The sequence below is a fragment of the Actinoalloteichus sp. GBA129-24 genome (genome assembly GCF_001941645.1).
In the GTDB taxonomy this organism is placed as follows: domain Bacteria; phylum Actinomycetota; class Actinomycetes; order Mycobacteriales; family Pseudonocardiaceae; genus Actinoalloteichus_A; species Actinoalloteichus_A fjordicus.
The window spans coordinates 6152569-6613941 of the sequence record NZ_CP016077.1; the positions used below are offsets into that span (position 1 = coordinate 6152569).

The 461373-nt window shown below is 70.2% G+C and carries 390 protein-coding genes, 2 tRNA genes and 9 pseudogenes (1 of these 401 only partly in view); 165 read left to right on the forward strand and 236 right to left on the reverse strand.

Annotation, left to right across the window (positions count from 1 at the left end; genetic code table 11):
- Nucleotides 1–11: 11 nt before the first annotated feature.
- Nucleotides 12–602 (reverse strand): 16S rRNA (guanine(966)-N(2))-methyltransferase RsmD, encoded by a 591-nt coding sequence (gene rsmD, locus UA75_RS26365; RefSeq protein ID WP_075744239.1) that lies wholly within the window; start codon nucleotides 600–602, stop codon nucleotides 12–14.
- A gap of 417 nt (nucleotides 603–1019) precedes the next feature.
- Entirely contained in the window at nucleotides 1020–1751 is a 732-nt protein-coding gene (locus UA75_RS26375; protein WP_075742543.1) for an SDR family NAD(P)-dependent oxidoreductase, read from the reverse strand.
- 50 nt (nucleotides 1752–1801) lie between these two features.
- Here UA75_RS26375 and UA75_RS26380 point away from each other — a divergent pair, with 50 nt between their 5' ends.
- Nucleotides 1802–2338 (forward strand): MarR family winged helix-turn-helix transcriptional regulator, encoded by a 537-nt coding sequence (locus UA75_RS26380; RefSeq protein ID WP_075742544.1) that lies wholly within the window; start codon nucleotides 1802–1804, stop codon nucleotides 2336–2338.
- 192 nt (nucleotides 2339–2530) lie between these two features.
- Here the strand turns inward: UA75_RS26380 and UA75_RS26385 are convergent, their stop codons facing one another.
- Together UA75_RS26385 and UA75_RS26390 are read right to left on the reverse strand one after the other, a co-directional pair.
- Entirely contained in the window at nucleotides 2531–5908 is a 3378-nt protein-coding gene (locus UA75_RS26385) for a pyruvate carboxylase (RefSeq protein WP_075742545.1), read from the reverse strand.
- Nucleotides 5909–6432: 524 nt separating this feature from the next.
- The gene (locus UA75_RS26390) at nucleotides 6433–7119 is read right to left on the reverse strand and encodes a TetR/AcrR family transcriptional regulator (RefSeq protein WP_075742546.1); all 687 of its coding nucleotides are present in this window, start codon (nucleotides 7117–7119) and stop codon (nucleotides 6433–6435) included.
- Between the two features lie 185 nt (nucleotides 7120–7304).
- On the opposite strand from UA75_RS26390, the gene UA75_RS26395 reads away from it, so the two are divergent.
- Together UA75_RS26395 and UA75_RS26400 are read left to right on the forward strand one after the other, a co-directional pair.
- Complete coding sequence (locus tag UA75_RS26395; protein ID WP_075744240.1) at nucleotides 7305–7727, forward strand: hypothetical protein; 423 nt, start codon at nucleotides 7305–7307, stop codon at nucleotides 7725–7727.
- Nucleotides 7728–8012: 285 nt separating this feature from the next.
- The gene (locus UA75_RS26400; protein ID WP_075742547.1) at nucleotides 8013–9281 is read left to right on the forward strand and encodes a GrpB family protein; all 1269 of its coding nucleotides are present in this window, start codon (nucleotides 8013–8015) and stop codon (nucleotides 9279–9281) included.
- Between the two features lie 16 nt (nucleotides 9282–9297).
- On the opposite strand, the gene UA75_RS26405 is transcribed toward UA75_RS26400, so the two are convergent.
- Nucleotides 9298–9540, reverse strand: a complete 243-nt coding sequence (locus UA75_RS26405; RefSeq protein WP_075742548.1) for a hypothetical protein — start codon at nucleotides 9538–9540, stop codon at nucleotides 9298–9300.
- Between the two features lie 29 nt (nucleotides 9541–9569).
- Here UA75_RS26405 and UA75_RS26410 point away from each other — a divergent pair, with 29 nt between their 5' ends.
- Both UA75_RS26410 and UA75_RS26415 read left to right on the forward strand, forming a co-directional pair.
- Nucleotides 9570–10058 (forward strand): tripartite tricarboxylate transporter permease, encoded by a 489-nt coding sequence (locus tag UA75_RS26410; RefSeq protein WP_075742549.1) that lies wholly within the window; start codon nucleotides 9570–9572, stop codon nucleotides 10056–10058.
- Between the two features lie 66 nt (nucleotides 10059–10124).
- Nucleotides 10125–10376: pseudogene (locus tag UA75_RS26415) on the forward strand (tripartite tricarboxylate transporter permease); the annotation flags it as partial.
- A gap of 166 nt (nucleotides 10377–10542) precedes the next feature.
- On the opposite strand, the gene UA75_RS26420 reads toward UA75_RS26415, so the two are convergent.
- The 3 genes from UA75_RS26420 to UA75_RS32210 all read right to left on the reverse strand — a co-directional run bounded on the left by UA75_RS26420 (nucleotide 10543) and on the right by UA75_RS32210 (nucleotide 11626).
- On the reverse strand, nucleotides 10543–10893 hold the full coding sequence (locus tag UA75_RS26420) for a hypothetical protein (protein ID WP_157434451.1): 351 nt from the start codon (nucleotides 10891–10893) through the stop codon (nucleotides 10543–10545).
- 199 nt (nucleotides 10894–11092) lie between these two features.
- Nucleotides 11093–11434, reverse strand: a complete 342-nt coding sequence (locus UA75_RS26425; RefSeq protein WP_157434452.1) for a hypothetical protein — start codon at nucleotides 11432–11434, stop codon at nucleotides 11093–11095.
- Between the two features lie 6 nt (nucleotides 11435–11440).
- Nucleotides 11441–11626: a hypothetical protein gene (locus UA75_RS32210; RefSeq protein ID WP_083683644.1), complete on the reverse strand. Its 186-nt coding sequence runs from the start codon at nucleotides 11624–11626 to the stop codon at nucleotides 11441–11443.
- Between the two features lie 452 nt (nucleotides 11627–12078).
- Between UA75_RS32210 and UA75_RS26435 the strand changes: the two genes are divergently transcribed.
- From UA75_RS26435 to UA75_RS26445, 3 genes are read left to right on the forward strand one after another with little or no spacing between them, the layout of a single operon-like run.
- Nucleotides 12079–12441 (forward strand): Scr1 family TA system antitoxin-like transcriptional regulator, encoded by a 363-nt coding sequence (locus UA75_RS26435; protein ID WP_157434453.1) that lies wholly within the window; start codon nucleotides 12079–12081, stop codon nucleotides 12439–12441.
- Nucleotides 12441–12779: a DUF397 domain-containing protein gene (locus tag UA75_RS35115; protein ID WP_083691086.1), complete on the forward strand. Its 339-nt coding sequence runs from the start codon at nucleotides 12441–12443 to the stop codon at nucleotides 12777–12779. Before UA75_RS26435 ends, UA75_RS35115 begins: the two co-directional genes overlap by 1 nt.
- Nucleotides 12776–13657 carry a DMT family transporter gene (locus UA75_RS26445; protein WP_075742555.1) on the forward strand — a complete coding sequence of 294 codons (882 nt, stop codon included), beginning with the start codon at nucleotides 12776–12778 and terminating at the stop codon, nucleotides 13655–13657. The genes UA75_RS35115 and UA75_RS26445 overlap by 4 nt, the downstream gene beginning before the upstream one ends.
- Before the next feature lie 304 nt (nucleotides 13658–13961).
- On the opposite strand, the gene UA75_RS26450 is transcribed toward UA75_RS26445, so the two are convergent.
- The 3 genes from UA75_RS26450 to UA75_RS26460 form a co-directional block, all read right to left on the reverse strand.
- Complete coding sequence (locus UA75_RS26450) at nucleotides 13962–14876, reverse strand: alpha/beta hydrolase fold domain-containing protein (protein WP_075744241.1); 915 nt, start codon at nucleotides 14874–14876, stop codon at nucleotides 13962–13964.
- A 435-nt stretch (nucleotides 14877–15311) separates the two neighbouring features.
- Nucleotides 15312–17516 carry an ATP-dependent DNA helicase RecG gene (gene recG, locus UA75_RS26455; RefSeq protein ID WP_075742556.1) on the reverse strand — a complete coding sequence of 735 codons (2205 nt, stop codon included), beginning with the start codon at nucleotides 17514–17516 and terminating at the stop codon, nucleotides 15312–15314.
- A 38-nt stretch (nucleotides 17517–17554) separates the two neighbouring features.
- On the reverse strand, nucleotides 17555–19453 hold the full coding sequence (locus UA75_RS26460) for a DAK2 domain-containing protein (RefSeq protein WP_075742557.1): 1899 nt from the start codon (nucleotides 19451–19453) through the stop codon (nucleotides 17555–17557).
- A 431-nt stretch (nucleotides 19454–19884) separates the two neighbouring features.
- On the opposite strand from UA75_RS26460, the gene rpmB reads away from it, so the two are divergent.
- Nucleotides 19885–20076, forward strand: coding sequence for a 50S ribosomal protein L28 (gene rpmB / locus UA75_RS26465; protein WP_069851817.1), 192 nt, complete (start codon nucleotides 19885–19887; stop codon nucleotides 20074–20076).
- 419 nt (nucleotides 20077–20495) lie between these two features.
- Nucleotides 20496–21167, forward strand: a complete 672-nt coding sequence (locus tag UA75_RS26470; protein WP_075742558.1) for a DNA alkylation repair protein — start codon at nucleotides 20496–20498, stop codon at nucleotides 21165–21167.
- Nucleotides 21168–21408: 241 nt separating this feature from the next.
- Here UA75_RS26470 and UA75_RS26475 read toward each other — a convergent pair whose 3' ends face one another.
- Together UA75_RS26475 and UA75_RS26480 are read right to left on the reverse strand one after the other, a co-directional pair.
- On the reverse strand, nucleotides 21409–22086 hold the full coding sequence (locus UA75_RS26475) for a uracil-DNA glycosylase (protein ID WP_075742559.1): 678 nt from the start codon (nucleotides 22084–22086) through the stop codon (nucleotides 21409–21411).
- A 322-nt stretch (nucleotides 22087–22408) separates the two neighbouring features.
- On the reverse strand, nucleotides 22409–22819 hold the full coding sequence (locus UA75_RS26480) for a RidA family protein (protein ID WP_075742560.1): 411 nt from the start codon (nucleotides 22817–22819) through the stop codon (nucleotides 22409–22411).
- Between the two features lie 79 nt (nucleotides 22820–22898).
- Between UA75_RS26480 and UA75_RS26485 the strand changes: the two genes are divergently transcribed.
- Nucleotides 22899–23519, forward strand: coding sequence for a TetR/AcrR family transcriptional regulator (locus UA75_RS26485; RefSeq protein ID WP_075742561.1), 621 nt, complete (start codon nucleotides 22899–22901; stop codon nucleotides 23517–23519).
- A gap of 58 nt (nucleotides 23520–23577) precedes the next feature.
- Here UA75_RS26485 and UA75_RS26490 read toward each other — a convergent pair whose 3' ends face one another.
- From UA75_RS26490 to UA75_RS26505, 4 genes are all read right to left on the reverse strand, one after another.
- Complete coding sequence (locus tag UA75_RS26490) at nucleotides 23578–24321, reverse strand: DUF2306 domain-containing protein (RefSeq protein ID WP_075742562.1); 744 nt, start codon at nucleotides 24319–24321, stop codon at nucleotides 23578–23580.
- An 859-nt stretch (nucleotides 24322–25180) separates the two neighbouring features.
- Nucleotides 25181–25705 carry a gamma carbonic anhydrase family protein gene (locus UA75_RS26495; protein ID WP_075742563.1) on the reverse strand — a complete coding sequence of 175 codons (525 nt, stop codon included), beginning with the start codon at nucleotides 25703–25705 and terminating at the stop codon, nucleotides 25181–25183.
- A 95-nt stretch (nucleotides 25706–25800) separates the two neighbouring features.
- Nucleotides 25801–26478: a GNAT family N-acetyltransferase gene (locus UA75_RS26500; protein ID WP_075742564.1), complete on the reverse strand. Its 678-nt coding sequence runs from the start codon at nucleotides 26476–26478 to the stop codon at nucleotides 25801–25803.
- Between the two features lie 140 nt (nucleotides 26479–26618).
- On the reverse strand, nucleotides 26619–27587 hold the full coding sequence (locus UA75_RS26505; protein ID WP_075742565.1) for a thiamine-phosphate kinase: 969 nt from the start codon (nucleotides 27585–27587) through the stop codon (nucleotides 26619–26621).
- A 102-nt stretch (nucleotides 27588–27689) separates the two neighbouring features.
- Between UA75_RS26505 and UA75_RS26510 the strand changes: the two genes are divergently transcribed.
- From UA75_RS26510 to UA75_RS26550, 8 genes are all read left to right on the forward strand, one after another.
- The gene (locus UA75_RS26510) at nucleotides 27690–27923 is read left to right on the forward strand and encodes an Lrp/AsnC family transcriptional regulator (protein WP_075742566.1); all 234 of its coding nucleotides are present in this window, start codon (nucleotides 27690–27692) and stop codon (nucleotides 27921–27923) included.
- 41 nt (nucleotides 27924–27964) lie between these two features.
- Complete coding sequence (locus tag UA75_RS26515; RefSeq protein WP_075742567.1) at nucleotides 27965–28537, forward strand: DUF3515 domain-containing protein; 573 nt, start codon at nucleotides 27965–27967, stop codon at nucleotides 28535–28537.
- Nucleotides 28538–29108: 571 nt separating this feature from the next.
- Nucleotides 29109–29507 carry a GntR family transcriptional regulator gene (locus UA75_RS26520; RefSeq protein WP_412459528.1) on the forward strand — a complete coding sequence of 133 codons (399 nt, stop codon included), beginning with the start codon at nucleotides 29109–29111 and terminating at the stop codon, nucleotides 29505–29507.
- Nucleotides 29504–29773: a hypothetical protein gene (locus UA75_RS26525; protein ID WP_075742568.1), complete on the forward strand. Its 270-nt coding sequence runs from the start codon at nucleotides 29504–29506 to the stop codon at nucleotides 29771–29773. Before UA75_RS26520 ends, UA75_RS26525 begins: the two co-directional genes overlap by 4 nt.
- Nucleotides 29770–30720 carry a hypothetical protein gene (locus UA75_RS26530; RefSeq protein ID WP_075742569.1) on the forward strand — a complete coding sequence of 317 codons (951 nt, stop codon included), beginning with the start codon at nucleotides 29770–29772 and terminating at the stop codon, nucleotides 30718–30720. Before UA75_RS26525 ends, UA75_RS26530 begins: the two co-directional genes overlap by 4 nt.
- Before the next feature lie 378 nt (nucleotides 30721–31098).
- Nucleotides 31099–31980, forward strand: a complete 882-nt coding sequence (locus UA75_RS26540; protein ID WP_075742571.1) for an ABC transporter ATP-binding protein — start codon at nucleotides 31099–31101, stop codon at nucleotides 31978–31980.
- The gene (locus UA75_RS26545; protein WP_075742572.1) at nucleotides 31977–32918 is read left to right on the forward strand and encodes an ABC transporter permease; all 942 of its coding nucleotides are present in this window, start codon (nucleotides 31977–31979) and stop codon (nucleotides 32916–32918) included. Before UA75_RS26540 ends, UA75_RS26545 begins: the two co-directional genes overlap by 4 nt.
- Nucleotides 32919–33085: 167 nt before the next feature.
- Nucleotides 33086–34054, forward strand: coding sequence for a hypothetical protein (locus tag UA75_RS26550; RefSeq protein WP_075742573.1), 969 nt, complete (start codon nucleotides 33086–33088; stop codon nucleotides 34052–34054).
- Nucleotides 34055–34317: 263 nt separating this feature from the next.
- On the opposite strand, the gene UA75_RS26555 is transcribed toward UA75_RS26550, so the two are convergent.
- On the reverse strand, nucleotides 34318–35415 hold the full coding sequence (locus UA75_RS26555; RefSeq protein WP_075742574.1) for a D-alanine--D-alanine ligase family protein: 1098 nt from the start codon (nucleotides 35413–35415) through the stop codon (nucleotides 34318–34320).
- A gap of 264 nt (nucleotides 35416–35679) precedes the next feature.
- The gene (locus UA75_RS26560; protein ID WP_075744243.1) at nucleotides 35680–37134 is read right to left on the reverse strand and encodes a PLP-dependent aminotransferase family protein; all 1455 of its coding nucleotides are present in this window, start codon (nucleotides 37132–37134) and stop codon (nucleotides 35680–35682) included.
- A gap of 69 nt (nucleotides 37135–37203) precedes the next feature.
- Here UA75_RS26560 and UA75_RS34785 point away from each other — a divergent pair, with 69 nt between their 5' ends.
- The gene (locus tag UA75_RS34785) at nucleotides 37204–37890 is read left to right on the forward strand and encodes a pyridoxamine 5'-phosphate oxidase family protein (protein WP_075742575.1); all 687 of its coding nucleotides are present in this window, start codon (nucleotides 37204–37206) and stop codon (nucleotides 37888–37890) included.
- A 120-nt stretch (nucleotides 37891–38010) separates the two neighbouring features.
- Here the strand turns inward: UA75_RS34785 and UA75_RS26570 are convergent, their stop codons facing one another.
- The 4 genes from UA75_RS26570 to UA75_RS26585 all read right to left on the reverse strand — a co-directional run bounded on the left by UA75_RS26570 (nucleotide 38011) and on the right by UA75_RS26585 (nucleotide 42139).
- Nucleotides 38011–38508 (reverse strand): cysteine dioxygenase, encoded by a 498-nt coding sequence (locus tag UA75_RS26570; protein WP_075744244.1) that lies wholly within the window; start codon nucleotides 38506–38508, stop codon nucleotides 38011–38013.
- Between the two features lie 604 nt (nucleotides 38509–39112).
- A complete protein-coding gene (locus UA75_RS26575; protein WP_075742576.1) occupies nucleotides 39113–40255 on the reverse strand; it encodes a cystathionine gamma-lyase in 1143 nt (380 codons plus the stop codon).
- Nucleotides 40252–41265 carry an NAD(P)H-dependent glycerol-3-phosphate dehydrogenase gene (locus UA75_RS26580; RefSeq protein ID WP_404799952.1) on the reverse strand — a complete coding sequence of 338 codons (1014 nt, stop codon included), beginning with the start codon at nucleotides 41263–41265 and terminating at the stop codon, nucleotides 40252–40254. The genes UA75_RS26575 and UA75_RS26580 overlap by 4 nt, the downstream gene beginning before the upstream one ends.
- A gap of 94 nt (nucleotides 41266–41359) precedes the next feature.
- Nucleotides 41360–42139, reverse strand: coding sequence for a lysophospholipid acyltransferase family protein (locus tag UA75_RS26585; protein ID WP_232237460.1), 780 nt, complete (start codon nucleotides 42137–42139; stop codon nucleotides 41360–41362).
- A 298-nt stretch (nucleotides 42140–42437) separates the two neighbouring features.
- On the opposite strand from UA75_RS26585, the gene cofC reads away from it, so the two are divergent.
- The 3 genes from cofC to UA75_RS26600 all read left to right on the forward strand — a co-directional run bounded on the left by cofC (nucleotide 42438) and on the right by UA75_RS26600 (nucleotide 46539).
- Complete coding sequence (gene cofC, locus UA75_RS26590; protein WP_075742578.1) at nucleotides 42438–43100, forward strand: 2-phospho-L-lactate guanylyltransferase; 663 nt, start codon at nucleotides 42438–42440, stop codon at nucleotides 43098–43100.
- 181 nt (nucleotides 43101–43281) lie between these two features.
- Nucleotides 43282–45531 carry an RNA degradosome polyphosphate kinase gene (locus UA75_RS26595; RefSeq protein ID WP_075742579.1) on the forward strand — a complete coding sequence of 750 codons (2250 nt, stop codon included), beginning with the start codon at nucleotides 43282–43284 and terminating at the stop codon, nucleotides 45529–45531.
- Between the two features lie 48 nt (nucleotides 45532–45579).
- Nucleotides 45580–46539 (forward strand): NUDIX hydrolase, encoded by a 960-nt coding sequence (locus UA75_RS26600; RefSeq protein ID WP_075742580.1) that lies wholly within the window; start codon nucleotides 45580–45582, stop codon nucleotides 46537–46539.
- 416 nt (nucleotides 46540–46955) lie between these two features.
- Here UA75_RS26600 and UA75_RS35050 read toward each other — a convergent pair whose 3' ends face one another.
- The 3 genes from UA75_RS35050 to leuC all read right to left on the reverse strand — a co-directional run bounded on the left by UA75_RS35050 (nucleotide 46956) and on the right by leuC (nucleotide 50233).
- Nucleotides 46956–47948: an HU family DNA-binding protein gene (locus UA75_RS35050; RefSeq protein WP_318533269.1), complete on the reverse strand. Its 993-nt coding sequence runs from the start codon at nucleotides 47946–47948 to the stop codon at nucleotides 46956–46958.
- Between the two features lie 140 nt (nucleotides 47949–48088).
- Nucleotides 48089–48691: a 3-isopropylmalate dehydratase small subunit gene (leuD, locus tag UA75_RS26610; protein WP_075742582.1), complete on the reverse strand. Its 603-nt coding sequence runs from the start codon at nucleotides 48689–48691 to the stop codon at nucleotides 48089–48091.
- Between the two features lie 138 nt (nucleotides 48692–48829).
- A complete protein-coding gene (gene leuC / locus UA75_RS26615; protein ID WP_075742583.1) occupies nucleotides 48830–50233 on the reverse strand; it encodes a 3-isopropylmalate dehydratase large subunit in 1404 nt (467 codons plus the stop codon).
- A 70-nt stretch (nucleotides 50234–50303) separates the two neighbouring features.
- Between leuC and UA75_RS26620 the strand changes: the two genes are divergently transcribed.
- Complete coding sequence (locus UA75_RS26620) at nucleotides 50304–51005, forward strand: IclR family transcriptional regulator (RefSeq protein ID WP_075742584.1); 702 nt, start codon at nucleotides 50304–50306, stop codon at nucleotides 51003–51005.
- Nucleotides 51006–52089: 1084 nt separating this feature from the next.
- Here the strand turns inward: UA75_RS26620 and UA75_RS26630 are convergent.
- The 4 genes from UA75_RS26630 to gltX all read right to left on the reverse strand — a co-directional run bounded on the left by UA75_RS26630 (nucleotide 52090) and on the right by gltX (nucleotide 54785).
- Nucleotides 52090–52162 (reverse strand) — tRNA-Glu (locus tag UA75_RS26630).
- Between the two features lie 59 nt (nucleotides 52163–52221).
- Nucleotides 52222–52293 (reverse strand) — tRNA-Gln (locus UA75_RS26635).
- Between the two features lie 127 nt (nucleotides 52294–52420).
- Entirely contained in the window at nucleotides 52421–53152 is a 732-nt protein-coding gene (locus UA75_RS26640) for an HAD family hydrolase (protein ID WP_075742586.1), read from the reverse strand.
- Between the two features lie 136 nt (nucleotides 53153–53288).
- Nucleotides 53289–54785: a glutamate--tRNA ligase gene (gltX, locus tag UA75_RS26645; RefSeq protein WP_075742587.1), complete on the reverse strand. Its 1497-nt coding sequence runs from the start codon at nucleotides 54783–54785 to the stop codon at nucleotides 53289–53291.
- Between the two features lie 93 nt (nucleotides 54786–54878).
- Between gltX and UA75_RS26650 the strand changes: the two genes are divergently transcribed.
- Nucleotides 54879–56171 carry an FAD-dependent oxidoreductase gene (locus tag UA75_RS26650; protein WP_232237461.1) on the forward strand — a complete coding sequence of 431 codons (1293 nt, stop codon included), beginning with the start codon at nucleotides 54879–54881 and terminating at the stop codon, nucleotides 56169–56171.
- 305 nt (nucleotides 56172–56476) lie between these two features.
- On the opposite strand, the gene UA75_RS26655 is transcribed toward UA75_RS26650, so the two are convergent.
- The 13 genes from UA75_RS26655 to UA75_RS26710 form a co-directional block, all read right to left on the reverse strand.
- Nucleotides 56477–57250: a fumarylacetoacetate hydrolase family protein gene (locus UA75_RS26655; RefSeq protein ID WP_075742588.1), complete on the reverse strand. Its 774-nt coding sequence runs from the start codon at nucleotides 57248–57250 to the stop codon at nucleotides 56477–56479.
- Between the two features lie 94 nt (nucleotides 57251–57344).
- Nucleotides 57345–58364, reverse strand: coding sequence for a hypothetical protein (locus UA75_RS33470; RefSeq protein WP_157434454.1), 1020 nt, complete (start codon nucleotides 58362–58364; stop codon nucleotides 57345–57347).
- Between the two features lie 8 nt (nucleotides 58365–58372).
- Nucleotides 58373–60568, reverse strand: coding sequence for a DUF6571 family protein (locus UA75_RS26665; protein ID WP_075742590.1), 2196 nt, complete (start codon nucleotides 60566–60568; stop codon nucleotides 58373–58375).
- A gap of 1 nt (nucleotide 60569) precedes the next feature.
- The gene (locus UA75_RS26670) at nucleotides 60570–60896 is read right to left on the reverse strand and encodes a hypothetical protein (protein WP_075742591.1); all 327 of its coding nucleotides are present in this window, start codon (nucleotides 60894–60896) and stop codon (nucleotides 60570–60572) included.
- A 223-nt stretch (nucleotides 60897–61119) separates the two neighbouring features.
- Nucleotides 61120–62778: a citramalate synthase gene (gene cimA, locus UA75_RS26675; protein ID WP_075742592.1), complete on the reverse strand. Its 1659-nt coding sequence runs from the start codon at nucleotides 62776–62778 to the stop codon at nucleotides 61120–61122.
- A gap of 322 nt (nucleotides 62779–63100) precedes the next feature.
- On the reverse strand, nucleotides 63101–64165 hold the full coding sequence (locus UA75_RS26680; protein ID WP_075742593.1) for a 3-isopropylmalate dehydrogenase: 1065 nt from the start codon (nucleotides 64163–64165) through the stop codon (nucleotides 63101–63103).
- Nucleotides 64150–64311 (reverse strand): hypothetical protein, encoded by a 162-nt coding sequence (locus UA75_RS33475; protein ID WP_157434455.1) that lies wholly within the window; start codon nucleotides 64309–64311, stop codon nucleotides 64150–64152. The genes UA75_RS26680 and UA75_RS33475 overlap by 16 nt, the downstream gene beginning before the upstream one ends.
- A gap of 400 nt (nucleotides 64312–64711) precedes the next feature.
- Nucleotides 64712–68062, reverse strand: a complete 3351-nt coding sequence (locus UA75_RS26685) for a S8 family peptidase (RefSeq protein WP_083683648.1) — start codon at nucleotides 68060–68062, stop codon at nucleotides 64712–64714.
- Between the two features lie 655 nt (nucleotides 68063–68717).
- Nucleotides 68718–70316 (reverse strand): phosphoglycerate dehydrogenase, encoded by a 1599-nt coding sequence (gene serA / locus UA75_RS26690; protein ID WP_075742594.1) that lies wholly within the window; start codon nucleotides 70314–70316, stop codon nucleotides 68718–68720.
- Nucleotides 70317–71062: 746 nt separating this feature from the next.
- On the reverse strand, nucleotides 71063–71332 hold the full coding sequence (locus tag UA75_RS26695) for a DUF397 domain-containing protein (protein ID WP_198042859.1): 270 nt from the start codon (nucleotides 71330–71332) through the stop codon (nucleotides 71063–71065).
- Nucleotides 71333–71763: 431 nt separating this feature from the next.
- The gene (gene ilvC, locus UA75_RS26700; protein WP_075742595.1) at nucleotides 71764–72777 is read right to left on the reverse strand and encodes a ketol-acid reductoisomerase; all 1014 of its coding nucleotides are present in this window, start codon (nucleotides 72775–72777) and stop codon (nucleotides 71764–71766) included.
- Between the two features lie 80 nt (nucleotides 72778–72857).
- On the reverse strand, nucleotides 72858–73364 hold the full coding sequence (gene ilvN, locus UA75_RS26705; protein ID WP_075742596.1) for an acetolactate synthase small subunit: 507 nt from the start codon (nucleotides 73362–73364) through the stop codon (nucleotides 72858–72860).
- Between the two features lie 351 nt (nucleotides 73365–73715).
- Nucleotides 73716–75542, reverse strand: coding sequence for an acetolactate synthase large subunit (locus tag UA75_RS26710; RefSeq protein ID WP_075742597.1), 1827 nt, complete (start codon nucleotides 75540–75542; stop codon nucleotides 73716–73718).
- Between the two features lie 324 nt (nucleotides 75543–75866).
- Between UA75_RS26710 and UA75_RS26715 the strand changes: the two genes are divergently transcribed.
- The 3 genes from UA75_RS26715 to UA75_RS26725 all read left to right on the forward strand — a co-directional run bounded on the left by UA75_RS26715 (nucleotide 75867) and on the right by UA75_RS26725 (nucleotide 79151).
- Nucleotides 75867–76544 (forward strand): PH domain-containing protein, encoded by a 678-nt coding sequence (locus UA75_RS26715; RefSeq protein WP_075742598.1) that lies wholly within the window; start codon nucleotides 75867–75869, stop codon nucleotides 76542–76544.
- Between the two features lie 310 nt (nucleotides 76545–76854).
- Entirely contained in the window at nucleotides 76855–78699 is a 1845-nt protein-coding gene (gene ilvD, locus UA75_RS26720; protein ID WP_075742599.1) for a dihydroxy-acid dehydratase, read from the forward strand.
- 143 nt (nucleotides 78700–78842) lie between these two features.
- Complete coding sequence (locus UA75_RS26725) at nucleotides 78843–79151, forward strand: hypothetical protein (RefSeq protein ID WP_075742600.1); 309 nt, start codon at nucleotides 78843–78845, stop codon at nucleotides 79149–79151.
- Between the two features lie 198 nt (nucleotides 79152–79349).
- Here the strand turns inward: UA75_RS26725 and UA75_RS26730 are convergent, their stop codons facing one another.
- Nucleotides 79350–79664 (reverse strand): hypothetical protein, encoded by a 315-nt coding sequence (locus tag UA75_RS26730; protein ID WP_157434457.1) that lies wholly within the window; start codon nucleotides 79662–79664, stop codon nucleotides 79350–79352.
- 152 nt (nucleotides 79665–79816) lie between these two features.
- Between UA75_RS26730 and UA75_RS26735 the strand changes: the two genes are divergently transcribed.
- Both UA75_RS26735 and UA75_RS26740 read left to right on the forward strand, forming a co-directional pair.
- Complete coding sequence (locus UA75_RS26735) at nucleotides 79817–80680, forward strand: DUF5753 domain-containing protein (RefSeq protein ID WP_075742602.1); 864 nt, start codon at nucleotides 79817–79819, stop codon at nucleotides 80678–80680.
- Nucleotides 80677–80880, forward strand: a complete 204-nt coding sequence (locus UA75_RS26740; RefSeq protein ID WP_232237462.1) for a DUF397 domain-containing protein — start codon at nucleotides 80677–80679, stop codon at nucleotides 80878–80880. Before UA75_RS26735 ends, UA75_RS26740 begins: the two co-directional genes overlap by 4 nt.
- A 104-nt stretch (nucleotides 80881–80984) precedes the next feature.
- Here UA75_RS26740 and UA75_RS26745 read toward each other — a convergent pair whose 3' ends face one another.
- The 5 genes from UA75_RS26745 to UA75_RS26765 all read right to left on the reverse strand — a co-directional run bounded on the left by UA75_RS26745 (nucleotide 80985) and on the right by UA75_RS26765 (nucleotide 88921).
- Entirely contained in the window at nucleotides 80985–83153 is a 2169-nt protein-coding gene (locus UA75_RS26745) for a serine/threonine-protein kinase (RefSeq protein ID WP_075742603.1), read from the reverse strand.
- Nucleotides 83154–83478: 325 nt separating this feature from the next.
- Nucleotides 83479–85563, reverse strand: a complete 2085-nt coding sequence (locus UA75_RS26750) for a serine/threonine-protein kinase (RefSeq protein WP_232237464.1) — start codon at nucleotides 85561–85563, stop codon at nucleotides 83479–83481.
- 610 nt (nucleotides 85564–86173) lie between these two features.
- Entirely contained in the window at nucleotides 86174–87280 is a 1107-nt protein-coding gene (locus UA75_RS34160) for a DoxX family protein (RefSeq protein ID WP_232237466.1), read from the reverse strand.
- A gap of 109 nt (nucleotides 87281–87389) precedes the next feature.
- On the reverse strand, nucleotides 87390–87944 hold the full coding sequence (locus tag UA75_RS26760; RefSeq protein WP_075742606.1) for a DoxX family protein: 555 nt from the start codon (nucleotides 87942–87944) through the stop codon (nucleotides 87390–87392).
- 62 nt (nucleotides 87945–88006) lie between these two features.
- The gene (locus tag UA75_RS26765) at nucleotides 88007–88921 is read right to left on the reverse strand and encodes a 2-hydroxyacid dehydrogenase (RefSeq protein WP_075744250.1); all 915 of its coding nucleotides are present in this window, start codon (nucleotides 88919–88921) and stop codon (nucleotides 88007–88009) included.
- Nucleotides 88922–89133: 212 nt separating this feature from the next.
- Between UA75_RS26765 and UA75_RS26770 the strand changes: the two genes are divergently transcribed.
- Together UA75_RS26770 and UA75_RS26775 are read left to right on the forward strand one after the other, a co-directional pair.
- A complete protein-coding gene (locus UA75_RS26770; protein WP_075742607.1) occupies nucleotides 89134–90138 on the forward strand; it encodes an alpha/beta fold hydrolase in 1005 nt (334 codons plus the stop codon).
- 9 nt (nucleotides 90139–90147) lie between these two features.
- Nucleotides 90148–91350: a PQQ-dependent sugar dehydrogenase gene (locus UA75_RS26775; protein ID WP_075742608.1), complete on the forward strand. Its 1203-nt coding sequence runs from the start codon at nucleotides 90148–90150 to the stop codon at nucleotides 91348–91350.
- Nucleotides 91351–91735: 385 nt separating this feature from the next.
- On the opposite strand, the gene UA75_RS26785 is transcribed toward UA75_RS26775, so the two are convergent.
- The gene (locus UA75_RS26785; protein WP_075744251.1) at nucleotides 91736–92584 is read right to left on the reverse strand and encodes an NAD(P)H-binding protein; all 849 of its coding nucleotides are present in this window, start codon (nucleotides 92582–92584) and stop codon (nucleotides 91736–91738) included.
- Nucleotides 92585–92734: 150 nt separating this feature from the next.
- Here UA75_RS26785 and UA75_RS26790 point away from each other — a divergent pair, with 150 nt between their 5' ends.
- Nucleotides 92735–93358 carry a TetR/AcrR family transcriptional regulator gene (locus tag UA75_RS26790; RefSeq protein ID WP_075742609.1) on the forward strand — a complete coding sequence of 208 codons (624 nt, stop codon included), beginning with the start codon at nucleotides 92735–92737 and terminating at the stop codon, nucleotides 93356–93358.
- Between the two features lie 619 nt (nucleotides 93359–93977).
- Here the strand turns inward: UA75_RS26790 and gatB are convergent.
- The 6 genes from gatB to gatC all read right to left on the reverse strand — a co-directional run bounded on the left by gatB (nucleotide 93978) and on the right by gatC (nucleotide 99664).
- A complete protein-coding gene (gene gatB / locus UA75_RS26795) occupies nucleotides 93978–95489 on the reverse strand; it encodes an Asp-tRNA(Asn)/Glu-tRNA(Gln) amidotransferase subunit GatB (protein ID WP_075742610.1) in 1512 nt (503 codons plus the stop codon).
- Nucleotides 95486–95686 (reverse strand): hypothetical protein, encoded by a 201-nt coding sequence (locus UA75_RS26800; RefSeq protein WP_075742611.1) that lies wholly within the window; start codon nucleotides 95684–95686, stop codon nucleotides 95486–95488. Before UA75_RS26800 ends, gatB begins: the two co-directional genes overlap by 4 nt.
- A gap of 73 nt (nucleotides 95687–95759) precedes the next feature.
- On the reverse strand, nucleotides 95760–96398 hold the full coding sequence (locus UA75_RS26805) for a DUF4276 family protein (RefSeq protein WP_075742612.1): 639 nt from the start codon (nucleotides 96396–96398) through the stop codon (nucleotides 95760–95762).
- Between the two features lie 23 nt (nucleotides 96399–96421).
- Nucleotides 96422–97819: an AAA family ATPase gene (locus UA75_RS26810; RefSeq protein ID WP_075742613.1), complete on the reverse strand. Its 1398-nt coding sequence runs from the start codon at nucleotides 97817–97819 to the stop codon at nucleotides 96422–96424.
- 31 nt (nucleotides 97820–97850) lie between these two features.
- The gene (gene gatA / locus UA75_RS26815) at nucleotides 97851–99368 is read right to left on the reverse strand and encodes an Asp-tRNA(Asn)/Glu-tRNA(Gln) amidotransferase subunit GatA (RefSeq protein WP_075742614.1); all 1518 of its coding nucleotides are present in this window, start codon (nucleotides 99366–99368) and stop codon (nucleotides 97851–97853) included.
- On the reverse strand, nucleotides 99365–99664 hold the full coding sequence (gene gatC / locus UA75_RS26820; RefSeq protein ID WP_075742615.1) for an Asp-tRNA(Asn)/Glu-tRNA(Gln) amidotransferase subunit GatC: 300 nt from the start codon (nucleotides 99662–99664) through the stop codon (nucleotides 99365–99367). Before gatC ends, gatA begins: the two co-directional genes overlap by 4 nt.
- A 363-nt stretch (nucleotides 99665–100027) precedes the next feature.
- On the opposite strand from gatC, the gene UA75_RS26825 reads away from it, so the two are divergent.
- The 4 genes from UA75_RS26825 to UA75_RS26840 all read left to right on the forward strand — a co-directional run bounded on the left by UA75_RS26825 (nucleotide 100028) and on the right by UA75_RS26840 (nucleotide 104043).
- Complete coding sequence (locus UA75_RS26825) at nucleotides 100028–100681, forward strand: amino acid-binding protein (RefSeq protein ID WP_075744252.1); 654 nt, start codon at nucleotides 100028–100030, stop codon at nucleotides 100679–100681.
- 140 nt (nucleotides 100682–100821) lie between these two features.
- Complete coding sequence (locus UA75_RS26830) at nucleotides 100822–102000, forward strand: DUF262 domain-containing protein (protein ID WP_083683651.1); 1179 nt, start codon at nucleotides 100822–100824, stop codon at nucleotides 101998–102000.
- A complete protein-coding gene (locus tag UA75_RS26835) occupies nucleotides 102000–103118 on the forward strand; it encodes an AAA family ATPase (RefSeq protein ID WP_075742616.1) in 1119 nt (372 codons plus the stop codon). Before UA75_RS26830 ends, UA75_RS26835 begins: the two co-directional genes overlap by 1 nt.
- Before the next feature lie 13 nt (nucleotides 103119–103131).
- Nucleotides 103132–104043 (forward strand): hypothetical protein, encoded by a 912-nt coding sequence (locus UA75_RS26840; RefSeq protein ID WP_075742617.1) that lies wholly within the window; start codon nucleotides 103132–103134, stop codon nucleotides 104041–104043.
- Nucleotides 104044–104187: 144 nt separating this feature from the next.
- Here the strand turns inward: UA75_RS26840 and UA75_RS35235 are convergent, their stop codons facing one another.
- The 4 genes from UA75_RS35235 to ligA all read right to left on the reverse strand — a co-directional run bounded on the left by UA75_RS35235 (nucleotide 104188) and on the right by ligA (nucleotide 107713).
- Nucleotides 104188–104418: a PIN domain-containing protein gene (locus UA75_RS35235; RefSeq protein WP_083683653.1), complete on the reverse strand. Its 231-nt coding sequence runs from the start codon at nucleotides 104416–104418 to the stop codon at nucleotides 104188–104190.
- Nucleotides 104419–104597: 179 nt separating this feature from the next.
- A complete protein-coding gene (locus tag UA75_RS26850) occupies nucleotides 104598–104804 on the reverse strand; it encodes a type II toxin-antitoxin system VapB family antitoxin (protein ID WP_075742618.1) in 207 nt (68 codons plus the stop codon).
- A gap of 54 nt (nucleotides 104805–104858) precedes the next feature.
- Complete coding sequence (locus tag UA75_RS26855) at nucleotides 104859–105377, reverse strand: GNAT family N-acetyltransferase (protein ID WP_232237467.1); 519 nt, start codon at nucleotides 105375–105377, stop codon at nucleotides 104859–104861.
- Nucleotides 105374–107713, reverse strand: coding sequence for an NAD-dependent DNA ligase LigA (gene ligA, locus UA75_RS26860; protein WP_083683654.1), 2340 nt, complete (start codon nucleotides 107711–107713; stop codon nucleotides 105374–105376). Before ligA ends, UA75_RS26855 begins: the two co-directional genes overlap by 4 nt.
- Before the next feature lie 221 nt (nucleotides 107714–107934).
- On the opposite strand from ligA, the gene UA75_RS26865 reads away from it, so the two are divergent.
- Nucleotides 107935–109302: a hemolysin family protein gene (locus tag UA75_RS26865; protein ID WP_075742619.1), complete on the forward strand. Its 1368-nt coding sequence runs from the start codon at nucleotides 107935–107937 to the stop codon at nucleotides 109300–109302.
- Nucleotides 109303–109900: 598 nt separating this feature from the next.
- On the opposite strand, the pseudogene UA75_RS26870 reads toward UA75_RS26865, so the two are convergent.
- A pseudogene (locus UA75_RS26870) lies at nucleotides 109901–110581 on the reverse strand (hypothetical protein); the annotation flags it as partial.
- A 30-nt stretch (nucleotides 110582–110611) separates the two neighbouring features.
- Nucleotides 110612–111649, reverse strand: coding sequence for a methionine synthase (locus tag UA75_RS26875; RefSeq protein WP_075744255.1), 1038 nt, complete (start codon nucleotides 111647–111649; stop codon nucleotides 110612–110614).
- A gap of 675 nt (nucleotides 111650–112324) precedes the next feature.
- Here UA75_RS26875 and UA75_RS35240 point away from each other — a divergent pair.
- Nucleotides 112325–113272 (forward strand): serine/threonine dehydratase, encoded by a 948-nt coding sequence (locus UA75_RS35240; RefSeq protein ID WP_075744256.1) that lies wholly within the window; start codon nucleotides 112325–112327, stop codon nucleotides 113270–113272.
- 183 nt (nucleotides 113273–113455) lie between these two features.
- Here UA75_RS35240 and UA75_RS26885 read toward each other — a convergent pair whose 3' ends face one another.
- A complete protein-coding gene (locus tag UA75_RS26885) occupies nucleotides 113456–114472 on the reverse strand; it encodes a Ku protein (RefSeq protein ID WP_075742620.1) in 1017 nt (338 codons plus the stop codon).
- Between the two features lie 133 nt (nucleotides 114473–114605).
- Here UA75_RS26885 and UA75_RS26890 point away from each other — a divergent pair, with 133 nt between their 5' ends.
- Nucleotides 114606–114950, forward strand: coding sequence for a hypothetical protein (locus tag UA75_RS26890; RefSeq protein ID WP_075742621.1), 345 nt, complete (start codon nucleotides 114606–114608; stop codon nucleotides 114948–114950).
- A gap of 214 nt (nucleotides 114951–115164) precedes the next feature.
- Here the strand turns inward: UA75_RS26890 and UA75_RS26895 are convergent, their stop codons facing one another.
- Nucleotides 115165–115527, reverse strand: a complete 363-nt coding sequence (locus UA75_RS26895) for a hypothetical protein (protein ID WP_157434458.1) — start codon at nucleotides 115525–115527, stop codon at nucleotides 115165–115167.
- A gap of 286 nt (nucleotides 115528–115813) precedes the next feature.
- Here UA75_RS26895 and UA75_RS26900 point away from each other — a divergent pair, with 286 nt between their 5' ends.
- Together UA75_RS26900 and UA75_RS26905 are read left to right on the forward strand one after the other, a co-directional pair.
- Nucleotides 115814–116542, forward strand: a complete 729-nt coding sequence (locus tag UA75_RS26900; protein ID WP_083683659.1) for an IclR family transcriptional regulator — start codon at nucleotides 115814–115816, stop codon at nucleotides 116540–116542.
- A 323-nt stretch (nucleotides 116543–116865) separates the two neighbouring features.
- A complete protein-coding gene (locus UA75_RS26905) occupies nucleotides 116866–117654 on the forward strand; it encodes an alpha/beta fold hydrolase (RefSeq protein WP_083683660.1) in 789 nt (262 codons plus the stop codon).
- Nucleotides 117655–117865: 211 nt separating this feature from the next.
- On the opposite strand, the gene UA75_RS26910 is transcribed toward UA75_RS26905, so the two are convergent.
- The 3 genes from UA75_RS26910 to UA75_RS26920 form a co-directional block, all read right to left on the reverse strand.
- The gene (locus tag UA75_RS26910; RefSeq protein WP_075742622.1) at nucleotides 117866–118852 is read right to left on the reverse strand and encodes an LLM class flavin-dependent oxidoreductase; all 987 of its coding nucleotides are present in this window, start codon (nucleotides 118850–118852) and stop codon (nucleotides 117866–117868) included.
- 70 nt (nucleotides 118853–118922) lie between these two features.
- Nucleotides 118923–119414: a pyridoxamine 5'-phosphate oxidase family protein gene (locus UA75_RS26915; protein ID WP_157434459.1), complete on the reverse strand. Its 492-nt coding sequence runs from the start codon at nucleotides 119412–119414 to the stop codon at nucleotides 118923–118925.
- Between the two features lie 53 nt (nucleotides 119415–119467).
- Nucleotides 119468–121060 (reverse strand): MFS transporter, encoded by a 1593-nt coding sequence (locus UA75_RS26920; RefSeq protein WP_075742624.1) that lies wholly within the window; start codon nucleotides 121058–121060, stop codon nucleotides 119468–119470.
- A gap of 57 nt (nucleotides 121061–121117) precedes the next feature.
- Here UA75_RS26920 and UA75_RS26925 point away from each other — a divergent pair, with 57 nt between their 5' ends.
- Together UA75_RS26925 and UA75_RS26930 are read left to right on the forward strand one after the other, a co-directional pair.
- Entirely contained in the window at nucleotides 121118–121678 is a 561-nt protein-coding gene (locus UA75_RS26925) for a TetR/AcrR family transcriptional regulator (RefSeq protein WP_075742625.1), read from the forward strand.
- 56 nt (nucleotides 121679–121734) lie between these two features.
- Complete coding sequence (locus UA75_RS26930) at nucleotides 121735–122415, forward strand: DUF3558 family protein (RefSeq protein WP_198042860.1); 681 nt, start codon at nucleotides 121735–121737, stop codon at nucleotides 122413–122415.
- 169 nt (nucleotides 122416–122584) lie between these two features.
- On the opposite strand, the gene UA75_RS26935 is transcribed toward UA75_RS26930, so the two are convergent.
- From UA75_RS26935 to UA75_RS26945, 3 genes are all read right to left on the reverse strand, one after another.
- Complete coding sequence (locus UA75_RS26935; RefSeq protein ID WP_075742627.1) at nucleotides 122585–123742, reverse strand: acyl-CoA dehydrogenase family protein; 1158 nt, start codon at nucleotides 123740–123742, stop codon at nucleotides 122585–122587.
- A 14-nt stretch (nucleotides 123743–123756) separates the two neighbouring features.
- Complete coding sequence (locus UA75_RS26940) at nucleotides 123757–125808, reverse strand: biotin carboxylase N-terminal domain-containing protein (protein WP_075742628.1); 2052 nt, start codon at nucleotides 125806–125808, stop codon at nucleotides 123757–123759.
- Nucleotides 125809–125946: 138 nt separating this feature from the next.
- Nucleotides 125947–127560, reverse strand: a complete 1614-nt coding sequence (locus tag UA75_RS26945; protein WP_075742629.1) for a carboxyl transferase domain-containing protein — start codon at nucleotides 127558–127560, stop codon at nucleotides 125947–125949.
- Nucleotides 127561–127675: 115 nt separating this feature from the next.
- Between UA75_RS26945 and UA75_RS26950 the strand changes: the two genes are divergently transcribed.
- The 7 genes from UA75_RS26950 to UA75_RS26980 all read left to right on the forward strand — a co-directional run bounded on the left by UA75_RS26950 (nucleotide 127676) and on the right by UA75_RS26980 (nucleotide 133582).
- Nucleotides 127676–128290: a TetR/AcrR family transcriptional regulator gene (locus UA75_RS26950; protein ID WP_075742630.1), complete on the forward strand. Its 615-nt coding sequence runs from the start codon at nucleotides 127676–127678 to the stop codon at nucleotides 128288–128290.
- Nucleotides 128291–128891: 601 nt separating this feature from the next.
- On the forward strand, nucleotides 128892–130553 hold the full coding sequence (locus tag UA75_RS26955; protein ID WP_157434460.1) for a hypothetical protein: 1662 nt from the start codon (nucleotides 128892–128894) through the stop codon (nucleotides 130551–130553).
- A gap of 345 nt (nucleotides 130554–130898) precedes the next feature.
- Entirely contained in the window at nucleotides 130899–131195 is a 297-nt protein-coding gene (locus UA75_RS26960; RefSeq protein ID WP_232237469.1) for a hypothetical protein, read from the forward strand.
- Nucleotides 131196–131426: 231 nt separating this feature from the next.
- Nucleotides 131427–131699, forward strand: a complete 273-nt coding sequence (locus UA75_RS26965; protein WP_232237470.1) for a hypothetical protein — start codon at nucleotides 131427–131429, stop codon at nucleotides 131697–131699.
- Between the two features lie 174 nt (nucleotides 131700–131873).
- The gene (locus UA75_RS26970; protein ID WP_075744261.1) at nucleotides 131874–132218 is read left to right on the forward strand and encodes a hypothetical protein; all 345 of its coding nucleotides are present in this window, start codon (nucleotides 131874–131876) and stop codon (nucleotides 132216–132218) included.
- Nucleotides 132219–132519: 301 nt separating this feature from the next.
- Entirely contained in the window at nucleotides 132520–132924 is a 405-nt protein-coding gene (gene cutA, locus UA75_RS26975) for a divalent-cation tolerance protein CutA (RefSeq protein WP_083683662.1), read from the forward strand.
- 229 nt (nucleotides 132925–133153) lie between these two features.
- The gene (locus UA75_RS26980) at nucleotides 133154–133582 is read left to right on the forward strand and encodes an SSI family serine proteinase inhibitor (RefSeq protein WP_083683663.1); all 429 of its coding nucleotides are present in this window, start codon (nucleotides 133154–133156) and stop codon (nucleotides 133580–133582) included.
- Between the two features lie 188 nt (nucleotides 133583–133770).
- Here UA75_RS26980 and UA75_RS26985 read toward each other — a convergent pair whose 3' ends face one another.
- The gene (locus tag UA75_RS26985) at nucleotides 133771–134931 is read right to left on the reverse strand and encodes an MFS transporter (protein WP_198042862.1); all 1161 of its coding nucleotides are present in this window, start codon (nucleotides 134929–134931) and stop codon (nucleotides 133771–133773) included.
- A gap of 90 nt (nucleotides 134932–135021) precedes the next feature.
- On the opposite strand from UA75_RS26985, the gene UA75_RS34165 reads away from it, so the two are divergent.
- Both UA75_RS34165 and UA75_RS26995 read left to right on the forward strand, forming a co-directional pair.
- Complete coding sequence (locus UA75_RS34165; RefSeq protein WP_075742633.1) at nucleotides 135022–135387, forward strand: YidH family protein; 366 nt, start codon at nucleotides 135022–135024, stop codon at nucleotides 135385–135387.
- Entirely contained in the window at nucleotides 135384–135716 is a 333-nt protein-coding gene (locus UA75_RS26995) for a YidH family protein (protein WP_075742634.1), read from the forward strand. The genes UA75_RS34165 and UA75_RS26995 overlap by 4 nt, the downstream gene beginning before the upstream one ends.
- Nucleotides 135717–136296: 580 nt before the next feature.
- On the opposite strand, the gene UA75_RS27000 is transcribed toward UA75_RS26995, so the two are convergent.
- Entirely contained in the window at nucleotides 136297–139827 is a 3531-nt protein-coding gene (locus UA75_RS27000; protein ID WP_075742635.1) for a BTAD domain-containing putative transcriptional regulator, read from the reverse strand.
- A gap of 155 nt (nucleotides 139828–139982) precedes the next feature.
- Here UA75_RS27000 and UA75_RS27005 point away from each other — a divergent pair, with 155 nt between their 5' ends.
- The 10 genes from UA75_RS27005 (at nucleotide 139983) to UA75_RS27050 (ending at nucleotide 156193) form a co-directional block, all read left to right on the forward strand.
- Nucleotides 139983–140861 (forward strand): alpha/beta fold hydrolase, encoded by an 879-nt coding sequence (locus UA75_RS27005; RefSeq protein ID WP_075742636.1) that lies wholly within the window; start codon nucleotides 139983–139985, stop codon nucleotides 140859–140861.
- A gap of 347 nt (nucleotides 140862–141208) precedes the next feature.
- Nucleotides 141209–142825: a helix-turn-helix domain-containing protein gene (locus UA75_RS27010; protein ID WP_075742637.1), complete on the forward strand. Its 1617-nt coding sequence runs from the start codon at nucleotides 141209–141211 to the stop codon at nucleotides 142823–142825.
- Nucleotides 142826–142957: 132 nt separating this feature from the next.
- Nucleotides 142958–144085 (forward strand): alanine dehydrogenase, encoded by a 1128-nt coding sequence (gene ald, locus UA75_RS27015; protein ID WP_075742638.1) that lies wholly within the window; start codon nucleotides 142958–142960, stop codon nucleotides 144083–144085.
- 395 nt (nucleotides 144086–144480) lie between these two features.
- Nucleotides 144481–144888 carry a hypothetical protein gene (locus UA75_RS27020; protein WP_157434461.1) on the forward strand — a complete coding sequence of 136 codons (408 nt, stop codon included), beginning with the start codon at nucleotides 144481–144483 and terminating at the stop codon, nucleotides 144886–144888.
- Entirely contained in the window at nucleotides 144885–145478 is a 594-nt protein-coding gene (locus UA75_RS34170) for a hypothetical protein (RefSeq protein WP_075742639.1), read from the forward strand. Before UA75_RS27020 ends, UA75_RS34170 begins: the two co-directional genes overlap by 4 nt.
- A gap of 145 nt (nucleotides 145479–145623) precedes the next feature.
- Nucleotides 145624–146856: an ATP-binding cassette domain-containing protein gene (locus UA75_RS27030; RefSeq protein ID WP_075742640.1), complete on the forward strand. Its 1233-nt coding sequence runs from the start codon at nucleotides 145624–145626 to the stop codon at nucleotides 146854–146856.
- Nucleotides 146856–147743: an ABC transporter permease subunit gene (locus UA75_RS27035; protein ID WP_075742641.1), complete on the forward strand. Its 888-nt coding sequence runs from the start codon at nucleotides 146856–146858 to the stop codon at nucleotides 147741–147743. The genes UA75_RS27030 and UA75_RS27035 overlap by 1 nt, the downstream gene beginning before the upstream one ends.
- 240 nt (nucleotides 147744–147983) lie before the next feature.
- Nucleotides 147984–151790, forward strand: a complete 3807-nt coding sequence (locus UA75_RS27040; RefSeq protein WP_404800001.1) for an ABC transporter transmembrane domain-containing protein — start codon at nucleotides 147984–147986, stop codon at nucleotides 151788–151790.
- A 154-nt stretch (nucleotides 151791–151944) separates the two neighbouring features.
- Nucleotides 151945–155778, forward strand: a complete 3834-nt coding sequence (locus UA75_RS27045; protein ID WP_075742643.1) for a multifunctional oxoglutarate decarboxylase/oxoglutarate dehydrogenase thiamine pyrophosphate-binding subunit/dihydrolipoyllysine-residue succinyltransferase subunit — start codon at nucleotides 151945–151947, stop codon at nucleotides 155776–155778.
- Nucleotides 155779–156013: 235 nt separating this feature from the next.
- On the forward strand, nucleotides 156014–156193 hold the full coding sequence (locus UA75_RS27050; RefSeq protein ID WP_075744266.1) for a DUF6104 family protein: 180 nt from the start codon (nucleotides 156014–156016) through the stop codon (nucleotides 156191–156193).
- A gap of 63 nt (nucleotides 156194–156256) precedes the next feature.
- On the opposite strand, the gene UA75_RS27055 is transcribed toward UA75_RS27050, so the two are convergent.
- The 10 genes from UA75_RS27055 to hutH form a co-directional block, all read right to left on the reverse strand.
- Nucleotides 156257–156598: a hypothetical protein gene (locus UA75_RS27055; RefSeq protein ID WP_075742644.1), complete on the reverse strand. Its 342-nt coding sequence runs from the start codon at nucleotides 156596–156598 to the stop codon at nucleotides 156257–156259.
- Entirely contained in the window at nucleotides 156588–157061 is a 474-nt protein-coding gene (locus tag UA75_RS27060; RefSeq protein ID WP_083683668.1) for a hypothetical protein, read from the reverse strand. Before UA75_RS27060 ends, UA75_RS27055 begins: the two co-directional genes overlap by 11 nt.
- A 123-nt stretch (nucleotides 157062–157184) precedes the next feature.
- A complete protein-coding gene (locus tag UA75_RS27065) occupies nucleotides 157185–157409 on the reverse strand; it encodes a hypothetical protein (protein WP_157434462.1) in 225 nt (74 codons plus the stop codon).
- Nucleotides 157410–157665: 256 nt separating this feature from the next.
- Nucleotides 157666–158826, reverse strand: coding sequence for an imidazolonepropionase (gene hutI / locus UA75_RS27070; RefSeq protein WP_075742646.1), 1161 nt, complete (start codon nucleotides 158824–158826; stop codon nucleotides 157666–157668).
- On the reverse strand, nucleotides 158823–160172 hold the full coding sequence (locus tag UA75_RS27075) for a formimidoylglutamate deiminase (protein WP_404800002.1): 1350 nt from the start codon (nucleotides 160170–160172) through the stop codon (nucleotides 158823–158825). The genes hutI and UA75_RS27075 overlap by 4 nt, the downstream gene beginning before the upstream one ends.
- On the reverse strand, nucleotides 160172–161419 hold the full coding sequence (locus UA75_RS27080; RefSeq protein ID WP_075742648.1) for an allantoate amidohydrolase: 1248 nt from the start codon (nucleotides 161417–161419) through the stop codon (nucleotides 160172–160174). Before UA75_RS27080 ends, UA75_RS27075 begins: the two co-directional genes overlap by 1 nt.
- A gap of 378 nt (nucleotides 161420–161797) precedes the next feature.
- Complete coding sequence (locus UA75_RS27085) at nucleotides 161798–162499, reverse strand: hypothetical protein (protein WP_075742649.1); 702 nt, start codon at nucleotides 162497–162499, stop codon at nucleotides 161798–161800.
- A gap of 299 nt (nucleotides 162500–162798) precedes the next feature.
- Nucleotides 162799–163161, reverse strand: coding sequence for a hypothetical protein (locus UA75_RS27090; RefSeq protein ID WP_075742650.1), 363 nt, complete (start codon nucleotides 163159–163161; stop codon nucleotides 162799–162801).
- A 415-nt stretch (nucleotides 163162–163576) separates the two neighbouring features.
- Nucleotides 163577–165238 (reverse strand): urocanate hydratase, encoded by a 1662-nt coding sequence (gene hutU, locus UA75_RS27095; RefSeq protein WP_075742651.1) that lies wholly within the window; start codon nucleotides 165236–165238, stop codon nucleotides 163577–163579.
- A 73-nt stretch (nucleotides 165239–165311) separates the two neighbouring features.
- Nucleotides 165312–166844 carry a histidine ammonia-lyase gene (gene hutH, locus UA75_RS27100; RefSeq protein WP_075742652.1) on the reverse strand — a complete coding sequence of 511 codons (1533 nt, stop codon included), beginning with the start codon at nucleotides 166842–166844 and terminating at the stop codon, nucleotides 165312–165314.
- 139 nt (nucleotides 166845–166983) lie between these two features.
- Between hutH and UA75_RS27105 the strand changes: the two genes are divergently transcribed.
- The 3 genes from UA75_RS27105 to UA75_RS27125 all read left to right on the forward strand — a co-directional run bounded on the left by UA75_RS27105 (nucleotide 166984) and on the right by UA75_RS27125 (nucleotide 170134).
- Nucleotides 166984–167778, forward strand: coding sequence for an IclR family transcriptional regulator (locus tag UA75_RS27105; RefSeq protein ID WP_075742653.1), 795 nt, complete (start codon nucleotides 166984–166986; stop codon nucleotides 167776–167778).
- A gap of 716 nt (nucleotides 167779–168494) precedes the next feature.
- A complete protein-coding gene (locus UA75_RS27120) occupies nucleotides 168495–169316 on the forward strand; it encodes a L,D-transpeptidase (protein WP_232237475.1) in 822 nt (273 codons plus the stop codon).
- 56 nt (nucleotides 169317–169372) lie between these two features.
- Nucleotides 169373–170134 (forward strand): choice-of-anchor P family protein, encoded by a 762-nt coding sequence (locus tag UA75_RS27125; RefSeq protein WP_075742656.1) that lies wholly within the window; start codon nucleotides 169373–169375, stop codon nucleotides 170132–170134.
- 173 nt (nucleotides 170135–170307) lie between these two features.
- Here the strand turns inward: UA75_RS27125 and UA75_RS27130 are convergent, their stop codons facing one another.
- From UA75_RS27130 to UA75_RS27145, 4 genes are all read right to left on the reverse strand, one after another.
- Complete coding sequence (locus UA75_RS27130) at nucleotides 170308–171195, reverse strand: ABC transporter substrate-binding protein (RefSeq protein ID WP_075742657.1); 888 nt, start codon at nucleotides 171193–171195, stop codon at nucleotides 170308–170310.
- A gap of 224 nt (nucleotides 171196–171419) precedes the next feature.
- A complete protein-coding gene (locus UA75_RS27135; RefSeq protein ID WP_083690921.1) occupies nucleotides 171420–172193 on the reverse strand; it encodes an ABC transporter permease in 774 nt (257 codons plus the stop codon).
- Nucleotides 172190–172861: an ABC transporter permease gene (locus UA75_RS27140; RefSeq protein ID WP_075742658.1), complete on the reverse strand. Its 672-nt coding sequence runs from the start codon at nucleotides 172859–172861 to the stop codon at nucleotides 172190–172192. Before UA75_RS27140 ends, UA75_RS27135 begins: the two co-directional genes overlap by 4 nt.
- A complete protein-coding gene (locus UA75_RS27145; RefSeq protein WP_075742659.1) occupies nucleotides 172861–173997 on the reverse strand; it encodes an ABC transporter ATP-binding protein in 1137 nt (378 codons plus the stop codon). Before UA75_RS27145 ends, UA75_RS27140 begins: the two co-directional genes overlap by 1 nt.
- 143 nt (nucleotides 173998–174140) lie before the next feature.
- Here UA75_RS27145 and UA75_RS27150 point away from each other — a divergent pair, with 143 nt between their 5' ends.
- Nucleotides 174141–175808: a bis-aminopropyl spermidine synthase family protein gene (locus UA75_RS27150; RefSeq protein WP_075742660.1), complete on the forward strand. Its 1668-nt coding sequence runs from the start codon at nucleotides 174141–174143 to the stop codon at nucleotides 175806–175808.
- A gap of 439 nt (nucleotides 175809–176247) precedes the next feature.
- Here UA75_RS27150 and UA75_RS27155 read toward each other — a convergent pair whose 3' ends face one another.
- A complete protein-coding gene (locus UA75_RS27155; protein ID WP_232237476.1) occupies nucleotides 176248–179403 on the reverse strand; it encodes an EAL domain-containing protein in 3156 nt (1051 codons plus the stop codon).
- A 347-nt stretch (nucleotides 179404–179750) separates the two neighbouring features.
- Nucleotides 179751–180917 carry an NADP-dependent malic enzyme gene (locus tag UA75_RS27165; protein WP_075742661.1) on the reverse strand — a complete coding sequence of 389 codons (1167 nt, stop codon included), beginning with the start codon at nucleotides 180915–180917 and terminating at the stop codon, nucleotides 179751–179753.
- A 683-nt stretch (nucleotides 180918–181600) separates the two neighbouring features.
- Here UA75_RS27165 and UA75_RS27170 point away from each other — a divergent pair.
- The 3 genes from UA75_RS27170 to UA75_RS27180 all read left to right on the forward strand — a co-directional run bounded on the left by UA75_RS27170 (nucleotide 181601) and on the right by UA75_RS27180 (nucleotide 184017).
- The gene (locus tag UA75_RS27170) at nucleotides 181601–182215 is read left to right on the forward strand and encodes a dTDP-4-dehydrorhamnose 3,5-epimerase family protein (RefSeq protein ID WP_075742662.1); all 615 of its coding nucleotides are present in this window, start codon (nucleotides 181601–181603) and stop codon (nucleotides 182213–182215) included.
- Nucleotides 182212–182817, forward strand: a complete 606-nt coding sequence (locus tag UA75_RS27175; protein WP_075742663.1) for a histidine phosphatase family protein — start codon at nucleotides 182212–182214, stop codon at nucleotides 182815–182817. The genes UA75_RS27170 and UA75_RS27175 overlap by 4 nt, the downstream gene beginning before the upstream one ends.
- Before the next feature lie 291 nt (nucleotides 182818–183108).
- Entirely contained in the window at nucleotides 183109–184017 is a 909-nt protein-coding gene (locus UA75_RS27180) for an alpha/beta hydrolase (protein WP_075742664.1), read from the forward strand.
- 88 nt (nucleotides 184018–184105) lie between these two features.
- Here UA75_RS27180 and UA75_RS27185 read toward each other — a convergent pair whose 3' ends face one another.
- Together UA75_RS27185 and UA75_RS27190 are read right to left on the reverse strand one after the other, a co-directional pair.
- Nucleotides 184106–184675 carry a GNAT family N-acetyltransferase gene (locus UA75_RS27185; RefSeq protein WP_318533271.1) on the reverse strand — a complete coding sequence of 190 codons (570 nt, stop codon included), beginning with the start codon at nucleotides 184673–184675 and terminating at the stop codon, nucleotides 184106–184108.
- A complete protein-coding gene (locus UA75_RS27190; protein WP_075742665.1) occupies nucleotides 184672–185115 on the reverse strand; it encodes a hypothetical protein in 444 nt (147 codons plus the stop codon). Before UA75_RS27190 ends, UA75_RS27185 begins: the two co-directional genes overlap by 4 nt.
- 165 nt (nucleotides 185116–185280) lie before the next feature.
- Here UA75_RS27190 and UA75_RS27195 point away from each other — a divergent pair, with 165 nt between their 5' ends.
- Complete coding sequence (locus UA75_RS27195) at nucleotides 185281–186204, forward strand: diacylglycerol/lipid kinase family protein (protein WP_075742666.1); 924 nt, start codon at nucleotides 185281–185283, stop codon at nucleotides 186202–186204.
- A gap of 242 nt (nucleotides 186205–186446) precedes the next feature.
- On the forward strand, nucleotides 186447–186701 hold the full coding sequence (locus tag UA75_RS27200) for a WhiB family transcriptional regulator (protein ID WP_069851995.1): 255 nt from the start codon (nucleotides 186447–186449) through the stop codon (nucleotides 186699–186701).
- 198 nt (nucleotides 186702–186899) lie between these two features.
- Here the strand turns inward: UA75_RS27200 and UA75_RS27205 are convergent, their stop codons facing one another.
- Together UA75_RS27205 and UA75_RS35000 are read right to left on the reverse strand one after the other, a co-directional pair.
- Complete coding sequence (locus UA75_RS27205; RefSeq protein WP_075742667.1) at nucleotides 186900–188390, reverse strand: sensor histidine kinase; 1491 nt, start codon at nucleotides 188388–188390, stop codon at nucleotides 186900–186902.
- A gap of 107 nt (nucleotides 188391–188497) precedes the next feature.
- Nucleotides 188498–188626 (reverse strand): hypothetical protein, encoded by a 129-nt coding sequence (locus tag UA75_RS35000; protein WP_257787489.1) that lies wholly within the window; start codon nucleotides 188624–188626, stop codon nucleotides 188498–188500.
- 116 nt (nucleotides 188627–188742) lie between these two features.
- On the opposite strand from UA75_RS35000, the gene UA75_RS35245 reads away from it, so the two are divergent.
- Nucleotides 188743–188817 carry a 50S ribosomal protein bL37 gene (locus UA75_RS35245; RefSeq protein ID WP_404800003.1) on the forward strand — a complete coding sequence of 25 codons (75 nt, stop codon included), beginning with the start codon at nucleotides 188743–188745 and terminating at the stop codon, nucleotides 188815–188817.
- A gap of 513 nt (nucleotides 188818–189330) precedes the next feature.
- Here the strand turns inward: UA75_RS35245 and rsrA are convergent.
- The 6 genes from rsrA to UA75_RS27235 all read right to left on the reverse strand — a co-directional run bounded on the left by rsrA (nucleotide 189331) and on the right by UA75_RS27235 (nucleotide 193900).
- The gene (gene rsrA, locus UA75_RS27210) at nucleotides 189331–189699 is read right to left on the reverse strand and encodes a mycothiol system anti-sigma-R factor (RefSeq protein ID WP_075742668.1); all 369 of its coding nucleotides are present in this window, start codon (nucleotides 189697–189699) and stop codon (nucleotides 189331–189333) included.
- The gene (locus tag UA75_RS27215; protein ID WP_232237478.1) at nucleotides 189696–190334 is read right to left on the reverse strand and encodes a sigma-70 family RNA polymerase sigma factor; all 639 of its coding nucleotides are present in this window, start codon (nucleotides 190332–190334) and stop codon (nucleotides 189696–189698) included. Before UA75_RS27215 ends, rsrA begins: the two co-directional genes overlap by 4 nt.
- 609 nt (nucleotides 190335–190943) lie before the next feature.
- A complete protein-coding gene (ybaK, locus tag UA75_RS27220; RefSeq protein ID WP_075742669.1) occupies nucleotides 190944–191420 on the reverse strand; it encodes a Cys-tRNA(Pro) deacylase in 477 nt (158 codons plus the stop codon).
- Between the two features lie 260 nt (nucleotides 191421–191680).
- The gene (locus UA75_RS27225) at nucleotides 191681–192301 is read right to left on the reverse strand and encodes an alpha/beta family hydrolase (protein WP_075742670.1); all 621 of its coding nucleotides are present in this window, start codon (nucleotides 192299–192301) and stop codon (nucleotides 191681–191683) included.
- Entirely contained in the window at nucleotides 192298–193050 is a 753-nt protein-coding gene (locus UA75_RS27230) for an SOS response-associated peptidase (RefSeq protein ID WP_075742671.1), read from the reverse strand. Before UA75_RS27230 ends, UA75_RS27225 begins: the two co-directional genes overlap by 4 nt.
- A gap of 64 nt (nucleotides 193051–193114) precedes the next feature.
- Nucleotides 193115–193900, reverse strand: coding sequence for an SOS response-associated peptidase (locus UA75_RS27235; RefSeq protein WP_075742672.1), 786 nt, complete (start codon nucleotides 193898–193900; stop codon nucleotides 193115–193117).
- 587 nt (nucleotides 193901–194487) lie between these two features.
- On the opposite strand from UA75_RS27235, the gene aroA reads away from it, so the two are divergent.
- From aroA to UA75_RS27250, 3 genes are all read left to right on the forward strand, one after another.
- Nucleotides 194488–195810 carry a 3-phosphoshikimate 1-carboxyvinyltransferase gene (aroA, locus tag UA75_RS27240; protein WP_075742673.1) on the forward strand — a complete coding sequence of 441 codons (1323 nt, stop codon included), beginning with the start codon at nucleotides 194488–194490 and terminating at the stop codon, nucleotides 195808–195810.
- Nucleotides 195807–196823, forward strand: coding sequence for a ribosome small subunit-dependent GTPase A (gene rsgA / locus UA75_RS27245; protein WP_075742674.1), 1017 nt, complete (start codon nucleotides 195807–195809; stop codon nucleotides 196821–196823). Before aroA ends, rsgA begins: the two co-directional genes overlap by 4 nt.
- A 137-nt stretch (nucleotides 196824–196960) precedes the next feature.
- Nucleotides 196961–197860, forward strand: coding sequence for a hypothetical protein (locus UA75_RS27250; protein ID WP_157434463.1), 900 nt, complete (start codon nucleotides 196961–196963; stop codon nucleotides 197858–197860).
- Between the two features lie 422 nt (nucleotides 197861–198282).
- Here the strand turns inward: UA75_RS27250 and UA75_RS27255 are convergent, their stop codons facing one another.
- From UA75_RS27255 to UA75_RS27270, 4 genes are all read right to left on the reverse strand, one after another.
- Nucleotides 198283–199101: a hypothetical protein gene (locus UA75_RS27255; RefSeq protein ID WP_075765678.1), complete on the reverse strand. Its 819-nt coding sequence runs from the start codon at nucleotides 199099–199101 to the stop codon at nucleotides 198283–198285.
- A gap of 205 nt (nucleotides 199102–199306) precedes the next feature.
- The gene (gene pruA / locus UA75_RS27260) at nucleotides 199307–200935 is read right to left on the reverse strand and encodes an L-glutamate gamma-semialdehyde dehydrogenase (protein ID WP_075742677.1); all 1629 of its coding nucleotides are present in this window, start codon (nucleotides 200933–200935) and stop codon (nucleotides 199307–199309) included.
- Nucleotides 200936–201228: 293 nt separating this feature from the next.
- Nucleotides 201229–201732, reverse strand: coding sequence for a DUF6912 family protein (locus UA75_RS27265; RefSeq protein WP_075742678.1), 504 nt, complete (start codon nucleotides 201730–201732; stop codon nucleotides 201229–201231).
- Complete coding sequence (locus UA75_RS27270) at nucleotides 201732–203249, reverse strand: WS/DGAT/MGAT family O-acyltransferase (RefSeq protein WP_075744272.1); 1518 nt, start codon at nucleotides 203247–203249, stop codon at nucleotides 201732–201734. The genes UA75_RS27265 and UA75_RS27270 overlap by 1 nt, the downstream gene beginning before the upstream one ends.
- 43 nt (nucleotides 203250–203292) lie before the next feature.
- On the opposite strand from UA75_RS27270, the gene UA75_RS27275 reads away from it, so the two are divergent.
- Nucleotides 203293–204060: a TrmH family RNA methyltransferase gene (locus tag UA75_RS27275; RefSeq protein WP_157434464.1), complete on the forward strand. Its 768-nt coding sequence runs from the start codon at nucleotides 203293–203295 to the stop codon at nucleotides 204058–204060.
- A 138-nt stretch (nucleotides 204061–204198) separates the two neighbouring features.
- Here UA75_RS27275 and UA75_RS27280 read toward each other — a convergent pair whose 3' ends face one another.
- Entirely contained in the window at nucleotides 204199–204624 is a 426-nt protein-coding gene (locus UA75_RS27280) for an HAD-IA family hydrolase (protein WP_075742680.1), read from the reverse strand.
- Nucleotides 204625–204900: 276 nt separating this feature from the next.
- Here UA75_RS27280 and UA75_RS27285 point away from each other — a divergent pair, with 276 nt between their 5' ends.
- Entirely contained in the window at nucleotides 204901–205809 is a 909-nt protein-coding gene (locus tag UA75_RS27285) for an Rv3235 family protein (RefSeq protein WP_075742681.1), read from the forward strand.
- Between the two features lie 417 nt (nucleotides 205810–206226).
- Here UA75_RS27285 and secA read toward each other — a convergent pair whose 3' ends face one another.
- From secA to ahcY, 9 genes are all read right to left on the reverse strand, one after another.
- Nucleotides 206227–209151, reverse strand: a complete 2925-nt coding sequence (secA, locus tag UA75_RS27290; protein WP_075742682.1) for a preprotein translocase subunit SecA — start codon at nucleotides 209149–209151, stop codon at nucleotides 206227–206229.
- A 772-nt stretch (nucleotides 209152–209923) separates the two neighbouring features.
- Nucleotides 209924–210607: a ribosome hibernation-promoting factor, HPF/YfiA family gene (hpf, locus tag UA75_RS27295; protein ID WP_075742683.1), complete on the reverse strand. Its 684-nt coding sequence runs from the start codon at nucleotides 210605–210607 to the stop codon at nucleotides 209924–209926.
- Nucleotides 210608–211147: 540 nt separating this feature from the next.
- Nucleotides 211148–211900, reverse strand: coding sequence for a ComF family protein (locus UA75_RS27300; protein ID WP_075742684.1), 753 nt, complete (start codon nucleotides 211898–211900; stop codon nucleotides 211148–211150).
- 313 nt (nucleotides 211901–212213) lie between these two features.
- Nucleotides 212214–213974, reverse strand: a complete 1761-nt coding sequence (locus UA75_RS27305; protein WP_075742685.1) for an LpqB family beta-propeller domain-containing protein — start codon at nucleotides 213972–213974, stop codon at nucleotides 212214–212216.
- On the reverse strand, nucleotides 213971–215977 hold the full coding sequence (gene mtrB / locus UA75_RS27310; protein ID WP_412459529.1) for an MtrAB system histidine kinase MtrB: 2007 nt from the start codon (nucleotides 215975–215977) through the stop codon (nucleotides 213971–213973). The genes UA75_RS27305 and mtrB overlap by 4 nt, the downstream gene beginning before the upstream one ends.
- A 224-nt stretch (nucleotides 215978–216201) precedes the next feature.
- Nucleotides 216202–216879 (reverse strand): MtrAB system response regulator MtrA, encoded by a 678-nt coding sequence (mtrA, locus tag UA75_RS27315; RefSeq protein ID WP_069852043.1) that lies wholly within the window; start codon nucleotides 216877–216879, stop codon nucleotides 216202–216204.
- 265 nt (nucleotides 216880–217144) lie between these two features.
- Entirely contained in the window at nucleotides 217145–217621 is a 477-nt protein-coding gene (locus tag UA75_RS27320) for a hypothetical protein (protein ID WP_075742687.1), read from the reverse strand.
- Nucleotides 217605–218246 (reverse strand): dTMP kinase, encoded by a 642-nt coding sequence (locus tag UA75_RS27325; protein ID WP_083684163.1) that lies wholly within the window; start codon nucleotides 218244–218246, stop codon nucleotides 217605–217607. Before UA75_RS27325 ends, UA75_RS27320 begins: the two co-directional genes overlap by 17 nt.
- Nucleotides 218247–218524: 278 nt before the next feature.
- Nucleotides 218525–219988 (reverse strand): adenosylhomocysteinase, encoded by a 1464-nt coding sequence (gene ahcY / locus UA75_RS27330; RefSeq protein WP_075744273.1) that lies wholly within the window; start codon nucleotides 219986–219988, stop codon nucleotides 218525–218527.
- A gap of 216 nt (nucleotides 219989–220204) precedes the next feature.
- Between ahcY and UA75_RS27335 the strand changes: the two genes are divergently transcribed.
- Nucleotides 220205–222940 carry a hypothetical protein gene (locus tag UA75_RS27335; RefSeq protein WP_232251126.1) on the forward strand — a complete coding sequence of 912 codons (2736 nt, stop codon included), beginning with the start codon at nucleotides 220205–220207 and terminating at the stop codon, nucleotides 222938–222940.
- A 255-nt stretch (nucleotides 222941–223195) separates the two neighbouring features.
- Here UA75_RS27335 and UA75_RS27340 read toward each other — a convergent pair whose 3' ends face one another.
- The 6 genes from UA75_RS27340 to UA75_RS27365 form a co-directional block, all read right to left on the reverse strand.
- Complete coding sequence (locus UA75_RS27340; protein WP_075742690.1) at nucleotides 223196–224713, reverse strand: amino acid permease; 1518 nt, start codon at nucleotides 224711–224713, stop codon at nucleotides 223196–223198.
- Between the two features lie 165 nt (nucleotides 224714–224878).
- Nucleotides 224879–226153, reverse strand: coding sequence for a mannose-6-phosphate isomerase, class I (manA, locus tag UA75_RS27345; protein ID WP_075742691.1), 1275 nt, complete (start codon nucleotides 226151–226153; stop codon nucleotides 224879–224881).
- 70 nt (nucleotides 226154–226223) lie between these two features.
- Nucleotides 226224–227327, reverse strand: a complete 1104-nt coding sequence (locus tag UA75_RS27350; RefSeq protein ID WP_075744274.1) for an SIS domain-containing protein — start codon at nucleotides 227325–227327, stop codon at nucleotides 226224–226226.
- A gap of 5 nt (nucleotides 227328–227332) precedes the next feature.
- Complete coding sequence (locus UA75_RS27355; RefSeq protein ID WP_075742692.1) at nucleotides 227333–227569, reverse strand: Trm112 family protein; 237 nt, start codon at nucleotides 227567–227569, stop codon at nucleotides 227333–227335.
- 55 nt (nucleotides 227570–227624) lie between these two features.
- Nucleotides 227625–228974 carry a phosphomannomutase/phosphoglucomutase gene (locus UA75_RS27360; RefSeq protein WP_075742693.1) on the reverse strand — a complete coding sequence of 450 codons (1350 nt, stop codon included), beginning with the start codon at nucleotides 228972–228974 and terminating at the stop codon, nucleotides 227625–227627.
- Nucleotides 228975–229391: 417 nt separating this feature from the next.
- Nucleotides 229392–229868: a metallopeptidase family protein gene (locus UA75_RS27365; RefSeq protein ID WP_075742694.1), complete on the reverse strand. Its 477-nt coding sequence runs from the start codon at nucleotides 229866–229868 to the stop codon at nucleotides 229392–229394.
- A gap of 151 nt (nucleotides 229869–230019) precedes the next feature.
- Here UA75_RS27365 and UA75_RS27370 point away from each other — a divergent pair, with 151 nt between their 5' ends.
- On the forward strand, nucleotides 230020–230370 hold the full coding sequence (locus tag UA75_RS27370; RefSeq protein ID WP_075744275.1) for a DUF3499 domain-containing protein: 351 nt from the start codon (nucleotides 230020–230022) through the stop codon (nucleotides 230368–230370).
- A 508-nt stretch (nucleotides 230371–230878) separates the two neighbouring features.
- Here UA75_RS27370 and UA75_RS27375 read toward each other — a convergent pair.
- Nucleotides 230879–231136, reverse strand: a complete 258-nt coding sequence (locus UA75_RS27375) for a WhiB family transcriptional regulator (protein ID WP_198043180.1) — start codon at nucleotides 231134–231136, stop codon at nucleotides 230879–230881.
- 324 nt (nucleotides 231137–231460) lie between these two features.
- Between UA75_RS27375 and UA75_RS27380 the strand changes: the two genes are divergently transcribed.
- The 5 genes from UA75_RS27380 (at nucleotide 231461) to UA75_RS33495 (ending at nucleotide 235958) form a co-directional block, all read left to right on the forward strand.
- A complete protein-coding gene (locus UA75_RS27380; protein WP_075742696.1) occupies nucleotides 231461–232225 on the forward strand; it encodes a site-2 protease family protein in 765 nt (254 codons plus the stop codon).
- Nucleotides 232226–232387: 162 nt separating this feature from the next.
- Complete coding sequence (gene cofD, locus UA75_RS27385; RefSeq protein ID WP_075742697.1) at nucleotides 232388–233389, forward strand: 2-phospho-L-lactate transferase; 1002 nt, start codon at nucleotides 232388–232390, stop codon at nucleotides 233387–233389.
- Nucleotides 233390–233433: 44 nt separating this feature from the next.
- The gene (locus UA75_RS27390; RefSeq protein WP_075744276.1) at nucleotides 233434–234777 is read left to right on the forward strand and encodes a coenzyme F420-0:L-glutamate ligase; all 1344 of its coding nucleotides are present in this window, start codon (nucleotides 233434–233436) and stop codon (nucleotides 234775–234777) included.
- A complete protein-coding gene (locus UA75_RS27395) occupies nucleotides 234774–235313 on the forward strand; it encodes an NUDIX hydrolase (protein ID WP_075742698.1) in 540 nt (179 codons plus the stop codon). Before UA75_RS27390 ends, UA75_RS27395 begins: the two co-directional genes overlap by 4 nt.
- A 156-nt stretch (nucleotides 235314–235469) precedes the next feature.
- The gene (locus UA75_RS33495; RefSeq protein ID WP_075742699.1) at nucleotides 235470–235958 is read left to right on the forward strand and encodes a hypothetical protein; all 489 of its coding nucleotides are present in this window, start codon (nucleotides 235470–235472) and stop codon (nucleotides 235956–235958) included.
- A 381-nt stretch (nucleotides 235959–236339) separates the two neighbouring features.
- Here UA75_RS33495 and UA75_RS27410 read toward each other — a convergent pair whose 3' ends face one another.
- Nucleotides 236340–237242, reverse strand: a complete 903-nt coding sequence (locus tag UA75_RS27410) for a glycosyltransferase family 2 protein (protein WP_232237480.1) — start codon at nucleotides 237240–237242, stop codon at nucleotides 236340–236342.
- A gap of 488 nt (nucleotides 237243–237730) precedes the next feature.
- Between UA75_RS27410 and UA75_RS27415 the strand changes: the two genes are divergently transcribed.
- From UA75_RS27415 to amcA, 3 genes are all read left to right on the forward strand, one after another.
- Nucleotides 237731–238492: a GntR family transcriptional regulator gene (locus UA75_RS27415; RefSeq protein ID WP_075742702.1), complete on the forward strand. Its 762-nt coding sequence runs from the start codon at nucleotides 237731–237733 to the stop codon at nucleotides 238490–238492.
- Nucleotides 238493–239204: 712 nt separating this feature from the next.
- Nucleotides 239205–240362, forward strand: a complete 1158-nt coding sequence (amcB, locus tag UA75_RS27420) for a cyclophane-forming radical SAM peptide maturase AmcB (RefSeq protein ID WP_083683677.1) — start codon at nucleotides 239205–239207, stop codon at nucleotides 240360–240362.
- Nucleotides 240346–240498: a multiple cyclophane-containing RiPP AmcA gene (gene amcA, locus UA75_RS35250; protein ID WP_404799954.1), complete on the forward strand. Its 153-nt coding sequence runs from the start codon at nucleotides 240346–240348 to the stop codon at nucleotides 240496–240498. Before amcB ends, amcA begins: the two co-directional genes overlap by 17 nt.
- On the opposite strand, the gene UA75_RS27425 is transcribed toward amcA, so the two are convergent.
- The 3 genes from UA75_RS27425 to UA75_RS27435 form a co-directional block, all read right to left on the reverse strand.
- On the reverse strand, nucleotides 240495–241154 hold the full coding sequence (locus UA75_RS27425) for a pentapeptide repeat-containing protein (RefSeq protein ID WP_075742703.1): 660 nt from the start codon (nucleotides 241152–241154) through the stop codon (nucleotides 240495–240497). The two genes, amcA and UA75_RS27425, sit on opposite strands and share 4 nt — an antisense overlap.
- A gap of 195 nt (nucleotides 241155–241349) precedes the next feature.
- Nucleotides 241350–242480: a glycosyltransferase family 4 protein gene (locus tag UA75_RS27430; RefSeq protein WP_075744278.1), complete on the reverse strand. Its 1131-nt coding sequence runs from the start codon at nucleotides 242478–242480 to the stop codon at nucleotides 241350–241352.
- A gap of 239 nt (nucleotides 242481–242719) precedes the next feature.
- Complete coding sequence (locus UA75_RS27435; RefSeq protein WP_075742704.1) at nucleotides 242720–243853, reverse strand: glycosyltransferase family 4 protein; 1134 nt, start codon at nucleotides 243851–243853, stop codon at nucleotides 242720–242722.
- A 201-nt stretch (nucleotides 243854–244054) separates the two neighbouring features.
- Here UA75_RS27435 and UA75_RS32235 point away from each other — a divergent pair.
- The 4 genes and pseudogenes from UA75_RS32235 to UA75_RS27455 form a co-directional block, all read left to right on the forward strand.
- Nucleotides 244055–244483: pseudogene (locus UA75_RS32235) on the forward strand (glycosyltransferase family 2 protein); the annotation flags it as partial.
- A gap of 414 nt (nucleotides 244484–244897) precedes the next feature.
- Nucleotides 244898–245389, forward strand: a pseudogene (locus UA75_RS34800) (glycosyltransferase family 2 protein); the annotation flags it as partial.
- A gap of 310 nt (nucleotides 245390–245699) precedes the next feature.
- Nucleotides 245700–248204, forward strand: coding sequence for a glycosyltransferase (locus UA75_RS27450; protein ID WP_075742707.1), 2505 nt, complete (start codon nucleotides 245700–245702; stop codon nucleotides 248202–248204).
- The gene (locus tag UA75_RS27455) at nucleotides 248197–249291 is read left to right on the forward strand and encodes a glycosyltransferase family 4 protein (protein ID WP_232251128.1); all 1095 of its coding nucleotides are present in this window, start codon (nucleotides 248197–248199) and stop codon (nucleotides 249289–249291) included. Before UA75_RS27450 ends, UA75_RS27455 begins: the two co-directional genes overlap by 8 nt.
- Before the next feature lie 227 nt (nucleotides 249292–249518).
- On the opposite strand, the gene rfbD is transcribed toward UA75_RS27455, so the two are convergent.
- Together rfbD and rfbB are read right to left on the reverse strand one after the other, a co-directional pair.
- Nucleotides 249519–250451: a dTDP-4-dehydrorhamnose reductase gene (gene rfbD, locus UA75_RS27460; RefSeq protein ID WP_075744280.1), complete on the reverse strand. Its 933-nt coding sequence runs from the start codon at nucleotides 250449–250451 to the stop codon at nucleotides 249519–249521.
- Nucleotides 250448–251449 carry a dTDP-glucose 4,6-dehydratase gene (rfbB, locus tag UA75_RS27465; protein WP_075742708.1) on the reverse strand — a complete coding sequence of 334 codons (1002 nt, stop codon included), beginning with the start codon at nucleotides 251447–251449 and terminating at the stop codon, nucleotides 250448–250450. Before rfbB ends, rfbD begins: the two co-directional genes overlap by 4 nt.
- Before the next feature lie 414 nt (nucleotides 251450–251863).
- Between rfbB and UA75_RS27470 the strand changes: the two genes are divergently transcribed.
- The 4 genes from UA75_RS27470 to UA75_RS27485 all read left to right on the forward strand — a co-directional run bounded on the left by UA75_RS27470 (nucleotide 251864) and on the right by UA75_RS27485 (nucleotide 257208).
- The gene (locus UA75_RS27470; protein ID WP_232237486.1) at nucleotides 251864–253465 is read left to right on the forward strand and encodes an LCP family protein; all 1602 of its coding nucleotides are present in this window, start codon (nucleotides 251864–251866) and stop codon (nucleotides 253463–253465) included.
- Nucleotides 253466–254040: 575 nt separating this feature from the next.
- Nucleotides 254041–255318, forward strand: a complete 1278-nt coding sequence (locus UA75_RS27475; RefSeq protein WP_232237488.1) for an LCP family protein — start codon at nucleotides 254041–254043, stop codon at nucleotides 255316–255318.
- A 49-nt stretch (nucleotides 255319–255367) separates the two neighbouring features.
- Entirely contained in the window at nucleotides 255368–256150 is a 783-nt protein-coding gene (locus UA75_RS27480) for a TIGR03089 family protein (RefSeq protein ID WP_075742710.1), read from the forward strand.
- A 389-nt stretch (nucleotides 256151–256539) separates the two neighbouring features.
- Nucleotides 256540–257208: a hypothetical protein gene (locus tag UA75_RS27485; protein WP_075742711.1), complete on the forward strand. Its 669-nt coding sequence runs from the start codon at nucleotides 256540–256542 to the stop codon at nucleotides 257206–257208.
- Between the two features lie 433 nt (nucleotides 257209–257641).
- Here the strand turns inward: UA75_RS27485 and UA75_RS33500 are convergent, their stop codons facing one another.
- A complete protein-coding gene (locus UA75_RS33500; protein WP_157434465.1) occupies nucleotides 257642–258736 on the reverse strand; it encodes a collagen-like protein in 1095 nt (364 codons plus the stop codon).
- Nucleotides 258736–259611 carry an ABC transporter ATP-binding protein gene (locus tag UA75_RS27495; protein WP_075742713.1) on the reverse strand — a complete coding sequence of 292 codons (876 nt, stop codon included), beginning with the start codon at nucleotides 259609–259611 and terminating at the stop codon, nucleotides 258736–258738. The genes UA75_RS33500 and UA75_RS27495 overlap by 1 nt, the downstream gene beginning before the upstream one ends.
- 336 nt (nucleotides 259612–259947) lie before the next feature.
- Between UA75_RS27495 and UA75_RS27500 the strand changes: the two genes are divergently transcribed.
- Nucleotides 259948–261948: a tachylectin-related carbohydrate-binding protein gene (locus UA75_RS27500; protein WP_157434466.1), complete on the forward strand. Its 2001-nt coding sequence runs from the start codon at nucleotides 259948–259950 to the stop codon at nucleotides 261946–261948.
- Nucleotides 261949–262236: 288 nt separating this feature from the next.
- Here the strand turns inward: UA75_RS27500 and rhaS are convergent, their stop codons facing one another.
- The 4 genes from rhaS to UA75_RS27520 form a co-directional block, all read right to left on the reverse strand.
- The gene (gene rhaS, locus UA75_RS27505) at nucleotides 262237–263322 is read right to left on the reverse strand and encodes a rhamnose ABC transporter substrate-binding protein (RefSeq protein ID WP_075742715.1); all 1086 of its coding nucleotides are present in this window, start codon (nucleotides 263320–263322) and stop codon (nucleotides 262237–262239) included.
- A gap of 52 nt (nucleotides 263323–263374) precedes the next feature.
- Complete coding sequence (locus tag UA75_RS27510) at nucleotides 263375–264418, reverse strand: ABC transporter permease (protein ID WP_232237490.1); 1044 nt, start codon at nucleotides 264416–264418, stop codon at nucleotides 263375–263377.
- Complete coding sequence (locus UA75_RS27515; protein ID WP_083684166.1) at nucleotides 264408–265370, reverse strand: ABC transporter permease; 963 nt, start codon at nucleotides 265368–265370, stop codon at nucleotides 264408–264410. Before UA75_RS27515 ends, UA75_RS27510 begins: the two co-directional genes overlap by 11 nt.
- 110 nt (nucleotides 265371–265480) lie before the next feature.
- A complete protein-coding gene (locus UA75_RS27520; RefSeq protein ID WP_075742716.1) occupies nucleotides 265481–267004 on the reverse strand; it encodes a sugar ABC transporter ATP-binding protein in 1524 nt (507 codons plus the stop codon).
- 313 nt (nucleotides 267005–267317) lie between these two features.
- On the opposite strand from UA75_RS27520, the gene UA75_RS27525 reads away from it, so the two are divergent.
- The 3 genes from UA75_RS27525 (at nucleotide 267318) to UA75_RS27535 (ending at nucleotide 270162) form a co-directional block, all read left to right on the forward strand.
- Nucleotides 267318–268628 carry an AAA family ATPase gene (locus tag UA75_RS27525; protein ID WP_075742717.1) on the forward strand — a complete coding sequence of 437 codons (1311 nt, stop codon included), beginning with the start codon at nucleotides 267318–267320 and terminating at the stop codon, nucleotides 268626–268628.
- Nucleotides 268629–268631: 3 nt separating this feature from the next.
- Nucleotides 268632–269246 carry an RloB family protein gene (locus UA75_RS27530; RefSeq protein ID WP_083690924.1) on the forward strand — a complete coding sequence of 205 codons (615 nt, stop codon included), beginning with the start codon at nucleotides 268632–268634 and terminating at the stop codon, nucleotides 269244–269246.
- Nucleotides 269247–269325: 79 nt separating this feature from the next.
- Nucleotides 269326–270162 carry a phosphoribosylaminoimidazolesuccinocarboxamide synthase gene (locus UA75_RS27535; protein ID WP_075742718.1) on the forward strand — a complete coding sequence of 279 codons (837 nt, stop codon included), beginning with the start codon at nucleotides 269326–269328 and terminating at the stop codon, nucleotides 270160–270162.
- Between the two features lie 282 nt (nucleotides 270163–270444).
- Here UA75_RS27535 and UA75_RS27540 read toward each other — a convergent pair whose 3' ends face one another.
- The 5 genes from UA75_RS27540 to UA75_RS27560 form a co-directional block, all read right to left on the reverse strand.
- Complete coding sequence (locus tag UA75_RS27540) at nucleotides 270445–271608, reverse strand: acyl-CoA dehydrogenase (protein WP_075744285.1); 1164 nt, start codon at nucleotides 271606–271608, stop codon at nucleotides 270445–270447.
- A gap of 185 nt (nucleotides 271609–271793) precedes the next feature.
- Entirely contained in the window at nucleotides 271794–272984 is a 1191-nt protein-coding gene (locus UA75_RS27545; protein WP_075744286.1) for an RtcB family protein, read from the reverse strand.
- Between the two features lie 811 nt (nucleotides 272985–273795).
- Nucleotides 273796–274284 carry a 5-(carboxyamino)imidazole ribonucleotide mutase gene (purE, locus tag UA75_RS27550; RefSeq protein ID WP_075744287.1) on the reverse strand — a complete coding sequence of 163 codons (489 nt, stop codon included), beginning with the start codon at nucleotides 274282–274284 and terminating at the stop codon, nucleotides 273796–273798.
- 32 nt (nucleotides 274285–274316) lie between these two features.
- A complete protein-coding gene (locus tag UA75_RS27555) occupies nucleotides 274317–275630 on the reverse strand; it encodes a 5-(carboxyamino)imidazole ribonucleotide synthase (protein WP_075742719.1) in 1314 nt (437 codons plus the stop codon).
- A 177-nt stretch (nucleotides 275631–275807) separates the two neighbouring features.
- Nucleotides 275808–277145: a hypothetical protein gene (locus UA75_RS27560; protein ID WP_075742720.1), complete on the reverse strand. Its 1338-nt coding sequence runs from the start codon at nucleotides 277143–277145 to the stop codon at nucleotides 275808–275810.
- 139 nt (nucleotides 277146–277284) lie between these two features.
- On the opposite strand from UA75_RS27560, the gene UA75_RS35005 reads away from it, so the two are divergent.
- The 4 genes from UA75_RS35005 (at nucleotide 277285) to UA75_RS27580 (ending at nucleotide 283086) form a co-directional block, all read left to right on the forward strand.
- The gene (locus tag UA75_RS35005; protein WP_075742721.1) at nucleotides 277285–280689 is read left to right on the forward strand and encodes a sigma-70 family RNA polymerase sigma factor; all 3405 of its coding nucleotides are present in this window, start codon (nucleotides 277285–277287) and stop codon (nucleotides 280687–280689) included.
- A 175-nt stretch (nucleotides 280690–280864) separates the two neighbouring features.
- Nucleotides 280865–281419 carry a GtrA family protein gene (locus UA75_RS27570; RefSeq protein WP_075742722.1) on the forward strand — a complete coding sequence of 185 codons (555 nt, stop codon included), beginning with the start codon at nucleotides 280865–280867 and terminating at the stop codon, nucleotides 281417–281419.
- A gap of 129 nt (nucleotides 281420–281548) precedes the next feature.
- Nucleotides 281549–282067, forward strand: coding sequence for a GtrA family protein (locus tag UA75_RS27575; RefSeq protein ID WP_075742723.1), 519 nt, complete (start codon nucleotides 281549–281551; stop codon nucleotides 282065–282067).
- Between the two features lie 215 nt (nucleotides 282068–282282).
- Complete coding sequence (locus UA75_RS27580; protein WP_075742724.1) at nucleotides 282283–283086, forward strand: nucleotidyltransferase family protein; 804 nt, start codon at nucleotides 282283–282285, stop codon at nucleotides 283084–283086.
- 167 nt (nucleotides 283087–283253) lie between these two features.
- On the opposite strand, the gene UA75_RS27585 is transcribed toward UA75_RS27580, so the two are convergent.
- Both UA75_RS27585 and UA75_RS27590 read right to left on the reverse strand, forming a co-directional pair.
- The gene (locus UA75_RS27585) at nucleotides 283254–284531 is read right to left on the reverse strand and encodes an ATP-binding protein (protein WP_075742725.1); all 1278 of its coding nucleotides are present in this window, start codon (nucleotides 284529–284531) and stop codon (nucleotides 283254–283256) included.
- A 6-nt stretch (nucleotides 284532–284537) separates the two neighbouring features.
- Nucleotides 284538–285212, reverse strand: a complete 675-nt coding sequence (locus UA75_RS27590; protein ID WP_075742726.1) for a response regulator transcription factor — start codon at nucleotides 285210–285212, stop codon at nucleotides 284538–284540.
- Between the two features lie 94 nt (nucleotides 285213–285306).
- On the opposite strand from UA75_RS27590, the gene hisN reads away from it, so the two are divergent.
- Nucleotides 285307–286092 carry a histidinol-phosphatase gene (gene hisN, locus UA75_RS27595; protein WP_075742727.1) on the forward strand — a complete coding sequence of 262 codons (786 nt, stop codon included), beginning with the start codon at nucleotides 285307–285309 and terminating at the stop codon, nucleotides 286090–286092.
- Nucleotides 286093–286811: 719 nt separating this feature from the next.
- Here the strand turns inward: hisN and UA75_RS27600 are convergent.
- From UA75_RS27600 to UA75_RS27630, 7 genes and pseudogenes are all read right to left on the reverse strand, one after another.
- Nucleotides 286812–287078: pseudogene (locus UA75_RS27600) on the reverse strand (hypothetical protein); the annotation flags it as partial.
- Nucleotides 287079–287091: 13 nt separating this feature from the next.
- Complete coding sequence (locus tag UA75_RS27605) at nucleotides 287092–289614, reverse strand: TNT domain-containing protein (protein ID WP_075742728.1); 2523 nt, start codon at nucleotides 289612–289614, stop codon at nucleotides 287092–287094.
- Nucleotides 289615–289644: 30 nt separating this feature from the next.
- A complete protein-coding gene (locus tag UA75_RS27610) occupies nucleotides 289645–289962 on the reverse strand; it encodes a WXG100 family type VII secretion target (RefSeq protein WP_075742729.1) in 318 nt (105 codons plus the stop codon).
- A gap of 68 nt (nucleotides 289963–290030) precedes the next feature.
- Nucleotides 290031–290435, reverse strand: coding sequence for a YbaB/EbfC family nucleoid-associated protein (locus UA75_RS27615; protein ID WP_075742730.1), 405 nt, complete (start codon nucleotides 290433–290435; stop codon nucleotides 290031–290033).
- Between the two features lie 176 nt (nucleotides 290436–290611).
- Entirely contained in the window at nucleotides 290612–291307 is a 696-nt protein-coding gene (locus UA75_RS27620) for an adenosylcobinamide amidohydrolase (RefSeq protein ID WP_075742731.1), read from the reverse strand.
- Nucleotides 291308–291745: 438 nt separating this feature from the next.
- The gene (locus UA75_RS27625) at nucleotides 291746–292705 is read right to left on the reverse strand and encodes a hydroxymethylglutaryl-CoA lyase (protein WP_075742732.1); all 960 of its coding nucleotides are present in this window, start codon (nucleotides 292703–292705) and stop codon (nucleotides 291746–291748) included.
- Entirely contained in the window at nucleotides 292702–293238 is a 537-nt protein-coding gene (locus UA75_RS27630) for a PH domain-containing protein (protein ID WP_157434467.1), read from the reverse strand. Before UA75_RS27630 ends, UA75_RS27625 begins: the two co-directional genes overlap by 4 nt.
- A gap of 195 nt (nucleotides 293239–293433) precedes the next feature.
- Here UA75_RS27630 and UA75_RS27635 point away from each other — a divergent pair, with 195 nt between their 5' ends.
- Nucleotides 293434–293916: a TFIIB-type zinc ribbon-containing protein gene (locus tag UA75_RS27635; protein ID WP_232237492.1), complete on the forward strand. Its 483-nt coding sequence runs from the start codon at nucleotides 293434–293436 to the stop codon at nucleotides 293914–293916.
- Nucleotides 293917–293945: 29 nt separating this feature from the next.
- On the opposite strand, the gene UA75_RS27640 is transcribed toward UA75_RS27635, so the two are convergent.
- Nucleotides 293946–294809, reverse strand: a complete 864-nt coding sequence (locus UA75_RS27640; RefSeq protein ID WP_075744290.1) for a biotin--[acetyl-CoA-carboxylase] ligase — start codon at nucleotides 294807–294809, stop codon at nucleotides 293946–293948.
- Nucleotides 294810–295106: 297 nt separating this feature from the next.
- On the opposite strand from UA75_RS27640, the gene UA75_RS27645 reads away from it, so the two are divergent.
- From UA75_RS27645 to UA75_RS27655, 3 genes are all read left to right on the forward strand, one after another.
- The gene (locus UA75_RS27645) at nucleotides 295107–296750 is read left to right on the forward strand and encodes an acyl-CoA carboxylase subunit beta (RefSeq protein ID WP_075742733.1); all 1644 of its coding nucleotides are present in this window, start codon (nucleotides 295107–295109) and stop codon (nucleotides 296748–296750) included.
- Nucleotides 296751–296916: 166 nt separating this feature from the next.
- Entirely contained in the window at nucleotides 296917–297141 is a 225-nt protein-coding gene (locus UA75_RS27650) for an acyl-CoA carboxylase subunit epsilon (protein WP_075742734.1), read from the forward strand.
- Nucleotides 297142–297348: 207 nt separating this feature from the next.
- The gene (locus UA75_RS27655) at nucleotides 297349–297741 is read left to right on the forward strand and encodes a VOC family protein (protein WP_075742735.1); all 393 of its coding nucleotides are present in this window, start codon (nucleotides 297349–297351) and stop codon (nucleotides 297739–297741) included.
- Nucleotides 297742–297868: 127 nt separating this feature from the next.
- Here UA75_RS27655 and UA75_RS27660 read toward each other — a convergent pair whose 3' ends face one another.
- Nucleotides 297869–298297, reverse strand: coding sequence for a YciI family protein (locus UA75_RS27660; RefSeq protein WP_075742736.1), 429 nt, complete (start codon nucleotides 298295–298297; stop codon nucleotides 297869–297871).
- 526 nt (nucleotides 298298–298823) lie between these two features.
- On the opposite strand from UA75_RS27660, the gene UA75_RS27665 reads away from it, so the two are divergent.
- Together UA75_RS27665 and UA75_RS27670 are read left to right on the forward strand one after the other, a co-directional pair.
- Nucleotides 298824–300806, forward strand: coding sequence for a Xaa-Pro dipeptidyl-peptidase (locus tag UA75_RS27665; RefSeq protein ID WP_083683682.1), 1983 nt, complete (start codon nucleotides 298824–298826; stop codon nucleotides 300804–300806).
- Between the two features lie 348 nt (nucleotides 300807–301154).
- Nucleotides 301155–301637 (forward strand): helix-turn-helix domain-containing protein, encoded by a 483-nt coding sequence (locus tag UA75_RS27670; protein WP_075742737.1) that lies wholly within the window; start codon nucleotides 301155–301157, stop codon nucleotides 301635–301637.
- 663 nt (nucleotides 301638–302300) lie between these two features.
- Here the strand turns inward: UA75_RS27670 and UA75_RS27675 are convergent.
- The 4 genes from UA75_RS27675 to UA75_RS27690 all read right to left on the reverse strand — a co-directional run bounded on the left by UA75_RS27675 (nucleotide 302301) and on the right by UA75_RS27690 (nucleotide 307463).
- The gene (locus UA75_RS27675; protein ID WP_075742738.1) at nucleotides 302301–303410 is read right to left on the reverse strand and encodes an ABC transporter substrate-binding protein; all 1110 of its coding nucleotides are present in this window, start codon (nucleotides 303408–303410) and stop codon (nucleotides 302301–302303) included.
- Nucleotides 303407–305116, reverse strand: coding sequence for an ABC transporter permease (locus tag UA75_RS27680; RefSeq protein ID WP_232237494.1), 1710 nt, complete (start codon nucleotides 305114–305116; stop codon nucleotides 303407–303409). Before UA75_RS27680 ends, UA75_RS27675 begins: the two co-directional genes overlap by 4 nt.
- Entirely contained in the window at nucleotides 305113–306207 is a 1095-nt protein-coding gene (locus tag UA75_RS27685) for an ABC transporter ATP-binding protein (protein WP_075742740.1), read from the reverse strand. The genes UA75_RS27680 and UA75_RS27685 overlap by 4 nt, the downstream gene beginning before the upstream one ends.
- A 137-nt stretch (nucleotides 306208–306344) precedes the next feature.
- A complete protein-coding gene (locus UA75_RS27690; protein ID WP_075742741.1) occupies nucleotides 306345–307463 on the reverse strand; it encodes a PrpF domain-containing protein in 1119 nt (372 codons plus the stop codon).
- Between the two features lie 117 nt (nucleotides 307464–307580).
- Here UA75_RS27690 and UA75_RS27695 point away from each other — a divergent pair, with 117 nt between their 5' ends.
- The 11 genes from UA75_RS27695 to UA75_RS27740 all read left to right on the forward strand — a co-directional run bounded on the left by UA75_RS27695 (nucleotide 307581) and on the right by UA75_RS27740 (nucleotide 318327).
- Nucleotides 307581–308546 carry a LysR family transcriptional regulator gene (locus UA75_RS27695; RefSeq protein ID WP_083683684.1) on the forward strand — a complete coding sequence of 322 codons (966 nt, stop codon included), beginning with the start codon at nucleotides 307581–307583 and terminating at the stop codon, nucleotides 308544–308546.
- Nucleotides 308547–308844: 298 nt separating this feature from the next.
- On the forward strand, nucleotides 308845–309474 hold the full coding sequence (locus tag UA75_RS27700) for a Maf family protein (RefSeq protein ID WP_075742742.1): 630 nt from the start codon (nucleotides 308845–308847) through the stop codon (nucleotides 309472–309474).
- Nucleotides 309465–310766, forward strand: coding sequence for a DUF418 domain-containing protein (locus UA75_RS27705; protein WP_083683685.1), 1302 nt, complete (start codon nucleotides 309465–309467; stop codon nucleotides 310764–310766). The genes UA75_RS27700 and UA75_RS27705 overlap by 10 nt, the downstream gene beginning before the upstream one ends.
- A 119-nt stretch (nucleotides 310767–310885) precedes the next feature.
- Nucleotides 310886–310972, forward strand: a complete 87-nt coding sequence (locus UA75_RS35255; RefSeq protein ID WP_404800004.1) for a putative leader peptide — start codon at nucleotides 310886–310888, stop codon at nucleotides 310970–310972.
- A 70-nt stretch (nucleotides 310973–311042) separates the two neighbouring features.
- Entirely contained in the window at nucleotides 311043–312473 is a 1431-nt protein-coding gene (locus UA75_RS27710) for a dicarboxylate/amino acid:cation symporter (RefSeq protein WP_075742743.1), read from the forward strand.
- Between the two features lie 129 nt (nucleotides 312474–312602).
- Entirely contained in the window at nucleotides 312603–314414 is a 1812-nt protein-coding gene (locus UA75_RS27715) for an acetyl/propionyl/methylcrotonyl-CoA carboxylase subunit alpha (RefSeq protein WP_075742744.1), read from the forward strand.
- Nucleotides 314415–314741: 327 nt separating this feature from the next.
- Nucleotides 314742–315140 (forward strand): DUF1707 domain-containing protein, encoded by a 399-nt coding sequence (locus tag UA75_RS27720; protein ID WP_198042863.1) that lies wholly within the window; start codon nucleotides 314742–314744, stop codon nucleotides 315138–315140.
- A gap of 113 nt (nucleotides 315141–315253) precedes the next feature.
- Nucleotides 315254–315865 (forward strand): DUF3558 domain-containing protein, encoded by a 612-nt coding sequence (locus UA75_RS27725; RefSeq protein ID WP_075742745.1) that lies wholly within the window; start codon nucleotides 315254–315256, stop codon nucleotides 315863–315865.
- A 122-nt stretch (nucleotides 315866–315987) separates the two neighbouring features.
- Nucleotides 315988–316374 carry a hypothetical protein gene (locus UA75_RS27730; RefSeq protein ID WP_075742746.1) on the forward strand — a complete coding sequence of 129 codons (387 nt, stop codon included), beginning with the start codon at nucleotides 315988–315990 and terminating at the stop codon, nucleotides 316372–316374.
- Between the two features lie 28 nt (nucleotides 316375–316402).
- On the forward strand, nucleotides 316403–317503 hold the full coding sequence (locus tag UA75_RS27735) for a PPE domain-containing protein (protein ID WP_075742747.1): 1101 nt from the start codon (nucleotides 316403–316405) through the stop codon (nucleotides 317501–317503).
- Nucleotides 317500–318327 (forward strand): ESX secretion-associated protein EspG, encoded by an 828-nt coding sequence (locus UA75_RS27740; RefSeq protein ID WP_232237497.1) that lies wholly within the window; start codon nucleotides 317500–317502, stop codon nucleotides 318325–318327. Before UA75_RS27735 ends, UA75_RS27740 begins: the two co-directional genes overlap by 4 nt.
- A 113-nt stretch (nucleotides 318328–318440) precedes the next feature.
- Here the strand turns inward: UA75_RS27740 and glpD are convergent, their stop codons facing one another.
- Nucleotides 318441–320150, reverse strand: coding sequence for a glycerol-3-phosphate dehydrogenase (glpD, locus tag UA75_RS27745; RefSeq protein ID WP_075744295.1), 1710 nt, complete (start codon nucleotides 320148–320150; stop codon nucleotides 318441–318443).
- A 387-nt stretch (nucleotides 320151–320537) separates the two neighbouring features.
- Here glpD and UA75_RS27750 point away from each other — a divergent pair, with 387 nt between their 5' ends.
- Complete coding sequence (locus UA75_RS27750) at nucleotides 320538–321275, forward strand: MIP/aquaporin family protein (RefSeq protein ID WP_075742748.1); 738 nt, start codon at nucleotides 320538–320540, stop codon at nucleotides 321273–321275.
- Nucleotides 321276–321333: 58 nt separating this feature from the next.
- Complete coding sequence (glpK, locus tag UA75_RS27755; RefSeq protein ID WP_075742749.1) at nucleotides 321334–322848, forward strand: glycerol kinase GlpK; 1515 nt, start codon at nucleotides 321334–321336, stop codon at nucleotides 322846–322848.
- Between the two features lie 99 nt (nucleotides 322849–322947).
- On the opposite strand, the gene UA75_RS27760 is transcribed toward glpK, so the two are convergent.
- Nucleotides 322948–324351 carry an NAD(P)H-quinone dehydrogenase gene (locus UA75_RS27760; RefSeq protein ID WP_075742750.1) on the reverse strand — a complete coding sequence of 468 codons (1404 nt, stop codon included), beginning with the start codon at nucleotides 324349–324351 and terminating at the stop codon, nucleotides 322948–322950.
- Between the two features lie 158 nt (nucleotides 324352–324509).
- Here UA75_RS27760 and UA75_RS27765 point away from each other — a divergent pair, with 158 nt between their 5' ends.
- Nucleotides 324510–324962, forward strand: coding sequence for a gamma-glutamylcyclotransferase (locus UA75_RS27765; RefSeq protein WP_075742751.1), 453 nt, complete (start codon nucleotides 324510–324512; stop codon nucleotides 324960–324962).
- Between the two features lie 729 nt (nucleotides 324963–325691).
- Here the strand turns inward: UA75_RS27765 and UA75_RS27770 are convergent.
- From UA75_RS27770 to UA75_RS27780, 3 genes are read right to left on the reverse strand one after another with little or no spacing between them, the layout of a single operon-like run.
- Nucleotides 325692–326570, reverse strand: coding sequence for a helix-turn-helix domain-containing protein (locus UA75_RS27770; protein WP_075742752.1), 879 nt, complete (start codon nucleotides 326568–326570; stop codon nucleotides 325692–325694).
- 9 nt (nucleotides 326571–326579) lie between these two features.
- Nucleotides 326580–327104, reverse strand: a complete 525-nt coding sequence (locus UA75_RS27775) for a DUF6879 family protein (protein WP_075742753.1) — start codon at nucleotides 327102–327104, stop codon at nucleotides 326580–326582.
- The gene (locus UA75_RS27780) at nucleotides 327089–327310 is read right to left on the reverse strand and encodes a hypothetical protein (RefSeq protein WP_075744296.1); all 222 of its coding nucleotides are present in this window, start codon (nucleotides 327308–327310) and stop codon (nucleotides 327089–327091) included. The genes UA75_RS27775 and UA75_RS27780 overlap by 16 nt, the downstream gene beginning before the upstream one ends.
- A gap of 413 nt (nucleotides 327311–327723) precedes the next feature.
- Here UA75_RS27780 and UA75_RS27785 point away from each other — a divergent pair, with 413 nt between their 5' ends.
- Complete coding sequence (locus UA75_RS27785; RefSeq protein WP_075742754.1) at nucleotides 327724–327969, forward strand: hypothetical protein; 246 nt, start codon at nucleotides 327724–327726, stop codon at nucleotides 327967–327969.
- A 79-nt stretch (nucleotides 327970–328048) separates the two neighbouring features.
- Here UA75_RS27785 and UA75_RS27790 read toward each other — a convergent pair whose 3' ends face one another.
- The 19 genes and pseudogenes from UA75_RS27790 to UA75_RS27880 form a co-directional block, all read right to left on the reverse strand.
- Entirely contained in the window at nucleotides 328049–329449 is a 1401-nt protein-coding gene (locus UA75_RS27790; RefSeq protein WP_083683690.1) for an amidohydrolase, read from the reverse strand.
- Nucleotides 329446–330672, reverse strand: coding sequence for a M20 family metallopeptidase (locus UA75_RS27795; RefSeq protein WP_075742755.1), 1227 nt, complete (start codon nucleotides 330670–330672; stop codon nucleotides 329446–329448). The genes UA75_RS27790 and UA75_RS27795 overlap by 4 nt, the downstream gene beginning before the upstream one ends.
- Nucleotides 330673–331099: 427 nt before the next feature.
- Complete coding sequence (locus UA75_RS27800) at nucleotides 331100–331990, reverse strand: sugar phosphate isomerase/epimerase family protein (RefSeq protein ID WP_075742756.1); 891 nt, start codon at nucleotides 331988–331990, stop codon at nucleotides 331100–331102.
- A 50-nt stretch (nucleotides 331991–332040) separates the two neighbouring features.
- The gene (locus UA75_RS27805) at nucleotides 332041–333045 is read right to left on the reverse strand and encodes a sugar phosphate isomerase/epimerase family protein (protein WP_075742757.1); all 1005 of its coding nucleotides are present in this window, start codon (nucleotides 333043–333045) and stop codon (nucleotides 332041–332043) included.
- Nucleotides 333046–333124: 79 nt separating this feature from the next.
- On the reverse strand, nucleotides 333125–333460 hold the full coding sequence (locus UA75_RS27810; RefSeq protein WP_075742758.1) for a hypothetical protein: 336 nt from the start codon (nucleotides 333458–333460) through the stop codon (nucleotides 333125–333127).
- Nucleotides 333461–333596: 136 nt separating this feature from the next.
- Complete coding sequence (locus tag UA75_RS27815; RefSeq protein ID WP_075742759.1) at nucleotides 333597–334994, reverse strand: alkaline phosphatase family protein; 1398 nt, start codon at nucleotides 334992–334994, stop codon at nucleotides 333597–333599.
- On the reverse strand, nucleotides 334991–336160 hold the full coding sequence (eboE, locus tag UA75_RS27820) for a metabolite traffic protein EboE (RefSeq protein WP_075742760.1): 1170 nt from the start codon (nucleotides 336158–336160) through the stop codon (nucleotides 334991–334993). Before eboE ends, UA75_RS27815 begins: the two co-directional genes overlap by 4 nt.
- Nucleotides 336161–336273: 113 nt before the next feature.
- Nucleotides 336274–337140, reverse strand: a pseudogene (locus UA75_RS27825) (TatD family hydrolase); the annotation flags it as partial.
- Between the two features lie 92 nt (nucleotides 337141–337232).
- Nucleotides 337233–337772, reverse strand: a pseudogene (locus UA75_RS34175) (EboA domain-containing protein); the annotation flags it as partial.
- Between the two features lie 350 nt (nucleotides 337773–338122).
- Nucleotides 338123–338902, reverse strand: a pseudogene (locus UA75_RS27835) (sugar phosphate isomerase/epimerase family protein); the annotation flags it as partial.
- Nucleotides 338903–339098: 196 nt separating this feature from the next.
- Nucleotides 339099–339971 (reverse strand): SCO3242 family prenyltransferase, encoded by an 873-nt coding sequence (locus UA75_RS27840; RefSeq protein ID WP_075742762.1) that lies wholly within the window; start codon nucleotides 339969–339971, stop codon nucleotides 339099–339101.
- Nucleotides 339968–341215 carry an inositol-3-phosphate synthase gene (locus UA75_RS27845; protein WP_404799955.1) on the reverse strand — a complete coding sequence of 416 codons (1248 nt, stop codon included), beginning with the start codon at nucleotides 341213–341215 and terminating at the stop codon, nucleotides 339968–339970. Before UA75_RS27845 ends, UA75_RS27840 begins: the two co-directional genes overlap by 4 nt.
- 164 nt (nucleotides 341216–341379) lie before the next feature.
- Entirely contained in the window at nucleotides 341380–346338 is a 4959-nt protein-coding gene (locus tag UA75_RS27850) for a ThuA domain-containing protein (RefSeq protein ID WP_232251129.1), read from the reverse strand.
- Between the two features lie 282 nt (nucleotides 346339–346620).
- Nucleotides 346621–347811, reverse strand: a complete 1191-nt coding sequence (gene xylA / locus UA75_RS27855; protein WP_075742763.1) for a xylose isomerase — start codon at nucleotides 347809–347811, stop codon at nucleotides 346621–346623.
- On the reverse strand, nucleotides 347808–349016 hold the full coding sequence (locus UA75_RS27860) for a Gfo/Idh/MocA family protein (RefSeq protein WP_075742764.1): 1209 nt from the start codon (nucleotides 349014–349016) through the stop codon (nucleotides 347808–347810). Before UA75_RS27860 ends, xylA begins: the two co-directional genes overlap by 4 nt.
- A gap of 89 nt (nucleotides 349017–349105) precedes the next feature.
- Nucleotides 349106–350173 carry a substrate-binding domain-containing protein gene (locus UA75_RS27865; protein WP_075742765.1) on the reverse strand — a complete coding sequence of 356 codons (1068 nt, stop codon included), beginning with the start codon at nucleotides 350171–350173 and terminating at the stop codon, nucleotides 349106–349108.
- Nucleotides 350174–350298: 125 nt separating this feature from the next.
- The gene (locus UA75_RS27870) at nucleotides 350299–351249 is read right to left on the reverse strand and encodes an ABC transporter permease (RefSeq protein ID WP_083683696.1); all 951 of its coding nucleotides are present in this window, start codon (nucleotides 351247–351249) and stop codon (nucleotides 350299–350301) included.
- Nucleotides 351250–351374: 125 nt separating this feature from the next.
- The gene (locus UA75_RS27875; protein ID WP_075744298.1) at nucleotides 351375–352862 is read right to left on the reverse strand and encodes a sugar ABC transporter ATP-binding protein; all 1488 of its coding nucleotides are present in this window, start codon (nucleotides 352860–352862) and stop codon (nucleotides 351375–351377) included.
- Between the two features lie 128 nt (nucleotides 352863–352990).
- Complete coding sequence (locus UA75_RS27880; protein ID WP_075742767.1) at nucleotides 352991–354244, reverse strand: ROK family transcriptional regulator; 1254 nt, start codon at nucleotides 354242–354244, stop codon at nucleotides 352991–352993.
- Nucleotides 354245–355396: 1152 nt separating this feature from the next.
- Here UA75_RS27880 and UA75_RS34185 point away from each other — a divergent pair.
- Nucleotides 355397–356710, forward strand: a complete 1314-nt coding sequence (locus UA75_RS34185; protein ID WP_232237502.1) for a nuclear transport factor 2 family protein — start codon at nucleotides 355397–355399, stop codon at nucleotides 356708–356710.
- A gap of 182 nt (nucleotides 356711–356892) precedes the next feature.
- On the forward strand, nucleotides 356893–357480 hold the full coding sequence (locus UA75_RS27895; RefSeq protein ID WP_075744300.1) for a TetR/AcrR family transcriptional regulator: 588 nt from the start codon (nucleotides 356893–356895) through the stop codon (nucleotides 357478–357480).
- A 40-nt stretch (nucleotides 357481–357520) separates the two neighbouring features.
- Here UA75_RS27895 and UA75_RS27900 read toward each other — a convergent pair whose 3' ends face one another.
- On the reverse strand, nucleotides 357521–358165 hold the full coding sequence (locus tag UA75_RS27900) for a response regulator (RefSeq protein WP_075742768.1): 645 nt from the start codon (nucleotides 358163–358165) through the stop codon (nucleotides 357521–357523).
- On the reverse strand, nucleotides 358162–359259 hold the full coding sequence (locus UA75_RS27905) for a sensor histidine kinase (protein ID WP_075742769.1): 1098 nt from the start codon (nucleotides 359257–359259) through the stop codon (nucleotides 358162–358164). Before UA75_RS27905 ends, UA75_RS27900 begins: the two co-directional genes overlap by 4 nt.
- Before the next feature lie 113 nt (nucleotides 359260–359372).
- On the opposite strand from UA75_RS27905, the gene UA75_RS27910 reads away from it, so the two are divergent.
- Both UA75_RS27910 and UA75_RS27915 read left to right on the forward strand, forming a co-directional pair.
- On the forward strand, nucleotides 359373–360110 hold the full coding sequence (locus UA75_RS27910) for an ABC transporter ATP-binding protein (RefSeq protein WP_075742770.1): 738 nt from the start codon (nucleotides 359373–359375) through the stop codon (nucleotides 360108–360110).
- Nucleotides 360107–360874, forward strand: coding sequence for an ABC transporter permease (locus UA75_RS27915; protein ID WP_075742771.1), 768 nt, complete (start codon nucleotides 360107–360109; stop codon nucleotides 360872–360874). Before UA75_RS27910 ends, UA75_RS27915 begins: the two co-directional genes overlap by 4 nt.
- Nucleotides 360875–361215: 341 nt before the next feature.
- On the opposite strand, the gene UA75_RS27920 is transcribed toward UA75_RS27915, so the two are convergent.
- The 3 genes from UA75_RS27920 to UA75_RS27930 form a co-directional block, all read right to left on the reverse strand.
- The gene (locus UA75_RS27920) at nucleotides 361216–362427 is read right to left on the reverse strand and encodes an ROK family transcriptional regulator (RefSeq protein WP_075742772.1); all 1212 of its coding nucleotides are present in this window, start codon (nucleotides 362425–362427) and stop codon (nucleotides 361216–361218) included.
- Nucleotides 362399–363838, reverse strand: a complete 1440-nt coding sequence (xylB, locus tag UA75_RS27925; RefSeq protein ID WP_075742773.1) for a xylulokinase — start codon at nucleotides 363836–363838, stop codon at nucleotides 362399–362401. The genes UA75_RS27920 and xylB overlap by 29 nt, the downstream gene beginning before the upstream one ends.
- A gap of 341 nt (nucleotides 363839–364179) precedes the next feature.
- Nucleotides 364180–364821: a TetR/AcrR family transcriptional regulator gene (locus UA75_RS27930; protein ID WP_075742774.1), complete on the reverse strand. Its 642-nt coding sequence runs from the start codon at nucleotides 364819–364821 to the stop codon at nucleotides 364180–364182.
- 98 nt (nucleotides 364822–364919) lie between these two features.
- On the opposite strand from UA75_RS27930, the gene UA75_RS27935 reads away from it, so the two are divergent.
- Nucleotides 364920–365429: a PH domain-containing protein gene (locus UA75_RS27935; RefSeq protein ID WP_075742775.1), complete on the forward strand. Its 510-nt coding sequence runs from the start codon at nucleotides 364920–364922 to the stop codon at nucleotides 365427–365429.
- Entirely contained in the window at nucleotides 365426–366901 is a 1476-nt protein-coding gene (locus UA75_RS27940) for a PH domain-containing protein (RefSeq protein WP_075742776.1), read from the forward strand. The genes UA75_RS27935 and UA75_RS27940 overlap by 4 nt, the downstream gene beginning before the upstream one ends.
- A gap of 221 nt (nucleotides 366902–367122) precedes the next feature.
- On the opposite strand, the gene mnhG is transcribed toward UA75_RS27940, so the two are convergent.
- The 8 genes from mnhG to UA75_RS27980 form a co-directional block, all read right to left on the reverse strand.
- The gene (mnhG, locus tag UA75_RS27945) at nucleotides 367123–367485 is read right to left on the reverse strand and encodes a monovalent cation/H(+) antiporter subunit G (protein WP_075742777.1); all 363 of its coding nucleotides are present in this window, start codon (nucleotides 367483–367485) and stop codon (nucleotides 367123–367125) included.
- On the reverse strand, nucleotides 367482–367748 hold the full coding sequence (locus tag UA75_RS27950; RefSeq protein WP_075742778.1) for a monovalent cation/H+ antiporter complex subunit F: 267 nt from the start codon (nucleotides 367746–367748) through the stop codon (nucleotides 367482–367484). Before UA75_RS27950 ends, mnhG begins: the two co-directional genes overlap by 4 nt.
- A gap of 1 nt (nucleotide 367749) precedes the next feature.
- A complete protein-coding gene (locus tag UA75_RS27955; RefSeq protein WP_232237504.1) occupies nucleotides 367750–368370 on the reverse strand; it encodes a Na+/H+ antiporter subunit E in 621 nt (206 codons plus the stop codon).
- The gene (locus tag UA75_RS27960; protein ID WP_075742779.1) at nucleotides 368367–369899 is read right to left on the reverse strand and encodes a Na+/H+ antiporter subunit D; all 1533 of its coding nucleotides are present in this window, start codon (nucleotides 369897–369899) and stop codon (nucleotides 368367–368369) included. The genes UA75_RS27955 and UA75_RS27960 overlap by 4 nt, the downstream gene beginning before the upstream one ends.
- Complete coding sequence (locus tag UA75_RS27965; protein WP_075742780.1) at nucleotides 369896–370327, reverse strand: Na(+)/H(+) antiporter subunit C; 432 nt, start codon at nucleotides 370325–370327, stop codon at nucleotides 369896–369898. The genes UA75_RS27960 and UA75_RS27965 overlap by 4 nt, the downstream gene beginning before the upstream one ends.
- Nucleotides 370324–370869, reverse strand: a complete 546-nt coding sequence (locus UA75_RS27970; RefSeq protein ID WP_075742781.1) for an MnhB domain-containing protein — start codon at nucleotides 370867–370869, stop codon at nucleotides 370324–370326. Before UA75_RS27970 ends, UA75_RS27965 begins: the two co-directional genes overlap by 4 nt.
- Nucleotides 370866–373400, reverse strand: a complete 2535-nt coding sequence (gene mbhE, locus UA75_RS27975; RefSeq protein WP_083684169.1) for a hydrogen gas-evolving membrane-bound hydrogenase subunit E — start codon at nucleotides 373398–373400, stop codon at nucleotides 370866–370868. The genes UA75_RS27970 and mbhE overlap by 4 nt, the downstream gene beginning before the upstream one ends.
- Before the next feature lie 340 nt (nucleotides 373401–373740).
- Complete coding sequence (locus tag UA75_RS27980; RefSeq protein ID WP_232237505.1) at nucleotides 373741–375333, reverse strand: methylmalonyl-CoA mutase; 1593 nt, start codon at nucleotides 375331–375333, stop codon at nucleotides 373741–373743.
- Nucleotides 375334–375455: 122 nt separating this feature from the next.
- Between UA75_RS27980 and UA75_RS27985 the strand changes: the two genes are divergently transcribed.
- The 3 genes from UA75_RS27985 (at nucleotide 375456) to UA75_RS27995 (ending at nucleotide 380623) form a co-directional block, all read left to right on the forward strand.
- Nucleotides 375456–377354 (forward strand): serine/threonine-protein kinase, encoded by a 1899-nt coding sequence (locus tag UA75_RS27985; RefSeq protein ID WP_257787490.1) that lies wholly within the window; start codon nucleotides 375456–375458, stop codon nucleotides 377352–377354.
- A 600-nt stretch (nucleotides 377355–377954) separates the two neighbouring features.
- Nucleotides 377955–378731 (forward strand): purine-nucleoside phosphorylase, encoded by a 777-nt coding sequence (locus UA75_RS27990; protein ID WP_075744303.1) that lies wholly within the window; start codon nucleotides 377955–377957, stop codon nucleotides 378729–378731.
- 41 nt (nucleotides 378732–378772) lie between these two features.
- Complete coding sequence (locus UA75_RS27995) at nucleotides 378773–380623, forward strand: phospho-sugar mutase (RefSeq protein WP_412459541.1); 1851 nt, start codon at nucleotides 378773–378775, stop codon at nucleotides 380621–380623.
- A 203-nt stretch (nucleotides 380624–380826) separates the two neighbouring features.
- On the opposite strand, the gene UA75_RS28000 is transcribed toward UA75_RS27995, so the two are convergent.
- The 4 genes from UA75_RS28000 to UA75_RS28015 form a co-directional block, all read right to left on the reverse strand.
- A complete protein-coding gene (locus UA75_RS28000) occupies nucleotides 380827–381813 on the reverse strand; it encodes an aldo/keto reductase (protein WP_075742784.1) in 987 nt (328 codons plus the stop codon).
- Complete coding sequence (locus UA75_RS28005; protein ID WP_075742785.1) at nucleotides 381810–382208, reverse strand: MerR family transcriptional regulator; 399 nt, start codon at nucleotides 382206–382208, stop codon at nucleotides 381810–381812. Before UA75_RS28005 ends, UA75_RS28000 begins: the two co-directional genes overlap by 4 nt.
- Nucleotides 382209–382371: 163 nt before the next feature.
- Nucleotides 382372–382767, reverse strand: a complete 396-nt coding sequence (locus tag UA75_RS28010; protein ID WP_075742786.1) for a type II toxin-antitoxin system death-on-curing family toxin — start codon at nucleotides 382765–382767, stop codon at nucleotides 382372–382374.
- Between the two features lie 10 nt (nucleotides 382768–382777).
- Nucleotides 382778–382984 (reverse strand): ribbon-helix-helix protein, CopG family, encoded by a 207-nt coding sequence (locus UA75_RS28015; protein WP_075744304.1) that lies wholly within the window; start codon nucleotides 382982–382984, stop codon nucleotides 382778–382780.
- Between the two features lie 182 nt (nucleotides 382985–383166).
- Here UA75_RS28015 and UA75_RS28020 point away from each other — a divergent pair, with 182 nt between their 5' ends.
- Nucleotides 383167–383772, forward strand: coding sequence for a TetR/AcrR family transcriptional regulator (locus UA75_RS28020; protein WP_075744305.1), 606 nt, complete (start codon nucleotides 383167–383169; stop codon nucleotides 383770–383772).
- Between the two features lie 293 nt (nucleotides 383773–384065).
- Here the strand turns inward: UA75_RS28020 and UA75_RS28025 are convergent, their stop codons facing one another.
- The 3 genes from UA75_RS28025 to UA75_RS28035 form a co-directional block, all read right to left on the reverse strand.
- Entirely contained in the window at nucleotides 384066–385667 is a 1602-nt protein-coding gene (locus tag UA75_RS28025; protein ID WP_075742787.1) for a glycosyl hydrolase family 18 protein, read from the reverse strand.
- Nucleotides 385668–386269: 602 nt separating this feature from the next.
- Nucleotides 386270–386893 carry a uracil phosphoribosyltransferase gene (gene upp / locus UA75_RS28030; protein WP_075742788.1) on the reverse strand — a complete coding sequence of 208 codons (624 nt, stop codon included), beginning with the start codon at nucleotides 386891–386893 and terminating at the stop codon, nucleotides 386270–386272.
- A gap of 253 nt (nucleotides 386894–387146) precedes the next feature.
- Nucleotides 387147–388163: a transcriptional regulator gene (locus UA75_RS28035; RefSeq protein WP_075742789.1), complete on the reverse strand. Its 1017-nt coding sequence runs from the start codon at nucleotides 388161–388163 to the stop codon at nucleotides 387147–387149.
- Between UA75_RS28035 and UA75_RS33510 the strand changes: the two genes are divergently transcribed.
- Entirely contained in the window at nucleotides 388162–388326 is a 165-nt protein-coding gene (locus tag UA75_RS33510) for a hypothetical protein (protein WP_157434468.1), read from the forward strand. The genes UA75_RS28035 and UA75_RS33510 overlap by 2 nt on opposite strands.
- Before the next feature lie 172 nt (nucleotides 388327–388498).
- On the opposite strand, the gene UA75_RS28045 is transcribed toward UA75_RS33510, so the two are convergent.
- The 6 genes from UA75_RS28045 to UA75_RS33515 all read right to left on the reverse strand — a co-directional run bounded on the left by UA75_RS28045 (nucleotide 388499) and on the right by UA75_RS33515 (nucleotide 391851).
- The gene (locus tag UA75_RS28045) at nucleotides 388499–389104 is read right to left on the reverse strand and encodes an exonuclease domain-containing protein (RefSeq protein ID WP_075742790.1); all 606 of its coding nucleotides are present in this window, start codon (nucleotides 389102–389104) and stop codon (nucleotides 388499–388501) included.
- Nucleotides 389105–389742: 638 nt separating this feature from the next.
- Entirely contained in the window at nucleotides 389743–390153 is a 411-nt protein-coding gene (locus tag UA75_RS28050) for a MarR family winged helix-turn-helix transcriptional regulator (RefSeq protein ID WP_075742791.1), read from the reverse strand.
- A 217-nt stretch (nucleotides 390154–390370) separates the two neighbouring features.
- Nucleotides 390371–390850, reverse strand: a complete 480-nt coding sequence (locus UA75_RS28055) for a hypothetical protein (protein WP_075742792.1) — start codon at nucleotides 390848–390850, stop codon at nucleotides 390371–390373.
- A gap of 94 nt (nucleotides 390851–390944) precedes the next feature.
- Nucleotides 390945–391184, reverse strand: coding sequence for a hypothetical protein (locus tag UA75_RS28060; RefSeq protein WP_075742793.1), 240 nt, complete (start codon nucleotides 391182–391184; stop codon nucleotides 390945–390947).
- Complete coding sequence (locus tag UA75_RS28065) at nucleotides 391181–391681, reverse strand: hypothetical protein (RefSeq protein ID WP_157434469.1); 501 nt, start codon at nucleotides 391679–391681, stop codon at nucleotides 391181–391183. Before UA75_RS28065 ends, UA75_RS28060 begins: the two co-directional genes overlap by 4 nt.
- Nucleotides 391678–391851, reverse strand: coding sequence for a hypothetical protein (locus UA75_RS33515; RefSeq protein ID WP_157434470.1), 174 nt, complete (start codon nucleotides 391849–391851; stop codon nucleotides 391678–391680). The genes UA75_RS28065 and UA75_RS33515 overlap by 4 nt, the downstream gene beginning before the upstream one ends.
- 319 nt (nucleotides 391852–392170) lie before the next feature.
- Between UA75_RS33515 and UA75_RS28070 the strand changes: the two genes are divergently transcribed.
- From UA75_RS28070 to UA75_RS28085, 4 genes are all read left to right on the forward strand, one after another.
- Nucleotides 392171–392989: a helix-turn-helix domain-containing protein gene (locus UA75_RS28070; protein WP_075742795.1), complete on the forward strand. Its 819-nt coding sequence runs from the start codon at nucleotides 392171–392173 to the stop codon at nucleotides 392987–392989.
- A complete protein-coding gene (locus UA75_RS28075) occupies nucleotides 392986–393174 on the forward strand; it encodes a DUF397 domain-containing protein (RefSeq protein ID WP_075742796.1) in 189 nt (62 codons plus the stop codon). The genes UA75_RS28070 and UA75_RS28075 overlap by 4 nt, the downstream gene beginning before the upstream one ends.
- 148 nt (nucleotides 393175–393322) lie before the next feature.
- Nucleotides 393323–394063 (forward strand): hypothetical protein, encoded by a 741-nt coding sequence (locus tag UA75_RS28080; protein WP_075742797.1) that lies wholly within the window; start codon nucleotides 393323–393325, stop codon nucleotides 394061–394063.
- The gene (locus UA75_RS28085) at nucleotides 394060–394407 is read left to right on the forward strand and encodes a hypothetical protein (RefSeq protein ID WP_075742798.1); all 348 of its coding nucleotides are present in this window, start codon (nucleotides 394060–394062) and stop codon (nucleotides 394405–394407) included. Before UA75_RS28080 ends, UA75_RS28085 begins: the two co-directional genes overlap by 4 nt.
- 397 nt (nucleotides 394408–394804) lie before the next feature.
- Here UA75_RS28085 and UA75_RS28090 read toward each other — a convergent pair whose 3' ends face one another.
- From UA75_RS28090 to UA75_RS28105, 4 genes are read right to left on the reverse strand one after another with little or no spacing between them, the layout of a single operon-like run.
- The gene (locus UA75_RS28090; RefSeq protein ID WP_075744306.1) at nucleotides 394805–395146 is read right to left on the reverse strand and encodes a hypothetical protein; all 342 of its coding nucleotides are present in this window, start codon (nucleotides 395144–395146) and stop codon (nucleotides 394805–394807) included.
- A 37-nt stretch (nucleotides 395147–395183) separates the two neighbouring features.
- Entirely contained in the window at nucleotides 395184–395531 is a 348-nt protein-coding gene (locus tag UA75_RS28095; protein ID WP_075742799.1) for a hypothetical protein, read from the reverse strand.
- The gene (locus UA75_RS32260) at nucleotides 395532–396362 is read right to left on the reverse strand and encodes a hypothetical protein (RefSeq protein WP_083683708.1); all 831 of its coding nucleotides are present in this window, start codon (nucleotides 396360–396362) and stop codon (nucleotides 395532–395534) included.
- Nucleotides 396359–396616: a hypothetical protein gene (locus tag UA75_RS28105; protein WP_075742800.1), complete on the reverse strand. Its 258-nt coding sequence runs from the start codon at nucleotides 396614–396616 to the stop codon at nucleotides 396359–396361. The genes UA75_RS32260 and UA75_RS28105 overlap by 4 nt, the downstream gene beginning before the upstream one ends.
- Before the next feature lie 462 nt (nucleotides 396617–397078).
- Here UA75_RS28105 and deoC point away from each other — a divergent pair, with 462 nt between their 5' ends.
- The 3 genes from deoC to UA75_RS28120 are packed head-to-tail and all read left to right on the forward strand — an operon-like array spanning nucleotide 397079 to nucleotide 400396.
- Nucleotides 397079–398068 carry a deoxyribose-phosphate aldolase gene (gene deoC / locus UA75_RS28110; protein WP_075742801.1) on the forward strand — a complete coding sequence of 330 codons (990 nt, stop codon included), beginning with the start codon at nucleotides 397079–397081 and terminating at the stop codon, nucleotides 398066–398068.
- An 8-nt stretch (nucleotides 398069–398076) separates the two neighbouring features.
- Nucleotides 398077–399510 carry an aldehyde dehydrogenase family protein gene (locus UA75_RS28115; protein ID WP_075742802.1) on the forward strand — a complete coding sequence of 478 codons (1434 nt, stop codon included), beginning with the start codon at nucleotides 398077–398079 and terminating at the stop codon, nucleotides 399508–399510.
- Nucleotides 399503–400396: an aldehyde dehydrogenase family protein gene (locus tag UA75_RS28120; RefSeq protein WP_075742803.1), complete on the forward strand. Its 894-nt coding sequence runs from the start codon at nucleotides 399503–399505 to the stop codon at nucleotides 400394–400396. Before UA75_RS28115 ends, UA75_RS28120 begins: the two co-directional genes overlap by 8 nt.
- 63 nt (nucleotides 400397–400459) lie before the next feature.
- Here the strand turns inward: UA75_RS28120 and UA75_RS28125 are convergent, their stop codons facing one another.
- Nucleotides 400460–401434, reverse strand: a complete 975-nt coding sequence (locus tag UA75_RS28125; protein WP_075742804.1) for a helix-turn-helix transcriptional regulator — start codon at nucleotides 401432–401434, stop codon at nucleotides 400460–400462.
- 84 nt (nucleotides 401435–401518) lie between these two features.
- On the opposite strand from UA75_RS28125, the gene UA75_RS28130 reads away from it, so the two are divergent.
- From UA75_RS28130 to UA75_RS28150, 5 genes are all read left to right on the forward strand, one after another.
- Entirely contained in the window at nucleotides 401519–401920 is a 402-nt protein-coding gene (locus UA75_RS28130; RefSeq protein WP_075742805.1) for a RidA family protein, read from the forward strand.
- Between the two features lie 462 nt (nucleotides 401921–402382).
- Nucleotides 402383–403075 (forward strand): hypothetical protein, encoded by a 693-nt coding sequence (locus UA75_RS28135; RefSeq protein ID WP_075742806.1) that lies wholly within the window; start codon nucleotides 402383–402385, stop codon nucleotides 403073–403075.
- Nucleotides 403072–403407: a transcriptional regulator gene (locus UA75_RS28140; protein ID WP_075742807.1), complete on the forward strand. Its 336-nt coding sequence runs from the start codon at nucleotides 403072–403074 to the stop codon at nucleotides 403405–403407. Before UA75_RS28135 ends, UA75_RS28140 begins: the two co-directional genes overlap by 4 nt.
- Complete coding sequence (locus tag UA75_RS28145) at nucleotides 403404–404393, forward strand: ABC transporter ATP-binding protein (protein ID WP_075742808.1); 990 nt, start codon at nucleotides 403404–403406, stop codon at nucleotides 404391–404393. The genes UA75_RS28140 and UA75_RS28145 overlap by 4 nt, the downstream gene beginning before the upstream one ends.
- On the forward strand, nucleotides 404390–405133 hold the full coding sequence (locus tag UA75_RS28150) for an ABC transporter permease (RefSeq protein ID WP_075742809.1): 744 nt from the start codon (nucleotides 404390–404392) through the stop codon (nucleotides 405131–405133). Before UA75_RS28145 ends, UA75_RS28150 begins: the two co-directional genes overlap by 4 nt.
- Before the next feature lie 79 nt (nucleotides 405134–405212).
- Here the strand turns inward: UA75_RS28150 and UA75_RS28155 are convergent, their stop codons facing one another.
- Complete coding sequence (locus tag UA75_RS28155) at nucleotides 405213–405824, reverse strand: SMI1/KNR4 family protein (protein ID WP_075742810.1); 612 nt, start codon at nucleotides 405822–405824, stop codon at nucleotides 405213–405215.
- Between the two features lie 196 nt (nucleotides 405825–406020).
- Between UA75_RS28155 and UA75_RS28160 the strand changes: the two genes are divergently transcribed.
- Nucleotides 406021–407334, forward strand: a complete 1314-nt coding sequence (locus tag UA75_RS28160; RefSeq protein WP_075742811.1) for a primosomal protein — start codon at nucleotides 406021–406023, stop codon at nucleotides 407332–407334.
- 637 nt (nucleotides 407335–407971) lie between these two features.
- On the opposite strand, the gene UA75_RS28165 is transcribed toward UA75_RS28160, so the two are convergent.
- Together UA75_RS28165 and UA75_RS28170 are read right to left on the reverse strand one after the other, a co-directional pair.
- Complete coding sequence (locus tag UA75_RS28165) at nucleotides 407972–408652, reverse strand: hypothetical protein (protein ID WP_075742812.1); 681 nt, start codon at nucleotides 408650–408652, stop codon at nucleotides 407972–407974.
- Between the two features lie 140 nt (nucleotides 408653–408792).
- A complete protein-coding gene (locus UA75_RS28170; protein ID WP_075742813.1) occupies nucleotides 408793–409881 on the reverse strand; it encodes an adenosine deaminase in 1089 nt (362 codons plus the stop codon).
- A gap of 359 nt (nucleotides 409882–410240) precedes the next feature.
- Between UA75_RS28170 and UA75_RS28175 the strand changes: the two genes are divergently transcribed.
- Nucleotides 410241–411440 (forward strand): hypothetical protein, encoded by a 1200-nt coding sequence (locus tag UA75_RS28175; RefSeq protein WP_232237509.1) that lies wholly within the window; start codon nucleotides 410241–410243, stop codon nucleotides 411438–411440.
- A 363-nt stretch (nucleotides 411441–411803) separates the two neighbouring features.
- Here the strand turns inward: UA75_RS28175 and UA75_RS28180 are convergent, their stop codons facing one another.
- The 6 genes and pseudogenes from UA75_RS28180 to UA75_RS28205 all read right to left on the reverse strand — a co-directional run bounded on the left by UA75_RS28180 (nucleotide 411804) and on the right by UA75_RS28205 (nucleotide 419946).
- Nucleotides 411804–413114 (reverse strand): thymidine phosphorylase, encoded by a 1311-nt coding sequence (locus tag UA75_RS28180; RefSeq protein WP_075744309.1) that lies wholly within the window; start codon nucleotides 413112–413114, stop codon nucleotides 411804–411806.
- Nucleotides 413115–413416: 302 nt separating this feature from the next.
- The gene (locus tag UA75_RS28185; protein ID WP_075744310.1) at nucleotides 413417–413824 is read right to left on the reverse strand and encodes a cytidine deaminase; all 408 of its coding nucleotides are present in this window, start codon (nucleotides 413822–413824) and stop codon (nucleotides 413417–413419) included.
- Nucleotides 413825–414037: 213 nt separating this feature from the next.
- The gene (locus UA75_RS28190) at nucleotides 414038–415330 is read right to left on the reverse strand and encodes an ABC transporter permease (RefSeq protein WP_075742814.1); all 1293 of its coding nucleotides are present in this window, start codon (nucleotides 415328–415330) and stop codon (nucleotides 414038–414040) included.
- 239 nt (nucleotides 415331–415569) lie between these two features.
- Nucleotides 415570–416619: pseudogene (locus UA75_RS28195) on the reverse strand (ABC transporter permease); the annotation flags it as partial.
- The gene (locus tag UA75_RS28200; RefSeq protein WP_083683711.1) at nucleotides 416619–418331 is read right to left on the reverse strand and encodes an ABC transporter ATP-binding protein; all 1713 of its coding nucleotides are present in this window, start codon (nucleotides 418329–418331) and stop codon (nucleotides 416619–416621) included. The gene UA75_RS28200 and the pseudogene UA75_RS28195, both read right to left, overlap by 1 nt.
- 457 nt (nucleotides 418332–418788) lie before the next feature.
- Entirely contained in the window at nucleotides 418789–419946 is a 1158-nt protein-coding gene (locus UA75_RS28205; RefSeq protein WP_075742815.1) for a BMP family lipoprotein, read from the reverse strand.
- Between the two features lie 407 nt (nucleotides 419947–420353).
- On the opposite strand from UA75_RS28205, the gene sdhC reads away from it, so the two are divergent.
- From sdhC to UA75_RS28230, 5 genes are all read left to right on the forward strand, one after another.
- Nucleotides 420354–420791: a succinate dehydrogenase, cytochrome b556 subunit gene (sdhC, locus tag UA75_RS28210; RefSeq protein ID WP_075742816.1), complete on the forward strand. Its 438-nt coding sequence runs from the start codon at nucleotides 420354–420356 to the stop codon at nucleotides 420789–420791.
- Nucleotide 420792: 1 nt separating this feature from the next.
- Nucleotides 420793–421218 carry a succinate dehydrogenase hydrophobic membrane anchor subunit gene (locus UA75_RS28215; RefSeq protein WP_075742817.1) on the forward strand — a complete coding sequence of 142 codons (426 nt, stop codon included), beginning with the start codon at nucleotides 420793–420795 and terminating at the stop codon, nucleotides 421216–421218.
- A 213-nt stretch (nucleotides 421219–421431) separates the two neighbouring features.
- The gene (gene sdhA, locus UA75_RS28220) at nucleotides 421432–423213 is read left to right on the forward strand and encodes a succinate dehydrogenase flavoprotein subunit (protein ID WP_075742818.1); all 1782 of its coding nucleotides are present in this window, start codon (nucleotides 421432–421434) and stop codon (nucleotides 423211–423213) included.
- Entirely contained in the window at nucleotides 423213–424016 is an 804-nt protein-coding gene (locus UA75_RS28225) for a succinate dehydrogenase iron-sulfur subunit (RefSeq protein WP_075742819.1), read from the forward strand. The genes sdhA and UA75_RS28225 overlap by 1 nt, the downstream gene beginning before the upstream one ends.
- Before the next feature lie 616 nt (nucleotides 424017–424632).
- Nucleotides 424633–425910: a D-alanyl-D-alanine carboxypeptidase family protein gene (locus UA75_RS28230; protein ID WP_083684172.1), complete on the forward strand. Its 1278-nt coding sequence runs from the start codon at nucleotides 424633–424635 to the stop codon at nucleotides 425908–425910.
- A gap of 129 nt (nucleotides 425911–426039) precedes the next feature.
- Here UA75_RS28230 and yhjD read toward each other — a convergent pair whose 3' ends face one another.
- The 3 genes from yhjD to UA75_RS28245 all read right to left on the reverse strand — a co-directional run bounded on the left by yhjD (nucleotide 426040) and on the right by UA75_RS28245 (nucleotide 429340).
- Entirely contained in the window at nucleotides 426040–427131 is a 1092-nt protein-coding gene (gene yhjD, locus UA75_RS28235) for an inner membrane protein YhjD (RefSeq protein WP_075742821.1), read from the reverse strand.
- A 443-nt stretch (nucleotides 427132–427574) separates the two neighbouring features.
- Nucleotides 427575–427826, reverse strand: a complete 252-nt coding sequence (locus UA75_RS28240) for a hypothetical protein (protein ID WP_157434471.1) — start codon at nucleotides 427824–427826, stop codon at nucleotides 427575–427577.
- Nucleotides 427827–428698: 872 nt separating this feature from the next.
- Nucleotides 428699–429340 (reverse strand): RICIN domain-containing protein, encoded by a 642-nt coding sequence (locus UA75_RS28245; protein WP_075742823.1) that lies wholly within the window; start codon nucleotides 429338–429340, stop codon nucleotides 428699–428701.
- A 629-nt stretch (nucleotides 429341–429969) separates the two neighbouring features.
- Between UA75_RS28245 and UA75_RS28250 the strand changes: the two genes are divergently transcribed.
- The gene (locus tag UA75_RS28250; protein WP_075742824.1) at nucleotides 429970–430341 is read left to right on the forward strand and encodes a hypothetical protein; all 372 of its coding nucleotides are present in this window, start codon (nucleotides 429970–429972) and stop codon (nucleotides 430339–430341) included.
- Nucleotides 430342–430483: 142 nt separating this feature from the next.
- Here the strand turns inward: UA75_RS28250 and UA75_RS28255 are convergent, their stop codons facing one another.
- A complete protein-coding gene (locus UA75_RS28255) occupies nucleotides 430484–431281 on the reverse strand; it encodes an exodeoxyribonuclease III (RefSeq protein WP_075742825.1) in 798 nt (265 codons plus the stop codon).
- 144 nt (nucleotides 431282–431425) lie between these two features.
- On the opposite strand from UA75_RS28255, the gene UA75_RS28260 reads away from it, so the two are divergent.
- Nucleotides 431426–432085, forward strand: a complete 660-nt coding sequence (locus UA75_RS28260; protein WP_075742826.1) for a DUF1707 domain-containing protein — start codon at nucleotides 431426–431428, stop codon at nucleotides 432083–432085.
- 133 nt (nucleotides 432086–432218) lie between these two features.
- Here UA75_RS28260 and UA75_RS28265 read toward each other — a convergent pair whose 3' ends face one another.
- From UA75_RS28265 to UA75_RS28275, 3 genes are all read right to left on the reverse strand, one after another.
- Nucleotides 432219–432536, reverse strand: a complete 318-nt coding sequence (locus UA75_RS28265; RefSeq protein WP_075742827.1) for a hypothetical protein — start codon at nucleotides 432534–432536, stop codon at nucleotides 432219–432221.
- A 200-nt stretch (nucleotides 432537–432736) separates the two neighbouring features.
- Nucleotides 432737–433363 (reverse strand): hypothetical protein, encoded by a 627-nt coding sequence (locus UA75_RS28270; protein ID WP_075742828.1) that lies wholly within the window; start codon nucleotides 433361–433363, stop codon nucleotides 432737–432739.
- Between the two features lie 120 nt (nucleotides 433364–433483).
- Nucleotides 433484–434701: an NADP-dependent isocitrate dehydrogenase gene (locus tag UA75_RS28275; protein WP_075742829.1), complete on the reverse strand. Its 1218-nt coding sequence runs from the start codon at nucleotides 434699–434701 to the stop codon at nucleotides 433484–433486.
- A 133-nt stretch (nucleotides 434702–434834) separates the two neighbouring features.
- Between UA75_RS28275 and UA75_RS28280 the strand changes: the two genes are divergently transcribed.
- Both UA75_RS28280 and UA75_RS28285 read left to right on the forward strand, forming a co-directional pair.
- Entirely contained in the window at nucleotides 434835–435638 is an 804-nt protein-coding gene (locus UA75_RS28280) for a metal-dependent hydrolase (protein WP_075742830.1), read from the forward strand.
- Between the two features lie 92 nt (nucleotides 435639–435730).
- Nucleotides 435731–436129: a bacteriophage spanin2 family protein gene (locus UA75_RS28285; RefSeq protein WP_075742831.1), complete on the forward strand. Its 399-nt coding sequence runs from the start codon at nucleotides 435731–435733 to the stop codon at nucleotides 436127–436129.
- Nucleotides 436130–436339: 210 nt separating this feature from the next.
- Here UA75_RS28285 and UA75_RS28290 read toward each other — a convergent pair whose 3' ends face one another.
- Complete coding sequence (locus tag UA75_RS28290) at nucleotides 436340–437239, reverse strand: inositol monophosphatase family protein (RefSeq protein ID WP_318533272.1); 900 nt, start codon at nucleotides 437237–437239, stop codon at nucleotides 436340–436342.
- A 126-nt stretch (nucleotides 437240–437365) separates the two neighbouring features.
- Here UA75_RS28290 and UA75_RS28295 point away from each other — a divergent pair, with 126 nt between their 5' ends.
- Nucleotides 437366–437566 carry a DUF1918 domain-containing protein gene (locus UA75_RS28295; RefSeq protein ID WP_075744312.1) on the forward strand — a complete coding sequence of 67 codons (201 nt, stop codon included), beginning with the start codon at nucleotides 437366–437368 and terminating at the stop codon, nucleotides 437564–437566.
- 237 nt (nucleotides 437567–437803) lie between these two features.
- Here the strand turns inward: UA75_RS28295 and UA75_RS28300 are convergent, their stop codons facing one another.
- Nucleotides 437804–438760 carry a malate dehydrogenase gene (locus UA75_RS28300; protein WP_075742832.1) on the reverse strand — a complete coding sequence of 319 codons (957 nt, stop codon included), beginning with the start codon at nucleotides 438758–438760 and terminating at the stop codon, nucleotides 437804–437806.
- A 666-nt stretch (nucleotides 438761–439426) separates the two neighbouring features.
- Here UA75_RS28300 and UA75_RS28305 point away from each other — a divergent pair.
- Complete coding sequence (locus UA75_RS28305; RefSeq protein ID WP_157434472.1) at nucleotides 439427–440050, forward strand: GNAT family N-acetyltransferase; 624 nt, start codon at nucleotides 439427–439429, stop codon at nucleotides 440048–440050.
- On the opposite strand, the gene UA75_RS28310 is transcribed toward UA75_RS28305, so the two are convergent.
- Genes UA75_RS28310 through UA75_RS28325 form a run of 4 tightly spaced genes read right to left on the reverse strand, consistent with a single transcriptional unit; the run spans nucleotide 440009 to nucleotide 443481 of the window.
- Nucleotides 440009–440299 carry a DUF3017 domain-containing protein gene (locus UA75_RS28310; RefSeq protein ID WP_075742834.1) on the reverse strand — a complete coding sequence of 97 codons (291 nt, stop codon included), beginning with the start codon at nucleotides 440297–440299 and terminating at the stop codon, nucleotides 440009–440011. The two genes, UA75_RS28305 and UA75_RS28310, sit on opposite strands and share 42 nt — an antisense overlap.
- Nucleotides 440296–441153 carry a bifunctional methylenetetrahydrofolate dehydrogenase/methenyltetrahydrofolate cyclohydrolase gene (locus UA75_RS28315; RefSeq protein WP_198044210.1) on the reverse strand — a complete coding sequence of 286 codons (858 nt, stop codon included), beginning with the start codon at nucleotides 441151–441153 and terminating at the stop codon, nucleotides 440296–440298. The genes UA75_RS28310 and UA75_RS28315 overlap by 4 nt, the downstream gene beginning before the upstream one ends.
- Nucleotides 441154–441178: 25 nt before the next feature.
- Nucleotides 441179–442195, reverse strand: coding sequence for a DMT family transporter (locus UA75_RS28320; protein WP_232251130.1), 1017 nt, complete (start codon nucleotides 442193–442195; stop codon nucleotides 441179–441181).
- Nucleotides 442192–443481 carry an MFS transporter gene (locus tag UA75_RS28325; protein ID WP_083684174.1) on the reverse strand — a complete coding sequence of 430 codons (1290 nt, stop codon included), beginning with the start codon at nucleotides 443479–443481 and terminating at the stop codon, nucleotides 442192–442194. The genes UA75_RS28320 and UA75_RS28325 overlap by 4 nt, the downstream gene beginning before the upstream one ends.
- Nucleotides 443482–443620: 139 nt before the next feature.
- Here UA75_RS28325 and UA75_RS28330 point away from each other — a divergent pair, with 139 nt between their 5' ends.
- Nucleotides 443621–444109, forward strand: a complete 489-nt coding sequence (locus UA75_RS28330; RefSeq protein WP_075742836.1) for a hypothetical protein — start codon at nucleotides 443621–443623, stop codon at nucleotides 444107–444109.
- Between the two features lie 65 nt (nucleotides 444110–444174).
- Nucleotides 444175–448212: a glycohydrolase toxin TNT-related protein gene (locus UA75_RS28335; RefSeq protein ID WP_157434473.1), complete on the forward strand. Its 4038-nt coding sequence runs from the start codon at nucleotides 444175–444177 to the stop codon at nucleotides 448210–448212.
- A 46-nt stretch (nucleotides 448213–448258) separates the two neighbouring features.
- On the opposite strand, the gene UA75_RS28340 is transcribed toward UA75_RS28335, so the two are convergent.
- Nucleotides 448259–448861, reverse strand: coding sequence for a pentapeptide repeat-containing protein (locus tag UA75_RS28340; protein WP_075744315.1), 603 nt, complete (start codon nucleotides 448859–448861; stop codon nucleotides 448259–448261).
- Nucleotides 448862–448978: 117 nt separating this feature from the next.
- On the opposite strand from UA75_RS28340, the gene UA75_RS28345 reads away from it, so the two are divergent.
- Nucleotides 448979–449191, forward strand: a complete 213-nt coding sequence (locus tag UA75_RS28345; RefSeq protein WP_157434474.1) for a hypothetical protein — start codon at nucleotides 448979–448981, stop codon at nucleotides 449189–449191.
- On the opposite strand, the gene UA75_RS28350 is transcribed toward UA75_RS28345, so the two are convergent.
- The 7 genes from UA75_RS28350 to UA75_RS28375 all read right to left on the reverse strand — a co-directional run.
- Nucleotides 449184–452759, reverse strand: coding sequence for an error-prone DNA polymerase (locus UA75_RS28350; RefSeq protein ID WP_075742839.1), 3576 nt, complete (start codon nucleotides 452757–452759; stop codon nucleotides 449184–449186). The genes UA75_RS28345 and UA75_RS28350 overlap by 8 nt on opposite strands.
- Nucleotides 452760–452761: 2 nt before the next feature.
- The gene (locus UA75_RS28355) at nucleotides 452762–454699 is read right to left on the reverse strand and encodes a DNA polymerase Y family protein (protein WP_232237512.1); all 1938 of its coding nucleotides are present in this window, start codon (nucleotides 454697–454699) and stop codon (nucleotides 452762–452764) included.
- Nucleotides 454700–455126: 427 nt separating this feature from the next.
- Nucleotides 455127–455840, reverse strand: a complete 714-nt coding sequence (locus UA75_RS28360; RefSeq protein ID WP_075742841.1) for a hypothetical protein — start codon at nucleotides 455838–455840, stop codon at nucleotides 455127–455129.
- A 688-nt stretch (nucleotides 455841–456528) separates the two neighbouring features.
- Complete coding sequence (locus UA75_RS33520) at nucleotides 456529–456693, reverse strand: hypothetical protein (RefSeq protein WP_157434475.1); 165 nt, start codon at nucleotides 456691–456693, stop codon at nucleotides 456529–456531.
- Between the two features lie 507 nt (nucleotides 456694–457200).
- On the reverse strand, nucleotides 457201–458820 hold the full coding sequence (gene purH / locus UA75_RS28365) for a bifunctional phosphoribosylaminoimidazolecarboxamide formyltransferase/IMP cyclohydrolase (RefSeq protein WP_232237513.1): 1620 nt from the start codon (nucleotides 458818–458820) through the stop codon (nucleotides 457201–457203).
- Nucleotides 458817–459422: a phosphoribosylglycinamide formyltransferase gene (gene purN, locus UA75_RS28370; protein WP_083683713.1), complete on the reverse strand. Its 606-nt coding sequence runs from the start codon at nucleotides 459420–459422 to the stop codon at nucleotides 458817–458819. Before purN ends, purH begins: the two co-directional genes overlap by 4 nt.
- A 197-nt stretch (nucleotides 459423–459619) precedes the next feature.
- A protein-coding gene (locus tag UA75_RS28375) for a DUF6350 family protein (protein WP_157434476.1) crosses the window boundary here: on the reverse strand, nucleotides 459620–461373 show its 3' portion. It continues 67 nt past the right edge of the window; the window shows 1754 of its 1821 coding nt (coding positions 68–1821); the start codon falls outside the window, past its right edge; the stop codon is at nucleotides 459620–459622.

A 461373-nucleotide genomic window follows, 5' to 3' on the forward strand; every position in this document is an offset into this window, starting at 1 on the left:
AAGCGGCCGGGTCAGGACGCGGCGTCGCCGCGATCGTCGCCGTGCTCCTCGTCGTGGTCGCCCCAGAACAGGACGGTGTCGCCGTAGCGCTTCTCACGCAGCGCCTGCAACGGGCTCGGCCACCGGGGCGGACGGTCGCGGACGGCCCGCTCCACCACGACCAGGCTGCCCGGCCGCGTCCAGCCCTGGTGGACGAGCAGGCCCAGCACCGACTCGAGCCCGTCGGTCGGCACGTCGTACGGCGGATCGGCCAGGACGAGATCGAAGGGCTGCTCGGCTGGTGCGGAGAGCACCGACTCCACCGTGCCCGACCGGACCACGGCGCCGCCCGGCCGCAGCGTGTCGATGTTGCGACGCAGGACGAGCCCGGCGCGGCGGTCCGACTCGACGAACACCGCCTCCCCCGCGCCCCGTGACAAGGCCTCCAGTCCCAGCGCCCCGGACCCCGCGTACAGGTCCAGCACCCGGACATCGCGCAGATCCAGCAGCGACTCGACGGCGTTGAACAGGGCCTCGCGGACCCGTTCCGAGGTCGGCCGGGTGCCACGCGGCGGCACCGTGATCCGTCTGCCGCCCATGCTGCCCGCCACGATCCGAGTCACCGGGTCATCCTCGCCCATCCTCGGACGGCATCGGCGTGCAGGCCGCCGGAGCGGGGCGAGACCGCGCGGCGGTCCGGCCCGGCGCGCGGTTGGTCTCGGCGGGCCGTGCTGCGGACGGGCGGCGGCTGCGGATCGTCGGGCGGTGCGCCGCAGGGCTGCGGATCTGAGTCCCTGTTGCCCGCGATCCGAGATCCGTTCCGTGCCGAGGCCGCAGCGGCGATGTCGTGGCCGCACGTCCCGCCCGCCCCGACCACGTGCGGCGACACGGCGACACTGCAGCGAGGCGCGGGAGGCGCCTGCCCGGCACAGAGGACGCCTGCCCGCACGAGACCGTCGCGGTCATCGCGCGCCACCGGCCGAGCCTGCCCCAGGGACTCGACCCGGCAGAAGGCCGCTGCGCAGACGGGCCCCGAGCAGTCAGCCGCCCAGATAGGCGCCGCCGTTGACGTGCAGCACCTGGCCGGTCACGTGCCCGGACTGCGGCGAGGCCAGGAAGCCGATCACGGCGGCGACGTCGGTGGCGAGGCCGACCCGCTTGGTGGCGGTCTTCTCGATGAGCGTCGTGCGACGCGCGTCGGTCATCCGGCCCCGGAAGAACTCGGTGTCCTCGGTGTACCCCGGCGCGACGACGTTCGCGGTGATCCCTCGTCCGCCGAGCGAGAAGGCCAGCCCCGCGCTCCAGGCCTCCACGGCCGCCTTGGCCGCGCCGTAGCCCGCCGCGCCGTACCGCGCCGCGATGGAGCCAATGGTGATCACCCGGCCGTTCTCGGCGAGCCGAGGCCGCAACAGCTCGGTGAACAGCATCGCGCTGAGGAGGTTGGCGTCGAGGTTGGCCTGCCAGGAGTCGCGCAGGGCGACGAGGTCTCCCTCCGGGGGCACAGGACGCCCGATGTCGGTGTTGCCGCCCGCGTTGTTCACCACCACGTCAACGGCGGCGGGCAGTCGCGGGGCGGCCTCGGTCAGGGCAGCGGGGTCCGAGACGTCCAAGGACAGGGCGGTGACTGCCGAGCCGAGTTCCGCGACGGTCTCCGCCAGCGGCTCGGGACGTCTGCCGATGACGACGACCTCGAAGCCCGCCGCCACCAGCTCACGGGCCGTCGCCCGCCCGATACCGGTTCCTCCACCCGTCACGACGGCAGTGCGTTGCATCAGGAGCGCTCCTTGTTTAGGCCTAAACATATCTGGGCTAGGCTAACACCATGACCGGCTCCGACTCGACGGATCGCATCGCGCTCGCCTGGGCCAGGGAACGACCGGACACGCCCGTGGCATCCATCGGCGTGATCACCCGGCTCTGGCGGGTGGGCAAGCTGCTCGGCGACGAACGAGTTCGCACCCTCACCGCCCTGGACATCGACCGCGCGACGCTCGATCTGCTCAGCACCCTGCGCCGCGAAGGCCCGCCCTACCGGCTCGCCCCCCGAGACCTCGCCCGGCGCAGCCTGATCAGCGCGGGCGCCATCACGCAGCGGGTGGCCAAGGCGGAGGCGGAGGGCCTGGTCCTGGTGCGGCGGACGGAGTCCGGCAGGCGCACGATCAGCGCCGAGCTGACCGCCGAGGGGCACGCCCTGGTCGAACGCAGTGTCGACGACCTGCTTCGGCACGAGGAGTCGCTCATCGACCACCTCGATCCCGCACAGCGCGAGCAGCTCACCGAACTGCTCCGCGAGCTGCTGGCCGGGCTGCACGACAAGCTGGGCATCGCCGACGAGGACGGCACCGAGCGGGACGACTGACCCGGCGGGCGGGCGAGGTCGGGTGCTCGCAGGCGGACCGCGCAGGAGCACGGCAACGCGGCAGGCGGCGTGATCGTCCGCCGCCCGGTCGCGTCCGCTTCGTGCGAAGCGCGGTGCACGACCCGGCTCCGCACGGTCCACGGCACCGGACCGAGGGGATTCGTCGGGGTCTCCTCGGCCCGGTGCGGGGGTTCAGTCCAGTTCGAGCAGCAGGTCGCCACCCTCCACCTGGGCGACGGAGCCGATCGCGAGCCGCCGGACGGTGCCGCCCTTGGGAGCGGTGATGCCCGCCTCCATCTTCATCGCCTCGATGGTGGCGACGGTCTGGCCCTGTTCCACCGTGTCGCCTTCGGCCACCGAGACGGTGACCACGCCCGCGAACGGCGCGGCGATGTGGCCGGGATTGCCGCGATCGGCCTTCTCGGCCACCGGCACGGCGGAGGCGATGGAGCGATCCCGGACCTGGATGGGCCGGAGCTGACCGTTCAGCGTGGCCATCACGGTGCGCATCCCGCGCTCGTCGGCCTCGCCGATCGCCTCCACCGTGATGTACAGCCGGACGCCGCGTTCGAGGTCGACCGAGTACTCCTCGCCGGGGCGCAGCCCGTAGAAGAAGTCCTTGCTGCGCAGCAGACTCGTGTCGCCGTACTCCTCGTGGTGTGCCGTGTACTCCTTGGCCGGGCCGGGGAAGAGCAGCCGGTTCAGCGTCGCGCGGCGGTCCTCGTCGAGGCCTCGGCGGTCCTCCTCGGTGAGCGGCACGATCTGCCGCGCGCCGGAACGGCCCGCCAGCGCCTTCGCACGGAACGGCTCGGGCCAGCCGCCGGGCGGGTCGCCCAGCTCGCCGTGCAGGAAGCCGATCACCGAGTCCGGGATGTCGAAGCGGCCCGGATCGGACTCGAAGTCGGCCGGGTCGGCGCCCGCGCCCACCAGATGCAGGGCCAGGTCGCCGACCACCTTGGACGACGGCGTGACCTTGACCAGCCTGCCGAGGATGTCGTCGGCGGCGGCGTAGGTCGACTCGATCTGCTCGAACCGATCGCCGAGGCCCAGCGCGATGGCCTGCTGGCGCAGGTTCGACAGCTGGCCGCCGGGGATCTCGTGGCGGTACACGCGACCGGTCGGCGAGGGCAGCGCCGACTCGAAGGGCCGGTAGATCCGGCGGACCGCCTCCCAGTAGGGCTCCAGGTCGCAGACCGAGGACAGGGTGAGCCCGGTGGCCCGCGGCGTGTGGTCGGTGGCGGCGATCACGGCGGACAGCGGCGGCTGCGAGGTGGTGCCCGCCATGGACGCCGCAGCGCCGTCGACGGCGTCGACCCCGGCCTGCACGGCGGCCAGGTAGGTGGCGAGCTGCCCGCCCGGCGTGTCGTGGGTGTGCAGGTGGACCGGCAGGTCGAACTCCCGGCGCAGCGCGCTGATCAGCGTCGCGGCGGCGGGCGGCCGGAGCAGGCCCGCCATGTCCTTGACGCCGATGACGTGCGCACCCGCCGCCACGATCTGCTCGGCCAGCCGCAGGTAGTAGTCGAGGGTGTAGAGCTGCTCGCCCGGGTCGGAGAGGTCGGCCGTGTAGCAGAGGGCGACCTCGGCGACGGCCTGTCCGGTCTCGCGGACGGCCTCGATCGCCGGGCGCATCTGCTCGACGTCGTTCAGCGCGTCGAAGATGCGGAAGACGTCGATGCCGGTCTTGGTGGCCTCGGCGACGAAGGCGCTGGTCACCTCCTCCGGATACGGCGTGTAGCCGACGGTGTTGCGCCCGCGCAGCAGCATCTGGAGACAGATGTTGGGCACCGCCTCGCGCAGTGCGGCGAGCCGCTCCCAGGGGTCCTCGGCCAGGAAGCGCAGGGCGACGTCGTAGGTCGCGCCGCCCCAGCACTCCAGCGACAGCAGCTCGGGCGTCAGCCGCGCCACGTGCGGCGCGACGGCCAGCAGGTCCTTGGTACGTACGCGGGTGGCCAGCAGCGACTGGTGGGCGTCGCGGAAGGTCGTGTCGGTGACGCCGACGGCCTCGGAGTTCCGGAGCCAGGACGCGAAGCCGACCGGGCCCAGTTCCAGCAGCCGCTGCCGCGATCCCGCGGGCGGCGCGGTCTCCAGGTCGATGTCGGGGAGCTTGTGCACCGGGTCCAGCGTGCTCGGCCGATCGCCGTGCGGCCGGTTCACCGTGACGTCGGCCAGGTAGGTCAGCAGCCGGGTGCCCCGGTCGGCGGACTGGCGGGCGGTGAGCAGCCTCGGCCGCTGCTCGATGAACGAGGTGGTGACACGGCCCGCCTGGAAGTCCGGGTCCTCCAGCACCGCCTGGAGGAAGGGGATGTTGGTGGCGACGCCTCGGATGCGGAACTCGGCCAGCGCCCGCCTGGCCCGCGCGGTGGCGGTGGCGAAGTCCCGGCCTCGGCAGGACAGCTTCACCAGCATCGAGTCGAAGTGCGCGCTGATCCCGGTGCCCGCGAAGGTGGTGCCGCCGTCGAGCCGGATGCCCGCGCCGCCGGGCGAGCGGTAGGCGCTGATGGTGCCCGTGTCCGGACGGAACCCGTTGCCGGGGTCCTCGGTGGTGATCCGACACTGCAGGGCGGCGCCGCGCAGGGTGATGCCCTCCTGCGCCAGGCCGAGGTCAGCCAGCGTCGCCCCGGCGGCGATGCGCAGCTGAGACTGCACGAGGTCGACGTCGGTGACCTCCTCGGTAACCGTGTGCTCGACCTGGATGCGCGGGTTCATCTCGATGAACACGTGGTTGCCGCGCTCGTCGACCAGGAACTCCACGGTGCCTGCGTTGACGTAGCCGATCTGTCGGGCGAACGCGACGGCGTCGGCGCAGATCCGCTCGCGCAGCGCGGGGTCGAGGTTGGGGGCCGGGGCGATCTCGATGACCTTCTGGTGCCGTCGCTGCACCGAGCAGTCGCGCTCGTAGAGGTGGATGGCCGCGCCGGTCCCGTCGGCGAGGATCTGCACCTCGATGTGCCGAGGATTGACGACGGCCTGTTCGAGGAACACGGTGGGATCGCCGAAGGCCGACTCGGCCTCGCGCATCGCCGCCTCGGCCGACTCGCGCAGCTCCTCGGGCCGCGCCACCCGGCGCATGCCCCGACCTCCGCCGCCTGCGACCGCCTTCACGAACACCGGGAACGTCATGTCCTGGGCGGCGGTGACCAGTTCGTCGATGTCGGCGGTCGGCGGGACGGAGGCGAGCACGGGCAGCCCGGCGGCGCGGGCGGCGTCCACCGCGCGGGCCTTGTTGCCCGCCAGTTCCAGGATCTCGTGCGAGGGTCCGACGAAGGTGATGCCCGCCTGGGCGCAGGCCTTGGCGAGTTCGGGATTCTCGGAGAGGAAGCCGTAACCGGGGTACACCGCGTCGGCGCCCGCGCGGCGGGCGGCGGCGACGATCTCGGTCACCGACAGGTAGGCGCGGACGGGGTGGCCGGGTTCGCCGATCTCGTAGGCCTCGTCGGCCTTGAGGCGGTGTACCGAGTTCCGGTCCTCGTGCGGGAAGACGGCGACCGTCCCCGCGCCCAGCTCGTAAGCGGCGCGAAACGCCCGAATCGCGATCTCGCCTCGATTGGCGACCAGGACCTTCCGGAACATACGGGCTCCCCTTCCGATCAGCGAGTTCTCGCTGCCGGCGACCGTACCGGCTTCCTCCCGCCCGCTGGGAGGACTCTCCCAACGGTCGAACTCGCCACTTTTCGCCCACCGGAAGAAAACGCGGTGTTCTTCGCGTCGTGATGTGATCGACATCTCGAATCGGCGGATACTGCGCGGCTTCGGCGGTCCATCGGCATGTCCGGCCCCCGCTCGTGCCAGGCTCCGCGCGGACCCGCTCCCTTCTGCCACCCGCCCTCTCGGCGGCGCGCGACACCCGACCCCGTGGCGCCGTCGCAGTCGGGACGCTCGTGAATCCGGGCGGTTCGTGACGTCGAGCCGCCCGCCAGCCGCCTCGGCGTCGACCCTCGCGGTCGCTCGCGGCCGGACACGGTCGGCGATGAGATCGAGCACGGATCAACGGGGCGGCCGCAGAGCACGGCCCGAGGACGAGAACCACCCGCGAGGGCCGCGCAGGACCGATCGCGGCCCAGCCGGGTGCGGCAGGCGGCAGGCCCGACCGGCAACTAGCCGACGACGTCGCGCAGCCGGAGCGGCGCGGGCGGCGGCAGCGGGTCGATCGGCGCGCTCCGGTCGGCTCGGAACGCGTCGAGCAGGAGCGCCACGAGGCGTCGGGACGCGGCGAGCCCGGCCTCGGCGGAGTCCGCGACGACGCCGCCGTTGGCCATGAGCAGCAACGCCAGATCGTGCTGCACGAAGTCGGGGCGCAGTCGGCCGCTCGCCTTGGCTCGCCGGGTCAGGTCGACGAACCCTCGAATCGCCTCCTCCCGGCCCCGATCGACGTCGACGGTGCCGGGGTACGCGGCGAAGAAGGCAGCGCTGAAACCGCGATCGCGGGCCTGCATGACGCAGATCTGCTCGATCATCGTGCAGAAGCCGCGCCACGGGTCGGGATCGTCCAACGCGTCGCCGACCATCGAGGCGCACACCGCGAACTTCTCGGCGAACACCGCGCCGACCAGCGACTCCTTGGTGGGAAAGCGACGGTAGAGCGTCGCAACGCCGACGCCTGCCCGCCGCGCGATCGCGGCCGTCGGCACGTCGAGTCCTCGGGCGGCGAACAGGTCGCGGGCCGCCTCGACGATGCGGTCGCGGTTGCGCCGGGCGTCGGTGCGCAGCTCGTCACGGGCGTCCGCATCGGGCGCACGGTCCACGCCGGTCGGGCTCGGCATCCGAGACGGCTCGGCGTTCATCCTTCTCACTTCACCTCGCAGGGCGGGATCGGACCGGTGGCGCTGCTAGCGTCGAAGCTAAGTGGAGATGCTAGTCCGCTTATCGCCGATCGCGGGCGGTGGCACGACGGTCCCGCACCGTCGTTCGACCCGCCGACGCAGTCGGCACGATCCCGAAACCACCGCCGCAGTTGCCTGCGTCGACGATGGAGGTCGCGTTGCCGTACCGAGGTCCGCTCCCGCGCACACTGGTCGACCGGGTCAACAAGGGGGTGAACGCCCTGCGCGCCTCGCCACGCTGGGGCAGGCTGGCAGGCCGGTATCTCACCGAGGTCACCTACGTGGGGCGACGCTCGGGACGCACCATCAGCACGCCGGTGGGCTACCGGCGGCGGGGGGACGTCGTCACGATCCCCGTCATGATTCCCGAGTCCAAGAAGTGGTGGCGCAACTTCGTGGACGAGGGGCAGCCGATGTCGCTCCGGCTGGACGGCGTGGACCGCACCGGACATGCCGTCGCGCGCCGCGACGCACGCGGCCGCGTCGCCCTCACCGTGCACCTCGACGCCGTCCAGCCCGCCGACCCCGGTGTCGACCGCCCCGCGAAACCCGTCGACACCGAGCACTGACCCGACCGGCTGCGACCGGCCGCCGGGCCTGCCCACCGCGAGCGGCGGCCCCGGCTCGGCCGGGCGACGGCCGACGTCGACGCCGAGCAGGCCCGCCCGTCTCCTTGGCGGGACGGGCCGGATTCGCCTCGCCCCGCCCGCCACGGCGAGCAGCCGCCTTCGCCTGCGGACCGCCGCCCGTTCCACGACCCGGCGAATCCGTTTCCACCTCCGCCTCAGCCGGGGACCCCGCGCATCCCCTCGGTGTTACGGTGTCCGACTGCCCTGAGGAAGGAAGCCAGCGCCGTGTCCGAACGCGATCGTGCCCACTACTCCGATGAGGACATCCGCTCGAGCTGGGTTGCCGAGCCGCCGAAGCTGAACTCCACCGTCACCCTCGCCGACTACGACCCGGAGTGGCCGAGGCTCTACGAGCGGGAGGCCGAGCGGATTCGCGGGCTGCTCGGCGACCGGGTCGTCGCGCTGGAGCACATCGGGTCGACCTCGGTTCCGGGGTTATGCGCCAAGCCGATCGTCGACGTCCTGCTGGTCGTTCCCGACTCCGCCGACGAGCCCGCCTACGTCCCGGCCTTGACAGGCGCGGGGTACCGGCTGGTCATCCGGGAGCCGGCGCGGGACGAGCATCGCGCGTTCAAGGGCCCGGACACCAATGTCAACCTGCACGTCTACTCACGCGGCTGCCCCGAGATCGAACGGTATCGGCTCTTCCGCGACCGGCTGCGGACCCACGACGAGGAACGGGACCGCTACGCCACCGCCAAGCGGGAGCTGGCGAGCCGCACCTGGCAGTACATCCAGAACTACGCCGACGCCAAGACCGAGATCGTCGACGAGATCCTGAGCCGGGCGCGGGAGGCCGCCGCCGCTCCCTATGACGAATTCAGCGCCGCCTACGCGGAGCACTCGGGTGTCAATCCCTTCCAGGTCTACTACGACCGGCCCGCGATCCTGGGCCTCGCGGGCGAGGTGGCGGGCCTGCGGGTGCTCGACGTCGGCAGCGCGGCGGGACTGCTGGCGGCCGAGCTCGCCGATCGGGGCGCGCGGGTCACCGGCATCGATCGCAGCCAGGGCATGGTGGACATCGCCCGTGCCCGGTTCGGCGACCGGATCGACTTCCACCGGGCCGACGTCGCCCGGCCGCTGGACTTCCTGGCGGACGACTCGGTCGACCTGGTGACCGCCTCGCTGGTCCTGCACTACCTGCGGGACTGGGGGCCGACGCTGGCCGAGTTCCGTCGGGTGCTGCGGCCCGGCGGGACGGTGGTGGCCTCCGTGCACCATCCGGAGGACTGGCACTGGTTCGAGGGCACCCGCTACTTCGAGACGGAGTTGCTCACCGACGAGTGGAATCTCGCCGGACACCGGCACCGGGTGCAGTTCTACCGCCGCCCGCTGAGCGCGACCTTCACCGCGCTGCGCGAGGCGGGCTTCGTGGTGGACCGGCTCGAGGAGCCCGCGCCGCTGCCGGAGTGCGAGGCGGCCGATCCGGGCGCCTGGACGATGCTCACCGGCGGCCCGAGGTTCCTCTACCTCCGGTTGATCAACCCGAGGTGAGGTGGCCGGGGCGCCCTCAGCGCGCCCCCGCCGCGTCCCGCAGCAGGGCCATCCTGATCTCTCGTGCGGTGCTCATGTGCTCGCCGCCGGGGCCTTCGGCGCGTTGATGCTGCTCGCAGCCGTGCTGGTAATCACCGATGCGCGCTCCGGCTGCCCGACACCGGTGCGGTCGTCGGCCCCCGCCGCCGTGCCGCTGCCGATCGGCGTGCTGCTCGGTCTCGTCGGCGCGACGCTGCTCGGGCAGTCGGTGCTGCGGCATCGGACGGCGTCGCCTGGCAGTCCAAGGCGGTGCTGCGCCTGGCGGCCGTGGTCGCCACGCTCGTGACGTTCGCCCTGCCGCTGCCGGTGCTCGGCTACGTGGTGACCTCGGCGGGCCTTTTCGTCGCCGCCGCGCTGCTGCTCGGCGCCCCGCACCCCGGCCGTATGGCCGACTACGGCTGGGCACTCGCGGCGATCGGCAGCTTCATCGCGGGCACGATCGGCACCCTCGCGCTCACCTTCCTGGCGCCTGCGGTCGCCGACCTCGCCACGACCTTCGGGCCGCCCGAGTACGTGGCCGGTGATGGCCGTGGCGTTCGTGACCGTCAGTGCGCTGCTCGGCCGCAACCTCCTGGACGGGTCTGGTCGCCCTGCCTGTCGATCATCACCATCGGGCTGATCGGCATCGACTCGCAGACCGGCCAGCCCGACTCGCCTTCGGCGTCGGCGAACTGTTGGACGGCATCGACGTCGTCGTGGCGCTGTTCGCGCTCAGCGAGGCCTTCGGACACCTGTTGACCGGCACCGGTCACAGCACCGTCCACCCGCTGCGCGAGCGGGCGATGCTGTCACGCTCCGACTTTCCGCCGGTCGTGGCCCGCGTGGCTGCGCGGCACGGCGGTGGGCTTCCCGATCGGCAGCCTGCCCGCAGGCGGAGCCGAGGTGCCGACCTTTCTCAGCTACAGCATGGAGAAGCGGCTGACCCGGCATCCCCGCGAGTTCGGCCATGGCGCGATCGAAGGCGTCGCCGGACCGGAGGCGGCCAACAGCGCGGCGGTCGCAGGCGTGCTGCTGCGCAGGCGCCGGGCCGCCCGAGGCAGGGTGACGAGCGGCTGAGCGTGTTCAGCTTTCGCCCCGCCGAGCCTTCCGGCCGGCGGGGCGGAGTCCTCCTGTCGGCCCGGTGAATGGCGTCGTCGACCGTCGTCGGCCGCCGCCGAGGACGGTTCGCCGGTCACCTCCGGCGCAGGCGGCGGCCTCCCCAGAGCCCTAGGACTCCGACCGGTCAGAACACGCAGGTGCCTTCGGGGATGCTGCCGTTGCCCTGGTAGTCGACGCTGGCGACCACCGGAGACTCGCGCTTGATCCTCGCGGCCAGCTCCTTGCCTCGCTCGATCCAGGCAGTCTTGGCCTGCGAGGTGGGAAACCCCGAGCCCTGCGGGTCGTCGGGGTCGTAGAGGTCCTGATACTCCTCGTCCCAGGCAGTGATGTCGCGGACGAGGTCGTCGTCCAGTTGAAGGAACGCGATGCTCTCCTCGTCGATCCAGTGGTTGAGGGATTCTCCGGGATCTCCGTTGTCGTAGTAGAACGGCCCTTCGTTCCAGCCCGTCAAGATGAACAATTCGACGGTCGCCACCGCTTACCTCCGATGCAGTCGGGGCCGGATCTTCCGACCCGTCTGCAACGGGCATCGCGCCTGCGGTCTCACCGATGCGCCTGCCGCACACGAGTCCGGCGAAGACGTGATCGACGATCCGCTCCCGTAGAAGTCCGCGTTCTCGACCTTCACTCGGCGGCCTGCCGTCACGATACGGCCCATCCCCAGCGTCTTCGGGTCAGAAGACGCAGGTCCAGTCAGGGATGGTGCCGTCGGCCCGATAGTTCACCCGTGCGACGACCGTGGACTCCTGTTTGATGCGACGGGCGAGTTCTCTGCCTCTCTCCAACCAGGCGTTCTCGCTCTCGGGGGTGGGAAAGACCGAGGCCCGGGTGTCGGCGGGCTGGTAGATCGCCTGGAATTCCTCGTCCCAGGCGGCGATGTCCCGGGTCAGCTCCCAGCCGAGTCCGAGGAAGTCGGCGGCCTCCTCGATCGAGTGGTTGTAGTCCTCGCCCTCGCCTGCGTCGTAGTAGAAGGGGTCCTCCTGCCATCCCGCAAGGATGGCGACGTCGACTGTCATCGTCACTCACTTTCGGTGCGGGTGCGGCCGGAGCCTACGTCTCCTCGGTATGGGGTGGGCGCCGATGATGCCACCGTCATCGGCAACGGTGACGGCCACCCGACGAATCTCGCCGTCGAAGTCCACCTCGTACACCGGCCGATCCCGGCCGCTGTAGCCGACCACGACCCCACGCTCGAGAGCCGCGAACACGAGAGCCGGAATCCTCTCGCGTGGGACTCCCATCCTCTCGAATGCGCCCCGCTTCTGCGGCTCCAGAATATGATCCAGTCCTTTGCGCGGGGCCGCGTTCCAACCAGACGGTGCGCCCGTCGCGAAGCCTTGTCATCCGCACGACCTTCGTCCGGTCGATGTCGGCACCCGTCCGATCCAGGTACTCCATCCACTCCGCATACCGCCCCGTGGGGTCGGCTATCTCGGGGTCAATCAAGCGTGGACCGTCCTCCGGGTCTTCTCGGCCGGATTCGGGCTCTCCTCTTCCAAGTGACGCCGTCTCACCAAGACGAAGCCCGGCAACACTCCAGCAGTACCCGTCGATGATCTGCTGTGCCTCGGCGAGCGCTGCCTCCGCAAGGCGAACCTCCTCGGCCGCAGCATCACCACACTCCCGAATCCACTCGACATGTGGCCAGACGGAGATCCGGGTGGCAGGCCGGAAAATCCCCGCCCCATCGTCGATCGCGGTGTGCGCCATCGCGCAGGCGGCGCGGGCTTCGATCAGCAGACACCTCTACATCCTGCCGTTCTCAACGACTCCTGTCAGTGTCGCGGAGTTCCCCTTCACTTACTTCAGGGTGCCGCCTTCTGACCGCAACGTACCGGCTGTGGAGATCGTCTATGTGGAACAAGTCCACCACGGCGATTACCTCGATGGCGCCGCTGACATCGCTGTTTACGGTGGGGTGTGGAGCGGCCTCCTGGGATCGGCTCTCGACACAGCGAGGTCTCACGAGTTCCTACTTCAAGCCGCTACGCAGTACGAAGACTCATCCTCGAAGGAGACATGATGATCCCGGTGACCTCCACGCACTGGCGGAAGGCAGCCGCAAGTTCAGGGAACGGCAACAACTGCGTAGAGGTCGGCATCTCCTCGACCTCAGTCGGCATACGCGACACCAAGAACCGGCACGGCGGAACCCTCACCGTCGGCCACGCCACATTCGGGGCCTTACTGACTGCGATCAAAAACGAATCGGCTGCACTGAACCTCAGACCGACAAGTCGGCCCTTGACCAGCCCCGGTCGAGGGCCGACCTCGTCAGCAACGTCGAAGTCTCGCGATTCGTCCACCGAGGTGATCGCACCGGACTCCGCTACACCTTCGCCGTGGATGATTGACCCGTGACCGCACGAACACGCGGAACGCTGCTGTTGGCCGTCCTCGCGCTGGCCTGGGGGTCGAACTTCCTCTGGATCAAGATCGCGCTGGCGGGGTTCGACCCCGTCACGCTGACGTTCGGCCGACTCGCCCTCGGCACCCTCGTTCTGCTCGCCATCGTCGGAGCGCGACGGCAACGCCTGCCCCGTGATGCCGCGACGTGGGGACACCTCACCGTCGCGGCACTGCTGGCCAACGCCGCGCCCTACCTGCTGTTCGCGATCGGGGAGACCCGAGTCGACTCCGGCATCGCGGGAGCGCTCAATGCCACCACCCCGCTCTGGACCCTGCTCCTGGCATTGGCGCTACGCGCTCAGAACAGACCGACTGTGGCCCAGGCTGCCGGGTTCTTCCTCGGCTTCCTCGGCTGTCTGCTCATCTTCCAGCCCTGGACCACGCACGGGATCGATCTCGCAGGCGCGCTCAGCTGCCTGGCCGCCGCGTTCTCCTACGCAGTGAGCTACCTCTACATCGGCCGCCACCTCGCGCCAAGGACTCTCTCCCCGGTCACGCTGTCCGCCTGCCAACTCCTCGCCGCCACCGGCTGGCTGGCACTGGCGCTGCCTTTCGGGGACGTCGCCACGACCACTGTCACCGCCCCGGCCGTCGCGGCCCTCCTCATCCTCGGCGTGCTGGGCACCGGCCTGGCCTACATCGTCAACTACGCCCTCATCCGCACCGACGGAGCACCGCAGGCCTCCCTCGTCTCCTACCTGCTGCCCGCGATATCCGTCGTGCTCGGCGCACTGTTCCTCGGCGAGCCGCTGGCCGGGACACTCGTCGGCGTCATCGTGATCCTCTTCGGCGTCGCGTTGTCTCGCCGGAGAACTCGTTCAGCTGCGTGAGCCTGCGCAGGCTCGTCCCGTTCCAATGACGGTCCCAGGAACGCTGACCGCCACCACACCGACGAACTGGAGCGCATCGCACCAGGAGATCGACGTCCTGCTGCCGGATCTCGCCGCGCGACGGGGTCACGCCGCGTGGGCATCGCTCCGGCAGCGTCGCCAGTAGTCAGTGGTGCGCTGATCCAGCTACGGCTGTGCCTGAGCGACGCCGTGCCGCAGGTCGTCAACCCGCGACACACCCGACCTGGTGCACCTCCTCGAGCCGGCCCGATCAAGGGCGAGGGGCGCCACGGCCGTCGTCCGGTCAGTCCCGCGCGGCGGCCTCGCGGACGTGCCGCGCGATCAGCGCGTAGACCCGACGGGCCTTCGCCTGGTCGCGGACGTCGTAGCCGTGGTCGGCCTGCGGCACGTCGTGGTGCTCCCGCAGCGCGCCGACCTCGCGTAAGCGCCGCGAATACCGCAGGCCCTCCGCATAGAGCAGGTCGTACTCCGGCGTGATCACCAGCGCCGGGGCGATGCCGGTGAGATCCGTCGTGTCGCTCGGCGCGGCAGGCGAGGCCAGACGATCGGCGGCCAGGTTTCGGCCGGGCACGTAGGAGTGGTCGAAGACGTCGCCCATCCAGGGGCGCAGCATCGGCTTGGCGATCACCGAGGTCTTCTGTCCGGCCGGAACGGTGAGATCGAGCACCGGATAGTGCAGGGCCTGCAGGGCGATCGCGGGCCCACCCTGCTCCCAGGCCTGGCGGGCCGCAGCCGCCGCGAGCGCCCCGCCCGCGCTCTGGCCGCCGACCGTGAGCCTGCCGCCGTCCCAGCCGTGCTCGGCACCATGGTCGGCGATCCACCGGACGGCCTCGAACGCCTGGTGGACGGGCGCGGGGAACCGGTGCTGCGGCGCCACCACGTAGTCGACGTTGACGACGACCACGCCCGCCTCGGCCGCCAGGTACCGGCACAACGGATCGTCGAGCCACACTCCGGGCATGACGAACCCGCCGCCGTGGAAGTTCACGTGCACGGGCGGCCGCGCGATGCCCGCCGCAGGGCGGTAGACCACGGCGCGAGCAGGCGCGATCGTCGTGGGGATCGTGATGTCGCGTGTGTCGCCGGGCAGCTCGGGAAAGACGGCTCTGGTGCGACGGGTCACCGAGCCCTCGCTCAACCGCACCAGGCCCTGCATGATCCGAGCCGAGAACGCGGCGGCACCGGGTGTGCCGAGCATCGACATGTCTCCTCCATACGCCCGTCGGTCGCTTCATCGTCCCCGCGCCGGGCGATTCAGTGTGTGGCGCTGGCGCCGAGTCGTTCGCTGTCTCCTGCGTCGTTCGTCGTCGGCAGTTCGCCACCGCTCGGCCACCGGAGTCCCCGACCCGCCCACGCCGTCGACGGCCTCAGTCGGCATCGGTGTCATCGGGGCGCCACCGTCCCGGCCGCCGGACGAACCCGAACCGTGGGGCACTGCTGCGAGATCGGCCACGCAGCCGACCCCGATGGACCGGACAGGACGTCACCGGCGGGTCCTCCCAGTCGTCCAGGCTCCTACGACGTGCCCGTGTCCCCGTCGTTCCCGCCGTTCGCGGCGGCCGAAGATCGAGGCGGGCGGTCCGGTACGCGCCTGTCCCGAACACCATGGGCACGCATGGCGACCGCCTCGCCCTCACGTCTTCTGCAGATATTCCGCCCGGTCCTCGTCCACCAGATCCGCCACCATCCCCGCCAGGCCCGGGTGCTCGGTCAGCGCGGGGTCGCCGACCACGATGGCCTCCGCACGATCCCTGGCCTGCGCGATGACGTCCTCGTCGTCGAGGAGCGACAGCAGCCGCAGCCCCGATCGCCTGCCGGACTGGGCCGCGCCGAGGATGTCGCCCTCGCGACGCAGCTCCAGGTCGAGGCGGGCCAGCTCGAAGCCGTCGGTGGTGCTGGCCACCGCGTCGAGACGCTGCATGGTGGTGGTGCCCGGCACGGCGTCGGTGACCAGCAGGCACAGTCCGGCCGCGCTGCCCCGGCCGACCCGTCCCCGCAGCTGGTGCAGCTGGCTGACTCCGAAACGGTCGGCATCCATGATCACCATGGCGGTCGCATTCGGCACGTTCACGCCGACCTCCACCACGGTCGTCGCCACCAGCACGTCGATCTCGCCTGCGGCGAAGGCCCGCATCACGGTGTCCTTCTCGTCGGCGGGCAGCCTGCCGTGCAGCATCCCGACCCGCAGGCCGCGCAGCGGTCCCTCGGCGAGTTCGGGGGCCACGTCGGCCACCGCCAGCGGGGGGCGACGCTCCGAGCCCTCCCCCTCGGCGGGCGGCGGGGTGTCGACGTCCTCGCCGGAGGAAGCCTGATCACCGATCCTCGGACAGACCACATAGGCCTGATGTCCGGCGGCGACCTCCTCGCGAAGCCGCTGCCAGACCCGGTCCAGCCAGGCAGGCTTCTCCGCCACCGGCACCACGGTGCTCTTGATCGGTGATCGCCCCTTCGGCAGCTCGCGCAGCGCCGAGACCTCCAGATCCCCATAGACGGTCATCGCCACCGTGCGGGGAATCGGGGTCGCCGTCATCACCAGCACATGGGGGCTGACCCGTGACCCGGCTCGCGATCGCAGGGCGTCGCGCTGCTCGACGCCGAAGCGGTGCTGTTCGTCGACCACCACCAGGCCCAGATCCGCGAACTCCACCCGGTCCTGGATGAGCGCGTGAGTGCCGACCACGATGCCCGCCTCGCCGGAGACGACCTCCAGCATGGCCTTCCTGCGCTGCGCGGCACCCATCGAGCCGGTGAGCAGGGTGACCCGCGTGGCGTGATCGGGGGCGCCGAACTCCCCTGCGGTGGCCAGGTCGCCGAGCAGTTCGGCCAGGGAGCGCGCGTGTTGGGCGGCCAGCACCTCCGTCGGCGCCAGCATCGCCGTCTGTCGGCCCGCGTCGACGACCTGGAGCATCGCACGCAGTGCCACCACCGTCTTGCCGGAACCGACCTCGCCCTGCACGAGCCGGTTCATCGGATGCTCACGGGAGACGTCCGCCCGGACGATCTCGCCGATCGACCGCTGGCCCTCGGTCAGCTCGAAGGGGATGCGCGCATCGAAGCTGTCGAGCACGCCGTCGGGTCTCGGCGGGCAGGCCGGGGCGGGCCGGGCGTCGGCCGCCTGTCTGCGTTGGGCCAGGGCCAGCTGGACCGACAGTGCCTCGTCCCATTTCAGGCGCTTCCGCGCGAAATGCACCGCGGCCCGGTCCGCAGGCAGATGCACGTCGCGCAGCGCCTGAGTGAGGTCCGAGACTCGGAGATCGGCGCGCAGTCCGGCGGGCAGCGGGTCCTCGACGCCGTCCCAGGTGTCGAGGACCTGCCGCACGCACCGCGCGATCGACCAGGACGGCAGGCCCTGCGCCGCCGGGTACACCGGGATCAACGCGGCGGTGAACTCCGCGACCACCGAGTCGCCGTCCCCCGCGTCCTGTGTCGCGGGCTCGATGAGCTGATACTCGGGATTCGCGAGCTGGAGCTGGCCGCGATAGGCGGTGATCTTGCCCGCGAACAGGCCCTTCTTGCCGGGCAGCAGCTCCCGCTCCCGCCAGGCCTGGTTGAAGAAGGTGCAGTTCAACGCGCGTCTGCCGTCGGTGATGCGCACCTCGAGGATGCTGCCGCGCCGGGACCGCATGCTGCGCTTGGTCACCCGCTGGACCTCGGCCAGCACCGTGGCGTGCTCGCCGATCTCCAACCCGGCGATCTCCGTCAGTTCGCCGCGCTCGGCATAACGACGCGGATAGTGCCGCAGCAGCTCGCCCACGGTGTGCAGATTCAGCGACTTCGCCAGTGCGTCGGCCGTCTTGGCCCCGAGGATCGGGGTCAGCTGATCCGCCCAGTCGGTCATCGCGGACGGGCCTGGAGCTCGGTTCGGATCGGTGTCATTCACTCCACTCCCAGCAGCAGCACGGTGTCGGGCAGGTCGCCGTCGAAGCAGGTCAGGTCCACCTCGGGATGGATGCGGCGGAGCCGCTCGGACAAGGCGACGAGCAGGCCGTCCGGGGCGTGCCCGCCGGGCAGCACCGTGACCAGCTCACCGCCGGTGGACAACATCCGATCAAGAAGGGCCGACGCCGTCTCGATCGGGTCCCTTCCGATGATCATCACCTCGTCGTCGACGAGGCCGAGCACGTCACCGGGTTCACAGCGGCCCGCCCAGGTCAGCGCCGCGCTGGTGGCGACGAGTACCTCACCTCGGCGGGTCGCCGCCGCCGCCTCGGCCATCGCGACCGAGTCTTCGGCAGGGCGACGGCGCGGGTCGTGCACGGCCAGCGCGGCCAGGCCCTGCACCGGTGACACGGTGGGCACCACCACCACATCCTGACCCACCGACATCGCCTCGGCAGCGGCACGATCGGCGACCTCGATCGACACGGCGCCGTTGGGCAGCACCGAGACGTGCCGCGCCCCGGTCTCGCGGATGACGCCGACGAGTTCCACGACGGCGGCGGCGCCGCTCCGGGAGGAGGGCCGGAGCACTCGGGCTCCCTCGTCCGCGAACAGCGTCGCCAGTCCCTCGCTGGCCGCCACCGTCACGACGGCCCGGTGCAGGCCGAACAGGGCGCGCATCCGATGCGGCGAGACCGGCGCGACCGTCGGGTGCGGCTCGGTCGGCCCGTCGGGAGGCGCAGGCTGGTCGGCGAAGCGGACCACGCGAATCCGATGCGGCCTGCCGCGCTCCACACCGGCCTCGATCGCGGCCCCGATGTCGTCACAGTGCACGTGCACCGACCACAGGCCCGCACCGTCGCCCGCCACCGAGACCGAGTCGCCGAGATCGTCGAGGATCAGCCGCAACTCGTCGGCCCGCGCCTGGTCCGAGTCGGCGAGCAGGTACATGACCTCGTAGGCGGGCGGCGACCCGGCGAAGGGCTGCTCGCTGCCGGGTTCGAGACCGCTGGCGTCGGGGGCGCCGTGCGGGGTGTGGTCCTGCGGGCCGCGTCCGGTCGAAGGCTGTGCGGCAGGATCGGTCGGGCCTGCGGCCTCGGCGGCGATCTCGACCGCGGCGGCGCTCGGGGAGGAGCCCCCGGCGACCTGCCCGGCCTGCTGCGCACCGGCCTCGGCGGCATCCTCGCCTGCCGTGCCGCGCGCACCCACCACGGGTGAGCTTCCGACCGGCGGGCTCTCGGCGTCAGGACGGCCCAGGCGCCGCGCGGCGTCGCCTCGACCGCTGCCCACCACCGAGGACAACGCCTCGAGCAGCACCACGAGGCCTCGTCCGCCCGCGTCGACCACGCCTGCCCTGGCCAGCACGGCGAGCTGATCCGGCGTCCGTTCCAGTGCGTCGTCGGCGGCGGCCAGCGCGGCGGCGGCCACCGACGGCAGGGCGTCGGAGTCGGTGTCTGCGGCCGCCTGCGCGGCCGCGTGCAGGACCGACAGCACCGTGCCGGGGACGGGACGGGCGACTGCGGCGGTGGCGAGTTCGTCGGCACGCGACAAGGCGGTGCGCAGCGCCCCGCCGGTGAAGACCGACGCGCCCTGCACGGCCTCGGCCAGGCCACGAAGCACCTGGGAGAGGATCACGCCCGAATTGCCTCTCGCACCGGTCAACGCACCCTTGGCCAGGGCGCTGATCGCCCCGCTCACCGCCGAGCTGACCTCGGCAGGAGCATGCCGCAGCGAGTCGAGGGCGGCGCGCATGGTGTACAGCAGGTTGCTGCCGGTGTCGGCGTCGGCGATCGGGTAGACGTTGATCCGGTCGATCTCCTCGCGATTGGCCTCCAGATCGGCCACGCAGGCGTCGGCCCAACGGCTGACCGCCTCGGCGTCCAGGGCCTGCAACATCAGCCGTCTCCTCCGCCCGCGTCGTGAGTACGTCCTGTCGTGCCCCGGCGCCGATCCGGCGGCGGCCTTCCGCCGCTACGGGTCCCAGTCGTCACGGCTGCCATGCGTTCGCCGCACCGGCCTCGCCGGGACGTTCGGTGTGCCTGCCGGGGTGGGCGGCCTGCGCCTCGTGTCCGGCGGTCGCCACCCGGAGCCGGGGTTCGAGCCCGCTCGGCGGACCGCCTGCCGTCAAAGCCGCCCGCCGATCATTTCGTCGCAGGCCGACCGCCGGGGCAAGACTACCGTCGGCCCCCGGTTTGGAAGCGGCATGTGCGAGCCGCTAACCTGTCGAGGTCGCCCGGCCGGCCCGGGCTCTCATGTCGGCGTCTCCACGTCCGTTCTCGTGGATGAGGGACGCCCGTGATTGATCACAAACGTAAGGGGTGACTGACGTGGCTGCCGTCTGCGACGTCTGCGCAAAGGGGCCGGGCTTCGGCAAGTCTGTCTCGCACTCTCACCGCCGCACCAACCGGCGGTGGAACCCGAACATTCAGACCGTGCACGCCAAGATCGGTCTGTCCCAGCGCAAGCGGATGAACGTGTGCACGTCCTGCCTGAAGGCGGGCAAGGTCGTCCGCGGCTGACCACTGCGCCGCAGGCACTGCCTGACATGCACGACACGGCCCGAGGGATTTCTTCCCCTCGGGCCTTCTGTCGTGGGTGAGCCGGTCTGTTCGGCGTCCTCGGATCGCCCGGCTGAGGAAGCCGTATCAGGCGGCCCCGCCCCCGATCCCTGCCCTGCCGGGCCTGGGCGGCGGACGAGATGTGCTCCTCGGAGCCGCGCGGCGGGCCGCCAGGATGCCGACGGCCTGCGGCCCGGTCCTTGAGTTGATCCGCCGGTTCGGCGGCACGAGAAGGCCTACCTGGGTGCGCTGGGGGGTGCGGCGACACGCCCAGGCCCGAAGAGCGGACGGTGTCCTTGGCCACGCCCTTGCTGATGACCTCGTTCACCATGCTTTCCTCGTGAGCCGAGACTCGGATAGGTGAGGGACAGGAGGCGGAGGTGACCGAGACGACGGTGGCCGAGGTGCTGGCCGAGCTGGCCGCGCTCGAGGACCCTCGGGCCCGCAAGGTGAACGAGAGACACGGTGACGATCACGGCGTGAACCTCGGCAGGCTGCGCGCGCTCGCGAAGCGGCTGAAGACGCAGCAGGAGCTCGCCCTCGAGCTCTGGAGGACGGCGGACACCTCGGCGAGGCTGCTGGCACTCCTGATCTGCCGCCCGAAGGCCTTCGAGCGTGACGAGCTGGACGTCATGTTGCGTGAGGCGCGCACCCCGAAGGTGCACGGCTGGCTGGTGAACTACGTGGTGAAGAAGAACCCGCACGCCGAACGACTACGCCTGGCCTGGTCCGGAGATCCGGACCCGGTGATCGCGAGTGCAGGGTGGGAGCTGACCACCGAGCGCGTGGTCAAGAAGCCCGAGGGCCTCGACCTCGCAGAACTGCTCGACGTCATCGAGGCGGCGATGAAGGACGCGCCTGCTCGGCTGCAGTGGGCGATGAACCACTGCCTGGCTCAGATCGGGATCGAGCACGCCGAGCACCGCGCCCGCGCCATCGAGATCGGTGAGCGCCTAGAGGTGCTCAAGGACTATCCGACGCCGCCGAACTGCACGTCTCCGTTCGCGCCTACCTGGATCACCGAGATGGTGCGTCGACAGCGGGACGGGTAGAAGCGTCCGTTCGGCTGCGGTTCCGAGCGCCCGCATCCGACCGCGCGCTGATCGACCCAGCGTGCATCGCCCGGACGCGAACCCGCTCCGGCGAAGGATGCTCCGCTCACCCGGCGATCCGTCGCAGGCGCACGAGGGGAATCCGGGCCGGGTCGGCGAGGGGCGACCAGGCAGCCGAGAAGCACGCCACCGACCAGCCGGTCACGCCCGGCCGGTCGACCGCCTCGACCGTTCGGTCGCCTCAGGGCAGCTTCCAGTCGACCGGCTGACCGCCCTGCTGTTCCAACAGCGCGTTGGCTCGGCTGAACGGCCGCGAGCCGAAGAAGCCGCCGCGCGCCGCCATCGGGCTCGGATGCGCGGACTCGATGCAGGGGACCCCCGGCATCATCGGCGCCAGGTTGCGGGCGTTGCGGCCCCACAGGATCGCCACCAGCGGGCCGCCCCGCGCAGCCAGCGCCTTGATGGCCTGCTCGGTGACCGCCTCCCAGCCCTTGCCCTTGTGCGAGTCGGACTTGCCGGTCTGCAGGGTGAGGACCCGGTTCAGCAGCAGGACGCCGTGATCCGCCCACGGGGTCAGATCGCCGGTGGAGGGCTTCGGGTGGCCGAGGTCGTCCGAGTACTCGGTGAAGATGTTGACCAGACTCGGCGGCAGCGGCCGCACCTCGGGGGCCACCGAGAAGCTGAAGCCGACGGCATGGCCCGGCCTCGGATAGGGGTCCTGGCCGACGATCAGCACTCGGACCTCGTCGAACGGCTGGGTGAAGGCACGCAGGACGTGCTGCCCCGCAGGCAGGTACGTGCGGCCCTCCGCGATCTCGGCGCGCAGGAAGTCCCCCATGCGCGTGATCTGCTCGGCCACCGGCTCCATCGCCTTGGCCCAGCCGGGCTCCATGATTTCCGTCAAAGGACGTGCGGTCACGGAAAGCGACAATAGCGAGCCCTGCCGACACGTGATCGAGTAGCCCCATCGGCGTTCGCTCCCGCCGGAAGTGGCGCATCGTGCTCGCCTCGCCGCGGCCGACCGAGATCCACCTCCACGAAGGGGACGACGAACGACCAGCGGCATCGGCTCGCGCCGAACGTGGTTCTCGGTGGCAGGCTGCGGTGGGATCAAGGCCTGCTCGGATCGAGCGGCCCGACCCGGTCGTCCGTCATGACGGACGGGTCCGGGGTGGCCGCCCGGCGGCGACCACGCCGGAGCGGAGATTCCAGCGGCGGCACCGCCACCGACTCGCCTGCGGTTAGTCGAGGACCGCGATGGCCTCGACCTCCACCAGGAGGTCAGGCTCGGCCAGCGCCGCGACCCCGACGAGCGTGGCGGCAGGCGGGGTCGGCGTGCGACCCAGCTTCGCGAGGGCTCGCTCGATCCCCGCCACCAGCAGGGGCATCTTGTCAGGGGTCCAGTCCACGACGTAGACGGTGATCTTCGCCAGGTCGTCGAGGGTGCCGCCGACCGCCGCCAGCGCGGTGGCGACGTTGAGGTAGCACTGTTCGAGCTGGGCGGCGAAGTCGCCTTCGCCGACGCGGCCCCCCTCCGCGCCGCGGGCGACCTGGCCCGAGACGAACACCGTCCTCGATCCCGTAGCGACCGCCACCTGCCGATAGACGTCGACCTGCGGCAGCCCCTCGGGGTTCACCAGGGTGATGGCCATGCTGATCTCCTTCTCGCGCGAGCGGCGTGGATTCACAACCCGGTAACTATAGCAATGCAATGCTATGTAATCTGCCCGCATGGCCAGGACGAAGGATCCGGCGGTCCGCACCCTGCTGATCGAACGGGCCGCACACATGCTCCGGGTCCGGGAGCCCATCACCCTGCGCTCGCTGGTGGCAGGCACGGGCGTGTCGACGATGGCCGTCTACACCTACTTCGGCGGCATGGACGGCATGTGGAAGGCCCTTCGGCAAGAGGGCTTCACCCGCCTGGCGGCCCGATTCGCGGCGACGGCCGCCTCCGACGATCCGGTCGAGGACCTGACCGGCCTGATCGCCGCCTATCTCGGCAACGCCTTGGACCACTCCGATCTGTACCGGGTCATGTTCGACGCGAACTTCGACCTCGAAGACCTCGCGGCGGCGGACGCGACGTTGGAGTACCTGGTCCAGGCCGTCGATCGCGCCAGGCGGGCGGGCCGCTTCGTGGCCGACACCGACCCGCTGGAGCTGGCGACGCAGAGCTGGGCCGTCGCCCACGGTCTGGTCTCGCTGGTCGCAGGCGGACCGCTGCCGCAGGCGACGCTCGCAGGCGGCGTTCCCCTGCTGACGGCGCTGTTCGTCGGCAGGGGAGACGACCCGGACCGATGCAGGCGCTCCGTGGAGGGCGCCTGGCGGCGGTCACGGCTGCCCTCCTGAGAGCCCCACACCGAGACGGGGCGAAACGGGCAGCGCTCCCGCCGTGGCGATCGTCTACTCACCCGGGCTGCTCGGCGGCGGAAGCCCCCGAGCCGAGATTCTCCGACGCCCGGCCGGTGCGAGGCGCGTCGCCGCCGCCTCGCCTGCGACGGACCGAGTACTGCAACGTCCGCTGCACGATGAAGTACTCGGCCACCAGGACGTTGCCGACGAAGGAGGCCCACGCGCTCGCGGTGTAGACGTCCTGGAAGGTCAGGGACGGGTCCGCCTCCTGCATCACCAGTCCCACGCTGAGGTAGATGCGCAACGTCACGGCGGCGAACGTGAGCGCGTAGTTGCGGATCATCCAGATGCGGTGCAGCGCGACCTCGCCTCGGCGGATGGTCCGATACGCCTGGGCGATCGTGTACAGCCAGGCGACCGTCAGGAGATAGAACCCGACCTGGGCGGCGAATCCGCTGGTCGAGACGGTGGCCGCGACCACGGCGGCGACCGACCCCGCCAGGATGCAGATCAGGTAGACGCGACCGAGGATCCGGTGCGCCTTCGGGAACCGGGTGCGCAGGCGGCCGACGAACTGGAACGGTCCGATGATCAGTGCCAGACCACCCGGCGCCGCGTGCAGGACGAGCGTCAGGAAATGCGATGAGACGTCGGGGTTCAACGGCATCGTGCTGTTCTCGGGATCGCCGGTCAGGTAGGGCGACACCGCGAAGAACGCAATACCGACGGCGGAGGCGGCCAGCAGGCTCCACAGGACCCACCAGGCGCGGCGGCGAGTCGACTTCGACGTGGTGGTCATGATTCGTCCTCACTTTGTAGTGACTGATCACTATCATTAGGTCGACAAGGGATCTCAGTCGTGGATCAAGAACTGCTCGATGGGGATGCCGCCCGGGGCCCGGAGTCCTCGGCGGTCTAGCTCCGCGACCCCGACGGCCGCCTGCGGGGGCTTCGGAGCACGCGGGAACGATCGCTCGTCACCAGGTAGTCCCCCTCACCTGGTCATGATCGCGCTCGCCGACGTCATCGCAGGTCGCGCGGCCTGAATGTCAGCCGACGATGAGCACGTCCCGGCGGTGCGCCCCTTCGCCGACACCATGCCGTCGCCGCACTCTCCGCGCCCGCCGGAGCGTCTCGTACCCGATCGACTCGGCGAGCACGACGAGCACCGATCTGCCAATGCCCCCATGTCACACTTGATAGTACACAGTCACTATCTAACGACTATCAAGCGACCCGCCGCACCGCAGGGCGAGCTCGGTGCTCCTTCTCGGAGCCGGCAGAAGAGAGGGAAGTCCAGCGCCCCGGCGAATGCCGACCCACCCGCACGTGCTCGGGCACCCCGGCGGCGACGTCACGTCACCGCGTGCGGCGAGGGCCGGACTCTCCGGGGCTCTCGGTGATCAGCGAGGCGGTCGCCGACGAACCCCGCTGATCGAGTCGTGGCGCCGTCCCCCGGCTGCCGCGCATCGACCGAGGTCGGAAGAACCACGACGCAATCTCGGCGACGGGCCGCCCGCCCCGGCCTGTCCCGGTCACGGGAAGGCCGCTCTCGCGCGCCGCACCACGTATCGCACCTGCCTGCGGGAGCCGGTCCGCCGCACGCGGCCGGACCGCGCTGCGGACGCCCGGTCCCGATCGCCCGGCCCGGCGGCGGCTCAGCCGTCCAGCCTGCGCAAGCCCGTCTTGTAGCGCAGACCGTTGGCGACGTAACGGTCCACGTTGCCCTGCCAAGCCCCCTCGGGCACCTGGTAACCCTCACGAATCCTGGCAGGCACGCCCAGTGCCATCGCACGGGCCGGGATCGTCGTGCCGAACGCGACGACCGCGCCTGCGCCCACCACCGCGCCCTGTTCGACCACGGCGCCGTTGAGCACCACGGAACCCGAGCCGATCAGGCAGTGATCGGCCACCGTCGCGCCCTCGACGTGGACCGCGTGGCCGAGCACGCAGTCCGAGCCGATCAGGGTGGCGTGCTGCTCGGTGCAGTGGATGATCGAACCGTCCTGGACACTGGTCCGCTCGCCGATCTCGATGAATCCGTAGTCCCCGCGCAGCACCGCCTGCGGCCACACGGTCGAGCCCGCGCCGATCACGACGCGCCCGATCACCGTCGCATCAGGATGGACGTAGGCGTCGGGATGGATGTGCGGCTCCCACTCGTCCAGCGCGTAGATCGCCATCGGCGGTCCCTCCTCATCGTGGGGCGAATGTGCCGTGGTCCAAGGACCGCCCGCAGGCTCGGCGAGCGGAGCGGGGTCGGGTCGTCGCGGGGTCGTCAGGGACAGGCGCCTGCGTTCGCCTCGGTCCGGACGGAGCCGATCTGTGAGACCCGGCCTCGCGAGGCTCCGGCACCGGGAGCCTCGGCACCGGACGCCTCCGCACCGGACGCCTCGGCGATCGGCCCGGCGGCATGCGACGCCCCGAGGCCGTCGCCCGAGCGGACGGGCCCGCCGTCGCCCGCCCCGCCGTCGAGCAGCTTCGCGAAGCAGAGACTCTGCGCGTGGTCCCGATAGTGGCCGTACTTCGGCAGCGGCTGATAGCCAGACGAGGCGTACAGGGCGACCGCCTCCGGCTGCGCGTCGCCGGTCTCCAGGACGAAGCGGCGGCAGCCCGCGTCGGCGGCGGACCGCTCCAGGAACGCGAGCATCCGACGGGCCAGGCCGCGTCCCCGGAACTCCGAGGAGACGTACATCCGCTTCAGCTCGGCGTCGCCTGCCCGCAGGTGGGTGTCGGTCATCTCGTCCTCGCCGACGACCACCCGGCGCCAGCCGCCGGAGCTCACCGGCCTGCCGTCGACGTAGCCGATCACGAAGAGTCCGCGCGGCGGCGCGAACTGGTCGACGGCCACCGGCGTGTCGTCCTCGTCGCCGTAACGCCGCACGTACTCCTGCTGCACCTCGGCGATCAGACGCTCCGCGTCCGGATGGTCGAAGGGGGTGATGCGCAGCTCCATGCCCGGCAGGCTACTGATCGGGCCGGGTCCCGGGCCAGCAGAATGTGGGCAGTCGCTCAGGCCGGTTCCGCAGCCCCTCGGCGAGGCCGAGACCGGGGTGTCGATCGAGGACATCGGCTCGGAGTGCCTGCTCGGCAGGCTCAGGGGTGTCGCCAGTGCTCCCAGCCCGTCGGGCCGTCGTAGGCCCGGCCGTCGACGGTCACCAGGCTTCCGGTGTTCACCGTGCCCACCGCGCGCCACTCCGGCGGCAGCACGGCCTCGGCCGGGAACGTCGCGGCCAGCGCGTGATCCTCGCCGCCGGTCAGCACCCAGTGCAAGGGGTCGGCGCCGAGGGCGGAGGCCACGTCGATCAGTCGCTGGTGCACCTCCAGCCGGTCGCTCCAGACGTCGATCGAGACCGAGGAGGCCGCGACGATGTGGCCGAGGTCGGCCAGCAGTCCGTCCGAGACGTCGATCATCGCGGTAGCACCCGCATCCGCCGCCCCGGGGCCCGCCGCATACGGCGGCGTCGGCACCCGCTGTGCCGCCACCACCGCACCCGGCGAGCGGAACCCTCGGCCGAGCACGGCCAGTCCGGCGGCGGCCCAGCCGAGCCTGCCGCAGACCGCGACGACGTCGCCCGGCCGAGCACCGGCTCGCGTCACGGCGGGTCGCCCCGCGAGGTCGCCGAGCGCGGTCACCGAGATCATGATCTGCTGGGCGGTCGCCATGTCACCGCCGACGATGCCGACGCCGACCGACGCCGCCTCCTCCCACATTCCGGAGGTCAGGCCGTCGATCAGCTCGGTCGGAGTGTCCGCCGGGCAGGCGAGTCCCACCAGCAGCCCGGTCGGTGCGGCGCCCATCGCGGCCACGTCGGCGAGGTTGACCGCGATCGCCTTCCGCCCCACCTGACGCGGGTTCGACCAGTCCAGCCGGAAGTGCACTCCCTCGACGAGGACGTCCGTGCTCGCGACCACCCGGCCGTCCGGGGCGGCCAGCACGGCGGCGTCGTCACCGGGGCCGAGGAGCGTGCTGCCCGACTGGGGTCTGCCCGACGTGATGCGCTCGATGAGGCCGAACTCGCCGAGTCCGGCGACCGTGTCTCGCTCCGCCGGCTCCGGGTGCAAACGGACCTCCAATGGTCTGAGTCCCTAATACTTCACCAACTGGGGTACTTTGCTGCACACGTTCCTACCCCGAGCAGACCCGTCCAGACGAAGGGGCACGCCGTGGTCCAGGCATACATCCTGATCCAAACAGAGGTCGGCAAGGCAGCGGCAGTCGCTGCCGAGATCAGCAGCATTCCCGGCGTCACCACCGCCGAAGACGTCACCGGTCCCTATGACGTCATCGTCCGCGCCGAGTCGGACTCTGTCGACGAGTTGGGCCGACTCGTCGTCGCCCGAGTGCAGAACGTGGCGGGTATCACCCGCACGCTGACCTGCCCGGTGGTCCGACTCTGACCCCGGGGAACCGCACTCGTCCCCCGTGATGTCATGAGGACATGACCGAGGCAGGTTCCGGGCAAGCCCCCCGTCCGCTGGTCGCGGCGGCGATCGGGCTCCCTCTCGCGTTGGCGGTGGCCGTCGGGGTGCTGGCGCTCAACGCGGAGTCGGAGAGTTCGATCGACGACGCGACCCAGGCGGCCGACCGGACCGGTCCGTTGGCCCTGGCCACGATCCCGGCTCCGGACGCCGAGTCTCCGGAGTGCGTGGATCTCGTGGCCGCGCTGCCCGAGGAGCTGTCCTCGGGTGATTCCACCCTCACCCGTCGCGAACTGATCGACCCCGCGCCGCCCGGCGCAGCAGCCTGGGGAAGCGCCGATCACGACCCGGTGGTGCTCCGCTGCGGCCTCGGCGCCCCGGCTGAGCTGACGCCGACCTCGCAGCTGTTGGACCTGTCGGGCGTCCAGTGGTTGGAACTCACCGGCGAGGGCTCGACGACCTGGGCCGCAGTCGACCGTCCGGTGGGCGTGGCGCTGACCATGCCCGACGGCACGGGCAGCGGCCCGCTCCAGAGCGTCTCGGCCGTGATCGGCGAAGAGCTGCCCGCCGTCGAGATCGTCGTGGACAACTGACCGAGCTGCGTCACCCGGTCCGATCCTGATCCGCCGCGCGGTCACCGGGCGAGAGCGGTCGGCCCTCGCCGCCGTGCCCCGGCCGGATGCCCGCGCGCCTGCCGCCCGCGATGGTGCATGCGCATCCCGTCGCGTGAGCCGCCCGCCGTGACCACGGCGCGCCGCTCGCGCTCCTCACCGCGCCCACTGCGGAGGCTCGGGCCCGCCCGTCGCGGTCGCCGTCCTGACGGCGTGATCTCCCCCGCGCCGCCTGCGGCCTGTCCGCACCCCCCGCGCCGCGCGCGATGCCGCCTCGGCCCACCCCGCAGGCCCGCCCGCCGCGCCGCGACCCCCGATGGTGCGTGATCCGCGGCTGCCACTCGGTCGCGCCGGAGTCCGCCTCGGGCCTGTATCTCAGCAGCCTCAGCAGCTTCGGCCGCCGATCGTCCCGCCGTCGTCATCGGCGAGCCCCATGCCCGACGCGGGCCCGCTGCCTGCGGAGACGCCGCCCTCGGTCGCCGGCCTTGACAAGCGCCCTCGCCCTCGAAGTACTATTTACCTACGACACTAGGCTAATAGGTCGATAGGAAGCGTGTTGATCCACTTCACTGTGAGCCCGAGTTCCGGGGTGCCCCCCTATCTCCAGCTCGTCCATCAGGTCGAGCAGGCGGTCCGGCTCGGCCACCTGACCAGGGGCGACCGCCTTCCGACCGTGAAGGAGGTGGCTCGAATGGTGGCCGTCAATCCGAACACCGTTCTCAAGGCGTATCGCGAGCTGGAACACAAGGGCCTGGCTCAGGGCAGACCGGGGCGGGGGACGTTCGTCGCCGCCGAGGCCGCCGACCCGATCCCCGAGGCCCGGCTACGCGAGTTGCAGCAGTTGCTTGCGGGCTGGGTCCACTCGGCCAGGGCCGCAGGCCTGGACTCCGAGGGCATGACCGGGCTGTTCACGGCCGCGTTGCACGACACCACATCCCGAGAGGCCGAATGACCACCGTCATCCCGACAGCCGCGCCGAGCAGGCGGTTCCGCGTGATCTGGGCGCTCCGTGGCGTCGGCCCGGCCGGGTCGACGGGCGGCGTGTTCTCGTCTGCCGAACGAGACGGCGCGGGCAGGAGCATGCTGCCGGTCCGCATCGGCGAGGTGTCGACGCAGGCGCCGAATCGGGCACCGACCACGCCGAACCAGGCGGAGCTGATCCTCGGTCACCGCCGAGGCGTCCCTGCCCTCGCGGTCGGAACCGGGGTGCGGGCGTGATCTGGCCTGCCTTACGACAGCGCCGCGCCGCGCTGATCACGATGATGACGCTCGTCGGCCTGCTCGCGGCGGCATACCTCGTCGCGGGGCTGATGACTCGGCAGCTCTATCCGGCCGAGCACCTCGGCGAATGCACCCACGGACAGGGCGGCAGCGCCGCGCTGTGCGGGCTCGAGTACGGGGATCCCGCGCATCTGTTCCTCGGCTTCATGCACGGCCTGGCCGCGTCGCTCTGGCTCCTTCCGCTGCTGATCGGCATGTTCCTCGCCGCAGCGCCCACCGCGCGGGAGTTCGAGACCGGCACCCTGCGCTGGACGTTCACCCAGGGAATCAGCCGCAGGCGCTGGCTGGTCACGACGGCGTCCGCCGTGCTGGTGCCCGGGCTGAGCATGGCCGTGGTGTTCCAGCTCGGCTATCAGTTCTGGCAGGCCCCACTCGGCGAGTTCTACGGACAGTTGGGCCAGGGCCGGGGCTTCGGCCTCGGACCGCTGGCGATGCCCGCATTGACCGTCTTCACGGCCGCGTTCGGACTGCTCGCCGCGTCGGCGCTGCGCAGGCTGACCGCGACGATCGCGGTGACCCTGCTCGGCTGGTACCTCGTCTCGTTCGGCCTCGGCCTCCTGCGACCGCGCTACCTGGCGCCGCTGCTCACGGAGGGCAGGGATGCGCCGACCAGAGCCGACTGGCGCATCGCCACCAAGATCACCGACGCGACGGGTGCCGAGGTCTCCCTCGACGAGGCCTACGCCCGCGCTTCCCGGCTCCGGCCCGTCAGCTCAGGCGGGAACGCCGACCACTACTTCGCCGAGGCGGGGCTCATCCGATGGGTCGAGTACCAGCCCGCCGATCGCTTCTGGACCTTCCAGTTCATCGAGGCGGGCATCCTGCTCGTCCTGACCGGGCTGAGCCTCGCCGGGGCATGGCTGCTCGTCCGACGCAGGCCGTGAGCCGGGCGACGATCTTCGATGCCGGAGCTCTCGGGGGGTTCCGGGATCGATCGGGGCGAGCTTCGGATCTCGCCCCGAGGGGAGGTGGCGGAGCGGGGCGGGGTCTGCGCCGCCGAGCCCCGGCTGCTCCGCCGCCACCCCGACCTCGACAGAGGTGGACAGACACGTCACCGCACCTCGACGTGCTCGCACCGCAACTCGGCCGCAGCACTCCGCCGAGGTCGACGACGCGTCGTCCCCGGCACAGGCGACGAGAACAGCACGAGGCGCTCGCGGTCCGAGTGTCTTCGACCAGACGAACGACTCGGCCAGCCGACGACATGACCGGATTCTTCGACGCGGTGCTCACCAGAACACCGCCGAAGCAGGAGAGGACGCATGACCACTGTCATCGAGACATCGGGACTGGGAAAGCGGTTCCGCACCGAATGGGCGCTGCGCGATCTCGATCTGACCGTGCCCGCTGGCAGCGTGCTCGGCCTGGTCGGGCCGAACGGCGCAGGCAAGACCACGCTGATGAACCTGCTCGTCGATCTCCTGGCGCCTACCGAGGGTGAGCTGACCCTGTTCGGCCTGCCCGCCGGGCATGCCGAGCTGCGGGAACGGGTGGGCTACCTCGCTCAGGACCACCCGCTGTACCGGGGTTTCACCGTCGCCGAGATGCTGCGGGCCGGTCGAGTGCTCAACAGCCGCTGGGACGAGGACTGGGCGCAGTCGCGGATCGCCGCGCTGCGACTGAAGCCGCGTGCCCGGATCGGATCGCTGTCGGGCGGTCAACAGGCGCAGGTGGCGCTCACCATCGCCCTGGCGGCCAAGCCCGACCTGCTCGTGCTCGACGAGCCGGTGGCATCGATGGACCCGCTGGCCCGCCGGGAGTTCATGGGCCTGTTGATGGAGGAGGTCGCCGACCGCAAGACCACCGTCGTCATCTCCTCGCATGTCGTCTCCGAACTGGAGCGGGTGTGCGACCACCTCGCGGTGCTGACCGCAGGCAGGCTGTGCCTGGCGGGCTCGGTCGACGCGCTGCTCAGCGAGCACAGCATGATCACCTGCGCCGCCGACGAGGTCGAGCAGCTCACCGCCGCGTATCCGGTGATCGACCGCTCGGACGCGGGCAGGCAGAGCACGCTGCTGGTCCGATCGGGGACGGACGGCGCCGGATCGGGCTGGGCTGCGACGCAACCGGATCTGGAGGAGCTGGTCCTCGGCTATCTCCGCAACGGTCTGCCGTCGACGACGCAGGGCGGGATCGACGCGTGATCTGGCTGCTGTGGCGACGACACCGCGTCGCGCTGGTGATCCTGACCGCGCTCATCCTCGGGCTGGGTGCGGCGTTCTTCGTGGCCGGGCTGGTGACCCGTGCCGTGTTCCCGGCCGAGTTGCTCGGCCGGTGCACGGAACAGGACTGGCCCCAGTGGAACTGCGGACTGAGCCCCGACGACCCGGCGGCGGTCTACCTGCGCACCACGCACTACGCCTTCACGCTCGTCACCTTCCTACCGATTCTGACCAGCGTGTTCCTTGCCATCCCCGCGTTCGCGGGCGAGTACCAGAGCGGCACCGCTCGCTGGGGGCTCACCCAGGGTGTCAGCCGAGACCGGTGGTTCCTCGCCCAGGCGGCTGCGGTGTTGCTTCCGACACTCGCGTGGTGCGTGATCCTGCAACTCGGCATCCAGTTCTGGCTCGGTCCGGTGCGCGAAGAGGTCGGCCTCTCCCCGTACGGGGGCATGTCCGTGAATCCCCTCGGGCTCCCGATGGCGACCCTCTTCCTGGCCGCGACCGGCCTGTTCACCGGCGCATGGCTACGCAGGACCTCGCCCGCGATCGCGGTGACGGTCATCGGCTCCTACCTGATCCTGTTCGCGAACGCGCTGCTGCGACCGTGGTATCTGCCCCCGGTCGTCGCCGAGGCGAACACCGTGCCCGGCGGCGCGGGTTCACAGGTCAGAATCTGGCCGACGGACCCGGCAGGCACCGAGATCTCCTGGATACACGCAGCCGACCTCGCCGCCCAACACGCTCCGGCGGGCGAACAGGATCTCGATCCCTATTACGCCGAGGCGGGCATCCGGATCTGGGTGTCCTACCACCCGGAGGAACGGATCTGGCTGCTGAATCTCATCGAGGCGGGCATCCTGTTCGCGCTGACGGCGCTGTGTCTCTTCGGAGCGTGGCAACTGGTGCGCCGCCGCGGGTGAGAACGCAGGCTTCTCGGTTTGGAGACTCCTGAGTCCGGCCCTGCCGGGGTTCCAGAGATTCTCCCGGACTCGGGGACAAGACTTCGATCAATCCGGGCGCGATCCCGGTATCAGACGATCCATTCTCATCTCTCGTCGTCGACGGCGAAGGAACGGAGTGACCGACGATGCTCTGGCTCGTATGGCGGCGAAATCGCGTCTCACTGATCTCGTTATTCGTCCTGGGAGGGCTCCTGTCCGCCGTGTTCTTCGGCGCAGGCCTGCTACTCAGAGCGGCTGATACAGCGTTCACCCAGTGCCTCGACGGGGGCTACGAGGCTCAGTATTGTTTCTCAGACCAAGGCTGGCAGTTAGGCGTACTCGGCGGCCTGGCACTGAACCTGGACAGATCACTCCTGCTGCTCCCGCCCGTCGTCGCGCTGCTGGCGGGAGCACCGCTACTGACCAGGGAGATCAACAACGGGCACCACCGCTTTCTCTGGTCCCAGGAGCGGAAGCGGGAACACTGGTTCGTGAGCACGGTCACCGTCATGTTCGGCGCGGTCGCGCTGATCTCGCTGTTGATCGCGTCCGCCCTCGGATTCTGGTCCGCCCAGTACAACAGCTCGGTGCAGTGGCAGAACTTCGACAACGGACTGCTGGTGCTGCCCGCGACCGCGCTGTTCCTGACGGCTCTCGGCATGCTGGTCGGGGCCGCGACGAAGCGACGGGCGATCGGCATGGTCGCCTGCCTCGCCGTCGGATACGGACTCGTCCTCGCCGCCCCGATCGCGTTTCGGACCTACGCCACACCCGAGACGATGCCCATGGCGGACTACGCCAACTACGAGGCAACCCCGAACGGCTATTCCTCGACCGGCGTCGACCCGTCGCTGCTCTATCTCGGCGGCCATTTCGAAGACGACGCCGGAAACCGGGTCCCCGATCAGGAGGGCTGGCAACGATTCCGTGAGCACAACATCGACAATCCAGATGACGAACCATGGTCCCTGCCCGACGGCCTGCACGAGATCGCCAGTTATCACCCCGCCGAGCGATACTGGCCCTTCCAGGCCATCGAGGCGGGCATCCTGCTCGGGCTGACCGCGCTCTGCATCGGCGGCACGCTCTGGTTCGTACGCAGGCGGGCAGGCTGAGGCGCAGGGGCGTCGGCGTCGGAGAGTGCGGCGGCTGCGGAAGGCGAAGGAGTCATTCCGCAGCCGCCTGTCGATGCCTGTTCTACCTCAGCCCCCGTCAGGGCCAGACCACGTATGCGGGGCCGACGTCGAGGACTTCGACCACGGACACGTCGGCACGGAGCCATCCCCGCGTGCGCGGGGCCGACATCCCGACCTGCATGGTCTTCAGCCGTGAAGCCCGCCTACCACCACGCGATACAGGTCCCGTCCACGGTCGACGCTCAGCGCAGCCCGGTGCCCCTGGCCAGCGCCGTCTGGACGAGAGTGTCGAGCAGAGACGGGTAGTCCGTGCCGGTCACCGCCCACATCTTCGGGTACATCGAGATCGGGGTGAAACCGGGCATCGTGTTGACCTCGTTGACGATCAGCTCGCCGGACTCGGTGACGAAGAAGTCCACTCGCGCCAGTCCCTGGCAGTCCAGCGCCTCGAAGGCGGTGATCGCCTGGGCGCGCAGCTGCTCGGTGACGTCGTCGTCGAGCTTCGCGGGGATGTCGATCTCGCAGAACTCGTCCAGGTACTTGGCGTCGAAGTCGTACCAGTCGACCGAGCCGTCGACCACCCGGATCTCCGAGGGCAGCGAGGCCTCGACGCGCCCGTCGGGGAACTCCAGCACGCCGCACTCGATCTCGCGGCCGACCACCGCGCTCTCGATGATGACCTTCGGGTCCGTCTGTCGCGCGAGGTCGATCGCGGCGGGCAGCTGCGCCCAGTCGGTCACCTTGCTGATGCCGATCGAGGAGCCTGCCCGCGCGGGCTTGACGAAGACGGGCAGGCCCAGCGTCTCCCGCTGCACCGCACTCAACGTCTCCTGCCCCCGACGCAGCACCTCGTAACGGCCCACGCCCAGACCGGCGGCACCGAGCAGCTTCTTGGCGAATTCCTTGTCCATCGCGGTGGCGCTGGCCAGCACGCCGGGCCCCACATAGGGCAGGCCCGCCATCTCCAGCAGGCCTTGGATCGTGCCGTCCTCGCCGTAGGCGCCGTGCAGCACGGGGAACACGACGTCGACACCGCTCAGCGCCTCGCCTGCCTGCCCCGGCTCCAGTGAGACCAGGTTGTTGCTCGTCGGGTCGGCGGGCAGCACCAGTGCCGCCGCCGAGGAGTCCACGGCGGGCAGAACACGGTCGCGGATCTCCAGCTCGCGGACGTCGGAAGTACCGACGACCCAACGGCCCTCCTGGCTGATGCCCACCGGCACGACCTCGTACCGCTGCGGGTCGAGGTGGGCCAGCACGCTGGCGGCAGACGAGCACGAGATGGCGTGTTCCGAGCTCCGCCCGCCGAAGACAACCGCCACTCGCGTTCTCCGTTCCGTCATGCTGCGTGACCCTACCGGCAGAGTTACTCCCTCGATCGGCGCAGCGGCGGGCGTCCCCGGGTTTCCGCTGTCCCAACACACTCGATGTGACGAATTCGGCGCAGTAGCGGACATTCCGGTTGCCTTCGCGCGCTGAACCGTCGCGTCCGACGGCGAGAAGCCGGGCAGGCAGGCCGCCCGAATCGGCGACCGTCTCGAACGCTGCGTGCGCGGCCACCCACCTGAACGACGAGCAGTCACCCGTTCCGGTCAGACTCGCTCCGCTCACCCGGCATCCGACCCGGCAGGCCGCCTCGCCTCCCCCGCGAACAAGTCGACGATCTCGGGCAGCGCCGCATCGAACTCCGCAGGCGAGCAGGCGGCATAGCCCAGCGGCACCCCGAAGAGCCTCGGCGTGCCCTGGTAATGCCGGGCCAGCCCGTCGATCAGCAGTCCCGCCGCCTCCGCCTTCGCCGCCACCCGCCGTTCCGCCGCCGCCGAGGCCAGCGGAATCACCACGTGCGCACCCGCCTCGTCGCCGAGCACCTCGATGCCCTGGTCACCGAGTGCCTGCACCAGCCGAAGCCGCCGGGCCGCGAGCTCCCGTCGCATTCGGCGCAGATGCCTGCCGAGGTCGCCGTGCCGCGCCAGTTCGACGAAGACCCGCTGGCCGGCGGCGGGCGGTCCCGCGCCGGCCAGGTCGCGGTACTCCTGGACGGCACCGAGCACCCGGCCGGGAGCGACCATCCAGCCTGCGCCGAGGGTCGGGGTGAGGATCTTGCTGGTGGTACCGAGGTGCACTACGACGTCGGGGCCGAGAACCACCAACAGCGGCAGCGGCGCCACGTCGAACCGCAGCTCGCCGTCGTAGTCGTCCTCGATGATCAGAAAGTCCTGCTCGCGCGCCCGCCGGACCAGCGCCACCCGCCGCTCGGCAGGCAGCCTGCCGCCCAGGGGGTACTGGTGAGCGGGCGAGCAGTAGACGGCCTGGATGCCCGTCGGGATCTCGTCCACGAGGAGCCCGTCGGCGTCCACCGGCGCGGGGAGCACCTCGATGCCGCCCGCACGGAGTGCGCCGACCGCCCGCTGATAGCCGGGGTCCTCCACCGCGACCCGGTCCCCCGGTCGCAGCACCGAGGAGGCCAGTTCCGCCACGGCGGCGGTGGTGCCCGCCGTCGCCAGCACCGCATCGGCGGGCGACGGACCGGGGTCGTCGGGGCGGTCGACGACCGCGAGCCCTCGGTGCCGCAGCAGATGCTCGACGATCACCGTCCGGTACTCCGGCAGTCCCGCCCGCTGCGGTCGGATCAACGGCGGTGCGTCGGCGGCCACCCGCCAGGCCCGCCGCCAGGCCGCCCGGTCCAGCCCGTGCACCCACGGGGCACCCGGTGTGAGGTCCAGCAGGCGGCGGTCACCGGTCCGAGGTCGCGGCGCGGGCTCGGCGGGCCGGACCGCACCGGGCGGGCTGGTGGTCACGAAGGTCCCGGAACCGTGCCGACCCACGATCCAGCCCTCGGCATGCAGCTGTTCGTACGCCGCCGCAGTCACGGTCCTGCTGACCTGGAGATACCCGGCCAGGCCGCGCGTGGACGGCAGCCGGTCGCCCGCCCGCAGCACGCCGGAGGCGGCCGAGGCGCGCAGCGCGTCGGCGAGCTGCACGGCCAGCGGGATCGCCGCCGACCGGTCCAACTCGATCGGGATCTCGCTGATCGGCCCGCCGCGAGGTCGGGAGGCGTTCATCAAGTGGCCCTTCAGAATCACCGACGATTGGCACTTATCTAATGCCACTGATGGCGGCACGCTGAGCACATGACCGATGTGGCACAACCGGCACAGGCACAGCCGGAGGCACCGTTGTCCCCCACCGACCGCAGCACCATACGACGAGGCAGGGTGCGCGCCAGGACGGCGCGAGCAGAGCTGCACGAGATCCTCGATGCGGGCCTGATCTGCCACCTCGGCCTGACCACCGACTCCGGACCGCTCGTGCTGCCCACCTGCTACGGCCGCGACGGCGACACCCTCTACCTGCACGGCTCGACCGGCGCGGCGAGTCTGCGGAGCCTCGCGGGTGGGGCGCCCGCCTGCGTGACGGTGACACATCTCGACGGCATCGTGTACGCGCGATCGGTCTTCCACCATTCGGCGAACTACCGGTCGGCCGTGATTCAGGGCGTGGCCGTGCCGGTGCTCGACGACGCGGACCGGCGTCACGCGCTGCGCGTGGTGACCGAACAGCTGGCCCCGGGTTCCTGGGACGGCGGCGCTCGGCTGCCGACCGAGCGGGAGATGGCGGCGACGCTGGTGCTCGCCCTGGACCTCGGCGAAGCGTCGGTCAAGGTGCGCACCGGGCCGCCCGGCGACGACGAGGAGGACGTGGCGGCCGACGAGCACTGGGCCGGGGTGCTGCCGTTGAACCAGACCTGGGGCCACCCCGAACCGTGTCCACTACTGCCTGCCGGGACGCCGATCCCCGAGCGAGTCAGCGGGCGCTGACCCGCCCGGCACCCGATTCACCACGCCCCGCATGGCGGGTGGAACGCCGGCTTCTCCGGGATCGAGGTCGGCGACGCCACCGGCTCGACAAGCAGCGCGGGCGGCGACAGACCGAACGGCCTACCAGCGGCGTCGCCCGGTGTGGCGCAGGCCCTCGGTCGCGTCGAACTCGTACTCGTTCATCTCACGCCGTTCCCGGCGGTAGACGTGCACGCTGACCGCCGGGTCCGGGCCCTCGTTGACGACCTCGTGCACGTAGTCCGGCCCGAAGACGCGGGAGGAGCCCGCCGCCAGCGGCTGGACGACCTCGATGCGGCCGCCTCGGCTGTCCTGCCTGGCCACCCGCTCGGTCAGCACCCCGTTGACCACCGTGAACGCCCCGACGGCGCCGCCGTGATCATGCAGCCGGGTGCGCTGGCCGGGCAGCCAGCTCAGCAGCCAGACCTCGTGATGCTCGGTACGGGACAACAGGCCGGACCACCGCTGGTCCGGGTCGTAACGCAGCAGCGGAGCCCACTGCTCACGTTCGGCGGCGGTCGCCATCGCGACGCGCACGGGATGCGTCAAGGCGTGCTGCGTCGACGGTGCGGCGATGGTGTTCGGAGGCACGGCGAACATGATCGATCCTCGGATGGGGTGGGTGCGGCGGACCGCGCGAGGCAGCACGGCGATCGTGGCCGAACGCCGAGCGCGGCAGGTCAGAAGGGGACGCTCACCACAGACAACAGTGCGCGCGCACGACCGAACGGAGGATGGAACCCCTCGCGGCGTGATCAGAATGCGCGGACATGCCTCGACCGTATGGCTCCCGAACGCGACCCGTCAACCGCCGACCGGCCCTTGAGACCCGATGCCACCCGACCAGGTGGTCTTCGGTGACGAAACGTGGTCACCGGATGGTTCACCTAGCACAGCGACCGCGTCCGGCCCGCCGCCACCACCGGTCGCCCTGCGGCTCCAGTCGACCGAGGAGGACTCGACGGCTGCCCTGTCTCACTCCGCCCGCCTGGGACACCGGATACGCCGGGAGCCGGGCCGACCGGGCAGCCCGAGTACGCCGAGCGGAGACACCGGACACCGGACGGCCGGGCGACCACGGCCCCGCCCCGCGTTCACTTCCCTGGCCCGCGTCCCCACAACCGACGAACCCGCCGCCCTCCGAAGCCCCGAGGAACACCGGACCACAGCAGCCCCACGCCGGAGCGACCAGCGGGAAGGACCGTCACCGCACGCAGGAGTCCAGGGCGGCCAGCACGTCGGCCACCAGATCGGCGGCGTCCTCACAACCCGAGGAGAACCGCACGAAGCCCGGCGCGACCGGATCGCCCCAGCGAGCCCGGCGGTCCACGGTCGAGTGCACCCCGCCGAAGCTGGTCGCCTCCACGACGAGCCTGCTCGCCGCCACGAACCGGGAGAAGGTCGCCTCGTCGGCCAGCTCGAAGGACAGCACGCCGCCGAAGCGACGCATCTGACGCCGGGCCGTCTCGTGGGCGGCGTCGCCCGCCGAACCGGGCCAGCGCAGCCCCCGCACCGCCGGATGGTCCCGCAGCGCCGCTGTCAGCGCGGCGGCGTTCTCGGCCTGCCTGGCCAGCCGCAGATCCAAGGTGCTCAGGCTCCGATAGGCCAGCCACGCCTCGAACGGACCGGGGATCGCACCGCCCAGCGTGCGGGCCTCGCGCAGCCTGCGGGCCAGCGCCGCATCCGCCGTCGAGACGTGGCCGAGCAGCAGATCGCTGTGCCCGCTGAGCGCCTTGGCATCGCTGGCGACGACGACGTCCGCCCCGAGGGCGAGCGGCCGCTGCCCCAGCGGGCTGGCCGTGGTGTTGTCCACCGCTACCACCGCGCCCGCCGTGTGGGCACGGGCGCTCAGTTCGGCGATGTCGCAGACGTCCAGGCCCGGATTAGACGGGGTCTCCAGCAGCACGAGCGCCGCACCGTCGAACACGTCGTCGTCCCACGGCCCGGCGGTGGGCACCGCTCGCACCGTGACGCCGCGCGGCACCAGCTCCGACTCCGCGAAGGCCCTGGTCGCGTAGTAGCCGTCCGAGGGCAGCACCAGGGCCCCTCGCCCCGAGGCGTCTCGCAGGAGTGCCGAGATCGCCGCCATCCCCGAGGGGAACAGCACGCACTCGCCGCCGTCGAGTTCGCCGATCGCCGACTCCAGCCGTCGCCAGGTCGGGTTGCCTGCACGCCCGTAGAAGTCGGCCTCCTCGGCCAGGCCCGCATCCGTATCGGGCCGGGCGTCCGCCAGATGGAACGGCGCGGCGAGCACCGGTCCAGGAGTCAGCGGGGAGCCCTTCGACGGCGCGGTCTCCCCCGCGTGCACGCAGCGGGTCCCGTCGCCCCAGTCGGGATCGAGACTCATGACCACTCCGCCTTCCTGGCCCTGCCGAGCAGCTCGGCCGCCATCACCCTGGGCGACAGCGCCTCGTGACAGACCCGGTAGACGCTGTCGGTGATCGGCATCTCCACGCCGTGTCTGGCGCCCAGTTCCCGGATCGAGGCACAGGATTTCACGCCCTCCGCCACCTGCCCGTTCGCCGCCGCCTGCGCCTCGGCGATGCTGTCGCCCCGCCCGATCCTGGCCCCGAAGGTGCGATTGCGGGACAGCGGCGAGGAGCAGGTGGCAACCAGGTCGCCGAGGCCCGCCAGGCCCGCGAAGGTCAGCGGGTCGGCGCCGAGCGCGGCACCGAGCCGTGCGGTCTCGGCGAGTCCCCTGGTGATCAGGGTGGCCGTGGTGTTGTCGCCGAAGCCGAGTCCGTCGGCCATGCCGCAGGCGAGTCCGATGACGTTCTTGCACGCTCCGCCCAGTTCGCAGCCGATCACGTCGACGTTGGTGTAGGGCCGGAAGTAGCGGGTGGAACAGGCGTGTTGCAGAGCCTCGGCCCGCCGCTCGTCGGTGCAGGCGATGACCGTGGCGGTGGGCTGTTCGGCGCCGACCTCCTTGGCCAGGTTCGGGCCGGACACGACGGCCACCTGATCGGCGGGGACCTCCGCCACCTCGGCGATGACCTCGCTCATCCGCTTCAGACTGCCCAGTTCCACGCCCTTCGCCGTACTGACCAGCGTCGCTCCGGCCGGCAGGAGCGGGCGCCACGCCGCCAGATTGGTGCGCAGCGTCTGACTCGGCACCGCCAGCACGACCGCGTCGGCGTCGGCCAGCGCTGCGGCGGCGTCGCTGGTGGCGGTCAGGTTCATCGGCAGGGTCACGTCGGGGAGGTAGTCGGAGTTACGGTGCAGCCGGGTGATCTCCTCGGCGACCGTCTGCCTGCGCGACCACAGCACCACGTCGCGGCCGGCGTCCGCGATGACCTTGGCAAACGCGGTGCCCCAGGAACCGGAGCCCAGTACTGCCACCCGTCGGATCGACTCCACCGAACACCACTCCTCGCATCAGCGCCGAACTGTTCGAACCCGCCGATCGACCCGGCGGGCTGGGGCGTGTCTCGGCGGAGACTCGCCGAAAGACTCAAGACTCCGGACGGTCGAGGTCGCCGTGCTCGGGACGGACCCGGCCGCGATGCAGAAAGAAGGTCGAGGGCGCCGTCTCCTGTCTGACCTCCGCGAGGAGATCGCGGACCGAGCCCATCACCGTCTCGGTCACCTCGCGCAACAGTGCGGTGTCGCGCGGACGGTCCTGAAACGCGGTGAGGTCCAACGGCTCGCCGACCCGCACCCGCACCGGCTTCCGGCCGATGGGGCGGAATCTGCGCTTCGTGTAGTCGAAGATGTGCTGCGTTCCCCAGTTCACCGCCGGGATGACGGGGACGCCGCCTTCCAGCGCCAGCCTGGCCACCCCGGTCCTGGAGTGCATCGGCCACAGCTCCGGATCTCTGGTGACCGTGCCCTCCGGGTAGATGACGACGATCTTCCCCTCGTGCAGGGCGGCCAGTGCGGCGTCGAGACTGCGCTGTGCCTCGCCGCTGCCCCGGTAGACCGGAATCTGGCCGGTGCTGCGCATCAGCGTGCCGACGACGGGCACCTTCCAGAGGCTGTGCTTGGCCATGAAACGCGGCACGCGCCTGCTGCTGTGCACGAGGGCGGCGTCGTAGACGGGGTCGATCTCGGAGATGTGGTTGAAGACCAGCAGCGCCCCGCCGGTGGCGGGAATCCGCTCGCGGCCCTCGAGGCTGCGGCGGCCGGCCATCCGGCTGAAGGGGTGGAACACCGACGCGGCGAAGGAGACCCAGATGCCGCCCTTCTCCCGGCGTCGCGCCACACCGGTCCGTTCTGCGTCTGGGCTGGTCACCGCAGTCCTCCTGGCTGGTGTGACGGGGATCGGAATCGGCTTAGAGCCTGTTTTTGATCCCCACTTTCGGAGTTGCGCGGGGCCAGCGCGGCGATCTGCGGCGTTGTCGTCAGTCAACATAACTCCGTTATGTCTCCTTCCTCCGCCTTGCAGCTCATCCACGCTGATCCCCGCTCACGACTCCAGGGGGACCAAAACAGGCTCTCAGAGTCTTACCGAGTCCTCGTCAGGGCCCACATCGGGGTCCGCAGGCGGGTCCGGCCGCCCGCCTCGCGGCGGGATCGAGCAGGATGGGGGTGTGGGCACCGGAGTAGACCTGCTGGTCCCGGTCAAGATGCTTCACTCGGCGAAGTCCCGACTCCTCGGGGCGGCTGACGGCGGCGTCGGAGACCGAGCCAGGCACGCACAGTTGGTGGTGGCGTTGCTCTTGGACACCATGTCGGCGGCGCGAGGCGCTGACGGGGTGCGCAGGGTCATCGCGGTGACCTCGGACCTGGTGGTCTCGGCTGCCGTGCTCGCCGAGGGGCACACGGTGCTCGCGGAGCCGCCGGAGGGCGGGCTGAACACCGCACTCCGACACGGCAGCGAGCAGCTGCTCGCGGCCGATTCCTCGGTGCGAGTCGGCGCGCTACAGGCCGATCTGCCCGCGCTGCGCTCCGACGACCTGGCCGAGGCACTGGTCGAGGCGGGAGCGGGACGCGCCTTCTGCGCCGACCGGCAGGGCACCGGCACGACGATGCTGATCGCGGCGTCCGGTTCGCCGCTGCGCCCCGAGTTCGGCGTGGGCTCGGCCGCCCGGCATGCCGGGTCGGGTGCGGCGCCGCTGGCGGGCCGACGTCCGACGCTGCGCTGCGACGTCGACACCGAGGACGATCTTCGCGAGGCGGCGAGGCTGGGACTCGGCGAGCACACCAGGGCGGTGCTGGCCGCGCGCTGCCACCGGGACCGCCACGCCTGCTGACGACGACGTTCCCACCCGTTCGACTGACCCCGGTCCCATCCGACGGTCGTCGGCCTGGCACGGGCCGACGACCGCCGCAGGCAGGACATCATTCGGACGGGGCGCAATGGGCCGTTCTTCACCTCTTGTTGGTGCGTGAGGACACACCGAACGAACCGGATCTGGGCGACAATGGGGTGTTGTGAGCACCCCATCGAGCGGCGAACGGCAGTCTCGTCAACGCAACCCGAGGCCTGCGCGGCGTGGCAGGCCGTCGGCGACGGCCTCGGCGAGCGTCCCGCTCCCCGAGGGGCTTCGCGGCTATCCGCAGGCGCCGCCCGCCGCCACCGCGGCGGCTCCGACGGTCGACGATCTGCCCGAGAACCGCTATCTCAATCGGGAGCTGTCCTGGCTGGACTTCAACGCCAGAGTGCTCGCGCTCGCCGAGGACTCGTCGCAGCCGCTGTTGGAGCGCACCAAGTTCCTCTCGATCTTCGCCTCCAATCTGGACGAGTTCTACATGGTCCGGGTGGCGGGACTGAAGCGTCGAGACGAGACGGGGCTGTCCGTGCGCAGCGCCGACGGGCTCTCCCCGAGGGAACAGCTCGCCAGGATCGCACTGCGCACCCAGGAACTGGCCGAACAGCACGCGAAGGCCTTCCTCGAGGACGTCCGACCCGCCTTGGAGAAGGCCGCCGTGCTCGTCCTGACCTGGGACGATCTGACGTCCGACGACCGGAGTCGACTGTCGGAGTACTTCACGGAGCAGGTCTTCCCCGTGCTCACCCCACTCGCCGTCGACCCGGCCCACCCGTTCCCCTACATCTCCGGCCTCTCGCTGAATCTCGCGGTCACCGTGCGCGACCCGCAGGGCGGCACGCCCCGCTTCGCGCGGGTGAAGGTGCCGGACAACGTGCCTCGGCTGGTGCCGGTGCCTCAGGGTCGTTCGTCGGACACGGCGACCAAGAACCGCTCGTCGGACACGGTCGCCTTCCTGCCGCTGGAAGAGCTGATCGCCGCACACCTCGACAACCTCTTCGCAGGCATGGAGGTGATCGAGCATCACGTCTTCCGGGTGACGCGCAACGCGGACCTGGAGGTCGAGGAGGACCGGGACGAGGACCTGCTCCAGGCGATGGAACGGGAGCTGGCCCGGCGCAGGTTCGGTCCCCCCGTCCGGCTCGAGGTCGCCGACACCATGAGCGAGCACATGCTCGAACTGCTGCTGCGGGAGATGGACGTCGATCCCGGCGATGTCGTGGAGCTGCCGGGCCTGCTCGACCTGTCCTGTCTGTGGCAGCTCTACGCGGTGGACCGGCCGCAGCTCAAGGCGGCGCCGTTCGTTCCTGCGACACATCCCGCCTTCGGCGAGGGCGAGACTCCCAAGAGTGTCTTCGCCACGCTGCGGGACGGCGACATCCTGGTCCACCACCCCTACGACTCGTTCTCGACGAGCGTGCAGCGGTTCGTGGAACAGGCGGCGGCGGACCCGAAGGTCCTGGCCATCAAGCAGACGTTGTACCGCACCTCGGGCGACTCGCCGATCGTGGACGCGCTGATCGACGCGGCCGAGGCGGGCAAGCAGGTCGTGGCGTTGGTCGAGGTGAAGGCGCGGTTCGACGAGCAGGCCAACATCAAGTGGGCGCGGGCGCTGGAGCGGGCAGGCGTCCACGTCGTCTACGGACTGGTCGGGCTCAAGACGCACTGCAAGACGGCACTGGTGGTCCGGCAGGAAGGCTCGACGATCCGCCGGTACTGCCACATCGGCACCGGCAACTACCACCCCAAGACAGCCAGGATCTACGAGGACATCGGCCTGTTCACCGCCGAGCCGTCCATCGGGGCCGACCTCACCGACCTCTTCAACGTCCTGACCGGATACGCCAGGCAGAACACTTATCGCAGCATCCTGGTCGCGCCGTACGGCATCCGACGGGGAATCGTGGAGCGCATCGAGGGTGAGATCGATCGGGCCCTGCGCGGCGAGTCGGCAGGCATCCGATTCAAGGTGAACTCGCTGGTCGACGAACAGGTCATCGACGCCTTGTACCGCGCTTCGCGCGTCGGGGTGCCGGTGGAGATTGTGGTCAGGGGCATCTGCGCGCTCAAGCCCGGCATGCCGGGAGTGTCCGAGAACATCCGCGTCCGCTCCATTCTCGGCCGCTTCCTGGAGCACTCGCGCATCTTCCACTTCGTGGGCGCCGAGGAGCACTGGATCGGCAGCGCGGACATGATGCACCGCAATCTGGACCGGCGGATCGAGGTCCAGGTTCGGGTCACCGATCCTGTGCTGGTGGCCGAGCTCGACGCGATGTTCCGTTCGGCGCTCGACCCCGCCACCCGCTGCTGGGTGCTGGGGCAGGACGGCGTGTGGTCGCCGTCCCCCCGGCTCGGCGACGAGGTCCGCGACCATCAGACGGAGCTGCTGCGCACGCACGGGGCCAAGGACTGAAAGCGGTCTCGACGGGCATTCGCCGACTCGGATCGGGGTGGGGGCACGATGGCTGCTGCGACAGACGAGGACGTCAGGACCACGAAGCACGTCAGAGCCGCAGGCGTGGTCCTGTGGCGCGCAGGCGGCGGGCCTGCGGCGGAGCGCGAGGTGGCGCTGGTGCACCGACCCCGATACGACGACTGGTCGCTGCCCAAGGGCAAGGCGGAGCCGGGCGAGACCCGGCACGCCACGGCCGTCCGCGAGACCACCGAGGAGACGGGAATCCGACCAGTGCTGGACCGGCTGCTCGGCGAGGTGAGCTACACGCTGCCCGCCACCGCCGTGGACGGCCCGCTGCGCAAGACGGTGACCTACTACGCGGCCAGGCAGGTGACCGACACGGTCGACCGGGCGACCGACGACGAGGTCGACCAGGTCTGCTGGTTCCCGCCTGCCGAGGCCGCCGACCGACTCACCTACCCCCACGACCGCGTCATCCTGCGTCGTTTCGGCGAGCTGAACGGCGACTCCCGAACGATCCTGCTCGTCCGGCACGCGAAGGCGGGCAGCCGCACCAAGTGGTCCCAGCCGGACGAGCTGCGGCCGCTGAGCCGGTCGGGGAGACGCCAGGCCGCCGCGCTGGACGGGTTGCTGCCGCTGTTCGGCCCGGACCGGGTGTACTCGGCGCCGAGGACTCGATGCAGGCAGACGGTGTCGCAGACTGCCGCGGCGCTGGGCCTGGCCGTCCACGACGAGCCGGTGCTGAGTGAGGAGGCCTACGCGGACGACCCTCGGCGGACGCAGCGGCGAATCGCGGAGATGCTCGACGACTCCACGACGACCCTGGTGTGCAGTCAGGGTGCCGTGATCCCCGGCCTGGTCCGGTGGTTCGCCGACCAGGCGGGCGAGCAGGCGGCGACCGAGGACCCGCCGAGCAAGAAGGGCAGTCTGTGGGTGCTGTCCTTCCATCCGACCCGCCCGGTCCTGCTCGGCAGCGAGTATCTGGCGAGCGCGGAGGACTGGTGACTGCCGGACTCGACGCGGCGGCGGCGGGACCGCAGGCGAAGGCGGTCCAGAAGGCTCCGAAGACCGGTTAGGAGCGCCGAGCCGCGAGGCCTGCGGGGCGTCGCTCGCGACACGGGATGGGTGGCCTGCTCGGGGGAGACGAATCGGACCCGCCGATCGACGCGGTATCCGTCCTGACGGACCCGGCACCCGCGCCTCTGCCGCACGAGCAGGGCATCGGCCGACTCGGGTCAGGCCGTCCCCGATCGGAACGGATGCCTCGCCGGGGAGAGAGGGCGGCGACGGCCTGCGGCGAACTCCTCACCGATGGACCGCGCCGGGGAAGACCCACCGCTGTGCGGGCCTACCTGACCGCACTGCGACGGGTCGGGGCGGAGGCAGGGGCGGTGGGCCGCGCACGACCCACCGCTCGCCCGCTACTTCTTCCGAGTGCTGCTCGTCGACCGGCTCGACGGCTTGGCCGCCGACCGGCTCGTGCCTGCGCGAGTGGCGCTCCGGCCCGTGGAGGCCTTCGCGGTCGACGCGCTCCTGGTGGTGCGTCCGGTGCCGGCAGACCGCGTGCTCGTCGATGAGGAACTCGACGGCTTGGCCGTGGTCTTGCGCGCGGTGCTCCGGGTGGTGCTCGACGGACGAGCCGTGGTGGCGGTCTTGGTCCGACTGGACGAGGAGCGCGCGGGCGTGCTCTTCGCGGTGGAGGACCGACTTGTACCGGCCTTGGTGGTGCTTCGTGCCGTCGACCGGCCCGTGGTCGACCGGGTGGACGTGCTTCGGCTGGTCGAGGAGGCTGCCGAGGATCGGCTGCCGCTCGCCGAGGGCCGGGTCCGGCTGGTCCCGGTCGTGCTGCGTCCGCTGGTCGACCGGGTACCGGCGGCACGAGTCCCGCCCGAGCTCGCCCGGCTGGTCGTCGACTTCGAGGTGGACTTCGAGGCCGATCCCGCCCTCGACGACGGCTTGGACTCCGTGGCGGACCGGGAGGCCGTGCTGCTCGCCGATCGCTGGGTGGGCAGTCGGGGCAGCTTACGGCTGCCGTCGATGACCTCTTTGAAGTTCGTTCCGGGCCGGAAGGCCGGCACCGTCGTCTTCTTGACCTTCACGGCCTCCCCGGTTCGGGGATTTCGTGCGGTACGGGCGGCTCTGGCTCTCTTCTCGAAGACTCCGAATCCCGAGATGTTCACCTTGTCGCCCTTGTTGACGCTTCGGACGATGACGTCGACGAGTTCGTCGACCGCAGCACCTGCGGTCTTCTTGTCGCCGAGACGCTGCGAAAGCGCGTCGACGAGTTCGGCCTTGTTCACTTTCGGTCCCTCCCGAGACGAACAGTGCGCTCGCAGCCCTGGTAGCGCGAGGGGAGCCTGCTCATTCCGGCCGGCTCTGGCGTCACCGTAAGCCCGGTTTCCGACCTTCGCCACGCGTCCGACGAGCGGCTTTCCATGTCCTGGGTCAAGAAAGGACCGAGAAGGATGCCCAGGACCCCATTCCAGGGTCGGGACGAGACCGATCGCCGAACGCCGGATTCCCTGTGCTCATAAGGGAATCCGGCGATTCGAGATCAACCGAGTCGGGCGGGGAGGGTCGTGGGCAGCCGCGATGGACGATCCCGCTCGAAAGTGTCGATGTCATCGGCATGACGCAACGTGAGTGCGATGTCGTCCAGGCCCTCCAGGAGGCGCCACCGCGTGTAGTCGTCCACGTGGAAGCGGACCGTCAGGTCCTTGGCGACGATCGTCTTCTCTCGGAGGTCGACCGTCAACTCGGTACCCGGCTCGGTCTCCAGCAGCTTCCAGAGCTGCTCGACGTCGGACTGTTCGCACTGCGCGGCCAGCAGGCCCTGTTTGCCTGCGTTGCCCCGGAAGATGTCGGCGAAGCGAGAGGAGACGACGACGCGGAAGCCGTAGTCGCCCAACGCCCAGACGGCGTGCTCCCTGGACGAGCCGGTGCCGAAGTCCGGGCCCGCCACGAGCACGCTGCCCGCTCGGAACGGCTCCTGGTTCAGCACGAAGTGCTCGTCGGACCGCCAGGCCGCGAAGAGTCCGTCGCCGAACCCGGTCCGGCTGACGCGCTTCAGGTAGACGGCCGGGATGATCTGGTCGGTGTCGACGTTCGAGCGCCGCAGCGGGACGCCGACACCGGTGTGCGTGGTGAACGCCTGCATGTCGTGGAGATCCTGTTCCTCATCGTGCGTGGTGGTCGGCGTGGCCGTCGGGTGTGCGCGGGCGTCGCACGGGGCGACGGCCGTCTGCGCGAGTCCGGCCCGTGCTGACCCGGCCCGCGTCGCAGTCCTGGCGACGCGTCAGTTCAGGTCCTCGGGAGAGGACAACGTGCCGCGTACCGCCGTCGCGGCGGCGACCAGCGGGGAGACCAGGTGCGTCCGGCCGCCACGCCCCTGCCTGCCCTCGAAGTTCCGGTTGGACGTCGACGCGCTGCGCTCCCCGGGTTTGAGCTGGTCGGGGTTCATGCCAAGACACATCGAGCAGCCCGCGGAGCGCCATTCCGCGCCCGCCGTGGCGAAGACCTCGTGGAGCCCCTCCGACTCAGCCTGGCTGCGGACCTTCATCGAGCCGGGCACCACGAGCATCCGTACGCCGCCCGCGACCGTGCGGCCCCGGATGACCTCGGCGGCGGCCCGCAGGTCCTCGATCCTGCCGTTGGTGCAGGAGCCGAGGAACACGGTGTCCACCGGGATCTCCCGCAGCGGGGTGCCCGGTTCCAGCCCCATGTAGGCCAGGGCCTTCTCGGCGGCGAACCGTTCGTTCTCGTCGGCGATGGCCTCCGGATCGGGAACCGAGGCGGACAACGGCAGCCCCTGGCCGGGATTGGTGCCCCAGGTGACGAACGGAGCGAGGCTCTCGGCGTCGATGACGACCTCGGCGTCGAACTCGGCGTCGTCATCGGTGCGCAGCGTCCGCCAGTACTCGAGGGCCTCGTCCCACTCGGCGCCCTGCGGCGCGTGAGGCCTGCCCTTGAGATACGCGAAGGTCGTCTCGTCCGGCGCGATGAGACCCGCCCGCGCGCCCGCCTCGATGGACATGTTGCAGACGGTCATCCTGGCTTCCATCGACAACGCCTCGATCGCGCTGCCCCGGTACTCCAGGACATAGCCCTGTCCGCCGCCGGTGCCGATCCTGGCGATCACGGCGAGGATGACGTCCTTGCTGGTGACGCCGGGACGCAGCGTCCCGTTGATGGTGACGGCCATCGTCTTGAACGGCCGCAGCGGCAGCGTCTGGGTGGCGAGGACGTGCTCGACCTCCGAGGTGCCGATGCCGAGCGCGATGGAGCCGAAGGCGCCGTGCGTCGAGGTGTGGCTGTCGCCGCACACGACCGTCATGCCGGGCTGGGTGAGGCCGAGCTGCGGGCCCACCACGTGGACGATGCCCTGTTCGTCGTCGCCCATCGAGTGCAGCCGGACGCCGAACTCCTCGCAGTTGCGGCGCAGGGTGTCGACCTGGGTCCGCGAGACGAGGTCGGCGATCGGCAGGTCGATGTCCGTGGTCGGAACGTTGTGATCCTCGGTGGCGATCGTCAGGTCCGGCCTGCGGACCGGCCGGTTCGCGAGCCGGAGCCCGTCGAAGGCCTGCGGGCTGGTCACCTCGTGCACGAGGTGCAGGTCGATGTAGAGCAGGTCCGGCTCGTCACCACTGCCCTGCCGCACGACGTGCGCGTCCCACACCTTCTCCGCGAGTGTGCGAGCCATCGCTCCTCCCCATCGAGGTCTCTGTCCCACCATCTGGACATCCCAGATCGCGAGAAGTTAGTATCGGTTCGTGGGACAGCATAGCGGCATCGGCGTACTGGACAAGGCAGTGGCCGTCCTCAGCGCGGTAGCGGACGACCCCTGCGGGCTCGCAGAACTCTGCGCTCGAACGGGACTGCCCAGGGCGACCGCCCACCGGCTGGCGGTCGGCCTCGAAGTGCATCGACTGCTGCGCAGGGGCGCCGACGGGCGCTGGCGGCCCGGGGCGGCGCTGAGCGAACTGGCGGGGACCGCGAGCGACCCGCTGTTGGAGGCCTCGTCCTCCGTGCTGCCCAGACTTCGGGACATCACCGGCGAGAGCGTCCAGCTCTACCGACGCGACGGGATGCAGCGAGTCTGCATCGCGACCGCCGAGCCGCCGAGCGGGCTGCGCGACACCGTGCCCATCGGCAGCAGGCTGTCGATGACGGCGGGCTCCGGAGCGAAGGTCCTGGCGGCCTGGGCCGATCCCGGCACCCAGCGGGCGGTCCTGACCGACGCCGTCTACGGCGAGCGCACCCTCGTGGAGGTCCGGCGCAGAGGCTGGGCGCAGAGCGTCGCCGAACGCGAGCCGGGGGTGGCCAGCGTCTCCGCTCCGGTGCGCGACAGCGCGAGCGCGGTGATCGCGGCGATCTCGGTATCCGGACCGGTGGACCGGATCGGGCGGAAGCCGGGCGCCCGGTGGGCCTCCGATCTGCTCGCGGCCGCCGAGGCGTTGCAGTCTCGGCTCTGAACCTGTCTGTGATCCCTGCTGTCCTGGTTCGCGGGCAGGCGTGGCGATCCGCGGCGTCGTCGTCGGTCACCCTGACTCCGTCCTGGCTCCCTCCGGTCGCCTGGGAGCTCATCCACGCTGATCCCCGCTCTACGACGGAGAGACCAGAGACAGACTGTACGGAGTCTGCTTCGACCGGGTCGCCGGGTTACCCGCGATCCTCACGCGAGTCCGGCAGCCCGGTTCCGGGCCTGCGGCGAGGTCCGAGCGAAGACCGTGTCCCGGATCGCGTCGCAGGCTAGCGGGGACGACCGGCCAGTTCGTGCCGGAGCGTGCCCGGCACGGGATCATGGCTGCCTGGCGGGTGATTCGCGACACCATGGAGTGGACCCGTCGAGGTGATCATGATCACCGGTCGCGGGCTGCCGGTGCTGATCGAAGCCGCCACGTCGTCGCACGGACCTCGCGACCGCGCGGCGGGCATCCCCGCTCTCCGCCGCACGCGGCCGACATCGGTGGACGCGCCCCGGTGCCCGAGAAGACCGCTGCCGACGCCCGTGCCGACCGCAGGCAGGGCTCCGCCGGGCGCCTTCCGGGCCTCCTGCCCGCCGGAGTCGTCGCCTCGGCCGGGCGAGACCACCCCGCATCGCGTCTCACTCGGCCACAGAGCGGCCGGTACAGGTATCGCACCCGAGGACACCGAGCACGATCGGCTGCGAGGCCCGAGAACCACAGAGCGCCTCGGAACGGGTCGACGTCGCGCGGTCGAGCCGTCCGTCGCCCGGGCGGCCTGCTGACGTATTCGCGGTCGGAGTTCCCGTTCCGGAACATCGGCCCGCGTCAGCGGGAGAGTCGAGCGGCCCCGCCGGTCGCACACGACGAGCTCCCGGCCTCGTACCGATGCGCTGCGCTCGCGCCGGGGCCGCACCGAGTTCCCGTGCGGAGCTCACCGGACGCCGTCTCGGGATCAGGCGCGCGCCGAACGACGTCGATTCGGCCGCGAACGCCAGGGCGAGAGCACCGGCCTTTCGACTCACCGTTCCAGAAGACAAAGAAAAAGGACCGATCCGGCAATTTCTGCCGAATCGGTCCCATTTTCCCTAAGTAGCCCCGACGGGATTTGAACCCGCGCTACCGCCTTGAGAGGGCGGCGTCCTAGGCCGCTAGACGACGGGGCCTTAGTTATTCTCTTGTCTTGCTGCGAAAGACCTTACCACACTCGGTTTGCGTCTTTCAGCTGGGGTACCAGGACTCGAACCTAGACCAACAGAGCCAGAATCTGCCGTGCTGCCAATTACACCATACCCCACTGTCCCGGCGGGCTGATCTCCGTCTCCGGCGACCCGCTCCCCGTTCCGGTGACAGATATTAGACCACGATCCCCCCAGATGCGAAATCGGCTCCCCGAAGACCCGTGCCAGCGCCGCCCAGCGAGGTCAACGCGGGCTCGGCAGGCGAGGAAAGACCAGGTCAGGAAGCTCCGTGAGGCTGGAGATGACGGAGACGCCCACCGGCACCCTGTCCGCCTCGCCTCGGCGATCCAGCCAGACTCCGTGCAGTCCGGCGTCGACCGCGCCCGAGGCGTCGAGATCCAGCCGGTCGCCGACGTGGATGGTCTCGCTCGGCGCGACGCCGAGTGCCTCGCACGCTGTGTGGAAGATCATGGGGTCTGGTTTGCCGATGCCGAGTTCCTCGGATATCACCAGGTGATCGAAGGTGTCGATGAGACCGACGGCCGCCAGTTTCCTTCGCTGATAGAGCGAGGCAGCATTGGTAATCACAGCGAGTCGCAAACCGCTCGCTTTCAGCCACTCGAGACAGGGCCAGGCGTCGTCGAAGAGTCGCCAGGTTCGGCTGATGCACGACAACCGGTGTTCTTCCCGTTCGGCAGCCTCGCCGTCATCGAGTTCTTCGCCGAGACCGGCGAAGAACTCCTTAGTTCGCTCCCGGCGCATGGTGTCGAAGTCGACCTCCCCCGCGTGATAGCGGAGATGGTGGAGATCGGTGGTCCTGCGCCACGCGGGCCAGGCGTCGTCATGGCCGAGGAGCGCCGTGAGGCCCGAGCGGGCTGAGGTCTCGTAGTCGACCAGGGTGTCGTCGATGTCGAGGCAGACGGCGCGAATGCTGCCGCTGGGCAGTGTAGAAGGCGAGGCTAGGGCTGATGTCACCCCGTGAGGTTAGGCGCGCACGAGGCGCGATGAACTCGGCTGACAAGGTGATCCCGCCGGAGCTTCCTCGATACAGCTCGTGACAAGCCGTGAACGAACACCGGTCGTGACCAAGGTGGTCACGACCGGGTGAGCCTCACTGTGCCTGGTCGAGGCCCTGTCGCAGCCTGCCGAGGGTGCGCTCCCTGCCCAGCAGCTCCATGGACTCGTACAGCGGCGGCGAGACGGTCCGACCGGTCACCGCGACGCGAACCGGCGCGAACGCCTTCCTCGGCTTGAGGCCGAGTCCGTCGACGAGCGCGGTCTTGAGCGCGGTCTCGATCGCCTCCGTCGTCCAGTCGCTCAGCGCGTCCAGGGCCGCGATCGCCTCGGTCAGCACCGGGACGGCCGCCGCGTCGAGCGCCTTGGCGGCGTCCGCCGGCTCGGGGGCGAAGTCCGCATCGGCCACGAACAGGAACCGCAACATGCCGACGGCGTCGGAGAGGACGATCAGGCGCTCCTGCACCAGCGGTGCGGCGGCACCGAGCACCGCGAGCTGTTCCGCCGTCGGCTCCGAGGGCAGCAGCCCGCCCGCGACCAGATACGGGACCACTCGGCGAGCGAAGTCCTCGACGGGCAGGGCCCGCAGGTGCGTGGCGTTGATCGCCTCTGCCTTCTTCAGGTCGAAGCGCGCCGGGTTGGAGCTGACCTGCCGGACGTCGAAGGCCGCCACCATCTCCTCTCGCGAGAAGACGTCGCGGTCCTCGGCGATCGACCAACCGAGCAGGGCCAGGTAGTTGAGCAGCCCCTCCGGCAGGAAGCCCCGGTCCCGGTAGTTGAAGAGGTTCGACTGCGGGTCGCGCTTGGAGAGCTTGCGGTTTCCCTCGCCCTGCACCAGCGGCAGATGGCCGAACTGCGGGACCAGCTCGGCGACCCCGATACGCCGCAGCGCCTCGTACAGCGCGATCTGGCGGGGAGTCGAGGAGAGCAGGTCCTCGCCGCGCAGCACGTGAGTGATCTTCATCATGGCGTCGTCGACGGGGTTGACCAGCGTGTAGAGCGGCTCGCCGTTACCCCGGACCAGCACCGGGTCCGGCACGGAGCCCACCTTGAAGGTCACCTCGCCGCGAACGAGGTCGTCGAAGGTGATGTCGGTGTCGGGCATCCGCAGTCGCAGCACCGGCAGCCTGCCCTCGGCGCGCAGTTCGGCGCGACGCTCCTCCGTGAGGTCGCGGTCCGCGCCGTCGTAGCCGAGCTTCGGGTCACGCCCCGCAGCGCGGTGGCGCGCCTCGATCTCCTCCGGCGTGGAGAAGGACTCGTAGACCTCGCCTGCGGCGCGGAGCTTCTCGACCACGGCCAGGTGCAGCTCGCGTCGCTCGCTCTGCCGGTAGGGGCCGTACTCGCCGCCGACCTCGGGGCCCTCGTCCCAGTCCAGGCCCAGCCAGCGCATGGCGTCCAGCAGAGCCAGATAGGACTCCTCGGAGTCCCGCGCCGCGTCGGTGTCCTCGATGCGGAACACCAGGGTGCCCTTGTTGTGCCTGGCGAACGCCCAGTTGAACAGGGCGGTCCGGATCAGGCCCACATGCGGGGTGCCGGTCGGCGACGGACAGAAACGGACGCGGACAGCCGCTGGGCTGGTCTGAGGCTCAGTCATAACCCGATCAGCCTATCCATCCCGTTCCGGGTTGACAGCACCACCGGCCGGGAGGAACCTGATGTTATTCAACACTCGTTGAAATAGGAGGCGATGATGCCGACGACAAGCACCGACGGGCACCGGACCGAGGCCACCTGCGTCGTGGTCGGCGGCGGCCCGGCAGGCATGATGCTGGGTCTGCTGCTGGCCAGGGCCGGGATCGCCGTGACGGTGCTGGAGAAGCACGGCGACTTCCTCCGTGACTTCCGTGGTGACACCGTGCACCCCTCCACCCTGACCCTGCTGGACGAACTCGGCCTCGGAGAGCGCTTCGCCGAGCTGCCGCAGCGCAGGGTCGACGCGGCACGGGTGCTGGTCGACCAGGGAATGGCCAGGATCGGTGATCTGCGACGAATTCCCGGCCGACACGGGCACATCGCCCTGGTCCCCCAGTGGGACTTCCTCAACCTCGTGAAGGACGCCGCCCAGGAGGAGCCGACCTTCGAGCTGCGGATGCGCACCGAGGTCGTCGGGGTGATCCGGGCGGGCGGCCGCGTGCGCGGCGTCCGGTACCGGGACGAGTCGGGGGAAGGCGAACTGCGCGCCGACCTCGTCGTGGCCTGCGACGGCCGATCGTCCACCGTCCGCGACTCCGTCGGGCTACGGCCGAGGGAGTTCGGGGTGCCGATGGACGTGCTGTGGTTCCGGCTGTCCCGCCGAGAATCGGATCAGGCGGGCCTACTGGCCCGGTTCCGCCCTGGTGAAGGCCTGGTCTTGATCGACAGGGGCGAGTACTCGCAGTGCGGCTATCTCATTCCGAAGGGAACCGAGGCCAGGCTGAGGGCGGGCGGCATCGAGAAGTTCCAGACCCGGATCGCACGGCTGGTGCCGACGCTCGCCGACCGGGTGACCGAGATCGCCTCCTTCGACGACGTCTCGGCGCTGCTGGTGCGCCTCGATCGGCTGCGGCGCTGGCATGTGCCCGGCCTGCTCTGCATCGGCGACGCGGCGCACGCCATGTCCCCCGTCGGCGGAGTCGGCATCAACCTGGCCGTCCAGGACGCCGTCGCCACCGCCCGCATCATCGAGCCAGGGCTCTCGCGCAGCACCCTGAACAGCCGCGATCTCGCCAGGGTCAGCAGGCGACGCCGGATTCCGGCCGTCATCATCCAGGCGGCGCAGCGGCTGGTCCACCGGGCGCTGTTCCGCCGGATCGACCTCGAGAACACGGCACCGGTGGAGCCCCGGAGCGGGCGGCTTCCCCTGCCGCTGCGCGTGCTGAACCGGATTCCGATCCTCCAGGCGATTCCCGCCACGCTCGTCGGAATCGGTCCGCTGCCGGAACACGCGCCGCCTTTCGCCCGGCGTCCGCCGTCTCGGTCGGGTCGTCCGACGCCGGACTGAGAGCCGCCCGCCAAGCTCCGGCAGGTCGAACCCCGGCGAACACCGGAGGAGGGAAGGGGTCCGAGGCAGCAGGCATGGGGCGCGCTCGAGCGGACACGACTGTGCCGTCTCGACGACGAAGTGCCATCCAGAACCGGCGGGCGGCGGGAAGGGCCGCCTGCGTCGTCGAGCCGTGCCTGCGCGTCAGCCTGGTGTCTCGGGTGTCCGCGAGACACCAGGCGTGGTCGGCGCGACCGCCGCGGGGGCGGTGCATGTCGGCCGAGCGTGCAGGCCCGCTGAGGCCGGACGAGTCAGCGCCGGACGAGTCAGCGCTGGACGACCGGGTTGCGCAGCGTGCCGAGGCCCTGCACCGTGATCGCGACCGTCTGTCCCGCCGTCATCGGACCCACGCCCGCAGGCGTGCCCGTGAGGATCACGTCACCAGGCAGCAGCGTCATGACGCGCGAGATCCAGGCCACCAGGGTCGGAACGTCGTGCAGCAGATTCGCGGTGGTGGAGTCCTGCCGCACCGCGCCGTCGAGTTCGGTGCGGATGCGCAGGTCGGCGGGATCGGCGGTCGTGTCGATCCACGGGCCGAGCGGGCAGAAGGTGTCGTGCCCCTTGGCCCGAGTCCACTGGCCGTCGGCCTTCTGCTGGTCGCGCGCCGTCACATCGTTGGCGATCGTGTAGCCCAGCAGCACGTCCTTGGCCTTGGCCGGGGACACGTCGCGGCAGGGCGCGCCGATGACCGCGGCCAGCTCGCCCTCGAAGTCGACCTGCGCCGAGTCGGCGGGCAGCCGGATGCTCGCGCCGGGGCCGATCACCGAGGTCGACGGCTTCATGAAGATCACCGGGTTGGCGGGCGGCTCGCCGCCCATCTCCCTCGCGTGGTCGGCATAGTTCTTGCCGATGCAGATGACCTTGCTCGGCAGGATCGGCGCGAGCACCCGCACGTCGGCCAGCGGCCAGCGACGGCCGGTGTACGTGGGGTCGCCGAACGGGTGCTCCGCGATCTCGACCGCGACCTGGTCCGTGTCCGGCTCCCCCTCGATCGAGACGAAGGCCACTCCCTGGGGGTGGGCGATACGGCCGATACGCACGGACAACCTCCTGCGATGCTGCTTCTGGCGGACGGCACCACTCTAGACGGGCAGGTCAGCGGGGTCGGCGGTACGAGCAGCCCGGAGAGCAGGATCACGGCAGCGGGCAGCCGTCCCGCTCGGCGGCGGCGCTGGTGAGTGCGGTGAAAAGGTCCCCGTCGGGCGAGTCGTCGACGAACTCCCCGAAACCAGTGAGGTGGTAATGCACCGGCTCGCCCCCACAGGTGTGGTCGAGCCCGGTACCCCTGTACAGGTCGTCTTCACGGCCTTGCACGGTCTCCGCGATGACACCTCTCGCCACCACGAAAGTCGCTATGAGTGACAGGTTCTCACCAGGCTCCTGCGGCTTGTCGATGTCCCAGACCTGGCACGCCTCCGCCACACCGCCCGTGATCGACTCGACCGTATGTCGAATTCCCGAAGCAGGCGCCGGAATCAGCGTGGGATCTGCCAGACCGCACAGACCAGATGCTCCCTCGACAGCGTTCGGAACGGGATGCGGCGGCAGCTCGGCAGGGGCGACTAGCGGATCCGAGCCGCACCCCCATCGATCGACGAGATCGTTTGCCGCCTCTATCCCAGCCGCCAGCATCGCCCCTCGATACTCGAGATCTTCAGACGAAACAAATCCATCGTTCCTCCTGCCTGACTGAATAGAGCCGATGTCAAGCCAGAAGTCGCCGACGTCCGGATTTCCGGCACATTCGACGGGAATAGTGGCACTGCCAGTGGTCAACAAGGCATCCGTCGACCCGACCCCGACGACCTGATACGTCGGTCCACCCATTGCGAAAGAAACGATCGAACTAAACCCGGATTGATCCAGCCTGGGTAGATCAACCCGAAGAAATGGCCAAGAGGAATCTATTGCGAACTGCCCATCAACCTGGTTACGGTAACTCGTTCCGCAAGAGAACTCATAACCATCTTCGATGAATTCATCTGGCAGACCGCCACCCGGAAAACCCATCTCCTCCCATGAGTTCTCACTCAGGAGATCGTCGCAGACCAGTTTGAGTTCCGGCTCTGCGGAAGGGTTCTGGCCAGCGCCGCCAGAGCCGAAACAGCCGCCCACCACGCCGACTGCGGCTGCGATGGCAACGAGATGCTTCACGCGTCGCATCATCCACCCGACCTTGATTCATCGCCAAAGGAGATCGAGGTGTCCAGATGATAGGAAACCTTGATCTCATCAATCACGCTCCGCATCTCTCCGCCAGCAGGAGATCTTCTCCATTCGTCGAAAACTCCCTTCTGCACAGGATCAAGCGACGAATATGCGGGCACCTTGCCGTCGATCATCAACTCAGCAGGCGGCGGAGCATCCGGAGCCCACATCTCATGTCGAATCATCGCATCGAGCACAAGACTCTCTACGTCGGTGGAACCTTGACGGTATAGGTCCTGAGCCCACCCCTCCGCCGAAGAGAAGTCATCTCGGCGCGAATTCTCGACCACGTCATCGAGGACCATGGTCACACCATCCCCGAGGAGACCTCCAGCGACCGGGATCTCGCCAACGATGTTTCCCAACACGAGGTCCGTCAAGGCAGCTCGATCCTCCAACGCCTTGTTGTACTCGTTGTCCGCACTGGTCATCTCCGCATAGCCCGCTTCGGCCCGTGCACCGTCCAAGGCGTTAAAGATCACGGCCGCTTCGCGACCTGCCATCTCGACATCCGTATAACGCGTCCCTAGGTCAAAGGAGCTCGATGCCATCTCCTCAAGGCGCAGCGCGGTGTAGACCCGCTGTGCTTCGTGAATCTGGGCATACTGCTCAGGATCACTTGCCAGGTCGCCGATCACCGCACGGATGTCATCCCGATGGGCAGCGTGCCGGTTGGTGCTGCTGTCGATCGAATCCGCATTCACAAAAGCGATCTCGGCACTGATCATGTTTGTCATCGTGTCGCCCATGTTGTGCGGGATGCCGTCCGACCGGTCGGCGAAGGCGCCGATGGAGTCGCGGAGGATCTCTCGGGAGACCTCGTCCCGGCCCGCCTCCAGCGTCGCGGCCTCCAGGGCGTCGCCGAAGCTGCTCCAGCCTGCGGACACGTGGTCGTCCGGGACGGACCTGGTCAGTGAGTCGGGGATCCACTCCCGCTCGGCGAAGTACTCGACGCGGTCTTCGCCGTCCTTGGAGAAGAAGTCCTTCGCGGCCTGCGGATTCTCGTCCAGGGCGAGCATCAGCCCGTACATCGGGTCGAGCCCGGCGGTCTGGTCGTCGATGAAGTTGAAGCGCAGCGGTGCACCGAGCACGCCCTCCTGAGTGTTCCAGGCCTCAGGATTCTCCTTCTCGAAGTCGATCAGATCGTTCCCGATGAACTCCAGGAACTCCGAGGAGTACTCGCCTGAGTTCAGCAGCGGGCCCAGGAACTGGTAGCCGTAGACGCCGTCCGGTCCAGTGAATCCCGGCAGGACGACCTCCTCGCGGCCCGCCTCGGCGAGATCGGACCACCACTGCTCGCCCAGGTTGGGTTCGCTGCGGGCGTCGGTCGCGGTGGCCAGCGCCTCGCCCAGCTCGATCTGGAGACGTCTCGCCAGCTCGGGATCGGGGTGTCCGAGGTGGTTGCCGATTCCGGTGATGTCGGAGGCGAGTTCCAAGGTCCTCTCCGGCCCCAGCAAGTCCAGGAACTCGGTGGCGAACACCGGGTCCTCGGCGTAGTGCTCCAGCAGGTCGCGGAGTTCCCTGGCCTCCTCGTGCGTCAGCGGCCGGGTGCCTGCCAGCTCGGCGGCGCGGGCGGCCTGTTCCTCGATGCGTTCCTGCATGGCGGCGATGTCCGCCGCGGAGCTGTGCACGGCGCTGTGGTGCTCCAGTCGACCCGTCAGGTCGCTGTCGAGGTCCTCGGCCTCCGTCAACAGCTCCGCGATCTGGGTCTGCACGTCCACCCGCGCCCGGTGTCGCACCTCGCGCTCGTGGATCTTCTGGCCGTCGGACAATCCGGTGGTGTCGTACGGGGCGATCCAGATCTCGCCGTCCGCTCGGAGCTCCAAGCCGCTGCTGTGCGCGTAGGCGAGGACCGAGGCGAGCCGGTCCTGAATTCCGGTGATGTCGTCGGCCGCCTGCTTGTACACGTCCGCCACGTTGCGGATGTCGTCCACGCTCTGCACTCCCCGGCGCCGGATCTCGTCGACGTATCGCCCCGCTGCCTCGGCGGCGAAGCCCTGCCACACCTCGTCGTCGGCGATCCGCTCGATCACCTCGCCGTTCAGGTCCGAGAGCTGCTGGTCCAGGTCGTCCGACCAGTCGTTCCATGCCTGCGCCAGCGCGGACCAGTGGCTCGGGTCGAGATCGCGGAGTTGCAACAGATCCGGCATGTCAGCGTCCTCCCTGCCCGGATTCGGACGGGAGTTCTGCCTCGACGCGGCCGAGATCGCTCGCCGCGTCATCGTCGTTCATCCGGTAGATGCGGAGCGACTGCTCGATCTTCTCACCCGCCTCGCGGATCTCCGCCGCGAAACCGATGAGGTTCGTCTCCCACACCTCGGTGCAGACCGGTGTCTGCTCGGCGAACCGCCAGCCGGGCGAGGCGCCTGCCGCCTCGGCGCCCCGCTCGACGGTCTGTGGTGCCAGCTCTTCGACCAGGTCCGCGATACTCGCCGCGCTCGTGGCGACAGCCCCCAGTGCCGCCTCGTCAACCTGCATTCCCCGTGCCCCCGTTGTCTCGGTGTCGTGATCAACGAGGAGACAGCAGACTCGGTCGACATCGACTTCGGGGGCGAAACCGGCAGATTTCACCCGGACGCCGACGATCGACGCGTGGCCGTGACCGCCGGTGCTCACGGACTGCGGGCGGGATCACGCCGCTCTCACTCGGATCGCGGTACACGCCTCGGACGACGGCCGGGAACGGCAGCCGATGTACGACCTAGGCCCGGACCGAATCTGCCTCCTGCCGGGCGGCCCGATGGACCAGCGCGTCGCACAGCGCCAACCAGCTCGCCTCGACGATGTTGCCGTGCACACCCACCGTGGTCCACTTGTCGACGCCGTCGCCGGAGTCGACGAGCACGCGGGTCACCGCGTCGGTGCCGTGCTCGCCCGAGAGGATGCGCACCTTGTAGTCGAGCAGCCGGACCTCGGCCAGCCAGGGCAGATACCGGGTCAGGGCCGCCCGCAGCGCCGCGTCCAGGGCGTTGACCGGGCCGGTGCCCTCGGCCGTCGCGATCACCCGCTCGCCCTCGACATGCAGCCGCACAGTGGCCTCGGCGACCACCTCGCCGTCAGACCGATGGTCAAGCACCACGCGGTAGGACTCCAGGGTGAACGGTCGCAGCGCGGCAGCGGAATCGGATTCCTCGGCCGCCGTCTCCAGGCCGCCTGCCAGTTCGGCACGCAGCAGCAGCTCCAGGGAGGCGTCCGCCGCCTCGAAGGACCAGCCGCCTGCCTCCAGTTCCTTGACCCGGCGCACCACCCGACCGACCGCCTCCGGCCTGGCGGCCAGGTCCAGCCCGAACTCGCGTCCCTTGAGTTCGAGACTGGCCCGGCCCGCCATCTCCGTGACCAGCACCCGCATCCCGTTCCCGACATCGCCCGGCTCCATGTGGTTGTAGAGCTCCGGGTCGACTTTGATCGCGCTCGCGTGCAGCCCCGCCTTGTGAGCGAAGGCCGACGCCCCGACATACGCCTGGTGGGGGTCGGGGGCGAGGTTGGCGATCTCGGCGAGGGCATGGGACACGCGGGTCAGATCGACCAGCCTGCCCTCGGGAAGCACCGGCATGTCGAGCTTGGTGACGAGGTTGCCGATCACCGGGAAGAGATCGGCGTTGCCCGCCCGCTCGCCGTAGCCGTTCGCGGTGCACTGCACGTGTGTGACGCCTGCCTGCACGGCGGCGATGGTGTTGGCGACGGCGCAGCCGGTGTCGTCCTGGCAGTGGATGCCCAGCCGGAAGCCGGTGCGGGCGCTCACCTCGGTGACCGTCTCGGCCAGCCCGGTCGGCAGGCTGCCGCCGTTGGTGTCGCACAGCACCACGACGTCGGCGCCGCCGAGCACCGCCGCCTCCAGGACCCGCAGCGCGCAGTCGGGATCGGCGGCGTAGCCGTCGAAGAAGTGCTCGGCGTCGACGAAGACCCGACGCCCCTCGGCGACGAGCAGCGACACCGTGTCACGGACCATCGCGCAGTTCTCGGCGACGTCGGTGCGCAGCGCCCGCTCGATGTGCCTGCGGTCGGACTTGGCGACCAGCGTGATCACCGACGCCCGCGAGTCGAGCAGCGCGCGGACCTGCGGGTCCTCGGCGGCCGTCATCCCGGCTCGTCGGGTCGAGCCGAAGGCGACGAGGGCGGCGTGCCGCAGTTCCAGCTCGCCGTCGGCCGCCCTGGCGAAGAACTCGGTGTCCTTGGGCAGCGCACCGGGCCAGCCGCCCTCGATGAACCCGACGCCGAGGGAGTCCAGCTGTCGCGCCACGGTCAGCTTGTCGGTCACCGAGTAGGAGATGCCCTCCCGCTGGGCGCCGTCGCGCAGCGTCGTGTCATAGAGGTGGAAGGCGTCGCCGAGCGGAGTGTCTGCCGGAACGGTGCGGAACACGAAGGACTCCTCGGGCGGTGTCGAGTCTGGCTTCGAGAAAGAGGGGACAAACAAAAAGACCCCCCGCGGATGCGAGAGGTCTGCGCGTCGGGTGCTGGTGGGAGCACTACCCGACGCGCTACGCGATAATGATCATGCCGTGATGAGCCACGCGGCGATGGTGCCACACCCGCCGACGGAATCCAACCGTGCGGACGCAGAAGTCCGGATGCTGGGAAACTTCACCCGTTCGTGGCCCCGCAGCCGGGCGAAGCGCCGACGAGGGGACCAGATACGAACGGGGTCGCCCACCGTGGTGGACGGCCCCGTCGCCAGGTGGGGATCAGGCTGAGGGTGGCAGCGAGACCGGCCGCTCCGGGCGGGTGTTCGACGAGACCAGTGCGGCCAGCCGATCGCCGATCGCATAGGTCGCGCCCGGCGAGGCGTGATCCCTGGTGGCCAGGTCGAACGCCACCGACGCCTCGATTCGCTTCGCCGCCTCCGACATGCCGAGGTGGTCCAACAGCAGCGCGACCGACAGCACGGCGGCCGTCGGGTCCGCCACTCCCTGACCCGCGATGTCCGGCGCGCTGCCGTGCACCGGCTCGAACATGCTCGGGTTGCGTCGAGTCATGTCGAGATTGCCGCTGGCCGCGAGTCCGATGCCGCCGGTGATCGCCGCCACGAGGTCGGTGAGGATGTCGCCGAACAGGTTGTCCGTGACGATCACGTCATATCGCGACGGGTCGGTAACCATGTGGATGGTCACCGAATCGATGTGCTGGTAGCTGACGGTCACCTCGGGGTGCTGGAGGGAGACCTCCTCCACGATCCGAGACCACAGCGAACCCGCGTAGGTGAGCACGTTGGTCTTGTGAACGAGGGTGAGATGCCTGCGCGGGCGGGCGGCCGCCCTGGCAAAGGCGTCCCGCACCACTCGTTCCACCCCGAACGAGGTGTTGATCGAGACCTCGGTGGCCACCTCGTGCGGCGTGTCCTTGCGGAGCAGACCGCCGTTGCCCGCGTAGAGGCCCTCCGTGCCCTCGCGCACCACGAGCATGTCGACCTCGCTGGGATCGGCCAGCGGGCTGCGCACCCCCGGATACAGCCGGGCGGGCCGCAGATTGACATGGTGGTCGAGTTCGAAACGCAGGCGTAGCAGGAGTCCGCGTTCGAGGATGCCACTGGGCACCGACGGATCACCGACCGCCCCGAGCAGGATCGCGTCGTGCTGACGCAGCTCCCCCAACACCGACTCCGGCAGCAGTTCGCCGGTGGCGTGCCACCGAGCGGCACCGAGGTCGTAACGCACGATCTCCGCGTCTGGGACAACTTCACCGAGCACCTTCAATGCCTCGGCGATAACCTCGGGCCCGATCCCGTCGCCTGGGATCACAGCGAGCCGCATCCGTGCACCTCCCTGGTACAGATCCCACTGAACGGGACCAGTTCGTTCGAGCAGGCTACCGCTCCCGCGTCGGTACTCCACATGGCGGCGGCCTGCCAGCGATGATCTTTCCCGTACTGCGGGACGCCCATTCGAGTGAACATCACTCGAACAGCCTAAGGGGCGCCGTCAATCCCCCACCCGCACGAGCGCGGGCCGGCGGGCGTCCGCGCCGCGCGGAGGGCGACCGTCGGCGACGCGACGGAACCCCGGCCTGCCAGCCGATCGAGGCCGAGAACGAGTGATGCCCCGACCGTCGCCGGCCGGGGCATCACTGTCGCACTCAGAGCCTGTCTTCAATCCCCACTTTCCTGTTGCGCGGGGCCAGCGCGGCGATCTGCGGCGTTGTCGTCAGTCAACATAACTTTCGTTATGCCTCCTTCCTCCGCCTGGCAGCTCAGCCACGCTGATCCCGCTCACGACTCCAGAGGGATCAAAGACAGGCTCTCAGGACTCCGTCGACTCAGGACTCCCGTGGTTCACGGGGCTCCCCTGGGCTTTACGGAGTCAGTTGACGAAGATGGGCGGGGTGCTGCCGGTCGGCACCACCTGCACCCGGTCTCCCCGATGGTTGTGGTGATGCAGGACGAGCAGCCGACCGTCGGCCACCGCCGTCTCCAGGTCACGGTTGACCACCAGCGCGGTGCCCGGCCGTGCCTCGTAGGAGAGCGCCGCGTCGCCGCCGCCCTGCGTCCACAGTCCCGGCCGCACCGCGTCGAAGGAGATCGGCTCGTCGATCGAGTCGATCAGCCCGTCCGGGTCGCCGGGTGCGGCGTAGTAGCCGCTGACGCCGACCGTGTAGGTGATCGGCGCCGACTCCGCAGCGGGGTCGATGCCCAGTGCCGTCAGGGCCACCGGCAGGACGAGCACGTTGGTGTCGAAGACGTTCGTGTCGACGTCGCCGAGCTGGCCGTTGATCGGCTGCACGTCGACCACCGGGGCACCCTCGGCGTTGAGGTCGACCGTCGCGGCCACCAGGACGTCGCTGCCGGTGTACTTCGTCACATAGGTCTCGAAGTCCGGCACGCCGTCGCCGGTCACGTCGATGTCGACGAACGGGACCGTGTTGCTGCCGATGTTGTACCAGTCGGCCCAGGTGGTGATGCCGAACGCGAGCAGCGCCGACTCGGGGTCGCCCTGAAGCACGGCGAGCGGCGCCGTGGAGGTGGCCCCGACCTGTCGAAGGTCACCGCCCTTGGCCGTCCGGTTGATGGTGCAGCCCAGCACCTGGTCACCCGCGCACTCGGGCAGCTCCGGGCTCGTGGCGTGGAGCTCCAGCACGCTGATCAGCGACCGGTAGGCCTCGTCGCCGGAGCCCTGCGAGATGCCTCGGCCGCGCAGGTTCAGCACCGCCTGCTCGGCGCCCTCCGGCAGTCGCAGCCAGGAGGCCGCCTCGATGTCGGCGACGGGCTTCGGCGCGGAGTGCACCGGAACCCGCAGCGGCACCGTGGAACCGGAATCTGGGGTGAAGACGATCCGGCCGGAGGCGTCGGCCAGGAACTGCCGTGCCTCGCCGCCCTGCTCCTTCTCCAGCGTCGCGTCGGCCGTCTTGCGCAGCGCGGCCGGGTCGGTGATCGTGAGCGTCACGGTGACCCTCGCGACACCACGCGGGCTGAGCGTCACCGAGTCGCGGTCCAGCTCGTAGCTGACGCCGGGGATCTCGGTGGCGGGCTGGTAGGCGACCGACATCGTCGTCCGCCGGACGCCCTTGTTGACCAGCTTGATCGTCTTGGTCTGGGCGATCGGCCCGTCGACCTCGACGGTGCCGTAGGAGACGCTGACCTGACCGGGGTCGTCCTCCACCATGGCCAGCACCTGGTTGTCCAGGGCCGCCAGGGCGTCGACCCGGCCGGAGCCGACCCGGTTCGGCGCGTACACGATGCCGTCCGGCCCGGTGGTGATGTCGGCGCCCGCCGTGTTCATCAGCGCGGCCTTGATCTCCTCCGGGGTCCAGTCCGGGTGCTCCTCGCGGAGCAGAGCGGCGATACCGGTGGTGTGCGGCGCGGCCATCGACGTACCGCTGATCACCAGCGTGCCGTCGCCGCTGCCGGAGAGGGCGGAGGCGATCGTGTCACCGGGTGCACTGAGGTCCGGCTTCACGCCGGGTCCTCGGCCGCCACGCGAGGTGAAGGAGCTGGGCGTGTCGACGAGGTCCTCGTCGACGGTCGGCACCGAGGTGCGCAGCTCGCCCGCGAACCGCATCTCCAGGGTGCCCGCCTCCAGAGCGGGACGGACCTCGTCGACCGCGGTGCCGGTGAGCTGGATGACCGGGATCACGTCGTTGCCCGCGATGCCCGCGCTGAACTGGTCGAGCCCGGAGGAGAAGATCGCGCCGACCGCGCCCGCGTCGGAGGCGTTGTCGGTGCGGCCCGCCGAACCACAGCGTCGAGTGGTGTCGTCGTCGTCCCACTCCAGCCAGGCGATCTTGCCTTCGACCGAGGCGGCGTCGGCTGCGGACAGCGGGTCACAGCCGTCGAGGTTGGCCTCGTCGGTGAGCCGGACGACCTCGGCCGTCAGGTCCAGATCCGCGTAGTCGGGGTAGCTCTGGCTGTACTGGCCCGGCTGGAGACCCGCGAGGGACTCCGGTGCCACGACCTCGGCGCCGTCGCGCACCACGGAGGCGTCCCGGCTGCTCGCGACGGTCAGCGCCTCAGGGGTGTTGCCCGGCGAGCCGCCGACGTCGAAGAGGTCCCCGCCGTTGCCGCCGGAGAACACCGTGACGACGCCGTGCTGGTTGAGCTTGCGGACGAACAGGCTGGCCGGGTCGTCGGGGGCGCCGAAGTTGCTGCCCAGCGACAGGTTGACCACGTCGAGCCGGTCGGTGAAGTCACCGTCGCGGTCGGGGTCCAGCGTCCAGTCCAGTCCTGCGGAGGTGACGTCGGTGGAGCCGTCGCAGCCGAAGACCTTGATCGAGTAGATCAGGGCGCCCGGCGCCGTGCCCGGCCCGATCCGCATGCCGCGGACGGTCTCGTCGTCCAGTTCGGAGTAGTCGCCGTCGAAGGTGCTGCCGTCGGCGTTGACGCCGAAGCCCGCCGCCGTGCCCGCGACGTGGGTGCCGTGGGTGCCGCAGGAGATCGGGTTGTCGTCCGGCCGGGGCTGGTTCAGCTCCGGGTCGTCGCTGGAGGCGTCGTAGTCGTCGCCGACCAGGTCGGTGCCGCCGACGACCTTGTCCGTGGGGAAGTAGCTCGGGTCGATCGTCGTGCGATCGATCTCGTCGTAGGCCTCGGGCGTGCCGGGGCCGCCGAAGGTGGCGTGGGTGTAGTCGACGCCGTCGTCGATGATCCCGATCCGCATGTCCTCGCCGTAGCGGCCGGTCTGCTGCCAGCTCGGGAGGGTATTGGTGAGCTGCACGGCGCTCGCGTTGGCCAGCTCGTGCCTGACGAGCGGCCGGATCGACCGGACGTCGGAGCGTTCCACCAGCTCGCGGACCGACTCGGCGTCGGCGCGGACGGCGACGCCGGGAACGGCGTTCACGGTCTCGTAGAGGACCTCGGTCTGCCGGTCGGCGACGAGCAGCTCCGCCACGACGACGTCGGCCGTCTCGAGGGTGGCCTCCCTGGCCTCCTCGGCGGCGACGCTGGCCTCCTCGTCGCTGGCGCCCGCCTCCTGCTCCTCGACGAACACGTCGACGGCGGGGGCGTTCTCCAGCTCGATGAAGACGCCGATCCGACCCTGTGCCTCGGCCAGGCTCGGTGCGACGCCGGACAGCCCGACATCCGTCGACAAGGCGTCGGCGGTGGGCAGCGGCGGTGCGAGCGGTTGATCCTGTGCCGTCGCGCTGCCCACCGCCGCGGTGGTCAGGACGACCGCCAGTGCCGCCGCAGCGGACCTGGTGACCCTTCTTCGACTTCGACTCACTGGTGTGCCCTCACTGAAAGACCCGTCTTCGACCATGCCGAGGCCGCAAAGCGCCTCCGGCCTGCCGTTCGGGACGACCCGGTCCCGGGCGGCAGGCCCCTGGATCAGGGTCCCTGATCAGTCGAGAGTCTGATCGGCGGGGCTCTGGCAGGGGAACCTCAAGCGATGAGCCCGGTGTGGCGGGCTCCGATCGAAGGGACACGAAAGGCAGCTCGGCACGGCGCCGCAGTCGCCGCAGCGCCTGGTCCGGCCTTCTTCATGGGAACCTAACGCGAGATCAGCACGCTGTGATTGCTCCTTTCGGATGAAGCAATCCCAGCTCTCTGCTCAGAAACCGCCTGCGGTTCACCGAATCGATGACTCAGGGTGTTTGTTTCCCACCTGAATGCCACTCGCCTGCACCGGAGTGGATCAATCGGTCGTGGCGGCACCGCGACGCGGCAGCAGAACAGATCGAGCCGGGCGCCGAGCCCGAAGACGCCGACGCGGTGTTCCCCCCGCGCCGCGCAGGGCGGCGACGGTGTGGGGGAACACCGCGTCGTTCCATCGACGCGAATCGGCTTCAGCGTCGTTCCATCGACGCGAATCGGCTTCAGCGTCGTGACCATTCACGCACGTCAGCTTCAGCGTCGTGACGCTCCGAGCCGAGACCGGCTCAGTCGAAGGAGACCGAGTACGCGGTGCTCGCACCGATGGCGGCGCCGATGGGCTCCAGCACTCCACCGGTCAGCGGCCGATCCACCCGCAGCAGCATCGTCGCGTCGGAGCCGTCGGTGGTCTGGCTGATCTGCGCGGCCTCGATGTTGATGCCGACCTCGCCGAGCAGCGTGCCGACGGTGCCCATCACGCCGGGCCGATCCGGGTACTCGAGCAGCAGGACATTGCCCTCGGCACGCAGGTCGAAGTGCCTGCCGTTGATCTCCACGAGCTTCTCGACCTGCCGCGGTCCGGTCAGGGTTCCCGAGACGCTGGCCGTGCCGCCGTCCGGCAGCACCACCCGCACCGTGACGAGGCTGCGGTGGTTGGCGCTCTCGCTCTCGGTGCGCACGTCCACCGCCACCCCGAGGTCCTCGGCGAGCCTCGGCGCGTTGACGAAGGTCACCTGGCTCTCCACCACCTTGGAGAAGACACCGCGCAGCGCGGCCAACGGCAGCACGCTGACGTCCTCGGTGGACAGCTCGCCGCGCACCTCCACGGTGACCGAGGCGGGCGTGGCGGGCAGCAGCGCGGCGAGCACGAGCCCGAGCTTCTGGGTGAGCGGCAGGTACGGCCGCACCTGCTCGCCGACGACGCCTGCGGTCTGGACGTTCACCGCGTCCGGTACGAAGTCGCCGCGCAGCGCGAGCAGCACAGAGCGGGCCACGTCCGTACCCGCGCGGTCCTGGGCCTCGGCGGTGGACGCGCCGAGGTGCGGCGTCGCGACCACGCCGGGCAGCCCGAACAGCGGGCTGTCGGTGGTGGGCTCGGTCGCGTAGACGTCGACGCCCGCACCGCCGACCTGACCCGAGCTGACGGCCTCGGCCAGCGCGGCCTCGTCGACGAGTCCGCCACGGGCGGCGTTGACCAGCAGGACGCCGGGCTTGGTCTTGGCGAGCTGGGCGGCCCCGATCAGCCCCTTGGTCTCCGGGGTCTTCGGCAGGTGGATGGAGATCGCGTCCGCCCTGGACAGCAGCTCGTCGAGGTCGACCAGCTCGATGCCCAGCTGCGCGGCCAGCGCGGGCGACACGTAGGGGTCGTAGGCGATGAGCTTCGTCTCGAACGAGCCGATCCGCTGGGCGAAGAGCTGCCCGATCTTGCCGAGGCCGACCACGCCGACGGTCTTGCCGCGCAGCTCGACTCCGCTGAAGGAGCTGCGCTTCCACTGCCCGGCGCGCAGGCTCGCGTCGGCCGCCGGGATGTGGCGGGCGACGGCGAGCAGCAGGGCCACCGCGTGCTCGGCGGCGGAGACGATGTTGGAGGTGGGCGCGTTGACCACCATGACGCCGCGCTCGGTGGCGGCCGGGACGTCGACGTTGTCCAGACCGACGCCCGCTCTGGCCACGACCTTCAGCCGCAGGCCCGCGCCGACCACCTCGGCGTCGACCTTGGTCGCGGAACGGACGAGCAGGGCGTCCGCCTCGGCGACGGCGGACAGCAGAGCCGGCCGGTCGGTGCCGTCGACATAGCGGATCTCGACCTCGTCGCCGAAGACCTCGACCGCAGAGGGTGCGAGCTTCTCGGCGATGAGGACGACGGGACGACTGGTGTTGGTCACGAGCTGCTCCAGGGAAGGTTGTTGCGGTCCTCGGCTGCCTGGCGGCGACCGCCAGCGAGCAGTCTAGTCCCACGCTTGTGAAACGTTTCTCATACTTCGAGACGCGGCCGAGCGCAGGCCGCAGGGTGATCGGCCCACGCAGTGAACGCCGCGCACCCCGGCCGCGCGTTCACGCAGCCCACGAGCAGCCGCGCATCCGAGGCACCGGGCGGCGACCGGGCCAGATCGGGTGTGACGCAGAAGCGACGAGGACGTGACGAGGAATACCGCGATTCCTCGTCACTGTCGGTGTGTCGAGCCGGGCGGCCTGCCGGTCGGAACGGTGCGACGGCGGCTGCGGCGTGCGACGGGCTCGTCGAGCCGGTGCGACGAGTCGCGGTGCGGAGGTGACCCGGCGCGGCGGCGACCGGCGCGCCAGGTGCCGGAGAGACGGGCCGCGTGGCGGCCAGGTCCGGCGGCAGGGCAGCGGGCTGCGCTTTCGGCCCGCCTGTTCTTGCGACGGGCTGCGAAGCCGAGACGAGGTCGGCTGCGGCGTGCTCCCGACGGGGCGGGGCCGCGAACGGGTCAGCGCGGCGCACCGGCGGCGCGAGGCTTCGAAGAGGCCCACGGCCGAGACGCAGGGCTCAGACGCGTCGGTTTCTCCGGTGCCTCGAAGGCCTGCGCAGGCTCGCGCGGCGCCGGGGAGCGGACGAGATCAGACTCGACGCCCCGGCATCGCGACGATCAGAGCGGTCGGCAGGCAGAGCTCACCACGGCTCGTCGAACTCGCCGTCCTTGGCGCCCTCGACGAAGGCATCCCATTCCGCCTGGGTGAAGACCAGCACGGGGCCTTCCGGCTCGGCTCCGTTGCGCATCAGGATGTACTCCTCGACGAAGGCGATCTCGACGCCCTTCTGGTCCTCATCCTCGGTGCTGGTGATCCATTCGGCACTGGAGATGTCGAGGGTGCCTCTGATGTGAGCCTTGTCGTCGTAGATCGGCACCTCGTGTGTCGTCGACGCTGTCTCGTCACTCAATCTTTCTCCCCTGATCAGCCCTTGGCCACGCTGCCGCGCGAACTGTCGTCACCTTGCGCGACGAACCGTATACCTCTGTGATCGCTGCCGGTGGCGGGGCCCGTGAGGGCTCGGCCGCGGCTCCGGAGACCCGGGCGACCGCCGCGACAGCGGCACGAGAGGAAGCGCACGACACCGTGGTCTCGTCGCCCTCGATTACCAGATTCGACGACCCCGCCGCCACCTGTATCGGGCCGAACGGTCCGTTCGCTACGGAGGTCAGGGCCAAACGGTCCCGCTCGGCGTGACTCCATTCGGCCGCCGGGGATCGACGACGACGTCCTGGCAGTGGCGGTTCGATCTCGCCGGAGCCACTGCCAGGACGCGAGACGTCAACGCAGGAGACATCAGCGCGCTGACGTCGGCACGAAAGGCCCCTCGCCTGCGGTGGATCAGGCGGTCTCGGTGATCGGCCGGTCCACCCAGGACATCAGCCCACGCAGCTTCTTGCCGACCTCCTCCACTGGGTGGGCCTCGCCCTCCTGGCGCAGCTTGGAGAAGGTGGGACGGCCTGCGTCCTCCTCGGCGATCAGCTCGCGCGCGAAGGTGCCGTCCTGGATCTCGCCGAGGATCTTGCGCATCTCCTCCTTGACCGAGGGCGAGATGATCCGGGGGCCCCTGGTCAGGTCGCCGAACTCGGCGGTGTCGGAGATCGAGTAGCGCATCCGGGCGATGCCGCCCTCGTAGAGCAGGTCCACGATGAGCTTGAGCTCGTGCAGCACCTCGAAGTAGGCCACCTCCGGCTGGTAGCCGGCCTCGGTGAGGGTCTCGAACCCGTTCTGAATCAGCGCGGTGGTACCGCCGCACAGCACGACCTGCTCGCCGAAGAGGTCGGTCTCGGTCTCCTCGGTGAAGGTCGTCTTGATGACGCCCGCCCGCGTGCCGCCGATGGCCTTGGCCCAGGACAGGGCCAGCGCCTGCGCGTTCCCGGTGGCGTCCTGCTCGACGGCGATCAGCGCGGGCACGCCCTTGCCGTCGACGAACTGCCTGCGCACCAGGTGACCGGGGCCCTTGGGCGCCACCATCGCCACGTCGACGTCGGCGGGCGGGGTGATCAGGCCGTAGCGGATGTTCAGGCCGTGACCGAAGAACAGCGCGTCGCCCTTCTTCAGGTTCGGCGCGATGTCCTCGGTGTAGATCGTCCGCTGGGCGGTGTCCGGGGCCAGGATCATGATCACGTCGGCCTCGGCGGCGGCCTCGGCGGTCGGGAGGACCCGCAGGCCCTCCTCCTCCGCCTTCGCCTTCGACTTCGAGCCCTCGGCCAGGCCGATGCGCACGTCGACCCCGGAGTCGCGCAGGCTCAGCGCGTGCGCGTGGCCCTGGCTGCCGTAGCCGATGACGGCGACCTTCTTGGCCTGCAGCACGCTCAGGTCGGCGTCGTCGTCGTAGAAGATCTCGGCACTCATTGTCATTTCCTCATCTGCTCTGGATCTGCTCTGGAGTGAATCTCTGCTCAGGCTCGCGCCTGTCGAAGGCCAACGGCTCCTCAGCGGGCCGCCGAGACGGTGATCGATCGGGCGCCCCGCCCGACGGCGACCATCCCCGAACGCACCATCTCCCTGATCCCGTAGGGCTCCAACATGCGCAGCAGGGCGTCGAGCTTGTCGGCTGTGCCGGTCGCCTCGATCGCGACCGCCTCTGGCGAGACGTCGACGACCTTGGCACGGAACATCTGCACCGTCTCCAGCACCTGGCTGCGCACGGTGGCGTCCGCCCGGACCTTGACCAGCAGGAGTTCGCGCTGAACGGAGGCGTCCGGATCGAGCTCCACGATCTTGATGACGTTCACGAGCTTGTTGAGCTGCTTGGTCACCTGTTCGAGCGGCAGTTCGTCGACGGCCACCACGATCGTCATCCTGGAGACGTCGGCGTGCTCGGTCTCGCCGACCGCGAGCGACTCGATGTTGAAGTTGCGTCGAGAGAACAGCCCCGAGATCCGGGCCAGGACGCCCGGTTTGTTCTCCACCAGCACGCTGAGCGTGTGCCGACTCATGCGCTCCTGCTCCTGTCCTGATCGAACCGTCTCGGCTAGTCGCCGAGTCTTCCGCGTCGCCGAGACCTCCGCCGCAGGCGACCTGGTGAGGTGCGTGCGAGACGAAGACCGGACGACGTTGCCCCCATCGCGGACGTCCGACACGACACCACGGTGCGCACCGGTGGTGTTCCGCGACCGCGACCCGGCCTGCGTGCGGACGCCGTCCGCACGCCCTGTGTCGTGGTCGGACCGGGTGTTCCGGCCCGCCGCGCGCCAGAAGTCCGGGAGCTCTTAAAGAGCCTGTCTTCAATCCCCACTTTCCTGTTGCGCGGGGCCAGGGGGATCAAAGACAGACTCTGTGAGCCTGACTTACTCGACGTCGTCGAAGACGGGGCGGATGCCCCGCGCCGCCTGGATCTCGTCGTTGCTGGTGCCCGAGGCCACCATCGGCCAGACCTGGGCGTCCTTGCCGACCACGAAGTCGATCACCACGGGTCGGTCGTCGACGGCCATCGCCTTGCGCACGACCTCGTCGACGTCCTCGCGGCTCTCGCAGCGCAGGCCGACACAGCCCAGTGCCTCGGCGAGCAGCACGAAGTCGGGGATGCGCTTGTGCGTGCCCAGGTCGGTGTTGGAGTACCTCCCTGAGTAGAAGAGGTTCTGCCACTGCCGGACCATGCCGAGGTTGCCGTTGTTGATGACGGCGACCTTGATCGGAATCCCCTCGATGGCGCAGGTGGCCAGCTCCTGATTGGTCATCTGGAAGCAGCCGTCGCCGTCGATGGCCCACACCGGGGTGTCCGGTCGGCCCACCGCAGCGCCCATCGCGGCCGGAACCGCGAAGCCCATGGTGCCGAGTCCGCCGGAGTTGATCCAGCTTCCCGGCTTCTCGTACTTGACGAACTGCGCGGCCCACATCTGATGCTGCCCGACGCCCGCGGTGTAGACGGCATCGGGTCCGACCAGGTCGCCGATCCGCTCGATGACGTACTGCGGCGACAGCGAGCCGTCGGAAGGCCACTCGTAGCCCAACGGGAAGCTCTCGCGCCAGCCCTGGACCTGCGCGAGCCACGGCGCGGCGGCGGTGTGCTCGCCCCGTTCCAGCTCCAGACGCAGGGCCGAGATCAGTTCGGCGATGACGTCCTTGCAGTCGCCCACGATCGGGACGTCGGCCCGCCGGTTCTTGGAGATCTCCGCCGGATCGATGTCGGCATGGATCACCTGTGCCTCGGGGGCGAAGGTGGCGAGCTGACCGGTGACCCGGTCGTCGAATCTCGCGCCGAGGGCGATCAGCAGGTCGGCGCGCTGCATCGCCGTCACGGCCGCGACCGTGCCGTGCATGCCGGGCATGCCCAGGTGCAGCGGGTGCGAGTCGGGGAAGGCGCCCCTGGCCATCAGGGTGGTGACCACGGGGATCTCGGCCGCCTCCGCGAGTTCGCGCAGTTCGGCGACCGCGCCCGCCTTGAGCACGCCACCGCCGACGTAGAGCACCGGCCTGCGGGCGCCCGCGATCATCCGGGCTGCCTCGCGGATCTGCTTGCCGTGCGGTCGGGCGGTCGGGCGGTAGCCCGGCAGCCGCAGCTCCGGCGGCCAGGAGAACGAGGTGGTCTCCTGAAGCACGTCCTTGGGGATGTCGACGAGCACCGGGCCCGGTCGGCCGGTGGACGCCAGGTGGAACGCCTCCGCGATCGTTCTCGGGATGTCGGCGGGGTCGGTGACCAGGAAGTTGTGCTTGGTGACGGGCTGGGTGATGCCGCAGATGTCGGCTTCCTGGAACGCGTCGGTGCCGATCAGGCCCCTCGACTGCTGCCCGGTGATCGCGACCAGCGGAACCGAGTCCATGTTCGCGTCGGCGATCGGGGTGACGAGGTTGGTCGCCCCGGGACCCGAGGTCGCCATGCACACGCCGACCTTGCCGGTGGCCTGCGCGTAGCCGGTGGCCGCGTGTCCCGCGCCCTGCTCGTGGCGCACCAGGATGTGACGCACCTTCTCCGAGTCCAGAAGCGGATCGTAGGCGGGGAGGATGGTTCCGCCCGGAATGCCGAAGACGACCTCGCAGCCCACCGATTCGAGCGAACGGACCAGCGATTGCGCGCCGGTCACCTGCACGGGGACCCCGTGCGGTGGGGCGGGCTTCGGCCTGGCGTAATCGGCGGGCGAGGGGACCGGGACTGGTTTCGAGGTTGCGCTGGTCATTCGATCTGCCTCGTGGGGTATCGGTTGCGGGGCGGGCAACAAAAAACCCCCGGCGGCATGGAGCCGCTCGAGGGTTGGCGCGTCGACGCTGGAGGAGCCCTAGGCGTCGGCGCGCCAGGGAAGTACGAGAATGTTCGTCAGTCGCAGCACGCCGAGTACGGTAACCGCCTGTGCACGAGGGCGTCAACTCTACGGGATGAACTTCCCGGATATTGGACACGACCGGGTGGCGAAGAATGGCATCACCGCAGGTGGGTGCGGTAAAGAGACCGTCCACGGACCGCCTCGTCTGACGAGACGGGCGCCGGTGCGAAAATCGGCGGCATGAGCGACACGACCGCGCGGCAGGCCCCCGACCAGCAGCAGCGGGAGCTCTTCCGCATCAGCCCGATCGCCTTGTTCGGCGCGGCGGCCCTCGCGTGGTGCGCGACGCCCTTCGCCTTCGGGGCTCCGGGTCTCCAGCTCGTCTATCTCCTGCCGATCGGCCTGGCCTGGTGGGTGATCCGGCGCCGCACCACGGTGGACGCGACGGGAATCCAGGTGCGCGATGTCTTCGGCGGCGCCCGCGTCGACTGGTCGCAGGTCCGCGGCCTCCGACTGGCCAAGAACTCGACCGTGCACGTGGTGCGCGAGGAAGGCGGCGAGGTCCGGCTGCCCACCGTCCGACCGCGTGACCTGCCGAGACTCGCCGCGCTGAGCGGCGGGCGGCTGCCCGACCCGACGGCGGGCGAGGCGAGTGCGGCCGAGCCGACTGGCCCGGAGGCGGCTGCCCCGGGGACGACGGCCCCCGAGACGACGGCCCCGGCGGCGGACCGGCCGGAGACCGCCGTTCCCGAGGCCGAGGCCGAGGCCGCGCCCGAGGGGCAGGCGAGCGCCCCCGAGGCAACCGGGCCGGATTCCCCCGCCGCCCCGACGACGGAGCAGGCAACTGCCGAGCAGGCGCCGGAGCAGGCAGCAGCCGAGCAGCCTGCGAGGGAGCAGACGGCGCAGCGAACCGAGTAGCGACGGCAGGTCGAGCCTGGGGACCGTGCCGTGCTCAGGGTCGACTCCCCCGCCGTGCGCCGCACCCGCCGCTACGCGTCCCCGAGCGCCCAGACGCGCCACCCCTGCCTGCGCGAACACGAATGCACTGGGAGGCGTCTCGGGCCGCCGGGGGCGCATCATGCCTCTCACCAGGGCTTCCGGCCGCCGTCCTCGCCGGGGGTAGGCTCGGGTACATCGCCGAGCCTGCGGCCCTCACCAGGGCCTGGCGGCGATTCGCCGAACCCGTGGCGATTCTCGAAGCTCACCACCACGTCTCCTCGGAGAAGCCGTGCCTCAGCTACGTTCACGCATCACCACCCACGGCCGTAACGCGACCGGCGCCCGCGCGCTGTGGCGCGCCACCGGCATGACCGACGGTGACTTCGGCAAGCCGATCGTGGCGATCGCCAACTCCTACACGCAGTTCGTGCCCGGTCACGTGCACCTTCGGGACCTCGGTGACGTCGTCGCGGGTGCGGTGCGCGAGGCGGGCGGGGTGCCCCGCGAGTTCCACACGATCGCGGTGGACGACGGCATCGCCATGGGGCACAGCGGGATGTTGTACTCCCTGCCCTCGCGCGAGGTGATCGCCGACGCGGTGGAGTACATGGTCGAGGGACACCAGGCCGACGCGCTCGTCTGCATCTCCAACTGCGACAAGATCACGCCGGGGATGCTGAACGCCGCGATGCGGCTGAACATCCCCACGGTCTTCGTCTCCGGCGGGCCGATGGAGGCGGGCAAGGCGGTGGTGGTCGACGGCGTCGCGCAGGCCCCGACCGACCTGATCACCGCGATCTCCGCATCGGCCAACTCCCAGGTCGACGAGGCCGGGCTCAGCCAGGTCGAGCTGGCGGCCTGCCCGACCTGCGGTTCCTGCTCCGGGATGTTCACCGCGAACTCGATGAACTGCCTGACCGAGGCGCTGGGGCTGGCCCTGCCGGGCAACGGCTCGACGCTGGCCACGCACGCCGCACGGCGGGAGCTGTTCCTGGCGGCGGGCCGCACGGTCGTCGAGATCTCGAAGCGCTGGTACGAGCAGGACGACGACTCGGTGCTCCCGAGGTCGCTGGCGAACAAGGACGCGTTCGAGAACGCCATGGCGCTGGACATGGCGATGGGCGGTTCCACGAACACGGTGCTGCACGTCCTGGCCGCCGCGCAGGAGGGCGAGATCGACTTCTCGCTCGCCGACATCGAGGCGATCAGCCGCCGGGTGCCGTGCTTGTCGAAGGTGTCGCCGAACTCGGACTATCACATGGAGGACGTGCATCGCGCGGGCGGCATTCCGGCGATCCTCGGTGAGCTGTACCGGGGCGGGATGCTCAACGAGGACGTCCGCTCGGTGCACAGCCCCTCGCTGCGCGAGTGGCTCGGGGAATGGGACATCCGCAGCGGCGAGGCCTCCGAGCAGGCGATCGAGCTGTTCCACGCCGCGCCGGGCGGCGTGCGCACCACCGAGGCCTTCTCGACGGAGAACCGCTGGTCCTCGCTCGACGTCGACGCCGAGGGCGGCTGCATCCGGGACGCCGCGCACGCCTACACGGCCGACGGCGGCCTGGCGGTGCTGCGCGGGAACCTCGCCGTGGACGGCGCCGTGATCAAGACGGCGGGCATCGACGAGGAGCTGTGGCACTTCGAGGGCCCGGCGCGGGTCGTGGAGAGCCAGGAGCAGGCCGTCGAGGCGATCCTGAGCAAGACGATCCAGGCCGGTGAGGTGCTGGTCGTCCGCTACGAGGGCCCCTCCGGCGGGCCGGGGATGCAGGAGATGCTGCATCCGACCGCGTTCCTCAAGGGCACCGGCATGGGCAAGAAGTGCGCGCTGATCACCGACGGCCGGTTCTCCGGCGGTTCCTCGGGCATCTCGGTGGGGCACGTCTCCCCCGAGGCGGCCGACGGCGGCGACATCGGCCTGGTGCAGGACGGCGACCGGATCGTCATCGACGTCCGCGAGCGACGGTTGGAACTGCTGGTCGACCCGGCGGTCCTCGCCGAGCGCCGCGCCAAGATGGACGCGAGCGAGCGGCCGTGGCAGCCGGTGGACCGGCAGCGACACGTATCCACGGCGTTGCGCGCCTACGCGAAGCTGGCCACCTCGGCCTCAATGGGCGCGGTGCGCGACGTCAATCGGTGAGGCGGGCGGGCTTGGTGCGAAGGTCGGCACGCTCCACCAGCCTGTTCAGTCGCGGCCATCGGACTCGACGATCGATTGAACAGTGGTCAACCCACGACGGATGGCCGTTGCCTCCATACGCCAAGTAGTTGAGGATATACACCATGTGGCATGGATACGTGGAGAAGCACGCGCTGACTGATAGCGGCCGCAAGCGCGATGGCGTGGACGCCAGACGCGCCAGGGAGCCCCAGGTGGTCCTGAACTCCCCAGAGGAGGTCTCGGACTGGATCAGTCGCACCCGGATCATGCTGGCCAAGGACGCCGATCCTGCGGCACAGGCGAAGAACGCCCTGATGCTCTCGGACCAGAAGACATACCTCAGCGCGGCGCGTAAAGGTGGCAGCGTCTACTCCAGCGTCCAGGCCACCCAGACCGAGACCTGGGATATCTGTGCGGAAGCGGCACCATGATCAAGGCCGATGAGTCTTGTCCCGCAGGTGCGGGTGGCCACACGTATTCCGAGGTCAAAGGCACGTGGCGCTGCACCAGATGCGGTCAGCCGATGTGACGAACAGCAAGGCCTGAACACAGCCGAGGGGCGGCTTCGACGGACTCCGGTTCGACGAAGCCGCCCTTCGCGCTGCTGGCGACCCATCTCGGTAACACGGTCATTCCAGCCAGACGAGTTCGACGCGACGTCCCGCGCCGGTGCCGAGGCCGACCGAGTCCTCCGCGCGCCCCGAAGTCGCGAACAGGGTGCCGTCGGGATGGCAGAGCACGGACCGCCTCCCCATGGACAGGCCCCAGGCGAACACCACCGGGCCGTCGATGTCGTCCCGCAGCTCCCGCAGGGCGAACCTCCTCGGCTCGTTCACCCGCGTGATCACCTCCTCGGCGAGGTGACCCGAGTGCCGCGCCCGGCTGGGCGACGGCCGGTGCTCCTCGGCCGCCGCCGGGATCGCCATATCGTCATCCGGTGTCATCGGCACACTCCCCTTCATCTCGATTGCGATGCGTGTCACAGTACTCGCACTAATATAAATAGTTACTCACTCAATCGTGTAATTGATCTAGGAGACGACCCGGTGGTTGGCTCTGGACGACCACCATCCACGCCAAGCCAGGGAGCACACGAATGGCACCGGAGTCGCCGACCATCGCAATCTGGGAACTGGGACTCCGGCTGCGCGAACGGCGCTACCTCCTCGGGCTCACCGCCACCGAGTCGGGCAGGCTGGCCCGCTGCACTCAGGCACACGTCTCGGAGATCGAACGCGGCCGCACCCGAGCCACCAAGGACAAGCTGACCCGCCTGATCAAGGCATACGAGTTCGACGCCGACGAGACGGCCGAGCTGTGGAAGCTGCACGAACACGGCGGACAGCGCGGCTGGTGGAACAAGTACACCGGGATCTTCAGCAATGAGCTCCTGCGGTTCTTCGGCTACGAGCACGGCGCGGAGAGCGTGCGGACCTACAGCGGCGGGTTGATTCCCGGCCTGTTGCAGACCGAGGAGTACATCCGCGCCGTCATCCGAGGCGCCGCGCCGAACCTACGGTTGTCCGAGGAGGAGCTGCGCGTCACCGCCAGGAAGACGCGGCAGCAACGACTCGCTGGCGACGATCCACTGCACCTGACCGCCGTGATCAGCGAGGCGACCTTGCGGCAGCGCGTCGGCGGCATTGCCGTACTCCACGGTCAGCTCGAACACCTCATGACGCTCATGGAACAACATTCGGAGAACCTGGACGTTCGCGTGATCCCTTTCACGGCGGGCGGCTTCGACGCACTCGACGGCTCCAGCTTCCATCTCGTAGGTTTCGCGAGCCCACGGCTGCCGACGCTGGCATGGCAGGAGACGATCACGTCCACTGCGCTGATCGATCACACGATGACCGTCCGGGAGTACACTCTGGCCTATCACCAGGCAGAAGAGCGCGCACTCGATCGCGAGGAATCCCTTCGCCTGATACGGGACGCCGCCAAGGAGTTGTCGTGATCAGCAGGTCTTCGAGCAGCCGGCCACACGACGCACAGTGGATCAAGTCCACCCGCAGTACGAACAACGGCCACTGCGTCGAGATGCGCTTAAGCCGGCAGACCGTCGCCGTCCGCGACTCCAAGAACCCCGACGGCGCCGAACTCACCTTCCCGGCCACGGCATTCGGCGCCTTCCTCGCCGCCCTCAAGAACCGCTGAGCCCGACTCGCCGCACGCGCCCCGCCGTCGGGCGCAGGCGCAGAGGCCGCCGACGCGTGTCTCGGGGTGCCGCATGCGCGTCGCCGGCCGAATCGCCGTCAGCGTCAGTTGGGCGCAAGTACCCCCGCCCGTTCCGGGTCGAAGCTCTGATAGCGCAGGCCGCCGTCGGAGGTCAGCGTCAACACCGTGCTCCTGGGCTCCACGCACTCGAACCCCTCGTTCGCGGTGCCCTGGTCCTCCTCGGTGAGGCTGATCTGTCCCTCGGCCGCGTGTTCGAACGTCAGCGTCGCCGCGCAGCCGCCCTCCGGCCGCAGGAACTCGCCGATCTCCTCGCCCGCCCCGCCGTTGGTCAGAGTCAGCTCGACGTCCACCGGTTCGGCGTCCTCGTCCTCGTCCTCGCCTGCGGGCAGCACGCTGCCTGCCCACTCGCCCGCGAAGCCTGCGGGGAGCGAGTCGAGGGCGGTCGCGAAGGTTCCGGACCGCTGCGGGTCATCGCTCGTGTAGCGGATCGTCCCGTCGGCCAGCAGGTCCACGGTCGTCGTCTCGGGCTCCGCGCAGTCCTCGTCGTCGTGCTCGGTCTCCAGGTCACGCTCATGGAATTCGAGCCGGGTGGCGGTGGCGGCGTCCAGGATGAGCGCCGCCGAACATCCGGAGACGGGCCGGGTGAAGGTGCCGACACTGCCGCCGACGTTCCCACCGGTGAGGCTGATGGTGGCGAACGCCGACTGTGAGTCGCCGTCGACGGTCTCGACCAGACCCGCCCAGTCGCCGATGAAGGCTCCCGGGACCTCCCCCACCGCAGCGTCATCGACCGGGGCGTCGTCGACCGGATCGGTCCCGCCGCCGCTGTCCCGATCGTCCTGGGCCGACCCGGTGCCCGGCACGGCCAGGCCGCCGCGCTGGCCCTGGCCGAGCAGGAAGGCGACTGCGGCGACGGCGACGACCACCAGCAGTGCCGCGACCGCGGTCAGCACCGCCGCACGTCGACGACCCGACGACCGGGGCGGTGCCGGTGCAGGCAGCGGCCCGGACGCCGAGGCCGCGGTGGGATGCATGGTCCTGGGCACGGGATGGAAACCGGACTGGGTGGACGGGGAATGCGGCGAGCCCGCCTGCGACATCGCGTCGGCCGGATGCGGCTGGAGCCGGGTGTGGTGCGGGCTCCTGCCACCCGGCTGCCTGGCCGCAGCTTCGGGAACGGCCCGCCCCACCATCGGTTCGACGCCCGACACCAGGGTGTGCGGGACTCGGTTCGCGGGCGAGGAGGACACCTTCGACCGGGTCGTCGGCGCGTCCAGGTCATCGGGCTCGTCCTGGGTCTCGACGACATCACCGGCGGCGAGGGCGACCGGGGCCGGCGTGCCCTGGCCGGGCGTCGCGGGCGACAGATCGGCCCGCAGGCCGCGCACCTGCTCCCGCTGCTCGGCGATCAGGTCGACGATCGACCGGGGTAACCAGGTGTCCCCGCTGTCGACCGGGCCGATCTGGGCCAGCAGGTCGTCCGGGGTGGGCCGGTCGGCGGGGTTCTTCGCGAGGCAGGGTTCGACGATCGCCCGCACCTCGGCGGGCAGCGAGTCCAGCTCCGGTTCGGAGTGCACGACCCGGTAGAGCAGCGTCGCCGAGGACGCCGTCCCGAAGGGGCCGGTGCCCGAGGCGGCGAAACACAGGGTGGCGCCCAGCGCGAAGACGTCCGAGGCCGTCGTGAGCTCGTCGCCCTCGACCTGTTCCGGCGACAGGAAGCCCGGCGAGCCCACCAGCATCCCGGTGGCGGTGAGGCCGCCGGTCGAGTCGGCGGCCCGGGTGATCCCGAAGTCGATGACGCGCGGGCCGTCCTCGGTGAGCAGCACGTTGGCCGGGGTCAGGTCGCGGTGGATCAGGTTGACGCGGTGCACCTCGCGCAGCGCGGCGGCCAGCCCCGCCGCCAGGGTGCGCACGGCGGACACCGGCAGCGGGCCGGTCTCGGCGACCGCTCCCCGCAGCGAGGGCCCCGGCACGTAGACGGTGGCCAGCCAGGGCACCGTCGCCTCCGCGTCGGCATCCATCACCGGCGCGGTGTACGCACCGTTCACCAGCCGGGCCGCCGCCACCTCCTGCCGGAACCGGCCTCGGAAGAGCGGGTCGACGACGAGATGCTGGTGGATCAGCTTGATCGCGACCGTGCGACCGTCGGAGGAGAGCGCCAGGTACACCCGGCCCATTCCCCCGGCCCCGAGCCTGCCGAACAGGCGATACCGCTCGATCGTCCTCGGATCGTCCTCCGCCAAGGACTCCATGTCTCTCCCACCCTCGTCCCTGCTGATCACGGACGGCCGCCGTCGACGTCGTCACGCCTGACGAACCGGCCGCAGCGGCCGGGCCGTCAGTCGCGCCCCCGACGTCGACGAGAATCCCCTCTACTGACGTCCGGACCCCGATCGGCGTTCCCGAACGCGCCCGCCCGCGAAGGGACTTCTCGTTCGCGGCCCGTCAGACACCGATCATGCCTTCTCGGAGCGTCCTGTTCCGACCGCACCGGCGATGTGGCCGCCCGAACCGGCCGCCGACGGCGAAAGGAGAGGCCGAATCGAGACCGGATCTCGACCTCCGAGACCGCTGTCGTCACTGCTGGTCGAGCTGGCCGCGTAGCTCGGGGTCGGCACCGAAATAGTCCAGACTCTCGCCGTCGAAGGTCCGCAGAACCTCGCGCGCGGGCACAGTCGGACAGCCCTCGCCCTCGACCCTGATCTGTCTGACGGCAAGCCAGAACGGGTCCGCGTAGACGATCTCCGAGGCGTGGTGGCACCCGTCGGTGAGTTCGACGTACACCTCCGCGTTGTCGATCGACCCGGCAAGGATCTCGATCGACACGTCGGCGGTCGTCTCGGTCTCGGAGTCCCCATACCGCGCCCCGTCGACGGTGCCGGACCAGGCACCATGCAGCTCTTCGGGAACCTCGTCGAGCGACAGGGAAAGCTCCGAGGCCAGGGCGGGCTCGGTGGTCTCGTAGTACATCAGGCCCCTGTCGAGCGTCAGCGTCGTCGTCTCGGGCTGGGGACAGGTGTGCTCCTCGATCTGACTGTTCGCGACGGCTTCGGCGAGGGTCACCGTGTCGTCGTCGATCACGGCGGTCAACTCGAGAACGGCATCGCAACCGGACTCGAAGTGCAGCACGGTGCCGACCGCGCCGCCGACCACGCCGCCGTCTTCCAGGTTGATCACCACGTGTGAGTAGATCTCCTCGCTGTCCTCGGACGTCAGGTAGCCGGTCCACTCCCCGACGAAGTCTCCAGGCAGCGGGGCGGCGGGCGACTCCTCCGTCGACGCAGGCTCCTCGGCAGACGACTGGACGGAGGGGTCGCCCGGGCCCTGTGCCATTCCGGCGCCGCCGCGATCAGTGAGCGCGATGAGGCTCACCACGACGACGGCCACCAGGATGATCAGTGACGCGGTGAGGGCGGCGTATCTGGCCGAGCGCCGAGGCCGGTTCATTCCGGGCGGGCCGAATATCGGCGAAGGGTGCGGATTCGGCCCGAAGCGCGGCGTGACGTGCCCCCATCCCGACCCCGGCGTCATCGGCGCGCCGCCGCCCGGGCCTGGCGCCCCGGAGCCGGGCGCGGCGCCCCCGACGGGTGTCGCCCCGTCCACCCACATCGACGGCGGCGGGACCGGCTGCGGCTGCCCAGGGCCAGCCTGCGGATGCGACCGGGTGCCCTGCGAGTGGCCGCCCGACGCGGTCGCCCGGTCGACCCTGGCCGTGACGTCGGCGTCCTCGGCTCCGGTCGGCTCTGTGCCGTCCCGGAGCACGCGAAGCTGGTCGTTCTGTTGTTCGATGAGGCTGCGCACCGGTCCGGGCAGCCAGGACAGCCCGCCGCGCACCGAGCCGAGGAGATCCAGCAACTGCTCCGGCGTGGGTCGCAGCTCGGGCTGCCTGGCCAGGCAGGGTGCGACGATCGGGCGCAGCTCCGACGGCAGCTCGCCGATCAGCGGCTCGGTGTGCACGACCCGGTAGAGCAACGCGGCCGAGGAGACCTTGCCGAAGGGACCCGTTCCGACGGCGGCGAAGAAGAGGGCGGCACCGAAGGAGAAGACATCGGAGGCCGAGGTCAGATCACGGCCCTCGACCTGCTCCGGCGACATGAACCCCGGCGAACCGATGATCACCCCGGTTCCGGTCAGCTCCGTCCCGGTCTCGATCGCCTTGGTGATCCCGAAATCGATGACCCGAGGCCCGTCATCGGTGAGCAGCACGTTGGCCGGGGTGAGGTCGCGGTGGACGAGCCCGGCGCGGTGCACCTCGCGCAGCGCGGCGGCCAGTCCGACGGCCAGGGTGCGCACCGAGGCGACCGGCAGCGGACCGTGCGTCCGGACGGCGTCCCGCAGCGACGGACCCGGCACGTACACCGTGGCCAGCCACGGTAGCTCCGCCTCGGCATCGGCGTCCATCACCGCCGCCGTGTAGGCGCCGCTCACCCGGCGAGCGGCGTCGACCTCCCGACGGAACCGGCTGCGGAACATCGGATCGGCCACCAGCTCGCGATGGATCACTTTGATCGCGACGACCCGACCGTCCGTGGACAACGCCAGGTAGACGCGTCCCATCCCACCGGAGCCGAGCCTGCCCACCAGCCGGTAGCGGCCGATGGCCTGCGGATCTTCGCGTTCTAAGGGCTCCATGCTCTCCCCTGGTTCGTCCGTCGGGGTCACCGTGACGCTACCGAGACGACTGCGGGCACGGGATCGGCGCCGCGTGCGACGAGCACGACCGAGTACGAGGCGAGCCCGCTGGTCACGCGGCGAATCGGGTGGCCGCCCGGAACCGACGGCCGGTGGGCCACGCGGCGGGGCGTCCGTGCGAGACCGTCCCCTCCGAACGGCGAGGTGAGCGAGTCCGGGCAGCGACGACCTTACGTCGCCCGCCCCGGTCTCGGACGCGAAATTCGAGGACTCGGCCGACACCGGCAGGGCGTGCTTCGGCGCTGTGCCGGAACGCCGAGACCTCCGGCTGTCTGCGAGCGCCCGAGGGTCGATGGCGGTGAAGTCCGCCGGGTCGGTCCCCCACGGTGCAGGCGCCGGGTCGACCGGTACCGCGTCCGGCAAGGCCAGGACCGCAAGGCCGCGCGCCCTTCAACACGCTCGGCGCGGCCCGGTGCCGATCACGTCGCACACCCGCGAAGGACGCCGCAGGCGCGAGGACTCGTTCGTCATCGCACGACCGAGATCGCGCGGACCCGCACCGCCTCCTCACCGTCAAGCCGACGAGAGACCTGCCCCGACGGAAACGCAAGGCCCGACGGCGAGGAGGCGTTCAACGTCTCTAGCGCAGGAGGAAGTAGACGGCCGCCGCAGCACCGGCCGCCACGACGAGACAGCTCACACCCGTGATGATCGGGCGTCGGTACCACGGCCTGCCGTTGTCCAGGGCGGCCCGGCCGGGTCCGGCGAAGACCAGTGCGGCGGCCAGGCCTGCCAGCACGGCCTCGAGCTCGAACCCGCCGTCGGGGGTGAGGAAGAAGCCCTCGGCGAAGCGGAGGAGGATCACGTTGGCCATGACGGCGAGCAGACCGGCTGCGGCGAGCGGGGTGGCGAACCCGAGGATGACGAGGGCACCGCCTGCCAGTTCGGTCACGCCGGTCACCCAGGCCAACAGCTCGGCCTGCTGGAAGCCCGACTGCGTCAGGTAGGCGGCGAAGCCGTCGATGCCCGGCCCGCCGAAGAGACCGAACACCTTCTGCGCTCCGTGCGCGACGAACACGCCGCCGAGCACCAGCCGGAGCACCAGCAGGCCGACGTCGGTTCCCGCATTGGCGGGCAGGCTGGGCTTGTTCCAGCCGTCGAGCGGCTCCGGCTCGGTCAGCCGCGCCCGGTCGACCGAGTCGTCGTAATCGTCGTACTCGTTGTCGTAGTCGCCGTCGTAGTCGCCGTCAGCCTCGGGCCCGGCATCCCGGCGGCGGTCGCGCTGTCGGGCGGTGTCTCGGCCCCGGTCGGAGTCGCGGTCCCAGTCGTCATCCCGGTCTCGAACCGCGTCTCGATCCCGGTCTCGAACCGCGTCTCGGTCCTGGTCTCGGTCCCAGGTCTCGTCGCGGTCCCAGTCCTGATTCCGGTCGATGTGCCTGCCGAGGTCGGGGTCGACGCCCGCGCCCGGCTCCCGTCCCGGGTCACCTGCCGCCTCGGAGTAGCGGTCCTCGTCGTAGTCCGGTTCCGGCTCGTGGCGGCGGGCCCGCTCCGCCCCGTGATGCGATTCGGCCATCGCGTGCCTGCCCGCACGCTGTTGTGGCGCATAGTCCTGGTCCGGGCCCGCGCGGCCTGCCCCTGCGGAGACCCTCGCGGCGGCTGCGTCGAGCCCGAAATGATCGTGATCATCGGCGCGCCGCCTGCCGTATGGTCCGGCGGCTCCGCCTAATCCGTCGTCGGAGTTAGTCACGGCCGGCAGCGTAGAGCCACCGATGCCGTGGAGGCGAGAGTCTGTCGCCGATCAGTCCGGCCGTCGCCGTTCTCCGGATCGGCCGAGTCGGCCCGTCGCCGCGCGCCGGTCAGCGGAAGAGGAACAGCACCACGGCGGTGATGATGCCGCCGAGCACCAGGAAGACGATCGCGCTGCGCAGCGGGAAGCGGAAGTAGGGCCTGCCGTTGTCCAGCGCGAAGCGACCGGGCCCGGCGAAGACCAGGGCGGCCGTCGTGGCGGCGAGCAGCAGCTCGAAGGCGAAACCGCCCGTGCCGACCAGGAACAGGCCTTCGTCGAAGCGGAAGACGACGCCCGCCACCGAGATCCCGAGCAGCGGGACGGCCGCGAGCGCGGTCAGCAGGCCGATGATCACCAGCAGTCCGGCGGCGATCTCGACGACCGCCGTCATGGTCGCCAGCAGGCTGGTCTGGGTGAAGCCGTACTCGGCGAGGCTCTCGGCGAAGCCCGCCCGCCCCGGTGTCCCCGCCCAGCCGAAGAACTTCTCGGTGCCCGAGGCGATGAACAGGCCGCCGACGACGAGCCGGAGCAGCAACAGGCCGATGGCCGGACCCGGATCGGTGCCCTCGTGGCCCGCCGAGCCGGGCAGCGGACGGGTCTCTGAGTCGCCCAGGTTCGTCGTCACGCCTCACAGGGTAATGCCCGGATCACCCCGACACCCTCGGCGTCGGGTCAGATGAGGTCCGTTCAGTATTCCCCGTGCACGAGGTTTTCCGGGTCCGCACCGGAGGCGAACAGCCCGATCTGCCGCGCGGCGACCGCCCAGGCCCGATCCTGTCCGCCCTGCGTGCTGCCGCCGACGTGCGGGGTCAGCAGCAGCCCGTCGACCGTCCACAACGGATGGTCCTCTGGCAGCGGCTCGGGATCGGTGACGTCCAGCGCGGCCCGCAGCCGTCCCGTGGTCAGCTCGGCCAGCAGCGCGGCGGTGTCGACGACCGGACCTCGGGCGGCGTTGACCAGGATCGCCTGATCGGGCATCGCCGCGAGGAAGTCCGCGTCCACCAGCCCGGTCGTCTCCGCCGTCAGCGGCACCATCACGACGACGACGTCATGGTCCGGGAGCAGCCGGGGGAGCTCGGCGAGACCGTGGACGCCGTCCCGTGCCGTGCGGGCCACGAACGTCGTGCTCGCGTCGGAGGCGTCCAGCCTGCGCCGCATCTCCCGCCCGAGGTCGCCCGCGCCGAGGACCAGCACCCGCTTGCCCTGCAGGGTGTCGGTGCCGCGCTGATCCCAGCGGCGCTCCTGCCGGGTGCGCTCGAAGGCGGGCAGCTCCCGATAGATCGCCAGGATCGCCGCGAGGGCCCACTCCGCGGTGCTGCCGCCGTGGGCGCCGCGCGCGGTCGAGAGCCGCACGCCCGGCGGGGTGCGCGGCAGCCACGCCTCGGCACCGGCCGAGAGGAGCTGGATGAGCCGCAGCCTCGGAAGACTCTCGGCCAGCGCACCCACCGCGCCCGCGGAGAGGAACATCGGCACGAGGACCTCGGCCTCGGCGGCCGCGGCGGGGAAGGGCTCGTCGGGCTGGTACCGGACCGCCCGCACGTCGGGGTTCCCGGCCAGCGCCTGCACGCCCTGTTCGTTGGGGACAAGAACGATCGTCGTCACGGGCGCCACGGTAACCCGCCTCGCAGGCTCGACCGGGATGCCGGCTGCCCAGTCGGCTTCGTCGAGCAGACCTCGGCCGCGCTGCCCGGCTCCGCCCGACCGGCCTGGTCTCGGCGGATGCCCGGCCGTGCGCACGCGGGATGGTGAGCGAATCTCGGGTTCGGGCCGTTTCGACCGGGCACGGCGGCGTGGATGGGGCAGACTTCGCTGTGATGACGGAGGAAGGCAGCACGGTCTCGCCCGACGGAACCGCACTGGTGAGCTGGCACAGCACGACGCCGGGCCCGCCGGTGCTGGTATGCGGGGCGCTCGGCGCGCCCGCCCAGTCCTGGCCTGCGCTGACCGCCCCCGATGCGGGCCTCCACGCGTTCGGCTGGCACTACCGGGGGACGTTCGGCTCGGCACGACCCACCGACCCGAGCCGGATCATGCTGACCGACCATGTCGGCGACGCACTGGCCGTGCTGGACTCCGCAGGGATCGACCGCGCCTCGGTGATCGGCTGGTCGTCCGGGGCGACCGTCGCCGCCGAACTCGCCAGGAACGCCCCGGATCGGGTGACCGGCCTGATGATGATCGCCGGCCCGCCCGGTGACCTCCTGGCGACGATCCGAGGCCCGTGGGGAGCCGCCGTCGACCTCGTCCTCGGGCTGACGAGCGGCGGGCCGGGTCCTGGACCGTTTCGCGGCCGAGGGCTGGTCAAGGGAGTCATGTCCGGCGGGCTGGACGCGATGCGGCTGGCGGCCCCGTTGCTGGCCGCCGGCCTGCCGAGGCTGCCCCCGAGACAGCTCGGAGCGCTGCTCCGGCACAGCGGGCTCCTGCTGCCCGCAGGCGATCCCGCGCTGCTGGCCGAGGTGCTGCGCCCCTTCCTGCACCTCGACTGGGCCTTCTATGCAGAGCTGCTGCGAGCGGTCGGCTCCGTGCCGGCGCTGGACATCACCGGGCTGCGGTGCCCGGTGACGGCGCTGGTGGGACGGCACGACGTCGTGTCCGACGCAAGGGCGCTCACCGAGGCAGTGGGCCGCCTGCCGCAGGCGCGGGTCCGCATCCTGCCCACCTCGCACTTCATCCCGCTGGAGGCCCCGGAGGAGGTCGCCGCCGAGGCGCTGCTGCTGGTGGAACGGGCCGCCGCCGTCCGACGCGCCCTAGACGACGAGTCGGACCACGTGCCCGCCGACATGGGACCGCTCACCCCTCGCTCACGACACGGCGCCTAGGCTCGAAAGATGCCGAGTTCACCGAACCGGGGTCTGCGGAGGCGTCGGGCCGCGCTGGCCGGGTTCGTCGCGCTCGGCCTCGTCGCGGCGGGCTGCGCCGACTTCTCCGAGCAGGAGCGGCTGACCCGCGCCGACTGGGACGTGGCACCGCCGCCGATGGCGGCCCCCGACAACGCCCCGCGCTTTCCGGACGAGGGCGGCAACAGCGGCGAGCCGGGCCGCGAGACCTCCGCCACACCGGTCCCGCCGCCCGAGGGCTGCACCGACTACGACCCGGCCGTGGTCGTGACCTGTCTCGACCCGGTGTCCGCGGTGGCCGTGCTGCCCGACGGCGAACAGGCCCTGGTCGCCGAACGCACGACCGGCCGGATTCTGCGGGTGCGGTGGGGTCTCGACCCGGCGGACAAGGACTCGCCGGAGGTCTTCGCCACGATCGACGTGGACGCAGGCGAGGGCGGGGGCGGTCTCCTCGGCCTGGCGCTGTCGCCGTACTACGCCGAGGACAGCCTGGTCTACGCCTACCTGAGCACGCCGGAGGACAACCGCGTCGTGCGGATCGCGGCGGGCGACGAGCCGAAGCCGGTGCTGACCGGGCTGCCCCGCGACCCGACGGGCGCGTTGACCAACGACGTACGCGGCGCGCTGCTGCTGGCGACCGGCACGGCAGGCGATCCGGCGGCGGCGGCCGATCCGAACTCGCAGGCGGGCAAGGTGCTGCGGATCGACGAGACCGGCGCCCCCGCCCCGGACAACCCCGATCCGACGACGACGGTGATCAGCAGCGGGCTGACCGCCCCGGCTGGCCTGTGTCAGGCGGTGGACGGCTCATCGATCTGGGTCACCGATCGCGGCGAGGAGCGCGACCTGTTGTATCTCGTCGAACCCGGTGCGCCGCTGGGGGAGGCATCCTGGAACTGGCCGGAGCGGCCGGGTGTCGCGGGCTGCGCGGCCTACTCGGACATGGTCATGGTCTTCCTGAGCGATCAGGAGGCCATCGCCAACCTGGAGTTGAGCCCCGACCTGACCTTCACCAGCCCGCCGCAGTACAGCGAGGAGGGCACCTTCGGTCGGTTCTCCGGCGCGGCACCCGGCATGGACGACTACGTCTGGGTCGGTACCGAGAACAAGAACGGCGGCGACCCGACCAGCAGCGATGATCGCGTGGTGCTCATCGACCGGTTCATGACCGGGAGCGGCAACGGGCGCGACTAGTCGCTCGGTCTGGATCACGTGCATGACGATGCCGGTGCGCTGTGGAGTGCGGCCCGGCAGATGGTGGCGGTCTCGGCGTATCGCGTAGCCGGTGGTCGAACTGGTCGGCGAATCGTTCGAGGGGCGTAGCGCTGCTCCGTGCGGTCGAACATCAGAGGACGTCTCTGCGGTTCCGCTTCGCCTGCGGAGTTGCGCCTTGGCCGACGGGTTGCCGATCCGCTGCCCGGATGCCTCCCCGAGGTCGACAGCCCGCTTCCGCAGCCGGTTGCGAACGCCTTCCCAGGCGCCGAAGCGTTGAGGCAGGTCCGTCCACGGCATTCCGGTGCGGTAGGTGAACCCCCATCACGTCGATCACCTGCCGGTGATCGCGACCCTCGATCACCCGTCAGGTCGCGAGAGTGCCTGCGACCTGATCGGCAGCACTGCGCGGTTCGCGGCCGAGGAGTTCGGCCAGTAGCGGCTCCTGTCCCGCGAAGTAGCCGCTACGGGTGGCTTGGAACAGGGTGAGCGTCAGTCTGGCCACGAACTCGGGAGTGCCGTTCTCCATCTGCTCGGTGACCCACTGTTCGTCATCCACGACGATGCGTTTGATGGGACGACCGGTCAGTTCGGTGAGGAACCTGGCGAAGTCATCGAGGGTGACGGCAGGCGCGGAGAGCGTGACAGGGCCGTCGAAGGAACGGTCGCCCGCGAGGATGACCGCCGCGGCCTCGGCCAGGTCGGCGCGATCGGTCCACGGGATGGGGCCGTCTGCGGGCCTGGCGATCACGCCGGTCTGCCGCCAAGGACCGAGCAACTGGTCGAGGCTGCCGAAGAAGCCGTAGCGCAACGAGGTCCAGGCGACCCCCGAGTCGGCGAGGATCGCCTCGGTAGCCGCGTGGACGGCCGCCGGGAGGTACGGGCTGCCGACGGCGCTCTGCTGACTGGTGTAGAGGATTCGCCGGGCGCCAGCGGCGGCGGCGGCCTCGATCGCGGTGCGGTGCTGGCCTACCACGTCGGCCGCCGGGTCGTTGGAGGACACCAGCAGCACCTGGTCGGCACCGGCGAAGGAGTCACGCAGCGCGACCGGGTCATCGTAGGAGCCCTGCCGCACGCGCACGCCGCGTTCGGCGAAGTGCTGCGCCTTGGCGACGTCTCGCGCGCTGACGCCGATCCGGTCGGCCGACATGCGCTGGAGAAGATGCTCGACGGTGGCACCGTTGAGGGCGCCGGTGGCGCCGGTGACGACGATCATGCTGATGTCCTTTCTGCGCACCTCTGCGTGATGGCGCACCGCACGACAAGTTGACCCACCGGGTCAGGTTCGACTCTGCCGACGACCGTAGGCAACCTGACCGTGCGGGTCAAGTTATGGTGGTGGGGCAGCGGGAGCCAGGGAGGACGCATGGCCGATGAAGCGCCGGGGAAACCTCGGCTACGTGCCGACGCCAAGCGCAATACCGAGCAGATCCGTCGCGCCGCGATCGACGCCTTTCACAGCCGGGGTCTGACCGCGCCGTTGGAAGAAGTCGCCAAGGTCGCGGGAGTGAGCAAGGCCACGATCTTCAACCGGTTCGGCGGACGGATCGGCCTCATCGAAGCCGTCATCGAAGAAGTCGTCGCGAACAAGCTGTACGCCGTCATCGACCGCACCCGAACCATCGAGGACACCGCAGAACGGATCGCGTACTACATCACCGGGATCCGCGACCTCCAGTACCGCCAGCCCGCGGCCAACGACGTCATGCTGCAGGAATACCCCCATTCACCGCAGCTCATGGAGATCTGCGAGCGGGCGGGCGAGATGAACCATGAACTCATCACGGCAGGTAGAGCCGTCGGCGCGCTGCGGCCCGAGTTCACGGCAGACGACCTCCATGCGCTCATCCGCGACACCGCACTCGCTCTCAAACATGGAACCCGCCCCCGACGAGACGACTACGACCGCCGTACCACCTTCCTTCTCGACGGGATCCGCAGGCATGAAGCTCCGCCGGAAGAGGACGAGCGCGCCGCCGTCAAGGCATAGAACGAAGATCCGAAAGAAGCGCGGGCCGCTGCGGGGCGCGAGGCGCCTGCCCGTTGACACGGGTAGGCCCGCCTTCTCGGGCAGGCCCCCGCGCCGAGCGAGATCTGCCGACCCCAGGCGGCAAGCCGAGGCCTTCGCCGTCGCGGTCGGACGGCGGTGGCGACGCCGGCTGATGCGGCGGCCGACTCACCGATACAGGCGCGTCGGGTGTGCTCCGTGCGGGACGCGCTGCGGCGCCGGTCCGTTGTCGGAACCCGGCCGAGGCAACCGGGGAGCCCGCATCACGCGGACCTGACACGCCTCGTGTTGCGACGTCGGCGGTGCCTGCCCGGCGCGGCAGGCAGGCCCGCAGGTCGTCCTGTCCGCTCGGCCTCAGGAGGCGGCGGCGGCCGGTACGCCAGGGGCGTCTCGGGAATGCAGGCCTGCCCTCCGGCGGTGCTCGTCCGCACCGTGGTGGCGTAGGCCTTCACGGAGGTGGGCCGACCGGTGCGCGGCCGCAGCGCAGCGAGGACAGCGCTGGTCAGCCCGCGCGGCAGAGCCCGCGCGGCAGAGCCCGCGCGGCAGAGCCCGCGCGGCAGCCCCTCGACAACAGGGCCGCCGCGCCGATCCGGCGTCCGAATCAGCCCTCGACGCCCGCTGCGGCCAGGACCAGTTCGCGGACGCGCTTGGCGTCGGCCTGCCCCTTGGTCGCCTTCATCACGGCACCGACGATCGCGCCTGCGGCAGCGACCTTGCCGCCCCGGATCTTCTCGGCCACGTCGGGGTTGGCGGCGAGCGCAGCCTCCACCGCCGTCTGCAGCGCGGAGTCGTCGGAGACCACCTTCAGGCCGCGGGCGGCGACGACCTCGTCCGGTTCGCCCTCACCCGCGAGCACGCCGTCGACGACCTGCCGGGCCAGCTTGTTCGTCAGTGCGCCCTCGGTCACCAGCGCCACGACCCGCGCCACCTGGGCGGGCGTCACCGGCAGCTCGGCCAGCTCGACCTGCCGCTGGTTCGCCTGCGCGAGCAGGTAGGACACCCACCACGACCTGGCCTCGTCCGGCGAGGCGCCCTCGGCGACGGTCGCGGCCACCAGCGCCACCGCACCCGCGTTCTCCAGGTCCCGCAGCTCGGCGTCGGAGAGCGACCACTCCTGCTGAATCCGCCTGCGCCGCTCGCTCGGCAGCTCCGGCAGCGTCCCGCGCAGTTCCTCGATCCACTCCGCAGGCGGCGCGATCGGCACCAGGTCGGGCTCGGGGAAGTAGCGGTAGTCCTCCGAGGTCTCCTTCGGCCTGCCCGCCCGCGTCGAGCCGGAGGCCTCCTCGAAGTGCCGGGTCTCCTGGCGAATCGAGCCGCCCTGCGTGAGCAGCACGGCCTGCCGCCGCATCTCGTACCGCACGGCCCGCTCGACGCTGCGCAGCGAGTTCACGTTCTTCGTCTCGGTGCGGGTGCCGAACTCGGTCGCGGTCTTCGCCATGAGCGAGACGTTGGCGTCGCAGCGCAGCGATCCCTGGTCCATCCGCACGTCCGAGACGTCGAGCGACTTCAGCAGATCCCGCAGCGTCGCCACGTACGCCTTGGCCACCTCGGGCGCCCGCGCGCCGGCACCGACGATCGGCTTGGTGACGATCTCCACCAGCGGCACGCCCGCCCGGTTGTAGTCAAGCAGCGAGTGCTCAGCCCCGTGGATCCGACCCGTGGCGCCGCCGACGTGCAGCGACTTCCCGGTGTCCTCCTCCATGTGGGCGCGCTCGATCTCGACCCGGACCGTCTCGCCGTCCTCCAACACGACGTCGAGGTAGCCGTTGAAGGCGATCGGCTCGTCGTACTGGGAGGTCTGGAAGTTCTTCGGCATGTCGGGGTAGAAGTAGTTCTTCCTGGCGAACCGGCACCACGACGCGATGTCACAGTTCAGCGCGAGCCCGATGCGGATCGCCGACTCCACCGCCTTGCCGTTGACGACCGGCAGCGCACCCGGCATCCCCAGGCAGGTCTGGCACACCTGGGTGTTCGGCTCGGCGCCGAACTCGGTGGGACAACCGCAGAACATCTTCGTCTGGGTGGACAGCTCGACGTGCACCTCCAGCCCCAGCACCGGATCGAAGGTGGCGAGCACCTCGTCGTAGTCCATCAGATCGGCCACTGCGGTCACTCCTGGTCGTCCTTCCTGAGGCTGCGCGCGAACAGCGCGGCACCGGTGACCGTCACGGCCAGGTTGGTCAGGGCATGGGCCAGCGCCAGCCGATCCGAGTCCTTCCTGGCCTTGCGGAACTGGCTGAACGCGGCGGCGCCGCCGCTGATCACTCCGACCAGCCCGAACAGCTTGTTCAGCTTCGACACGTCGTTCATCTTCTCGACACCTTTCCACTGCGAGCCGCTGTCTACCGCTGCGAGATCGCCGTCCCGCTCGTGGCAACGGCGCTCACCGGAGAAACCCCAGTTCGTGCAGCGCCGCCACGGTATCGGCTCGCCACCGGGCGAATGAGGGAACCCGGCCGAGTTGATCAAGTCGAATGCGCTCGGCGAGCACCGGGAAGAAGTCTTCTGCGGCCATCCGCTGTCTGCGCCCCCGTCTGCCCGAGCCGCTGCGTAACGCATCGTCGAGGGTCTTCTTCGGGTCACTGAGCCGCTCGACCTCGTTGATCAGCTCGCGTTCGAACACTTTTGATCTACGCACGTCCCGACCGGCGAACCGATTGACCTCGTCGAGGTCTGCCAGCGCCCAGCTCTCCATCTCACGCACAGGCGCGAGTGGAAGGAGCCTGATCGTCTTCTCGGGAAGATCATGCGAGGCCCAGGCTCGGGTCATCGGAACAAAGGCGTGGTCGCTCTCTCGTTCGAGGGACCCTGCGGTGTCGAAGTGGAGGAAGACAAGCGAAGGCAGCGGTCGCATGTCGCTCACCTGTCTGGCGAACGAAGTGAACGGGCGCTCCCCGCAACGGACGAGACATACCGGCTCCGCCACGTCGAAGTCCGCCCCCTGAGCCGACAGGCCGATGTCCCGCAGCACTCGACCGACCAGACCAGACAGGAAGTGATCGTCACTGGTGCCCTCGACCAAAAGTACCGAGGAAAGCGGTCTGATCAACTCTCCAACACCCGCTTCGCCTCGTCAAGGTCGATCCCGGGCAACTCGCGCCGCTCAGGGCCCGTCAGTGCTGGGAGGTCGAAGTCGAACGCCTGCTGATCGGCGGGCAGGACGAGTCGACGCACTCGGGAGATGCGGCCGCCACCGGACTCCCTCACCCGCGTCGTCCAGTCCATGACCCTCAAGTCAGCTAGGTCCAACGCGGTGTACGCCACGGGAGAATGACTCGAAAGGATCAGCTGGGTGAGCGGCTCGCCCTGCCCCTCCTCTGCCGCGGGATCGGTCACCAGCCCTCTGAGCAGTCCCAAAAGCGCCCGGAGACGTTGGGGGAAGATGCCGTTTTCCGGCTCCTCGAAACAAATCAGCCCTCGATGATCGGGATCGTGCAGCGCGGCTAGCAACGTCAACACCCGCAGGGTGCCGTCCGATGCCACCCGCGCACTGACTCGCCCCTCGTCCCGGGTGGTCAGATACGTCTCCCACTGTCCCAGCGCGGCGTTCTCCTGGACCTCGACACCACCGAAGCCCCGCACCACCGTGGCCAGCGCCGCCGCGATGTCATCGAGACCGCTGCCGTACTCGTCACGAGTGACCCGCTCGATCCTGCGCAGCACCTTCGCCAGATTGGCCCCGTTGGCGCTGAGCACGTCACCGCGTTGTTCCTGGGTGCTGGGTTGCCGCAGCGCTGCCGGATCAAGTTGAAGGAAGCGCCAAGACTCCAACTCGCGGCGTAGGGCAAACAGCGTAGGGAAATCGGCTGCGGAGGTGATGCTGGACAGCACGGTCGCCTCGGCCGCGTGAGCGGGGATCTGCCGGGTTCGCCCCTGTCTGCCCTCCTGTGAGATCGCGAACACCAGGTTTCCCTGGCTGTTGGTCGTCGTCTTGAGGAAGTCCGTCTTACGCCCGGAGTAGCGGAGCTTCTCCTCCCGGAACGCCTGAGACGCCCGCGCCTTGCGGGGCCATTCGTCCTTCCTCGCAGGCATTGGGCGTACAGCCTCCTCCAGCACCCGAGCACGCGGGAAGCCATCGGAGTCGGTGTGCAGTCCGATCATCAGCTCATAGCGCAGCCGGGTGTGGCTCACCTCGACGTCCTCGCCGAACGGGTCGACGACATCCGGCTCCAGCAGCACCTCCACCGCAAAGGACATCCGATCCGCCTGCGCGCCGCCCTCGCTGCCCTCATAGCGACGGAACAGCTCCGACAGCTCGCCCCGCGTGTCGGCGAAGGCGTCGAACAGTGACGGCGCGCTCACCAGCCTGCGGAGGAGCTGCACCGCGTCGAACAGATTCGACTTGCCGCTCGCGTTCTGGCCGAGGACGACCAGGAAGGGAGGGAGGTCCAGGCCGAAGTCGGCGAAGGACTTGAACCCGTCGATCTCGATCCGGGTCAGCACCGGGCACCCCCTCCCCCGTCGGTCACGGCCGTCAGACCGCCACGTCGGGAACGCGGTCGATCAAGGCGCCGTCGGCGGCCGCGTTGCGGGCGACCTCGTAGGCGGCGGCGACCCGGTACATCCGGTCGTCGGCCATGGCCGGGGCCATGATCTGGAGGCCGACCGGCAGGCCATCCTCGTCCGAGAGCCCGCTGGGGACGCTCAACGCCGCGTTGCCCGCCAGGTTCGCCGGGATGGTGCACAGGTCGGCCAGGTACATCGCCATCGGGTCGTCGGCCCGCTCGCCGATGCGGAACGCCGTGGTGGGCGTGGTCGGCGAGACCAGCACGTCGACGTTCTCGAACGCGGCGGTGAAGTCGCGGGTGATCAGCGTCCGGACCTTCTGCGCCTGCCCGTAGTAGGCGTCGTAGTAGCCGGAGGACAGCGCGTAGGTGCCGAGCATGATCCGCCGCTTGACCTCGGGACCGAAGCCCGCCTCCCGCGTCAGGGACATGACCTCCTCGGCGCCCAGCTTCGGGTCGTCGCCGCCGACGCGCAGGCCGTAGCGCATGGCGTCGAAGCGGGCCAGGTTGGAGGAGCACTCGCTCGGCGCGATCAGGTAGTAGGCGCCCAGGGCGTAGTCGAAGTGCGGGCAGGAGACCTCGACGACGTCTGCGCCGAGGGCGGTGAGCTGCTTCACCGCCGCCTCGAAGGACCGCAGGACGCCGGGCTGGTAGCCGTCACCGGAGAACTCGCGGACCACGCCGACCCGGACCCCGCGCAGATCGCCTGCGGCGCCCTGCCTGGCCGCCGCGACGACCGGCGGAACCGGGGCGTCGATCGACGTGGAGTCCATCGGGTCGTGTCCGGCGATCACCTCGTGCAGCAGTGCGGCGTCCAGGACGGTGCGCGCGCAGGGGCCTGCCTGGTCGAGCGAGGAGGAGAAGGCGACGAGCCCGTGCCGGGAGACTCCGCCGTAGGTGGGCTTCACACCGACCGTGCCGGTCACCGAGCCGGGCTGGCGGATCGAGCCGCCCGTGTCGGTGCCGATCGCCAGCGGGGCCTCGAAGGCCGCCAGCGAGGCCGACGAGCCGCCGCCCGACCCGCCGGGGATGCGGTCGGTGTCCCACGGGTTGCGGGTCACCCCGTACGCCGAGTTCTCGGTGGAGGAGCCCATGGCGAACTCGTCCATGTTGGTCTTGCCGAGCACGATCACGCCCGCCGCGTGCAGCCGGGCCGTCACCGTGGCGTCATACGGCGGGCGCCAGCCCTCCAGCATCTTCGAACCACAGGTGGTCGGGATGCCCTTGGTGGTCAGCACGTCCTTGAGCGCCAGCGGAACCCCCGCGAGCGGCGAGACCGGTGCCGTGCCCGCGTCGAGGGCCTCGTCCACCTGGCGGGCGGCGGCGAGCGCGCCCTCGGTGTCGACGTGCAGGAACGCGTTGATCCGCCCGTCGACTGCCTGGATGCGGTCCAGGTGGGCCTGGGTCACCTCGACCGAGGTGACCTCCCTGGCATGAATCCTGGCGGCCAGCTCGGCCGCGGTGAGCCGGATCAACGGGCTGTTCACTGCTCCTCCCCGAGGATGCGCGGGACGCGGAAGCGGTTCTCCTCGACGGCGGGCGCGCCGCCGAGTGCCTCCTGGCGGGTGAGACCCGGCCGGATCACGTCGTCCCGGAAGACGTTGGTGACCGGCACGGCGTGTGAGGTCGGCGGGATGTCGTCGGCGGCGACCTCCCCGACCTGGGCGACCGACCGCAGAATGACGTCGAGCTGGCCCGCGAACGTGTCCAACTCGTCGTCGGTCACGGCCAGCCTGGCCAGCCGAGCGAGGTGCGCGACCTCGTCACGGGAGATGCTGGGCACTGGAAAGCCCCCCTGGTCGCGGTGAGTGTGCGAGACCTCGCGAGTCTATTGGGCAGCCCCGCGCAGGTCGTCGCGGGTCGCATCCGACCGTCACGGTGTGGACTTCCGCCAGCCTGCGGATGAAAATTTCGTTCCAAACTCTGATCGAACTCGGTCGGGCGATCTATCCGACGGTGTGGTCTGCCATGATTTCGGCCGACGGCGGTGGTGCGGCAGTCGGCTTCACGAGAAGTCGAGGCCGCGCCGTAGGTGAGGTCGAGAATGGTCATCGACTCCGATTCGGACCACGATGAACGAATGGGATCCGCCGGTCGTGGCGCGGACGGCGAGGTTCCGCGCAGGCAACAGGAGGCGTTGGGACCCGTGTCCTTCCTGATCCGCGTGCAACTGCCCGACCAGCCGGGAAAGCTGGGCGCGGTCGCGAGCGCGCTGGGCACGGTGGGTGCCGACATCCTGAGCGTCGACGTCGTCGAGCGCGGCGCGGGACTGGCCATCGACGACCTGGTGGTGGAGCTGCCCTCCGGCAGGCTCCCCGACGTGCTGATCACAGCGGCCGAGTCGGTGGACGGCGTCGAGGTCGACGCCGTGCGGCCCTATGCAGGCGTGCTCGACACCTACCGAGAGCTGGAACTGATCGAGGAGGTGGCCGCCAACCCGCGTCAAGGGTTGGACGTGTTCGCCGAGGGGGTGCCCCGGATCATCCGCGCGGGCTGGGCCGTGGTGTTCGCCGAGAACGGCGACGGCGCGTTCCGACTCGCCGCCAGTGCGGCGGCACCGGAGACCCGCTCGATGAATCTGCCGTGGATGCCCCTGCACAAGTCGCTCGTGCTCGACGGCGAGGAGGACTGGGTGCCCGAGACCTGGCGGGAGCTGGGCACCGAACTCGCCGCCACCCCGTTGGGCAGGCCGGAGCGTGCCCTGCTGGTCGGCAGGCCGGGCGGCCCCATGTTCCGCGCCTCCGAGGTCGCGAGACTTGCTCACCTCACCGGAATCGTCTCCAGCCTGCTGCCGCGCTGAGGCGGGGTGGATTGCGCGGGGGCACCGCGCGGCACGCACCGACGGTGCGGTCTTCGACGACTAGCCTAGGAGGGCTCCGAGCCCGCGACTCACCTCGAGTCGGACTCCAAGCCCCCGTACGAGGAGGTTCGTCGACTCCCATGGACCGCGCCACGCCGGACGGCCTCGCCGTATCGCCCTCCTCGATCGTCGTAGAACTCGACGCGACCGGTCGGGACAGCGGCGTCGAGCTGGAGGAACCGAACGAGATTCAGCATCCCTTCGATCCTGAACGAATCGACGTCGTCACCAGGACGCCGACCGTGTCGCTGTTGTTGTCCCGGATCAAGCGAGGCAGCATCGATCTCGCGCCGGACTTTCAGCGAAAAGCGGGTCTCTGGACAGAGAAGGCACAGAGCAGGCTCATCGAGTCGCTCCTGCTGCGAATCCCGCTGCCCACCTTCTACGCGGCCGAGAACGAGGGCGAGACCTGGTCCATCGTCGACGGGATCCAGCGGCTGACCACCATCGCCAGGTTCATCGAGCCCGCAAGCGTCGACATCAGCCCGCTCAGGCTCTCCGATCTGGAGTATCTGCGGGAGTATGAAGGTTTTCGCTTCAACCAGCTCCCTGGGCGTCTGATGACCCGGCTGGAGGAGACCGAGGTGGTGTTGCATCTCATCCGGCACACGACGCCGGAAGAGGTGAAGTTCAACGTCTTCGGCCGGATCAACACCGGCGGACTCGTGCTGTCCCAGCAGGAGTTGCGCCACGCCCTCATCCCCGGCGCGGCCCGCGCGCTGCTGTCCGCTCTCGCCCAGAGCCCGAAGTTCCTGACCGCGACAGCCCGCAGCGTCTCCCCGAGTCGGATGGCCGACCGGGAGATGGCTCTCCGGTTCCTCGCGTTTCGGCGAGCCAACCCACAGGAGTATTCGGAGCAGGACTTCGACGCCTTCCTGCGCAAGACCATGTGGGAGTTGAACTCGGAGACGGAAGCCGAGCGATCGAGACTGGCCGCCGAGTTCGACGCGGCAATGACCTGTGCCCATGACCTCTTCAGCTACCACACATTCCGCAAACAGGCCCTCGGGCAGCGTGGGCGCAATCCCATCAACAAGGCCCTGTTCGAGGCCACCTCGGTGAACCTGGCAAGCCGAACCCCCGCACAGCGCAGCACACTGGTCGCCAAAAAAAACATCGTGAATGACGATGTGGTCGAGCTTCTCGCCGACCCGGTCTTCGAACGGGCGATCTCAGTCGGCACCGGAGATGTCGGTAAGGTGCGCGCGAGATTTCAGATGTTCGACGAAGTGCTGCGTCGACACGACGGGACCGCGTGATGCTCCGCCACCTCACCCTGAGACATTTCAAGGCCTTCGCCACGCTGGCCCTGCCCCTGGGGCCCTTCACGTTGCTCTCGGGGCTCAACTCCTCCGGTAAGAGCAGCGTCCTTCAGGCGATCGCCCTGTTGCGGCAGTCCTTCACGTCGGGTGTGCTCGGCTCGGACGATACGCATCTCGGCCTGCTCCTCAACGGTGAGTTCGTCGAGTTGGGCAGGGGGCAGGACGTTCGGCACGAGGCGTGGAGCGGCGCAGGAGAGATCGAGATCGGCCTCGCCGACGACTCGAACGTCTCATACCGATGGTCGGCGGGCTACGGAGCCGAGGACGACCTGCTGGAACTCACCCACAGTCCTGCGGAGGAGGTCTACCGCAGACTGAGCCCGTTTGCCGATGGATTCCAGTATCTGCGAGCGGACCGCATCTCCCCAGCAGTGAGTTACCCGCGCTCTCATGATGCGGCGGTACGGCGACGCTCACTCGGCGCGCGGGGCGAGCACACGGTCAATTATCTGCGGAACCATCAGGATGATTCGATCGCAGGCCCTCGGCTCCGCCATCCTACGACGACGTCGACAACCCTGTTGAGTCAGGCCGAGGCCTGGCTCGGTCATCTTTGTCCCGGTGCAAGTCTCTCGGCCACGGGAATCGACGGCACGGACAGTGTGCGGCTCTCCTACCAGTTCGGCGGCGGCGCGGGCCTGTCCTCCAGCAACCCATACCGCCCGACGAACGTCGGTTTCGGACTCACCTACGCGCTTCCGATCATCGTGGCCTGTCTCACCGCCGTACCAGGCAGCTTGATCATGCTGGAGAATCCCGAGGCGCATCTACACCCCCGGGGGCAGTCGATGATGACGGAGCTGGCCTGCCGCGCTGTGGCGAACGGAGCGCAACTCATCGTCGAGACCCATAGCGACCATGTGTTGAACGCGGTCCGTCTCGCCGTGAAGCGCGATCTGCTCTCCACCGGAGACGTCCGGCTCCACTACTTCGAGCAGACGAGGGAGGGCCCGCAGGTGCGGACTCCAGAACTGAAGGCGAACGGGGCCTTGACCGAGTGGCCGGACGGGTTCTTCGACGAATGGGATCGTTCGCTCGACGAGCTTCTGGACTAACGGAGACGACGCCGTGCCGATCCTGATCTGTCTAAACGAGCTCTCGTGCACGACGTCGAATCGTCGGCAGGACGTGGACGCGGCGATGGCCGAGCTCGTCGACGTAGTGCGCGAGATCAACAAACGCAGGCCGGGCGCCGCACTGGTGACTCCTGAGAGGCTGCCCGCTATCGAGCTTTGTCCTGGCTACCCGATGGCCAAGTGGGCAGCCGATACCCGCAATCTGGATCAATGGCGCTTCCTGAGGCGAAGACAGGACCGCTCGCCGGTCACCTTCGCCGACATCGTGCCGCCGGAGATCGCTTCCCGAGTCGACTATCGCCATCTCGGGCGCCCGGCCGCCGGACTGGCGGCTGCGGACATCAGCGACGGTATCGCTGTGAGTCTGCCGGTGGACGATGCCTGGACAGAATCGGGAGTGGAAGTCACCCGAATCGCGATCGATGAGCAGGAGAGCAGACTCACTGAAGACGCCGTACAGGTTCGGCATGCATCCCACTGTGACCATGTCTCCACACACCGAGACTGGTTGAGCACGGCTGGCGTCACCACGATTCTCACCGGTGACGATCTCTGGCGACTGCGCGCGGAGCACTTTCCCGATGTGGAGTTCCTGCCACGCGTCGAGGACGATCTCGCCAAGTTGGACCGTTGTTGGGTACACCCCGTCCGAACAGTGCTGGCCAAGGTTCAGCAGTCGGTCTCCGACTGGAATCCCGAGATCAGGCCGCAGCCAGCGTGGCAGACGTTCATCTCCCCAGAAGCCGAGCAGCGCAAGCGGCTCTGCTCTTTCACCGATGTCGACGGCACAAGCCAGGTCTTCGACCAGCATGCTCGATTCACTCCCGGCGCCGGAAGACTCCACTTCCGGCTGGTGGCCGAGAACCGGACCGCCCGCGTGGGCTACATCGGGAAAAAGCTCTGAGCCTCCAGTCCCGTCAGGCCTGACGCCTGCTCGTACCGCGTGATGACCGTGTCCGCAGGCGAACCGAACACTGTGAACGGCATCACGACAGAGGCTTCCGCGTCACTCGCGGAACCTGCTGAACCGGTGGTGCCCACCGTCGGCTCAGTCGAGCAGCGACTCGGTCCTCAGATCAGGGGCCACCGCCGCGATCCGATCGACGTCACGGTCCTTGTGCACCAGGATCGCCTCGGTCCGAATAGCGACCGACGCGATCAGGCAGTCGACCATCGATCGGATCGTATGCCCGAACCTCCGAACGTTCCGATACAGATCAGCCGCATAGTGAAAGTCGATCGCCGGATCGACGCCGAGCAGCCGCAGCCGATTGAGCACTGATGCGATGCGCAAGCCGCCGCAGGCCGTTCGCCCCGGCCCGCCGTTCCATCAGCACAGGATCAGTCGTGGCGATCTGGGCCGGCTCCGCCGCCGGTTCGGTGAACCGCTCGTGCGCGACGCCGGGGCGGTCGGTCAGGACATCGATCCACACTGAGCTGTCGATCAGACAGGCGTTATCAGTGTTCGGGCGCCTCGGCACGCATCTCGTCGAGATCGCCGTCCCATCCGACACCCCGTAGGGCGAGCAGTTCCTCGGTGGCGATCCTCGGCTCGACCAGTCGCCGCAGCGCCAGATCCACTGCTTCGCGTTTCGTGGCGACGTTGTGCCGTCTCATCGCCTCGGCAACCGGTTCGTCGTCAAGATCGAGGTAGGTGCGGCTCATACGCCGACACTGCACCGCTGGGACGTTTCAGACCAGACCGAAGCGATCAATCGGTCACTCCCCCGACGCCAGCTCCAGCGAGAAGGACAGCAGGCTGATCCCCGCCTCGCTGAAGTCCCTGGCGGGCAGCCGGGTGAAACCGGATCGTTGGTAGAGGCGATGGGCAGCCTGCATCCGCTCCTGGCTGCACAGCACGACGCGCGTCATGCCCCGCTGCCGGGCGAGCGAACGGACCTCGGCCATCAGGCGATGACCCACTCCCCTGCCTCGGGCCGCAGGCGCCACCGCGAGCATCCGTACCTCGAGTTCACCGTCGCGGGCAAGTTCGGCATAGGTGCTGCCCGCCGGGCAGACCGTGACGGCGCCGAGCACCGTGCCCAGGTCGTCGACGGCCACGAAGACCTCCGCCTCGCGGTCTCGGGTGGCCACGTCGAGCAGGGTGGCCGCGTAGTCCTCGTCACCCACGAGGAAGCCGTCCGCGCGGTAGGCGGCGACGGTCAACTCGCCGATCGCGGCGTACTCATCGGCGACGGCCCGGCGTAAGACGAGATCCAGGCCTGTCCTGAGCATCATTCCGCGCCTCCGTCTTCGGTCGTGGCCGCAGGCGAGGCATCCTCGGCCGCACCGGAGGGCTGCCCACCGGCCTGAGTATCGGCCGACTCTACTGTCGCGGCGATCTTCGCACCCTTGCCCGCACGTTTCGCGCCTGCCCGCTTCTTCGCCGGGCCCGACGACTCGCCGCCTGCCGCCTCGGCCGCCGCATCCGCCTCGGACTCCTCCTGCGCAGGCCGTTCGGCCAGCGGACCGGCCGCCGCAGGCCCGTCCGTCAACAGCACGCGGAAGCCCGCCTCGTCCAGCACCGGGACGCCGAGCTGCATCGCCTTGTCGTACTTCGAGCCGGGGGCCTCGCCGACGACCACGAAGGCGGTCTTCTTGGAGACCGCGCTGGCGGGCCTGCCGCCGCGCACCATCACGGCCTCCTTCGCCTCGTCACGAGAAAAGCCCTCCAACGAGCCGGTGACCACGATGGACAGGCCCTCCAGCGTGCGGGGGACCGAGTCGTACTGCTCGTCCACCATGCGCACGCCCGCCCGACGCCATTTGTCGACCACCTCGCGGTGCCAGTCGACGGCGAACCACTCGCGCACGGCGGTCGCGATGGTGGGGCCGACGCCGTCGGCCGCCGCCAGCTCGGCCTCGTCGGCGTCGTCGATCCGCTCCAGCGAGCCGAACTCCCTGGCCAGGGCGCGGGCCGCCGTCGGTCCGACGTGGCGGATCGACAGTCCCACCAGCACCCGCCACAGCGGCTGCTCCTTCGCGGCGGCCAGATTGCGGATCAGCTTCCGACCGTTGGCCGACAGCTCGCCCGCCTTGGTGCGGAACAGCTCCGCCTGGTGCAGGGTGTCCTCGGTCAGTTCGAAGACGTCACCCTCGTCGGTGATCACCCGCGAGGTCAGCAGGGCCGAGGCCGCCTCGTAGCCGAGGACCTCGATGTCGAAGGCGCCCCGGCCGGCCAGGTGGAACAACCGCTCCCTGAGCTGCGCGGGGCAGGACCGCGCGTTCGGACAGCGGATGTCGACGTCGCCCTCCTTCTCCCGCCGCAGCTCGGTGCCGCACTCCGGGCAGTGCGTCGGCATCACGAACTCCCGTTCGGAGCCGTCCCTGGCGTCCACCACCGGTCCGAGCACCTCGGGGATGACGTCGCCTGCCTTGCGGATCACCACGCGGTCGCCGATGAGCACTCCCTTGCGCCGGACCTCGTCGCCGTTGTGCAGGGTGGCCATCGCCACGGTGGAACCCGCCACCTTCACCGGCTCCATCACCGCGAACGGCGTTACCCGCCCGGTGCGACCCACGTTGACCTGGATGTCCCGCAGCTCGGTGGTGGCCTCCTCCGGCGGGTACTTGTAGGCGATCGCCCAGCGCGGCGCCCGCGAGGTGGTGCCCAGCCTGCGTTGCAGCGGCACCTCGTCGACCTTGAACACCACGCCGTCGATCTCGTGCTCGGCGTCGTGCCGATGTTCGCCCCAGTAGGCGATGTGCTCTCGAAGCTCCGTCAGCGAGCCGAGGACCTTGGTGTGGCCGGAGACGGGCAGCCCCCACGCGCGCAACGCGGCGTAGGCCTCCGACTGACGCGCCGCCTGGAAGCCGGTCCGCCTGCCCAGCCCGTGGCAGATGAGCCGCAGCGGACGGGTGGCCGTCACCCGAGGGTCCTTCTGTCGCAGCGAGCCCGCCGCCGCATTGCGCGGGTTGGCGAAGGGAGCCCGGCCGGCGGCGACCAGGCCCGCGTTCAGCTCGGTGAACTCCTCCAGCACGAAGAACACCTCGCCGCGCACCTCGACGAGTTCGGGAATCGGGAACTCCTCGGTGCCGTGCAGCCGCTCCGGCACATCGTCCATGGTGCGGATGTTCAGCGTGACGTCTTCACCGGTCCGACCGTCTCCCCTGGTCAGCGCCCTGGTCAGTCGGCCGTTCTCGTACAGCAGGTTGATGGCCAGCCCATCGATCTTGAGTTCGCTGAGGTAGTGGGCCTCGGTGCCGACCTCGCGTTCCACCCGGTCGACCCAGGAGGCCAGCTCCTCGTCCTCGAAGGCGTTGTCGAGGCTGAGCATCCGCTCCAGGTGGTCGACGGCGTTGAACTCGGTGGAGAAGGTGCCGCCCACCCGCTGCGTCGGGGAGTCCGGGGTCGCGAGACCGGGGTACTGCCGTTCCAGCTCGGCAAGCTCGCCGAGGAGGCGGTCGAACTCGCCGTCGGAGATCGTGGGCGCGTCCCGCACGTAGTAGCGGAACTGATGTCCCGTGACCTCCTCGGCGAGTCGGTCGTGTCTCTCCCTCGCCTGCGCGGGCACGTCCTCGACGCTCTGAGCCTGGGTCGAGGCGGCCGTCTCCTCGGCTGATTCGCTGGTCACGGGGGCAGGCTAGTCGCGACCACCGACGCGCGAGGCCGCAGCCCGCCGAGCTCACACCCGGAAGTGTGCAGGCGCGTCCCCGTCCATCCGGCGAAGGCTTTCGTGCGAGCCGGGGAAAGGGCTCGGTGAAGGCACCGAAGGCGCCGAGAAGGCTGACGAGTCGACCCGGACGAAACAGAATGAAAGAGGCGAGGTGGAGCTCGACCCGGCATTCTGATCGAATGGACGGCACATTACTCAACATCCTCCTCATCCTGGTGTTCATCCTCATCGGCGGCTTCTTCGCGGCATCGGAGATCGCACTCGTCTCGCTGCGGGGCAGCCAGGTCCGAGCGATGGCGGGCAAGGGTCGGAGAGGCGAGAAGGTCGCCAAGCTGCACGGCGACTCAAACCGCTTCCTGTCCTCGGTGCAGATCGGCGTCACGATCGCGGGCTTCTTCGCCTCCGCGTTCGGCGGCGCGACGCTGGCCGTCGAGCTCCAGCCCGTCCTGGTGGGCTGGGGCGTGCCGGAGGGGCTGTCCAGCACGTTGTCGCTGGTGTTGATCACCATCGTCATCTCGTACTTCTCCCTGGTCCTCGGCGAGCTCGTGCCTAAACGCCTGGCCCTGCAGAAGTCCGAGGGCGTGTCGCTGTTCGTGGCGCCGGTGCTGGACCGCATCGCCGGAATCACCCGACCGGTGATCTGGCTGCTGTCCCACTCGACGAACCTCGTCGTCCGGCTGTTCGGCCTGGACCCTCGTCAGCAGAACGAGGAGGTCACCGAGGAGGAGCTTCGCGAGATGGTGAGCACGCACCGGCAGCTCAGCGCCGAGGAGCGGCGCGTGCTGGTGGACGTGTTCGAAGCGACCGACCGCACCGTCAACCAGGTCATGGTGCCCAGGACCGAGGTCACCTTCCTCGAAGCCACCGTGCCGCTGATCGAGGCGGCCGGGGAGATCATCGACCAGCCGCATTCCCGGTATCCCGTGATCGGCGAGTCCGCCGACGACGTCCTGGGCTTCGTCCATGTCCGCGACGTCCTCACCGCCGTCCAGCGGGGCGCCGACGGGCTGCGGGTCGGGGACGTCGTCCGGGAGATCGCGCTGCTGCCCGGCAGCAAGGAACTGCTGCCCGCCCTGTCTCAGCTGCGGCGTTCCGGATCGCATCTGGCCGTGGTCGTCGACGAGTACGGCGGCACCGACGGCATCGTCACCCTGGAGGACCTGGTCGAGGAGCTGGTGGGCGAGATCCAGGACGAGTACGACCCCGAGCTGCGGCCAGGAGCGCAGGCCAGGGCCGGGGTGATCGAGGTCGACGGAATGCTGCGTCACGACGAGGTGCTGGAGAGTGCGGGCCTCACGCTGCCGGAGGGGCCCTACTCCACCCTCGCGGGCTTCCTGCTGTTCCGACTCGGTCGGATTCCCGCGCCGGGCGATTCGATGGAGGCGCTGGAACGGCGTTTCGTCGTCACCGAGATGGACGGCAGGCGGATCACCAGAATCCGGATCGAGCCGATTCCCGGCCGCACCGGCGGGCCTGCGGCCGACGGCACCTCGGGCGGGGCGGACCCCACGGGCACCGCGCGCAACCGCCGTCCCGCCGACGACTGACCCACCCCCGACCGCGTCACCGCCTGACCGCGCTGCGCGGGCCGCTGTCGCGACGAGCAGGCGGCCCGCCCCGGGGCGTCCGTCCCTGGCGCGAGCCCGCCTGCACGACGAACGAATCAGGGCGAGTCACGCGATCCGTCTCCGGGCGGCCCGCCCGTGCTCGGTCCAGGACGACACCCGACTCACGGGCGGCCGGCAGGCGAACGACACCGCACTCGGGAACGGAGATTCGCCGGGCAGGCGGACGGACCGGGGCGGTTCAGCTCCTGGGGTCGTCCTTCTCGCTCGTCGCCGAGCCGCCTGCGAGATCCGCCGGACCAGCATCGTCGATGCCGGTCCCGCCGCCCGTCCGCTCGGCCGAGTCCGCACCGCCCGACACCGGGTCACCCGGCGCCAGGCCGTCCAGGACCGGGCCGGCCGTCGACGAGCCGTCGGCGCCCTCGGTCGCCTGCGCGGCAGCGCCGACGTCGCCGGTCCGCTCCCCCGTCGTGGCGTCCGCCGCGTCCGGCGCAGGCTGCGACTCGGGCGAGTCTGCCTGGCCCTCGCCTGCCGCAGGCCCCGCCGCCTCGGCGGACGCCTCCGCCTGAGGTCGCAGGGCCTCGTCCAGCTCCTCGACCAGGGTCCGCAGCTCCAGCAGGCCGATCGCCCCGCTGGGCTCCTGCTCGGCGGTCTCCACCCGGCCGAGTCGATCGCCCGCCAGCCGTTCGCCGAGGGTGGCATCCAGCGGCAAAAACGTCATCGCCGCCTTCGCCGCGTCCGCGAGCTCCGACATCAGCGGATGGAAGACGGCGACGTCCACCAGGCCCGCCTCCTCGTCCACGAGTGCGGCCACCCGGACCTGGGCCAGCGGCAGTCGATGCTCGCCGAGGTTGACCGTGACGCCGTTGGGGTCGGGAACCGGCGGCACCGAGTCGTGGTACTCCCAGATGGTGTCGTCCGAGGGCGCGGCGGCCTTCCACGCGTCGGTGTACGGCCGCAGCGCCGTGTCGCCCTGGGCGCTGATCACCAGCGCGTAGACGGCACGGTGTCCGCGTTCGAGGGAGAAGTGCAGATCGGGGTGCAGCGCGACGACCGACGCGCAGAGCTGGTTCTCGATGCGATCCGGCTCTCCGTCGCCGAGAGCGGCACTGACCTCAGGGAGCAGCAGCTCCCAGCGGGCCCAGAACTCCGCCGCCGCGCGTCCGGCGTCGCCCTCGGCGGGCGGCTCCTGGGCGAGGGGGGCCTCCGACTCGGTTCGCGCCGGCCAGAGCCGACGAAGGAATCTCTTCACAGTGCCCATTGTGCTGTCCGTTCCCGATCGCTCGCGCGATCACCAGTCCTCCGGCGGCTCGACGAACACTCGACCCAAATCCACCAGGGTGTTCATCGCCTTCCGGGTCCATTCCGGGGTCGCCCCGGCGAACCCGCACGACGGTGTCGGCACCGCCTGTGTGGCCAGCAGCGACCGGGGGAAGCCAAGCCGATCCACCAGCTCCAGGGCAGGCCTGGCCGCCTCGCGCAGGGTCGGGGGGCGAGTCGGCTCGGTCCCCGGCACGAGTCCCAGGAGCAGCGTCGCACCGGAGTCCCACAGCTCGCCGATCGTGTCCAGGGCCGTGGTCGACTCCGTCGCAGGCAGCGTGAGGTCGATTCCGAGGGCGTCGGCGCCCGCGCCCCGCAACACGGCCAGCGGTGCGTCCGGCGCGCAGCAGTGCAGCAGGACGGGAGATCCGGTGGCCTTCCGCGCGGCCTCGACCACCCCGGCGAGCACGTTCTGCGCCTCGGGCGCTGCGACGGCGGGCACCATGCTCAGGCCCGACGGTGTCGGCAGCAGCCCGGCGATCACCGCAGGCAGGCTGGGCTCGTCGATCTGGACGACGATCTGCGCCCCGGTGCGGTCGGCCAGCTCACGGACGTGCGCGGCGAGGCCCTCCACCTGCGACTCGACCAGGTCACGCAGCGCGCCTGCGTCGGTGAGAAGGCGATGACCTCGCGGCAGCTCCACGCTCGCGCCGAAGGTCCACGGCCCGGCGAGCTGCACCTTGAGGCGGGCAGGCCGGACACCCGTCTCCTGAAGCACGGCGTCGAGCGCGTCGAGGTCCATGCGCATCAGGTCGTGTGCCCGACGCTGGTCGAGGCCGGGGCGGGCGGCGAGCCGATAACCGGAGGGGACCACCTCGACCGGCATGGCGACCAGCAGCGCCGCCGTCCGGCCCAGCAGGTCGGCGCCGACGCCACGGGCAGGGAGCTCCGGAAGGTACGGCAGGTCCGGAAGCTCGCCGAGCACGATCCGGGCGGCCTCCACGGCGTTCGTCCCCGGCATCGAGCCGATCGCGGTGGCGGTGCCTGCGGGCCACGGTGTCTTGGTCACGATCACTGCCTACCACCTCGGCCGATGTCGCCCTTCGCGGGCCGGCACCCAGCCGGGGAGGCAACCCGACTGGGCCGGTCCGTTCAGCCGACTCCGCCAGGTGGTCTAGACCCATTGACGAAGATCACCAGGCGGCCTAGCGTTCTCGCACCCGGGCGTCCGCGAACCGCCGAACGGATCGCCGACGGCCCGCCCGCCGACGTCCCCGTTGCGGGACGACGAGCGGACGCGGGGCGGCGCCGCGCCGCGTCGTCCCGCGTCCGCCTCCGGCAGTCCTGGCGCGAAACGGAGCAGCGTTCGCATCCCGGGGGTGGCTCGGACACCGGAGCGGCCCAACGACGCGGATGTCTCGACCGCCGAACAGACCCCCGGCGGGCAGCCCCACCGGACAGGCCGCGAGGCGACGCGGTCCGACGCCGACACCGACGTCCGGCGTGGGAGATCCCGAGCGGGCGACCGGCCCGACGGTCACTCTCGTTCACCCTCTCGATTGAGCATCACTCGATTTCCGAGTGTTCTTCCGGTTCGCCTGAGTCGCCGTCGCTGCCGGTGGCCACCGCCGCAGGCCGACTCACTCACGGGGGTGAGCGACGGCCGACGGGGAGCAGGCCGAACCGCCGACGCGAGGGCGCCGGCCGCGTGGGCCGGCCGGACCGGGATGGCACAGTGGTACGGGTGACTCTCAGCGTCTCGCCCACGACCCAGACAGCCGAACTCGCTCGCGAGGCCGTCCGAGAAGCCTCGGACCGAATCCGGCCACACGCGCGCCGCACTCCGATCATGCGGGTCGAACTCGACGGCAGGCCGCTGGTGCTGAAGCTGGAACACCTGCAGAAGACCGGGTCGTTCAAGCTGCGCGGCGCGTTGAACGCCATGCTCAGCGGCGAGCGCCCCGCCAGGGTCGTCACCGCGTCGGGCGGCAATCACGGCCTCGGCGTCGCCATGGCCGCGCGGCTGGCAGAGCTGCCCGCCGACGTCTACGTGCCGGAGACGGTGCCCGCAGGCAAGGCCCGCCGCATCGAGGCGCTGGGCGCCCGACTCGTCCGGCTCGGCCCGTCCTATGCCGATGCCGCCCGCGCCGCCCAGCAGGCCGCTGCCGAGTCCGGCGCGCGGTACGTGCCCGCCTTCGACGACCCGGCCGTGGTCGCGGGGCAGGGCACCGTCGCGCTGGAGATCGTCGAGGACGCGCCGGAGGTGGACGTCATCGCCGTCGCGGCGGGCGGCGGCGGACTCGCGGCGGGGACGGTGTCGGCGGTGGCGCCCGACCGCCGCACAGTGGCGGTGGAACCGGACGGCTGCTGTTCCGTGCATCGCGCGATCGAGGAGGGCAGGCCGGTGGACGCCGAGGTGGACTCGGTGGCCGCCTCCGGCCTCGGCGCCTCTCGGATCGGCGCGGTGCCCTTCGCGGTGCTCAGCGAATTGGGCCGAGCCGGGGCACTGCGCTGCGAGCTGGTCACGGACGAACAGATCCTCGCCGCGCGGGACCGGCTCTGGGAGGAGTTCCGCATCGCCGTGGAGCCTGCCGCCGCCGCGCCCTTCGCCGCCTGGCAGGCGGGGCTGGTGCCCGGTGAGCACCCGGCCGTGGTGCTCTGCGGCGCGAACACCGACTGGTCGCCTGCCTGAGCCCGAGCTGCCCGGCCGGTACTGCCCGGCCCGTGCTGCCTGCCGAGCCGACAGCCCGCGCCCGGCCTCTCGGCGAACGGCCTTCACCGGCTGCCCGCATCGGACGGATTCGGGCCGACCCCCGTCGAGCCGAGCCCCGTCGAGGCGAAGCCGAACCGCAGCACGCCGCCGACCGCCCCCGGGTCAGGCGGTGCGCTTGCGCCCGGTGGTCTTGCGCCGGGGGGACCGTGCCTTGTCGCCCTGCGCGGTCTTGGACTCGGTGTCGGCCGAATCGGCCCTAGCGCCGCTCGCGCTCTTCGACTTCGCCGAACCCGTCTTGGACCGGCCGCCCGACTCGGCCTTCGCCGTCGTCCTCCCACCGCCTGCGGGCTGCTTCGGCGCGGTCGTGCGGCGGCGGGCGGGCTTCTTCTCCGCCGCAGGCTCGTCCCCGGTCTTGGTCTGGGCGATGCTGCGCTCCAGCGCGGTCATCAGGTCGATGACATCGCCGCCCGCAGGCTCCTCCGGCGGCCCGGTCGGGACCTCGACACCCTGCGCGCGGGCCTCGATCAGATCGCCGAGGAGCCGCTGGTAGTCGTCGGAGAACTCCGTCGGATCGAACTCTCCGGTCATGTTCTCGATCAGCGAGGTGGCCATGTCGAGTTCCTGCGGTCGGACGGACACCTCCTGGCCGAGGAACTCGAACTCGGCGGGGCGAATCTCGTCCGGCCAGAGCATGGTGTGCAGGACGATCACGTCGTCCCTGGCCCGCAGCATCGCCAGAGTCTCGCGCTGCCGAAGGGTGATCTTGACGACGGCGAGGCGGCCGACCCGCTCCAGCGCATCCCGGAGCAGCACGTAGGGCCGCACCGAGGGATTCTCGGGTTCCAGCAGGTAGCTGCGCTGGAAGTAGATCGGGTCCACGCTCTCCACCGGGACGAACTCCAGCACCTGGATGGCCCGCTCTGTGGTGATCGGCAGCCGGGCGAAGTCCTCGGGCTCCAGGACGACCAGCCTGCCGTCGTCCATCTCGTAGCCTTTGGCGATCTCATCGAAGGTGACCTCCTCGCCACAGACGGTGCATACCCGCTTGTAGCGAATCCGACCATGATCTTTCCGGTGCAACTGGAAGAAATGGTAATCATGGTCCTCCGTGGCGGCGTAGAGCCGGACAGCCACATTGACCAGCCCGAAGGAGATCGCGCCTCGCCACATCGACCGCATGCCCCCTGGATACTCGCGCCTCGACGAGATCGCATCCGGGGCAGCCCCGTCGAGCTGCGGCGACGCTCGAAGCGAGCGCGTCATCACACCCGTGGGAGTTGCCTGGTCGCACACACTAAGACAGGCTTCAGGAGTGAGTGAGGAAACTATCCACCTCGAACTCGACGAGTCCGGCCTGGCGATCGCACTGCCGAGGCCAGAGCACGAGCGAGACCAGGTTCAAGGAGTGCCCTACCGCCCGGTGGAATTCCGGGACGACGACTTGCCCACCGCCCTGGAGCGAACAGCGGCCTGGTTGCGCCAGGCTCAGGAATGGCTCGGCGAACCGGTGGATGTGATCGCGATTCATCTCGATTATGACGATCGAGACGGCTCGCCGTATTACGACGTGAAACTGCTGTGTAACGACGAGGACCTGGCCGGGGCGCCGCTGGCGATTCGCAGCCACCTCCGGGGCCGGGGAGGCACTGCGGCGTGAGGCCGACCGAACCGCTTAAGTGACCTTGGAATCACATCCGGTCCGGCGACGTGTGGGGGCAGCACATCGTCGCCGGACCGGACTTGTTGTGCGGAGCGCTTCGCCGTGGTCGGCGGCGACGTCGTAGTCCGCACAAGACGTGGCTGACGGTGCCGATCTGACCCGTCAGCGGAGGAGCAATCGGGATTCGCCACAGCGAGACGAGCCGGACGGATCAGACGAAGCCGAGCAGCGTTCCCATCCGGCGAGTGAGCACCGGGGCGTGCCGGTCACCTGGCGCGGGCAGCGCCAACAGCTCGGAGAGCGTGTCCTCCAAGACGCCGGAGGACTGCCAGAGGATGCCGCCCGCCGCGCCGGGACGGTCGACGACCATGCGGATAGCGGTGGTCTCGGTGGAGTCGTACACGTATATCGCATCGATGAACTGACGCCTGCTGCGATAGCCGACCAGACAGGACGGCTCGCCCACGTCATCGACCAGGACGTGGAAGTCCCAGCCCGCGTCCTTGATCTTCGCCAGCGACGACAGCTCGGGATACCGTCGAATCGCCTGAGCTCGGGTGATCGACACTGCCACTCCACCACCTTCCAGCGATGCGGCACTCCGGCCGCGCCCGACCCCGATCGGACCCGGTGGAACCTGAGAGAAGGATGCCACAGAGTGCACACTCTACTCAAACTGTTCACATAGTGCCCGTGGCCAGAAAGGCGATAGGTTGAAAATTGACGAAGCAGGCAGGCTTGCGCGAACTGGGGCGAACCGCGGCCCCGCCCGCCACCGGTCCGCCGAATGCGTAGATAGTGCACAATGAGGCGCCTGATCTCATCAGCGAAGATCATCCGACAGTGAGAGGTCGTGACCGGTGCGCAGGTCGGCCCAGCCCGCCCGATCACCCGAATCGGAGGAGTCCGCCGCGCCGCCGCGCGGGGCCAAGACGCTCGACAGCGGCCTGCGCATTCTCTGGGAACTGCGTGATCACCCCGACGGGCTGATGCACGGCGAGCTGTCCCGACGGCTGGGCATCGAACGCACCGCCGTCTACCGGCTCATCGGCACGCTGCAGTCCAACCGGCTGGTGACCAAGACCGACGAAGGGCGCTACCAGCTCGCCCTCGGCGTCCTGGAACTGGCGTCCTCGGTGCTGCCACAGCTCAGGAGGACCTTCACCCACCAACTGCGGGAGCTGGCCGAGACCTCGCAGGCCACGGCCTTCGTCACCGCTCTGGACGGCCAGAACAGCTGCGTGGTCGTCGCCGTGACCGAACCGTCCAAGACGATCACCCACGTCGCCTACCGGGTCGGCGCACGTCACGAGGCGGAACGGGGCGCCTCCGGCATCGCGATCCTGGCGGGCAGACCGCCGGTGCCCGGTGAGCGCGAGGCCATCACCGAGGCACGGCGGCTGGGCTACTCGGTGACCAGCGGCGAACTCCAGGAGGGCGCCTGGGGCATCGCCGCACCCATTCGTCCGCCGCACGGTCCGGCGGTGGCCAGCGTGGGCGTCGTCGCGATCGGCAGAGGCGACGAGGCGGTCATCGCACCCTCGGTGTTGCGCACCGCCGAGGCGATGAGTGCCAGCGGACAGCTCTGAGCTCGGGGCCGTCCGTCGTCCCGCAGGTTTTCCGCGATGAATTCCGCACCGACGAACGGGTGTCTTGATCGAGGCCGCAGAGCGTCGAGGAGAGACCAGGCCAGCCGGACCGACAAGGGCTGCCGCCAGCACGGAAACCCTCGAACGACCGGCCTGCCGCCGGCCACCCCGCCGATTTACCCCCTGTCGGGGGACCGCCGATCCGGGGGCTGCGGCGGTACGGCGACGGTGATCGCACCGTTGACAGGTCGCCGTCAGACCCCGAAGCTGGTCCGCAACCGGTGATCAACTGCCGGAATGGCGGCGTAGTGCGAGGAGCTGATGTGACGATCCTGCCCCATGACGTACACGGCGACGGCCCGCAGCGCGTGATCGCGCTGCACGGCTGGTTCTCCGATCGCACCGCCTTCCGGTCGATCCGTCCGCTGCTCGACACCACTCGGTTCAGCTACGCCTTCGTCGACGTCCGGGGCTACGGGGAGGCGAGCGAGCTGGCGGGCGAGTACACGATGGCCGAGATCGCCTCCGACGTCCTCGCGCTGGCGGATCACCTCGGCTGGTCGGAGTTCTCCCTCTTAGGACACTCGATGGGGGGCAAGGCCGCCGCCGCCGTGCTGGCCGCCGACGCGAGCCGGGTGACCGGCATCGTCGGGATCTCCCCCGTTCCCGCCTCCGGCGTCCCCTTCGACGATCAGGCCTGGCAGCTCTTCACCGGCGCCGCCGAGAACGCGGACAATCGCCGAGCCATCATCGACTTGACCACCGGCAATCGACACACCGGCGTCTGGCTCGACGCGATGGTGCGTCATTCGCTGGCCGCCTCGTCCGTCTCGGCGTTCGCGAGCTATCTCCTCGACTGGGCACGGCACGACTTCCACGAGACGGTGCTCGGCGACCCGACCCCGATCCTGGTCATCGCGGGCGAGCACGACCCGGCCCTGAGCGCCGACGTGCTCCGGGGGACCTGGCTGGCCTGGCATCCGCACGCGCGGGTCGAGGTCTTCGGCAACGCGGGGCACTACGCCGCCGACGAGACCCCCATCGCCCTGGTGTCGGCCGTCGAGTCCTTCCTGACCCGACAGGAAGCCGACCGACCGATGGCCGCGGGCTGAGCGGCCGCCGCCGACCATGGTGTCGGCGATCCGCCGCCGGTTCGGGCGCTCCGGCCTGCGGCCCGTCGGCGGCGCGTGTCGCTGCACGCGCCGTCGAGGGGCGGGGCTCCTTGCCGACGGCGGCGTGCCGCCGGTCCCGGCCGCACAGCGGTCGTCCCGGTCGGTGGCGGGCCCGTGCGGCACCCGGTCCACGATGGGAGGACCGTCGGGACTACCTCGTCTCGCCCCGCGCCGAGGCGAGCCCGGCCAGGCGCTTCATCGAGGCGGTCACCAGTTCCGGAGCCAGCGCACCGAAGTTGGCCAGCGCCAACAGGTGCGTGACGCCCAGCGCCTCCAGTCGGTCCATGCGATGCGCGACGCGCTCGGCATCGCCGAAGAGCACGAGCTGCGCCGCGTCGAGTTGTGCATAGCTGCGGTGGCTCTTGTGATAGAGGCGAGTGTCGGTGTACTGCGCGAGTGCAGGCCCGACCTCGTCCTCGACGTCCGTCCGCTCCCCGACGTAGGTGTGCAGGGCGACGGCGACATCGCCCTCCCCCGTCGCGCCCGACTCGGCGAAGCCCTTGCGGTAGGCCGTGACGACCTCGCCGAGGTGATCGATGTCCTCGGCGGAGGCATACGGGATCAGCATGATGTTCCGGCCCTGCCTGCCGACGTGGTAGGCGGCCTCCGGCCGGATCACCGCCACCCACACCGGCGGTGACGCGACCGGCGTGACGGCCGCACGAACCCCGGACAGCCGGTGGTACCGGCCGTCGAAGTGCACCGGCTCACCGGTCCACGCCCTGGTCAGGATCTCCAGCGCCTCGTCGAACCGGGTGCGCTTCTCCGCCTGGTCAAGGCCGAAGCCCGCGTACTCGTGCGGGAGGTAGCCGGAGCCGACACCGAGGGCGAGCCGTCCGCCGGAGAGCTGATCCAGCATCGCGTAGTCCTCGGCCAGCACCATCGGCGCGTGGAACGGCAGCACCGCGACCGCGACTCCGAGTCCGATGCGGCTGGTCTGCCGTGCGGCGGCGGCGAGCAGCACCGCAGGCGCAGGCACGATGCCGTACTCGTGAAAGTGATGCTCGGCCACGAAGTAGTTGGCGAAGCCGAGCTCCTCGGCGTAGGAGATCTCGTCCAGGAGCTGGTCGTAGAAGGCTGCGATGCTGCGGTCACGAGCCGGATAGTGGTCGGTGACCGAGAAGATGCTCAGCTTCATTGCTGGGAGTCCTTTCCCGGGATCGGGCGGACCGCTCGTACTGCGGGCCCGCGACGGCAACCTGCGATGATCACGCGGAGTCGTCCCGACGGATCGGCCACGGCGGCCGAGAATCGGTGGCGGCCAGCTCCGCGAGCACCTGACGCTCCACGCCGTCGCGATGTCGTTTGGCGGCGTCGAACTCGTAACCGGGTCCTCGGAACCGCATCTGCGGCTGCCGCTGGTCCACCACCGCGTCCAGCATCAGGCGGACGACGGAGGCGGGAAACGGCGCGGAGGGCAGCTCGGCGGCGAGGAACTCGGCTCTGCCGCTCACCGCGAGGACCAGGTCGTCGGCCAGGATCTGCATCGCGAACCTCGGGTCGTCCCGCAGATTTCGACAATGTCGGCTGCGGTCGTCCAGAGCCGCGACGAGGGTGTGGCTGTCGAGCAGGACGAACCAGGAGATCAGTGCGCTGTGTGGTCTGCCGGTGTCGTCGGTCGTCGCAAGGACGGCGACGGGCCTGCCGTCGACCATCGCCGAGGCGTGTTCGTTCTCCAGACACCCCGCTACCCGCGCCACTCGAACCTCCGTTCATATAGTGCGGAGAGTACGCACTATATGAACCAACATTGCTACTGGGTGGTGTTGGTGTCAAGACGGCTCCCGGACTCGCCGGGGCCGGATTCCGGCCGCCCGGAATCCAGGGCTGCGCGGCGGATCAGCCGCCAGGAGACCACGGCCGCCGTCACCATGATCACCGCTCCGATGACGCTGGTGAGTCGCATGCCGTCCACGAAGGCCCCGGCCGCCGCCTGGGCCAGCGCGACGCCTGCGGGCCCGGCGAGTTCGGCGGCCAGGCCCATGGCGGTGCCCAGGGTCTCGGCGGCCGAGGACAGCTGTTCGGCATCGACGCCGGGTACCTCGGTGAGTCCGTTCCGGTAGACCGCGGCAAGCACGCTGCCGAGCACGGCGATGCCCAGCGCCGCGCCCAGTTCGTACGCCGTCTCCGAGACCGCCGAGGCCGCGCCTGCCCGCCGTGCGGGCACAGAGGCCAGGATCGCGTCGTTGGTGAGCAGCTCCGCGACACCGACCCCGAGGCCGATCAGACCGAAGGCGACCGTGGCGACGACCAGTCCCGTGTCGACGGACACGCCTGCGAGCAGCAGGGTGCCCAGACCGGACACGGCGAGCGCCACCCCGAGCAGCGAGGCCATCGCGAAGCGCCGCACCAGTCGAGTGGCCAGCAGCGAGCCGACCACCGCCGCGGTGAGGCCGGGCAGGAGCAGCAGGCCCGCGTGCATCGGCCGCAGACCGAGGACGAGCTGGAGGTACTGCGTCAGGAGGAACAGACAGCCGACCAGGACGAAGACCGAGAGCAGGTTCGTCAGCACGGCGATGGAGAACGTGCGGTCGGTGAAGAGCGAGACGTCCAGCATCGGCGTGTCGAGCCGTCGCTGCCTGCGCACGAAGACGATCGCGAAACCGATGCCCAGCACGAAGGCGAACGTGGCGATGGGCGAGATCCCGGACTCGACCGACTTCTTGAGCCCGTAGACGGCGGGCAGCAGCGCGAGCAGGGAGTAGAGCGCACTGAGCGGGTCGAACCGGCCGGGTGCGGGGTCGCGGGACTCGGGAATCAGCCAGGGACCGATCGCGAGCAGCACGGCCATCGTCGGCAGGTTCAGCAGGAACACCGAACCCCACCAGAAGTGCTCCAGCAGCCAGCCGCCCAGGATCGGCCCGAGCGCCGCCCCACCGGAGAAGGCTGCCGACCACACCGCGATGGCGACCCGGCGCCGCCGCCGGTCGACGAAGATGTTGCGGATCAGCGAGAGGGTCGCGGGCATGAGGGTGGCCCCGGCGAAACCCATCGCCGCCCGTGCGGCGATGAGCACCTCCGCGCTCTGGGCATAGGCCGCCGCCAGTGAGGCGAGGCCGAACCCGGCCGAGCCGATCAGCAGCAGGCGGCGCCTGCCGAGCCGATCGCCGAGCACGCCCATCGTGACCAGCAGTCCGGCCAGCACGAACGAGTAGACGTCCACGATCCAGAGCAGCTGCGATGCGCTGGGACGCAGGTCCTCGCTCAGCGTGGGGACCGCAAAGCCGAGCACCGTGTTGTCGATCGAGACCAGCAGGACCGGGAGGGTCAGCACGGCGAGCGCGGCCCAGGCCCGGCCGCCGGGCAGGCCCGCCGGACTCGCAGGCGAGGTGGATGAGCTACTCATGCCGACAACTGTACCGTCCGGACGGTACACAGGTCCGCGTCCTCTACAGTTCACCCGGTGAGCAGCCGAACCCGCGACCGGATACTCGACGCGTTGCAGGACCTTCTCCTGAATCACGGCCTGTCCGCGGTGACCCTGGACGCGGTGGCCGCCGCCGCCGAGGTCTCCAAGGGCGGGCTGCTCTATCACTTTCACTCGAAGAACGATCTGCTGACCGGACTCGTCCACCGGCTCGCCGACGAGGGAACGGCGGAGTTGACGCAGGCCAGAGCGATGGACGGCCTAGACGCCGTCCGTTTCTTCCTGGAGACCTCGGTGCCCGTCGATCAGCAGGAGGCGAGCCTCTACTGGTCGGTGATCGCAAACCTGCGCAGCTCGGAGATCGGCAGGGAGGCCGCCGAGATCCTCCGCGCGGTGTTCGGGAACTGGGCCGACCTCCTCGTCGAGCGGATCGGCGACCCGGTGATCGCCGAGACGATCCGACTGGTCGGCGACGGCCTGTACCTGAGCGCCCTGGTGGGGCTGCCCGAGCCCGATCCGCAGATCCTGCGGCGCGTCTTCGAGCGACTGCTCCACGATGCCGAGACCGCCGCCGAGGCCGCGTCCGACAACGACTGAACACCGGGCATCACGAAAACGGACCCCTCATCAGGGTGGTCATGCACAATGCCGAGGTGGTCACCAGGAGAGCGTCAACGAGAACGAACAGGACACCTCTGGCAGCGGCAGGCCTGCTCGTCGTCGGCGTGCTCGCGCTGGCGGGCTGCACCACTGCGGAGTCAGGCCAGGCCAGCCCGGTCGCGAACTCGGCGCCGCCACCGCCCGAGGTGGGCAGCCTTCTAGAGCCCTCGGAGGAGCAGGCAGACTCGACGGACTCCGCAGACCCCTCCGCCGAGGCCGACGAGGAGTCCACCGACCCGCCCGCCGACCTCGAGCCGAACCCGAACCTCGAACGCACCGCGAGCTGCGACTTCGTCAGCGACGAGCTCATCCAGGAGCTGGGCATGTCCGGGCAGGCGAGCTATCGAGACGGGAAGGAAGGCCGAGGCGACTGCATCCTCATCGACATGGCCTCGGACTTCGAGAACGGCATCGCCGTCTCCGTCGATCCCTATCGCGGCATCGACGAGTGGACGCTGGACGGGCTCATCGAGGCCTCCTCCACCGAGATCGAGGGCAGGTCCGCCCGGCTGGCCCGTACCTCGGAGTCAATGTGTGCCATGGACATCGTGGTGACCGAGGACTCCAGCATTCGCGTCCTCGTCATGCACGGCGACGTCGACCGGGCGTGCGAGCTGGTGCCGACGGCGGCGGGTCATGTGGTGCGTGCCGTGCCCGCCGAGGCGTTCGGCTGAGCCGGGGGGCGGACCGCGAGGTCGGTGCGGGCGGCCCCCGCCCGACATCGGCCATCCCGGTCGGCCCGGCCGCGCCGGTCCCGCGCTCGGCGCCGCGCGGTCGGGGCGGGCGTCCCCGAGAGTCCCGCGCCGGCGCCCGCGTCCCGTGCCGATGACGACCAGCGACCGATCAGGCCGCCATCCCCAGCTCGCGAGCGATCAGCATCCGCTGCACCTCGGAGGTGCCCTCGCCGATCTCCAGGATCTTCGCGTCCCGGTAGAACCGACCGACCGGCGTCTCGTTCATGAAGCCGTACCCCCCGAAGATCTGGGTCGCCTCCCTGGCGTTGTCCATCGCCGCGTTGGAGCTGACCAGCTTCGCGACGGCCGCCTCCTTCTTGAACGGCTCGCCACGCAGCATCCGCGATGCCGCGTGGTAATACGCCAGCCGCGCGGTGTGCGCCCGGACCTCCATGTCGGCGATCTTGAACTGGATCGCCTGGTAGGAGCCGATGGTCCTGCCGAAGGCCTCCCGCTCGGCCGCGTACCGCAGGCTCTCGTCCACACAGCCCTGGGCGAGTCCGACCCCGAGCGCGGCGATGGCGATCCGCCCCTCGTCCAGAATGCGCAGGAACTGCGCATAGCCCCGACCCCGCTCGCCGACGAGGTTCTCGGCGGGGACTCGGACGTCGGTGAAGGACAGCTCGTGAGTGTCCGAGGCGTTCCACCCCACCTTCGAGTACTTGCCAGCGACCGTGAAGCCGGGCGTCCCCGAGGGCACCGCGATCGCGGAGATCTCCTTGCGCCCGTCCTCTCGCCTGCCGGTGACCGCGGTGACGGTGACCAGGGAGGTGATGTCGGTGCCGGAGTTGGTGATGAAGGACTTGCTCCCGTTGATCACCCACTCCTCGCCGTCGAGCCGGGCGGTGGTCCTGGTCGCCCCCGCATCGGACCCGCCGTCGGCCTCGGTGAGTCCGAAGGCGGCCAGCCTGCGACCCGCGCACAGCTCGGGCAGCCAGCGCCTGCGCTGCTCCTCGGAGCCGAAGCGGTAGATCGGCATCGCCCCGAGCGACACCCCGGCCTCCAGGGTGATCGCCACCGAGGAGTCCACCCTGGCCAGCTCCTCCAAGGCCAGGCAGAGCGCGAAGTAGTCACCGCCCATCCCGCCGTAGGCCTCCGGGAACGGCAGGCCGAACAGGCCCATGTCCGCCATGCCCGCCACGATCGGGTAGGGGAACTCCTCTCGCTCGTAGTAGCCGCCGATCACCGGCGCCACCTCCGCGCGGGCGAACTCGGCCACCGTGGACCGCAGTGCCACGTACTCCTCGTCGAGCCGGTGATCGAGCATCGGGTCACTCCTTCTCATGCGGATTCCCGGCCGGGCTCGGCCGGGGTCACGACGGCGAGCGCCTCGTCGACGGCGACCTGCACTCCGGGACGGACCCGCAGGTCGTGGACCCGCCCCTCGACCGGGGCGACGACGGTGTGCTCCATCTTCATGGCCTCCACGATCAGCAGCGGCTGACCGATCCGGACCTCCTCGCCCTCGGCGACGGCGACCGACAGCACCGTGCCCGGCATGGGGCTGCGCACGACCGGATCGCCTGCCGCCGAGGAGCCCGCCGACGACAGCGCCAGCGGCGTGCGCTCGATCAGCGCCCAGGCCCGGCCATCGCGCCCCAGCCAGCAGGTCTGCCCGCTGCGCGCCCGCCGGTATCGCAGGATGCGACCGTCGTACTCGACGACCAGCTCCTCGCCGTCCAGCCGCGCGGCGGCAGGCCGCTCCGGGACGTTCGAGCGCTCGGCGTCCCGACGGTTCGAGCCGCCGAAGCCCTCGGCCTCGCCGGAGCCCACCCGGACGCGGGCGGCGGCGGCAGGGCCGCGCACCGTCACCTCGACCTCCTCGCCGCCGACCGGACCGATACACCAGCGCCGTGCCACGTGCTCCCCGGTCCGCCAGCCGTCCGGGATCTCCCAGGGATCGACGATCCCGCCTGCGGGCTCCGCCGCGAGCTGCCGTTCCAGCGCGGCCGCCACCAGCACCTCGTCCGGCGGACGACGCTCGACCAGCTCGGGGGCGACCCGCTCCACCAGCCCCGTGTCCAGCACGCCCTCCCGCACCTCGGGCCTGCCCAGCAGAGCCCGCAGGAAGGCCACGTTGGTGGTGACCCCGAGGACGCCGGTCCGGCCGAGCGCGCCGTCGAGCCTGCGCAGGGCCGTGGCACGGTCCGGTCCCCAGGCGATCACCTTCGCGAGCATCGGGTCGTAGTCCCCGCCGACCTCGACGCCGGACCGCAACCCGGAGTCCACCCGCACGCCTGCCCCGCTCGGCTCGACGAGATCGAGCACCCGTCCGCCGGTCGGGAGGAACCCCCGGTCCGGGTCCTCGGCGTAGATCCGGGCCTCCACCGAGTGACCGCCGGGGCCGCCCGTCGCCAGATCGGGATCGATTCGCTCGCCCGCCGCCACCCTGAGCTGCCACTCGACCAGGTCCACGCCGGTGACCGCCTCGGTGACCGGATGCTCCACCTGAAGCCGGGTGTTCATCTCCAGGAAGCTGCGACCGCGCCCCTCGACGTCGGTGATGAACTCCACCGTGCCTGCGCCCACGTAGTCGCAGGCCTCGGCGACGGCGACCGCATCGGCCAGGAACTCCCGGCGACCGGCCTCGTCGAGCAGCGCCGACGGCGCCTCCTCGATGATCTTCTGATGCCTGCGCTGGAGGCTGCACTCCCGCTCGCCCAGCGCCAGCACGGTGCCGTGCCGGTCGGCGAGCACCTGAACCTCGAGGTGTCTCGGGCGCTCGATATAGCGCTCCACGAGCAGCGTGTCGTCGCCGAAGGCCGCCGCGGCCTCCCGCCGCGCACCCCGGACGGCCTCCCGCAGCCCGGCAGCCGCGACGACCAGTCGCATCCCCTTGCCGCCGCCGCCCGCCGACGGCTTGAGCAGGACAGGAAAGCCCAGCTCGTGGACGGCATCGATCAGGTCGTCGTCGGACAGGCCCGCCTCGGTGCGACCGGCCACCACCGGCACCCCGGCCGAGGCGACGGCCTGCTTGGCCCGGATCTTGTCGCCCATCAGCTCGATCACCTCGGGCGACGGCCCGATGAAGACCAGACCCGCCGCAGCGCAGGCCCGCGCGAAGTCGGCGTTCTCGGCGAGGAAGCCGTAACCGGGATGCACGGCCTGTGCGCCGGCGCGAACGGCCGCCTCCACGACCGCCTCGATGTGGAGATAGCTCTCCGCTGCGGAGGCGGGCCCCAGCCGCAGCGCGAGATCCACCGCGCCGACGTGCCGTGCCTGCACGTCGGCATCGCTGTAGACGCCGATCGAGAAGATGCCCAGCTCGGTGAGCGTGCGGGCCACCCGCACGGCGATCTCACCCCGGTTGGCGATCAGCACGGACTCGAACACGTGGGTCTCCTCCTGTCCTGGGCGGCCGGTTCCCGGCGGTCACGGCCGAGGCCGCCTGCATGGTGGTCGGCCGCCGCCTGCAGCGGCGGTCACACCGTCGCCGCCCGCAGGCAGACTCGCCCGCAGGCACCGGTTCCGTCACATCCGGAAGACGCCGTAGTTCACCGGCTCCAGCGGGGCATTCGCCGCCGCGGAGACGGCCAGGCCGAGCACGGTGCGCGTGTCGGCCGGGTCGATCACGCCGTCGTCCCACAACCGGGCGGTCGCGTAGTAGGGATCGCCCTGTTCCTCGTACTGCGAGCGGATCGGAGCCTTGAAGGACTCCTCGTCCTCGGCCGACCAGTCCTCGCCTCGGGCCGCCAGCTGGTCTCGGCGGACGGTGGCCAGGACCGAGGCCGCCTGCTCGCCGCCCATCACCGAGATCCGGGCGTTGGGCCACATCCACAGGAATCGGGGCGAGAAGGCTCGACCGCACATGCTGTAGTTGCCCGCGCCGAACGAGCCGCCGATGACGACCGTGAACTTGGGGACCCGCGCGCACGCGACGGCGGTGACCATCTTCGCGCCGTGCTTGGCGATGCCGCCCGCCTCGTACTCCCTGCCGACCATGAAACCGCTGATGTTCTGGAGGAAGACCAGCGGCACGGACCGTCGATCGCACAGCTCGATGAAGTGCGCGCCCTTCAAGGCCGACTCGCCGAAGAGGATGCCGTTGTTGGCCACCACCCCGACCGGATGGCCGTGGATGCGGGCGAACCCCGTCACCAGCGTCGGCCCGTAGTCGCGCTTGAACTCGGCGAACCGGCTGCCGTCCACGATCCTGGCGATCACCTCGCGGACGTCGTAGGGCGTCCGCGAGTCGACGGGCACCGCCCCGTACAGCTCCGCGGGGTCGACGGCAGGCTCCTCGACGGCCGTCGTCTCCCAGGGACGGGGCGTCCTCGGCCCGAGGGTGGACACGATCGAGCGCAGGATGCGCAGCGCGTGGGCGTCGTCCTCGGCGAGGTGATCGGTGACCCCGGAGACCCGAGAGTGGAGGTCGCCGCCGCCCAGCTCCTCCGAAGTGACCACCTCGCCGGTGGCGGCCTTCACCAGCGGCGGTCCGCCGAGGAAGATGGTGCCCTGGCCTCGGACGATCACGTTCTCATCGCTCATCGCGGGCACGTAGGCGCCGCCCGCCGTGCAGGAGCCCAGCACGGCGGAGAGCTGCGGAATGCCCTGGGCGGACATCGTCGCCTGGTTGTAGAAGATGCGGCCGAAGTGCTCCCGGTCCGGGAAGACCTCGTCCTGTCTCGGCAGAAAGGCACCGCCGGAGTCGACCAGATACACGCAGGGCAGGCGGTTGTGCAGCGCCACCTCCTGCGCGCGCAGGTGCTTCTTGACCGTCATCGGGTAGTAGGTGCCGCCCTTGACCGTGGCGTCGTTGGCGACCACCACGCATTCCCGGCCCTCGATCCGGCCGACGCCCGCGATGAGGCCGGCGCCGGGGGCGTCGTCCTGATACAGGCCCGTCGCGGCCAGCGGCGAGAGCTCCAGGAAGCGGGAGCCGGGGTCGAGCAGCGTGTCGACCCGCTCGCGCGGCAGCAGCTTGCCGCGTTCGAGATGCCGGGCCCTCGCACGTTCCGGACCGCCCTTCGCCGCTGCGGCCAGCCGACGACTCAGGTCGTCGACCAGCGTCGTGTGCGCTGCGACGTTGCGGTGAAACGCGGCAGCGGTCGGATCGCAGGCGCTGGACAACACCGGTGCGTCCACTCGTTCGCCTCCTCGCATCGGCCCGCAGCGAGCCGAGACGCCGACGGGATGTTAATCATCACTAACCTCCGCCGGATGTTAACGGCCGCTAACTCCCCCCGTCTACTCTGACCCGATGCGGCAGACCCCGGCGGAGGAGCACCCGGCGACGCGACGACGCACCTCGGCTCGGCGTCAGGAGATTCTCGACGCCGCAGCCGAGCTTTTCGCCGCTCGCGGCTACCACGGCGTGTCCATCGAGGATCTCGGGCGCGCGGTCGGGGTCTCCGGTCCGGCGCTCTACCGGCACTTCCGCAACAAGGAGGCGGTGCTCGGCGAGATGCTGCTGGCGGTCAGCGAACGACTGCTGACCGAGGGCGGCGCCCGCGCTGCCCAGGCCGACGGACCGCGCGCGGCCCTAGACGCCCTCATCGCCTGGCACGTCGACTTCGCCCTCGCCCAGCCCGCGCTGATCACCGTCCACGACCGCGAACTCGACAACGTCCCGGAGGCCGAACGCAGGCGGGTGCGCAGGCTGCAACGCCGCTACGTCGAGGAATGGGTCACCGTACTGGCCCGGCTGTCGCCACGGACGGGGCGGGACCGGCTGCTGGCAGCCACTCATGCGACGTTCGGGCTGCTCAACTCGACGCCGCACAGCGCGACGGGCGTCGATCTGCCCACCATGCGCGCCCTGCTCGCCGCGATGGCCCTGGCGGCGCTGGACGCGGCCTGCGCCCCGGCCGGGTGAGCGCCGGTCAGGCGCGGGCTGCCGGGACGTCGGGCGGACGATTCGACACACCTCGACGGGTACTGCGTCGACGCCCGCCGAGCACCACACCGTCCGAGCGCGACACGGCCTGAGCGCGACACGGCCGGGCTCCGCCGCCGGACGCGACACGGCAGGCGGTACGACGGACGACACGGCGGCGAGACGAGTCGCCACCGATCGGTAGGACGCGTCGCCTGCGACCGGTCCCGGCCGCTGCACCCCGCCGGTTGATCGCCAGCGTCCCCGCACCCCGAATCCGCACGCGGCGGCCAGGATTCCTCACCCGTCGAACACCCTCGCGAAGATCACCGGATCGAGCCAAAGACGCAACCCTTCCGGGTGGACTTGCCGAACAGGACTGCCGATTTGATCCCCGCCGGGTCGATCATGCCCCGAGAACGTGTGGTGCCCGGTGGCGGGACTGCGGCTGCCTCGCAGGCCAGGCCGACTCCTCCCCGCCCGGCACCGGCGACTGCCAACTCCATGCGGACTCCAGGAGCCCGCATCCCCGTCTGAGTCGTCGGCCGACGCGATCCGGCAGACCGCACGACTCCCGCACGACATCAAGGAGACAGTCACCTTGCCTTCCAAGACCTCGCGCACGCTGCAAGCCGCAGTGATGGCCGCAGGCTTCGCCGCGATGGGCGCGGGCGCCGCCATGGCCACGGAGTCCGACAGCCGAACCGCCATGCCGGACGTGCCCAAGGACATCGGCGCCGAGCTGCCCCTGCACAGCTGCCAGGCGTTCGCCTACCAGCACACGGGCAGCGAGATCGTGCCCTGCGCGGACGTCACCGCCAAGGTGGGCGTCCGCAACGTGCTGGTGCAGCCCGCCTACACCCTGGAGGGAACCGCGCTGGCCCTGGCGGACCAGTTCGTCACGCCCGGCCCGCTCCTGGACGTCCATCGCGTCAACCGACTCAGCAGCGCGCTGGGTCACGAGGTGGACGAGATCACCGCCCTCCAGACCACCCGCCCGGACATCTCGCTGGACGTCGCCCCGAACAACACCGGCGTGCTGGACGAGAACACCTCGGGATCGCTGCTGCAGACCAGGGTCTGGGAGCGCCCCGAGAACCACTCGGGCTTCTCCGCGGCGGACACCGCCCTGGAGATCAACGCCGTTCGCGGCTACACCATCGGGCAGCCGGTCGACCCGAACGGGATCACCAGGCCGGTCACCGGCGCGGTGAGCCAGACGCCGATCAACTCGGCGCCGACGCTGCCGAAGACGTCCGAGCTGCCGCTCGTGGGGCCGATGGCCGACCAGACGCTCACCCAGGTCACCTCCGACCTCGGCTCGGCCCGGCAGGCAGACCCGCTCGGCGAGGTCACCGACAAGGTCGGCGCGCTGACCAGCGATCTGCAGCTGGGGAGCGACAACCCCCTCGGCGGCCTGACCGCGCAGCCCCCGGCGCCTGCCGCCCCGGCGGACGGTGCCCCGCGCGAGCAGACCGGCGGTCTCGGCAACCTCGGCATCGCGACCCCGGTCGGCGCCCTCACTGACAAGCTCCTCGCGCCTGCCCTCGCGGAGCAGCCCCCCGCCGCGCCCGCAGCGGAGCCCGCGCGCAGTCCGCAGGCCGCCGACCCGGTGAGCGACCTGCTCGGGCAGGCAGGCATCGATCCGGCGGGCCTGCTCGGTGGACTCGCGCCCGCACCCGCACCCGCGCCGCCCGCGCCCGCAGGCGGGCCGGTCGCCGACGCGGTCCAGGGCGTCACCGACAGCGCCCGTGCGCTGTCGGTGAACGAGACCCTCACCGAGGCGAAGCTGGACCCGACCGCCCTGCTCGGCGGACTGGCGGGCGAGCAGGGCCCGACCACGCTGCCCGCGCCTGCCGACCGGCCGGTCACCGACGCGGTGCGCGGTGTCGCAGACGAGGCGCGCGCCCTTCCGCTCACCGGCGCGCTGGAGCAGGCAGGCACGCTCGTCAGCACGAACCCGATCGGCGGTCTGGTGGGCGACATGAACGCCCCGCAGCAGAACCAGGCGGCACCGGCTGCCGCCCCGGAGCCCACCGTCGTGCACCACGTCCGCGACAAGAACAAGGAGCCCGAGATCAACGCGCTGCGCGGCACCGGGCTGGGCGAGCTGTTCGGTGGCGAGCTGACGCTGCCCGCCAAGACCCAGGAGCCCCAGGAGCCCCAGGTGCAGCCCCTGCCCGCACCTGCGCCCAAGGCCCCGGCGGCCGCCGCCCCGCTCGGCGGACTCACCCAGACGATCACCGGCACGCTGCCCATCTGATCGATCTCGGTCCGGGTATCGTCGGCTCATCACGACCCGCACGCCGCCGGTTCACTCGAATACGGCGGGCTGCGGGGCACACATCCTCATATCACCAAGGCAGGGGTACACCATTTCGGTGTACCCCTGCCTTGGTTTCCCTTTTCCTTTTCCGGCTGATCCACCACGACCCGTCCCCATAGCCAGGGGACTGGCCGACCGCAAAGCGATTCAAAGCTGATTCACTCTATGAGGTGTAAATGGGCTTACAGGCCCGCAGACGGTCAATATCGGGAGGTTGATGGGGCAGAATGCTCATTGCACTTACCGCCGGACATCGCTCTCGGAAAGTGTTTCTTGTCAAAGATGCAACGACGGAAGGCACACACCGTGCGTACCTCTACCCGCCTCGCAGGCGCCACCGCCGCAGCCGCACTGGGCGCGCTGGCCTTCGGTGGTCCCGCGTTCGCCGACTCGATCGACAACGACGGCGTCAACGCGATCAACGACAACCAGATCAGCGCCGTTCCGGTGCAGCTCTGCGGCAACAACGTCGCCGCCGTCATCGGCGTCATCATCCCGGTGCTCTCGCCCCAGATCAACGACTGCACCAACGCGCCGCAGATCGACGACCTCTTCAACGAGACCTTCATCGTCGACTGAGAGTCGCAGGCATCACCTTGCGGTGTGGGCGGGCGGCTCGCCGATCTCGGCTGACCCCGACTCCGCACCGATCACAATCTGAGACAACCGCTCCACCGAGTGGCGACGGCTGAGAAGCACTCGACTCGCCGTCTGACGCTCACCAGTCACACCACCGGTCCGCAGCCGGGCGGCCAATCACTGCCGGGCTGCGGACCACCTCCCCCTCACCGCCTTAGAAAGGTGTCACCTATGCGTACCTCCGCACGCGTCCTGACCGCCGCCGCAGGCGCCACCCTCGGCGCGATGATGCTGGGTGCGCCCGCGTTCGCCGACACCGTCGACAGCGACGGCGTCAACGCGGTCAACGACAACCAGATCAGCGCCGTGCCGATCCAGGCCTGTGGCAACAACGTCGCCGCCGTCATCGGCGTCATCGTCCCGGTGCTCTCGCCCCAGATCAGCGACTGCACCAACGCGCCGCAGACCGACGACCTCTTCAACAAGCTCGTCCTCAAGGACTGAGTGTCGTCTCGATGAATTGGCGGGAGTGCGTCGCTTTCTCGACGCACTCCCGCTCGGCCAGGTAGCCCCTGACCAGCACATCTTCACGTGACCAACTCCGGACACCGGCACCGCGTGCATCCAGCCGCGTGCGCCGACCGCCCTTCACCCTCTGGTTTTCGAAAGGTGCACACCATGCGTACTTCCGCACGGATCGTCAGCGCAGCGGCTGGCGCCGCCCTCGGTGTCCTGTCGCTCGGCAGCGGGGCCGCGTTCGCCGACACCGTCGACAGCGACGGCGTCAATGCGATCAACGACAACCAGATCAGCGCCGTTCCGGTGTCGCTCTGCGGCAACAACGTCGCCGCCGTCATCGGCGTCATCATCCCGGTGCTCTCGCCCCAGATCAACGACTGCACCAACGCGCCGCAGACCGACGACATCGGCAACACGACCGTGCTCGTCGACGACCACGGCAAGAAGCACCACCACGGCCACCACGGCCACGCGGGCAAGGGTGCGCCGCACGCCGGTCGCTGAGAGCCCGTCTCTGGTCCCGATCCCTCGTGAGCGGGGAGCAGCGTGGACGAGCTGCCAGGCCGACGACGCCGCAGCTCGCCACGCCTGCCCGCGCAACTCCGACAGCAGGGATTCACAGACAGGCCCCGAGAGCTGATGACGCCGTCCGCGTCGCTGCCAGCTCGCACGACGAACCACCCGGTAGGGCGCTGGATCGACTCGATCCGGCGCCCTATCGCTGTCTCGCGCTGTCGGTGGCGGCGTTCGCTTGGTAGGAAGAGGGGCCCTGGCGAACCGCGAACCCGGAAGCGAGTTGAGCCCGATGTCGATACCCGAGCCTGCCTCCCCCTCGGCCACGGTCTCCCCTGACACCCGGCCCGCTCAGGCGCCGGACGACGCGGAGACGTCGGTGTACTGCCAGGTCGTGACGACCATCGACAGCCAGGAGAAAGCCGATCGCCTCGCGGCCGGGATCATCGAGGCGAGGCTCGCGGGCTGCGTCCAGATCGTCGGCCCGGTCCGCAGCGTCTACCGCTGGAACAACCAGGTCTCCTTCGACGAGGAATGGCAGTGCGTCATCAAGACGACCACGGCCCGCCTGGACGCGGTGACGGCGCATATTCGCGCGCAGCATGACTACAAGGTGCCCGAGATCATCGCGACGCCGATCATCGGCGGTGACGAGGATTATCTCGACTGGCTCAGCGCGGAGACGACCGCGCTCTGATCGACCTGCTCTCCTGCATCATTTCCTCGTGACAGATCACCACTTCGAGTGATCACCATTCAGAAATCTCAGGGAGATCACGGGCCATTCTCGGCACGCTGAGTGGTGATTCACTATCGAGTGATACCCGATAAGGCAATAATTGTCGCGCTCCTGGCGACTGCTGCGATCAACCGGGTAGACCCTTCCTACCCCGTCGGCATGATCTGTTCCCAGGAGGATCTCAACCATGTCTTGGCATCACCTCGTCGCGAGCGCGATGTTCGCCGCCGCTTCCGTGCTGACCGGCGCCACCGACCCGAGCGGAGGCGCCCCGGCGGCGGACACGACCGACGCGCAGATTCCCACCACCCTGACACTGACGATCAGCCAGGACCCGCTCGCCGCCGATCAGGACGCCACCGGACGCCGCAGCGCGGTGCTCACCTGCGACCCGGACGGCGGCAACCACCCCGACCCCGCCACGGCGTGCAGCGATCTGAAGCTGGTGGGAGACCGGTTCGAGGGCATCGCGAACCAGGAGATCTGCACGATGATCTACCAGCCGCACACCGTGACCGCGACGGGGACCGTCGAGGGCAAGCCGGTCGCGATCGAGCGCACGTACTCGAACAAGTGCGTCCTCGCCGCCGAGACCGGCGAGATCTTCGCCTTCTGACGCGACGACGTGGAACCCGCTGTCGGGCGGCCTCCTATCGGGGGCCGCCCGACGGCGTTCCGGCACGGGTCTCGGGCGTCTCGAGCCTGCACCGGCGACGGCCGTACCGGCCGGGAGAAGCTGCTCAGCGGAGTGCGGGCGGGCGTCATCGTGCAGGCGTCGCCGCAGCAACGGTCACCCGCGGCCGCTCACCGCGCCGCGCGGTCGTGGATCGCGCCGCCGACGGTGGCCAGCAGCAGCGCCGCAGCCACGGCGAAGCCCGCCGCGAAGCCCGCGTACTGCACGACGATCCCGATCATCGCGGCACCGAGGCCGGTTCCCGCGTCGAAGGCGATGTTCCACTGCGTGCTCACCGAGCCGAACTCCTGCCGGTCGACGCGGTGGAACATGACCACCAGCGTCGCGTTCTGCGCCACCCCGAACCCGAGACCGAAGAGCACCATGCCGATGAGCAGCAGCGGACCGCCCGTCCACGCCGTCACGGCCAGCCCTGCCACCCCGGCGAGCACGGCAGGCAGGAGCAGGCGTCCGTTGCCGAATCGGTCCCCGGCGAGTCCGGCCACCCAGCGCGAGCCTGCGGCACACACCTGCTGGACGAGCAGGGCCAGCGAGGCCAGTCCGGCGACGTCGGCCGCAGCGAGCGGCACGAAGGTGACCACGGCGCCCGAGGCCAGTGAGAACGCGAGCAGCAGCTGGAAGGGTCGACGCAGATCGCCGTCGAGCAGGCCGCGCAGCACGCCGCGTCGGCGGGTGTCGACGGCGGGTGCGGGCGCTCGCATCGCGGGCAGGGCCGCCAGAGACAGCAAGGGCAGCACGGCTGCCAGCAGGAACACCGAGGCATAGCCCGCCTGATCCGCCAGCAATACGCCCAGCGGCAGCCCTGCGACGCCTGCGATGCCCACGGCACCGCCGTACAGGCCGGCACCCTGCCCCCGCCGCGACGGCGGCACCAGTTCGGCGACCAGCGCCGAGAAGGCCACGGTGACGATTCCGAACCCGAGTCCGCGAACCGCAGAGACCAGCAGGATGACGCCGAGCTCGGCGGACAGCACGAGCAGCGCCGTCGGGGCGCCGAGCAGCACCGCCCCCGCCGCGAGCATCCGCCGGTAGCCGAAGCGAGCCAGCATCCGAGGCATGAAGAGCTGGAGAACGACGGTGGCGAGCATGAACACACCGGTTCCCGCGCCCGCGCCGAACGGACCCGCGCCGCCCTCGGTCGCGTACTGCGGGACGACCGACAGCAGCAGGAAGAAACTCGGGAAGACCGCCAGCGTGCCCGCCAGCAGCCAGACGAGCGACGGACTCCAGACGCTGACGGCGCGCTCCGGCCCGCTCACCTCGTGACTCACTGCCGCCACGCTAGTCGACCAGGCTCCGCCGTCACGGCAGGCCCCGGTCCGAGGCGGGCGCAGTGGGCAGGCGGCGTTACCGTGACCTGCATGGGACGACAGCGGCAGCGTTGGCCCCGCCGGGTGTACGGGGTCGGCGCGGAGCCAGATCCCCGGTTCAGCCTGGCCAACGAGCGCACCTTCCTCGCCTGGCTGCGGACCGCGATGGCGTTGACGGCGGGCGGTGTCGGGCTGGACGTCCTCGCACCGGAGCAGACGTCGTACCTGGTGCTGGCCGTCGGGCTCGTGCTGACCGGAATGGCGATGAGCGTGTTCGGACTGCTCCGATGGATGTCGGCCGAGCGGGCGCTGCGCACGGGCGCGCCGCTGCCCGCCCTGTCCGCGGGCGTGCTGTTGGTGGGCGTGACGCTGGTGTTCGGCGTGTTCATCGTCGTCGTGCTGGTCGCGAACCGATGACCGCACGTCCTCGAGACGAGGTGTGGGATCTCGCACAGGCCGAGCGGACGGCATTGTCCTGGCGCCGGACCGCACTGGCCTTCGTGATCCTGGCGCTCGCGCTGGTCCGGCTGGTGGCGGGCGTCGGCGTGCCTGCCGCGTCGATGCTGGCGGCGCTGTGCGCGGCAGGCGTGGGCGCACTCCTGGTGCTGACGCTGCGGCGTTATCGCCGGACGACGGAGCGGCTGCACCGTGCCGAGCCGCTGCCCAGCGGCAGGCTCCCCCTGCTGTTCACGCTCGCGACGGTGCTACTCGGGCTGCTCGGGGCGGGCTGGATCATCCTGATCTGATCTCCCCTCGGGTAGGGCGACGCGCGGCCTCGAGACGCGAGGACGCCATCGAGCGGTCTGCGGAGTCGTAGCGGCGACGGCGGGCTTCCGGCGCCGGTCGAACCGTCGGCTCGGCGCCGGAAGGCACCGGCCGCGCGCCGGGCAGACGGTGGCCTCCGCAGACGGTGGCCTCCGCAGGCGGTGGCGGACCGGGCACGAGGTCTGGTGACGCGCCGCGAACGACGTGGGCACGGCACACCGGATTCGCAGGCGGCGGGAGACGGCATCATGCGGCCGGCCGCCACCCGCGAGTCCACACCGGCCGAACACCCGCATCACGAGACAACCGCAGACCCGGCAGCGGCGCAGCACGCACGAGGCGGTGCCGACGTCGCGCGCTGGGCGCCGCCTGCCGCTGCCCGAGTCGGCCCGTGCTCAGGTCCCGACGCTCAGAGCCTGTCTTCGATCCCCACTTTCCTGTTGCGCGGGGCAGGCAGCGGCGATCTGCGGCGTTGTCGTCAGTCAACATCACTTTCGTTATGCCTCCTTCCTCCGCCTGGCAGCTCAGCCACGCTGATCTCCGCTCACGACTCCAGGAGGATCAAGGACAGGCTCTCAGGCGGTTCAGCGCGGCGAGGGCGGCGGCGGTGAAGCGCGGTGATCGGGCGCGGGTCGCGATCGTGTGTGCCTGTCGGTAGTGGTCTGCTGCCCGTTCGACCTGTCCCAGGGCGGCGGCGAGGTGACCGAGGTGTTGTGCGGTGGGGCCGAGGGTGAGCAGCCCGCTGCCTGCCCCCGCGAGTTCTCCTGCAGCCGGGAGCAGTCGTTCATAGAGCCGTGCCATCGTCGGCCGGTCGGCTGCCCTGATCGCGATCATGGCGTGCAGGCAGGTACGCGCCTCGAACAGCAGATCGGGTGGGGAGTCCGGCACCCTGCCTGCGACGTCGAGCGTCCGAGAGCCCTCGGCACCGCCCCGCGTTCCGTCGGTGGACGCGGTCAGCGGGCGGGCCCAGCCCGCGTAGGGGCCCCAGTCGACGTCGGCGAGGTCCGACGGCACGGCCGGGGCGCTGAGACTGAGCAGGGCGAACGGGAGCAGGCCGTCTTCCAGGCCCGACATCCCGCTGCCGGTCAGCCGGGCGGCGGCGGCACGGTAGGCGGCCCCGGCCTCCGCCGCTTCGCCGGTCACCGCGAGCCGGAGGGCGGCGTACCACTCGGTGAACACGCCGACGAGCGGGAGTTCGTAGCGCTCGGCGAGCCGATCGACCTCGGCGGCGTGTCGGTCGGCGGCGTCGAGGTCGGCGAGGGCGGCACGGGCCTGGATGAGGATCAGGTGTCCGAGCACCGCGAAGGTCACCAGTCCGTCGTGGCTCGCCGCGAGCGCGAGCAGCTCCTCGCCCATCGCGGCGCGCTGCGGAGCCAGGCCCGCTCGGCGGAAGGCCTGCATGAAACGGCCGTTGAGGGCGTAGGCGAGCAGAGCGGGATCGCCGACACGGCGGGCGATGGTCTCGGCCTCCCGCGCCGCCTCCTCTCCGCGTGGGCCGGCGTCGGCGCGACGCTCCATCGCGATGGTGATCAGAAGGCGAGCCCGCTCGACGACCCGGTCTGCGGGCAGGACCGGCAGCGTGCGTTCGGCGGCGGCCGTGACCGACGCCGACAACGCGGGGTCGTCGTTGGCCGTCCAGATCGCGGGCACGTCGAAGGAGCCGATCACCTCTGCGGTCAGCAGCGGATCGCCGAGGCGCTCCGCCACGTCGATCGCCTCGGCACGGTGCCTGCGGGAGGACCCCAGGTCGCCGGTCACCGCCATCGCCTTGACGAGGCCCATGACGGCCGTGAGTCGATCGCGGGGGTCGCCGTCCGCGCGGTCCAGGGCGGTGACCGTCTCCTGCCACCACCGGGCCGCCTCGTGCGGCACGAGACGCTGCTCCGCCCGGAGCGCCGAGGCGCGGGTGTACCGCGCCGTCCGGGCTGCGGGCACCCGGCCGCCCGCTCGCAGGAGGTGATAGGCGATCGTCTCCACGGCGCCGGGGCGGGTCGCCTCGATGATCTCGGCGACGGCCGCATGCCAGGCTGCCCGGCGCGCACGAGGAACGTCCTCGTAGAGCGCCTCGCGGACCAGCGCGTGGGCGAACCACACCCGGTCGGCGTCCAGCTCGACGAGGAAGCCCGCCAGCAGCGCCGACTCGACCGAGTCCAGGACCAGCTGCTCGTCCCCGACGAGAGAGGTCAGCACGTCGAGTTCGACCTCGAGCCCGATGATCGCGGCCTGCCGCAGCGGGGTCCGCGCCTGCTCGGGAAGTCTGGTGAGCCGGTGGCGGATGACGTCCCGCACTCCTGCGGGCACCGCGAGCGCCGCCCGATCTCTCGGGTCCGCGCCGACTCCTGCCTGCGCACCGGTGTCGCCCTCCCAGAGGCGGATCAGTTCGCGCACGAAGAACGGGTTGCCGGAGCTGCGGCGATGAATCAGCTGCGCGTCGCGGGCGGACGGCTCGCGGCTGGTGACCGCCGAGATCAGCTCGCGTACCTGTGGTTCGGTCAGCCCGCCGAGGTAGATCCGGATCGGTTCGCTGCGGGCGGCGCGGCCCAGCGCCTCGGTCAGGGCGCCGGTGATCTCGGTCGACCGGTACGTGCCGAGGATCAGCACCGGGCCGAGGTCGCGATCAGCCGCGAAGGAGGTCAGCAGGGCGAGGGTTTCCTCGTCCGCCCAGTGCAGGTCGTCGAAGACCAGCAGGACCGGTCCGTTCGCGGCGATGCGGTTGGTCGAGGCGGCGATCGCGCGATGGCGATGAAATCGGGCCGAGACGGGATCGTCGGCCGCGGACGGGGGCGACGGCCAGGCGGCGGGCGGGTCCCCGATGGCGAGGCCGAGGACGTCGGGGTCGGGTTCTGCCTGCTCGGCGTGGCCGGTGGCGGCGTGTGCGCGGGCAGCGGCATCCGCGACGGCGGAGCCCGCCTCGGCCACCGGGCCGTCGCCGAACGCGGCCCCGTGCCCTGCCTGGACGAGGCCCGCGCGCACCTGCGTCCACGGCCAGGCCGACGGGGCGCCGCGCTGCTCCGGACTGGCACCCCAGGCGTGGGTCCAGCCGAGGGCGGCGAGCCGGGCGGTCAGCACCCGGGCCAGCACGGTCTTGCCCGCGCCCGCCTCTCCGGACAGCAGCACGAGGCGCGGCAGGCCGGTCTCGGCGACGGCCGCCGAGGTCGCGATCAGCTCGGCCAGCTCGGCGGACCTGCCGACGAACGGAGGCTCGGCCGGATGCGGCTCGCCGACGGACGCCAGGCCGGGGCCGGGTGTCTCCTCGGTCGGCGGCGCCGCCGGGGCCGAGGTGCGGGGGTGTGACGGAGGACCGGGACGAGCCGCCCCGTGAGGCCGAGCGTCGAGGTGCGGCGCCTGGGCGAGGATGTCCGACTCCAGCCGTCGCAGGTCCTCGCCGGGGTCCACGCCGAGTTCGGAGCGCAGCGTCTCCCTGGCCCGGCGCAGCGCGGCCAGCGCATCGCCCTGGCGCCCTGCTCGATACAACGCCAGCGCGAGCAGTCGCCAGCCGTCCTCCCGCAGCGGATGCTCCGCGACGTGCGCATCGAGATCGGGCACCGCCTCGGCGGCCCGACCCGAGGCGACGGCCGCCTCGGCGCGGCGGACCACGGCCAGCAGGCGCAGTTCCCCGAGCCTGCTCGCCTCGCCACGCGCCCAGTCCTGCTCGGCGAACTCGGCGTAGGCAGGCCCTCGCCAGAGTCCGAGCGCCTCGTTCAGCAGTACGCGGGCCGCGGCGGCCCGGCCGTCGGCGAGGAGCGCGGCGGACTCGACGACTGCGCGCTCGAAACGCCAGGCGTCCACCGCCGACGGCTCGGCCCGCAGCGCATAACCGGGCGACGACGTGACCAGCAGCCGGGACGGGGTCCGAGCGGGGCGCTGGGGCTCCAGGGCCTTGCGCAGCGCTCCCACGAAGGTCTGGACGGCACCGAGCGCCCCGGCGGGCGGGTCCGACCAGAGGTCGTCGATGAGCCAGGTGACCGGAACCGTCCGGCCTCTGGCGACGAGCAGCCGGGCCAGCACCGCGCGATGCCGCAGGCCACGGAGGTCGACCGGTCCCTGCTGGTTCACGGCCTCCAGCGGGCCGAGCACCCCGAAAGTCACCATCGCCGCCCAACCTATCCGCCCCGGCGACCCTCGGCGGGGCGGCCGGGGCGGCGGCTGATCCGGCACTGATCGCGGCTGATCGAGGGCTGATCGGCCGCTGATCGAGGGCCGAGAGGGTGCCTTCGTACGAGCGAACAGGCCAGAAGGGATTCGACATGACACCGCAGATCACCGGTTTCACCCGGCAGCAGGTGGCCGTCGCCGACGGGGTGACGCTCAACGTCGCCGTGGGCGGTTCGGGCCGCCCCGTCGTGCTGCTGCACGGCTTCCCCCAGACTCACCTGATGTGGCGGCACGTCGCCGCCGACCTGGCCGCCGATCACCTGGTGATCTGTCCCGACCTGCGCGGCTACGGCGACAGCGACAAGCCCGTCGACACCGACGGGCAGACCTACTCCAAGCGCACGATGGCCGCCGACGTCGTCGCGCTCGCCGAGGCGCTCGGGCAGGACCGTTTCGCACTGGCGGGTCATGATCGGGGTGCGCTGGTCGCCATCCGCGCCGGGCTGGACCACCCCGACAAGATCACGCACCTTGCCTCGCTGGACGTCCTGCCGACGCTGGACATGTGGGACGTCATGCACGGCGCCTCCGCCTCGGTCGGCTTTCACCTCTACCTGATGGCGCAGCCGCCGGGCCTGCCGGAGGCCATGATCAGCGGCGCGGCGGACGCCTTCTTCGGACACTTCCTCGACGAGTGGGCCACCGATCCGACGGCGATCCCCGCCGACGTCCGTGCCGCCTACCTCGCGGCAGCCCGCGCGGCGATCCCCTCCATCGTCGCCGACTATCGGGCTTCGGCGACCGTCGACGTCGAGCACGACGAGGCCGACCGCGAGGCAGGCAACCAGCTGCGGATGCCCGTCACCGTGCTGCAACAGGACTGGGGAGCGGCGCTCGGCTTCGACGCCGTGAGCCGCTGGCGTGCCTGGTCCTCGGACCTGACGCACGAGACGGTGTCCTGCGGGCACTTCATGGCCGAGGAGGGCCCCGCCGAGGTGGTCCGTGCCCTTCGCGACCTGCTCGCCAGGTAGGTCGCGCGTCCGGCACTGCCGCCATCGCAGTGGACCAGCGGACCAGCGGGCTGCGGCGCGGACCGCGCCGGGGCAGGCGCCGTTCTCCGAGCCGAGACGGGTCGAATCCGCCGTTCCCGGCCCGGAACGGGTCCTCGACCGCGTCCGCGCCGGGTGAATCGTCGCCGTTCGGCCCCGAGGCGACGGCAGGCCTGGTTTCCTACTGCCTGCGCACCCGCCGGGGGAACCACTCGTCCCGACCACGGTCCGGGGCAGTCGTCGGCGGCGGTGCCTCGGCGACCGGGTGGGGGCCGACGCGAGGCCACCGCCGGGGTGTGGCGGCTGGTGGCGGCGAAGCGGGAGGCCGGATGATCACGGTATCGGGTGTGGTGGACCGGATGGGCGCCACGCTGTTGCGGTCCAGGTCGGCGACCGGCCTCGGCCGCCAGGTCGCGGACGTGGTCATCGTCGAGCCCGGCGACGCGCCGAGGCCGGGAGCCGGCGAGCTGTTGCTGGGCGTCGCGGTGACGGCGGCGGCCGAGGCCTCGGCACTGGTCCGAGCCTGCGCGGAACACCATGCCGCCGGGGTGCTGCTCAAGCCGCCGCTCGCGGCAGACCCGGAACTGCGCGCGCTGGCCGAGCGGTTGGGCACCGCGCTGGTGGAGGTGTCCTCCGGTGCGGCCTGGGCTCAGGTGACCTGGCTGCTGCGCACCGTCCTGGACGCGGCGGCGTTGTCGGACTCCGAGGTCGCCGAGCCCCGAGGCGATCACGGCGCCGCGGCGGGCGACCTCTTCACCCTGGCCGACGTCGTGGCCGCGATCGTCGACGCGCCGGTCACGATCGAGGACGCTCAGTCCAGGGTGGTGGCGTACTCGGCACGGCAGGATCGGACGGACCCGGCGCGGGTGGCCACCATCATGGGCAGGCGGGTGCCCAACGACGTCCTGGCCAGGTTCCGATCTCGGGGAGTCTTCCGCAAGCTCAGCCGAGGTCGCAGCACGGTCTTCGTGCCCGCGCAGCCCGACGGCACGCTGCCCCGGTTGATCGTGCCGATCCGGATGGGCGGCGAGCTGCTCGGCTCGATGTGGGCGGTCGTGCCGGGTCCGGTGACGGCCGAGCGTGCACTGGCCTTCGCGGACGCGGGTCCGGTGGTGGCGCTGCGGCTGCTGCGCTGGCGCGCCACGGTCGACGCCGACTCGGCACGACACACCGAGCAGGTGCGGCTGCTGCTGCACGGCGGCGAGGGATGGCGGGCGGCGGCGGCCGAGCTGGGCTGCGACTCCGGACGGCATCGAGTCGTCGCGATCGACGCGGCAGGCCCGCAGGCGACGCCAGCGGCCCCGGGGTCGCCTGCGGCAGAAGGTGCGCGGCTGGCCATGCGGCAGCACCTCGTCAGGGGGATCGGCCGGGCCCCGGTGGTCGCGGAACTCGGCGGGGTGCTCTACGCGGTGATCGCCCAGCGTGCGGGCGGCAGCGGGCATGATGCCCTGCGCGACTCGCCGCTGGAGCCCGCGAACCCGGTGGCGCTGGCGGTGGGAACAGCCGTCGAGGCGGGCGAGCTGTCACGGTCGCGGGAACAGGCGGCTGAGCTGCTGGGCCTGTTGCGCGCCGGGCTGCTGCCGGGGGTGGTCGCCGTCTGGGAGGAGTCCTGGCCCGCGCTCGTCCTGCACCGGCTCGCCTCGGCGGCGGCCAGGGTCGATCTCGACGAGCTGGGCCCGCTGCGCGAGCTGGCGGCACAGGACGCTCGGCACGGCACCCATCATCTGGCGACCCTGTACGCCTGGCTGCGGCATCCGGGAGACCCGAGAAAGGCGGGCGCCGAACTCGGCATCCATCCCAACACCCTGCGCTATCGGCTCAAACGACTCCACGGTGTGATCGACATCGATCTGGCTGACCCCGAGGTGAGACTCGCACTGGTGACGCAACTCACGGTGCGTCATTGGGGTCGACCTGGATCCGGTCCCTTGTCCGCCCAGGACTAAGGAGTCGCTGATCATCCGTGCTGCGGGAACGATGACACGCAGGCAGGCGAGGCGGCATCGTGGCCGCACGCTGCGGCCACCGCCGCAGGATCGCCACCCGCACCGCTTGAGACGGCATGGAAGGAATCGACCATGAAGATCGCCGTTCCCCGTGAGATCAAGAACCACGAGTACCGGGTCGCCCTCACCCCGGCAGGCGTCCATGAACTGACCGGTCGAGGCCATGAGGTGCTCGTCGAGAGCCAGGCGGGCAGTGGCTCGGGCATCGCCGACGCGGACTACTCGGCGGCGGGGGCGAAGATCGTCGACTCCGCGGCGGAGGTCTGGGCGCAGGGCGAGCTCGTGTTGAAGGTCAAGGAGCCGCTCCCGGAGGAGTACCCGAGGCTGCGCCGCGATCAGGTGCTGTTCACGTACCTGCATCTCGCCGGGAGCCGCTCGCTCACCGAGGCCGTGCTCGCCTCCGGGGTGACCGGCATCGCGTATGAGACCGTGCAGAGCGCGGACCGCACGCTGCCGCTGCTCGCACCGATGTCGGAGGTGGCGGGCAGGCTGGCCCCGATGGTGGGCATCAACGCCCTCCTGCGCCCGGCGGGCGGACGGGGCATCCTGCCCAGCGGCGTGCCGGGGGTGCCGCCCGCACGGGTCGTCGTGATCGGGGCCGGGGTCGCGGGTCTCAATGCGGCGAGCATCGCCGTCGGTCTGCAGGCCGACGTCGAACTGCTGGACACCAACGTCGCCCGGCTACGCGAGATCGACCGCGACTACCGGGGCAGGCTGCGCACCATCACCGCCAACAGCTACACGGTCGCCCAGGCCGTGACCGAGGCGGACCTGGTGATCGGCGCCGTCCTGGTCCCCGGCGCCAAGGCCCCCAAGCTCGTCGACAACGACCTCGTCGCCCGGATGCGGCCCGGCTCCGTCCTCGTCGACATCTCGATCGACCAGGGCGGCTGCTTTGCCGACTCCCGCCCGACGACCCACGACGACCCCACCTTCCGTGTGCACGACTCCCTCTTCTACTGCGTCACCAACATGCCCGGCGCCGTCCCCCACACCTCCACCCACGCCCTCACCAACGTCACGCTGCCCTTCGTGACGAAGCTGGCAGATCAGGGCTGGCGGGCGGCCTGCGCGGCGGATCAGGCCCTGGCGGGCGGCCTGACCGTGCACGAGGGGGCGTTGATCAACGAAGCGGTGGCCGAGGCGCACTCGATGGAGCGCACCGACCTCGTCGAGGTCCTCGGCACGTCGAGGACCTGAGTCGCCGTCGTCGGGCTCGAGACGACCAGCCGGGCCAGTGGGGCCAGCCGGGCCCGACAGCGTGGCGCGACGGTCGCGTGGCCCGGCGGCGATCAGCCGCCAGGCGGCGCGGTGTCGAGGAACGCCTGCGGACGAAAGCCGCGACGGCGGTCGGATGATGAGATGAGGAACGCGTAGGGGCGGCCCGCTCAACCAGCCTGGGGGTCACCGGGAGCGAGCCGCCGACACCAGTCTAAGCCCACCGAAGCCCGAAAGCCGAGCCGGACCGGGCGGAAATCGTGATCTCGGCCGAGAAAGCCCCGTTCAGCCCAGAATCAGTAGGGCAAACGGGTGAATTTTTCTGCACAGGGGTGAAGTAACCGGGTGTCATCGCCGATGTCCCGACGATGGATGTGGTGGATAACTCAACCGGGGGACAGGCGCCCTCGCCGCTGCCGAATCAGTCGCCCGCGACCGGTGCGGCGCCTGCGGCGGCACTGCCTGCCGAACCCGACGCCGAACCCGACGCCGACTGCGGCTGCCGACTCGACACGGCCGACCGGGCCGAGGAGGGGCGCGCGGCGCAGGGTCGGCCCGGTGATCCTTCGACCGAGACCGACCCCACGGACGAGGGGCGAGCCTGGTGGGTCGCCTGCCACGACCCGTTCGGCCGAGACCGCTCGGTCACGGTACTGGTCGAGGGCTCCGAGATCGCCGTCATCTCGCCGCCCGGCGCAGGCGCGGTGATGTCCGCCCGCCAGACGCGGCGGCTGCGCAGCACACTGGACCGCGCGGCCAGGACGGCCGGGAATCGTCGCCCATGAGCGCCACGGAGAAGGCACTCAGGCATGCGGTGCTCGCCCGGCTCACGATGCTCGACGAGGCTGCGGAACGCGAGGACGTCGACATCCTGGCGCCACTGGCCCGCGCCGAGCTGCAACGGCTGGCAGACGGCTGGCGGCTGCTGCTGACCGTGCATCAGCCGGACGAGGACGGCCGCTGCCGCGCCTGCCCGTCCGGCTGGCGACGGCGGCGCTGGCCGTGCAAGGTCTGGCTGCTGGCCCACCGACATCTGATCGGTGACGGCGACACGCACGGGAAACGACGGCGACCGCTGTCGCGCACGTTCGCCCGCGCCGCAGGCCGCGAGACGGCCGCCGCCGGGAATGAGACGACCGGCCGGGGCGCACCGAACGAGCCGAACCACGGCGCGCCCGGCATCGCCGAGGTCGGGGGCACCACCGTTCCGCCTGTCGAGGCAGACCGGACGGTCGCCGCCGACGCCGCCTCCGCCTCCGCAGGCGACACCGCACACGGGAGCCTCTCGGCTGCGGCCGCGGGCCCGATTCATCGCGCGAAGGTCGTCGAGCGCACCTCGCCGCTGATCCGCAGGCTCTCCCCGCACGGTCCCTGACCGTCAGCCGGTCCACGGCAGCATTCGGATGATCTTCCTCGTCCCGATCTCGAAGCCCGCCGATCGGTTTCTGTCGAAGCGTCCGATGCCGTTCTGGCCGATGAGGCAGGATGACGCCTGACATCCCTACGTCAGGGGAGGACATGTGCACGACGGCACCGGCCGAATCGTTGTGCAAGGCCTGACCAAACAGTTCGGGCCGGTCACAGCGGTACAGAATCTGGGCTTCACGGTGGAGCCCGGCACCGTCACCGGCTTCCTCGGCCCCAACGGGTCGGGCAAGACGACCACGCTGCGCATGCTGCTCGGGCTCGTGCGCCCGACTGCGGGCCTGGCGACCGTGAACGGGCGTGCCTTCGAGCAGCTCGGCAATCCCGCCAGGGTGGTCGGCGCGGTGTTGGAGGCCCAGAGCTTCCATCCGACGCGGACAGCCCTCAATCACCTGCGCAGCTTCGCCGCCGCGATCGGGGCGCCCGACCGAGTCGTCAACGACGTCCTCGGTCTGGTCGGCCTGCATCAGGCCGGGCGACGCAACACCAAGGGCTTCTCGCTGGGAATGCGGCAGCGGCTCGCACTGGCGACCGCGCTGCTCGGCGATCCGCAGATCTTGATCCTCGACGAGCCGTCGAACGGTCTGGACCCCGAGGGCATCGCCTGGCTGCGCGGCTTCCTCCGCGACTTCGCCTCGCGCGGTCGGACGGTGTTGATCTCCAGCCACCTGCTGCGCGAGGTTGAGCAGACCGTCGATCAGGTCGTGATCATCAGCCGAGGTCAGTCGATGTACCACGGCTCGATCGACCAGCTCCGCGCCCAGCGTCCCAGCCGCGTCCTCGTGCAGGCCGACGACCTCAACAAGCTGGTCGGCGCGTTGCAGGAGGCAGGCCACGGCAACATCGAGAGCACTCCGGACGGGCGGCTCGCGGTCAGCGGGGTCAGTCCGAAGCAGGTCGCCGACCTGGCGCTGAAGGCGGGCGTCGCGATCTATGGCATCCAGGAGGAGCACGTCGACCTGGAGTCGCTGTTCCTGGAGATGACCAGCGGGCAGTACACCGGCGCCCCCGGCTTCGGTGCGCCGCCGCATCAGCCGCATCAGCCACCCCCGCCCGGCTGGGGCCCACCGCCGGGCAGCGGTGGATTCCCGGCGGCCAATCCCTATCAGCCCAATCCCTATCAGCCGAACCCCTATCAGCAGCCCGGCGGCCCGCAGGGCACGTACCAGCAGGAGGGCACGTACCAGCAGGGTCCGCCGCAAGAGGGGCCGTACCAGCAGGGTCCGCCGCAAGAGGGGCCGTTTCAGGCGGGTCCGCCGCAGCACAATCCGTACGAGCAGCCGCCCGGCGACCAGGGGCAGTCGGACGGGTCCGGGGGTAACCACTGATGAACAGGCTCATCCAGTCTGAGATTCGCAAGATCTTCACCACCAACCTGTGGTGGGGACTGCTGATCCCGGCGGGTCTGCTCTGCTTCCTGCTGTCCCTGTTGGGCGGCACGGCGGGCAGCATGTTCGGCTCGGCGCTCACCACCGAGGTTCCGGAAGCGGAGTTGGAAGGCATCTCCGGCTTCACCAGCCTGTTCACCTCGATGACCTTCACGACGGGTCTGGTGGCCACCGGCCTCTTCGCAGGCATCTTCGGTGCGTTGGGCATGGCGGGCGAGTTCCGCCACAAGACGATCACCACCACGTTCCTCGTGTCGGACTCGCGCAGTCTGGTGCTCACCGCGAAGGTGATCGTCTACGCCGCGATGGGCGCCCTGTACGGGCTCACCTCGGTAATCCTCGGCTCGCTCGGCGCCGGCATCGGCTCCGGCTTCCGCGACTTCCCCGACATCGGCGTCTGGCTGCTGATCAGTCTGGTCGCCGTGGTGGTGATGGCGTTGTGGGCCGTGCTCGGCCTCGGCCTCGGCGCGCTGATGACCAACCAGGCGGGCGTGGTGCTGACCCTGGTGCTCGTCGTCCTGCTCGGCGAGGGCCTGATCGCCACCCTCTTCGCCGAGATGGGCGTCGACGGCGTCGCCAACTACCTGCCGGGCGGTTCGGCCTCGGCACTGCTCTTCGGTCTCGCGATCTCGCTGAGTCTTCAGCAGCTCTTCGCGAGCGTGCCGGAGGCGGGCGACATGGATCAGCTGAACAGCGAGGTCCCGGAGGCACAGGCCTTCACGGACATGGCGTCGCAGTGGTGGGTCTCCGGACTCGTGTTCGTCGTCTGGTGCGCCGTGTTCCTGCTGCTCGGGATGCTGGCGAACAACCGTAGGGACGTCAGCTGATCCCGATGTCGACTCGGTGAACCGCGTCCGTCGGATTCGATGTCGACCGGGCCGGGCGGGGTCGACCCCTCGTGATCGACGTCGTGGTTCGCCGCCCGGCCCCCGGTGCGACTCGTGGACGGGTGATGACGAGCGGTGAACGGGTGGGAGGCACCGGTCTGGACCTAATCTGGATCAGTGCCTCCCCTCACGCCGAGCGCCACCTCGGAGAACCGAAGCGGATCCGCAGACCCCGGTTGGCTGCGGCGGTTGAGCACCGCATGCTGGCGCCATCGCCGGACCGTGCTCCTGTCCTTCATCGCCTCCGTCGTCGGAGTCGGCCTTGAGGCACTGATCCCCCTGCTCACCCGCGAGGCGGTCGACGGGGCGGTGGCGGGGCGCACCGACGGGCTCTGGCTGATCCTCGGCGTGATGGTCGTGTTCGGCCTTCTGCGGTTCGGCACCGCCTTCGTTCGGCGTTACGAGGCGGGCAGGCTCGCGCTGAACGTGCAGCACGACCTCCGCCAGGCGGTGTTCGCCTCGGTCACCCGCTTCGACGGCGGCAACCAGGACAGCATCCGCACCGGACAGATCGCCTCGCGGGCGATCTCGGACCTCCAGCTGGTGAACTCGCTGCTGTCGATGGTCCCGCTGGCCACCGGATCGCTGGTGTTCGCGGTCGTCTCGCTGGGCGTGATGGTCTGGCTCTCCCCGCTGCTGACCCTGCTGGCGCTGGTCGTCCTGCCGCTGGTCTTCATCGAGTCCCTGCGCACCAGACGGGTGCTCTATCCGGCCACCTGGGCGGCACAGCAGCGGGCATCCGAGGTGGCGCAGCAGGTCGAGGAGACGGTCACCGGGGTCCGGGTGGTGAAGAGCTTCGGCCAGGAACGGCGTGAGGTCGCCACGCTGGAGGGCACCGCGCGGCGGCTGTTCGGGGATCGGATGCGGGCCGCCAGGCTGACCGCGCGCCCGGCGGCCACCCTCGCCGCGCTGCCCGCACTGGGCCAGGTCGGCGTGCTCGGCGTCGGCGGCTGGCTGGCGATGAACGGCGACATCACCCTCGGCACCTTCCTCGCCTTCACCACCTACATGGTCGGCCTCGTCGGCCCGGCCAGGATGTTGTCGAGCCTGCTGGTCAGCGCCCAACTCGCCAGGGCCGGGGTGGAACGGGTCTACGAGCTGATCGACTCGCAGCCCGACGTCACCGAGGCCCCGGACGCGGTGGACCTGCCTGCGGGCGGGCTGGCCGTCGAACTCCGCGACGTCCGGTTCGGCTACACCCGGAAGGATCCGGTCCTGGACGGCGTCTCGCTGCGGATCGAACCCGGCGAGACGCTGGCGGTGGTCGGCCCGGCCGGGTCGGGCAAGTCCACCGTCTCCCTACTCCTGCCTCGTTTCTACGACGTCCACGACGGTCGGGTCCGCATCGGCGCCCCGGGGGAGGAACAGGACGTCCGTGCGCTGCGGACGGCCTCGCTGCGCGGCTCGATCGGCGTGGTCTTCGAGGAGGCGTTCCTCTTCTCCGACACCGTGCGCGCCAACCTGGCCTACGGCAGGCCGGACGCCACCGACGCGGAGATCAGGGCCGCCGCGCTCGCGGCGGAGGCGGCGGGGTTCATCGAGGAGCTGCCAGACGGGTACGAGACGCGGGTGGGTGAGCGCGGCCTCTCGCTCTCCGGCGGCCAGCGTCAGCGCATCGCGCTGGCTCGCGCACTGCTCACCGATCCGAGAATCCTGGTGCTCGACGACGCGACGTCCGCCGTGGACGCGGTGACGGAGGCGGCGATCCACGACACGCTGCGCTCGGTGACGGCCGGGCGCACGACGCTGCTGATCGCCCACCGCCGGTCGAGCCTGTCTCTCGCGGACCGCATCGCGGTGCTGGATCGCGGCCGCGTGGTCGACGTCGGCACCGAGGAGGAGCTGCTCGCGCGCTGCCCGCTGTTCCGCTCGCTGCTGGCCCACGGCGCCGCGATCGAGTCCGCCCCGGATCAGGCCGGGCGGGACGGGTCGACCACCGAGCGGGCCGGGCAGGAGACGGCGAGCCGTCAGAGCCCGCCGGGCGTCACCGCCGCCCTGTGGCCGCAGACCGAACCCGAGGAGGCCGCCCGATCCGCCCAGCTCACCGGAACCGACTTCTCGACCTCGGGTGCGGCCGGACGGTCGAGCGGCGCCGTCCGGGGCGGGATGCGCGCGGCGGGCGGCTCGTCGTCCCTGTTCGGCGGCATGGTCCCGACACCGGAGCTGCTCGCCCAGGTGGATCGGCTGCCGCCGGTCCGGGACGAGCCTCGGCTACGGGAGGAGGACCCCACCGCGCCCGACCCGAACTTCCGACTGCGCAGGCTGCTGCGGACGGTGCGGGGCCCGCTGGCGCTGGCGATCCTGCTGGTGAGCCTGGACGCGATCGCCTCGGTGGTCCTGCCGAGCCTCTTCCGCTACGGCGTCGACTCCGGGGTCACCGACCGCGTCGCGTCCGCCCTGTGGTGGGCGACGGCGGGCGGGGTGGTGATCGTGGTGGTCTCCTGGCTGACCGTGGCGTTCCAGACCGTGGTGGCCGCCAAGGCGGGCGAGACCCTGCTCTATCTGCTGCGGGTGCGGACGTTCGCTCATCTGCAACGGCTCGGGCTGGACTACTACGAGCGCGAGCAGGCCGGTCGGATCATGACGCGGATGACCACCGACGTCGACGCCCTGTCCCAGTTCCTCCAGACCGGACTGGCCGGCGCGGTGGTGAGTCTGCTCACACTGTTCGGCATCATCGGCGCACTGCTGATCACCGACCCGTCCCTAGCCGTCGTGGCGTTGGCGCCGCTGCCGGTGCTGATCCTCGCGACCGTGATCTTCCAGCGACTGTCGTCGCGGGCCTACACGCAGGCCAGGGAGCAGGTCAGCGCCGTGAACGCCGACCTGCAGGAGAACGTCTCGGGCGTGCGGGTGGCGCAGGCGTTCAGCCGCGAGTCGCGCTCGGCGGCGAACTTCGCCGCCCGCAGCGACACCTACCGGACGACCAGGCTGCGGGCGCAGCGCTACATCGCGGTCTTCTTCCCGTTCGTCGCGCTGCTCTCGGACGTGGCGCAGGTGGCCGTGCTGGGCGTCGGCGCGTTCGCGGTGGCCGAGGGGAGCCTGAGTCCCGGCATCCTGCTGGCGTTCCTGCTGTACCTGCGGCTGCTCTTCGGCCCTGTGCAGCAGCTGTCCAGCGTGTTCGACCTGTATCAGCAGGCCAAGGTGGGTTTGCGGCGCATCCGCGAACTGCTGCGAACACCGCCGTCGGTGCCGGAGCCCTCGACGCCGCTGCCGGTGCCCGAGCGGCTGCGGGGCGAGGTGGAGTTCGTCGACGTCGGGTTCGCCTACCCCGGCGCGGACCGCAAGGCACTGGACGGCGTGTCCCTGCGGGTCCGTCCCGGCGAGCGAGTGGCGCTGGTGGGCGCGACCGGCGCGGGGAAGTCGACGCTGGTCAAGCTGCTCGGGCGGTTCTACCAGACGGAGGAGGGCCGCATCCTCGTCGACGGGGTCGACATCCGCGATCACGGGCTGATCGACTATCGCAGTCACCTCGGCGTCGTGCCGCAGGAGCCCCATCTGTTCAGCGGGACGGTCGCGGACAACATCGGCTACGGGCGGCCCGCCGCCACGCAGGCCGAGATCGAGGCGGCGGCACGGGCGGTGGGCGCGCTGCCGATGATCGAGTCGCTGCCGAGGGGCTTCCGCCAAGAGGTCGGGGAACGCGGCGGCAGCCTGTCGGCAGGGCAGCGCCAGCTGGTCTCGCTGGCCAGGACGGAACTCGTCCAGCCCGACCTGCTGCTGTTGGACGAGGCGACGGCCGCGCTCGACCCGGCCACCGAGGCCGTCGTGCACGCCGCCGACGACCGGCTGGCCGCGACGAGGACGACCTTCGTCGTCGCACACCGACTGGCGACGGCGGCCAAGGCCGACCGGATCTACGTGTTCGACCAGGGGCGGATCGTCGAGCGAGGCACGCATCACGAGCTGCTCGATCGGGGCGGCCGGTACGCCAGGCTGTGGAAGGCGAACGCCGTCGCGGACCGAGACCAGTCAGTCACCCCGTGAGACGTCGACGGTGCAGAATCGATACAGTGATCGATCCTGTGACGGAGTCGTCGGGTGCATGCACCAGTCTTGTAACAACCACATCTTTGGGAGGATTAGCCTAGGAACAGTGTCTCAATAACCCCTAGCAGACGGATCGAGGCGAACGGGAGCCGTGTCCAGCAGCACCCCTGCGTCACAGTTCGGCCCTAACGAGTGGCTGGTCGAGGAGATGTACGAGCAGTTCCTCACCAACCCGTCATCAGTAGACCCCGCGTGGCACGACTTCTTCGCCGACTACAAGCCCACCCAGCGGACGGGACGAGACGGCCGAGAGTCAGCCGAGCAGGTCGGCGGGACCTCATCGACGGGTACCACCACCCAGACGAAGACCGGGCAGCAGGCCGCGTCCGCACAGCGGAACGGACAGCGAGAGCAGGTCGCGACGACGGCGCCCGCAACCCCCGCGACGACAACCCCCAAGACGACGACTCCCGCAGCGGCGAAGAGCAGTCCCGCCGCCACCGACTCGCAGAAGACGATGAGCACAGCGACCTCGACTACCGCCTCTTCCACGCAGACCGCGACGCAGCCGACCGGCAAGCCGTCCCCGCAGAAGGCCGCGACCAAGACTCCGGTCAAGGACAAGGACGACAAGCCGGCGGGCGAGCAGCGCAAGCCGCTGCGCGGCGCTGCGGCAGCCATCGCCAAGAACATGGAGCAGTCGCTCACGGTCCCGACCGCGACGAGCGTGCGGGCAGTGCCCGCGAAGCTGCTGTTCGACAACCGCATCGTGATCAACAATCACCTGAAGCGGACGCGGGGCGGCAAGGTCTCCTTCACCCACCTCATCGGCTACGCGATCGTCCGGGCGCTGGAGAGCTTCCCCGGCATGAACCGCTTCTACGCCGAGACCGCGGGCAAGCCGACCGTGGTCACCCCGGAGCACGTCAACCTGGGCCTGGCCATCGACCTGCCCGGCAAGGACGGCTCGCGTTCGCTGGTGGTCGCGTCCATCAAGGGCTGCGAGGGCACCACCTTCCTGCAGTTCTGGCAGGCCTACGAGGACATCATCCGCAAGGCCAGGACCGGCAAGCTCACGGCGGACGACTTCGCAGGCACCACGATCTCGCTGACCAACCCGGGCACCATCGGCACCAATCACTCGGTGCCGAGGCTGACCGCGGGACAGGGCACGATCGTCGGCGTCGGTGCGATGGAGTACCCGGCGGAATTCCAGGGCAGCAGCGAGAAGGCGCTGGTCAAGCTCGGCATCAGCAAGATCATGACGCTGACCTCGACCTATGACCACCGGATCATCCAGGGCGCCGAGTCCGGCGACTTCCTGCGGCGGGTCCACCAGCTGCTGCTCGGCGAGGACGGCTTCTACGACGACATCTTCACGTCGCTGCGGCTGCCGTACGAGCCGGTGCGCTGGGTCAGCGACATCCCCGAGGGCGCCGTCGACAAGACCGCCCGCGTGCTGGAGCTGATCGACGCCTATCGCACCCGAGGCCACCTGATGGCCAACACCGACCCGCTGAACTACCGGCAGCGGCGCCACCCCGACCTGGACATCCTGTCGCACGGGCTGACGCTGTGGGACCTGGACCGGGAGTTCGCCGTCGGCGGCTTCGCGGGCAGCGAGCGGATGAAGCTGCGGGACGTCCTCGGGGTGCTGCGCGACTCCTACTGCCGCACCGTCGGTGTGGAGTACATGCACATCCTGGAGCCGGACGAGCGGGAGTGGCTGCAGAAGCTCGTCGAGGTGCCGCACCGCCACCCCGACGCCGCCGAGCAGAAGTACATCCTGTCCAAGCTCAACGCCGCCGAGGCCTTCGAGACCTTCCTCCAGACCAAGTACGTCGGGCAGAAGCGGTTCTCGCTGGAGGGCAGCGAGACGGTGATCCCGCTGCTGGACGCGGTCCTGGACAAGGCCTCCGAGCACGAGCTCGACGAGGTCGTCATCGGCATGCCGCACCGAGGCAGGCTCAACGTCCTGGCCAACGTGGTCGGCAAGCCGATCGCGCAGATCTTCCGCGAGTTCGAGGGCAACCTCGACCCCGGACAGGCGCACGGCTCCGGCGACGTGAAGTACCACCTCGGCGCCGAGGGCAAGTACTTCCGGATGTTCGGCGACGGCGAGACCACGGTGTCGCTGACCTCGAACCCCTCGCACCTCGAAGCGGTGAACCCGGTGCTGGAAGGCATCGTGCGCGCCAAGCAGGACATGATCGACAAGGGCGAGAACGGGTTCACCGTGCTCCCGGTCCTGCTGCACGGCGACGCCGCGTTCGCCGGTCAGGGTGTGGTGGCCGAGACGCTGAACCTGTCGTTGCTGCGCGGCTACCGCACCGGCGGCTCGCTGCACGTGATCATCAACAACCAGGTCGGCTTCACCACCGCCCCGGAGCACTCGCGGTCCAGCCAGTACTCCACGGACGTCGCGAAGATGATCGGCGCCCCCGTGTTCCACGTCAACGGCGACGACCCCGAGGCGTGTGTCTGGGCGGCGAAGCTGGCGGTGGAGTACCGGCAGGCGTTCGGCAAGGACGTCGTGATCGACATGGTCTGCTACCGGCGTCGCGGCCACAACGAGGGCGACGACCCCTCGATGACCCAGCCGAAGATGTACAGCGTCATCGACACGATGCGCAGCGTCCGCAAGACCTACACCGAGTCGCTGATCGGCCGGGGAGACATCTCCGTGGAGGACGCGGAGAAGGCGCTGCGCGACTACGCCAGCCAGCTCGAGTACGTCTTCAACGAGGTGCGGGAGCTGGAGAAGCACCCACCGACCGCCAGCCCCTCGGTGGAGTCCGAGCAGCTCGTGCCCGCCAAGCTCAACACCTCGGTCAGCGCGGAGACGATCATTCGGATCGCCGATGCCCACACCGAACTGCCGGAGGGCTTCACCCCGCATCCCAGGGTGAAGCCGGTGCTGGAGCGGCGCGGGAAGATGGCCCGCGAAGGCGCCGTCGACTGGGCGTTCGCCGAGTTGCTCGCGCTCGGCTCGCTGGTCAAGGAAGGCAGGCTCGTCCGGCTCTCGGGTCAGGACACCCGCCGGGGCACCTTCGTACAGCGGCACGCCGCGATCATCGACAAGAAGAGCGGCGCGGAGTACATCCCGCTCCAGAACCTGGCCGAGGATCAGGCCCGGTTCATGGCCTACGACTCGGCGCTGTCGGAGTTCGCGGCCCTGGGCTTCGAGTACGGCTACTCGGTGGCCAACCCCGATGCCCTGGTGCTGTGGGAGGCGCAGTTCGGCGACTTCGTCAACGGCGCGCAGCCGATCATCGACGAGTTCATCTCCTCCGGTGAGGCGAAGTGGGGGCAGCGTTCCGACGTGGTGCTGCTGCTGCCGCACGGCCACGAGGGGCAGGGGCCGGACCACACCTCCGGGCGAATCGAACGGTTCCTCCAACTCTGCGCCGAGGGCTCGATGACGGTGTCGATGCCGTCGACGCCCGCGAACTACTTCCACCTGCTGCGCAGGCACGCCCTCGACGGGGTGAACCGGCCGCTGGTGGTCTTCACGCCCAAGCAGTTGCTGCGGCTGAAGGCGGCGGTGAGCGACCTCGCCGACTTCACCGAGGGCAGCAAGTTCCAGTCGGTGCTGGACGACCCGACGGTGAAGGACCCGAACGCGGTGACGCGGGTGCTGCTGTGCAGCGGGAAGATCTCCTATGAGCTGAACGCCGAGCGGCTCAAGCGGGGCCTCACCGACACGGCGATCCTGCGGATGGAGCAGCTCTACCCAGTGCCGAGGCGCAAGCTGGCGGCGGCGCTGGAGCGGTACCCGAACGCACAGGACATCCGCTGGGTCCAGGAGGAGCCCGCCAACCAGGGCGCCTGGCCGTTCCTCGGCCTGAACCTCCCGGATCTGCTTCCGGAGCGGCTGTCGGGCCTCAAGCGCGTGTCGCGGCGGGCGATGGCCGCGCCGTCGGCGGGCTCGAACAAGGTCCACGAGGTGGAGCAGAAGGAGATCCTGGACACCGCGCTGAGCTGATCAGTCGCCGGTCTAGGCTTACCGGGTCGCGTCGGGCACTCCTCGGCGCGGCCCGGTTCTGTGTCCGGCCGAGGTGACTGCCTCGCCGGTCGACGAGTCGCCTGACCACGGTGCGGTCCGGCTGTCGGGTGGCTGTGGCGGCTCCGGCAGGCTGCGCCTGCGTCGTTCGGCCCGCCCGCTCTGCTACGCCGCAGAACCGATTCCCCGTATCCCCCACCCGTTGCCGGAGGCAGCGTTGTACTTCACCGACAGAGGCATCGAGGAACTCGAGGAACGTCGCGGTGACGAGTCGGTCACCCTGTCCTGGCTTGCCGACCGCCTCCGCGCCTTCGTGGACGGCAACCCCGAATTCGAGGACGCCGTCGAGCGCCTGGCCACCTATCTGGCCCGCGACGACTCCGACGACGAGGACTGAGCGCGTCGGCGTCCTCGCCCGGTGCGGCGACGCCTCTCGCCAGATGGTCTCCGCGACGGGCCGTCAGAACACGCAGGTGCCGGGGGCGACGCCGCCGAAACCCCGATACTCGATCCGCGCGATCACCGCAGACTCCCGCCCGACCCGCTCAGCCAGCCCCCTGCCCCGCTCCACCCAGGACCGTTCCGCCTCGGCGGCGGGGAAGGCCGAGCGGCGTCCGTCGATCGGGTTATAGGTCTGCTGGAACTCGTCGTCCCACACCCACAACTCCCGAACCAGCTCCGCACTCAACCCCAGGTCCTCACCCGCCTCCTCGATGCTGTGGTCGGTGGTCTCATCTCGCGGATGGTCGTAGTAGAAGGGATATTCGCCGTATCCCACGAGCAGGGTGACGTCATAGCTCACGGAAGTTCCTTCGGTCACGATTCGGTCGAACCTTCCTTCTCAGTCCCACAGGGTGCGCACCGACGATGAATCCGTTCTTCGAGACGTCGACCGCCACCCGGCGCGTACTGCCGTCGATCACGATCTCGTAAACGGGCCGGTCCGCACCGTGATAGCCGATCAACCTCCCACGCTCGATCACGGTGAACACGAGATCCACGATGCGTTCTCGCGGGGTGCCCAGTCTTTCGAAGTTGTCGACCTTCGCAGGTTCGAGGATGTGCGCGAGCCCCGCCGTCTTCGACCCGATCTCCAGCCAGGCGATGCGACCGTCGCGGAGACGCGTCATCCGGATGATCTTCTTCGGGTTGATCCTGGTGCCGTGGAGTCGGAGTTCGGCGACCCAGTCGGCGTAGTGGGCGGCGGCGTCGCCGACGGGAGCTGCGGAACCGGGATCGTGGCTGCGGCCATCGGTGTCGGTCACTTGTGCCGGGTCGGCGGATTCGGTGGCTCCCGTCGGCCGTGCCGCCGTCAGTGCGTCGTCGGCGACCCGGTGCCCGGCGATCCCGTGCCCGGCGATGGCCAGGCAATAGCGATCGAGGATGTCCTAAGCGCCGCCGATGGCCCCCGTACTGCGTCGCAGATCCTCCAGCGCCGCCGCAGCGCACTGTGCAGCCCCCACGACCTCAGGCCGGGTCGAACCGGTGGTGACGACGGCGAAGAGCGAGTCCCCCTCGACGAGCGCCTCCTCCGCCCGCTCGACGGCCCGCCATGCCTCACCCAACAGCTCATGCGCGCGCCGGAGCCGTTCGACCACCTCCATCACCGTCACGACATGCCCCCTCACTCTCCGCGTGCGTCCGATCTTGGCGCATTCGGATCACGCGACGGCAGACGGGGGGTCGTGACGACCTCAGGGCTCCGAGGCCTCTCCCACGAACTGATCACGAGTGCACCGGCACGGCGCCCGGCTCCGGTCTGCGACAGACGGCGGCGGGGCGATCTCTCGTGCGCCCGAGGTCGCCGAGACATCTCCGCAGGCGTTCGCGGGCGGCGGGCGGCTCACCGACGGCAAGCGCCCGGCCGGGTCAGCGCACCCGCTCGCCCGCCCGCCATACGGCGTGGGTCAGCGGGACTCCCGGCCGATAGGCCAGGTGCGTCACCGAGGGCGCGTCGAGGACGTGGACGTCGGCTCGGGCGCCGGGACGCAGCACGCCCACCGCACCGTCACCGGTCTCGCGCCGCAGGGCCCGCGCGCCGCCCCAGGTGGCGGCCCGCACCGCCTCCTCGACGCTCAGTCCCATCTGCAACACCGAGGTCGCGACGCAGAACGCCATCGAGGACGTGTAGGACGACCCCGGATTGCAGTTCGAGGCCAGCGCCACCGTCGCGCCCGCGTCGAGCAGCCGTCGGGCGGGCGGCAGCGGCTGCCGGGTGGACAGGTCGCAGGCGGGCAGCAGGGTCGCCACCGTCGCCGAGTCGGCCAATGCCGCGACATCGGAGTCCGCGAGATGCGTGCAGTGGTCGACGCTGGCCGCGCCCACCTCCACCGCAAGTCGCACGCCGGGCCCGCGCCCGAGCTGGTTGCCGTGGACCCGCAGGCCGAGGCCGTGTGCCGCCGCCGCCCGTAGCACCCGCCGCGACTGCTCCTCGTCGAACGCGCCGGTCTCGCAGAACACGTCCGCCCAGCGGACATGCGGCGCCACGGCGGCGAGCATCGGGCCGCACACCAGGTCGAGATACTCCTCGGCGTCGGCGCCCGGCGGCACCAGGTGCGCGCCGAGGAACGTGACCTCGTCGGCCGCCTCGGCCGCGATCCGGGCCGCTCGGACCTCGTCGGCGACGGTCAGTCCGTAGCCGGTCTTGGTCTCCACGCAGGTGGTGCCCTGCGCGGCGGCCTCCGCCAGATGCCGCCGAAGTCCGGCGGCCAGCTCCGCGTCGGTGGCCGCGCGGGTCGCCGCCACGGTGACGGCGATGCCGCCCGCCCGATAGGCCTCCCCCGCCATCCTGGCCTCGAACTCCGCCGTGCGATCGCCCGCGAACACGAGGTGGGTGTGGCTGTCCACCCAGCCGGGCAGCACGGCCCGACCCGCCACGTCGAGACGCTCGTCGGCCTCGGGCGCCCCGGCGGCGGAGCCGACCCACGCGACCCGGTCGCCGTCGAGCACCAATGCGGAGGAGGCGAGTCTGCCGAGTTCGTCGTCGTTGGTGGTCAGCTCGCCGATGCCGGTGATCAGGGTGCTGGTCATCGCCGCAGCTCCTCGATCGCCTCGCGCATCAGGGCGGCCGGATCACCGAGGGTGAGGTGGGTGCGGTCCTGCACCATCTGTCTGCCCTCGATGATCACGTCACGGACGTCGGCGGCCGTCGCGGCGAAGATCGCCGCACTCGGCTCGATGCCCGCGAGGTGGACGCCGTCGAGGTCGATGGTCACCAGATCGGCGCGCGCCCCCGTCTCGATCACCCCGGTGGACGGCCATCCCAGGGAAGCGTGTCCCGCCGCCGTCGCGGCGGTCCACAACTCCTCGGCGCTGAAGTGACCTCGGGTCTCGGTCCGCAGTCGCTCGTGCATCTCCACGGCCCTGGCCTCGGCGAACATGTCGATCATCGAGTGTCCGTCGCTGCCGAGCGACAGCGGCGAGCCCGAGTCCAGCAGGTTGCGGCCGAGGCCGATGCCGTCGGCGAGGTCCTGCTCGGTGGTGGGGCACAGACAGACGCCGGTGGCGGTCGAGCCCAGCAGCGCGATGTCGGGGACGCTCAGATGCGTGGCGTGCACGGCGGTGGTCAGTTCACCGAGCACCCCGTGGTCGGCGAGGAGCTGGGTGGGGGTGACGCCGTGCGCCGCGTGACAGGCGTCGTTCTCGGCACGCTGCTCCGACAGATGGACGTGCAGCGGCGCGCGGAATCGCTGTGACCAGCCTGCGACGACGCTCAACGCCTCGGCAGGCACCCCGCGCACCGAGTGGACGGCCGCGCCGATCCGCACGCGATAGGGGTCGACGCCGGGTCGATCGGTGAGCTGGGCCAGCAGCGCCTCGGCTCGCACCGCCCACCCGTCGGCGTCGACGTCGCCGAAGCGCAGCTGGACGCCCTCCAACGGCTTGCCGAAGCCGCCCGCCAGGTAACAGGTGTCCAGCAGGGTGATCCGCAGCCCGGCGTCCCTGGCGGCGGCGACCAGCGCCAGCCCCATCTCGTTGGGGTCGTCGTAGCGGATGCCGCCGATGTCGTGGTGCAGGTAGTGGAACTCACCGACGCTGGTGACACCCGCCAGCACCATCTCGCCGTAGACCGCACGGGCCAGCCGGTAGTAGCTGTCGGGGTTGAGCCGCTCGGCCAGCGCGTACATCTGCTTGCGCCACGTCCAGAAGGTCCCGCCGCCGACGTGCGTCCGACCGCGCAGCGCGCGATGGAAGGCATGCGAGTGGGCGTTGGCCAGCCCGGGGACGGCGAGCCCGCTGAGCCGGGCCGCGTCCGGCGGGGCCGCGACCCCCGGACGGACGGTGTGGAAACGGCCGTCGGCGATCTCCAGCAGCACGCCCCACTCGACGCGCGGAGCATCGCCGCCGACCAGTGCGTACGGCGCCCAGCAACGCATCATGCGAGCTTCTCCAGGACAGTGGTCAGTGCCTGCACGCCGTCCTCGCAGTCCTCGGGTTCCGCATGTTCGGCGGGGGCATGACTCACCCCCGTCGGGTTGCGCACGAAGAGCATAGCCGTGGGCACCCGCGCGGCCAGGACTCCCGCGTCGTGACCTGCCCCGGTCGGCAACGCGGGGACACCGCCCAACGCGGCGGCGAGGTCGTCCCGCAGGGCCGGGTCGAAGTGGACGGTGTCGCCGTAGGACTCCTCGGTGATCCGCACCGCACAGCCCTCGGCCTCGGCCACCTCCGCCGCGGCGTCCCGGATCCGTTCGACGACGGTCCTCGTCCGGGCGTCGTCCTCGGCTCGGGCGTCGAGCCACAGATCGACGGCGGAGGCGATCACGTTGGTGCCGCCCGGATTAGGCACCAGGCGGCCGACGGTCGCCCTGGCCCCCTCGACCTCGGCGGCGATCCGACGCGCGGCCAGCACGAGTCCGGCGGCGGGCAGCATCGGGTCGCGTCGATCGGCGATGGGCGTGGCGCCCGCGTGGTTGCCCTCCCCGGTGAAGGAGAACCGCCAGCGGCCGTGCGCCAGGATCGACGAGGCGACGCCGACGGGCGCGGCATGATCGATCAGTCCGCGCCCCTGCTCCACGTGCAGCTCGACGAAGCAGCCGATCCGAGCCAGTGCCTCGTCGTCCCGGCCGAGCCGGGTCGGGTCGACTCCGGCGGCGGCCATCGCCTCGCCGAGGCTCACGCCGTCGGGGTCGCGCAGCGCGGCGGCCTGCGCCGGGTCGATGGTGCCTGCGAGGAGCCGTGAGCCGAGGCAGGCGACGCCGAATCGGCCGCCCTCCTCCTCGGCGAACACGACGATCGCCAACGGCCTGCGCGGCGTGAAGCCCTTAGCGCGCAGTTCGTCGACCGCCGCCAGCGCGCTGACCACGCCCAACGGCCCGTCGAACGCGCCGCCGCCTGGCACGGAGTCCAGGTGGCTGCCGGTGATGACGGCGTCCGGTCCCGGTTCGCCCCACCACGCCCAGATGTTGCCGTTGCGGTCGGTGCGGACGTCGAGATCACGTCGTCGAGCCTGTTCGACGAACCACGCGCGCAGGTCGAGTTCGGCATCGTCGTAGCCGTGCCGGGAGAAGCCGCCCCGGCGTCGGTCCGTTCCGACGTCGGCGATGGCGGCCAGCAGACCGGTGGCGGTGGCCCGCGTCGGCGGAGTGGCGGGCGGCGGCGTTGGGTGCGGCGAGCCGGACATGGTGGCGGCCTCCTGGTCCCGAGTGGGGCGGGTACTTCCCCCTTACGACACCACATGACTCCCGGTGAGCGGCCGATACACGGTCGGAAGCGCGCAGGCGGCGGCTGGGCGGCCTGCCGACGAGGCGTCGCGGGCCGCGTCGGGTGCTCAGCGGGCGCGGCCCGCACCGAAGGCGCGCTCGGTGCGAGACCGCGACCGCCGAGGCTCATCCCTGTCGGACGATCACTGTCGCTGTGGTCACCTCCGTTCGGCAGCCTGCTGGTCGCGCGGGCCGGACCGGGGGCAGGTCCGACTCGCGTTCGGAGTGGTCCAGGGAGAGTCCGAGGTCGAACGGCCGGGGATCAGCGCGTTCTCGGACCTGGAGTGCCGAGGTGTCTGCTAGCGGACCTCGGCGGGCCGGGGAGCCCATCCTGCGGGTGCGGCGGCCCCTCGGTGAAAGGTGAGCGCGTCGGCGGTCCGGGGAATCCAGAGTCCGCTGGGGACGCGCAGGGCACGCTCGGGTGCGCCGCGATCCCCCGGCTCGGGAAGCTCGATCAGTTCGCCGACCACGGTGAGGAAGTCGCCTTCGCATCGCCACACCAGGTCGTCCTCGCCGAGCAGCGGCGGTCCCGCACCGCAGCAGCTCGACGACCGGAAGCGCACGGCCGTGGCGTCGTCCTCGGCACGCAGGTGGACGGCGTCGACGTGTCCCGGCCAGCCGTAGGTGTAGAGCAGGGTGAAGGGCACCTGGTCATCGCCGGGCGCACGAGAGGCGATGAACCGACGTCGGGTGAGCGCGTCCAGCGCCTCGTCGACGGTGCCCGGCGCCGGACGTCGGCGCTCGACGTCGGCGGCGGATCTCGGCCACGGCGCCGTGGGACGCGGCGGGGTCGGCCGGGGTGGCAACGGCCGTGGCGGCAGCGGACGCGCCGAGGAGTCCTGCGGACCCACCGGCCGCCCCACCGAGGCCACGCCGAACTCCGCACGACCGGGCCGGGCGCGTCCGGACGAGTCGCCTGCGACGCGGGGCGACGGCGCCGGGCCTGCGATCACGTCGGAGGCTCTCCTGCCTGCGGGGAACGCGTGATCGTGCTGGGTCATCGGCGGGTTCTCCGTTCGTCTCGCGGCGATCAGGTCCTCGGGCGCTCGACTGCGAGGCCGGAGATCCTGCGGGTTCCGCTGATGGGACGAGCCTCTTCGCCCGTTATGACGAAGATCTGACGGAGAAGATTCACGAGTTCGGGCGGCGATCGGAGGAGGAGCGACGCGTGGCACGGTCTGCCTCGACGGTCAGCCTGCTGGGCAGGCTGCGGGCAGGGACGTTCGGCACGGCATCGGACACGACTCCTGTCGGGATCACGGCATGGCGCGCTCGCTCGGCCCACCGTGCGGAAGTCGAGTCAGTCGGCGTGTCGGATGATCTTCTCGATGCCCCAGACCAGATAGACCGGCCGCAGCCCTTCGGCGCACAATCGGTCGAAGACCTGCTCGGCGATCACTCGTTGCCGGCCGAGTCCCGACGTCCCGCTGCGCAGTGTGAGTGAATACGGCATACGTTCGAAGGGAATTCCCGCGTCGTCCTCCATCCCGTGATCGGAGTAGAGATCGAAGAAGACGCCGTCGCGTTCCGCCCAGTATTCCCGATCCGGGTCGTCGTCACGCTGGAGTGGGATGTCGACGGCCGTCGACACCAGTCGAGCGACCTCCTCGAGGGAACGGCCGGTACCCGCCGCGTCGAAGAAGACCTCATAGTGATCGGACATCTCATCGGTCCTCTCCCATTCGAAGTCGAAGATCGCGCCCCAGATGGAGATCCTGGCGAGTTTCCGGGAGTTCCCCGGGGCACGAAGGAACCGGTAGACGCCTCGTTCGGCGTCCGCACTGCTTCGCCTACGCCACCCATCACACCCCCGCAGCCTGGATCACCATCCAAGATAATTGGGTCGAGCATTCCGAGTCGATGAATTCCGAGGATCACGAAAGCAGGTCACCGAAGCGCGCGGCGATAAAGATCAACGATGACCGAGCGGAGTTTCGCAACGGAATCGACCACCGGAGAGTGATGATCAAGAAGGACCGGACGCGACGGCGGGAAATTCATGATCACCCGGAGTCGCCGTCACCGCAGGCGAAGCCCGGTGCCCGCCCGCCGCAGGCGAAGACGGGCACCGGGGCGGATCACTCGACGTCGGACAGCGGGATGCGCAGTCCGCGTTCGGCCGCCACCTGCTCGGCACGCTCGTATCCGGCGTCGACGTGCCGCAGCACGCCCATGCCCGGGTCGTTGGTGAGCACCCGCTCGATCTTGCGCGCGGCCAGCTCGGTGCCGTCGGCCACCGTCACCTGGCCCGCGTGAATGGACCGGCCCATGCCGACGCCGCCGCCCTGGTGGATCGACACCCAGGTGGCCCCCGAGGCCGTGTTGATCAGCGCGTTGAGCAGCGGCCAGTCGGCCACCGCGTCGGAGCCGTCGGCCATGCCCTCGGTCTCCCGGTACGGCGAGGCCACCGAGCCGGAGTCCAGGTGGTCCCGCCCCAGCACCAGCGGCGCGCTGATCTCGCCGGAGGCGACCAGCTCGTTGAACCGGAGTCCCGCCAGATGACGTTCGCCGTAGCCCAGCCAGCAGATTCGGGCGGGCAGCCCCTGGAACTCGACCCGCTCCTGAGCCATCCGAATCCAGCGGGCCAGCGGCTTGTCGTCCGGGAACAGCTCCAGGATGGCCTCGTCGGTGCGCCGGATGTCCGCCGGGTCGCCGGACAGGGCCGCCCAGCGGAACGGACCGCGTCCCTCCGCGAACAGCGGGCGGATGTAGGCGGGAACGAAGCCGGGGAAGTCGAAGGCGCGCTCGTAGCCGCCGATCCTGGCCTCGCCCCGGAGGGAGTTGCCGTAGTCGAAGACCTCCGCGCCCGCCTCCTGGAAACCGACCATCGCGGCGACGTGGTCGACCATCGACGCCCGCGCCCGGTCGGTGAACTCCTCCGGCTTGCGCTCGGCGTAGTCCGCCCAGTCCGCAGGCTCGACGCCCTTGGGCAGGTAGGACAGCGGGTCGTGTGCGGAGGTCTGGTCGGTGACGATGTCGATCTCCACACCGCGACGCAGCAGCTCGGGGAAGACCTCGGCGGCGTTGCCGATCAGACCGACCGACAGCGCCCGGCGCGCACGCTTGGCGGCGAGCACCCTGGCCACGGCGTCGTCGACGTCCTCGGCGATCTCGTCGAGGTATCGGGTCTCCACCCGGCGACGGGCCCGCTCCGGGTCGACCTCCACGACCAGCGCGACGCCGTCATTCATCGTCACCGCCAGCGGCTGGGCGCCGCCCATCCCGCCCAGACCGGCCGTGAGGGTGAGCGTGCCCGCCAGGCTGCCGCCGAACCGCTTGTTCGCGACGGCCGCGAAGGTCTCGTAGGTCCCCTGCAGGATGCCCTGGGTGCCGATGTAGATCCACGATCCTGCGGTCATCTGCCCGTACATCGTCAGGCCGAGGTGCTCCAGCCTGCGGAACTCCGGCCAGTTCGCCCAGTCGCCCACCAGGTTGGAGTTGGCGATCAGCACCCGAGGCGCCCACTCATGGGTGCGCAGCACGCCGACCGGCTTGCCGGACTGGACGAGCAGCGTCTCGTCGTCGGCAAGGGTGGTCAGCTCGCGGGTGATGGCGTCGAAGCTCGCCCAGTTTCTGGCGGCCTTGCCGGTGCCGCCGTAGACCACGAGGTCGTCGGGCCGCTCGGCCACGTCGGGATCAAGGTTGTTGCACAGCATCCGCAGCGCCGCCTCGGTGTTCCAGCTCTTGGCGGTCAGCGTGGTGCCTCGGGCGGCGCGGACGGTGCGAGGTCCGGTGGTCACGAAGAGAACTCCTATCGACGAACGGCTGAAACGGCTGTTCAGACGTGGTGCGGCTCGGTGCGCATCGACGACGTCAGGTCAGATGCGGCGTGACGGCGTCCAGTAATGCGCCGGAGGTCACGAGTTCCCGCGCGACGGCGATGTCGGGGGCCAGGTGGCGGTCGGGTCCGGGGCCGGGGACGTGGCGGCGCAGCAGGGCGACGGCGGCGCCGGTCGCCGGGGAGGGCCGCAGCGGTGCGCGCAGGTCGAGTGCGCGGGCGGCGGCGAGCAGCTCGACGGCCAGGACGGTGTGCAGTCCGTCCAGTCCTCTGCGCAGCTTGCGGGCCGCCGACCAGCCCATGGACACATGGTCCTCCTGCATTCCCGAGCTGGGAATGGAGTCCACCGAAGCGGGTGACGCGAGGCGCTTCAGTTCGGAGACCACGGCGGCCTGGGTGTACTGGGCGATCATGTAGCCGGAGTCGACACCGGGATCGGCGGCCAGGAACGGCGGCAGCCCGTGGGAGCGGTGCACGTCGAGCAGCCGGTCGGTGCGGCGCTCGGCCATGCTCGCGACGTCGGCGACGGGCACGGCCAGGAAGTCGAGCACGTAGCCCACCGGGGCGCCATGGAAGTTGCCGTTGGACTCCACCCGGCCGTCGGCCAGCACCACCGGGTTGTCGATGACCGAGGCCAGCTCCCGGTCGGCGACCAGCTCGGCGTGGGTCAGGGTGTCGCGAGCGGCGCCGTGGACCTGCGGGGCGCAGCGCAGCGAGTAGGCGTCCTGCACCCGATTGCAGTCGGGGCCGCGATGGCTGGCCACGATCTCGGAGTCGGCGAGCAGCGCGGTCAGCCGGGCGGCCGAGCGGGCCTGGCCCGGATGCGGGCGCAGGGTCTGGAGCTCGGGGGCGAAGACGCGGTCGGTGGCCAGCAGCGCCTCGACGCTCATCGCGGCGGTGACGTCGGCGACGTCCAGGGCGGCGGCGAGGTCGGCGGCGGCCAGCACCAGCATCCCGAGCATCCCGTCGGTGCCGTTGGTCAGTGCCAGGCCCTCCTTCTCCCGGAGCGTGACCGCGCGCAGCCCGTGCTCGGCGAACGCCTCGGCCGTCGGCCGCCGTCGGCCTGCCGCGTCGTGAACCTCGCCCTCCCCCAGCAGCGTCAATGCGACGGCGGCCAGCGGTGCGAGGTCGCCGGAGCAGCCCAGCGAGCCGTGCTCGTGCACCACCGGGGTCAGGCCCGAGTTCACCAGCGCCGCCAGCGCGTCCACCGTCTCCGACCGGACGCCGCTGTGCCCGGCGGCCAGCGTGCCCAGCCGCAGCAGCATCATCGCCCGCACGACCTCGGGCTCCACCGGAGCACCCGCGCCCGCAGCATGGGAACGCACCAGCGACCGTTGGAGGTCGGCCCGCCGGTCCGGCGGGATGTGCCGGGTCGCCAGCGCACCGAAGCCGGTGGAGACGCCGTAGGTGGGCCTCGGCGCCGCCGCCAGCGCCTCGACATGCGCCCGGGCGGCGTTCACCGCCGTGCGGGCCGCCTCGGTGAGTCGCACGCCTGCGCCCGTTCTGGCGACGGCGACGATCTGCTCGCGGGTGAGCGGCTCGACACCCACCGCAATCGGTTGCGTCATCTCCCCATCACAGCGGGTGCGGCGCCACGACCCAAGCCGACAGGCCATGACTCCGTCTGAGATGTCAGACTGTCGCGTCGCCGCTAGTCAGACGGATGATGTGAACGAGCACGACGAGGCACAAGCACGGGGGGACGGGATGGGAGAGAGCAGTGACGTTCCCGCCCTGCGTCGCGGGCTGGCCGTGCTGGGCCTGCTCGCCCGCCGGGCCACGCCGACCTCGGCCGCAGTGATCGCCAGGGCACTCGATCTGCCGCGCTCGACGACGTATCACCTGCTCGAAGAGCTGATCCGCACCGGTTTCGTCAGTCATCTGCCGGAGGAGCGCCGATACGGGCTCGGCGTGGCGGCCTTCGAGTTGGGCTCGGCCTACCTCCGACACGATCCCCTGGAACGGCTGGCCCGACCGCTGCTGCGGCGGCTGGCCGACCAGGTCGGGCACAACGCGCACCTCGGCGTCCTGCACGGTGCGCAGGCCGTCTACCTGTCCAAGGAACAACCCGCCCGGCCGCAGACCCTGGTCACCGACGTAGGAGTGCGGCTGCCCGCCGAACTCACCGCCTCGGGCCGCGCGATACTCGCCCATCTGCCCGCCCCCCAGGTGCGGGCGCTGTTCCCCGGCACCGCCAGCTTCGTCCAGCGCACCGGGCGCGGGCCGAGGGACTTGCCGAGTCTGCGCAGGCTGCTGGCGACGGAGCGCAGGCAGGGCTGGGCGGTCGAGGACGGGTACATCACCGAGTCGTGGGCCTCGGTCGCCTCGGCGGTGTTCGACCACGGCGGCAGGCCGGTGGCCTCGATCAGCGTGACGATCCGGCACGTCTGCGAGCAGGAGTCCCCCTGCGGTCAGACCTGGCCGGAGCTCGCCGAGGAGGTCCTTCGCACGGCTGCGGAGCTCACTCTCCGACTCGGCGGCACGCCGCCGCAGGAGGCCTGACCGGGCGGTCGACGCGAACCGCCGTGCGGTCCAGGGCGGCTAGGGCGGACGGCCCAGATCGTGGGAACGACATCCGCGACACGCCTCGACGACGCCACCGCGCACCGAACGGCCTCGACAGGAGGTCAGGCCCTTCGCGGCGGGCGATCGTCCGCCGCCGGCGGCATCGACGGTCCGGCCAGCGCAGCGGCCCGTGGCTCGATCTCGACGGCACACTGGAGCCGGACCCGCATCGTCGACGCCCTGGTCAACCCCTCGAACAAGTGAGAGATGTCACCTGAATCGAGTTACACCCGGTATTTTGATAACAGACAGTCGAAGTGAATCGGGTCAATTTTCACCGAATTTCACCGACGGGACTTGAGGAATGTCGCCCCAAAGAGTGAAATAGCCGACTTCGCGTCACCTGCGACGATGAATCGTCGGCCCAGGTCACCCCCGTCTCGTCGTACACGCCGCGTGGTTGATCCGGCGACCGAGGGATGTTTCGCTCCCTGGCGATGTCCTGCCCGGTCACCGCACCGTGATCCTGCGGCTCCGGAGAACGCAGTCGACATCGCCGAGTGGTGCATCGATTTCGCCGCGCAGCAGATACCGGCCGGGTCTGCGCAGGCAATACCGGAACGCCACTCGAACGGCGGCAGCGCCGATCGGCGCGAAGTGCAACGGAATCAAGTCGCACCCGCCGAGTCCGAAGAAAGGAATCAGCCACCACGATGACGACCGCCGCACGCGGCCAGACCGCATTCCGGAATCGACTGCTCGCGATCTGCGCAGTAGGCACCATGATCCTCCTCGCTACCGGCTGCGGCCGAGACGCGACCGACGACGGAGCCGAGGCGCCCCCGCCCGCCAGGCAGACCGTCGATCTGGCAGGCCTGGCCGCCCTCCCCGAGGCCACGACCTTCGGCGTCGTCGACTCGGCACCGAGCGACGCCGCTCCCGCCGACTCCGGCGGCGACCTCGTGATCCATCCCGAGGACGAACTTCCCGTCTACGACTCCCAGGACGGCGAGGTGATCGCGAGGCTGCCAGCCACACAGCTCGGCTCACCGACCTGGCTGCCGGTCATCGAGCAGGAGGACGACTGGTACCACGTCCTGCTGCCGTCGCGGCCGAGCAATTCGACCGGCTGGGTGACCTCGGCCGACGGAACGGTGACCGAGGCGACCAACGCATTCCGGGTCATCGTGGACGTCGACGAGTTCTCCCTCGCCGTCGTCGAGTCCGGCACCGAGATCGGCCGGTGGACGGTCGGGGTCGGCAGTTCCGAGGCCCCGACTCCGCTCGGCCGCACATTCCTCCTTGCCTCCATCGAGGAGACGGTCAGCGAATTCAGTCGGTACACCCTGCCGCTGGGCACGCATTCCGAGGTTCTCGACACCTATGCGGATGGTCCCGCGACCGTCGCCATTCACGGCTGGCCGGACGAGACGCCGTTCGGCACCGAGACCAGCGACGGATGCATTCGAGTTCCGGATGTCGCGATGGACCTGCTGCTCACCCTGCCGTTGGGCACCGTCGTCGAGATTCGATGACGCCACGAATCGGGAAACGTTCTCTGCTCGACTCACGTGTAGAAGGAAAGGCAATCGTGTTCGTCAAGACCGCACGCGCATCACTCGGTTTCGCCCTCGTCCTCGGACTCCAGTTCGCCTCGGCGCTGCCCGCCACGGCCCAGGACACGACCGGCACCGGGCCGAGTTCGGCCTTCGCCCTGCGGGCCCAGGGCCTGCTCGCAGTCGAACCGACGCCGCAGCTGACCGGCGAGCACGGCTTCCAGCAGCGCTCCGTCGCCGATCTGAGCGTGGCGAACGGGCTGGTCCAGGCGGGCGTGCTCAACACCGAGGTGGACACCCACCGTGCGAAGTCGAGCGTCACGGACCTGCGCGTCGGACTGACCGGGGCGCTCCTCTCGGAGCTTGGCCTCGGGGATCTCGCCGCGACCGCCGTGGAGGCGACCTGCGATCAGGGCCGGGGCGAGACCCGGCTGGTGGGCGCGACGCTGGGCGGGGTCGCGCTGGACGCCTCGGCAGGCCCCAACACCGGGGTCGACGTGCCCGGCCTGGCCACGGTGCTGCTGAATCGGCAGGTGACCAACCCCGACGGCTCGCTGACCGTCACGGCCCTGTCCGTGGAGGTGGCCGGGCTGCAGAGCGTCGACATCGCCTCCGCCACCTGCGCGGCGGGTGCCGAGGGGCCGGAGTCTCCCGAGCCGACCGACCCGCAGCAACCGGAGCCCGAGCAGCCCGGTGCGGAGCCGGAGCAGCCCGAGACCGAAGGCCCCGGTGCCGAGTCGCCGCAGCCCGCACCCCGGCCCACCCCGATCCGCGGCCACCATCCCGTGACCGGCTGAGCTTGCGCCGCACCAGGTGAGTCCTCCACCCTCCGGGTGCGGAGAAGGCGAGTGGGCAGGGCCGATGACCGGGCCCTGCCCACCGCGGTGTCGGAACTCGACGAGGACGCCTCTCCACGAGGCTCCGACGGCACGGCCGTCAAGGCCATCGCGGCACCGGCACCCGGGAGAGATCAGAGCCCGGCGACGAACTCCTGTGCCACGTCGGCGTAGTTCTCCCGGTCTACCTCGATGCGCCGGACCATCTCCTTGAGGTTCTCCGTGGTCAGCGCGGCCGACAGCTCGTCGAGTGCGGCCTGCTGATCGTCGCTGAGCGCGTCGGCGCGCACGAGCGGGATCACCTGCTGAGCCGGGTAGAGCCGCTCGGGGTCCTCGAGCTCGACGAAGTCGTTCTCCTCGATGGCCGACATCGTGGTGAACAGGTTCGCCACGTCGACGTTGCCACCCGCGAGCTCGTCGACGGTGATCGGGCCGCCCGCGTCGGTGGTCCTGATCTCGGCGAAGGTGCAGTCGTAGAGTTCGGCGATCGGCTCGGCCCACCGCTCCGCCCATTCCCCGGCCGCGCCGAGGACCAGCTCGTCGCACTGCGGTCCTAGGTCGGCCAGCGAGGTCAGCTCGAGTCGATCCGCCGTCTCCTCGGTCACCACCAGCACGTCGCTGTTCTCCGCATCGGCAGGTGCGAGGATGCCGAGTCCGGCAGGCAACGACTCGTCGAGGCTCGTGATGATGTCCTCGGCCGAGGTTCCCGGCGCCACCTCCGCGAAGTGGTGCAGCAGGTTCCCCGAGTACTCGGGAACGATCGTCAGCGAACCGTCCTGCAGGCCGTCGACGATGAACTCACGGTTGCCGACACCCGGCCGGGTGGTCACCTCGGCGCCGCCCTCCCGCAGCACCTCGGCGTACATCTCCATCAACAGCTGGTTCTCGGCGAAGTCGGCCGAGCCGACGATGATCTGACCGTCCTCGGCCGATCCGCCCTCGTTGCTCAACGGATCGCCGCCGCCGCAGGCTCCCGTCACCAGCACTGCTCCGACGGCCAGTGTGGCCAGTCCCCGTCTCATCGGTCGTGATCTCCCTCGGTGTCGCATCGTGATGAATCCTTCTCGTGTCTCAACCGGTCGTCGTGCACCGCAGACAGCCTCCGCGGTCGTCGGCGGCCCCGATCAGCCCGCGCCCGCCGCCGTCCCGCGCCCCGCCGAGGCGGCGCATCGACCGCAGGACTGCCTGCATGTCGGAGGCCCGCCTGCACCGACGAGGTCCCAGCGGGCGGCCGTTCGGTGCGCCGTCAAGGTCGCGACGTCTCCGCCAGGTCAGGGGCGGACGGTCCGGCATCCGACTCACCGGCCCCGGTCTCGCGTCGGTCCGCCCGTCGAGCCCGGCGGGCCGCCCGCATGGTCGTGGCGACCGGTCGGAGTCCGCGCGGCACGATCAGCCACTGCAGGCCCGCCAGCACCAGATCCAGTGTCAAGGCCAGCAACGCGACCAGCAGCGCGCTCGCCAGCACCTTCGAGTAGTTCGGCTCCCTGATCCCGTCCAGCAGCAGCCTGCCCAGCCCGCCGAGGCCGACATACGCGGCGACCGTCGCGGTGGCCACGACCTGGAGGACGGCGTTGCGCAGGCCGCCGAGCAGCAGCGGAAGCGCGTTGGGGAACTCCACCTGCCAGAGTCGCTGCCAGCCGGTCATGCCGACACCCCGCGCCGCGTCCACCACCCGCCGGTCGACATCCTGCACCCCGGCATAGGTGCCCGCCAGGATCGGCGGCACCGCCAGCACGACCAGGCCGACCACGGTGGCGGTCTGCGTACCGCCGAGCACCAGGTACAGGAAGGTCACCAGCCCCAGCGTCGGCAGCGCCCGCATGGCGTTTCCCGCGCCGACGAGCGTCACCCCGCCGCGTCCGGTGTGCCCGATGTAGAGCCCCAGCGGCATCGCGATCAACGCCGCGAGCAGGATCGCGATCGAGCAGTAGGCCAGGTGTTCCACGATGCGGTTCGGCACGCCGTTCACACCGCGCCAGTTCGCCGGATCGCCCAGCCAGTCGACGAGTCCTTGGATCATGACCGTGCCCCCAGCTCGACTCGTTCCCACGGCGTCAGCCTGCGGCGGAGCGCGACCAGCAGCAGGTCCACCACCAGGGCCAGTAGCAGGGTGAGCACGATGCCCACCACGATCGGCGCGAGATACCGCGTCCGGAATCCCTCGGTGAACAGGACGCCCAGGCCGCCGGTGCCGATCAGCGCGCCGACGCTGACCAGGCTGATGTTGCTCACGGCGCCGACGCGCAGGCCTGCGGCGAGCACCGGGACGGCCAGCGGCAGATCCACGGCGAGGAAGCGACGGGCAGGCCGATAACCCATGGCGGTGGCGGCGGCGGTCACGTGATCGGGCACCGCGTCGAGCGCGTCGATCACCGGGCGCAGCAGCAGCGCGCTGGTGTAGAGGGTCAACGCGACCACCACGTTGATGCTGTCCAGGACCAGCGTGCCGATGATGCCGGGGATCACCACGAACAGGGCCAGCGACGGCACCGTGTACAGGATGCTCGCGCTGGTCAGCAACGCCACCCTGACCCGACGGAAGCGGTGCGCGAGCCAGCCGACCGGGATCGCGACGGCGATCCCGAACAGCAGCGGCGTCAACGACAGGTAGACGTGCTCGAGAAGCTGCGATCCGATGAACTCACGATTGTTGGCACTGCTGAGGTAGCGGACCAGGTCGTCCCACATCAGAGTGCGGCCCCCGTGTCACGTCCCCGACGCTGATCCCGGCGACGCTCCACCAGCTCGAGGACCTGACCGGCGGTGATCACCCCGAGGTGTCTGCCCGCCTCGTCGACGACGACGCCCAGCCCGGACGGTGCCGACAATGCGGCGTCCAGGGCACCGCGCAGCGCCGTCCCCTTCGTGTAGAGCGAGCCGCCCGCGAGCAGGTCCGACTCGGCCAGCGGTCGCGCAGCGGAACCGCCGCGCAGCGGAGACTCCGGCGCCAGCCACCCACGCGGTCTTCGCTCGCCATCCAGCGCCAGCACCCACTCGGCGGGCCCGGCGGCCACGCCGGTCAGTGTCGCGCCGACGTCCGCCGTCGGCACCTCGCCGACCGACAGTTCGGCCGCGTCGAGGAACGACAGCCCGCGATATCCCCGGTCACGTCCGACGAAGTCCGCCACGAAGTCGTCAGCGGGCGAGGCCAGCAGCTCGGCGGGCGGCACGTACTGCGCCAGTCGGCCGCCCTCGGCGAACACCGCCACCCGCTCGCCGATCCGCACCGCCTCGTCGATGTCGTGGGTCACGAAGACGACCGTCTTGTCCAGGTCGTTCTGCAAGCGCAGCAGTTCGTCCTGCAAGCCCTCCCGTACCACCGGGTCCACCGCCGAGAACGGCTCGTCCATCAACAACACCGGCGGATCGGCCGCGAGGGCCCTGGCGACGCCGACCCGCTGCTGCTGGCCGCCGGAGAGCTGGGCCGGGTAGCGCGAGCCGAGTTCGGCGGCCAGGCCGACCAGCTCCAGCAGCTCGGCGGCCCGGGCCCGCGCCTGCCGCCGGGTCCAGCCCGAGAGCAGCGGCACGGTGGCCACGTTGTCGAGCACCGACCGGTGCGGGAAGAGGCCCGCATGCTGAATGACGTAGCCGATGCCTCGGCGCAGTCGGGCCGGGTCGGAGGCCATGACGTCGGCGCCGTCGACCAGGACGGTGCCGGAGGTCGGCTCGACCATGCGGTTGACCATCCGCAGCGACGTGGTCTTGCCGCACCCGGACGGTCCGACGAAGACGGTGATCGTGCCCGCCTCCACGGTCAGGTCGAGTTCCCTGACGGCCACCGTCCCGTCGGCGAAGCGTTTGGTCGCTGATTGGAACTCGATCACCCGAGCCCCCTCGTGATCGCGCGGCCGCTTCCCGGCCGCTGAGCTCCGCACGACCCTAGACGCGGCAGGGGACATCTGCGACCAAACTCGAGGAGACCAGGCGCCGGTCCCGGCGAATGTCCGCATGGTGGAACGATCGGGGCATGGAGCACCACATCGCCGAGGACGGCGTCGACCACACCACCCCTGAGCCGCGCGTGGCGGTGGCCGCGCTGATCCGCGCCGCCGGGGTGCACGGCCTCCGGCTCAGGCGGGTGCTCGCGATGCTGGTCGCGGGCTGGCACTCGGTGGAAGACCTGATCAGGACGCAGGCGACGCCTCGACGCACCGTGGAGGAGCTGCTGGCCGCTACCGGGACCGACCTGGGACGACGGCGCGTCGACGGCCGCGAGCTGGTCCGCATCCGCCCCGAGTGCGCCGCCGACTACCGCGCCGAGTTCGCCACCGCCGAGCTGCCCGCGCCCGTCGACCAGGCGCCCGCGGCAGCCCGGCTGTCGGAGTCGCTGCGGGCCGCCGTCCGGGCGGACGTCGCCGCCGTGCCCCCGCCGATGGCTGCGCTGGACCACGTCCAGGCCACCCCGGAGAGCGTGCTGCGTCGGGCCGCATGGCTGGCGTCACACTATGACCTGGACAACGCGTCGGTGCTCTTCCTCGGCGACCACGATCTGACCTCGACTGCGCTGGGACGCCTGCACCCCGACCTGGCGATCACCGTCGTCGACGTCGACGATCGAGTGCTGGCGCACATCGACCGGATCGCGGAGCGCGAGGGACTGCGGATTCGCTGTCTGCACGCCGATCTGCGCTTCGGACTGCCGCCCTCGGTGCTCGGTACCTCGGACCTGGTCTTCACCGACCCGCCGTACACGCCGGAGGGCGTCGGACTGTTCACCGCCCGCGCTGCCGAGTGCCTCCGAGACGGTGGACGGGTGCTCATCGCCTACGGATACAGCGATCGCACGCCTGCGCTCGGGCTGAAGGTGCAGCAGCGACTGCACCGGCTGGGCATGTTGTTCGAGGCGATCCTGCCCGACTTCGACCGATACGACGGGGCACAGGCGGTCGGGAGCGCCAGCGATCTGTACGTGTGCAGGCCGCTCGGCTCGGGAACGACCCGGCGCGGCGACACCCGCATCTACACCCACGGACCGCAGTCCGGCGAGTCGACCGGCGGGCCGAGTGCGGCAGCGCTCGACGCGCTGCGCGGGCTGGTGTCCGCACCGACCCCGTTGCCGGTGGTCGAGGCCGAGTGGACGAGTCCGACCACCGGTGACGCCGCGCTGATCGACGCGATGGCCGACCCAGGGCCGTGGCTGTTCCGGGTGCTGGCGGCGGCGAACACCCGACAGCTGGGCATGCTGGTGCGCAACAACCATCCCGACCTGCTCGACGCGGCGGCACAGCGGGCGCTGAGCGATCTCGTCGGCGCGAAGTTCCGGCTGAAGTTCCATCGGAGCACCCCGGACGGCAGACACGCCGTGGTGGTGGCGTCCTCGATCGCAGCGTCCAGCGCAGCGGAGCCGGACGCGACGCGGCCGGCCGCCGAGAGCTCGATCGCGGGCGCCCTGCTGCGCAAGGCCCACGGCCGGATCGCCAACGTATGGCGGGAGGCGCTGATCCGCCGGGAGTCGGCGCGCGGTCGGACGCTGACGAAGAACCAGGCTCGCGACCTGGTCCTTGCCTCGGCGCCCCGCCGCGACGAACTCGACCTACGGCTGATCGACCTGCCCCGCCACCGGGTCGCCGCAGTGCTGGCCGCCGCCGACCAACCTGCGGCCGAGGACGCGTCGGCCGCCGGGTCGGCCGAGTAGCCGCCCGTCCGAACCGCGCCGCGTCCGAACCGGGCCGGGCCGGGCCGCCGAGTCCGAGGACTTCGACGTCGGGACTCGGCGCACCCCGGGCTGGCCCGACGCCCGCCGGTCCGGGTCCGGTACGAAAGGGCCGACGGCACCGGGCAGGCACACAACGGCCCCGGCAGAACGCACCCCGGGCGCCGAGTCCACGGCATCAGGTCGACGGCCCCGAGACCGGCGGACGCCCCGAGCGGTGCCCGCCCCGATACCCGACCTGGGGCGAGCCCGCTGCCGCGAGTCGAATCCGATCGCAGGGTCCGGTCACCGCAGACAGATCACCCACCGGACCGCGACCGGACAGCGAAGCCGTCGTCCGGCGGGTCGAGCAGGCAGAACGCCAGGCACCGGGCGGCACCCGAGCACCCGCACCCGCCAGACGGGCGCAGATCGCCTCGGCTCAGCCCGCCCGAGGCACGTGCAACGGGCCGAGGTCGAGCACGGCGCGGAACTCCTTGGCAGGCACCGGCCTCGAGAACAGCCAGCCCTGATACGCGTCCACCCCGACGCCCCGCAGCACGTGGAACTGGGTCGCCGTCTCGACGCCCTCGGCGACACAGCTGCGATCCATCGCCCTGGCCATGTCGACCACGGCCCGCGCCACGGCGAAGTCGGAGGGATCGTTGCCGACCCCGGCGACGAATCGCCGATCGACCTTGATGATCTGCGCGGGCAGGTCCTTGAGCCGGGCCAGCGAGGAGTAGCCGGTGCCGAAGTCGTCGACCGCGAAGCGCACGCCCCGGTCCACCAGCTCGCCCATCGTCTGTCTGGTTCTCGAAGGCAGGTCGACCAGGCTGGTCTCGACGAGTTCCAGGATCACCCGGTTCCAGTCGATCCCGGCCTCTTCGACGGCATGCGTCACCGAGTCGACGAAGTCGGGAACGCCGGGCACCAGGCCGGCCAGGTTCACCGCCACCGCGACCGGCCTGCCGTCGACCTGCGGCCACGTCGAGGCCTCCCGCAGCGCGGTCCGCAACACCCAGCGGTCCAGGTCCCGCAGCAGGTCGCCCTGTTCGGCCACCGGCAGGAACACGTCGGGGGCGAGCAGGCCGCGCTCGGGATGCGGCCATCGGACCAGGGCCTCCGCCGTCTGCACGGCGCCGTCCGGCCCCACCACCGGCTGATAGTGCAGAACCAGCTCGTCACGGGTCAGCGCCTCGCGCAGCTGCCCCTCCAGGTGGACCTGCCGGTCGGCCGAGGCCATCAGGGCGGCGCTGGCCAGCGCGACCCGACCCGCACCCTCCCGCTTCGCCTCGAACATCGCCGCGTCGGCGAACCGCAGCAGGTCGGCGCCGCTGGCCCGTGAGCCGTTCGGCACGGCGGCGCCGATCGAGGCCGAGACCCGCACCAGCTGACCGTGCACGGGAACCGCCGTCCGCAACAGCCCCGCGACCCGCGTCGCCAGGGCGTCCACCCCGCCGACGGCGTCGATGTCCGAGCAGATCACCACGTACTCGTCACCGGAGAGCCGCGCCGCGGTGCAGCCGGGGGGCAGGCCGCCCTCCAGCCGACGCGCCAACGCGACCAGCAGTTCGTCGCCCGCGTCGTGGCCGAGCGAGTCGTTGACGCGCTTGAAGTTGTCGATGTCGCAGAACAGCACCGCCACCCGGCTGCCGTCCGGGCCGCTGAGCAGCCCGGCCAGGCGTTCCTTCACGGCCGCCCGGTTCGGCAGTCCGGTGAGGTCATCGTGGGTTGCCTGGTGCCGCAGGGCCTCCGCGGCCCTGCGTCGCTCGGTGATGTCCTGGAAGACGATCAGCCAGAACTGGCGGCCGTCGTCCTGCACCGAGCGGGAGACGTGCAGTTCGCAGTAGACGGGCTCGCCGTCGGAGCGGACCAGCAGCCGTTGCGGCACCTTCGTCCGCTTGACGTCCAGTCCCGCGATGCGGGCCGCCGACCGCGCCCTGGCCTCGCGTTCCTGCGGATGGGTGAGCTGGTCGGCCGACATGCCTCGGATCTGGTCGAGGTCATAGCCGAGCAGGTCGCACAGCGTCTCGTTGGCGTCGATCAGCCGCTCTTCGTGATCGAAGATGCCGATGCCGACCGGGGCGATGGACACCAGGTCGGCGAACCGCTGACTGGTCCGGCGGACCTTGGCCTCCGCAGCGCGCTGCCCGGTGAGGTCCTGGGTGATGCCGACGACGCGAGGGGTCCCGTCCGCCTCTAACGTGATCGCGCCACTACACCGCACGATGCGGATCGAGCCGTCGTCTCGAATCACGCGGTGTTCGCATTCCGAGGGCTGCTGATCCACCAGCAGGGTGTGCCAGAGTCCGTCGACGGTCGACCGATCCTCGGGATGCACGCCGTCGAGGTATCGCTGGTAGGTGATCTCGACGTCGTCGGCGACGCCGAAGATCTCCCGCAGGACCGGCGACCAGGAGACATGGTCGGATGCCGGGTCCCACGACCAGAAGCCGAGGCCCGCGCCGCGCTCGGCGTCGAAGAGCCGTCGGCGCTCCGCCCGCAGCTCGGCCTCCAGTTCACGTTGCGCGGTCACGTCCTGCACGGTGCCGTGTCGGCGGATCACCGCACCGTTCTCGTCGAGTTCGGCACGCATCCGGCAGGCGTATCGCCGTTCTCCGGTGCGATCGCGCAACTCGACCTCGCCCGGCCTGCCGTCGACGTGATCGAGCAGGCTCACGGCCACATCGCGGTCCTCGGGATGCACCGCTGCCAGCAGCTGTCTGTCGTCGCCCGTGAGTTCGAGCAGCCGTTCGCGCAGCACTTCGCTGCACCGACGGGAACCGAACGGCTCCTCCTGGGTGAAGCTGCCGAGTCGGGCGATGCGCTGGGCCTCCAGCAGCCAGGCGCGTTCCTCGGCGAGTGCCTCGGCCGCGATCCGCTCCTGGGTGACGTCCGTGGCGAAGCCGACGAGGAACTCGGGCAGCCCGGCCGCATCCCTGGTGATCGTCGCCTTGGCGAGGAGCCGCCGCACCGGACCGTCGGGCGGCTGGACCCGGTACTCGAAGACGAAGTCCTCCAGCCGCTCGGTCTGTTCGGCGGCGAGGTTGATCAGCCGTTCCCGATCGTCGTGATGCAGCAGGCCGACGATGCCTGCAAAGTCCAGGGGCGCCCCGCCGGGCTCACGGCCGTGCAGCACGAACAGGCCCGGTGACCAGTGCCCGACGCCGTCGGAGAGCCGGTACTCGAAGGAACCGATGCCCGCGTCGATCTGGACCTCGCGAAGCCGCTGCAATTCCGCCCGCACCTTCGACGACGGACCGGTGTCCGGGAGATCGACGAGCAATACGGTGCGCAGCGCCTGCTCACCCGATTCGGGGGGCAATCGCACCACTCGAACGGGAACAGTCGAACCATCCGTGCGCGTGACCCGATCGGACCCGCCGTCCGGGTCTGCGGTGACATCGAGCTTGCGGCCGATCAACGCCACGGCGGAGTCCGCCCGCAGCAGCCGCACGAAGTCCTCGTTGGCCGCCTGGATCAACCCCTGGGGGTCACAGCGGACCGCAGGGACGTCGAATGCGGACAGGCCGATGTCCTGATCGAGAACACCGGCACCGTCCAGGCCCCCGAGCTGCTCGACCTGATCGGTCACGGCTTCATCCTCCCGCTCGCGCGACGTGGCATGCAGTCGACTGCGCGGACGGTCCGTCCGCGTCGACGGCGATCGACCGACGGCGTCGGAACGCCACCTGTCAGTGCCTACCCGACGCCTGCCTTCGGAGTCACTCCGCCAGACCGGGCCGGGGCCCCGGTGGGCCCCGGCCGATCAGGCATGTTCGGCGGGCTGAAAGCTTCGCCAATCAAGTGACAGCCTTTCAGGTGACTCCTCAATGCACACCCGATGACGCCGTTTCGACGATCTTTTTTCGTCGCGTCTGCAGAGTGTCACTCTGCACCCGATCGTCCCGGCCCAGTCCCCCTGATCGGGCGACTGCACGGCTACTCGGCGGCACGGGCCACCGCGTCGGCCACGGCGGGTGCGACGCGCGGGTCCAGGGCGCTGGGCACGATGCGGTCGATGGACAACTCCTCCGCCGCCACCGAGGCGATCGCCTCCGCCGCCGCGAGCTTCATCCGCTCGGTGATGCGCCGGGCTCCCGCGTTCAAGGCGCCCGCGAAGACGCCGGGGAAGGCCAGGACGTTGTTGATCTGATTCGGGAAGTCGCTGCGCCCGGTGGCCACGACGGCCGCATGGCGGGCGGCGATCTCCGGGTGCACCTCCGGGTCCGGGTTGGACAGGGCGAACACGATCCCGTCCGGAGCCATCAACTTCAGCGAGGTCTCGGGCACCTGAGCGGAGGAGACTCCGATGAAGACGTCGGCGCCGGTCAACGCCTCGTCCAGACCGCCGGTACGCCCGGCCGGGTTGGTCTCCTCGGCGAGGGCCGCCTTGATCGGGTTCAGATCGCCGCGTCCCGCGTGCACGATCCCCCGCGAGTCGAGCACCGTGACGTCCGCGATGCCCGCCGCGACCAGGATGCGCGCGCAGGCCACCCCGGCCGCGCCCGCTCCCGAGACGACGACGCGCAGGGAGCCGGGATCACGGGAGAGCACGGTCGCCGCACCCCGCAGCGCGGCGAGGACGACGATCGCCGTGCCGTGCTGGTCGTCGTGCATGACCGGGCAGTCCAGGGCCTCGATCAGCCTGGCCTCCAGCTCGAAGCAGCGCGGCGAGGACACGTCCTCCAGGTTGACCGCGCCGAAGGACGGGCGCAGCCGCACGAGAGTCTCGACGATCTCGTCGACGTCGGTGGTGTCGAGCACGATCGGGATGGAGTCCAGCCCGCCGAAGGCCTTGAAGAGGGCGGCCTTGCCCTCCATCACCGGCAGTGCCGCCCTCGGGCCGATGTCACCGAGGCCGAGGACGGCGGTGCCGTCGCTGACCACCGCGACCAGTCGGCCGGTCCAGGTGTAGTCCCTGGCCAGTGCTGCGTCGCGGGCGATGGCGCTACTGACCCGCGCGACGCCGGGTGTGTAGGCGATGGACAGGGCACGGGAGTCGGCGAGCGAGGTGCGCACGCTCACCCCGAGCTTGCCGCCCTCGTGGGCCAGGAAGATCTCTTCGTCGGTCAACCGACCGGTCGCCTGATCGTTCAGTGCGGTCACGACATCCCTCACGGTGGGAGACAGGTTGGGGTGCTCGCGGCGGCGGACCGCCTGCGGTGAGGCCCGGCGAGGTGGTGGCACCGGTGCGGCGGTATCCGTAGAGGCGAGCGGTGCCCTCGAAGGACGTTGAGTGAGGAGCACGAGGCGAATCAGCGGTGCCGATCAGTCTGGCAGTCCGGCCCGAGCCCCTCCAAACGACGTCCCGCGAAAGGTGAGCAATATTTCATTGAAACGACGATTCGGTTAGCAAGACGTCCGTTCTGATTGTTGAGAATTCTTCTGACAGTCAGGTCTTCACTCATTCCTGCTCGGCTACCCGAATCATCCGTTCCCGGCGTCCTCACCCGGGCCCACCGCATCCGTCGTATACCCCGGTCGGCCGAACAGGCCAACGGCGGCGTCCGAATGCGAGAGCCGAGCGGGAGCAGCATCTCGCACCCGGATCGAGGACGGCCCGAGTCCAGGTCGGAAGTGCATCGGCGCAGGCACCCGGCGGGCGGCTCCGCGCCGCCGCCCCGGCAGGCTCGCGATCGGCTCGACGCGGGCAGGCGGGGCGCCCTCGCACGTCAGCGCCCCGGCCGACCGCCGGACGAACCAGCCACGGCACACCGCCCACTTGTGACGCCGACGGCTCTCGGCGAGCCCGTCCGTCCGCGCCGCGACGCGGACTAGGCTCGTGGCTCGTGCGAGTACGAGAGCTGAGCATCGACGGCATCTTCGAGTTCATCCCGAGAAAATTCCCCGACTCGCGTGGGTCGTTCGCCGCGCCGTACCAGGAGGACGTCTTCACCGAGGCGGTCGGGCACCCGCTGCGACTCGGGCAGGCCAACAACAGCGTCTCCCGACGCGGGGCGATCCGCGGCGTGCACTTCGCCGACGTCCCGCCAGGCCAGGCCAAGTTCGTCTACTGCACGCGCGGCTCGATCCTCGACGTCGCCGTGGACCTGCGGGTGGGGTCCCCGACCTTCGGTCACCACGACACCGTGCGGCTGGACGCCGAATCGTCCAACTCGGTCTATCTGCCCGAGGGCATCGGCCACGCCCTGCTCGCCCTCGATGACGACACCGTCGTGTCCTATCTGTGCTCCGAGGGCTACCGCCCCGGTCACGAGCACGGGGTGAACCCGCTGGACCCCGAGCTGAAGCTGCCCTGGCCGAGCGACATCCCGCTGCTGCTGTCCGACAAGGACCGGGACGCGCCCTCGCTGAACGAGGCGCTGGCCGCGGGGCTGCTGCCGGATCACCAGACGTGCCTGGAGCACTACGGCAGGCAGCGCACGATGGTCGAGCTGCGATGACCGCCGAAAAACCGCCGGAATGGCCTGCAGGCGCGGTCTACCTGCTGCGGCACGGCGAGACCGAGTGGTCGGCCACGGGCAGGCATACCGGTGTCACCGACCTCTCCCTGACCACGCGGGGAAGAGACGAGGCGCGTCGAGCGGGCGAACTGCTCGCCCGGCTGCGAGGCGACGCGCCGCCGCCGCTCGTGCTGACCAGCCCGCGAGCCCGCGCCAGGCAGACCGCCGAACTCGCGGGCCTCACCGGCGAGGTCGTTCACGAGCTGGCGGAATGGGACTACGGCGACTACGAGGGCCGCACCACGCCCGAGATCCGCGAGCAGGTGCCGGACTGGACGATCTGGAGCAGGCCGACGCCGAACGGGGAGACCTCGGCCGAGGTGGGCCGCCGCGCCGATGCGGTCCTGACGACGGTGTCGACCCGAAGCGCGGGTCGCGACGTCGTCCTGGTCTCCCACGGCCATCTGCTCCGGGTGCTGATCGCCAGGGCCCTCGGGCTGCAGCCCGACCAGGGCGTCAGATTCGCCCTCCAGACCGCCGCGATCACGGTGCTCGGTGCGGAACGCGGAGTGCCCCAGCTCCGGAGCCTCAACCTGCGCTGACGGCAGGCACGTCCAGGACCGGCCGCAGCCGCCACGATCGGCGGTCGGCCACGGACGACGGCGGCTCGACGATCCCGCAGCGCAGCGGTCGTCGACGTCGCCGCACGCAGGGCCGCGCCCCCGGGGGCGCGCCTCGGGACTCCCTCACCGGACGAACCGCCGCCGGACCACCCCCGAACGGCAGTCTCGCCTTCGCCTCGCGGCCGATGGCAGCGATGATCGGGGGCGGCTCGACGCCGAGGGCGGGCCCGGTTCTGGTTCCGGCGCCGACCCGCGAGGAGGACGACAGCCATGACCGACCGAGAGCACGGCGGCCCGCAGGCGGTCTACGCCGGTTTCGACCAGGCCGAACTGGATCGTGAGTACTCGCCGAGCTCGTGTGTGCCGGACCTGGCACGGCTGCTCGACGACTACGCGGTCGCGGGCGTTCGAGCCCGTGCCGCGCTCCGGGTCCGGCTCGACCTGCGTTACGGCCCCGACCCGATGCAGGCACTCGACTTCTTCCCCGCCGACGCGCCTGAGGCGCCGCTTCTGGTGTTCGTCCACGGCGGCTACTGGCAGGAGCTCGGCAAGGGCGACGCGTCGTTTCCGGCCCTCGACCTGATCCCGGCGGGCGCCGCGTTCGCCTCCGTCGGCTACGGGCTGGCGCCGGAGCACTCGCTCGACGAGATCGTGGCCTCGGTGCGGCAGGGCCTGTGGTGGCTGGTCGAGCACGCCGAGAGCCTGGGCGTCGACCCCGCCCGTATCCATCTCGCAGGCAGTTCGGCGGGTGCCCAGCTGGTCGCCATGGCGCTCTGCCACGCAGCGCTGCCGGACGGACGATCGCCCTCGGAGGTGTTCGCGGGGGCGACGCTGCTCAGCGGGGTGTACGACCTCGAGCCGATCCGGCTCTCGTATGTGAACCGGGCGTTGGGCCTGGATGCGGCGGCCGCCCGGCGTAACAGTCCGCTGCATCTGCTGCCCGACCGGCTGCCGCCGTTGATCGTGGCCAGGGGCGCCGACGAGACCTCGGAGTTCGCCCGCCAGCACGACGACATGATCCGTGCGGTCCGCGCCGTCGGCGGCGAGGTGTGCGACCTCGTCGTCGACGGACGCAATCACTTCGATCTGCCGTTCGACCTCGGCGATCCCGCCACCTCCCTGGGCAGGGCGGTCCTGGCACAGCTCGGCGTGCGGAGAGCGGACGAGGCGCCGCGCTAGCCGCCTGCCGAGGCGGGCCGAGGTCGGTCCCCTGCCGCGACGAGCCGACAGCCGGTCCGGCCGCGCCGAAGGCGGGACGCCGAGTAGGTCAGAACCGTCGATGCATCACGTGCAGGCCCACCAGCCCGTGCTCGGGATGCCGGAACGCCTCCGGGACGGTGGTGAGAATCTCGAAGCCCAGCGAGGTCCACAGCCGGACGGCGGCCCGATTCGTCTCCACGACCGCGTTGAACTGCATCGCGCGATACCCCTCGGCCTCGGCCTCGGCGAGGACGTGCCGGGCCAGCGCCCGGCCCAGCCCCGCGCCCGACTGATCGGGGTCGATCATGAACGAGGCATTGGCGACGTGTGCGCCCGCACCAGGCTGCACCGGCTTGAGCAACGCGGACCCGACGATCGTCCGGCGGCCTGCCTCGTCGTCGAGTTCGGCGACGAACACCCGCGCGGGCGGTGGCAGCATCCACAGTCCCTCGGCGGTGCGCTCGTCGGTGTCCCGAGGGTAGGAGTAGGTCCGGCCGTCGGCGACGATCCGATGCCAGATCGGCCAGACGCCCGCCCAGTCGGCCGCCACGGCGGGGCGCAGCGTGGGCGTCACGGCGGCGCGGCCGAGGTTCTGCCGAGGAGTCTCGGTCCCCGGAGCCTGCTGCGATCCGGTCACGCCTGTCGTTCCTCAGCCGCCCGACTGAGCTCCTGGCCCGCCTCCTCCGGCGTCAGCCCCATGCCCCACAGGCGGGCGGCCGGGGTGTGCAGCAGGAGGACCGCGGCCGCGCAGTAGACGGCGAGTGCGATGCCCTCGGCAGGCCTGCCCGACGGCCCGAAGGCGTACCAGGCCACGCCGAGCAGCAGGAGTTGGATGAACAGGGCAGGGGTCCTCGACCAGGGACGCCCCCGCAACAGGCCGACCGCGAAGGCCAGCACCCCGCCGCTGAGCAGTGCGAAGTAGGCGGCGTGCCCGTAGCCGCTGCCGCCGGTCTCGGCGGCCTGCCCACCGACCTCACGGGCGAGCAGCATGGCGGTGAAGACCAGACCGGCGATGCCTTGAATACCGACGAGCAGACCGGCGATCAGCACCGACCTCGGCGCAGTGTCCAGGCGCACGGCCCACTCCTACCAGCTTCGGCGAACAGGGATACAGGGATGTCGACCTCGATGGTAGCCCCGTGTAACACCGGGCGGGTGACGGCGACTCGGCGATGCGTCCCCCGTCACGTCCGGCCTCGTCGGCGTCTCACGACCGCTCCACTGCCGGCTTAGGCTTTCCTCGTGCGCGCCCTCCTCGTGACGAACCCGCAGGCCACCACCACGACTCCCGGAACACGGGACGTGCTGGCGCACGCGTTGGCGAGCGCGGTGAAACTGGATCTGGTGGAGACCGCCTACCGGGGTCATGCAGCCGACGCCGCGGCAGAGGCGCGCGCCGACGGGCTGGACCTGGTCGTCGCGCTGGGCGGCGACGGCACGGTCAACGAGGTGGTCAACGGGCTGCTCCGGCGCGGAACGGGCGGCGAGGTGCCGATGCTCGCCGTGGTGCCCGGCGGGTCGGCGAACGTGTTCGCCCGCGCGCTGGGCATGTCCCGAGAGCCGGTCGAGGCGACCCATCAGGTGCTCCAGGCCTTAGAGGCTCGTCGTTCGAGACGCGTGGGCCTCGGTCGCGTCGACGACCGGTGGTTCACCTTCAACGCGGGTCTCGGCTGGGACGCCGACGTCGTCGAGGCCGTGGAACGTCAACGCGAGGCGGGCCTGGTCGCGACTCCGCTTCGCTACGCCAGGATCGCGTTCGACAGATATCTCCGATCGGCGATGCGAAAGCCGAGTCTCACCGTGGAGCTGCCCGGTCGAGAGCCGATAACGGGATGTCATCTGGCATTCGTCTGCAACACGACCCCGTGGACCTATCTCGGTCCGTACGCGATGCGCACCAATCCCGACTGCTCGTTCGACTCCGGTCTCGGGGTGTTCGCGCTGGACACGATGCGAGTGCCCACGGTGCTGCGCCATCTGACCCAGGTGTTCGCGGGCACGACGGGCGGTCCGCACGGCGCTCGGCTGCTTCGCGAAGACGATGTGCCGAGTGTCGTGGTGCGTTGTGACCGTCCGATGGGCCTTCAGGTCGACGGCGACTTCCTAGGTCGCCACGAAGAAGTTCGCTTTAATGCAGCGCCGAACGCACTCGAGGTTGTAGCCTGACCGTTGCACCGCGACGACTGGCACGTTGTCAACCGCTGTCGGGTGGTTCTTTTCGCCGGGCGCGCCCCGCAAACCCACCACCAAACGTGATCACCTGTCGATCGTTCGGGTGAGTCTCCTCACCGGAATGGATCGAACCCCTTGACATCGCGCCAGTTCGTGAAAGCATTCACAAGCACCCAGCACATCCCCCCACCGACTACCGGCGCGTACTGATCGCGCCTAGCGAGGAGCTAGGAACAATGGACTGGCGCCACGATGCGGCCTGCCGTGACGAGGACCCCGAGCTGTTCTTCCCCGTGGGAAACAGCGGTCCCGCCCTTCTGCAGATCGCCGAGGCGAAGGCCGTCTGCCGCCGCTGCCCGGTGTCCTCCGAGTGCCTGAGCTGGGCTTTGGAGAGCGGGCAGGACGCGGGCGTCTGGGGCGCGATGAGTGAGGATGAGCGACGCGCTCTCAAGCGGCGTAACGCTCGCACTCGCGCCCGCAGTAACGTCTGAGCCGCGCGAAACACCATTCACACGCTGTGAAGGCCCGATCCGAGTCGACTTCGGATCGGGCCTTCACTGCGTTCGCCATACCCACTCGAATACGTCGAACAGTCACCCGCTGATCACATCCGGCATCCCTGCGCCCGCAGGCCGCCGGACACCGAGAGTCAAGGTCGGAACAGGCGAACGGACGCCGAACCCGCCGAATCAACGCCGTCGAGTCAGCGGCACCCGGAGTACCGCCTGCGTCCCGACCGTGTCACCCCGCCGCAGACTCAACGAGGCCCGCAGCTCCGAGTCCACCAGGGTCCGCACGATCTGAAGCCCCAGCCCCTCCGCTCGCTCGAGCGAAAAGCCTGCTGGCAGCCCCCTGCCATCGTCGGCGACGACCACGTCCAGCCATTTCGCCGATCGTTCGGCCGACACCACCACCAGTCCCCGCACCCCGCTGGCGAAAGCATGCTCCATCGCGTTCTGCACCAGCTCGGTGAGCACCATCACCAAGGGCGTAGCCAGCTCGGCGTTCACCACGCCGAACCGGCCCTCCCGGCGCACGACGACCCGACTCTCCGCCGCGGCGACATCGCTCATCATCGGAATGACCCGGTCCACGAGATCATCGAGGTCCACCCGCTCGTCCACCGACATCGACAGCGTCTCGTGCACCAGCGCGATCGAGGTCACCCGACGCATCGACTCCTCCAAGGCCTGCCGGGCCTCGACCGTCGACATCCGGCGGGACTGCAGGCGCAGCAACGCCGCCACCGTCTGGAGATTGTTCTTCACGCGATGGTGGATCTCGCGGATCGTGGCGTCCTTTGACATCAACGCACGATCGCGCCGCTTGACGTCGGTGACGTCGCGGACCAGCACCAGCGCCCCGGCAGGCTGCCCCCGAGGGCGCAACGGCAACGCCCGGAACAGCACCGTGGCACCGCGCGCCTCGGCCTCCATCCGCATACTCGGCTCGCCGTCCACCGCCGACCTGATCCGCTGCGCGACCTCCGTCGCGTCGAAGGGATCGGAGAGCAGTGACCGGGTGAGCGCGGCGAGCTGCGTGCCGATGAGGTCGGCGGCGTGCCCCATCCGGTGATAGGCCGACAGGGCGTTGGGGCTGGCGAAGACCACGCCCCCCGCCGAGTCCAGCCGGATCATGCCGTCGCCGATCCGAGGACTCGTGTGCACGTCGGGCGAGGGCTCGACGGCGGGGAAGGTGCCGTCGGCGACCATCTGACACAGGTCGGAGGCGCTGCCGAGATAGGAGATCTCCAGCGGGCTGGGCACCCGAGGAACGGCCAGGTTGGTGTCCCGGCTGAGTACGGCGACGACCTCTCGGTCGAACCGCACCGGGATGGTCTCGCGGCGGACCGGCACGCCGAGATGCCAGCGGGGGTCCTCCTCGCGACAGATCCGGCCCTCGATCACGGCCCTGCGCAGCTGCGGATGCTCTTCGGCGGCCAACCTGCCGCCCACCAGGTCCTCCGGATGAGCGGTGGGCGCGGTCGTGGGACGGGCCTGGGCGACGCACAGGAACCGTCGTCCCAGCTCGGCGTCCTCCTCCAGCGGCACCCAGAGCAGGAAGTCCGCGAAGGAGAGGTCGGCGAGGAGCTGCCATTCCACGACCACCCGCTGGAGGTGCTCGATGACGGCGTCGGACAGACCAGTGTGCTCGGCGAGCAGGTCGGACAGCGTCGACATGTCAGGCCCCCACCCGAGACGCGATCACTCGACCACCGCGATCGGGGCGCCGTGCCGAGCGACGTCTCCGTCGCGCACCGGTCGCGCCGCCGCGCCTGTGGTCTCGGTCACCACGAGGTCTCCCTCTTCATCGACGTGAGCATGACGTGCAGGCGGCCCTGGGTCCCTCGGCTCGCTGCGACGACGGCGACCTCGGACCCGTCTGCCGCACGCTCGGCACGAATCTTCTCGGTCATCGCCACGTCCTCCTGATGCTCCATCCTCGTCGCCATCCAACCACGACCGGGCCGGCTCCTCGGCGTCGGTGACAGCGTGTCAGACTCTCCGGGCAACTCCACGAGAAGGAGCCACGATGTCCAAGCGTGCTCGCAAGAAGCGTGACCGGAAGAAGAAGGGCGCGAGCCACGGCAAGCGCCCCAACAGTTGAGCGGAGCCTCGGGTGCGTCCCGCACTCTGGAGGACCGGTTCGACAGTGAACGACCCCGGCACGCAGCCGACATCGCGTCCGGGGTCGTTTCGCGTCCGAGTCCTCATCGCAGCCGGGGCGGCCGAAGGTTCGTGCAAGGCCCGCGCCGCGCCAAGTGGTCGTCTGCCCGAACTCCTGCCGAGTTCCTGGCGGTGCGCCGCACCGAGGACATCCCGGGCCGGTCGGGCGTTGGCCGTCGGACCCGCGATGACGTCGTTCTACAGGTCTTCGCAGGCTGCCGATGCGGGTGCGCACAGCGAAAGCTCCGGCAAACAGGCTCCCCGGCGAACTCCATCGCCGCGATCATCGCCCACGGCGTGGACCGTCGACGGCGAGCAGACCCGAGGCGGATGAACTGCCCGGTGCCCGGCCGTCGACCCGACCTGAGCCGAGCAGCCGAGCGACTGCCTCGACCTGCGTTCTCGGCACCGACCGCGAACCGGCGACCGGCGTACAGAACTGCGGCTCGGACGCTCAGTCCTCGCGGACCTGGACTCGCTGCGGCGGGGCGGCATCCGGCGTCCTGGCCCGCAGCTCGACCTCGACGGTCCGGCCGCGCGGTCCGTGCTCGACGGTCACCTGTGCCTGCTCCAGCACGGTCTCACGGATCGACGTGCGCAGCCGCTCCTTGAGTGCGTCCGGCGCCTGCTCGTTGCCGCATTTCCGGGCGAGGAGCTCCTTGAGGTGCTCCTCGATGCCGAAGTGCTCCAGGCACGGCCCGCACTCGTCGAGATGCCTGCGCAGCGCATCGCCTCGACCTTGCGCGCACTCGTGGTCGAGCAGCAGCCACAGCTCGCCGAGCACCTCGGTACACGGCGTCTCGTGAGGTCGCTCGTCGCTCACGACTTCGTCACCTCCCGCTCACTCGCCCGGAAGAAGCCGCGGTCCCTGGCGACGTCGGTCAGCAGGTCCCTGAGCTGAGCGCGTCCACGGTGCAGTCGCGACATGACCGTGCCGATCGGCGTGCCCATGATCTCGGCGATCTCCTTGTAGGCGAAGCCCTCCACGTCCGCCAGATAGACCGCCATCCGAAAGTCCTCCGGCAACTGCTGCAACGCCTCCTTGACCGCGGTGTCCGGCAGGTTGTCGAGTGCCTCCACCTCGGCGGACCTCAGCCCGGACGAGGTGTGGCTCTCGGCCTGTGCCAACTGCCAGTCCGAGATCTCCTCGGTCGGCTGCTGCTGCGGCTGGCGTTGCCGCTTACGGTAACCGTTGATGTAGGTGTTGGTGAGGATTCGGTAGAGCCAGGCCTTCAGGTTGGTGCCCTGCGAGAACGACGCGAAGGCCGCGTACGCCTTCAGGTAGGTCTCCTGCACCAGGTCTTCCGCGTCAGCCGGGTTGCGGGTCATCCGCAGCGCAGCGCCGTAGAGCTGGTCGAGCAGCGGCATGGCGTCGCGCTCGAACCGGCCTGCGAGTTCGCCGTCCGCCGGGGGCCCCGCCTGGCGATCCGCTCCCGTGGCTCCCGATCTGCCGGGCACGGAACTCCCTTCCCGCCGTCGCCTGCCTGCGACGGTACGAGTCGACAAGCCCGAGGTCGGGCGACCGCGGGCCGTCCTCAAGCCTACGTCTTCGCGGGCATCCCGCCCGGCTTCCAGCACCTCTGTCACCACGTCCAGGGCAACGCCGAGGGCCGCGCCCGCATTCCCGCGCACCGTCCCTCGTTCCGCTGTGCGGGTACCCCGAGGCCTGCCGGATCAGACGTGGCGGGCAGCCCCGACTCGTCGAGAAGGTGCATTCGTCGGGCGGGCAGGCGTGTCAAGGGACTCCGGTGCCCTCGGTCGCCTCGGGTGCTCTAAGTGAGCCCTGGTGCGCGTGTCGGCTCTCGGTGTCCCTGTTCCTCGGCGGCCCACCCCGGGCCACGCTCATGCCTGCCCGCCCGGCTCCTGCCCGAACTACGCGGACGCGTCGGGTCCGCACTCTGCGAGGTGCTGGGCAGCGTCGGGCGACACTCGCACGCCCGCACGGGCCGCGTCCTCTATCTGCGGGGACGAACGGGCCGGGCGGTTCGGCGCTGCCCGCTCGATGCAGGCCGCATCGGCAGGGAACTGGCGAGACGACCTCGGCGGCGAGCAGGAGGGCCCGCCCGATCAGGAGGAGATCGGCGCGACCACCGCCCTGGTGAGCGTGACGAGGTCCGCCGGGGCCAGCTCGATCTCCAGACCGCGTCGGCCGCCGCTGCAGAAGATCGTCGGATGCTCGACGGCGGACTCGTCGAGCGCCAGGGGCAGTGCCTTGCGCTGTCCCAGCGGGGAGATGCCGCCCGCCACGTACCCGGTGGCCCGCTCGGCGTCGGCCACCACCGCCATCCTCGCCTTCTTGCCGCCGAGCGCCGCCGCCAAGGCCTTGAGGTCGAGCTGGCGTGCGACGGGAACCACACCCACCACGAGTCGGCCGTCGAGATCCGCCACGAGGGTCTTGAAGACTCGGCGCGCGTCCTGACCGAGCAGTTCCACGGCCTCGGTCCCGTAGGAGGCGTGCTTCGGATCGTGCTCGTAGGCGTGCACCTGATGCTGGACGGCCTTCTTGACCAGCAGTGCGGTCGCCGGTGTTCCTCGTCCCGCCATGCACGCAGCCTAGATCGCCGCCGCCGCAGGGCCGCACCCCCGCCGAGGCACCCGGGCTGCTGAGGGTCTGCTCCTTCGCAGGCAGACGGCTCGCCGCTCGGCACCACGGGTGTACCGACCGTCGAAGCAGAAGCCACGCGCTCACCTGCCTGCCGAGTTCGCCCCGTCGCTCGACGGCACGGACTCGGGCGAGTTCCGAGTCGCTCGGCCAGGGCGGCCCGACATCAGAGCCGGGGCGGCGAGCCGTGGAGCCGGTCGGGCTAGTCGGGTCGTGCCAGGGGACGCAGCACACGAACCAGCCACTCCTCGACCGCCCTGGTCACCCCGATCGGATCGGCCTTCAGTGCGTGGTCGCCCGCCACCACGACGACCTCGCGGTGGGAACCGGACTCCGGCCTGCCGAAGGCGTCGCGTTCGCCCTGGACGACCAGCAGGGGCACGTCGACGGCGTCCAGCTCCGCCAGCCGATGCCGTTCTGGGGTCTTCGGCGGGGCAACCGGGAAGGCCAGGCACAACACGGCCGCCGCGCCGCCCGCCGAGGCGGTACGACAGGCGACCCGCGCCCCGGAGGACCGGCCGCCGAACACCATCGGGAGGTCGCGAAACCAGTTCTCGCCGAGCCACCGGGCGACGGCGAGCCAGGCCGCGTCGAGCTGCCGCGCGGGCGCGGGCGCGCGCCTGCCCGCCACCCGGTACGGCTGCTGGACCAGCGCGACGTGCACCCCGGCAGCGGTGGCGCCTCGGGCCGCCGCGACCAGATCGGGCGCATCGACGCCGCCGCCTGCTCCGTGCCCGAGTAGCAGCACCGCGGTGCCCTCCTCGGCGGAGTGCAGCTCCACGAGCGCCGGTCCGTGCGGCGTCTCGACGTCCAGCGTGGTCACGGCGCGTCGAAGAGCGTCGGGGGCGCACCGGAGTCGAGCAGCTCGATGCGTTCCATCAGTTCGGGACCGTTGTTGCGCATGTTGTTCACCGCAGGCGACACCGGGCGGACCCGGATGCGGGCCACCAGGTCCTCATCGGGCGCGGCCAGCAGTTCGGGCACGGCGGATCTCGCGGGATCAAGCCAGTCGGACCAGGCATGTCGCGGGAGCACCAGCGGCATCCGGTGGTGGATGTCCGCCGTCTCGCCCAGGGCATCGGTGGTGACCACGGCGGCGGTCACCAGCGGGGTGGGCTCCGCGCCGGGTTCGCTCGGCGGGCGCCACCACACCGAGAACACCGCGGCCATCGCGAGGGTCCGCTCGTCTTCATGGGCCGCGAAATAGGGCTGCTTCCGCTCGGCGGTCGGCTTCCACTCGTACCAGCCGTCGGCGGGCACCAGGCAGCGTCGCCGGGAGGCGGCATCGCGGTAGGCGGGCTTCTCGGTGATCGTCTCGGCCCTGGCGTTGATCATGGGCGGACCGTCTGCCGGGTCCTTGGCCCACGGCGGTACCAGTCCCCACCGGACCAGTCGCACGGTGCGGCGGGCCGCACCGCCGTCGGCGGGCATCCGTTCCACGATGATCGGCACCATCCGGGTGGGGGTGACGTTGTGATCAGGCCCCTCATAGGCACCGTCGGTCCCGTCGACCGCGTCGAACTCGGCGGCGAGTCGCGCCGGGTCCTTGGTGATCGCGTACCGGCCGCACATCGACACTCACTCCCTCGGCTGATGACGCGCCGCGGGCAGTGTCTTCTCGGCGGCACACCAGCTCTCAACTCTTGCTCAAGAGGCCGGAGATGTCGAGGGCGGGCGGGAGGGAGATCGGGTCGAAGCGCTCTACCAGGCCGGGGCCGTTGTTACGAACGTGGTTCACCGCCGGGGACACCGGGCGCACCTCGATGCGGCCGAGGACATCGGGTCCTGGCGGGGACAACAGCGAGCTGACCTCGCTCGCGCCGAGGTCGACGTCGGGATCGAGCCAGGGTCTCCACGCCTTGCGCGGCAGGACCAGCGGCATCCGATCGTGCACCTCGGCGGGTTCGCCGACCGAGGGTGTGGTGAGCACCGCACAGGTGGACAGCGGCGGGCCGTCCGGATCGCCTGCGGGGTCACGCCATACCGACCAGATGCCTGCCATCGCGAGGCTCTCCCTGTCGATGCTGGTCAGATAGAAGGGCCATTTGCGCCCTTCCTCCCGTCGCCACTCGTACCAGCCGTCGGCCGGGATCAGACAGCGGTAATGCGCCGCCGATCCTCGGAAGGCAGGCTTGTCCGCGACGGTCTCGACTCTGGCGTTGAACATCCGCGATCCGATGGCCGGGTCCTTCGCCCAACGCGGGACGAGTCCCCACCGCATCACTCTGATCGATCGCACGGTACGCGTCGGATCAGGCATCCCGTCGTCATCTCTGGGATGCCGAGCGACGACCGTTAACACCGCATGGGTCGGCGGGATGTTGTAATCCGGCTCGACGACCTGACCTCGTGTTCCGTCTACTGCCTCGAACTCGTTCGCCAACTGCGTCGAGTCCTTGATCGAGGCGAATCTTCCGCACATGTCGTTCACCTCCGCGGCGGGGCGGGCAGAGCCTGCCCGACCACCGTTGAAGTAATGCCCCTCCGGGCGCAACGGTACGCATCGCCCGACACTTCGCATTTCCTGTCGCAGCCGTAAAGCACACACAGTGGAGTCAAAATCTCACTGCGTGTGATCGTCACCCGCACTGCTGAATGAGTAAGAGCACTACAGAGCGAGGGGAGGCACGGCAGGGAACCCCTGCCGCAGCGGGCAGCCCGCCCGGACCGCCGTGCCCGACGATGCCAGCACACGGCCCGTTGTGAAAGCCCCTCGCAGGTGAACACGTGCCGACGGGTGCGGGCTGCGCCGATCCTCCCGCGACCGGCCGAGCGAGACCCTGGATATGCGGCCGTCGCATCGTCGCTGCCCGGAGATCTCCGAGAGACATTAAGATCCACTCCGCTGAACCCGGTTAGCACCATCGGGTGATCATGAGCGATTCCGACCCCGTCGTGGCGTGCCTACGTCTAGCGGCCGATCACGACGGCCTGCCACAGCGACGACGGCCGCGCGGCGAACACAGGGGCGCGGCCGAAAAGGCAGGTGGAGTGCGCAATCATGGAACGATGACCCAGGCCTGGCCCGCACCCGCAGTCGAACACCCGGTCAATGCCACCGTCGGTGTGCCCGGCTCGAAGTCGATGACCAATCGCGCGCTGCTGCTGGCAGCGCTCGCCGAGTCGGAGTCGATCCTGCACGCGCCGCTGCGCAGTCGAGACACGCTCTTGATGACGCAGGCCCTGCGCTCGCTCGGCACCGACATCCAGGACGTCCCGGCCGACGGGGACTCGGTGGCGGGTTGGCGCGTGCGCCCCGGTTCGTGGCAGGGTCCGATCGAGGTGGACTGCGGGCTGGCGGGCACCGTCATGCGCTTCCTGCCGCCTGCCTCGGTGCTCGCCGACGGCGACGTCCGCTTCGACGGCGACGAGTACGCCAGGAAACGGCCGATGTCCACGGTGTTGACGGCGTTGCGTGAGCTGGGGGCGCGGATCACCGACGACCGGATGCCCTTCACCGTGCACGGTGCGGGAGGACTCCGCGGCGGCGAGGTCGTCCTCGACGCCTCGTCGTCCTCGCAGTTCGTCTCCGGTCTCCTGCTCTCCGGCCCGAGGTACGCCGAGGGCGTAACCGTCCGCCATCGTGGGGCGCCGGTGCCGTCGCTTCCCCACATCGCGATGACCGTGGCGATGCTGCGGGAGGTCGGTGTCGAGGTGGACGACAGTGTGCCGGACGTCTGGCGGGTCGTGCCCGGACCCGTGGCGGGCCGCGAATGGCTGATCGAGCCCGACCTGTCCAACGCGACTCCGTTCCTGGCCGCCGCCGCGGCGACGGGAGGATCGGTCACCGTGCCCGGCTGGCCTGCTCGGACCGATCAGGCCGGTGACGCGGTGCGCGGCATCCTCACGGAGATGGGCTGTGTGGTCACCGTCGCGGCGGATGCGCTGACGGTGTCGGCGCCGGGGCGGCTGTCCGGTGTCGACATCGATCTGCACGACGTCGGGGAGCTCTCCCCCACCGTGGCCGCGCTGGCCGCGCTGGCCGACGGCCCGAGCAGGCTGCGCGGAATCGCTCACCTGCGGCACCACGAGACCGATCGACTGGCCGCGCTGTCCACCGAGATCAACCGGCTGGGCGGGGCGGCGGTCGAGACCGAGGACGGCCTGACCATCGAGCCGCGCCCGCTGCACGGCGGCGAGTGGCGGTCCTACGCCGATCACCGCATGGCGACGGCGGGCGCCGTGCTCGGCCTGGTCGTGCCAGGGGTGACGGTCGACGACATCGACACGACGAACAAGACGATTCCCGATTTCCCCGGTATGTGGGCGGCGATGCTCGACGACGACTCCGACGTGGCAGGGCTGTCCCGGAAGGACGTGCAGGGAGTGTGAGTCGACAGGGCTGGCACTCGCTGGACGAGTCCGACATCCGGGTCCGACCCAATCGGCGCGGCACCCGACCACGCAGCAAGCTTCGACCGGATCATGCGGGCGCCAGCCAGGCGATGGTCGTCGCCGTGGCCAAGGGGCGCTGGACCTGCGCGATGAATCGCGATCCGGGTCGCCTGGTCACGGCGATGCGCGCCCGCGAGCTGGGTCGCACGCCCGTCGTGGTCGGCGACCTCGTCGAGCTGGTGGGCGACACCTCCGGTGCGGCGGGGTCACTCGCGAGGATCGTGCGCGTCGCCGAGCGGACCAGCGTGCTCCGACGCACGGCCGACGACACCGATCCGTACGAGCGGATCGTCGTCGCCAACGCCGGAAAGTTGATCATCGTGACGGCGCTGGCCGACCCGCCGCCGCGAACGGGGTTCATCGACCGCTGCCTCGTCGCCGCCTTCGCGGGCGGGCTGTCGCCGGTGCTGTGTCTGACCAAGGCCGATCTGGCGGCGCCGGATCGGCTGATGGCGCTGTATGCGGAGCTGGCGGTCCCGGTGGTGGTCACCAGGGCAGACACCGAGCCCGCCGATCTGCGCGCGGAGCTGGTCGACGACGTGTCGGCCATGATCGGCCACTCGGGCGTCGGGAAGTCGACGCTGGTCAACCGGCTGGTCCCGGATGCAGGCCGGGCCACCGCCTCGGTGAGTGCCGTGGGCAAGGGCAGACACACCTCGACGTCGGCGGTGGCGCTGCCGCTGGAGGGCGGCGGCTGGGTGGTCGACACTCCGGGCATCCGCTCGTTCGGACTGGCGCACATCAAGCCGGACGACGTGGTGGCGGCGTTCCCCGATCTGCACGCCGCCGCGGAGGAGTGTCCGTCCAACTGCGGGCATCTCGGGCCGCCGGACGACCCGGACTGTTATCTGGACCGTTTCCTCGCCGACGGCGGTTCCTCGCCGGGCAGACTCGACTCGCTGCGACGCCTGCTTCAGTCCCGCGTTCGCCCGGACGAGAAGTTTGGATGAGCCGAATCCCGATTCTCTCCTTACCCTTTCGATATTGAGGAAGCCGGGCGACCGGCGGTGCGCCCACCGACTCGCGCAGTGCGCGACGACGGGCGGATCGATCTCGATCATCCCCTATTCGGAATGGAGAGATGAGGGTGCGGAGAACGACGATCGCGGCAATGATGCTGGGGCTGGTGACAGTCGCAGGCGCGTGTGGCTCCAACGGCGAGGAGTACGCGCCGGAGACCGACGGCAACACAGGCACAGGGGGCGCCGAGCCGACGACCGAACCCGGCTCCGAGACCGACGGCTCGGAGACCAGCACCACTCCCGGCGAGCTGTCGCCCAGCCAGCTCTTCAGCTCGATGACCGACAGCGCACGTCAGAAGGAGACCGCACACTTCACGATCTCCTCCTCCGAGGACGCGTTCGGCTCCGGAGAGGGGCAGCTCCGGTACACCGACCGGGGCGCCGACCTCACACTGACCGTCGAGCTGGCGATCGACGAGGAGCAGGGCGCCCAGCAGATCGAGCTGGTCACCATCGACGAGATCGTCTACCTGAACCTCGGCGACGCCACGCCCATCGACCAGCCCTGGGTGCGCATCGATCCGTCCGAACAGCAAGAGGACGGGGCCAACCAGGCCTTCGCCATGGTCGCCCAGCAGCTGGTGGACTCGGCGGACCCGACCAGCCAGCTCAACCAGCAGGCCGACGCCGCGCAGATCACCGACACGGGTGAGGAGGAGGTCGACGGGGTCGCCACCACCCGGTACGACCTCCAGCTCGACATCGCGACGCTGGCGGAGAGCGCGAGGGACGAGCTGGAGCGGGAACGGCTCCAGACGGCCGTGGACAACGGCATGACGACGATCGACTACCAGGTGTGGATCGACAATACCGACAACGTGCCGGTGCGCTTCGTCATCAACCAGCCCGGCATCACGGGCAACTTCGACTCCGCCGTCATCACCGTGGACTACATGTCCTGGGGTGAGGACGTCCAGATCGACCAGCCTGCCGAGGACCAGGTGGGCGAGCTTCCGGAGGGCTGACTCCCGGCAGCGGACCGTTGCCGTCTCCGCACTCCACGGGCGCCTGGGGCGAGAGTCCCCGGGCGCCCGTTCTCGTGTCCACGGGGTCCTGCCTGGCTCGTCGCCGGGTCCGTGCGCTCAGCGTCCGATGTCACGCCCTGGCTAGATATCCACCGCCAGAGCGCCCCTTGATCTGGGATCGTGGTGGATTCACGGGCATTCCCGATCACCACCCGCGCTGACTCAAAGAATCCACCCACCCGAAAGGGAATAACCTTCAACCGAAAGGTGGGATCGGCTCGCGACTGGTCCCTGTCGTCCATCGTGAGCGCCTCCGCCGAAGGTGCCGATCAGAATGACTACGAAATCTGTTCGGGTTTCTTCCGTCGCCGGGGTCGGGTGACCGGGCCTGCCGATCCGGATCGGCCGTGGATTCGTCGTTCTCAGCCTGCGGGGACGCGTTCGGCCACCTGGTGGTCCGGCGGGGCGAGCACCTCGTGCGCCTCGCCCCACAGGCTGAAGTCGGTCTCGGTGCGCACCGTGCCCGCCTCGGGCATCTCGAACTCGACGACCTGCCGGATCGGGAGATCATCGGCGTCGAGCCACACGGTGCCCTCGATGGTGGTGACCCCTGCCGCGAGCAGGGACTCCTGCGCGGCGGTGACGGACTCGTCGGTGCCCGCCTCGATCGCCTCGGCGACGTCGACGCTCAGTTCGTATCGCTGAGCCGCGACGCCGTCGACCTCGTCCGGCTCGGCGGCCGTGATGTCCGCCGTGGCGGGGAGGATGTCCGCCAGGGATGCCGACCGCGCGGCCTGCTGGTGGAGTCCGGCGAACTGCTGCGCGATCGGGTCGGCCCCGTAGGGGTCGGTCCGCACCCACGGCCGCTGGTCGGGCTCCTGCTGGTCTTCTGGGACTTCGACGTACAGGTAGCCGCCTGCGACGATGAAGCGGGTCTCCCCGCCCTGCGTGGCGAAGACACAGTCGAAGTCGTGTTCGGCGGTCTCGGCCGTCGGATCGTCGTCGGCCTGCCGGGACTCCGGCTCGGAGACGGTCGTCAGGCATCGACCGGTGTTGGCGGACTCCTCGCCGGTGGCGAAGGAGAACTCGAGTCGTGTCGTGCCCGCTTCGACCATGGCCTCGCGGGCGGCCGTCGCCAGTGACCGGGTGTCCTCATGGACGGTGGGTTCCGGATCGGCGCAGGCGGTGAGGGTGCCCGCGAGTGCCAGCAGCGACAGGATCGTCGTACCGCGTCGTCTCACCGGAGCTCCCACCCGACCGCCGTGCGGCCCGCCGACCCTGACATCGCCGGTGAGCCTAGACCAGTGCCGGGGTCGGGGTGCTCGGTTTCGGTCTCGGACGTGCCGGGGGCGCTCCTCACAGCGCGGGCCCGGGCCTCGCCGTGGCCCGGCGGGCAGGCCGTGCCGGTCTGGAACACGGCTCGGCTCGCCCGCCGGGCGGCGACGATCAGCCCATGTGGGGGTAGCGATGGTCGGTGGCGGCCACGAAGGTCTCCTTGATCGACCTCGGGCTGGTCCACCGGAGCAGGTTGAACATCGAGCCTGCCTTGTCGTTGGTGCCGGAGGCCCGCGATCCGCCGAAGGGCTGCTGGCCGACGACCGAGCCGGTGGGACGGTCGTTGACGTAGAAGTTGCCCGCCGTGAACCGCAGGGCCCGGTGTGCCTCCTCGATCGCGGCGCGGTCGGTGGCGAAGACGGCGCCGGTGAGGGCGTAGGGGCTAGCGGAGTCGACCTGCGCGAGCACCTGCGAGTAGTCCGCGTCCTCGTAGACGTGCACGGCCAGGATGGGGCCGAAGTACTCGGTGCGGAACACCTCGTCGCCGGGGTCGGTGCCGACGAGCACCGTGGGCTCGACGAAGTAGCCGGTGGTGTCGTCGTAGCCGCCGCCTGCCAGCACCTCCAGCGACGGGGTGGCCGCCGCGCGGTCGAGGGCCGCCTTGTGCTTGGCGAACGCACGGGCGTCGATGACGGCACCACCGAAGTGGGCGAAGTCGGTGACGTCGCCGTAGGAGATCGTCCTGGTGACGTCGGCGAGCTGCTCGCGGAGACCGCCCTCCCAGAGCGAGCGGGGCAGGTAGGCGCGGGAGGCGGCCGAGCACTTCTGGCCCTGGTACTCGAAGGCCGCGCGGACGAGGGCGGTGACGATGGGGGCCGGATCGGCCGACGGGTGGACGACGACGAAGTCCTTGCCGCCGGTCTCGCCGACGATCCTCGGGTAGCTGCGGTACTTGTCGAGGTTCTCGCCGATCGTGCGCCACAGGAGCTTGAAGGTGGCCGTCGAGCCGGTGAAGTGGAGTCCGGCGAAGTCCGGGTCGGTCAGGGCGACCTCGCTGACGGCCTTGCCGTCCCCGGTGACCATGTTGATCACGCCGGGCGGCAGTCCCGCTGCTTCGAGGGCCTGCATGGTGAAGTGGGCGGCGAGCTGCTGGGTCGGTGTGGGCTTCCACACCACGGTGTTGCCCATCAGCGCGGGCGCGGTGGGCAGGTTGCCCGCGATCGCGGTGAAGTTGAACGGTGTGATGGCGGTGACGAACCCGTCGAGCGGCCGGTACTCCATCCGGTTCCAGACGCCGGGCACGGACGTGGGCTGTTCCGCGATGATCCGCCGGGCGTAGTCCACGTTGAAGCGGAGGAAGTCGATCAACTCGCAGGCGGCGTCGATCTCGGACTGCTGCACGGACTTGGACTGGCCGAGAATGGTGGCGGCGTTGATGGTGTCGCGCCACGGTCCGGCGATCAGGTCGGCGGCCCGGAGCAGCACGGCGGCGCGCTCGTCGAACGGCAGGGCCGCCCAGCCGGCGGCGGCGTCCTTCGCGGCGGTGACGGCGGCGGTGACGTCCTCGGTAGTGGCATTGGCGCTGACGCCGAGCACGTGTGCGTGGTCGTGCGGCTGGACGACGTCGAACCGCGCACCGCCCGCCATGGCCCGCCTGCCGCCGATGGTCTGCGTGAGGTCGTGGGTCGTGTCCTCCAGCTCGGCGATCCGGCCAAGCAGCGACTCACGCTCGGCGGAGCCGGGGGCGTAAGAGTGCACCGGCTCGTTGCGCGGGGCGGGCGGGGATGTGACGGCGTCCATGAGTGGGGTCGCCTCCTTGGCATCGGTGCGGTGTCGTACGCGGTCGGTGGCGACGGACCCCTGGTGAGGACCGTCGCAGCAGCACCATCCTGACATGAGCCCGCGCTGCGCAGCCCCCTGGCGAGGACCGGCCGGGACGGTCTCGCCGCTCGACGCCCGAGGAATCATCGTCCTCCGGTGGCGTCGTCGTGGGCGGCTGCCGCCGCCGTCCGTCGCCGCGGTCGGGTGGTGCGGGTGTGATGCGGCCGAGGCGGGTACGGGTGTGGACCCCGCCTGCGGCCGCCCGCCTCGGATCACATCAGGTCGAGCAGGAACGGCACCTCCTGGACGGCGTACCAGGCGAGTTCGTGATCCTCGGCCTCCCCGAGGGCGAACTCGGCGTCGGCGTCGCCCAGGTCGGCGGCGTCGATCACCTCGGCGGCGGCGCGCACGGCGTCCTCCGCCTCGGGGTCGTCGACGTGCACGGCGGCGATGGCCCGCAGCGGCACCGGTCCGGCGAGCCGGACGACGGCGGCGTCCAGGTCGGGTCGCAGCGTCACCTCCGGCATGTCGGCGGCGACGACGACCCGTCGGGTCGGCGACTTGGGGTCGTCGGCGAGTTCGGCGGCGATCAGGCGGACGGAGCCTCTGGTGGCCTCCATCAGCGCCGCGTACTCCAACTCCTCGGTGCTGCCGGTCGCGTACGACTCACGCAGCATGGGCGTCAACGCGAAGGCGGTGCCGCTCACCGGCACGAGTTCGTCGGTCGCCAACAGCCCGCGCAGCATCGCCACGGTCGCGGGAACGTAGATCCGCATCACACCGTCCCCAACAGCTCATCGAGGGATTCGTCGATCATCCCTGCCAAAACGTCCACGTCGAACATCGCATTCCGATCTCCGTTGAGCCCGAAGTACACGCCGCCGTCGTACGAGCCGACCCCGATCGACAGGGCCTGGTGCTTGGCCAGCGGCACCACCGGGAACATCTCCACCATCTTCGTCCCTGCGGCGTACAACGGCACCTGTGGTCCTGGCACGTTGGTGACCACCACGTTGAACAGTCTGCGGGAGAACGAGTTGGCGGCGCGCGCGCCGAGCACGTGCAGAGTGGGCGGAGCGAAGCCCGACAGGCGGACGAGTGCGCTCGCGGCGACCGACTGCCCTGACTCCTGATGGGCCCGCATGGCATGGCCGACGTGGTGCAGGCGCAGGGTGGCGCTGGCCTCGCCGACCGGCAGCTCGACGAGGTAGGCGGAGACCCTGCTGCCCGCGACCGGCCCTGCGACGTCCTCGGCGGCGGGCTCTCCGACGAGGTTCGACTCGCGGCCCGCAGCACCTTCCTCGTCGCGACCGGACCCTGGTCCCCGTACGGACACCGGCACCATCGCCCTGATCGTGCTGGAGGCGGTGACGACCTCGCCCCGGGACAGCAGCCAGTTGCGCAGCGCCCCGGCGATCACGGCGAGGATGACGTCGTTGACCGTGCCGCCGTGTGCTCGTCGGATCTTGCGGTAGTCGGTGAGGCGGGTCCTGGTGACGGCGTAGCGGCGCTGGACGCTGATGCTGACGTTGAGGGGGCCCCGGGTGGCCGGGCGCGCCGCGGTGCGGACTGCCGAGGCGACGCCGCCGAAGGCCTCGGCGACGTTGCGCAGGGTCGCGGCGACGTCCATCGCGGCCACTCGAACGTTCTCCACGATCTCGCCCGGCCTGCGGACCGCCTCGGTTGCGGCGTCCAGGACGAGTTGGACGGGGCCGGGCTCGGGTTCCGGCATCCACAGTTCGTCGCCGACCCGCGGCACCGTGGGCGCGTCGTCGAGGATGACCTGCCCGATGTCGAAGCCCGCGATGCCGTCGACCATCGCGTTGTGGGTCTTGGTGATGAGCGCGACGCGACCGCGGCTCAGTCCTTCGACGATGTAGGCCTCCCACAGCGGCCGGGAGTGGTCGAGCGGCCGGGACATCAGTCGAGCGACGAGGTCGGCGAGCTGTTCGTCGTTGCCGGGCCTGGGCAGCGCGGATCGACGCAGGTGGTAGTCGAGGTCGAAGTCCGGGTCGTCGACCCACACGGGCCGCGCCAGCCTGCCCGGCACCTGGACGACCTTCTGCCGGTATCGGGGCGCCAACGGCAGCCGCTGCTCGATCAGGGCGGCGATCCGCCCGTATTCCAGGCCGCCGCCCGGTCTGCCCTCGGAGCCGGCACGACCGCCGGAGGCGGCCCGTCGTCCTCCCGTTCGGGACTGCTGGAAGAGCAGGACCGTGCCGACGTGCATCGGAGTCGTCGGATCCTCCAGGTAGAGGAAGGACGCATCCAGGGCGGAGAGTCGGTCCGGCATGGACGAATCCTGACACATCTGCGGGCATGCGATCCTGCTCGTCGTGCCCAACGATGTCTCCCCGAAGGACCGGTTCGTCACGGTCTACGGTCGAAAGCCGGTGCTCGAAGCCCTCCAGGACCCGCAGCTGGCCGTGGACAAGGTGATCCTCGCCGAGAACGCCGTCGGCGCGGCCGCGCGCGAGATCCTCCAGGCGGCCGCGCAGCGCGACGTCCCGGTGCAGCGGGCCACCGCGCAGCGGGTGAAGGTCCTGGCCGGGAACGGGCGTCACGACCAGGGCGTGCTGGCCGACGTGGTCGCGCCTCGGATGCGCACTCTGTCGACGGCGCTGGCGGCGGGCCGCGACGTTCCCGAGACGCTGCTGCTGCTCGACGGGATCACCACGCCGGCCAACGTCGGGATGATCCTGCGCACGGCGACGGCGGCGGGCATCGGCGGGGTGGTGGTGCCTCGACGGGGCGTGGCGACGATCGACCCGATGGTGGTGAAGGCCTCGGCGGGGGTGGCCTTCCGGGCCCCGATCCTGCGCACGTCGACGGCGGGAGCGGCGGCCGAGGAGTTGATCGAGGCGGGCTTCGCGCTGTACGCGATGGCTGCGGACGGCGATGCGACCCTGTTCGAGGTGGAGCTGCCGCGCCGGGTGGCGTTCGTGCTGGGCGGCGAGACCCACGGCGTCTCCGAGGAGGTCGCCGAACTGGTGATGGGTCGGGTCGCCATCCCGCTGGCCGACGGTGTCGAGTCGCTGAACGTCGCGAGCGCGGCGGCGGTGCTGAGCTTCGAGCTGACCCGGCGGCGGCTGACCTCGGGGTGAGTCTCGACCGACCCGGCCGAGGGCGCGGTGCGCGCGCCGGTGAAGGCATTCAGCGTGGTGCCGCGTGGTCCGGGCGGGTGCTCGAGGTCTGCCCGAGTTCCCGCCCGGCTGGTCAGGCGGCTGCCCGCCTCGGGTGCGTCAGTCCGGTTGACGGTGCGGGAACTCGCGGCCGAACAGGATGTTCAGCTCGGCGACGGTGGCCGGGACGGTCTGGTGGTGAATGCCGATCATGCCCGCGACGACCGCACCTGCGACGTTGCTCCGCAGGTCGTCGACGAACACGCATTCGGTCGTGGCCAGGCCGAGTCGTTCGGCGGTGAGTCGGTAGATCCTCGGATCTGGTTTGCTCAGCCCGACCTCGCCGGAGACGACCACCGTGTCGAACAGCTCGCCGAGTCCGTCGTCGGCTCGTCTGCCTTCCGCGTTGGACAGCAGGGCGGTGCGCAGCCCGGTGGCCCTGGCCGATCGCACGAGGGTCACCAGGGGCGGCTCGGCGTGATCCGGCGCACCGTCGCTGTCGGTGAGCACGCCGAAGAAGTCCAGCACCAGTCCGGAGAGCGTCACGTCGCCAGTCTAAGAGCCTGTCTTCGACCCCCTGTCTTGCAGTTGCGCGGGGTCGAGCGCGGCGATCTGCGGCGTCGTCGTCGGTCACCATGGCTCCTCCTACCGCCTGGCAGCTCAGCCACGCCGATCCCCGCTCACGACAGAGCGGGAACCGAAGACAGCCTCGGAGCACCCGCTCTTCCGACACTTTCGAGTGACTTCAGCGCCAAGACTGTACGGATCAACCCCCCACCCCGCTCTTCCTCCACGGAAACCGTTTCGCTGGAGGGAATCGAGATGACCAGTCTGCTGTCTCCCACTGCCGCTGACGCCGGCGTGATCGCCGCGATGCCCGTGGTGGAACCCCTGGATCGGCCTGCGTTCGCCGGGCTCACGGTGAGCCTGCTGCTGGCAGGCGCATCGGCCGTGCGATCACCTGCCGCGCCGCTTGCGGCCTGCCCGAGCAGCGAGAGACCATCGAGCGTCGAAAGTCCATCGAGCATCGAGAGACCGTCGAGCATCGCCCCGGACCCGCCGCTGCACGGCAGCCCGCAGCGGGCCGCTCCACCGAGCGCGACGCTCCCGAGGTCTCCTCGCCCGGCGAGATCCCGGATCACGGTGCCGAGTGTGGCCGCGCCGCTCGCGTCCGTCCCGGTCGAGGTCGTGGCAGTACCGGACTGGGCACGGCTCTCACCACCGCTCCCGGTGTCCTCGTCGCCGACGTCGCAGGTCCCGATTCCCGTCCTGCGCAGGCTCGCCACGGCTCGGTCGAACGCCGAACAGCGACATCCCATGGCAGGTACCGACATCCCGGCGTCCACCACGTCGCCGGACCCACCCGGTCGGACGCCCTCGGCGCATCGCATCGCCCGGCAGGCGCTGCACGCCTTGGTGGAGATCCTGGACGGCAGGCGGTCACGGTTGCAGCTCGGACGGCTGCTGGTCCCCGACCTGCACTATCTGATCGCACCTCGGGCCAGGCACGGGCCGAGCACGAATCCGCCGAGCAGGCTGCTCCGGGTGCACGCACAGCAGGTCAGCGAAACCGTGATCGAGTCGACGGCGCCGGTGCGGGGCCGCGATCGGGTCTTCGCCGTGGCCTTGCGGCTGGAGCTGCGCGGGACCAGATGGCTCGGCACGGCTCTGCAGGTATTGCGCCCACCGAGGTCGGATCGTCGCGGACTCACCGAACGGCGAGGGGGTTGATCAGGTGCTGATCCTGCGGTGACCCGACAAGGTCACGGGTGACCCGACAAGGCCTCAGGCTGTGAGCGGGCCGGACACCGCTTCGCGCGGGTGGCCGATCCAATCGCCGGGTGACCGAGTGGTGCGCGGCCGACCAGCCGGTCCGGCCGGGCCGGTGCCTGCGCGGGTTCGGGTCAGCCTGCGCGGGGTCTGGTCAGCCTGCCGGCGGACGACGTCGGCGGGAGTGCGCGCCTCCCGCCGACTGTCGGCACGACTCCCGCAGGCACGACCAGAGTGGCGGCGGGGTGGGGGGAACAACAGAATCGCCCACCACCGCCGAACACCAGAGCGCGATCGCCCACCACCGCCGAACACCAGAGCGGGACAGGCGCCGACGCCTGCCCCGCTCTGGTGGGCTGTCTCGATGACCGTCTCGGGTCAGCTCCGCTTGTCGCGCTTGGCCTGCGCCCGTTCTGCGGCGCGTCGGTCCTTGCGGCTGGCGTTGTTCGCTCGTCCGCCTGCGCCGCCGCTCCCGCTCTGGCCGCTGCGACGGGTCTCGACGCCGCCGCCCTCCTCCGGGCCGGAGTAGGTCAGCCGCTGCTGGCCGGGGCCGCCGAGGCCCTTGCCCCGTAGGGCGGGCGGCACGGCCTCCTCCGGACGCGGCGCGCGCGGCTGCTGGGGAGGCGCCGGACGACGGCCGTTGCCATTGCGCTGACCGTTGGCATTGGCATTGGCATTGGCCCGGCCGTTGCCGCCCGGGCCGCCCAGCGCGGGGGTCGCCGCCGGGTCGCCGTTGGAGCCGCCACCACCGACGGTGACGGCGACCGGCGGGCCTGCAGGCGCTGCCGCAGGCTTCGCGCCGTCGGCGGGCTCGACCTGGATGTTGAAGAGGAAACCGACGGATTCCTCCTTCAGCGCCTCCAACATCGCCGCGAACATGTCGAAGCCCTCGCGCTGGTACTCGATCGCCGGGTCGCGCTGGGCCATCGCCCGCAGGCCGATGCCCTCCTTGAGATAGTCCATCTCGTAGAGGTGTTCACGCCACTTGCGGTCCAGGACGGAGAGCAGCACTCGCCGCTCGAGCTGCCGCATCCCGTTCTCCTGGCCGACCTTCTCGTTGATCTCGGCCTCACGGATCCGGTACGCCTCGCGAGCGTCGGCGAGCACGGCCGTCAGCAGCTCGTCCTTGGTCAGGCCGCGCTCCGATTCCTCCACCAGCTTCTTGTGGTCGAGGCTCACCGGGTAGAGCGTCTTGAGGGCTGTCCAGAGCTGTTCGAGATCCCAGTCCTCCGCGTCGCCCTCGGCTGCGGCGCCCGACACGTACGCGGTGAGCACGTCCGTCATCATGTGCTCGATCTGCTCCTGCAGATCCTCGCCCTCCATCACCCGGTGGCGCTCCGCGTAGATGACCTGACGCTGCTTGTTCATCACCTCGTCGTACTTGAGGACGTTCTTGCGGATCTCGAAGTTCTGCTGCTCGACCTGAGTCTGGGCGGACAGGATGGCCCTGGTGACCATCTTGTGCTCGATCGGCACGTTCTCCGGCACCCGCAGCCGGTTCATCACGGCCTCGACCATCGCGGCGTTGAAGCGGCGCATCAGCTCGTCGCCCAGCGAGAGGTAGAACCGCGACTCGCCGGGGTCGCCCTGCCTGCCTGAACGACCACGAAGCTGATTGTCGATCCGACGCGACTCGTGTCGTTCTGTGCCCAGCACGTAGAGACCGCCTGCGGCGCGGACCTCGGACGCCTCGGCGTCGACGGACGCCTTCGTCTCGGCCAGCACCTCGTCCCAGGCCGCCTCGTACTCTTCCGGCGTCTCCACCGGGTCGAGCCCGCGAGCCCGGATCTCCTCGTCGGCGATGATGTCCGGGTTGCCGCCGAGCACGATGTCGGTACCGCGACCGGCCATGTTCGTGGCCACGGTGACGGCGCCCTTGAGCCCGGCGCGCGCGATGATCAGCGCCTCCCGCTCGTGGTGCTTGGCATTGAGCACCTCGTGCGGGACGGACATCTTGGTGAGGAGCTTCGACAGGTACTCGGAGCGCTCGACGCTGGTAGTACCGACCAGCACCGGCTGGCCCTTGCGGTGCCGCTCCTCGATGTCCTCGGCGAGCGCCTCGAACTTGGCCTGCTCGGTCTTGTAGACGAGGTCCGGCTGGTCCTTACGGATGGCAGGCCGATTGGTGGGGATGCTGACGACGCCGAGCTTGTAGATCTGGTGCAGCTCGGTGGCCTCGGTCTGTGCCGTACCGGTCATCCCGGCGAGCTTGTCGTACAGCCGGAAGTAGTTCTGGAGCGTGATCGTGGCGAGCGTCTGGTTCTCGGCCTTGATCGGCACCCGTTCCTTGGCCTCGATGGCCTGGTGCATGCCCTCGTTGTAACGGCGGCCTGCCAGGACACGGCCGGTGAACTCGTCGACGATGACGACCTCGTCGCCTCGGACGATGTAGTCCTTGTCCTTCTTGAAGAGCTCCTTGGCCTTCAGCGCGTTGTTCAGGTAGCCGACGAGCGGGGTGTTGGCCGCCTCGTAGAGGTTGTCGATGCCGAGCTGGTCCTCGATCAGCTCGACGCCCTTCTCGGAGACGCCGACGGTGCGCTTGCGCTCGTCCACCTCGTAGTGCTCGTCGCGCTTGAGCAGCGGCGCGAGCCGCGCGAACTCCTGGTACCAGCGAGAGGACTGGTCGGTCGGACCCGAGATGATCAGCGGGGTCCTGGCCTCGTCGATGAGGATCGAGTCGACCTCGTCGACGACGGCGAAGTGATGCCCGCGCTGGACGCAGTCCTTGATGCTCCAGGCCATGTTGTCGCGCAGGTAGTCGAAGCCGAACTCGTTGTTCGTGCCGTAGGTGATGTCGGCCGAATAGGCCTCACGGCGCTGATCCGGCGTCATCTGCGGCGCGATCACCCCGACCTTCAGGCCGAGGAAGCGGTGCACCCGGCCCATCCACTCGGAGTCACGTCTGGCCAGGTAGTCGTTGGTCGTGACGACGTGGACGCCCTCGCCGGAGATGGCGTTGAGGTAGATGGCGAGCACCGAGGTCAGGGTCTTGCCCTCACCGGTGCGCATCTCGGCGACCTGGCCGAGGTGCAGTGCCGCGCCACCCATGACCTGTGTGTCGAAGGGCCGCTGGCCGAGCGTGCGCTTGGCGGCCTCCCTGGCAACGGCGAACGCCTCGGGAAGGAGTTCGTCCAACGACTCGCCTGCGGAGTGCCGCTCGCTAAACTCGGCGGTCTTCGCACGAAGCTCGGCGTCGCTGAGATCGACGAACTCGTCTTCCAGGGAGTTGACGTGCGCCGCGATCATCCGCAGGCGCTTGAGCGTCTTGCCCTCGCCGGCGCGGAGCAGTCGAGACAGGACCATGCGGTCGACCTCACTAGCTGATCGTCATGCGCCCGGTCAGGACGCTTTGCCGCCATCGTAGGCATGGACAGGGTGTCGACGGCATCCACGCAGGTGGTGGGCTCGTCACCCGCCGATGGACACCTCGTTTAAGAATGCCCGATCATCCCTGGTGCTTCGCAAGGTGGTCGGCATTCGAGCGGTTCGGCAAGGCACCGCCCCGAGCCACTCGGATCGACTTCCCTGGTGCAGGCAGGCCGCTCGGTCGACCGGCAGACACATCACCGCAGGTGAGCGCGCGATGTCGGGCGGTGAATACTCCCCGTCAGTCCCGCCGACCATGCCGGATCTGCCCGCCGTGCCCGCATCCTGTCGCCTACCCGCCGCGCGGGAGTCGCTTGTTCGCACGTCCTCGGGTGTCCGGCTCCGCCAGGTCGCCGCTTGACGCGCAGGCCTCCCTGTTCGGCGCGCAGACGGCCCTGCTCGGCGGCGGTCGCGACCGTGCAGGCGCAGGGCGGCGGCTGCGGCGAGGTCGGGCTGCGGGGGGGCGGATGCGGCGGACTCGAGCGAACTCACCAGCGGGCAGACACCACGGGGAGAAGGAGGACAGCACTCCGCCCCGCCGCGATGCATGCGACGGGGCGGAGGTTCCGCAGGGAACCACGAGGTCGTCCGCTGCCGTGACGGCAGCGGATCAGCTGCTCACCGGCCGTTCTGCGGCACCGGCCGTCCCGGCGTCACGACGGCTCGCGGGCCGCCTGGTCCCGCGCCGGGCACCGGCCGCACGACTGCCTCACACGAGCTGGATCACGCCGTAGTCGAAGCCGCGCCTGCGGTACACCACGCTCGGCCTGCCGCTCTCGGCGTCGGCGAAGAGGTAGAAGTCATGGCCGACCAGCTCCATCTCGTACAGAGCCTGGTCGACGGTCATCGGCGTCGACGGGTGTTCCTTCTCCCGAACGATCTGCCCTGGCTCGTGGCCGTTGGCGGCGTCCTGCCACCGCTGCGGAGGCAGCTCGTGACTCTCCTGGTGCTCTGCCGTCTCTACCTCGGTCGCCTTCAACACGGCTGTGCTCCCTCGCTCGCCATTGACGTGGCCGGTGGTCGCGTCCGGCAACATGTCGGAGACCATGGAGGTGGCTTCCGCCACCGACGTGGGGTTGCGTCGTCCGTAGTGGACTCTGCGGCGATCGTGCGCTCGACGAAGCCTGCTCTCCAGCTTGGTGACGGCACCGTCCAGGGCGGCGTAGAAGTCGGCCGCACATGCCTCCGCGCGAATCACGGGGCCCTTGCCCTTGCCGGTGATCTCCACCCGCTGGCAGTTCTTCGTCTGCCTCGGGTTGGGTTCGTGGAAGAGTTCCACGTCGAAGCTGATGACCTTGCGGTCGTAACGTTCGAGGCGGTCCAGCTTCTCCGCTACATGCGTCCGATAGTGCTCGGGCACCTCGACGTTGCGGCCCTTGACGACGATGTCCATACGCGACCTCCTCGCAGTCGTGCGAGTGAACTTTTACGGGCATTCGAGGATCGGCTGTCACCCTTCCGGGAGCATCTGCCCATCACCCGATGGCTGTACTTATCCCCTCCCTCGTCGCTGCTCAACCGCGCCGTTCTCTCGGAACGTCCGTCGATAGCGGAGGACGTTAGCCGTCCCGTGACCTGGATGACAGACCCGACTTGGGGGACGGCGATCGAACACAGAACGTGACCCCAGCACCTGACGAGCAGTTTTGACGGCGGTCCGACGAACCCGAACGGTCTTCACATCACCCGATTGGGTGATACCCAACGCGGCCCGGCTCGGGTTGTTCCCCCAAGCTCGCGGAACCGCGTTCGGCCATGTCATACCCCTACAACGAGCCGAACGGCCGACGAGTTCCCCGGAACGGCCGCATCGCGGGTACACCGTTCGGCGGAAGATCGTCTCGCGTACGGCTCGATCGATCCGGACGCACCTCAACGTGGCCCGATCGAGCGACCATCGCCGACTCGGGTCACCAGAATCGAGTGACATACATCACACTATCGGCCGAGTCGGGTGGCCGACAACGGACCGCCGATCTGCGGCTCGTCCGACCGCGCTCGCCGCACCCAGACCGCGGGCCGATGTCAGGGCGAGAACGGCGTCGACCTCGAGGCCTGCCATCCTGAGCGCCCTGATCGACGCGCCTGCCGTGGCACCCGAGGTCAGAACGTCGTCGACGAGGATCACGGGTGTTCCGGGCGGCGGCAGTCCCGCGCCCCGCACCCGCACCCGGTCGGCGAGGTTGGCCGCGCGGCTCGCATCGTCCAGCCCGACCGACTCCTCGGCTCCGGCGGCCAACACCAGGCAGGGGGCGAGGGCGCAGGGCGTGCCGAGTTCGGCCGCGGCCCGTGCCGCGAACCGCAGCAGTCGCTCGACATGGTTGCCACCGCGACGCCGCGAGACGGCCGGGCGAGAGGGCGCAGGTACCAGCCACCACCCGTCGGCCGTACCGCCGTCGGACAACGACGGCAGCGCCGCAGCCATTAGCTCGCCCAACGGCCGGGCCAGCGCCCGATCGCCTCGCTCCTTGTAGGACACGACCGCCTCTCGGGCGGCGCCGCGATATCTGGCCAGCGCGTGGCAGGGCGCCCCCACCACCTCGGCGAGGCCCGGCACCACGGCGGGCAGACCGAACTCGGATCGGCAGTCCGGGCACAACGACGAGCCCTCCGCCGGACAGCCGACACAGGACATCGGCAGCATCAGATCGTTCAGATCACGCAGAGCAATCATCAAGACACGCATGGTGCCCAGAATGCCGCGAGTGGCCGGACCGCCGCCCGTCGCAGCGGAACTCCCGCCCGACCGGCCCGAGGCACGGCAGCCGGAACGGCCGCGCTAGCGAGGCAGGCAGAACCCGGCGGCCTTGAGACGCCTGCTGCGACCTGCCGAAATCAACGCCCACGGACGCCGCGAGACCACGAGAAGCTCGAAGACGCGCCACGCCCCGTGTCGACCACGAGCCCGGCGCAGGCAGCCCCGTCCGCCGACCGGATTCCGCGGCCGCGGCCTGCCACGGCCGCGGCCCGAGATCTTCGCGGCGCGGGCCCGCCTGCCGTCAGCCCGGATAGGACGGCGTCACGCTGGAACCGGAGACACGAAGCAGCTGTTTCCAGTACCCGTTGACGTCCGCCGTCGTCCACAGGCCGTTCTGGTCGGCGACGATGACGTCATGACCGGGGAAGGCCGTCACCTCGGTGACCGGCGGGCTGAGGTTCGTCGGCTGATACGTGCGGCCGTCCAACCCATCCTCCTGGAGCCGTACCACCGGCACGTCGGGATTGTCGGTGGCCACCACGAGCAGATCGCCGTCCAGCGAGTCGCCGGACGGGCTGTTCCAGCTCACTGCCGTGGCCTGCGGGTTGAGCGGCAGCGGCAGCTCACGCAGGTTGCCGATCCTCGGATTGCCCCCGTCGCTGACGATCGCGCCCACCAACAGCCGTCCCCCAGCGATCGCCACGATGCGCATCCCGTCCGGGGCGAAGCGCAGCGCAGTCACCTCGCCGTACTCGAGCAGCTCCCGCGCCGACACCTCGCTCGCCTGCCAGCCGCCCTCGCCGGTGGCCACGACCTGGAGGACCGTGTGCCCGTCGGCGACGGTCCACAACTCCGATGCGCCCGCCCGCCAGGTCGGCCGGGTCAAGGTCGTCGCCTCGACGGGGACGGAGTCCAGTTCCTCCCCGTACTCGCCGACCCACAGGTCTCGTCCCCCGGCGTCGTCGTCCCCGACGACGGCGAGTCTCGACCCGGCGATCGACTGGCTGGCACTGCGGGCCCGGTAAGCCCCCTCACCCGCAGGCCCCGGCACCGCCTCACCGTCGACGGTGAGCTTCTGCACCTGACCGTCTCGCACCACCAGGCTCGACAGGTCGGGGTCCGGCGTGACGGCTCGCCGAAGGTCGTCGAAGTCCTCGCGATGCCATTCGGTCTGATCCCGGAGGACGTCGACGCCCTCCACCAGCACCCGTACCGGGGTGGGGCGCAGCGATTGCAGCGAGAAGACCAGGCCTGCCACCATCTCCCGTCGGCCGTCCTGCGTCAGTTCGCCGAGATTGGTGAGGTCGATCTCGATGACCCCGTCATCGTTCTCCGCCACCGCATGTCGGGTGTCCACGCCTGCGGACAGCACGGGGATCACCGCCCCCTGCAGCGCGGGTGACGGCCCCTTCTTGAGCAGCTCGACGATCTGCCCCGGCTGACTGCTGTTGGTCGCGGGCGGCAGGTAGCGCCGCTCCGGTACCAGTCCCTTCCGGTCGTGTGCGAAGAAGTACAGCTGGACCGGCTGGTAGTGGTCGCGGAACTCGCTGAGCGGCATGATCACGCCGGGCGGGGCCTCGGTGATCCGCCACCCGTCATCGGTCCAGCGCATCGGCAGCCGGAACTCGACCTCCTGGAGGCGCGGTTCGAAGGCATTGTACTCGTTGAGCACCCCGACCTCCAAGCCCGACACCTCGACGACGGCGGTGTCCTGCGAGTCCGGGGAGGGGGCCTGATCCGGCGCGTCGATCGCGTTGTAGTTGCTGCTGAGGAAGCGGATGCTGACCTCGTTGTTCCACGACTCGGCTGCCTCGGCGGTGAGGTGCAGCCGAGCGGCACGGTGGTCGTCGTCGGGGTCGACGCTCGCGGAGAGGAAGCTCCTGGCCAGCTCGGTGGCGCTGAGACTGCTCACCGGCGCCTGCGGTTCACCCGTCCGGCCGCCTTCGACCACCTCGTCCAGCTTGATCGGCGTCGACGAGTCCGGGATGGCCGCGCACCCGGAGGTGATCGACAGTCCGAGCAGGATCGCGACGCAGACTCTGCCGGTGCGTGCCCGGTTCATGATCTCGAATCCCCCTCGCGGCCTGCGGAGCCCGGACCGTCGCCAGTTCGCCGTTCGGGAGCCGGTGGCGTGACTCGATCCGGCCCCTGCTCCCCGTCCCGGTGTCGACGCTGCTCTCGACCTTCGTCCCGGTGTTCGTCCTGCTGTCGATTCTGGTTCGGCTCCGGGCGCTGGTCCAGTCCGATCGGGTCCGCACTCCGATCGGAAACCCCGGTCTGGTCCTCCTCCCGCGCCCGGTCCCGGTCGGCTGTGGCGGGTTCCAGCTCCTCATCGGCCGCCTGCCAGCGTAGGGCGTCGGCGACGGAGTCCGGCTCCACGACGGCGGGCGGTTCCGGAGGCTCACCGCCGATCTCGCCGACGACCGGGCCCGAGACGGCGGCGGGCGGCAGCGGGAGCGGGCTGCCGTTGACCTCCTCGCCGAGCCTGCGGGGCAGCGTCAGCCGGAAGCAGGCGCCGACGCCGATCTCGCCCCAGGCCTCCAGCATGCCGCCGTGGAGTCGGGCGTCCTCCAGGCTGATGGCCAGGCCGAGTCCGGTGCCGCCGGTACGCCGGTTCCTGGACGGGTCGGCCCGCCAGAACCGGTTGAAGACCAGCTCCTCCTCGCCGGGACGCAGTCCGATGCCGTGGTCCAGAACGGTGATGGCCGCGGCGTTGCGGTCGGCGGCCAGCGTGACCACCACGGGATTGCCGTCGCAGTGGTCGACGGCGTTGGCGAGCAGGTTTCGGAGCACGCGCTCGATGCGTCGGGAGTCGATCTCGACGAGCACCGGCCGAACCGGGAGGTCGAGCTCGATGGAGGCGCCCACGTTCGTGGACAGCCCGTGCACGGCCTCCAGCGCCCGGTGCACCGAGGAGCGCAGGTCGACGGTCTCGGAGCTGAGATCCACCACCCCGGCATCGTGTCTGCTGATCTCCAACAGGTCGCCGAGCAGTGACTCGAACCTGTCCAGTTCGTTGACCAGCAGCTCTGTGGAGCGGGCCAGTCCGGCGGGGAACTGGTCCCGCGAGGCGTGCAGGACGTCGGCGGCCATGCGCACCGTGGTCAGCGGGGTGCGCAGTTCATGGGAGACGTCCGAGGTGAAGCGGCGTTGCAGGGTGCCGAACTCCTCGAGGCGGTGGATCTGATCCTGCAGGCTGGCGGCCATCTCGTTGAACGACTCGGCCAGCCTCGCGACCTCGTCTTCACCGACCACCCGCATCCGATCGTCGAGATCGCCTTCCGCGAACCGTTCGGCGACGGCGGCGGCCTGCCGCACGGGGCGGACCACCTGCCGGGTGACCAGGTTCGTGACACCGGCCAGCAGCAGCACGATGGCCAGCCCGCCGAGGACGAGGGTGCTCTGGACGACCCCGATCGTCTGTTCCTCGTTGGTCAGGGGGTAGAGCTGGTAGAGCTGCACGTATCGGTTGGTGGTCTGGACGGGGATGCCGATCACCAGCATCCGGACGGCCTGGTCTTCCCGAACGGCGGTGGTGATCTGATAGCTGAGGGCGCCGTCCTCGACCTGGCTGCGCAGTTCTTGCGGAACGTCCTCCTGGCGCCCGACGGCGAGCTGGCTCTCCTCCCAGCGGGCCGGACCGTGCCCGTCTATCAGCACCGGCTCGAACACGCCTGCCGCAGGCCTGGTCGAGTCGTCTGAGCTGTCTGTGCTGCTGAGGTCGGTGAGAGTGCTGCTCAGCGTGGCCTCGAAGTCGTCCCGGTTGGGGTTGACGTTGACCAGCAGCCGCTCGACGGTGTCCCGGCTCGTGTAGGCCTGGGCGGTGACGGCGCTCTGCTTGCTGTCCAACAGCCGATTGGTGATCTCGGCCTGCAACACCATGCCGAGGACGAACACGACGGCGGAGGACAGCGCCAGCGTGCTGATCACCACCCGCAGTTGCAGCGAGCGTCGCCACAACGCGGCGAAGGCGGCGAGTCGCCGCCGGACGAGGCGGCGGGCCCGCAGGAAACCACGCACCACGGCACGGCCTGCCGCAGTGCCTCGCGCAGTACCGACTCCCACTGCAAGCCCGCCTCTGCTCCGCTGTCCCTGGCCCGGTGCCACCGCAGGCCTTACCAGAGTCCCCGGCGCAGGCGGAAGCCCGTAATCAACCCGTGCCATCCGCACGCAGCCATGCAGGCCTGAACTCCACTCGATCGAGTGGAAAATCACGCCTGCCGTCGACCGACGACGGGGAGCATGCTGCCCGTTCCCCGTCGTGCTCGACCGTGAGTCGTCGGGTCACCTCACGGCGGGCCTGCCTTGTATCCGACACCGCGGACCGTCAGCACGACCTCGGGGTGTTCCGGGTCCCGCTCGACCTTCGAGCGCAGCCGCTGCACGTGGACGTTCACCAGCCGGGTGTCCGCCGCGTGCCGGTAGCCCCACACCTGTTCGAGCAGCACCTCCCTGGTGAACACCTGGCGAGGCTTGCGGGCCAGCGCCACGAGGAGGTCGAACTCCAGCGGAGTGAGCTGAATCGGCCTGCCCTCCCTCGTGACCTCGTGACCCGGGACGTCGATCGTCAGGTCCCCGATGCCGAGCGTCTCGGCGGGCTCCGCCTCGGTACGGCGGAGGCGGGCCCGAATCCTCGCCACCAGCTCCTTCGGCTTGAACGGCTTGACGACGTAGTCGTCCGCACCGGATTCAAGTCCCAGCACCACGTCGACCGTGTCGGTCTTCGCGGTGAGCATCACGATGGGCACCCCCGACTCTGATCGGATCGCCTTGCAGACGTCGATGCCGTTCATCCCCGGCAGCATCAGGTCCAGCAGAACGAGATCAGGCTTCAATTCGCGCATGGCGGGCATTGCTCGTGCCCCGTCCCCCACGACCGCCGTCTCGAAGCCCTCACCCCGTAGGACGATGGTGAGCATCTCCGCCAACGCCGGATCGTCGTCCACCACCAATACACGCGACTTCATGCCCCATATGGTCGCACTGGGTCCTGACCTGGTCCGCATCACCCGCTGCTGAGCGGCCTCCGCGATTCCGACCCGCTGTCCCCCGACCCACTGGTCTCTGTCCACGCACGTACCTCGCACTCACTGGAGGTGACCTTGGTCACCCCATCGGCGTAACCATGACCTACACCGCAGATGAGACCGAAAACGTTACCGACTCACATGTCTCGACTTGATCTCTGTTCGTCGAGTCACGTGCGGCCGAGCAGTCGTTGGGCCGAACGGCTCAGGCCGGTGACCAGGGCACCAGTCGTCTGACTCGAAGCTCCGGTTCGGTTCGGCGGAGGAGGAATCTCGGCAGCAGCTCGCGGGAGATGACGGGGCGGGTGCCCTCCAGCTCTGCCGAGCCGCCGGGCCACCGGACGGCGTTCGGCCGCACCACGGACCGCTCCACGGCCTCGTCCAGCTCCACGGTCCCGAGCACCACCGCCGTCACCAGACCGACCAGCCGAACTCGGTCGGTCTCCAGCCGCAGGTCGAATTCCACCGGTTGATCGATGTCGAGGAAGACGAGCACGATCGCGCCGAGCACCCACATGCCCACGCTCGTCGCATCCTCGTTCGGCGGTTCGACGTCGATCATGGTGTGCACGCCGTGTTCCTCGTGGGCCCAGGAGGCCAGCGGGAACCCGGTCTGCTCGGCGGCCTCGGCGAGCAGCGCCCGCACCAGGTCGACCGGATTGTCCTCAGCCGAGTACGACATCCACCAGCCCGTTCACGTCCACTGACGAGGCTCCGTCGACGGAGACCCAGGGCGACAGCCACGAGACCGCCGCGAGTTGCGCGTAGCGGTCGGCGCAGCGCGCCTGAAGCCCGTCGTCGGTCTCGAAGAGATCCCGCGCGCGGTCCGCCTCCGACTCGGCGCGCCGGACGGCCCGCGCCGCCGCAGTGGCAGGCGGCACCGACAGGAGCAACTGGAGATCCGGCCTCGGCAGACCGAAGCGGTCCACCTCCAGATCATGCAGCCAGGTGACGAACTCGCCGTCGATCGGCTCGTGCAGCCGGGCCGCACCGTAGGCGGCGTTGGAGGCGATATAGCGGTCCACCAGGACGACGTCGTGCTCCCGCAGGGCCTTACGCACCCCTTCCGCGCCTTCGCGGCGGTCCAGCGCGTAGAGGACGGCCATCCCGTAGACCGAGTCGCCCAGCGGCCCGAGCCTGCCGTGCAGTCCCTCCCGCACCAGGTCCGCGTGCACGTCCTGCCCATAGCGGGGAAAAGCCCCGGACCCGACCGACGCGCCCCGGGCGATGAGCCCGGCGCGCAGTCGATCGGTCATGGTCCGTTTTCCGGCTCCGTCGATGCCCTCGATCACGATCAAGCGACTCACGGCGGCCACCGTAGCCGGCGGGTGCCGAGGGCCGACCGACGGCCCTGCTGGACGGAGCATCCACACCGACGGCCCCGCTGGACGGAGCATCCACACCGACGGCCCCGCCGGACGAAGCATCCACACCGACGGCCCTACCGGAGCTTCTATACAGACGGCCCGGCCCGAGCGTCCATACCCAAGGCCCCGGCCGGAGCGCCCATACCGACGCTCCGGCCGAAGCCTGCACACCGACCGCACCGGCCGGAGCGGGACACCCGCCGCGGCGAGAAAAGAGATCAGTACCGGTAGTGGTCCGCCTTGAACGGGCCGTCGACGTCGACGTCGATGTACTCGGCCTGCTCCTTGGTGAGTCGGGTCAGTTCACCCCCGAGCGCGGTCAGGTGGATCAATGCCACCTTCTCGTCGAGCTTCTTCGGCAGCCGGAAGACCTCGCGGTCGTACTCCTCGTTCTTGGTGAACAGTTCGACCTGGGCGATCACCTGGTTGGAGAAGGAGTTCGACATGACGAACGACGGGTGGCCGGTCGCATTGCCCAGGTTCAGCAGCCTGCCCTCGGAGAGCACGATGATCGAGTGGCCGTCGGGGAAGACCCACTCGTCGACCTGCGGCTTGATCTCGATGCGGTGGATGCCGGGATACCTGGCGAGTCCGGCCATGTCGAGTTCGTTGTCGAAGTGACCGATGTTGCCCAGGATCGCCTGGTGCTTCATCCGCGCCATGTCCTCGACCGTCACGACGTCCTTGTTGCCCGTGGTCGTGATGATGATGTCGGCCTTGTCGACGATGTTCGCCAGGGTGCTCACCTGGTAGCCGTCCATCGCCGCCTGGAGTGCGCAGATCGGGTCGATCTCGGTGACGACCACGCGCGCGCCCTGGCCGCGCAGCGATTCGGCAGCGCCCTTGCCGACGTCGCCGTAGCCGCAGATCACGGCCACCTTGCCGCCGATGAGGACGTCGGTCCCCCGGTTGATACCGTCGATCAGCGAGTGCCGGATGCCGTAGCGGTTGTCGAACTTGGACTTGGTGACCGCGTCGTTGACGTTGATCGCCGGGAAGAGCAGTTCGCCCTGTGCCGCGAGCTGATACAGCCGCAGCACGCCGGTCGTGGTCTCCTCGGTGACGCCGAGGATCGCCTCGCCCGCCTTGGTCCACTTGGACGCGTCCTGGGCCAGCGAGGCGCGCAGCAGGTCGAGGAAGACCCGGAACTCGTCGCTGTCCGCGTCGTCCGCGGGCGGGACGACTCCCGCCTTCTCATACTGGGTTCCCTTGTGCACCAGCATGGTGGCGTCGCCGCCGTCGTCGAGGATCATGTTGGCCGTGGCACCGTTCGGCCAGGTGAGCATCTTCTCGGTGCACCACCAGTACTCTTCGAGCGACTCGCCCTTCCAGGCGAAGACCGGCACCCCGGCAGGCTCTTCCGGCGTGCCGTGCGGGCCGACGACGGTGGCCGCAGCGGCATGGTCCTGAGTGGAGAAGATGTTGCAGGAGGCCCAGCGCACCTCTGCTCCCAGAGCCACCAGGGTCTCGATCAGCACTGCGGTCTGGACGGTCATGTGCAGCGAGCCCGAGATACGGGCCCCTCTCAGCGGATACACCTCGGCGTACTCGCGCCGCAGAGCCATCAGGCCAGGCATCTCGTGCTCGGCGAGGCGGATCTCCCGGCGGCCGAACTCGGCCAGCGACAGGTCCGCCACCGCGAAGTCGATCCCGGCCCGCGTCTGCAACCTCTCGGCACTCATCTCCACGACTCCTCAAACCCGACTCGATCGACTTCCGAACAGTACCGTTCGCCACGCCGATGACCCCATGTGCTCGCGAAGGACCACGAGATCGCAGAGGATTGCCGACGAACACGACCAGAAGAGTCGATAATCGACGTCCTTGGTCAAGACGTGGCAGGAAGGCGAGCAGCCGTGGCGATTCCCGGGCCTGACACACGTGTCGTCGAATTGCGGGTGCATGGGATTCTCGGCACCACCCCGGAACGCCTCACCGACTCGGTGGCTGCGGTGGAGGTCGCAGGCGACGGCCTCGGCCGAGTGGTGCGACCCGCCGACCGGCTGCGCAGACCCGCACCTGGCCCCGTCCTCCAGACGACGGCACGTCCGGTGCCCCGCGTCGTGGAGGGCTATCTCTGGGGTCGGATGACCTCCGGCGGTCTCGCGAAGGCGGCCTGGGCGATGCTCTTCCCCTTCGCCATGGCCAATGTGGCGCACTGGATGCTGCCGCCCGCACGCCCGGACAGCAGAATCGGGTTCCTGCTGGGGCATGCGCTGCGGGCACTGCTGCGGGTGGCCGCGCTGCTGCTCACTGCACTGCTGGTCGCACAGGTCACCGTCGTGAGTCTCGACCTGATCGCCGCCCAGTGCCTCCAACCGGGCGGGGCGTGTCTCGCGGGCGTCGCGCCGGACTGGCTGCGGAGCGAGTGGGCCAGGGTCGCCGTCGGACTGATCCCGCCCGCCCTGCTCATCCTGCTGCTGCATCAGGTGGCGAAGGTCGACTGGGAGGTCAACAAGGCGGAGGCGGGCGCATCGACCAACCCGGTCGCCGGGCTCACGGGCCTGCGGCAGGATGCACCGCCGCCGCCCGGGCAGAGTGCGGTGCTGCCGGGCGATGCGGTCGAGGCCGATCCCGACACCCCCGCGCTGCGAGCGCTGCACACGACGGGCGCGCTGGCCACGGCGGCGGTGATGGCGACCGGCGGGCCTGCAGGCCCGATGAGCGCCACCGCCACCCAGGTCTGGCTCACGGCCGTCGTGCTGTTCCTGCTGAGTCTGGTGGGCGTCCTGCTGCTCGACGACCCGGCCCGCCCCTCGGCGGCGGCGTCACGACGGCTGCGGATGCTGCTGGGCACCGTGCCCCGCAAGCTGATCGTGACCCTGGGCATCGCGGTGCTCGCGGCCTCGGTCGTGGTCATGCGACCGCTGCCGTCGCCGTCGCCGTCCTCGATGCCCACCCAGTTCTCCGGAGACACCATCGGGCTGCTCGCCGTCGCCTTCGCTGGCTGCGTGCTGGTCTTCGCGGTGCTACTGGCACCGGCGGCCTGGGCGGCACGGCGCGGCTGGGCAGGCCGGCCGAGGAACCTGCGGCCGTGGGCGGGCGGCTGGATGGCCGCGCCGGTGCTGGGCATGTCCGGTCTCCTCGGTGCGGGCTTCGGCGCCGGGATCGCCCTCACGATCGTCGCGCTGCTCGGCACGGAGAACGTGACCCCGCCGCCCGCCTACGAGACGCTGACCGTGCTGTGGGGCGCGACGGCGGTGCTGAGCCTGCTCGCCCTCGCGGTGATCGTCCCGGTGATCCTGACGCGTCGCTGGCTGGCCGAGCACCAGGACCGGCTCGCCCCGGCCGAGGCGACCCTGCTGCACGCGGGGCGTCCCGACGACCGTCGGACCGCCGCCCGTGCCTGGTGGTGGGCGAATCTGGAGCGGGAGCATCTGCATCATGCACTGCTCGCCTTCGCGGCGCTGCTGGCGCTCGGTGCGGGGGTGGCACTGATCCAGCACGCCACCGATGCGGACGTGCCCGAGTGGCTGGAGCCGCTCGCGGCGGTGGGCGTGATCGCACTGGCCGTGCTGGCGCTGGCCCTGATTCGGACGGTCTATCTGGCCAAGAGCAGGCCGAACACCGCGCGGCTGCTCGGTGTGCTCGCGGATCTCACCTGTTTCTGGCCGCGCGAGGCGCATCCGACGGTGCCGCCGTGCTACGCGCTGAAGGTCGTTCCCGAGCTGGTGCATCGGGCTGCGGAGCACCTGCGTGACCCGGCCGCCAGGGTGGTGCTGGTCGGCCACAGCCAGGGCAGTCTGCTGGCTGCGGTCGCGGCGGGCAGACTGCTGCGGACGCTGCCGGAGTCGGACCGCAGCAGGCTGGGCCTGGTGACCGCGGGCTCACAGCTGCAGTGGGCCTATCCGCGGGCGTTCCCCGCTGTCGTGCCACACGAGTCGCTGACGGAGCTGTCCGGTTCCCTGTCGGGCCGCTGGCGGGCGTTGTGTCGCGGCACCGACGCCCTCGGCGGGGGCGTCACCACATGGAACAGGCAGGTGTACGAGGGCACCCTCATCGGCGTCGGCTTCCGGGCCGACGGCACCGAGGGTCCGCTGCCGTCGGCCACTCGAAGCCCGAGCGGGGCGCTGGTGCTCGGCGGCGACCACTGGCTGCCCGATCCGGCACGCGGCCCGTTCACCGGCAGGCGGTGGGGGCCGGGATTGCTGGGCCACAACGACTTCAACTCCGACCCGGAATGGGATCGCGCCGTGGCGATCGCCGCAGGCCTCGAACTGCCGCCGCGCGGTCAGGCAGGCGAGTACTCCCATCTGCTCGCGGGCGTTCGGCATCACGTGGCCGAGGCGGACGACCTCGACGACGCGCTCGACGGCGAGGCGAACAGCGAGGCCGATGTGCCGACGATCCTGGTCACCAGGGTCGATGCGGTGCTGCCCTCGCAGGCGGAGAAGCCGGTGACGGCCCTGCCTGCGGGCAACGGCGAATCCTCGGCCGTCTCGGAGTCCGACGAGACGGTCACTCCGCCGGACGTTCCTGCGGCGCCGGGCGCCAAGACGAGCCGGAAGGCGGCGAAGCGCAAGGTCGCGGCAGCCGTCGACGAGAACGGCGACCCGATCGTCCCCGATGCCCCGAGGGGCAAGAGCACTCCGTGGGAGCGCGGCGGCGATCTGCCGGGCAGACGGAAGAGCTGAGTCCGGTTCGTCCGAGTCGGGAGGCGTGCCGTCGCGCGCAGGCGGCCGCCCGACTCGGGCGGGGACTCTCCCCTGTCTACCGGCGATGCGGCTGCTTCGCCGCCCACTGCCATCCGGGCGGCCGACGCGCTGCCCGGACGCCGTCGGGCGCGCTCGATCCGCGCCGAGCAGTCGACGGCCGGTCAGCTGCTGCGGTGTCGGCCGCCCCGTCTCGGTCGGTACGGGCCAGGAGCCTGCGGCAGGTCGCCGTCGGGCTCACCGCCCCGCGGACCCGCCAGCAGTCTGATCCTCTTCGCGCTGCCTGCGGCCGAGCACGGAATGCCGTCGGCCGTAGACGAAGTAGACGAGCACGCCAAGGGCCATCCACACCAGGAACCGGACCCAGGTCAGCGCGGTGAGGTTCAGCATGAGCCAGATGCAGGCCAGGATCGCCAGGATCGGCACCAGGGGCACCAGCGGAGCGCGGAAGCCGCGCTTCAGATCCGGTCGGGTCCGGCGCAGCACGATGACGCCCGCCGAGACGAGGATGAAGGCGAACAGCGTCCCCACGTTGACCATCTCCTCCAGCGTGCCTGCCGGGAAGAAGCCCGCGACCACGGCCACCACGCCGCCGACCAGCAGCGTGGAGCGGACCGGAGTGCCACGGGAGCCGGTCGGCGAGAGCACCTTCGGCACCAGCCCGTCCCGAGACATCGCGAAGAGCACGCGCACCTGGCCGATCATCATGACCATCACCACGGTCGTCAGCCCCGCGAGCGCGCCGACGGAGATCACCGCCGCCGCCCAGTCCACACCGTTCGCGGCGAAGGCGGTCGCCAAGGTCGCGTCATCACCGCCGGGCGGCGTCGCCAGCTCCGTGTAGGGCTGCATCCCGGTGAGGACCAGGGCGACCAGCACGTACAGGACCGTGACGATCGCCAGGGAGCCGAGGATGCCCCGAGGTACGTCGCGTTGCGGGTTCCGCGTCTCCTCGGCCGTCGTGGCGACCACGTCGAACCCGATGAAGGCGAAGAAGACGATCGAGGCACCCGCCAGCAGGCCGAAGATCCCGTAGGTGCTGGTCTCCATGCCGAAGAACAACGACAGCAGCGACTGGTCCAGCCCGCCTGCCGCCGTCGAACTGTCGGCGGCAGGCGGGATGAAGGGCGTGTAGTTCTCGGCTCGCACATACGCGGCGCCGACCACGATCACCAGGATGACGACGGCGACCTTGATCGCGGTGATCACCTGGCTGACCCGCGAGGACAGCTTGGTGCCCAGGACGAGAACGGTGGTCAGTCCCGCGACGAGCAGCACCGCACCCCAGTCGAACGCCACGCCGCCCAGCGAGACCTGCGTCGGCACGTCGAGCCCGATCAGCGCGAAGATCTCACGGAGGTAGTCCGACCAGCCCTTGCTCACCACGGCGGCCGCCAGGGCGAACTCCAGGATGAGGTCCCAGCCGATGATCCAGGCGAGGAACTCGCCGAAGGTGGCATAGGAGAAGGTGTACGCCGAGCCTGCCACCGGAAGCGTCGACGCGAACTCGGCATAGCAGAGCGCCGCGAGACCACAGGTCACGGCGGCCAGCACGAAGGACAACGACACCGAGGGACCCGCGATGTTGCCCGCCGTGCGGGCGGCGAGCGTGAAGATGCCCGCACCGACGACGACGGCCACCCCGAAGACCATCAGGTCCCAGGCCGTCAGCTCCTTGCGGAGTCTGCTGCCCGGCTCGTCGGTGTCCGCGATCGACTGCTCGACCGACTTGATCCGCTTCAGGCCGCGTGGCATCTCCTCGCCCTCCCTGCGCTGCTCGCCCCGGCCACGTGAGCCGGAGACGGGGTATTCCCATGGTGGGAAATTGACGAACAGGGAGCAGTCTCGCAGTCCTCGGCGTCCCAGGCCCGATCAGCCCCGCGTGTCGAGTCGCACGCGTCTGGCGCGGGCCGGCCGGGCTCAGACCGGCGCGGTGGCGTGGAAGAGCTGAGTGCGTCCTTCCTCGTCGTGTTCCACCGGCACGACCTCCACCGCCGGATCGACGGCCGCGAGCCAGACGGCCTGCCCACGCGAGATCGTCAACGTGCCGCCGTCCTCGGCCAGCAGTCGCACTCGGCCTGCCGTGCAGAGCAGCACCTGCGGGCCGACCGGCTCCAGCCGCACCGTGAGATCCTCGGCACGGTCGCCGACGCCGTCAGACGCGGCGAGGGCACCGGCATCGGAGTTCCAGTCCAGGCGGGACAGCTCGAACTCGGACGCCTCGGTGGGATAGACGGTGACGCGTTCCCGCCGCCGGTCACCGGTCAGGACGGGCATGTCGCCGCCCCGGAAGTCGAGCACCCGCATCAGCTCCGGCACGTCGACGTGCTTCGGGGTCAGTCCGCCGCGCAGCACGTTGTCCGAGTTGGCCATGATCTCCACGCCGGTCCCCCGCAGGTAGCTGTGCAGATTCCCCGCAGGCAGGTACAAGGCCTCCCCCGGGGCCAGCACGACGCGATTGAGCAGCAGCGCGGCGAGCACTCCGGCGTCGCCGGGATACGCCTCGCCCAACTCCAGCACCGTTCGGCACTCGCGGTCGAAACGACCGTGCGCCTGGACGTGTCGGATGCAGCCGTCCAGCACCGGCGGCAGCAGCGCGTCGACCGCCCCCTGCGGCAGGGTGATCAGAGTGGTGAACAACGCCCGCAGTCCCTCGGGGCCAGGGACGGCGGCCAGCAGGTCGACGTAGTGGGCCAGCTGCGGAACATCGAGCGCGGCGAGCAGCTCCACCGTCCGCGTCGCATCTCGGAAGCCCGCCAACGCGTGGAATTCGGTCAGAGCGCAGATCAGCTCCGGTTTATGGTTGCGATCCCGATAGTTGCGGTCGGACGCGTCCAGCGGCACGCCTGCGGCCTCTTCCCTGGCGAAGCCCTCGGCGGCCTGTTCCGCGGAGGGATGCGCCTGCAGACTCAGGGGTTCGTCGGCGGCGAGCACCTTCATCAGGAAGGGCAGCCGACCGCCCCAGCGCTGCGCGCAGGCCTTGCCGAGCTGACTGTGCGGATCGGCATGCAGGACTTCGACGAGCGCGGCTTCGGACCCGTCCGCACGGACGAGGGTCGAGGAGTCGGAGGGGTGTGCGCCGAGCCAGAGTTCGGCCTCGGGGTGCGGTGCGGGCACCGGCTGGCCCAGCAGGGCGGAGATGGCGGTCCGAGACCCCCAGGCGTAGGGACGCACGGGGTTGCGCAGCAGGTCCACTTCGGTCTCTCGTTCCCTCGTCTGCGGTCAACAAGACTGACGTGTGAGCGATGCGCGCCTGGCAGGCAGGTCAGCGACCTGCTCCGGCCAGCTCTCCCGAGCCGCCCAGCGCGCCGGTGGCCAAACCGAGGTACACGGCGCAGAGGTCGAATCTGGCCGCCAGGGACAGGGCGCCGAGCACGTCGCCGTCGCTGCCCGCACGGCTGTCGAGGTCCGTCTCGGGGGACACGACGTCGCCGCCGGGCACGGTCTCGCCAGCCTGCCGCGCCAAGGCCATGGCCTCGTCGCCGCGCTGGATCGACAGCAGAAGCACCCTGGGGCGCGGCGCGACCTGATCGTCGGGGTCGGCGAAGATGTCGAGACTCTGTGCCTGCCCGGCCACCGCGCGGTACAGCGCGGGACGTCGGACGGCGTTCTGATAGTCGCCTGCGTCGGCGACGAGGCCGCTGAAGGACGCCAGCGAGTGGGCGGCATGGGTCGCCACCGCCGTCGCCACCGGGTCCAGGCCCCAGAGCAGCGGAATCCGATCGGACAGCCGCAGGGCCAGCGTCTTCGCGGGGTTCACGAAGGTCTCGTGGACCGGATGGTCGCGTTCGGCCTCGCGGTCCACGCCGTCGGCGACGCGGTCGAGGTCGACCGAGAACAGGTTCAGGGCACGGGCGGCGAGCAGGCCGCCGGTGACGGCCCTGGGCAGGCTCAGCCCGGCAGGCGCCGTGACCCTCGGGAACAGCAGCACCGAGGACCCGGAGGCCGCCGCCGCGACCGGCCCGTCCTCCGGCAGCGTCAGGAGCAGCCGGGCTCCCCGGCGAGCGGCGCGATACACCGACTCCGCCAACGGCCGGTCGTACCCGTCCTCGATATGGCCGACCACGACGTCCAGCGGGCCGACCCAGGCGGGCACGAGGTCGGCGAGGACGACGGGAACCGGGCAGGTCGGGCCGAGCAGCGCCGACAGCAGTCGCGAGGCGGTCGCACCGACGGCGGAGCGACAGAGCAGCACCAACGCCCTCGGCCGGTCCTCGATACGGGCCGCGAGGTCGGCCTCCACCGCGCTCTCCTGCGTCGAGCGGATCTGCGCACCCGCCGTCGCGCCGCCGCGCAGCAGACCGACGGCGTCGGCCTGCTGCAGCAGTGCGGCGTCGTCGAGCACCTCGCCGAGGTCTCGGTCGAGCATCTCGATCACCTGCTCGTCGAGACCCCGTCGGTCGAGCCGGAGGGCGGCGTGCCGGGACCGGGGACCGCTTCGTCAAGCAGCAGCACCGGAATGCCCTCCTGGACCGGGAACCGACGGTCGCAGCTCGTACAGGTCAGCATGTCGGCCTCGGAGTCCTCCGGGGTACCGACCAGGAGCGCACCGTGCTCCGCGCACGGGCAGGCGAGAATCTCCAGAAGTCGAGCGTCAAGGGTGACGGACACGGTTCCTCCTAGCCGGTTGAAGATCAGCGATGCTGCCCGCTCTCGTTCGCCGCGGTCAACCGCGGACGATCGAGAGGACCTCGTCTCGCAGTCGGGCCATCTCGGCGTCGCCTGGCCCCTCCACGTTCAGCCGCAGCAGCGGCTCGGTGTTGGAGGGACGCAGATTGAACCAGGAGCCGTCGGCCACCTCCACGGTGAGTCCGTCGAGCTCGTCGACCGTGGTGCCCTCACGTTCGAGGAAGGTCGCCTTGACCTGGGCCATGCGCTGATCGGGCTCGGCCACCGTGGAGTTGACCTCGCCCGAGGCGGTGTAGCGGCTGAACTCGCGGGTGAGCTCCGACAGCGGGTCGGCCTGCTCGCCCAGCGCGGCCAGGACGTGCATCGCCGCCAGCATGCCGGTGTCGGCACGCCAGAAGTCGCGGAAGTAGTAGTGGGCGGAGTGCTCGCCGCCGAAGATCGCACCGGTCTCGGCCATGCTCTGCTTGATGAAGGAGTGCCCGACCCTCGTGCGCACCGGGCTGCCGCCGTGCTCCGCGACGATCTCCGGGACGGCCTTGGAGGTGATCAGGTTGTGGATGATCACTCCGCCGGGGTCCTTGGCCAGTTCGCGCACGGCCACCAGCGCGGTGACGGCGCTCGGCGAGACCGGGTCGCCGTTCTCGTCGACCACGAAGCAGCGGTCGGCGTCGCCGTCGAAGGCCAGCCCCGCATCGGCGCCGATCTCGCGGACCTTGGCCTGAAGGTCGACGATGTTCGCCGGGTCGAGGGGGTTCGCCTCGTGGTTGGGGAAGCTGCCGTCCAGCTCGAAGTACAGCGGGACGATGGTCAGCGGCAGGTCGCCGAAGACCTCGGGGACGGTGTGACCGCCCATGCCGTTGCCCGCGTCGACCACGACGGTCAGCGGCCGGGAACCGGACAGGTCGACCAGTTCGTGCAGGTAGGCGGCGTAGTCGGCGAGCAGCTCACGGTGGCTGATCGAGCCGTGACGCCCGACGAAGCCGGGGATGCCCTTCTCGACCATGTCTCGGATCTCGGCCAGCCCGCTGTCCTGACCGACCGGCGCGGCACCCGCCCGACAGAGCTTGATCCCGTTGTACTTCGCCGGGTTGTGGCTCGCGGTGAACATCGCGCCGGGCACGTCGAGCCGACCCGATGCGAAGTACAGGAGATCGGTGCTGGCCAGCCCGATGTCGACGACGTCGACGCCCTGGCCGGTGACGCCCTCGGCGAAGGCGGCGGACAGTCTCGGCGAGGAGTCGCGCATGTCGTGACCGACGGCGATCGTGGGGCCGCCGACGAGCCGGGCGAAGGCGGCGCCGATGTCCCGGACGACGACCTCGTCGAGCTCCTCGTCGACCACGCCTCGGATGTCATACGCCTTGACGATGCCGGACAGGTCGTGCACGCCACTCTCCCTCGTCTGCGGGCCCGCCTGGTGTCGGCGACCCTGCCTATCGCAGCCTACCGGCGACACCTCCCCCACCGCGTGGGTCGGTGCGGTCCGTGATCGACAGGTGACGCCCGCGAGAGGTCGGCGGGCCTTCCACCCGGCGGAACGGCATCGGGCGAACTGCCGGGCCTGAGACGCCAGCACCGGCGCTCACCTGCGGCGACGACGGGACACGAGCGTCGCGGGAGCCTTCCTCGACGGCTCGTCCCGCCAGTACGGCGAGATCGTCGGCAGGTCGAGGCTCTCTTGGGCAGGCATGCGAGCCAGGCATGCGAACGAGGCATGGGGCCCGGATGCACGCGGGACGTCTGAGGCCTGAGGTCTGAGGCCGACAGGACCGCCGCCGCGCCGAGCCGGGGCGCCGTCGCCCGGTCAGGACTCGCCGTCGACCACGTCGGGATCGAGACCGAGGTAGCTGGCGACCTGCTCCACCAGCACGTCGTGCACCAGGTCGGAGAGGTCGATCCCGTCCTGCGCCCTGGCCTCCAGCGGGCGCCGGTAGAGCACGATGCGCGCTCTCGTCGGCACGCCTCGCCGATCGACGCCCGCCGGGATCAGCCGCGCGAGCGGCACCCGGCCGTCTTCGACCACGTCAACGCCCTGCTCCGCCTCGGTGTGCGGCTCGACGTTCAACTCGGGGACGTCGTCGACCGCCACGTCCAACTGGGTCAGCTCGGTACGCCACCGCTGCTCCAGCGGCTCGAGGGCCTCCAGGACCAGGGCGTCGAACTTCTCCGATCGACTCCGTGCGGCGGGAGTCGACGGCGGATACAGTGCGCCCCGAAGACCTCGTCCTCGGCGGTCTCGACGGGACCGCGTCCGTCGCTGATATCCGTGCGCTGCGACCACGGCGCCGAGGGTACGCCGTGCGCGGCGAGTGCTGCGGCGGGCCGAGAACAGACCAGGTTGCGGCTACCTGGAAGATGTCACGGACAAGTGTCATCCGCGTGGCTGCTACGCGGTGAGGAAGAAGGGCGCTATGGTCGCCGCTGTGCGGAGCGTGAGACGGTGCTCGCGAACCGGGTGTACGAACCCGGCTGTCGCCACGCTCACCTACGCGTATGCGGACTCGACTGCCGTGGTGGGGCCGCTGGCCACCTTCGCGGAACCGCACAGCTACGACCTCTGCGAAGCCCACGCCATGCGGCTCACCGCCCCCAAGGGTTGGGAGGTCGTCCGTTACGAGGGCGAGTTCGCGATTCCGCAGCCCACCGTCGACGACCTCACCGCGCTGGCCGAGGCGGTTCGGGAGGCAGGTCGCGTCGATCGTGCCCACGAGGCCGTGGAGGGGACGATCAGCAGGGGCCCGCGCGCCCATCTGCGCGTCATCCCGACTCCGCCGGAGGACTGAAGACCCGACGTCTGCCGCCCGCCGCCGAAGCAGCAGCCCCGCGAGGGCTGGCGGCTGCCGACCTCAGACGCCACCGGTGCCGCGCATCGGCGTTCCCTGTGCCGCCCATGCCGATGTGCACTCGTCGGCGACCTGCGTGGCGATCCAGGTCCGTGTCGGTCCTCGTAACGCGGGCTGTGCCGTCAGGTGCTCCGCCCGCGGCTCGCGGCGGGCCCCGACCACTGAGGTCACTCGCCCCCCATGACGCAGTCGCCGTGAGCGGGCAGGCACGGTTGCGAATCGCCGAGACCCGCGGGCGGAAACCACTTCGACTTCTGTCCTGCTGCCGACCGAGGAGAATAGAGTGCCGCCCTGATCATCCGGTTCGGAGTATTCTTCCGATTAAGGTCGTGAACGTAAATCGACCCCGGATCATCGCGAAGACGATCCGGGGTCGACGCCACGGATGGCGGTGCTCGTCATCTCGGGCAGGCCCACCCGGCCGAGACGACGAGCGCGTCAGGCCCCCTCAGGAGGCCCGCTTCTTCAATTTGCGTCTCTCCCGCTCGGAGAGGCCGCCCCAGATGCCGAAGCGCTCGTCGTGTGCCAATGCATACTCCAGACACTCCGCTCGCACCTCGCAGCCTGCGCAGATGCGCTTGGCCTCCCTGGTCGATCCTCCCTTCTCGGGAAAGAACGCCTCAGGATCAGTCTGCGCACATAGTGCACGCTCTTGCCAATCCTGTTCCTCTTCCCCCGTGTCGAACAGATCGGTCAGTCCTTCCAGCTCCCCAAGCTGAAGGTCCCCCCGCTCTGCCGCACGGTTCTCTTCGAATTCCCGCACGTCCGCCTCCTCGCCTTCCGCACTCCCCGGTTGGCGGACGCCACCCGTCGCCCCTCTCCAGGACGCCGAATGACACCGATGTGATTACACCTGTGTAACCGCAGGGGGTCAAGCCGAACTCATCCGAATGGGGGATTGTTCGGAGGCCTCACCAGCGTCCGGACGGCGGTGTCTGACGACCCCGCTGGACCATTCGAGAAGCGGCCGGGTCGATCCCGTCAAGACAGGGTCGCCCGACCGGGTTCCGGGATGGGACACACTGGTTTGGTGATGCGATCTGCCGTCCGGCCGAGTCCCCTGTTCCTCGCCATCCTCGCCGTGACCGTCGCAGGCGCGCTGCTGACGCTCGTCGAGCAGCAGATCGCGTTGACGACCGGCATCGTGCTGCTGGTCATCGGCGGTTGGGCGGTGTCGCTGTGCCTCCACGAGTTCGGCCACGCGGCGGTCGCCTTCCGGGGCGGCGACCACTCGGTGCGTGCCAAGGGCTATCTCACCCTCGACCCCCGTCGATACACCGATCCCGTGCTCAGCCTGCTCCTGCCGATGCTGCTCCTGCTCGCAGGCGGCATCCCACTGCCCGGTGGGGCGGTGTGGATCAACCGGCACGCGCTGCGTTCCAAGGGTGTCGAGTCCGCAGTGTCGCTGGCCGGTCCGCTGACGAACCTGGTGCTCGGTGCACTACTGGTGATGTCGGTCTCGCTGTTCCAACCGCCCCTGGGTCTGGCGGCGGGCCTGTCCTATCTGGCCTACGTACAGATCATCGCCTTCGTGCTCAACATCCTGCCGGTGCCGGGTCTGGACGGTTACGGCGCTCTGGAGCCGTATCTGCCGTACCAGGCCCGCCGTTACGGCCAGATCGCCCGCCCCTGGGCGCCGCTCGCGCTGTTCGCTCTGCTGCTCGGACTGCCCGAACTGGGAATCACCGTTCTGAGTGACACGTTGTTCGGCCTCACCGCATGGATCTTCGACCTGATGGGCGGCGAGGCGCTCTACGCCCAGCTCGGTCAGATGGAGTTCCGCTTCTGGAACTGATCGGCACTCGGACCGGGGTCGGCATCGCCGCGCCGGACCGCCGTGGCGTAGTCGGGCACGGCGACACGTCGGCCGGGGCGTCGAGCGACGCGACTCCCACCCGAGATCGCCTTCGTCTCACGCCGCCGTGAGGCGCTCGAGAGCCGCACTAGGATCGCTCAGGTGAAGGTTGTCGTACTCGTCGGCGGGGTCGGTGGCGCCCGCTTCCTGCTGGGCGTGAAGTCTGCATTGGGGCTCCCGATCCACGGCGAATCCCCGGAGGCCGCACCACACCAGATCACCGCCGTGGTCAACACCGGCGACGACGTCCAGATGCACGGCCTCCAGATCTGCCCCGACCTGGACACCTGCATGTACACCCTCAGCGGTGCCATCGACGACGCGAAGGGGTGGGGGCGCGCCGAGGAGACCTGGACCGTCCAGGAGGAGCTCGCCGCCTACGGCGTCGAGCCGGACTGGTTCGGCCTCGGCGACCGCGACATCGCGACCCACCTCGTGCGCACCAGGATGCTGCGGGCGGGCTATCCGCTGTCCACGGTGACCGAGGCGCTGAGCGCTCGCTGGCGCCCCGGTGTGCGGCTGCTGCCGATGTCCGACGACCGCGTCGAGACCCATGTCGTGATCGACGACCCCGAGGCGGGCGAGGGCGGGCGTCGCGCCGTGCACTTCCAGGAGTGGTGGGTGCGACACCGTGCGGGGCCCACCGCCCACGCGATCGGGCCGGTCGGCATCGAGGAGGCGGCGCCGGCACCGGGACTGCTGGACGCGGTGAAGGAGGCCGACGTGGTGCTGTTCGCCCCGTCCAATCCGGTGGTCAGCGTCGGCACGATCCTCGCCGTGCCCGGCGTGCGCGACGCCCTGCGCGAGACCAGCGCCCCGGTGATCGGCGTCTCGCCGATCATCGCGGGCCGTCCGCTGCGGGGGATGGCCGATGCCTGTCTCACGGCGATCGGCGTCGAGAGCACGGCCGAGGCCGTGGGCAGGCACTACGGCTCCCGCACCGCCGACGAGGAGGGACTGCTGGACGGCTGGCTGGTGCACACCGGCGACGAGTCGGCGGTCCCCGGCGTCACGGTGCGCGCGGTGCCCTTGCTGATGTCGTCGCCCGAGGCGACCTCGGCGATGGTGCACGCGGCATTCGACCTGGCGGGAGTACGCACGTGATCGAGGACGAGATGATCGAGGACGAAGCACCCGTCGCGACGCCGATCGGCGACCATGCGGCGCCGCACAGCCTGGAGATCCTGCCGGTCCCCGGCCTTCCCGAGTTCACCGAGGGCCAGGACCTCGCGGCGGCGATCAGCGCCGGGGCGCCCTGGCTGCGGGACGGGGACGTCGTCGTCGTCACCAGCAAGGTGGTGTCCAAGGTCGAGGGCAGAGTGGTGGACGTGCCCGCCGACCCGGAGGGCAGGGAGGCGGCCAGACGTGCACTGGTGCTCGCCGAGGCTCAGCGCGTCGTCGCCTCGTTCCGCAGCACCCTGATCACCCAGAACCGGCTCGGCATCGTGCAGGCCGCCTCCGGAGTGGACAACTCCAACATCGCGCTGGACAAGATCGCCCTGTTGCCTGCTGACCCGGACGGCTCGGCCGCGCGGCTGCGCGCCGCGCTGCGAGAGCGCTCGGGCGTCACCGTGGGCGTCGTCATCACCGACACGATGGGCCGGGCCTGGCGGGTGGGCCAGACCGACGCGGCGATCGGCGCCGCCGGGCTCGGCGTGCTGCACCACTATCAGGGCGGCGTCGACTCCTACGGCAACGCGCTGGCGGTGACCCAGGTCGCGGTGGCCGACGAGATCGCCGCCGCCGCCGACCTGGTGAAGGGCAAGCTGGGCGCCATGCCCGTGGCCGTCGTCCGAGGTCTGGCCGTGCGCGACGACGGTTCCGTCGCCGCCGATCTCATCCGACCGGTGGAGCAGGATCTGTTCCGGCTCGGCGCCGATGAGGCCGTGGCGCAGGGCCGTCGGGAGGCGGTACTGCTGCGGCGCTCGATCCGCGAGTTCGACTCCCGCCCGGTGGACCCGACCGTCCTGCGTCGAGCGATCGGCATCGCGTTGACGGCCCCCGCTCCGCATCACACCCGTCCGGTGCGGTTCGTCTGGCTGCGGGACGAGGCACGGCGCACCCGGCTGTTGACGGCGATGCGGGAGAAATGGCTGCGGGATCTCCTCACCGACGGACGCGACGAGGAGTGGGCCCGGCGGCGGACCCGCCGGGGCGATCTGCTGTTCCGGGCACCCGAACTCGTCCTGCCGTTCATGGTCCCGGACGGGGCGCACTCCTACCCCGACGAGCGACGGTCGGCGGCCGAGCACACCATGTTCACCGTCGCGGGCGGCGCTGCGGTGCAGGGTCTGCTGGTGGCGCTGGCGGCCGAGGACGTCGGGTCGTGCTGGGTCTCCTCCACGCTGTTCTGCCCGGATCTCGTACGGGAGGAACTGGAACTGCCTGCCGACTGGCATCCGCTCGGCGCCGTGGCCGTCGGACATCCGGTGGACGGACCGCAGTCGCCGCGCGAGCCGAGGGACCCGGCGTCGGGACTGGTGGAGCTGTGAGGCTGCACGCGGACACTGTCGAGGTACTGAGCACCTGGCAGCCGCCGAACGCCGAACAGGAGTCGATGCGCCAGGCCTTCCTGGCCTTTCTCGCCTCCTCCCCGGATGCCTGCCGCCGCGAGTACGCCCCCGGCCATGTCACGGCCTCCGCGCTGGTGCTGGACGCCTCGGGCCAGAACACGCTGCTGACGCTGCATCCCAGGGTGGGGCGGTGGCTTCAGCTCGGCGGACACTGCGAACCCGACGATGCGAGTCTGCGGGCGGCGGCGCTGCGCGAGGCGACGGAGGAGTCCGGCATCCGGGGCCTGCGCATCGATCCGATGCCGCTGCATCTCGACGTCCACGCGGTCACCTGCTCGGGCGGGGTGCCCACCAGACACCTCGATGTGCGGTACCTCGTCCGTGCGCCTGCAGGCTCCCGGGCCGTCCGCAGTGCGGAGTCTCTTGACCTACAGTGGTGGCCGGTGGACGGACTTCCGTCCAACGTGGACTCCGTTCCCCACATGGTTGAACTCGCGCTCGGCGCCGAAGACTAGAAGACAGGTCGTAGCCTGCCTCGCTCGCAGGGAATAGTGTGGAGACATCACCGGGTCCACCCCCGACGAGCGTGTACGACAGGCGACGTCGATCACGGTGGCGGCGCCGATGCCAGACCCGATGTCGCCGAGGCAACGTCAGGAGAGGTCGTCACGATGGACCCCCGCGATCGGGCCGACGAAACCCTCGCACGAGCACGAGCTCGCGGCGCATTCGTCATCACGCCGGACAACGCCACCTCGCCCATGGACGCCGCCAGCACCGTGCAGATCCCCCGGTCGGTGGTGACCGCCAACGACCCGGTGAATCCGGCGCCGGATCACGATCCCACCGTGGTGCTGCGCGGCCGGGTCTCGCGGGGCCCGTATCCCCCGCCGCAGGGCGGCGGTCCTCGGGACGGCAGGCCCCCGCAGGGACAGCAGCCGCAGCATCCCAGTCACCGGCCGGGACAGCGGCCTCTCCAACCGGGCCAGCCGCCGCAGAGTCAGCAGGGGCCGCCGCCGCAGAGTCAGCCGCAGGGCCCGCCGCCGGGACAGCAGCAGGGGCAGCCGCACCAGCAGGGCCAGCCGCCGCCCCACGTGCCCGCGCAACATCAGAACCAGGTCGAGTCGACCATCCCGCCCTGGCACACCGAGGAGTTCTGAGGCAGCCTCGTCTCGCGTCGAGGTCGGACGATCCCGCAGGCTCGGTCCCCTCGGCCGTCAGGTAGCCGGGCCTGGAGCTCATCGCCTGACTCCACGGCGCGACGACGGAGCAGGCGGCGCCGTTGTTCGGCATCGACGGACTGCGGTCAGTGCCGCGCCCGGCACCCCGTGATTCGACCGTGGCGAGCAGCCGCCTCGGACTCACCGGTCGCGCGGACGGCGATCAGCGGGCCGTCGGCAGGCATCGCTCCCGAGATCGGCAGGCCGTGGCGACGACGTCGCCTCAGCTGCGCCCTGCCGCACGCGCCGCCTGAGCAGCCCCGCGCGCACGCGCTCGAACGACCTGCGGAAGGCGGCAAGCCGAGTCGGCCACGCAGGCGATCAGTGCTTCACACCGCCGGGGTCGCGGAGTTCGAGACGCCTGCGCGCCTCCAGCCCGACCTTCAGCGCCAATCGCACGGGGGCCCATTCCGGGCCCTGATGGCGATCTGCCAGGTATCGGTAGGCGCTGCGGTGGTGCTCGGTGAGCATCCGCCCGGAGGCCTTCGAGGTGGAGTGGCCACCGAGGTGGACGACCTCGGCGGTGGGCACGTACACGTTCAGCCACCCTGCCTTGGCGATCCGGTCGCCGAGGTCGACGTCCTCGAAGTACATGAAGTATCGGGAGTCGAAACCCGCCACCGAGTCGAAGGCCGACCGGCGGATCAGCAGGCACGAGCCGGACAGCCAGCCCGCCGTGCGCTCCGCCGGGTTCACCTCAGCCTGCCGGTAGGCGCGGCTCCACGGGTTTCCCGGCCACACCTTGCCGAGCAGACCGTGACCGACGCCCTTGGCCAGTGAGGGCAGCATGCGCGCCGAGGGATAGACGCGTCCATCAGTCTCCCGGATCAGCGGGCCGAACACGCCGCCCCTCGGCCACCGCGTCGCGGCCGCCAGCAGCTCGTCGATGCTGCCCGCGCCCCATTCGAGGTCGGGATTGGCCACGAGCACCCAGCCGATCTCCGGTCCGAGGGCGGCGACACCTCGATTGGCGGCGCCGCCGTAGCCGAGGTTCTCGCCGATCCGCAGGAGCGTCACGCCTTCTCGTTCGGCACCCTTCTCCGGTGCTCCGTCGACGGAGCCGTTGTCGGCGAGCACCACCTGGACCGGACGGGTCGTCGCGTCCTGGAGCGTGTCGAGGAATCGAGCGAGCGTCTCACCGGGGGAATAGGTGACGGTGACGACGGCGAGCCCCTCGCCGTAGGAGACCGGCTCGGCGGATGCAGCGGATCGCGGGGAGGTCACGAAGAGCATTCTGCACGGTCGGATTCGGCGTGAGAGCGGCGGCGTGTGTGCCTGTGGACGTCCGGCGACGGCAGCCGCGAGTCGATCGGCAGACCGGTTCCCCGGCCTGTTCCCCCGGCCGCACATCGCATCGACGGTGGTCGAGACCGCGGCCCGCAGGAGAAAGACGGCGGGCGAGGGCACCGGCTCCTGTCAGGCCCTCCTCCGGCGGCCGAACCGCACCGACCGCCACATCGGACCGACGTTGATCCGACCGTCCGTCTGCCCTGGCGCTGCCAGGTGTGCCTGCCCCGACCCGTGATCGCCAGGCCGAACCCGACGGATGTCCACTCGATCACTCGAACCGCTCGGCACCGTCCGATCTAATGCCCTCCCCGATCGCGTCCTCGAAACTCCACACCGGACTCCGATCGGGTTTTGACGGGGCAAGTTCGGATCACTCGGGTGTTAAGGTACTTAAGTGCCTGAGCCAAGGAAGGGGAGCCGAGATGAACGTTGATCCTCGCAAGGGGCGAGCCGTATACCACCAGATCGCCGACGAGTTGCGGAAGAAGATCACTTCCGGCGGTTACGAGGCTGGGAGCAGGCTTCCCACCGAGACCGAGCTGATCGAGACATACGACTCGGGCCGGGTCACGGTCCGTCGAGCGCTGGCAGTCCTCGCGCAGGAAGGACTGATCGAGAGCCGTCGCGGCGAAGGTGTCTTCGTTCGACGCACTCCGCCCCTCCTGCGCCTCGGCAACACGCGGTTCAGCCGTGCGGATCGCGAGCGCGGCCTCGGCGCGTTCGCCGCCGAAGCGGAGAAGCTCGGTGTGAGCTGGGAGCAGGAGTCGCTAGGAGAGATCGAGGTCACCGATACTCCGCAGGCAGCGATCGAGGTTCTCGGCGAAGCGAACTCCGCAGTCCGGTACCGACGGATGATCCTCGCCGGTACCCCGACGCAGCTGGCGAACAGCTACGTGCCTGCCAGCCTTGCCGAGGAGATCGGTTGGAGCCGAGGCGAGGCCGCTCCTGGCGGACTCTACGGACTCCTGGAACAGCATGGCTACCAGCTGACGTCCTTTCGGGAGACCGTCGTCGCGTCGGCAGCCACCCCCGATGAGGCCGTGGCTCTTCAGATCAATCAAGGCGTTCCGGTGGCCCGAGTGACCCGTGTCGCCTTCGCAGGCGAGCGGGCTGTCGAATGGTTTGAGTCGGTGGCAGTCGGAGACTCGACCCACTTCGTCTACGAATTCGACGCGGCTGAGTAGTCCGATCAGGCGATCTTCGCGTCACTGAGCTGCGAAAACAGCCCCCGTCTCCGGCGGGGGCTGTTTTGTGCTTGATCAAAGTTAAGTACTTACGTACCCTAGTACTCACGTGGAGGCTTGAGCAGACATGGAGACGACGTGGAGCAAGGGGCGGGCGAAACGAATGTCGGGCAGCCAGCCAGGTCAAGGACCTCACGCTCTCGACGGCGATCGAATAGGACAACAGGGATTCGCAGCATCGATCGCCCCGACCACTGGCTGGTGCCGCCATGGCGATCCGATGCAGACCTGAGCACCGTTCTCAGGCACTTCATGCAGTTCTTTCCGCACCAGACGCTCCCTGTCGCCGAGAAACTCGCCTTCTTCCATGGCTGCCTGATAGCCGTCGAACACGCATCAGTAGGCCAGCTGGCCAACGCCCTGAGGCGAGACTGGTATGCGGATCTTCGTGCCAGCATCCAAGAATGCGTCCACACCTACCAAGCACAATTGGAGGTTGTGTCTGACGTACTCGTTATGGGCTCCGTACGGCTGCCCCTTCCCAGGAATTCCTCCGGTCCCACCGCGATTCCAGCAGCAGCGGCGCCTTCAGGTAGTGACGCAGGAGACCGCTGACACTACCGAGTTGCACTACCACCGCACCGGTAAACTGCGCAGAACGAAGTCATAGCTGGGGCCGAGTCAGCTCCGAAGACAATCGGATAGGTCGCCAATGAAAGATACTCTGCAAGAGTCAGCTGTACAGAACCCGGACACTGGATCGAGGTTTTTCACCTCCCCAGGATCAGTCGTCCTTCAACCAGAGACGTTGTGCAACCTCGACTGCTCCTACTGCTATCTCCCGTTCAGAAAATCACGTAATACGATGTCGCTTGCCGTGGCGCAAGCCGTCGCTGAATCCATCCGATCCTGGACGGCGCAAACCAAGGTCGACGTCTGCTGGCATGGTGGGGAACCATTGGCTGCTGGCAGGGAGAAGCTCGGCCAGCTCATGGACTGTTTCTCCGGTCTCGACGTGCAGCATGAGATCCAGACGAACGCAACTTTGGTCAACGACGCCTGGTGCGAGTTCTTCACGGAAAGGAGGGTTCGTGTCGGAGTGAGCATCGACGGGCACAGTGTCGACGATGCCAACCGCATTGATCGGCGCGGCCTGCCCGCGCACGACCGTATCGCGAAGGGGATTCAAATTCTCCGCGAACATGGACACACGATTTCCGGCATCGCGGTCGTGTCCAATCCCACACCGCAGCGCGCCCAACGACTCATCAGATTCGCCGAGGAAAACGGGATTTCAACGCTAGGTGTGAATATCGAAGAACAGGAAGGGGTGAATATCAAAGTCAACGAGAACGACCACCACACAACCATCTCTTTCTGGTCTGAACTTGCTAGAAACTGGCTAGCGCACTCGACCATCGATATTCGAGAAATCCGACGTGCCCTTGGCTATCTGGATTCTGTCCTCCGGAACGACGCTCATGCGAGCCACCGGCCGCCGCTTGTGGACCCGCTGCCCACCGTCGCATACGACGGTAGCGTCACGTTGATCTCGCCCGAGCTGGCCGGATTCAATTCGACAACCGGTAGCTTCGCTACCGGAAATGTACTCCAACAGTCGTTGGACGAGATCATAGCAGCGGCGGGCGAAGCCAGCTGGATACAAGAGTTCAAGAGCGGAATCGGAGCATGCGCGGAGACATGCCCATACTTCGACTTCTGCGGAGGCGGCCACGCATCCAATCGATACTTCGAACACGGCCGAATGGATGGGACCGAAACGAATTACTGCCGCAACAGCAAGATCGCCTTGATGGAAGGAATTTTGAATGTCGCCGAACACCGCATTGCTGATGACCCGAATTCATGAAAGCGGGAACGGGCTAGCACCACTGCTGCGGAAGAATCGTCAGGAACCCGCGAGGGCCGACCGCTGGGACAACCGACCCTCTTGGGACAACATCAAGCCGGGCTGGGACAACCGGCCGAGCTGGGACAACCGCTAGAACACGACCATCAGGCCAGCTTCCGAGGCGAATCGCATTGCCAAGGAGCTGGCCTGATCGGCGGATATCTTCGCCCCACGCAACGTCGATAGTCCGTGTACATCGATCAGATTCGTGGTCGTCAGATCACAGCCGGCAGCCCGAACAGCAGCGAACTCGACCTTCTCGAACTCGCATTCATCAAAGATGATGTTCGACAGGTCGCCAGCCAGTATCGATTCTACGAAGCGGCAGCGCCGGAAGACGACAGCGTTCTTCACCTGTTCGAACCTGATGGTTGCGAAGTCGAATCGACACGCCTGCACATAGACGTCCATAGCCTGCACAAAGTCCAGAGACAGGCCGATTCCGCGACACCCAAGCACGTCGAGCCTACGAGCGGTGACGCTGGGCAACACCGCATTTGAGAGATCCACGTCGTCCAACCGAACGTTCGAGAGCTCCAATGGATCAAGCCGACACTCCGAGAGATCGACTGAGGACACGAGAACCGATGACAAGCTTCCCTCCCCGACGACGCCCGCCTGAACTCCGCCGCGAAGGTGTGTCGCCGAGAAATCGAATGGCCCCTTGAAGTCGGTGCGCTCGAGCGTCAAATCGTCGGGATCGAGAGAGGGGCGCTGAATCGTCTTACCGGCCACCTCAAGGAATTCCATGTCTATAAGATAGCAGCTGCTTTGAGCTGGAGTCGCCGAAGCGGGTCGGGCGAGTACCTGGTCACCGGATCGAGAGTAGCGCCGAGGGAACAGCGGTATGGCGGCACACAGCTTTCCAACACGGTTGACGAGGAATGACCTTCCCGACTGGCGAACCGCACGGATCGGGCTATTCGCCGCCTTGGTCCCGGCCCGTCAGCGGCCTCGGCGGTGCACTGCCCAGGCCCTCGTGTAGGCGGCCCGATGCCGGACGGCGCTGGCGGACCAGGAGAACTCCTGGGAACGCGCCTGCGCGGCGATGCCGAGCGCCTTACGTCGTGCCGGGTCGTCCAGCAGCTCGCCGAGCGCGGCGGCGATGTCGCCCGCCCCGACACCGCAGTAGGCCACCGCGTCACCGCCGACCTCGGGCAGGCTGAGCCTGCGGGTCGTCAGCACGGCGGCGCCACAGGCCATCGCCTCCAGGACGGGCAGGCCGAACCCCTCGCCGAGGCTCGGATAGGCGACGATGTCGGCGCCGCCGAGGAAGCCCGCGAGGTTCTTGAACGGCAGGTAGCCCGCGCGGATCACCCGCACCCGGTGCGGCACGGAACTCAGGGCCCGTTCGATCTGTCCGTCCCAGCCCGGCTGACCCGCGAGGACGAGCGCGGGCGGATTCCGTCTGCCCTCGCATGCTCTGGCGAAGCCTCGGATCAACGCGGGCACGTTCTTCCTCGGCTCCAGTGCCCCGAGGAACGCGACGTAGGGGGTGTCCTCCAGGTCGAGCAGCCGCCGGACCTCGTCGGTCTCCGGCCCGCTCGGCGGATGGAAGCGGTCGGTGTCCACGCCGTGCGCGACCACCTGGAGGCTGCTCCGACCCGCGCCGACGACCCTGGTGAGTTCGTCGGCCGTCGCATGGCTGGGCGCGATGCAGAGCGCCGCCTTGGCCAGCGCGGCCCGCGTCCAGGCGCGGAAGAACCTGGCCTTGACCGAGGAGTGCAGTGTCGGGTCGGTGAAGAAGGTCGCGTCGTGCAGGGTGACCACGCCTGCGGCGCGGTTGGCCAGCGGCGTCGTGTAGTGCGGCGAGTGCAGCAGATCGACGTTCAGCCTGCGCACGAGTCGTGGCAGCGTCGTCTGCTCCCAGCTCAGTCGCGCGGTCCTGGTGGCGACGGCCTCGGCGGCGGGAACCACGCGAGAGCGCGGCGCGAGCCGGGTGTACAACTCGGCGTCACGGGGCTGGCAGACCAGGCTGATCCGGGCGCCGTCCCGATCCAACGCGGCGACGAGCGAGTCGACGTAGCGGCCGACGCCGCCCCGGTCAGTGGGGACGGCCGTGGCGTCGATCAGCACGCTGGGTTCGGCTACGCGCACTGGGGCAGCCTACGGCGTCGATGGGGCGGGTTCGGCGGGATCGACCAAAACGAGACCGGCCGCACCCTGCGAACAACCGCCTTCGCCACTCGCGTCCGACGATCGGGCGCGCTGCGCGGGCGTCCGGTCACGCATGGTCGCCGCGCGGAGTCCGGCGCGGCCGTCGCAGCAGGCGGTGCACGACGCTGCCGCGGCGGCGCATGGCGCGTCCCACCGGATCAGCCCGGCACTCCGGGGCCGCGGCGGGCGGCCAGATGCGCCGACCAGACGTCCTCGGCGGCGCGTCGCCAGGTGAAGTCGGCCGCCCGCCGTCGGCCTGCGGCGCTCATCGCGGCGGCGGTGGCAGGCTCGGTCAGCACCCGACGCAGTGCCTCGGCGAGGGCCGCGGGGTCCTCGCGCGGCACGATCCGCCCTGCCCCGCCCGCGACTTCGATGAGCGCGGGCACGTCGGTGTGCACCACGGGCACGCCCGCCGACATCGCCTCGATCACGGGAAGTCCGAAGCCCTCCGCCCGGCTCGGCACGGCCAGCACCTCGGCGCGGTGCAGCAGGACGGACAATCCGGCGTCGCTGACCCGCCCGAGCAGGCGAAGTCGGTCGTCGTCGAGGCCGCTGCGCCGAGCCAGCGCCCTCGGGTCGATCTCGCCCCAGCCGGGCGCCCCGGCGATCAGCAGCGGGACCCTCGGCGACCGGGGATCGGCCATCGCCTCGATCAGGACGTCGATCCCCTTCCTGGGCTCGACGGTGCCGACGGCGAGGACGTACCGGGCGGGCAGTTCCAGTCCTCGGGCGAGCGCATCCGCCCGGTCCCGGTCGGTCTCCTCGGCCAGCGCGGCGGCGACGCCCTCGCCGACGACGCGGGTCCGGGTGCCGGGACCGAGGCGGCCTGCCAGCTCCGTCGCGACGGCCGCCGTCGGCACGATGAGGGTGGACGCCGTCCGCGACGCACGGCCGATCATGTCGCGATGCCACTGCACGCCGCGCGGCGTCAGGGTCTCCGGGTGCGTCCACGGGACCGTGTCGTGCACCGTGACGATCAGACTGCGGCCGCGCCGCACCGACGGCGGGGCCAGCGGCGTCGGGGCGTGCACGGCGTCCCCGCCCGGCCACAGCGGCAGTCCGCGCTGCCAGGCCAGCGACAACGCTCGACGCGGCAGCGCGAGCGGGAAGGGCCCGGCGACGCCGGGGATCACCGCCGCCGAGAGATCAGGGTGGCGGGCGGTGACGCCTGCCACGGTCCAGTCCGATGGCGCGGCTGCGGCGAGGGCCGCCGTCAGCTCGCGGGTGTATCGGCCGGTGCCGCCGGGGACCGGGGCCAGCAGTTGCTCGGTGAGCACGACGAGGACGGGCACGACATCACGGTGTCATGCCCGGCGGCGCCGCTGCGCCGAAACCCCGCGATGTCGAAAGCCCGCGATCGAGTCCTGCGGTCGACGACGGTCCTGCCTGCCCGCCGTCGAGCGCCGGACGCGGTGCCGTCGAGACGTCTGCGGCGGCCGCTTTCGGCGCAGGCTGGGCATCGGGCGGGCGAGCCGAGGCGATAGCGTCAGCGAATGCATCCCGCAGGCACGCCACGCACCACGGTGGTGGTGGTCACCTGGCAGGGCCGAGACCATCTCGGCGCCTGTCTCGACGCACTCGGCAGGCAGACCCGACCGCATCGTGCTCTGGTCGTCGACAACGCGTCGACCGACGGAACCCGCGAGCTGCTGGCCCAGCATCCGAGCACGCCGGTGGTGCTGCGGACTGCCACCAATCTCGGCTACGCGGGCGGGCTGGCGGTCGCACTTCGGCAGGTGCACACGCCGTTCGTCGCCTGGCTGAACGACGACGCCGCCCCGGAGCCCGACTGGCTCGCCGAGCTGGAGCGGGCACTCGACGAGACGCCGACGGCCGCCGCGGCCACCGCCACCCTGATCGCGCCGGACGGCTCGGTGCAGTCCAGCGGGGTCCGGCTGACCGCCCAGGGCTACGGCTTCGACCGGAACACCGAGCCGCCGGACGGCGCCGAGGCCCCCGAGTCCGTGGCATCGGGGCACGATGCGAGGCGACGAGCAGACACGCCGCGGTCGGCAGTCGAGCCGTTGGCGGCGGGCTCGGCCCCCTCGGTTCCCGTGGCGACCGCGTCGGTGGTGGAGGCCTCGGCCGGTACCAGGTCGTCCGCAGCGGGCTCGGCGGCGCCCACCGGGTCGCGACCGGCCGCCGAACTCGCCGGGACCGTGCCGGTCCACGCCGCCGCCTCCGCCACGGCAGGCTCAGGGGGCTTCGATTCCCCGGGCCACGGCGGGCAGGCGCGGCGGACGAGCACGGCTGCGGCGTCGCACGGCACCGCATCGCAGGTCACCACCCAGCAGGCGGCGGCAGCCGAGAACCCGCCGGGAGGCGGGCCTGCGGTGTTCGGGCTCTGCGGGGGTGCGGCCCTGCTGCGCACCCCGGTGCTGCGGGCGATCGGCGGGGTGCCCGCGAGGTTCTTCTGCTACTACGAGGACACCGACACCGCCTGGCGGCTGCGGCTGGCGGGCCACGACGTCGTCTGGGCGCAGCGGGCCCGTGTCCTGCATCGCCACGGCGTGAGCACCAAACCGGGATCGCCGAGGTTCCATCGCTGGAACGAGCGCAACCGACTGCTGATGCTGCTGCGCTGCGCGCCCGGCGAGGTGGCCGTGCGGGAGCTGCTGCGTTTCGCCGCGATCACCGTTCTCCTGCCGCTGCGCAGGCGACGCGGGCAGGTGGTTCCCAGCACGCCGAACTTCCGGGTCGGGCTCCGGACGGGGGTGCTCGCCGAGATCCTCGGCAGGCTGCCCGCCACCCTGCTCGACCGCCGCCGGATCGGCAGGCGGTCGCGGGTGCCACGACAGCTCGTGTGGCGCCGCTGGTCAGGCCGCTGAACCGCTGGTCCCGCTCTCCTGCGACGGCCGTCCGGCACGATCCGGTGCACGACGAGGACGACCGACGTAGCGCCACCCGTGCACTGCCGGGCCGGTCGTCGGTCCGGCAGCGCACCGAGCCGCCGGGCCGAGCCCAGGGCGACCTCCGTGTGGAGCGACCGTCGGTGCACACCGCCGCCCCGGCTGCGCGTCGATCCGCGCCGACGAACCGACGAATCCTCTCGATCTCACCCAGACCAGACGGGGTTCGCCGATGATCAGAGGGATGGTGCACGCTTAACACCGCACGAACGCAGAGAGAGGGGACGAGGTGTCGGAGTCCGGCATCCTGCCGACGGTGTCCGTAGTGGTCGTCAATTATCGGGGGGCCGCGGACACGATCACCTGCCTGCGTGCCCTGCGTGACGAGGTGGACTACCCGTCGGACCGGCTTGAGCTCATCTGTGTGGACAACGCCTCCGGTCCCGCCGACGTCGCGCGCATCCGCGAGGCGGTGCCCGAGGCCAGGCTGATCGAGTCGACGGAGAACCTCGGCTTCGCGGGGGGCTGCAATCTCGGTGCGGCGCAGGCACGCGGCGAGGTGCTCGCGTTCCTGAACAACGACGCCCGGCCGGACCCGGCCTGGATCTCGGCGGCGGTCGCGGCGCTGCGTGCCGACCCGAGGGTGGGCGCGGTGGCGAGCAAGGTGCTGGACTGGTCCGGCAAGGACGTCGACTTCGTCGACGGCGGCCTGACCTGGTTCGGCATGGGCTACAAGCGGCACGCGGGCGAGCCGGACGACGGCAGCCACGACGTGCCCCGCGACGTGCTGTTCGGCACCGGCTCGGCGTTGTTCGTCCGCACCGGCCTGTTCCGCGAGCTGGACGGATTCGACGAGCGCTTCTTCATGTTCTACGAGGACGTCGACCTCGGCTGGCGGCTGAACCTGCGCGGCTGGCGGGTCCGCTACGAGCCCGCCTCGCTCACGTTCCACCGGCATCACGCCTCGATGTCGACGGTGCACGACTCCCGCGAGCACTTCCTCCTCGAACGCAATGCACTGGCCGCGCTGTACAAGAACGTCGAGGACGCGACGCTGGCGAAGGTGCTGCCTGCCGCGCTGGCCCTGTCGGTGCGGCGGGCGACCGCTCGGGGCGAACTCGACGCGACCCAGCTGGAGATCACCCGGCGGCCCGAGGACCGTGCCTCGGACGACGCGCCGGTGGAGATCTCGCGGATGACGTTGGCGGGCATCCTCGCCGTCGACCAGTTCGTCGAACTGCTGCCCAGTCTGCAGAAGTCCCGTGCGATCGAGCAGGCGGCGCGCGTCCGCACCGACGCCGACCTCCTGCCGCTGATGCGCAAGGCGATGGAGCCCGCCTATCCGCTCCCCCGTTACCTCGCGGCACACGAGACGCTGGTGGAGGCCTTCGGGCTGGCCGAGGTGTTCGGCAGACCGCGCCGCGTGCTGATCCTCACCGGTGACGCGGTGGCCGAGCGGATGGCCGGTCCCGCGATCCGCGCCTGGCACATGGCCGAGACGCTGTCCATGGAGCACGAGGTGCGACTCGTCAGCGTCAACGACCACCACGCGCCGCCGCCCGCCCGGTTCCCCGTCCTCTCCGCACTGCCGAGGCAGCTCCCCGAGCACGTCGGCTGGGCCGACATCGTCGTCCTGCAGGGCCACATGCTGGAGATGGTGCCGGAGCTCAAGCGGACGGACTCGAACAAGATCGTGGTCTGCGACGTCTACGACCCGATGCACCTGGAGTACCTGGAACAGGGCAAGGACGTCGACGACGAGCGGCGCAGCCGGGATCTCGCCGGGGTGACGAAGGTGCTCAACACCCAGCTGCAACGGGGCGACTTCTTCCTGTGCGCCTCGGAGCGGCAGCGGCACTTCTGGCTGGGGCATCTGGCCGCGCTCGGCCGGATGAGCCCGGACATGTACGACGCGGACCCCACGGCCCGCTCGCTGCTGTCCGTGGTGCCCTTCGGATTCCCCGATGCGGCCCCGATCCGCAGCGGGACCGCGATCAAGGGCACGGTCGGCGGCATCGGCGAGCAAGACAAGGTCATCCTGTGGGCTGGCGGGGTCTACAGCTGGTTCGACCCGCTGACGTTGATCAGAGCGGTCGACAAGCTGCGTGGCGAGCACGCCGACGTCCGACTGTTCTTCCTGGGGATGAAGCACCCGAACCCGGACGTGCCCGAGATGGGCATCACCGGCCGCACCCGCGAGCTGGCCCGCAGGCTGGACCTGGTGGACCAACACGTCTTCTTCAACGAGAGCTGGGTCCCGTACCAGCAGCGGCACAACTACCTGCTCGACGCGGACTGCGGGGTGACGACCCACTTCGACCACGTCGAGACCACCTTCGCATTCCGTACCAGGGTGTTGGACTACCTGTGGGCGGGCCTGCCGATCGTGACCACCGACGGCGACTCCTTCGCCGAGCTGGTCCGGGCCGAGCGGTTGGGCGTGGTCGTTCCGGCCGAGGACGCGGACGCGCTGGCGGCCGGGCTGGCGAAGGTGCTGTACGACGAGGAGTTCGCCGCAGGCTGTCGCGAGCGCATCGCGGCGGTGCGGGAGCGCTACACGTGGACCGAGGCGTTGGCGCCGCTGGTCGAGTTCTGTCGACACCCCAGGCAGGCCGTCGACCGGATGCCCGCGACCGAGCCGCTGGTCCGCACCCCGCCGCTGCGCACGTCGGAGAAGGTGCGCAAGGACCTCGCCCTGGTGCGCGAGTACCTGGACCTGGGTGGACCGACCGAGTTGGCCAAGCGCGCGGCAGGCAGGCTGCGGCGACTGGCGAAGGAGCGACGACGTGGCTGATCGACGACGGGCACCGCGACTGCGCCTGTTGCTGGACGGCACGCCGCTCTTAGGGCATCGCACCGGGATCGGCCGCTACACGGCGGCGTTGGCCGAGGAGCTGGCCTCGGTCGAGACAGTGAGTGTGAAGGCGGTGGCGTTCACCCTGCGCGGTTGGAAGGCGCTGCGGGCCGCCCTGCCGCACGGCGTGGGCGCGCGGGGTCTTCCGGTGCCCGCCCGGCTGCTGCGGGCCTGCTGGCTGCGGGCGCCGCTGCCGCCGGTGGAACTGTTCGCGGGCATGAGCACCGTGGTGCACGGGACCAACTTCGTGCTGCCGCCGTCGCTGCGGGCGGCAGGAGTGGTCACCGTGCACGACCTGGCGTTCCTCGACTCGCCGGAGGATCTTCCGCCCAGCGATCGCAGGCTTCCCGAGCTGGTGCGCCGCTCGGCCCGGCGGGCCGCGATGGTGTGCACGCCGACCAAGGCGGTGGCCCAGCAGGTCGTCGAACGTCTCGACGTCCCTGCGGAGCGGGTGCAGGTGACGCCGTTGGGCGTGGACGCCGCCTGGTTCGCGGCGCGGCCGCCCAATGATCTGCTGCGGCAGCGTCTCGGGCTGCCGAACGAGTATCTGCTGTTCGTCGGCTCGGACGGTCCGCGCAAGGGCCTGCCGACCCTGTTGGAGGCGCATGGGGCGAACCCGGAGCTGCCGCCGTTGGTCCTGGCCGGTCCGGGACCGCGCACCGAGCACGGGCGCATCGTGCGCACCGGATACCTGTCCGACGTCGACCTGCGCAGCGTGGTGGCGGGGGCGTCCGCCCTGGTCATGCCGTCGCGGGACGAGGGTTTCGGGCTGCCGGTGCTGGAGGCGCTAGCCTGCGGGGTTCCAGTGGTGTGCTCGGACGTGCCCGCACTGCGGGAGGTGTCCGGCGGCCATGCCCGGCTGGTCCCGGTGGGTGACGCGGAGGCGCTGGGAGCCGCTCTCGACGATGCGCTGGCCTCGCCCGGCGGCACGGAGACGCTGGCCGCTCGAAGGCAGTACGCCTCCGGTTTCAGCTGGCATCACTGCGCGGAGACCACCATCGAGGCCTACCGCAAGGCATTGAGCTGACGAATCGGGCAGGCCGAGCCTGCGACGGTCGCGGCGTCTCGGGCGCGGACGGGCGCCCGGCGGGACGAGGGCCGCGAGAGCGGGACGGCGCGGAGAAGTCTCGCCGCCCGGCCCGATCCGGCCGGGTCCGTCCCCGCCTCGGCGTGGGTGGCCGTACGACGATCAGGCAGGCCGGAACTGCGCAGGGGCGCTGCCCGGCCCGGATGGTCGTCGACGATCGCCGGCGTTCAGCCGACCGGTTCGCCCCGCAGTTCGTCCCGGTGCTCGCGGAAGGCGACGGCCAGGGCCTCCCGCCATGGCCGCAGCGGGGTGAGCCCCTCGCCTGCCCACGCGTTGCCCGAGAGCACCGAGTAGGCGGGACGCGGCGCAGGCCGAGGGAAGTCCGCCGTCGTGCAGGGGCCGACCCGTGCCTCGTCCGCACCGATCTCCGCGAACACCGCCCTGGCGAACTCGAACCAGCTGGCCTGGCCCGCGTTGGTGCAGTGCAGCACCCGCCTGGCGGGGGCCTGTCCTGCGGCGACCCTGCCCGCGAGTTCGACCAGCCCGGCCGCGAGATCGCCGGTCCAGGTGGGCGAGCCGATCTGGTCGGCGACCACCGAGAGGGTGTCCCGGCTCGCCTCCAGCCGGATCATGGTCTTGACGAAGTTGCCCCCGGCCGCGCCGTAGACCCAGGCGGTCCGGACCACCCACGCCTGCGGGCACCCGTCCAGGACGGCTCGCTCACCCGCGAGTTTGGTCCGGCCGTATGCCGATCGCGGTCCGGTCGGATCGGCAGGCTCGTAGGGCCGATCCGCGTCGCCGGGGAAGACGTAGTCGGTGGAGACGTGCACGAGTGCGACGTCGTGGGTCGTGCAGGCGTCGGCGAGGCGGGCGGGCCCGTCCCGATTCACCCGCATCGCCGAGGCCTCGTCCGTCTCGGCGGCGTCGACGGCCGTGTAGGCGGCCGCGTTGATCACGACCGGTCGGACGCCTGCCTCGGCGGCCGACGCGGCCAGGCCCGCCACCGCCGTGTCGACGGAGTCCGCGTCGGTGATGTCCAGGTCGGCGGAGCCGGGTCCGTGCACGAGGCCGCCGTCGCCGACGACGTCACGCCCGCAGCGAAGCAGGTCCGTCCCGAGCTGGCCCCGGCCACCGGGAATCAGCAGTGCGATCCCGGTCATCCGGCGCTGCTCCCGCCGAGGGCGGCGCCTGCCTTGAGCGGCTCCCACCAGGCCCGGTTGTCCCGGTACCAGCGCACCGTCTCGGCGAGTCCCTGCTCGAACGGGACGGCGGGCGCGTAGCCGAGCTCAGTCGAGATCTTGTCAATGGCGACGGAATAGCGACGATCATGACCTTTTCGGTCCGGAACGCGCTCCACCATCGACCATTCCGCGTCCATCGCGGCCAGCAGGAGTCTGGTCAGTTCCAGATTGGTCAGCTCGGTTCCGCCGCCGATGTTGTAGACCTCCCCGGCCCTGCCGCCCTCGGCAACCAGTTGGATTCCACGACAGTGATCATCCACATGCAGCCAGTCACGAATGTTCCCGCCGTCACCGTATAGAGGGACTGGGTGGCCATCCATGAGATTGGTCACAAAGAGGGGAATGACCTTCTCCGGGAATTGGAACGGTCCGTAGTTGTTGGAGCAGCGCGTCACACTGACGGGCAGCCCATGCGTGCGGTGATAGGCCCGTGCGAGGAGGTCCGATCCTGCCTTGGACGCGGAGTACGGGGAGTTCGGCTCCAGGGGTCTGTCCTCGTCCCAGGACCCTTCGTCGATGGATCCGTACACCTCATCGGTGGACACGTGGACGAACCGGTCCACGCCTGCGTCGACGGCTGCCTGGAGCAGGGTCTGGGTGCCCAGCACGTTGGTCATGACGAAGTCGGCGCCGCCCGAGATCGAGCGGTCCACGTGCGACTCCGCGGCGAAATGCACCACTACCTGGGTGTTCGCCATCAGTTCACCGACCAGAGCCGCGTCGCAGATGTCACCATGGACGAACCGCAGTCGCGCGTCGTCCGACACGGCGGCGAGGTTCGTTCGACTGCCCGCATAGGTCAGTCGATCGAGCACCACCACCTCGGCATCGGCGAAGGCGGGATAGGCGCCACCGATCAACTGCCGTACGTAATGGGAGCCGATGAACCCGGCCCCTCCGGTCACCAGAAGTCGCATCGAACCTGCCTCATCCTCGTAGACCCGCGGAGGCGATCATGAGTCGCCGCAGCCGTGTCGCAGTGTGTCACGAACGAGACCGACCAAACCCGTGCCGGTGGCGAACCACAAGGGCACAATGTGCGTCTTACCGGGGTAGCGGGACATCCTTCGGCATTCGTGACATCGGATCAGCCTGAACGACGGATGACCGGCACTACCTGACAGTCGGGGAGCGCGACCGAGGTCCGGCGCGCGTGTAGGGAGGAGCCGCCCGTGCATGACCGGCCGCCTGGAGGGCGACGGCCAGCCGATGACCGTGGATCGGGCCGTCGGCGGCACGAGGACGAGGCAGGCGGCGCCGGGGGGCCGAGTGCCGCCCGATCGCGTCGACCACGACCGGGTACTGAACCCGCTCCGAAGCGCAAACCGCCCATGTCGATGCTGCCGACTCAGCCCATCGCCCGCACCAAGGACACGCCCCTCTACGCGGATGAGCCGGAGCCGTTGGAACCGCTCGAGACACCGAGGCGCAGCACTGGAGCGAGGGTCGCCCTCGGTGCGGCGAAGACGGCGATCGCCCTGTTCTCCGTCGCGATCATGAGCGTGACCGGCTATTCCTGGGCCACCTATCGCGACCTGAACACCGGCCTGGTGACCAGCGACGTGTTCGGCAACCGGGAGAACGGCAGGACGCAAGGGCCCAACCCGTTGGAAGACGGCATGGACATCCTGCTGGTCGGCAACGACAGCCGCACGGATGCCCACGGCGACCCGCTGCCCGCTGACGTGCTGGCCTCCCTGGGCGCGAGCGACGACGAGGGCGGCGACCTCACCGACACGTTGATCATGGTGCGCATCCCGCCCGGCGGTGCAGCGGCGGCCGCCGTGTCGATTCCCCGCGACAGCTACGTCAACGTCCCGGGCTACGGCATGAACAAGGTCAACTCGGCCTTCGGCTTCGGCAAGCGGGCCGCCGAGGAGAACCTGGCGGCTCAGGGCGTCACCGACCCTCGGCAGCTTTATCAGGAGGCCTCCGCCGAGGGGCGGCAGCTCCTCGTGCAGACCCTGGAGGAGTTCACCGGGGTCACCATCGATCACTACGCCGAGGTCAACCTGCTCGGGTTCGCCGAGATCACCAAGGCCATCGGCGGCGTCGAGGTGTGTCTGCTCGAACCCGTCGACGAGTTCCGCTCCGGCGCGAAGTTCGATGCGGGCCCGCAGACCATCTCCGACGTCGACGCCCTGCGGTTCGTCCGGCAGCGGTACGGGCTGCCCAACGGCGACCTAGACCGGGTGGTCCGGCAGCAGGTGTTCATGGCTGGCCTGGCCCGTCAGGTGCTGTCCTCGGACACCCTCGCCAACCCCGGCCGGGTCGGTGAGCTGATCAGTGCGATCCAGAACAGCGTGGTGCTCGACAACGGCTTCGACATCCCGACGTTCCTGGAGCACGCCCAGCACATCGCTGGCGGCGACATGGAGTTCGAGACGATCCCCGTGGGCGCGTTCATCAAGGACTCGATCGGCCAGGACGTCATCGAGGTCGACCCCGTGAGCGTCCAGCAGTTCATGACGGAGCTGGGGGGTGGTTCCACCGACGAGGCCGATCCGGCCGACAACACCGACGCAGCCGCCGACGGTCCTGATCCCGCGTCGATCACCGTCGAAGTGCGCAACGCAGCGGGCACACCGGGTCTCGCGGCTCAGGTGATGGCCGAACTGACCGGCGCGGGCTATCTGGAGGGGACGGTCGACAACGCCAGTCCCCGGGCGGCGTCGGTGGTCCGGCATGCCGCAGGCGAGCAGACCAACGCCCAGTCGGTCGCGGACACGCTCGGCGGCCTGGTCATCGAGGAGGACGCCAACCTGCCCGCAGGCAGCGTCTCGGTGTTCCTCGGGGAGGACTACAGCTCGAACGTGTCCAACCTCGGCCCGCAGCCGTTCGCGGGGCTGGACGAGGGCGGCACCGTGGAGGACTCCACCGACGAGTCTGCGGAGGAGCAGATCACGGCGGACGGTGTGGTCTGCGTCTACTGAGGCGGCGTCCAGACTGACCACAGGCCCGGCCGGGTTCTCCTGGTCGGGCCTGTCGTCGTCGCCAGCCCCTGTTGCGCGGGGATCGGTCGTCGTCGTGGGGTGTGACCGTCGCCGGGTAGGCAGACACCGCCGACGGGTGCGGATCGGACCGTGGCAAGCGGCTGCGCAGGCTCGCGCGCGAGCCGGACGCGGCACACGGCTGAGGCGAGCGTCTCGCCTCGGTCAAGACGACACCGGAGGCAGGAACCGGCGGTTAGCCTGGGAAGTGCAGGTTCAGCACGTCGGGGGTGTGAATGCCGCACGAGCAGGAGGGCGTCGACGGTCCGGGGCAGACGCCCGGACGTCGGCCCTCGGATGAGAAGGACAGAGCGGACACCGCTGGGGACCGCGCCGGCGCGGCGGAACGCGAAGCGGCGGAGCCGTCGGGTTCGGAATCCGGTTCGGAGCCCGACCCAGGGTCCGACGCGGAGTCGTCGCGTTCCTCGGCACGGGAGTCGGCGACCACGACAGCCGCCGAACAGGCGGGGGCCGGGCCGGCTGCACCGTCGCGGCCGGGGGCAGCGGGCTTATCCGCAGTGGACTCGACAGCCCGGCGCAGGCGCGGCACGGGAGGCCGCTTCCTGCTGGCGGGTGGCCGGTCGCTGACCGCGCTGGTATCGGTGGCGGTCCTCGGCATGACCGGTTACGTCTGGTCGCAGCTCGACCAGGTGCAGGACAGCATCACCACGACCACCGTGCTCAGCGACATCGACGAGTTCACGATCGCCCCGGAGCCCGCGCCGTCTTCGGAGTCCGCCACGCCACCGCCGCCTCCGGTGGAGGACACCGCCACCGACATCCTGTTAGTGGGCACCGACAGCCGGACCGACGCCCAGGGGCGTCCGCTGCCCGAGCACATACTCCGGCAGTTGCGCACCGAGGCCGAGGTCGGCCTGAACACCGACACCATCATCGTGTTGCGAATTCCCGATGACGGCAGCGCCGCCTACGCGATCTCCATCCCCCGCGACGCCTACGTTCCGGTGCCGGGCCTCGGCGAGGAGAAGATCAACGGCGCGCTGGGCCTGGTGAAGACGCAGCGGGCCAGAGAACTGCGCGCCGACGGCGTGACCGACCAGGCGCAGATCGAGCGCGAGTCCAACGATGCGGGCAGGCGCGCCCTGATCGGCGCCGTCGGTGATCTGACCGGCGCCCGCATCGACCACTATGCCGAGATCAACCTCTACGGCTTCTACCTGTTCACCGAGGCCATCGGCGGGGTCGAGGTCTGCCTGAACCGCGCGACCAGCGACAGCGACTCCGGCGCAAACTTCGCCCAGGGCTACCAGACCATCTCGGGCGGCGACGCCCTGTCCTTCGTGCGGCAGCGCAATCTGCCCGGCGGGGATCTCGATCGGATCGTCCGGCAGCAGGTGTTCCTCGCCGCGCTGGTCGATCAGGTGCTCTCCACCGGCACCCTGACCGATCCGGGCAGGCTGCAGAATCTGCTGGACGCGATGCAGTCCTCCGTGGTGTTGGACGAGGCACTGGACCCGCTGGTGTTCGCCCGGCAGCTCCAGGGGATCGCGGGCGGCGACGTCGCCTTCGTGACGATCCCGGTCACCGGCGTCGGCCTGCGCAACGATCGCGGCCAGAGCATCGTGACGGTCGATCGGCAGGAGGTTCGCGACTTCGTCGAGGAGCTGACCAGGGAGGACGAGGGCACGGCCGAGGAACAGCCGGTCGGCATGGCCGAGGCACCCGCTATCGCCCCGGCAGGCACGGCGGCGACCGGCACCGGAAGTATGGTGCGAACGCAGCCCCCGGACACCGGTGAGCCGATCACCGCAGGCGGGGTGCCCTGCGTGAACTGATCCGTCCGCCTTCGCCGCCCCGCGCGGCCCTGCCCGACGAGGACGCCAGATGAGTGTCACCGAGACGCTGCTCCGCCCCCTGCTGGCCGCAGGCGGAGCCCGCCCGCTGATCACCTTCTACGACGATGCGGCCGGGCACCGGATCGAGCTGTCCTCGGCGACCGTGGCGAACTGGGCCGCCAAGACCGCCAACTGGCTGCGGGACGAACTCGACGTCGAACCGGGGATGCCGGTTGCGGTGCGACTGCCCGCGCACTGGCAGACCCTGGGCGTGCTGTTGGGCGCGTGGTGGTGCGGCGCCGAGGTGCGCGCGGAGACGGCGGGCGCGGAGGTCGCGATCATCCCGGCGGCCGAGGTGGCAGGCACGCGGGATGCGACGGCGACGGCGACCGCGCCTGCGGAGGTGGTGGCCGCCCTCGGTGCGCGGACCGTCGCGGTCGTCGGCCTGGACGCCCTCGGCGCTCCGGTCCGGCTGCCCGCCGACGCCGGGGTCGGGCTCGTCGACTACACCTCGGAGATCCGGGTCTACGGCGACGACTTCACCGTCTGGGAGCCGGTGGGCGGCGACGCCCCGGCACTGGCGGGCGCCGACGTCGACACGGTGCTCGCCTCGGCCCGCGCCCGCGCCGCCGAGCTGGGCATCGGCGCGACGGATCGGGTGCTGTCCACACTGGACTGGACCGTTCCCGAGGGCGTGGCGGCGCATCTGCTGCCGGTGCTGGTGTCGGGCGCCTCGCTGGTCCAGTGCCATCAGGCCGACCCGGCGAAGCTCGCGGGCCGCCGCGAGGCCGAGCGGGTCACGCGGGTGCTGGGCAAGGAGTCGGCGGGCTGAGCAGACGGCACTGACCAGGGCCTCGGCGGCGGGCCGAGAGACTCCGCTCGACGTCGGAAGCCGTCAGACGGGGCGCGGATCTCGGGCCGTCTGAAGTGCCGGTCCGGTTCGGTCCGGCGGCCGTGGGCGTGAAGACCGCCGCCCGGAACAGGCTGTCCCGATCGGACTGCGCGCCGCTCGACGACCCCAGGCTGCCGAGCACCCGATCAGCCTGGCCGGCATCGGGCTCGGCTATCCGAGGGAAAGGCCTCGCCGATCGGCACCCACCCCATAAACTGCGGTGTCGTCCCGGCGAGCCCACGAACCACGTCACAGGTCCGCCGAGCCGCGACTCGTCGGTTGCCGACTCGCATCGCAGGCAGCTCTGTCGACCCAGGGGGTTCGAGAACGTGTCACTCGTCCGCAGCAGGCTCGGCGGCGCGCTCGGGCTCCTCATCGTCGGACTGCTCGCCGCAGGCTGCGTCACACCGCCGGAGCCGCCGCTGGGCACGGGCTCCGGCGCCGTGCTGGACAAGAGCCTGGTGGCCTACGACAACCTCGACTTCCAGACGGACCGTAGGCCGATCTTCGACAACACCTGCGAGAGCCTGCCACCGGAGGTGTTCAGCGAACTCGGCCTGACGGGCGAGCCGATGACCGCCGAGGGCATCTACGTCGGCTGCTCGATCACAGAGAGCTGGGGCGGCGTGTTCTTCAGCCAGACCGCCCCCGCCGGCCGCGAATCGCAACGGCGGTACTTCGTGGACACCTGGCGGGGAACCGGCATATACCCCGACCACTTCCGCCGCTGGATTCTCGACGAGCGCTACTACACGGTGACCTACGAGAACGGCTCGGTAGGCAACGAGTGCACCACCGCCGTGCACACCGGCTATCAGGGTCCCTTCGAGGTCGCCGTGTCCATTCCGCGCGAGGAGAGCGATCGGCTGCACCTGCTGGACGAGGACTACCCGATCGACCAGCTCATCGCCGACTACTGCTCCCGAGCCGAGGAGATGGCCGAGGTCCTCGTCGCCGCGCTCGATCCCGAGGGCGGCAGCAGGCTGGCCGCAGGGTGACGGTTCGCTGGCTCGCGGGGCGGATGTTCGCCGGGGCATCCGGACGGGTCGCACGGCGCGGCGACCGGCAGGCGACGCACGACGTCGACGACGGCCCGGGGCGGTCCTCGACAGCGGCGACAAGGTCACGGCCGACACGTCTGCGAGATCACGGCCGTGGTCCGGCCCTCGACGGGACGGGCATCACGACCGCGCAGCAACCCTCGACACCCCGCCGCGAACCGGGTCTGCACCCCGGAAGCCCGGCGGGGGCACGAGGCCGCTCTGCGGTGCTGATTCCGTAGGCCTGCCGTCAGCCGTCAGCGCGGCATCACCGATCGAGGCACCGAACCGGGTCTGACCGAGCGGGGCGCAGGCCTGCAGCCGATCCCAGAGCGCCGCTGAGCACAGTCCGCAGCGGAATCGTCCGAGACGGCCCGGCGGGGGACCGCGCTCAGCCCGCGTCGCGCTGCGTCAGCTGGATGACACCGATGGCGAACAGGCTCAACCAGACGACCCCGGACACGACGCCGGGCACGACGTCGGCGTCCGGGGTGATCAGGTATCTGGACAGCTCCAGCGGCGCGAACCAGCCGAAGACGTCGGGCAGCGCGGCCTGAGCCACGGTCAGCGTGGGCATCAACAGGAAGTAGGCGACCAGTGCGCCCGCGGTGTTGGGCACCAGCAGCGCGATGGCCAACGAGGCGAGCAGCGCCTGAAAGAGCGCGACCGCGATCACGGCCAGCACCCAGGGCAGCCGGTGCCCGAGCAGATAGCCGAAGTGCGCCGAGGTGGTCGCCGCCTCGACGATCAGCGGATAGGCCGCGAACGACACGACGGTGGTCACCAGCCACACCAGGCCGAGCACCGAGCCTTGGGCGAGGAGATAGCGCAGCCGTGATGGCTGCATCAGCAGCGTCGGCTGCACACTCTTGTACTGCCACTCCCCCGCCACCAGCTTGATCAGCGCGGCGTGCAGGAGCAGCTGGCCGATCTGCGCGGCCACGTAGAACGGGAGCATCTGCTCGAACACGGCGGGCATGCTCGGATCGACGGCCACGATGCCCGCGATCACGCCGAAGAACAGCACGGGCGCGAGCAGCAGCACGATGCGATCCGACCGGGTGCCCACCAGCTTGCGCAGCTCGACGCGGACGAGGGTGTGGAAGCCGGTCCGCTTCGCGGCGCGGGTCGCCCAGTCCGGCGCGGCTCCGGCGGCGCGGCCCGCGCCGCCGGTGGGACTGTGCTGCGGCGGTCGGGTGAGAATCGGCCCGGCCGGATCGGGATACGCCCCAGGTCGCGATGTTCCCGGCGGTCCGGCAGGCGCCCCGGCGGGGTGTCCATAGGGCGGGCTCGCCTGCGGCGGCGCAACAGTCCCGATCGGTCCGCTTGCCGGTCCCGGAGCGCCGTACGGGGACGGTGCGCCGTGCTGCGCCGCAGGCCCGTACTGGCCATGCGGGCCCGGCCCCGCCGGACCGTACTGCCCCGGCGGCCCGTACTGGCCTGACTGCCCTGGCGGGCCGGGCGGCTGGGTGTAGGGGCCGGTCATCAGGCACTCTCCCCGGTCAGGCGGAAGAACAGGTCCTCCAGGTTCACGCTCTCCTGGGCGAGCCCGAGCAGGCGGACACCGGCGTTGAACGTGACCTCGGAGACGCGGTCCACCGAGGCGTGGGCGGCAAGATGCCCGTCGGCGGCAGGCTGAATCGCGATGCCCGCGGCGGTCAGCACCGAGGCCAGCCGGTTCATGTCCGGGGCCCGGACCAGCGCGCGATGGGAGTTCGTCAGCTCACTCAGCGGCCCATCCGCCACGATCCGCCCGGCGCCGATCACCAACACCCGGTCGGCCGTCTGGTCCACCTCGGACAGCACGTGGCTCGAGAGCAGGGCCGTGCCACCACGCTCGGCGTAGCCGCGCAGCAACTGCCGGACCGACCGGATGCCTTCGGGGTCGAGCCCGTTGATCGGCTCGTCGAGGATCAGCATCGGCGGGTTCGTCAACAGGGCCTGTGCCATCCCGAGCCGCTGCCGCATGCCCAGGCTGTACGCCGCGATGCGCTTCCCACCCGCGTCACCGAGCCCGACGAGCGACAGCACCTCGTCCACCCGCCGCGCAGGCAGCCCCGCCAGCAACGCGGCATTGCGCAGGTGTCCGCGCCCGGTCCGGCCGGGATGCACCGCAGCCGCATCGAGCAGCACCCCCGCCACCTGCGCCGGGTTCGCCCAGCGAGTGAAGGGCCTGCCCGCGACGAAGCTCTCCCCGGCGTCGGGGATGGTCAGCCCGCTGATCATCCGGAGGGTGGTGGACTTCCCGGCACCGTTGGGACCGAGGAAGGCGGTCACCGTGCCGGGCCGCAGCTCGAAGCTGACATCGTCCACGACGCGGCGCCCGCCGTAGACCTTGGTCAGGCCACGCACAGACAGCACGCGGTCACGATAGCGGGGCGGGCGGGTGGCTATGTCCGGAATCGGGTCGATCCGAACCTGCCCGGACGCCGTAAGACGGACTCGCAGCTGCCTCGGTCGTCCCCGCACTCTCTGCACCGGCAGAACCGGTCCGCATCTGGAGTGCGTCTTCGATCTGCCATTCGACGACGGCTAGGCCGAATAGCGCAATTGATCGGCGACGGCTCCGCACCGGAATAGTGAGAGAGTCACCTACTTCCTCGATCGAATGTTCTTCCGGAACATCGATCATCTTCTGCGAGACTTCCGGAGAAGGCGGACATCGGTTCGTCGTGCACACCCACAAGGAGCAACGTCGTGCACTCAGTCGGGATGCCGAGGAGATCGACCTCGGCACTCACTCTCCTACTCGTTCTCGCCGCCACGACTTTCGCGCCCACACCTGCCGTCGCGCAGAATGCAGCCGAGGACGACCCTGGCACGCGTTCCTGCCTGCCCACCGCGAACATCTTCACGCACGGTCCTGACCGGTCCATCCGGCTGGCCGAACAGCACGACGTGCTCGCGGACTCGCCGTCCTGGGGACCGCAGACGCCGTTGTCCCCACTCTGGTCCGGGACGCCCGTCGGGCTGCCGGACGGCGGCTTTCTCCAGGTCTACGCGAACGGCCAGCTTCGTTACATGGAGCTGGACGGACGAGCCTGGCGGGCCAATCCGAACGGCCTGCGGTATCGCGTCGTGGCGGAGCAGGGCTGGGATCACTGGGCCAGGCCTGCGAACCGCGATCAGATCACCGCAGACGACCAAGGGCTGATCTTCGCCGTGGACGGCGAGGGCGCGCTGACCACGTCACTGTTCGATCGTCGGAACGACAGCTGGTCGATCACCGGCGACGTCATCGACACCGGCTGGGATCAATACGACCGGATCTTCGCGGGCGGCGACGGCGTGCTTTACGCACAACGACCCGACACCGCCCTCTTCAGGTTCCAGTACCACCACCCTTCCCAGCGTTGGTTGGAATACGCACAGCCCGCCGGACACGGCTGGGATTATTCTCATCTGTTCTCCATCGGAGCGGATCTCGTTTATGGAGTAGACGAGGAGACCGGGGATCTCGTCAGTCATCGATGGGATCGCGAGACCGACGACTGGGAGACCGGCGAGAACTTCCGCAAGGTGGTCGGAACGGGCTGGTCGGGATACCAGGACATCACCGCCGACGGCGCCGCATGCACGTACGACTCATCGGATCTGCCTGGAAACGTCGCGCCGGAGAATGATCGCTCCCAGGCGATCATGGCGACGGAGGATGCATCCGGTCTGCTCCGGCTGTACTTCACCGAGTCCTCCGGCAGGCTGTTCGAAGCGTGGCAGCGCTATCCATATGATCCAACCTACTTCGGCTATACGCTGTTGGATCGCGGTCCGCAGTTCGTTGGACAGCCCTCAGCAGTTCAACGATCGAACGGCGAGACCTCACTCGTGGGCCAGCGAACGGACTCCTCGACGTGGGGCGCGTCACGCGTCGACGGGGACTGGAGCACCTTCTCGCCCCTCGGTGGCTGGACACCGGGACCCGCGCAGCTCGTCGAGACGGCCGACGGATCGGTGACCGCCTTCGCCGTGACCGAGGACGGCAGGCTGCTCCACCGCGAACAGGACGGTGCTCTTGGCGCGAAGATCCGCTGGTGGCCGCTCGGCGGATCGAACCTGACCTCCGACTTCACCGTCGTCGAGGAAGGCGACCAGATCCAGGTGGTGGTCCGAGACGATCAGGGCACTTACCAGCTCGTCACCGTGGAGGACGGGACCCCGAGCGTCTGGACCGCGCTGCCCGGTGACGGATTCGAGGGCAGGCCGAGCCTGACCATCGACTCGACCGGTCAGTGGCGGCTCTTCGCGCGCGGCGGGGACGATCGCATCCATGAGCTGCGGGAGTCGACGCTCTCCGCAGGCTGGGCGCCGGTGGGAGATCGCACGTTCGTCGGCAGCCCGGCGGCGGTGAACCGGGCGGGCGATCGGACGACCGTCGTCGCACGGGGCGCGGATGACTACCTCTGGGTCGCAGTCCAGGATGCTCTCGACGATTCACTGTACGGCGGATGGACTCAGCTGGTGGATCGGCGAACCGGGCAGGCGTATCCGGCGACCGGCGACGCGGCTGTGCTGCGTGACTCCTCCGGCTACCTGGTGATCAGTTTCCTCGGCATCGCCGACGAGCTGTACGTGTTCCGCTCGGCCTACTCCGACACGATCGGCGTCGCGTCGGAGCCGGTGCCGTCTGCCGGCGAGGAGGGCGACGAACCGCTGGCCGAGTTCGACGGCGGTCCGGTGGAGCTGACCGAGGTGCGCTGACCGGGCAGGCATCGCCTGAGCCCGCGAGCACCATGGGGCGGACGTCGATCGCTCGTGCGGATCGGCGTCCGCCCGCAGGCTCAGTGCACGGCGACGGACCGATAACAGGATCCGCCCCGCGTGCCTGCGACTGCCCTCCGCGAGTCCACCTCGCCGACGTGTCACAGGCGATCCGCCGGGCCTGCCCCGCACGCACCCGCGAGCGCCCACGGCCCCCACACGCCAAGGCCGGGCCCCGCCGGGTCACCCCGTCGCGGCCCGGCCCGGCGGCTCAGGTGGAAGGCGACCTCAGAAGTCGAACTCCTCGATGTTCTCGCTGGTGAACACCGTGGGGTCGCCCAGCACGATCTCGCCGTCGGCGGCCACCGTGTACTCGCCGAGACGCCCGGCGGTGAAGGTGTCGCCCTCGGCGCCGACGATCTGGCCCGCCGACAGGGCGGCGCCCGCGTAGGCGGCCAGGTAGCCGAGGTCGGCGGGGTTCCACAGGGCGAAGCGCTCGACGGTGCCGTCCTCGATGAAGGCCCGCATCTGATTGGGGGTGCCGAGCCCGGTCAGCGTGACCTCGCCCTGGAACTCCGAGCCGGACAGGTAGCGGGCGGCGGCCGCCAGGCCGACGGTGGTCGGCGAGATGATCGCGTCGAGGTCGCCGTGGGTCTGGAGCAGGCCCTGGGTCTCCTGGAACGACTTCTCGTCCTCGTCGTCGCCGTAGACGGTGGCGACGACCTCGATGTCGGGGTACTCCTCGGCGAGCTGCTCCTCCATCAGCTCGATCCACAGGTTCTGGTTGGTCGCGTTCGCCGTCGCCGACAGGAACGCCACCTGGCCGGACTCGCCGATCTCCTCGACCAGCATCTCCACCTGGGTGGACGTGATGCCCTCGGCGGAGGCCTGGTTGATGAACACGTCGCGGCAGCCGGGGTCGGTGTCGGAGTCGAAGGTGACGACGCTGGCGCCGCCCTCCCTGGCCTGGTTCAGCGCCCCGCAGATCGCGTTGGGGTCGTTCGCCGAGGTGGCGATCACGTCGACGCCCTGCTGAGTGAGGGTGTTGATGTAGCTGACCTGGGAGGACGCGCTGGCCTCTGAGGGCCCGACCTCGCTGAACTCGCCGCCGAACTCGGCCACCGCCTCCTCGCCGCCGCCGTCGGCGACGCCGAAGTAGGGGTTGTTGAGCTGCTTCGGCAGGAAGGTCACGGTGAGACCCTCGGGGATCTCGGCGTCGGGGTTCGCCTCGCCGGTCGCGGCCGGTCCGCCGCCCGAGTCGGCGGACTCGTCGCCTCGGGTGGTGCCGCCGCCGCAGGCCGAGGTGAGCAGGAGCGTGGCACCGAGTACTGCGGTGGCCGTCACGAGACGGGGCCGCGCCAGGGAGGAGGTCATGTCGTGCCTTTCGGTCGGTCGTCGGGCTCGGGCTCGCCGCGCTGGAGCGGAGTCACGGCCCGCCCGTACTCGCCGCGGTGGTGGGGACGGGATTCGCTCCGGAAGGTGGTCCGCCGCCCGGACGCCGACGACCTCGCCGCCGCGCGAGGAGCGAGGGCACGACCACCGAGATGATCAGCAGCAGTCCGGTGAGGACGTTGAGTGCGTCGGAGGAGACGTTGACCAGCTGGAGTGCGTTGCGCAGCGAGCCGAGCAGGAGGACCGCGGCGAGCACGCCGAACAGGCCGCCGCGTCCACCGAAGATCGACACCCCGCCGAGCAGCACCGCAGCCACCACCAGCAGCTCAAGGCCGTTGGCGTTGTCCGCGCGGGCGCTGGCGAAGCGCAGCGTCCAGAACACCCCGCCGAGCCCGGACACCGCGCCGGTGGCGACGAACAGCCAGAACTTGGTACGCCGCACCGCGATGCCCGCGAAGACGGCGGCCTCGGTGTTGTTGCCCATCGCATACAGGCCGCGCCCGATCGGGGTGAAGTGCAGGATCACGACGAACACGACGGCGAGCAGGGCCAGCGGCAGCACGGCGTTGGGAATGCCGGTGCCGCCGATCGAGCCGATCGCCCAGCCGGTCCAGTCCGAGGGGAAGTCCGCGACGGCCCGGTCGCCGAGCACCACGAAGGCCAGGCCCCGGAACAGGGCGAGTGTGCCGATGGTGACCGCCAGGGACGGGAGGCCGAAGCCGGTCACCAGGAGTCCGTTGACGGCCCCGAGGACGCCGCCGAGCACGATGCAGAGCACCACGATCAGCTCCAGCGACAGCCCCGACACCCACAGCGAGCCCATCACCGCGCTGGTGAGGCCGACAGTGCTGGCCACCGAGAGGTCGATCTCGCCGGTCACCACCACCAGGGTCAGCGGCAGCGCGATCAGCGCGATCACCATGATGTCGAGCAGCAGGAAGCCGATGTTGCGGGTGCTGGCGAAGCCGCTGACGCTCATCGACGCGACGACCAGGACGACGAGCAGCACGCCGACGACGGCGAGATCCCAGCTCAGGGTCGGACGTCTGCGGGTCTGCTGCCGTGGTTCAGGTGGCACGGGTGTCCCACCTCCTCAGTCTGCGGGCGGTGCGCAGGGCGAGCGCACGGTCCAGTCCGATGGCCAGCAGGATCAGCGCCCCGATCGACGCCTGCTGCCAGAAGGCGCTCACGCCGAGCTGCGGCAGGGCGGCGCCGATGACGGTGAGCAGGACGGCGCCGATGGCCGCGCCCCAGACCGTGCCGCTGCCGCCGGTGATGGCGATGCCGCCGATGACGACGGCGGCCACCACCTGGAGTTCGAGGCCGGTGCCCGCCGTCGCGTCCAGCGTGCCGAATCGGGCGGCGTACATGACGCCCGCCAGACCGGCGAGCATGCCGTTGACCACGAAGGCGGTGAGCACCCGGCGCCCGACCGGGATGCCGGACAGTCCGGCGGCGGCGCCGTCGGAGCCGATCGCGTACAGCTCCCGGCCGCTGCGATAGGACCGCAGGTGGTCGCCGACCGCCAGCACGACGATGATTGCGCCGACCGCCAGCAGCGGCACCCCGAGCAGGGCCTCGGTCCCGGCCGAGGTGAATCCGGCGGGCAGGTCGGCGGCGTTGATCTGGAGGCGGCCAGAGGCCGAGGCCCAGATCGAGTCCAGCCCGCGGAAGACGTAGAGGGTGCCCAGCGTGACCACCAGCGACGGGACGCCTGCCACGGCGACCACGGCGCCGTTCACCAGGCCGCAGACCGCACCGAACAGCATGCCGAAGAGCACCACCAGCGGCAGGGGCGTGCCCGGCGCGGCGACGAGCAGGGTGCCGGTGGCATAGGCCGACAGGCCCAGCACCGATCCGACGGAGAGGTCGACGTTCTTGGTGATGACGACCATGGCCTGACCGGCCGCCAGCACGACGAGGATCGACGCGCCGAGCAGCAGGTCACGCAGGCTCTGACCGGACAGGAATCGAGGATTGGCCGAGAGCGTCACGCCCAGCAGCAGGACCAGGGCGAGCAGGACGCCCATCTCCCTGGCCACCAGCAGCCTGCGCAGCAGGCCGCCGACGTCGAACCGACGGCCGGGCGGCTCCGCTCCGGGCGGTGTCTCGGGCGGCGTTCGCGGGGCGGCCTCCGTGCTCACGGCCGGTCCTGCCCGCCGGTCGCGGCAGCCATCACGCTGTTCTCGTCGGCGCGGTCCCTCGGGATGTCGGCGACGAGCCGTCCCTCGTGCATGACCAGCACCCGGTCCGCCATGCCGAGCACCTCCGGCAGCTCGCTGGACACCATGATCACGGCCATTCCCTCTCCGGCCAGCTCCGACAGCAGCCGATGCACCTCGGACTTGGTTCCGACGTCGATGCCTCGGGTCGGCTCGTCGACGATGAGGACGGCGGGCTCGGTGGCCAGCCACTTCGCCAGCACGACCTTCTGCTGGTTGCCGCCGGACAGCGTGGAGACCGCGTCGGAGAGTCGGCCCGCCTTCACCTGGAGCCGCCGGGACCACTGTTCGGCGTGGGATCGTTCGTCCCGGCCGGTCAGCCAGCCGAACCGGGCCAGCCGCCACAGTCGGGTGAGCGTGGTGTTGCGCTGGACGGACAGCTCCATGACGAGACCCTGCTGCCTGCGGTCCTCCGGCACGAGCGCGATGCCTGCGGCCATCGCCGCCGCCGGGCTGCCCGGCCGCAGCGGCTTTCCCGCCACCCGGACCGATCCCGCGTCGTACCGATCGACGCCGAAGATCGCGCGCACCACCTCGCTGCGGCCTGCGCCGACCAGCCCGGCGAGCGCGACGATCTCGCCGCCCCGGACCTGGAGATCGACGTCGTGGAACACCCCGGCCCGGCTCAGGCCCGTCACGTCGAGCACGACGTCGCGCAGGGGTGCGTCGGTCTTCGGGAACAGGCTGGCGACCTCGCGGCCGACCATCCGGCGGATCACCGTGTCGACGCTGAGATCCTCGGCGGCGTCGGTGGAGACCCAACGACCATCGCGCAGCACGGTGATGCGCCTGCACAGGTCGAAGATCTCGTCGAAACGATGGGAGATGAACAGCACGGCCGCGCCCGAGTCCCGCAGCGAGCGGACCACGCCGAACAGTCGCTCGACCTCGATGCCCGACAGCGCGGAGGTCGGCTCGTCCATCACCAGGACGCGGGCGTCGAAGGACAGCGCCTTGGCGATCTCCACCATCTGCTGGTCGGCGATCGACAGGCCCCGCGCGGGCCGGTCCGGGTCGAGCCGGACCCCGAGTCGGGCGAACAACTCCGCACAGGACCGGCGGACGGCGCGGTGGTCGATGCGGCCCAGCCTCGTCGTGGGCTGGCGGCCCATGAAGATGTTCTCCGCGACGGACAGATCGGGGAACAACGTCGGTTCCTGGTAGATCACCGCGATGCCCGCCGCGCGGGCGGCGGCGGTGTCGGCCAGCGGATGCGGTCTGCCGTCGATCAGCAGCTCACCGGAGTCCGGGGCGTGCACGCCTGCCAGGATCTTGACCAGAGTGGACTTTCCCGCACCGTTCTCCCCGGCCAGCGCATGAACCTCGCCGCCGTAGAGGTCGAGTTCCACACCGCTCAGGGCGTGCACCGCGCCATAGGATTTGCTGACGCCGCGCAGGGATAACAACGGGGGCGGTCGGACCGCGTCGTCCTGCTCAGCCACGTCGCCCCCTGAAACGTTTCATCTCGACCTCGGCTCGGCGGACCGTATGACTGTGACTGCGCTCACGTCAAGGGGACGGGTGGCGGGTGGCCTGTTGCGGACAGCGCCGAGGGCGGGCACGGGCCGAGAGCTGCCCGTGACGACGGGGCGTCGTTGAGACCGATAGCGGGGTCGCGCGGCTCAGCCGGGTGACCTGGACAGCAGAACCACCACATCAAGCGCTCCGGCCGATACCATCGCAAGGCCGTCCTTGTCGATCAACGACGAGAAGGGCCCCGAAACTGCTGCTATGACCTGGACTGGGGAGTGAACCGTGCTGCTTCGCTTCCGGGCCGTCAATCATCGTTCGCTGCGCGATGCGGTCGAGTTGTCGCTGGTGTCCCCGTCGATGCGCGGCACGCATCCGCCGGATCAGGACTGGCGCCAGGCCACCACCAGAGTGGCCGGGATCTACGGCGCGAACGCCTCGGGGAAGTCGACCGTGCTCCATGCGATCGACTTCGCGAAGACGGCGGTAGCCCACTCGGCCACCCGCTGGGGTGATCAAGACGGATTTCCGCACCAGCCGTTCATGCTCGATCGCGAGAGCAGAAACCTGCCCTCCTCATACGAGTTCGACTTCGTCGCCGCCGGTAGCCGGTACATCTACGGGTTCGAATCGGAGCCGAACGGAATCCGCGAGGAATGGCTGTACTCCTACCCGGCGGGTCGGCGACGAGTACTCTTCGAACGCACCCGCGACGCGAAGGCCATCAAGTTCGGCCGATCGCTCGTCGGCGAGAACGCCACGATCAGCAAACTCGTCCGGCCGAATGCACTGTTCCTGTCGGTGGCCGCCAATAACAATCATCCGGTCCTGAGCGGAATTCAGCAGGAACTGTGCAAGGGATTGGACTACATCTCGCTTGACTCGCCGAACTCCGTCGCACGGCTCCGCCGGGCCGTCAGCATGCTCGAAGAGGGCGACCTCCTCGATCAGGCAGGCTCGCTGCTGCGATTCGCGGACCTCGGCATCACCGACGTGACCATCGAGTCGACGGAACACGAGGACCGGACGGCTGAGCTGATCACGAGACTCCAGCATTCACTGCCGCACCTCTCGGAGCAGTCCCCTGATCTCTCCCACTGGCGGATCATCGCCGCAGGTGACCGACAACTCCGCTTCGGCCACCGTGCAGGCGTCGACGACTCCTTCAGCCTGACGGCAGAGGAGGAGAGCAGCGGCACGGTCGCCTGGCTAGGTCTCGGCGTCCACGCCCTGCGCGTCCTCCACGACGGCCGAGCACTCATCATCGATGAGATCGACTCCAGCCTGCATCCGACGCTGACGGCCGCGTTGATCAGCATGTTCAAGGACTCGGAGATCAACCGCAGCGGCGCGCAACTCGTCTTCACCTCCCACGACACCACACTGCTCGGCAGTCTGGTCGGCGAGGTCCTCAGCCCGGCAGAGGTCTGGTTCGCCGAGAAGAGCCCGATCGGTGTCACCGAGCTGTACTCACTGCAGGAGTTCCCGACCCGCGAGACGGACAACTTCGAGCGGCGCTATCTCCAGGGCCGCTACGGCGCCGTGCCGATCATCGACCCTGCGCAACTGCGCGCGGCGCTCGCCGAGGACGTGTGACGCGTGGCCGCCCGACGACTCAGCGAGCGATCCGACCTGCGACGGCGCACCGGGGGACGGAGTGAACGCCGCCGGATCCTCGTCGTCACCGAGGGGACCAAGACCGAGCCGTCGTATCTGCAAGGTCTGTGCGCATATCTCCGGCAGACCGGCGTCCGGGTCTGCGGGGTCGATGTCCGAGGCGAAGGGCGCGACCCAGAGCGAGTAGTGAAGAAGGCTGCGCTGGAGACCGGTGACGGCCAGCTGGTCGGGGGTCGCGACGGATTCGAATCGGTGTGGTGTGTGTTCGACGTCGACGAGCACCGCACGTTGCAGACCGGAATCCGAGCGGCAGCTCGCCACGGATTCCACACCGTGGTGAGCAATCCCTGTTTCGAGATCTGGCTGCTCTGGCACTACGAGGACTGCCGTCGCAGTATCGACTCCACCGAACTCAGACGCCGCCTACGTCGGTATGGCATCGACAAGGCGGTGCCCAAGGACTTCTTATTCGCCAGAACCACGGTGGCCTCCGGACGAGCCGGGAACACCACCGGGGTCATTCCAGCAAACCCCGGAACCGGGATGGCGGCACTGGTTCACCACATCATGGGTGACGCTCCCGCACGTCCACGATGACCAGGATGCGGTGCGGGTCCCGACCCGTCACCCGGCCCGGCAGCCTGGTCCACCACGAGTACATCAGCGAGGAAGTCAGATGAAGAAGATCCACTCCGGCAAGGTGCGCGACCTGTACGAGATCGACTCCGATCTCCTGCTGGTCGCCTCGGACCGAGTGTCCGTGTACGACGTCTCGCTGCCGACGCCGGTGCCGGACAAGGGCGCCCTGCTGACCCGGCTCTCCGCGTGGTGGTTCGAGCAGCTGAGCGACGTCGTGCCGAATCACGTCATCTCGGCGACCGACGTGCCCGCCGAGTTCGCGGGCCGGGCGCTGCGCTGCAAACCGCTGACCATGATCCCGGTGGAGTGCATCGCGCGCGGCTACCTCGTCGGGTTGGGGCTGCGCGAGTATCAGAAGAACGGCACCGTGTCGGGCGTCGCGCTGCCCGAGGGACTCGTGGAGGGCAGCAGGCTCCCGGAGCCGATCTTCACTCCGACGACCAAGGGGTCCGACACCGGGCACGACGAGTTCATGACCTTCGCGGAGGTCGTCGACCTGGTCGGTCCGGAGCTTGCCGACCGGTTGCGGGACCTCACGCTCGAGATCTACTCGCGCGGCGCCGAGCGGGCCGCGCAGAACGGCATCATCGTCGCCGACACGAAGCTGGAGTTCGGCCGGGACTCCGACGGGGTGCTGACGCTGGCCGACGAGGTGCTCACCTCCGACTCCTCCCGCTTCTGGCCCGCCGACGACTGGGAACCGGGTCGCCCGCAGCACGCCTTCGACAAGCAGATCGTCCGTGACTGGGCGACGAGCACCGGCTGGGACAAGACCCCGCCCGGACCGGCGATCCCGGCCGAGATCGTCGCCGAGACGCGCGCCCGGTACACGGCGGTGTACGAGCGCATCACCGGGCAGCGCTGGACCGGCTGAGCCCTACCGCGGCCAGCCCGGTCGGCGTGCGCGTGTCGTCGCAGGTCGACGACACGCGCCGGTGCTCTGGAAGGGAACCGTCCCTTTCGGCGGTGTCGGCCGGAGACCCGTCAACTCGGGGTGAGACCGGGCGGACAGCGCGAGCACGTCGGCTGCGGGCAGCGGACGCGGTGGCCCTGAACCAGGCACCCGTTCACCGGCCCGACTCTACGATCCGCCCGGCCCGGCGGCGGCCTGATCATGAGGGTCTCGCTGATCAGGCCCGCCACCGCCTAGCGAGATCTAGCGCTTGAGCAGGTTCCTGGCCATCACCATGCGCTGGATCTGGTTGGTGCCCTCGTAGATCTGGGTGATCTTCGCGTCGCGCATCATCCGCTCCACGGGGAAGTCACTGGTGTAGCCCGCCCCGCCGAAGAGCTGGACGGCATCCGTGGTGACCTCCATGGCGACGTCGGAGGCGAAGCACTTCGCGGCGGCGGAGACGAAGCCCAGGTCGCCCTCGCCGCGCTCGGCGCGGGCGGCCGAGACGTAGACGAGGTGCCGGGCGGCCTCGATCTTCATCGCCATGTCGGCGAGCATGAACTGCACGCCCTGGAAGTCGCTGATCGGCTTCCCGAACTGCTTGCGGCTCTTCACGTAGTCGATCGAGGCGTCGAGCGCCCCCTGGGCGATGCCGAGGGCCTGCGCCCCGATGGTCGGCCTGGTGTGGTCCAGGGTCCGCAACGCGGTCTTGAGGCCGGTGCCCGGCTCGCCGATGATGCGATCGGCGGGGATGGTGCAGTCCGCGAAGTGGATCTCGCGGGTCGGCGAGCCCTTGATCCCGAGCTTGCGTTCCTTGGAACCGACCTCGAAGCCGGGATCGTCGGCATGGACGACGAAGGCCGAGATGCCGTCGGACTTCTTCGTCGCGTTCGGATCGGTGACCGCCATGACCGTGTACCAGGCGGACTCCCCCGCGTTGGTGATCCAGCACTTGGTGCCGTTGAGCACCCAGTGGTCGCCGTCGAGCCGGGCCCTGGTGCGCATCGACGCGGTGTCGGAGCCCGCCTCGCGCTCCGACAACGCATAGGAGATCATCGCGCCGTCCGAGGCGAGTGTCGGCAGCACCTGCTGCTTCAGCTCCGCAGAACCCGCCAGCAGGACGGGCACCGAGCCCAGCTTGTTCACGGCGGGGATCAGCGAGGAGGACGCGCAGACCCGCGCGACCTCCTCGATGACGATGCAGGTCGCGACCGAGTCCGCGCCCTGACCGCCGTACTCCTCGGGGAGGTGCACGGCGTGCAGGTCGGCCTTGGTCAACGCGTCCCGCGCCTCCTGGGGAAAGCGCGCCTGCTCGTCGACCTCGGCGGCGTGCGGGGCGATCTCCTTCTCCGCGAGCGCCCGTACCGCCTCCCGCAGGGCCTCGTGCTCGTCAGCGAGTTGGTAGGTACCGAAGCCAGAGTTCACTCCCACGCCTCCTGTTACCGCCGAGTAACAACACTGTCGTCCGCGATAGTAGCCCCGATGTGAAGGTTCGTTAACCCACCCGGGGCGTGTCGACGAGCAGGCTGCTGGCGGGTCGGCGCAGCAGACCGACCCGACGACGGCAGCCGGGTACGCGCGACGATCGGTCTTCGGTGCGCGGCAGCAGCTCAGCCCTTGACGCAGACGACCTGCTTGAGGTGTGCGACCACCGCCACCAGATCCTCCTGTGCCTTGATCACCTCGTTGATGTCCTTGTAGGCGGCCGGGATCTCGTCCACCACGCCCGCGTCCTTGCGGCACTCCACGCCCTCGGTCTGCGCGGCGAGGTCGGCCGCCGAGAACAGCTTCTTCGCCTTGTTCCGCGACATCCGGCGCCCGGCGCCGTGCGAGGCGGACTGGAACGAGCCCTGGTTGCCCAGCCCGCGCACGATGTAGGACCCGGTTCCCATGCTGCCCGGAATGATGCCCAGCTCCCCGGAACCCGCACGGATCGCGCCCTTGCGCGTCACCAGGAGGTCGACGCCGTCGTACCGCTCCTCCGCAACGTAGTTGTGGTGGCAGGAGACCTCCGGATCGAACCGGACACCGGGCACTGTCGCCCGCAGCGCGCCCTTGACCAGTGCCATCATCGTCGCCCGGTTCCGCAGGGCGTACTCCTGCGCCCAGTACAGGTCCCGCCGGTACGCCGCCATCTCCGGCGTCGCGGCGAGGAACACGGCGAGGTCCCGATCCACCAGGTTCTTGTTGTGCGACAGGGACTGCGCGATCCGCACGTGCCGCTCGGCCAGCTCCTTGCCGATGTTGCGCGAGCCCGAGTGCAGCATCAGCCACACCCGGCCCGCGTCCGGACCGCCCTGCTCCAGGCAGACCTCGATGAAGTGATTTCCGCCGCCCAGGGTGCCGATCTGCCGAGCGGCCCGATCCCGCCGATGGTGGACGCCCTCGTGCAGGTGGTCGAAGCCTGCCCAGAAGTCGTCCCACCCGGCCGTCCCCGGCACCCGAGCCGGATTGACCGGGTCGTCGTGCAGGGCGAAGCCGACCGGCACCGCCGCCTCGATCCGGCTGCGCAGACCGCCGAGGTCGGCGGGCAGGTCGTGGTCGAACAGGGAGGTCCGGACGGCGGACATGCCGCAGCCGATGTCCACTCCGACTGCGGCGGGCGAGACGGCGTCGCGCATCGCTATGACGCTCCCGACGGTCGCGCCCTTGCCGAAGTGCACGTCGGGCATCACGGCGAGGCCGTGCAGCCACGGCAGGTTCGCGACGTTGCGGAGCTGGGCCATGGCCTGGGGCTCGATCTCGTCCGGGTCGGCCCAGGCACGAATGGGCACGCGCTCGCCAAGGATCTGGGTGTACATGATCGCCTCACGGGGGTCGGTGGACCGCACGATCGCGGACCAGAGCGAAGAACAGCGTCACCGACGGCTGCGGCAGACGGCGCGATCCGACGGTGACGAGTCAGGAAGAGTGCACGCGGTCGCGGCGGGACTCGCCCGGCGACACGGGCCGTTCCGAAGGGAAGCGTCCCGAGGACGTCCGCAGGTCGGGGCGGCGCTACGCGGGCCCCGCGCCGACGCTCAGCGTCGAAGACAGGCGGAGGATCGTCGAGACAGACCGCGTTGTCGTGGGGGACATCGCCGCGCGTATTTCCACGGCATGGCGGTCCCTCCTTCGACTCGGCTGCGGTTCGGCAGTCCGACGGTGTGTGATCCACAATTCCCGCTCGGCGCTTGTGGGGCAACCGATTTTCCGGCCTCGGCCGTGGAACGACCTTCACCTGCGAACGGCGTCGTCCGACGAACGGCCTCGGGGCCGCCGCTCACATCAGCGTGAACGGCGCGGACAGGTCTCGTCGAACGCGCCCCGGACGCGCGGGCACGCCGGACGATGGGGCCACCGACGCCTTGTCCGGGGCGAGCGCGCGCTGCGGGTCGTCGAGGGACGATGCTTCACGGCGGCGAGGTTGCTGCAACCCGCCGCATAAGCGAAGAAGCCTCGTCTGCACCCCGACCGCCACGATCCGACTGCCCGAGGTCATCTGACGCGACAGCGGCCGACCGGCGAGCCGCCACGTCGGCCTGGCCTGCCGGGCAGTGCCGCCGGGACAGGTGCGGGCCGCGCACCCGGCAGGCACCCGCCCGCCCGGTCGTCCGCGCGGCCTCGAAGGACTCAGCCCTGTTCGTGGCGGGTGCGCAGCGCAGCGTCCTTGGCCAGCACCAGCTGCTCCAGATCGGCCTGGAAGCCTGCCATCGCCTGACGCAGCCGCGCCGCGTGCTCGTCGGCACCGGCACCCAGCGTGCGGACCGCCAGGAGGCCTGCATTGCGTGCGCCCCCCACCGACACGGTCGCCACCGGCACGCCTGCGGGCATCTGCACGATCGACAGCAGCGAGTCGAGACCGTCGAGATGCCGCAATGGCACCGGGACGCCGATCACCGGCAGCACCGTCGCAGAGGCGACCATGCCGGGCAGGTGCGCGGCACCGCCCGCGCCCGCGATGATCACTCGCAGCCCCCGGTCGGCGGCCGACCGGGCGTAGTCGATCATCCGCTGCGGGGTGCGGTGCGCGGAGATCACCGCGACCTCGTAGGCCACGTCGAACTCGGTCAGCGCGGTCGTCGCCGCCTCCATCACCGGCCAGTCCGAATCGCTGCCCATGATCACGCCGACCAGGGGGGTGGGCTTGGCCGTCACCGCTGTTCTCCTCCGTGAATGTCGTAGCCGTCGGTCCACTGCGCGTGCGACAGCCAGTGTGCGGCCAGCCGCGCCCGCACCGCGACGGAGTCGGCGTCGTCGCCGAGCATCGTGACATGCCCGACCTTGCGGCCAGGACGCTCGGCCTTCCCGTACAGGTGCACCTTGGCATCGGGATAGCGGGCGAACAGGTGGTGCAGCCGCTCGTCGACCGACATCGCGGGCTGCTCCGGCGCGCCGAGCACGTTGGTCATCACCGCCGCAGGCGCCACCGGATCGGTGTTGCCGAGCGGATAGTCCAGCACGGCCCGCAGATGCTGCTCGAACTGCGAGGTCCTGGCTCCTTCGATGGTCCAGTGCCCGGAGTTGTGCGGTCGCATCGCCAGCTCGTTGACGACCAGGCCGTCCGGGGCGAGTTCCCGCCATCCGGCGTCGTCGGCAGGCCGCGAACCGGTGCTCGTGTCGTCGTCGGCGCCTGTCGCCTCGTCGGCTACGGCGGGGCCAGAGCGGTCCAGCTCGAACAGTTCCACCGCCAGCACGCCGACCACGTCCAGTTCCTCGGCGATCCGGAAGGCGATCTCCTGGGCCCGCGCGGCGGTGGCGGCGGCCAGGCCGGGGGCGGGCGCATGCACCTCGACGCAGATGCCGTCGGTCTGCACGGTCTGCACCACCGGCCACGCCGCGCCCTGGCCGAACGGGGAGCGTGCCACGACCGCGGCCAGCTCCCGCCGCATCGGCACCTTCTGTTCGACCATCAGCGGCGTGCCCGCCGCGAGCAGCTCCGTCGCCAGGTGCGCCGCCTCGTCGGCGTCGGCGGGCATCCAGACGCCTCGTCCGTCGTAGCCGCCCCTGACCGCCTTGAGCACACAGGGCCAGCCGTGCACCTCGCCGAAGCGCACCAGGTCCGCAGCGCTGGTGACCTCGACGAACTCGGGAACCGGCAGGCCGAGTTCACGGAGACGGCGCCGCATCACCAGCTTGTCCTGGGCATGGATCAGCGCGTCGGGTCCGGGCCGGACCGCGATCCCCTCCGCCACGAGTCCTCGGAGCAGGTCACCGGGCACGTGCTCGTGATCGAAGGTCACGACGTCGCAGTCGGCGGCGAACGCACGCACCGCGTCGGGATCGGTGTGCGCGCCGATTGCGACGCCCGGCGCCACGAGTGCGGCCGGGTCGGTCTGCGAAGCGGCGAGCACCCGGAGAGACTGCCCGAGCGGGATCGCGGCCTGGTGTGTCATCCGGGCGAGCTGGCCGCCGCCGATCATGCCGACGACGGGCATCGATCCCTTATTCGTGCTGCTGGTGCCCACGGGCGCGGAAGCCTACCCGGTGGCGTCTCGGGTGTCGCCGCATGCCGGTCGCCTGCGCCCCGCGCTTGCATCGCAAGGGGCTCGAACCGCGCCGCCCGGAGCGACCGACGGCGTCCTGCCTGCCCCGGCCGGGCTCGAGCGGCGGGCACCGCGACACTGCGGACCCGACCGCTCGGATCAGGACTGGGGCGGCGGTGCGGACAGCCTGCGCAGCAGTTCGGGAACCTCCTCCCACCGGGTGGGCAGCGGCTCGCGCCAGACCAGCACGGGGCCGCACTCTCGATCGGCGACCGCGACGCGCAGCCCGCGTTCCACGAGCCAGCGGGCGGTCACCACGTGCAGCGGCAGTCGTCGGTCGGCCCGCGCCAACACGACCGCGGCGGAGGGTCCGAGCAGCGCGCGGGTCTCACCGCCGTCGAAGGTCCGCGTCAAGGCGTCGCCGACCATCACCATGGCCAGACTCCTCGGCCATCGTGGTGCCCGCCGCAGGTTCACCGTCGTCACCACCAGAGCGAAGTCCTCGCCGGGCGGCCTGCCGGTCGCCGTCGCCTCCTGATACAGCTCGTGGAGCCTGCGGCGGAGGTAGCCCTCGGTGGCCAGCCCGGTGAGCCCGTCGCTGGCCTGCTGCTCGACAAGCCTGCCGACGGCGGCCTCTGCCCAGCCCAGGGCGACCGCACGCATCGCGGCGGCGGGCACGACGAACGAGGCCGCCCCGTCGGTCCGCTGTAGGCGGGCCGCTGTCGCGTCATCCTCGTCGACCGGGCCGCTCGACTCCGCCCGGACTGTCGTCTCCGGCGCGGTCTGCTTCCCGCGTCCGGCCTCGACGTCTCTCGCAGGCTCGCGTGTGGCGGGCCGTGCGACATTCGGACAGAGCAGGCGGCTGGACCAGGTCACCACGTTCGAGGACGGCAGGCAGGACGAGGCCGGTTCGCGGTTCGCGTCGACGAGCCGAGGTGCGAGGGCGGCGGCACCGACGTCCTCCCGAGTCGAGCCGTCGGCCTCCTGCCGGGCGCCCGGGTCCTTCCCGGCCGCAGCCTCCGCGCGGAGCCAGACCCCCGACGGCTCATCGCGCGACGCGGGGGCCAGGATCGAGTACAGCGCCGCGAGATCGCCCAGGGTGGCGGCCAGGTCGACGCCGTCGTCGGCTCTGACGGCACCGAGCGCCGCCAGATGCGGGGTCGGATCACGCAGGCTCGCGAGAGCCAGGCACACCGCCCGTGCAGGCAGCCTCGGCCAGTCGGCGGGGAAGGGCCAGCCCGCCGCGAGACTCGCCGACCGCCAGCGCGCGTACATCGATCGAGCCGCCGTCCGGGCCGCGAGGCCCCGCCCCGGATCGTTCTGCCGCCGAGTCATCGCGCCGACCGGCGCGCCGAGGCCGTTCGCCGCCGGACCTGCGGTGTCCGGAGTACCCGACACGCCCGAGGCAGCAGGCAGTCGGCGTCCGTCAGTCGCATCGCCCGCAGTTCGCGCGACCGTGCGGCCTGCCGGGTCTCCGGTGCCGTCCGTGTCGTCCATGTGATCGACAAGGCTCCTCCTTTCGCCGTATCGGTGTGACGACGAGCACCGGCGGCCATGACGGAGGGGTGCCTAGTACATTGCGGAGTCGATTGGTCACACTGGGTGCGTCATGATGTAGACAGGGAGGTCATCCGGCGTGGCGATCGTCTCCTCCGAATTGCCAGAACCGACCGATCAAGAACTGATCGAGGCCGTCCGAGCGGGCTCTGTCGAGGCCTACGGATCGTTATACGAGCGGCACGTCTCGGCCGCGTACAACCTGGCACGGCAGCTGGCCAGATCTCCAGCGGAGCAGGACGACTTCGTCTCAGACGCCTTCTCGAAGGTGTTGGACCGCTTACGCACCGGCAACGGCCCCGACGTCGCCTTCCGCGCCTACCTGCTGACCGCCCTGCGGCACGCCGCCTACGACCGGACGCGCAAAGAACGCCGCGTCGAGGTCTCCGACGACGTCGCATCGGTGCCCGGCGTCGACATCAGCGTCCCCTTCCACGACACGCCGATCCAGGATCTGGAGCGTTCACTGGCCGCGAGGGCGTTCGCCCGACTGCCGGAGCGCTGGCGGACCGTCCTCTGGCACATGGAGGTCGAGGGCCAGTCGGCGGCCACCGTGGCCCCCCTCCTCGGACTTACCCCCAACGGAGTCTCCGCGCTGGCCTATCGGGCCAGAGAAGGCTTACGACAGGCTTACCTCCAGGTCCACCTCGCCGAGACCCAGACGGAACGCTGCCGCGCCGTAGTGGAGCGCCTCGGCTCCTGGACCAGGGGCGGATTATCCAAACGCGAGACCACGCAGGTGGAGACGCATCTCGACGACTGCGCCCGCTGTCGGGCGCTGTCCATCGAACTCATCGACCTCAACGGAACCCTGCGCGAGGTCGGCATCCTGATCCTCGGCGCAGGCGCGGGCGGTTATCTCACGGCCGTGTCCGCAGGCACCGTCGGCGGCACCGGTGCGGCGGTCACCGGCACGATCACGGCAGGTGCGGTGACCGGTGCCGTGAGCTCGGCGCCTCGACAGTGGCTCACCGCCGCCGCGTCGAGCGTCGCACTGGCGGCAGCGGTCGTCGCGGCGCTGCTCTCCGACACCGCACCCCATCCCGTGGCGCAACCGACGCCGCCCGCGGTGGAGCAGCCCGCCCCGCAGGCGCCCGCCCCACCGGACCAGCCCGCTCCCCCGCTGCCGTCGCCGAACTCGCCACCGGAGTCGCCGCCCGGCGAACCGACGGAACCGCCGCCCGCGGAGGCCCCGCCCGCCGAAGAATCCGCCGAGCCCGTCCTCGACATCACCACGCCGACGGAGCCGCTGATCCTGTTCGCGGGCGGCGTGGCAGGCGCACTGCCCGTGACCGTGACCAACACCGGCACGGCTGCGTCTCCCGTCGTGGTCGCCTCCCTGGACCTGCCGCCCGGCATCTCCGCCTGGATCGCGGGCTCGACCACGCCATCGGCGACGACCCGGCCCGTCGCCCTCTCGACTGCGACGACGGCCACCGCCCGGACCACGCACCTCCCGACCACGGCGGACGATCGGGCCGCCGCCGAGGTCACCTCGATCAGCGCAGCCCTGACGAACGGCAGGCCATCGATGCTCCCCCCGCAGCCGGGCGACGTCGGACGCTCGTCGGCGACGGCCGCCGCCCGACAGTCCGCGGGCCAGGAGATCGGCTGCACGAACGGCTCCGGTTCCATCCGGTGCGCCACCGCACGCGGTCTGAACCCCGGTGAGAGCGTCGTCTTCGACTTCGAACTCCAGGCGGCGGCTGACGCGCAGAGCGGTCGGGTGACCGGGACGATCGACGCGGGCGAGGCGTCCGCCATCGAGCTGACCGCCGTCTCCGTCGAGGTCCGGCAGCCGGTCGACGCCCTCGACCTCGCCGCAGAGGTGGGTCAACGGGTGGAGGCCGGCCTGCCGTGGACGGGCCGCGTCGCGATCCGCCTGACCAACACGGGCACCACCACCAGACCTGCCGAGGTCGAGCTCACGGCGCCCTGGTGGTTCATCCCCGACGGTCTGCCGCCGGAGTGCGCGGCCGCCGACTCCTGGGCGACCCCGGGCAAGACGAACCTCACCGGCAGCCAGCGGATCACCTGTCGTAGCCCGCAGCCGCTCGCGCCCGGTGATGTCTTCACATCCGATCTGGACTTCATCAGGGCGCTGCTGGTCAGCGGCACGGTCGAGGTCGAGGGGCGGCTCGGCGAGGCAAGCAGGCGGGTGGATGCGGCGATCGCCTCCCCGAGCCTCCGACCGACCCTCGATCACACTCCCGAGGTGCTGACGGCCGACGGCTCGCCGGACGCGCTGACCTACAGCGTGCGCAATGACGGACGAGGGGGCTCGGCACCGGTCGAGATGACCGTGCAACTCCCCACGGGGGTCCACGCCGAGGGGACCTCGGGCCACGACTGCCTGCCCGAGGCGAACGTGATCCACTGCCGCAGCGAGTCCGGGGTGCCACCGGGCGCGGCGATGCCGTTCGACTTCCGCGTTCGGGCGGTGGACCCCGCCGAGTCCGGGCTGGTCGGCGGCGCGATGCACGCCGGGCCGGGGACCGACCGGCCGCTCCCGGTCGGGCGGATCACGGTGGCCGAGCCGCCGAAGCTCGACGCGGTTCACGTGGAGGCCGCAGCCGACGGTCCGTGGGCGCTGCCGACCAGCCTGGGCGACCCGCACTGGACGTACTACACGAAGGTCGGAGTCAGGACCGCGAACACGGGAGACTCCGAGGGGCCGGTGACGGTCACGCTGGACCTGCCGCCCGGCGTCGGGATTCATTCCTGGCACGGTCTGCCCCTGCGCGCCGACGCCGTGTCCGGTCAGACCGCGCACCTGCTGCGCTGCCGAGCGCAGGGTGAGCCGGTGGAACACCTCAGCCCGACGCTGTCGCCCGGCCAGACCCACGACTTCACCGTGCGGCTGTGCACATCCGGCGGGACGGAGCCCCCCGCCCCGGCCGAAGTCGCCGTGAGCGCCGCTTTGGGCACCGCCGGGCAGGAGGCGTCCGTCCAGGTCCCCTGGAGCCCGCAGTGGCCCTGGCAGCACCCAGAGACAGCCCCGCAGCAGCATTCCCCCGACCCGGTGGAGCCTGCGGTTCCGTCCCCGGCGGCGCCCGCCGAGCCCGAGCCCGCCGAGTCGGAACGACCTGCCGAGCCCGGCGAGGCTCCGGAACCCGGTGAGCCCGCTCGTCCCGCCGAGCCGGTCTTGCCCGCCCCGCCCGTCGATCAGATAGTGCCGCCCACCACCGCGATCCCGCCGATACAGGTTCAGCCCGCCGAGCCTCCGACGCCGTCCGACCGCATCGTGACACCCGAGTCCGGCGGCTCTGCGGACTCCGCCGAGCCGACGATCCACGACGAGACGACGCAGCCCGCCCCTGCCAAGCCGAGACGGGCCGAGCCGGGACCGGCCGTGCCGCCCGGCACCGAGGGGGCGACGCCAGAACCCGCCATGTCCTCGCGACGCGGGGAGCCGACCGCCGAGGCCGCCCCGAACCAGCCGGGTCCGGCCGAGCGTGGTCTTCTCGGAGTACTCCATCGGTGATCACCTGATCTGGTGGAATCGAGAGCCGAGGCCGCCGACCGACCGGCACGGTGCGAGCGACTGCCGTGAATCCGACCGTCGGCGGCCCGGTGCAAGGGGGCCGAAAACGAGGCCGACGACACTCACAGCCACGGGAGCACCTCCCACAGCGGCCGTGCTTTCGTAGACTGCGGCGGTGTCGGTTGTCGAAAATGTGCTCAATCGTGTTCCGGAACCGCTGCGATCATTCGCGTTGCGGCATAGAGAGCTCGTGAAGTTCGCGTTCGTCGGCGGCTCGGCGTTCTTGATCGACAACCTGGTCTTCTACACCCTGAAGCTGAGCGTGCTGTCGGCGAAACCGGTCACCGCCAAGGTCATCGCGGTGCTCGTCGCGACGATCTTCTCTTATGTGCTGAACCGGGAGTGGTCGTTCCGAACCAGAGGCGGTCGAGACACACCGCACGAGGCGGCCCTGTTCTTCCTGGTGAGCGGGGTCGGGGTCGTCATCAACACGGCACCCCTCTACATCTCGCGATATGTGTTCGATCTTCAGGTTCCCGAGGTGAGCCGGTTCACCCAGGAGGTCGCCGACTTCAGCAGCGGTCAGATCATCGGCACCCTGATCGGCATGGGCTTCCGCTGGTGGGCCTTCCGCCGCTTCGTGTTCCCGCAGGAGAACGTCCGGGCCCGACCGACCATCCCGTCCTACGACCAGGACCCGCCCGCCGAGGAGGAGCCGCTCCGATCCTGAGGCCGATCCCGACCGGATCAGGGGCCGCCCCTGAACGCCTCCTCCCGCCCACCGGGCGCGTGACATGCGACGATGATGATGTTCGGACTGTCGAATCAGGCTCGTATAACGGTTCCGTAGACTGCGCGGGTGGCGCTGGTCGAGACCGTTGTCAACCTGGTACCGAGATCCCTTCGAAGTCTGGCGTTGAAACACCAGGAACTGCTCAAGTTCGCCGCCGTCGGCGGCATGACGTTCCTGATCGACACGCTCATCTTCTACGCACTCAAGCTGACGATCCTCGAACCTCACCCGGTGACGGCCAAGATCATCTCGGTGCTGGTGGCCACGATCGTCTCCTACGTGCTGAACCGGGAGTGGTCGTTCCGAACCAGGGGTGGCGGCCACGAGAGACCGCATGAGGCGGCCCTGTTCTTCCTGATCAGCGGGATCGGCGTGATCATGTACGCCGCTCCACTGTGGATCTCGCGCTATGTGCTCGGCTTCGACGAACCAGCGGTGAGCAGGCTCACCGAAGAGATCGCGGACTTCGTCAGCAGCAGCATCATCGGCACTCTGCTCGGCATGGCATTCCGCTGGTGGGCCTTCCGTAAATTCGTCTTCACCGGCCGAGCCGATCGCAGCGAGGACAGTCCGGCAGGCTCATGACCGCACCTCGGATGACATTCTCGACATCGCGAGCCGCACGGTCGAATTCCCGTGTGAACGGGGCGAGCAGCACATCACGGACATATCACGCCATGGCACGAGCCACCCGATCGGACCGGCTTCTCAGCGGGTCGGGGACCGAGAAGACCGCCTGACGACGGCTGATCTCCCACACCTTCTTCACCCGCGGCACCAGGTTGCTACCGTCACAACTCATGACGCAGGCGACGACGGTGCGGCAGGCGGTGATCCTGGCCGGTGGGCAGGGCACGAGGCTGCGCCCGTACACCGACACCCGGCCCAAGCCGATGATCGAGATCTCCGGCCGGTGCATCATCGACCATCAGCTCGACTGGCTGGCCGAGGCAGGCGTCGAGGACGTCGTCGTCTCGGCGGGATATCTCGCCGAGGTGCTCATCGAACATCTGGAGTCGACCGCGAATCTGCGGTCGATCCGGGTCAGCACGGTGGTCGAGGACGAACCGCTGGGGCGTGGCGGCGGGCTGCGTTACGCGGGAGCCCGGCTGCCGGACCCGACAGCCCCGTGGTTCGCCCTGAACGGCGACATCTGGACCAGGTTCTCCCTGACCGAACTGACGAGGCGCCACGTCGAGCAGGAGGCGATCGCCACGGTCGCGCTGGCTCGCCCCCGACTGCCCTGGGGAGTGGTCGATCTCGACGAGTCCGGTCGCATCAACGACTTCGTGGAGGCGCCGCTCTCGCCGTACCCGATCAACGGGGGCGTCTACGTCTTCTCCGGCGAGATCCTGGCCGAACTGCCGGCGAAGGGCGATCACGAACGGACCACGTTCCCCCAGCTCGCGGCGCGGGGCAGGCTGGCAGGCCACGAGATCACCGGGTACTGGCGCGCGATCGACACCGCGAAGGACATCCGGGAGGCCGCAGTCGAACTCGCCGAGGCAGGCGCGGCGAACGGCAAGGCCGACTCCGTGCGATCCGTGGAGACCGTGAGCCCGTCGACGACACCCGCCGCCGCGGAGTCCTCGACGGCCGACTGACGCCGCACTCATCCGCCGACCGCAGTCGAAGGTCCCGGCCGGGCGGCGGTTTCGGCCGCCGACCGCCTGCCATCCGCATTCGCGACATCCGCCCACCCGCACCGACGAGGAGCCAGCGCGCCCCTCGTCGGTGCGGGTGGGCTGAGCTCGACTCGACTCGGCTGGCGTCAGCGCGGCTTCGGCTCCACCGGCCACGGCATGCCGAGGACGTCACCGGCCCTGGGCACCAGCAGGAAGATGACGAACGTCGCCGGGCGCGCGGTGTAAAGCTCCAGCCTGCCGCCGTCCGCCTCCACCAGCGCCCTGGCCAGCGACAGTCCGACGCCGGTGGAGCCACCGCCGGAGACGCCTCGATCGAAGACGTGTCGGGACAGCTCGTCCGGCACGCCGCTGCCGTTGTCGCCGACCTCGATCATCACCATCGCGCCCGACAACCGCGCCACCACCGAGACCGTCCCGGCACCATGGATCAGCGCGTTCTCCAACAACACGCCCAGGGCCTCCCTGAGTCGCGCCGGGGTCACCCTGGCCGGGAGACTGTCGCTGATCCGCAGCCGTAGCGTCCGGCCCTCGGCGCGCAGCCGCTCACGCCATTCCGCGACGACCTCGGGCAGCTCCTCGGCGAGATCGAGCGGCTCGGCCGTCCTTGATCGAGCGGCGGTGGCCGTGGCCAGCAGATCCTCCAACACGCGCGACAACTTCTCGGCCTGCACCAGCGCGGCGCGGGCCTCGTCGCGGTTCACCGGTTGACGCGGATCGACCAGCTCTTCCAGCCGCAGCTGCAACGCGGTGAGGTGACTGCGGAGCTGGTGGGAGACGTCACCGACGAGTTCCCGCTCCCGCTCCATCAGGCGCGCCAACGCCAACGCCGAGGCGTCGAGTGCATCGGCGACGCGATCCAGCTCCACCGCACCGTGTCGTCGATTGTCGGGACGGAAATCGCCCGCGCCGAGCCGAGCCGCCCTGGCCGCGACGTGCCGCAGCGGCTCGGACAGCCGTCGTGCCGTCACCTTCGCCATCACCAGTCCCACCACCACGGTGAGCAGCACGAGCAGCAGCACCGCACCGGCCATCTGTGCCTGCGACGCCCGCAGCGGACCAGACGGGACGGCCAGGGTCACCGTCCCCTGCCGCACGATGGACGCGGTCTCGGTCACCGGGTCCGGCCCCGGGTCGGGGCCGTCCCGGACGGTGCCCATGCCCGGCAGCGACACGACGACGCTGCCGTCCGCCGGGACGGCGACCCGGATCTTGACCAGGTCGAGGGTCTCGCCCTCGGCGAGCTGGGCGTCGAGGCTGGTGGCGATCTGCTGGACACGGCCGGTGAGCTCGCGGCGGGTGACGTCCTCCACGAGCCGAAGCGAGGCGAGCCCCAGGGGAAGCCCCAGGACGACCACGGTCACCGAGACCGCGAGCAGGATCGACTGAAGGATGCGAGTCCGCACGGCCGCCTAATCCACGTTGAAACGGAACCCGACGCCGCGCACGGTCGCGATCCGCTGCTCACCGTTGCGGCCGTGCACGTCGCCGACCTTCCTCCGCAGCCACGAGACGTGCATGTCCAGGGTCTTGCTGGTCCGGTTCTCCGGAGCGTTCCACACCTCGTCGAGGATCTCGTCCCGCGTGACGACCTGGCCCGCGTGCTGCATCAGCACACGAAGCAGCTCGAACTCCTTGTTGGCGAGCTGAATCTCCCGTCCGTCGACCTGGACCCGGCGTGCCGAGAGGTCGATCCGCACCCCGTTGGCCTCCACCGAGTCGACCGAGCGCCGCCGCAGCAGTGCCCTGATCCTGGCCATCAGCTCGGCCAGCCGGAAAGGCTTGGCCACGTAGTCGTCGGCGCCTGCGTCCAGGCCGACCACGAAGTCCACCTCGTCCGTGCGGGCCGTGAGCATCAGCACCGGGATGTCCCGACCCGCCGCACGCAGCCGTCGACACACCTCGAGGCCGTCGATGCCGGGCAGACCTAAGTCGAGCACCAGCAGGTCCGCCCGGCCGGTCGTGGCCGCGTCCAGCGCGCTCGGACCGTCATCGACCACGTGCACCGAGTAACCTTCGCGCTGCAGTGCTCGGCACAACGGCTCGGCAATCGCCGCGTCATCCTCGGCCAGCAGCACCACGCTCACCCTGTCAGCCTAGAGCGTCGCGGGACGCTGCTCGGCCGGTTCGCCCAAGCACATCGGCCCCGAGCACACCGATGAGGCCGACTAGGCTCGTCGGGTGTCATCTGCCGCTGATCTCGACCTCGCCCGCCGACTGGCCGACCTCGCCGACGCCGTGACCCGCTCCCGGTTCCGTTCGCGCGACCTGCACGTGACCAGCAAGCCCGACCGGACCCCGGTCACCGATGCGGACACCGCCGTGGAGGACGCGATCCGGGCACTGCTGGCCCAGGAACGTCCCGACGATGCCGTGCTGGGCGAGGAGCGAGGCGGTACGGAGGTCCCCGGCGCCCGTACGTGGGTGATCGATCCCATCGACGGCACCAAGAACTTCCTGCGCGGTCTGCCGGTCTGGGCGACCCTGATCGCGCTCGTCGTCGACGGCACCCCCCAGGTGGGCGTGGTGAGCGCAGGCGCGTTGGGCCGCCGGTGGTGGGCGGCACGCGATCTCGGTGCCTGGACCAGCGAGGGGGACGGCGCACCGTGGCGGATCGGCGTCTCCGGCGTCGACCGGCTCGCCGATGCCTACGTGTCGACCACCCATCTCGGCAGCTGGACCGAGCATCACTCCCGGTCTGCCTACCTCGCGCTGGTGGACGCCTGCTGGGAGAACCGGGCGTTCGGCGACTTCTGGCAGCACGTGCTGGTCGCCGAAGGCGCCGTCGATCTCGCGGCCGAGGCCGTGGTGAACGCCTGGGACGTCGCCGCGGTACAGGTGATCGTGGAGGAGGCGGGCGGCCGGTTCAGCGATCTGACCGGCGTTCCCGACCACACCAGGGGCAGCGCGCTGTCCTCCAACGGACTGGTGCACGACGCGGCACTGGACCTGTTGCGCAGCAGCTGACCCGCGCGAACCGCCCGGCGGCAGGCGAGGAGGCGCAGACCACGCCCGGCACTGATCAGAGCCTGGCAGGGCCGTGCGTCGCCGCCGGGTAGGGGCCGGGTGCTGTCGCCGGTCAGGGGCCGGGTGCTGTCGAACGCGGCGCCGACCAGGCCAGGCAGCAGAGGGGCGGCGGGGATCGGCACCCCGGGATCGTCGGAGTCGGACGTCGGAACTCGGCTGTGTGGTCATGGCACGACCATGCGCGATCACCCCTTCATCGCGCCCGCCGATCGCCCAGCGCCTGTGGACAACTCGGCTATGTGGATAACCGGCTTCCCGAACGGGTGATCAGGAGCCGATCGCCTCGGTCGGTGTGCTAACGCGACCGCCAGCCGGGTAGAGCCGGACACGTCCGCCTCGGCTCTGCCGCTGGTCGCCCGCGCCGGTCAGCCGTCGAGACGCGCCGCCGAGTTACCGGTCTCCTTCGAGACCGTGAAGGTGGGGATTCCGGTGGGCGGGGTGGCGTCCGACTCGTCCGCCCGTCGGCCGGTGCCAGCCGTGCCCCCCGCTGCGGGGACGGCCTGCGGAACCGGTCCGGCTGACTGCGGCGAGGCAGGCAGGCCCGCCGCCTGTCCCGCGACCGCAGACGGGGTGCCCGGCTGAGCCGCAGGCGTGCCTGCCTGCGACGCAGGCGCCGCGGCCTGCGATCCAGGCGTCCCGGCCTGCGCAGGGGGCGTCGCCGAGGGCGGAAGCCCGATCGCGCCCCGCACCGTCTGCGTCCACGCCAGCCTGCCGAACAGGTAGAGGCACGCCACCTGCTCGTTCGTGAATCGTGCCCAGTCGTAGCGATTGCCCTGTTCCCGCCAGAAGACCTCCCAGGCAGGCTCCCCGCCCGTGCCTTCTTCCCGCAGGACGCACCAGGTGTCGTCGGCCTCGGCTCCCACCGAGACGACCTGGGTGGGCACGCCGATCCTGACCAGCCAGTCGAGCAGCGAATCCATGTTCATCGAGCCGGTCTCCTCACGCCTGCGGCACTGTCTGGGCGACGTCGGACACCGTGGCCGACACTCGCGCGGCAGGCGCGTCCTCGTCGACGACCAGGTAGCCCGCCCGGAGGAGCTCGACCACCGACTGGGTCAGCCGGAATCGCAGTCCACCACCCGGTTGAGCGAACCAGGGCGCCGAGACCGCCCGCCACGCGGGCAGCGGCCGTTGCACCACGTAACGCGCATACGGCCGGTCCGCGTATTCGGGCGGCAGTGATCGGGCCGCGAAGCGGGTGTCGGCCTCCGCGAGCACCCGGCCCTCCGGCGTCCCGAACCGGTCCAGCGCGGTGCCCGCCGCCAGAACGACCGGCTCGCTGCCCGCCGGATCGGCGGCGCCCTCCGGGAACAGCTCTCCCGGTGGCCAGGCGTACTCGGCCGGTGCGGCGTGACCTGTCTCGGCCGCCCGCACCAGGAAACGCCGGTCCCAAGCACGTTCGTGCACGTCGCCGAGCGGATCGTGACCGGAGACCAGGGCTCGGGGACAGGCGCCCTGCTGATCCTCGGGCGCGTGCTGCGGTCTCGCCGCCGAGGTATCGCGCAGGTCGACCAGCTCCGACTGCGGGTGATCCTGTGGTGGGAAGCGGATACCGGGAGCGAAGTCGGTCTCGCGAGGCGGCGCGGGCAGCTGCCGGGCCGGACGCGTGCTGGGTACCGGCAGGTGGCCGAGCGGGAACAGGTTCATGGTGAAGGCGAGCAGCTCGGCGTCGGGCGGCGTCGTCGGTCGAACCGGTCGACCTGCCGCGTTCTGATCGACGGGCCCACCGCCGAAGAGATCACCTGCCTGCGCGATCGGCCCCATCGCCTTGCCCGCCACGGGACCGCCGCCTGCCAGGTGCGCGACCACCGCCCCGCCACCGCCTGCCTGCGCGCCGCCGAAGCCGGGAGCGGCCCCCACGCCGGGACCCGCCGCGAGGCCGGGAGCGCCAGGCGCCGGTGCGCCGAACGGTGCGGGTGCGGCACCGAGGCCCGGCAGACCGCCACCTGCGGCAGGCAGCTTCGGAGCCGGTGCCGGGGCCCCGCCACCGGGGGCCGCAGCGCCAGGGGCACCCGCGCCGGGGGCCGCGACGCCGGGCGAGCCCGCACCAGGCGCGCCCGCGCCGGGGACGCCCGGCGCGACCGGAGCACCGGGCATGCCGGGTACAGGCGAACCACCGGGCAGCCCGATGCCACCGGGCGCGCCGGGGCCGGGCAGCACCGGCATCGGACGTCCCGGTGCCTGCGGTTGTCCGGCCCCGCCGGGCGCAGGCGCCTGGCCGCCACCTGGTGATCCGGCGGGTGGCTGTGGGGCAGGTGCCGAGGGGATGTTCTGCGCGGGCGGCGCGCTCGGCGCCGGTTCCGGTCGGGGAGCCGGGGCAGGCGCGGCGTCCGACGGCGGACCGGAGAACGACGGGGTCAGACTCGGCGGGGCGGGTGCGGCCGAGCCGCCGCCCCCGGAACCGCCTGCGGAGCCGCTGGGCGAACCTGCACCAGCGGGAATGTTGATCGGCCCGGTGTTCATCGAAGGGTCCGGGGTGTAAGCGAGCGGCGAATACGCGGGCGCACCGCCGCCTGGCTCGGACGCAGACGAGTCTGCGGCACGCACGGCCTGGTCCACCACGCCTGCGGGAATCGGCCCGGTGCTCTCGGGGTCGAGATCACGCAGGTCCGACGGCGACGGGCCGCCTGCCTCGAGCTCCTGTTGCTCCACCAGGTCGTCGCCCCAGGTGAAGCCGCGATTCTCGGCCAGCTCGGTGGCCTCGGTATCGGACAGATCACCGGACTCGACCATCGAGTTCACCAGCTCCGACAGCACCAGCGGCGCCGCGTCGTCGAACTGATCGTCCTCGCCGAGGTCGTCGGTTCCGTCGCCGTCCTGGTCGCCCAGTTCCGACAGCACGGCGTCGGCGTCGATGCCCAGCAACGCGGCGAGATCGGGATCGAGCAGTTCCCCGGCCGTCGCTCCGACGGGCTGGAAAGGAGACAGGTCGCCGGTGTCGGTGTCCACATCGGGCAGTGCCTCGCCCGCCTCCACCTCCACTGCGGCGGTCAAGGTCTCGTTGACCTCGGCGAACTCGGCCTTGGCACCGGCGAAGAGGGAGTCGAGTTCTGCCTGGGCCGAGGCATCGCCGTCGGCGACGGCCTGTTCGGCGGCATCCTTCCTGACCGCGAGCTTGACGAGCCTGCGCACGATCTCCACCTTGGTGGCGGCGATCTGGTCGGCAGCGAACTCCAGCTGTCCGGCCGCCTCTTCGCAGCCGCGCACGATGGACGCGAACCGCCCCTCATCGGCGACGAACAGCTCCCAGTGCTCCCGTGCAGCATCGGCGGCGTCGCCCTCGTAGCTCTCGAACGCACCCTGAACGAAGCTGTGCGCATCGGTCCTGGAGTCCCGCACCTCTGCCGCCGCGGCCCGCCACGCCTCGGCGAGGGACCGCATGTGATCCTCGTCGGCCTCCGGCCAGTGGACCCCGGCACGCTGCGCCACGTCGGCCAGCTCCTCCGGAAGCTTGATACCCATCTACCTACCCCTGTCGAGAAGCGACTGACGTCAGCGAGATCCGGCGTCGGGCGACCCGACCAGGCCTGCGTTGTGCTCGTCCACCCCGGCGTAGTCCCGCGCCGTGGTCTGGAGGCGGTCTCGCATGTCCAGCAGCTGGCCCGGCAGCGCGTCGAGCAGGTCGAGCACCTGGGACGAGGGCTCCCGGTACCGGGAGGAGAAGCTGCGGCCGATCTCGTCGCCGCCCCAGCAGCCCATCTTGTCGGTCACCGCGCCACGCAGCGTCTGCGCCGTGTCCTCGATCGACCCGGAGGTCCCGGTGAGTCTGCCTGCCCGAGTCTCAAGCTGCTCTGGATCAACCTTGAACATTCCTGCGCCTCCCTTGAGCTCGACGACCAGCCCCGCACCGATGTCAGCGCGTCGGTGTCGAGCATCTGCTACCGCCAGCCCTGGTTCTCGAAAACCGTGGACTGGACGTGTCGTCGCTGCATCGACGGTCCGGCGGCCTGCGTCTGACTCGCCTGCGACGCCTCGTCGGTTGCGGTGAGAACGGTCGAGACCACCCCGGCCGCAGCCGACGCGGCGGCAGCCGATGCGGCTTGGATGGTGTGCTGTACGAGTGCGGCCAGCTCAGCCGGGCGGTGTCTTCGATAGGCGTGATCGGCGATCGCCACTCGGTGGACGATCCCGCGATGTCCCACGGTGACCGAGACCGAGGAGTCGGCGCTGGTCACTGTCTCGCTGATCTCAGCAAGACGCCTGTGCACCTCACCAAGCTGCTCTCGACTGCGTCGATACTCGCCGAGCAGCCGCTCGACGCTGGCTTGGTGGTCGGTCACCATAATGCCTCCGGTGGTCCGGCCGCCGACGGATGTACCGGTGTTGGACGGCTTCGTCGGCGATCTGGTTCCCGCGAATTTCTCACTGTTCTCGGCTCGGATCGGGCAACAGGAAACCAACCGCCTGCCGGGCAGGCGTCACCGGGGCGGGGAGGCACCAGGCTTCGCTGTTCGCGGGGTCAGTCGCCGATCGAGGACAGGTCCGCCGCCGGTCGCGCCGCGCCCATGCCGGTGCGCCACGAAGCGAATCGCGGCTCGGGGGCGATCAGTCCGGTGTGGACGGCGTCGTGCACTGCCCTGGCCAGCGCACCGCCGATCCGTGAGCGAGGCCCGCCGTAGCGCTCCGGCTCGCCGTCGAGCGGGCACAGCAGGATGGTGGCGTCGGTGCAGGTTCCGGTGCCCGGCACGCCGACCTCCTGGAAGGCCTGTGCCTTCGCCTCGGCCACGGTGGCCACCGCGTTGACCAACGCACCCTCGGTGAGTCGGACCGGCAGGAAGCAGACGGCGTTGACGGTGCCCGGCGGCGGATCGGTCGGCGAGTCCGGCGCGGCGGCCCAGGTCGGATGCTTGCCGACGCCGGTCGTGACGCAGGCCGACACCCCGTTGTCGGAGCGACTGACCTGCTGGCGGACGTCCACGGCGGTGAGCAGCCCGACTCCGGGCCCGGTGCAACCCAGCTCCGCGCCGATCTCGGCGAGATGCGCGGCCGGATCGGGTCGGTCGTAGTCATGGCGCACGGTGGCGTTGCACGCCCAGCTCCGCTCGCCGATGCCGCCGCCCAGGACGGCCGAGGAGATCGACAGCCACGGGGAGGTCAGCCGCCATGACAGCACCGGAAGTCCCGCCACCAGGGAGAACGTCGGTTCGACGGTCACGAGCGCATCTCCTTCAGGCGGATGACGACGAGGCAGGCGCCCGGCGGGCGGTCGGTGCTCGCACCGCATCGGCCTGCGACGCTGGTGCTCCCCGCGAGGACCGGGGTAGACCGTCTCGCACCTGCTCCGCCGAGCCCTCCCACAGTCTGCCCCCGGTCGGCGTCTGGTCAAGGGTCGGGTCCGAGCGCGGCGAGACTCGGGCGCGCGGGCCTGCTCGGTGCTTCGGCATCAGCGGTGCGACACCAGCGCAGGCAGGCAGACCGGCCGCCCCGGGCCCGGCCGAGACGCGCCACCGCGCTTGCCGAGGAACGCGGACGGCAGCCCTCGATCGGTCCGGCGGCGGCTCTGCTCAGGTGTTCCAGGCGGCGCACCCGAGCTCGCCGGAACGTCGACGAACACCGTCGCCCTCACGAGGCACGGTCGGCGGCGAAGGGCTCCTCAGGAGTCCCCGCCGAGGGCGGTCACCACGCGCGACGCACTCGGCCTGCCCAACCGCTCGGCCATCCAGACGCTCGTCCGGACCAGCGCGTCGAGGTCGACGCCGTGCTCGATGCCGAGGCCGTCGAGCATCCAGACCAGGTCCTCGGTCGCCAGGTTGCCCGTCGCCGATCCCGCGAAGGGGCAGCCGCCGAGGCCGCCCGCAGCAGAGTCCACGGTGGACACTCCGGCGCGCAGGGCGGTGTAGGTGTTGGACAACGCCTGCCCATAGGTGTCGTGGAAGTGCACGGCGAGCTGCGCCGTCGGAACTCCGGCCGTGCCGAAGGACCGCAGCAGCGTCTCCACCTGGCCGGGGGTCGCCACGCCGATGGTGTCGCCCAGGGAGAGCTGCTCACAGCCGAGGTCCAGCAGCCTACGTCCGGCGGCGGTCACCGATGCCGGGTCTGCCGGGCCCTCCCATGGATCGCCGAAGCACATCGACAGATACCCGCGCACCCGCAGCCCCGCCTCGCGGGCCCGACGCACCACCGGCTCGAACATGGCGAACTGCTCGTCCATGCTCCGATTGAGATTGCGGCGGGCGAAGGACTCGGTGGCGCTGGCGAAGATCGCGATGTCCGCCACGCCTGCCTCGACGGCACGGTCCAGCCCGCGTTCGTTGGGCACGAGCACCGGATATCGCACGCCCGGCAGCCTCGGCAGCGCGGCCAGCAACTCGGCGGCGTCGGCGAGCTGCGGAACCCACCGAGGGCTCACGAAGCTGGTCGCCTCCAGCACGGTCAGCCCCGCCGCCGCGAGCCTGCGCAGGAACTCCTGCTTGACGTCGACGCCGACCACGGTCGACTCGTTCTGCAGGCCGTCGCGCGCGCCCACCTCCCAGATGGTCACCCTCGCGGGCAGCGCACCGGGGTCGACGGCGGGCGAGTGCTGCGGCAGCCCGAGCGTGCGGACGGGCGTCATTCCGACCGACGCGGCTGCTGGGAGCGCTGCGGGTAGTAGAAGTCGCCCTGATCGCCTTCGTCGATCTGCTGGTACAGCATTCCGTGCACGCGTTCGACCTGCGGGACGTCGTCGAAGGTGAGCGCCTCGTCCGAGGCCGACTCGATGATCAGCGTGCCGCAGCCGAGGACCCGGTCTATCAGACTGTGCTCGAAACGGACGCTGTTGATCCGGTTCAGCGGGATATCCACGCCGGTGCGATGCAGCACGCCTGCCCGGTACATCACACGCTCGTTGGTCACCACGAAGTGGGTGCTCTGCCAACGGATGAACGGCACCAGAAACAGCCAGATGATCAGGATGGCGCCGATCGCGCCGATCGCGATCCAGCCGATCGTGTTCCATTCCTGGTCGTTGACGAACATCGCCCCGAAGACCCCGGCGGCGACGATCACCAGGAGGGCCACCGTCGGCCAGAAAATCATCTTCCAGTGCGAATGCTTGTGGACGACGACATGCTCGTCGTTGGTGAGCATGTTCTCCGGGTAACCCACGGTCTTTCCTCCAGATCAGGCCCTGCCGTCGTCTCCGACGCGATCACCGTACCGGCGAGACGCCCGTCGCGGGAGCAGGACGGCCATGACGATCAGGGATCGGAGCGTCGCAGGCGTCTCGACACCGCGACCGCCGGGTGGACGACCAGCCGGAACTCCCGCGACAGGCGACCCGCTCCGGGGGAGGATGCGGCCATGGACACGCAGCGAGCGCCGCTGGGACTCCGCTCACACGACTCCGGGATTCATCTGGTCGAACTGGCCGCCGAGGCCATCGACGTGGTGTGTCCGCGCTGTCGGTCGCGCGCGGCGAACACCGCACGGCCGAATGACTCCGCCTACGTCGGCACCTGGCCGCGCAGGCTGACCTGCCCGAACTGCGCCTACTGGGCGGAGTGGGCGTCGGGAGCGGGCAGATACTCGGTGTGGGGCGGCCCGGTGGACCCCTTCTTCGGCGTCCCGCTGTGGTGGCAGGCCGAGTGCTGCGGCGGCCGCACGCTCTGGGCACTCAACGAGAAGCACCTTGATCTGCTGGAACGCCATGTCGCCGCGAGGCTGCGCGAGCGCACCGGACCGCCACGCAACTCCAGCATGGTGTCTCGCCTGCCCGGGTGGCTGAGCGCGGCCGGGAATCGCGCGGAGGTGCTCACGACGATTCGCAGGCTCCGCGCCCGATGATCCGGCCTCCGCTCGGCTTGACTCGGCGATCAGCGAGCGCGCAGATGCACGACGTCACCGGCGGAGAAGGCCTCGGTCCGTCCTGAATCGGAACGGACGAGGAGCCTGCCCGCCTCGTCGACGTCGACGGCGGTGCCGAGCACCGAGTGATCCCCCGCCAACTCCACCCGCACGCGGCGTCCCAGCGTCGCGCTCGCCTCCCGGTAGGCCGCGAGCTGTCCGGACCGCACGACGTCACCGCCCTGGCTCCGCCAGGCACGCTCGACGGTGTCCAGCTCGCCGAGCAGCCGGATCGCAAGTGCGGCCCGGTCGAGGCCCACGGCTCCCTCGGCGCGCAGCGACGTCGCCTGCGGACCGGTCGGCCTGGCAGGCAGCTCATCGGGCTGGTGATCGACATTGAGGCCGAGGCCCACGACCACGGCGGGGCTCGCCGGGCCGCCACCCGCCCGGCCGACAGGCACCACCGCCTCGGCCAGGATTCCCGCGCACTTGCGCTCCGCAGGCCCGACCAGCAGGTCGTTCGGCCACTTCATCGCCGCCTCGACCCCGCAGGCCGACCGCACCGCTCGGGTCAGGGCCAGCCCGGCGAGCAGCGGCAGCCAGCCGAAGTGAACGGGTGAGACGCCCTCGGGGCGCAGCAGCAGACTGAGATAGAGCCCGGCCCCGGCGGGCGAGGCCCAGGCCCGGCTCTGCCGCCCTCGCCCGCCGGTCTGCTCCTCGGCGATCAGCACGACGCGGTCCGGCGCCCCGGCCTGCGCGGCAGCGGCCACGTCCGCGTTGGTCGAACCGGTGGTCGGCACCACGTCGAGCGCGGCGTAGGCGCCTGCGGGCCCGAGCAGGGCCGCTCGAAGGACTTCCTGGTCAAGCGGGGTGCGCTCCGGGTGTTCGGCCATCGGCGGAGCATACGGCCGACAGACTGCGCCGGGTTCGGCGCCGGGGCCGCCCCCGGCGCTCGCGCACGGAGAATCCGGGGCCGGAGCAGGCATCCGAGGCAGGCCGAGAGGACGACCGGTCCGAACGTCGCCGAGACCGTGCAGCCCGGTCAGAGCCGGACCGCGAGAGAAGGTGGCACGGCGAAAGGTCCACGACATCAGGACCGAAGGCTCCTCGCCCACCTCGACGTGGTCCGGCGAACGATGAGGCCCGCCGGTGCTACGAGAGCCGCAGTCGGGCCGGCTAGGCTCGGCCACATGAGCAGCGCAACCGAGCCCGTCGGGGACCTGTCGGACGTCGAACCGGACATCCACACCACGGCGGGCAAGCTCGCCGACCTGGCGCGCCGGAACCACGAGGCCGTGCACGCCGGGTCCGCCCGCGCGGTGGAGCGACAACACGCCAAGGGCAAGCAGACGGCCCGCGAGCGCATCGACATGCTGCTCGATCCCGGCTCGTTCGTCGAACTCGACGAGCACGCAAGGCACCGATCCACCAACTTCGGACAGGAGCACAACCGACCCTACGGCGACGGAGTCGTCATCGGCTTCGGCACCGTCGACGAGCGCCCGATCTGTGTGTTCAGCCAGGACGTCACCGTCTTCGGCGGCTCGCTCGGCGAGGTCTACGGCGAGAAGATCGTCAAGATCCTCGACCTGGCGCTCAAGACGGGCAGGCCGATCGTCGGCATCAACGAAGGCGGCGGGGCCCGCATCCAGGAGGGCGTCGTCTCCCTCGGCCTCTACGGCGAGATCTTCCGCCGCAACACGCACGCCTCCGGCGTGATCCCGCAGATCTCGCTGATCATGGGTGCCACGGCAGGCGGCCACGTCTACTCCCCCGCCTTGACGGACTTCGTGGTGATGGTCGACAAGACCTCCCACATGTTCATCACCGGCCCGGACGTCATCAAGACGGTCACCGGAGAGGAGGTCACCTTCGAGGAGCTGGGCGGGGCCGACACCCACAACACCCGGTCCGGCGTGGCCCACTACCTCGGTGGTGACGAGGAGGACGCGATCTCCTACGTCAAGTCGCTGCTCGGGCACCTGCCCGCCAACAATCTCAGCGAGCCGCCCGTCTATCCGCCGTCGGCCCCGGCGGGACCGGGCTCGATCGCCGAGCAGCTCACCGAAACCGACCTCGAGCTCGACACGCTGATCCCGGACTCGGCGAACCAGCCGTACGACATGCATGAGGTGCTGTCGCGGGTGCTCGACGACGGCGAGTTCCTGGAGGTCCACGAGCGGTTCGCCCCCAACATCATCGTCGGCTTCGGCCGAATCGAGGGGCAGAGCGTGGGGGTGGTCGCCAACCAGCCCACCCAGTTCGCCGGTTGTCTGGACATCGACGCCAGTGAGAAGGCGGCCCGGTTCGTGCGCACCTGCGACGCGTTCAACGTGCCGGTGCTGACCTTCGTCGACGTGCCGGGATTCCTGCCGGGCACCGAGCAGGAGTGGAACGGCATCATCCGGCGCGGCGCCAAGCTGCTGTACGCCTATGCCGAGGCCACCGTCCCGCTGATCACCACGATCACCAGGAAGGCCTTCGGCGGCGCCTACGACGTGATGGGCTCCAAACACCTCGGGGCCGACGTCAACCTGGCCTGGCCGACGGCGCAGATCGCGGTGATGGGCGCCCAGGGGGCGGCGAACATCGTGCACCGCAAGACACTGGCCAAGGCCGCCGCCGACGGTGCGGACACCGACGCGCTGCGCGCTCGGCTCCAGCAGGAGTACGAGGACGCGTTGTGCAACCCGTACGTGGCGGCCGAGCGCGGCTACGTCGACTCGGTGATCGCGCCCTCGCACACGCGCGGCTACCTCGCGCGGTCGCTGCGGCTGCTGCGCGACAAGCGCGAGACGCTGCCGCCGAAGAAGCACGGCAACATTCCGCTGTGAGGTGCCGGAAGTGAGTCCGCTCCGGCGACATGGCCGGAGCGGACTCGGCGGGACGACAGACGGCAGCGGCGAGCGGCCCGATCAGCCTGCGCAGCACGGGGTGGAAGCGGGCAGACAGGCCGACGGGGCGACGAGTCGCATCGGGCGGCCAGAGCGGAGGACGAGGATGACGGATCAGCAGGAGCAGCCGAGGGAGCGTCCGATGCTCCGCGTCGTGCGGGGCGAGCCCGACGACGTGGAGTTGGCCGCGTTGACGGCAGTGCTCGCGGCCGTCGACACTCCGGTCCGTGAGCCGCCGAAGCCGACCCGCTCCGGCTGGGCGGATCGCGCCGCGCTGCTGCGTCGGCCACTGTCGCCGGGCGAGGGGGCCTGGCGTCGCTCCGCCTTCTGAGTGTTCCGGGGCGTCGGTCTCCCGGCCGATGGCCGTTCTCGACGCTCTCGGCTCACGACGACGGCGGCGGGCGGGCCGGGGTCGGGGAGCCGAGGTCGGCGATGGTGAGAACGAACGATCGGCCGGCCGCGCGAAGCCACGAGATCACCCGCGCAGGCGAACTCCGACGAGCAAGGCCGGTGCAGGCCGTGGCATTAGGCTGACGCGGTGAATCTCGACTTGGTCGCCGTCATCGTCAGCGAATACGACTCGGCGATCGCGTTCTTCGTCGACGTGCTGGGGTTCGAACTCGTCGAGGACACGCCGTCGCTCACCAACGACGGACGTGCGAAGCGATGGGTCGTCGTCCGCCCGCCCGGTGCCGCGACCGGTGTGCTCCTGGCCCGTGCCGACGGCGCCGATCAGTCCGCCGCCCTCGGCCGCCAAGCAGCAGACCGGGTGGGCTTCTTCCTTCGCGTTGATGATTTCGAGACGTCCTACCGACGAATGCTGGCAGCCGAGGTCGAGTTCCTGACCGAACCCCGCACCGAGCCGTACGGTCGCGTGGCCGTGTTCCTCGACATCGCGGGCAACCGCTGGGATCTTCTCGGCCCGGCCTGATTTCGACTCCGGCGGGAGTAGGCAGGAGACCGCGCGCAGCCCGGACCACCCGCTGCTCATTCCGTCGCCGCAGGTCTGCGGGGGCCGGCGACTCATCGAGTCGCCCATGCCCCCGCGGCGCCTCGCTTCAGTCCTGCTGAGCGGCGACCTCGGCACGCAGGCGCTCCTCGGCCTCGCGGAGCTCGGGAGTGAACTCCTCGCCGAAGTCCTCGGCCTCGAACACCTGCCGGATCTCCATCTCCTGCTCGCCCTCGGCGGGCGCCGGGCAACGACGCGCCCACTCGACGGCCTCCTCCTTCGACGCCACCTGGATCAGCCAGAAGCCGGCGACCAGTTCCTTGGTCTCGGTGAACGGACCGTCGATGACCGAGGACTTCCCGTCCTTGAAGCGCACCCGGGCGCCCTTGTCACTCGAGTGCAGGCCCTCGCCAGCCAACACGATGCCCGCCTTGACCAGCTCCTCGTTGTAGCGGCCCATCTCGGCGAGCAGCTCCTCGTCCGGCAGCGCACCGGCCTCGGTCTCTTCGGTCGCCTTCATGATGATCATGAATCGCATCGTCTTCTCCTTCGGGTGAGGGCCGGTCGCACAGCACGGCCCTGGTGACCGCGCTGCCCCTGCCTTCACCAGTGCGTCGAACGGCCGAGCCCGGAATCGACATGAACCCGAAGTTTTTTCCGGTCTATCTCGGCAGGGCAACGACGGTGCTCATAATCGCAGGTGAGAGCCGTCGGTCTGACGGAAATTCCCAAGCTGCGGAGCTGGCGGGCCGAGCGGAGGGACCTCGCGGCGTGCCGTCGGACGCCTACTGCTGCTCGGCGAAGCCCGACCAGCACCGGCTCGGCTCGGCTGGATCGTCGGGCCGCGCCGGACCCGGAGTCGGCCGGCTCCAGACCCGTCTGACGGCCGTCCAGCCGTGGCCGGGCCCGCTGCGGCATCGCAGACAGTGACATCACCGACAGCGCCGTCACCAGCAGTGATGCTCGCTGAGAGTTGTCATCTGTCCGCAACGAATGGATCTGTCGCGCCCCTCGTCAGGCCGTTAGCGTGACAAACGACCTTGCCGTGTGATCAGGAGGCGCCCATGCCGACGAGAGAACCGACGAGACGATTACTGGCACTGCCGCTGGCCGGTGCCCTGCTGGCCGGGACGGCCCTGCCCGCCGTGGCGGCCGAGGAACAGGCGGCGACCCCGACGACCGTCGACACCGCGTTCACACTCGACGGCGGGGTGAGCGCCCCGATCCACTCCTACGCCGACGCGATCCGCGAGACCGTGTGGGTCGACATCGGCATGGACGGCGACCGCGACGGGATCTCCGACCGGGTAGCGGCCGACATCATCCGACCCGCCGAGCCGGCCCAGGCAGGCCTGCCGGTTCCGGTGATCATGGACGCCAGCCCCTATTACTCCTGCTGCGGGCGGGGCAACGAGAGCCAGCTCAAGACCTACGACGAGTCCGGCCGCCCCGAGGGCTTCCCCCTCTTCTATGACAACTACTTCGTGCCCCGTGGTTATGCGACCGTGCTGGTCGACCTCGCGGGCACCAACCGCTCCGAGGGCTGCGTCGATGTCGGCGGTCCCTCCGACGTCACCTCCGCCACCGCCGTCGTGGAATGGCTGAACGGCGCCGCCACCGGCTACACCTCGCCGACCGGGGACGAACAGGCCTCCGCCGACTGGTCCACCGGCGCGGTCGGCATGATCGGCAAGTCCTATGACGGCACCATCGCCAACGGCGTCGCGGCGACCGGGACGCCCGGTCTGAAGACGATCGTGCCGATCGGAGCGATCAGCTCCTGGTACGACTACTACGGCTCCGACGGCGCGGCGTTCCGCAACTCCCCGGCCGGCCTGGCCCGGACGGTGGAGCAGGGCGGCCGACCCGACTGCGGGCACGTCAAGGCCGAGCTGGACGCGGGCGCGCCGATCAACGGCGACTGGACCGAACTCTGGGACGAGCGCGACCACACCAAGGACGCGGCGAACGTGCACGCCAGCGTGCTCGCCGTGCACGGGCTCGGGGATCTCAACGTCAAGATGATCCACTTCGGCCGCTGGTGGGAGGCCTTGGCGGAGCATGACGTGCCGCGCAAGGTCTGGCTCACCCAGGCAGGCCACGTGGACCCCTTCGACTTCCGGCGCGCGGAGTGGGTCGACACCCTGCACCGCTGGTTCGACCGCTGGCTGCTGGAGGTGCCCAACGGCATCGACACCGAGCCCGCCGCCACCATCGAGCGAGCCCCCGACGTCTGGGCGGACGAACCGGTCTGGCCGCCCGCGTCCACCACCGACGTCACGCTGACGCCGAGGGTGAGCGGGACCGACGGGCTCGGCCACCTCGGCAGGCATCGCCAACCGCCGATGGAGAGCCAGCACATAGCGCGCGGTGCGGGCGGCAACCAGTTCGCCTGGGCCGAGGCACCCGACCAGCCCGCCGACGACCGGCTGCTCTTCTACACCCCGCCGCTGAGCCGGGACGCCCGGATCGCGGGCACCGGGTCGGTGACCGTGTCGGTGTCCTCCTCCCTGCCCGTCGGCCATCTGACGGCGACGCTGGTGGACTACGGCCCGGCCACCACCCGCGACTACCTCGGCAGCGGCGAGGGCATCCGCACCCTGTCCACCCGGTCGTGCTGGGGAGAGAGCACGCCCTTCGACGACGCCTGTTACCGCGACACCGAGACGACCACCGCCGACGTGGACCTGGAGATCTTCGCCCGAGGGTGGGCGGACATCGCCAATCACTCCTCCCGCACCGACGGCGAGGCGTTGGAGCCGGGGCGGTCCTACGACGTCACCTTCCGGCTCTCCACCACTGACCACGTGGTGCCCGCAGGTCATCAGCTCGCACTGATCATCGGCGGCAGCGACTCCCGCTACCTCCGAGCGCCCGCAGGCACGCCCGCCCTCACGGTCGGCCTGCGCGGCACCAGCATCGACGTGCCGCTGGTGGACGGTCAGATCAGCTTCGGGCCGGTCCGTGAAGAGCCGCCGACGGTGCGTGAACACCGCGTTCCCGAGGAGCCGACGATCCTGGTGGGCGGCGACCAGGTGCGGGGCTGAGGAGGGCTTCTGAGAGGCCGACCAGCCGACACGCGGGCCGCCTGATCAGGGCGGCCCACGTGTCGGCCACCATCGTGACCGACCAGGAAGGCATCACTTCCCGCGCAGGGCGGACGAACCAGCGTGACGGCGTTCGCAACGAGTCGGGACTCAACACCGTCACGAGTCCACATCGAATCAGGCCCCTTGATCGAAATTACTGAGAGTACGCATCCTGCCCTGCTTGGGTGAATCAGGGCCCGCAACAGGGGAACTCCCTCACAATTTTCGATTCCTTCGAATTCCCGGCTTAAGCTGGAGTGGCCAGGAGGCAACCCGGCATCCGGCCGAGCCAGTGAGGAGAGGAACATGACTGCCGTACTCGACGGGCACACCGTGCTGCCGCCCTCAGACGACGACACGGACGCCAACCTCAGGCAGCTGGCCTTGATCCTTGAAGAGCCCGCCCATCAGGGTGAGCACGCCGAACTCATCGGCCCCGACGGCTCACGGGTGACGCTGCCGGCAGACCTGCACGGCGTGCTGCGCGACACGGTGGCAGCTCTCTCCGCAGGGCTGGCGGTCACCATCGCACCGCGTCATGCCGTACTGACCACACAGCAGGCTGCGGACCTCCTGCATATCTCCCGCCCCACCCTCATCAAGCTTCTCGAAGAAGAGAAGATCCCGTACACGCGTCCCGGGCGTCACCGACGCATCCGACTCGCCGACGTGCTCGAGTACGAGGAGGGCACCAGGCAGGCCCGTCGCGAGACGCTGGGCGAACTCACGCATACGGCGAGTGAGGACGGCACCGCCGACGACATCGATCACTTCATCCGAACTCGATGAGCTGATGGCCTTTCCCGCATTCCTGGATTCGTGCGTCCTCGTCCCGATCAACCTCACCGACGTGCTGCTTCGTCTGGCGGAGGCGAACACCTATCGTCCGATCTGATCGGCTCAGGTGTTGGAGGAGGTCGAGCGAAATCTGCCGAAGGCATCGGCACGCATGACCGTCGACTCGGCCCGACGCCGAGTCGCGCGCATGCGTACCGCCTTTCGCGATGCGGAGACGACCGGATTCGAGTCATTGATTCCGACCATGACCAACCAGGAGAAGGACCGCCACGTCCTCGCTGCGGCAGTCTGCGCGGGAGCTGCCGTCATCGTCACCGCCAATATGAAGGACTTCCCCGACTCTGCGGTGAAGCCCTACGACATCGACGTCAAACATCCCGACGAGTTCCTGTTGGATCAGCTCGACCTCTACCCCGCTCCGACACTGAACTGCCTGCGCGAACTGGTAGAGGCACGACGACGACCGCCGGAGACGGTGGAGCAGTTCCTCTCTCAGCTCGGCAAGACAGTGCCCGACTTCAGGTCGGCGTGCGGCGTCGTGATGCTGTCGGAGCCGCGCACGCCGACGTGCGATCCGCACGGGCGGCGATCACTCCCTGGTAGGCCTGGCCCGGCCGGACACCGCTCCCGGCATCGTCGCCCGAGGCAGGCGCCTCAACCCAGATACCCGAACAACCCGTTCCACCGCCGCTGGTCCCCCTCGGCGGAGGCGATCAACACCTCGGGATCGATCCGCACGATCTTGCCGCTGTCTGCCGTCGGCAACTGCTGGGCGAGGATCTCCGGCGGTTCGACGTCGCCGCGAGCGGGGAACTCGCCGATCTGGCGGAACACGTCCTGACCACGCTTGGACAGGTTCCACTCCAGGAACAGCTCGGCGGCGTCGGTGTTGACGGCCGAGTCGGTCATCCCGACGAAGTAGTCGTACGCCGCCATCCCTTCCTCGGGGATGACGAAGTTCACCGGCGCGTTCTTGCTGGCGGCGATGTTGACGCTGCTGACGACGGCGGTGGCCACCGGGATCTCGCCTCGGGCGAGGCTCTCCAGCGCCGCGCTGGAGGAGTCGAAGATCCGGGGGTTCTGCTCGGCCAGCGCGGGCAGGAAGTCCGGCCCCAGTTCTTCCTCCTGGAAGCGGTTCAAGGTCAGCGAACTGCCACCCGCACCGACCTGGGTGATGCCCAGTTCGCCCTGCCACCTCGGGTCGGTGAGGTCGTGCCAGGACTTCGGCGCGTCCGCCGGATCGACGAGTGCGGTGTTGTAGGCGAAGGTGTAGAGCGGGTTGAAGACGCGGTAGAAGTCCCCGTCGAAGTAGCGGACGGTGTCGTCGAGTTCGTCGTAGCCTGCCACCCGATGCGGCTGGAACACTCCGGCGTCGCGCATTCGGGTGGCGATGTCGAAGTCCGAGGTGCGGACGACGTCGGCGCCGAGCCTGCCCGCACCCTGTTCGCTGAGCACCCGCTCGGAGAGTCGGTTGGGCACCAGCCGGACCAGGTCGACGGAGATTCCGGTGTCCTCCTCGAAGACCTTGATGACCTCCTTCTCACTGTTCTCCACGTATCCGCTGTACAGCGAGAGCCTGCCTTCCTCGACGGCGGCCTCGAACAGCTCGGCGTCGGCGATGCGCTCGCCGTCGATGACCAGGCCGTCGGAGGTGTCGACGTCTGCCGTGGAGTCGACCACCGGGTCGAACTGCGGCGGGGCACAGCCTGCGGCCACGAGCGCGCCTGCCACGGCGACGCAGGCGAGAATCCTGGTCTTTCTCATCGCGCACCATCCACGGTCTTGGCTCCGAACGACTTGGCCAGCAGCGCGATGATCAGGATCACCACGCAGTAGAGCAGGCTCACGGAGGCGGCACCCTGCATGGCGCCGTTGTCGTAGTTGTCGAAGATGAGGATCGACAGCAGCCGGGTGTCGGAGGTGAACAGGAACAACGCCGCCGACAGCTCCCGCATGCACAGCATCAGCAGCAGCAGCACCGTCGAGACCATCCCGACGCGCATCAGCGGCAGCGTCACCCAGGACACGGCCGTGGCCCGTCGAGCGCCCAACAGCACCGCGCTGTCCTCCAGATCACGATCGACCTGAAGGATCGACGAGGTCACTCCCCGGTAGCCCTGCGGCAGGAACACCGCCATGAAGGCGATGACCAGGACGAACACCGTGCCGTAGACCGGCAGCGGGATCACCAGCCAGGTCCACAGCAGGCCGAGGCCGAGCACGATGGCGGGCACCGCGAGCGGGGCCATCGCCACGAACTCCAGCACTCGACGGCCTGCGGAGTTCGTCCGATAGACGGTGTAGGCGACGACGAAGCTGACGGCCGTGCCCAGCAGCGCGGCCAGGATCGCGGTCACCGCGCTGTTGCCCGCCGACTGGAGGAAGTCCGGGGAGAGGATGAGCTGCCCGATCATGTAGAAGGACAGCGCCCCCGGCTCGGTGAGCTGGCCGAGCGAGGAGACGTACGGCGAACTCTGGAGCGCGGAGATCAGCAGCGCGCCGATGGGGAGCACCACGGCCAGCAGGAAGTACACCAGCGCCAGGCCGAAGAGCGGCCAACGCCACCGGCCGAGCGACACCAGCTTCGTCTTGACGCCCTTGCCGGTGACGGTGGTGAACTTCCGGCGCATCACCGCCCGCTGCTGGAGTGCGGTCACGATCAGCAGGACGGCGGTTAGGGTGATCGCCACCGCGGCGGCCTCGGTACCTCGGGAGGGCGAGGCGTTCATCAGCCGATAGATGAAACTCGGCAGCGTCTCGACCTGGCCGGGATTGCCGATCACCTGGGCGACGGGGAAGTTCTCCATCGTGAGCGCGAAGATCAGCACGCCGGAGCCGAGGATGGCGGGCAGTGCCAGCGGGAAGGTCACCCAGCTCAGCGTTCGCCTTCGCGTGCCGCCGTGGACGAACGCGGCCTCCTCCAGGTCGGGGTTCATCAGGGATAACGCGCCGTGGACCAGCAGGAACGCATAAGGGGCGTAGTAGAGCGCCAGCACCATGATCAGGCCGGGCATGCTGTAGATGTTCAGCGTCACGTCGAGGCCGATGCCCTGGAACACGAGGTTCAAAAAGCCCGTGGCCGGGCTGCCCAGCAGGGACCAGGCCAACGCGCCGACCAGGGACGGCAGGAACATCGGCGCGATGCCGACGAAGTAGAGGAACCGCCTGCCCGGCACGTCGGCCCGCGCGGCCAGGAACGCGAGTCCGCAGCCGATGGCCATGGCGAGCACCGAGGCGAGCGCGGCGATGAAGACCGAGTTGCCCAGTGCTCCCAGCGCCTCCGAGGAGCCGAGGATCGCGAAGTTGTCCAGGGAGAGCGAGTCCAGGCCGATGGAGCCCGGTCGGGGGACGTCGTCGCTGAACGCGGCGAGCGCGATGAACAGCATGGGCAGCACGACGAGGATGCCGAGCACCACGAGGAGCACCCCGGTGGGCACGCCTTGACGGATTCTTCGCACGAGCGTTCTCACGTCCGCACCTCCGAGGGCAGCACCTGGACGGCGGACGGGGCGGCGGAGGCCCACACCTGGGCACCGACCTCCAGCAACGGGGCGGTGCCCTTGCCGACGACGGCGTCGAGTTCCGGCCCGCCCTTGAGCGCCACGCGGTACCGCACCGAAGCCCCCTGGTAGGCGACCACCTCGACCCGGCCGAGCCAGTCGTTGCCGTCGCGCAGTGGATCACCGCTCAACCGGATGTCCTCCGGCCGGATGCATGCCTTGGGTGCGTCGAGGTCCCCGGGCACGTCCTGGGCCAGCACCTCCACGTCATGGCCGGTCAGCCCGAACAGGCTGCCGCCCTCGGTGGTGCCGCGCGGGACGCAGGAAAAGACGTTGGACACCCCGAGGAAGTCCGCGACCGAGGCGGAGCAGGGATTCTCGTAGATCCGCTCCGGTCGGTCGATCTGCACGATCCGCCCGCCCTGCATCAGGGCGATCCGGTCGGCCAGTGCCAGCGCCTCGGACTGGTCGTGGGTGACGTAGACGCAGGTCAGGTTGAGTCGCTGCTGAATCTCGCGCAGCTCCAGCCGCAGCCGGTCCCGGAGGCGGGCATCGAGGTTGGACAGCGGTTCGTCGAGGAGCAGCACGCTCGGGCGCATCACCAGGCTCCTGGCCAGCGCCACCCGCTGCATCTGCCCACCGCTGAGCAGGCTGGCGCCGCGATCGGCGAACTCGGCGAGGCCGACGATCTCCAACGTCTCGGCGACCCGTTGCCGGATCTCGTCCTTGGGCAGCTTCTGCTGCCGGAGCGGGAACGCGACGTTCTGGAAGATCGTCCGATGCGGCCAGACCGCGTAGGACTGGAAGACCATGCCGACGTTGCGTCGATTCGGCGGGACCGCCACGCCGCGCTCGGCGTCGAAGACCACCGTGTCGCCGATCGTGATCCGCCCCCGCGTCGGGGTCTCCAGTCCCGCCACGCACCGCATGGTCGAGGTCTTGCCGCAGCCAGACTTGCCGAGCAGGACCAGCGACTCGCCGTCCTCGACGGTGATGTCGAGGTCGTCGATGGCGACGGCTCCCCCGTAGGCGAGCGTGATGTTCTCCAACTGAACCTTCATGACAGCTCCCTTGCTGTCGGGCCGCCGTGTCAGGGCACGCGGTCCCGAGATTGATGCCCGTAGGCGGTCCTCGCCGTCCTCGCCGGAGGGCGGACGCGGTGCGACGGTCGCGCGCCGCGTCTGCGCCCGAGGAGTGGTCAGGGCGCGAGCGAACCTGGAACGGGCACTCGGACCGGAACCAGCAGTTCCGCAGTCGCGATTCGCCGCGCGGCACGGTGCAGGGTCACCGCTCGTACCGCTCCCGAGTCGTCGAGATCGATGTCGACAGGCACCACGCCCGCCGGGGTGCCGAGCCGGATCGAGATCTCCGACGGCCGGTTCCCGGCCAGTGTCGCCGCGAGCGTCCCCGTTGTCACGACCCCCGTCGCGACCGCTACTGCCGAGGTCAGGCCGATGGCGGGGTGCGGAGCGTGCATCGAGAGCATCCGGACGGCGAGGTCGTGATCGGCAGCAGGCACCTCGACGCCCGCCGAGGTCCGGTACGGCCCGGGGGCTCCGACGACCCCCACCTTCGGCACGCCGTGGCGCACCGGATCCTGGGGAGAGTCCAGCCCCATGCGCAGGGCGCCGAGCCTGCGCAGCCTGCTGAGTTCGGGCACGAAGGCCTCGAACTCCTCGATCGACTCGTGCGCGGTGGCGCCCAGCCGCACGGCGTCGGCGAGCATGGCGGGGGCGCCCGCGTCGATCAGCGTCGCCTCGGCCGAGTCCACCCGGTCCACCGGGTTTCCCGTGGGCAGCAGCCTCCCGGTGCTGGTCCCGGCGGGGTTGAGGAAGCCAAGCGCCACGGGCACGCCTGCCGCCGTCGAGCCGGGGACGGTCTGCCCGCCGAGCTCCGGCACGATGCCGTCCGGGGTGGGGACGGTGGCGGTCAACACGGCTTCGGTGTTGCGATTGCGCATCCGAACCACGGAGACCGGGTCGGTCGCCGGGACCAGCCCGGTCTGGAGCGCGTACAGGCCGACGGCGGTGGCGCAGTTGCCGCAGTTGCTTCCCCACTCCACGCCGACGACGCCGATGCCGACCTGGGCGAAGAGGTACTCGACGTCGACGTCCGCATCGACGGACTTCCGAACGATCGCCGCCTTGGACGTCGTCGAGGTCGCCCCGCCGACGCCGTCGATCTGCCGAGGGTCGGCGGAGCCGAAGGCGGCGGCGAGCACTCGGTCCAGCGACGGTTCGGCAGGCATGGCGGCTTCGTCGAACATCCAGCACTTGCTGGTGCCCCCACGCATCAACGTCCCTGGTAGGCGCAGCACCCGACGTCCTTCCACACTCGTTCGGCGACTCACGGGAGTAGAGACTGCGGCAGTCAAGCCTTCAGTACAATCACGAAGAAGTGCGGTCCCGTTCAGTTCTGCTTAAGGCTTGGGGTCATGACGCTCGACGTTCGACGGATGCTGCTGCTCGCCGAGGTGGCCGCGCACGGCTCGCTGACCGCGGCGGCGCAGGCGCTGGCCTACACACCGTCGGCGGTGTCACAGCAGATCGGCAAACTGGAGATCGAGGCAGGTCAGCCGCTGGTGGAGCGCCATGCGCGCGGCGTGGAGCTGACCTTGGCGGGACGTGCGCTGGTGGAGCACGCGCAGCGGATCGATCGTCAGTTGCAGGCGGCGCGCGCGGAACTCGACGACATCGCCGGGCTGCGCTCCGGCGAGCTGCGGATCGGCTCGTTTCCGACCGCCGGTTCCTCACTCCTGCCATTGGTCGTGCGCGGGCTGGGCCGGGCACATCCGGCGGTGCGGCTCGTGGTGCGCAGCGCGCAGCTCGCGGGGCTGCGCAACATGCTGGAGAGTCGGGAGATCGAACTCGGCCTGCTCTGGGATTACGACTGGTCACGGGTCGACGACCCCTCGCTGGCGCTGACTCCGCTGCTCGCCGATCCCACCGCGCTGATCGTCTCCCACGATCACCCGCTCGCGGGCCGCACCTCGGTGAACCTGCGCGAGCTGGCCGACGAGACCTGGATCACTCGTGCCGATGATCATCCGGTGGCCGAGGTACTGGCCCGCAGCGCACACGCGGCGGGCTTCGAACCACAGATCGCCTTTCACGCGCACGATTACCAGGAGGCACAGGCCATGGTCGCGATCGGCCTCGGAATGGCACTGGCACCTCGACTGGCGCTGACCAATCTGCGATCGGGCATCGCCGTCATCCCGCTCACCTCCGCACCGACTCGACGCATCCTGTTGGCTCGGCTCGCCGCCCGACGGCCCACGCCGACCGAGACGGCGGCGGAACGCGTGTTCGTCGAGGTCGCGCAGGGTCTGGCGACTCAGGTCGGTGCGAGGAGCACCCGGCGGATCGAGACCACCGGAAATCCCGAGCAGCTCGACTGAACCGGGTACGCCGCGTGCGCTCTGGCGACCTGCCGCAGCACACCGGGCAGCAGACAGACGCACGGAGCCGACGAGCGTGCAGGCGGCAGGCAGGGGCGCGACGGCCCCGGCCGCGCGGGAGGCGCACGAACCGCAGGGCGAGACGGGCAGCCACCGGAAATCGCGCACCGCCGCCATGGCCGTCCGCAGCCGAAGACGGCCTCGGTCCAGGCCCGGCCCGGTCCCGGTCTTCGGCGGTCGGCAGCGCACGGGTGAGCCCATCCGCAGCCGACACGGTCGGGACTAGAGTCTCTGCACTGTGCGTCTCATTCTCGCCTCGGCGTCCCCGGCCCGGCTCAACGTCCTGAAGACGGCGGGGATCGATCCCGTCGTGCGCGTCTCCGGCGTCGATGAGGACGCGATCATCCGAGGCCTGCGGCGGGCCGACCCGCCCCGACTGGTGGTGGCGCTCGCCGCCGCGAAGGCGGAGGCGGTCGCGCTCAGCGTGGCCGAGGAGTTTCCCGACGCGGTGATCATCGGCTGTGACTCGATGCTGGCGGTGGAGGGTCCCGACGGCGTCGAGGCCGTCGGCAAGCCGGGCACGGTCGAGGTGGCCCGTGCGCGCTGGGAGCAGATGGCAGGCACGACCGGCGAGCTGCTCACCGGGCACTCGGTCATCCGCGTCGAGGGCGGCAGGACCACCAAGACGGCCGAGGGCATCGCGGGGACGACCGTGCGCTTCGCCGAGCCGAGCGAGGCGGATCTCGAGGCCTATCTCGCGACCGGCGAACCGCTGGCGGTCGCGGGCGGCTTCACGCTCGACGGTATGGGCGGCTGGTTCGTCGAGGGCATCGAGGGTGATCCTTCGAACGTCATCGGGATCAGTCTGCCGCTGACCCGCAGGCTGCTAGAGGCCGTGGACGTGAGCGTGGTGTCGCTGTGGCGTTAGCAGGCGAGGGGCGTACCGCAGGCGGAGCGAGCGCAGGAGACACCGCAGGCAGAGCCGCCGCAGCAGACACCGCCGGTCGCATCGGCGCGGGCGACACCGCGCGGCTGATCGGCGTGGACGCGGCGCGGGGTCTCGCCGTGCTGGGCATGTTCGCGGCGCATCTGGGACCGCATCCGCGCGACGGCGGCGCCGGGGAGGCGATGTGGATCTTCCACGGCTTCCCCTCCGCGCTGTTCGCGCTGGTGGCAGGCCTGTCTCTCGCCCTGCTCACGGGCGGCTCGAACCCGGTTCACGGCGCCGCACGGCGCACGGCGGCCCTGCGCATCCTGCTGCGTGCGCTGCTGTTGTTTCCGCTCGGCCTGCTGCTGGCCGCGCTCGGGACCAACGTGCTGGTCATCCTCTGCTACTACGCGATCTACTTCGTGCTGGCGCTGCCGTTGCTGTGGCTGCGACCGCTGGTGGTGGCGCTGTGCGCCGGGCTGCTGGCGGTGGGCGGACCACTGTTGTCCTTCGCGATCCGGGGCGCCGTCGAGCCGATGAACGGCCCCTTCGAATACACCACCTTCTCGCTCGCCGAGGGCGACGGGCTGTCGGCGCTGTTCGTCACCGGCACCTATCCGGCGTTGACCTGGCTGCCGTTCGTGCTCGCCGGGGTGGTGCTCGGCAGGCTCGACCTGCGTCGGGCACGGACGGCGGCGTGGACGGCCGCAGCGGGCGTCGTCGCCGTGCTGCTCGGCTACGGCGGTTCATGGCTGGTCTCGACCCGCTTCGGTGCCAGGGCGCGACTGCACGAACTCCTCGCCGGCGGCCTGCCGCCCACGCCGTTCGGTTCGCCGCCGCCGGGATCGGGCGAGGCCGTCGCGGCGCTCGACGAGCGCATCCGCTGGGGCATGCTCGGCACGGTCCCGACCACCGACCCGGCCTGGCTCTCGATCGCCTCACCCCATTCGGGGACCCCGTTCGACGTCGTCGGCGCCACGGGCGTGGCGCTGCTGGTCGTCGCGGCGTGCCTGTTCCTGCTGCGCGTCGGGGTCATCCGGCTGCTCTTCAGCCCGATCAGCGCCGTGGGCTCGATGCCGTTGACGATCTACAGCGGCCATCTGGTCGGGTTGGCGATGCTGGGTTCGGTGCCGCCGGAGCTGGACTTCCCGGTACTGATCAGCTTCATCGTCATGGCAGCCTGCTTCGCGATGGTCTGGCGACGGTTCGTCGGCCGAGGGCCGTTGGAGCAGCTCCTGCACTCCTTCGCCGCCCGCGTCGCACCGAGCGACGAGGCCAAGCGCACAACGTAACCAACTGCTTCCCGGCAGTTGAGATAACCCATTCAGGTCTCGCCCGTTGGTGTGAGCGTGCCTACAGTCAGTCGGCAGAAGGAATTTCCTGCTCCTGACAGGCGTGGAATACCAGCGTTATGCGCATCCGATCGCGACGACCGTTGCTGACCAGCCGCCGACACGTGGATCTGTGTCGGCAGGCCAGCGCCGTCTGTCCGGGTTGACGGCTCACCCCATCCGGCTCGTCAAGTCCGGTCCGTCACCCTCACCCGCGAACTCGCTCGGAGCGTCCTCGTGTCCTCTGTCTCTGCCGCGCCCGCACGACGAAGACTCGTCAAGATCCCCCTCGCCGTTCAGATCCTCCTCGCGCTCGCGCTGGGCGTGGTCCTCGGTCTGACCGCGCGGGCGCTGAGCCTGGAATGGCTCACCGTCACCCTCCAGACCCTCGGCTCGACCTTCGTGAGCCTGCTCCAGGTGACCGTGGTGCCCCTGGTGTTCACCGCGATCGTGGTGAGCATCGCCAGCCTGCGTGACCTCGGCCGAGGGCCTGCCGCGGTCGCCCGCCTCGGCGGCAAGACACTGCTGTGGTTCGCCACGACGGCCTTCATCTCGGTGCTCATCGGCATCGCGACCGGGCTGATCAGCAATCCGGGGCGCGGGCTGGAGCTGACCCCGGACCCGGCGGCCGTCGAGGAACTGGCCGAACGCGAGCCGGGCAGCTGGCTCGACTTCGTCACCGGGCTCGTGCCGAGCAACCTGTTCGCCGCCTTCGCGGAGGGCGCGGTCCTCCAGGTCGTGGTGGTGTCGGTCCTCGTCGGGGCCGCCGCCTACAGCCTGGGCCGACGTGCGGAGCCCTTCGTCGCCGTCAACCGCTCGATCCTGGAGATCGTGCAGAAGGTGCTGTGGTGGCTGGTTCTGCTGGCCCCCATCGGCGTGCTCGGTCTGATCGGCCGCGCCGTGGCGACCTACGGACTCGGCGAGACGCTGGCCCCGCTGGCTCGGCTGGGCATCGGCGTCTACGTCGCCTGCCTCGTGGTGCTGGTGGGCGTGTACCCGCTGCTGCTGCGGGTGTTCGCCAAGGTCCGGCCCAGCATCTACTTCCGCAAGGTCTGGCCCGTCCTCCAGTTCGCCTTCGTCTCCCGTTCCTCCGGAGCGACCCTGCCGCTGACCCGCCAGACCACCATCAACCTGGGCGTCGACCGGCGCTACGCCGACTTCGCGGTGCCGCTGGGCGTGACCACGAAGATGGACGGCTGCGCGGCGATCTATCCCGCCATCGCGACGATCTTCATCGCGCAGGTCTACGGCGTGCCGCTCTCCCTCGGCGACTACGTGTTGATCGCCCTGGTCCCTGTGGTGGCGACCGGTGCGAGCGCAGGCGTGGCGGGCTGGTTCACCGCACTGACCCTCACGCTGAGCACGGTCGGCCTCCCGCTGGAGGGCATCGCGCTGGTACTGGCCATCGACCCCATCCTGGACATGATCCGCACCGCGACAAACGTCGCGGGTCAGATCACCATCCCGGTGCTGGTGGCCCGCAACGAGGGACTGCTGGACGACAAGGTCCTCAACTCCACCGAGAGGCACCTGCTCGACCCGAGGGCCACCGCGCAGCCCTCCTCCGACGAGACGGACTCGAAGCAGGAGGACGCCGAGGCGGCGGACGGGTCGGCGCAGGCGTCGGCAGGTGACGGCGACAAGGTCGGCGCCGCCGAGAGGCGCTGACCGTCGGCGAGGATGCGACGACAATGAGCAGGGCGTAGGACCCGCTCGGGTCCGGCTCTTAGACTCCACGGGTCACGTCTCGTGAAGCCCGCAGGCCACCGACGGCCGTCGGGTCGAGGAGGGAGCATCGTGCCCGATCCGGTAGCCGAGAAGGTCGAGAAGGCCTCCGAGCAGGTCCGCGCCCAGCCGTTGCGCAAGGTACTCGTCGCCAACCGGGGCGAGATCGCCGTCCGAGTCGTGCGAGCCTGCCGGGATGCAGGCCTCGGCAGCGTGGCGGTCTACGCCGACTCGGATCGGGATGCACCGTTCGTCCGGCTCGCCGACGAGGCGTTCGCACTGGGCGGCAGCACCGCCGCGGAGAGCTATCTGGACATCGGCAAGATCGTCGACGCCGCCCGGCGCAGCGGCGCCGACGCCGTGCACCCCGGTTACGGGTTCCTCTCCGAGAACGCCGACTTCGCCCAGGCCGTCCTCGACGCAGGTCTGATCTGGATCGGTCCCGGCCCGCAGGCCATCCGTGACCTCGGCGACAAGGTCACCGCACGCCACATCGCGATGCGGGCGGGCGCCCCGCTGGTGCCGGGCACCAAAGAGCCGGTGTCCGGACCGGAGGAGATCCTCGCCTTCACGGCGGAGCACGGCCTGCCGGTGGCGATCAAGGCGGCCTTCGGCGGCGGCGGACGCGGGCTGAAGGTGGCCCGCACCGTCGAGGAGGTCCCGGAGCTGTTCGACAGCGCGGTGCGCGAGGCACAGAGTGCGTTCGGGCGCGGCGAGTGCTTCGTCGAGCGTTACCTGGACCGACCTCGCCACGTCGAGGCGCAGGTGCTGGCCGACCAGCACGGCACGGTGATCGTCGTCGGCACCCGCGACTGCTCATTGCAGCGCAGGCATCAGAAGCTCGTCGAGGAGGCACCGGCGCCGTTCCTCACCGACGAGCAGCGCAAGACCATCCACGAGGCCGCCCGCGCCATCTGTCTCGAAGCCGGCTACCACGGTGCAGGCACCGTGGAGTTCCTCGTCGGGACGGACGGGACGATCTCGTTCCTCGAGGTCAACACCCGCCTTCAGGTAGAGCACCCGGTCAGCGAGGAGACCTCCGGGATCGACCTGGTGATCGAGCAGTTCCGCATCGCGGCAGGCGAGCGACTGACCTACGACGGCGACCCGGCCCCACGCGGCCACTCCATCGAGTTCCGCATCAACGGGGAGGACGCGGGCCGGGACTTCCTACCCGCCCCCGGTGCCGTCACCCGGTTCGTCGCCCCGGCGGGCCCCGGCGTCCGCGTCGACGCAGGTGTGGAAAGCGGCAGCGTCGTCGGCGGTCAGTTCGACTCGCTGCTGGCGAAGCTGATCGTCACCGGCAGCACCCGTGAGCAGGCGCTGCGCCGGGCGAGGCGGGCGCTGGACGAGTTCGTCGTCGAGGGCATGGCCACCGTGCTGCCCTTCCATCGCGCGGTGGTGGCCGATCCGGCGTTCACCGCCGCAGACGGCTTCGCCGTGCACACCCGGTGGATCGAGACGGAGTTCGACAACACGATCCCGCCGTTCGCAGGCCCGGCCGAGACCGATGCCGAGGCACCGGCGGAACGACAGACGATGGTGGTCGAGGTCGGCGGTCGCAGGCTGGAGGTGACACTGCCCGCCGGTATCGCGGGCGCGGCACCGGCGCAGACGAAGACCGCACCCCGCCGGAGGGGACGCGGCAGCACGAAGGCCGCGGTCTCCGGCGACGCCGTGACCGCACCCATGCAGGGCACCGTCGTCAAGCTCGCCGTGACGGACGGGTCGGTCGTCGCCGCCGGTGATCTGCTCGTCGTGCTGGAGGCCATGAAGATGGAGAACCCGGTCGTCGCGCACAAGGCGGGCACGGTGAGCGGACTGTCCGCGACGACCGGGGCCACCGTCGGACAGGGCAGCGTGTTGTGTGAGATCAAGGACTGACGACGCGGCGAGCCTGCGGATCGAGGGCTCGGCGAGCGGAAACGAGGCGAGCGCCTCCCGGCACCTGGCCTCGCCCGGCGTCGGCTCCGTCGCTCGCCGAGCCGTCTGGTCGCAGCGGGCGGCCCGGCCTCGACGCGCTTCAGCCCTCGACGGCCGGGGGCAGAACTCGTTCTCGTCCCGGCAGATGGGCCGCCGCCGCCCGCGTCATGACGGGGTGATCGCGGGCCCGCACGGCGCGGCTCAGGTCGGTTGCTCGATCAGGACCCGCCCAGATTGGTGGGCGCGGACGGTGAGGAGAGACGCGGAAAGGTACTAGCATCGGAGCTTGTGGAGGACTTCTTCTCGCCCGAGGTGCGGATCGGCGATGCCGAACGCGAGGAGGCGGTCGAGGTCCTTGGCAGGCACCTCGCCGACGGCAGGCTCGACATCACCGAGTACGGCGATCGCTGCGCCCGCGCCTCGACGGCCAGAGTCCGGAGCGACATCGCGGCGGTCTTCGCGGATCTGCCCCAGCCGCGCCCCGCATTCCTGAATCCTCGCCCTCCCACGCCGCCGCCCGCCCCTCGGCCAGTACCGCAGGCGTCCGCGCGTCCGCAGCGGCATCCGCTGGACAGAGCATTGATGACCGTGGTCTGGCTGGTGGCAGCGCTGCTCGCGGTGTTCACCAGGAATCTGTTCATCCTCGCGCTGCCGCTCGCCGTGACCGCGGTCCTGCGATGGCGCTGACCGTCGGCGACGCGGCCGGTCGCTGACGCAAGGCCCGGACGGGATCTGACGCAGCCTCGAACCGACGACCGTCCGTCGACGACCCCGAGTGCCTGCCCGGTTACGGTACGGCCATGACCGAGCATCGTCCTGCCTTCGCGGCCCGATGTGCCGTCGGGCTGATCATCGTGCTCATCGCCGCGGCCTGCACCGACAGCGGCGGCGGACGCGCGGCCCACACGAATCCGCCGCACCTGTCGGCGCCGCTGCCCAGTACCCCGTCGGCATCGCCACCGCCGCGTCCGCAGGAGATCAGTCTCGTCGACGTCGATCCCTGCACGCTCCTGACCGAGGCGCAGCGCAGCCAGCTCGGTTTCGACCGCCCGCCGCAGCCGGGGGTCGAAGACGGATTCGGTGATGCCGCCACCTGCAGCCTCCGCAACAGTCAGGGCCGCATCGGCGCTCGGATCGCGCTGGTCACCGTGGAGGGCGTGGGCGTGTGGACCGACGACACGGCGCAGGTCGACGTCGAGCACGTGGAGGTGGCGGATTTCCCCGCCCTGGTGGTGCGCACCCCGATGATCGACACGGTATGCAACGTCGAGGTGGACGTTGCCGAAGGACAGTTCCTCGACGTCCTCTATCGGGACGACGGAGCGCAGCCGCCGACGCCGCTGGACCAGTTGTGCGCAGGTGCACAACGCATCGCAGAGGTGACGATTACGTCGCTGACGGCCGCCAGATGAACTGTCTTCGCAGGCCAGCAGCCCCTTCACGGTGAGCTACCACGCTGCGCATGTGAACCACTCCACAGTGTCATGAATTCGGGCTAAGGTGAGTCGATCGATGCCGAGCTGGAGGTATACCCATGCCATCCACTTCCATTCCCGGCTCCGACTCGACGACGCCGGTGCCCGGCGCAGGCGGTGTCGGCGCCGACCAGCTCTATGTGGAACCGGAGGCGATCCCGGACATCACTCGCTCGCTCCAGACGGCACTGGACCAACTGGGCCCGCAGATCGAACATGCCTTCAACGATCTGCGCATCGTGCCGTGGGCGGGCGACCCGGTCAGCCAGGAGGCGGCCGAGCAGTTCAACGAGTTCTCCTTCGGTGGCAGCGAAGCGGCCTTCGACGCGCTCTGCGGGTATCGCGACCAGCTGCAGTCGGCGGCCGGAACCCTGGAAGAGGCAGAGGCGCAGTACCGCCGCATCGACGACGACAACGCGGACCTACTGGAAGCCAACGGATGCTGAACACTCACGTCGGGGGTGAGCTGGAAGCATGAGCGGGCGACACCGCTGGAACGGCTACACGCACCAGGAACTGTACGAGAAGATCAATGTGGGGCCGGGGCCGTCGGCTTCGGAGGCGTCAGCGGACCGCTGGCTGGCCGTCGCGCGCGCATTGACCGTGATCAGCGCCGATGTGCAGCGCGCCATCGCCAAGTCCGGCCCTCGTTGGACGGGAGCGGCGGCCGACGGCACCAGGGCGGGTCTGCAACCGCTGGGCCAGTGGGCGATCGAGGCACGCGGCAGCGCCGAGACGATGCGGGCGGCCGCGGAACGGCAGGCGGAGAACATCAGCAAGGCGCGGGCGGACATGCCCGCACCGGTCGCGGCTCCGACCGGGCAGCCGACCGAAGCGAGCGGGCTGTCCGCGTTGTTCAGCGGCCAGATCGACTTCGAGATCCGGGAGGCGCTCAGCGAGGCTGCCGAGGAACGGGCGTTCGAGGTGATGACCAACTACGAGATCAGCACCGCGGGCATCACCGGCTCGCTCACGCCGTTCACCAGACCGCCGGACGTCGTGATCGCCCCGCAGGAGATCGTGCGCGGCGACGGCGCCTACATCCCCTCGGCACGTTCCGGCACGTCCACACCGACCGGCCGAGGCACCCCTGCCACTCGGCGGGCGCCGACGAGCACCCGTGCGCCCGGTGGGCGGGCACCTGCGAGCAGGACGCCCGCGTCCGGTGCGGGATCGGAACGGCGTGCCGTGACGCGCAACGGTCCGGTGACCGCGCCTAGGTCAGGTCACGTCGGAGCGCCCGCCCAGCACGGCGCGGCCCCGCAGGGCACGCCGTCGGGCGCAGGCTCGGCCTCCCCGCAGCAGTCGGCGCCCCGTGCCGCCCTCGTCTCGCCGACCTCGGTGTCGCTCGGCGGACCGACGGCGTCCATCGCCCCGTCGGCCGTCGTCCCGACCGGCTGGCAGGCAGGCGCAGGCGTCGCGGTGATTCCACAGGCGCGAGTGGACGATGAGCCGCCCTCGCCGAACGGCCACCCCGTCGTCGAGGCCCAGCACAGATACCTGGAGTCCACTGGAGACATGTTCGGCGAAAGCTTCCTGGTCAGCCCGCCGGTCCTCGGCGCAGGACCGGCGTGACCGAAGTGGATCACGATCAGACTCCAGCGTCGATCGATCTGACGGCGCTGGAGTTCGACGTGCTGTGGGAACACCTGCGGCCGGGTCGGATGCCGCTGGCCGTCAAGGTCCCCTCCCCCGGCCGGACGCACGAGGAGCGGACCAGACTGGCGATGGGGGTCTGGTCCTCGCTGGCCGAGCGCGCGCTGGGCAGACCGGGAGCGCTGGACGAAGCGCTGGTCGCACTGATCACCGCGCTGGGCAGACCCGATGTCGAATTGGACGGCAGGCTCTGGCTGGGCGGCCGCGAGATCCGGGTGATCGCGGCGATCTCCGGGGAGACCGGCGTGCGGGCCGTCCTCGACGGCGGGACGCTGAGCCTGACACCGGTCGTCCGAACAGGACTGACCAGGGCCGTGCTCGACGTGCTGCCCGCCCGACCGCCCGGTCTCGGCAGCTCGGTCACCCTGCGCAGCGTCGATCTCGATCACGCGGCCCGCGCGGCGGGACACGACCCGGACGCGCTGACTCGCCTGCTGACCGGAACGGACCTGCGGGCGTCCGATGCCCAGACGCTGGGGAACATGGTGCGCACCGCAGGGGATCGCGGCCAGTTCGGCTCGGCGGCCCGCAACGCGTGGGGGCGACGGCTGCGTGCACCCAGGGTGGTGGCCTTCTTCGACACACCGAGCGGCCGGTACCTCCAGTCACGCCGCGAGGCGCCCGACGGCACCGAGTGGAGCACCGTGGCACCTGCGGGCATCCGCATGCTTCATCACCAGGTCGAGGAACTGCTCACCGAGCCGGTCGAACAGCCTGCGGAGTTCCCGCTCTTCGTCTCCTGAAGACCCCGGACTCGGCACAGCACGGGCCGCTGCGAGTCACCGGGCAGGCGATCTCCGGCTGCCTGCGGCCCTCATCCGCTCCGCCTGCCAGGCCGCGATCCGCCCGGCATTGCTCAGGTCGGTTCCTGGATCTCCGGTCTCGCCTCCGGCGCTGCGGAGCGCCGCGCGTCGGCGGCCTGGTCGTCGGGCTGGCTCTGCGAGTCTCGTTCCGCGTCGACCCGGGCGGTGTAGATCCGAACCTCCTCGGCCACCCTCGCGTCGTCCCAACCGAGCACCTCGCCCATCAGCCGTGCCACCGACTCGGCGCACTCGATCCCGCGATGCGGGTACTCGATAGAGATCCTCGTCCGCCGAGTGAGCACGTCCTCCAGGTGCAGCGCGCCCTCGTGCCCGGCGGCGTAGACCACCTCGACCTGGAGATAGTCCGGCGCTGAGGGAATCGGCCGCAGCAACTCCGGGCGGCCCTTGGCCTGCGCCAACACCTGGTGGATCAGCGAGCCGTAGCGATCGAGCAGGTGACGCACCCGATACGGGTGCAGGCCGTGTCGAGCGGCGAGCTGGTCGGCCTGGTTCACCAGGGCGTGGTAGCCGTCGGCCCCCAGCAGCGGGACCTTGTCGGTGATCGACGGGGCGCTGCGACCGGGCAGGTCGACCGCCACGGCGTCGACCGCATCGGCCGCCATCACACGATAGGTGGTGTACTTGCCGCCTGCGATGGCGACCAGACCGGGCGCGACGCGGGCCACGGCGTGCTCTCGCGAGAGCTTCGAGGTGTCCTCGCTCTCCCCCGTGAGCAGCGGACGAAGCCCGGCGTAGACGCCTTCGATGTCCTCGGGCACCAGCGGCGTCGCCAGCACCCGGTTCACGTGTTCGAGGATGTAGTCGATGTCGTTCTTGGTCGCCGCCGGGTGCGCGAGGTCGAGATTCCACTCGGTGTCGGTGGTGCCGATGATCCAGTGGTTGCGCCAGGGGATGACGAAAAGCACGGACTTCTCGGTCCGCAGGATCAGCCCTGCCTCGGCCACGATGCGGTCGCGCGGGACGACGATGTGCACGCCCTTGCTGGCCTTGACCCGGAACCGACCCCGGCTGCCCGAGAGCTGCTGAAGCTCGTCGGTCCACACCCCGGTGGCGTTGACGACCACCTGCGCGGTCACGTCGACCTCATCGCCGGTCTCCACGTCGCGCACGCGCACCCCGGAGACCCGGTCCGCCTCGCGGAGGAAGCCCACCACCTGCGTCGACGTTCGTACCACCGCGCCGTAGTGCGCCGCAGTCCTGGCGACGGTCATCGTGTGCCGTGCGTCGTCGGCCTGGCTGTCGAAGTACCGGATGCCGCCGATCAAGGCGTTGCGCTTGAGCGCGGGGAACAGCCGCAGCGCTCCCGCCCTGGTCAGGTGCTTCTGACCAGGCACGGAGCGGGCGCCGCCCATCGTGTCGTAGAGGAGCAGTCCGGCGGCGGTGTAGGGACGTTCCCAGAGCCGGTGGCTCAACGGGTACAGGAACGGCACCGGCTTGACGAGGTGGGGGGCGAGCCTGGTCAGCATCAGCTCGCGCTCGCGCAGCGCCTCGCGGACGAGGCCGAATTCAAGCTGTTCAAGGTATCGGAGGCCGCCGTGGAAGAGCTTGCTCGACCGGCTCGAGGTACCCGACGCCAGATCACGAGCCTCGACCAGCGCGACGCGCATGCCCCTGGTCGCCGCGTCGAGCGCGACGCCCGCGCCGGTCACACCACCGCCGACCACCACGACGTCGAAAGAGTCCGACCCGAGCCGGGACCAGTTTCGACGTCGTTCGGCGGGCGTGAGCGCCCCCGCCTCCATCGCGGCCTGCGCCTCCGCCGCGGCGAGTCTGCTGCTCTCGGCCGCAGGCCTCTGGTCGAACTGCTTCGCCACCGGGCTCGCCTCCCTGATCACGGGCCGTGCCTTCACGCCTGCGTCGTCTCGGTCGCGCTGATCATCTCGACGTCGCGGCCACCACGCTACCCGTCGGTAGGCCCCGGCGGTGGACGGCGGACGAAGCGACGTCGTCAAGCACACCATGCGCCGCAATTCTTCGCAGGACGCGGCTGTTCGACCGTAGACAACGTCGTTACGGGCCAGTAGCGTCCGCGATCATTCCAGGTTGCCGCACCGTTGCTCGCCTGGCCTGCCCAGCGACCGCAGGTGTGTCGACCCATACTGACGGCCATAGTCGGGGAGGCCAGCGCGATGGGTTTTGCGGAGATCTTCGTCTGGGAGATGCTCGGCACGGCCACTCTCATCCTGTTGGGTGCGGGTGTCGTGGCGAACGTCAATCTGAGGAGAACACTGGGGTTCGGGGGCGGATGGCTCCTGATCGCCTTCGGCTGGGGCTTCGCCGTGTTCGTCGGTGCGAGCGTCGCCGATCCGAGCGGCGGGCACATCAACCCGGCGGTCACCCTCGGGCAGGCCATCGCGGGAAACACCTCGTGGAGCGCACTGCCCGCATACTGGTCGGCGCAGTTCGTCGGCGCGTTCATCGGCGCCGTCCTGTGCTGGCTCGCCTACAAGCTTCAGTTCGACACCCATGACAAGCCCCAGGACACCCTCGGGATCTTCGCGACCGGCCCGACCGTGGACAACAAGGTCTGGAACACCGTCACCGAGGTCATCGCCACGTTCGTCCTGCTGCTCTGGATTCTGCTGAGCCCGGCAGCGTCGGAGGGCCCGGACGGCACGGTGTTCGGCAACGCCGCGCTCGGCTACGCCGGGGTGGCCTTCCTCGTGGTCGCCATCGGCTCGTCGCTCGGCGGTCCGACGGGATACGCCATCAACCCGGCTCGTGACCTGGGACCTCGGATCGCCTACGCGGTGCTGCCGATCAAGGGCAAAGGCACCCCGAACTGGGGGTACTCGTGGGTTCCGGTGGTCGGCCCGCTGATCGGCGCCGCGCTCGCGGCGCTGACCTACCTGGCACTGCCGATCTGACCAGCGCGCGACGGCAACACTGACAGACTGACGACGTAGCAGAGAGGCGAGCATCGTCATGGCGAAGTACGTGGCCGCGATCGACCAGGGCACCACCTCCACCCGGTGCATGATCTTCGATCACGCGGGCCGGGTGGTCGCGGTGGATCAGCGCGAGCACGAGCAGATCTTTCCCAAGGCGGGCTGGGTCGAGCACGACCCGGAGGAGATCTGGCGCAACACCCGTCAGGTGTGCGCGGGGGCGCTCGCCAACGGAGACCTCGTCGAGGCCGACATCGCGGCGGTGGGCATCACCAACCAGCGTGAGACCACCGTGGTCTGGGACCGCAAGACCGGGAAGCCGGTCTACAACGCGATCGTCTGGCAGGACACGAGAACCAACCGGATCATCGAGCAGCTCGGCGCCCTCGGCGGCGGCCAGGAGCGCTACCGCTCGGTGACCGGACTGCCGTTGGCGACGTACTTCGCGGGTCCGAAGGTCAAGTGGATCCTCGACAACGTCGAGGGGGCCAGGGCACGCGCCGAGGCCGGTGATCTGCTGCTGGGCACGATGGACACCTGGGTGCTCTGGAACGCCACCGGCGGTGTCGACGGCGGGCTGCACCTCACCGATGTCACCAACGCCTCGCGCACGCTGCTGATGAACCTGGACACGCTCTCCTGGGACCCCGAGATCGCCGCCGAGATGGGCATCCCGCTCTCGATGCTGCCGGAGATCCGCTCGTCCTCGGAGGTCTACGGCCAGATCCGGGAGCGCGGCGCACTGGCCGGGCTGCCCATCGCGGGCATCCTCGGCGACCAGCAGGCCGCCACCTTCGGGCAGGCCTGTCTGAGCCCCGGCGAGGCGAAGAACACCTACGGCACCGGCAACTTCCTGCTGCTCAACACCGGTACCGAGAAGGTGATGAGCCAGAACGGGCTGCTCACCACCGTCTGCTACAAGATCGGCGACGCCGACACCGTCTACGCGTTGGAAGGCTCCATCGCCGTGACCGGCTCGCTGGTCCAGTGGCTGCGAGACAACCTCGGGATGATCGGCTCCGCCGCCGAGATCGAACGGCTGGCAGGCGGGGTGGAGGACAACGGCGGCGCCTACTTCGTCCCGGCGTTCTCCGGGCTGTTCGCGCCGTACTGGCGGTCCGACGCCAGAGGGGCGATCGTCGGGCTCACGCGGTTCGTCAACAAGGGGCACCTGGCCAGGGCCGTGCTGGAGGCGACGGCGTTCCAGTCCCGCGAGGTGATCGATGCGATGAACGCCGACTCCGGCGTGGCGCTCACCTCGCTGAAGGTCGACGGCGGCATGGTCGTCAACGAGCTGCTGATGCAGTTCCAGGCCGACATCCTGGGCGTCCCGGTCATCCGGCCGGTGGTCAACGAGACCACCGCGCTCGGCGCCGCCTATGCGGCGGGGCTCGCCGTCGGCTTCTGGGGAAGCGAGGACGACATCCGCCAGAACTGGGCCCAGGACAAGCAGTGGGACCCCGAGCTGGACGCGGAGAGCAGGGAGAAGCACTACAAGAGCTGGAAGAAGGCCGTCACCAAGACCTTCGACTGGGTCGACGAGGAGGACTAGAGCGAACTCGTCGCCGACGGTCCGCCGCGGCCGTCGGCGACGGGGCTCGTCGACTTCGACACGGTGGGCCGATCAGCATTCGCGCGGGCAGGTCCGGCGTCAGTCCAGGTCGTCGTGGCGCATGAGCTGTCGGCCCGCCTCGGTGATCGACCCGGTCAACGAGGGATACACCGAGAAGGTCTCCGCGAGGTGGTCGACCGTCAACTGGCTCTGCACGGCCAGAGCGATCGGCAGGATGAGTTCGCTGGCATTGCGCGCCACCACGACGCCGCCGATCACCACTCCGGTCGCCGGGCGGCAGTACAGCTTCACGAAGCCCCAGCGCAGGCCCTCCATCTTCGCGCGCGGGTTCGTCGCCAGCGGCAGGGTGATCTTGCGCGCCGGGACCTCTCCCGAGTCGATCCGCTGATGGCTGATGCCGACCGTGGCGATCTCCGGGTTGGTGAAGACGTTCGAGGCGACGGTCTTGAGCTTGATCGGGTTCACGGCCTCGCCGAGGGCGTGGTACATCGCGATCCGGCCCTGCATGGCGGCCACCGAGGCCAGCAGCAGGACGCCCGTGCAGTCACCCGCCGCGTACACCCCCGGCGCCGAGGTCCGGGAGACCCGGTCGACCGGGATGTGACCAGAAGAGTTCGGCGTGATCCCGATCCGCTCCAGGCCGAGGTCGGCGGTGTTGGGCACCGAGCCGACGGTGAGCAGCGCATGGCTGCCCTCGACCGTGCGGCCGTCCTGGAGCCGGACGAGCACGCCGTTCGCGGTGCGCTGCACCGACTCGGCCCTGGCGTGCTTGACCACCGCTGTTCCGCGATCCGCGAAGACCTCCTCCAGCACGGCGGCGGCGTCGGCGTCCTCGTGCGGCAGCACGCGGTCCCGACTGGAGACCATGGTGACCTTGACACCCATCTCGGTGTAGGCCGAGGCGAACTCCACGCCGGTGACCCCGGAGCCGATCACCACCAGGTGTTCCGGCAGTTCGGGGAGGTCGTAGATCTGCCGCCAGTCCAGGATGCGCTCGCCGTCGGGCTCGGCACCGGGCAGGATTCTCGGGTTCGCTCCGGTCGAGATCAGCACCACGTCGGCCTCCAGGACCATCGTGCTGCCGTCCGGCTGGTCCACCACGATGCGGTGCGCGGCCAGGCCGGTGACCACGTCGTCGAACCGGGCACGACCCGAGATCAGCCGGATGTTCTCGCGCCGCATCCGCGCCCGGAGGTCTGCGGACTGCGCCAGGGCAAGGCCCTTCACCCGACCGTGTACAACTGGGAGGTCGACGCCGACCTCGCCCCGCACGGTGTCGATGCCGAGCTGGCCCGCGCTGCGGGCCGTGCTGCGGGCCGACGCCGAGGCGATGAAGGTCTTGGACGGCACGCAGTCGTACAGCACGCACGCGCCGCCGATGTTGTCCTGCTCGATGACCGTGACCTCGGCGCCATGCGGCGCCGCGACCAGCGCTGCCTCGTATCCCGCCGGGCCTCCACCCATGATCACGATGCGCGTCAACGGTCCTCCAACCGACGGGATGGTCCAGGAGTAAAGACCAGCACACCGTATCCGGGCGTCCCCATTCGGACGAGCACGGCCGGCCTACTCCGACCGGATGAGGAGCCGATGGTCAACCTCAGCGGTCCGATGCTCGTTCTGGAGCTAGGCTGTCTCCCGTGCCGCTCTACGCCGCGTACGGATCGAACATGGATCCGTGCCAGATGATGGAGCGAGCCCCGCACTCGCCGATGGCGGGCACCGGATGGCTCGCGGGATGGCGACTGACCTTCGGCGGGGAAGACCTCGGCTGGGAAGGGGCCCTGGCGACCATCGTCGAGGACCCGGACTCGCAGGTCTTCGTCGTCCTCTATGACGTCAGCGCCGAGGACGAGAAGCAGCTCGATCGCTGGGAGGGGTCGGAGCTGTGGATGCACCGCAAGGTGAGACTCCGGGTGGACACCCTGGAGCGGTCGACGCTGGCGTGGTTCTACGTGCTGGACGCCTATGAGGGCGGGCTGCCCTCGGCGCGATACCTCGGGGTCATCGCCGACGCGGCGGAGGCGGCGGGCGCACCCACCGAGTACCCGACCGAGCTGCGCAAGCGACCCTGCACCGGCATCGGTCCCTGAGTCGATCGCCCTGCCCGGCGACCCGATGTCGGTCTCGACCGAGACGTGTCGTCGTGGCACGGCGGGCCCTGCCGTCGGTGCCCATGGCGCGTGCTGAGCATCGTCGACTGCGACGGAGCCTGCGCCGCGCCGATGTCCCGTGCGACGTATCCCCGTCACCGATCGGGATTCCTCGACCGGCCACCGGCGGCCAGGTTCGTGTCCGCCGGTGGCGGCGAACCGGTCGCCGACTCGACGCCGCAGGCGTGGCGGGACTGTCTCGCGACGCGGCAGGCGTGGCGGCTCCTCCGACGGACAGCGCACCAGAACGAGCCGAGACGCCACCGACCTCGGCCGGTGCCAGCCGGTGCGTGCGGCCGAGAGCCGCGAAGACAGGCTTGAGCGGGCCGGACACCGCACAAGCGCGATCGAGCGCCGACGACGTCGACAGTCGATCGACCGGCCCGACGCCCACGACTGGACACTCAGGACGAGGCCTGCGGCGCCCCTGCCGATCGGACGCCGCGACGAGGCCGGAACGAAGGCAGGCCCCGTCGACTGCGGTCGGACTCCCGACGCGCGGACTCCCGGTGTTTCGGGCTCCCCGCCGACGGCAGGGCGATACGCCCGGAATGCGGCGGACCCCGTGGAGACACCTCGACGGGCCGACGGCGCCAGGCGCCACCCGGCGACACGCGAGGCCGAGACCGGGCGCACCCGGCCGGGTCGTCCCGGCCGGGGCGGCGTGCTTCAGAGCTGGCCGTCCTCGGCGCCCGCCAGGACGAACAGGTCCTCGACGTGGCGGTTCAGGATGCGGCGAGCCGCCTCGCCCTCCACGGCCACCAGCCAGAGGCGTTCCCAGACCCGGACGTAGAGGGCCAGCTCGTCCGGATCGGTGATCTTCAGCTCGCCGGTCACCGTCTCGACCATCGCGGTCTCGTCGACGATCCAGAAACCGTGTAAAGGCACGAGGGGAAGACGTCGATTCAGCGGAATCAGACCGAGGCGCAGATCGGGCGTGCCGATCGCGGCGACCAGTCGATGAAGCTGCCCGGCCATCACGTCCCGGGAGGCGACCGGGTGGACCAGCGCGGATTCGGCGATGAGGATCTCGATGCGCTTGCCGGGCTCGTAGAGCACCTGCTGCCTGCGCATCCGAGCCCGGACGGCCGCCTCGATGTCGTCCGGACCGCCGTGCAGCTCCAGGCTGGTCTGTAAAACCTGCCGCGCGTAGTCGGCCGTCTGCACCAGACCGGGGATGACGTTCAATTCCATCGCCAGGATGCGATGTGCCCGCCGGTCGCGGTCGATCGGCTCCTCCTGCCGGACCAGGTGGCCGGAGCGAACCTGGTTCCGCCAGCTCAGGTACTCCTCCTGAAGCTCGGCGAGATCCTCGACGAAGCCCGCTCGGCTCGCCTCGTCGAGCGAGACGGCCTCCAGCCAGGCAGCCAGATCCTCCTGGGTCGCGGTCTGGCGACCTCTCTCGATCTTGCTGACCTTCGACACTGCGGACCAGCCGCAGGCCAGCGCCAGCTCCTTACCGGTCAGGCCCGCCTGCTCCCGCAGCAGACGCAGGCGTTCTCCGAGTTCCTCACGACGTTCCTCGAAGCTGCTGCCCACACTTCTCATCGCCTCTGGTCAACTGATCGTCATATGCTCGCTGAGCGGAACGGCGTGGCTCCAGGCACGGAGCCGATGCGCACGGTACTGCTCGACCCTGGCGACGTCGGTCGTCACCTCGATGCCGGTCAGCGTGCCCGCTCCGAAGTGCATCAGTGCCAAGACCGCGTCGTCGAACAACCAGAAATCCTGTGCGGGCAGCCGCAGTCCTCGCGCCCGCTGAGCCGCGAGGACACGGATGTCCTCACCCGCCGCCTCGTTGTCCGGCGCCACCGCCATCTCGAAGCGCTGGTAGTCGGTCGGCGGATACGCCACGACGCGCACGCGTGCGAAGCTTCGGCCCTGTCGGGTCGACGCCGTGACCGACCGCAGCCACTCGGTCATCCAGGAACGATCCTCGCCGAGTTCGCCTGCGAGGAACCGTCGGTACGGCTCCGCCTCCGAGACCTCGCGGTACTCGGCCTGCGTTTCGAACCGCCAGGCAGATCGCGTGAAGCGGGCGAACAGCCTGGCGAGTTCAGCTCCGTCTAGGAGACGGCGCACGGTACTTCCTTCGAGGCGAATCCCAGCAACTCCGTCGGAATCTCGACTGCTCCCTCGTTGATCGGCAGGCCGCGTTCCCGCAAGACGCGCAGCGCCTCCGGGTCGACGACCCTGGTGCCCTGGACGACGTAGGTTCCGCGGTCGGTCAGGTACAGGTTCGGACAGTTTCCGGTCGTGGACGTGGTGCCCAGGAACGTCAACTCCACGATGACATCCTCCAAGTCGTGCAGGTTCTCATCGTATTCTCGCAGGCTTCCCCGGTTTGATCATCATTCTTCCGCACATGTTCGTCCGAACGAGTGACGGCTTCGAGCATGTTCTCGAATTTTCTTGCCATTTTCTCACTCGATTGGGGAAACTACCTACACAGAAGAAGGTGCCGCGATCGAGGGAACGGCCATGCTGAACCTGTCATCGACCTTGGTGTCACTGAGTGCCGCGCTGCTCATGGGCGGTCCGCTGGTGATCTTGAGCCTCTTCGCGCACCGCACTGCGACGCATCGGTCTCCCCGGCAGTCCGCCCCGGAACCGCCTCGCTGCGAGCCGACCCGGGCAGTCCGCCTCGGGACTTCGGCGTTCTCCACTCCGAGACGATCGCCCACCGCGAGCAGGAGCAGGAATGAACGGCATCGGCGCCCTCGATCAACGGCCCACCGGGCCTCGGCTTCTGCTCGTCCGCTATCTGCCGGGCCTCGTCGGTGAGACCGCGCGCCTGGTGCACGTCTGTCCCGCGCCGCAGACGGTCGAGAGCATCCCCGACGTGCTCACCGCCTACTGCTCGGAGCGATTCGAGCGCGAGGACGTGGAGCTGTTGGAGGGCATGAGCGGAATGCCGTGTACCTGGTGCCTGCTCCGGTCGCCGTGAGGACCGGGCGGTCGCCGAGCCGCCGCAGCGGCCGGGCGACCCCTACGACGCCGCCCCTGTCTGTCGTGACCCCGACCCGTCAGGCAGGGGCGGTACCCACTTCCGCCGCACCGGCGCCGCCGGCCTCGGCCGTCAGCGAGGCCAAGGCCGTGTGCGTCAGCACCCGGATGCCGGTCAGCAGCGCACGCTCGTCCAGGTCGAAGGAAGGCTGATGGAGATCACGCTGTCTGCCGGTCCCCGACCACACCCCGAGTCTGGCGAAGGCGCCGGGCACCTGCTCCAGGTACCAGCCGAAGTCCTCGCCGCCGGAGGACTGCTCGGTGTCCACGACGGCGTTCTCGCCGAGGGCCGCCGTGACGCCCGCCTGGATCAACGCCGTGCTCGCAGGCTCGTTCACCAGCGGCGGCACGCCGCGTTGATGCCACAGCTCGTAGGAGACGCCGGTCGGGGCCAGCAGCGCGGCCACCAGCTCCTTGATGAGCGGCTCGAGCTTGGCCCACGTCTCCCGGTCCCCGGTCCGCAGCGTGCCGCGCAGGACGCCGTCCTGCGGGATCGCGTTGGGCGCCTCGCCCGCATGCACCGCACCCCAGACCAGCACCGTCGAGGAACGCGGGTCGACCCGCCGGGACAGCAGCGTTGGCAGCCCGGTGATCACCGTGCCCATCGCGTGGACGAGGTCCCCGGTGAGGTGGGGGCGCGAGGTGTGCCCGCCCGGCGAGGTGAACCTGATCTCCATCAGATCACTGGCTGAGGTGATGGGTCCCACCCGCGTGCCCACCCTGCCGACCTCGAGGCGCGGATCGCAGTGCAGACCGAACACCCGGTCGACGCCGTCGAGACCGCCTGCGGCGATCACGTCCAGCGCACCGCGCATGACCTCCTCGGCGGGCTGGAAGAGCAGTCGGACCCGGCCGGGCAGCGACGGCGCGGCGGCCAGGGCCAGCGCCGTGCCCAGCAGTACGGTGGCGTGCGCGTCATGCCCGCAGGCGTGCGTGACGCCCGGCACGGTGGAGGCGTAGAGCGCCCCGGTCGACTCCGTCAGCGGCAGCGCGTCGATGTCCCCGCGCAGTGCCACGCAGCCGGGTCCCGAGCCGACGTCGCAGATCAGCCCCGTTCCACCGGGAAGCACCCTCGGCCGCAGACCTGCGGCGGTGAGCTGCTCGGACAGGTAGGCGGTGGTGCCGTACTCCTGGAGCGACAGCTCCGGGTGGGCGTGGAGATGCCTGCGCCACCGGAGGACGTCGGAGCCGTGCTCGGCGAGCCAGGCGTCCAGCCAGGACGGCCCGTGACCCGCGCCGATGTCCTCCACTCCCGCCATGGTCGGGGCTGCCACTCCCGCCGGGGCGGAAGGTACTGAGGTGACATCGCCGAGTAGCGCCTTGGCGCCGCTCACCCCTGCAGGCAGGGCAGAGGCGAACTCGGGGTCCGAGTCGACGTCGGTATGGATCTGAGTGTCGTAGCGCGAGTCCAACACGGTCATGCCGCACCTCCTGTCGCGGCGGACTTTCCACTAGTGGCGAGCCTGCGAGCCGCGCCCGCAAGTAATTCGGCCCGCAATCCCTCGTTCGTGGCGGCGGAGACCACCGTCCACGCCATGGCCGTGGCACCGTCGAGGACGGCGCGATCGGCCGATTCGGTGCTGCACGCCGCCGCGAACTCCGGCTGGTGTGGCACCGCGTCACCGCAGTCGATCGAGATCGTGGGATGGATTCCCGGGATCAGGCGGGTGACGTTACCCATGTCGGTGCTGCCGACGACCCTGCTCGCCTCTTCATCCCGACCATCGGGAGTACGACCGAGTTTCACGATCGCCTCGCGGTAGGCCTCCACGAGGCGGGGCTCGGCACGCAGCTCGGCGTAGTCCGGGGAGATCGCGGCGGCCTCCCAGTCGGCACCGGTGGCGACGGCTCCCGCTTCGAGACAACACCGGATCCGGTGTTCGAGTCGACGGAGCGAGTCGATCTCGGCAGCGCGTAGGTTGAACATCGCCGAGGTGTGCGCGGGCACGATGTTGGGCGCGGCCCCGCCATGAGTCACGATACCGTGCACCTGCTGGCCCGGTTCGAAGTGCTGTCGCGCCAGCCCGATGGCCACCTGCGCGACGGTCAGCGCGTCGGCGGCGTTCACTCCCAGCTCAGGGGCGGCTGCGGCGTGTGACGCCCGCCCCCGGTAATGCACTTCGAGGTCGGCGATCGCCTTCGATCGAGGCTCGCACATCTCGTACGGCGAGGGGTGCACCATCATCGCCATCGCGGCGCCGTCGAAGACACCCCGTTCGAGCAGCAGGACCTTTCCGCCGCCCACCTCCTCGGCGGGCGTGCCGATCAGCCGTACGGTGATGCCCAGTTCGTCCGCGACGGCGCTCAACGCCAGGGCCGCCCCGACCGAGGCGGCGGCGATGATGTTGTGTCCGCACGCGTGGCCGATCTCGGGAAGCGCGTCGTACTCGGCGCAGACGGCGACGACCAGCTCTCCCCCGCCCGCCGTGCCGACCATCGCGGTGTCGAGTCCGCCGACGCCCCGCTCCACCTCGAAGCCGTGGTCCGCGACCAGCTCGGCGACGGCAGCCATGCTCTGATGCTCGGCGAAGGCGAGCTCGGGATGGGCGTGAATCCGATGGGAGAGGTCGATCAGCTCCTCGGCATGCCGTACGACCGTCTCAGCGCAGATGTCCCGGAGCGAGGGCTCGCGATCGGGTGTCATGCCAACCCATCTTGCCCCATCACCGCCCTCGTATCGCCCGAACGGAGGTACCCATACCGACCGACGGTGGGATTCCTGCGGCAGGTGGGGCTGATGATACTGCTGGGACGAAGTCTCGCGACGTCACGACCGACCGAGCACGGGTCGCCCCGAGGCGGCTCCCAGCGCAGGGGACGGCGTGGTGCGGGTGGTGCTTCGGCGACCACGACCGGCCGCTGCCGGCAGGCATGGAGGACAGGCGCCGGGCTCGGCAGGCGACCACGGCCGGTGGAGAACCGGATCTTCGCGACCGGCGGGGCGAATCTACCTCGACGAAGGACAGAACCGGGACGGGGCGTCCCCCGTGCTCACCACGAGCACCGGGGACGCCCCGTCCGTCTGCCGCCGCCCACGCTGCGGCCGGACCTTCTAGTCGGTGGAGTTCGACTCAGAAGCGCAGGTCGGTCAGGTACTGATAGCCCACCCGCGCCGTCTCCAACGGATCGGTCGGGTTGTCGTGCTCGACCACGTACTCCCGGACCCCGGTGAGCCAGGTCTTGCGGAAGATCTTCCCGAAGTCCACCGTCCCGGTTCCGAGGTCGGCCCACGTGCCGTCCTCGGCACGGTCCTTGACGTGGAACTGCTTCACGCGACCGAAGTTCTTCCACACGAACGCGCTGGGGTCGACCTCGGCGTCGATCACCCAGAACAGGTCCAGCTCGAGGTAGACGTTCCAGGACCGGGCCTGCCGGGTGATGATGTCGATCGGCCGCTGCCTGCCCTGCACCGGCTCGAACTCGTGGGCGTGATTGTGGTAACCGAACTGGAGGCCCGCCCGCCTGGCCTGCTCCCCGGCGTCGTCGAGCTGCCTGGCGAAGTCCCGCCACTCCTGCGCGGTCTCGAAGTCCGCGTACGGCACGGCCAGGTACTGCTGGCCGAGAATGCGCGCGTCCTCCAGCGTCTTGCCGAAGTCACCGTCGATCCCCGAGTGGCTGGAGGTCGCCCGCAGGCCGAAGCGGTCGAGCAGCGCCCGGAACTCGGTCGCCGTGCGGCCGTAGGTGCCTGCCAGCTCCACCTTGCGGTAGCCGATGGCCGCCAGTTCCCGCAGGGTGCCCTCGGTGTCCTCCTCTAACAGCGACCGCAGCGTGTAGAGCTGGATGCTGATGGCGTCCTTGGGCACTCGGAGCCGCCCCAGCGCCGCCGTGCTCGCGGACGCGGCGTCGGCCGTCGTGCTCGCCGCAGCGGTGCCGCCCAGTGCGACCGCGGCGCCGAGGCCGAGCGCGGCACCCGCCGCGCCTCGGAGCATCGACCGTCTGGTGAACGAACCGTCGTGTGTCATCGTTGACCTTCCCTCATCACGATCCCCCGACCCCCGGGTCTGTGGTGTGTTCAGCTCTTGGAGCTGAACGCGGCGTCGAAGGCGGCGTTCGGCTTGTCGAAGAGCAGCCCCTTGATGAAGCCGACCGCCTCGGCGGCGCCGCGAAGCCGGTCCATGCCCGCGTCCTCCCACTCCACCGAGATCGGTCCCTGGTAGCCGATGTGGTTGAGGGCGCGGAAGGACTCCTCCCAGTTCACGTCGCCGTGACCGGTGGAGACGAAGTCCCAGCCCCGGCGGGCATGCGCCCAGGCCAGGTGAGAGCCGAGCCTGCCGTTGCGACCGTCGAACCGCTTCTTCGTGTCCTTGCAGTCCACGTGGTAGATGCGGTCCGCGAAGTCGAGGATGAAGCCCACGGGGTCCAGGTCCTGCCACACGAAGTGCGAGGGGTCCCAGTTCAGGCCGAAGGCCGGTCGCCTGCCGATCGCCTCCAGCGTGCGCTCGGTAGTCCAGTAGTCGTAGGCGATCTCCGAGGGATGGACCTCGTGGGCGAAGCGGACGCCGACCTCGTCGAAGACGTCGAGGATCGGGTTCCACCGGTCGGCGAAGTCCTGGTAGCCGTCGTCGATGACCTCCTGCGACACCGGCGGAAACATCGCGACGTACTTCCAGATCTTCGATCCGGTGAAGCCGACGACCGTGTCCACGCCGAGCTTCGCCGCCGCCCGCGCCGTGTCGGCCATCTCGGCGGCGGCCCGCTGCCGGACGCCTTCCGGCTCGCCGTCGCCCCAGATCCTGGCGGGCAGGATGTTCTGATGGCGGTGGTCGATCGGGTCGTCGCACACGGCCTGGCCGACGAGGTGGTTCGAAATCGTCCAGACCTTCAGGCCGTGCCGGGCCAGGATGTCGAGTCTGCCCTGGACGTAGTCGTCCTCCGCGAGGGCACGATCCACCTCGAAGTGGTCGCCGGAGCAGGCGATCTCCAGGCCGTCGTATCCCCATTCGGACGCGAGTCGACAGACCTCCTCGAACGGGAGGTCGGCCCACTGTCCGGTGAACAGCGTGATGGGTCGGGTCATCGCGGATTCCCTTCGGTGTGTCGTCACCAGGTGTCGGTTGTGTCGGGTGTGGTGGGGCGGCGGGCCTCCCGCCGGGCGCTCAGCCGCCGCGCGCCTTCTTCCTGATCCGTCGGCCGTAGAAGACGAGGGCGAACAGTGCCGCGGCGACGAGCAGGGCGATCACCTGTCCGCCCGCCTCACCGCTGAACAGCGAGCCGTCGCTCCCGGTCCCGTCGCCGGGCGCCGAGGTCTCCGTTGCGGGCGCCGTCGTGTCTTCAGCGCCCGAGGCGTGCAGCACCGGCGTGCCTGCGACGGGAGATGCCGCAGGTCCTGCGGGCGTCGCCGATCCGACGGCGGCCGTCGCGACACCGACCGGGATTAACATGAGCAGCAGCCACAGGGCGGCGGCCAGCAGGGATCGAGGCGCTGTGCGCATCGCGTCCTCCTGTCTTCGAGTCCAAGCAGGGCATCTCGACACACCGAATGAGAGATCCGACGGTGTCGAGTCTGCCCGGCCCCACGGCTCATGGTCATCCGACTTCGGGTTTGATCTGCGAGCTGTCGACGAGCGGTCAGGACACCTGCCCGTCCAGCCCCTGCAGCCGCAGCAGCAGATCGCGGACGTCCGTCGCGGCCAGCCGCCCGTCTCGTTCCACCTGCTGCGGGACCTGCTGGTCCGAGCAGAGCAGCACCGGACCGTCCTGTGGGGAGTCCGGAAGTCGCCCATGCGATCCGCGTACCGGCGACGGGTCGAGCGGAACCACGTTCATCGCGTACCGCAGGCCGACCTTCTTGCGTACCAGGTTCGTCGCCGCCTTGGCCTTGACCATCGGGTCCGCCGGGTCGAAGAACAGCTCCGCCGGGTCGTAGCCGGGCTTGCGGTGGATCTCGACGCCCTTGGCGAAGTCGGGCGCGGAGGCATCGTCCAGCCAGTAGTAGTAGGTGAACCAGGCACGCGGCTCGGCCACCGCGACGAGTTCCCCGGCGCGCTCGTGGTCGATGCCGTAGCGGGCCTGCTGTTCCCGGTCGAGGACCTCGTCGACGCCGGGCAGTCCCGCGACGATGTCCCGCACCCTGGGCAGGTCGGCCGGGTCGGCGACGTAGACGTGGGCGACCTGGTGGTCGGCCACGGCGAAGGCCCTGGAGGCCCAGGGGTCGAGGTACTCCATGCCCGCCTGGCGGTAGACCTCCAGCAGTCCCTCGCGACGCAGCGCGCGGTTGACGTCCACCGGCTGGTCCGCCGAGGTGATGCCGTACTCGCTCAACGCCACGACGGAGGCCTGCTGCCTGCGCGCCTCCAGCAGCAGCGGCGCCAGCTCGGCGTCCACGGCGCGGGCGGCGGCGATTGCCTGCGGCGAGTCGGGTCCGAACCGCTGAAGGTCGTAGTCGAGGTGCGGCACGTAGACCATCAACAGCTCGGGCCGGTGTCGTTCCAGGACGCGGGTCGCCGCCTGGGCGATCCATCGACTGGAGGCGATCGACGCCGTCGGGCCCCAATACTGGAAGAGCGGGAACTCGCCGAGCTCGGTGGTGAGCTCGTCGTGGAGCGTCACGGGGCGCGTGTAGCAGTCGGGCGACTTGCGGCCGTCGGCGTGGTAGATCGGCCGGGGCGTGACCAGCATGTCCGTGGAGGCGCCCATCGCGTACCACCAGCAGATGTTGGCGGCCCGATAGCCGGGGTGGGCCGCGCGGGCGGTCTCCCACACCTTCTCGCCCTGGACCAGCCGATTGTGCTGCCGCCACAGGTAGACCTCGCCGAGGTCCCGGAAGTACCAGCCGTTGCCGACGATGCCGTGCTGCGCGGGCATCCGGCCCGTGAGGAACGTCGACTGGACGCTGCAGGTGACTGCGGGCAGCACGGTGCCGAGTTCGGCCTGCCAGCCCGTCTTGCCGAGCGCGGCCAGGTTGGGCATGTGCGCCAGCAGCCGGGGGGTCATCCCGACCACGTCGAGCAGCACCAGTGGCTTCATCCTCGTACCTCCTCCACGTCGCTGATCAGGTTCTCGGCCGCCCAGGTGAGCTCGGCGGCGATGCCGTCGACGAGTTCCGCGTCGGAGCGTGGCGTCGTCTCCGTCGTCTCGGCCGCCGCCTGACTGGTGCCTGCTCTGGGCAGCACGCTCCAGGTGTAGGTCTCCACCTCCACGTGCGGCCGGAACTCCTGAGCGTGTCGCAGTGCCGTCACCGCCTCCCGCAGCACCCAGGTCGTCGAGCGCAGCGGCGCGACGGGCTGGGCGTGCAGCGGGACGTGGAAGTGCACCCGCCACGGCCCGAGACCGGGCAGTTCGCTCGCCGCCTGCGGCAGGTCGTCGACGGCGCGGATCTGCTGGTCCGAACCGAGTTCTCGCACCTGATGCAGGTAACGCGGCTCGTCGAAGTGGGCCAGCGCCGCCTTGGTCGCGGGGCTCTGGGGACGGTCGACCTGGAGGGCGGCCGAGGCCTGCACCTTCACCACCTCGAGTCCGGCCGCCTTGATCGAGGCGATGGTCTCGGTCGGGTCGGCGAAGGACACCGCGAGATGACAGGTGTCCAGGCAGAGCCCGATGTAGGCCGGGTCGACGCGACCGGACAGCCAGCCCACGGCGTCGGCGACCGTGTCCAGCACGCAGCCAGGCTCCGGTTCGACGGCCAGTCGGATCGGGCGGCCGATCCGACGATGCAGCTCGCGCAGGCCCAGGGTCAGCTCGTCGATGGCGCCCAGCGCGAGCATCTCGTCGGCGATGCTCCACGGCAGGCGCCAGCCCAGCGGCAGCGTGGAGATGCTGCCGTGGTCGGCGTCGGCGGGCAGCAGATCGGCGAGGACGGTCGCACAGTCCAGCGTGTACTTGAGTCGGGAACGCTCCGTCCACCTCGGCTGATAGACCGCGTGCTTCACCACCTGCTGGTGGAAACCGCCGTAGGGGAAGGCGTTGAGGGTGTGCACCTCCAGGCCCCTGGCCCGCAGTTCCGAGGCGAGCCTGGCGCGCGCGTCGGCGTCCTCGGCCAGACCGGCGGCCACGTCGGCGGCCAGCCACAGTCCGACGCCGAGCCGATCGGCGCCCAGCCTGCGGCGCACCGGCTCGGCGTAGTCGTCGAGCTGGGCGAGGATGCCCGACAGGTCCTCCGCCGGGTGCACGTTGGTGCAGTAGGAGAGCGTCATCTCGCACCGCCTGAATCGGCGCCTTCCGCCGGACTCGGGCGGACAGCAGACCCTGCCGGACTCGGGCGGACAGCAGACCCCGCCGTCCCGCCGAACGTGGCCGGGTCAGGACAGGCGCCGCGCAGCACGGAGTTGCCCTCGAAGGTCCCCGACGCCGTGTCCGCCGACGCACCGAAGCCGGGCAGTTCGGACAGCTCTAACCTGCCGCTCTGCCCGTAGAACTGCACCGGGTTGTGCCACAGGACGGTGTCCACCTGGTCTTCGGAGAAGCCTGCGGCGAGCATCGCCTGGCCGGTCTTGTACGTCTTCAGCGGATCGGATCGGCCCCAGTCGGCGGCCGAGTTCACCAGGACTCGCTCGGTGCCGTACTCCTTGAGCAGCGCGACCATCCGGTGCTCGTCCATCTTGGTGTCCGGATAGATCGAGAAGCCCATCCAGCAGCCCGCGTCGAGGACGGCTTCGATGGTGACCTCGTTGAGGTGATCGACCAGGACGTGCTCCGCGGGCAGCCCGGACTCGGCCACCACGTCCAGCGTCCGCCGGGTCCCCTTGAGCTTGTCCCGGTGCGGGGTGTGCACCATCACGGGCAGCTCGTGTTCGCCGGCGAGTTCGAGCTGCCGGGCGAAGACCCGGTCCTCCTCGGGAGTCATCGAGTCGTAGCCGACCTCGCCGACCGCGACCACGCCGTCCTTGGCCAGATACCGAGGCAGGACGTCGAGCACGTCGACGCAGCGCGGATCGTTGGCCTCCTTCGGATTGAGCGCGATCGTGCAGTGATGGCGGATGCCGAACTGCGCGGCGCGGAATCGCTCCCAGCCGATCAGCGCGTCGAAGTAGTCGGTGAAGGAGGCGACGCTGGTCCTGGGCTGGCCGAGCCAGAACGCCGGTTCCACCAGGGCACGGACGCCTGCGGCGTACATCGCCTCGTAGTCGTCGGTGGTGCGCGAGGTCATGTGGATGTGCGGGTCGAAGATGCGCATCAGTGCTGCCTCCCCTGGTCCTGCGTCGGCTCGCTCGGCTGGTCGGTGTGGGGACCGCTCGGCCGGTCGGCGGGCCCGGGTCCGGGTCCGCCGATCAGGTCCAGTGCGTCGGCGGGCACCTCGCGGCCCGCCGCGCGACGCTCGGCCGCGTAGTCCTCGATCATGCGCAGCAGTTCGGCGTCGGTTCGCTCGGCCAGCGCGGCGACCGCCGCCAGAGGAACCCCGGTGAACAGGCACTTCAGCACGCCGTGCCGCCAGGTGTGCGCATCGAGATGTCGGCCTGCGAACGGGCCCATCGCGGCGGCGACCAGCCGGACGTCGTTGGCCCGGAGTGCATCGCGGACCAGGATCAGCGCAGCGTCGACGAGCCGGTCCCGCTCCTCGCCGGGCTCCTGGACGGAGGTGAGGACGTCCAGGCCGCGCAGGACGCCTCGGCGTTCGGCGTCGTCGCCGTAGCGGTAGAGGTCCGCGATCTCGGTGGCCAGCCGCGTCGGCGAGCAGACCGAGGCGAGGACGCCGAGCAGGCCGATGCGGGTCAGATCGTCCTCGGTCCCGTGCACGAGACCCTGCGGGTCGGAGTCCGGCCGCAGCACCGCCCGGCCGACCTTGCGCCCCACCGCGGGGAACAAGGTGCGGATGGCGGCGGGATCGGTGGTGATCCGCTGGGCGGCCTCGGCCTCCCACGGTGTCAACGAGTGGGTCTGATGCTCGCTCACCTGCTGCCTCCCGAACTCCGAGGGTGCGCCGTCTGTTGGGGCGTCGAGTCCGCCGATGCGGTGATGCTCGACCGGGCCGAGGCGATGGCGCTCGGCCCGGTCGAGGACAGGGGAGCCGCCGGGGCCGTCACGACAGCGGAAGTCCGGGCCGTGGTCCCGGCAGCGCGAGCCTGTGTCATGGTCCCGGACCGCGCGGCGGGGACGTCGTGCGCGGCCGATGCGGCCTGCGCGCCCGTCTCGGCCGTCGCCTGGCCCCGCCGACCGGCGGGCAGCGCGGCCCGCAGCGCGGCCAGCGAACGCCGGGCGACGGTGGGCGCGGCATGACTGTGCCTGGGCAGCTCGACGGCGGCCAGGCCTCGATAGTCGATCTCGTGCAGGGCGGCCAGCGTCGCGGCCAGGTCGAGTTCGCCCGTGCCGAACTCCAGGTGCTCGTGGACGCCCGGCATCATGTCGTCGAGCTGAACGTTCACCAGCAGCCCGCCCGCCAGCCGGATGCACTCGGCGGCATCGACCGGTTCCACGGCGACACAGTGCCCGACGTCGAGCGTCAGCCGCAGCGAGTCCGGCTCGCCGAGGTCGGCGCGCAGCGTCAACGCCTGATCGAGGCGCTCGATGACATGACCGGGCTCCGGCTCCAGGCCCAGCGGCACTCCGACACGGTCGGCCTCCGCCAGCACCGGTTCGAGTCCCTGCCTCAGACGTCGCCAGGTCAGCTCGGCACCGCTGCCGTCCTCGTCGACGCCCGACCAGCAGGAGACGCAGTCCGCGCCGAGGTCGGCGGCCACCCGCAGTGCCCTGGTGAGGAAGTCGATCCGGGGGGCCTGGTCGTCGCAGACGAGCGTCGGATGGTGCTTGCGTGTCGGATCCAGCAGATATCGGGCGCCGGTCTCCACCACGACGCGCAGTCCGAGCTCGGCCAGCCGAGTCGCCACCCGGTCGGTCTCGTCCCGCAGATCGGCGGCGAAGGGGTCGAGATGGGCGTGGTCGAGGGTGAGGGCGACTCCGGTGTAACCGAGGTCGGCGATCACGGCCAGTGCGTCGAGCAGCCGATGGTTGGCGAAGCCGTTGGTGCCGTAGCCGAGGTCGAAGCCCGGCCCGGTCGGTCCCGAGTCGGGCCGGGACGTCGCGGCGGCGTGGGTCGTCACATCGGTCATCCCCGCGTCCCTCCCCGAATTCCGTGCCAACCGGTCGGTACGGCGGCGACGGTCCCCGTCCGCCGTCGCCCGTTCCGCACGGCCGCCGTCACGTGGGGCTCACCTTGCGGGCCAGCGCCCGCGCGGCGGGGAGCACGCCGACGATCAACGCGGCGGCCTTCGCCGCACCGCGCCGCGCCGCGATGCCCGCCTGCAACGGCACCATCCCGTGGATGCCCGCGACGGTGGCGGCCCGGACCCGTTCGGCGGAGGGAGTCCGCGCGGCGGCGAGCTGTGCCCGGCCGACGAGGCGTCCATAGCCGACGCCTGCGGCAGCGCCGAGCACTCGATGCAGCGGAGACTTCGCCGGGCCCAGCACCGTGGCCGAGGCGGCGACGCCGGTCGCGGCCAGTGCGGCCCTGGCGGTGCTTGTCGAACCGCCGTGCACCTCACCCGCCGACAACGCGGTGATCCCCGCAGCGTGACAGGCCATCGCCCCCGCCGCCGGGAGCGCGCCTCGCAGGTTGCCGGGGGCCGCGCCCAACAGGACGTCGAGTCCTCGACACAACGCCATGCCCAGCGGCGCCGCCGAGGTCGGCTTCAGCACGGTGTCGTACGCCCAGATCGCCGAGGAGAGCGCGACCGCCACCCGCGCGCTGTCCCGCCCGCCCGCCAGTGCCGACAGACCGATTCCGGTACCGGCCAGGCCCGCGGCGACGGCCAGGGCGCCCGACGGGGAGATCCGTCCGGAGGGGATGGGCCGCTCCGGTCGCTCCACGGCGTCCAGTTCGCGATCCGCCCAGTCGTTGAGGGCCATCCCCGACCAGTACAGGGCGACCGACGCCAGCGGCAGCAGCAGCCGACGACCGCGCAGCGGCGTCCCGGAGGCCGCCGCGCCCGCGATGGTGTCGCCGAGCACGGACAGCCCGGCGGGCGCCCGCACCAGTTCGACGAGCGTCTTGGTCCGGTCGGCGACGCTCATGCCTGCGCCCCGGCCTCGGGATTCGCTGAGCCTGTCGCGGAACCGGGCAGGCCGTCGGCGTCGCCTGTCAGGCTCACCCGCAGCTCGTCGACCCAGTGCGCCAGTTCCCTGGTCTGCTCGGCGAACCGGTGCTCGTCGCTACCCAGCGGGTCCTTGAAGAAGAAGGCCAGCGCGCCCAGCGGCCCCGACCGGCCCGCCGCATGGGCGGCCGAGGTCAGGCGGGCCAGGTCGAGGACCAGCGGTGCGGCCAGGGAGGAGTCGTAGCCGGTCCAGGTGAACTGCAAGGTCATCCTGGCGCCGAGGAAGCCCTCGAAGGAGACGTGATCCCAGGCCGTCTTGACGTCGCCCATGTCGGGGACGTTGTCGATGTGCAGCGGCGCCGTGACGTCGGAGCCCAGGAGTGCGGCGAGCCCGCGTGCCTTGGACTCGAGCTTGCTGGCGGCGAACTCTGGATCGCCGAGGGTCGCGCCGTCGCCGCCGCCCAGCAGATTGGTGCCCGCCCAGGAGCGGACCTTCAGCGCCCTGGCGGTGAACATCGGGGCGAGGACGGTGCGCAGCAGCGTCTCGCCGGTCTTGCCGTCGCGTCCCGCGTAGGGCAGGCCCTTGAGGTCGGCCAGCTCACGCAGCGCGGGCAGGGTGATCCCCGTGGAGGGGGTGAAGTCGACATAGGGGCAGCCCGCGCGCAGTGCCGCGTACGCGGCCAGCGAACTGGGCGGCAGCACCGTCCGCGTCGGGTCGGCCAGTGCCTGTTCGAGCGCGGCGAGGTCCTGGTGTTCCGCGACCAGCGGAACCGGCGGCTCGGTGGAGGCGAGGTTGACGACGACCACCCGGCGTAGACCGTGCCGTTCCCGGAAGGAGACGAGGTCGCCGATGAGCGTCTCGGCCGCCTCGGCCTGCGAGCCCGTGTGCAGGGTGGGGTGATAGCCGCAGCGGATGTCGGAGTCGACGACCCGCAGTCCCTCGGCGATGCCGCGCAGCACCGAGGCAGGCACGAGACCTGCCGCGCTGAGCTGCTCGGCGCGCTTGTCCAGGGCGGTGTCGACGATGTCGTGGCCGCCGATCACCAGTTCATCCCAGGCAGGCAGCGGAGCGACGTCGAAGGGAGCGCGCTCGGTGACGCACCCGATCGGCTCGACCAGGCCTGCGCGTAGGGCCAGCAGACCGCTGATCACGGTGGTGGCCACCGACCCTCGGGCTCCGATCAGCCAGAGACCGGTCGGCCCCACACCATGGGGACTGTTCATGTCGTGTGCCACCTTTCTTCCCCCTCACGTGCCCCGCCGTCGGGTCGCACGTCGGACTGCCGGGCGGGAGCACGCCCCGAGGAGAACTCGGGACGCGCCCCGCCCGACAGCGAACGGTGCGCCTGCTCACCGCAGGCCGTGACCCGCGGTGAACAGGCAGTTCCTCACTCGGCGTTGACCGACTTCGTCAGCACCGCGACGCCCTCGATCGAGGCGATCACGGCCTCGGCGTCGCGGACCAGCACCGTGCGGACGTCGGCGTCGGTGACCAGCGTGGTGTCCCCGGCCAGTGCGGCGAAGGACGCCAGGCCCTCGATCGCCCCCAGGTCGTCCCCGGTCGCCTCGGCCAACCGGGCAGCGGCGAGCTGCTCGGTCAGATCCCGATGCGCGTACAGGGACAGCCTGTTGGTGGCGCGGAACCGGTCGACGAGCTGACCGATGTCGCGCAGCGAGGTGGTGGTGGCGAAGGTGACCGACTGCTCGGCCGTGTTGCCCGCCCGGTCGACGGCGCTCACCGAGATGTCGTGAGTGCCGAAGGGAAGCTGGTAGAGCGGGACGAGCCTGCCGGAGCGGATCTCCTCACCGTTGAGGGTGCCGATGACCGAGTCCACTCCGGAGGTCGAGTCGTCGACCTCCCAGGACACGAACAGGTCCGTGGCATCGCCGTAGACCCTGCCCTCGGCGACCCCGGCCAGCAGCAGCGTCGGAGCGGTCGCGTCCAGCAGCACGGTGGCCGCCTTCTCCGCCTCGACGTTGCCCGCCGTGTCGACGGCGCGGTAGAGCAGCGTGTGCTCACCATCGCCGCTGATCTGCACGGCGGACTCGTACTCGGTCCACTCCCCGTCGTTCAGGCTCCATTCGAGCCGGGCGACGCCGGAGGCCTCGTCGGACGCGGACAGCTCGACGGCGACGTCACCGTCGTGCCAGCCGTTCTCGTTCGGCGCATCGGCCAGGACCGCTTCGGTCAGCGGCTCGGTCGCGTCGATCCGCAGCTCCGTGGACTGCGTCTCCTCCACGTTGCCCGCGACGTCGGTGGAGCGGTACTCCACCGTGTGGATGCCGTCCCCGGCAACCGCGAACGGCTCCGAGTACTCGGTCCACTCGCCCTCGTCGATCCGGTATTCGGTGCTCGCCACTCCGCTGCCCTCGTCGGCGGCCGACAGGCTCACCGACAGGGGCGTGGAGGTGAACCAGCCCTCGGCACCGTCGGCCTCGGCCGGGTCGGTGCTCAGGGTGGTGACGGGGGCGGCCTCGTCCGCGATGTCGGCGACCTGGATGTCGCGGAAGTAGACGTCGTCGCCGTCGCCGTGGTTCTGGATGCCGACGTATCCGTTGGTGAGGTCGCGGTTCTCGTCGGTGCTGACGAAGTCGTTGATCAGCACGTCGTTGAGGTAGACCTTGATGGTCTGGCCCTCGACCACGATCTCGTAGGAGTTCCACTCGCCGGGCGGGTTGAGCGCGGCGTCGCGGGCCTCGAGGTCGGCGCCCTGGAACGTGTAGATCGCACCGGTCGTGCGGTCGTCGGCGTCCGTCGCGTCGATCTGAATCTCGTAGCCCTCGTCGACGGCCACCCACGGGTCGTCACCGGGGTCCGGGAATCCGACGAAGACGCCCGAGTTGTCGTCGCCCGTCATCATCCAGTCGGCCTTGAAACTGTAGGAGCCCAGCTCCTCGCCGTGCCAGAGCAGGCCCATGCCGCCGGTCGAGAGGATGGTGCAGTCGTCCTGCAGGACGAACTCACCCGGTCCGGCCTGGTTCCAGCCGTCCAGCGACGCCTGCGTGCCGTCGAAGAGACTGCGGTAGCCCTCCTCAGGGGTGCCCGGCTCACAGCCCGGCTCGCCGGGATCGTTGCCGCCCGGCTCGGTCACACCCGGACCGTCGAAGCGGATGACGTCCAGGTCGAACAGGGCGCCTTCGCCCCCGACGAACACGAAGAACAGCTCGTGCGAGCCGCCAGGGTCGGTGACCGGCGTCGGGTCGATGTCGACGTGGGTGTTCCAGTCGCCGGTGTTGGCGACCTCGACCGTCTGGAGCAGCTCGCCGTCCGGTGCGCCGGAGCGGACCTCGATGGACCCGCCCGAACCGCCGGAGGCGACGCGGTAACCGATGCCGTCGACACCGTGCAGGTTCACCGGGTCGAAGGAGATCCAGTCACCGTTCTCGATGTTGCCGACCTGGCCGCCGCCCGAGGCGCCCGCGTGGGAGTCGATGACGTCGACGCCCTCGCTGTTGTGGAAGAACTCCGCCTCCTTCGACTTCGTGTGCAGGATGTTCTGGTCGGAGCCCTCCAGCGCGGGCACGCCCTCGGCGCCGTCATCCACGTAGCTGGCGTCGATGACGCCGAAGATGTTGGCGTCCGCACCATGTCCGTCGTCGGCGACGGTGGTGATGGTGCCCTCACAACCGGTCTCCCGGCTGAGCGGGTGGCCGTGGTTGTCATGGCCGAGGACGTACTCGACGACGACGCGCGAGCAGTCGATCTCGCTGTCCTCGGGGTCGGTCACCGTCACCTGGAAGGGAACCTGGTCGCCGAAGGCGAAGACGCCGCCGTCGACGGGGAACTCCAGCTCCACGGTCGGTGCCGTGTTGCCCGCCGTGATGGTCACCGTCGCCGCGCCGGTCAGGCCGTCGGTGTCGGTCACCGCCAGTCGAGCCTGGAACTGGCCTGCCTCGGTGTAGGTGTGGCTGACCGGACCGGCCTCGGTGGAGTCAGTCGTGCCGTCGCCGTCGAAGTCCCACTCGTAGGTGAGCTCCTGGTCGTCCGGGTCGACGGTGCCGGTCGGGTCGAACTCCACGGTGAGCGGAGCCGGACCGTTGGTGACGTCGGCCGACAGCGCGACGCTCGGCGTCCGGCCGCCCTGGGTGTAGTCGATCCGGTAGACCGCCGAGTCCGGGGCCCCGCCGAAGTAGCCGCTGCCGTAGTCCAGCACGTACAGCGATCCGTCCGGGCCGAACTCGATGTTCATCGGCCTGGTCAGTTCCATCGAGTCGAAGAACGGGGCGATCGTGCCCGGTTCGCCGTTCTCGCCGACGTCGATGGTCTTGATCCAGCCCCGGTCCCACTCGTAGGCGAAGTTCTTGCCGTCGTAGTACTCCGGGAACTTCGTGTCGACGTCCAGCTCAGGGTCGAACCGGTAGACCGGGCCGCCCATCGGGGACTCGCCGCCGTTGCCGAACTCCGGAACCGAGTTGCCGTCGTAGGGAATCCACGCCGGGTCGGCGGGCGGCAGCTCGGTCAGCCCGGTGTTGTTCGGGCTGGTGTTCTGCGGTGCCGCGCAGTCGAAGGCCTCGCCCGAGGTGCTGGAGGCGAAGTCGTAGTCGATGAACGGCTCGTTGTCGCCGACACAGTAAGGCCAGCCGAGGTTGCTCGGCTCGGTGATCAGGTTGAACTCGACCGTGCCTGCCGGGCCTCGGTTCGGGTTCGCCGAACCGGCGTCCGGTCCGTACTCGCCGAGGTAGATCCAGTCGGTGACCGGGTCGACGGCGAACCGGAACGGGTTGCGCAGGCCCATCGCGTAGACCTCGGGACGGGTCAGCTCGGTGCCTTCCGGGAAGAGGTTGCCCTCCGGGATGGTGTACGAGCCGTCCTCCTCCACCGTGATCCGCAGGACCTTGCCCCGCAGGTCGTTGGTGTTGGCGGAGCTGCGCTGCGCGTCGAAGGCCGGGTTGCGGTCGGCCCGCTCGTCGATCGGCGTGTAGCCGGAGGACTCGAACGGGTTGGTGTCGTCGCCGGTGGACAGCAGCAGGTTGCCCTGGCTGTCAAAGTCGATCTCACCGCCCGCGTGGCAGCAGATGCCCCGGTCCGCGGGGACCTGGAGGATCTCCTGCTCACTGTCGATGTCCAGCGTGCCGTCGTCGAGGAGCTTGAACCGGGAGAGTTGGTTGTGACCCTCGAACGGTGCGAAGTCCTCGGCCGTGCCCGTCAGAGGCGCATCGCCGGTCGGGGTGTCCAGAACCGGTGCGTAGTACAGGTACACCCACTGGTTCTCTTCGAAGTTCGGGTCGATCGCGACGCCTTGGAGGCCGTCCTCGTCGTTGTTGTAGACGGGGATCTGGCCTGCCAGCGTGGTGGTGGCCTCCGGCGTCGTCAGGAAGATCTCGCCGTACCGCGAGGTGTGCAGCACGCGCCGGTCGGGGAGCACCGCGAGTCCGATGGGCTCACCGGTGACGCCGTCGCCCTGGGCCAGGGTGATCTGGTCGAAGTCCTCGTCGGCCGGGGCCTCGGGGTCGGGGTCGTGGCCGCCGTGGTCACCGCCGCAGTTCGCGTCCACCGCGCCTGCCGCGCTCTGGATGCCGCCCGCGAGGTGCTGGCGGAACTCCGGCTCCGAGAAGGACTCGATGGTGTGGCCGCCGCCGGTGTACCAGGACCGGCCGCCGTCGATCTCGTGGCACCAGGCGATCGGGTGATCGCCCATCGCGCCCGAGCCTGCGTCGTACGAGGACTCGTCCAGCGCGGCGAGGACGTGGACGTCCTCCCGAGGATTCTCCTGGTAGTTGTACCACTCGTCGGTGCGCACCCACTCCTCCGGCAGATGTGCGCTGGACGGGTGGTCGTGGTCCTCGACGTGAACCGTGGCCTCTTGGATGTGCGGGTGAGAGTCGAAGTAGGCACCCACCAGGTCGCCGTACCAGGGCCAGTCGTACTCGGTGTCCGAGGCCGCGTGGACGCCCGCGTAACCGCCGCCGCCCTGGATGTAGCGCTCGAAGGCGCCCTGCTGCTCGTCGTTAAGCACGTCCCCGGTGGTCGACAGCCAGACGACGACCTCGTACTGGGCGAGGTTGTCGTCGGTGAAGTCCTCGGCGTCCTCCGTCGCGGTGACGGTGAAGCCGTGCTCCTCGCCGAGCTCCTCGATCGCCGCGATGCCCGCCGGGATCGAGTCGTGCCGGAACCCGGCGGTCTTGGAGAAGACGAGCGCGTCGAACTCCTGGTCACCGCCGTGGTCCGGCGGGTGATCGTGATCGTCGCCTGGATCGTGTCCCTCGTGGGCGGCCTCCGGTGCCTGCGAGATCGGGTCGAGCCGGTTCTGTCGGTCGGAGACGTCCGGCCGTGCGCCCAGTCCTGCGGTCGGGAGGGCGGACGCCGTGCCGCTCACTCCCAGTGCGGTCAGCAGGGAGAGCGTCACGATTCCTGCCCGCCGCGCCAGCCTGCCGCGTCGCCCGGTGTGCGCGCGCGGTCTCTGGCTTAACACATACTTATCGGAGTTGCTTTCCAGTCTGCTCCGTTGCACTGGTATTTTTCTCCTTGTTGTCACCGGATCTCGCCGATCTGCGACCGAGGTCGTGGTCGGCGAGTTGGGGCTGTCGCTAGCGGCTGGTGCCTCCTTCGAATCAGACCGGTGAAACAGCCTGCCTCGGCCGCCACCGAGGCAGGCTTTTCCCTTCTTCGCAGAACCCCCCCGTGCGCCTTATCCTCGGGCGCCGAACAGGTGTTCCAAGGCCAATTGGTCGAGTCGCTCGTAATGGAGTCCGCGCTGACCGGCCTCGACCGGGTCGAACTCCTCATCACGAAGGTCGGACAGGGTCTCACCAGGAGCGAGAGTCGGGACGGCGAGCGAACCGAGTCGCGAGGCGCTCATCGCCTCGGCCACCTCGGGGTCCGCGCGAAACGCCCTGGCCCGCTCGGCGAGGATCAGGTAATTGCGCATACAACCCGCCGCCGAGACCCAGACGCCCTCGTCGTCCTCGGTGCGCGGCGGCTTGAAGTCGAAATGCCTCGGGCCCTCGTAACCGCCGTGTTCCAGCAGGTCCACCAGGAAGAACGCGCTTTTCACGTCGCCGTTGCCGAAGCGCAGGTCCTGGTCGTACCTCGGCCCGTTCTGTCCATTGAGGTCGATGTGGAACAGCTTGTCCTGCCACAGCGCCTGGGCGACGCCGTGCACCATCGACATTCCCGCCATCTGCTCGTGGCCGACCTCGGGATTCACCCCCACCATCTCGGGGTGTTCGAGAGTGCTGATGAACGCGATGGCGTGGCCGATGGTGGGCAGCAGCAGGTCGCCGCGCGGCTCGTTCGGCTTGGGCTCCAGCGCCAGCCGCATCGAGTAGCCGCGCTCCCTGATGTAGGCACACACCAGGTCGAGGGACTCCTTGTAGCGGTCGAGCGCCACCCGGATGTCCTTGGCGGCAGCCGACTCGGCGCCCTCGCGGCCACCCCAGACGACATAGGTGCTCGCACCCAGTTCGGCGGCGAGGTCGATGTTGCGCAGCATCTTGCGCAGTGCGTACCGACGGATGTCCCGGTCGTTGGCGGTGAGCGCACCGTCCTTGAACACCGGCTGGCCGAACAGGTTCGTCGTCGCCATCGGGACGACCAGCCCCGTCGAGGCCAGCGCGCCCTTGAACGCGGCGATGATCTTCTCGCGTTCGCTCTCGCTGGACCCGAAGGGAATCAGGTCGTCGTCGTGGAAGGTGATGCCCCATGCGCCCAGCTCGGCCAGCTTCTCGACGGCGCGCACCGGGTCCAGCGGCGGACGGACTGCCACGCCGAACGGGTCGACGCCCTGCCAGCCGATGGTCCACAGTCCGAAGCTGAACTTGTGCTCCGGACGCGGCTGGTACGGATCGATCCCGTCGGTCACTGCTGCTGACGTCGTCATACGTCACCCTTCGAGTCGGCGATCGTGGTCCAGGAGGAGGACTCGGCGGCACTGCGCTCGACAGCGTGCAGGACACGCTGTACCTGAGCACCGTCGGCGAAACTCGGCGTCGGGTCCACCCCGTTGCCGATGTCGGTCAGGAAGTCGGCCACCTCGTGAGTGAAGGTGTGCTCGTAGCCGAGCCCGTGACCGGGCGGCCACCACGCCGCGAGGTAGGGATGGGTCGGCTCGGTGACCACGATGCGTCGGAAGCCGCCCTCGGCGGCGTCCACCGTCTCGTCGTGGAACCACAACTCGTTCATCGACTCGAAGTCGAAGGACAGGCTGCCCGCCGAGCCGTTGATCTCCACCCGCATCGCGTTCTTGCGACCGGTGGCGAAGCGGGTCGCCTCGAAGGTGGCGATCGCCCCGCCGGAGAACCGCGCGAGGAACAGCGCGGCGTCGTCGACGGTGACCTCGCCGTACTCCACCGGCTTGGACGAGTCCACGGCGCCCGCGGTGAGGCCGCCCGCCGCCTCGACGGGCAGCGGCCGCTGCTTCACGAAGGTCTCGGTCAGCGCCGAGACCCCGGTGATCGTCTGTCCGGTGATGAACTGAGTTGCGTCGATGATGTGGGCGCCGATGTCGCCGAGCGCCCCGGAGCCCGCCTTCTCCTTGCGCAGTCGCCAGGCCAGCGGGGCGTTCTCGTCCGACAGCCAGTCCTGGAGGTATACGGCGCGGACGTGCCGGATCGTGCCCAGCCGCCCGTCGGCGATCATCTTCCTGGCCAGCGCCAGCGCGGGCACCCGGCGGTAGTTGAACGCCACCATGGAGCGCACGCCCCTGGTGGCGGCCTCGGCTGCCGCACGCACCATCTCGTCGGCCTCGGCGACCGTGTTGGCCAGCGGCTTCTCGCAGATGACGTGTTTGCCCGCGGCGAGCGCCGCGATGGCGATCTCGGCGTGGGTGTCACCCGGAGTGCAGATGTCGACGATCCCGACGTCGTCGCGGGCGATCAGCGCCCGCCAGTCGGTCTCGACGGACTCCCAGCCCATCCGGGTGGCCGCCGCCTGCGTCTTGGTCACGTCCCTGCCGCCGAGCACCGCAAGTCTCGGGGCGAGCGGGACGTCGAAGAAACGGTGCACGCTCCGCCAGGCCTGGGAGTGGACCGCCCCCATGAAGGAGTAGCCCACCATTCCCACGCCGATGCCGTCGCTGCCTGCCATGCGCGTTCCTCACCTTCTCGATGCGTAATGGCACGGCGAGGACGGCGGGCAGGCAGGCCCGACCTTAGGTGCCCTCGCCGTACGGTTGATCAGGACTCGAAGCCCACGTCGCGGTAGTCGGCCACATTGTCCGCTGTGACCACGGCGGAGTAGGTGGTCAGCGAGGCGGGAATCTCGTGCTCCGCGAGATCGCCCATGCCCTTGCTCTGGCCGAGCAGCCGGGCCATCGACACCGCCGAGGAGCACATCGAGGGGCTGTAGAGGACGGTCGCGGCGACCACGCTCTCCGGGTCCTCGATGTAGTTCATCATGTTGATCGAGCCTGCACCGCCGACCACGAACAGCTCGTCTGGGTTGTTGCGGCCCGCGCTGTCGATCGCGGCGAGCACGCCGATGCCCTGGTCGTCGTCGTGGTTCCACAGCGCGTCGATCCGGGGCGCCGCCTGGAGCAGGTTGGCCGTCTCCGACTCGCCGGTCTCGACGGTGAACTCGGCCGCGACCCGGTTGGTGACGCTGAAGCCGTGCCGCTCCAACGCGTCGGCGAAGCCCTGGCTGCGCTCCTGGGTCAGCGGCAGCGAGTCGATGCCCGCGACCTCGGCGATCACCGGGTCGTCGACACCGTCGGCGATCAGCCGCTCGCCGATGTAGTTGCCCGCGTTGACGCCCATCCGGTAGTTGTCGCCGCCGATCCACATCCGGTAGGCCAGCGGGCTGTCGAAGATCCGGTCGACGTTGATGACCGGGATGCCTGCGTCCATCGCCTGCTGGCCCGCCGAGGTCAGCGCGGCGCCGTCGTGCGGGAGGATGATCAGCACGCCGACACCGGAGTTGATCAGCGTCTCGACCTGGGCGATCTGCTGGTTGACGTCGTTGGTGCCCTCGGTGGCGTTAAACACGACGTCGGAGTAGATCTCGGCCTGGGCCTGGGCGTTCCGCGTCATCGCGGCCATCCAGCCGTGGTCGGCGGCCGGTGCGGAGAAGCCGATCGTGACCTCCTCGCCCGGCTCGGCGTTGTCACCGCCGCCCTGCGCGACGGGCTGCGATCTGTCGCTCGCCGGCGCGGCGTTCGACGTACAGGCGCTCAGCAGGACTCCTGCGCCGATGGCAGTGCCACCCAACAGGAACCGACGGCGAGCGAACAGCGGGTTCTCGGACATGTGTTCTCCATTGAACGTGTCGACGGGACTGTGTGGCAGGCAGTGCTGACGGTCCTTGCGTTCTCGGTGCTGCGCTGACCGCCGTTCTCGCGGCGGGTTCGGACGTGGGTAGCCGTCCCCCGCCGCTATGTGGTCCGGTTGGTGTTCAGCGTGCGGTACTGGAGCAGCACCGCGATCACGATGATCACGCCCTTGGCGATGTTCTGGATGTCGGTCTCCAGGTTGTTCAGCGTGAAGATGTTGCCGAGCACCGTGAAGATCAGGACGCCGATCAGCGTGCCGAACATCGAGGCGCGGCCGCCGCTGAGCAGCGTGCCGCCGATGACCACCGCGGCGATCGCGTCGAGTTCGTAGAGCAGTCCGTTGCTCGCCGCCCCCGAGGTGGTCCGCGCCACGACCATGATCGCGGCGATGCCGCAGCACAGCCCGGCGAGTCCGTAGACCATCGCGAGGTGCCGCTTCACGTTGATACCCGCCAGCCGGGAGGCCTCGGGGTTGCCGCCGACGGCGAGGGTCCGCCTGCCGAAGGTGGTGCGGTTGAGCAGTACCCAGCCGACCGCGAAGACGACGGCGAAGATCCAGATCAGCACCGGGATGCCGAGGAAGTCGCCCCGGAAGAAGCTCAGGAAGTCCTGCTCGGTGACGACCTGGGTCTGCCTGCCGCTGATCCGCTCCGCGAGTCCGCGCGCCGAGGCCATCATCGCCAGCGTCGCGATGAAGGGCACGACCTTGCCGTAGGAGACCAGGATTCCGTTGATGAGACCGGCGGCGAGTCCGACGACCAGACCGCAGACCACCATCATCCCGAAGCCGAAGGACTGCGTGGCCACGGTCGTCATCCACACGCTCGACAAGGCCACCATCGAGCCGACCGAGAGGTCGATGCCCCCGGTGGCGATGACGAAGGTCATGCCGATGCTGACCACGCCGATGGCGGCGGAGAGCCGCAGCACCGTCGAGATGTTGCCCTCGGTGAGGAAGAGGCCGTCGGAGGTCAGGTAGCCGACCACGCACAGCAGGAGCAGCACCCCGAGCAGCCCGAGGATGCGCACGTCTGGTCGCAGCCCACCGCCCATGGCGGCGAAACGGGCGGTGGGCTGCGGTACGGACGACTCGGGCGAAGGCGCCTGCCCCGAGCCGGTCTTCGTAGAGTCGTCCGTAGTCTTGTCGTCGGAGCCGAGGACCGAATTAGGCTTGTCGGTCACGCTGCACTCCCTTCCATCACCATGTCCAGCACGTCGGCCTCGGTCAGCTCTCCGGCTGCCGCCTCGCGCACCAGATGCCCCTCGCGGAGCACCAGCACCCGATCGGCGAGCCCGAGAACCTCCGGCACCTCACTGGAGACCAGGACCACCGCGACACCGCTGGCGGCCAGTTCACGAATGAGCCGATACAGCTCGGCACGGGCTCCCACGTCGACGCCCCGGGTGGGCTCGTCCAGCAGCAGCACTCGCGTGCCGTGCACCAGCCACCGCGCGACGACGGCCTTCTGCTGGTTGCCACCGGACAAGGTGCGGATCATCCGACGCGGGTCGGCGGGCCGCAGATCCAGTTCCTTCAGCTTCTCCTCCGAGTCCGCCAGCTCCCTGGCCCGCTCCGAGAAGCCGAACCTGCTGTACCGGCCGAGGCTGGCCAGCGTCACGTTGTGTGCCACCGACATGTCGAGCAGCAGAGCCTGACTCTTGCGCTCCTCGGGTGCGAGGCCGACGCCTGCCGACACCGCCGAGGGCACGCTGCCCGGCCGCAGCCTGCGTCCGTCCACCGAGACGTGCCCGGTGGTCGGCTTCCTGGCGCCCGCGATGGTCTCCAGGATCTCGCTGCGGCCCGCGCCGACGAGCCCGGCCAGACCGAGCACCTCGCCTTCGCGGACGGTGAAGTCGATGGGCTCGAATTCGCCAGTGCGGCTCAGGTTCTCCACCCGCAGCACCTCGGCGGCGTCAGGTGCGACGTGTTCGGGGCGGCTTGGGAAGGCGGCGTCCCACTCCTTGCCGGTCATCAGGGCGACCAGCTCCGAGGTGGACGTACCCTGTGCGTCGAGGTCCCGCGCGACGGTCCGGCCGTCCTTGAGGACGGTGACCCGATCGCCGATCCGACGGATCTCCTCCATGCGGTGGGAGATGTAGACGACGGCGACCCCGTCTGCGGTCAGCTCCTCAACGATGCGGAACAGGTTGTCCACCTCGTCGGCGGCCAGCGCGGCGGTCGGCTCGTCCATCACGATCAGTCGGGCGTTGTGGGCGAGCGCCCTGGCCATCGAGACGAGCTGCTGGCCTGCCGCCGAGAGCCCGCCGACCTCGCGGCCGGGCCGGATCTCCGGGTGGCCGAGCCTGCGCATCAGCTCGGCGGCGGCCTTGTTCGCCGCCCGTCTCCGGGTGAAGCCCGCCGAGGCGAGTTCGTGGCCGAGGAAGATGTTCTCCGCCACCGACAGGCCGGGGACCAGGTCCAACTCCTGGTACATGGTCGCCACGCCGAGGCGCAGGGCGGCCACCGGGGAGCTGAGCTTGGCGACCTCGCCGCGCCAGCGGATCTCGCCCTCGTCGGGCTGGTGGGCCCCGGCCAGGGTCTTGATCAGGGTGGACTTCCCGGCGCCGTTCTGGCCGAGCAGGCAGTGCACCTCACCAGCCCGGACACCCAGGTTCACACCGTCCAACGCCCGCACGCCGGGGAAGATCTTGACGATGCCGGACATCTCCAGCAGCACCTCGGCCGTGGAGTCCCTGTCTGGGGAGTCCTGGCCTAAGGAGTCCGGGCCCGAGGCGTCGGGCCCCGAGGAGTCCGGCCCCGTCGGGGTCGACTCCGTCGTGGAGTCCTTGTCTGTCATGCCGGAGCCTCCGTCGCTTCCGCTGCCTGAACCGGGGCCAAGGTGGGGTCGTCGAGCACTCGCTGCATCGCCGCGTAGGCGCCGCCGCGACTGGCCGCGTTGAAGGCGAGGCCGGACGGGACCAGCCGAGCGCCTGCGGCATCCGGGCCGAGCACCCTGGCGGCGACCTCGCGCCGAGCGGGCTCGACCAGCCATTCCTGGAGTGTCGCGAAGTAACCGCCCAGCACCACCACCGCCGGGTTCAGCACGTTGACCAGGATCGAGATGCCGATGCCCAGTGCCGAGCCGATCTGCTGCAAGGCGTCCAGAGTGCGGCGGTCGCCGCGCTCGGCACGCGCTCGGATGATCGTCAGTCGTTGTTCGAGGTCCAGCGCGGGATCGCGCACCGGGTCCTCATGGGTCGAGACGGCTCGGAGCAGGGCGATCAGCCCCACCTGCGTCTCCCAGCAGCCACGCGAGCCGCATGAGCAGTAGGGACCCATCGGGTCCATCGCCATGTGTCCGACCTCGCCCGCCGAGCCGAACGCGCCGCGCAGCGGAATTCCGTCGGCGATGATCCCGGCGCCGATGCCGGAGGCACCGGTGAGGTAGAGGAGGTCCTTGACGCCGACCACGTTGCCCGAGGTCTGCTCCGCCAGCGCCGAGAGGTTCGCGTCGTTGTCCACGGTGATCCGGGCCAGCGAGTAGCCGATCCGGCCTGCGAGGCCGTCGGCCATCGGCACCTTGCGCCAGCGCAGATTCGGGGCGAGCTGGACGACTCCGGTCGCAGGGTCGATCAGGCCGGGCACGGCCACCGTGATCCCGGCGGTCCACGCGCCCTCGGCGTCGACGGCGGCCAGCACCTTCCTCGCCAGCTCGGCGAGCTGGTCGAGCAGCCGTTCCGGTCCGAGTGCGATCACGTCGCCGGGGACTCGACATTCGAAGATGGCCTCGCCGGTCAGGTCGATCGCGGTGGCGGCGAGGTAGTCGACGTTCACCTCGAGCCCGATCCCCGACACCGTCTTGGGCTGCACCTCGACGAGCATCCCCGGCCTGCCCTGGCGGCCCGCGACGATCCCGGCGGGGCGGACGAGGTCCCGCACCTCGAGTTCCGCGACGAGATTCGACACCGTCGCCTTGCTCAGGCCGCTGAGTCCCGCGAGCTGTGCGCGCGACTGCTGACCGTGGCCACGAAGCAGATCGAGGATCAGCGCAAGGTTCGCCTTGCGCAGCCCGGCCTGATCGACCGGGCGATCCTGCTTGCCTCGCACCAGAACCTCGCTTCGTTGGGTGGTTCATCAAACTAAGGTGGCCCAGCTCACTCGTCAAGGTGAAGTACCAGGAACTTCCATCCGAGCCACTCGATCAGAGCAACACATCCGGGCACACTTGTGAACTATCCCAACGAAAGTATGCTCAGTTGAGACCTTAAGTTCGTCGACGATCCGTGAGCCGAAAGCGGTTGCCACCACGACGAGTGACCGGTTCGGGCCGAGTCGATCAGTTGGCGCCGCCCCCCGCTTCGGGCCCGCGAGGGGCGCTGCGGGGGCACGGTCGCGGCGCACGAAGCGGGGACACGGAAACGACTCGGGCCGACGTCGCGTTCGACGCCGTTCGACGAGATTCGACGCATTCGACGCCGAGCGGCACGACGACGGAAGATCCGCGCGCCACCGCCCGCGGCAGGCAGGGCGGCGAGGGCGGAGTGCGCGCGACATCCGCACGATCGGCGACGAGTCAGAGTCGCGGGAGCCGGGCGCCCTGCGGTGGACCGGATCGGCCTCACCAGGCTTGGAACTGGGCGAATCGACTTGGAACGAGCACACGAGAGTCCGCGAATCCGGTGAGGAGCGTGCAAGGAGAGGCGCTCAGCGTGGTGATCTTCCGCCCCGGAGAAACGGGCCGCAGGCCCAGCTGGCGTAGCAGGACTGGGAGCGCTCCCAGATGACGTGCACGTTCGTCCACTGCGGTTGCCGTTGCGCCGACTCGAGATCGCGAGGACGGCGCATCCGGGCAGAACGCAGCCAGGGCATCGGAAGGCGTCGGGTCGCGCCGATGGCGAGGACCTAGTGCGGAAGGGCCGGGCGCGGTCCGCCTGCCGGGCTGAGCGCAGAGTGACGACGACACAAGGGACTGCATGGCACCGACGAGCGTTGCGATCAGGAGCACATGGCGCTCGCACCCGCCCGGCACGCACCCTTCAACGCGCGGCTCACCCCGCCACCTCCTCGCGGCGCCCGCCCCGGTCTCCGCTGCGTGACCTGCCACTCAGCCCCCCTCCGCCGATGGCCGATCACGCCGGCCTCGCGGCCCGGGCCGGATCGCTTCGGCCCGAATCACCGGCCATCCGGATTGCCAACCGGACCATTGGTCCGTATCGTCTAAGCGGACCAGCGGTCCTATTGAGGCAATCAGGAGGATTCATGACCACTCCTTCCGCTCTCGACGTCTTCAGACAGGCGCTGACCTCGCTCCAGACCGGCGAGGTCCAGGCCTGGCTGGATCTGTGCACCGAGGACGTCGTCTTCGAGTTCCCCTTCGCCCGCCCAGGACAGCCGCGCAGCGTCGAAGGCAGGCAGGCGCTCGGCGAGTACCTCACGGGCGTCATGTCGCGCACCCATGTCGACGGGTTGAGCAGCCTGGAGACGCACCAGACCCTGAACCCCGACGTCGCGATCATCGAGATGACCGCGACCGGCACGGTCGCAGGCACCGGGGAGCCCTACCAGATGTCCTACGTGGTCGTGCTGACCGTGCGGGACGGGTTGATCGCGCGCTACCGCGACTATTGGAATCCCCTCGACGCTCCAGACCAGGACGTCGTAGACCACGACGCGGCGGACCAGCACCCGGCAGGCCAGGAGGGCGGCAGGACCGAGGCGATGCGAGCTGACCAACTGTCCGGGCGTGTTCTCGTCACCGGCGCGAGCGGCACCACCGGGAGCCGGGTGGCAGCCAGGCTGGCGGCGCGCGGGCTCGAGGTGATCTCGGCCAACCGCGCCGGAATCGGACCGGCCGGGACGGTCGGCACCCGGTTCGACTGGCACGACGCGAGCACTCACCCCGACGCGCTCGTCGGCGTCGACCGGATGTATCTCGTGGCACCCGGCGACGACGGCGACCCGCAGGCAGTGATGCTGCCCTTCCTGAAACTCGCGCGTGACGCGGGCGTCCGCCGGGTCGTCCTGCTCAGCACCTCCGTCGTGGCCGCCGGGGGCCCCGGCCCTGGCATCGTGCACGAGGCCGTCGCGGAGATCTTCGACGAATGGGCGGTCCTCCGCCCGAGCTGGTTCATGCAGAACGTCCTCGGTGACCACGTGCACGCCCAGAGCATTCGCGCGGACTCCGTCATCACCACGGCGGCCGGGAACGGGCGGGTCGGCTTCATCGACGCCGACGACATCGCCCGCGTCGGCGTCGAGGCGCTGCTGTCGCCGACCCCGCTGAACACGGATCTGATCCTGACCGGGCCTGCGGCGCTGAGCTATGACGACGTCGCCGCCATCCTGACCGAGGTCAGCGGCCTGCCGATCACTCACGTGACCGATGATGCGGACAAGCTGCGAGTCCGCTTCGAGGCGGTCGGGGTGAACCCGATGATCGCCACGTTCCTGGCGCAGCTCGACGTCGCGATCGCAGGCGGGATCGAGGACCGCACAACGGATACCGTGTTGCGGGTGACCGGCACGGCACCTCGCTCCTTCCGCGAGTTCGCCGCCGCCGAATTCCGGCTGTAAGAGCCTGTCTTCGATCCCGCTGGAGTCGTGAGCGGGGGTCGGCGTGGCTGAGCTGCCAGGCGGAGAAGGGAGCCTTTGCGGAGCTATGGTGACCGAGAGACAACGCCGCAGATCGCCACGCCTGCCCCCGCACAACACGAAAGCGGGGACCGAGGACAGGCTCTAAGACGTGAGGAGTGGCCGTGGCCGGCAGGGAACGAGCGGATGCGGCGCGCAACCGGCAGGCGATCCTCGACGCCGCGGCCACGCTCCTGGAGACCTCCGCCGATCCCCTGTCGATCACGATGAACGACATCGCGGCCGAGGCGGGCGTGGGAAAGGGCACGTTGTTCCGTCGCTTCGGCGACCGGGGCGGGTTGCTGACCGCGGTCTTCGAGGCTCGCATCGCTGCGTTGACCTCGGCCATCCAGGAGGGCCCTCCGCCGCTGGGTCCTGGCACGCCTGCACCGGAGCGGATCATCGCGGTCTTGGACGCCCTCGTCGAGTTCAAGCTGAACAACCGGCAGATCACCCTCGCGATGGAACACCTCGAGCCGGGTTCCGCAGGCAGCGGGTGCTTCGACACCCCGAACTATCGCATCGCGCATGCCCTGTTCACCGAGCTGCTCGTGGACATCGTCGGCGCCGACCAGGCGGACTGGATCGCCTTCGCGCTGCTCTCCTACACGCGGATCGACGTCCTCGACCACCTGGTCAGCTCGAAAGGGTGGACCGGTACTCGTATCCGTCGCCAGATCGGCGACCTCGCAGGCCGGCTCATCGCGCCCTGAGCGCGAACGGCCGGGCCGCCTCGGCCACCGATGACGGGGTTCACCGCAGGATTCCCTGGTGCAGTGCGCGCAGGACCGCATTGGTCCGGTCGCGCGCGCCGAGCTTCACGAGGATGGTCGAGACGTGGTTCTTCACCGTCCCCTCGGCCAGGAACAGGGCCTCGGCGATCTCACGATTGCTGTAGCCCTCCGCCATGAGTCGCAACACCTCCCGTTCGCGTTCGGTCAGTTCCTGGATCTGGTGCGTGCCTGCGCCGTCCGGCGTCGGGCCGGACCGGATCGCCCGCAGCATGCGGTCGGTGATGGACGGCGCGATGAGGGTTCCGCCGTCGGCCAGCGTGTGCACGGCGCGGGTGAGCTGCTCGACGGTGACGTCCTTGAGCAGGTAACCGCGCGCCCCGGCCCGCAGGGCGTCCAGGACGAGCGAATCGTCGTCGAAGGTGGTGAGCACGAGGACCGGGATCTCGATCCCGCGCTCGGCCAGCTCCCGAAGGGTCCAGATGCCGTCAAAGCGGGGCATCCGCAGATCCAGCAGGATCACCTCGGGCGTAGTCGCCGCGATGACCTCCAGCGCCGACCGGCCGTCGTCGGCCTCGCCGACCACGTCGACGTCGGCGATGTCCAGCAGGGTGCGGATGCCGTGCCGTACGAGGGTCTGGTCGTCGACCACCACCACCCGGATCATGTCGGCATCAGCGCGGTGACCTTGAAGCCCCGGCTGCCGTCGAAGGTCACGTCGCCGCCGAAGGCCGTGAACCGCTCGGTGAGCCCGCGAAGCCCGTTACCCGCCATCGGTTCAGTGTCGCCCCGTCCATCGTCCACCGCCGTCAGAACAGTGCCCGCCGAATCGGCCGACACCTCGATCCACAGTTCTCGTGCCTCGGCGTGCCGGATGGTGTTGGTGACGATCTCCTGCACGGCCCGCACGAACACCGCCGTCCGCTCCTCGTCGAGCCGTACCTCGGGGTCGACGTCGATCGACACCTCCAGGCCGGGCAGGCCGCGTCCGACCTGGCGCAGCAGTTCGGTGAGGTCCGCAGGCTCGACGCGCAGTTCGCCCACCGTGGCCCGGACGTCGGCCAGCAGGTCACGGGCCACCCGGTCGGCGCGGTCGACGTGCTCGCGGGCCCGCTCGCCCTCGCGATGCCGGGCCGCCTCAAGCTCCAGGGTGAGGACGGTCAGCTGGTGGCCGATGACGTCGTGCAGCTCGCGCGAGATCCGCAGTCGCTCGGCAGTGCGGGCGGACTCCGACAGCAGTGCCGACGCGGCCCGAAGGTCGATGTGCGCCGTGGTCAGCTCGCGGCGCATCTGCTGTTCGCGGATGAGCGTGAGGGAGCTCAACATCGTGGCCAGCTGGATGGCGATGTAGAAGCCCACGATCGTCATCGACTCGGTGGGCGAGGCGTTCACCAGCATCATCAGTACGACGAGCACCACGGTGTTGAGCCCGATGACCGTCAGCCCCACCGGCGGCGGCACGGCGTAGACGCTCACCGCCACGGTGACGACCAGCAGGATCGGCAGCAGGCCCATGTCCGGCGCGGTCAGCACCACCGCCCAGGACGACACGACGGACACGGCGAACATCGCGTACCTGACCCTGCGCGGCCTTTCGTCCGCCGCGATCAGCAGGGTCCCGAGGAACACCACGAACAGGGCGAGCCACCAGCCCCTCGGGATGATCAGTGGAGTCGTGCCGATCAGCACCATCCCGCCCACCCCGACCGAGACGACGAGCATCGCCAGCCCAGACCACTGATCCAAGCTCAACCGCCGCATCAGGCCACCCTAGAAGACGCCCCGGCACCCCCGCCCGTGCCGAAAGTCATGGCCGGAGTTCCTGACTTCCGGCACAGGCGCGGCACCGGTCCGACTGCCTAGCGTCTGACGGCATGACAGCACCGGAACCGGCAGTTCACGCCGAGGCCCTGCATAAACGCTATGGCGACAAGATCGCGGTCGACGACGTGAGCCTGCGTGTCCAGACCGGTGAGGTGCTCGGCATCCTCGGCACCAACGGTGCGGGCAAGACCACCACGGTCGAGATGATCGCCGGGCTGCGCAAGCCGGACAACGGGCGCGTCCGCATCCTGGGCCTAGACCCGCAGCGCGACCGCGCCAAGGTCCGGCAGCTCCTCGGCGTCCAGTTGCAGCAGGCCACGCTGCACGGGGCGTTGACGGTCGCCGAACTCATCGGCCTCTACCGCAGCTTCTACCCGAACCCTCGGCCCGCAGACGAGCTGCTCGACCTGGTCGGTCTCCAGGAGCAGCGCCGCGTCCGCTTCGAGAAGCTCTCCGGCGGTCAGCAGCAACGACTGTCCATCGCCCTGGCCCTCGCGGGCAGGCCCCGCGTGGTGATCCTCGACGAACTCACCACCGGTCTCGACCCACGGGCCCGGCGGCAGATGTGGAAGACGATCGATCGCCTCCGCACCGAGGACGTCACCATCCTGCTCGTCAGTCACGCGATGGAGGAGGTCGAACGCCTCTGCGACCGCGTCGCGCTCATCGACGCGGGGCGCGTGATCGCCCTGGACACCCCCGCGGGCCTGGTCGCGGGCGCGGGCGCGGAGAACCTCGACGACGCGTTCCTCGCACTCACCGGAAAGGAACTGGAGGACTCCGAATGAGCACCGCGATCGAAGCCCGTAGGCCGGGTATGAAGGCGTGGCTGACGCTGATCAGGTGCGAGGCCAAGATGGTCGCGCGGGACACGGCGGGCCTCGTCGTCCCGATCGGGCTTCCGCTGCTGATCCTGGTGATGAGCGCCTCCTCGGCGGGCGACGAGGTCGTGAGCAACGGGCGGACGGCGCTGGATCTCTTCGTCCTCCCGCTGGTGCTGACCATGGTCATCGCCACCGTCGGCATCATCAACATGCCCAGTTTCCTGGCCTACTACCGCCGCACCGGCATTCTGCGCAGGCTCTCGGTCACGCCCGCCTCCCCGAGCATGGTCCTGATCGCCCAGGTCATCGTGAGCGTCATCCAGACCGTGATCGGGCTGACCGTCGCGGTCGCCGTGGCGTTCCTCGGCTTCGGCGCCAACCTGCCCGCACACCTCGGCACGGCCGTCGGCGTCTACCTGCTGGCCATGGCGGCGATGTACGCCGTCGGCATGATCGTCGCCGCCATTGCGCCGACGCCCAATTCGGCGGTCGCGATCGGCCTCGTCACGTTCTTCGCCTTCGGTGCCCTCGGCGGCATGTTCGGCGGGCCGGATTCACTTCCGGACGTGCTGGCGAGCATCGGGGAATGGCTGCCCTTCGGCGCGGCGGTCGACGCCCTCGCCGCCGCCTGGGTCGGAGCCGCTGTCGAGGCGTCCCAGTTGATCAGCCTCGGTGCGACCACCGTCCTCGGCGCGGTCATCGCGGCCGTGTTCTTCCGCTGGGACTGAGCAGGGCACGCGCCAGACGCGGGGCTCGCCGACGCGCCGCAGGTCGTCGCGGGGATCCACCGGAGGCCGGGCGGACCGGCGAGCTGCACGCCCGAACCTCGCCCGCTCGGGGCAGGGACTAAGACGCGGTCTCGGCCCTGGCGCAGGCCCCGTCGCGAGATCCGCACCGAGTCGAGGCAGCCGGTCCGCCCGACCGGCTGCCTGGGCGGCGAACATCCCGCTGCGCGCAGCGAGAATCGGAACGACTCGGCGGCGACCGACGGGGCGGGCTGCCTACGGAGGCAGCCCCCCGACGCGTCGACGCCGCGACCCGCAGGCACGCCTGCCGACCACAGGGTCGCTCAGGTCGTGACGGCGAAGGCCCGTTCGCTCGCGGTCCACGCGGCACCGATGACGCCTGCGAGATCGCCCAGCTCCGAGAGCACGATCGGCAGGTTGCCCGTGGCCAGCGGCATCGACCGGCGATACACCGAGCTGCGGACCTCCGCGAGCAGCTGGTGACCGAGCCTGGCGACGCCGCCGCCGATCACGACCATGCCGGGGTTGATGAAGCTCACCAGCGAGGCCACCACCTGGCCGAGTCGCCGCCCGCCCTCCCGCACCAGGTTGACCGCCGCGAAGTCGCCCGCGCCCGTCGCCAGTGCGACGTCCCGCGCGGACAGCTCGCCGTGCCGGGACAACGACTCGGCCAGGAACTCCGAGCGACCGCTGCGGGCCAGCGTCAGGGCGTCCCTGGCCAGCGCCGCACCGCCGAAGTAGGCCTCCAGGCAGCCGGACTCCCCGCAGGCGCAGGCCGGGCCGAAGTCATCGAGCCGGATGTGCCCGATGTCGCCCGCCGTCCCCGCGACGCCGCGATAGACGCGGCCGCCGAGCAGGATGCCGCAGCCGATGCCGGTGCCGACCTTGACGAAGATCAGGTCGTCGAGCGAGCGGGCGACGCCCGCATGCCGTTCTCCCAGCGCCATCGCGTTCACGTCGTTGTCCACGGTGACCGGGCAGCCCCACTGCGACGCGAGCCGATCGCGCACCGGGAAGCGGTCCCAGCCGGGCATGATCGGCGGCGCCACCGGCATGCCCTCCCGGAAGCTCACCGGCCCGGGCAGGCCGATGCCCGCCGCCAGCAGCCGACCCGGCACCTTGGCCAGCGCCAGGGTCGACAGCGCCACCGCCCGGTCCAGCACGGCGACCGGGCCGGAGCGGACCTCGCACTCCTCCACGAGGTGTTCCAGCACCTCGCAGTACGGGTCGGTGACGGCGACGCCGACCGAGGTCGCGCCGATGTCGACCGCCAGCAGGCGCAGCGAACTCGACAGGCCGACCAGGGTCGACCGCCTGCCGCCCCGGCTGGCCGCAGGCCCGCCGGACTCCACCAGCCCCAGCTCGGCCAGCCGGTTGACCTCGGCCGCCAACCGCGCGCGCGGCAGGCCCAGTCGTTCGCCCAGTTCGACGCGCGACATCGGCCCCTCGTCGCGCATCAGTGTCAGCAGTCGCGACTGGTCGTGCGTCTCCACCCGAGGTGGCTTGTCACCGATCGGCTGTCTCGGTGCTTCCATCGGTGGACTGAATCCGTCCATGTACTGTCCGTCGCGCCTGCGCGTGTGCTTCCCACACGGCCGAACCCGACCCCTCCTCCGCTTCGAAGCGTACGGATTCCACGGGCCATGCCGGTGGGTGCTCCCCGCCTGCGAGCGCCCACGCCGCCTGCCTGGCCGCACCGAGCGCGACGTACTCGCCGGGCTCCGGCACCTCCACCGGCACGCCGAACAGCTCGGGAGCGACCTTCTGGACGGCGGCGGATCGGGCGGCGCCGCCGACCAGCAGCACCCGCCGCACCGCGACGCCCAGGTCACGCAGGGCGACGAGCCCTTCGGCCAGGCCGCAGAGCATTCCCTCGACGGCCGCCCGCGCCAGGTTCTCCGGCGTCATGTTGTCCCGGCGCAGCCCCATCAGAGTGCCGGTCGCATCCGGCAGATTGGGGGTGCGCTCCCCGTCGAGGTAGGGCAGCAGGGTCAGCCCGCCCGCACCGGGCTCGGCGCGCAGGGCGAGTGCGTCCAGTCCTGCGAGGTCGGTGTCCAGCATCGCGGCGGCGGCCGTCAGCACCCTGGCGGCGTTCAGCGTGCAGACCAGCGGAAGGAATCGGCCGGTGGCGTCGCAGAAGCCCGCGACGATGCCGGTGGGGTCCTCGGTCGCGTCCTCGGTGACCGCGAAGACGGTCCCGGACGTGCCCAGCGAGATCACCACGTCGCCGGGGCCTGCCGCCAGGCCCAGGCCGGCAGCCATGTTGTCGCCGGTGCCGGCGCCGAGGACCGCGCCGCCGGGCCCTCGGCCCGCCGTCTCCACCGGTCCCAACACCCTGGGCAGCCGGGGCTGCCTGCCGCCGAAGGCCTCGCCGAGCACGTCGGGCAGCCAGACGCCCTCGCGGCCGGAGAAGTATCCGGTGCCGGAGGCGTCGCCCCGGTCCGTGCAGGCCTCCGCCGTGCCGCCGCCCGCGAGACGCCAGGTCAGCCAGTCGTGCGGTAGCAGGACGGAGTCGACCCGATCGGCGTTGTCCGGCTCGTGGGCGGCCAGCCAGGCGAGCTTGGTGACGGTGAAGCTCGCCACCGGCACCAGCCCGGTGCGGCGCGCCCACGTCTGCGGCCCGTCGGCGGCGACCAGTTCGGCGGCCTGCGGCGCGGATCGGGTGTCGTTCCACAGCAGTGCGGGCCGCACCGCCTCGCCCGCCGCGTCCACGGTGACCATGCCGTGCTGTTGTCCCGCCACCGAGATCGCCGCCACCGGCTCGGACAGCCCGTCGACGACCTCGGCCATCGCCTGGTTGCAGGCGGTCCACCAGTGTTCGGCGTCCACCTCGGTGCCGTCGGGATGCGCGGCGCGGGCCTGGCCGAGAATGCGGCCACTGTCCGCGTCCACCGCCAGCACCTTCGTCGACTGGGTTGAACTATCGATTCCGAGCACCACGGTCATGACTGCTGATTCAACCTCACGATGGCGGTCAGGCGACAGGGACGAGCGACTGATCCTCTGCGGAGACCGCCCGACGCGGCGGCCGAGCCTGACAGACGCCTGACGGCGTCGCGTCGCCGTCGTCATCGGGCCAGACGCGGTGAGCAGCGCCGACACCGCAGGATGTGGCGGGCCTCCGACGTCAGTCGACGACAGGCGCCGGGATTCGCGGGACACGGTCGGCGACTGCCGGCCGGGCGACCGGACCGGGTCAGGTCAGGTCGAGTCCGGCGGCGGGGGTGCCCCGTCGGCCGCCGGACCAGGCAGGCCCGCCTCGTTCTGCACGGCGGTCGCGGATCGACTCACTCGGTCGGCGCGGTGTCGTCATCCGGTGCCGCACCGACCGGCACCCCGCGGAGGAGGGCCAGCGCCGTGTCGAGCCCGCGCGTCGCCGCCGCCACCGAGCCGTCGCGACCGGCGAGCAGGGACAGTGTCATTCCCTCCGACAGCAGCCGGAGCAGCCGGGCCGCCCCCTCCAGGTCATGGCCTGCCGGGATCTGGCCGATCTGCTCGGCCGCCTGCAGAAGAGCGAGCATGTCTCGATAGGACTGCACGTCGTCCTCCGCAATCATCTCGGCGATCTCGGGACGGCTGCCGAAGCGTTCACCGAAGGCGATGATGAACCGCCAGTCCGCGCGCCGCTCCTCGTCCATCGGCAGCGCGGCGAGCAGCGCGGCCCGCAGCAGGATGAGAAACGGCTGTTGCTGCCGCTGTTCCACCGCCTCGGTGATCCGGCGGGCCATCGCGTCGATGCACGCGCGATAGGTGAACAGCAGCAGCTCGTCCTTCGTCTCGAAGAGCCGCTGGACCATCCCCAGCGAAACCCCTGCCTCGGTGGCCACCGCCCGCATCGAGGCCGCGTCCATGCCCTCCGATACGACGACGCGCAGCAGCCCCGCCGCGATCTGCCGCCGTCGCTCCGCCCGATTCGCGGTGCTCGCCACCTGGTGAAACCTCCAGTCTCCCCATCATCGATACAGGCGTATCGATTTACCGATACAATCGTATCGATCTTACCGCCGTTCCAGGAAGAGGCGACGCCATGGCCGCCGCACGACCGTTCCGCCTACGACCGCCCCGACACCGGCTCGACCGCCGAGCAGTCGGGTGGTGGTCCGCCAGGGCGGTCCTGCTCGCGCTCCCGCCCGTGCTGCTCCTCGCCCTGCTGGCCTGGCTCATCGAACCCGCGAGGTTCTGGCTGGCCATGCCCGCCTGCGTCCTCGCCGTGCCGGGACTGGCGTATCTGCTGGTGATGCCGCATTGGCGGTACCGCGTGCACCGCTGGGAGACCACGGAGATCGCCGTCTACACCCGCAGCGGGTGGTTCTGGGAACAGTCGCGGATCGCCCCGCTGGCGAGGATTCAGACCGTGGACACCCTGCGCGGCCCGCTGGAGCGGATGTTCGGGCTCGCGACGGTCACCGTCACCACCGCCTCGGCGCGCGGCGCACTCACCATCGCGGGTTTGGATCACACCCTGGCGGAGGAGATCGCCGAGCGGCTCACCGAGCAGACCCAGGCCGCCGAGGACGTGACGGGAGACGCGACATGACCGCCGCCGACGAGCGCTGGCATCGCATCGACCCACGCACCCCCGTGGTGAGCTGCGGCTACCTCTTCGCACTCGTCCTACCCGTGACCGCGCTGCTGATCTATCGGGGCGTACCGGGCTGGATCATCTGGCTGAGCGTGGCGCCGCCGACGATCCTGATTCCGCTGTACGAGGTGCTGCGGGCACGGATGACCCGGTATCGCGTGGCGGACGGCCGCTTCGAACTGCGCAAGGGCGTCGTCTTCCGCAGCAGGCGCAGCGTGTCCCTCGATCGGGTACGCAGCGTGGACGCCACCGCCGAGCCGCTCGGCAGGCTGCTCGGGGTGACCAGCGTCCGCATCGGCACCGGGGAGAACGTCACCGACGAGGACTCGGCGCTGCGCGTCTTCGCGCTCGGGCGGTCGGTGGCTCACGAGCTCCGGGCAGCGCTGCTTCCTCGGCAGGCGACCGAGCGGCAGACCGTCGTGCTGGCCCGCTGGGAGATCGCCTGGCTGCGGTTCGCGCCCTTCTCCTTCGTGAACCCGCTGCTCGGGCTCGCCGCGTTCGGCGGCGGCTACGAACTGCTCGACATGCTCGGCGTCGACGTGGACGGCACGGTGATCCCGGCGGCGTTCGCGACGCTCGCGGAGTTTCCGCTGTGGCTGAGCATCGGCGGGCTGGTCCTGCTCGCGCTGGCGATCGGGACGGTGGCCGCCGTCGCGCTCTACGTCGAGTCGTGGTGGCGGCATCGGCTCACCCTGTCGCCCGCTGCGATCCAGGTGCGGCGCGGCCTGCTTACCACCCGGAACATCACCCTCGAACGCAGCCGCCTGATCGGCGTGCAGCTCCGGGAGCCGCTGTCGCTGCGCTGGGCGGGCGCCGCCTCGGTTCGAGCCGTCGCCACCGGACTCGGCCGCGACGACGACGAGCAGAGCAAGGACCGCAGCACCCTGCTCCCCCCGGTGCGCTGGTCGCCTGCGCGGCAGGTCGCGGCTCGGATCATCGGGCGCGAGGCCTTCCCCGTCGACGCGGTTGATCTGCGGCCCCATCCTCGAGCGGCCCGACGACGCCGGATCGGCTGGGCGCTGGCCGGGGTGGCGGCACCGCTCGCCGTGCTGCTCCTGCTCGGCGTGCTGCTCACCGACGTCCTGCTGCACATCGGCTGGTGGTTCGCCGGATTCGCACTGCCCGTCGCCCTGCTGCTGGCCCTGGACGCCTACCGCAGTCTCGGCCACGCCCACGACGCCGAGTTCCTGGTGTCCAGGAAGGGGTCGGTGAGCCGGTGCACGACGGCCCTGCGGCGCACCGACGTCATCGGCGTGACGATCAGCCGGTCCCCGTTCCAACGCCGCAGCAGTCTGATCAACCTGACGGCCACCATCGCGGGCGGCAACGGCGCGTACCGGGTGCCCGACACCGATCAGGACGAGGGGCTGGAGTTCGCCCGGCACGCCGTCGGCGGACTCATCACGCCGTTCCTGATCCGCGACTGACGTCGAGGGCGTCGCCGCGATCCGACGTCGCCGGGCGGGACGGCGCCGGACGGCGGGACACCGGCGGAAGCGCACCCCCGTGGCGATCGACGACGGATCGATCGGCGCACAGCCCGAGGTGGGAAGGCGCCCACCAAGCCGGTCGGGGCGGCAAGGCCGCCGATGCCCACCGCCTCGGCGGCGACCCGCGCCGCCCCGGCCGAGGGCCGCCGCGCCCGACCTCAGCCCACCGAGCCGCTCTCCCCGCGCTTCTCCTTGGCCAGTCGTTCACCCAGCTCGTCGATCACCAGCGACTCCGACCGGATCGCACCGGAGCGGTAGGCCGCCCGCCCCACCATCTGCGACAACACCGGCGCGGTGATCATCTGGAACAGGCCGACCAGGATCAGCCCGGAGGCGTAGATGAACTCCAGCTGGATCGCGGTGCCGATCAACAGCAGCAGCAGGCCGAGAGTCTGCGGCTTGGTGGCGGCCTGGAGCCGGGAGGTGACGTCGGGGAACCACAACACACCGAGGGCACCGAGGACGCAGAACATCGCGCCCCCGATGAGGCAGATCGAGGACACCACATCCGCGAGGCTCATCGATGCGTCCCCTTCCGCTCGACCATTCGCACGGCCGTCATCGAGCCGACGAAGCCCAGCAGCGTCACCGCGACGAGCAGGGCGATGTTGGAGCCGTCGGCCTGGACGGCCATGCCCACCGCCGTGCCGCCGACGATCAGGATCACGAACACGTCCACCGCCACGATGCGGTCGAGCGTCGTCGGCCCCCGCACCAGCCGGACCACGATGATCAGGCCTGCCACACAGAGCAGCGCCAACGTGATCGCGAAGACGATCTCCATCTCAGCCGTCCTCTCTGCCGGTGGAGCCCCCGGCCCGATCGCCGAGTGCTTCCGGGGTGTCCGCCGACTTCGGCGGCACCAGGTGGTCCAGGGCCAGGACGTCCTCGTCCGATCCGATGGCGAGCACCACCAGGCGCTGCAACCCCAGGACCTCACGCCGGACCCGGTCCGCGTGGGCGCTGTCTCGGAGTCCGACGGCATAGACGTAGAAGACCCTCTGCGATCGATCGATCTGCAGGACGAACTTGCCGGGACCCAGCGAGACGAGGTTGGCCGCGGCGACCACCACGTGATCGATGTCGGAGGGCACCGGCACCGCGATGATGCCCGCCTTGGTGCGCGGGCCGTACCGGATCGACTCCCAGGCGACCTGCAGGGCCGAGGTGAACAGGTCCACCAGCAGCCAGACCAGCAGGTACAGCAGCCGCAGCGGGCGGACCCGCAGGCGAGTCGCGATCGCGGGCATGGGGAAGGTCATCACCACCCCGATCGCGATGATCAGCCCCGCCAGCGCGGTCGGGACGTCGAGCGTGCCCCAGAGCAGCACCCACACCACGGTGAGCCAGAGGATCAGCGGCAACCGCAGCCAGGCGTGGCGACGAGCCTTGCGTGTCATGGTCATCCCGCGTCCTCTCCCAGCACAGCGGTCACGTAGGGGCCGCCGTCGAGCAGGTCGGTGGCGGCGCGGGCGCTGATCTCGGACAACGGTCCGGCGAACACCGCGATGAGCACGCCGAAGACGACCAGCGACCCGGTGGCGACGACCATCGACTTCGACGTCGAGCCGGTGCCGATGATCAGCTCGTCGGTCGGGTCCGGGTCGGCGTGCGGCGCGCGCGCCTTGCCCCAGAACGCCAGGACCCAGATCCGCGCCATGGCGTACAGGGTGAGGAAGCTGGTCAGCACGGCGGCGGCCGTCGCGACGTAGGCCGTCGTCGTCCCGACACCGACGCCGCCCTGGAGCAGCACCAGCTTCGCCACGAAGCCCGAGAACGGCGGGATGCCCGCCAGGCTCAGCGCAGGCAGCGCGAACAACACCGCGACCAGCGGGTACGCCTTCGCGATGCCGCCCATCCTGCGCAGCGCCACCGTGCCGGTATGTCGGGTGAGCAGACCACTGACCAGGAACAGCCCGGCCTGGACGGTGATGTGGTGCACCACGTAGAGGATCACGCCCGCCAGGCCGATCACGTCGTAGAGCCCCAGGCCGAACAACATGTACCCGATGTGGCTGACCAGCAGGAACGACAGCAGCCGGTTGATGTCGTTCTGCGCTATCGCGCCCAGTGCACCGATGATCATCGTCACCAGGGCGATGATCAGCATCAGCGTCCAGCTCTGCTGATGGTCGAAGACCAGGGTCTGGGTTCGGATCAACGCGTAGACGCCGACCTTGGTCAGCAGCCCGGCGAAGATGGCCGTGATGGGCGCGGGAGCGGTCGGATAGCTGTCGGGCAGCCAGAAGTGCAGCGGCACCATCGCCGCCTTGATGCCGAACACCACGACCATCATCAGCGCCAGCGCGGTCTGGATTCCGGGCGGCAGGTCACCGACCCGACCCGCCAGGTCGGCGAGGTTCACCGTTCCCGTCGCGGCGTAGACCAGGCCGATCATGGTGATGAACAGCAGCGACGAGGTCAGGCTGACGATGATGTAGGTCATCCCGGCACGTATCCGGGTGGCCGTGGTGCGCCGGACGATCAACACGTAGGACGCGGCGAGCATGATCTCGAACGCGACGAACAGGTTGAACAGGTCGCCCGTCAGGTAGGCGAGGGCGACGCCCGCACACAGCACCAGGTACATCGGGTGGAACGCAGTGCTGGAGGTGTCCCGACCGTAGTCGGTGATCCGCTGGCCGATCGAGAAGATCAGCACCGCGAGCATGACGACCGCCGAGACGAGCAGCAGCAGGGCGGCCAGCCGGTCGGCGATCAGCGTGATACCGAACGGCGCGGCCCAGCCGCCCATCTGGAGCACGACCGGCCCGTCCCGGTCGGCTATGTACAGCAGGAAGCCCGCGTTCACGGCGATGAAGGTCAGTACCAGCACCCCGAGCATCCGCTGCAGATTCGCGAAGCTGCCCAGGACCAGCGAGAGGGCCGCCGCCAGCAGGGGGAGCAGTACCGGCAGCGCTACGAGCACGTTCACCGAACGGCCTCCTGTTGGTCGTCGGTCTCGGAGTCGTCGTCGTCCTCGTCTTCGGAGAGCCGCTGTTGGAGACGTCGAATTCGTCGGTCCTCGACGTCGTCGCGTACCTCGTCATGGCCGAGCAGCACCGAGGAGCGATAGGCAAGAGCGAGAAGGAAGGTCGACAGGGCGAAGGTGATCACGATGGCGGTCAGGGCCATCGCCTGCGGCAACGGGTCGGTCATCTCCTCGACGGGGACCCCGTTGATGATCGGCGCCCTGCCGGGCGGCCCACCCGCCGCCTGGAGGAACAGGTTCGCCCCGTGGCCGATGATGACGGTGCCGATGACGATCCGCATCAGCGACCGCTGAAGAATCAGATAGAAGCCGACCGAGTACAGGACGCCCAGCGTGAGCGCCAAGACGAGGTTGATCGAGCCCCCCGTCATCGCGCCACCCTCCGCGTTCGCACGAGCTGTTCCTCGATTCCCGCGCCGAGGGTCCGCAACAGGTCGATGACCACCCCGACGATCAGCACGTACACCCCGATGTCCAGCAACAGGCTGGTCACGAACGTGACCTCGCCCAGGACCGGCAGGGTGGCCTGAAAATAGGTGGTCTCCAGCACGACACCGCCGAAGAACGTGGGCACCAGCCCCGAGAGGACCGCGAGGCTCAACCCGAGCCCGATGATCACCGGCGGCCGGAGCCGGACGGCCTCGCGCATCTCCAACGGCCCGCCCGCGACGTAACGCAGGACGAAGGCCTGGCCCGCGACCAGTCCGCCGGAGAAGCCGCCGCCCGCGCGGTTGTGCCCGGCGAAGAGCAGGTAGAGGGAGAGCACCAGGACCGTCGGGAAGAGGAGCCGCACCGCGACCTCGAGGAGCACCGAACGCTCCCGACCGTCCCGCGCGTCGCCTGCGAGCAGCCAGGCCTCTCGCGGCGTGTCCCAGTCCTCCCAGGACAGCCGCCGCGCCATGGAACCGGTCATCGTCGTCCCTCCTCGTCGTTCGTCGGCCTCGAGTCCGGGGACTCCGACCCGTCCGCAGCGGATGAGGCGTCTTGTCGGCCCGCCTCGGTGGGGCCGTTCGCCGAGTCCCGTGCGATGGCCTGTGCCGCCGGGCTGTCACCGACCTCGAACGCGGCGTCCTCCCCCGCCGCGCCGCCGCTGGCGCCTGCGCCGCCCGGCGTCGCCAGCACGGCCTGATCGTCGGTCTCGGGCAGCGACGGCGTCCTGGTCCGGCGGACGGCGAGGATCAGGCTCGCCACCCCGGTGGCCGCCACCGCGAGCACGGTGATCTCACCGACGGTGTCGAAGGCTCGGAAGTCGACCAGGATCGCGTTGACCACGTTGGTGGCGTGTGCACCCTCCGGCGCGTTGGCGATGTACTCCTCGCTGGAGGTGGGCGGCGCCTGCCGCGCACCGGAGAAGATCACCGTGGAGATCGCCACGAAGCCGCCCGCCGCCACCGCGATCACCACCTTCGGCCACCGCAGCCGCTTGGCCGACTCGATCTGGGTGAACCGCGCGGGCAGCTTCCGCAGCACGAACACGAAGGCCACCAGGGTCAGCGTCTCGACGAGGAACTGAGCCAGCGCCAGGTCCGGGCCTCCGTCGACGATGAAGAACGCGCCGATCGCGTAGCCGATCGCACCGGTCAGCAGCACCGCCGTCATGCGATGTCGCACCATCGTCAGGGCGATGGCCGCGATGCACACCAACACGGCGAGCGGGACCTGCACCGCGGAGTGCCAGAGCTGCTGCTCCCCGAGGAACGTGGTGCCGGTCAGCACCGCCGTGCCGGGGATGAACAACATCGTGAGCAGGATGATGCCGAGGTAGGTGGGCAGCGAACCCACCTGGAGTCGGCCGGTCACGCCGTAGGAGATCACCTCCAGCGAGAGGACCGAGCGGTCGTACAGCGTCTGCGCCTGCAGGAAGTGCGGGATCTGCGGCCCGCTCTCGGCGCTGGACCGCTCACGGAGCCGGTAGAGCAGCACGCCCAGCACCACGACTACCACCGACAGCAGCAGCGGCAGGTTGAATCCATGCCACAGCGCCAGGTAATAGCTCTCGCCTCCGGAGCGGAACGCCTCGGCGTAGGGCGTCACCAGCCCGTAGACCGGGGCCGACCACAGCCCCAGCACCAGGCCGGCGAGCGCCGGGATCGCGGCGGGAAGCACGAGTCCCAGGGCCGGGGAGGGAGCGGCGATCGGCTCGACGCCGGGCTTGTCGCCGAAGGCGCCCCAGACGAGCCGGATGCTGTAGGCGACGGTCAGCACCGAACCGACGACCAGTCCCGCCAGCACCAGCAGATCGACGGTGCCCCCGCTCTCCAGGAGCGCCTGGAAGGCCGCCTCCTTGCCGAGGAAACCGAGCATCGGCGGCAGCCCGGCCATCGAGCCCGCCGCGAGCACGGCCAGGACGGCCAGGCCGGGGAATCGTCTGCCGAGCCCGGACAGCTTCCGGATGTCCCGGGTCCCCGTCTGGTGATCGATGATCCCGACGATCAGGAACAGCGCCGCCTTGAAGAGCCCGTGCGCCAGCAGCATCGTCGCGCCCGCGATGGCGCCGATATAGGTGCCGGTCCCCGTCAACACCATGAGGAAGCCGAGCTGACTCACCGTTCCGTAGGCCAGCATGGTCTTCAGATCGTGTTGGAACAGGGCGCGGACGCCGCCGATCAGCATCGTCCAGATGCCGATCACCGCCACCGGCAGCCACCACGCGGTCTGATCGGCGAAGGCAGGTGCCAGCCGCGCGACCAGGTAGACGCCTGCCTTGACCATGGAAGCCGCGTGCAGGTAGGCGCTGACCGGCGTCGGCGCGACCATGGCACCGGGCAGCCACGGGTGGAACGGGACCTGCGCCGACTTCGTGAAGGCGCCGATCAGGACGAGCACCACGGCGATCGTGACGCCCCCGCCTGCGGGCGGATCGGCGACGATCTCCGAGATGCGGAAGGTGCCTGCGGCGTGGCCGAGCATGATGATGCCCATCAGCATCGTCAGCCCGCCGAACACGGTCACCAACAGGGCCTGCACCGACGAGCGGCGCATCTTCTTGCCGGTCCCGTCCTGTCCGACCAGGAGGAAGGAGCAGACCGTCGTCAATTCCCAGAAGACGTAGAGGCTGATGAGGTCGTCGGCGACGACGAGACCGAACATCGCGCCCGCGAAGGCGAGCAGCAGCGAGGAGGTCCGTCCGATGCCCTCACCGTGCGAGCCGAAGTAATAGACGCAGTAGACGAGGATGAGCGCGCCGAGCCCCGAGACCAGAAAGATCATCAACATCGAGAGCGCGTCGAGACGCAGCGCCACTTCCAGACCGATGCTCGGCGCCCAGGCGAAGGTCTCGACGGGCGCCTCTCCCCCCAACACGGCGGAGAGCCTGCCGAGAGACCACAGCAGTGTGGCGGCCGGGACGATCGCGGCCAGCGCGAAGGCCCAGCGGCCTATCCTGCGCACAAGCATGGGCAACAGGCCCGCAAGCAGCAGGTGAGCCGTCACAAGCAGAAGCACGCGAACCTCCTCCCGCACGGCTCCGCCGCCTGGTCGAGTTCGCTCATCGCTCCTCCGTGACTCGGGTGGATCGCCTGGTCACGACCCACGCAGGCACGTGGCATGGCGGACTGTCAGGTCCGTCGGGCACTGCGCGGGACAAGGGAAATCCTACGGTCGCTTAACCGGGCTTCTTGCATCGGCACAGCCGATCGCCGCCGTTCTCGAGGATCGAGAGCGCGTGAGACTGGTGTGAGGGCAGCGCGGAAAGCGGCGTCGAGCCCGCTCTCACGGTCGACGTCGCCCACTGGGCGCAGGCTTGCGACCTGCACCGATACCGGGTTTGACCCTCTTGCGTCCGCTAAAAGACCTCCGAGGGGACGTACGTCCCCCAGACCGAGCGCAATGCGTGACACACCTCACCGACGGTAGCCCGCGCGACGAGCGCTCGCTTCATGGGGTATAGCACGTTGCCCGTCCCCTTCGCCGTCTCGGTCAGCTCGGCGAGCGCAGACTTCACCTCCGCGTCGTCGCGCTCGGCCCGGAGCCGGGCGAGCCGGGCGGCCTGCGCCTCCTCGATGGTCGGGTCCACGCGCAACGGCTCGTAGGGCTCCTCGACGTCGATGGTGAACCGGTTGAGGCCCACCACGACCCGCTCGCCGCCGTCGATCTCGCGAGAGTTCTGGTACGCGGTCTCCTCGATCTCGGACTTCTGGAACCCCTCCTCGATTGCCGCCACCGCGCCGCCGCGCTCCTCGACCTTCGCCATCAGAGCCAGCGTCGCGGCCTCGACCTCGTCGGTCATCGCCTCCATCGCGTACGACCCGGCGAAGGGGTCGACGGTGGCGGTGAGGTCGCTCTCGAAGGCGATCACCTGTTGCGTGCGCAGCGCCAGCCTGGCCGCCTTCTCCGTCGGCAGCGCGATCGCCTCGTCATAGGAGTTCGTGTGCAGCGACTGGGTTCCGCCGAACACCGCCGCCAATGCCTGAATGGTGACCCGGACCATGTTGACCTCGGGCTGTTGTGCGGTGAGCTGCACGCCCGCGGTCTGCGTGTGGAAACGCAGCGTCAACGACTTCGGACTCGTCGCGCCGAATTCCTCCTTCATGACCCGAGCCCAGATCCGACGGGCCGCCCGGAACTTCGCGACCTCCTCCAGCAACGAGGTCCTGGACACGAAGAAGAAGGCCAGTCGAGGCGCGAAGTCGTCGACCGACAGGCCCGCCGCGATGGCGCCACGCACATACTCGATGCCGTTGGCCAGGGTGAACGCGATCTCCTGCGCGGGCGTCGCCCCCGCCTCGGCCATGTGATAGCCCGAGATCGAGATCGTGTTCCACTTCGGCAGCACCTCCTTGCAGTAGGCGAAGATGTCGGTGATCAGCCGCAGCGAATGGGCGGGCGGATAGATGTAGGTGCCGCGCGCGATGTATTCCTTGAGCACGTCGTTCTGAATCGTCCCGGTCAGCTTCGCCGGGTCGACGCCCTGTTCCTCCGCGACGATCTGATAAAGCAGCAGCAGGACGCTCGCGGGCGCGTTGATGGTCATCGAGGTGGAGACCCCGCCCAGGGGAATGCCGTCGAACAGGGTGCGCATGTCCTCGACGGAGTCGATCGCGACGCCGACCTTGCCGACCTCGCCGTGCGCGATGTACTCGTCGGAGTCATAGCCCATCTGAGTGGGCAGGTCGAAGGCCACCGACAGTCCGGTGGTGCCCGCCTTGATCAACTGGTGATACCGGGCGTTGGACTCACTCGCCGTGCCGAAGCCCGCGTACTGCCGCATCGTCCAGGGCCGTTGGGTGTACATCGTGGGGTAGACACCCCTGGTGAACGGGTAACTCCCCGGTTCGCCGATCCGTTCGGGCGGGCCGGCCTCCTCGTCGACGTCGGCAGGCCGGTACACCGACCGGATCTCGAATCCGGATTCCGCCCGCCGTGCGTCACCCATCATGGAAGCCTTCCTGTGCTGTGGTCGTCGGTGAACCCTCCGTGGCGCCCACGGTCGATAGATCCACGGTCAAGGGTCCCGTGACGTACAACGTAGAGGTCCCGAATTGAGGGGAGAACTAATCCGTGCCCACCAGAAGCACTCCGTCGCCGGATGGTGACCGCCTGATCGCCGGGCGGTATCGCCTGCATCAGCTCCTGGGCAGAGGCGCGATGGGCACGGTCTGGGCCGCCTATGACGAGTTCCTGCATCGTCAGGTGGCGGTCAAGGAGGTCCTGCTGCCGGTGGGCATCCCGTCGGCGGAGGCCGACGAGCTGCGCGAACGCACCATGCGGGAGGCACGGGCCAACGCCGTCCTCTCCCACCCGAACGTCGTCACGCTCTTCGACGTCGCCCGTCACGACGGCGAGCCGTTCGTCGTCATGGAGCTGGTGCCCTCCAACAGCCTCGCTGAAGTCCTGCTCCGACACGGCTCGCTCGCCAGGCAGGAGGCCGCGCTGGTCGCCGACTCGCTCGCCGCCGCGCTGGAGGCCGCGCACCGGGCCGGAATCACCCATCGCGACGTGAAGCCGGGCAACGTGCTGGTCGGGCGCGACGGACAGATCAAGCTCACCGACTTCGGCATCGCCCGCAACGTCGCGGAGACCACGCTGACCGCGACGGGGCTCATGCTGGGCACCCCGAGCTACATCGCCCCGGAGGTCGCCTCCGGTGGCGCGGTCACGCCCGCCGCCGACCTGTGGGCGCTGGGGGCGACGCTCTTCGCCGCCGTCGAGGGACAGCCGCCGTACTCCTCGGGAGCGGACCCGGTGGCGACCGTGTTCGAGGTGGTGCACGGCGCCGTCCCGCAGCCGACCTGCGGCGGCCCGCTGGCCCCGTTGATCAGCGGACTGATGGTCAAGGATGCCGCACTGCGCCTGCCGTTGGCCGAGGTGCGCCGCCGACTCCAGCCGTTACTGCCGGACTCGACGGCGGGCGTCTCGGCGCTGCTCGACGCCGAGGACGAGCACGCGGAGGACGAGTACGCCGAGGAGGAGTACGCCGAGGACGGGGAGTCCGACGAGGAGCAGGCCTGCGCCCGGCCGGTGCAGCACGACCAGCCGCCGACGCGCCCCGAGGAGCCGGGTCACACCGAGGAGGTGCCCCGGGTCGAGGACGACGCCGCCGACTCCGACACGGTGATCATCCGGCGACCCGCCCCCACGGCGGTTCCGCACACGCCGCTGGCCAGTGATCCAGGACCGCTGCCCTTCACCGCGCCCCAGCAGGCGCCGCCACGCACCCGGTCCGCCGCGTTCCGCGCACCGCCGCAGGATCGGACCTCGGCCCACCGGCCCCGACGCGGCCGCAGGCTCACGACGCTGCTGCTGGCGACCGTGCTGTTCCTGTCCGCCGCAGCGGGCGGCTTCGCCATCACCAGGACGCTGGCAGGCGAGACCGCGCTGCCGTCGAGCGGTCGGGACGCGGACGGCACCCGAGGCCCCGGCACGCCCGAGCCCCGATACGAGCGACGCACCGACACCGCAACGGGCGGCGATGACTCGGCCGGTTCGACGGCCGGGCGGTACACGGTGGACGTGCCCGCGGACTGGCTCACCTTCTACGAGCACCGAGACGGCGAGCTCGGCGCGAGCGTCCTGCACCGCTATCTCTCTCCGGACGGCAGCCGGATGATCTCCGTTCAGCGCTTCGTCGGGCTCTACCCCGACGCCGACGTCGCGGGCTACCTCGCATACCTCGGGAACACGTCGACCAGCAGTACCGGCGAGGTGCTGATGCAGAGCGACACGACCCTGGGGACTCACCAGGACGGCGACGAGCCGGATCGGGCGATCAGTTATCGGATGGTGGACCGAGGGCTGACGAGCAATGCCCACCAAGGCGAACTGCGGCGCAGCACCTTCGCCAGTCTGCGGCCGAGGAACGAGGATCTGTGGGTGCTGTCGGTGACGGTGCCCACGGACACGGAGGGGGCGGGCAGCCGCATCTTCGAGCACGTCTCGGACGGCTTCATCCTCCGCTGAGGGCGGAGGCCGAGCCGTGTCACTCGCCACGCCGCCGTCGTCGGACGGAGCCGCGCCAGACCGTGTCCGGCGACATCCGCCCCGCCCACCGCGCGGCGCTACCAGGCTGATCCAGCGCACATCGACGAGACGGGCGACCGACAGCCTCTGAGAGCCTGTCTTCAATCCCCACTTTCCTGTTGCGCGGGGCCGGCGCGGCGACCTGCGGCGTTGTCGTCAGTCACCATGACTCCGCCATCGCTCCCTCCTCCGCCTGGCAGCTCATCCACGCCGATCCCTGCTCACGACTCCAGAGGGATCGAAGACAGGCCGAGAGCCTCTCTTCGACCCCTCTTTCCTGTTGCGCGGGGCCGGCGCGGCGACCTGCGGCGTTGTCGTCGGTCACCATGACTCCGCCATGGCTCCCTCCTCCGCCTGGCAGCTCATCCACGCCGATCCCCGCTCACGACGGGAGAGGGACCGAAGACAGGCTCTAAGCTCCAGGACGTGACCGGCAATGACGCTGTACCTCCCGTGACGACCGTCCCCGCCGCAGGCTCGGCAGTGCCCGAGGTCTCGCCTGCGCCGCCGACCGCGACCAGGAACGTCGACCCGTCCGCCGTGGCCAGCGCGGCGGCGGCGATGCTGGCCGAGTTGACCGGACAGCTCCACCACGAGATCGCCATCGTGCTGGGCTCCGGGTGGCGGCCCGCCGCCGACGTGCTCGGCGAGCCGAGCGCCGAGATCTCGATGAACGAGCTGCCGGGCTTCATCGCGCCCAGCGTCGCCGGTCACGGCGGCACCGTGCGCTCCGTCGAGGTCGAGGGCAGGCACGTCCTGGTGCTCCTCGGCCGCATCCACCTGTACGAGGGCATGGGCGTCGCCCCGGTCGTGCACGGTGTGCGCACCGCGACCGCCGCAGGCTGTCAGACGGTGTTGTTGACCAACGCCGCAGGCGGACTGCGTGCGGGCATGCACGTCGGCCAGCCGGTGCTGATCGGCGACCACCTGAACATGACGGCCGCCTCGCCGTTGACCGGGCCGCGATTCGTCGACTGCACCGACCTCTACTCGCCGAGGCTTCGGGCGCTGGCCGCCACGATCGATCCCGCCCTCACCGAGGGCGTCTACGCCGGAATGCCGGGGCCGCAGTACGAGACGCCCGCCGAGATCAGGATGCTGCGCACGCTGGGCGCCGACCTGGTCGGCATGTCCACGGTGCTGGAGGCGATCGCGGCCAGGGCGGCAGGCGCGGAGGTCTTCGGGCTCTCCCTGGTCACCAACCTCGCCGCAGGCCTCTCTGGCGAGGCCCTCAACCACGAAGAGGTCGTCGAGGCAGGCCGACAGGCCGCGTCCGAACTGGGCGGCCTGCTGCGCGAGCTGGTGATCCGGCTGTGAGCCCGCTGTCGCCGAAGCTGCGCGACGCGGCCTTCCGCTGGATGGCCGACGACGTCGATCCCGAGGCACGCACCGAACTCCAGCGACTTCTCGCAAGCTCGATGGGCGGTGACGAGGCAGCGCACCGGGAGCTGACCGACCGGATGTCGGCGACGCTGACCTTCGGCACGGCCGGGCTGCGCGGGCCGCTGCGGGCCGGGCCGAACGGGATGAACCGCTCCGTCGTCGTGCGGGCCACCGCAGGGCTGGCGGAGTGGCTGACCCGGCAGGGCCACGGCGGCGGGATCGTCGTGGTCGGCCGCGACGCCCGGCACGGCTCGGCCGAGTTCGCCGAGGACGCCGCCGGGGTCCTCGCCTCGGCAGGCTTCGACGCCAGGGTGCTGCCCCGGCCGTTGCCGACGCCCGTGCTCGCGTACGCGGTGCGCGCGTTGCGGGCCGTCGCAGGCGTGCAGATCACCGCGTCGCACAATCCGCCGCAGGACAACGGCTACAAGGTGTATCTCGGCGACGGCACGCAGATCGTGCCGCCCGCCGACCGGCAGATCGAGGCGGCGATCGAGGCGGCCCCCGCCGCGATCTCCGTCCCGCGCGGACGGCCCAGCGGGGTCGTCGACGACTCGATCGTGCAGGACTACCTGGCCGCCGCCTCGGCCGTGACCAGGCCCGCTCCGCCACGTGCGCTCTCGCCGGGCACGACGACGCGAACAACCAACGAACCGGGCACAACAACACCAACAACCAACGAACCGGGCACAACGACACCAACAACCAACGAACCGGGCACAACGACACAGGCGCCCGGCGGGCCGGGCGCCGTCGACCGCGAGGGCCTGCGGATCGCGGCCACCCCCCTACACGGCGTCGGCGGCGAGTCGCTGGTGGCGGCGCTGCGGTCGGCGGGATTCACCGACGTCCGCGTGGTCGCCGAACAGGCGGTGCCCGATCCCGACTTCCCCACCGTGAGCTTCCCGAACCCGGAGGAGCCGGGGACCGTGGACGCGCTGCTGGCCCTGGCCGAGGAGTGCTCGGCCGACCTGGCGGTGGCGTTGGACCCGGACGCGGACCGGTGTGCGCTCGGGGCACGCGGACGCGACGGGGTGTGGCGGATGCTGCGCGGCGACGAGACCGGGGTGCTGCTGGCACATCACCTGCTGTCCACCTTGGACCGCACGGCGCATCCGGACCCGTTGGTGGCGACGACCATCGTGTCCTCTTCGCAGCTCAAGGCGATGGCCGCCGCGCACGGGGTGCGCTACGACGAGACGCTGACCGGGTTCAAGTGGCTGGTGCGGTCGGGAGACGGCGCGGGCACCGGCCTCGTCTACGCCTACGAGGAGGCGCTGGGCCACTGCGTGGCGCCGGACTCGGTGCGAGACAAGGACGGCATCTCAGCGGCCGTGCTGGGCGCGGACCTGGCGGCCTGGCTGCGGGCGACGGGCCGGAACCTGTGGGACGTGCTCGACGAGCTGGCGATCCGCCACGGCGTGCATCTCACCGAGCAGCTCTCGGTCCGGCTGCCCGAGGTCGCCGCCGGAACCCGAGTGATGCGACAGCTGCGCACCGCGACCCCGACCTCCTTGGCGGGCGTCGACGTCGAGGCCGAAGACCTGCTGCCGCGTTCGGACGTCATCGTGCTGCGTGGGGCGGGGCTGCGAGTGGTGGTGCGGCCCTCCGGCACCGAGCCGAAGGTGAAGGCCTACCTGGAGGTGGTCGAGCCCGTCTCGAACGGCCCGGCGGCCGACGGCGGGTCCACCGAGAGCGGCGCCGGAACGCCTGCGGCCGACCCGGCGCGCGAGGCAGGCGCGGGGACCGCGGAACTCGAGGCGGCCAGGGCACGCGCTCAGGGCCGGATCGCCGCGCTCCGCGTCGAGGTCGCCGCCCTGCTCGGCTGAGGTGCCGATCGACGGTCACCACGAGCTCGTGGCCGGTCACCAGGAACTCGAGGCCGTGACGACGCACGTGGATCCGCGCGTCGTCACGGCGTCCGGTCGCCCTCGTCGGACGGCACTCTCGTCCCGCCGGGCGGCTGTCCCGCCCGGTTGCGGCGCCGAGTTCCACCGCCCGGCCGGAACACGCCGTCCCCGGCGTTCGAGCGTTAGCCGTTGAGCATCCGCATGCCCGCCTCGGGGTACCGAGTGCCCGCCACCTGGTCGGCGGGCACGGCCTGCTCGATGCGCGCCAGCTCCTCGGCATTGAGCGTGATGTCCACGGCGGCCGCGTTCTCCTCCAGATAGCGACGCCGCTTGGTGCCGGGGATCGGGACGACGTCCGTGCCCTGGTGCTGCACCCACGCCAACGCGAGCTGACCCGCAGTGACGCCCCGTTCGACCGCCAAGGCCCGCAGCGCCGCCACGAGCGCGAGATTGTGGGCGAGGTTCTCCGGCGACATGCGAGGCTGGTCGACCCGGAAGTCCTCGGCCCCGAAGTCCTCGGTCGCGGTGAACCTGCCGGTCAGGAAACCCCGGCCCAGCGGCGAGTACGGCACCAGACCGATGCCCAGCTCACGACAGGTCGGCACGACCTCGGCCTCGATGTCCCTGGACCACAGCGACCACTCCGACTGCACCGCCGCGATCGGATGCACGGCGTGGGCACGGCGGATGGTCGCGGCGCCTGCCTCCGACAGACCCAGGTGGCGGACCTTCCCCTCGGCGACCAGCTCGGCCATCGCGCCGACGGTGTCCTCGATCGGCACGTTCGGGTCGACGCGGTGCTGGTAGTAGAGGTCGATGTGGTCCACGCCGAGTCGACCCAGCGAGCCCTCCACGGCCTTGCGGACGTAAGCGGGGCTGCCGTCGACGCCCCTGGCCTTGGGGTCACTGCCTCGGATGAAGCCGAACTTGGTGGCCAGCACAGCCTGGTCACGCCTGCCTGCCAGTGCCCGGCCGACCAGCTGCTCGTTGGTGGACGGCCCGTACATGTCGGCGGTGTCCAGCAGGGTCACGCCGAGTTCGAGGGCGCGGTGGATCGTGGCGATGGACTCGGTGTCGTCACCCGGCCCGTAGAACTCGCTCATCCCCATGCAGCCGAGGCCCTGTGCCGAGGTGGTCAGTGCGCCCAGCCTGCGTTCCGGAAAGGTCATGCGGTCGCCTCCTGAGCGTCAGACGTCGGTTGCCCGCCGCGCTCGATCTGTTCGTAATGGGAGATCTTGAAATCCAGGATGTCGGCGCAGGTCTGCAACTCGGCGATCCGGTCGCCGACCTCCTTGCGATGGTCGGCCAGGATCTGCCTGCGGCGCGATGCGGTTCCGCCGCCGAGGAGCCGAAGCCGCGCGTACTCCCGCATCAACCGGATGGGCATCCCCGTGGTTCTCAGCCGAGTCAGGAAGGACAGCCATCGGAAGTCCTCGTCGGAGTACGCCCGCCGCCCGGCGCTGTCTCGCGCCGGGGGATCGACCAGCCCGATGCGTTCGTAATAACGCAGGGTGTCGATCGACAGCCCGCTGTGTGCTGCCGCCTGTGCGATCGAGTAACTCACGTTGAGGACAGTAGGAGCTGGAGTGCACTCCAGCACAAGGCTTCGGGTGTGACCGTCGGCGACGAGATTGTTCCGGATCGAGGGCCTCCGACGGCGGTGCCCGGTCGCCCGGATGGCACGGAGGTGCGGCGACGAGGCCGGCACCCGGCGGAAGATCTGCTGGTCAGTCGGGCTCGGCGGCCTTGGGGACTGCCCAGCCTTCGAGGCGGCCCGCCAGCTCGCGTGGCTCCAGCGTGCCTGCGGAGACCTGCCGGACAAGATCGATCGCGACCTCGTCCTCCGCATCGATCCACCAGCCGTTGATGTCACATAACGTGACCGCCGCGACCCAGCCGAGACGCCAGTTGCCCTCGGCGAGCGGCCTGCTGCGGACCAGCGAGTCCAGCAGCGCCGCGGCCTTCAGCCACAGGGTCTCGTAGGCCTCGATCCCCAGCACGACCGCACGAGGCCGGTGGGCGGCCGCATCGAGCAGGCCGAGGTCACGCACCACCACATCACCGCCGGTGACCGCGGTGGCGAGAACGAAGAGATCACTGGCATCGAGGTACTCGGTCGTCATGTCGGGTGACTCAGGCAGGGCCCAGCCCGTCCAACAGACCCTGATAGCGCGGCAGCACCCGGCCGAGGACCTCGCCCAGCTCGCCGTCGCGCTGCTGCCTGGACCACCGATCGGCCAGCGCGAGCCGGACGATCTCCTGCTTGGACCGACCCTCGGACGCGGCGAGTTCCGCAAGCCTGCGGTTCTCCTCGTCGGTGAGTCGCAGTGTCATCGCCATGCCCGCCATGGTACCGGAGTGGTATCACCGCGCTCCAGGACGATTTCTGCGCGCCACCGGGCGGCATCGGCGTTCGGACCACGGTGGTCCGGCGGCCCCATGGCGGCCGGACGGCCCGCGAGAACCTGCGACGAGGCGCCGAGCCCGACCTCGGTCCGGGCCGTGCCGGCTATCCTCGCAGGATGGCTCGGCCCCGGATTCACGATGACCAGCTGCGGCTACGGCTGCTCGATCGGGCAGGCGAGCTGATCTCCACCCACGGCACGGAGGGTCTGAGTCTGCGCCGACTCGCGGCCGACGCAGGCACGTCGACCACGGCCGTGTACTCGCTGTTCGGTAGCAAGGCCGCCGTGCTGCGGGCGGTGTACATCGAGGCGTTCCAGCGACTGCGCAGGCGGCTCGACGCCGTCGCACGCACCGATGATCCGACCGAGGACCTGCTGGAACTCGGCATGGCCTATCGGGGCAGCGCGCTGGCCGATCCGCATCTGTACGCGGTGATGTTCCAGCGTTCGGGTTCGACGGCACTGGAGGCCGACGAGGCCGCGACCCAGGCCGCGACGGAGGCGATGCGCCCCCTCGTGGCGACCGTGGAGCGCGGCATCGAGGAAGGCCTGCTCGTCGACCGCCCCGCACACGACATCGCCTACGCCTGCTGGGCGATGGTCCACGGTCTCGTCTCGTTGGAGCTGGACGGCGGCTTCGCGGCGGTGGAGGTCTCGGCGGGAATCTGTCGGGAGGCGCTCACGGCGAACATCCGGGGCTGGCGCAGGAGGCCTGCGGCCTGACGGTTCGACCGCCGGTCGCATGGCAGGTCCGGTGCCGCCCGACGACGGTTTCGCCGGTCCCGTCCCGACGCCCCTGCCGACTCACGCCGCCCGGCACCTCGCCCGTTCGCGGCGATGGCCGATCCACGCGGCGTGGTCGCTCGGCTCGGCCGCTCGGCACGGCCGCTCGGCACGGCCGCTCGGCTCGGGCGGAAGGCCGCAGGGTCACGTGAAGGGCACCGGGTGGCTGACCGATGCCCTTCACGCCCGAGACCTACCAGACGAGGCGGCCCGTCGGGGGTCGGGTTCCGGGTCTAGCAGGCTCCCAGGTCCTCCCAGACGCCCCATTCACCAGTGGTGCCCGGCGTCTCGCCCTGCGTCCACCACTTCGCCCGCCATTCGTGGCCGCCGTGGGAGACCACCGCACCGGCGGTGTAGACGCCGGATGCGCTCCACGCCGCCGCCGTGCAGTCGCCCGGCTCGCCGGGCTCTCCCGGCTCCCCGGGTTCACCGGGCTCGCCGGGCGGGTTCGGGTCGCTGGGCAGTTCGCCGTCGAGGGCGGCCATCAGCTCGCCGTCCGGGGTGTCGCCGTCCAGCGACCAGATCATCGCGCCGGACAGGCCGCGCTCCCGGACGTAGTCGGCCTTGCGCACCATCTCGGTCGGGTCGTCGTAGGTCCAGAACGTGCTGCCGTCGAACAGCCAGGCCTGACCGGTGGCCTCATCTCGGTGCAGCGTGGAGGAGCCCACCAACGGCTTGATCAGCTTGTAGTCGTTGATTCCCGCCTCGTACCGGCCGGGTGCCGGACCTGCGGCAGGCTGGTGCAGACCGTCGCCGCCGCCGGTCACGCCGGTCCAGCCTCGGCTGTAGAACGGGACGCCGAGGACGAGCTTGTCGGCGGGCGCACCCTCGTCGAGCCACTTGTCCACGACCACCTCGCCGGAGACGAACAGCGGCCCCGGCTCGTTCTCACCGAGCCGCAGCGCGGACTGGTGGTTGGTGGTCGGGTCCCAGCCGCCGTGATAGTCGTAACCCTGCAGCGTCCCGAAGGTGAGCTGTTCGAAGACCGCGGGCACGTCGAAGCCGAGGTCGACCTTCTCCGGGTCGGCGGGCAGGAACGCGCTGAGCTCATACTCCTTGCCGTGCTCGGCGCCGATCGCGTCGAGCTGGGTGCGCCACTCCTGGAGCAGCAGCGTGAAGTTCTCCCGGTCCTCCGGCCGGATCACGTTGCCCGGCGCGCCCTCGGAGCCGGGCCACTCCCAGTCGAGGTCCACGCCGTCGAAGACGCCGAGCGCGGCGCCGGGGCCGCCCTGCGGGTCGCCGCCCATGACCGGCAGGTCGCCGCGGATCCACATGTCGATGCAGGACTCGACGTGGGCGCGACGGGACTCGGCGGTGGCCGCCGCGTTGGAGAAGTGCTGGGACCAGGTCCAGCCGCCGAAGGAGATCTGCACCCGCAGGTGCGGGTACTTCTCCTTGAGCTGGCGGAGCTGGTTGAGGTTGCCTGCCAACGGCTGGTTGTAGACGTCTGCCACGCCGCTCACGCTCTGCTCGGCGGTGTAGCGACGCTGGTAGTCCGCCCAGGCATCGCCCTGCCCGAGCTGGTTGGCCTGGAAGCACTCGCCCTGTTCGGTGATGTTGCCGAACGCGTAGTTGATATGGGTCAGCGATGCGGCCGACCCCGAGGTGTCGATGTTCTTGACCAGGTAGTTCCGGTCGTAGACACCCCACTGTGTGAAGTAACCGATCTTGCGGTAGCCGTCCTGGTCGAGCGCGGCATCCGAGGTCTGGGACGCCTGCGTCATCGATTCAGGACTGCGCTCCTGCGCCGTCACGGGAAGGGTGGTGACGCCCGCGGTCAGCAGGGCGGCGGCGGCCAGGACGGGTAACTGCCATCGACGTCTCGGTCTGGACATGGACACTCCTAGCGATTCGGGACCGGACCGACCGGTGCGGCGCCGAGGCCGGGCAGCTCGCCTGGCCGAACGGACGCAGGGCTCGGTCGGGGAACGCTTGAGAATCAGGTGCCGGGAAGGCGGTGTGGCGCGCCGAGCGTGGGGACACCGCTCGACCAAGGAGGCTCCGGGAAGTGCACTGGCTCTCGATCGATGATCTGACGATGTGGTCCAGACCACTCCATGTCAAGGTCTAGACCAGTCGCCTCACTCGATCGGCCCAGCGAGATCGGCCGGACAACGGGCGGACGTCGCGGTGGACGGCGGCTTCTCCGGTTCGGGCGGACGTGCACCGGACCGGGGCGGCAGGCGACCGGGCTGGGCGAGGCGGCGGGCGGCGGAGACGCGGCGCGCGACGTCGTCATCGGGCCGTGGTCCGGCCCGGAGGCCCCGGCTCTGGACGGCCGAGGCGGGCCGAACCCTGGTGAGAACGGCAGGAGTCGGATTCGGCTCGCGGAGAACCGGGCTCGTCTTCTAACCCGGCGTCGGCGTGCGGCAGGGAGACGATCCTCGCCCTCGGCGACCGAGGCACACCCTCGGCCGCCGGGGCGGAACAACGGACGTCAGACGGCGCCGTACTGCCGATCCCCCGCGTCGCCCAGGCCCGGGACGATGAAGCCCGACTCGTTCAGACGCTCGTCGATGCTGGCGGTCACGATCCGAGGCGGTGCCGCCATGGCACGCAGCCGCTCGATCCCCTCCGGCGCGGCCAGCGCGCACAGCGCCGTGACATCGGTGGCGCCGCGATCGGTGAGCAGGCGGATCGTGTACTCCATCGATCCGCCGGTGGCCAGCATCGGGTCGAGCACGAACACCGGGCGGCCCGAGAGGTCGGCGGGCAGCGACTCCAGGTACGGGGTCGGCTGGAGGGTCTCCTCGTCCCTGGCCAGGCCCACGAAGCCCATCTGCGCGTCCGGGATGAGCTGATGCGCCTGGTCGGCCATGCCGAGACCCGCCCGAAGCACCGGCACCAACAGCGGCGGATTCTTCAGCCGGTACCCGTCGGTGCGGGCGACCGGGGTGTGCATCCGCTCGGTGACCACCGGGGCGTTCCTGGTGGCCTCGTACACCAGCATGAGGGTCAGCTCATGCAGTGCCGCCCGAAAGGTGGGGCTGTCGGTGCGGGCATCCCGCATGGTGCTGAGCCTGGCCTTGGCCAGCGGGTGATCCACGACGAGCAGGTCCATGACCGGATACGGTAACCGCCCGCGCCACCCGATCGGGCGAGCGCGAGGGCGGCGAGCGTCACGTCCGGTGTGTCCCGCCGGGTCTGTCACGGCGCCGGTCGCCCGAGGCGACGGTACGCAGGCTCGCGTGTCTCCCCCCACACGCGGCGCCGCCCGCCCAGGTCTCGCACCGTGGCCGCGCTCGGCGCGCCGCCACGCGAACTCGGTGCCCATACGAAGCTGACTGCCACAGCCGACCCGGCTGTTCCTGAGTTCAGCCGGGCAGCCCCGACTCTCCGGCGATCCGCTCGCGCAGTTCCTCGGCGCCAGCGGTAGCAGGCAGGCGGGTGCCGATGGCGCCGATGCTGTCGGTGATGCGTACCGATCGGACGCCGTCTGCGACGTCGAGGAACTCCGTCCAGGTGGCCAGGGCCGCATCGACGGCGCCCTGGGCGAGCTGGATTCCACCGAGGTCTGCCAGGACGAGGGCGCGGCTGCGGCGGCGGTCCAGGCCGTGGATGTCCAGGGCGAGGTGGAGGTGCTCCGCTGCGGCGCGGTGGTCCCCCAGCCTCGCAAGGATCATCCCGGCGTCGTGTGCCCAGCGGCCATGGCTGTAGTGCGAGGCCCAGGACCGACCTGGTGTGGTCGGGGCGGTCTCGATCGCCGCCTGCGCCGCACTCAACAGCCGAGATGCGGTGATGCGGTCCCCGGCTGCCGCAGCGGCGCGGGCATGGGTGGTGACGTAGTACGCCCTGGCCTTCGGGTTGGCGAGGTCACGGCCGCGTTGCGCGCAGGCCTCCGCGACGGCCAGTGCGGTCGGGATGTCGCCTGCGTCGGTAGCGCGTTCGGCCAGACCGCGTAGTGCGGTGGCCGCGAGTTCCTCGGCCCCGGCCCCGACTTCGGTGGCCAGGCGGTAGCTGTGGTCGTAGTACCGCGCGGCGAGGTCGTCGGCACCGGCGTCCCGGGCCATCCAACCGGCCAGGTGTGTCAGCTCGGACGTGGCGGCGCGCAGTTCCCGTCCGACGCGGTCGGTGTAGCGGCCTGCCAGCCATGGGCCGACGTCCTCGACGAGGTAGCGCACGGCCAAGTGACGGGCGTGTCCCCCGCCCAGCTCTGCGGCGGCGTCTCCCAGGGTGGTGGTCATGGTGCGGATCGCGGTCACCTCGCCCGCACCGACCCGCACCGATCCGGTAGCACGGCTCAGCTGACGGGTCACCGCGTCGGAATCGGTCAGGCCCAGCATGCTCAGGCTTGCCGCGCTGGTGGCAGTCAGGAACCCGCGTCGGTCCATGATGTCGATCCTCGGCGAGAGCCAGTGTCGCAGTCACGGCGTCAGCAGGCGGATCGTCAACGAACTCGACACCCAGAATCCGCTCCAGGTAAGGCAGCCCGTCACCACCGACGCCGACGCCGCCCGGACCGTCCCTACGCCCACCACCAGGCGCGGCCGGTAACGGTCTCGGTCAACTCGCGCGCCAACGCGCCGATAGGACCGGTAGAGGGTTCGGCCGTGGTGTGCACGGTCTCCACCCGGACGCAACGAGCAGTTGCGCCAAGTGCTGCACGACAGTGGACTTACCCGCCCTGCTGGGGCAATCCACCGAGACGAACAACCCACGATCGCGGTCAGAAAAGGGACGGAGTGTCATCCTTGACCCCTCCCGGTTTGTCGCGCAGCTCTTCCAGCGTCAGCGGGCGCGTGTCCTGCCGGGTCGCCAGGCGCACGAACAGCCGCGCAGTCACCAACGTGTCGTAGATCGCGCGGTGCGGCGCGAGTCCATCGGGCAGCCCCTCGGCGAGCTTGAACGCGTCCACCAGAGCGCCAAGCTTGTAACTATCGGCGTCCGGCACTAGGCGACGGGCGAGTGTGAGAGTGTCGAAGATTTCCGGGCATTCCCAATCCCCGAGCTTGCGTTGCAAGACCCCGACATCCACATGGGCGTTATGCGCGATCAACCCGTCTGCCCTGAGACCGTGCGCGTTCAGCGCGTCCAACACGTCGGCCTTGACGTCATCGAATGTCGGGGCGTCGGTCACGTCATCGTTAGTGATGCCGTGAATCTTGCGCGCGAAATGCGTAATCGGCCGATCAGGCTTCACCAGCCAACTCGCCGACTCACCAATGACACCACCGTAGATCGGCACCACCGCCAGTTCCACAAGGTCTGGGGGCTGCCGACCATTGCCTTCCACGTCCACGACCACATAGGTAAGGCTCGTCCAGTCAGTCATTTCCGCCGGTTCCCTTCCATCCGATCTCAGCCCGCCCATGCCGCCGGTTGCGGTGCGGATGGGCTACATCGTGGACCTGAAACCCGAGCGCGTGTTGGAGGTAGTAGCGCGGCCGCTCCGCCGCCGACCCGCACGCCCACGGCTGGACGCTCCACCTGCGCCGGAGGCTCTGATCTCACCTTCGCCCACAGCCCCCGAATCCGGACCAGTGGTTTTCTGTTGCCCGGCGCCACCCGACCCGCCTCACACCACGCGCTGTTCACCGAGCCCGCTCCGCTGCTACCTCATCACACCGTCCGCTGTCGACCAGGACAGTTCCCCGTCGCCGAGGACCTCCCCCTGCCCTGTTCACGACGCCGCCTGCGACGACGACACCCGGCCCTCCCTCAGCAGCCGGGTCTCGTCGTGCTTGCTGCCTACGGCGGGATCAGCCTGGCGCGGCGTTGATCGACGCCGTCGAGACTCGGCTGGAGGGTCGTGCGGTCAGCGCCGACCTCGCTGGACTGGACTCCACGACCCCGGCGTGACTGGCCGCACGGCCCGGTCCGGTCCGGGCGGTGACCTTCGCCGACGAGCTCGCCGCTTTCCGCGCCGGGCTGGACGACAGCGGAGGCCACCCGGCGCGGCGGTGTTTCTGGTCAGTGGCGTAGTCGGTTGAGGAGGGTGACGAGGACGGTGCGGTCGCGGGGTGGCAGTGCGGTGGCGGGTTCGGCGGTGGCGGTCCGGAGGGTGTCGATGACGGCTTCGAGGAGTTCGATGCCGTAGTCAGTGAGGGCGAGTCGTTTCTCGGTGCCTCGGCCGGTGACGGTGAGGTAGCCCCGGTCTGCGAGGCGGGTGATGCTGTGGTCGAGGCTTCGGGGTGGGAGGTCGAGTGCGGTGTGGGTGACGGCCTTGCGCATCGGTCGGGGTGTGCGGGCGAGCAGACGGAGGAGTCGGTAGTCGTAGACGGTGATGCCGTGGTTGTTGCGCAGGGCGTCGGCGGGCTGGGTGGTCCAGCGTTGGGTGGCGGCGATGAGGGTTTCCCAGAGGACCCAGGGCTCAGCCGTCACAGTGCCTGCGCCGACGGCGACGTCGAGCGGGGTCGGCGTGGCGGCGTGCGCTGGTCGGGGCGTAGTCGTTCGCCTGTTCGCCGTCGAATTCGGTGGTGCGGCGGAAGGTGGCGTGGGCCGGTCGGGCGGGGCCGGAGTGGCGGGCGGCCGGGTCACGGGCATGTGAGTGTTCTCCTCGGTGTCGGTGCTGGGTGCTGGACAGTCGGTGGTGTGGTGGTCAGTTCGGGGTTGAACGGAGCAGGCAGGGGGTGCAGGGGACGCCGTGGCCGGGGTCGACCTGTTCGGTGGTGTCGTCGAGCATGATTCGGTTGCCGCACCGGGTGGTCAGTGTCGTGTCGTCGACGCCCTCGGCTCCGATGATGTGGACCGGGCCGGGGCTGCCGTCGGGGTCGATGCGGCGCAGGCAGAGCGACCACCCGGCGGTGAACAGCGCGGGGGTCGTGTCGCCGTCGAGGATCGCGGCGCAGTACGCACAGTCCTGCACGTAGGGCACCACTCCAGCGGGGCCGTCGACGGCAACCGGGCCGATGGTGACCGTGGCGCCGCAGATCGTGGATGTCCGATCGCCGTCGAGTGGCACGGGTTCGCCGACGTTGACGAACACGGTGTGCAGATCGAGGAAGATCCCGACCAGCGGCGGCGCGGGCTGCCGCCTCATCAACGGCTCGGCGGCGACCTCGCGTTCACCGGGCGTCATCGTCGCCCGCCGGTAAACACCACGATGTAGGGCCGGACGCGGGCGGCCCGCAGCCGGTGCACGACCGGAACGGCCCGGTAAGTGACGAGCGTCCTCATCGGACCACCGCCAGATGACGCGGTCGGTCGGGAACGCGCGAGGCGGTCAGGCAGTCCGGGCAGCGATGCTCGTCGTAGTACGGAACGGCCACGGGCCTGCGGTTCAGCGCCGTGAACACGGTGGTCGGGTCGCAGACCGGGCGGATGCGGGCGAGTCCGTCCGACGTCCAGTACTCCCGGTGGGCACGGTGGGTGTCCCCGTCGCCCACGGACCGGACGAACCACGGGCCGGTCATCGGCGGCCGCCGGGGACGACCTGGAGCGCGGCGGCGACAGCGCCACCTGCGCCGATCCCGACCGCGACCTCGCTTTGGGCTTCGGTGTCGAAGGGCACGGTGTTCGTGCCCAGGGCCGCCCCGGTGGTGGTGTGGGTACGGGCGGTGGTCAGCGCGCGGCGCAGCGCGTCACCGAGTTCCGGGACACGGTCGGCGTGAACCAGCCAACGGCCCAGCGTCGCGGCGCGACTGCGGATCGACACCTCGACCCCCTGCGGCCCAGACCAGAACCGAAGCCGCCGAAGGCCGGTGACACCGTCCATCGCAGGCAGATCGACAACCCGCCCCGCCCACACACCCTCAAGAACATCCACCGCGTCGGTCGCACTGATCGCCGCACGTACCGGATCACGACCCGGCCGAACACCCTCGACCAACACCCCACCGACACCCGAGGTCACGAACATGACACCACCCCTGGTGTCGGTGTCGAGGAACAACACGAACAAAGTCGTCACAGCCGCACCGCCACGGTGCCCAGGCGCTCCTCAGCCAACCGCGCCACGATCACGGAGAACGCCACCGTCCGGAGATGCCCCGGTCGACGCGACGCCGGAACGCGGTAACCCCATACCGCCAAAGAGAACCCCGCGACGAGCAGGAACACACCCACAGCGACGGCCGGCATCACAACGCACCACCGACCCGCCGCCGAGTGACGACGAACCGCACGAGCCGCGCACAGCTAGCGCCATGGCCGCCGGTCCACAAGCGCTCTGGCACACACGCATCGCGCCGAGACACGGGATCACACCAAGCCGACCAGCCCGTCGCGACGAGCATGACGGGGCCGAGCAGACCGGGGATCGAGAGAGTCAGGGCCACTGATGGCCTCCAGCTGTCAATCAAAGACATGCCGGCAAGAGTGCATTTGACGGCAAGTTGCTGTCTATCCCCCAATAGATCGAATGTCGGCGAGGGGCGTTGTGCCAAGTACGCTCCGGCGCATGGCGCCACCACCAAGAATTCGGGCACTCGGCGTAGCGCTGAAGTCAGCTCGGGATGCGGCAGGGCTCACCGGACAGCAGCTCGCCGATGCAGTCGGGATTGACCCCACTACGCTCAGCAGGTGGGAGACCGGCCAGCGCACCCCGCCAGCTCGTGAAGTCCTGGCCATCTTGGATGAGCTCGGCGTTCGTGGTCGCGAGCGAGACCGTCTCGTCGAGATGCTCGACGACGACCAAAGCCCTAGGTGGGCCACCGGGAGTGAGTTCCCGCCCGCGCTTGCCGACCTCATAGCTCATGAACGTGCGGCCGAACGGATTACCGATGTGGCGATGATCGTTCCGGGGCTGCTCCAGACATGGGAATACGCACGGGCCGTAATGTCAAGCGCCGGGCCGGACGCCCGCGACCTTGACGGCCGTGCAACCTTGCGGATCGGGCGGCAAGAAGTTCTCCGCAGGATCGAGTACACGGCGATCATCGATGCAGGAGCCTTGACACGGAGGGTCGGCAGCGCAGAAGCGATGGTCCAGCAGCTCGACCACCTGCTCGTCATGTCGAAGCAGCCGAACGTGACCATTCGGCTGCTACCTGGTGATCAAGTACATCCAGGGTTGGAAGGGTCGTTCATGGTCCTGGATACTTCCTATGGCCGCGTGATTCACGTCGAGCACCACGCAGCCTCGATCCTGCTCGACAAGCGGAAACACACGACCGCCTACGGTCGCGTTCTGGAGGCGGTCTCGGGCTCGGCGTTGCAGCCGGAGGAATCCGTAGACGCGATTCGGCGACAACTAGCCAGGTGGGAGCAGCCCTCATGAACAGCTTGACCGGCTGGCAGAAGTCCAGCCGCAGCCACAGCACCACCAACTGCGTCGAGGTCGGCCGTACCTCCAGCTTAGTCGGCATCCGCGACACCAAGAACCGCGACGGCGGGACCCTCGTCGTCGGCCACGCCGCCTTCACGGGCTTCCTCGGCGCGATCAAGGCCGACAGACTCCGCTGACCCCGCGTCCACGGACGGTGTCGAGCGAGGTTCTTCGCACGACACCGCCCCTGGGCTGCTTCTCCCCGAAAATCCGCCGCCCCGCTTGTCGGTGGCATCGCGCGATCCGACACCATGAGGCTTATCACTGACGGTGAGGAGTCGGATCGTGTCCGTGATCGACGTCGTGACGGAGTTGCGCCGTGCCCATGCCTTACTCGTCGACGCCCTCGCCGCCACCGCCCACGCCGAACAGGCGATCGACGACGGCACCACCACCTTCGACACCGCAACCACCGGCTCCACGCAACCCGCAGTCGAGTCGGCCCGACACTGCGCACTCGCCGCCACCAACGACATCCACGCCGCACGGACAGCCCTCCTCGCGGCACAGAACATCCTCGACGCCTACTGCCGCGAGATCGCCGGACACGGCATCATCGACGACACGACGATCACCGACCGACACCCCGAGACCGAACCCCACGACATCGCCACCCGCCCGATCCAACGCCCCGACGCCCCTGCGGAGCGCTACGGCGCCGAGATCACCGAACTTCAACGCGGCGGCGCTAAGATCAGCCCCGACCGAGTCGTCCGAGCAGCCCGACACCAACGCGGCCACCTGGTGTGGCTGGAACTCGGCCACGAGGGATCATCGGGACAAGCGCATATCGTCCGCTCAAAGCGGACCAGGGAATTCGGGAACTATGGGATTCCCCGACATCGGATCATCGACGTGATCTTCGACTGCCTTGAGCATGGCGACCAGGTGGGAACGCTTGACGACGGAGAAGTGTATGAAGTGGAATGCGGCGACGGAGAAAAACGGCCCATCACCATTGTGGTGGCAGACAATGGATACATTGTCACAGCTTATCCCATAGGAAGAAGGAGGTATACGCTATGAGCAACCGCATCGACCTGGACATTCTGGCCGGCTATCGGCAGCCGCCTTTTTTCTTCGACGCTCAGGACGGCGACGTCTTCAACCACACGATCGACGACACGGCGAGGTTCTTCCAGCTCAGCGCCGACCTGGTCCGACAGCTCAAAGCCTGGGATCAGGAATACCAGGACACCTTGGACATGGGCGATCCGAGCTCATCGGGATTCAGCTCCGAGGAGGCACACCAGGCATGGGTCGAGAAGGGAAAGGAGCTGGCCGCGCGAATAAAGCGCGAGTCGCCCAACGTCGGCCGCGTCGGCTATGAGGGACGCGGGGAATTCCAGGAAGGGGAATGTGTTTTCTGACTTCCGCGCGGGTCGGGGCCTACTGGTCGCTTCTCTCCGTCGCTGATCAGAACATGGCGAAAGTGCACGTCCCGGAGTCCCCGAGCACTGCTCGCGTCGTCCTCCGGACGGGGCTGGCAAGCGGTTCCGAAGAACGAGCCGACCGGCTGTCACGCGATCATCGATGAAGGAGTCCCGCTACGGCGAGCTGGTGGGAGGGACGTCAAGGCCGCCCACTCCGTCACCTGTCGGCAGGCTCCGCTGACCCGCAGCAGCCAACTTCCGGCCGCCCGGCCCGACGGGCAGGCCAGCACCCGTCGAACGCCCCGGCCCCCCACCACCTGCGTCACCGCCGCCGACCCTCGTGACACCACGCGACCCGGCCGACGGCAGCGGCAAGCCTTGCCCCACCGCCGCCTCAACGAATCAACTCGTCCAGCGAACCGTCGCCTGCGTACGTCACCGTCACCTCCGCCGGACACTCCGCCCGCACCCGCCGCGCCAACTCCCGACCCCACGTCAGGAACCGATCGCGATCTTCCGCACTGGCGAAGCCGGAGCCCGCCGGGTCCTGCTGATCCAAGAGCCCCTGATAGTGATCGTCCCAGGCCTTGACGTCGTCCAGCAGGTCCGAGCTGAGCGGCACGACGGACGCGATCTCGTCCACGTAGTGGTCGCCGGAACGCTCTCCTGCCGAGGTGACGAAGAACGGCCCGCCCGCCCAGTCGGCGACGAGTTCCAGCCGTATCCCGTCGGCCATGCCGGGGCTCTCCTTCGATCCGCCGCAGCCCATTCCCTTACGGGATCAACTCGTCCAGCGAACCGTCACCGGAGTACGTCACCGTCACCTCCGGCGGACACTCCGCCCGCACCCGGCGAGCCAATACCCGACCCCATGCCAGGAACCGAAGGCGGTCCTCCTCCGTCGCGAAGATCGGACGATCCTCCATCATGAGCGTCCATTTCGCCTGGTAGACGGAGTCCCATTCGATGATCTCGGCGATCAGGCTCTCGGACAGCTCCAGCACCTCGGTCACCTCCGCACTGTCGAACTCCTCCGGGAGCGGCTCGTCTCGCCACAGCCAGAAGGGACCCGCCTGCCAGTCCAGCCCGAGAGCGAGCTTGACCACCGCACGGTCCGACATTCAGTCACCCACTTTCAGTGGTTTGAGTCTGCTGCCTCGTGACACGGGATTCGCACTCACGATGAATCCATTGTCCGCCACGGTCACCCCGACCCAGATGAGCTGACCACGATGCTCAGTCTCATAGACCACGCGATCCCTGCCGGTCACGCCGACGGGCGTTCCCACCAACAGACATCGCAGGACGACATCGGGGATGTGCTCGGCGGCGACGCCTTGATCGGCGAACTGTGCGGGCCTGCCTCGTTCCAGCATGTGTCGCAGACCCTTGTTCGCATTTCCGGTCTCCAACCACACGATCCGACCGCCCGGTGCACGGCCGATCCGCAGCACGCGATCAGGACTGATCTTGATTCCCTGCGCCAGCGCCTCGGCGACCAGGGTCTTCTCGGTGGGATTCAGCTCGGCTACCCGCACATCGCCGGGAAACACCGGCTCTCCGACAGACGGGGCGGCGGGTGTAGCTGCCGGGGGCCGGAGATCTGGGCCTGTTGAGGCCTCCGTCCGGAGAGGCCGCGAGTCGGCAGACCCCGCACCTACGGCGGGACCGCCCGGGTCCACGATCCCCCCTCCCCCGTGCTCCGCCGCGTACTCGTCGGTCAGCGCGCGGGCGTGCTCGAAGTAGGCCGCGACGTCGGCGAGGTCGTCGACCGCCGCAGCGAGCAGGCCGAGGGCGTCGAGCAGGACGAAGTCCTCGTCGCCTTGGCTGGCCCGGTGCAGCAGCGGCTCGATCTCCTCGATGAGCAGCTTGCGCGCGTCGCGTAGCGCATCGGCAGGCAGCCGATCGACGGCGGCGCGCAGGCGGGCGGCGACCTCTCCGACGGAGGTCATGAGGAGGCCGACCGTCGGGCGGCCTCCGACTGGATGAGATCGGCGCAGCGATGCAGCCTGGCGAGCACGCCGTCGAGTTTCCACCCGCCGACGACGAGATGATGCACGGCGGACTCGGCCCGCCCGTCCAACGATCCTGCCCACAGCCTCCTGAGTTCGGCGGCGACCCTGGCCGCCTCGTCCCTGCCGAGGACGATGTCCTCGATCGGAAGTCTGCGGGCGAGTCCGGTCAGATCCTGCTGCTGCTCGTCCACGCCTGCTCCTCATCACGCCGGGCGTCGATCACATCGTGCCGGGTGCGGCAGACAGACACAAAGGATTGCGCGGATCACTCGCTCCGACGGACGAACGACTCCGGGGCCGGGGATGCGCCCCGCCCGGCGGGAACGGGCGCATCCGTCGTCCGTCCCCGCAGGCGGGAACCACTGCGGCGCAGGCAGCGGGAGCCGGCACGCCGTTCACAGCGGGAATCACCGCACCGCTCGCAGCGGAGACCACCCCGCGCTCGCGCGGAGACCACTACGCCGCTCGCGGCGGAGACCACTGCGCCGCTCGCGGCGGAGACCACTGCGCCGCTCGCGGCGGAGACCACTGCGCCGCTCGCGGCGGAGACCACTGCGCCGCTCGCGGCGGAGACCACTGCGCCGCTCGCGGCGGAGACCACTGCGCCGCTCGCGGCGGAAGAGGATCATCTGCCAGGCACTTAGACTGCCGGTATGGCTTCCACGTCGACGACGACCGAGGCATCGGATCGGACTGCGAGCGCACTACCCGGCGACCTGTCCGACGCCGTCCGCGACGACGCCTCGCTGCGTCGGTTCCTGCACGGGCTGCCCGGTGTGGACCAGGTCGGCGTCGAGCAGCGCTCCGCAGGCCTGGCCACCCGCAGCATCAAGAAGGCCGCCAAGCTGTGGGCGATCGACACCGCGATCAGCATGGTCGACCTCACGACCCTGGAAGGCGCCGACACCCCCGGCAAGGTGCGGTCGCTGGCCGCGAAGGCCCGGCGCCCGGACTCCGACTATCCGGACGTCCCGCAGGTCGCCGCGCTGTGTGTCTACCCCGACCTGGTCGAGGTGGCCGTCGACGCGGTACGCGGCAGCGGGATCGGCGTCGCCAGCGTGGCGACGGCCTTCCCCTCCGGCCGCGCGCACCGCGACGTCAAGCTGTCCGACACGCGGTTCGCGGTCGCGGCGGGCGCCACCGAGATCGACATGGTGATCGACCGGGGCGCCTTCCTCACCGGGCGCTACGGACAGGTCTTCGAGGAGATCCAGGCGGTCAAGCAGGCCTGCGGCTCCGCGCATCTCAAGGTCATCCTGGAGACGGGCGAGCTGGCGACCTACGACAACGTGCGGCGGGCGTCCTGGCTGGCGCTGCTGGCGGGCGGCGACTTCATCAAGACCTCCACCGGCAAGGTGTCCCCCGCCGCGACGCTGCCGGTCACCCAGGTGATGTTGCAGGCAGTACGGGACTGGCACGACCGGACCGGAGAGTACCGAGGCGTCAAGCCCGCAGGCGGCATCCGCACCACGAAGGACGCGATCCGTCATCTGGTGGCGGTGCACGAGGTCGCCGGGGCCGACTGGCTGACCCCCGACCTGTTCCGCCTCGGCGCGTCCAGCCTGCTGACCGACCTGCTCATGCAGCGCCGAGCCCAACGCAACGGCCACTACAGCGGCCCCGACTATGTGACGGTGGACTGAGAAGCGCCATGCCTACCTTCGAATACGCGCCAGCGCCGGAGTCTCGGGAGCTGGCGAACCTGCGAACCTCCTATCAGATGTTCGTCGACGGCAAGTTCGTCGACGGCGCGGGCAAGCCGCTGAAGTCGGTCAACCCGGCCACCGAAGAGGTACTGGCCGAGGTCGCCACCGCGTCGCCGGACGACGTCGACCTCGCGGTCCGCGCGGCCAGGCGGGCCTACGACCGCGTGTGGGGCCGGATGCCCGGCGCCGAACGCGGGAAGTATCTGTTCCGGATCGCCCGGCTGATCCAGGAACGCTCCCGTGAGCTGGCCGTGCTGGAGAGCCTGGACAACGGCAAGCCGATCAAGGAGTCGCGGGACACCGACGTGCCGACGGCCGCCGCGCACTTCTTCCATCACGCGGGCTGGGCGGACAAGCTGGACTACGCGGGCTATGGACCCGAGCCGCGTCCGCTGGGCGTCGCCGCGCAGGTCATCCCGTGGAACTTCCCGCTTTTGATGCTGGCCTGGAAGATCGCGCCCGCTCTGGCCTGCGGAAACACCGTGGTCCTCAAGCCGGCCGAGACGACCCCGCTCACCGCGCTCGTCTTCGCCGACATCTGTCGGCAGGCCGAGCTGCCGCCCGGCGTGGTCAACATCCTGCCCGGCGCGGGCGACGTCGGCGCCGCGCTGGTGAGTCACCCGGACGTCGACAAGGTGGCCTTCACCGGCTCCACCGACGTCGGCAAGGAGATCACCAGGACGCTGGCGGGCACGGGCAGGCGCCTGACCCTGGAGCTCGGCGGCAAGGCGGCCAACATCGTCTTCGACGACGCCCCGCTGGACCAGGCGGTGGAGGGGATCGTCAACGGCATCTTCTTCAACCAGGGCCACGTGTGCTGCGCGGGCTCCCGGCTGCTGGTGCAGGAGTCGGTGGCCGAGGAGCTGCTGGCCAGGCTGCGCACCAGGATCGCCACCCTGCGCGTGGGCGACCCGCTGGACAAGAACACCGACGTCGGCGCGATCAACTCGCGGGAGCAGCTGAACAAGATCATCGAGCTGAGCGACGCAGGCGACGCGGAGGGCGCGCAACGGTGGACCAGCCCGTGCCCGCTCCCGGAACGTGGTCTGTTCTTCGCGCCGACGGTGTTCTCCGAGGTCCAGCAGTCGATGCGGATCGCCAAGGAGGAGATCTTCGGGCCGGTGCTGTCCGTGCTGACCTTCCGCACCCCCGATGAGGCGATCACCAAGGCCAACAACACGCCCTACGGGCTGTCCGCAGGCGTCTGGACCGAGAAGGGCTCGCGCATCCTGTGGGCCGCGCAGCGGCTCCGGGCGGGCGTCGTGTGGGCGAACACCTTCAATCGTTTCGACCCGACCGCCCCGTTCGGCGGCTACCGGGAGTCCGGATTCGGCCGCGAAGGCGGACGCGCAGGTCTGGAGGCCTACCTCGATGTCTAATCGACTGGTGTCGGGCACCGCAGCCCCCCGGCTGTCGGTGAACAAGACCTACAAGCTCTACATCGGCGGTGCGTTCCCCCGCTCGGAGTCCGGCCGCGTCTACGAGGTCGCCGACGCCAAGGGCGCCTTCCTGGCGAACGCCGCACACGCCTCGCGCAAGGACGTCCGCGACGCCGTGGTCGCGGCACGCAAGGGCTTCGCGGGCTGGTCCGGCGCCACCGCCTACAACCGGGGGCAGGTGCTCTACCGGATCGCCGAGATGCTGGAGGGCAGGCGGGAGCAGTTCACCGCCGAGGTCGTCGCGCAGGAGGGTCTGCCGCTCAAGCGGGCGGCGGCCCTGGTGGAGCTGACCATCGACCGCTGGGTCTGGTACGCGGGCTGGACCGACAAGATCGCCACGGTGCTCGGGGCGTCGAACCCGGTCGCCGGACCGTACTTCTCCTTCACCGTGCCCGAGCCCAGCGGCGTGATCGGCATCCTCGCGCCCCAGGACTCGTCGCTGCTCGGCCTGGTCAGCGTGCTGGCACCGGTGATCGCCACCGGCAACACGGCGGTGCTGGTCACCAGCCGGGCCCGCCCGCTGTCCGCGATGACGCTGGCCGAGGTCCTGGCGACCTCGGACCTGCCCGCCGGGGTGGTCAACATCCTGACCGGCAGCCCGGTGGAGCTGGCCCCGTGGCTGGCCTCGCACGCCGACGTCAACGGGCTCGACCTCACCGGGGCGCCGGAGATCCTCCAGCCGGAGCTGGAGCGTTCGGCGGCGGGCACCGTGAAACGGGTGCTGCACGCGCCGAGCGCCGAACCGGACTGGACGCGCAGGCCCGAGCTGCGCAGGCTGCGGACCTTCATCGAGCACAAGACCGTGTGGCATCCCGTGGGGGTGTGAGGCGCAGGCGATCCCGGCCCGCACCGGTGGCTTCGGCGGCGGGCTGCCGAAGCCGACGATTCATCAGGAGGGCACTCCGTAGCTCGCCACGATCGCGGCGGCACGGTCGTACAGGGCGGTGCGCAACCACTGCGGGGTCAGCACTTCCGCGTTCGTGCCGAGCTGCCACAGCGCCCATTCGGCGTGCCGCGAGTCTTGAAAGGTGACCTCTAGCCGCAGCTGGCCGTCCGCGTCGGATTCCTCGGCGAGGACGGCCAGCGCGGTGCCCACCAGCTCCGCCCGCCGCGCCGGGTTCACCCGTGCCAGCACGGTGACCTGGTCGCCGTCGGTCCGAAATCGCGTACTGCGGTCCTGCCAGACCCGGTCCAGATCCACCCGGTCCGGCCGCTGGGCAGGTTCGGCGAGTTCCTCGGCGGCCGAGATCCGGGACAGCCGGTAGGTGCGGTTCGCACCGGACCTCGTGGCCAGCAGGTAGCCATGGTCGCGTGCGGTGACCAGGCCGATCGGGTCCACCGTGCGCCACTTCGGCGGCTGGTCCACCGCCGCGTAGTGGATGCGCAGCCGGTGTCCGGCGAACACCGCGCGCCGGACCTCGGCCACGATGGCGTCCGGCACCTCCTCGATGACCAGCCTGCGCGCGAGGAGGTCGGCCTCCGGCTCGATGAGCAGTCGCTGGACCGCGCCTGCCGCAGTAGACCGCTGGCCTTCGGGTAGCGCGTCGACCACCTTGCGCATGGCCGAGGCGAGCGCCGCGCCGAGGCCGAACGTCTGCCCGCCGCGCCGTGATCCGGCGACCAGCAGGGCGAGTGCCTCATCGTGGTTCAGCCCGGTGAGCTCGGTCTGGAAACCCGGTAGCAGCGCGAAGCCGCCGTGCCTGCCGCGTTCGGCGTAGACCGGGACTCCTGCCGTGGACAGCGCCTCGATATCGCGCAGCACGGTGCGAGTGGACACCTCGAGCTCGCGGGCCAGCGCGGCGGCGGACAGCCGACCATGCCGACGCAGCAGCAGCACCAGCGATACCAACCGGTCGGCGCGCATTCGAAAACTCTACGGGAATACCCGACATAAGGTGTCGTGTATTCCCGCGAGGATTGCCTCATCACACAGGAGAGGAAATCCCAGATGTCACACACCATCGTCAACCCGGCCGGTCTCTACAACCCGGTCCCGCGCGGCTACAGCCACACCGCCGCCGTCCCCGCAGGGACGGACCTGGTGCTGGTCGCGGGTCAGTTCGGATCGACCACGGAGGGCGAGATCGTCTCGGCCGACTTCGCCGAGCAGGTGCAGCAGACCTTCCGCAACATCGGCGTCGCTCTCGCCGCCCACGGGCTCGACCTCAGCCACGTCGTCCAGCTCAGGACGTATGTGGTGGACCACGACGTCAGCAAGCTCGGGCCGATCGCAGGGGCCGTGCAGGAGAACTGGGGCACGACGCCGCCCACGCAGACCATCATCGGTGTGGCGAGCCTGGCTACACCGGACGTGCTGTTCGAGGTCGAGGCCGTCGCCGCCCGCCCCTGATTCGCCGCCGCCCGCATCGGGGCTGATCACCCCGATGCGGGCGGAGCGTGCTCAGCACGACATCGCACACGCCCTCGCCTGCCTGGCCAGGCCGCAGGCTCGAGGCGAGCACGATCCACCACGGTCCCAGCCGTGAACCTGTGGGCACGAGCCCGGTCGTCTCTTTGACCACCATGCAGGCCACGGGTGAACGAGCCCACGAGCCGGCCATACTCGCTGGCCGGGGCGCGGCGAGGTCTCCTTGTCGACCGCCCACGATTCCCGCCGTGATCGCCGGATGCCTTCTCGGAGGCCGCAACCGGTCGATCAACCCGGCGGTGACCTGCGGCGATCGCGTCCTTCGACGGATACGCGGCGGACGCGCGAACGACCTGGCCCGACCATCCCCGCTTGTCTCGATCTCTACTTTGCGATACAAAGTGCAGGACGGTGACTTTGTATCGCAAAGTAGGTGGGACGGCGGTGGACCTGATGCAGGACGACGCGAGACGGCAGGACGCCGAACCGGCCGAGGTCACGGACCCGGCCGCGATGTTGGCACTCATCCGGCAGCAGCAGCGCCGCACCGAGAACCAGCTGTTCAGCGGCTTCACCGTGATCCCGCTGAGCTTCGGCGCCGCCTGGCTGCTCGGCTACGCGGTGCTGTTCCTGGTCATTCGACCGGAGCCGTTGCTGCCGATCGGCCAGGGTCCGGCCCTGTTGATCTACTTCATGCTGCTGGGCATGGCGTGTGTCTGCACCTGGTTCGTCGTGGCGCGCAGCAGTCGGGGGCTGCGCGGCGGCTCACAGCAGTCCGCCGCGATGTACGGGATCTCCTGGATGGTCGGGATGGTCGGGACGGCCGCCGTCCTCATCGCCGTCATGCCGCTGGGGGTGAGCCCCGGTGCGGCCGATCTCCTGTGGTCGGCCGCACCGGGGCTGATGGCGGGGATGCTGCTGCTCTCCGGCGGCGCGGTGTTCTCCGACGTCTGGCAGTACGGCATCGGGCTGTGGATCGTCGCGAGCACCGCCGCCAGCGCCTTCGCGGGCATTCCCTTTCACTACCTGGTGATGTCCCTGGCGGGCGGGGGCGGGCTCCTCGTGTTCGGGGTCTTCCAACTCCGTGCCGAACGCCGTGCGGACCGGGCCGCCCTGCCCGCAGGCGACGGGGCATGAGCCCGCAGGCAGGCGACCTCGACCCGGTCATCCACGCCCAGGCCCGACTCCGGGTCGTGAGCACACTCGCCTCACTCGGCGCGGGTGATCAGATCGCCTTCACCCGGTTGCAGAAGCTGCTCGACATGACGCCGGGAAACCTAATCACTCACCTTCGCAAGCTGGAGACCAGCGAATACATCACGAGTGTGAAGCGGGGATCGGCCACCTATCTCACGTTGACCACGCGGGGACGCAGTGCGTTCGACGAGTACGTGCGGGCCCTTCGCTCACTGCTCGAACCCGCCGTCGGTCCCGAGGACACACCAGATCCCGAAGGAACGAGACTATGACAGAACTTCTGGCCAGGGCGGTGAACGCCTCCAAGCACTACGGCGACGTGATCGCGTTGGACTCCGTCGACCTGGACATCCCCGCAGGCCAGCTCGTCGGGCTGCTCGGCCCGAACGGGGCGGGCAAGACGACGCTCATCAGCCTGCTCACCGGGGTCCGCAAGCCGACCTCCGGCCGCGTCGAGCTTTTCGGCGGCGACCCGAGGAAGCCTGCCCGGCGGGCGGGGCTCGGCACCACACCGCAGCAGACCGGCCTGCCGGAGACGCTGCGCGTGCGGGAGGTCGTCGACTTCGTGGCAGGCCACTTCGCCGATCCGCGCCCGACCGGCGAACTGCTGGAGCAGTTCGGCCTCGCCGACTCGGCGGCGAAGCAGACCGGCGCGCTCTCCGGCGGACAGCAGCGCAAGCTCACCGTCGCGCTGGCCTTCGTCGGCAGGCCCAGGATCGTCGTGCTGGACGAGCCGACCACCGGCCTGGACGTGGAAGCGCGGCACGCGCTGTGGGGCGCGCTGCGCCACTACCACGCCACGGGCGGAACACTGGTACTGACCAGCCATTACCTGGAGGAGGTCGAAGCGCTCGCTCAGCGGGTCGTCGTCATCGACCGAGGGCGCGTGCTCGCCGACGACAGCCTGCACGCCATCCGCTCGCAGGTCGCGACCAGCCGCGTGGATCTGCGGACGCCGGGGTCGGATGCCGTCACCGGCAAGCCGCTGCCTGGGTTGGATGCCGTCACCGGCAAGCCGCTGCCGGGGTCGGATGCCGTCACCGAACTGCCCGGCGTGCTGCGCAGCGAGCGGACGGACGGCCGAGTGCAGCTGTTCACCCAGGACCCCGACCAGCTGGTGCGAGACCTCGTGCTCTCGGGCACGCCCTTCGAGGACCTCCAGATCACCACCGCCTCGCTGGAGGAGGCCTTCGTCGCGCTGACCGCCGCACCCGACTCGACGCAGAGACACCCGGCCCCGGCGGGAGACGCCCGATGAAGATGATGCTGCTGCACGCCAGATACCAGGTCCTGGAGAACGCCAGGGTCCCGATCGCCGTGGTCGGCTTCCTCGTGTTCCCGTCGCTGATGATGTTCTTCTTCGTCGTGCCGATGGAGGCGGTGTCCGGCGACCCGGTGGCCTCGACCAACGCAGCGGGGCAACTCGCCCTCTTCTCCATCGTCAACGTCTGCCTCTACACCTTCGGCGCCCAGATCGCGGAGGAACGCGGCAGGCCGTGGGACGGCTACCTGCGCACCCTGCCTGCTGGCGCGGGACCACGGCTGGGCGGCCGGGTGCTCAACGGCCTGTTCTTCGCGCTGATCGGCCTGATCCCGGTGATCCTCACGGCGGCGTTGTTCACGAACGCCACGGCGTCCCCGGTGCGCATCCTGCTGGCCGTCGTCCTGCTGCTCGCCATCGGCGTGCCGTTCCTGCTGCTCGGGCTCGGGATCGGCTACCTGCTGTCCTCGAAGGCGGTCTACGTCGTCGTGCAGCTACTCGTGTTCCCCCTCGCCTTCGCGGGTGGGCTGTTCTTCCCGCCCGAGCTGTTCCCCGGTTGGCTCGACGCGCTCTCCCAGACGCTTCCGACCAGGGCGGGGCGCGAGATGGTGATCTCCGTGCTCACCGGAACGCCCCTGCCGACGACCGCCCTCGGGGTGCTGCTCGCCTGGACCGTGGTGCTGGCCGGGTTCGCGGCCTTCGCCTTCCGTCGCGACGAAGGCCGACGATTCCGCTGAGAACATGGAGTCCGGTGCCGTCGAGCCCCTGCTCCTCGATCCGCCCCTGCCACCGGCAGCCGAGGATCGAGCGCGGGGTTCAGCGGCCCGGGCTCCCCGTCTCAGTCCAGTTGCCGATCTGCCAGTCGATCTGACCATCCGGATCGACCCAGGCACGGCTGTGATCGATCACCGATCCGGTCTCCAGCGCCTGCGCGACGTCGGAGAACAACCCGGCCAGACTCGGCCATCGGGGTTCCTCGACATGGCACAGCTCGTGATCCCACTCCAGGACCGCGCCCCGTCGAGGTCCGGGGCGCAGGTCGATCACCAGGTGATTCCCCAGACCGTCGAAGGCGATGGGAACGAACCTCGGGTGATAGCCGTGTGCCCAGGAGCCCGCGAGGCGCCCCGTGTCGGGCAGCTCCCAGGCGTCCTGCCAGATCGTCTTGCTGACCAGCCAGGACCGCACGGACTCCGCAGGGCCGCACGGGGTGTAGAACGGCGGGAACAACTCGGCGAATCGACCCTCCCTGGTGCCGTCGCACACCGACCACCAGGTGCGAAGCTCGGGGTTGACCTCGAAGCCGAGGTCCCGTTCCGCAGCCTCGATGTCGGCACGCGATGCACCGTCGGCGAGCTGGGCATGCGTGCCGGGCGCATACCGCGCCGACCACTGAAGAATCCGGTTCCACTGTGTGAGGACTTCCATGGCATCACGATGGCGACTCACACCGTTCGGCGGTACCGCCAACGGACCGATGATCAAGGGTCGTCGACGTGGCGGTAGGGGTAATCGGGTGCTGACCGGTGATCCCGCACGACCGGTCAGCCCGTAGGCTGCGCCGTGGCAATTCATCCCGGCCGGGCGTGCCACGCCCTGGGCGAGCGGCACCGGAGGTACAACGATGGCGCAGGACATCGTCCCGATCGAACTGGGGCTGACCGAGGGTGACGTGGTCACCCTCTGGGCCCCTCGATGGCGGGAGGACGGCGAAGAGTGGGAGGCGTTCCTCGGTCACGAGGACGACCTGTACGGATTCCCCGACGTGGCACACCTGGTGGCGTTCATCCGCACCGCGCGCGAACACGACCTGATCGATCACCCCGCATGGTCGCTGGTCCCCGAACTCGCCGCCGCCGAGCTGATCCCGGACACCGACCACCAGTTCGACCTGGTCGGCGTGCCGGAGCTGCTGGCGGAGGAGCCGGACACCTGGACCGTCGGCGAGCTGTCCGACATCGTCGCCATCCTCCGTGCGCTCGCCGAGGTCTGCGAGCTCGACGTCGTGCGAGAGGTACTGGACTCCGCCACCGGCTTCTCGATGCTGGACCAGGGCACGCTGCCCTTCAGCGGCCGGGACGGCGGACGCCTGTGGACCGAGCTGTCCACCGTGGTGGCCGAGCGCTGGGACGAGGTCCTGGACGCCCTCGACGACGTGATGACCGTGCCGGACGTCCCCGAGGCCGCCGTGGCCGCCGCCGCCGAAGAGCTGCCCGAGCCCGGTGAGGACGAGGAGGACGCCGCACTGCCCGCCAAGGCAGGCGCGGCCGCCAAGGGCTCCGCAGGCTCCGAAGAGGACGCCGACGCCGATCAGGACGCCGACGCGGAGGAGGAGCCCGGCTTCTGGCGCGAGGTCGGCATCGACCCGATCCGGCTCGTCATGGAGAGCGGCGACTACTACACGCTGCGCTGCTATCTGGACGACGACCCGGTGTTCCTCGGCTCCGAAGGCAAGATCGACGTCTTCGACAGCCTGGCCGACCTGACCGCATTCCTCGTCACCAGCGCCGAGCACCACGAGGCGGGCGGTGCCGACGCCGAGGACGACGCCGAGCGCAACGAACTCGCCGAGGTGTCCACCTGGACCGAGGTGCTGGACCGGGCGACGGCGGGCGAACTCGAGGTCGAGGTCGAGACCGATAACACCTACCACCTGATCGGCATCGACGAGGACCTGGCGAAGGGGCCGGAGGGCATCGACCCCAACCAGCTCGAACTCGCCGTCGAACTGCTCACCGACGCGGCGGACTGGGCGGACGACGACAGCGTCCACGACGCCCTTCAGTCCTCTGAGAGCCTCGGCTGGCTGGTCTCGTTCGTGCTGCGGCCCGACCCGACCCGGATGGCGCCCAGCGCTCCCTACGACGAGGAGCAGAAGAGCTGGAGCAGTCTGCTGACCGACTTCGAGAAGCGACTCAACAAGAAGAGCCGCGACTGACCGGCGCGCAGTGATCCACCGACGGGGCGGCGGGCCGAAGGGCTCACCGCCCCGTCGGCGTTCGCCGCCGTCGAGTCCGCCGACCCGTCTCAGGAACCCCGGCTGCTTCGCAGAAACTCTGGCTCCGCCGCAGAAACCCCGGCTCGGTCGCAGAAACCCCGGCCGCCTTTGGAAAGCCCCGCAGCCTGCGGCTCTTCGCCCCAGGCTGCGCCCTGCCTCCTCGCAGGAAGCTCCCCTCGGCTCAGTTCGAGAGGCGCCTCAGCGTTCGCCACGGCGTCACCCGGCCATCACCTCGCAGGCGTCCCCTCCCTCGTCTGCCTTTCGCACCTCGTCCGCGTTGCCCGCCGCGCCCGTCTCGCCTCCCGGCGGCGTCCACGGGACCGTCGACCGCCACCCGCCTGCGACTGCCTGCTCAGGCGGCGCTGCCTGCTCGGGAGCCTGGCCTGATCGAGCGGTCCGAGGCCGCCGCAGCCGACATCAGCACCGGTGCCGACCCGACCCCGACACACCAGCCGCACCGACTCGGCCGCCACCGCACGGCCTGCGGCGCCCAAGGCAGCCGTCAAGCCGTCGGCACCGACAGGAGACAGAACTCGCGCCACCGCGAACCGGCCTGCCGTCGCCGAGCTCAGCTCTGCTAGGTCTGCCGGAGCGGGCCGATCTCGATCACCCCCGTGTTGTAGACCGGTCCGTGCTCCCATCGGCCGCCCACCGGCCCGTCGAGGCCGGGCAGCCACACGTGCAGGAAGGCCGGATGCACGGCGGGACTCCCCTGCGCCGAACCGGTGTCCACCCCGTGCCAGTACAGGTCGATTGCCACCGAGTGCTCGACGTCCAGAGTGACCGGCTGGGGATCGTCGGCGGCCCCGGCCGCGCCGCCTGCGGCGTCGAGAAACGTCACGCTGGTGCGCAGCGCCGCGCCCTCGGCATCGATGAAGGCGACCCGGTCCGGTCGGGCGCCGAGGAGGCACCGCACGGCCGCCCACCGCGCCGAGACGAGCAGTACCGCCCGGCCTTCGCCGGTCTCGGGATCGATCACCGCATCACCGATACTGGATGCGACGTCACCGACCTGACACGTCTCCATGGCCAAGACCTCTGCTCTCGTCTGATGGCGTGGCGACGAGTCCGCCCTGTCCTGGTGCGGTCTCGACTCGACGGCCCTGGCCGATTCTGCCTGCCGGGCGGCCCAGCCGGCGGGAGCCGACTCGGCGCTCGCCTGACCCGCTCCCGGCCAGAGGACGGCGATCAGGGCCAGCGCGATCACGACGGCAGCCGCCCGGAGCCGCCTGATGCCCGGTGTGTGCAACGGATTCATCTGTCTCGTCCCCTCGCTCCTCGACGCGGCGGAAGTCGCCGCGCTACGAGGAAGAGGCGGGGAGCCGCCGAACTCGTACATTCACCAGCAGATCACCCCCGAAAAGGTGACGGGAGACGTTCTGTTCGGTCGGCGCGGACTCAGCCGCGCAGCTCGGCGTAACCCGGCTTGATCACGTCGTTGATGAGCGCCAGCCGCTCGTCGAAGGAGATGAAGGCCGACTTCATCGCGTTCACGGTGAACCGCTGCAGGTCGGCCCAGCCATAGTCGAAGGCGGCCGCCAGCTTCTCGAACTCCCCCGACATCGAGCAGTGGCTCATCAATCGGTTGTCCGTGTTCACCGTGACGCGGAAGTTCAGCTCGGCCAGCAGGCCGAACGGGTGCGCCGCGATCGACTCGGCCGCCCCGGTCTGGAGGTTGGAGGAGGGGCACAGCTCCAACGGGATGCGGCGGTCTCGGACGTAGGCGGCGAGCCTGCCCAAGGTCGCCGTCCCGTCGTCTGCCACGGTGATGTCGTCGGCGATCCGGACTCCGTGGCCGAGGCGCTCCGCGCCGCAGTGCTGGACGGCCTCCCAGATCGAGGGCAGGCCGAAGGCCTCGCCCGCATGGATCGTGAAGTGCGCATTGCTCTGCCGCAGGTACTCGAAGGCGTCGAGATTGCGGCTGGGCGGGAAACCCGCCTCCGGGCCTGCGATGTCGAAGCCGACGACACCCTCGTCACGGTGCCGCACGGCCAGTTCGGCGATCTCCAGGGAGCGTGCGTTCTGTCGCATCGCACACAACAGCGTGCCGATCCGGATTCGACGGCCGTCCGCCGCCGCCTCGGCCGCTCCCCGTTCGAAGCCCTCCGTGACGGCGTTGACGACGTCGTCGAGGCCGAGGCCGCGCTCCTGGAACTGTTCCGGTGCGTAGCGCACCTCGGCATAGACGACGCCGTCGGCCGCGAGGTCCACCGCACACTCGGCGGCCACCCTGGCCAGCGCCTCTTTCGTCTGCATCACGCCGACGGTGTGCACGAAGGTCTCCAGATAACGCTCCAGCGAACCGGAGTCGGCGGCCTCGCGGAACCACACCGCGAGAGCGGCCTCGTCGGTGTCGGGGAGGTTCGACCAGCCGTGTTCCTCGGCGAGTTCGATCACGGTCTGCGGCCGGAGCCCGCCGTCGAGATGGTCGTGCAACAACACCTTCGGCGCGCGCCGAATCGCTTCCAGAGTCACCGGGGTCGACATGGGGGCTAACTTATCGCCACGCCGGGTGCGGTCATCGACACCGGGACGGCCATCTCGACGATATGATCAAGGCCGTCGAGAGGATCTCACTCCACAGGCTGGACGATCTCGCTCTACCGGTCAGCACGCTGGCGGCGGAGTGATCACAGTCCGGGGTGAGTGGGTACATCGGTCGGGGGAGTTATTCCTACACTCGTTCGATAATCGAAGATCGCCGACGCCTCCGGTCCAGTCTGGAGTGGCGCCACCACACCGCACGCCTGGTAGTCAGGCTGACGCGGGGGGTGGTTTCGCGCCTCGCCCGAACTGGCTAGGCTCGGCATGGTCGCCCCATCCCCTCGACGAAGGTCACCCCCGCCGTGAACGAGAACAACCACGCTGCGTTGTCGTTCGATCGAATGCGCAGCATGCTCACGCGTGCTGCGGAGATCCGCGACAGCGAACAGCAGCAAGTCTTCGATGCGTTGGACGAGATTCACGCGAGGCTCTCACCGCTGGAGTCGCTCGGCTCGGTTCGCAAGCGCATCTCCGAGCTGCCCGATCGGACCGAGGTCAGCGTCCTGGCCGAGCGCCTCGACGAGACGCTTGCGAGACTGGAGTCGCAGGACACCGCCATCGCAGGTCTGCTCCAGGCCGTCGACGGGCTGGTCGACAAGCTCTCCAAGCCCTACAGCCAGCTCGACGGGCGCATCGACGGCGTCTCGGGCCGGATGGAGGGCATGGAAGACCGGCTGACCAGCGTCCACAAGCGACTCGACGAGCTGGGTCTGCACCTGGAGAAGCAGGACGGCAGGCTCGACGCGCTGCCTGCCTCGGTGCACGGACCGGTCCGGGAGCGCATGGACGTCCTCGAGCTGTCGCTGCGCTCGCGCATCGACGAGGTGGACGAAGGTGTGCACGAGCACCTCGACGGCACCAAGGACGCGTTGCAGCGTTCGGTGACCGAGGCCTCGGACGGACTGCGCAGCAGCGTGGAGAGCAGCCGCGACGCCGTCCAGAGCCGCATCGACGACACCAGGGCATCGGTTCACGCCAAGCTCGACGACCTGATGAGCAGGCCCGCGGTCGACCCGACCGAGAAGCTCGACGCCCTCGCGGAGCGGTTGGAGCAGATCACGGCGCGGCTGCGGGACGTCACCGGCCGCGTCGACCAGGTCGACTCGGGCCTGAACACGCGGATCGGCGAGCTCAGCCAGGCCGTGGAGAGCAAGCTGCAGGAGGTCGACCAGGACGTGGTCAACCGCCTCAGCGCGGTGAATCAGGCGGTGGAGGATCACCTCAGCCGGATCGACGGCACCCTGGCCGACCGCCCCGACGCCGAGGCGCTGAACCTCATGGTGCGCAGCGCCAACGAGGACTCGGAGCGGCGCAACGCGGGCCAGCTCGACGAGGCGATGGCGACGTTCGCGGAGCTGATCCTCGGCGGCGGAGCCCCCAGTGCGCCCCCCGCACCCACTCCCCTGCCGCGTCAGCAGCGCAGGGCGAGCCGGGGCAAGCCGGGCAAGAACCGGGACTCCGACAAGGACGACGACCTGGACACGGCCATCGAGAGCGCCTGAGAGCCTGTCTTTGATCCCTCTGGAGTCGTGAGCGGGGATCAGCGTGGCTGAGCTGCCAGGCGGAGGAAAGAGACATAACGGAGTTATGTTGACTGACGACAACGCCGCAGATCGCCGCGCTGGCCCCGCGCAACAGGAAAGCGGGGATTAAAGACAGGCTCTGAGGCGCAGGCAGGCGACCGATCGATCGGACGACACCGACGCGGGCCGAGGAGCGATCCTCGGCCCGCGTCGTCATGTCAAGCGCCGATCTCGTGATCGGTCCGGCAGATCGGTCGTCGGCGCCGTCCGCGTCGAGACGCCTCCGCCCCGGCGGCCGTCAGTCACCGGCCTGCGGCGGTCAGCCCGCCGCAGGCGGCACGCTCAGCCCGCCGTCCCGCGAATCAAGTCGGTGACCAGCGGCGGAGTCGCCGTCGGCGCCACGGGTTCGCCGATCTCGACCGCGACGGCCAAGGCCGAGAGCGCGCCAGGCACCAGGTCGAGGTCATCGGTGTACAGCTCGAAGAGCGGCTGTCCCGCCGCCACCGTCTCGCCGGGAACGGCGAGCAGCCGCAGGCCTGCGCCCGGCGAGACCGCGTCCTCCTTGCGCGCCCGACCCGCGCCGAGCCGCCAGGCCGCGACGCCGACCTGGTAGGCGTCCATTCGCAGCACGGTCCCCGCCGTCTCGGAGAGGATCTCCTGTCGGTGCGCGGCCGTGGGCAGCGGTGCGTCGGGATCGCCGCCCTGGGCCTGGATCATCCGACACCAGGTCTCGTAGGCACGTCCCGACGCGAGCACCTCGGCCGGGTCGGCCGCGCCCGCCACGTCGATGCCGACCAGTCGCAGCATCTCCCTGGCGAGTTCCACGGTCAGCGTGACCACGTCGGCGGGACCGCCGCCCTGGAGCACCTCGATCGACTCGGCGACCTCGACGGCGTTGCCGACGGTGCGGCCGAGGGGCGTGCTCATGTCGGTGAGCAGCGCGGTGGTCCGCAGTCCGTGCTGGTCGCCGATCTCCACCAGCGTCCTGGCCAGCTCGCGGGCGGCTGCCTCGGTCTTCATGAACGCCCCGGAGCCCGCCTTCACGTCGAGCACGAGCGCGTCGACTCCTTCGGCGAGCTTCTTGCCCATGATGGAGCCCGCGATCAGCGGCACGGACTCCACGGTGCCGGTGACGTCGCGCAGCGCGTACAGCTTCCGATCGGCAGGCGCGAGTCCGTCGGTGGGCGCGCAGATCACCGCCCCGATGCTGTTGAGCTGGGCACGGATCTCCGACGGCGACAGGGCAGCGCGCCAGCCGGGAATTGACTCCAGCTTGTCCAGCGTGCCGCCGGTGTGGCCGAGGCCCCGGCCGGAGAGCTGGGGGACGGCCGCACCGCAGGTCGCCACCAACGGGGCCAACGGCAGGGTGATCTTGTCTCCGACACCCCCCGTGGAGTGCTTGTCGACGGTGGGTCGGTCCACGCCGGTGAGGTCGAGACGTTCGCCGGAGTTCACCATCGCCCGCGTCCAGCGAGCCGTCTCCGCGCCGTCCATCCCGTTGAGCAGAATCGCCATCGCCAGGGCCGACATCTGCTCGTCCGCGACGACGCCCCTGGTGTAGGCGTCAATCACCCAGTCGATCTGGCCGTCGGAGAGCCTGCCGCCGTCCCGCTTGGTGCGGATGACGTCGACGGCGTCGTGTCTGCCGGTCATCATGTGTCCCTTCCGGTCCCCGCTTTCGATGCGGGTGATGGTGGCGGTGTCGGGCAGGCTGCGGTGGCTGTGCACCGGGCAGTGCCAGTCTCCCGGTCGCCGAATCGACGGCGGTGTCGGATCGGACGAATCGGGCCCGGCTGCTCGGCGGCCGACCACGGCGCCGTCGTCTGGACGAGGGCGCGACCGGCAGGCACCCGCTCCCGCTCACCGACCGGTCGGCCCCGGCCAGGAGGTGCGCGGACGACGACGGCAGCTCCCTGCCGACCCGGGCCCGCGCACCGTGCGATCGCAGCGGGGTGTCAGCGACCTGGCAGGTCGTCGGGGCCGAACGCGTCAGGCAGCACCCGGCTCATCGGCAGGAGCCCGCTCGGGGTGTCCACCAGGCAGTCCGGCCCGCCGAACTCGTACAGGAGCTGTCGGCAGCGGCCGCAGGGCATCAGCAGCTCGCCGGTTCCGCTGCGGCAGGCCACCGCCGTCAGCCTGCCGCCGCCGGTGAGACGAAGTTGGCCGACCATGGTGCACTCGGCACACAGACCCAACCCGTAGGACGCGTTCTCGACATTGCAGCCGGTGATCATCCTGCCGTCGTCGCAGTAGGCGGCCACGCCCACCTGGAGTCCCGAGTACGGGCAGTAGGCCAGGCCCGCGGCGTTCACCGCAGCCGCCCGCAACGCCGCCCAGTCGATCGCGGCGGCATCGGTGCGCATGTCCACTTTCGTCGGTTCTCCTCATCACGTCGGCGCGGTCGCCGATCACGACCGCCTGCGGCCGAACAGTCGAAAGCGACCCCGGTCCCGGCGGACCGGGCACGGGGTCGCGAGCGAACTGCGCGCCGAACTCCAGGCGAGGGGAGCGCCGAGCCGAGCGGCGCCGAGGGCGGGCGAGCTGCCACGCTCCCCGGCGAGCCGCTCATGACCCGGTCAATCTCCCTCGCCTCTTCGATAGGTCGCCCCGTTCGCCGCCGGTGGTCTGAGTTTCTGTGCGGCGAAGGCCAGGACCAAGAGCGTCACCAGGTGCGGCGCGTAGGCGAGCAGCTCCCTGGGCAGCTCCTCGGTCGACCAGTACAGGGCGTAGAGCAGGCCGGCGCCGACCATCGAGGCTGCCGCGACGATCCATCGGCGACGAAGCAGCTGCACGACGGCGATGCCGATGATCAGCAGCGCGGCGCCGTAGAGCAGGGCGTGCACGGTGATCTCGCCCTGCCGGAGCCGCAGCCCGTCCGCGTAGCCGAAGAGCGCCGATCCGCCGAGGAGCCCGGTGGGCCGCCAGTTGCCGAAGATCATGGCGGCCAGGCCGATGTAGCCCCGGCCGTTGACCTGGTTCTCCGCATAGCCCGGCTGGCCGGGGTTGAGCACCAGGGCGGCGCCGCCGATTCCGGCCAACGCACCGGACATGAGCATGGCCGAGTACTTGTACAGATAGACGTTCACGCCGAGCGACTCCGCCGCGACCGGGTTCTCTCCGCAGGAGCGCAGCCGCAGGCCGAACCGGCTGCGCCACAGGACCAGGTAGCTGATCGGAACGAGCAGCACCCCCAGCATGACCAGCGGAGACACCCCGGTGACCAGGCCGCGCAGGATGCCTGCGACGTCGGACAGGAAGGCCCGGTCCATCGCTTCCAACTCGCCGAGCCAGTCCGACAGCGGTTGCGCCGAATACGTCTCGAACTTCTCGACCGGCGGCGAGGCCCTCGGATTGTTGGAGATGGGAGCGAAGATCAGCGTCGAGAGGTACTTGGTGACGCCGAGCCCCAGGAGGTTGATCGCCACACCGGAGACGATGTGGTTCACCCCGAACGTCACGGTGGCCAGCGCGTGCAGCGCGCCGCCGAGGGCTCCGAAGATCGCCGCCGCGAGCAGACCCGCCCACGGACCCCAGTGGAAGCCCGCCCAGGCCGCGCCCCAGGTGCCGAGCACCATCATGCCCTCGAGCCCGATGTTGATCACACCGGATCGCTCGGCCCACAGGCCGCCGAGGGCGGCGAGCAGGATCGGCAGGGCCAGTCGGACGGTGGACTCGATGGTTCCCGAGGCGGTGAGCTGGGTCAGCCCGGTCAGATACGAGGTGGTGGAGAGCACGACGATGATCGCCGCGACCCACAGCGCCGCCGAGGCCCATGCGGGCACCCGCCGCCCGCGGGTCGGTCCGGGCCTGCCCAGCGGGGCGGCCGAGGGGTTCGCGCCGCCCGACAGTGGTGACACGCTCGTCGTCATGAGGCACCTCCGTCGGCCGCGGGACGCGGCGGATCGTCGTCAGTCGCGGGGCCTGGCCCGCCGTCGTCAGTCGCGGGACCCGGCGGATCATCTCCCGTCGTAGCGACGGGCCGCCCGTCCCCGACGCCCGACCCCGACCGGTCTCCCCCGGCCGAGGTCGTCGGCTCCGCACCAGCCGCACGCACCTGGGTGCCTGCGTGTACGACCGGGCGCGAGGATTCGTCGTCGTCGATCCGGCCGGTCTGTCGTCCCACCTGACGCTGCTGAGCCCGCAGCTCGCGGCGCCGGACGAGTTCGTAGGCCACCACCACCGAGAGCACGATGGCTCCCTGCATGATGGTGACGATCTCGCGCGGCACCCCGACGTTGTCCAGCGCCAGGGCGCTCTTGTCCAGGAAGGCCCACAGCAGCGCGCCGAAGGCGATGCCGACGGGATGGTTGCGGCCGAGCAGTGCGACGGCGAGACCGGTGAAGCCGTACCCCGCGGGGAAGTTCAGGCTGAAGGTGTGATCACGGCCGAGCAGTTCGGGGAGCCCGGCCAGTCCCGCGACGGCGCCCGAGATGAGCATCGCCATCAGGATCATCTTCTTGGCGTTCACCCCGCCCGCCGTCGCGGCCGTCGGCGACATGCCCGAGGCACGCAGCTCGAAGCCGAACCGGGTGCGGTTCATCAGGAACCAGTAGCCCACGCCGAGCGCGGCGGCCAGGAAGACCAGGCCGAAGACGGTGCCCGAGCTGCCGAAGGAGATTCCCGGCACCTGGCCGGACTCGGGGATGTACGCGGTGCCGATGTTGTTGCCGCGCAGCTCGCCGAACATGTCGCTGCGGATCAGGTACGCGATGACGCCGAGGGAGATCGCGTTGAGCATGATCGTCGAGATGACCTCGGACACGCCTCGGTACACCTTGAGGACGGCCGCGATGCCGACCCACGCGGCCCCGACCAGCGCCGCGACCAGGATGACGACGAGCGAGTGGAGGCCGGGCGGCAGGACGATGGAACCGCCGACGATGGCGGCGACGCAGGCCGCGAGGCGGTACTGGCCTTCGATGCCGATGTTGAGCAGGTTCATCTGGAAGCCGATCGCGGCCGCCAGCGCGACGAAGTAGTACGACGCCGCCGTGTTGACGATGTCCACCGCCGTCGACCCCTGGCCGACCTGGCCGATCATCACGCCCAGCGCCTGGAACGGATTGCTGCCCGAGATCAGCAGCGTCAGGCCGCACAGCACCACGGCGAAGCCGATGGCCAGTGCGGGCGGCAGCAGCCTGGCACGAATCGAGCCCATCACCGTTCCCTGTCCTCGTCGTCCTCGGCCGACGTCCGGCCGTCGTCCTGCCCGCGCTCACCCGACGCGGCGTCGGGCCCGGTCGCAGGCTGGACTGCCACATCACCCGGCCCAGCCAGAGGCCGGCCTGCATCACCCGGCCCAGCCAGAGGCCGGGCCGTGCCCGACTCGCTGCCCGCCCCGGTCATCGCGGCGCCCAGATCCTCCGGCGTCACGCTGCGCGGGTCGGCGTCGGCGACAAGCCTGCCGCGCAGCATGACCTTGATCGTGTCGGACAGGCCGATCAGCTCGTCGAGGTCGGCGGAGATCAGCAGCACCGCCAGCCCTCGGCTGCGGGCCTGCTTGATGTGCTCCCAGATGCCTGCCTGCGCGCCCACGTCGACGCCCCGCGTCGGATGTGAGGCGATCAGCAGCACCGGATCGCCGGAGAGTTCGCGGCCGACGACCAGCTTCTGCTGGTTGCCGCCGGAGAGCGCCGCGACGGCGACGTCGATGTTCGGCGTGCGGACGTCGAACTGCTCGACGATGCGTTCCGTGTCCTTCCTGGCGCCGTCGATGTCCAGCCACGGCCCACGGGTGACCGGGCGCCGAGTCTGGTGCCCGAGAATGCGATTCGCCCACAGCGGCTCGCCGAGCAGCAGTCCATGTCGGGTGCGGTCCTCCGGCACGTAGCCGATGCCCGCCGCGCGCCGGGCCAGTGTGCCCTCGGCGGTCAGGTCTCGATCGCCGAGCAGGACCTGGCCCGAACTCGCCTTGCGGACGCCCATCAGCGTCTCGACCAGCTCGACCTGTCCGTTGCCCTCCACCCCGGCGATGCCGAGGACCTCGCCCGCCCGCACCGTCAGATCGATGTCGGCGAGCAGCAGTCGATCGCTGAGTTCGTCGCGCAGGTTGAGGCCGACGACGCGCAGCACCGCACGCTCGGTGACGGTGGACTCGCGGGTCTCCGGGTTGGGCAGTTCGCTGCCGACCATCATCTCGGCCAGCTGACGCGAACTGATGGCCCGAGGGTCGGCCCGCCCGACGGTGGTGCCGCGCCGGATCACCGTGACGGTGTCGGCGATGGCCCTGACCTCGTCGAGCTTGTGCGAGATGAACAGGAAGGTGAAGCCCTGGCGCTGCATTCCGCGCAGGGTCTCGAAGAGCTCGTCGACCTCCTGCGGCACGAGGACGGCCGTCGGTTCGTCCAGGATGACGATCCGCGCGCCCCGGTAGAGGACCTTGAGGATCTCCACCCGCTGCCGGTCGGCGACGCCCAGCAGCTCGACCGGCACCGAGAGGTCGACGTGCAGCCCGGTCTGACCGGCCAGCTCGTTGATCCGAGCCCTGGCCTTCGCACCGATGCCGTGCAGTGCCTCCGCGCCGAGGACCACGTTCTCCAGCACGGTCAGGTTGTCGGCCAGCATGAAGTGCTGGTGGACCATGCCGATGCCCGCGGCGATCGCCTCGGAGGGCGAGCGAAACCTGACCTGGCTGCCGTTGATCTCGATGGTGCCCTCGTCCGGCTGTTGCATGCCGTAGAGGATCTTCATCAGCGTCGACTTGCCCGCGCCGTTCTCGCCGCAGAGCGCGTGCACCTCGCCCTGCTCGACGACCAGCTCGACATCCGAGTTGGCCACCACCCCGGGGAACCTCTTGGTGATCCCGGAAAGCACCACGGCGCTGGGCGCCCGCCCGTCGGCGGTCTCGGGCGCCTGCCCGGAACTCGTCATCGATCTCTTCTCTCAGTGGTTGTCATGTCGACCTGCCGAGATGGTGCGGGTGGATCATGCAACGCCCTTCGCGTGCCCCGGCGGCTCCCTGGGTCATGCGCCACCGGGCAGGCGCGCGCAGCGTGCGGCCACGGTAGTTCCTTCGAGACCGAGACAAGGTGATTCCCGCCAGACTCGGCTCGGCAGTTCCCACGGCACCGGGTGACCCTGCGGGGCTCGGCCGGGTGACTCCTGCGGGGCACTGGCCGGTGACCTCGGCGGCGCTCAGCCCCGGTGTCCCTGCGGGGCTGAGTCAGGTGACTCCTGCGGCTCGACCCGATCACCTGCTGCGGGACGCCAGCGTCGGCGGAGCAGGCGACGTACGACGTGCGCAGCACACCTACCGGCCGCCGGGACGGCCTACGGCTCGGCGGGCGGCACCGAATGCGTGCCGCCCGCCGAGAAGAGTCCGCCCGACTCAGTTGCCGCTGGGAGTGTCCGGCACCTCGATCGCCCCGGAGATGATCTCGGAGCGGTAGCCCTCGAGTGCCTCGATCGTGTCTGCGGCGAGCAGGTCGCCCGAGGTGGAGTAGCCGACGCCGTCCACGCTCAGGTTGAAGTTCTCCGGCATCACCGAGAGGTCGTCCTGCGCGACGGCCGCCAGGAAGTCGAACACCGCCACGTCGACGCGCTTGAGCATCGAGGTGACGATGACCTCGTGGGCCTCGCCGACGATCTCCTGGTTGTACTGGTCGGAATCGACACCGATGGCCTTGACGTCCTGTGCGAAGGCCGCCTCGAAGACGCCCTGGCCGGAGGCCCCGGACGCGTGGTAGACGACGTCGGCACCGGCCTCGATCTGGCCCAACGCGGCCTCGTTGCCCCGCGCCGCATCCTGGAACCCGGTGATGTCGCTGCCGGAGGTCAGGTAGGTGTTCTCGATCGTGATGTCCGGCGCCGCAGCCTGGGCACCGGCGAGGTAGCCCGCCTCGAACTTCTGGATCAGCGGGTTCTCCACGCCGCCGACGAAGCCGATGTGGCAGTTCTCCGACTCGTAGGCGGCGGCGACGCCCGCCAGGAACGAGCCCTCGTGCTCCGCGAAGAGCAGCGCCGTGACGTTCTCGGGGTCGGCCGGGGCGTCCACCAGCGCGAAGTCGACGTCCGGGAACTCGGCGGCGACGACGTTGAACGACTCCGCGTAGGCGAAGCCGACGCCGATGATCGGGTTGAAGCCGTCGTCAGCGAGCTGGCGGAGCCGGGTCTGCTTGGCGTCCTCGGACTCGTTCGCGCCTGCGGTCAGCTCGCGGATGTTGTCCGGGGAGATGCCCAGCTCGTCGACGGCACGGTCCAGGCCTGCGGCGGCGGCGTCGTTGAACGAGGCGTCGCCTCGGCCGCCGATGTCGTAAGCGAGCCCGACACGCAGCTCGCTGGCGTCGACGTCCTCGGTCGGCACCTCGCTGGGGGCGACCTCCTCGTCTGCGACGGGAGCCTCGGCCAGCTCACAGCCGCTTCCACCTGCGGCGGAGTCGCCACCGCCGTCCCCGCCTCCTGAGCTGCTGTCCCTCGCACAACCTGCGAGCGCCAGCGCCCCTGTGAGGGCGATGGCCGCAACTGCGGCACCACGCGGTCGGCGCATGGTCGAGCTCCTTCCCCGAAGCACGTCAAGGGCTGTCCAGGATATGGACGCCACGATGTGGGACGCCGAACCGTACCCGCTGGTCTGACCGGCTTGGTAGCGGTCGTGTCGCGCGTAACCGAATCGTTGAGCCGAGTTAACGACAGCGACGGTCGGTCGTCGGCGGCCCGTGGTAGCCCCGAGGGACGTCGCGACGCCGACTCGCCGAGGAGGAGGACACGCCCAGGGAGCACGATTCCTCTGTTCGGTCGATCACAGCAGCTACCGCCGGCTGTGCTCGGACATTCCCGGCGGTCTAGCATCCGAAATGTCAAGGCTTCGTCAGCGCGTCGGGTCATCGGTTGTCCACCGAGTGAGTTCGAGCGGCGACCAGCCGAGTCCACCAGAGATGTTGGAGGCCGTCCGTCATGGCCAGCACCACCGCCAACGCGGCGGGAGCCACGGACCGGGCCGGCAAGGCCCGACTCGGGGGCACCTTGTATCGGGGCGACCCCGGGATGTGGTCGTGGGTAGCCCACCGCATCACCGGCGTTCTCGTCTTCTTCTTCCTGTTCGTCCATGTCCTCGACACCGCTCTGGTGCGGGTCTCGCCGAACGCGTACGACGAGGTCATCGCGACCTACAAGAGCCCGATCATGATCCTGTTCGAGCTGGGCCTGGTCGGTGCGGTCCTGTACCACGCGCTCAACGGCGTCCGGGTGATGCTCGTCGACTTCTGGGCCAAGGGGATCAAGTACCAGCGCCCCATGCTGTGGACCATCGTCGGCATCTGGCTCCTTGTCATGATCCCCGGTTCCTACTACCTGCTCAGCAAGGGCATCGCTGAACTGTTCGGGGGAAGCTGACATGACCAGTGCGACCGAGTCCCCGACCCGAATCGCCTCGCCGCGTTCGCCACGCAGGCCCGCCGCACGGCGCAGCAACTTCGAGCTCTACAGCTGGCTGTTCATGCGGCTGTCCGGCCTGCTGCTGATCGTGCTCGTGCTGGGCCACCTGACCATCATGCTGTTCCTCGACGACGGCGTTCAGCGGATCAACTTCGCCTTCGTCGCGGGCCGGTGGGCGTCGCCGTTCTGGCAGTTCTGGGATCTGACGATGCTCTGGCTCGCGGGCCTCCACGGCGCGAACGGCCTGCGGACCGTGATCGACGACTACGCACGCAAGGACGCCACGCGCTTCTGGTTGAAGATGCTGCTGACCGCCTCGATGGTGCTGATCATCGGGCTCGGCACGTTCGTGCTCTTCACCTTCGACCCGAACATCGGCAACTGACATCTCTTGGTCGAGGGCGCGTCCTGCTCATCGCCGAGGAGTGGTCTCATCCCGAACGCCGAGGCCCGAGACATGACTCCCACCGAAGGCCCGAACCCCCGGCCTGGCCGGCAGACCCGCGTTCTCACCAGGGCGTGACAGCCCGAGTCGGGGGATCGACGAACGAGAGGGACCGGCGCACCGGGTCGGCCCCGACATGATGGAGAAACGCTCATGCAGTTCCACAAGTACGACGTGGTCATCGTCGGCGCAGGCGGCGCCGGGATGCGGGCTGCCATCGAGTCTGGCCAGCGGACCCGTACCGCAGTGCTCACCAAGCTCTACCCGACCCGGTCCCACACGGGCGCGGCCCAGGGCGGCATGTGCGCCGCCCTGGCCAACGTCGAAGAGGACAACTGGGAGTGGCACACCTACGACACCATCAAGGGCGGCGACTACCTCGTCGACCAGGATGCGGCCGAGGTGATGGCCAAGGAGGCCGTGGACGCCGTCCTCGACCTGGAGAAGATGGGGCTGCCGTTCAACCGGACGCCCGACGGCAAGATCGACCAGCGCCGGTTCGGCGGGCACACCCGCAACCACGGTGAGGCCGCCGTCCGTCGCGCCTGCTACGCGGCGGACCGCACCGGGCACATGATCCTGCAGACGCTCTACCAGAACTGCATCAAGCACGGCGTCGAGTTCTTCAACGAGTTCTACGTCCTCGACGTCGTCATGACCGAGACCGAGGACGGCCCGGTCTGCACCGGGGCGATCGCCTACGAGTTGGCCACCGGGGAACTGCACGTCTTCCAGGCCAAGGCCGTGGTGTTCGCCACCGGCGGCTTCGGGAAGGTCTTCAAGACCACCTCGAACGCGCACACCCTCACCGGCGACGGCATGGCGATCGTCTTCCGCAAGGGCCTGCCGCTGGAGGACATGGAGTTCTACCAGTTCCACCCGACCGGCCTCGCCGGGCTCGGCATCCTGCTCACCGAGGGCGCCAGGGCCGAGGGCGGCATCCTGCGCAACGACTCCGGCGAGCGGTTCATGGAGCGCTATGCGCCGACCATGAAGGACCTGGCCGCACGAGACGTGGTGTCCCGAGCGATGTCGACCGAGGTCAGGGAGGGACGAGGCGCCGGTCCGCACAAGGACTACGTGCTGCTCGACCTCACCCACCTCGGCGCCGACGTCCTCGAGGCGAAGCTGCCGGACATCACCGAGTTCTCGCGCACCTACCTGGGCATCGACCCGGTCGACGAGCCGGTCCCGGTGTATCCGACGGCGCACTACGCGATGGGCGGCATCCCGACCAACATCACCGGTGAGGTGCTGCGGGACTCCGAACACGTCGTTCCCGGCCTCTACGCCGCAGGCGAGTGCGCCTGCGTCTCGGTGCACGGCGCGAACCGGCTCGGCACGAACTCCCTGCTCGACATCAACGTCTTCGGCCGTCGGGCGGGCATCGCCGCCGCCGAGTACGTCGCCGGGCGTGAGTACGTCGAGATGCCGGAGAACCCCGCCGCGGCGGTGGCGGACATGGTCGAGCGCCTGCACGCCGCCGACGGCCGGGAGCGGGTCGCCAACATCCGCACCGAGCTGCAGGTGACGATGGACACCAACGCCTCGGTGTACCGCACCGAGGAGACGCTGAAGCAGGCGCTGCACGACGTTCAGGCTCTCAAGGAGCGCTACGCCAGGGTGTCCATCCAGGATGCCGGGCTGCGGTTCAACACCGACCTGCTGGAGGCCATCGAGCTGGGCTTCCTGCTGGAGCTGGCCGAGGTGCTGGTGGTGGGAGCGATCAATCGCAAGGAGTCCAGGGGCGGGCACGCACGCGAGGACTACACCAGTCGCGACGACGTCAACTTCCTCCGGCACACGATGGCCTACCGGCAGCCGACGGACCAGAGTGCGGAGACCGCCGTACTGGACGGGCTGACCGCCGAGATCCGGCTCGACTACAAGCCGGTCGTCCTCACCCGCTACCAGCCGATGGAGCGCAAGTACTGATGTCTGCCCCCACCACGAGCAAACCGGAAGCCACCGAGCCGGAACAGCGGGACCCCGGCGCCCCGCCGCCTGCTCCGGAGGGCTCGACCATCGTCACGGTCAAGATCATGCGCTTCAACCCGGAGCTGGACGACGAGCCGCACTGGGAGTCCTTCGACGTCCCGGCGCTGCCGACCGACCGGGTGCTGAACCTGCTGCACCACGTCAAGTGGTACCAGGACGGCACGCTGGCCTTCCGACGGTCCTGCGCCCACGGCATCTGCGGGTCCGACGCCATGCGGATCAACGGCGTCAACCGGCTCGCCTGCAAGGTGCTGGTCAAGGACCTCGCGGCGGGCAAGGACAAGAAGACCACGATCACCGTGGAGGCGATCAAGGGTCTGAAGGTCGAGAAGGACCTGATCGTCGACATGGAGCCCTTCTTCGAGGCGTTCCGCGCGATCAAGCCCTACCTGATCACCAGCGGAAACGAGCCGACCAGGGAGCGAGTGCAGTCCGTCGCCGACCGCGCGCGGTTCGACGACACCACCAAGTGCATCCTGTGTGCCGCCTGCACCTCGTCGTGCCCGGTGTACTGGACCGACGACGCCTACTTCGGGCCTGCGGCGATCGTCAACGCACATCGCTTCATCTTCGACAGCCGCGACGAGGCGGCCGAGGAGCGACTGGACATCCTGAACGACGCCGAGGGCGTCTGGCGGTGCCGCACGACGTTCAACTGCACCGACGCCTGCCCTCGTGGCATCCAGGTGACCAAGGCCATTCAAGAGGTCAAGCGGGCTCTGCTGTTCCGACGAGTCTGATCGACCGGCCCGACGGCTCGCCCTGCGCTGCTCGTGCGGGGCGAGCCGGGCCCGGCGGTTCGCCGCTGGTCGTCGCAGGCGTCGGTACGGCCGGGCGGCCTGATCGGGCCGCCTGTCAGATTGTTCCGCAGCGAGTGACCTCGGCCGACACCGTCCGGCTCGGCCGTTCGGAGCACGCAGGCCGCAGCAGGCACGCCGGTGTCGGCCGGATATGTGTACGGCGCGACTCACGACACCGGCTCTTCGGAGCCGGCTCTTCGCGCTGCGATCCCCCCACGTCGTCCCCTGCCGTCGTCCGAGGCGGCCGGTCGGCCGACCAGCGGACCGCACACGAGGTCCGCGACGCCGCACCGGCTCGGCCTGCGAGCACGTCCGGTCGGGCAGCACCGTCGGCGCCTGTTCCAGGCGGCGTCGCCAATGGAGTCACCGATCGACCGCCGGCCGGACATCCCGGCCGGAGCAGCTGTTCTGCGCGTCGACATGAGGATCTCGGAGGTTCCCGGTGGTGTCGGATGAGGCCGCTCGCGGCGGGGTGGCTAGCCTGAGGCTCGTGTCTGTGTCGGTCCGTCGATTCACGGTCGCTCTCACCACCGCTCTGGGTGTCACCCTTTCGGGGATGGGCGTCGGTCACGCCGCTCTCCCCGATCAATGGCATCCACTGCCCGCTCAGGGGCAGGAGTGCCCCTATCGCGAGGCGCCGCCCCCGTCGGGCGGTGAGACGGCCGCGCCGCTGCCGGTGCCGGAGTCCCCACCGGGCGGCGCACGCCTCGGTGAGTGCGGCAACGTGTTGCCAGAGAACGCCGAGGAGCCCCCCGCGGGCGTGAGTGCGGAGGCGTGGGTGATCGCGGACCTGGACACCGGCGCGGTGCTCGCGGCCCGCGACCCGCACGGCAGGCATCGCCCCGCCACGACGATCAAGGTGCTCACCGCTCTGACGGCGCTCCGCGAGCTGAACCTCGACGACATGGTCGTAGCCACGCAGGAGGACATCGACCAGATCGGGGTCAAGGTCAACCTCGCCCCCGGCACCGAGTACACCGTCCGTCAGCTCGTCCAGGCCCTGGTGATGGGTTCTGGCAACGATGCGGCGCACGCACTGGCCCGCCAGCTGGGCGGCGTAGGGGAAGCACTCGGGGCGATGAACGGCGTGGCCCAGGAGGTCGGTGGACTCGACACCCGTGCGGGCACCGAGTCCGGCCTGCATCACCCTGACGCCAGCATCTCCGCCTTCGACGCGGCGCTGTTCTTCCGCACCGCGCTCCAGGAGCCGGAGTTCGCCGAGGCCGCCGGAAACACACAGCTCGACATGCCCGGCGTCCCCGGCGGCGTGGTGCTCAACGCGAGCGAGCTGCTGGGCAGCTATGACGGCACGCTCGGCGGTCTGGGCGGCAGCACCGAGGAGTCCGGATTCACCTTCGTGGGCGCCGCCGAGCGGGACGGCCGCAGGCTGGTCGTCTCGCTGCTGCGCGCAACCGCCGAACCCGGCATCGCCCAACAGGCCGCGACGCTGCTCGACTACGGCTTCTCCTTCGCGGGCGAGACCGACCCGGTGGGCAGCCTCGTCATCGCGAGCGGCCAGGAGGAGTCCGACGACGCAGAAGACTCGGAGCAGTCGGGCGATGCGGAACCAGGTGCCACCTCGGGAGCGGGCGACGATGGCGAGGCGGGCTCCGAGGACGCCGCCGCACAGGCCGCGCCGGGCTTCTCGCTGTTCGGCACCATCGGGCTGCCGCTCACCGGGCTCGCGGGGGCAGCGATCCTCTTCTTCGCCTTCCTGACGCTGCGCGACAGGCGGGCCCGCAAGCTCGCGGCGGCTCGCCGGGCGGCCAAGGAGCAGGAGGAGGCGCAGCGCGCCACCGAGGACTGGCTGTGGCCGCCGGATCGCCGCGCCTGACCGCCCGCTGAGGCAAGCTCCTGACGGGTTGGACGAAGAGAACGGCCCCGTCGCACCGGACAGCCGGTGCCGACGGGGCCGTTCGCCGTCTGAGCGGGCGATGAGAGCCCCGATGGGCCGATCGATCCGTCAGCCGTGTGGCGGCCGCCTTCTCATCCGGGCGTTGGAACCACGCAGCAGGCGCGAGGTCACCATCGCCGTCACCGCACCCGCCCCGATGAGCGCCGCCGCCGAGCGTGGCCCCGGACCTGCGTGCACCGTCACCGCAGGCCTGATCACCGCGGGCGCGGGCGGCGTCGTCGACCGGCGCTCCCGGTTCTCCGGCGCCGTCGCGGTCCACGCCGTGACGAAGAGCAGGAAGCGGGACACCAGGTTCACGAAGACCAACAGGCCGATCACCGAGCCGAAGGCGACGCCTGCGGGCGAATTGCCGATCATCGTGAGGTAGAGGGCGCCGACACGCTTCAGGATCTCGAAGCCGATTGCGGCGAGCAGCGCCCCCTTCAGCGCGCCTCGCACCGAGACGGTCCGGCGGGGCAGCCGGACGAGCACCCACAGGAACACCAGCCCGTTCGCGATCAGGGCCAGCACCGAGGTGACCACGACGAGCAGCACGGAGGCGAGCGGGCTTCGCTCGATTCCCAGCAGATCGAGGATCTGGTGGGCGAAGCCGCTGCCCAGCGCGGTGAGCCCGAAGGAGAGCAGCAGCGCCAGGCCCAGTCCCGCCAGCGAGATCAGGTCGCTGAGGAGTCTGCGCGGCAACGAGGGCGCCTGCCGGGTGTCGTTCCACTGCGCCGTGATGGCATCCCGCAGATTCGCCATCCAGCCCAGGCCCGAGTAGAGCGCGGTCAGCAGGCCGAGGACTCCGACGACCTGCCGCTGGTCGACCGCGCGGTCGATGGTCGTGCCGACCAGCTCGCCGAGACCGGCGGGCAGCGACTCGGCCACCGAACTCTCGAGCCGATCGAGCAGCTCGGCGTTGTTGAACAGCACGAAGCCCGCTGCGGCGAAGGCGACCATCAGGATCGGGACCACCGCCAGCACACTGAAGTAGGTGATCGCCGCCGCATAGTGCTCCCCGTGGCGGTCCTGATAGCGCCCGCCCGCACGCACCAGATGATCCAGCCAGGGACGCCGACGTCGCAGCCGGGCCAGCCGCGAATCATCCTTCTCGGTTCCCGGCTCCGATGCCGACGGCCCTGATGTCGCAGCGGTGTTCATCCGATCAGTCTGACCGCAGTTCAGCGGGACTGCCGGACACCACGGCACCGGGTCGGCGCTCGGCACCGGGCCGTCCCGAACGGCGTGGAAGAGAAGGCGTCCGGCTGGTGTCTCTCCCCGGAGTCGCGAGCCGGGGGCGGGACGAGACTCGGCGCCTGTGAGTCGCTCTGTCCACATCGGAGACAGGCCGCAGGTGCGGCCGTCGAGGCCTGTCCGGTGTTCGACGCCCGCTGTGACGCGGCCTGCGGATCGCAGGCGGGCTACGGCCGGTCTCGGGCCGGTGCGGTGAGAACGGGCCCGCCCACGGACGGAGTCGACTCAGGACGGACGGGCGCCCGGTCTCCGGAAGGATCGCATCGGGTCGTCACGACGGCAGCCCGTCGCGCAGATCCGGTCGAAGTCGGTGACGGTGACAGGGGCGGGATGTCAGAGGTGCGAGGCGATCAGCTCTGCTTGCGGCTGACCCGCCTGCGGCGCAGCACGCCGACGATCAGACCACCGAGACCCAGCGTGACGGTGACCAGTCCGACCGGACCGCCGTAGGCCATGCCGAGGCTCAGGGACGCCTCCTGAACCGGCACGACAGCGGACTCCTCGGAGGCTGCGGCGCTCGCCGCGCCGACCGCGCACAGCGTGAGAGTGAGGGTCGCGATCAGTGCTGTCGCCGTCCGCGAGACCGCACGCGCCGTGCTCACGAAGATGCCTCCTGAACCGTTGCTTCTCGGGTACACCCTGCGGGCCTACTCGGACACGTTCGAACCCACTCGATTGGATGAGCACGTCGAAACGGAGTAGGAAAAACCTACCCTCCGTGCTTCATCCCAGGAGCCGAACCGGGGAACCCGCGACGGCACGGGCATAGGTTAGTGGGGTCCGTCACCGCCTACGCAGGCACCCCGGAAACCGCAACGACCACTGAACACGACGCAGACAGCCACCGGGGTCAATTCCCACAGTGGGTGAAGATCCACACCGGTTTACTAGCGGAAAGTGACCATTAGCAGTGTTTGCGGCACAGCGGTACGACCGCTCGGGGCCGTCGATGGTGCGGTCGGGCCCATCGTGGCGGGTCGACGCAGGCAGGCCGGCAGCCGAACTTCGCGCCACGAGCGGCCTCGTCACTCGGCAGGGCCCGCCGACTCGCCCGAGCAGGCCTGCCGAACGGGCCTGCCCACCGCGACATCGGTTAGGAGAGTGGAGACGTGGAGCGGACAGCACCGACACCGACCGGCCTGCCGGGACGCCGGAACGGGCACTCTCGGCGTCCACTCCGGACCGCCCCCGCCGGTCGTGCGCCGGGCCAGGCCCGCAAGAGGTGCAGACGTCCGCTGGTCATCCGACGAGCAGGCGCACTCGGCGACCGTGCCACGCGCGGCAGCCGTCGAGGTCGACCCGCCCTCCGATCGGCACGATCGCCCGTCAGGTTCGGCACCCGGCGTCATCCGACCCGAGACACCACAGTGGCCTGCCCGCTGATGCGGACAGGCCACCGGTGAATCGACCTCGCGGTCGTGGAGAACTCGCCGTCGTCAAGAAAGACGGTGTTCACGGCGAATCCGACGGAGGATCAGACGAAGTAGCTGGTCCACCGCTGGTTGGCACCGCCGTGGCAGTCCCACTGAACCAGCGCCGAGCCGTTGGCGGTCGAACCGTTGGCGACGTCGAGGCACTTGCCGGTACGCCGGTTCCGGAACTGGTACAGGTAGTCGCCTGTGTCGACGGCCTCCCACTGCTGGTTCCAGCCGTTGTGGCAGTTGTACTGAATGACGCGGGCGCCGTTGGCCGTGGAGCTACCCGCGAGGTCCATGCACTTGCCGGTGCGGCGATTCACGAACATGTAGGACACGCCGGAGTATCCCGGGTCGACGACGACGACCTCGGCCCACTGCTGGTTGTTCGTCCCGGCGCAGTTCCACAGGATCACCGGCGCATTGTTGGCCGAGGAGCCGTTCGACAGGTCGGCACACCGCGAGACGTCGTAGTTGCCCGTCCACCACGGGTCGGTGGTCCGAGGAACCAGCACGGTGTACACCGGCGCAGGCGCCTGCATCGTGGTGACCTCCTCGACGGTGAGGTCGTTGAGCGTGGCAGCGCCCTTGTCGCCGAACGCGGGCCCGTCCTGGGCTGCGGCGGGAACCGTGCTCATGAGCATGACCGCCGTCGCCGCCAGGACGATGGCGCGAACCGCGCGTCGCGCGATGTTCTTCACTAGTTCACTCCTTGAGGTGCCGCGCCTCGACGACCGGCCGACGACGAAAATCGCGGCAGGCGGACATCGAGGCACGGGGGCATTCGGAAACAGGGCTGGTGAGCGGTTCGTCGTGTCGTACACCTGTCGGCCGACCGGCAGGACAGTTGTATCGAACCGGGCTGACAATTCTCGGCGACCGCACCGGAAGCAATTCCGGCGCCGCAGCCCGCCGAGGGCGGCGACCTCGTCAGATCATTCCCGGCAGACCGAACCCGGTCAAGTCGGTTATCGACGTCGGCACCCCTCGAATGCTCTGAGGAGCGCGGTGGCGACCATTACGCCAATTGGTGGAATCACGGTTGATCCACCAACCCGGCGAACGCCGTCGTTTCCCGGCACCTATTATCGTCGACAGTAAGTGATATTCACCTAGTGCTCAATCGAGGTGATCTTTTCACCGGAGCCGAGCATTGCGGCACCCTGAATACCCGCCAGACCGACAGTCGACCTCGTCGAGCGCTATCCACAGCCGTCGATCCTTCGAGATCGCGAACCCGATTCGTCCACACCGTCACCTGGTCCTAGCCGTGTCCGTCATGATCGGACGACGCTACGTTGATACAGGTTCGAGGCCGGAGGGTGCCGAGATGACTGCACTGGTGGACGTGTACATCACAGTCCCGGCGGGAGGCGGCACTGAGGCCGAGACACTGCTGCTGGTCGAAGGGGTCAGCATCGACACCGCAGAACTGATCGCGGACCGGTCTGTCTGGCCCGTTCTCACAAAGAAGAGCGAATGTGCTCGATGTACGGAGGAACCGCTGACCGAGACGGAGCACTATGTGACTCCTGTCGCAATCAGCTCGACAAAGGCGACTGAATACTTCGCCTGGATGCAGCTCCCTCCCGCCGGTGGCAAGGTCCCGTGGAGCATGGTGGCTCACCACATAGCGCCGGGAGAGGTGACTGCGTTCAGCTCACACCTCCGGCGTCGGGTGAGCGTCCAGCCGATGCCATGACGAGGCCGGGCAGGACGGGCGTCAGCGCTTCGCGCCGACTCGGCGCCAGCCGAACTGCCTGACCATGTCACGAGTGTGACCGGGCTTCGAGGTCGGCACATGGGCAGTACCCGGCTGATTCAGGCTGCTGACGCCAGTCCTGCTACCGATCGAAGGCGACGGTGACGGGGGCGTGATCCGACCAGCGCTGCTCGTGGCTCTCGGCTCGCTCCACCACCGCCGACACCGCACGCGCGGCGAGGTCGGGGGTCGCACAGGCCAGGTCGATCCGCCATCCGCTGTCGTTGTCGAAGGCACGGCCCCGATAAGACCACCAGGAATACGGCCCGGGTCCCTCCGGGTACAGGGTACGCATCACGTCGACGTAGCCTGCCTCGTCGTACACGCGGCTGAGCCAGGCCCGCTCCGCAGGCAGGAAGCCCGCCTGCTTCTGGTTGCCTCGCCAGTTCTTGAGGTCGATCTGCTGATGGGCGATGTTCCAGTCGCCGCAGATCAGCACCTCGCGATCGTCGGCGGCGGCCTTGGCCCGCAGCTCGACGAGGTAGGGCAGGAACGCAGCCATGAAGCGTTCCTTCTCCTCCTGCCGCTCGGTGCCGACATCACCGCTGGGCAGATAGAGACTGCCCACCACCAGCCCGGGCAGCTCGACCTCGACGTACCGACCGGACTGGTCGAACTCCTCGACGCCGAAGCCCACCCGCACGGCCGACGGCTCGACGCGGGTCAGCAGCGCGACGCCCGCCCGGCCCTTGAGCGAGCTGTGCGCCGACACCACGTGCCAGCCCGCGGGTTCGCGCAGCGCGGCGGGCAGCTGGGCAGGCTCGGCTCGGACCTCTTGAAGACAGACGACGTCGGCCGAGGTGGCCGCGAGCCACTCGACGTAGCCCTTCTTCGCTGCGGCACGCAGGCCGTTGACGTTCACGGTGGAGACGGTCAGCACGGCCCGAGCCTAACCGCGCCGGTCACGGGTCCCGTGGCCCCCGTGCTGTGCCGTCGCTCTCACGACGACGGTGCGGGACGGGGGCTCGGCCAGACGTCGAGTTTTCCTCCCTCGAACGTGCTGTCCGGCGTTACCCTTACCACCATGGATGCGAGCGCCGACAACACTGCGACGGGGAAGGCAGGCGAGCCGATCGCGATTCGCGCGTCCAACGCCGAACGAGAGACCTACGCCGTCCGTCTTCAGGAGGCCTTCGCCGAAGGCCGACTCGACGTCGGCGAGCTCGATGACCGACTCGCACGCGCCTACGCCGCCAAGACGATCGCCGAGCTAACCCCGCTCGTCGCCGACCTGCCGCCCATTGCGGGCACGCCCGCCGCCGCAGGCCAGGCCTCGCTCGCCCATCCGCAGGCCGCCTCGATCGCCGCAGCGAACGGCGCAGGCCTGCACGGTCCGGCCAAGCTTCGACTTCAGGCGGGCGCGATGGGGCTGGAACGGTCGGGAAATTGGCTGGTGCCTCGCCGACTGGTGGTCGAGTCGAAATACGGGTCGGTCAAGCTCGACCTGGCGTCCGCGACCATCCCGCATCCGGAGGTCGAGGTGGCGCTCGACATCAAGTACGGCGGCATCGACATCATCCTCCCGCCCGACGCCACCGCAGACATCGACGGGTTCCACTCCAAGTGGGGCTGGCAGTCGCTGAAGGTGCCGTCGGTCCGGACCGGCCGGTCGCTGCACGTCGCGATCACCGGAACCAACAAGTACGGGCCGGTCACCGTGCGGTATCCGCGCGGGCTCTGGTGACCTCGGGAGCTGCTCCCGTCTGCTGAGGCGGGCGGTGCGGCGGCATCAGGGCCCGCCCCACACCTGACGCCGAGGAAGTCAGGGGGATCTGAGCTGCGGAGTTCTGAGCGGCAGGAGTCTCAACAGCAGGTTCTCAGCGGCAGAGTTCGCCGGAGACGTGCCGGAGGGTATCGGCCATCACCCAGCGGTCTCTGCCGAGCTGCCGGTAGCCCTCCTGTTCGACCTGATGGGCTCCGATCACCATGCCCGAGGTGAGTTCGCCGATCACCGGGTGCTCCGACGCCGGTCCGGCATGGACGGGTACTGCGCCCGCGACGACCTCGAAGTCGCACGGCGTGCCGAAGAGCGGCGCCTTCGGTGTCACGTCCGCCTCGGAGGTCTCCTCGCGGTCCGTCAGATAGGCGAGACCGATCACCGCTGCCGCGATGATGATCAGAGTTCGCTTCGGCATCCTTCGTCCACCCCCGGTCCGCGATCCGCCTGGTGCTCCGGCAATCGAGTCCAGATATAGAACGCGAACGGCGAACACGAAGAACCGAAGCGCCGGAGACCACTCGGGCAGGTGACAAACGAACTCAATGTGGGGGAGCGAAACTCGGGGTGGTCACGAAGAGCCATCCACCCCGCCGGCCGCCGGGGACGACCGGCGTCTCAGCGGAGCTCGAAGCGCTCCCGCAACGCCGCAAGCACCGGACCGGCGGGAAGGCCGTTCCCTTCCGCGAGGCCGGGGACGACAGCCTGGATGAAGGGGGCCACGTCCGCACGAGCACGCAGCAGGAAACGCTCCCGGTCGAAGCGGCCGCTGATCCGCTTCCCACGCGGGTTGACGACGGCGACAAGCGCCACCTCGATCGGCGAGCGCGCCCAGCCGAGGTATCGAGCCGCCTGGAAGAGCGGGATGCTGACCAGCATCAACAGCCGCTCGACCACGAAGAGCGGCACACAGCACAGCCAGATCAGCGCCCGCAGGAGCAGGCCGAGGAAGTACACGAACTCGATGACCCAGCCCGCGATCAGGAGGAAGGGCAGCATCAGGAGGACGCCGAGGAATCGCAGCACCGAGCCTGCGGCGCCGCGTCGACGATGCAGGCGGTTCTCCCGCCGTTGCGCACGTCGTCGACGCCGCTCCTCGCCCGCCGAGCCCTGATCACTGCGGCCCGCCCCGAAGCGAGTGGAGGCGATCGCGACCGGCTTGATCATCGGTCGCCAGCCACTGAGCAACGGCCGAACGGTCCATTCCCGCCCGCGTGGATCGATCACCCGCGTCGTCGAACTCATCGTCTCCCTCGACAACTGGACAGGTTCGGGGCCGTCGGTCGAGCCCGGACAGACGAGGAGCCCCCGACGTCTACAGACGTCGGGGCGCCCCTCGACAGGGTCGCGGCCAGGCGGTCAGACCTAGGCCAGCTTCTTCGCCAGATTCTCGTCCAGGCTCGCCAGGAACTCCTCGGTGGTCTGGAAGCCCTGGTCCTTGCCGACCAGCACGGCGAGGTCCTTGGTCATCTTGCCACTCTCGACCGTCTCGATGACGACCTTCTCCAGAGTGTGCGCGAACTCGATGACCTCAGGGGTCTCATCGAGCTTGCCCCGGTGTGCCAGTCCTCGGCTCCACGCGAAGATCGACGCGATCGGGTTGGTGGAGGTCGGCTTGCCCTGCTGGTGCTGCCGGTAGTGCCGGGTGACCGTGCCGTGCGCAGCCTCGGCCTCGACCGTGCGGCCGTCCGGAGTCATCAGCACCGAGGTCATCAGGCCCAGCGAGCCGAAGCCCTGCGCCACGGTGTCGGACTGCACGTCACCGTCGTAGTTCTTGCAGGCCCAGACGTAGCCGCCCTCCCACTTGAGCGCGGAGGCCACCATGTCGTCGATCAGCCGGTGCTCGTAGGTGAGCCCCTGCTTGTCGAACTCGGCCTTGAACTCCTTCTCGAAGATCTCCTCGAACACGTCCTTGAACATGCCGTCGTAGGCCTTGAGGATGGTGTTCTTGGTCGACATGTAGACCGGGTAGTTGCGCTGGAGGCCGTAGGCCAGCGAGGCCCGCGCGAAGTCCTCGATCGACTTCCGGAAGTTGTACATGCCGATGGCGACGCCGCCGCCCTCGGGGAACTGCGCCACCTCCAGCTCCAGCGGCTCGCTGCCGTCGGCAGGCGTGTAGCTGATCGTCACGGTGCCGGGGCCGGGGACCTTGAAGTCGCTGGCCTTGTACTGGTCACCGTGCGCGTGCCTGCCGATGATGATCGGCTTCGTCCAGCCGGGCACCAGCCGAGGGATGTTCTCGATGATGATCGGCTCGCGGAACACGACGCCGCCGAGGATGTTGCGGATGGTGCCGTTGGGGCTCCGCCACATCTTCTTGAGGCCGAACTCCTCGACCCTGGCCTCGTCCGGCGTGATGGTGGCGCACTTCACGCCGACACCGTGCTTCGCGATCGCGTTGGCCGCGTCGATGGTGATCTGGTCGTCCGTGGCGTCGCGGCTCTCGATGCCGAGGTCGTAGTACTCCAGATCGACATCGAGATAGGGGTGGACCAGCCGGTCCTTGATGAACTGCCAGATGATCCTGGTCATCTCGTCGCCGTCGAGCTCGACGACCTTGCCCTGTACCTTGATCTTGCCCATGATCGCGGGCACTCCTCTCCCAATCCGTGCGAGGACGCAAGCGGTACAAGCGTACTGGTAACTACTTGGGATCACTCACATCCCACGAAATCGCAAGGTCTACCCTCCTTCCGAGTGATCTTGAGGGGGCGGTATGGCTACGGGGCCGACACATGCGATCAGTGGGCTGGCGGCATGGGCCGCCGTCACCGCATTAGCCAGTGATGGGACCGTCGGACAGCTCTCGGCACAGAGCTGGGTGATCGGCGCGACGCTGGCCTCCGGGGCCGCGCTGCTGCCCGACATCGACCATCCCAGCTCCACCGTCACCCGTACCTTCGGCGCGATCAGCCAGGGGCTCTCCAAGGCCGCCGTGACCCTCAGCTCCTTCATCTACAAACTCACCAGGACGAAGAAGGACTCCGACCGCGACGGCGGCCACCGAGGGTTCACCCACACCATCGTCTTCGCCCTGTTGATGGGCCTCGCCGTCACGGCGATCGTGCAGGCCAGCAACGGCACCGCCACGGCGGTCGTGATGTTCTTCTACGCAGGTCTGGCCATCCGAGGCATCATGCACAAGTGGTGCCCCAAGCGGGACGCGATGCTGATCGCGGGCGCCTCCCTGGTGCTGACCGCCCTCTGCACCTGGTGGGCGAGCGGCGAGGAGCACAACGCCGCGATCTTCGGCCTCGCCGTGATCATCGGCTGCGTCGCCCACTTCCTTGGGGACGCGATCACCTCACAAGGCTGCTCGATGCTCTGGCCGATCCCCATCGCAGGCAAGACCTGGTACCCGATCCGCCCGCCGGAGGTCATGCGGATGAGCACCGGCGGCAAGGTCGAGATGAAGATCCTCCTGCCGCTGCTGACCGGTGCCGCGGTGATCTTCTCCGCCGTGGTGGCCTACCGGGTCGGCGCCGCCCCGTGGCTCGCGGACATCGGCCTCATCTCCTGACGCGCTTTCACGATCGGGTGATCCCCATCGAGAAGATCAACTCCGTAACATGGGACGGTATCCCGACCTTTCCCGCGAGGAGCTGATCGACGATGGCCGCACGACCATCCACCCTGCGTGTCGCCCTGATCGGGGCGTCGCTGTGCGTGCTCCTCGCAGGCTGCTCGGAGGCCGAGAACCTGCGCAACGAACTCGATCAGGCGGGCGACGGCCTGAACCGGGTGCAGGTCTGTGCCGAGGCGCTCGGTCTGGCCGACTTCAACCCTCAGGTGCCGACCGCCGAGGAGGCCGCGCAGGCGGCTCAGGAGCGGATCGACGAGCTGGAGGCGCTGGCCACCGAGACCACCGACGCCGATGTCGCCCAGGGCCTGCGGGACATGGCGGCCTCGCTGGAGTCGGTGGCGAACGCGGAGATCACCGCCGAGGACGTCGAAGGCTGGACACAACAGCAGGCCGACCGACTGGCCGAGCTCCAGGAGATCTGCACCTGAGCAGGTCATGTCGGGTGAGGCCTGACCGGGACCGGCGCTGAGGCTCCCGGCCGGGCGCGGCAGAAGGTGTCCTCCGTCGGCGCACTCGGGCGGGCCGGGGTCGAGGTTCTCGGCCTGGCCCCGGTTCAGCCCTCATCGCGGATCACACCGGCAACACAGGCCTCAGCGGTACCGCATGACTCGGACGGCCGTCGTCGGTCGCGCCCCGACTCAGCCTGCCGTACAGGGCGCCGTGATCTCCTCGATGAGCTCCCCCGCCAGCTCCGGCGTCGCGGCGATGACGCCGGACCAGCGCAGGCTCAGATCCGGGTTCAGCTCCAGCGGCCTGCCGTGGACGTCGACCACCACGCCGCCCGCAGCGGGCACGGTCACCATCGCCGCAGCCAGGTCCATGATCCGGTGCACGCCTTCGCCGACGGCGGCGAAGGCGTCGATCGACCCCTCGGCCACCAACACCGCCTCCAGGCAGGTGGTGGACAGCACCCGGATCCGCGCGGCCCGCATGGCCACCCGCTGCCAGGCCTGCATGGTCGCAGGCTTCGGTCGCAGCAGGCTCAGGTTGGCCCCGGTGAGGCTGGTCCGCCCGCTGGTCCGGAAGGGCGTCGGCGTGCCGGCCAGCGCGTGCCAGGCGCGCCCGGTGTCCAGCCAGGTGGTCAGCGCCTCGCTCGGCTCCCCGTCGACCGCCAGGACGCCCGCGAAGCACGACAACGGCACACCCGTTGCGGCATTGCTCGATCCGTCAACCGGATCGACGACCATGGTCACCGCCGAGCCGTTGTCGACGAATCCCACCTCCTCGCTGAGCAGGTTGACGCCGTGCCGACGGGCCACGTCTGCGACGGCGTCCTCCACCATGCGGTCGAGCAGCATCGTCGGCGTCCCGTCGGCACCCATGGCGACCTCGTAGCCGAGTTCGGCTCGGGTGTGCCTGCGTCGAGCCAGCCCGTAGGCAGCCGAGGCCGCCCGGGCGGCGTCGGCCAGCGCGGGATGCACCCCCTCCGACAGCACAGGCTCCGGCACCGGCCAGTCGATCAGGGTCGCACTCCCCGTCCGCCCGGCCGTCTGCTGCCCGGCTGACTTCTCCTCGGCTGTCTTTTTCTCAGGGGCCACCCGCGAACCGTAGCCGGCCACCCCGACGCGGTCGAGCACGGCTGGGGGGCGGATCGGGCCGCTGTCATCCGCAGTGAGGTTTCCTCGGCGACCGGCCTGGATACGCCCGCTGTGGAGGTGATGCTGATGCACGCCGCAATCGGAGACCGGCTCCACATCCACGGTCGGGTCGTCGGACAGCCGGACCGACTCGCCGAGATCCGCGAGGTACGAGGCTCGGACGGCGAGCCGCCGTACCTGGTGGTCTTCCCGGACGGAACCGAGTCGCTCGTGTATCCCGGTCCGGACTGCGAGATCGAGCAGCACGGTTCGGACGATCTCGGCTGAGTCCGTCGGCGGATCGTCCGTCCCCGGACTCCGCACGCCGCGCGACGGCCGTTCGGTGCGCTGCACTCGATCCTGACGGACCCGACCATCGGCGGCCGCCCGGGCGTCGCCGACGAGGACTTCGACCGAAAGACAGATCTGCCCGGACCGCCTGCGGCGGTCCGGGCAGATCAACGTCGCGTTCCGGGCGGGCAGCCCGTCCTGCGACGGACCCCGCGCAAGTGGGGCCGCTGTGTCTCAGAGGCTCTGGACGTCGGCCTGCTTCGCGCGGACGGCCTCGGCCGCCGCCTTCAGCTCGGTCAGCTCCGAGTCGGAGAGATCGCGCTCGACGACCTTGCGGATGCCCTCGCGACCCAGCTCCGCGGTGACGCCCAGGTAGACGCCTTCGATGCCGTACTCGCCGTCGACCCACGCACACACCGGCAGCACGGTGCCCGCGTCCTCGTGCACGGCCTTGGCCATCCGAGCAGCGGCCGCAGACGGCGCGTAGTACGCGGAACCCGTCTTGAGCAGCGCCACGACCTCGGCGCCGCCGTTGCGGGTGCGAGTGACCAGCTCGTCGATCTTCTCGGCGGGCAGCACCTCGGACAGCGGCTTGCCGTCCACCGAAGAGGCGGACGGGACCGGGACCATCGTGTCCCCGTGCGAGCCGAGCGTGAGGGTGGTGACGGACGAGACCGGCACCGACAGCGCCTCGGCCACCGAGTTGGTGAAGCGGGCGGTGTCGAGGATGCCTGCCTGGCCGAGCACCTTGTTCTTCGGGAAGCCGGTCGCCAGCTGGGCGAGCGCGGTCATCTCGTCCAGCGGGTTGGACACGACGATGACCACGGCCTCCGGCGCGTGCTTCGCGACGTTCTCCGCAACCTGGCGCACGATCTTCGCGTTGGTCTCGATGAGATCCATCCGGCTCATACCGGGCTTGCGCGGCAGGCCTGCGGTGATGATGACGATCTCGGCGCCCGCCAAGACCTCGTAGCCCGAGCCGTCGCGGTCGGTGGTCTTGCCGACGACGGTGGTCTCGAAGCCCTCGACCGGACGGGACTGGTTCAGGTCGAGAGCCAGGCCCTCGGCCTTTCCGTCGACGATGTCGGTCAACACCACGGTCTCGAAGATGTCGTACTCGGCCAGCCGCTGAGCGGTGGTCGAACCGTAGAAACCGGCGCCGACTACGGCGACCTTGCCGGAACGTGCCACTGGACGGGTCCTCCCTGATCACAGGCGGAGAGGTCCTGGGCGCGGCGGAGGTCTGGAGAAGGCAGGAGCGTGGGGATCACCTGTCGGCGACGGCCACGGCACCGGGACCGCTTCGTCGGGCGGCTGCCCGACGGGGCGAGGTTATCAAGGCCCCCGGCTCCACCACCGCATCTGGTGAGCAGGCTCTCGTGGTGACCGCAACGCGGCCCGTGTCGATCCCGGCTCCCGTCCCGGCGCCGGGCCTGCCGCCGAATCAGCCTGCGCTGTGATCATCTCTCCCTCCGTTCAGCGGCCCCTGGATCAGCGGCCCGCCGCGAGCACCGCAGGCCGCTCGCCGCACTGATCACGCCTGCACGGTGGCCGATTCGGTGCGGAAGTCGAAGTCGACCGGATCGAGCCAACCGGCGGCGGTCGGACGACTCGCCGTGTTGACCTGGGCTGCCCGCCTGGATTCCCCCCGAAGACGTCGATCCGAAGCACGCTCGCGAACGACGCGGATCACGGAGCGAGTCGATCGTCAGGACGAACACCACCACTCTGCGACACCGAGATCACCCGAACGGCCCAGCTCACTCCACTTGGGACCCGGCAGGATGGCTACGACGGCGCCCTGTCACGACAGACCGAGCCTGACATCCGAACGGGCGAACGTTTACCGTGTCGCGCGTGGAGACGACTCAGCCGAAGCACCCCCCGAAGATGTCCATCAGGGCGATCAACCTCGCCGATGTCGAGACGGCACAGGCGATCCTCGAACTACAGCGCGCCGCATACCAGGTCGAGGCCGAGCTGATCGGCTTCGAGGACATCCCCCAGCGCACCGAGACGCTGGAGGAGCTGCAGAACAGCGGGGAGAGCTTCCTTGGCCTCTACAACGAGGACGGGCTCGCCGCGGCAGTGTCCTGGACGCGACCGTTCGACGGCACGCTCGACATCTGCAGACTGGTGGTCTCGCCGACGGCCTTCCGCCGGGGCTACGCGACCGCGCTGCTGGACACGCTGGAGGCCGTCGAGCGTCCACGCCGGACGATGGTGACGGCCAGCGAGGCCAACGCCCCGGTCCTGGCGCTGTACGAGCGCAAGGGCTTCTCACCGACCAGGACCGTCGAACACGTGCCAGGACTTCGGCAGGTCTACCTGGAGCGGCGCTCCGCGTGGCTCGGCTCCGACAGCCCGATCCTGCGGATGATGATGGCCGCAGCCTCGCGTGAGCAGCCCGCGCCCGGCACGCCGCCCAGGCGACGCAGGTCAGCCGAAGGGACCACCCTCGATGGTCAGCGACACGAATAGCACCAACGTGCCCAGCACGCCGTAGCAGAGCATGTCGACACCGGAGCCTCGGATCTTCAGCAGCCCGGCCTGCTCGTCCGACAACAGGACCCGCAGGCCCGCCGCGAGCAGCAGGGCGAAGCCGACGAGCGCGGCGCCCTCCCGCCAGTAGCCCATCGTCACGCGGACGAAGCCGAACACGACGATCGCGAGCACTAACAGAAAGGAGAGCTGGGAGGTGCCGACGTGATCGCGACCTCGACTGTTCACGCCGACCGCACCGCCCGCTCGGCGGCCTCGACCACATTGGTCAGCAGCATCGCCCTGGTCATCGGGCCGACACCGCCGGGCATCGGGGCCACGAAGCCCGCGACCTCGCGGGCTTCGAGCGTGACGTCTCCCACCAGCCCCTGGTCGGTGCGAGTGATGCCGACGTCGAGGACGGCCGCGCCGGGCTTGAGCATCTCGGCGGTGATCAGCCCCGGCCTGCCCGCAGCGGCGATCACGATGTCGGCCCGACGTACCTGAGCGTCCAGGTCCTTCGTCCCGGTGTGGCACAGGGTCACGGTCGCGTTCTCGCTGCGCCGGGTGAGCAGCAGCCCGAGCGGGCGGCCCACCGTGACACCTCGTCCGATCACCGTCACCTCCGCCCCGGCGATCGGGACGTCGTAGCGCCGCAGGAGTTCGACGATGCCGCACGGCGTGCACGGCAGCGGCCCGGGCTCGCCGAGGACGAGCCTGCCCAGGTTCACCGGATGCAGGCCGTCGGCGTCCTTGTTCGGGTCCATGCGTTCGAGCAGCGCGCCGGTGTCCAGTCCGCGCGGCAGCGGGAGCTGCACGATGTAGCCGTGGCAGGCCGGGTCGGCGTTCAGCTCGTCGATCACCGCCGCGACCTGCTCCTGGTCGGCATCCTCCGGAAGGTCGCGGCGCAGGGAGGTGATGCCCACCTTCGCGCAGTCGGAGTGCTTGCCGCGGACGTAGGCGGCCGATCCGGGGTCCGCGCCGACGAGCACGGTGCCCAGTCCCGGTCGCACACCCGCGTCACCCAGCGCGGCGACCCTGGTGCGGAGGTCGTCGTAGATCGCGTTTCGGGTGGCCTTGCCGTCAAGGATGGTGGCGGTCACGGGTGTCATCGTCGCAGACGGGCGCTCAGGCGCGTCGGCGGCCGGGCAGCAAGGCGAGGACCACCGCGACCAAGGTCAGTCCGCTTCCCACCAGCGTGGTCGCGGTCAGTCCGGCGTCGGACGACGGAGTGAGGAGATCCAGCAGGACGGCGCCGATGAGCTGCCCCGCGATGGAGCTCAACCCCAGCAGCAGCACGCCGATCCTGGCCACCACCATCGCGCCGAGGGCGATGAACAGCACGCCGATCACGCCGCCCAGGTACAGCCACGGCTCGCTCGGCAGGGCGGCGGGTGGTCCCGTCACGAGCAGGGAGATCAGGAATGCCACGATCAGCACCGCCGTGCCCACGATGAAGTTCACCAGGGTGGCGGGCATCGCCGAGCCTGCTGCGGCGCGCACCCGTCCGTTCACCGCCTGCTGCCAGGCGATGCCGACGCCCGCGAGCGCGGGCAGCACCGCGAGGATCAACGTCTGCGGATCGCCCAGACTGCCGGACACCGCGATCAGCACGGCGAGCACGGCGACGACGGCACCCGCGACCCGCAGGGTCGTCACCTGACGCACACCGCCGGGGCCGATGCCGAACCGGTCCACCAGCAGGCCGCTGGCCACCTGACCGCCCACCACGGCGACGGTGAACATGGACACGCCGATCGCGGTGGCCGTGAGGCCCTGGCTGAGGACCAGGAAGGCACCGCAGGCGCCGCCGAGGCACTGCCAGGGACGCAGAATCGGCCCCGCCGCACCGTCACGTGCCCGCAGCGCGCCCGCGACCCGACGCATGCCCTGTCGCCCGGCGGGCAGCACGAGCACCAGTGATCCGACCACGATCAGGCCGACGCCGAAGGAGATCAGCGCGGCGGTGAAGCCGCTGCCGAGGCGGTCGGCCAGCTCACCGTTGATCCGGGTCTGAGTCGCGACGGCGCCACCGGAGATCACGGCGGCGATCAGCGCGGGGGCGGCCGCCGTCGGCCGGGCTGCGACTCTGGCGAGATCGTCGGTACTCCGCTGCGCTGCACGCTGATTCCGCTGTCCGGTCACGTCACGACATCCTGCGCTTCGGTCGACGCCTGCGCAGCAGGCCTGCGTGGAATCTGTAATGCGACTAACACCGCAAGAACGCCGAAGAGCGTGGACGCCCCCGCCGCCGCCCCGAGCGACCCGACGTCCAGTACCCAGCCGATCGAGGTGGCGGCCAGCGCGGAACCCGCGGTGGAGGCCGAGGCCAGCCAGCCGAAGACCTCGGCCCGCTGATGCGCAGGAGCCAACTCGCCGAGCCTGCTGTTGGCCGCGGCGAAGGCCGGAGCGATCGCGGCCCCGCCCGCAGCGAGGATGAGGCCGACCAGCCAGGGCGTGGGCTCCGGCGTCATCGGCGGCAGCACGGGGATGAGCGCGCTGAGGCCGAGGGTCACCAGCGTCATGCGCAGCACCAGGTTCGGCCTGCCGCGCAGCCCGCCCGCGATGAAGCCGCCCACCAGCGAGCCCACCGCCCAGACCGCGACGAGGACGCCCGCCAGCTCCGGCGTCCCGCGTTCTCTGGCCCAGGCGATGATCACCAGATCCACCGCGATCAGCGCGGCGACGATCATCATCGCCATGGTGATCGTGGGCAGGACTCCTGCTGCCCGCAGCACGAATCCGTTGCGCGGCGCCTCGGAAAGGGCCGAGGGCGGTTCAGACGCCGACTCGGATAGGCCGTCGGAAGCCCCGGGAGCCTCGTCGCCCGCCTGTGCCTGCACCGGCCGGAGCTCCGATCGCGCGAGGGCCGCCGCGAAGCCGAGCGCTCCGGTGACCGCGAACAGCCCGCACAGCACCACGGCGGCGGGCGGGCTGACGAAGGCCACGGCCAGCGCCGCGAGCATCGGCCCCACCATGAACAGCAGTTCCGTCAGGGTCGCCTCGACCGCGTAGGTCGCGTTCCTCGCCGCTGCTGGCTCGACCTTCGCCCACACCGCCCGGCTGACCTGACTGACCGGCGGCATCGCCAGCCCGGTGAAGAACGCGATGACGGGAGCCGCAGGCCAGAGACCTCCGGGCAGGGCGGCCAACAGGAAGAGTCCGCCGCCGTAGCAGAGCCCCGTCAACAGGAGCAGTCTCGTCACGGAGCTTCGATCAGCGGCTCGGCCGCGTAGGGGGCCTGCGATGCCGGTTCCGACGGTCAACGACGCGGCCACCACGCCCGCGAGGGTGTACGAGCCGGTCCAGTCGGTCACCAGGAAGGTCAACGCCAGGGCGGTCGCCGTCGTGTGCAGTCTGCCGAACAGCGACCAGAAGAGCAGAGTGGGAAGGCGCCCCACAGAGGCGAGCAGGCGATAAGGCGTGAACACCGGCACAGTCTGCCCGCCGGTGCCGACATTTCCGATCGATTGATCCGGCGGATCAGCTTCGCGGCTCGGCAGGGAACCGCATCTGACACGTACGCTCGATCATGGCCGAGGTGTCACTCCCTGCCGAGGAGGGGTCGGCATGACCGAACACCACATCGACACTCCACTGCGAACCGCGGAACAAGAAGAGATCATCCGAGAGATCGGCCGGGCACTCCGGGCGTCGGCACCACCCGACTGGCACGAGATCAGGCTCCACTACCGTGCCACGGTGGAGATCGGCGAGGCCGAACTGGAAGCCACCGCCACCACCGGCGAGGTCATCCGGTGGGACCACCCGATCGAGTGCGCAATGTTGTTCGATCACCTACGGGAGGGGATGAGACGAGCAAAGGAGGGAACCTGGTTCACCGCAAGTTGTGTGATCAACCGATCAGGTAATTGCACAATGGAGTTTGATTACAATTCCGCCCCTTCCTGGCGCTCCCCCATCCCTCCTTCGGCTTATCTCCACGATCTTCAGCGTTTCCCCCGTTCCGAAGAACACACGCCGCCCTGGCTCCGTGAGCAGCGCGACACCGCCCGTAGTCAGCACGTTCGTCAGCTCGACGGCTTCTCCACCGCGTAGTGTCTGGTACCGGATTTTGCGCGCCCCGTCCCCACGATCCAACGTCCGTCAGAGAGGATGTGGTCATGTCCCGTCCGACGGCGAACAGTCCGGAAGATCAGGCAGTACTCGCTCGTGACATCGGCATGGCGTTGCTGCAGGCCGCACCGCCAGGGTGGCAGCAGATCCGTGTGGAGTACCGAGCCATGGGCGGCTTCACCGACTCGGTGGGCAAGGTGATCAGCGAGGACGGCTCGTCGTCCTCGTGGGAGCCCCCCGCCGACTGTGGGCCGCTCTTCGAGCGACTGCGCCAGAACATGTACGACCCCGAGAAGGGCACCTGGCTCTCGGCGCTGTACGTGGTGGAGCGTCCGTCGAACTACCGGATCGACGTCAACCTCGACAAGAAGGTGCCGTGGGAGCCGCCGCTCCCGCCGGAGGCCTTCGAGGAGGAGCTGAACCGGTACCCCCGGCCGGAGGCGCGCATCCCGCCCTGGTTCTGGCGCGGGCTGGGCAGGCCGGAGAGGCCGCAGCCCGCCGACTTCGACCGGGCCGAGGGGAACTACCCGGAGGACCAGTTCGCCGCGCCGTCTCGACCCGACCCCTCGATCCGGCGGCAGGGACACGACGACGAGGCGCACACGGACTACCTGCCGGAGGTGCCCGCCGACGGTCCCGCCCCCGGCCACGGCGGCGCAGGCACGAACGGGGCGAGCTTCGAGGCGACGTCCGGCGAGGGCGCGGACTTCCGACCGAATCGCTTCGACGGCACTGGCCAGGAGTCCTTCCCCACCCAGCAGTACTCGGCGCAGGGCTTCGGCGACTCCGACGGCGACTTCCCGCAGCAGGCCGAGTCCTACCTGGGCGAGAACGACTACGAATACGCCGACGATGACGACGTCGATCAGCCCGCCGCACCCGACTTCCAGCTCGCCAGGGTCTTCGACGGCACGCGGGAGGACGGCAGGCCGCTGATCAACCGGCCGCCGGTCGACCCGGCCGAACGCGAACAGCTCGTGGGCTACCTGCGGACCGCGCCCGTCGTGCTGTCCTCCCAGGGCCTCGCTCCCGATCCGTTCGCGGGCGAGGGCCGTCCTTCGGTGCCGATCAGCTGGCACACGGACGGATTCTGGATCTGGCCCGCCGCCGTGGGATACCACCTGGCCAGGCACGGCGTTCCGCCGATTCCGGAACTGGTGGAACACATCAGAGCCCAGGAGTTCCGGCTGCCCAGCGTCCACCAGGAGACCCGGGACGCCGCGACGGAACTGCTGTACCAGGTGCTCCCCGATCCGCGCGACGAGCGGCAGAACGATCGGTCGGCCCGGACGCAGGCAGTGCAGAACCAGGACGACGAGGACCCCTACGACTCGCTTGCCAGCGACGTGACGGGCATCCTCCCGGCCGCGATCGACATCGACGACGAGCCGCACCAGGCACCGCAGGCGCAGGCCGATGTCGAATCGCCCGCGAGACAGGGCAGGCCCGGCCGCCAGTCGTCGCAGACGTCGCAGGAGATCGGGCATGAGGACCCGGCGGGCATCGACGACCGGCCGGAATACCCCGACGGCTATTACGACGAGGGCTACCGCGAGCAGCCCGGTTATCGCGAGGAACAGGCCGAGGAGAGCCACTTCGACGGCGTGGCGCTCGGCGGCGACGCGGGCGGGGTCCATGAGGTGGACGACGTCCGCAGTGCGCGAGACCCGCGCGACGGTCGGGAACTCCACCACGGTCGGGACGCTCACGACCAGGGCTATTCCGACGACCAGGGCTACCCGGACGACCAGGGCTACCCGGACGACCGGGGCTACTCCGACGACCGGGACCTCACCGACGGCCGGGGCGGAGCCGCCGCAGTCGACGGCCGTGCCGATCGTGATGTCGTGGGCGGTCGGTACCCCGACTATCAGGCCGACGACCACCTCGGCAGCGACCACCTCGGCAGCGACGACGTCGCCGAGGCGACCGAGGAGGTGGACCAGGCGAGTCTGGATCAGCTCCGCGAACGCCTGGCCGATCTCGGCGTCGACGACTCCGCCTATCGCATCGGCGGCACCGAGGACGACGTCTGGTGTCTGCTGCGGGAGGGCCGGAACTGGTCGGTCTTCTGGTCGGAGCACGGCGAGCGCTACGACGAGATCAGCTTCGATCAGTCCAACCAGGCCTGTGCCTACCTGTTGGGTGCGCTGTTGATGATGCACCCGTCCGAGGCGGCGTACTCGCCCGCACCGGAGGCGGAGGTGGTCGAACGGCCGCGCGGCAGGCAGTCCTTCGCCGAACCGGACTACACCGAACCGGGCTACGCGGAGCCGGGTTACCCAGAGCCGGATTACGCCGAACACGGCGTCGACGACGCCTCGCACGTCGAGCAGTCCGAGGCGCTGCCCGACTATCGAGACCACGAGCCGGTCAGCGAGGCACCGGTCATCCGACCGCCGAGGGCGATGGACGAGGAGGAGGTCGCCGACCTCTTCCGCAACGGGGGGCTGGTCCTCCCGCCGTCCCGTCCCTACGCCGATGAGCCGACGAGCAGCACCTACCCGGCACAGACCGCCGGGTACGAGTCCCCGGAGGCAGATCCTTCGATCGACTCCGCTGCCGACACGGCATACGACGAGCCGCAGGCAGCAGGCTATGAAGAGCCTGCGGCCGTCGGATATCAGGCACGGTCCACTGGATACGAGCCGGAGCAGGCTCGCGTGCCGAGCAAGCCGGGCGGCCGCCGCCGCGCAGCCGAGCAGCCTGCCGACCATGAGTCCTACGAGCAGCAGCCCGCCGAGACGAGGCGCTCGTCCTACCGGGACGAACCCGAATACGACCGGCAGGATGCGTACGCCAGGCAGGACGAGGCGGACTACGCCCGGCAGCCCGCCGAATACGCCGTCGGAGCCGACGACGGCTACGACACGGGGCAGCAGCCGGACGCCGATTACGCACGGCAGGACGAGCCCGAGTACGCCCGCAGGCCTGCGGGCGAGTTCACACAATCGGCCGTGATCGACCATCGCAGGCCAGACGTCGAGTACGCCCGGCAAGGGGCCGCCGACTACGCCCAGCAGGCAGGAGCGGACTACGCGGGAGCGCAGGACTCCGTCGATCGCGGCTACGACACCAGGCAGATGAACGCGGTCGAGATCGACGCCGAACTCGACGACGACCGACCGGCTCAGCGGGGTCCGGGCCGGCAGGAGCCCTATCAGCCGGAGACCTATCAGAACGAGCCGTATCAGCCGGAGACGTACCAGGACCCCCAGTACCAGTCGGGCGGTTATGAGCGCGACGGCTACGAGCACGACTCCTATGCGGGCGAGGGCTACCACGACGGCGCGGTCGACTCCGACGGCACTGCGGCTCAGGACGTGCGCGATCAACGGTTCGACCAGGACGGGTATCGCAACGGGTCGTACCGAGGCGATCGGCAGCACGACGACCAGTACCAGGACGACGACCAGTACCAGGACGATCGGGACGCGGGCGCCCGCCCCGGCAACGTCCCCCTGCCGGAGGCGGACCTCCCGGCGAGGCCGACCGGCCGACGCGGCGTCGGCGACTACGACACGAGACAGGCAGGCGGCTTCGAGCCGAGGGCGACCGAGGAGTACGAGCCGAGGCAGGGCGGCAGGCGCGCAGCCGCCGCCGACCATGGCGGTGCCTCGGACGACTACGAGCTGGGGGCCGACCTCGGCACCTCGCCTCGGCGACAGGCAGGCGGCAGCCAGCCCGCGCCGCAGGCGGCGGCCCGTCCTCAGCAGGCGGCGGAGCAGCAGAGCATGGTCCGGCCGCTGCCCGGCGAACCGCCGCTCACCCTCTTCCGTGAGCGCAGGCTGCTGATGCTGCAGGCGGGAACCGAGGTCGACCGTTTCGGCGAGCCGAGCGGCAACGTGACCTACGCGGCGGGGACGCCGTACAGCAGGCGTTCGCTGCCACCGCAGTGGATCAAGCGCGGCTACCACACGTACCGGCTGCTGCGGCCGCTACAGGTGCTCACCGGCATCGCGGTGCCGTGGTTCGAACAGCCCGGTGGCGGTGTCTCCTACGTCCTGCCCCGGTCGATCACGGACCTGATCGAAGACGGCGCCTTGGCGGAGATGACCGATGTGGAGCCGCCCGGCGTGGAGTGACGGCGAGATCCTCGGGGGCCGGGTGGTCCCCGAGGATCGTCGGAGGCTACTCGTCGATGACGAGCCCGTGCGCCGCGGAGAAGGCCATCGCCACCGGCAGATCCGCCCGCGCACCCCACAGCTTGACCTGGCGGAACGACTTGGCGTCGATGCGGGCACCCCGTAGATCGGCCTCTTCCAGGTTCGCGTCGGTCAGCCGTGCCCCGGTGAGATCGGCGTCGCGCAGATCGGCCCGGCGCAGATCGGCTTCGAACAGGTCGGCCTCACGCAGCCGCAGCCCGGAGAGGTCGAGTCCACGCAGATCGGCTGCGGGCAACGCCACGAGGGTGAGGTCGGTCTCCCGAAGGGTCAACGGCCGCAGCCTGCTCTGGCGGAACCGCGAGCCGATCAAGGTGCAGCCGTCGATGACCGCACCCAGGAGCACGGTGCGGTCGAAAGTGCAGTTTCGAAACGCGGTGGCGGTGTGCCGGGAACCGCTGAGGTCTGCCCCGGTGAAGTCGCAGTCGGTGAACGTGACGTTGTGCGTCTGCATGCCTGCAAGATCGGCATCGGTGAAGTCGCAGCCGTGCAGGCTCCGCCCCCGCCAGTCGGCACGGGCCAGCACCGCGTCGCTGAAATCCTCGCCGACCGTCTCTTCCTGGGTGTCCACCACAGCACCCTAGCCGGCCACGCCGGCTTGACAGGCGCCCTGTCATTGCCAGCACCGCCGGGCCTCGGTTGTCAGCGGAACCGCTGCTGCGCCCCAGCGTCGCCCCGCGATATGACGATGCTCGCCACCGTCCACACCGAGTACTGCACCCTCGCCGGGCGGCAGCGGCTGAACGGCGGCCTGCTCGCCCATCGGTCCCCGTTCGTGGGGGCGGACTTCTTCATGTCCGTCGGCGGCGGGTCAGCGGGTCAGCAGGTCAGCAGGGGGGCATCGCCGACCGCCGATAGCAGGACGGCGCTGCGGCGAGCCGGTCGGATCGGCGTCATCTGAAGTCACGTGACCGCCCGGAGATCCGCATCGGCAGGTGGGTCACGCGGTCGGCCTGGAGGGTCACCACCGTGCCGTTCCGCTCCACGATCCCCCGCACCAGCAACGCCGGGCTGTTCCGTGCCACCCGTCGATATCGTGCCCACAGGGTCGGGGTGCAGACCACATTGACCATGCCGGTCTCATCCTCGATGTTGAGAAACGTCACCCCGCCTGCGGTGGAGGGTCGTTGTCGGTGAGTCACCGCACCACCGATCAGCACTCGCCGCCCGGACTCGACGGTCTTGAGCGCTGCCGTGGGCAACGCACCCAGCCGGGTCAGCCGATCCCGGACGAACTCAGTCGGGTAGCTGTCCGGTGAGACCCCGGTGGCCCAGACGTCGGCGGCGGCCGTCTCGACCGCGTCCATGCCCGGCAGCATCGGCGGCTGCCCTGCGGTGGAGAGTCCGGGCAGCCTGTCCGCCGCCTCGCCCGCAGCCGCGCCCGCCGTCCACAACGCCGCCCGTCTGCTCATGCCGAAGCACTCGAAGGCACCTGCGGTGGCCAGTGCCTCCAGCTGCGCGACGGTGAGCCGCTGTCGACGGGCCAGATCGGCCATGTCGAGGTAGGGCCCGTTCACGGTTCGGTCCGCGCAGATCGCCTCGGCGAGATCTGCACCGATGGTGCGGACCTCACCGAGCCCGAGCCGCACCGACGGCATGGCGGCGGGCTCGGGCTCGGCAGCAGCGCAGTCGGCGGCGGTCTCGGTGGCGGACCCGGCGAGTGTGGCAGACCCGACAGGGTCGGCCGAGCCCATGGCGGCGGCAGGGTGCACCGGGTCGGCTGGGCCTGCGGAATCGGCTCGACCCACGGAGTCGGCTCGGCCGACAGAGCCGGCAGAGCCGACAGGGCCTGCTTGGCAGGCAGGCTCTGCGGAGGCGGAGGCGGAGGCGGAGGCGGCCTGCGCCTGTTCCAAGGTGGCATGCGGCAGGCTCGCGTTGATGTCGGGCCGCAGCACCCGAACGCCGTGCCGCCGCGCATCGGCGATCAACGACTGCGGCGAGTAGAAGCCCATCGGCTGCGCGCGCAGCAACGCGGCACAGAAGGCGGCCGGGTAGTACGACTTGAACCAGGCACTGGCGAAGACCAACAGCGCGAAGCTCAACGCATGGCTCTCCGGGAAGCCGAAGTCCGCGAAGGCCAACAGCCTGCGATAGATCTGCTCGGCCAGCTCACCGGTGATCCCGTTCGCCTGCATCCCGTCGAAGAGCCGCTGGCGCAACCGCTCCATCCGCCTGCTCGACCGTTTGGAGCTCATGGCCCGACGCAGCTCGTCGGCCTCCGAAGCGGAGAAGTCCGCCACATCCACTGCAAGCTGCATCATCTGCTCTTGGAACAGCGGCACGCCCAGCGTGCGCTGTAGCGCGGGTTTCAGCCGAGGATGCTCGTAATCCCACTCCTCCAGCCCGTTTCGCCGCCGGATGTACGGATGCACCGACCCGCCCTGGATCGGCCCCGGTCTGATCAGGGCGACCTGGACGACCAGGTCGTAGAACTCCCGAGGTCGCAGCCGGGGCGAGGTCGACATCTGCGCGCGACTCTCGACCTGGAACACGCCGACCGTGTCGGCCCGACGCACCATCTCGTAGACCCGGTCGTCCGTCAGGTCCAGGCCGCCGAGATCCACGGTGACCCCGTGATGCTCGGCGACCAGGTCGATCATGTAGTGCAGTGCGGACAACATGCCGAGCCCCAGCAGGTCGAACTTGACCAGGTTGATCGAGGCGCAGTCGTCCTTGTCCCACTGCAGCACCGACCGACCCGGCATCCGGCCCCACTCCACCGGGCAGATCTCGCTGACCGGCCGATCACAGATCACCATTCCACCGGAGTGGATGCCCAGGTGGCGGGGAAAACCCTCCAGCTGGGCCGCCAGCTCCAGTACCGGGCCGGGGATGTCGGTGTCGTCGGTGGTGCCGTTCAACGGCCCCCATCGTTCGATCTGGCTGCTCCAGGCGTCCTGCTGTCCCGGTGAGAATCCCAGTGCCCTGGCGACGTCGCGCACGGCGGATCGGGACCGATAAGTGATGACATTGGCCACCTGCGCCGAATGATCGCGTCCGTATCGCCGGTAGACGTACTGGATCACCTCTTCTCGACGATCCGACTCGATGTCGAGGTCGATATCGGGCGGCCCGTCTCGCTCCGGCGCCAGGAATCGCTCGAACAGCAGCCCGAACCGGACGGCGTCGACGTTGGTCACGCCGAGGGCGAAGCACACCGCCGAGTTCGCCGCCGAGCCCCGCCCCTGGCAGAGGATGTCCTCTCGCAGGCAGAACTGGACGATGTCGTGGACCACCAGGAAGTAGCCGGGAAAGCCGAGCTCGTTGATCACCTTCAGCTCGTGCTCGATCTGGCGCAGCGCGGCGGGCAGATTCTCCGTGCTGTGCCTGGCTTCCGCACCCCGCACGGCCAGCTCACGCAGGTAGCTCGACTCGGTGTGCCCGTCGGGAACGTCGAAGGGCGGCAGTTCCGGCGCGACCAGCCGCAGGTCGAAGGCGCACTCCTCGCCCAGTCGGGCCGCAGCCGCCACTGCCGTCGGATATCTGGCGAACCTGGCCGCCATCTCGCCGCCGGAACGCAGGTGTGCGGCCCCCGAGGCGGGCAGCATGCCGTCCATCTCGTCCAGGCTGCGGCGAGCCCGCACCGAGGCGACCGCCGTGGCGAGTCGATGTCGGGAGGGCATCGAGTAGTGCACCGCGTTGGTCGCCACCACCGTCAGACCGAACCGCTCGGCCAGTACGGCGAGGGCGTCGTTGATCTCGCTGTCGGCGGGCAGACCGTGATCGACGAGTTCCACCACCACGTTCGTCGCGCCGAACAGACCGATCAGACGCTCGAGCTCCTCCGCCGCCCGCTCCGATCCGCTCTCGGCCAGTGCCGTCCGCACCGCCCCCTTACGGCAGCCGGTCAGCACCACCCAGTGACCGTCCGCATGTTCCGCCAGTCGCTCCAACCGGTAGACGGGCCGTCCCTTCTCGCCGCCCGCCAGCTGAGCCTCGCTGATCGCCCGGCACAACCGGTGATAGCCGGCCGGATCGCGGGCCAGCACCAGCAGATGGGTGCCCTCCGGGTCGGCCGCCCCGTTCTGCGGTCCGGTGAGCCCCAGGCTCAACTCGGCGCCGAAGACCGTCCGCACGCCGTGCTCCGCAGCTGCCTCGGCGAAGCGCACCACGCCGTACATGCCGTCGTGGTCGGTGAGCGCCAGCACGCGCACACCGAGCCTGGCGGCCTCCGCCACCAGCTCCTCCGGATGGGCGGCGCCGTCGAGGAAGCTGAAATTGGAGTGACAGTGCAGTTCCGCATAGGGCACCACGGCGGGCGCAGCAGGCTCGGTCGGTTCGGCAGAGTCCGGCGTGGCGGCTCGGGAATCGCGGTGCTCGTCGATGACCGAGGTCAGCAGACTGTCGCGAGTCCGTCTCCGTCGCCTGCTCCAGGCGGGCGGCTCCTCCTCAGTTGCCGCCGGACGCGCGTCACCGGTGAGTCTGCGTTCCAGTTCCGGCCAGGGAACCGGCGGATTGTGCCAGGCCATGGTCAGTACCTCCCCTCGATGAACCAGCCGCCACGTTCCCTGGCCAGCAGATAGGCGCCGCTGCCCGTGTCGCCCCGGCCCGCCGCAGTGATCACCTGAAGCCGGGCGACCCGGCGAGCGGCTGCTTCGGGACGGCCGAGACTCGCGGGCATGGAGACGTCGGCGAAGGCCGTCGTCCACCATCGCTCCTCCACCGGCCACGGCCCCGCCCAGGCCAGCACCTCCAATGCCGGATCGGTTCCGACGATCAGCCGATTCGGCGGCGCGGTCAGGACATAGCGACCGGTGACGCCGACCGACCCGCCCGCCGCGTCGAGCAGCCGGACCGGCGTCGGCGGATCGGGCAGCAGCGACGGCGAAGGCGCAGGAAGCCTGCCCGGCCACGGCTGGTTCGGGTCGAGTCCGGGAGTGAGCTCGTCGCCCCAGGGCACCAGCCGCACCTGCTCCCGAGGCCCTCGGCCGCCGCCGAGCACCGGAGTCAACACCGAGTCGGGACCGAGCAGGCCCTGCACTCTGACCAGCGCCCGGCCTGCCCGGTCGGCCGCCGTGCCCGCCCGATCTCCGGCGCTGAACAGGTCGAGTTGCAGGCGGCCCGCACCGACCAGTTCCGCAGGCTCCAGCCGCAGCATGACCAGTCCGGCGGTCGGCCCGTCCTCCTCGACGGTGTCGCGCGGGGCGGTGCGAGTGCCGAGAGTTTCGCCGTCGGGATCGCCGTCGCCGCCGCGACTGCCCGTACGACGCAGCCAGCCGTCGAGCTGCCAACGGACCCGGTCGGCGATGCCTGCCGAGGTGAGCGGCTCGGCACAACGCCAGAGTCTGGTGAGCTCCTCGCCGTGCTCGGTACAAGCGACGATGCCGAGCCGGGTACAGGCCAGGCCGCGTTCGACGAGGTCCGCGTACAGCCGTTCGGCCAGCGCCCGCGCGGCGAAGGCGGCCGCGTCGACCCGCTCCACCGGGGGATCGAACTCCTGGGTGACCGAGGAGTCGACGGGGGTCCGACGTAGGGCAGGCGGGCGTTCCTCCATTCCCCTGGCCAGTCGATGCGCGAGGATCGCGTCCACACCGAACCGGGAGGCCACGTCGGCGGCGGCCAGCTCGGCGAAGTCTCCCAGCGTGCGAAGACCGAGTCGGCGCAGCAGATCGACCAGCCGCTCTCGTTCCTCGCGTCGATCGGCCGGGTCGATCAACTCTCCTGCGGGCAACGGCGCCAGAAAGGCGGGAGTGTCACCCGGCGGGATCAGCAGCCCCCGGCGGGCGGCCAATGTGGCGGCGAACAGCCCGTCGGCCACCCCGACCTGGCATTCCACGCCCGCCCGAGCCGCGACGACGTCGACGAGCTGTTCGGCGAGCGACTCCTCGCCGCCGAAGTAGCCTGCGGACCGCGCGACGGGTATCGCGATCACCCCCGGCCGCACGATCTCCACCGAGACGACCAGTTCCTCCACCGCCGAGGCGACCGGCTCGAACAGTCGGGCGTCCCGTGCCTCGTCGGCAGGCAGGACGACGAGATCCGGGCAACGCGACTGGGCATCACGCTTCCGTGCTCCCCGCCGCACGCCGTCGGCGCGGGCCGCCGTCGAACAGGCGAGAACTCGGTTGGCGGCGAGCACCGCCGCAGGAGTCTCCGGCGGCAGCCGGGCATCGGCACAGGCCGCCACCACCGGCCAGTCCGGACACCAGAGGACGAGCAGGCGCAGCGGTGTCCCGGCGAACGGCTCCGGCTCCGGCTCCGGCTCCGCAGGCGACTCGGTCGCCTGCCCGATGACAGGACCGGCCTCGGATGGCGGCCCCGGCGAGGCCGGGGGCCCTGCCGTAGGCCGAGGTTCGGACGAAGACCGGGGCTGGGACTGGGACTGGGACTGAGCTTGGGGCTGGGCTTGAGACTGCGGTTGAGGCTGGGACGGCATGACCATCGCGGGGGGCTCGGGGAAATCCGTCATGACGTCCTCCTCATTCCGGTGTCGTGGGTCGCTTCCTGACCCCGTTGTGGCGGGTGTCTTGCATTCGTGTCGAGAACGCAGGCGGGCCCGCAGACCGAGCAGGCGTCTCGTCGGCTGTCCCCAGGCCCGCAGGCGTGGCGATCCGACGTGATCGCGCCGGGCACGGGCCGGCGCGCGGCCGCCCGAGGTGATCACGTCGGTTTCATGGCGACAGGCGGATTCGTCGCCTGCCGACTGCCGCATCGCCACTCGCGTGGTGATGCGGCTCAGTTCGGCCGCGTGCCGTCGCGTATCGCGTGCTGGGCCGGTCGGCGAGCCTGCGGCCGCAGGATCTCCGTTGTCGCGGACTCGCCCGCCCGACAGACGAGAGCCCTGCCGAGGAAGGCCCTGCGCCTACGTGGCCGTCGCCACGCGAGGCAGAACCGCCTCAGCCCACGCTCGTCGCCGGGGACCGCCCGACGGTTCGTTCGCCCCGACTCGCAGGCCCGACTGACCGGCCTGCGTCCTCGATGAGAGACAGCCGCGCCGACCTCGGCCGTGCGGCGGCGCCCCGCCCGACCACCCGCACCGTGGCCTGACAGTCACGCACTCGACCCTCGCCCGTTCCCGGTCCGCGCCAGACCTGCTCGACGCAGCTCACGTCCAGGTCTGGCGCGGGCCAGTCGTCGAGCCGACCCACCGGGAGCAGCACCGCACCACGCTGTCTGGCCCTGGCCGACAGACTCCTGGCCTCGGCCGATCGCAGCCCCGGTGTCTCCGCGACGACGATCAGATCGACGCCGTCGATCAACGAGGCGACCACCGCCGCCGGGTCCCTACCTGGATGGGGCACCAGGACGAGACGCTCCACCGCAACGCCTGCCTCGGCGGCGGCGAGCACGCCCAACCCGGTCATCCCCACCACTGCTGCCCAGGAACCGGCGGCGGTGGCCTCGGCGATCAACGCGAAGAGCAGCATGGTGGACCCGCGCACCGCCACCGTGCTGCCCCGACGAAGACCGCCCCAGGGGAGTAGCGCACCCAGTTGCTCCCGGACCGGCAACACCTGTCGAGCTGCGAAGTCCGCTGTGCCCACGGCCATCCCCGACGCCGTGACCACCCCGTCCAACGCTGCCAACGTGGTGACCGCAGCCCGGGACACCGGCTCCCCTTTCTCCCTGCGATGCGGCAGGCCCCCGACACCGGCCGCACCACTGATCGAACACTTGTTCGACCGACATGACCCAGTAAAGCCGCCGCCGAAGAGCCCGTCAAGGGTGGGGGACACCACGACCGGGTGAAGTCCAGAAGGGACCGGCAGGGCAGGCCTGTCCGCAGGCGAGAACCGCCCTCATCACCCGGCCTGATCGGCGAGGATCGCCCGACCTGCCGCCTGAGATCGTGGTCTCGGGCGCGGGCGCGCGGAATCCGCGAAGACGTACGCGGAAGTCACCGGCACGGCATCGGCGACTTCGGCGGCACGACCGCTCGCCGCCGCTGCGGCATCCCCTGTGGCTCCCGCGAGACAGGTCCGCGAGGAGGACACGCCCAGGTGCCGGTGGCAGTCCAGCTGCGAACCGGTGTGAGGTCGAACGTGCCCCACTCCGGAGTCGGCGTCAGGAGCCCGGCGAATTCACAGCCGACGCCAGGTCGGACGTACGTGGAGCCGGTGACCGGCACGGCAGAGACTGGTCGCGCTCTTCGAACCGGGAACGGCCGTGGCGACCGCTGCGGTGCAGCCCGTCTCGGCAGTCTGCGCCGGCCGGTGCCTGCGGAGTCGCTGCTGTGCGCCCCCGCTGCGTGAGCAGCGTCGACGCACCGCCGGTGCACGGCGATGTCACCGTGCACCGTCATGGCCGCCGCCCGATCGGAGTCCCCTGCTCCGACATCAGGAATCGCCGCCTGCCGGGAAGTCGATGCTCGGCCCCGATGAACTCCGCGACCGGACCACCGACCTCGTAGCCTGCCGTCAACACCAGAAGGAAGCCTGCGACGTCGGCACTGACCTCGGCCACGTCGACGACCCCGACGGCACCAACAGCCCCGGCATCGGCAGCAGCAGCATCAGCAGCCTCGGGTCAGCAGCAACCGTGCCTGCCCCGAGGTCGGCATCGAGTCCTCGCAAGGCCCGGAACCGGTCGGCACCGCGAACGAGGCCCGCAGCGGCCAGGGTCCCGTCCACCAGCCCGTCCTGCGGTGATCGCGACGATCACCGCAGGACGGATGCCATCCCAGGCCGGTCTGGTGAGAAACTCGCCCACCGCGAACGCGTTCGTCGACGTCACTCCGGACACGGTCGACAGAAGACCGAGCGCAGGCTCGGCGGCAGGCACCAAGGCCAGATCCGCTTCCGTCCAGGACGACAGCCGACCCGCCACCCCCGGGCGGCCCACGCCGCCGCGCAGGCGAGCGCCGTTCGCTCGTGAAGCGCACGTTCCGCCGCGTTCACGGTGCGCAGGCGGCCCTGCCACGCGAGCCGCCCCGCGTCGTGTTCCGACGAAGGGCGACTCAGCGATCCGAACTCAGTGTGCGAAGTGCCGGGTGCCGGTGAGGAACACCGTGACGCCTGCCGCCTCGGCAGCGGCCAGCACCTCGGCATCGCGCACCGAGCCGCCGGGCTGCACCACGGCCCGCACGCCCGCGTCCAACAGCACCTGAAGGCCGTCGGGGAAGGGGAAGAACGCGTCGGACGCGGCCACCGAGCCCTTCGCCCGGTCGCCCGCCCTGGCGACCGCCAGCCGCGCGGCGTCCACCCGGTTGACCTGGCCCATGCCCGCTCCGACGGTCGCCCCGCCGTCGGCCAACAGGATCGCGTTCGACTTCACCGCGCGACAGGCCCGCCAGGCGAAGGCCAGATCGGCGAGCGTCTGCTCGTCGACCTCGGCACCCATCCGAGTCCAGTTCGCCGGGTCGTCGCCCTCGGCGTCGATCGCATCGGCCGTCTGCACCAGCAGGCCGCCGGAGATCGCCCGCAGCTCGGCACCGCCGCGCACCGGTGGCTCGGCGACGAGGATGCGGATGTTCTTCTTCCTGGTCAGTACGTCGACCGCCCCGTCGGCGAATGCGGGGGCGATGATCACCTCGGTGAAGATGTCCGACACCTGCTCGGCCATCTCCACGGTGACCGGCCGGTTCGCCGCGATCACCCCGCCGAAGGCGCTGACCGGGTCGCAGGCGTGGGCACGACGGTGCGCGTCCGCGATGGCGTCGTCGCCGGTGAGCGCCGAGACCGCGATGCCGCAGGGATTGGCGTGCTTGATCACGGCAACGCAGGGCAGCTCATGGTCGTGGGCCGATCGCCAGGCCGCGTCGGCGTCCACGTAGTTGTTGTAAGACATGCCCTTGCCGTGCAGCTGCGTGGCACCTGCCAGCCCGGTCGCGGCCGAGTCGCCGCTCCGGTAGAGGGCGGCCTGCTGGTGCGGATTCTCCCCGTACCGCAGCACTCGGTCCCGCTCCCAGCTCCGGCAGAGCCAGCTCGCGAAGCCTGCCTCCGCCGCGTCCGGAGCCAGCGTCTCCCCCATCCAGGAGGCCACGGCCATGTCGTAGGAGGCGGTGTGCCGGAACGCGTCGACGGCCAGTCCCTGCCGCTCGGCCAGGGTGAACCCGCCTGCCGAGACAGTGGCCAGCACCGACTCGTACCGGGCGGGCTGCACGACGACGGCGAGGTTGGCGTGGTTCTTCGCCGCCGCCCGCACCATCGCCGGACCGCCGATGTCGATCTGCTCGACGCAGTCCTCCGGCGCCGCGCCGGAGGCGACCGTCTGGGTGAACGGGTAGAGGTTCACCACCAGCAGATCGAAGGGTGCGATGTCCAGGCTCCGGAGCTGTTCGGCGTGCTCCGCGCGGCGCAGATCCGCCAGCAGACCCGCGTGGACGCCGGGGTGCAGCGTCTTGACCCTGCCGTCGAGACACTCGGGGAACCCGGTCACCTTCTCGACCGGCGTGACCGGGATGTCCGCCTCGGCGATCCGCGCGGCGGTTCCGCCGGTGGAGACGATCTCCACTCCCGCAGCGTGCAGGCCCCTCGCGAACTCGATCAGGCCCTGCTTGTCCGACACGGCGATCAACGCGCGTCGCACCGGGCGACGGGCGGCGCCGTCCTGGTCGGTCTGGTCCGAACCGTCGATCACGGGGTCGGTCACGGGATTGTCACCTTTCGTCCGATCACGGTGCAGCCCTCACGGGCGAGCCGGGCCACCACGTCCACGAGCAGCCGGCGTTCCACCGTCTTGATTCGTTCGTGCAAGGTCTGCTCGGTGTCCGAGGCCAGCACCGAAACCGCCTCCTGCTGGAGGATCGGCCCGGTGTCCACTCCGGCGTCCACCAGATGCACGGTGGAGCCGGTGACCCGCACGCCGTAGCGGATGGCCTCGGCCACCGCGTGGGCTCCGGGGAAGGCAGGCAGCAGGGCCGGGTGCGTGTTCACCACACGACCGTCGAACCGCGCCAGGAACTCGGGGCCGAGAATCTTCATGAATCCGGCGGAGACCACCAGGTCGGGCCGGTGTGCCGCGACGGCGTCCGCCAATGCCCGATTCCAGCTCGCCCGATCGGAGTGATCGGCGAGCCGCACGGCGAACGTCGGCAGGCCTGCCTGCTCGGCACGCGCCAGCCCGGCGGCGCCAGGGCGATCTGAGCCCACCGCGACCACCTCGGCGGGAAAGTCGGGAGCCGATGCGGCGTCCAACAGTGCCTGCGCGAGCGTTCCGGCGCCCGAGAGCAACGTGACGACGCGGGCGGGCACGGGAAGTCGAAGCCGGGAGGAGACGGGCCCTGCATCCGGGGGTGAAGCGCTCAGCGTGATCTCCTGACGAAACCGGGGAGGAGTGGGCCCAAGCCTAGGTCGCGCCGGTTCGATCACTGCGGCCAGGGCGATCGACGACCCGATCGGCTGATCTCCTCGGCCCCGCCCCGATCCACGCCGCAGGCGGCGCGTCTCGACTATGCGCCGGGAGCGTCCGGATCGTCCTGCGGCCAGACCTCCGCCGATTCCTCGACCGAGCCGCGCCGCCTCGACACCGCAGCCGCCTCGACGCCTGGCGAGGGCAGGACGACCCCGCTGACCTCGGCCGACCGGGCGACGGAGTGCTCCCGCCTCTCGGCCTGCGCCCCGCGACCGGCGGGCCCGGAGGCAGCGTCGACGGCGGGGTCCTCCCGAGGAGAGGGCACGAGGACGACGGCATCCGGACCGTCTGCCGTGCCGGGTCGGGCGGCGCGGGGAGTCCGCCGCGCATCGGCGTCCTCGGCCACGGCCCCGACCCGTTCGACGTCGTCGGTGGCGGTACCTGTCTTCGCACCTGCCACCTTCCCGACGACGGCCGATTCGGCCGCACTCGGGTTCCCGGCGACATCGTCCGAGCCGACGTCGGGCTCCGCGTCGTCGCGAGCCGCAGCGTCGTCCGCCGTCTCGGCAGCGGGCAGCCGCTCGTCGGCAGGCTCCGACTCCTCGGGGTCATCGGGCTCCGCGTCGTCGGCAGCCTCGTCGTCTGTCTCGGCATCCCCAGCTGCGGCGTCCCCGCTCGCGGCATCCCCGGCGGACTCGTCCACGTCATGCGCCGCCTCAACGGTGGCGGCCGCCGTCTCGTCCGCCGCCCGCTGCGGCCGACCGAGCCACGCCACGAGGACGGCGGGCAGTCCCGTCCAGACCAGGACGGCCAGCGCCAGGCTCGCCGCAGGCACCTGCACCGGATCGAACGCCCCGCTGCCGAGCCGTCCGCCCGCAACGACGGCGGCGGCCGAGGCGATCGAGGCCGCGATCACGACGCCGACGACAGCCGTTCTCAGTCGATCGCGTCGCGGTGTGCCGCCGCCACCGCCGAACCAGCCGAGCAGCACCCCCACCGCGATCGGCAGCAGGAGGACCAGCGCCCACCACGGCCGCGCAGCCGTGTCCGGCAGGGCGGCCAACAGGGGCAGTTCCAGCTCGGGTCCCGTCCGGGCCGCGAAGGGAGTCACGACCGCCTGGCCGAGCGAGAACCCCGGCCCGGCGGCGAAGGCGACGCCCGCCGTCACCGCGTTGGGCAGGTAGGCCAGCGAGCAGAGCAGCAGACCGAGCGCGTCGGAGAGGCGATCCTGGTTGAACAACTCGACGACCTCAGGTCCTGAGGCGAACAGTCCGAACAGGGTCACGGAGGCGCCGGTCGCCAGCAGGCACGCCGCGCCGAGCAGCCCCGCCCGGACTCCGTCCTGCACGGCCCTGGGCCGCCCGTCGAACCAGGCGGCCAGGACGCCGCAGCGCAGCACCCCGACGGCGGCGGCCGCGGCGGCCAACAGGGCACTCGTCAGCCCGGCGCTCGACGGCGAGACGATGACCAGCCCTGCGCTGCCTCCGGTGGCGACCTCGGCGAAAGCGACGGCGAGCACCCCGTGACCGGCTGCGGTCAACGCCACCAGTAGCAGCGAGGTCCACAGGGTCGCGGCCAGCCTGCGCAGCGTCGAGGCGACACTCGTGGCGATCAACGAGAGCAGGATCAGGGTCGGCAGCAGGGGCAGTACTCCCACCGGCTGCCCGAGGATCATCAGCGGGACCTGGTGAGCCGCGAGCCACGCAGGCACCGACACGCTCAGCACGGCCCCGAGCGAGAAGGCGTCATCGCCCGCGGTGGCCAGAGTCAGCACCGTCAGGGCGATCACCGTCAGGCAGCCGAGGAACAGCGAACCCAGCACGGACGACACGAGCACCCTGGCCCGTTCTA

Excerpts from the sequence above, each read along its gene's own strand:
- UA75_RS26375 (WP_075742543.1), bottom strand. The coding sequence starts at position 1,751 with ATGCAACGCACTGCCGTCGTGACGGGTGGAGGAACCGGTATCGGGCGG.
- UA75_RS26380 (WP_075742544.1), top strand. The coding sequence starts at position 1,802 with ATGACCGGCTCCGACTCGACGGATCGCATCGCGCTCGCCTGGGCCAGG.
- UA75_RS26385 (WP_075742545.1), bottom strand. The coding sequence starts at position 5,908 with ATGTTCCGGAAGGTCCTGGTCGCCAATCGAGGCGAGATCGCGATTCGG.
- UA75_RS26390 (WP_075742546.1), bottom strand. The coding sequence starts at position 7,119 with ATGAACGCCGAGCCGTCTCGGATGCCGAGCCCGACCGGCGTGGACCGT.
- UA75_RS26395 (WP_075744240.1), top strand. The coding sequence starts at position 7,305 with ATGGAGGTCGCGTTGCCGTACCGAGGTCCGCTCCCGCGCACACTGGTC.
- UA75_RS26405 (WP_075742548.1), bottom strand. The coding sequence starts at position 9,540 with ATGCCGCAGCACCGACTGCCCGAGCAGCGTCGCGCCGACGAGACCGAG.
- UA75_RS26425 (WP_157434452.1), bottom strand. The coding sequence starts at position 11,434 with ATGACAGTCGACGTCGCCATCCTTGCGGGATGGCAGGAGGACCCCTTC.
- UA75_RS35115 (WP_083691086.1), top strand. The coding sequence starts at position 12,441 with ATGATCCCGGTGACCTCCACGCACTGGCGGAAGGCAGCCGCAAGTTCA.
- UA75_RS26450 (WP_075744241.1), bottom strand. The coding sequence starts at position 14,876 with ATGCTCGGCACACCCGGTGCCGCCGCGTTCTCGGCTCGGATCATGCAG.
- recG (WP_075742556.1), bottom strand. The coding sequence starts at position 17,516 with ATGACCGACTGGGCGGATCAGCTGACCCCGATCCTCGGGGCCAAGACG.
- UA75_RS26460 (WP_075742557.1), bottom strand. The coding sequence starts at position 19,453 with ATGTTGCAGGCCCTGGACGCCGAGGCGGTCAGCCGTTGGGCCGACGCC.
- UA75_RS26480 (WP_075742560.1), bottom strand. The coding sequence starts at position 22,819 with ATGGCCATCACCCTGGTGAACCCCGAGGGGCTGCCGCAGGTCGACGTC.
- UA75_RS26485 (WP_075742561.1), top strand. The coding sequence starts at position 22,899 with ATGGCCAGGACGAAGGATCCGGCGGTCCGCACCCTGCTGATCGAACGG.
- UA75_RS26490 (WP_075742562.1), bottom strand. The coding sequence starts at position 24,321 with ATGACCACCACGTCGAAGTCGACTCGCCGCCGCGCCTGGTGGGTCCTG.
- UA75_RS26495 (WP_075742563.1), bottom strand. The coding sequence starts at position 25,705 with ATGGCGATCTACGCGCTGGACGAGTGGGAGCCGCACATCCATCCCGAC.
- UA75_RS26500 (WP_075742564.1), bottom strand. The coding sequence starts at position 26,478 with ATGGAGCTGCGCATCACCCCCTTCGACCATCCGGACGCGGAGCGTCTG.
- UA75_RS26515 (WP_075742567.1), top strand. The coding sequence starts at position 27,965 with ATGACCGAGGCAGGTTCCGGGCAAGCCCCCCGTCCGCTGGTCGCGGCG.
- UA75_RS26525 (WP_075742568.1), top strand. The coding sequence starts at position 29,504 with ATGACCACCGTCATCCCGACAGCCGCGCCGAGCAGGCGGTTCCGCGTG.
- UA75_RS26540 (WP_075742571.1), top strand. The coding sequence starts at position 31,099 with ATGACCACTGTCATCGAGACATCGGGACTGGGAAAGCGGTTCCGCACC.
- UA75_RS26550 (WP_075742573.1), top strand. The coding sequence starts at position 33,086 with ATGCTCTGGCTCGTATGGCGGCGAAATCGCGTCTCACTGATCTCGTTA.
- UA75_RS26555 (WP_075742574.1), bottom strand. The coding sequence starts at position 35,415 with ATGACGGAACGGAGAACGCGAGTGGCGGTTGTCTTCGGCGGGCGGAGC.
- UA75_RS26560 (WP_075744243.1), bottom strand. The coding sequence starts at position 37,134 with ATGAACGCCTCCCGACCTCGCGGCGGGCCGATCAGCGAGATCCCGATC.
- UA75_RS34785 (WP_075742575.1), top strand. The coding sequence starts at position 37,204 with ATGACCGATGTGGCACAACCGGCACAGGCACAGCCGGAGGCACCGTTG.
- UA75_RS26570 (WP_075744244.1), bottom strand. The coding sequence starts at position 38,508 with ATGTTCGCCGTGCCTCCGAACACCATCGCCGCACCGTCGACGCAGCAC.
- UA75_RS26575 (WP_075742576.1), bottom strand. The coding sequence starts at position 40,255 with ATGAGTCTCGATCCCGACTGGGGCGACGGGACCCGCTGCGTGCACGCG.
- UA75_RS26600 (WP_075742580.1), top strand. The coding sequence starts at position 45,580 with ATGGCTGCTGCGACAGACGAGGACGTCAGGACCACGAAGCACGTCAGA.
- leuD (WP_075742582.1), bottom strand. The coding sequence starts at position 48,691 with ATGCAGGCGTTCACCACGCACACCGGTGTCGGCGTCCCGCTGCGGCGC.
- leuC (WP_075742583.1), bottom strand. The coding sequence starts at position 50,233 with ATGGCTCGCACACTCGCGGAGAAGGTGTGGGACGCGCACGTCGTGCGG.
- gltX (WP_075742587.1), bottom strand. The coding sequence starts at position 54,785 with ATGACTGAGCCTCAGACCAGCCCAGCGGCTGTCCGCGTCCGTTTCTGT.
- UA75_RS26650 (WP_232237461.1), top strand. The coding sequence starts at position 54,879 with ATGATGCCGACGACAAGCACCGACGGGCACCGGACCGAGGCCACCTGC.
- UA75_RS26665 (WP_075742590.1), bottom strand. The coding sequence starts at position 60,568 with ATGCCGGATCTGTTGCAACTCCGCGATCTCGACCCGAGCCACTGGTCC.
- UA75_RS26670 (WP_075742591.1), bottom strand. The coding sequence starts at position 60,896 with ATGCAGGTTGACGAGGCGGCACTGGGGGCTGTCGCCACGAGCGCGGCG.
- UA75_RS26680 (WP_075742593.1), bottom strand. The coding sequence starts at position 64,165 with ATGCGGCTCGCTGTGATCCCAGGCGACGGGATCGGGCCCGAGGTTATC.
- ilvC (WP_075742595.1), bottom strand. The coding sequence starts at position 72,777 with ATGAGTGCCGAGATCTTCTACGACGACGACGCCGACCTGAGCGTGCTG.
- ilvN (WP_075742596.1), bottom strand. The coding sequence starts at position 73,364 with ATGAGTCGGCACACGCTCAGCGTGCTGGTGGAGAACAAACCGGGCGTC.
- UA75_RS26710 (WP_075742597.1), bottom strand. The coding sequence starts at position 75,542 with ATGACCAGCGCAACCTCGAAACCAGTCCCGGTCCCCTCGCCCGCCGAT.
- UA75_RS26715 (WP_075742598.1), top strand. The coding sequence starts at position 75,867 with ATGAGCGACACGACCGCGCGGCAGGCCCCCGACCAGCAGCAGCGGGAG.
- UA75_RS26725 (WP_075742600.1), top strand. The coding sequence starts at position 78,843 with ATGTGGCATGGATACGTGGAGAAGCACGCGCTGACTGATAGCGGCCGC.
- UA75_RS26730 (WP_157434457.1), bottom strand. The coding sequence starts at position 79,664 with ATGACACCGGATGACGATATGGCGATCCCGGCGGCGGCCGAGGAGCAC.
- UA75_RS26735 (WP_075742602.1), top strand. The coding sequence starts at position 79,817 with ATGGCACCGGAGTCGCCGACCATCGCAATCTGGGAACTGGGACTCCGG.
- UA75_RS26745 (WP_075742603.1), bottom strand. The coding sequence starts at position 83,153 with ATGGAGTCCTTGGCGGAGGACGATCCGAGGACGATCGAGCGGTATCGC.
- UA75_RS26770 (WP_075742607.1), top strand. The coding sequence starts at position 89,134 with ATGACGGAGGAAGGCAGCACGGTCTCGCCCGACGGAACCGCACTGGTG.
- UA75_RS26775 (WP_075742608.1), top strand. The coding sequence starts at position 90,148 with ATGCCGAGTTCACCGAACCGGGGTCTGCGGAGGCGTCGGGCCGCGCTG.
- UA75_RS26785 (WP_075744251.1), bottom strand. The coding sequence starts at position 92,584 with ATGATCGTCGTCACCGGCGCCACCGGCGCCCTCAACGGTGCCACCGTC.
- UA75_RS26790 (WP_075742609.1), top strand. The coding sequence starts at position 92,735 with ATGGCCGATGAAGCGCCGGGGAAACCTCGGCTACGTGCCGACGCCAAG.
- UA75_RS26800 (WP_075742611.1), bottom strand. The coding sequence starts at position 95,686 with ATGAACGACGTGTCGAAGCTGAACAAGCTGTTCGGGCTGGTCGGAGTG.
- UA75_RS26830 (WP_083683651.1), top strand. The coding sequence starts at position 100,822 with ATGGACCGCGCCACGCCGGACGGCCTCGCCGTATCGCCCTCCTCGATC.
- UA75_RS26835 (WP_075742616.1), top strand. The coding sequence starts at position 102,000 with ATGCTCCGCCACCTCACCCTGAGACATTTCAAGGCCTTCGCCACGCTG.
- UA75_RS26850 (WP_075742618.1), bottom strand. The coding sequence starts at position 104,804 with ATGAGCCGCACCTACCTCGATCTTGACGACGAACCGGTTGCCGAGGCG.
- UA75_RS26855 (WP_232237467.1), bottom strand. The coding sequence starts at position 105,377 with ATGATGCTCAGGACAGGCCTGGATCTCGTCTTACGCCGGGCCGTCGCC.
- UA75_RS26865 (WP_075742619.1), top strand. The coding sequence starts at position 107,935 with ATGGACGGCACATTACTCAACATCCTCCTCATCCTGGTGTTCATCCTC.
- UA75_RS26885 (WP_075742620.1), bottom strand. The coding sequence starts at position 114,472 with ATGCGGTCGATGTGGCGAGGCGCGATCTCCTTCGGGCTGGTCAATGTG.
- UA75_RS26910 (WP_075742622.1), bottom strand. The coding sequence starts at position 118,852 with ATGAAGCTGAGCATCTTCTCGGTCACCGACCACTATCCGGCTCGTGAC.
- UA75_RS26920 (WP_075742624.1), bottom strand. The coding sequence starts at position 121,060 with ATGAGTAGCTCATCCACCTCGCCTGCGAGTCCGGCGGGCCTGCCCGGC.
- UA75_RS26935 (WP_075742627.1), bottom strand. The coding sequence starts at position 123,742 with ATGCTCGATCACCGGCTCGACGAGGAGTACGTGGCACTGCGGTCCACG.
- UA75_RS26950 (WP_075742630.1), top strand. The coding sequence starts at position 127,676 with ATGCGGCAGACCCCGGCGGAGGAGCACCCGGCGACGCGACGACGCACC.
- UA75_RS26960 (WP_232237469.1), top strand. The coding sequence starts at position 130,899 with ATGCAACGACGGAAGGCACACACCGTGCGTACCTCTACCCGCCTCGCA.
- UA75_RS26965 (WP_232237470.1), top strand. The coding sequence starts at position 131,427 with ATGCGTACCTCCGCACGCGTCCTGACCGCCGCCGCAGGCGCCACCCTC.
- UA75_RS26970 (WP_075744261.1), top strand. The coding sequence starts at position 131,874 with ATGCGTACTTCCGCACGGATCGTCAGCGCAGCGGCTGGCGCCGCCCTC.
- cutA (WP_083683662.1), top strand. The coding sequence starts at position 132,520 with ATGTCGATACCCGAGCCTGCCTCCCCCTCGGCCACGGTCTCCCCTGAC.
- UA75_RS26980 (WP_083683663.1), top strand. The coding sequence starts at position 133,154 with ATGTCTTGGCATCACCTCGTCGCGAGCGCGATGTTCGCCGCCGCTTCC.
- UA75_RS34165 (WP_075742633.1), top strand. The coding sequence starts at position 135,022 with ATGGGACGACAGCGGCAGCGTTGGCCCCGCCGGGTGTACGGGGTCGGC.
- UA75_RS26995 (WP_075742634.1), top strand. The coding sequence starts at position 135,384 with ATGACCGCACGTCCTCGAGACGAGGTGTGGGATCTCGCACAGGCCGAG.
- UA75_RS27000 (WP_075742635.1), bottom strand. The coding sequence starts at position 139,827 with ATGGTGACTTTCGGGGTGCTCGGCCCGCTGGAGGCCGTGAACCAGCAG.
- UA75_RS27005 (WP_075742636.1), top strand. The coding sequence starts at position 139,983 with ATGACACCGCAGATCACCGGTTTCACCCGGCAGCAGGTGGCCGTCGCC.
- UA75_RS27010 (WP_075742637.1), top strand. The coding sequence starts at position 141,209 with ATGATCACGGTATCGGGTGTGGTGGACCGGATGGGCGCCACGCTGTTG.
- ald (WP_075742638.1), top strand. The coding sequence starts at position 142,958 with ATGAAGATCGCCGTTCCCCGTGAGATCAAGAACCACGAGTACCGGGTC.
- UA75_RS34170 (WP_075742639.1), top strand. The coding sequence starts at position 144,885 with ATGAGCGCCACGGAGAAGGCACTCAGGCATGCGGTGCTCGCCCGGCTC.
- UA75_RS27035 (WP_075742641.1), top strand. The coding sequence starts at position 146,856 with ATGAACAGGCTCATCCAGTCTGAGATTCGCAAGATCTTCACCACCAAC.
- hutI (WP_075742646.1), bottom strand. The coding sequence starts at position 158,826 with ATGACCAGCACCCTGATCACCGGCATCGGCGAGCTGACCACCAACGAC.
- UA75_RS27075 (WP_404800002.1), bottom strand. The coding sequence starts at position 160,172 with ATGCGTTGCTGGGCGCCGTACGCACTGGTCGGCGGCGATGCTCCGCGC.
- UA75_RS27080 (WP_075742648.1), bottom strand. The coding sequence starts at position 161,419 with ATGTCCGGCTCGCCGCACCCAACGCCGCCGCCCGCCACTCCGCCGACG.
- UA75_RS27085 (WP_075742649.1), bottom strand. The coding sequence starts at position 162,499 with ATGACCCAGCACGATCACGCGTTCCCCGCAGGCAGGAGAGCCTCCGAC.
- UA75_RS27090 (WP_075742650.1), bottom strand. The coding sequence starts at position 163,161 with ATGTCCGATCACTATGAGGTCTTCTTCGACGCGGCGGGTACCGGCCGT.
- hutH (WP_075742652.1), bottom strand. The coding sequence starts at position 166,844 with ATGACGCAACCGATTGCGGTGGGTGTCGAGCCGCTCACCCGCGAGCAG.
- UA75_RS27105 (WP_075742653.1), top strand. The coding sequence starts at position 166,984 with ATGGGAGAGAGCAGTGACGTTCCCGCCCTGCGTCGCGGGCTGGCCGTG.
- UA75_RS27120 (WP_232237475.1), top strand. The coding sequence starts at position 168,495 with ATGACGACCGCCGCACGCGGCCAGACCGCATTCCGGAATCGACTGCTC.
- UA75_RS27130 (WP_075742657.1), bottom strand. The coding sequence starts at position 171,195 with ATGAGACGGGGACTGGCCACACTGGCCGTCGGAGCAGTGCTGGTGACG.
- UA75_RS27135 (WP_083690921.1), bottom strand. The coding sequence starts at position 172,193 with ATGATCCAAGGACTCGTCGACTGGCTGGGCGATCCGGCGAACTGGCGC.
- UA75_RS27140 (WP_075742658.1), bottom strand. The coding sequence starts at position 172,861 with ATGTGGGACGACCTGGTCCGCTACCTCAGCAGTGCCAACAATCGTGAG.
- UA75_RS27150 (WP_075742660.1), top strand. The coding sequence starts at position 174,141 with ATGGAGCACCACATCGCCGAGGACGGCGTCGACCACACCACCCCTGAG.
- UA75_RS27175 (WP_075742663.1), top strand. The coding sequence starts at position 182,212 with ATGACCGCCGAAAAACCGCCGGAATGGCCTGCAGGCGCGGTCTACCTG.
- UA75_RS27180 (WP_075742664.1), top strand. The coding sequence starts at position 183,109 with ATGACCGACCGAGAGCACGGCGGCCCGCAGGCGGTCTACGCCGGTTTC.
- UA75_RS27200 (WP_069851995.1), top strand. The coding sequence starts at position 186,447 with ATGGACTGGCGCCACGATGCGGCCTGCCGTGACGAGGACCCCGAGCTG.
- UA75_RS27205 (WP_075742667.1), bottom strand. The coding sequence starts at position 188,390 with ATGTCGACGCTGTCCGACCTGCTCGCCGAGCACACTGGTCTGTCCGAC.
- UA75_RS35000 (WP_257787489.1), bottom strand. The coding sequence starts at position 188,626 with ATGACCGAGAAGATTCGTGCCGAGCGTGCGGCAGACGGGTCCGAGGTC.
- ybaK (WP_075742669.1), bottom strand. The coding sequence starts at position 191,420 with ATGGCGGGACGAGGAACACCGGCGACCGCACTGCTGGTCAAGAAGGCC.
- UA75_RS27230 (WP_075742671.1), bottom strand. The coding sequence starts at position 193,050 with ATGTGCGGCCGGTACGCGATCACCAAGGACCCGGCGCGACTCGCCGCC.
- UA75_RS27235 (WP_075742672.1), bottom strand. The coding sequence starts at position 193,900 with ATGTGCGGAAGATTCGCCTCGATCAAGGACTCGACGCAGTTGGCGAAC.
- aroA (WP_075742673.1), top strand. The coding sequence starts at position 194,488 with ATGACCCAGGCCTGGCCCGCACCCGCAGTCGAACACCCGGTCAATGCC.
- pruA (WP_075742677.1), bottom strand. The coding sequence starts at position 200,935 with ATGGACGCCGTCACATCCCCGCCCGCCCCGCGCAACGAGCCGGTGCAC.
- UA75_RS27265 (WP_075742678.1), bottom strand. The coding sequence starts at position 201,732 with ATGCGGATCTACGTTCCCGCGACCGTGGCGATGCTGCGCGGGCTGTTG.
- UA75_RS27270 (WP_075744272.1), bottom strand. The coding sequence starts at position 203,249 with ATGCCGGACCGACTCTCCGCCCTGGATGCGTCCTTCCTCTACCTGGAG.
- UA75_RS27285 (WP_075742681.1), top strand. The coding sequence starts at position 204,901 with ATGACCAGTCTGCTGTCTCCCACTGCCGCTGACGCCGGCGTGATCGCC.
- secA (WP_075742682.1), bottom strand. The coding sequence starts at position 209,151 with ATGGTCCTGTCTCGACTGCTCCGCGCCGGCGAGGGCAAGACGCTCAAG.
- hpf (WP_075742683.1), bottom strand. The coding sequence starts at position 210,607 with ATGGACATCGTCGTCAAGGGCCGCAACGTCGAGGTGCCCGAGCACTAT.
- UA75_RS27300 (WP_075742684.1), bottom strand. The coding sequence starts at position 211,900 with ATGCGTGTCTTGATGATTGCTCTGCGTGATCTGAACGATCTGATGCTG.
- UA75_RS27305 (WP_075742685.1), bottom strand. The coding sequence starts at position 213,974 with ATGAACCGGGCACGCACCGGCAGAGTCTGCGTCGCGATCCTGCTCGGA.
- mtrA (WP_069852043.1), bottom strand. The coding sequence starts at position 216,879 with ATGAAGTCGCGTGTATTGGTGGTGGACGACGATCCGGCGTTGGCGGAG.
- UA75_RS27320 (WP_075742687.1), bottom strand. The coding sequence starts at position 217,621 with ATGTCGTACTCGGCTGAGGACAATCCGGTCGACCTGGTGCGGGCGCTG.
- ahcY (WP_075744273.1), bottom strand. The coding sequence starts at position 219,988 with ATGAGTGCCGAGAGGTTGCAGACGCGGGCCGGGATCGACTTCGCGGTG.
- UA75_RS27340 (WP_075742690.1), bottom strand. The coding sequence starts at position 224,713 with ATGCCACGCGGCCTGAAGCGGATCAAGTCGGTCGAGCAGTCGATCGCG.
- UA75_RS27350 (WP_075744274.1), bottom strand. The coding sequence starts at position 227,327 with ATGCTCGACCGAGACCTCGGCGAGGTGCTCGACGACGCCGCACTGCTG.
- UA75_RS33495 (WP_075742699.1), top strand. The coding sequence starts at position 235,470 with ATGGACCCCCGCGATCGGGCCGACGAAACCCTCGCACGAGCACGAGCT.
- UA75_RS27415 (WP_075742702.1), top strand. The coding sequence starts at position 237,731 with ATGAACGTTGATCCTCGCAAGGGGCGAGCCGTATACCACCAGATCGCC.
- amcB (WP_083683677.1), top strand. The coding sequence starts at position 239,205 with ATGAAAGATACTCTGCAAGAGTCAGCTGTACAGAACCCGGACACTGGA.
- amcA (WP_404799954.1), top strand. The coding sequence starts at position 240,346 with ATGACCCGAATTCATGAAAGCGGGAACGGGCTAGCACCACTGCTGCGG.
- UA75_RS27425 (WP_075742703.1), bottom strand. The coding sequence starts at position 241,154 with ATGGAATTCCTTGAGGTGGCCGGTAAGACGATTCAGCGCCCCTCTCTC.
- rfbD (WP_075744280.1), bottom strand. The coding sequence starts at position 250,451 with ATGACCGGGATCGCACTGCTGATTCCCGGTGGCCGGGGCCAGCTCGGG.
- rfbB (WP_075742708.1), bottom strand. The coding sequence starts at position 251,449 with ATGCGACTTCTGGTGACCGGAGGGGCCGGGTTCATCGGCTCCCATTAC.
- UA75_RS27470 (WP_232237486.1), top strand. The coding sequence starts at position 251,864 with ATGTCGATGCTGCCGACTCAGCCCATCGCCCGCACCAAGGACACGCCC.
- UA75_RS27480 (WP_075742710.1), top strand. The coding sequence starts at position 255,368 with ATGAGTGTCACCGAGACGCTGCTCCGCCCCCTGCTGGCCGCAGGCGGA.
- UA75_RS33500 (WP_157434465.1), bottom strand. The coding sequence starts at position 258,736 with ATGACCGGCCCCTACACCCAGCCGCCCGGCCCGCCAGGGCAGTCAGGC.
- rhaS (WP_075742715.1), bottom strand. The coding sequence starts at position 263,322 with ATGACCTCCTCCCTGGCGCGGCCCCGTCTCGTGACGGCCACCGCAGTA.
- UA75_RS27515 (WP_083684166.1), bottom strand. The coding sequence starts at position 265,370 with ATGGGCGTCCTGCTCGCCCTGGTCCTGCTGCTGGGCGTGACGCTCTCG.
- UA75_RS27535 (WP_075742718.1), top strand. The coding sequence starts at position 269,326 with ATGAAGAAGATCCACTCCGGCAAGGTGCGCGACCTGTACGAGATCGAC.
- UA75_RS27545 (WP_075744286.1), bottom strand. The coding sequence starts at position 272,984 with ATGTACACCCAGATCCTTGGCGAGCGCGTGCCCATTCGTGCCTGGGCC.
- purE (WP_075744287.1), bottom strand. The coding sequence starts at position 274,284 with ATGGGCAGCGATTCGGACTGGCCGGTGATGGAGGCGGCGACGACCGCG.
- UA75_RS27560 (WP_075742720.1), bottom strand. The coding sequence starts at position 277,145 with ATGGACGACACGGACGGCACCGGAGACCCGGCAGGCCGCACGGTCGCG.
- UA75_RS27580 (WP_075742724.1), top strand. The coding sequence starts at position 282,283 with ATGACGCAGGCGACGACGGTGCGGCAGGCGGTGATCCTGGCCGGTGGG.
- UA75_RS27605 (WP_075742728.1), bottom strand. The coding sequence starts at position 289,614 with ATGGGTATCAAGCTTCCGGAGGAGCTGGCCGACGTGGCGCAGCGTGCC.
- UA75_RS27610 (WP_075742729.1), bottom strand. The coding sequence starts at position 289,962 with ATGTTCAAGGTTGATCCAGAGCAGCTTGAGACTCGGGCAGGCAGACTC.
- UA75_RS27615 (WP_075742730.1), bottom strand. The coding sequence starts at position 290,435 with ATGGTGACCGACCACCAAGCCAGCGTCGAGCGGCTGCTCGGCGAGTAT.
- UA75_RS27625 (WP_075742732.1), bottom strand. The coding sequence starts at position 292,705 with ATGACGCCCGTCCGCACGCTCGGGCTGCCGCAGCACTCGCCCGCCGTC.
- UA75_RS27635 (WP_232237492.1), top strand. The coding sequence starts at position 293,434 with ATGGACACGCAGCGAGCGCCGCTGGGACTCCGCTCACACGACTCCGGG.
- UA75_RS27640 (WP_075744290.1), bottom strand. The coding sequence starts at position 294,809 with ATGGCCGAACACCCGGAGCGCACCCCGCTTGACCAGGAAGTCCTTCGA.
- UA75_RS27645 (WP_075742733.1), top strand. The coding sequence starts at position 295,107 with ATGAGCAGCGCAACCGAGCCCGTCGGGGACCTGTCGGACGTCGAACCG.
- UA75_RS27650 (WP_075742734.1), top strand. The coding sequence starts at position 296,917 with ATGACGGATCAGCAGGAGCAGCCGAGGGAGCGTCCGATGCTCCGCGTC.
- UA75_RS27660 (WP_075742736.1), bottom strand. The coding sequence starts at position 298,297 with ATGCGATTCATGATCATCATGAAGGCGACCGAAGAGACCGAGGCCGGT.
- UA75_RS27665 (WP_083683682.1), top strand. The coding sequence starts at position 298,824 with ATGCCGACGAGAGAACCGACGAGACGATTACTGGCACTGCCGCTGGCC.
- UA75_RS27670 (WP_075742737.1), top strand. The coding sequence starts at position 301,155 with ATGACTGCCGTACTCGACGGGCACACCGTGCTGCCGCCCTCAGACGAC.
- UA75_RS27675 (WP_075742738.1), bottom strand. The coding sequence starts at position 303,410 with ATGAGAAAGACCAGGATTCTCGCCTGCGTCGCCGTGGCAGGCGCGCTC.
- UA75_RS27685 (WP_075742740.1), bottom strand. The coding sequence starts at position 306,207 with ATGAAGGTTCAGTTGGAGAACATCACGCTCGCCTACGGGGGAGCCGTC.
- UA75_RS27695 (WP_083683684.1), top strand. The coding sequence starts at position 307,581 with ATGACGCTCGACGTTCGACGGATGCTGCTGCTCGCCGAGGTGGCCGCG.
- UA75_RS35255 (WP_404800004.1), top strand. The coding sequence starts at position 310,886 with ATGCGCATCCGATCGCGACGACCGTTGCTGACCAGCCGCCGACACGTG.
- UA75_RS27725 (WP_075742745.1), top strand. The coding sequence starts at position 315,254 with ATGACCGAGCATCGTCCTGCCTTCGCGGCCCGATGTGCCGTCGGGCTG.
- UA75_RS27730 (WP_075742746.1), top strand. The coding sequence starts at position 315,988 with ATGCCATCCACTTCCATTCCCGGCTCCGACTCGACGACGCCGGTGCCC.
- UA75_RS27735 (WP_075742747.1), top strand. The coding sequence starts at position 316,403 with ATGAGCGGGCGACACCGCTGGAACGGCTACACGCACCAGGAACTGTAC.
- glpD (WP_075744295.1), bottom strand. The coding sequence starts at position 320,150 with ATGGAGGCGGGGGCGCTCACGCCCGCCGAACGACGTCGAAACTGGTCC.
- UA75_RS27750 (WP_075742748.1), top strand. The coding sequence starts at position 320,538 with ATGGGTTTTGCGGAGATCTTCGTCTGGGAGATGCTCGGCACGGCCACT.
- glpK (WP_075742749.1), top strand. The coding sequence starts at position 321,334 with ATGGCGAAGTACGTGGCCGCGATCGACCAGGGCACCACCTCCACCCGG.
- UA75_RS27770 (WP_075742752.1), bottom strand. The coding sequence starts at position 326,570 with ATGAGAAGTGTGGGCAGCAGCTTCGAGGAACGTCGTGAGGAACTCGGA.
- UA75_RS27785 (WP_075742754.1), top strand. The coding sequence starts at position 327,724 with ATGAACGGCATCGGCGCCCTCGATCAACGGCCCACCGGGCCTCGGCTT.
- UA75_RS27790 (WP_083683690.1), bottom strand. The coding sequence starts at position 329,449 with ATGACCGTGTTGGACTCGCGCTACGACACTCAGATCCATACCGACGTC.
- UA75_RS27795 (WP_075742755.1), bottom strand. The coding sequence starts at position 330,672 with ATGACACCCGATCGCGAGCCCTCGCTCCGGGACATCTGCGCTGAGACG.
- UA75_RS27800 (WP_075742756.1), bottom strand. The coding sequence starts at position 331,990 with ATGACACACGACGGTTCGTTCACCAGACGGTCGATGCTCCGAGGCGCG.
- UA75_RS27805 (WP_075742757.1), bottom strand. The coding sequence starts at position 333,045 with ATGACCCGACCCATCACGCTGTTCACCGGACAGTGGGCCGACCTCCCG.
- UA75_RS27810 (WP_075742758.1), bottom strand. The coding sequence starts at position 333,460 with ATGCGCACAGCGCCTCGATCCCTGCTGGCCGCCGCCCTGTGGCTGCTG.
- UA75_RS27815 (WP_075742759.1), bottom strand. The coding sequence starts at position 334,994 with ATGAAGCCACTGGTGCTGCTCGACGTGGTCGGGATGACCCCCCGGCTG.
- eboE (WP_075742760.1), bottom strand. The coding sequence starts at position 336,160 with ATGACGCTCTCCTACTGCACCAACGTGCACCCGGCGGAGGACCTGTCG.
- UA75_RS27840 (WP_075742762.1), bottom strand. The coding sequence starts at position 339,971 with ATGAGCGTCGCCGACCGGACCAAGACGCTCGTCGAACTGGTGCGGGCG.
- UA75_RS27845 (WP_404799955.1), bottom strand. The coding sequence starts at position 341,215 with ATGAACAGTCCCCATGGTGTGGGGCCGACCGGTCTCTGGCTGATCGGA.
- xylA (WP_075742763.1), bottom strand. The coding sequence starts at position 347,811 with ATGACGACGTCAGCAGCAGTGACCGACGGGATCGATCCGTACCAGCCG.
- UA75_RS27860 (WP_075742764.1), bottom strand. The coding sequence starts at position 349,016 with ATGGCAGGCAGCGACGGCATCGGCGTGGGAATGGTGGGCTACTCCTTC.
- UA75_RS27865 (WP_075742765.1), bottom strand. The coding sequence starts at position 350,173 with ATGTCCGAGAACCCGCTGTTCGCTCGCCGTCGGTTCCTGTTGGGTGGC.
- UA75_RS27870 (WP_083683696.1), bottom strand. The coding sequence starts at position 351,249 with ATGGGCGGTGGGCTGCGACCAGACGTGCGCATCCTCGGGCTGCTCGGG.
- UA75_RS27875 (WP_075744298.1), bottom strand. The coding sequence starts at position 352,862 with ATGTCCGGCATCGTCAAGATCTTCCCCGGCGTGCGGGCGTTGGACGGT.
- UA75_RS34185 (WP_232237502.1), top strand. The coding sequence starts at position 355,397 with ATGACCACTCCTTCCGCTCTCGACGTCTTCAGACAGGCGCTGACCTCG.
- UA75_RS27900 (WP_075742768.1), bottom strand. The coding sequence starts at position 358,165 with ATGATCCGGGTGGTGGTGGTCGACGACCAGACCCTCGTACGGCACGGC.
- UA75_RS27905 (WP_075742769.1), bottom strand. The coding sequence starts at position 359,259 with ATGCGGCGGTTGAGCTTGGATCAGTGGTCTGGGCTGGCGATGCTCGTC.
- UA75_RS27910 (WP_075742770.1), top strand. The coding sequence starts at position 359,373 with ATGACAGCACCGGAACCGGCAGTTCACGCCGAGGCCCTGCATAAACGC.
- UA75_RS27915 (WP_075742771.1), top strand. The coding sequence starts at position 360,107 with ATGAGCACCGCGATCGAAGCCCGTAGGCCGGGTATGAAGGCGTGGCTG.
- UA75_RS27920 (WP_075742772.1), bottom strand. The coding sequence starts at position 362,427 with ATGGAAGCACCGAGACAGCCGATCGGTGACAAGCCACCTCGGGTGGAG.
- xylB (WP_075742773.1), bottom strand. The coding sequence starts at position 363,838 with ATGACCGTGGTGCTCGGAATCGATAGTTCAACCCAGTCGACGAAGGTG.
- UA75_RS27935 (WP_075742775.1), top strand. The coding sequence starts at position 364,920 with ATGGCCGCCGCACGACCGTTCCGCCTACGACCGCCCCGACACCGGCTC.
- UA75_RS27940 (WP_075742776.1), top strand. The coding sequence starts at position 365,426 with ATGACCGCCGCCGACGAGCGCTGGCATCGCATCGACCCACGCACCCCC.
- mnhG (WP_075742777.1), bottom strand. The coding sequence starts at position 367,485 with ATGAGCCTCGCGGATGTGGTGTCCTCGATCTGCCTCATCGGGGGCGCG.
- UA75_RS27950 (WP_075742778.1), bottom strand. The coding sequence starts at position 367,748 with ATGGAGATCGTCTTCGCGATCACGTTGGCGCTGCTCTGTGTGGCAGGC.
- UA75_RS27955 (WP_232237504.1), bottom strand. The coding sequence starts at position 368,370 with ATGACCATGACACGCAAGGCTCGTCGCCACGCCTGGCTGCGGTTGCCG.
- UA75_RS27965 (WP_075742780.1), bottom strand. The coding sequence starts at position 370,327 with ATGACGGGGGGCTCGATCAACCTCGTCTTGGCGCTCACGCTGGGCGTC.
- UA75_RS27970 (WP_075742781.1), bottom strand. The coding sequence starts at position 370,869 with ATGACCGGTTCCATGGCGCGGCGGCTGTCCTGGGAGGACTGGGACACG.
- UA75_RS27980 (WP_232237505.1), bottom strand. The coding sequence starts at position 375,333 with ATGATGGGTGACGCACGGCGGGCGGAATCCGGATTCGAGATCCGGTCG.
- UA75_RS27995 (WP_412459541.1), top strand. The coding sequence starts at position 378,773 with ATGGCCGACGACGTCGATCCCGAGGCACGCACCGAACTCCAGCGACTT.
- UA75_RS28000 (WP_075742784.1), bottom strand. The coding sequence starts at position 381,813 with ATGACCTTTCCGGAACGCAGGCTGGGCGCACTGACCACCTCGGCACAG.
- UA75_RS28010 (WP_075742786.1), bottom strand. The coding sequence starts at position 382,767 with ATGACGACCGAGTACCTCGATGCCAGTGATCTCTTCGTTCTCGCCACC.
- UA75_RS28015 (WP_075744304.1), bottom strand. The coding sequence starts at position 382,984 with ATGGCGATGACACTGCGACTCACCGACGAGGAGAACCGCAGGCTTGCG.
- UA75_RS28020 (WP_075744305.1), top strand. The coding sequence starts at position 383,167 with ATGGCTCGGCCCCGGATTCACGATGACCAGCTGCGGCTACGGCTGCTC.
- UA75_RS28025 (WP_075742787.1), bottom strand. The coding sequence starts at position 385,667 with ATGTCCAGACCGAGACGTCGATGGCAGTTACCCGTCCTGGCCGCCGCC.
- upp (WP_075742788.1), bottom strand. The coding sequence starts at position 386,893 with ATGGACCTGCTCGTCGTGGATCACCCGCTGGCCAAGGCCAGGCTCAGC.
- UA75_RS33510 (WP_157434468.1), top strand. The coding sequence starts at position 388,162 with ATGATGTCGATCCTCGGCGAGAGCCAGTGTCGCAGTCACGGCGTCAGC.
- UA75_RS28035 (WP_075742789.1), bottom strand. The coding sequence starts at position 388,163 with ATGGACCGACGCGGGTTCCTGACTGCCACCAGCGCGGCAAGCCTGAGC.
- UA75_RS28045 (WP_075742790.1), bottom strand. The coding sequence starts at position 389,104 with ATGACTGACTGGACGAGCCTTACCTATGTGGTCGTGGACGTGGAAGGC.
- UA75_RS28055 (WP_075742792.1), bottom strand. The coding sequence starts at position 390,850 with ATGACGCCCGGTGAACGCGAGGTCGCCGCCGAGCCGTTGATGAGGCGG.
- UA75_RS28060 (WP_075742793.1), bottom strand. The coding sequence starts at position 391,184 with ATGACCGGCCCGTGGTTCGTCCGGTCCGTGGGCGACGGGGACACCCAC.
- UA75_RS33515 (WP_157434470.1), bottom strand. The coding sequence starts at position 391,851 with ATGCCGGCCGTCGCTGTGGGTGTGTTCCTGCTCGTCGCGGGGTTCTCT.
- UA75_RS28070 (WP_075742795.1), top strand. The coding sequence starts at position 392,171 with ATGGCGCCACCACCAAGAATTCGGGCACTCGGCGTAGCGCTGAAGTCA.
- UA75_RS28075 (WP_075742796.1), top strand. The coding sequence starts at position 392,986 with ATGAACAGCTTGACCGGCTGGCAGAAGTCCAGCCGCAGCCACAGCACC.
- UA75_RS28085 (WP_075742798.1), top strand. The coding sequence starts at position 394,060 with ATGAGCAACCGCATCGACCTGGACATTCTGGCCGGCTATCGGCAGCCG.
- UA75_RS28090 (WP_075744306.1), bottom strand. The coding sequence starts at position 395,146 with ATGGCCGACGGGATACGGCTGGAACTCGTCGCCGACTGGGCGGGCGGG.
- UA75_RS28095 (WP_075742799.1), bottom strand. The coding sequence starts at position 395,531 with ATGTCGGACCGTGCGGTGGTCAAGCTCGCTCTCGGGCTGGACTGGCAG.
- UA75_RS32260 (WP_083683708.1), bottom strand. The coding sequence starts at position 396,362 with ATGACCTCCGTCGGAGAGGTCGCCGCCCGCCTGCGCGCCGCCGTCGAT.
- deoC (WP_075742801.1), top strand. The coding sequence starts at position 397,079 with ATGGCTTCCACGTCGACGACGACCGAGGCATCGGATCGGACTGCGAGC.
- UA75_RS28115 (WP_075742802.1), top strand. The coding sequence starts at position 398,077 with ATGCCTACCTTCGAATACGCGCCAGCGCCGGAGTCTCGGGAGCTGGCG.
- UA75_RS28120 (WP_075742803.1), top strand. The coding sequence starts at position 399,503 with ATGTCTAATCGACTGGTGTCGGGCACCGCAGCCCCCCGGCTGTCGGTG.
- UA75_RS28125 (WP_075742804.1), bottom strand. The coding sequence starts at position 401,434 with ATGCGCGCCGACCGGTTGGTATCGCTGGTGCTGCTGCTGCGTCGGCAT.
- UA75_RS28130 (WP_075742805.1), top strand. The coding sequence starts at position 401,519 with ATGTCACACACCATCGTCAACCCGGCCGGTCTCTACAACCCGGTCCCG.
- UA75_RS28140 (WP_075742807.1), top strand. The coding sequence starts at position 403,072 with ATGAGCCCGCAGGCAGGCGACCTCGACCCGGTCATCCACGCCCAGGCC.
- UA75_RS28145 (WP_075742808.1), top strand. The coding sequence starts at position 403,404 with ATGACAGAACTTCTGGCCAGGGCGGTGAACGCCTCCAAGCACTACGGC.
- UA75_RS28150 (WP_075742809.1), top strand. The coding sequence starts at position 404,390 with ATGAAGATGATGCTGCTGCACGCCAGATACCAGGTCCTGGAGAACGCC.
- UA75_RS28155 (WP_075742810.1), bottom strand. The coding sequence starts at position 405,824 with ATGGAAGTCCTCACACAGTGGAACCGGATTCTTCAGTGGTCGGCGCGG.
- UA75_RS28160 (WP_075742811.1), top strand. The coding sequence starts at position 406,021 with ATGGCGCAGGACATCGTCCCGATCGAACTGGGGCTGACCGAGGGTGAC.
- UA75_RS28165 (WP_075742812.1), bottom strand. The coding sequence starts at position 408,652 with ATGAATCCGTTGCACACACCGGGCATCAGGCGGCTCCGGGCGGCTGCC.
- UA75_RS28170 (WP_075742813.1), bottom strand. The coding sequence starts at position 409,881 with ATGTCGACCCCGGTGACTCTGGAAGCGATTCGGCGCGCGCCGAAGGTG.
- UA75_RS28180 (WP_075744309.1), bottom strand. The coding sequence starts at position 413,114 with ATGACCGGCAGACACGACGCCGTCGACGTCATCCGCACCAAGCGGGAC.
- UA75_RS28185 (WP_075744310.1), bottom strand. The coding sequence starts at position 413,824 with ATGCGCACCGATGCCGCCGCGATCGACTGGGCGGCGTTGCGGGCGGCT.
- UA75_RS28190 (WP_075742814.1), bottom strand. The coding sequence starts at position 415,330 with ATGACGACGAGCGTGTCACCACTGTCGGGCGGCGCGAACCCCTCGGCC.
- UA75_RS28200 (WP_083683711.1), bottom strand. The coding sequence starts at position 418,331 with ATGACGAGTTCCGGGCAGGCGCCCGAGACCGCCGACGGGCGGGCGCCC.
- UA75_RS28205 (WP_075742815.1), bottom strand. The coding sequence starts at position 419,946 with ATGCGCCGACCGCGTGGTGCCGCAGTTGCGGCCATCGCCCTCACAGGG.
- sdhC (WP_075742816.1), top strand. The coding sequence starts at position 420,354 with ATGGCCAGCACCACCGCCAACGCGGCGGGAGCCACGGACCGGGCCGGC.
- UA75_RS28215 (WP_075742817.1), top strand. The coding sequence starts at position 420,793 with ATGACCAGTGCGACCGAGTCCCCGACCCGAATCGCCTCGCCGCGTTCG.
- sdhA (WP_075742818.1), top strand. The coding sequence starts at position 421,432 with ATGCAGTTCCACAAGTACGACGTGGTCATCGTCGGCGCAGGCGGCGCC.
- UA75_RS28225 (WP_075742819.1), top strand. The coding sequence starts at position 423,213 with ATGTCTGCCCCCACCACGAGCAAACCGGAAGCCACCGAGCCGGAACAG.
- UA75_RS28230 (WP_083684172.1), top strand. The coding sequence starts at position 424,633 with ATGGGCGTCGGTCACGCCGCTCTCCCCGATCAATGGCATCCACTGCCC.
- yhjD (WP_075742821.1), bottom strand. The coding sequence starts at position 427,131 with ATGAACACCGCTGCGACATCAGGGCCGTCGGCATCGGAGCCGGGAACC.
- UA75_RS28250 (WP_075742824.1), top strand. The coding sequence starts at position 429,970 with ATGACTGCACTGGTGGACGTGTACATCACAGTCCCGGCGGGAGGCGGC.
- UA75_RS28260 (WP_075742826.1), top strand. The coding sequence starts at position 431,426 with ATGGATGCGAGCGCCGACAACACTGCGACGGGGAAGGCAGGCGAGCCG.
- UA75_RS28265 (WP_075742827.1), bottom strand. The coding sequence starts at position 432,536 with ATGCCGAAGCGAACTCTGATCATCATCGCGGCAGCGGTGATCGGTCTC.
- UA75_RS28270 (WP_075742828.1), bottom strand. The coding sequence starts at position 433,363 with ATGAGTTCGACGACGCGGGTGATCGATCCACGCGGGCGGGAATGGACC.
- UA75_RS28275 (WP_075742829.1), bottom strand. The coding sequence starts at position 434,701 with ATGGGCAAGATCAAGGTACAGGGCAAGGTCGTCGAGCTCGACGGCGAC.
- UA75_RS28280 (WP_075742830.1), top strand. The coding sequence starts at position 434,835 with ATGGCTACGGGGCCGACACATGCGATCAGTGGGCTGGCGGCATGGGCC.
- UA75_RS28285 (WP_075742831.1), top strand. The coding sequence starts at position 435,731 with ATGGCCGCACGACCATCCACCCTGCGTGTCGCCCTGATCGGGGCGTCG.
- UA75_RS28295 (WP_075744312.1), top strand. The coding sequence starts at position 437,366 with ATGCACGCCGCAATCGGAGACCGGCTCCACATCCACGGTCGGGTCGTC.
- UA75_RS28330 (WP_075742836.1), top strand. The coding sequence starts at position 443,621 with ATGACCGAACACCACATCGACACTCCACTGCGAACCGCGGAACAAGAA.
- UA75_RS28335 (WP_157434473.1), top strand. The coding sequence starts at position 444,175 with ATGTCCCGTCCGACGGCGAACAGTCCGGAAGATCAGGCAGTACTCGCT.
- UA75_RS28345 (WP_157434474.1), top strand. The coding sequence starts at position 448,979 with ATGCTCGCCACCGTCCACACCGAGTACTGCACCCTCGCCGGGCGGCAG.
- UA75_RS28350 (WP_075742839.1), bottom strand. The coding sequence starts at position 452,759 with ATGGCCTGGCACAATCCGCCGGTTCCCTGGCCGGAACTGGAACGCAGA.
- UA75_RS28355 (WP_232237512.1), bottom strand. The coding sequence starts at position 454,699 with ATGACGGATTTCCCCGAGCCCCCCGCGATGGTCATGCCGTCCCAGCCT.